General features: G+C 62.8%; 323 protein-coding genes, 9 tRNA genes, 3 other RNA genes, 10 pseudogenes and 1 riboswitch. Of the genes and pseudogenes, 146 read left to right on the top strand and 199 right to left on the bottom strand.

Annotated features, from left to right (window positions below; translation table 11 throughout):
* From dxs to B0O95_RS01740, 3 genes are all read right to left on the bottom strand, one after another.
* On the bottom strand, positions 1 to 1044 hold a 1044-nt coding region (gene dxs, locus B0O95_RS01750; protein WP_104076303.1), incomplete at its 3' end, for a 1-deoxy-D-xylulose-5-phosphate synthase.
* A gap of 137 nt (positions 1045 to 1181) precedes the next feature.
* Positions 1182 to 2072, bottom strand: coding sequence for a polyprenyl synthetase family protein (locus B0O95_RS01745; protein WP_104076302.1), 891 nt, complete (start codon positions 2070 to 2072; stop codon positions 1182 to 1184).
* The gene (locus B0O95_RS01740) at positions 2069 to 2341 is read right to left on the bottom strand and encodes an exodeoxyribonuclease VII small subunit (protein ID WP_370641739.1); all 273 of its coding nucleotides are present in this window, start codon (positions 2339 to 2341) and stop codon (positions 2069 to 2071) included. Before B0O95_RS01740 ends, B0O95_RS01745 begins: the two co-directional genes overlap by 4 nt.
* A gap of 261 nt (positions 2342 to 2602) precedes the next feature.
* Between B0O95_RS01740 and B0O95_RS01735 the strand changes: the two genes are divergently transcribed.
* Positions 2603 to 3709 (top strand): aromatic ring-hydroxylating oxygenase subunit alpha, encoded by a 1107-nt coding sequence (locus tag B0O95_RS01735; RefSeq protein ID WP_104076300.1) that lies wholly within the window; start codon positions 2603 to 2605, stop codon positions 3707 to 3709.
* 107 nt (positions 3710 to 3816) lie between these two features.
* On the top strand, positions 3817 to 4686 hold the full coding sequence (locus B0O95_RS01730) for a sulfurtransferase (RefSeq protein ID WP_104076299.1): 870 nt from the start codon (positions 3817 to 3819) through the stop codon (positions 4684 to 4686).
* Between the two features lie 12 nt (positions 4687 to 4698).
* Here B0O95_RS01730 and B0O95_RS17110 read toward each other — a convergent pair.
* The 3 genes and pseudogenes from B0O95_RS17110 to polA all read right to left on the bottom strand — a co-directional run.
* Positions 4699 to 5526: pseudogene (locus B0O95_RS17110) on the bottom strand (NAD(P)/FAD-dependent oxidoreductase); the annotation flags it as partial.
* A gap of 153 nt (positions 5527 to 5679) precedes the next feature.
* Positions 5680 to 6162: pseudogene (locus B0O95_RS17105) on the bottom strand (NAD(P)/FAD-dependent oxidoreductase); the annotation flags it as partial.
* Positions 6163 to 6222: 60 nt separating this feature from the next.
* Positions 6223 to 8997: a DNA polymerase I gene (polA, locus tag B0O95_RS01720; RefSeq protein ID WP_104076298.1), complete on the bottom strand. Its 2775-nt coding sequence runs from the start codon at positions 8995 to 8997 to the stop codon at positions 6223 to 6225.
* 1 nt (position 8998) lies between these two features.
* Here polA and B0O95_RS01715 point away from each other — a divergent pair, with 1 nt between their 5' ends.
* Entirely contained in the window at positions 8999 to 9748 is a 750-nt protein-coding gene (locus tag B0O95_RS01715) for an LOG family protein (RefSeq protein ID WP_104076297.1), read from the top strand.
* Positions 9749 to 9888: 140 nt separating this feature from the next.
* On the opposite strand, the gene B0O95_RS01710 is transcribed toward B0O95_RS01715, so the two are convergent.
* The gene (locus B0O95_RS01710) at positions 9889 to 10155 is read right to left on the bottom strand and encodes a glycoside hydrolase family protein (protein ID WP_233203010.1); all 267 of its coding nucleotides are present in this window, start codon (positions 10153 to 10155) and stop codon (positions 9889 to 9891) included.
* A 150-nt stretch (positions 10156 to 10305) separates the two neighbouring features.
* On the opposite strand from B0O95_RS01710, the gene B0O95_RS01705 reads away from it, so the two are divergent.
* Both B0O95_RS01705 and B0O95_RS17100 read left to right on the top strand, forming a co-directional pair.
* Positions 10306 to 11337 carry an acyltransferase family protein gene (locus tag B0O95_RS01705; RefSeq protein ID WP_104076296.1) on the top strand — a complete coding sequence of 344 codons (1032 nt, stop codon included), beginning with the start codon at positions 10306 to 10308 and terminating at the stop codon, positions 11335 to 11337.
* An 84-nt stretch (positions 11338 to 11421) separates the two neighbouring features.
* On the top strand, positions 11422 to 11778 hold the full coding sequence (locus tag B0O95_RS17100) for a site-specific integrase (protein ID WP_146063955.1): 357 nt from the start codon (positions 11422 to 11424) through the stop codon (positions 11776 to 11778).
* A 69-nt stretch (positions 11779 to 11847) separates the two neighbouring features.
* Here B0O95_RS17100 and B0O95_RS01695 read toward each other — a convergent pair whose 3' ends face one another.
* Positions 11848 to 13353: an AMP nucleosidase gene (locus tag B0O95_RS01695; RefSeq protein WP_104076294.1), complete on the bottom strand. Its 1506-nt coding sequence runs from the start codon at positions 13351 to 13353 to the stop codon at positions 11848 to 11850.
* Between the two features lie 254 nt (positions 13354 to 13607).
* Here B0O95_RS01695 and B0O95_RS01690 point away from each other — a divergent pair, with 254 nt between their 5' ends.
* The 3 genes from B0O95_RS01690 to B0O95_RS01680 all read left to right on the top strand — a co-directional run bounded on the left by B0O95_RS01690 (position 13608) and on the right by B0O95_RS01680 (position 15867).
* The gene (locus tag B0O95_RS01690; RefSeq protein ID WP_104076361.1) at positions 13608 to 14000 is read left to right on the top strand and encodes a hypothetical protein; all 393 of its coding nucleotides are present in this window, start codon (positions 13608 to 13610) and stop codon (positions 13998 to 14000) included.
* Positions 14001 to 14093: 93 nt separating this feature from the next.
* Positions 14094 to 15062, top strand: a complete 969-nt coding sequence (locus B0O95_RS01685; protein WP_104076293.1) for a homoserine kinase — start codon at positions 14094 to 14096, stop codon at positions 15060 to 15062.
* Between the two features lie 10 nt (positions 15063 to 15072).
* On the top strand, positions 15073 to 15867 hold the full coding sequence (locus B0O95_RS01680; RefSeq protein WP_104076292.1) for a BPSS1780 family membrane protein: 795 nt from the start codon (positions 15073 to 15075) through the stop codon (positions 15865 to 15867).
* A 131-nt stretch (positions 15868 to 15998) separates the two neighbouring features.
* Here B0O95_RS01680 and B0O95_RS01675 read toward each other — a convergent pair whose 3' ends face one another.
* Entirely contained in the window at positions 15999 to 18374 is a 2376-nt protein-coding gene (locus tag B0O95_RS01675; protein WP_104076291.1) for a UvrD-helicase domain-containing protein, read from the bottom strand.
* Between the two features lie 206 nt (positions 18375 to 18580).
* On the opposite strand from B0O95_RS01675, the gene B0O95_RS01670 reads away from it, so the two are divergent.
* Positions 18581 to 21442, top strand: a complete 2862-nt coding sequence (locus B0O95_RS01670) for a valine--tRNA ligase (protein WP_104076290.1) — start codon at positions 18581 to 18583, stop codon at positions 21440 to 21442.
* 106 nt (positions 21443 to 21548) lie between these two features.
* Entirely contained in the window at positions 21549 to 22430 is an 882-nt protein-coding gene (gene galU / locus B0O95_RS01665) for a UTP--glucose-1-phosphate uridylyltransferase GalU (protein WP_104076289.1), read from the top strand.
* Positions 22431 to 22467: 37 nt separating this feature from the next.
* Here galU and B0O95_RS01660 read toward each other — a convergent pair whose 3' ends face one another.
* From B0O95_RS01660 to alaS, 6 genes are all read right to left on the bottom strand, one after another.
* Positions 22468 to 22698, bottom strand: a complete 231-nt coding sequence (locus tag B0O95_RS01660) for a sulfurtransferase TusA family protein (protein ID WP_076785167.1) — start codon at positions 22696 to 22698, stop codon at positions 22468 to 22470.
* 146 nt (positions 22699 to 22844) lie between these two features.
* On the bottom strand, positions 22845 to 23555 hold the full coding sequence (locus B0O95_RS01655) for an ABC transporter ATP-binding protein (protein WP_104076288.1): 711 nt from the start codon (positions 23553 to 23555) through the stop codon (positions 22845 to 22847).
* The gene (locus tag B0O95_RS01650) at positions 23552 to 25819 is read right to left on the bottom strand and encodes a branched-chain amino acid ABC transporter ATP-binding protein/permease (protein ID WP_104076287.1); all 2268 of its coding nucleotides are present in this window, start codon (positions 25817 to 25819) and stop codon (positions 23552 to 23554) included. Before B0O95_RS01650 ends, B0O95_RS01655 begins: the two co-directional genes overlap by 4 nt.
* Complete coding sequence (locus tag B0O95_RS01645) at positions 25816 to 26763, bottom strand: branched-chain amino acid ABC transporter permease (RefSeq protein ID WP_104076286.1); 948 nt, start codon at positions 26761 to 26763, stop codon at positions 25816 to 25818. Before B0O95_RS01645 ends, B0O95_RS01650 begins: the two co-directional genes overlap by 4 nt.
* 327 nt (positions 26764 to 27090) lie before the next feature.
* Complete coding sequence (locus B0O95_RS01640) at positions 27091 to 28368, bottom strand: YbfB/YjiJ family MFS transporter (RefSeq protein ID WP_104076285.1); 1278 nt, start codon at positions 28366 to 28368, stop codon at positions 27091 to 27093.
* 272 nt (positions 28369 to 28640) lie between these two features.
* Positions 28641 to 31265 carry an alanine--tRNA ligase gene (gene alaS / locus B0O95_RS01635; protein ID WP_104076284.1) on the bottom strand — a complete coding sequence of 875 codons (2625 nt, stop codon included), beginning with the start codon at positions 31263 to 31265 and terminating at the stop codon, positions 28641 to 28643.
* Between the two features lie 159 nt (positions 31266 to 31424).
* Between alaS and B0O95_RS01630 the strand changes: the two genes are divergently transcribed.
* Together B0O95_RS01630 and B0O95_RS01625 are read left to right on the top strand one after the other, a co-directional pair.
* Entirely contained in the window at positions 31425 to 31748 is a 324-nt protein-coding gene (locus tag B0O95_RS01630; RefSeq protein ID WP_233203009.1) for a CoA transferase, read from the top strand.
* Between the two features lies 1 nt (position 31749).
* Positions 31750 to 32244, top strand: coding sequence for a hypothetical protein (locus tag B0O95_RS01625; RefSeq protein ID WP_104076282.1), 495 nt, complete (start codon positions 31750 to 31752; stop codon positions 32242 to 32244).
* A 114-nt stretch (positions 32245 to 32358) separates the two neighbouring features.
* Here B0O95_RS01625 and B0O95_RS01620 read toward each other — a convergent pair whose 3' ends face one another.
* Positions 32359 to 32568 (bottom strand): ornithine carbamoyltransferase, encoded by a 210-nt coding sequence (locus B0O95_RS01620; RefSeq protein ID WP_104076281.1) that lies wholly within the window; start codon positions 32566 to 32568, stop codon positions 32359 to 32361.
* Positions 32569 to 32793: 225 nt separating this feature from the next.
* On the opposite strand from B0O95_RS01620, the gene B0O95_RS01615 reads away from it, so the two are divergent.
* Positions 32794 to 34599 carry a glutamine--tRNA ligase/YqeY domain fusion protein gene (locus B0O95_RS01615; RefSeq protein WP_233203008.1) on the top strand — a complete coding sequence of 602 codons (1806 nt, stop codon included), beginning with the start codon at positions 32794 to 32796 and terminating at the stop codon, positions 34597 to 34599.
* A gap of 61 nt (positions 34600 to 34660) precedes the next feature.
* Here the strand turns inward: B0O95_RS01615 and B0O95_RS01610 are convergent, their stop codons facing one another.
* Both B0O95_RS01610 and B0O95_RS01605 read right to left on the bottom strand, forming a co-directional pair.
* Positions 34661 to 35548 (bottom strand): EamA family transporter, encoded by an 888-nt coding sequence (locus B0O95_RS01610; RefSeq protein WP_104076279.1) that lies wholly within the window; start codon positions 35546 to 35548, stop codon positions 34661 to 34663.
* A 248-nt stretch (positions 35549 to 35796) separates the two neighbouring features.
* Positions 35797 to 36042, bottom strand: coding sequence for a hypothetical protein (locus B0O95_RS01605; RefSeq protein WP_104076278.1), 246 nt, complete (start codon positions 36040 to 36042; stop codon positions 35797 to 35799).
* A gap of 297 nt (positions 36043 to 36339) precedes the next feature.
* Between B0O95_RS01605 and trxA the strand changes: the two genes are divergently transcribed.
* Positions 36340 to 37188 (top strand): thioredoxin, encoded by an 849-nt coding sequence (gene trxA, locus B0O95_RS01600; RefSeq protein WP_104076359.1) that lies wholly within the window; start codon positions 36340 to 36342, stop codon positions 37186 to 37188.
* On the opposite strand, the gene tcdA is transcribed toward trxA, so the two are convergent.
* On the bottom strand, positions 37180 to 38103 hold the full coding sequence (gene tcdA, locus B0O95_RS01595) for a tRNA cyclic N6-threonylcarbamoyladenosine(37) synthase TcdA (protein WP_199180400.1): 924 nt from the start codon (positions 38101 to 38103) through the stop codon (positions 37180 to 37182). The two genes, trxA and tcdA, sit on opposite strands and share 9 nt — an antisense overlap.
* A gap of 166 nt (positions 38104 to 38269) precedes the next feature.
* Between tcdA and pdxH the strand changes: the two genes are divergently transcribed.
* From pdxH to B0O95_RS01580, 3 genes are all read left to right on the top strand, one after another.
* The gene (gene pdxH / locus B0O95_RS01590) at positions 38270 to 38908 is read left to right on the top strand and encodes a pyridoxamine 5'-phosphate oxidase (RefSeq protein ID WP_104076277.1); all 639 of its coding nucleotides are present in this window, start codon (positions 38270 to 38272) and stop codon (positions 38906 to 38908) included.
* Between the two features lie 128 nt (positions 38909 to 39036).
* Complete coding sequence (locus tag B0O95_RS01585; RefSeq protein ID WP_104076276.1) at positions 39037 to 40251, top strand: SAM-dependent methyltransferase; 1215 nt, start codon at positions 39037 to 39039, stop codon at positions 40249 to 40251.
* Positions 40179 to 41330, top strand: a complete 1152-nt coding sequence (locus B0O95_RS01580) for a DUF72 domain-containing protein (RefSeq protein WP_370641738.1) — start codon at positions 40179 to 40181, stop codon at positions 41328 to 41330. The genes B0O95_RS01585 and B0O95_RS01580 overlap by 73 nt, the downstream gene beginning before the upstream one ends.
* Before the next feature lie 84 nt (positions 41331 to 41414).
* On the opposite strand, the gene msrA is transcribed toward B0O95_RS01580, so the two are convergent.
* The gene (msrA, locus tag B0O95_RS01575) at positions 41415 to 41960 is read right to left on the bottom strand and encodes a peptide-methionine (S)-S-oxide reductase MsrA (RefSeq protein WP_104076358.1); all 546 of its coding nucleotides are present in this window, start codon (positions 41958 to 41960) and stop codon (positions 41415 to 41417) included.
* A gap of 234 nt (positions 41961 to 42194) precedes the next feature.
* Here msrA and B0O95_RS01570 point away from each other — a divergent pair, with 234 nt between their 5' ends.
* The gene (locus tag B0O95_RS01570; protein WP_104076274.1) at positions 42195 to 42701 is read left to right on the top strand and encodes a flavin reductase family protein; all 507 of its coding nucleotides are present in this window, start codon (positions 42195 to 42197) and stop codon (positions 42699 to 42701) included.
* 63 nt (positions 42702 to 42764) lie between these two features.
* Here B0O95_RS01570 and B0O95_RS01565 read toward each other — a convergent pair whose 3' ends face one another.
* The 13 genes from B0O95_RS01565 to B0O95_RS01500 form a co-directional block, all read right to left on the bottom strand.
* Positions 42765 to 43253, bottom strand: a complete 489-nt coding sequence (locus tag B0O95_RS01565) for an Lrp/AsnC family transcriptional regulator (RefSeq protein WP_104076273.1) — start codon at positions 43251 to 43253, stop codon at positions 42765 to 42767.
* Between the two features lie 189 nt (positions 43254 to 43442).
* Positions 43443 to 44951 (bottom strand): exopolyphosphatase, encoded by a 1509-nt coding sequence (gene ppx, locus B0O95_RS01560; RefSeq protein WP_104076272.1) that lies wholly within the window; start codon positions 44949 to 44951, stop codon positions 43443 to 43445.
* A gap of 293 nt (positions 44952 to 45244) precedes the next feature.
* A complete protein-coding gene (gene phoR / locus B0O95_RS01555) occupies positions 45245 to 46558 on the bottom strand; it encodes a phosphate regulon sensor histidine kinase PhoR (RefSeq protein ID WP_104076271.1) in 1314 nt (437 codons plus the stop codon).
* A 60-nt stretch (positions 46559 to 46618) separates the two neighbouring features.
* Positions 46619 to 47320 carry a phosphate regulon transcriptional regulator PhoB gene (phoB, locus tag B0O95_RS01550; protein ID WP_104076270.1) on the bottom strand — a complete coding sequence of 234 codons (702 nt, stop codon included), beginning with the start codon at positions 47318 to 47320 and terminating at the stop codon, positions 46619 to 46621.
* Between the two features lie 53 nt (positions 47321 to 47373).
* The gene (phoU, locus tag B0O95_RS01545; RefSeq protein ID WP_104076269.1) at positions 47374 to 48078 is read right to left on the bottom strand and encodes a phosphate signaling complex protein PhoU; all 705 of its coding nucleotides are present in this window, start codon (positions 48076 to 48078) and stop codon (positions 47374 to 47376) included.
* A 30-nt stretch (positions 48079 to 48108) separates the two neighbouring features.
* On the bottom strand, positions 48109 to 48951 hold the full coding sequence (gene pstB / locus B0O95_RS01540) for a phosphate ABC transporter ATP-binding protein PstB (protein WP_199180405.1): 843 nt from the start codon (positions 48949 to 48951) through the stop codon (positions 48109 to 48111).
* Between the two features lie 23 nt (positions 48952 to 48974).
* Entirely contained in the window at positions 48975 to 49880 is a 906-nt protein-coding gene (gene pstA, locus B0O95_RS01535) for a phosphate ABC transporter permease PstA (RefSeq protein ID WP_199180399.1), read from the bottom strand.
* A complete protein-coding gene (gene pstC, locus B0O95_RS01530; protein WP_104076266.1) occupies positions 49877 to 50860 on the bottom strand; it encodes a phosphate ABC transporter permease PstC in 984 nt (327 codons plus the stop codon). The genes pstA and pstC overlap by 4 nt, the downstream gene beginning before the upstream one ends.
* Before the next feature lie 119 nt (positions 50861 to 50979).
* A complete protein-coding gene (gene pstS, locus B0O95_RS01525; RefSeq protein WP_104076265.1) occupies positions 50980 to 52011 on the bottom strand; it encodes a phosphate ABC transporter substrate-binding protein PstS in 1032 nt (343 codons plus the stop codon).
* Positions 52012 to 52220: 209 nt separating this feature from the next.
* Positions 52221 to 53576: a phosphoglucosamine mutase gene (gene glmM / locus B0O95_RS01515; protein ID WP_104076264.1), complete on the bottom strand. Its 1356-nt coding sequence runs from the start codon at positions 53574 to 53576 to the stop codon at positions 52221 to 52223.
* Between the two features lie 92 nt (positions 53577 to 53668).
* Positions 53669 to 54565: a dihydropteroate synthase gene (folP, locus tag B0O95_RS01510; protein ID WP_104076263.1), complete on the bottom strand. Its 897-nt coding sequence runs from the start codon at positions 54563 to 54565 to the stop codon at positions 53669 to 53671.
* Between the two features lie 82 nt (positions 54566 to 54647).
* On the bottom strand, positions 54648 to 56540 hold the full coding sequence (ftsH, locus tag B0O95_RS01505; RefSeq protein WP_104076262.1) for an ATP-dependent zinc metalloprotease FtsH: 1893 nt from the start codon (positions 56538 to 56540) through the stop codon (positions 54648 to 54650).
* A gap of 197 nt (positions 56541 to 56737) precedes the next feature.
* Positions 56738 to 57394, bottom strand: coding sequence for an RlmE family RNA methyltransferase (locus B0O95_RS01500; RefSeq protein ID WP_104076261.1), 657 nt, complete (start codon positions 57392 to 57394; stop codon positions 56738 to 56740).
* A gap of 107 nt (positions 57395 to 57501) precedes the next feature.
* Here B0O95_RS01500 and B0O95_RS01495 point away from each other — a divergent pair, with 107 nt between their 5' ends.
* A complete protein-coding gene (locus B0O95_RS01495) occupies positions 57502 to 58095 on the top strand; it encodes a YhbY family RNA-binding protein (RefSeq protein WP_104076260.1) in 594 nt (197 codons plus the stop codon).
* Between the two features lie 110 nt (positions 58096 to 58205).
* On the opposite strand, the gene B0O95_RS01490 is transcribed toward B0O95_RS01495, so the two are convergent.
* The 6 genes from B0O95_RS01490 to gloB all read right to left on the bottom strand — a co-directional run bounded on the left by B0O95_RS01490 (position 58206) and on the right by gloB (position 67171).
* Positions 58206 to 58676: a DUF4149 domain-containing protein gene (locus tag B0O95_RS01490; RefSeq protein WP_104076259.1), complete on the bottom strand. Its 471-nt coding sequence runs from the start codon at positions 58674 to 58676 to the stop codon at positions 58206 to 58208.
* A 35-nt stretch (positions 58677 to 58711) separates the two neighbouring features.
* Positions 58712 to 59188: a transcription elongation factor GreA gene (gene greA, locus B0O95_RS01485; RefSeq protein WP_104076258.1), complete on the bottom strand. Its 477-nt coding sequence runs from the start codon at positions 59186 to 59188 to the stop codon at positions 58712 to 58714.
* 150 nt (positions 59189 to 59338) lie between these two features.
* Positions 59339 to 62593 carry a carbamoyl-phosphate synthase large subunit gene (gene carB / locus B0O95_RS01480; protein ID WP_104076257.1) on the bottom strand — a complete coding sequence of 1085 codons (3255 nt, stop codon included), beginning with the start codon at positions 62591 to 62593 and terminating at the stop codon, positions 59339 to 59341.
* A gap of 132 nt (positions 62594 to 62725) precedes the next feature.
* The gene (gene carA, locus B0O95_RS01475) at positions 62726 to 63886 is read right to left on the bottom strand and encodes a glutamine-hydrolyzing carbamoyl-phosphate synthase small subunit (protein ID WP_104076256.1); all 1161 of its coding nucleotides are present in this window, start codon (positions 63884 to 63886) and stop codon (positions 62726 to 62728) included.
* 497 nt (positions 63887 to 64383) lie between these two features.
* Positions 64384 to 66108 carry a transglycosylase SLT domain-containing protein gene (locus B0O95_RS01470; protein ID WP_104076255.1) on the bottom strand — a complete coding sequence of 575 codons (1725 nt, stop codon included), beginning with the start codon at positions 66106 to 66108 and terminating at the stop codon, positions 64384 to 64386.
* 220 nt (positions 66109 to 66328) lie between these two features.
* Complete coding sequence (gene gloB, locus B0O95_RS01465) at positions 66329 to 67171, bottom strand: hydroxyacylglutathione hydrolase (RefSeq protein ID WP_104076254.1); 843 nt, start codon at positions 67169 to 67171, stop codon at positions 66329 to 66331.
* Positions 67172 to 67192: 21 nt separating this feature from the next.
* On the opposite strand from gloB, the gene B0O95_RS01460 reads away from it, so the two are divergent.
* The 5 genes from B0O95_RS01460 to B0O95_RS01435 all read left to right on the top strand — a co-directional run bounded on the left by B0O95_RS01460 (position 67193) and on the right by B0O95_RS01435 (position 70420).
* Positions 67193 to 68005: a class I SAM-dependent methyltransferase gene (locus B0O95_RS01460; protein WP_104076253.1), complete on the top strand. Its 813-nt coding sequence runs from the start codon at positions 67193 to 67195 to the stop codon at positions 68003 to 68005.
* Positions 68006 to 68052: 47 nt separating this feature from the next.
* Positions 68053 to 68502, top strand: coding sequence for a ribonuclease HI (gene rnhA, locus B0O95_RS01455; protein ID WP_104076252.1), 450 nt, complete (start codon positions 68053 to 68055; stop codon positions 68500 to 68502).
* A 52-nt stretch (positions 68503 to 68554) separates the two neighbouring features.
* Positions 68555 to 69298 carry a DNA polymerase III subunit epsilon gene (gene dnaQ / locus B0O95_RS01450; RefSeq protein WP_104076251.1) on the top strand — a complete coding sequence of 248 codons (744 nt, stop codon included), beginning with the start codon at positions 68555 to 68557 and terminating at the stop codon, positions 69296 to 69298.
* A 176-nt stretch (positions 69299 to 69474) separates the two neighbouring features.
* Positions 69475 to 69549 (top strand) — tRNA-Val (locus B0O95_RS01445).
* A 424-nt stretch (positions 69550 to 69973) separates the two neighbouring features.
* A complete protein-coding gene (locus B0O95_RS01435) occupies positions 69974 to 70420 on the top strand; it encodes a DUF29 domain-containing protein (protein ID WP_104076357.1) in 447 nt (148 codons plus the stop codon).
* 356 nt (positions 70421 to 70776) lie between these two features.
* Here the strand turns inward: B0O95_RS01435 and B0O95_RS01430 are convergent, their stop codons facing one another.
* From B0O95_RS01430 to B0O95_RS01420, 3 genes and pseudogenes are all read right to left on the bottom strand, one after another.
* On the bottom strand, positions 70777 to 71058 hold the full coding sequence (locus B0O95_RS01430; RefSeq protein WP_146063953.1) for a hypothetical protein: 282 nt from the start codon (positions 71056 to 71058) through the stop codon (positions 70777 to 70779).
* A gap of 1151 nt (positions 71059 to 72209) precedes the next feature.
* Positions 72210 to 72590, bottom strand: a pseudogene (locus B0O95_RS01425) (transposase); the annotation flags it as partial.
* Between the two features lie 168 nt (positions 72591 to 72758).
* Positions 72759 to 72950, bottom strand: coding sequence for a hypothetical protein (locus B0O95_RS01420; protein WP_146063952.1), 192 nt, complete (start codon positions 72948 to 72950; stop codon positions 72759 to 72761).
* Between the two features lie 37 nt (positions 72951 to 72987).
* Here B0O95_RS01420 and B0O95_RS01415 point away from each other — a divergent pair, with 37 nt between their 5' ends.
* Together B0O95_RS01415 and B0O95_RS01410 are read left to right on the top strand one after the other, a co-directional pair.
* Positions 72988 to 74097, top strand: coding sequence for a polysialyltransferase family glycosyltransferase (locus B0O95_RS01415; RefSeq protein WP_104076248.1), 1110 nt, complete (start codon positions 72988 to 72990; stop codon positions 74095 to 74097).
* 29 nt (positions 74098 to 74126) lie between these two features.
* Entirely contained in the window at positions 74127 to 74333 is a 207-nt protein-coding gene (locus B0O95_RS01410; protein WP_104076247.1) for a glycosyltransferase family protein, read from the top strand.
* 165 nt (positions 74334 to 74498) lie between these two features.
* Here B0O95_RS01410 and B0O95_RS01405 read toward each other — a convergent pair whose 3' ends face one another.
* The 6 genes and pseudogenes from B0O95_RS01405 to B0O95_RS15745 all read right to left on the bottom strand — a co-directional run.
* On the bottom strand, positions 74499 to 75356 hold the full coding sequence (locus B0O95_RS01405; RefSeq protein ID WP_104076246.1) for a glycosyltransferase: 858 nt from the start codon (positions 75354 to 75356) through the stop codon (positions 74499 to 74501).
* Positions 75353 to 76504 carry a UDP-galactopyranose mutase gene (glf, locus tag B0O95_RS01400; RefSeq protein ID WP_104076356.1) on the bottom strand — a complete coding sequence of 384 codons (1152 nt, stop codon included), beginning with the start codon at positions 76502 to 76504 and terminating at the stop codon, positions 75353 to 75355. The genes B0O95_RS01405 and glf overlap by 4 nt, the downstream gene beginning before the upstream one ends.
* A gap of 165 nt (positions 76505 to 76669) precedes the next feature.
* Positions 76670 to 78526, bottom strand: a complete 1857-nt coding sequence (locus B0O95_RS01395) for a DUF4422 domain-containing protein (protein ID WP_104076245.1) — start codon at positions 78524 to 78526, stop codon at positions 76670 to 76672.
* 67 nt (positions 78527 to 78593) lie between these two features.
* Positions 78594 to 79322, bottom strand: a complete 729-nt coding sequence (locus B0O95_RS01390; RefSeq protein WP_104076244.1) for an ABC transporter ATP-binding protein — start codon at positions 79320 to 79322, stop codon at positions 78594 to 78596.
* 12 nt (positions 79323 to 79334) lie between these two features.
* Positions 79335 to 80294, bottom strand: a complete 960-nt coding sequence (locus B0O95_RS01385) for an ABC transporter permease (protein WP_233203005.1) — start codon at positions 80292 to 80294, stop codon at positions 79335 to 79337.
* 838 nt (positions 80295 to 81132) lie between these two features.
* Positions 81133 to 81222, bottom strand: a pseudogene (locus B0O95_RS15745) (DUF1153 domain-containing protein); the annotation flags it as partial.
* A 31-nt stretch (positions 81223 to 81253) separates the two neighbouring features.
* Here B0O95_RS15745 and B0O95_RS15265 point away from each other — a divergent pair.
* The gene (locus tag B0O95_RS15265; protein WP_146063951.1) at positions 81254 to 81499 is read left to right on the top strand and encodes a hypothetical protein; all 246 of its coding nucleotides are present in this window, start codon (positions 81254 to 81256) and stop codon (positions 81497 to 81499) included.
* 448 nt (positions 81500 to 81947) lie between these two features.
* Here B0O95_RS15265 and B0O95_RS01380 read toward each other — a convergent pair whose 3' ends face one another.
* Both B0O95_RS01380 and B0O95_RS01375 read right to left on the bottom strand, forming a co-directional pair.
* Positions 81948 to 82712: a hypothetical protein gene (locus B0O95_RS01380; RefSeq protein ID WP_104076355.1), complete on the bottom strand. Its 765-nt coding sequence runs from the start codon at positions 82710 to 82712 to the stop codon at positions 81948 to 81950.
* A 195-nt stretch (positions 82713 to 82907) separates the two neighbouring features.
* A complete protein-coding gene (locus B0O95_RS01375; protein WP_104076242.1) occupies positions 82908 to 83972 on the bottom strand; it encodes a glycosyltransferase family 4 protein in 1065 nt (354 codons plus the stop codon).
* Positions 83973 to 84652: 680 nt separating this feature from the next.
* Between B0O95_RS01375 and B0O95_RS01370 the strand changes: the two genes are divergently transcribed.
* Positions 84653 to 86515 carry an ABC transporter ATP-binding protein gene (locus tag B0O95_RS01370; RefSeq protein ID WP_199180398.1) on the top strand — a complete coding sequence of 621 codons (1863 nt, stop codon included), beginning with the start codon at positions 84653 to 84655 and terminating at the stop codon, positions 86513 to 86515.
* A gap of 133 nt (positions 86516 to 86648) precedes the next feature.
* Here B0O95_RS01370 and otsA read toward each other — a convergent pair whose 3' ends face one another.
* Positions 86649 to 88049, bottom strand: a complete 1401-nt coding sequence (otsA, locus tag B0O95_RS01365; protein ID WP_104076241.1) for an alpha,alpha-trehalose-phosphate synthase (UDP-forming) — start codon at positions 88047 to 88049, stop codon at positions 86649 to 86651.
* Between the two features lie 37 nt (positions 88050 to 88086).
* On the bottom strand, positions 88087 to 88866 hold the full coding sequence (gene otsB, locus B0O95_RS01360) for a trehalose-phosphatase (protein WP_104076240.1): 780 nt from the start codon (positions 88864 to 88866) through the stop codon (positions 88087 to 88089).
* Positions 88867 to 89134: 268 nt separating this feature from the next.
* Here otsB and B0O95_RS01355 point away from each other — a divergent pair, with 268 nt between their 5' ends.
* Positions 89135 to 89764, top strand: coding sequence for an SCO family protein (locus B0O95_RS01355; protein ID WP_199180397.1), 630 nt, complete (start codon positions 89135 to 89137; stop codon positions 89762 to 89764).
* A 352-nt stretch (positions 89765 to 90116) separates the two neighbouring features.
* Here the strand turns inward: B0O95_RS01355 and B0O95_RS01345 are convergent.
* From B0O95_RS01345 to uvrC, 5 genes are all read right to left on the bottom strand, one after another.
* A tRNA-Cys gene (locus B0O95_RS01345) sits at positions 90117 to 90190 on the bottom strand.
* An 8-nt stretch (positions 90191 to 90198) separates the two neighbouring features.
* Positions 90199 to 90274, bottom strand: a tRNA-Gly gene (locus B0O95_RS01340).
* A gap of 22 nt (positions 90275 to 90296) precedes the next feature.
* Positions 90297 to 90372: transfer RNA gene (locus tag B0O95_RS01335), tRNA-Gly, on the bottom strand.
* A 135-nt stretch (positions 90373 to 90507) separates the two neighbouring features.
* Entirely contained in the window at positions 90508 to 91095 is a 588-nt protein-coding gene (pgsA, locus tag B0O95_RS01330) for a CDP-diacylglycerol--glycerol-3-phosphate 3-phosphatidyltransferase (RefSeq protein ID WP_104076239.1), read from the bottom strand.
* Positions 91096 to 91191: 96 nt separating this feature from the next.
* Positions 91192 to 93294, bottom strand: coding sequence for an excinuclease ABC subunit UvrC (gene uvrC / locus B0O95_RS01325; RefSeq protein WP_104076238.1), 2103 nt, complete (start codon positions 93292 to 93294; stop codon positions 91192 to 91194).
* A gap of 103 nt (positions 93295 to 93397) precedes the next feature.
* Between uvrC and earP the strand changes: the two genes are divergently transcribed.
* The 3 genes from earP (at position 93398) to B0O95_RS01310 (ending at position 96896) form a co-directional block, all read left to right on the top strand.
* Positions 93398 to 94609, top strand: coding sequence for an elongation factor P maturation arginine rhamnosyltransferase EarP (gene earP, locus B0O95_RS01320; protein ID WP_104076237.1), 1212 nt, complete (start codon positions 93398 to 93400; stop codon positions 94607 to 94609).
* 97 nt (positions 94610 to 94706) lie between these two features.
* A complete protein-coding gene (efp, locus tag B0O95_RS01315) occupies positions 94707 to 95264 on the top strand; it encodes an elongation factor P (protein ID WP_076785219.1) in 558 nt (185 codons plus the stop codon).
* A gap of 273 nt (positions 95265 to 95537) precedes the next feature.
* Positions 95538 to 96896 carry a sigma-54-dependent transcriptional regulator gene (locus B0O95_RS01310; RefSeq protein WP_104076236.1) on the top strand — a complete coding sequence of 453 codons (1359 nt, stop codon included), beginning with the start codon at positions 95538 to 95540 and terminating at the stop codon, positions 96894 to 96896.
* Between the two features lie 48 nt (positions 96897 to 96944).
* Here the strand turns inward: B0O95_RS01310 and B0O95_RS01305 are convergent.
* The 21 genes and pseudogenes from B0O95_RS01305 to B0O95_RS01200 form a co-directional block, all read right to left on the bottom strand.
* A pseudogene (locus B0O95_RS01305) lies at positions 96945 to 97049 on the bottom strand (beta-N-acetylhexosaminidase); the annotation flags it as partial.
* Between the two features lie 29 nt (positions 97050 to 97078).
* The gene (gene acpS / locus B0O95_RS01300; protein ID WP_233203004.1) at positions 97079 to 97570 is read right to left on the bottom strand and encodes a holo-ACP synthase; all 492 of its coding nucleotides are present in this window, start codon (positions 97568 to 97570) and stop codon (positions 97079 to 97081) included.
* Entirely contained in the window at positions 97567 to 98331 is a 765-nt protein-coding gene (pdxJ, locus tag B0O95_RS01295; protein WP_104076235.1) for a pyridoxine 5'-phosphate synthase, read from the bottom strand. The genes acpS and pdxJ overlap by 4 nt, the downstream gene beginning before the upstream one ends.
* Positions 98328 to 99227 (bottom strand): DNA repair protein RecO, encoded by a 900-nt coding sequence (gene recO / locus B0O95_RS01290; protein WP_104076234.1) that lies wholly within the window; start codon positions 99225 to 99227, stop codon positions 98328 to 98330. Before recO ends, pdxJ begins: the two co-directional genes overlap by 4 nt.
* Complete coding sequence (era, locus tag B0O95_RS01285; protein WP_104076233.1) at positions 99214 to 100077, bottom strand: GTPase Era; 864 nt, start codon at positions 100075 to 100077, stop codon at positions 99214 to 99216. Before era ends, recO begins: the two co-directional genes overlap by 14 nt.
* Positions 100078 to 100238: 161 nt before the next feature.
* Positions 100239 to 101405, bottom strand: coding sequence for a ribonuclease III (gene rnc, locus B0O95_RS01280; RefSeq protein ID WP_233203003.1), 1167 nt, complete (start codon positions 101403 to 101405; stop codon positions 100239 to 100241).
* A gap of 50 nt (positions 101406 to 101455) precedes the next feature.
* Positions 101456 to 102367, bottom strand: a complete 912-nt coding sequence (gene lepB / locus B0O95_RS01275; protein WP_104076231.1) for a signal peptidase I — start codon at positions 102365 to 102367, stop codon at positions 101456 to 101458.
* Positions 102368 to 102385: 18 nt separating this feature from the next.
* The gene (gene lepA, locus B0O95_RS01270; RefSeq protein WP_104076230.1) at positions 102386 to 104179 is read right to left on the bottom strand and encodes a translation elongation factor 4; all 1794 of its coding nucleotides are present in this window, start codon (positions 104177 to 104179) and stop codon (positions 102386 to 102388) included.
* A 238-nt stretch (positions 104180 to 104417) separates the two neighbouring features.
* Positions 104418 to 105914 carry a DegQ family serine endoprotease gene (locus tag B0O95_RS01260; RefSeq protein ID WP_104076229.1) on the bottom strand — a complete coding sequence of 499 codons (1497 nt, stop codon included), beginning with the start codon at positions 105912 to 105914 and terminating at the stop codon, positions 104418 to 104420.
* 31 nt (positions 105915 to 105945) lie between these two features.
* Positions 105946 to 106992 carry a MucB/RseB C-terminal domain-containing protein gene (locus tag B0O95_RS01255; protein WP_233203002.1) on the bottom strand — a complete coding sequence of 349 codons (1047 nt, stop codon included), beginning with the start codon at positions 106990 to 106992 and terminating at the stop codon, positions 105946 to 105948.
* A gap of 4 nt (positions 106993 to 106996) precedes the next feature.
* The gene (locus B0O95_RS01250) at positions 106997 to 107662 is read right to left on the bottom strand and encodes a sigma-E factor negative regulatory protein (protein WP_233203001.1); all 666 of its coding nucleotides are present in this window, start codon (positions 107660 to 107662) and stop codon (positions 106997 to 106999) included.
* A 54-nt stretch (positions 107663 to 107716) separates the two neighbouring features.
* Positions 107717 to 108316, bottom strand: a complete 600-nt coding sequence (gene rpoE / locus B0O95_RS01245; RefSeq protein WP_041753171.1) for an RNA polymerase sigma factor RpoE — start codon at positions 108314 to 108316, stop codon at positions 107717 to 107719.
* A 122-nt stretch (positions 108317 to 108438) separates the two neighbouring features.
* Complete coding sequence (locus B0O95_RS01240) at positions 108439 to 108873, bottom strand: protein YgfX (protein WP_146063950.1); 435 nt, start codon at positions 108871 to 108873, stop codon at positions 108439 to 108441.
* Between the two features lie 83 nt (positions 108874 to 108956).
* On the bottom strand, positions 108957 to 110195 hold the full coding sequence (fabF, locus tag B0O95_RS01235; protein WP_104076351.1) for a beta-ketoacyl-ACP synthase II: 1239 nt from the start codon (positions 110193 to 110195) through the stop codon (positions 108957 to 108959).
* A gap of 102 nt (positions 110196 to 110297) precedes the next feature.
* The gene (gene acpP, locus B0O95_RS01230; protein WP_004197638.1) at positions 110298 to 110537 is read right to left on the bottom strand and encodes an acyl carrier protein; all 240 of its coding nucleotides are present in this window, start codon (positions 110535 to 110537) and stop codon (positions 110298 to 110300) included.
* 132 nt (positions 110538 to 110669) lie between these two features.
* Complete coding sequence (gene fabG / locus B0O95_RS01225; protein WP_104076225.1) at positions 110670 to 111419, bottom strand: 3-oxoacyl-ACP reductase FabG; 750 nt, start codon at positions 111417 to 111419, stop codon at positions 110670 to 110672.
* 49 nt (positions 111420 to 111468) lie between these two features.
* Complete coding sequence (fabD, locus tag B0O95_RS01220) at positions 111469 to 112401, bottom strand: ACP S-malonyltransferase (RefSeq protein WP_104076224.1); 933 nt, start codon at positions 112399 to 112401, stop codon at positions 111469 to 111471.
* Between the two features lie 80 nt (positions 112402 to 112481).
* Positions 112482 to 113471, bottom strand: coding sequence for a beta-ketoacyl-ACP synthase III (locus B0O95_RS01215; protein ID WP_104076223.1), 990 nt, complete (start codon positions 113469 to 113471; stop codon positions 112482 to 112484).
* Entirely contained in the window at positions 113471 to 114613 is a 1143-nt protein-coding gene (gene plsX, locus B0O95_RS01210; RefSeq protein WP_104076222.1) for a phosphate acyltransferase PlsX, read from the bottom strand. Before plsX ends, B0O95_RS01215 begins: the two co-directional genes overlap by 1 nt.
* 117 nt (positions 114614 to 114730) lie before the next feature.
* Complete coding sequence (gene rpmF, locus B0O95_RS01205; RefSeq protein WP_076785234.1) at positions 114731 to 114910, bottom strand: 50S ribosomal protein L32; 180 nt, start codon at positions 114908 to 114910, stop codon at positions 114731 to 114733.
* Between the two features lie 121 nt (positions 114911 to 115031).
* The gene (locus tag B0O95_RS01200) at positions 115032 to 115727 is read right to left on the bottom strand and encodes a YceD family protein (protein ID WP_233203000.1); all 696 of its coding nucleotides are present in this window, start codon (positions 115725 to 115727) and stop codon (positions 115032 to 115034) included.
* A 197-nt stretch (positions 115728 to 115924) separates the two neighbouring features.
* Here B0O95_RS01200 and B0O95_RS01195 point away from each other — a divergent pair, with 197 nt between their 5' ends.
* Positions 115925 to 116572: a Maf family nucleotide pyrophosphatase gene (locus B0O95_RS01195; protein WP_104076220.1), complete on the top strand. Its 648-nt coding sequence runs from the start codon at positions 115925 to 115927 to the stop codon at positions 116570 to 116572.
* Entirely contained in the window at positions 116569 to 117279 is a 711-nt protein-coding gene (locus B0O95_RS01190) for an SAM-dependent methyltransferase (RefSeq protein WP_104076219.1), read from the top strand. The genes B0O95_RS01195 and B0O95_RS01190 overlap by 4 nt, the downstream gene beginning before the upstream one ends.
* Positions 117280 to 117387: 108 nt before the next feature.
* Here the strand turns inward: B0O95_RS01190 and B0O95_RS01185 are convergent, their stop codons facing one another.
* The 3 genes from B0O95_RS01185 to B0O95_RS01175 form a co-directional block, all read right to left on the bottom strand.
* Positions 117388 to 118404, bottom strand: coding sequence for a S49 family peptidase (locus tag B0O95_RS01185; RefSeq protein WP_104076218.1), 1017 nt, complete (start codon positions 118402 to 118404; stop codon positions 117388 to 117390).
* A gap of 84 nt (positions 118405 to 118488) precedes the next feature.
* Positions 118489 to 119148, bottom strand: a complete 660-nt coding sequence (locus B0O95_RS01180; protein ID WP_104076217.1) for an HAD-IA family hydrolase — start codon at positions 119146 to 119148, stop codon at positions 118489 to 118491.
* Complete coding sequence (locus tag B0O95_RS01175) at positions 119129 to 120139, bottom strand: RluA family pseudouridine synthase (protein WP_104076216.1); 1011 nt, start codon at positions 120137 to 120139, stop codon at positions 119129 to 119131. The genes B0O95_RS01180 and B0O95_RS01175 overlap by 20 nt, the downstream gene beginning before the upstream one ends.
* Positions 120140 to 120853: 714 nt before the next feature.
* Here B0O95_RS01175 and B0O95_RS01165 point away from each other — a divergent pair.
* The 6 genes and pseudogenes from B0O95_RS01165 to B0O95_RS01140 form a co-directional block, all read left to right on the top strand.
* Positions 120854 to 124192, top strand: coding sequence for an Rne/Rng family ribonuclease (locus tag B0O95_RS01165; RefSeq protein WP_104076214.1), 3339 nt, complete (start codon positions 120854 to 120856; stop codon positions 124190 to 124192).
* Between the two features lie 223 nt (positions 124193 to 124415).
* Entirely contained in the window at positions 124416 to 125507 is a 1092-nt protein-coding gene (gene moaA, locus B0O95_RS01160) for a GTP 3',8-cyclase MoaA (RefSeq protein WP_104076213.1), read from the top strand.
* Positions 125508 to 125531: 24 nt separating this feature from the next.
* A complete protein-coding gene (mobA, locus tag B0O95_RS01155) occupies positions 125532 to 126212 on the top strand; it encodes a molybdenum cofactor guanylyltransferase MobA (protein WP_104076212.1) in 681 nt (226 codons plus the stop codon).
* Between the two features lie 57 nt (positions 126213 to 126269).
* Positions 126270 to 127565, top strand: coding sequence for a molybdopterin molybdotransferase MoeA (gene moeA, locus B0O95_RS01150; protein ID WP_104076211.1), 1296 nt, complete (start codon positions 126270 to 126272; stop codon positions 127563 to 127565).
* Between the two features lie 141 nt (positions 127566 to 127706).
* Positions 127707 to 127982, top strand: coding sequence for a hypothetical protein (locus tag B0O95_RS01145; RefSeq protein WP_104076350.1), 276 nt, complete (start codon positions 127707 to 127709; stop codon positions 127980 to 127982).
* 53 nt (positions 127983 to 128035) lie between these two features.
* Positions 128036 to 128318 (top strand): annotated as a pseudogene (locus tag B0O95_RS01140) (GNAT family N-acetyltransferase); the annotation flags it as partial.
* A gap of 30 nt (positions 128319 to 128348) precedes the next feature.
* On the opposite strand, the gene B0O95_RS01135 reads toward B0O95_RS01140, so the two are convergent.
* The 4 genes from B0O95_RS01135 to pncB all read right to left on the bottom strand — a co-directional run bounded on the left by B0O95_RS01135 (position 128349) and on the right by pncB (position 133046).
* The gene (locus B0O95_RS01135) at positions 128349 to 129845 is read right to left on the bottom strand and encodes a DNA recombination protein RmuC (RefSeq protein WP_199180395.1); all 1497 of its coding nucleotides are present in this window, start codon (positions 129843 to 129845) and stop codon (positions 128349 to 128351) included.
* A 31-nt stretch (positions 129846 to 129876) separates the two neighbouring features.
* Entirely contained in the window at positions 129877 to 131298 is a 1422-nt protein-coding gene (locus B0O95_RS01130; protein WP_104076348.1) for a sodium:proton antiporter, read from the bottom strand.
* 22 nt (positions 131299 to 131320) lie between these two features.
* On the bottom strand, positions 131321 to 131656 hold the full coding sequence (locus B0O95_RS01125) for an LUD domain-containing protein (RefSeq protein ID WP_104076347.1): 336 nt from the start codon (positions 131654 to 131656) through the stop codon (positions 131321 to 131323).
* Positions 131657 to 131852: 196 nt separating this feature from the next.
* Positions 131853 to 133046 (bottom strand): nicotinate phosphoribosyltransferase, encoded by a 1194-nt coding sequence (gene pncB, locus B0O95_RS01120; protein ID WP_104076346.1) that lies wholly within the window; start codon positions 133044 to 133046, stop codon positions 131853 to 131855.
* A gap of 200 nt (positions 133047 to 133246) precedes the next feature.
* Here pncB and fdxA point away from each other — a divergent pair, with 200 nt between their 5' ends.
* Positions 133247 to 133570 carry a ferredoxin FdxA gene (gene fdxA / locus B0O95_RS01115; protein WP_076785251.1) on the top strand — a complete coding sequence of 108 codons (324 nt, stop codon included), beginning with the start codon at positions 133247 to 133249 and terminating at the stop codon, positions 133568 to 133570.
* A 106-nt stretch (positions 133571 to 133676) separates the two neighbouring features.
* Positions 133677 to 133752, top strand: a tRNA-Asn gene (locus B0O95_RS01110).
* A 93-nt stretch (positions 133753 to 133845) separates the two neighbouring features.
* On the opposite strand, the gene B0O95_RS01105 is transcribed toward B0O95_RS01110, so the two are convergent.
* The 4 genes from B0O95_RS01105 to B0O95_RS15740 all read right to left on the bottom strand — a co-directional run bounded on the left by B0O95_RS01105 (position 133846) and on the right by B0O95_RS15740 (position 136809).
* Complete coding sequence (locus B0O95_RS01105) at positions 133846 to 134283, bottom strand: DUF29 domain-containing protein (protein ID WP_104076210.1); 438 nt, start codon at positions 134281 to 134283, stop codon at positions 133846 to 133848.
* Positions 134284 to 134583: 300 nt separating this feature from the next.
* The gene (locus tag B0O95_RS01100) at positions 134584 to 135600 is read right to left on the bottom strand and encodes an IS110 family RNA-guided transposase (RefSeq protein WP_104076209.1); all 1017 of its coding nucleotides are present in this window, start codon (positions 135598 to 135600) and stop codon (positions 134584 to 134586) included.
* A gap of 427 nt (positions 135601 to 136027) precedes the next feature.
* Positions 136028 to 136393 carry a hypothetical protein gene (locus B0O95_RS01090; protein WP_370641735.1) on the bottom strand — a complete coding sequence of 122 codons (366 nt, stop codon included), beginning with the start codon at positions 136391 to 136393 and terminating at the stop codon, positions 136028 to 136030.
* A gap of 257 nt (positions 136394 to 136650) precedes the next feature.
* Positions 136651 to 136809, bottom strand: a complete 159-nt coding sequence (locus B0O95_RS15740; RefSeq protein WP_158249433.1) for a hypothetical protein — start codon at positions 136807 to 136809, stop codon at positions 136651 to 136653.
* 19 nt (positions 136810 to 136828) lie between these two features.
* On the opposite strand from B0O95_RS15740, the gene B0O95_RS01085 reads away from it, so the two are divergent.
* Positions 136829 to 137305, top strand: a complete 477-nt coding sequence (locus tag B0O95_RS01085; RefSeq protein ID WP_370641737.1) for a CreA family protein — start codon at positions 136829 to 136831, stop codon at positions 137303 to 137305.
* A 521-nt stretch (positions 137306 to 137826) separates the two neighbouring features.
* Here the strand turns inward: B0O95_RS01085 and B0O95_RS01080 are convergent.
* Complete coding sequence (locus B0O95_RS01080; protein WP_104076208.1) at positions 137827 to 138231, bottom strand: hypothetical protein; 405 nt, start codon at positions 138229 to 138231, stop codon at positions 137827 to 137829.
* A gap of 309 nt (positions 138232 to 138540) precedes the next feature.
* Here B0O95_RS01080 and B0O95_RS01075 point away from each other — a divergent pair, with 309 nt between their 5' ends.
* The 5 genes from B0O95_RS01075 to B0O95_RS01055 all read left to right on the top strand — a co-directional run bounded on the left by B0O95_RS01075 (position 138541) and on the right by B0O95_RS01055 (position 145107).
* Positions 138541 to 139947 carry an MATE family efflux transporter gene (locus B0O95_RS01075; protein WP_104076207.1) on the top strand — a complete coding sequence of 469 codons (1407 nt, stop codon included), beginning with the start codon at positions 138541 to 138543 and terminating at the stop codon, positions 139945 to 139947.
* 306 nt (positions 139948 to 140253) lie between these two features.
* Positions 140254 to 141897, top strand: a complete 1644-nt coding sequence (locus B0O95_RS01070; RefSeq protein ID WP_104076343.1) for a phospholipase D family protein — start codon at positions 140254 to 140256, stop codon at positions 141895 to 141897.
* A gap of 64 nt (positions 141898 to 141961) precedes the next feature.
* Positions 141962 to 143359, top strand: a complete 1398-nt coding sequence (gene fumC / locus B0O95_RS01065; protein ID WP_104076342.1) for a class II fumarate hydratase — start codon at positions 141962 to 141964, stop codon at positions 143357 to 143359.
* Positions 143360 to 143544: 185 nt separating this feature from the next.
* Positions 143545 to 144381 carry a thymidylate synthase gene (locus tag B0O95_RS01060; RefSeq protein WP_104076206.1) on the top strand — a complete coding sequence of 279 codons (837 nt, stop codon included), beginning with the start codon at positions 143545 to 143547 and terminating at the stop codon, positions 144379 to 144381.
* A gap of 228 nt (positions 144382 to 144609) precedes the next feature.
* Entirely contained in the window at positions 144610 to 145107 is a 498-nt protein-coding gene (locus tag B0O95_RS01055; protein WP_104076205.1) for a dihydrofolate reductase, read from the top strand.
* A gap of 13 nt (positions 145108 to 145120) precedes the next feature.
* On the opposite strand, the gene pmbA is transcribed toward B0O95_RS01055, so the two are convergent.
* Positions 145121 to 146503, bottom strand: coding sequence for a metalloprotease PmbA (pmbA, locus tag B0O95_RS01050; protein WP_370641734.1), 1383 nt, complete (start codon positions 146501 to 146503; stop codon positions 145121 to 145123).
* Positions 146504 to 146570: 67 nt separating this feature from the next.
* On the opposite strand from pmbA, the gene yjgA reads away from it, so the two are divergent.
* Both yjgA and mog read left to right on the top strand, forming a co-directional pair.
* Positions 146571 to 147200 (top strand): ribosome biogenesis factor YjgA, encoded by a 630-nt coding sequence (gene yjgA, locus B0O95_RS01045; protein WP_104076203.1) that lies wholly within the window; start codon positions 146571 to 146573, stop codon positions 147198 to 147200.
* Positions 147184 to 147813: a molybdopterin adenylyltransferase gene (gene mog / locus B0O95_RS01040; protein ID WP_104076202.1), complete on the top strand. Its 630-nt coding sequence runs from the start codon at positions 147184 to 147186 to the stop codon at positions 147811 to 147813. Before yjgA ends, mog begins: the two co-directional genes overlap by 17 nt.
* A 75-nt stretch (positions 147814 to 147888) precedes the next feature.
* Here mog and orn read toward each other — a convergent pair whose 3' ends face one another.
* Positions 147889 to 148503, bottom strand: coding sequence for an oligoribonuclease (orn, locus tag B0O95_RS01035; RefSeq protein WP_104076201.1), 615 nt, complete (start codon positions 148501 to 148503; stop codon positions 147889 to 147891).
* Positions 148504 to 148613: 110 nt separating this feature from the next.
* Here orn and B0O95_RS01030 point away from each other — a divergent pair, with 110 nt between their 5' ends.
* The 3 genes from B0O95_RS01030 (at position 148614) to B0O95_RS17335 (ending at position 151030) form a co-directional block, all read left to right on the top strand.
* A complete protein-coding gene (locus B0O95_RS01030) occupies positions 148614 to 149867 on the top strand; it encodes a M48 family metallopeptidase (RefSeq protein WP_104076200.1) in 1254 nt (417 codons plus the stop codon).
* Positions 149864 to 150841: a ribosome small subunit-dependent GTPase A gene (rsgA, locus tag B0O95_RS01025; protein WP_233202999.1), complete on the top strand. Its 978-nt coding sequence runs from the start codon at positions 149864 to 149866 to the stop codon at positions 150839 to 150841. The genes B0O95_RS01030 and rsgA overlap by 4 nt, the downstream gene beginning before the upstream one ends.
* A gap of 66 nt (positions 150842 to 150907) precedes the next feature.
* Complete coding sequence (locus tag B0O95_RS17335) at positions 150908 to 151030, top strand: DUF7577 domain-containing protein (RefSeq protein WP_422393282.1); 123 nt, start codon at positions 150908 to 150910, stop codon at positions 151028 to 151030.
* 29 nt (positions 151031 to 151059) lie between these two features.
* Here the strand turns inward: B0O95_RS17335 and B0O95_RS01020 are convergent, their stop codons facing one another.
* The 6 genes from B0O95_RS01020 to rpsP all read right to left on the bottom strand — a co-directional run bounded on the left by B0O95_RS01020 (position 151060) and on the right by rpsP (position 155219).
* Complete coding sequence (locus B0O95_RS01020) at positions 151060 to 151998, bottom strand: CobD/CbiB family protein (protein ID WP_104076340.1); 939 nt, start codon at positions 151996 to 151998, stop codon at positions 151060 to 151062.
* 180 nt (positions 151999 to 152178) lie between these two features.
* Positions 152179 to 152853, bottom strand: a complete 675-nt coding sequence (locus B0O95_RS01015; RefSeq protein ID WP_104076199.1) for a CoA pyrophosphatase — start codon at positions 152851 to 152853, stop codon at positions 152179 to 152181.
* 62 nt (positions 152854 to 152915) lie between these two features.
* Entirely contained in the window at positions 152916 to 153302 is a 387-nt protein-coding gene (gene rplS, locus B0O95_RS01010) for a 50S ribosomal protein L19 (protein WP_104076198.1), read from the bottom strand.
* Between the two features lie 124 nt (positions 153303 to 153426).
* Positions 153427 to 154200 (bottom strand): tRNA (guanosine(37)-N1)-methyltransferase TrmD, encoded by a 774-nt coding sequence (gene trmD, locus B0O95_RS01005; RefSeq protein WP_104076339.1) that lies wholly within the window; start codon positions 154198 to 154200, stop codon positions 153427 to 153429.
* A gap of 11 nt (positions 154201 to 154211) precedes the next feature.
* On the bottom strand, positions 154212 to 154868 hold the full coding sequence (rimM, locus tag B0O95_RS01000) for a ribosome maturation factor RimM (protein WP_104076197.1): 657 nt from the start codon (positions 154866 to 154868) through the stop codon (positions 154212 to 154214).
* 96 nt (positions 154869 to 154964) lie between these two features.
* Positions 154965 to 155219 carry a 30S ribosomal protein S16 gene (rpsP, locus tag B0O95_RS00995; RefSeq protein ID WP_076785264.1) on the bottom strand — a complete coding sequence of 85 codons (255 nt, stop codon included), beginning with the start codon at positions 155217 to 155219 and terminating at the stop codon, positions 154965 to 154967.
* Between rpsP and B0O95_RS15260 the strand changes: the two genes are divergently transcribed.
* Both B0O95_RS15260 and B0O95_RS00990 read left to right on the top strand, forming a co-directional pair.
* A complete protein-coding gene (locus B0O95_RS15260; RefSeq protein ID WP_146063949.1) occupies positions 155209 to 155556 on the top strand; it encodes a hypothetical protein in 348 nt (115 codons plus the stop codon). The two genes, rpsP and B0O95_RS15260, sit on opposite strands and share 11 nt — an antisense overlap.
* Positions 155557 to 155602: 46 nt before the next feature.
* Complete coding sequence (locus B0O95_RS00990) at positions 155603 to 156112, top strand: TM2 domain-containing protein (protein WP_104076338.1); 510 nt, start codon at positions 155603 to 155605, stop codon at positions 156110 to 156112.
* Between the two features lie 26 nt (positions 156113 to 156138).
* On the opposite strand, the pseudogene B0O95_RS00985 reads toward B0O95_RS00990, so the two are convergent.
* Together B0O95_RS00985 and B0O95_RS00980 are read right to left on the bottom strand one after the other, a co-directional pair.
* Positions 156139 to 156582 (bottom strand): annotated as a pseudogene (locus B0O95_RS00985) (radical SAM protein); the annotation flags it as partial.
* A 1-nt stretch (position 156583) separates the two neighbouring features.
* On the bottom strand, positions 156584 to 157072 hold the full coding sequence (locus B0O95_RS00980) for a winged helix-turn-helix transcriptional regulator (protein ID WP_104076196.1): 489 nt from the start codon (positions 157070 to 157072) through the stop codon (positions 156584 to 156586).
* Between the two features lie 128 nt (positions 157073 to 157200).
* Between B0O95_RS00980 and B0O95_RS00975 the strand changes: the two genes are divergently transcribed.
* Positions 157201 to 158493, top strand: a complete 1293-nt coding sequence (locus tag B0O95_RS00975) for a D-amino acid dehydrogenase (RefSeq protein WP_104076195.1) — start codon at positions 157201 to 157203, stop codon at positions 158491 to 158493.
* Positions 158494 to 158679: 186 nt separating this feature from the next.
* Here the strand turns inward: B0O95_RS00975 and B0O95_RS00970 are convergent, their stop codons facing one another.
* The 6 genes from B0O95_RS00970 to B0O95_RS00945 all read right to left on the bottom strand — a co-directional run bounded on the left by B0O95_RS00970 (position 158680) and on the right by B0O95_RS00945 (position 164454).
* Positions 158680 to 159612 (bottom strand): electron transfer flavoprotein subunit alpha/FixB family protein, encoded by a 933-nt coding sequence (locus B0O95_RS00970; protein WP_104076194.1) that lies wholly within the window; start codon positions 159610 to 159612, stop codon positions 158680 to 158682.
* A 24-nt stretch (positions 159613 to 159636) separates the two neighbouring features.
* Positions 159637 to 160386 (bottom strand): electron transfer flavoprotein subunit beta/FixA family protein, encoded by a 750-nt coding sequence (locus B0O95_RS00965; protein WP_104076193.1) that lies wholly within the window; start codon positions 160384 to 160386, stop codon positions 159637 to 159639.
* Between the two features lie 299 nt (positions 160387 to 160685).
* Positions 160686 to 161480, bottom strand: a complete 795-nt coding sequence (locus tag B0O95_RS00960; protein ID WP_104076192.1) for a MetQ/NlpA family ABC transporter substrate-binding protein — start codon at positions 161478 to 161480, stop codon at positions 160686 to 160688.
* An 89-nt stretch (positions 161481 to 161569) separates the two neighbouring features.
* The gene (locus B0O95_RS00955) at positions 161570 to 162223 is read right to left on the bottom strand and encodes a methionine ABC transporter permease (RefSeq protein ID WP_104076191.1); all 654 of its coding nucleotides are present in this window, start codon (positions 162221 to 162223) and stop codon (positions 161570 to 161572) included.
* Positions 162213 to 163247: a methionine ABC transporter ATP-binding protein gene (locus B0O95_RS00950; RefSeq protein WP_104076190.1), complete on the bottom strand. Its 1035-nt coding sequence runs from the start codon at positions 163245 to 163247 to the stop codon at positions 162213 to 162215. The genes B0O95_RS00955 and B0O95_RS00950 overlap by 11 nt, the downstream gene beginning before the upstream one ends.
* Before the next feature lie 283 nt (positions 163248 to 163530).
* A complete protein-coding gene (locus tag B0O95_RS00945) occupies positions 163531 to 164454 on the bottom strand; it encodes a histone deacetylase family protein (RefSeq protein WP_104076189.1) in 924 nt (307 codons plus the stop codon).
* Between the two features lie 294 nt (positions 164455 to 164748).
* On the opposite strand from B0O95_RS00945, the gene mltB reads away from it, so the two are divergent.
* The gene (gene mltB, locus B0O95_RS00940) at positions 164749 to 165942 is read left to right on the top strand and encodes a lytic murein transglycosylase B (RefSeq protein WP_199180404.1); all 1194 of its coding nucleotides are present in this window, start codon (positions 164749 to 164751) and stop codon (positions 165940 to 165942) included.
* 3 nt (positions 165943 to 165945) lie between these two features.
* Here the strand turns inward: mltB and cysM are convergent, their stop codons facing one another.
* The 16 genes from cysM to gyrA all read right to left on the bottom strand — a co-directional run bounded on the left by cysM (position 165946) and on the right by gyrA (position 183932).
* Complete coding sequence (gene cysM, locus B0O95_RS00935; protein WP_104076187.1) at positions 165946 to 166848, bottom strand: cysteine synthase CysM; 903 nt, start codon at positions 166846 to 166848, stop codon at positions 165946 to 165948.
* Between the two features lie 87 nt (positions 166849 to 166935).
* Entirely contained in the window at positions 166936 to 167265 is a 330-nt protein-coding gene (locus B0O95_RS00930; protein WP_158249431.1) for a ComEA family DNA-binding protein, read from the bottom strand.
* A gap of 80 nt (positions 167266 to 167345) precedes the next feature.
* On the bottom strand, positions 167346 to 168332 hold the full coding sequence (gene rfaD / locus B0O95_RS00925; RefSeq protein ID WP_104076185.1) for an ADP-glyceromanno-heptose 6-epimerase: 987 nt from the start codon (positions 168330 to 168332) through the stop codon (positions 167346 to 167348).
* 42 nt (positions 168333 to 168374) lie between these two features.
* Positions 168375 to 169490: a D-glycero-beta-D-manno-heptose-7-phosphate kinase gene (gene rfaE1 / locus B0O95_RS00920; RefSeq protein WP_104076337.1), complete on the bottom strand. Its 1116-nt coding sequence runs from the start codon at positions 169488 to 169490 to the stop codon at positions 168375 to 168377.
* Entirely contained in the window at positions 169399 to 170799 is a 1401-nt protein-coding gene (locus tag B0O95_RS00915) for a UDP-glucose dehydrogenase family protein (protein ID WP_104076184.1), read from the bottom strand. The genes rfaE1 and B0O95_RS00915 overlap by 92 nt, the downstream gene beginning before the upstream one ends.
* 84 nt (positions 170800 to 170883) lie before the next feature.
* Positions 170884 to 172059: a lipopolysaccharide assembly protein LapB gene (lapB, locus tag B0O95_RS00910; RefSeq protein WP_104076183.1), complete on the bottom strand. Its 1176-nt coding sequence runs from the start codon at positions 172057 to 172059 to the stop codon at positions 170884 to 170886.
* A gap of 36 nt (positions 172060 to 172095) precedes the next feature.
* Positions 172096 to 172389: a LapA family protein gene (locus B0O95_RS00905; protein WP_104076182.1), complete on the bottom strand. Its 294-nt coding sequence runs from the start codon at positions 172387 to 172389 to the stop codon at positions 172096 to 172098.
* 301 nt (positions 172390 to 172690) lie between these two features.
* Complete coding sequence (locus B0O95_RS00900) at positions 172691 to 173020, bottom strand: integration host factor subunit beta (protein ID WP_104076181.1); 330 nt, start codon at positions 173018 to 173020, stop codon at positions 172691 to 172693.
* Positions 173021 to 173026: 6 nt separating this feature from the next.
* Positions 173027 to 174760 (bottom strand): 30S ribosomal protein S1, encoded by a 1734-nt coding sequence (gene rpsA, locus B0O95_RS00895; RefSeq protein WP_323071844.1) that lies wholly within the window; start codon positions 174758 to 174760, stop codon positions 173027 to 173029.
* Positions 174761 to 174920: 160 nt separating this feature from the next.
* Positions 174921 to 175652 carry a (d)CMP kinase gene (gene cmk, locus B0O95_RS00890; RefSeq protein WP_104076180.1) on the bottom strand — a complete coding sequence of 244 codons (732 nt, stop codon included), beginning with the start codon at positions 175650 to 175652 and terminating at the stop codon, positions 174921 to 174923.
* A gap of 68 nt (positions 175653 to 175720) precedes the next feature.
* Positions 175721 to 177037: a 3-phosphoshikimate 1-carboxyvinyltransferase gene (aroA, locus tag B0O95_RS00885; RefSeq protein WP_104076179.1), complete on the bottom strand. Its 1317-nt coding sequence runs from the start codon at positions 177035 to 177037 to the stop codon at positions 175721 to 175723.
* Positions 177038 to 177051: 14 nt separating this feature from the next.
* Positions 177052 to 177972, bottom strand: coding sequence for a prephenate dehydrogenase (locus B0O95_RS00880; protein ID WP_104076178.1), 921 nt, complete (start codon positions 177970 to 177972; stop codon positions 177052 to 177054).
* Positions 177973 to 178247: 275 nt separating this feature from the next.
* The gene (gene pheA / locus B0O95_RS00875) at positions 178248 to 179330 is read right to left on the bottom strand and encodes a prephenate dehydratase (protein WP_104076177.1); all 1083 of its coding nucleotides are present in this window, start codon (positions 179328 to 179330) and stop codon (positions 178248 to 178250) included.
* A 47-nt stretch (positions 179331 to 179377) separates the two neighbouring features.
* Positions 179378 to 180460 carry a 3-phosphoserine/phosphohydroxythreonine transaminase gene (gene serC / locus B0O95_RS00870; protein ID WP_104076335.1) on the bottom strand — a complete coding sequence of 361 codons (1083 nt, stop codon included), beginning with the start codon at positions 180458 to 180460 and terminating at the stop codon, positions 179378 to 179380.
* A gap of 186 nt (positions 180461 to 180646) precedes the next feature.
* The gene (locus B0O95_RS00865; protein ID WP_104076334.1) at positions 180647 to 181246 is read right to left on the bottom strand and encodes a DUF2059 domain-containing protein; all 600 of its coding nucleotides are present in this window, start codon (positions 181244 to 181246) and stop codon (positions 180647 to 180649) included.
* Between the two features lie 82 nt (positions 181247 to 181328).
* Positions 181329 to 183932, bottom strand: a complete 2604-nt coding sequence (gyrA, locus tag B0O95_RS00860; protein WP_104076176.1) for a DNA gyrase subunit A — start codon at positions 183930 to 183932, stop codon at positions 181329 to 181331.
* Between the two features lie 571 nt (positions 183933 to 184503).
* Between gyrA and ompA the strand changes: the two genes are divergently transcribed.
* From ompA to ssrA (B0O95_RS00840), 4 genes are all read left to right on the top strand, one after another.
* On the top strand, positions 184504 to 185250 hold the full coding sequence (gene ompA / locus B0O95_RS00855) for an outer membrane protein OmpA (protein ID WP_104076175.1): 747 nt from the start codon (positions 184504 to 184506) through the stop codon (positions 185248 to 185250).
* Between the two features lie 234 nt (positions 185251 to 185484).
* Positions 185485 to 186189 carry a bifunctional 2-polyprenyl-6-hydroxyphenol methylase/3-demethylubiquinol 3-O-methyltransferase UbiG gene (gene ubiG / locus B0O95_RS00850; protein ID WP_104076174.1) on the top strand — a complete coding sequence of 235 codons (705 nt, stop codon included), beginning with the start codon at positions 185485 to 185487 and terminating at the stop codon, positions 186187 to 186189.
* Between the two features lie 11 nt (positions 186190 to 186200).
* The gene (locus B0O95_RS00845; protein WP_104076333.1) at positions 186201 to 186914 is read left to right on the top strand and encodes an HAD family hydrolase; all 714 of its coding nucleotides are present in this window, start codon (positions 186201 to 186203) and stop codon (positions 186912 to 186914) included.
* Positions 186915 to 187005: 91 nt separating this feature from the next.
* Positions 187006 to 187364: a transfer-messenger RNA gene (ssrA, locus tag B0O95_RS00840) on the top strand.
* A 66-nt stretch (positions 187365 to 187430) separates the two neighbouring features.
* Here the strand turns inward: ssrA (B0O95_RS00840) and B0O95_RS15735 are convergent.
* On the bottom strand, positions 187431 to 188144 hold the full coding sequence (locus B0O95_RS15735) for a hypothetical protein (RefSeq protein ID WP_158249430.1): 714 nt from the start codon (positions 188142 to 188144) through the stop codon (positions 187431 to 187433).
* 844 nt (positions 188145 to 188988) lie between these two features.
* Here B0O95_RS15735 and B0O95_RS00825 point away from each other — a divergent pair.
* From B0O95_RS00825 to B0O95_RS00810, 4 genes and pseudogenes are all read left to right on the top strand, one after another.
* Positions 188989 to 189213 (top strand): annotated as a pseudogene (locus tag B0O95_RS00825) (HAD hydrolase-like protein); the annotation flags it as partial.
* 92 nt (positions 189214 to 189305) lie between these two features.
* Positions 189306 to 189664: a transfer-messenger RNA gene (gene ssrA, locus B0O95_RS00820) on the top strand.
* A 127-nt stretch (positions 189665 to 189791) separates the two neighbouring features.
* On the top strand, positions 189792 to 190115 hold the full coding sequence (locus tag B0O95_RS00815) for a type II toxin-antitoxin system PrlF family antitoxin (RefSeq protein ID WP_104076170.1): 324 nt from the start codon (positions 189792 to 189794) through the stop codon (positions 190113 to 190115).
* A pseudogene (locus B0O95_RS00810) lies at positions 190115 to 190567 on the top strand (type II toxin-antitoxin system YhaV family toxin). Before B0O95_RS00815 ends, B0O95_RS00810 begins: the two are co-directional and overlap by 1 nt.
* 107 nt (positions 190568 to 190674) lie before the next feature.
* On the opposite strand, the gene B0O95_RS00805 reads toward B0O95_RS00810, so the two are convergent.
* Positions 190675 to 191622 carry a hypothetical protein gene (locus tag B0O95_RS00805; protein ID WP_146063946.1) on the bottom strand — a complete coding sequence of 316 codons (948 nt, stop codon included), beginning with the start codon at positions 191620 to 191622 and terminating at the stop codon, positions 190675 to 190677.
* A 126-nt stretch (positions 191623 to 191748) separates the two neighbouring features.
* The gene (locus B0O95_RS00800; RefSeq protein ID WP_104076332.1) at positions 191749 to 192846 is read right to left on the bottom strand and encodes a substrate-binding domain-containing protein; all 1098 of its coding nucleotides are present in this window, start codon (positions 192844 to 192846) and stop codon (positions 191749 to 191751) included.
* A gap of 125 nt (positions 192847 to 192971) precedes the next feature.
* Here B0O95_RS00800 and B0O95_RS00795 point away from each other — a divergent pair, with 125 nt between their 5' ends.
* The 5 genes from B0O95_RS00795 (at position 192972) to crcB (ending at position 198889) form a co-directional block, all read left to right on the top strand.
* On the top strand, positions 192972 to 193565 hold the full coding sequence (locus B0O95_RS00795; protein ID WP_370641732.1) for an NAD(P)H-dependent oxidoreductase subunit E: 594 nt from the start codon (positions 192972 to 192974) through the stop codon (positions 193563 to 193565).
* Entirely contained in the window at positions 193565 to 195184 is a 1620-nt protein-coding gene (locus B0O95_RS00790) for an NADH-ubiquinone oxidoreductase-F iron-sulfur binding region domain-containing protein (RefSeq protein WP_104076167.1), read from the top strand. Before B0O95_RS00795 ends, B0O95_RS00790 begins: the two co-directional genes overlap by 1 nt.
* A 42-nt stretch (positions 195185 to 195226) precedes the next feature.
* Positions 195227 to 198166: a formate dehydrogenase subunit alpha gene (gene fdhF / locus B0O95_RS00785; protein WP_104076166.1), complete on the top strand. Its 2940-nt coding sequence runs from the start codon at positions 195227 to 195229 to the stop codon at positions 198164 to 198166.
* Positions 198167 to 198187: 21 nt separating this feature from the next.
* On the top strand, positions 198188 to 198439 hold the full coding sequence (locus B0O95_RS00780; RefSeq protein ID WP_104076331.1) for a formate dehydrogenase subunit delta: 252 nt from the start codon (positions 198188 to 198190) through the stop codon (positions 198437 to 198439).
* 69 nt (positions 198440 to 198508) lie between these two features.
* Complete coding sequence (gene crcB, locus B0O95_RS00775) at positions 198509 to 198889, top strand: fluoride efflux transporter CrcB (RefSeq protein WP_104076330.1); 381 nt, start codon at positions 198509 to 198511, stop codon at positions 198887 to 198889.
* A 3-nt stretch (positions 198890 to 198892) separates the two neighbouring features.
* On the opposite strand, the gene B0O95_RS00770 is transcribed toward crcB, so the two are convergent.
* The 3 genes and pseudogenes from B0O95_RS00770 to B0O95_RS00760 form a co-directional block, all read right to left on the bottom strand.
* Positions 198893 to 200725, bottom strand: coding sequence for an FAD-dependent monooxygenase (locus B0O95_RS00770; RefSeq protein ID WP_104076165.1), 1833 nt, complete (start codon positions 200723 to 200725; stop codon positions 198893 to 198895).
* A gap of 84 nt (positions 200726 to 200809) precedes the next feature.
* Positions 200810 to 202096 (bottom strand): MFS transporter, encoded by a 1287-nt coding sequence (gene tcuC, locus B0O95_RS00765; protein WP_104076164.1) that lies wholly within the window; start codon positions 202094 to 202096, stop codon positions 200810 to 200812.
* A gap of 28 nt (positions 202097 to 202124) precedes the next feature.
* A pseudogene (locus B0O95_RS00760) lies at positions 202125 to 203072 on the bottom strand (gamma-glutamyl-gamma-aminobutyrate hydrolase family protein); the annotation flags it as partial.
* 344 nt (positions 203073 to 203416) lie between these two features.
* Here B0O95_RS00760 and B0O95_RS00755 point away from each other — a divergent pair.
* The 5 genes from B0O95_RS00755 to B0O95_RS00735 all read left to right on the top strand — a co-directional run bounded on the left by B0O95_RS00755 (position 203417) and on the right by B0O95_RS00735 (position 208821).
* A complete protein-coding gene (locus tag B0O95_RS00755; protein ID WP_104076162.1) occupies positions 203417 to 204808 on the top strand; it encodes an amidase in 1392 nt (463 codons plus the stop codon).
* A gap of 54 nt (positions 204809 to 204862) precedes the next feature.
* Positions 204863 to 205381, top strand: coding sequence for a disulfide bond formation protein B (locus B0O95_RS00750; RefSeq protein ID WP_104076161.1), 519 nt, complete (start codon positions 204863 to 204865; stop codon positions 205379 to 205381).
* 185 nt (positions 205382 to 205566) lie between these two features.
* Entirely contained in the window at positions 205567 to 206604 is a 1038-nt protein-coding gene (locus B0O95_RS00745) for an adenosine deaminase (protein ID WP_104076160.1), read from the top strand.
* Between the two features lie 31 nt (positions 206605 to 206635).
* Entirely contained in the window at positions 206636 to 208006 is a 1371-nt protein-coding gene (locus B0O95_RS00740; protein WP_104076159.1) for an NCS2 family permease, read from the top strand.
* 233 nt (positions 208007 to 208239) lie between these two features.
* Entirely contained in the window at positions 208240 to 208821 is a 582-nt protein-coding gene (locus B0O95_RS00735) for a TMEM165/GDT1 family protein (protein ID WP_199180394.1), read from the top strand.
* A 41-nt stretch (positions 208822 to 208862) separates the two neighbouring features.
* Here the strand turns inward: B0O95_RS00735 and B0O95_RS00730 are convergent, their stop codons facing one another.
* Positions 208863 to 209627: a DUF4136 domain-containing protein gene (locus B0O95_RS00730; RefSeq protein WP_199180393.1), complete on the bottom strand. Its 765-nt coding sequence runs from the start codon at positions 209625 to 209627 to the stop codon at positions 208863 to 208865.
* Between the two features lie 231 nt (positions 209628 to 209858).
* Between B0O95_RS00730 and pepN the strand changes: the two genes are divergently transcribed.
* The gene (gene pepN / locus B0O95_RS00725) at positions 209859 to 212567 is read left to right on the top strand and encodes an aminopeptidase N (RefSeq protein ID WP_104076158.1); all 2709 of its coding nucleotides are present in this window, start codon (positions 209859 to 209861) and stop codon (positions 212565 to 212567) included.
* A gap of 39 nt (positions 212568 to 212606) precedes the next feature.
* Here pepN and metE read toward each other — a convergent pair whose 3' ends face one another.
* Positions 212607 to 214937 carry a 5-methyltetrahydropteroyltriglutamate--homocysteine S-methyltransferase gene (gene metE / locus B0O95_RS00720; RefSeq protein ID WP_104076157.1) on the bottom strand — a complete coding sequence of 777 codons (2331 nt, stop codon included), beginning with the start codon at positions 214935 to 214937 and terminating at the stop codon, positions 212607 to 212609.
* A 97-nt stretch (positions 214938 to 215034) separates the two neighbouring features.
* Between metE and B0O95_RS00715 the strand changes: the two genes are divergently transcribed.
* The 5 genes from B0O95_RS00715 (at position 215035) to B0O95_RS16250 (ending at position 218462) form a co-directional block, all read left to right on the top strand.
* Positions 215035 to 215976, top strand: a complete 942-nt coding sequence (locus B0O95_RS00715) for a LysR family transcriptional regulator (RefSeq protein WP_104076156.1) — start codon at positions 215035 to 215037, stop codon at positions 215974 to 215976.
* Between the two features lie 134 nt (positions 215977 to 216110).
* Complete coding sequence (locus B0O95_RS00710; RefSeq protein ID WP_104076327.1) at positions 216111 to 217133, top strand: class 1 fructose-bisphosphatase; 1023 nt, start codon at positions 216111 to 216113, stop codon at positions 217131 to 217133.
* Positions 217134 to 217303: 170 nt separating this feature from the next.
* A tRNA-Thr gene (locus tag B0O95_RS00705) sits at positions 217304 to 217379 on the top strand.
* Between the two features lie 476 nt (positions 217380 to 217855).
* The gene (locus B0O95_RS15980; RefSeq protein ID WP_199180392.1) at positions 217856 to 218002 is read left to right on the top strand and encodes a hypothetical protein; all 147 of its coding nucleotides are present in this window, start codon (positions 217856 to 217858) and stop codon (positions 218000 to 218002) included.
* 322 nt (positions 218003 to 218324) lie between these two features.
* Positions 218325 to 218462: a hypothetical protein gene (locus B0O95_RS16250; RefSeq protein ID WP_233202997.1), complete on the top strand. Its 138-nt coding sequence runs from the start codon at positions 218325 to 218327 to the stop codon at positions 218460 to 218462.
* Positions 218463 to 218631: 169 nt separating this feature from the next.
* Here the strand turns inward: B0O95_RS16250 and B0O95_RS00695 are convergent, their stop codons facing one another.
* On the bottom strand, positions 218632 to 219966 hold the full coding sequence (locus tag B0O95_RS00695) for an exonuclease domain-containing protein (RefSeq protein WP_104076155.1): 1335 nt from the start codon (positions 219964 to 219966) through the stop codon (positions 218632 to 218634).
* 174 nt (positions 219967 to 220140) lie between these two features.
* Positions 220141 to 220344, bottom strand: coding sequence for a cold-shock protein (locus B0O95_RS00690; RefSeq protein ID WP_076785302.1), 204 nt, complete (start codon positions 220342 to 220344; stop codon positions 220141 to 220143).
* Positions 220345 to 221659: 1315 nt separating this feature from the next.
* Between B0O95_RS00690 and B0O95_RS00680 the strand changes: the two genes are divergently transcribed.
* A complete protein-coding gene (locus tag B0O95_RS00680; protein ID WP_104076326.1) occupies positions 221660 to 222808 on the top strand; it encodes a porin in 1149 nt (382 codons plus the stop codon).
* Between the two features lie 158 nt (positions 222809 to 222966).
* Here the strand turns inward: B0O95_RS00680 and greB are convergent, their stop codons facing one another.
* Positions 222967 to 223527: a transcription elongation factor GreB gene (gene greB, locus B0O95_RS00675; protein ID WP_104076153.1), complete on the bottom strand. Its 561-nt coding sequence runs from the start codon at positions 223525 to 223527 to the stop codon at positions 222967 to 222969.
* Positions 223528 to 223688: 161 nt separating this feature from the next.
* On the opposite strand from greB, the gene B0O95_RS00670 reads away from it, so the two are divergent.
* A tRNA-Arg gene (locus B0O95_RS00670) sits at positions 223689 to 223765 on the top strand.
* Positions 223766 to 223923: 158 nt separating this feature from the next.
* On the opposite strand, the gene B0O95_RS00665 is transcribed toward B0O95_RS00670, so the two are convergent.
* The 4 genes from B0O95_RS00665 to B0O95_RS00650 are packed head-to-tail and all read right to left on the bottom strand — an operon-like array spanning position 223924 to position 228306.
* Positions 223924 to 226392: a RelA/SpoT family protein gene (locus B0O95_RS00665; RefSeq protein WP_104076152.1), complete on the bottom strand. Its 2469-nt coding sequence runs from the start codon at positions 226390 to 226392 to the stop codon at positions 223924 to 223926.
* Between the two features lie 50 nt (positions 226393 to 226442).
* Positions 226443 to 226646, bottom strand: coding sequence for a DNA-directed RNA polymerase subunit omega (gene rpoZ / locus B0O95_RS00660; protein WP_104076151.1), 204 nt, complete (start codon positions 226644 to 226646; stop codon positions 226443 to 226445).
* Positions 226647 to 226692: 46 nt separating this feature from the next.
* Positions 226693 to 227355 (bottom strand): guanylate kinase, encoded by a 663-nt coding sequence (gene gmk / locus B0O95_RS00655; protein ID WP_104076150.1) that lies wholly within the window; start codon positions 227353 to 227355, stop codon positions 226693 to 226695.
* A 9-nt stretch (positions 227356 to 227364) separates the two neighbouring features.
* A complete protein-coding gene (locus B0O95_RS00650) occupies positions 227365 to 228306 on the bottom strand; it encodes a YicC/YloC family endoribonuclease (RefSeq protein WP_104076149.1) in 942 nt (313 codons plus the stop codon).
* Between the two features lie 190 nt (positions 228307 to 228496).
* On the opposite strand from B0O95_RS00650, the gene rph reads away from it, so the two are divergent.
* The 4 genes from rph to B0O95_RS00630 all read left to right on the top strand — a co-directional run bounded on the left by rph (position 228497) and on the right by B0O95_RS00630 (position 231344).
* A complete protein-coding gene (rph, locus tag B0O95_RS00645; protein ID WP_104076148.1) occupies positions 228497 to 229228 on the top strand; it encodes a ribonuclease PH in 732 nt (243 codons plus the stop codon).
* Positions 229225 to 229842 carry an RdgB/HAM1 family non-canonical purine NTP pyrophosphatase gene (rdgB, locus tag B0O95_RS00640; protein ID WP_104076147.1) on the top strand — a complete coding sequence of 206 codons (618 nt, stop codon included), beginning with the start codon at positions 229225 to 229227 and terminating at the stop codon, positions 229840 to 229842. Before rph ends, rdgB begins: the two co-directional genes overlap by 4 nt.
* Positions 229839 to 231119, top strand: coding sequence for a radical SAM family heme chaperone HemW (gene hemW, locus B0O95_RS00635; protein WP_370641729.1), 1281 nt, complete (start codon positions 229839 to 229841; stop codon positions 231117 to 231119). The genes rdgB and hemW overlap by 4 nt, the downstream gene beginning before the upstream one ends.
* Before the next feature lie 137 nt (positions 231120 to 231256).
* Positions 231257 to 231344: transfer RNA gene (locus tag B0O95_RS00630), tRNA-Ser, on the top strand.
* A 1089-nt stretch (positions 231345 to 232433) separates the two neighbouring features.
* Here B0O95_RS00630 and B0O95_RS15975 read toward each other — a convergent pair.
* Complete coding sequence (locus tag B0O95_RS15975; protein ID WP_199180406.1) at positions 232434 to 232589, bottom strand: hypothetical protein; 156 nt, start codon at positions 232587 to 232589, stop codon at positions 232434 to 232436.
* 303 nt (positions 232590 to 232892) lie between these two features.
* Positions 232893 to 234110, bottom strand: coding sequence for an OpgC domain-containing protein (locus tag B0O95_RS00620; RefSeq protein WP_104076146.1), 1218 nt, complete (start codon positions 234108 to 234110; stop codon positions 232893 to 232895).
* A gap of 524 nt (positions 234111 to 234634) precedes the next feature.
* On the opposite strand from B0O95_RS00620, the gene B0O95_RS00610 reads away from it, so the two are divergent.
* Positions 234635 to 235882, top strand: a complete 1248-nt coding sequence (locus B0O95_RS00610; protein ID WP_146063945.1) for a hypothetical protein — start codon at positions 234635 to 234637, stop codon at positions 235880 to 235882.
* Positions 235883 to 235992: 110 nt separating this feature from the next.
* Here B0O95_RS00610 and minE read toward each other — a convergent pair whose 3' ends face one another.
* The 3 genes from minE to minC all read right to left on the bottom strand — a co-directional run bounded on the left by minE (position 235993) and on the right by minC (position 237938).
* Complete coding sequence (minE, locus tag B0O95_RS00605; RefSeq protein WP_104076143.1) at positions 235993 to 236247, bottom strand: cell division topological specificity factor MinE; 255 nt, start codon at positions 236245 to 236247, stop codon at positions 235993 to 235995.
* A gap of 9 nt (positions 236248 to 236256) precedes the next feature.
* Positions 236257 to 237072, bottom strand: coding sequence for a septum site-determining protein MinD (minD, locus tag B0O95_RS00600; protein ID WP_104076142.1), 816 nt, complete (start codon positions 237070 to 237072; stop codon positions 236257 to 236259).
* A gap of 77 nt (positions 237073 to 237149) precedes the next feature.
* Positions 237150 to 237938 (bottom strand): septum site-determining protein MinC, encoded by a 789-nt coding sequence (minC, locus tag B0O95_RS00595; protein ID WP_104076141.1) that lies wholly within the window; start codon positions 237936 to 237938, stop codon positions 237150 to 237152.
* Positions 237939 to 238104: 166 nt separating this feature from the next.
* On the opposite strand from minC, the gene B0O95_RS00590 reads away from it, so the two are divergent.
* Both B0O95_RS00590 and B0O95_RS00585 read left to right on the top strand, forming a co-directional pair.
* Positions 238105 to 238740: a DUF3005 domain-containing protein gene (locus B0O95_RS00590; protein WP_104076140.1), complete on the top strand. Its 636-nt coding sequence runs from the start codon at positions 238105 to 238107 to the stop codon at positions 238738 to 238740.
* An 89-nt stretch (positions 238741 to 238829) separates the two neighbouring features.
* Complete coding sequence (locus B0O95_RS00585) at positions 238830 to 239006, top strand: CsbD family protein (RefSeq protein ID WP_104076139.1); 177 nt, start codon at positions 238830 to 238832, stop codon at positions 239004 to 239006.
* A gap of 159 nt (positions 239007 to 239165) precedes the next feature.
* Here the strand turns inward: B0O95_RS00585 and B0O95_RS00580 are convergent.
* The 5 genes from B0O95_RS00580 to B0O95_RS00560 form a co-directional block, all read right to left on the bottom strand.
* Positions 239166 to 239256, bottom strand: a tRNA-Ser gene (locus B0O95_RS00580).
* Between the two features lie 114 nt (positions 239257 to 239370).
* The gene (gene serS / locus B0O95_RS00575; protein WP_104076138.1) at positions 239371 to 240663 is read right to left on the bottom strand and encodes a serine--tRNA ligase; all 1293 of its coding nucleotides are present in this window, start codon (positions 240661 to 240663) and stop codon (positions 239371 to 239373) included.
* Positions 240664 to 240831: 168 nt separating this feature from the next.
* Positions 240832 to 242148 carry a replication-associated recombination protein A gene (locus B0O95_RS00570; RefSeq protein WP_104076137.1) on the bottom strand — a complete coding sequence of 439 codons (1317 nt, stop codon included), beginning with the start codon at positions 242146 to 242148 and terminating at the stop codon, positions 240832 to 240834.
* Between the two features lie 202 nt (positions 242149 to 242350).
* Entirely contained in the window at positions 242351 to 243025 is a 675-nt protein-coding gene (gene lolA, locus B0O95_RS00565; protein WP_104076136.1) for an outer membrane lipoprotein chaperone LolA, read from the bottom strand.
* Between the two features lie 107 nt (positions 243026 to 243132).
* Positions 243133 to 245448 (bottom strand): DNA translocase FtsK, encoded by a 2316-nt coding sequence (locus tag B0O95_RS00560; RefSeq protein WP_104076135.1) that lies wholly within the window; start codon positions 245446 to 245448, stop codon positions 243133 to 243135.
* Between the two features lie 357 nt (positions 245449 to 245805).
* Here B0O95_RS00560 and trxB point away from each other — a divergent pair, with 357 nt between their 5' ends.
* Together trxB and B0O95_RS00550 are read left to right on the top strand one after the other, a co-directional pair.
* Positions 245806 to 246801 (top strand): thioredoxin-disulfide reductase, encoded by a 996-nt coding sequence (trxB, locus tag B0O95_RS00555; RefSeq protein ID WP_104076324.1) that lies wholly within the window; start codon positions 245806 to 245808, stop codon positions 246799 to 246801.
* Positions 246802 to 246848: 47 nt separating this feature from the next.
* Positions 246849 to 247625: a Smr/MutS family protein gene (locus tag B0O95_RS00550; protein ID WP_199180391.1), complete on the top strand. Its 777-nt coding sequence runs from the start codon at positions 246849 to 246851 to the stop codon at positions 247623 to 247625.
* 24 nt (positions 247626 to 247649) lie between these two features.
* Here the strand turns inward: B0O95_RS00550 and B0O95_RS00545 are convergent, their stop codons facing one another.
* Both B0O95_RS00545 and B0O95_RS00540 read right to left on the bottom strand, forming a co-directional pair.
* Positions 247650 to 247988: a P-II family nitrogen regulator gene (locus B0O95_RS00545; RefSeq protein WP_104076134.1), complete on the bottom strand. Its 339-nt coding sequence runs from the start codon at positions 247986 to 247988 to the stop codon at positions 247650 to 247652.
* 140 nt (positions 247989 to 248128) lie between these two features.
* Positions 248129 to 249808, bottom strand: a complete 1680-nt coding sequence (locus B0O95_RS00540) for an NAD+ synthase (protein WP_104076133.1) — start codon at positions 249806 to 249808, stop codon at positions 248129 to 248131.
* A gap of 9 nt (positions 249809 to 249817) precedes the next feature.
* Here B0O95_RS00540 and B0O95_RS00535 point away from each other — a divergent pair, with 9 nt between their 5' ends.
* Positions 249818 to 251053, top strand: coding sequence for a GNAT family N-acetyltransferase (locus B0O95_RS00535; RefSeq protein WP_370641728.1), 1236 nt, complete (start codon positions 249818 to 249820; stop codon positions 251051 to 251053).
* A 1-nt stretch (position 251054) separates the two neighbouring features.
* Positions 251055 to 251354: a GIY-YIG nuclease family protein gene (locus tag B0O95_RS00530; RefSeq protein WP_104076132.1), complete on the top strand. Its 300-nt coding sequence runs from the start codon at positions 251055 to 251057 to the stop codon at positions 251352 to 251354.
* Positions 251355 to 251581: 227 nt separating this feature from the next.
* Here the strand turns inward: B0O95_RS00530 and B0O95_RS16240 are convergent, their stop codons facing one another.
* Positions 251582 to 251782 (bottom strand): hypothetical protein, encoded by a 201-nt coding sequence (locus B0O95_RS16240; RefSeq protein ID WP_233202995.1) that lies wholly within the window; start codon positions 251780 to 251782, stop codon positions 251582 to 251584.
* A gap of 539 nt (positions 251783 to 252321) precedes the next feature.
* Between B0O95_RS16240 and B0O95_RS00525 the strand changes: the two genes are divergently transcribed.
* On the top strand, positions 252322 to 252627 hold the full coding sequence (locus B0O95_RS00525) for a DUF3331 domain-containing protein (protein ID WP_233202993.1): 306 nt from the start codon (positions 252322 to 252324) through the stop codon (positions 252625 to 252627).
* Between the two features lie 148 nt (positions 252628 to 252775).
* Here B0O95_RS00525 and ppa read toward each other — a convergent pair whose 3' ends face one another.
* The 4 genes from ppa to hemC form a co-directional block, all read right to left on the bottom strand.
* Positions 252776 to 253306 carry an inorganic diphosphatase gene (gene ppa, locus B0O95_RS00520; RefSeq protein ID WP_104076130.1) on the bottom strand — a complete coding sequence of 177 codons (531 nt, stop codon included), beginning with the start codon at positions 253304 to 253306 and terminating at the stop codon, positions 252776 to 252778.
* Between the two features lie 276 nt (positions 253307 to 253582).
* On the bottom strand, positions 253583 to 254776 hold the full coding sequence (locus tag B0O95_RS00515) for a heme biosynthesis protein HemY (protein ID WP_104076129.1): 1194 nt from the start codon (positions 254774 to 254776) through the stop codon (positions 253583 to 253585).
* Between the two features lie 3 nt (positions 254777 to 254779).
* Positions 254780 to 257122, bottom strand: coding sequence for a fused uroporphyrinogen-III synthase HemD/membrane protein HemX (gene hemDX, locus B0O95_RS00510; RefSeq protein WP_104076321.1), 2343 nt, complete (start codon positions 257120 to 257122; stop codon positions 254780 to 254782).
* Positions 257123 to 257138: 16 nt separating this feature from the next.
* The gene (hemC, locus tag B0O95_RS00505) at positions 257139 to 258107 is read right to left on the bottom strand and encodes a hydroxymethylbilane synthase (RefSeq protein ID WP_104076320.1); all 969 of its coding nucleotides are present in this window, start codon (positions 258105 to 258107) and stop codon (positions 257139 to 257141) included.
* Positions 258108 to 258238: 131 nt separating this feature from the next.
* Here hemC and ppc point away from each other — a divergent pair, with 131 nt between their 5' ends.
* From ppc to argH, 3 genes are all read left to right on the top strand, one after another.
* Positions 258239 to 261226, top strand: a complete 2988-nt coding sequence (ppc, locus tag B0O95_RS00500; protein WP_104076319.1) for a phosphoenolpyruvate carboxylase — start codon at positions 258239 to 258241, stop codon at positions 261224 to 261226.
* An 86-nt stretch (positions 261227 to 261312) separates the two neighbouring features.
* Complete coding sequence (locus tag B0O95_RS00495) at positions 261313 to 262302, top strand: helix-turn-helix transcriptional regulator (protein WP_233202991.1); 990 nt, start codon at positions 261313 to 261315, stop codon at positions 262300 to 262302.
* 64 nt (positions 262303 to 262366) lie between these two features.
* On the top strand, positions 262367 to 263776 hold the full coding sequence (gene argH, locus B0O95_RS00490; protein WP_104076127.1) for an argininosuccinate lyase: 1410 nt from the start codon (positions 262367 to 262369) through the stop codon (positions 263774 to 263776).
* Between the two features lie 118 nt (positions 263777 to 263894).
* Here the strand turns inward: argH and B0O95_RS00485 are convergent, their stop codons facing one another.
* The 4 genes from B0O95_RS00485 to apbC all read right to left on the bottom strand — a co-directional run bounded on the left by B0O95_RS00485 (position 263895) and on the right by apbC (position 268663).
* A complete protein-coding gene (locus B0O95_RS00485) occupies positions 263895 to 266180 on the bottom strand; it encodes an arginine/lysine/ornithine decarboxylase (protein WP_104076126.1) in 2286 nt (761 codons plus the stop codon).
* Positions 266181 to 266285: 105 nt separating this feature from the next.
* On the bottom strand, positions 266286 to 266855 hold the full coding sequence (dcd, locus tag B0O95_RS00480; RefSeq protein ID WP_104076125.1) for a dCTP deaminase: 570 nt from the start codon (positions 266853 to 266855) through the stop codon (positions 266286 to 266288).
* A gap of 102 nt (positions 266856 to 266957) precedes the next feature.
* On the bottom strand, positions 266958 to 267485 hold the full coding sequence (locus B0O95_RS00475; RefSeq protein ID WP_104076124.1) for a superoxide dismutase family protein: 528 nt from the start codon (positions 267483 to 267485) through the stop codon (positions 266958 to 266960).
* A gap of 89 nt (positions 267486 to 267574) precedes the next feature.
* Positions 267575 to 268663 (bottom strand): iron-sulfur cluster carrier protein ApbC, encoded by a 1089-nt coding sequence (gene apbC / locus B0O95_RS00470; RefSeq protein WP_104076123.1) that lies wholly within the window; start codon positions 268661 to 268663, stop codon positions 267575 to 267577.
* A 307-nt stretch (positions 268664 to 268970) separates the two neighbouring features.
* On the opposite strand from apbC, the gene B0O95_RS00465 reads away from it, so the two are divergent.
* Complete coding sequence (locus B0O95_RS00465; protein ID WP_104076122.1) at positions 268971 to 269633, top strand: YiaD family glycine zipper/OmpA-like lipoprotein; 663 nt, start codon at positions 268971 to 268973, stop codon at positions 269631 to 269633.
* 353 nt (positions 269634 to 269986) lie between these two features.
* The gene (metG, locus tag B0O95_RS00460) at positions 269987 to 272095 is read left to right on the top strand and encodes a methionine--tRNA ligase (protein WP_104076318.1); all 2109 of its coding nucleotides are present in this window, start codon (positions 269987 to 269989) and stop codon (positions 272093 to 272095) included.
* A 24-nt stretch (positions 272096 to 272119) separates the two neighbouring features.
* Here the strand turns inward: metG and B0O95_RS00455 are convergent, their stop codons facing one another.
* Positions 272120 to 276271, bottom strand: coding sequence for a translocation/assembly module TamB domain-containing protein (locus tag B0O95_RS00455; RefSeq protein WP_233202990.1), 4152 nt, complete (start codon positions 276269 to 276271; stop codon positions 272120 to 272122).
* Between the two features lie 32 nt (positions 276272 to 276303).
* Positions 276304 to 278112, bottom strand: a complete 1809-nt coding sequence (locus B0O95_RS00450; RefSeq protein WP_104076121.1) for an autotransporter assembly complex protein TamA — start codon at positions 278110 to 278112, stop codon at positions 276304 to 276306.
* Between the two features lie 227 nt (positions 278113 to 278339).
* Here B0O95_RS00450 and B0O95_RS00445 point away from each other — a divergent pair, with 227 nt between their 5' ends.
* The 4 genes from B0O95_RS00445 (at position 278340) to panD (ending at position 280750) form a co-directional block, all read left to right on the top strand.
* Positions 278340 to 278525, top strand: coding sequence for a DUF3460 family protein (locus B0O95_RS00445; RefSeq protein WP_104076120.1), 186 nt, complete (start codon positions 278340 to 278342; stop codon positions 278523 to 278525).
* A 1-nt stretch (position 278526) separates the two neighbouring features.
* Positions 278527 to 279402, top strand: coding sequence for a segregation and condensation protein A (locus tag B0O95_RS00440; RefSeq protein WP_104076119.1), 876 nt, complete (start codon positions 278527 to 278529; stop codon positions 279400 to 279402).
* Between the two features lie 29 nt (positions 279403 to 279431).
* Entirely contained in the window at positions 279432 to 280265 is an 834-nt protein-coding gene (gene panC / locus B0O95_RS00435; protein WP_104076118.1) for a pantoate--beta-alanine ligase, read from the top strand.
* A 92-nt stretch (positions 280266 to 280357) separates the two neighbouring features.
* A complete protein-coding gene (panD, locus tag B0O95_RS00430) occupies positions 280358 to 280750 on the top strand; it encodes an aspartate 1-decarboxylase (RefSeq protein WP_104076316.1) in 393 nt (130 codons plus the stop codon).
* A 36-nt stretch (positions 280751 to 280786) separates the two neighbouring features.
* On the opposite strand, the gene B0O95_RS00425 is transcribed toward panD, so the two are convergent.
* On the bottom strand, positions 280787 to 281410 hold the full coding sequence (locus B0O95_RS00425; protein WP_104076117.1) for a ParA family protein: 624 nt from the start codon (positions 281408 to 281410) through the stop codon (positions 280787 to 280789).
* A gap of 55 nt (positions 281411 to 281465) precedes the next feature.
* Between B0O95_RS00425 and B0O95_RS00420 the strand changes: the two genes are divergently transcribed.
* Positions 281466 to 282602, top strand: a complete 1137-nt coding sequence (locus B0O95_RS00420; RefSeq protein ID WP_233202988.1) for a cobalamin-binding protein — start codon at positions 281466 to 281468, stop codon at positions 282600 to 282602.
* Between the two features lie 96 nt (positions 282603 to 282698).
* Here the strand turns inward: B0O95_RS00420 and B0O95_RS00415 are convergent, their stop codons facing one another.
* The 3 genes from B0O95_RS00415 to B0O95_RS00405 are packed head-to-tail and all read right to left on the bottom strand — an operon-like array spanning position 282699 to position 286652.
* Entirely contained in the window at positions 282699 to 283553 is an 855-nt protein-coding gene (locus B0O95_RS00415) for an ABC transporter ATP-binding protein (RefSeq protein WP_104076115.1), read from the bottom strand.
* Complete coding sequence (locus B0O95_RS00410) at positions 283550 to 284572, bottom strand: FecCD family ABC transporter permease (RefSeq protein ID WP_332908399.1); 1023 nt, start codon at positions 284570 to 284572, stop codon at positions 283550 to 283552. Before B0O95_RS00410 ends, B0O95_RS00415 begins: the two co-directional genes overlap by 4 nt.
* 16 nt (positions 284573 to 284588) lie before the next feature.
* Positions 284589 to 286652, bottom strand: coding sequence for a TonB-dependent receptor plug domain-containing protein (locus tag B0O95_RS00405; RefSeq protein WP_104076315.1), 2064 nt, complete (start codon positions 286650 to 286652; stop codon positions 284589 to 284591).
* A gap of 91 nt (positions 286653 to 286743) precedes the next feature.
* A riboswitch (cobalamin riboswitch) is annotated at positions 286744 to 286999 on the bottom strand.
* Positions 287000 to 287118: 119 nt separating this feature from the next.
* Here B0O95_RS00405 and B0O95_RS00400 point away from each other — a divergent pair.
* The 5 genes from B0O95_RS00400 to B0O95_RS00380 all read left to right on the top strand — a co-directional run bounded on the left by B0O95_RS00400 (position 287119) and on the right by B0O95_RS00380 (position 289510).
* Positions 287119 to 287469: an ATPase gene (locus tag B0O95_RS00400; protein ID WP_104076113.1), complete on the top strand. Its 351-nt coding sequence runs from the start codon at positions 287119 to 287121 to the stop codon at positions 287467 to 287469.
* Entirely contained in the window at positions 287466 to 287786 is a 321-nt protein-coding gene (locus B0O95_RS00395) for a cell division protein ZapA (RefSeq protein ID WP_104076112.1), read from the top strand. The genes B0O95_RS00400 and B0O95_RS00395 overlap by 4 nt, the downstream gene beginning before the upstream one ends.
* Positions 287787 to 287855: 69 nt before the next feature.
* Positions 287856 to 288037: non-coding RNA, 6S RNA (gene ssrS, locus B0O95_RS00390), on the top strand.
* Between the two features lie 58 nt (positions 288038 to 288095).
* Positions 288096 to 288563, top strand: coding sequence for an EVE domain-containing protein (locus B0O95_RS00385; protein WP_104076314.1), 468 nt, complete (start codon positions 288096 to 288098; stop codon positions 288561 to 288563).
* A gap of 185 nt (positions 288564 to 288748) precedes the next feature.
* On the top strand, positions 288749 to 289510 hold the full coding sequence (locus B0O95_RS00380; RefSeq protein ID WP_370641726.1) for an SIMPL domain-containing protein: 762 nt from the start codon (positions 288749 to 288751) through the stop codon (positions 289508 to 289510).
* A gap of 110 nt (positions 289511 to 289620) precedes the next feature.
* On the opposite strand, the gene lgt is transcribed toward B0O95_RS00380, so the two are convergent.
* Positions 289621 to 290532: a prolipoprotein diacylglyceryl transferase gene (gene lgt, locus B0O95_RS00375; protein WP_104076110.1), complete on the bottom strand. Its 912-nt coding sequence runs from the start codon at positions 290530 to 290532 to the stop codon at positions 289621 to 289623.
* 25 nt (positions 290533 to 290557) lie between these two features.
* Positions 290558 to 291478 carry a LysR family transcriptional regulator gene (locus B0O95_RS00370; protein WP_104076109.1) on the bottom strand — a complete coding sequence of 307 codons (921 nt, stop codon included), beginning with the start codon at positions 291476 to 291478 and terminating at the stop codon, positions 290558 to 290560.
* 119 nt (positions 291479 to 291597) lie between these two features.
* Between B0O95_RS00370 and ilvD the strand changes: the two genes are divergently transcribed.
* Positions 291598 to 293271: a dihydroxy-acid dehydratase gene (gene ilvD / locus B0O95_RS00365; protein WP_104076108.1), complete on the top strand. Its 1674-nt coding sequence runs from the start codon at positions 291598 to 291600 to the stop codon at positions 293269 to 293271.
* An 80-nt stretch (positions 293272 to 293351) separates the two neighbouring features.
* Positions 293352 to 293717 carry a c-type cytochrome gene (locus B0O95_RS00360; protein WP_104076107.1) on the top strand — a complete coding sequence of 122 codons (366 nt, stop codon included), beginning with the start codon at positions 293352 to 293354 and terminating at the stop codon, positions 293715 to 293717.
* A 14-nt stretch (positions 293718 to 293731) separates the two neighbouring features.
* On the opposite strand, the gene B0O95_RS17095 is transcribed toward B0O95_RS00360, so the two are convergent.
* Genes B0O95_RS17095 through B0O95_RS00345 form a run of 3 tightly spaced genes read right to left on the bottom strand, consistent with a single transcriptional unit; the run spans position 293732 to position 296185 of the window.
* The gene (locus B0O95_RS17095; RefSeq protein ID WP_104076106.1) at positions 293732 to 294148 is read right to left on the bottom strand and encodes a DUF2486 family protein; all 417 of its coding nucleotides are present in this window, start codon (positions 294146 to 294148) and stop codon (positions 293732 to 293734) included.
* A gap of 47 nt (positions 294149 to 294195) precedes the next feature.
* Complete coding sequence (locus B0O95_RS00350; protein ID WP_104076105.1) at positions 294196 to 294612, bottom strand: DNA polymerase III subunit chi; 417 nt, start codon at positions 294610 to 294612, stop codon at positions 294196 to 294198.
* Between the two features lie 55 nt (positions 294613 to 294667).
* Positions 294668 to 296185, bottom strand: a complete 1518-nt coding sequence (locus B0O95_RS00345; RefSeq protein ID WP_104076104.1) for a leucyl aminopeptidase — start codon at positions 296183 to 296185, stop codon at positions 294668 to 294670.
* 220 nt (positions 296186 to 296405) lie between these two features.
* Between B0O95_RS00345 and lptF the strand changes: the two genes are divergently transcribed.
* The 3 genes from lptF to B0O95_RS00330 all read left to right on the top strand — a co-directional run bounded on the left by lptF (position 296406) and on the right by B0O95_RS00330 (position 299130).
* Positions 296406 to 297503, top strand: a complete 1098-nt coding sequence (lptF, locus tag B0O95_RS00340) for an LPS export ABC transporter permease LptF (protein WP_104076103.1) — start codon at positions 296406 to 296408, stop codon at positions 297501 to 297503.
* A gap of 3 nt (positions 297504 to 297506) precedes the next feature.
* Entirely contained in the window at positions 297507 to 298655 is a 1149-nt protein-coding gene (gene lptG, locus B0O95_RS00335; protein WP_104076102.1) for an LPS export ABC transporter permease LptG, read from the top strand.
* A gap of 70 nt (positions 298656 to 298725) precedes the next feature.
* Complete coding sequence (locus tag B0O95_RS00330; protein ID WP_104076101.1) at positions 298726 to 299130, top strand: sirohydrochlorin chelatase; 405 nt, start codon at positions 298726 to 298728, stop codon at positions 299128 to 299130.
* A gap of 99 nt (positions 299131 to 299229) precedes the next feature.
* On the opposite strand, the gene B0O95_RS00320 is transcribed toward B0O95_RS00330, so the two are convergent.
* On the bottom strand, positions 299230 to 300912 hold the full coding sequence (locus tag B0O95_RS00320; RefSeq protein ID WP_104076100.1) for a nitrite/sulfite reductase: 1683 nt from the start codon (positions 300910 to 300912) through the stop codon (positions 299230 to 299232).
* A gap of 218 nt (positions 300913 to 301130) precedes the next feature.
* Here B0O95_RS00320 and B0O95_RS00315 point away from each other — a divergent pair, with 218 nt between their 5' ends.
* A complete protein-coding gene (locus tag B0O95_RS00315; RefSeq protein WP_104076099.1) occupies positions 301131 to 302075 on the top strand; it encodes a CysB family HTH-type transcriptional regulator in 945 nt (314 codons plus the stop codon).
* A 656-nt stretch (positions 302076 to 302731) separates the two neighbouring features.
* Here the strand turns inward: B0O95_RS00315 and B0O95_RS00310 are convergent.
* Positions 302732 to 304042 carry a hemolysin family protein gene (locus B0O95_RS00310; protein ID WP_104076098.1) on the bottom strand — a complete coding sequence of 437 codons (1311 nt, stop codon included), beginning with the start codon at positions 304040 to 304042 and terminating at the stop codon, positions 302732 to 302734.
* A gap of 218 nt (positions 304043 to 304260) precedes the next feature.
* Between B0O95_RS00310 and B0O95_RS00305 the strand changes: the two genes are divergently transcribed.
* Positions 304261 to 304962, top strand: a complete 702-nt coding sequence (locus tag B0O95_RS00305) for a 16S rRNA pseudouridine(516) synthase (RefSeq protein ID WP_104076097.1) — start codon at positions 304261 to 304263, stop codon at positions 304960 to 304962.
* 162 nt (positions 304963 to 305124) lie between these two features.
* A complete protein-coding gene (locus tag B0O95_RS00300) occupies positions 305125 to 305316 on the top strand; it encodes a hypothetical protein (RefSeq protein ID WP_076787369.1) in 192 nt (63 codons plus the stop codon).
* Between the two features lie 6 nt (positions 305317 to 305322).
* On the opposite strand, the gene B0O95_RS00295 is transcribed toward B0O95_RS00300, so the two are convergent.
* Positions 305323 to 306420 (bottom strand): Rossmann-fold NAD(P)-binding domain-containing protein, encoded by a 1098-nt coding sequence (locus B0O95_RS00295; protein WP_104076313.1) that lies wholly within the window; start codon positions 306418 to 306420, stop codon positions 305323 to 305325.
* A gap of 162 nt (positions 306421 to 306582) precedes the next feature.
* Between B0O95_RS00295 and B0O95_RS00290 the strand changes: the two genes are divergently transcribed.
* Positions 306583 to 307614 (top strand): CDP-6-deoxy-delta-3,4-glucoseen reductase, encoded by a 1032-nt coding sequence (locus tag B0O95_RS00290; RefSeq protein WP_104076096.1) that lies wholly within the window; start codon positions 306583 to 306585, stop codon positions 307612 to 307614.
* A gap of 302 nt (positions 307615 to 307916) precedes the next feature.
* Positions 307917 to 309104, top strand: a complete 1188-nt coding sequence (locus tag B0O95_RS00285; RefSeq protein WP_104076095.1) for an acetylornithine transaminase — start codon at positions 307917 to 307919, stop codon at positions 309102 to 309104.
* A 43-nt stretch (positions 309105 to 309147) separates the two neighbouring features.
* Here the strand turns inward: B0O95_RS00285 and B0O95_RS00280 are convergent, their stop codons facing one another.
* The 6 genes from B0O95_RS00280 to B0O95_RS00245 all read right to left on the bottom strand — a co-directional run bounded on the left by B0O95_RS00280 (position 309148) and on the right by B0O95_RS00245 (position 315330).
* Positions 309148 to 309864 (bottom strand): ABC transporter ATP-binding protein, encoded by a 717-nt coding sequence (locus tag B0O95_RS00280; RefSeq protein WP_104076312.1) that lies wholly within the window; start codon positions 309862 to 309864, stop codon positions 309148 to 309150.
* Between the two features lie 25 nt (positions 309865 to 309889).
* The gene (locus tag B0O95_RS00275; protein WP_104076094.1) at positions 309890 to 310666 is read right to left on the bottom strand and encodes an ABC transporter ATP-binding protein; all 777 of its coding nucleotides are present in this window, start codon (positions 310664 to 310666) and stop codon (positions 309890 to 309892) included.
* 28 nt (positions 310667 to 310694) lie between these two features.
* Positions 310695 to 311864 (bottom strand): ABC transporter permease subunit, encoded by a 1170-nt coding sequence (locus B0O95_RS00270; RefSeq protein WP_104076093.1) that lies wholly within the window; start codon positions 311862 to 311864, stop codon positions 310695 to 310697.
* A 22-nt stretch (positions 311865 to 311886) separates the two neighbouring features.
* Positions 311887 to 312837 carry a branched-chain amino acid ABC transporter permease gene (locus B0O95_RS00265; RefSeq protein WP_104076092.1) on the bottom strand — a complete coding sequence of 317 codons (951 nt, stop codon included), beginning with the start codon at positions 312835 to 312837 and terminating at the stop codon, positions 311887 to 311889.
* Positions 312838 to 313912: 1075 nt separating this feature from the next.
* Positions 313913 to 314866, bottom strand: coding sequence for a 4-hydroxy-3-methylbut-2-enyl diphosphate reductase (ispH, locus tag B0O95_RS00250; protein ID WP_104076090.1), 954 nt, complete (start codon positions 314864 to 314866; stop codon positions 313913 to 313915).
* Positions 314867 to 314874: 8 nt separating this feature from the next.
* Entirely contained in the window at positions 314875 to 315330 is a 456-nt protein-coding gene (locus B0O95_RS00245; RefSeq protein WP_104076089.1) for an FKBP-type peptidyl-prolyl cis-trans isomerase, read from the bottom strand.
* 91 nt (positions 315331 to 315421) lie between these two features.
* On the opposite strand from B0O95_RS00245, the gene radC reads away from it, so the two are divergent.
* The 4 genes from radC to nadB all read left to right on the top strand — a co-directional run bounded on the left by radC (position 315422) and on the right by nadB (position 318481).
* Positions 315422 to 316141, top strand: coding sequence for a RadC family protein (gene radC / locus B0O95_RS00240; protein WP_104076088.1), 720 nt, complete (start codon positions 315422 to 315424; stop codon positions 316139 to 316141).
* 132 nt (positions 316142 to 316273) lie between these two features.
* Complete coding sequence (gene rpmB, locus B0O95_RS00235; protein ID WP_104076087.1) at positions 316274 to 316507, top strand: 50S ribosomal protein L28; 234 nt, start codon at positions 316274 to 316276, stop codon at positions 316505 to 316507.
* 11 nt (positions 316508 to 316518) lie between these two features.
* Positions 316519 to 316686 (top strand): 50S ribosomal protein L33, encoded by a 168-nt coding sequence (gene rpmG / locus B0O95_RS00230; protein WP_013434320.1) that lies wholly within the window; start codon positions 316519 to 316521, stop codon positions 316684 to 316686.
* A gap of 196 nt (positions 316687 to 316882) precedes the next feature.
* Positions 316883 to 318481, top strand: coding sequence for an L-aspartate oxidase (gene nadB / locus B0O95_RS00225; protein ID WP_104076086.1), 1599 nt, complete (start codon positions 316883 to 316885; stop codon positions 318479 to 318481).
* Between the two features lie 39 nt (positions 318482 to 318520).
* Here nadB and nadC read toward each other — a convergent pair whose 3' ends face one another.
* The 6 genes from nadC to purN all read right to left on the bottom strand — a co-directional run bounded on the left by nadC (position 318521) and on the right by purN (position 325442).
* Positions 318521 to 319429, bottom strand: coding sequence for a carboxylating nicotinate-nucleotide diphosphorylase (gene nadC, locus B0O95_RS00220; RefSeq protein WP_104076311.1), 909 nt, complete (start codon positions 319427 to 319429; stop codon positions 318521 to 318523).
* Between the two features lie 14 nt (positions 319430 to 319443).
* The gene (gene nadA / locus B0O95_RS00215) at positions 319444 to 320583 is read right to left on the bottom strand and encodes a quinolinate synthase NadA (protein ID WP_104076310.1); all 1140 of its coding nucleotides are present in this window, start codon (positions 320581 to 320583) and stop codon (positions 319444 to 319446) included.
* Positions 320584 to 320749: 166 nt separating this feature from the next.
* Positions 320750 to 321946: a DesA family fatty acid desaturase gene (locus B0O95_RS00210; RefSeq protein WP_104076085.1), complete on the bottom strand. Its 1197-nt coding sequence runs from the start codon at positions 321944 to 321946 to the stop codon at positions 320750 to 320752.
* A gap of 211 nt (positions 321947 to 322157) precedes the next feature.
* Positions 322158 to 323516 (bottom strand): mechanosensitive ion channel family protein, encoded by a 1359-nt coding sequence (locus B0O95_RS00205; protein WP_104076084.1) that lies wholly within the window; start codon positions 323514 to 323516, stop codon positions 322158 to 322160.
* Between the two features lies 1 nt (position 323517).
* Entirely contained in the window at positions 323518 to 324804 is a 1287-nt protein-coding gene (locus B0O95_RS00200) for an RsmB/NOP family class I SAM-dependent RNA methyltransferase (protein ID WP_104076083.1), read from the bottom strand.
* A complete protein-coding gene (gene purN, locus B0O95_RS00195) occupies positions 324801 to 325442 on the bottom strand; it encodes a phosphoribosylglycinamide formyltransferase (RefSeq protein ID WP_104076082.1) in 642 nt (213 codons plus the stop codon). The genes B0O95_RS00200 and purN overlap by 4 nt, the downstream gene beginning before the upstream one ends.
* Positions 325443 to 325552: 110 nt before the next feature.
* Here purN and B0O95_RS00190 point away from each other — a divergent pair, with 110 nt between their 5' ends.
* The 6 genes from B0O95_RS00190 (at position 325553) to dut (ending at position 333061) form a co-directional block, all read left to right on the top strand.
* Positions 325553 to 326659 carry a bifunctional riboflavin kinase/FAD synthetase gene (locus tag B0O95_RS00190; RefSeq protein WP_104076309.1) on the top strand — a complete coding sequence of 369 codons (1107 nt, stop codon included), beginning with the start codon at positions 325553 to 325555 and terminating at the stop codon, positions 326657 to 326659.
* Between the two features lie 147 nt (positions 326660 to 326806).
* Positions 326807 to 329644, top strand: a complete 2838-nt coding sequence (gene ileS, locus B0O95_RS00185; RefSeq protein ID WP_104076308.1) for an isoleucine--tRNA ligase — start codon at positions 326807 to 326809, stop codon at positions 329642 to 329644.
* The gene (gene lspA, locus B0O95_RS00180; RefSeq protein ID WP_104076081.1) at positions 329645 to 330151 is read left to right on the top strand and encodes a signal peptidase II; all 507 of its coding nucleotides are present in this window, start codon (positions 329645 to 329647) and stop codon (positions 330149 to 330151) included. It abuts the gene before it with no gap.
* A gap of 58 nt (positions 330152 to 330209) precedes the next feature.
* Entirely contained in the window at positions 330210 to 331412 is a 1203-nt protein-coding gene (gene coaBC / locus B0O95_RS00175) for a bifunctional phosphopantothenoylcysteine decarboxylase/phosphopantothenate--cysteine ligase CoaBC (protein ID WP_104076080.1), read from the top strand.
* Positions 331413 to 331476: 64 nt separating this feature from the next.
* Entirely contained in the window at positions 331477 to 332496 is a 1020-nt protein-coding gene (locus B0O95_RS00170; protein WP_104076079.1) for an LLM class flavin-dependent oxidoreductase, read from the top strand.
* Between the two features lie 118 nt (positions 332497 to 332614).
* Positions 332615 to 333061, top strand: a complete 447-nt coding sequence (gene dut, locus B0O95_RS00165; protein ID WP_104076078.1) for a dUTP diphosphatase — start codon at positions 332615 to 332617, stop codon at positions 333059 to 333061.
* 56 nt (positions 333062 to 333117) lie between these two features.
* Here the strand turns inward: dut and clpA are convergent, their stop codons facing one another.
* Positions 333118 to 335418, bottom strand: coding sequence for an ATP-dependent Clp protease ATP-binding subunit ClpA (gene clpA, locus B0O95_RS00160; RefSeq protein WP_104076077.1), 2301 nt, complete (start codon positions 335416 to 335418; stop codon positions 333118 to 333120).
* The gene (gene clpS, locus B0O95_RS00155; protein ID WP_104076076.1) at positions 335415 to 335729 is read right to left on the bottom strand and encodes an ATP-dependent Clp protease adapter ClpS; all 315 of its coding nucleotides are present in this window, start codon (positions 335727 to 335729) and stop codon (positions 335415 to 335417) included. Before clpS ends, clpA begins: the two co-directional genes overlap by 4 nt.
* A 508-nt stretch (positions 335730 to 336237) precedes the next feature.
* Between clpS and B0O95_RS00150 the strand changes: the two genes are divergently transcribed.
* Complete coding sequence (locus B0O95_RS00150; RefSeq protein ID WP_104076075.1) at positions 336238 to 336444, top strand: cold-shock protein; 207 nt, start codon at positions 336238 to 336240, stop codon at positions 336442 to 336444.
* 70 nt (positions 336445 to 336514) lie between these two features.
* On the opposite strand, the gene B0O95_RS00145 is transcribed toward B0O95_RS00150, so the two are convergent.
* The 3 genes from B0O95_RS00145 to icd all read right to left on the bottom strand — a co-directional run bounded on the left by B0O95_RS00145 (position 336515) and on the right by icd (position 340688).
* Positions 336515 to 338662, bottom strand: coding sequence for a TonB-dependent copper receptor (locus B0O95_RS00145; RefSeq protein WP_104076074.1), 2148 nt, complete (start codon positions 338660 to 338662; stop codon positions 336515 to 336517).
* An 87-nt stretch (positions 338663 to 338749) separates the two neighbouring features.
* Entirely contained in the window at positions 338750 to 339094 is a 345-nt protein-coding gene (locus tag B0O95_RS00140; protein WP_158249429.1) for a DUF2946 domain-containing protein, read from the bottom strand.
* Positions 339095 to 339434: 340 nt separating this feature from the next.
* Entirely contained in the window at positions 339435 to 340688 is a 1254-nt protein-coding gene (gene icd, locus B0O95_RS00135) for an NADP-dependent isocitrate dehydrogenase (protein ID WP_104076307.1), read from the bottom strand.
* Positions 340689 to 340977: 289 nt separating this feature from the next.
* Between icd and B0O95_RS00130 the strand changes: the two genes are divergently transcribed.
* From B0O95_RS00130 to mdtD, 6 genes are all read left to right on the top strand, one after another.
* On the top strand, positions 340978 to 341547 hold the full coding sequence (locus tag B0O95_RS00130) for a pseudouridine synthase (RefSeq protein ID WP_104076072.1): 570 nt from the start codon (positions 340978 to 340980) through the stop codon (positions 341545 to 341547).
* A gap of 325 nt (positions 341548 to 341872) precedes the next feature.
* Complete coding sequence (locus tag B0O95_RS00125; protein ID WP_104076071.1) at positions 341873 to 342058, top strand: hypothetical protein; 186 nt, start codon at positions 341873 to 341875, stop codon at positions 342056 to 342058.
* Positions 342059 to 342302: 244 nt separating this feature from the next.
* Positions 342303 to 342797, top strand: coding sequence for a DUF192 domain-containing protein (locus B0O95_RS00120; RefSeq protein WP_104076306.1), 495 nt, complete (start codon positions 342303 to 342305; stop codon positions 342795 to 342797).
* Positions 342798 to 343024: 227 nt separating this feature from the next.
* Positions 343025 to 345136, top strand: coding sequence for an elongation factor G (gene fusA / locus B0O95_RS00115; RefSeq protein ID WP_104076305.1), 2112 nt, complete (start codon positions 343025 to 343027; stop codon positions 345134 to 345136).
* 12 nt (positions 345137 to 345148) lie between these two features.
* The gene (locus B0O95_RS00110) at positions 345149 to 345376 is read left to right on the top strand and encodes a hypothetical protein (RefSeq protein WP_104076070.1); all 228 of its coding nucleotides are present in this window, start codon (positions 345149 to 345151) and stop codon (positions 345374 to 345376) included.
* A gap of 71 nt (positions 345377 to 345447) precedes the next feature.
* Positions 345448 to 346896, top strand: a complete 1449-nt coding sequence (mdtD, locus tag B0O95_RS00105; protein WP_104076069.1) for a multidrug transporter subunit MdtD — start codon at positions 345448 to 345450, stop codon at positions 346894 to 346896.
* A 319-nt stretch (positions 346897 to 347215) separates the two neighbouring features.
* Here mdtD and sodB read toward each other — a convergent pair whose 3' ends face one another.
* Both sodB and xseA read right to left on the bottom strand, forming a co-directional pair.
* On the bottom strand, positions 347216 to 347800 hold the full coding sequence (gene sodB, locus B0O95_RS00100) for a superoxide dismutase [Fe] (RefSeq protein WP_104076068.1): 585 nt from the start codon (positions 347798 to 347800) through the stop codon (positions 347216 to 347218).
* A gap of 202 nt (positions 347801 to 348002) precedes the next feature.
* A complete protein-coding gene (gene xseA, locus B0O95_RS00095) occupies positions 348003 to 349379 on the bottom strand; it encodes an exodeoxyribonuclease VII large subunit (RefSeq protein ID WP_104076067.1) in 1377 nt (458 codons plus the stop codon).
* 418 nt (positions 349380 to 349797) lie between these two features.
* Here xseA and lpxK point away from each other — a divergent pair, with 418 nt between their 5' ends.
* The 5 genes from lpxK to B0O95_RS00070 all read left to right on the top strand — a co-directional run bounded on the left by lpxK (position 349798) and on the right by B0O95_RS00070 (position 353582).
* The gene (gene lpxK, locus B0O95_RS00090) at positions 349798 to 350823 is read left to right on the top strand and encodes a tetraacyldisaccharide 4'-kinase (RefSeq protein WP_104076304.1); all 1026 of its coding nucleotides are present in this window, start codon (positions 349798 to 349800) and stop codon (positions 350821 to 350823) included.
* Positions 350804 to 350998, top strand: a complete 195-nt coding sequence (locus tag B0O95_RS00085) for a Trm112 family protein (protein ID WP_104076066.1) — start codon at positions 350804 to 350806, stop codon at positions 350996 to 350998. Before lpxK ends, B0O95_RS00085 begins: the two co-directional genes overlap by 20 nt.
* Before the next feature lie 4 nt (positions 350999 to 351002).
* Complete coding sequence (gene kdsB, locus B0O95_RS00080) at positions 351003 to 351818, top strand: 3-deoxy-manno-octulosonate cytidylyltransferase (RefSeq protein WP_104076065.1); 816 nt, start codon at positions 351003 to 351005, stop codon at positions 351816 to 351818.
* 195 nt (positions 351819 to 352013) lie between these two features.
* The gene (adk, locus tag B0O95_RS00075; protein WP_104076064.1) at positions 352014 to 352676 is read left to right on the top strand and encodes an adenylate kinase; all 663 of its coding nucleotides are present in this window, start codon (positions 352014 to 352016) and stop codon (positions 352674 to 352676) included.
* A 147-nt stretch (positions 352677 to 352823) separates the two neighbouring features.
* On the top strand, positions 352824 to 353582 hold the full coding sequence (locus B0O95_RS00070; protein ID WP_104076063.1) for a 3-hydroxyacyl-CoA dehydrogenase: 759 nt from the start codon (positions 352824 to 352826) through the stop codon (positions 353580 to 353582).
* A 124-nt stretch (positions 353583 to 353706) separates the two neighbouring features.
* On the opposite strand, the gene B0O95_RS00065 is transcribed toward B0O95_RS00070, so the two are convergent.
* Both B0O95_RS00065 and murJ read right to left on the bottom strand, forming a co-directional pair.
* Entirely contained in the window at positions 353707 to 354549 is an 843-nt protein-coding gene (locus B0O95_RS00065; protein WP_104076062.1) for a SirB1 family protein, read from the bottom strand.
* A 7-nt stretch (positions 354550 to 354556) separates the two neighbouring features.
* A complete protein-coding gene (gene murJ / locus B0O95_RS00060; RefSeq protein WP_104076061.1) occupies positions 354557 to 356107 on the bottom strand; it encodes a murein biosynthesis integral membrane protein MurJ in 1551 nt (516 codons plus the stop codon).
* A 386-nt stretch (positions 356108 to 356493) separates the two neighbouring features.
* Here murJ and rpsT point away from each other — a divergent pair, with 386 nt between their 5' ends.
* Positions 356494 to 356769, top strand: a complete 276-nt coding sequence (rpsT, locus tag B0O95_RS00055; protein WP_013434237.1) for a 30S ribosomal protein S20 — start codon at positions 356494 to 356496, stop codon at positions 356767 to 356769.
* A gap of 260 nt (positions 356770 to 357029) precedes the next feature.
* Here rpsT and B0O95_RS00050 read toward each other — a convergent pair whose 3' ends face one another.
* Positions 357030 to 357377: a DUF3579 domain-containing protein gene (locus B0O95_RS00050; protein ID WP_076785401.1), complete on the bottom strand. Its 348-nt coding sequence runs from the start codon at positions 357375 to 357377 to the stop codon at positions 357030 to 357032.
* A 541-nt stretch (positions 357378 to 357918) separates the two neighbouring features.
* Between B0O95_RS00050 and argF the strand changes: the two genes are divergently transcribed.
* A complete protein-coding gene (gene argF / locus B0O95_RS00045) occupies positions 357919 to 358851 on the top strand; it encodes an ornithine carbamoyltransferase (protein ID WP_104076060.1) in 933 nt (310 codons plus the stop codon).
* 232 nt (positions 358852 to 359083) lie between these two features.
* On the opposite strand, the gene murB is transcribed toward argF, so the two are convergent.
* Positions 359084 to 360133 (bottom strand): UDP-N-acetylmuramate dehydrogenase, encoded by a 1050-nt coding sequence (gene murB / locus B0O95_RS00040; protein ID WP_199180389.1) that lies wholly within the window; start codon positions 360131 to 360133, stop codon positions 359084 to 359086.
* 202 nt (positions 360134 to 360335) lie between these two features.
* On the opposite strand from murB, the gene B0O95_RS00035 reads away from it, so the two are divergent.
* Positions 360336 to 360821 (top strand): YajQ family cyclic di-GMP-binding protein, encoded by a 486-nt coding sequence (locus tag B0O95_RS00035; protein WP_076796982.1) that lies wholly within the window; start codon positions 360336 to 360338, stop codon positions 360819 to 360821.
* Between the two features lie 28 nt (positions 360822 to 360849).
* On the opposite strand, the gene plsY is transcribed toward B0O95_RS00035, so the two are convergent.
* The 4 genes from plsY to B0O95_RS00005 form a co-directional block, all read right to left on the bottom strand.
* A complete protein-coding gene (plsY, locus tag B0O95_RS00030; protein WP_104076058.1) occupies positions 360850 to 361473 on the bottom strand; it encodes a glycerol-3-phosphate 1-O-acyltransferase PlsY in 624 nt (207 codons plus the stop codon).
* Between the two features lie 200 nt (positions 361474 to 361673).
* Entirely contained in the window at positions 361674 to 362165 is a 492-nt protein-coding gene (locus B0O95_RS00025; RefSeq protein ID WP_104076057.1) for an aminoacyl-tRNA deacylase, read from the bottom strand.
* 509 nt (positions 362166 to 362674) lie between these two features.
* Positions 362675 to 363592 carry a hypothetical protein gene (locus tag B0O95_RS00015; RefSeq protein WP_233202984.1) on the bottom strand — a complete coding sequence of 306 codons (918 nt, stop codon included), beginning with the start codon at positions 363590 to 363592 and terminating at the stop codon, positions 362675 to 362677.
* A gap of 453 nt (positions 363593 to 364045) precedes the next feature.
* Positions 364046 to 365218: a hemolysin gene (locus B0O95_RS00005; RefSeq protein ID WP_146063944.1), complete on the bottom strand. Its 1173-nt coding sequence runs from the start codon at positions 365216 to 365218 to the stop codon at positions 364046 to 364048.
* Between the two features lie 60 nt (positions 365219 to 365278).
* Between B0O95_RS00005 and B0O95_RS16220 the strand changes: the two genes are divergently transcribed.
* Positions 365279 to 365461, top strand: a 183-nt coding sequence (locus B0O95_RS16220) for a hypothetical protein (RefSeq protein ID WP_233202982.1), incomplete at its 3' end; no start/stop codon positions are given.

Below are 365461 nucleotides of genomic sequence, written 5' to 3'. Positions count from 1 at the left end.
CTCCACCAGCCCCGAGCCCTCGCGCATCGCCGGCGTGATGCCCACTACCCGCGGGTCCAGTTCCGCCGCATCGCACAGCCATTCGCCGAAGACCTGTGTATACGTCTTCTTCGACGACGCAACCGGCTTGATGCCTTCGACCGGATTGAACTTGCCCGGACCGTGGTACAGCACCGGATCGGCCTCGGCCAGCTTGTAGCCCTGGCCCTTTTTTGTCACCACGTGCAGAAACTGCGGACCACGCAAGCCACGGATATTCTGTAGCGTTGGAATCAGCGAATCGAGGTCGTGCCCATCGATCGGACCAATGTAATTAAAGCCAAATTCCTCGAACAGCGTCGCGGGCACCACCATGCCCTTTGCATGCTCCTCAAGCTTGCGCGCAAGCTCCAGCATCGGTGGCGCGTGGCGCAGCACCCGCTCGACGCCTTTCTTCGCGGTCGCATAGAACTTGCCCGACATCAGCCGCGCGAGGTACCGGTTCAGTGCACCGACCGGCGGCGAAATCGACATGTCGTTGTCGTTCAGGATCACTAACAACGGGATGTCCTCACACACGCCGGCGTTGTTCAGTGCCTCGAATGCCTCGCCGGCGGTCATCGCACCGTCGCCAATCACCGCGATCGCATACCGGTCTTCGCCCTTGAGTTGGCTGGCAACGGCCATGCCCAGCGCCGCCGAGATCGACGTGCTCGAATGCGCGGTGCCGAAGGTGTCGTACTCCGATTCGCAACGGCGCGGGAAACCCGAGATGCCGCCAAGTTGGCGCAGCGTGCTCATCTGGTCCCGCCGCCCGGTCAAAATCTTGTGCGGATAGGTCTGGTGGCCAACGTCCCAAACGATCCGGTCCGCTGGCGTGTCGAATACATAGTGCAGTGCAATTGTCAGTTCGACCGTGCCGAGATTCGATGACAGGTGGCCGCCCGTCTGCGATACGCTGTCGAGCACGAAGGCACGCAGTTCATCGGCCAATGGCTGCAACTGCCGGCGTTCTAGGCGCCGCAGAGCGGCGGGGTCATCGATGGTTTTCAGCAAGTCGTACATCGTCGTTCCGTTCCAGACAATCCTGCGGCGCATACGCCGACGCTCCTGGCCAATGTGTCCTCGCGCTGCACGTCGCCGGCCGCCAGGCGAGCCGCCGCTGCGATCGCGGGCGCCACGCCCGCCGCCGGCGCGTCAGCTCAATTCACGCGCTCCACCACCAGGTCAGCGATTTGCGCAAGCCGCAGCCCACGCTCGCCCAGCGGCGCGAGCGCCGCACGCGCGTCGCGGCGCAGCTGCGCCGCGAGTTCCCGCGACGCCTGCAGCCCGAGAATCGACACGTAGGTCGGTTTATCGTTGGCCGCATCCTTACCGGCTGTCTTGCCAAGCGTGACCGAGTCGGCCGTCACATCCAGGATGTCGTCGACCACCTGGAACGCCAGACCCACCGCCTTCGCATACGCATCGAGCCCGGCCTCGATGTCGGCCGACAGCCCGTCACCGCACAGCGCTCCCATCTTGACCGCCGCGCGCAGCAGCGCGCCGGTCTTCATCCGATGCATCGTCTCCAACTGCGTCCGCGACAACCGCATGCCCACGCTCGCCAGGTCGATTGCCTGCCCGCCCGCCATGCCGAGCGAGCCGCTCGCGCAAGCGAGTTCGCGCATCAACGCGGCCTGCCGGTGCGCGTCGAGCGCGTCCGAGGCGAGCGCGATAAACGCTTGCGATTGCAGCGCGTCGCCGACGAGCAACCCTGTTGCCTCGTCGTACTGCACGTGCACCGTCGGCTTGCCGCGACGCATATCATCGTCGTCCATCGACGGCAAATCGTCGTGAACCAGCGAGTACACGTGGATCAACTCGAGCGCGCAGGCCGCCGCATCAAGCCGCTGAGCAGGCGCGCCCAGCGCCTGGCCCGCTGCGTGGCACAACATCGGGCGTACACGCTTGCCGCCGTCCAGCACCGCATAGCGCATCGCCTGATGCAGCCGCATCGGCTCGACGTCCGCCGGCGGCAGCACCGCCGAGAGCGCCGCTTCGGTTCGTGCTAGAACGTTGCGTACCCATTCGTCAAATGCCGTGGCGCTCATGCACACTCTCCGTCGCCAATCGCTGGATCGAGGGGCTTGAGCGTCTCACCATCAAGTACGCGAACCTGTTGCTCGACTTTCTCGAGCTGCTGTTGGCAATACGCAACAAGGGCTGCGCCGCGACGATATGCCGCAAGCGACGCCTCGAGGCTCAACGCGCCCCCTTCCATTCGCTCGACCAGGGACTCGAGTTCGCCGAGCGCTGTTTCGTAATTGTCCGGCAATGGGACATCTGCCCCGTCAGGGGCTTGGGAAGCGGTGTTGGGCATCATGCACATGTGTTCTGGCAAGTCACCTATTTTAAGGCAAACGCCGGCCGACCGGCAGCGAATGCGACCTCAACGTGCTGCGCGCCGAATACGCCGGGCCGGCAAATATACTCCGATGACCGGATTCGCGTCATAAATGCGATCCGGATCAAAGATTTAGATACCCCCGTTTGCCTGGAGTGGGTATAATCTTGGGTTTCCCTAAATCGATTTTTCGATGGTTGGGTTGTTCACTGCTTTCACGTCTGCACGGGAGTGGGAATGTCCAATCTGAGCAATGCTCTGCAGCTCAAGTCTATTCACGGCCAGCTGCCTGTTTCAGCCTATTTCGACGAGGCGCTCCTCGCACGCGAGCTCGACGTCCTGTTCAAACGCGGTCCACGCTACATCGGCCATGAACTGATGGTGCCGGAAGCGGGGGACTATTTTGCGCTGCCCGCAGAGAATGAGGGCCGTATACTGGTGCGCAATCCGCACGGTCGTATCGAACTGCTGTCAAACGTATGCCGGCACCGGCAGGCCATCATGCTCAATGGTCGTGGCCATGTTGAGAACATCATCTGCCCGCTGCACCGCTGGACATACGACCTGGGCGGCGAGCTGCTCGGCGCGCCGCACTTTTCGGACAATCCGTGCCTGAACCTGGGCGCCACGCCACTGCAGTCCTGGCACGGAATGCTGTTCGAACGCAACGGCCGGGACGTCGCACGCGATCTTGCGCGCCTGGGCCCGGCGAGCCACTTCGACTTTTCCGGGTACCTGTACGATCACACCGAAGTTCACGAGTGCAACTACAACTGGAAGACGTTCATCGAGGTCTATCTCGAAGACTATCACGTCGTCCCGTTCCATCCTGGACTCGGTAATTTCGTCTCGTGCGATGATCTGCGATGGGAATTCAGCGACTGGTACAGCGTGCAGACAGTCGGTGTACACAGCGCCCTCGCGAATCCGGGCTCGCCGACATACCGCAAGTGGCACGACCAGTTGCTAAAGTTCCGCAACGGCGCGCCACCGGATTTCGGTGCGATCTGGATGGTGTACTACCCGAACGTGATGATCGAATGGTACCCGCACGTACTCATCGTGTCGTATCTGATCCCGCGCGGCGTGCAGCGCACGACGAACATCGTCGAGTTCTACTATCCGGAGGAAGTGGCGCTGTTCGAGCGCGAGATGGTTGAAGCCGAGCGCGCGGCCTATCTAGAGACCGCCGTCGAGGACGACGAGATCGCCGAACGAATGGATGCTGGACGTCGCGCGCTGCTTGCACGCGGCGAATCCCAAGTGGGCCCGTACCAAAGCCCGATGGAAGACGGCATGCAGCATTTCCACGAGTTCCTGCGCCGCGAGCTCGGCACGATTTAACACGCGCTTGCGACTAGTCGAGCCGGACTAAGGTCCGGCTTTTTTGTTTAGACTAGGGTTAGTTCGCCCCAGGTCGATGTCATGACCGCCTCGCCAGGAGATTCGTCATGCCGCAGCATCGCTACACCACGCTGATTTCCACCGAGAATTTGGCCACCCGGCTCGCCACACCCGGCGTAACCACGCTCATCTTCGACTGCCGCTTCGATCTGGCCGACACGTCGGCCGGCGCGGCCGCGTATGACGCTGCGCACATCCCGGGGGCACAGTACCTGGATATCGACCGCGACCTATCCGGACCGAAGACTGGCACCAACGGGCGCCATCCGCTGCCTGAACGCGACACGCTCGCACGCCGGCTCGCGCAGCGGGGCTTGAGCCGCGGCGTACAGGTGGTCGCTTACGACGCGCAAGGCGGCATGTTCGCCGCACGGCTGTGGTGGCTGCTGCGCTGGCTGGGCCACGAGGAGGTGGCGTTGCTCGATGGCGGGCTGCAGGCATGGCAAGCCGCCGGGCAGCCGTTGGACAACGCGATACCGGCCATCACCCCCGGCACGTTTACACCATCGCAGCCGCTGTCGATCAGTATCGACGTCTATGGCGTGCAGCAACAGATGAACGCGACCGCGTGCCGGATGCTCGACGCCCGGGCACCAGACCGCTATCGCGGCGAGAACGAGACGATCGACCCGGTCGCCGGCCACATCCCAGGTGCTCGCCATCGCTTCTTCAAAGATAACCTCGCCACCGACGGCCGCTTCAAGCCCGCCCACACGTTGCGCGACGAATTGTGCGCGGTGCTCGGCGATACTGCACCGGAGCGCACGATTCTGTACTGCGGCTCCGGCGTCACCGCGTGCCACAATGCGCTTGCGATGGAAATCGCCGGATTGCATGGCGCGGTACTGTACGCCGGGTCCTGGAGCGAATGGGTCGCGGACCCGGCCAGGCCTGTTGCCACCGGCGCACAGCCCTGACTGGCCACGGGCTCAGTGCAGCTTGACCCGCGGCCGTGTGGTGCGCCGCAGTCCGTGCGCGAGCATGTCGAGTAGCATCCGACCATAGCCATGCAATGCGGCGATATGCATCCGGTACAGCGATTGATACATGAATCGCGCAAAGAGCCCCTCGACGAATAGGCTCTTGCCGATCAGGCCACCCATCAGATTACCGATTGCGTTGTGGCCCAGCGAGACGAGAGAGCCGAAGTCGCGATACGTATAGGTGGGCAAAGCGCGCCCGTCCAGACGCGCGCGCAGCGCTTCGAGCAGGAAACTCGCTTGCTGGTGCGCCGCCTGGGCACGGGGCGGCACCGTCCGCTTGGCCTCGGGCCACGGACATGCCGCGCAATCGCCAAGCGCAAAAATGTCGTCGTCGCTCTCGGTTTGCAACGTCGAACGCACGACCAGCTGGCCGAGTTTGTTGACGGCCAGCCCATCAAGCAGCGCGAGCACCGGCGGCGCCTTGATGCCAGCCGCCCACACGGTCAAGTCGGCGCGCAACACCTTTCCGCTGCCCGTGACGACCTCGCCGACGCGCACTTCCGATACCGCTTCACCGGTCATCACCGAGACGTTGAGCCGGCGCAACAGCGCCGCCGTTGCGGCTGAAACGCGTTCCGGCAACGCCGGCAGGATCCGCGAACCGGCCTCGATCAACACGATGCCGATGTCGGTGACGGGATCGAGTTTGTGCAAGCCATACGCGGCCAGTACATGCGCCGTGTTGCGCAGTTCGGCCGACAGCTCGACGCCGGTGGCACCCCCGCCGACGATCGCGATCTGGATCCGCGGGCTGGCCGCCCCACCCTGCGCAACGCTGACCGCCCCGCCGTGTGCAGCGCTGGCCGGCCCGCCGTGCGCCGGGCTGGCAGCGCCGCCGGGCAGCGGCCCGTGCCCCACCGCTTGCGGGTGCGGCACGGCGGCCGCGGGTGTACCGTCGGCCGCCACGTCGGCGCTGGACAGCGGCCGCTGCGCGCGCATGCACGCGGCGATCAGGCGGCGTCGGAAGCGTTCTGCCTGCGCGACCGTATCGAGTGCGATCGCGTGCTGCGCGGCGCCGGTTACGCCAAAGAAATGCGTGGTACTGCCAATTGCGATCACCAGCGTGTCGTAGGCGAGCGTGCGCTCAGGCAGCAGCTCGATGTCATCCTCGTCGCGCACCGCGCTCACGCAGATCGTCTTTGCGGTGCGATTCAACCCAAGCAACTCGCCCTGCTGGAATTCGAAACCGTGCCAGCGCGCCTGCGCCGCATACTCAATCTGGTGCGTAAACGGATCCATGCTGCCGGCCGCCACCTCGTGCAACAGCGGCTTCCAGATGTGGGTCGGATAGCGGTCCACGAGTACCACGCTGACGCGCTGCGACGTGCGCCGCGCCCCGAACCGGTTGCCGAGCCGCGTGACCAGTTCCAATCCGCCGGCGCCGCCGCCGACCACAATGATCCGATGCATGCCGATACCTCCGTCGTTAACCATCATTCGCATGGCGCCGACAACGCCGGACACCCGGCGTCAATGCGCTTCCTCCCAGTTGGCGCCCGCGCCCAACTCGGCGACCAGCGGCACGTTAAGCTTGGCGATCGAACACATCAGCTCGGGCACCTTGGCGCGGATGACTTCCAATTCATCGTCAGGCACCTCCAGCACCAGTTCGTCATGGACCTGCATGATTAACCGTGACTTGACGCGCGCGCGCTCGAGCCAATTCTGCACGGCGATCATCGACAGCTTGATCAGGTCGGCCGCGGTACCTTGCATCGGCGCGTTAATCGCGGCGCGCTCGGCGGCCTGACGGCGCGGGCCATTGCCACCGTTGATCTCCGGCAGCCACAGCCGGCGACCAAACACGGTCTGGACGAAACCGCGCGATTTCGCCTCCATCCGCGTCTCGTCCATATACCGGGCGACTCCCGGGTAGCGGGCAAAATAGCGGTCGATATAGAGCTTGGCCGCGTCGCGCGCGATGCCCAGATTCGATGCGAGGCCAAACGCGCTCATGCCATAGATCAAGCCGAAATTGATGACTTTCGCGATGCGCCGTTGCTCGCTCGTGACCTCCTGCCGCGTCACGCCGAAGATTTCCGACGCGGTCGCGCGGTGCACGTCCTCGCCGTGCTCGAAGGCCGCCATCAGCGACGCGTCGCCCGAGATGTGCGCCATGATGCGCAACTCGATCTGCGAGTAATCAGCCGAGACGATGCTACTGCCCGGCGGCGCGATGAACGCTTCGCGGATGCGCCGCCCTTCCGGCGTGCGAACCGGGATGTTCTGCAGATTCGGATCATTGGACGCAAGCCGCCCGGTCACGGCTACCGCCTGTGCATAGTTGGTATGCACGCGGCCGGTGTCCGAGTTGATCATCTTCGGCAGCTTGTCCGTATAGGTCGACTTGAGTTTGGTCAACGCACGGTAGTCGAGCAACACCTTCGGCAGCGGATAGTCCTCGGCGAGCTTCTGCAATACGTCCTCGTCGGTGGACGGCGCGCCTGACGGGGTCTTCTTGATCACCGGCAGCTGCAACCGCTGGAAGAAGATCTCGCCGATCTGCTTCGGCGAATTCAAATTAAACTCGCCGCCAGCTAATGCGTACGCCTCGGCCTGCAACTCCAGCATCCGGATGCCAAGCTCGTTGCTCTGCGCAACGAGCCGGTCCTTGTCGATCAGCACGCCGTTGCGCTCGATGATCTGCAGCACGCGCGCCGTCGGCAGCTCGATCGATCGGTAAACGTAGTCCAGCCCTTTCTCGACCTGGATCTGCGGATACAGCACCTGGTGCAACCGCAACGTGATGTCGGCATCCTCGGCGGAATATTCGGTGGCCACGTCCACCGAGACCTCGTCGAAGCCGATTTGCGCCGCGCCCTTTCCGGCGACGTCTTCGTACTTGATCGTTTTCACGCCGAGGTGCCGCGTCGCGAGATTGTCCATGTCGTGCGGACGGTGCGATTCGAGCACATACGATTCGAGCAGCGTATCGTGCTCGATGCCGGCCAGCGTGATGCCATGGTTGGCCAAGACCTGTGCGTCATACTTCAGATGCTGGCCAACCTTCTTGTGCGCAGGGCTCTCCAGCCACGGCTTGAGCCGCGCGAGCACCTCATCGCGCGGCAGTTGCACCGGGTGATCCGGCCCGCGGTGCGCGAGCGGAATATATGCGGCGCGCCCGGGCGCGGTCGCAAACGATACGCCGACGATACGTGCGCGCATCGGGTCCAGCGACGTGGTCTCGGTGTCAAACGACGTAAGGGGTGCCGCCTCGATCACCGCCAGCCACCGCTCGAACTGTTCCCATGCGTTGACCGTTTCGTACTGCCGCTCGATGTCGGTCGCCGGCGCCGGCTCGACCGCGCCCGGACCGAGCGCGACCCCGCCGTCGGCCGTGGCCGCGAACGTGTCGGGTCCGGCCTCGCTGTCGAGCTCGCGCAACCACGTCTTGAAGCCGTGCCGCAAATAGATGTCGCGCAATTCGTCCTTGGCTTCTGCCCGCGCCTGCAGCGACGCGGCAATGGACTGCACGTGCGGGGACAGGTCGCATTCCGTATGCACGGTGACGAGCCGGCGCGCGGTGGGCAGGAACGGGAGCGCACGACGCAGGTTGTCGCCGACCGCACCCTTGATATCGTTCGCGTGCTCGATGATGCCGTCTAGCGTCTGATACTGCGCGAGCCATTTGAGCGCGGTCTTCGGGCCGCACTTGTCCACGCCCGGCACGTTGTCGACGGTATCGCCAATCAACGTCAGATAGTCAACGATACGCTCGGGGGGTACGCCGAACTTCGCGATCACACCGTCGCGATCGAGCCGCTCGTTGGTCATCGTATTGATCAACGTGACACGCTCGTTCACTAGTTGCGCGAGGTCCTTGTCGCCCGTGGACACCACCACGTTCATGCCGGCCTGCGCGGCGCGCACCGCCAGCGTGCCGATCACGTCGTCGGCCTCCACGCGCTCGATCATCAGCAGCGGCCAACCGAGCGCACGCACCGCGACGTGGATTGGCTCGATCTGCTGGGACAAATCCTCGGGCATCGGCGGACGGTGCGCCTTGTAGTCCGGATACCAGTCGTCGCGAAACGTCTTGCCCTTCGCATCGAACACGCACGCGCTATACTCTGCGGGAATGTCGCGACGCAATCGCCTCATCATGTTGATGAGACCGTACAGCGCACCCGTCGGACCACCGTCCGGCCCGCGCAAGTCCGGCATCGCATGGTAGGCCCGGTATAGATAGCTCGAACCATCGACCAATAGCAGGGTCTTGCCTTCGAGGTTCCGATTTTCAAGCATTATGACCAAGAGAAAAGTGATTCCGAGTCTGCGTTCACTCGCAGATCAAGAGCGCGCGACAGCCAAGAAGGCCCGCGCATCGTGGCAGATGTTCACGATTATGGCAGAGTTTATCGAGGCGACCGAGTACCTGTCGGAAATCCGCCCGGCCGTCAGCATCTACGGTTCTGCCCGGCTCAAGCCAAACTCGCCGCACTACAAGCTCGCCACGCAGATTGCTCGCAAGTTGTCCGATGCGGGCTTTGCGGTGATCTCCGGCGGCGGCCCCGGCATCATGGAAGCCGCCAACAAAGGCGCGCACGCGGGCAAGGCACCTTCGGTCGGCCTGAATATCGAGTTGCCGCATGAGCAAAGCGGCAACCAGTACCAGGACATCTCACTGCGCTTCAGGCATTTCTTCACCCGCAAGGTCACGTTCGTGAAAAACTCCGACGCCGTGATCGTAATGCCCGGCGGGTTCGGCACGCTCGACGAGCTCGCGGAAGTGCTGACGCTAATCCAGACGAAGAAATCGCGCCATGTGCCGATCATCCTGGTCGGCTCCACGTTCTGGAAGGGTCTGCTGGACTGGTTCCGCGACTCGCTCGAGCCGATGGGACTGATCGGCCCGCACGACATCGAATTGATGCAGGTGATCGATGAGCCGGACAAGGTGCTCGAGGCCGTGCTGGCATTCTACGAGGAGCGGGCGCCGGCCGAGGGCGCACAGCCTCCGGCCAAGAGCGACGAGGACCGGATGTTCTACCTGTAGCCGGTACTGGAACGCGACTTCGGCAAAGCTGCGCAGCTTGAAGTTGCACTTCTGTTTTAATCATTCATTTACAGGAATTCCTCTAATTTTCTGCTCCTTTTTTAAGCTCCCCTGACGCGGGTCTGAAAGGCGTTTTTTAATCAAGTTAGATACGGGGATGGGCCAATCCAGTGATCCGCATCGAGACTTCGCCACCAAGGCAGGTGATGGTCGAGCCACGTCACCAAGTGCATCACATCGTTTTCCAGCAGTAAGTCGCACTCGTCCTCAATGATTCTGACATCCGTTAAATTTCGTCCGACACCAATGGTAGTCTTGCCGACCGTATCCAGGTAGGGTTTCAAACGCCGCCCTTCGTCTCGACTTAATTCCGACAGAAGCGTTGGCATATCGAACGTTCCAGTCATGGGCGTTCGATACTAAACGAAAGAACCTGGCGCGGACCGGGTTCGAGAGGGCTCCTTTTCAGGTGACGAGGCCATTTCTCGTCCGATGACTGCTGCGCCTTCAGGCATAATCTCATTTGGCCTAGCTGACATATTGAGTAGAATTCGCGTATGCAAAAAATCGTTAGTTTGAACAACTTCGACTTTCTTCGTCTTGTCACAGCCTATCTGGTTTTGTTTAGTCATCAGTTCGCGCTGTCTGGGCAACCCTCACTTAATCTTGGCGACCAAAGTTTGGACAAGGTTAGAGTCCTGATATTTTTCTCGATTAGCGGCTATTTAATTTCTCAGAGTTGGGATAGAGATCCGTCCGTTTGGCGATTTTTGGCCAAGCGCATCTTGCGCATTTGGCCAGGGTTGATCGTCGTTACCATGGTGACGGCACTGTTGCTTGGGCCAATAATCTCCACAATCCCGGCTGATCAGTATTTCTTGAATTCCAAAACGTGGGAATTTTTCCACATTTTGAAGTTAAATATACGCTATGAATTGCCTGGTGTATTTGCTGCGAATCCATTTCCTAATGCGGTGAATGGCTCACTTTGGACGTTACCAATAGAATTTCGTTGGTACATAATACTCCTGGCGCTAAACGTAGTTGGCTTGGTTCGCTGTCGGCTTCTACTTTTGATTGGCGCGATTGCATTAGCGATTTTCGTTTTCGCAATTCACGACCCGCAGCATACCGCCCATCGAAAATACAGTCTTGAATTCGGCGCATTCTTCTGTTATGGGGTGTGTCTGTATTATTTCCGAGACTTCTGGACAACGCGCAAGGAATTGGTACTACTCGTGCTTGGTGTGTCGGGATTCACCCTTTTTTCCGTTGGCCAAAAATATGCGGCCCTGTTTGTTGTCCTACCAACGTTAGTCATTTTCTTCGGCACAGCATCGACGCCATTCATTCGGCGTGCCGGACGCTTTGGGGACTTCTCATATGGCATTTACATTTACGCATTTCCGGTACAGCAAACAGTAATTTGGTTCACCGATAATCGTCTTTCGATATGGTCCGGGCTTGCCGTTTCAACTGCAATAACAATAGCTCTTGCAATTCTGTCATGGCATTGGGTCGAACGCCCCGCATTGCGATTGAAAAGACATTTTATAAGATTAAAAAAAGCAACTGATACTTCAGTGTGAAGCAATCAGCTTGATACAGTTGTTTCCAAAGACGCTTTGGTCTGGTCAGCAGCCAATACGATGCCTGCTCTAATTGGCGATTGGGTGCAAAAGAAGCTTCCTGGCTATGCCGCAAAAACACGCTCGAATTATGCCAAGATGCTCAGTTTGATTCGCCAGGAATTTGGCCCGCAATGGTTAATTGAGGACGTGCGCCCCGCGGATGTCGCGCGCTCCCTCGACAAACACTTTCACGACAAGGCAAACAGCAGCAACAAGCATAAAGCGCTGTGGTCGTTGATCTTCATGCGGGCCAAGGCATTAACCGACCTGAAACGCCTGGAAGGTGCCGCAACAGCCCAGGCGTTGGCCGGCCACACGACCGAAGGCATGACCGTGCATTACACGAAGGCTCGGGAGGTCGAACGTGTTTCGCCCGTGCCGATCAAGCGTGCAAGTTAGACAACCCGAGTTAAGTTAGACAAAGCAAAAGCTGACGGGGCCGCCAATTCCCCGCCTCATCAAGCTTTGCTACTGAAACGCCACCTCAGCAAAGCTGCGCAGCTTGCGGCTGTGCAGCCGGTCCAGTCCGTTGGTACGCAGCAGCTCCATCGTCTTCACACCAATCTGCAGGTGCTGGTCCACCTGCGCACGGTAGAACCGGTCCGCCATGCCCGGCAACTTCAGTTCACCGTGTAGCGGCTTATCGGATACACACAGCAACGTGCCGTACGGCACACGGAAGCGAAAACCGTTCGCCGCGATCGTCGCGCTCTCCATGTCGAGTGCGATCGCCCGGCTCTGCGACAGCCGCAGCACCGGTTCGCGATGATCGCGCAGTTCCCAGTTGCGATTGTCGGTGGTGGCGACCGTGCCGGTGCGCATCACGCGCTTAAGCTCGGCACCATCGAGCCGTGTGACCTGCGCGACGGCCCGCTCCAGCGCCACCTGCACCTCGGCCAACGCGGGCACCGGCACCCACAGCGGCAAGTCGTCGTCGAGCACGTGGTCCTCGCGCACATAGCCGTGCGCGAGCACGTAGTCCCCCAGCCGCTGCGTATTGCGCAAACCGGCGCAGTGCCCGAGCATGATCCACGCGTGCGGGCGCAGCACCGCAACGTGATCGGTGATCGTCTTCGCATTGGACGGCCCCACGCCGATATTAATCATCGTGATGCCGCTGCCGTCGGCACGCTTCAAGTGGTACGCGGGCATCTGCGGCATGCGCGCCACCGGTAGCCCCTGTTCCGGCTGCTCGCCCAGGTTCGCGTTGTATGTGATCACGTCGCCGGGCTCAACGAACGCGACGTATTCGCTGCGATACGCGCGCTCGAGCGCATCGTCGGCGCGCGCCATCAACGAACGGCCAAGCTTGACGAACTGGTCGATGTAGAACTGGTAGTTCGTGTATAGCACGTAGTTCTGGAAGTGCGTCGGCGACGTCGCCGTATAGTGCCGCAGCCGGTGCAGCGAGAAGTCCACTCGCGCCGCGGTGAACAGGGCCAGCGGATGCGGCTCGCCAGGCGGCGTCTCGTACGTGCCGTTGACAATGCGGTCGTCCAGCAGCGACAAATCCGGCGTGTCAAAGACGTCGCGCATCTGCCGCAAGCGGTCCACGTCCAGCTCGCCTTCCAAGTGGATGCCTTCCGCAAACGCAAAGTGGATCGGAATGGGCTGCCGCGACACCCCGATCTCGATCGACGCCTTATGGTTCTTCACGAGCAGTCCCAGTTGTTCGCGATAGTAGTCGGCGAACAAGTCCGGCCGGGTCACCGTGGTTTCATAGATGCCGGGGCCCGCGACGAAGCCATACGAGTGACGCGAATCGATATGCGTATTGACGTCCATGCGAATCCGCACGAACGGATAACAGGCGCGTATACGCGCCTCGATGCGCTCACCGCGCCGATACCGTTCGAATGCATCGCGCAGCGATGCACTGCTGGCATCATAAATGGCGGACAGCCGCTCGACGGCCGCGGCGGGATCGTCGAAGGCTTCGGTGCAAAACGTGGCGGACGCGTTAATCACATTCATTATTCGATTTCCTCGGAGCAAGCGCGACGGCCTGGGTGCGGGAGCGCACAGGGCCGTGCCGATCGGTGCAATCCACATTATCACGGAACATGGCTGCGCTGCGGGGCGCGAAAAAAACACGGCAACGGCGTCACGCTGGCGCCTATGGCGCACGCTGGTTTGATAAAATCGCTTTACCGTCTCGGAGAACTGTCATGAAGCCGTTCCACACTGCGCTTGGCGCAACCCCTCGCGGCGCGACCCGGTTCGCGACCATGCTGGTGGCGGCCACCCTGGCGCTGGCCGCCACGATGGTCACTGCGGCGAGCGCGCCACAACCGGACGCCGCGGCAACGCCGGCCACCGCCGCGTCGCAGGATGTGAACGAGGCCGTCGGCTTGCCGAATCTGAAGGCAATCAACCGGCCGGCCGGCGTCGCGCATTCGACAGTAGAATTCAACGCGCCCCGCATACCGAGCTTCTACGAAAAGAGTCCGAACGGCACATCGATCACCGAATATCGCGATCGTAGCAAACCGGTCGAAATCCAGGTCCATTCGAACTTCGGCACGCGCTACCAGATGAGCGCCTCGCCGGATGTCTCGCCGCAAGTGCACGAGAGCGGCAAGCCGTCTACGCGGCTGCCGTCCTTGCAACTCAAGTACTGACCGCCTCGGTGGCCGGCATGCTATGCTGGCCGCACGCGGACCCCTGCCGCGCCCCGCTGGCGGCAGCCTTCGAACCTGTCCAACGACGTCTGCATGGCCGTTTTCACCGCCGTTCCCGAAGCCCGGCTCGCCGCCTGGGTTCAGCACTACGCGATAGGCGAGATCATCGATTTCCGCGGCATTGCGTCCGGAATCGAAAACAGCAATTTTTTCTTGACGACAACCACTGGCGAGTACGTGCTGACGATCTTCGAGAAGCTTGCCGCACACGAGTTGCCGTTCTACCTAGAATTGATGCGGCATCTAGCGGCGCATCACGTGCCGGTGCCCGACCCGATGCGCCGCGACGACGGCGCGTTGTTCGGCATGCTGATGGACAAGCCCGCCGCGATCGTGACGCGGCTGGACGGCTCGCCGCGGCTGGCGCCACAGGTTATGCATTGCACCGAAGTCGGACACATGCTGGCGCGGATGCACGTTGCTGGACGAGATTTCTCGATGCACCAGCCAAATTTGCGCGGCCTGTCCTGGTGGCAAGATAATGTTCCAGCGGTGTTGCCCTACGTGAACGATGCGCAGCACCAGCTGCTGGTCAGCGAATTAGCGTATCAGCAGGCGTTCTTCGCGTCGCTTGACTATGCAGCGCTGCCCGGCGGGCCATGCCACTGCGACCTATTCCGCGACAACGTACTGTTCGCGTTGCGCGACGGGCGTGATACGCTCGGCGGCTTCTTCGACTTCTATTTCGCCGGCTGCGACAAGTGGCTGTTCGATGTCGCCGTGACCGTCAACGACTGGTGTGTCGACCTGGACACCGGTCGCCTGGATCAGGCTCGAACCCAGGCGTTGCTGCGCGCGTACCACACCGTGCGACCGTTCACCCCTGCCGAGACGCAACATTGGCGCGACATGCTGCGAGCCGGTGCGTTGCGCTTCTGGTTGTCCCGGCTCTATGACTTTTACTTGCCACGCGACGCTCACCTGCTCAAGCCGCACGCCCCCGCTCATTTCGAGCGTGTGTTGCGCGAGCGCATCGGCGCCGACGCGTTGCCGTGGCTTTGACCCCTCTGCTATGCGACTGATCGAGGCACCCACGAAATCCGGTTATGTCTGGTTCCGCCAAGGTATCTGGCTATTCCGCAAGAACCCGCTGAGCTTCCTGGCGATTTTCTTTACCTATTTGTTCTCGATGATGCTTGTCGCGCATGTGCCGGTGGTCGGCTCCGCGCTGTGGCTGATGCTCGTACCGGGTTTGTCCGTCGGGTTCATGAGCGCATGCCGCGACGTGATCGCCGGCAAGCACGTGTTGCCGCTCACGCTGTTTACCGGCTTCCGCGCACATGGCGGCGGCGTCGCGCGGCAGCTGTTGCAACTCGGGCTGATTTACCTCGTGCTAGTCACCGCGGGCCTGTTCTTGACGTCGCTGATCGACGGCGGCTCGCTGCTGAAAACCGTCGTCAGCGAGGCGAAGCCGGATGACGACGTCGCCTCCAGTGGCCTGTTCCTTTCCAGTATCGCGCTCGGCTTCGTCATCTACGTGCCGACGATGATGCTGTTTTGGTTCGCGCCACTGCTGACCGCCTGGCATCGCGTGCCGCCGGTCAAGGCGATGTTCTTCAGCTTCGTGGCCTGCTGGCGCAACCGCGGCGCGTTCCTCGTCTACCTAGCCACGTGGTTCGCGGTCGTGATGGGCGTGTCGCTGGTGCTCGGTTTCGTGCTGAGCGTATTCGGCCTGACGAGCGGCGCATTGACCGCGCTGTTGCCAGTCAGCGTGATCCTGTGGACGATGATCTACTGCTCGTTCTACGCGACCTATCGCGGCTGCTTCAGCGTCGAGCAGCACGCCGGCCCGCCGCCTACCGCATAAGCCGTCGCGACATTCGCAGCAGCGCCCATCGCAGCGCTGTCGCGCGACCGTGCAACGGCGCCGTTCGACCGCCGCTGGCGATTCATGATACCCACCGCTGGCGATCCGTCGTACCCACCGCTGCCGGTTCGTCACACCGACTGCAGTTTCGCGACCGCGAGTGCAAGCCATTTGGTACCGTGCCGCTTAAATGCGACCTGCGCCTTCGCGTCCGTGCCGCCCCCCTCCAGCGCGGTAATCGTGCCCTCGCCGAATTTCGCGTGGAAGACGGATTGGCCGATCCGGAAGCCGCTTTGCGCGGCGCGCTGTTGGTCCGCGAACGCCGGCGCCGGCGCCCCGTCGTCAAAGCGCGCATTGCCATACGGCGCGTCGTCGCGCCGGCCGCTGCGGCCGAACCAATCGCGGCCCCATCCAGCGTTGTCGCCGAAACCGGCACGCTGGCCCCAGCGTGAGCCGGGCTCCAGCTTGGGCGTGAGCCACTTCAACACCTCGGCCGGCAATTCGTCAAAGAAACGCGAGCGCACGTTGTAGCGCGTCTGGCCGTGCAGCATCCGGCTTTGAGCGAACGACAGATAGAGCCGCTCCTTGGCACGCGTGATTGCAACGTACATCAGGCGCCGCTCTTCCTCGAGCCCATCCTGTTCCGTCACGCTGTTCTCATGCGGGAACAGGCCTTCCTCGAGTCCGGTAATGAACACGGCGGCAAATTCGAGCCCCTTGGCGGCATGCACCGTCATCAATTGCACCGCGTGCTCGCCGGCCTGCGCCTGATTGTCGCCCGCCTCAAGCGACGCATGCGACAGGAAGCCGGCAAGCGGCGTCATCTGCTCGGGATTCTGCGCCGGCGCGTCGATGCGCGGCGCCTCCAGCACGGCCTGCTCGCCATCATCGTCCGGCCCACGCAGCGCGGCAGCGCGGCCCGCGCCCGGCGTGAGCGGGATCGAGCGCGCCGGCGTATCGAGGCCATAGCCCTCCTCGGACACGAACGCGCTGGCCGCGTTGACCAGTTCCTGCAAGTTCTCGATGCGCTCCTGACCTTCACGCTCATTGGCATAGAATTGCTCCAGCCCGCTGAGCCGAATCACCGCCTCGACCGTCTCCGGCAAGCTCATCGCACGGGTCTCGCCACGCATCCGCTCAATCAACGCGAGAAACCCGCCAAGCGCCTGGCCGGCCTTGCCGGTCACGTAGGGAATCGCCTGTGCCATCGAGCAGTTGTACAGCCGCGCGGCATCGGCCAGTTGCTCGAGTGAACGTGCGCCAATGCCACGGGTCGGAAAATTGACCACCCGCGCAAACGCGGTGTCATCGCTCGGATTGTCGATCAGCCGCAGGTACGCGAGCGCATGTTTGACTTCTTGGCGCTCGAAAAAGCGCAGCCCACCGTAGACCCGGTACGCGATCCCGGCATTGACCAGCGTGTGCTCAACCACGCGCGACTGCGCGTTGCTGCGATACAGCACCGCGATCTCGTCGCGCGACAGGCCCGTGTCAATCAGGGCGCGGATTTCCTCGACGATCCAGCCGGCCTCCTGCGAATCGGTCGTCGCCTCATAGACCCGCACCGGCTCACCGTGGCCGGCATCGGTACGCAGGTTCTTGCCGAGCCGTTTCGAATTGTGCGCGATCAGCGCATTAGCGGCATCGAGAATATTGCCGTGTGAACGATAGTTCTGCTCGAGCTTGATCAGGTGCCGGACGTTGAACTCGCGCTCGAAATCGAGCATATTGCCCACATTGGCGCCGCGGAACGCGTAAATCGACTGGTCGTCGTCGCCGACCGCGAATATCGCATTGTGCCCGCCGGCCAGCAGCTTCAGCCACGCATACTGCAGCTTGTTGGTGTCCTGAAACTCGTCGACCAGGATATGCCGGAAACGGGCCTGGTAGTGTGCCCGTAGCGGCGGGTTGCGTTGCAGCAGCTCATGGCAGCGCAGCAACAATTCCGCAAAATCGACGACCCCCTCGCGTTGGCATTGTTGCTCGTAGGCGGCATACAGCTCGACGCATTTGCGATTGAAATTGTCGCTTGCATCGACCTGCTCAGGCCTCAAACCTTGCTCCTTCGCGTTGTTGATGAAGTACTGCAGACTCTTTGCCGGATATTTCTCGTCGTCGACGTTCAGGCCCTTCATCAGCCGCTTGATCGCTGACAACTGGTCTGCCGTGTCCAAGATCTGGAAGGCCTGCGGCAACCCGGCATCGCGGTAATGAGCGCGCAGCATCCGGTTGCACAATCCGTGGAACGTGCCGATCCACATGCCGCGCGTATTGATCGGCAGCATCGCGTCCAGGCGGGTCAGCATCTCGCGCGCTGCTTTGTTCGTGAAGGTGACGGCCAGGATGCCGGCGGAGCTCGCCTCGCCGCGCGAGATCAACCATGCAATGCGAGTAATGAGCACGCGCGTCTTGCCGCTACCCGCGCCGGCAAGAATCAGGGCCGGTTCGTTCGGCAGCGTCACCGCTGCATATTGTTCGGGATTCAGTTTGGCAAGCAAATCAGACATGAGCGGCCTTGGTCACAACAAGCTTGCCATTATACGGCCGCAGTCGGCCCGGCACGCGGGGAACGCGCACGGCATGCAGCCCCACAGCAGCAGGTGCCGCGGCGTGCGACGGCGCAACCGGCGCTGGCGCATCACCGGCTCCCTTATAATTGACTATGACGATTTATTCCACCGCATTTTCACCGTCTTTCCGGCAGATTTCGACAATGAGCGACAGCGATACCACGCTTGCAAAAAGTTTTGAGCCTTCGACGATCGAGGCGTATTGGGGCCCAGAATGGGAAAAGCGTGGCTACGCGAAGGCAATCTTAGACCCACAGCGGCCCGACTTCGCGATTCAGCTGCCACCGCCGAACGTGACCGGCACGCTGCACATGGGCCACGCGTTCAACCAGACCATCATGGATGGATTGGCGCGCTACCACCGGATGCGCGGCGAGAACACGTTGTGGGTGCCCGGCACGGACCATGCGGGCATCGCCACGCAAATCGTCGTGGAGCGTCAACTCGACGCGCAAAAGCAATCACGGCACGAACTGGGGCGGGAGCGCTTCGTCGAGCGCGTCTGGCAATGGAAACAGGAATCGGGCTCCACGATCACGCGGCAAATCCGGCGGCTCGGCGCGTCCACCGACTGGTCGCGCGAGTATTTCACGATGGATGAGCGCATGTCCCGCGTCGTCACCGACGTGTTCGTGCGCCTCTACCAGCAAGGGCTGATCTACCGCGGCAAACGGCTTGTGAACTGGGATCCGAAGCTGAGGACCGCGGTATCGGACCTGGAGGTAGTCAGCGAGGAGGAGGACGGCAAGCTGTGGCACATCCGCTATCCGCTCACTGACGGCTCAGGCCACTTGACCGTGGCGACCACACGGCCCGAGACGATGCTCGGCGACGTCGCGGTCATGGTCCATCCGCAGGACGAGCGTTACGCGGCGCTGATCGGCAAGACCGTCACACTACCGCTGGTCGGACGCGAGATCCCGGTGATCGCGGACGACTATGTGGAACGCGAGTTCGGCACCGGCGTGGTCAAGGTTACACCAGCTCACGATTTCAACGACTACCAGGTCGGGCAACGCCACGGATTGCCACAGATCGTTGTGCTCACGCTCGATGCGAAGATTAACGACAACGCACCGGCCGCCTACCGCGGGCTGGACCGTTTCGACGCGCGCGAGCGCATCGTCTCGGACCTGGACGCGCTCGGCTTGCTCGAGTCGGTCAAACCGCACCGGTTGGTCGTGCCGCGTGGTGATCGCACGCAATCAATCATCGAGCCAATGCTCACCGATCAGTGGTTTGTCGCGATGAGCCGGCCGGCGCCCGAAGGCACGTTGCATCCGGGCAAATCGATCGCGCAAACGTCGCTGGACGTGGTGCGCCACGGCCAGATCAAGTTCGTGCCGGAGAACTGGACCACCACGTACTACCAGTGGCTGGAGAATATCCAGGACTGGTGCATCTCGCGCCAACTCTGGTGGGGCCACCAGATTCCCGCCTGGTATACGGACGATAGCCGGGTGTTCGTCGCGCATAGCGAGGCCGACGCCCTAGCACAGGCCCGCGCGCAGGGCTATAACGGCGCGCTCAAGCGCGACGAGGACGTGCTCGACACGTGGTTCTCGTCCGCGCTCGTGCCATTCTCGTCGCTTGGATGGCCGCAATCGACGCTGGAACTCGAGCACTTCCTGCCATCATCGGTGCTGGTGACGGGCTTCGACATCATCTTCTTTTGGGTCGCCCGAATGGTGATGATGACCACCCATTTCACCGGCAAGGTACCGTTCCACACTGTGTATGTGCACGGCCTGGTGCGCGATGCCGAAGGCCAGAAGATGTCCAAGAGCCGCGGCAACACGCTCGATCCGATCGACATCGTCGACGGCATCGACCTGGAGACACTCGTCGCTAAGCGCGTGACCGGATTGATGAACCCGAAGCAGGCGGCATCGATCGAGCAAAAGACGCGCAAGGCGTTCCCGAACGGGATTCCCGCCTACGGCACCGACGCGCTGCGCTTCACGATGGCGTCGATGGCCACGCTCGGGCGCAACGTAAACTTTGATCTGGCGCGCTGCGAGGGCTATCGCAACTTCTGCAACAAATTGTGGAACGCCACGCGCTTCGTGCTGATGAATTGCGAAGGGCATGATTGCGGTATCGTGCCGTGCCAAGGCGATTGCGGGCCGCACGGCACGCTCGACTTCTCGCCCGCCGACCGGTGGCTCGTGTCGCTGTTGCAACGAGTCGAGGCCGACGTCGAGAAGGGCTTTGCCGACTACCGCTTCGACAACATTGCAAGCGCGATCTACAAGTTCGTCTGGGATGAGTATTGCGACTGGTACGTCGAATTGGCCAAGGTTCAGTTGCAGACCGGCACGCCAGCGCAGCAGCGCAGCACGCGGCGTACGCTGCTCAGGGTGCTCGAGACAATCCTGCGGCTCGCGCACCCGCTGATGCCGTTCATTACTGAAGCGTTGTGGCAGAAAGTCGCGCCGCTGGCGGGTCGGTATCCGGCCGGAACCGCAGCCGGCGACGCCTCCGTGATGATGCAGCCCTATCCGCGCAGCACGCCGTCGAAGATCGACGAGCAGGCAGAACAGTGGGTTGCCGAACTGAAGGCAGTAGTCGATGCATGTCGTAATTTGCGCGGCGAGATGAACCTGTCGCCCGCCACCCGCGTGCCGCTGGTGGCGGCCGGCGATGCCACACGCCTGCGCGAATTCGCACCCTACGCCCAAGCGCTTGCGCGGTTGTCGGAAGTCCAGGTGCTCGCAGACGAAGCCGCGCTCGACCAACAGGCGCATGGCGCGCCTGTTGCCCTTGTCGGCTCGAACAAGCTGGTACTGAAGGTCGAGATTGACGTTGCTGCCGAACGTGAGCGGCTGACCCGCGAAATCAGCCGCATCGGCGGTGAACTGGCCAAATGCAATGCGAAGCTGCAAAACGAGCGTTTTGTGGCCCGCGCGCCGGCCGCCGTCGTCGACCAGGAGCGCAAAAGATTGGCAGATTTTGAGTCGATGTTGGCAAAGTTGACCACCCAACTCGGGCGGCTTCCGGCATAAAGTGCAGGGTTATCGGCTATAGCGGGGCAATAATTTTTGTCGCGCTATCCATTTTCCCCATATCGGGCTAACGTAGTACAACCGGAAACGAACAGGGTAATCGAAGATGCTCAAAGTTACTAAGGCAGTGTTTCCCGTGGCAGGTCTTGGCACACGGTTCCTCCCGGCCACCAAGGCGAGCCCGAAAGAAATGCTTCCAGTGGTCGACAAGCCGCTGATTCAGTATGCGGTTGAGGAGGCGATTGCCGCGGGGATCACCGAAATGATTTTCGTGACGGGCCGCAGCAAGCGCGCGATCGAGGATCACTTTGACAAGTCGTATGAGATCGAATCAGAACTCGAGGCTCGCGGCAAGGACAAGTTGCTCGAGTTGGTGCGCGGGATCAAGCCCAGCCACGTTGACTGCTTCTACGTTCGCCAGCCCGAGGCGCTCGGACTCGGGCATGCGGTGCTGTGCGCGGAAAAGCTCGTCGGCGACAACCCGTTCGCGGTCATCCTCGCCGACGATCTGCTGTACGGTCGCCCGCCCGTGATGCAGCAGATGATCGAAGTGTTCGATCACTACCACAGCTCGGTGATCGGCATCGAGGAAGTGCCGCACGAAGAAACGAAGTCGTACGGCATCGTCGACGGCAAGGAATGGGAAGACAACATCGTCAAGATGTCGGGCATCGTCGAGAAACCGGCCCCGGAGGTCGCGCCATCCAATTTTGGCGTGGTCGGCCGCTATGTGCTCAAGCCGCGCATCTTCAGTCACTTGCGTGCACTGAAGCCAGGCGCGGGCGGTGAATTGCAATTGACCGATGCGATCCAGTCACTGCTCGGCGACGAGCAGGTGCTCGCGTACAAGTACCACGGCACGCGCTTTGACTGCGGCAGCAAGCTCGGCTACCTGAAGGCAACCGTCGAGTTCGCGCTGCAGCACCCGGAGGTTCGCGACGAGTTCGCCGAATACCTGCGCACCCGTTCGCCGGTACTCGAAGGCTAACGCCGCGACACGGCGCCGCAGCTTGCAGCGCGTTTGCTCAACGCCGACGCATCAGGAATACGAATGTCTTGTCGGCGCCGGTGCTGGTTTCGACCAGTTCGTTGCCGGTCTGCTTCGCAAACGCGGCGAAATCCCGCTGCGAGCCGGGATCCGTCGCCAGCACTTTCAGGATCTGGCCGCTCTGCATGTCGGCCAATGCTTTCTTCGCGCGCAAGATCGGCAATGGGCAATTCAGCCCCCGCGCGTCGACTTCCTTGTGGACTTCCATCGAATCCCTACCGTTGACTCAAACGCGATGCGGGTCCGCACCGCCTACGAATTGTAGCGGGAAACCGCGCTGGCAGCCTACATCGCCGACATGCTGACCAGGCTACAGCTCTATCATGCCATGCCGCCGTTGCGACTCGCGCGGCGCTACACCGACAGCCATTGCCGAGCAATCGCCGGCGTCGTCTCGAACTCGCTGCGCTCACCGGCGAAGACGATTTCGCCAAAGCCCGACGGGCCGCGTCCCATCACGTAGACGCGTCGCGCCAGCTCTAACGCCATCGCGGCACGCTGCTCGATCAGCACAATCGCAGTGCCGCGCGCAGCCAGCGTCGCCAGTGCAACGCCAAGCTCATCGACAACACGCGGCGCGAGGCCCTCGGTCGGCTCGTCGATGATCAACACACGGGGCTGCGCAGCCCATGCACGGGCAATGGCCAACATCTGCTGCTCCCCACCGGAGAGCACGCCCGCCTTCACGTCGGCACGGACACGCAAGCGAGGAAACAACTCGTACAGCGGCTCGAACACCGCCGGACCCCGTGCGCGTCGCGGCAGGCCGAGCAGCAAATTCTGCGCGACGCTCAACGTCGGGAACACATCGCGGGTCTCGGCAACATAGCCGACGCCGGCGCGGGCGATGTCCACGGTGCGCAGCGTGCCGATCTGCATGCCATCGAGTTCGACCGAACCGCGCCGCTCAACCAGGCCGACGATGGCCTTGGCCAGCGTCGAACGGCCCACGCCATTGCGGCCGAACAGGGCGACGATCTCTCCGCCATCCACGTGCATTGATACGTGCTGGATGACCCGCACGCCCTGGTATCCGGCCTCCAGGTGGCGCACGTCAAGCCTCATAGCGCACGCGCGGGGCCTAGGTAGGCCTCGCGCACGCCCGGATTGGCGCGGATCTGCGCCGGCGTACCGGTGGCAATGACTACGCCATCGACCAGCACCGAAATCCGATCGGCAAGATCGAACACTATGTCCATGTCGTGCTCAATCAGCAGGACCGTGCGTCCGGCCGCCATCCGGCGGATCAAGGCGAGCGCCTCGATGGCCTCTGCCCGGCTCATGCCGGCAGTCGGCTCGTCCAGCAACAGCAGTCGCGCACCACTGGCCGTGGCCATGGCCAACTCAAGCGCGCGTTGTCGGGCATAGCTCAGTTGCGCGGCACGGGCGCTAGCCTCATCGCCCATGCCCACCACCTGTAGCCAGTCGAGGGCGCGCTTACGCAGACCGCGCCATGCAGCAGGCTGCAGCCAGCGATAAAGCGGCGCACCACGCGGGCAAAGCATCGCACAGCACACATTATCCAGTACCGACAATTGCGCGAACAAGCTGGGGGTCTGCAAGCCCCGCGCGACGCCGAGGCGGGCGATCCGATGCGCCGCCAACCGCCGGATCGCCCTATCTTCGAGGAGCACGGTGCCCCGATCGACCTGCGTGACGCCGCTGAGCACGTTGAATACCGTTGACTTGCCTGCGCCATTCGGGCCGATCAACGCATGGATCTCGCCGGCCCGCACATGCAGCCGCACGCCGCGCAGCACGGGTGTCGCGCGATAGCTGACATGGACGTCGTCCAGCGTCACATCGAGCGCCGGGCTGCTCGGCACGTGTCCCGGCCGTATCGCCGGCACGGGATAGACTGGTTTCGCTTGTTTCGCCGTACCGGCTGCTTGCCCCTGCGCACTGACGGCAGCGCCTGCGACGATGACTGGCGCGGTGACTTCGGATACGGCTGGCCCCGTGGCTGCCGCAGAAGCATGGGTTGAAGCCATAGGTGCCAAAGAAGCATGAGCCGAAGCCATGGCTGCCGCAGAAGCAGAGGTCGAACGCAAGCCCGCCGCAACCCGGCGCGACGAACGCGGCACCGTGGCACGCAGCGCGAACGACGACACCGCCATCAATACCACACCGGCCACCGCTATGCCCCACCCATTGACCGCATGCCAGCGCGGACTGATGATATCCGCGCCGGTATCGTCGAATCGCCATGCATAAACAGACTGAATCACAGCGATACTGCCGGCCAGCATACCGAGCACGGCCAGCGCGTATCCGATGCGTCGCCCGCTGAACCACGGTAGCGCGCATCGCGCACGCCGGCTGTCTGCCAGCGATGGCGACATCCGGCGATGCAACCATGCACCGACCAGCCCGCCGGGCGCGAGCACCACGACGAACAGAAAAAAGAGGCCAACGTACATCGGCCACGCGCGGGTGATCGACGCCAAGCCGTTCGCGATCGACACATAAACCACGGCACCCAGTACAGGACCAGCAAACGTGCCGGTGCCGCCGATCACCACGGCGATCAACGCAGTCGCGCATGTTGCAACGCTCGCATTGTCCGCGGTAGCGATCTCAAAGGTCACCACCGACAGCGCGCCGGCGACGCCGGCAAAAAACGCGGCGATGACGGTCATCGCCCACCTCACGCGCGATGGATCTACGCCGACGAATGCCGCCCGTCGCGGATTGTCGCGCACCGCATTGGCCACCCGCACGAGCGGCGTGCGCAATAACCAGGCGATCAGCATGCACGAGGCCAGGGCGACCGCGACTACCAAGCCGTAGGCCGTGCGCGTCGAACCGAAATCAATATCGAGCCAGCCCGGGACGGCTCCGCGGTCGATCATCACGCCACCCACGCCGCCAAACCATTCCGGCACGGTGCTCGCGGCAGTCGCGACCAGTTCGCCGAGCCCCAGCGTCACCATCGCGAAGGTCACGCCGCCCCGGCGCACACTGAGCCACCCGGCCGGGACTGCAACAAGCGCCGCACCTGCGCCGCCGACAACTGGCAGCCACGGCGCGGACAAGGCCCACGCGTTGGCCGCACGCGCCGCCGCTAACGCGCCGATGCCGTAATACATCGCGTGGCCAAACGACAGCAGGCCGGTTTGACCGAGCAACAAATCGTACGACAGCGCGAATACGATCAGCACGGCCGCCTGAGACGCGAGCGCCAGCGCCGCGCCGCTCGGTTCGCCGTGCGCCAGTGGCAGCAGCGGCAGCGCGGTGAGCACGGTCGCCAATATCAGCCCACCCCACGGCGGCCGCCGCACATTGCGGTCGGTCCACACGCCACGCGGGGTCTCGCGATGCACCATCATGTGTCCAGCTCCGCATGACCACGCACCAGCCCGCCCGGACGCAACGCCAACACGATGATCAGCAACACAAAGGGCGTCACTGGCGCGAGCTGTGCTAACGTGATACGGTTCCATGCGCCGGTATCGTCCACCATCGGCAACACCCAATGGAGCAGTGCGCCGAGCCGTATGTCGAGTCCGACAAGCAGCGTCTGCACGATGCCGAACAATAATGACGCGGCGAATGCGCCAGCCAACGAGCCCATTCCACCGGCCACGACGATCACAAACACGATCGAACCCAGCGTTTCGGCCATCGACGTATCCGTGACGAATGCCACGCCGCCGAGCACGCCGGCCACCGCGGCAAGCGCCGCGCCGCACGCGAACACCTGAGTCTGCACACGAGCGACGTCATGGCCCAGCGTCTGCACGGCATGCGGATGCGTGCGCGCGGCCGCGATCACCAGGCCGAGGCGAGAATACCGCAGCAGCAGCGCACAGAGGCCGAGCACGCCAGCGGAAATCGCCATCATGAACGCGCGAAGACGAGAGAATGCCACCGCATGCCAATTCACCAGTGCGCCATCGAGCCACTGCGGCACAACGGCAGGCAACGGCGAGCGGCCCCATCCCAATTGCACAAACTCGGCAATCAGATAAGCCAGGCCGAAGGTCGCCAACAACTGGGCAAGTGGCCCGTGACGGTACACGCGGCGCAGCACGCCAAGCTCGAAAGCGGCAGCCAGGCCGGCCACCGCGGCCGGCGCGAGGATCAACGCGGCGGCAAAGCCACCGTAGTACGCGACCGTGTAGCCAATGTAGGCACCGAGCATGTAGAAACTCGCATGCGCAAAGTTCATCACGCCCATCAAGCTAAACACAAGTGTCAGCCCGGCACACAACAGGAACAACAGCAACCCATAGCTCAGGCCATTGAGCAATACGACAACGAACGATTGCATCGTTAAATCCGCGGGCATTCGACGTATCGCGTCCGCCGCCCCGCTATCGAACCAGCGGTTCGAGCACCGCGCGCAACGGGTCGGTCAATCAGTTCGGCGCGACAGCGCGGACAATACCGACAGCGCAGACAATACCGGTAGTCGCTGCCCAGCTCACCTACGGGTGTCGATCCCATCATTGTTTGAAATGCGCGAAAGAGCCGCCTATTGTATCGGCTTTGAGGCGCCGCCTGGCCACGCCGTGCATCGTCTGCCGCACGCCGACGATGCAACAGGCCAACGACGCAACGGGCCAACGGTGCGACGGGCCGGTGGGCGCGTGGCCGGTTAGCGCTCGCGCGCCCCTGCCGCGCGGGCCACCGCCACCAACAGGGCCGCGCCGAGCAACAGCGCCGCTAGCGCGAGCCCGAGTGCGGGCGAGAACGATCCTGTGCGCGCAGCGATCGGCGCGGCCACCAGCGGCCCAGCGATCTGCCCGAGGCCATAGGCGGCGGTCGCATAGCCCATCAGTCCAGCGGCCCTTTCGCCGTGCAGGCGGCGCGCCTCGCGCATCGCAAACAGCGTGATCGCCGTGAACGGCAGCCCGACCAGCAGACTACCGAGTGCGAAACCCGCGAGCGTCGGTAATGCGATGCCAAGCCCGATGCCCACGGCCTGCATCACGTAGCAGATCGCCAGCGACAGCCGGTTGTCCCAGTGTGCCGGCAGCCGTGCGCCCAGCAGCGCGCCCGGAATGATCGCCGCCCCGAACACCGGCCAGAACAGATCGGGCCATGGCGAGCCGGCGGGCAGCGCCTGCCGCGCGATGACCGGCAGGAACGTCGCGGTCATGATGTAGCCGAATCCGGCCAAGCTATAGAGCCCGCACAACCAATACGCGTCGGCACGCGCGATGCGCATGGACGGTGACGGTGGCACGAGTTGGGACGCCGCGGATCCATGGGACGCGGCCCCCTTCCGGCCGTCGCCCGTTGGGCGCTCGGCCGTGAATCGCCGCCATACGAGCGCGGACAGCGCCGCCGACAGCAAGGCAAAGCTCAGCCAGCCGGTCGCCGCGCCGTCGTGCGTCACGACAGGGGTTGCCAGCCCGGTGATCAGGATCCCGACACCCGGCCCGGTATAGATCACCCCGCTCCAGCACGCGGCACCGGTACGGGCCAGCTGCCGCAAGCCCCATTGCGATGCGAACACGACCGTCCATGCGCTGATCACGCCCGCCATCGCGCGCAGCGCCGCCCACGCCCAGAACGCATCGGTCAGGCCCATCGCTGCGGTCAGCACGACCGTAGCGACGAGCCCGCCGCGTATCATCCGCGCGGGGTCCGCGCGCAGCGCCGCACACGTCACCGCGCCCACGAAATAGCCAGCGTAGTTGAACGACGCGAGCCAGCCGCCGCCGGCGATGTCGATCAGCCCGTCATGCAGCATCACCGGCAGCAGCGGCGTGAACGCGAACCGTCCGACGCCGAGCGCCACCGCGAGGGCCATCGCGCAGGCCAATGCCGTCCATGCCGGCGCGGTGTCCGCTGGGGCCTGCGCCAACGGCCGCACCCGGTGCCCGCCCACGCGCGAGTCCGGCTCTCGGGACGGCGGCGGGCCCGGCATGGCTGCCCCGGCGCACGGAGCGTGCGTGGATTCGACAGCCGATGAAGCGGGCGTGGATTCGGCAGACGGTGAAGTCTGGTCGGGATGGGACAAGGACACGGCAACACTCCCCGTAAGAAAACCAATGAGACGATCCGAGCGTAGCAGTATCGCACTACCTCAAAAATGAACTATCCAGATATTTCACATCTTCACAAAAGAACAATGGATCTTGCTGCGTTGTCGATCTTTCGCACCGCCGCCGCGACACGGTGGTTATTTCCGCGGCGTGCTTACAATTTCGCCTGGACCCATTCCTTGACGCCGGAGAGCGCCGCCGGCAGCTTCGATGGCTCGGTGCCGCCCGCCTGCGCCATGTCCGCACGACCGCCGCCCTTGCCGCCGACCTGCTGCGCAACGAAGTTGACCAACTCGCCGGCCTTGATTTTTTGGCTCGCGTCGGTCGTCACGCCAGCGATCAGGCTGATCTTGCCGCCGTCAACGCTCGCCAGCACGATCGCGGCATGCTTGAGCTTGTCCTTCAGCTTGTCAACCGTTTCACGCAGCGTCTTCACATCGGCGCCTTCGAGTTGGGCCGCCAGCACGCGCACGCCCGCCACGTCGACCGCCTGGCTCACCAGTTCGTCGCCTTGGCTCGACGCGACCTTCGATTTAAGTTGCGCGAGCTCCTTTTCCAGCGCCTTAAGCTGGTCCTGCACCTGCGCGATGCGCGGCGCCAGTTCCGCCGGCTGGACTTTCAATGCCGCGGCAGCGCCGGCCAGCGTCGCCTCCAGGTCCTGCACATAGCGCAGCGCATTGTCACCGGTGATCGCCTCGACACGACGGATGCCGGCCGCCACCCCTGCTTCGAACACGATCTTGAACAAACCGATGTCGCCAGTGCGCTGCACATGCGTGCCGCCGCACAACTCTCGCGAGAAACCCAGGTCGAGCACGCGAACCTCGTCGCCATACTTTTCGCCGAACAGCGCCATCGCGCCCGACTTGACCGCATCGTCGAACGGCATCACCCGCGCGATGCCCGGCGTATTGGCCAACACCTCGGCGTTGACTAACGCCTCGATGCGACGAATCTCGTCGTCGCTGAGCGGCGCATTGTGCGAGAAATCGAAACGGGTCTTATCTGGATCGACAAGCGAGCCCTTTTGCTGCACATGCGGACCCAGCACCTCGCGCAGTGCCTTGTGCATCAGGTGCGTCGCCGAGTGATTGCGCGCGGTGCGGGCGCGCCGCTCGGCATCGATGCGGGCGCTGACGACATCGCCGACCTTCAGCTCGCCCTGCTCGAGGGTACCGTGGTGGCCGACCACGTTGGCCTGGACCTTCAACGTGTCGGACACCGCAAAGCGCACCGTCGCATTGCCGATCGCCCCCTGGTCGCCGACCTGGCCGCCCGACTCCGCATAGAAAGGCGTCTGGTCAAGCACGACCACGCCCTGCTGGCCCGCCCGCAGCGACGGCACCGCCGTGCCGTCGGCATACACCGCGACGACCTTGGCATCGTCGAACACGTGCTTGTCGTAGCCGTGGAATGTCGTCTTGCCGCCCGTGTAGTCGAGCGCCTGGGCCATCCGGAACTTGCCCGCCGCACGCGCCTGCTCGCGCTGGCGCGCCATCGCTTCGTCGAACGCCACCTCATCGACGCCGATGCCCCGCTCACGGCACACGTCCGCTGTCAGGTCCAGCGGGAAGCCATACGTATCGTGCAGCTTGAATGCAAGTTCACCGTCGAGCACTTTCGCACCGCGCGCCGCAAGCTCGGACAACGCGGCGTCCAGGATCGACATCCCGTGCTCGATCGTCTCAAAGAAACGTTCCTCTTCCTGGCGCAGTACGTCGGTCACGCGCTGCTGCGCCGCTTTCAGTTCCGGATACGCGGCCCCCATCTCGCCGACCAGATCCTCGACTAGCCGATGAAAGAACGGGCGCTTGCGGCCAAGCTTGTAGCCGTGGCGGATCGCGCGGCGCACGATGCGGCGCAGCACGTAGCCGCGCCCCTCATTGCCCGGGATCACACCGTCAACGATCATGAAGCCGCACGCGCGGATATGGTCGGCGATCACCTTCAGCGAGTTGTGCGCGAGATCCGACACGCCGGTTTCGCGAGCCGCCGCGGCAATCAGCCGTTGGAACAGATCGATCTCGTAGTTGCTGTGCACGTGCTGCAATACCGCGGCGAGCCGCTCCAGGCCCATGCCGGTATCGACACACTGCTTGGGCAACGGCGTCAGGTTGCCTTGCGCATCGCGGTTGAATTGCATGAACACGAGGTTCCAGATCTCGATGAAGCGGTCGCCATCCTCGTCGGCCGATCCGGGCGGCCCGCCCCACACCTGCGGGCCGTGATCATAGAAGATCTCCGAGCACGGGCCACAGGGACCGGTATCGGCCATTTGCCAAAAATTGTCCGAGGCATAGCGCGCACCCTTGTTGTCACCGATGCGGATGATTCGCTCGAGCGGCACGCCGATTTCGTTGGCCCAGATGTCGTACGCCTCGTCGTCCTCGTGGTAGACGGTCACGGTCAGTTTCTCTGGCGGCAACTGGTAAACGCGCGTGAGCAGCTCCCACGCATAGTGAATCGCGTCACGCTTGAAGTAGTCGCCGAACGAGAAGTTGCCCAGCATCTCGAAGAACGTATGGTGCCGGGCGGTATAGCCGACGTTCTCCAGGTCATTGTGCTTGCCGCCGGCCCGCACGCTGCGCTGTGCGGTCGTGGCCCGCGAGTACGGCCGCGTCTCGGTGCCCAAAAACACGTCTTTAAACTGCACCATGCCGGAGTTGGTGAACAGCAGCGTCGGATCGTTGGCGGGCACCAGGCTCGACGAGCGAACGATCGTATGGCCCTTCGATTCGAAGAACTTTAGGAACTTCTCGCGGATTTCAGCGGCTTTCATAGCGTGCTTCGAGTAGTCTGTCGCTGGCGCGCCAGCGCATCGGGTGAATCCGGACACGGACGCGTCCGTTTAAACGATTGATTATACGGGATGGGCGTACCAGCCCGCCCCCGTATAATCGCTGCAACCGTTGCACTTGCAAGGAGACATGTTCGGTTTATGGGCGCCCTGACTCACCTGCGCGTGTTGGACCTGACGCGCGTTGCGCTGGAGAGTGCCGGCGTGCCATGCGGGCCGATCAACGACCTTCAACAAGTATTCGACGATCCGCCAGGCATCGCACAAGGATTACGCGTCGGCTTGCCGCACCCGAGCGACGGTACCGCGATGCTGGTGGCCAACCCGGTAAAGATGCGCGCGACACCGCCGCAAGCCCGCCTCGCGCCGCCGACCCTCGGCCAGCATACCGATGAAGTGTTGGCCGAATGGCTCGGCTACAACGCGGCCACACTCGCCGCATTACGCGAGCAACGGGTCATCTGACATGAAGTGCGCACCTAACACATGGTTCAAGCTGTGGACCGGCCTGCGGCACGACCTGCCGCTGTTCGGCGCGCTGGGCCTGGCCGCCGTGCTCACGCTGCAGTGGTGCGGGCGCCCGTACACAATCGATAAGCTTGCATTGCCGGTATCGTTCCTCTACCTTGCCTTTGCCGCGATGGCGCTTGCCTGCACGCTCCAGTGTTGCGGCGCGCTCGTGCTCGCGTTCATGCCGCACGGCGCCGCGCGGCGGCTCGACGCCGCGCTGCACCACCTGGAGCGCCGCATGTCGGCATTCTCGTCGAGTGCCGGCTCGCTGTTGTTCGGCTTCGCGCTTGGGCTGGCACTGTTGCACGATACCCTTGGCGCGCTGCAGTCGTCGAGTTGCGCCGTGCTCGCGATCGCGCTCGCCGAAATAGGCGCGAACGCCACGCGCTGCCGTCGCGAGGGCTTTGCCAGGCTCTATCCGCTGACGTTGCTGATCGTGCTCAAGCTGTAGTTCGTTCTTGATTTATTTAATATAGAAATTAATTTTGCACTGCCGACCGGCGCGGCGCAATACGTGAAAAAGCACGCCAGTGAGGACTACGTTTTTATCACCCAGGATCACGCCTCAATGGCCCGCGCCGACCAGGCCGCCGGCGGCCGCGCCCACCACCGTGCCCAGCGGCCCACCGGTTAGCACATAACCAAGCGCGCCCCCGGCCGCCGCACCAATCGCCGCGTGTTTTTCCGAACGCGACAACGACCCGCACGCGGACAATGCCGGAACGAGCGATACCAGGACCACCACCTTTGCGAGCGTCGACGCCTTCACGTTCATTTCTTCTCCTTATGACCGGATCCGCGCGCATGCGCGAGCGCAGGGATCCTAAGAGACCGAGGCGCAGGGTGGCAATCGGTTTTACGCGCTGTTACAGGTGTTGCGGTCGCGGCAGCCCCCAGCGTGATCGCGCTGCACGGCCCGCGCCGCGCCGTCACGTCGGGTAAAATGCAATGTCATGAACATCGTCCGGCCCGAGCACGGGCCGGCCCACCCTGCCCGCTCATGAATATCAAACGCAACGACGCAAGATCGGGCGCCCAGCCCGGCCAACACCCTGCCGCCCCTGCTGGCGCGCCGCCGGGCGGCGGTCCGGGCGCGCCAACGAACGCATCGGCCGAATCGGCCGTCGCGTCGAACTTCATTCGCAACATCATCGACGACGACAACCGGTCCGGGAAGTGGGGCCAACGGGTCGAGACACGCTTCCCGCCGGAGCCGAACGGCTACCTGCACATCGGTCACGCCAAGAGCATCTGCGTGAATTTCGGCATCGCGCGCGACTACGGCGGCGTTTGCCACCTGCGCTTTGACGATACGAACCCGGAAAAGGAAGATGTCGAGTATGTGAACTCGATCATCGACGCGGTCCGGTGGCTCGGCTTCGATTGGCAGAAGGACGGTCGCGAGCACCTGTACTTCGCCAGCGACTACTATGACAAGCTGTACGCGTTCGCCGAGCTGCTGATCCAGCGCGGTAAGGCCTACGTGGACAGCCAGAGCGCAGAGCAGATGCGCGCCACGCGCGGCACACTGATCGAGCCGGGCACGCCGTCGCCGTATCGCGACCGCACGCCGGAGGAAAACCTGGCGCTGTTTCGCCGGATGAAGGCGGGCGAATTCGCCGAAGGCGCGCATGTGTTGCGCGCCAAGATCGACATGGCGTCGCCGAACATCAACATGCGCGACCCGGTCATCTACCGAATCCGCTTCGCCCATCACTATCGCACCGGCGACGCATGGTGCGTGTATCCGATGTACGATTACACGCACTGCATCTGCGATGCGCTGGAGAACATCACGCATTCGCTGTGCACGCTCGAGTTCGAGGATCACCGGCCGCTGTACGATTGGTTTCTCGCGGAGCTGGCCGATGCCGGCGTCTTCACGCGTCCGCTACCGCAGCAAATCGAGTTTTCGCGGCTCAACCTAACGTACGTGATCACGAGCAAACGCAAGCTGCTGCAACTGGTCGAGGGCAAGCACGTGGACGGCTGGGACGATCCGCGCATGCCGACAATCGTCGGGTTGCGCCGTCGAGGCTTCACACCGGAGAGTATCCGGCTGATGTGCGAGCGCACTGGGCTAACCAAGGTTAACTCGTGGATCGATTTCGGACTGCTCGAGGCGGCGCTGCGCGAGGATCTGGACGAGAGGGCACCTCGCGCGATCGCCGTACTCGATCCGCTCAAGCTTATCGTGGACAACTATCCGCAGGATAGCGAAGAAATATGCAGCGCACCGGTGCATCCACATCACCCGGAGCGCGGCACGCGGACCTTTCCGTTCTCGCGGGAGCTGTGGATCGAGCGCGAGGACTTCAACGAAAACCCACCAAAGGGCTATTTCCGGCTGTTCCCGGGCAATCGCGTGCGGCTGCGCTACGGTTTCGTCGTCGAATGCACGGGCGTGGACAAGGATGATCACGGCAACATCGTTGCGGTGCATTGCCACTATTTCACGGACAGCAAGTCAGGGACCGAGGGTTCGAACCATTATAAGGTCAAGGGCAACATCCACTGGGTCAGCGCCGCGCATGCGTACCGCGCCGAGGTGCGCCTGTACGACCGGCTGTTCAAGGAGCCGCAGCCGGATGCCGGCGGTCGCGACTTCCTCGAGGCGCTGAACCCGGATGCCAAGCGCGTGGTAACCGCCTACCTGGAGCCGGGCGCACAACAGTTCCTGCCCGAGGACCGGGCTCAGTTCGAGCGGCACGGCTATTTCGTCGCGGACCGGGTCGATTCGGTGCCCGGCCAGCCGGTGTTCAACCGGATCGTTAGCCTGCGCGACAGTTGGGGCAAATCCGCGTAACGGGTTGCATGCGGTGGGCGCGCGTCGTTGCACAAGCCGCGCCGGGTTGGCGCCGCCATGCTCAAGCTCGGCGTACGCGCGCCAGCCGATCGCTCAGCCAACGGCCGAACACGTTCACCAGCAAGCCGCCCATCACCAGCACCGCACCGAGCCATTGCGGCAGGGTGAGCGCCTCGCCGAGCCACAGCGCCGCGGTGCTCAGCCCGACGATCGGCACCAACAGCGAAAACGGCGCGACCTGCGCGGCCGGATAGCGCGTCAACAAGCAACCCCACAAGCTGTAGCCGAGCAACGTGGCGACGAATGCCAGGTAGGCTACCGCGAACACCGACGCAGCCGAGATCTGGCCAACCGACGCCCAGATCTGCGCCGGCCCCTCGAACCAAAAGGACAGTGCGAGGAAGGGCAATGGCGGGATCAGGCTGGACCAGACTACCAGTCCCAACAAGTCGACCTTGCCGATTCTGCGCATCACGACATTGCCCAGCGCCCACATCGATGCCGCGAGCAGCGTAAGTACAAAGCCGGCAACCGTCATGGCATGACCACCCTGTATGCCAATGATTGCCAACCCAATCGCCGCAATCGCCAGCGCGAGCAGGTTGTGCGCTCGCCAATGCTCACCGAGCAGCAGCGCAGCGAACACCAGTGTGAAGAACGCCTGCGATTGCAGCACCAGCGACGCTAGTCCGGCAGGCATCCCGACGTACATGGCCATGAACAGCAACGCTAACTGGCCAAATGCGATGGTCGCGCCATAAGCCAGAAAAAGCGGCCACGGCACGGTTGGCCGCCTGACGAAGAACACGGCGGGAAAAGCCGCCAGCAGGAAACGCAGCGCACCGAGCAGCATCGGCGGCACGCCCTGCAGCCCGACCTTGATGACGACAAAATTGACGCCCCATACCGCGATCACGACGAACGCGAGCAGCAGGTCCTTTGGCGACATCGGGCACTCCTTGGCGGATTATTGTGGTGTGTGTGCCGCGCGGCGGCCTTGCCTGAGCCACGCGAATAGCCATCAGGATAACCCGCCTATCGAGCTTATGGAGCAGGCGACAGGATCGGCAACACGCCGCGCCGATCAAAAAAGCCTCGCCCGCCGATACGGGAGAGGCTGTGCGAAACACCATGATGCCGCGCTCGCGGCGCGCGACGTATCGAAAGCGACCGCCCCCGCGGTCGCGCCCGGACCGGTTACTTCGAACCGGTACCGCTACTGTCGGCGTTGCGCACCGCCTTTTGTTGCTCAGCGCTCTTCGCCTTTGCACCGCGATAGTGGCGTGCATGGTGCTTTTTGGCCTTTACGCCGCTGGCGGCCGCCGGCGCGGACACTGTCGCGGCAGGCGCGGACGCCGCCGCGGGCGTCGATGCCGCGCCTTGCGCGAATGCCGCGGAAGCGGCAAATAGACCGGCGGTCAATGCGATCAGCAGCTTGCTCATGTCAGACTCCTTTTCCGAACACGCGAAACAGTCGCGCTTGGCTACAAAAACGCGATGGCCAACGACACCGTTGACGGCGAAAAGTAAGCAGTTGTAACGCCCTGTGCGGCGCCGCGCACACGGCGACGTTACAATCGGTGTCCGTTTATCCGAAAGCGCGCGGCAGGCGTGGCGGCAGCAGACGATGGGCAAGGTGTCCAGCAAGATCGAATGGGTTCCGCTGCCGGACCGTTGAATTACGTGGGCTAGACCTCATCTGTCAGTCGGACAGCCCATTTCTTTTTTGCGAGGAACATGATGGACACGACGCTTGAGACTTTCGAGCAGGACGTGATCGCCGCATCGAGAAACGTGCCGGTACTGGTTGACTTCTGGGCACCCTGGTGCGGCCCGTGCAAGGTCCTCGGCCCGCTGTTGGAGAAAATCGAGCGCGAGTATGGTGGACGCTTCAAGCTCGCGAAAGTCAACTCGGACGAAAATCCGCAGCTGTCACAGCATTTTGGCATTCGCAGCATTCCGCACGTCATCGCGTTCGTCGACGGCCGGCCAGTGGACCAGTTCGTCGGCGTGCTGCCGGAAGGACAATTGCGCCGCTTCATCGACCAGTTGGTGCCCGACGCCGCTGAAACCGAGCGCCGCGCCGCGCACGCACTGCATGCCCAGGGCCGCACCGACGAAGCGCTGGGCCGGTTGCGCACGGCGCTGGCACTCGATCCGGGATTTGACGAGGCGCGCCTGGACCTGATCGAGTGGCTGCTCGACGACGATCGCTTCGATGACGCGCGGGCCGAGGCCGAATTTCTGTCGCCGCGGACCACGCAGGGCATCGACGCGCGCTACAACGCGCTGAAGACCCGGCTGGACGCAGCCGCGGTGGCCACCGAGTTGCCCGATACGAGCGCACTGGAAGCGCGCATCGCGAACGATCCGGGGGATCTGGAAGCACGCTTTGATCTTGCCAGCCAATGGATTGCCGCACGTCACTATGCCGGCGCGCTCGAGCAGTTGCTGGAGATCGTCAAGCGCGACCGTTCGTTCCGTGACGACATCGGCCGCAAGACGATGCTGTCGGTATTCGATCTCGCGTCAGGGCAGCCGCACCTGGTCTCGGAGTGGCGCCGCAAGTTGAGCAGCGCGCTATTCTGAGCAGCCGCGCGCCGCATCCGGCTGGCGCGAGGCCAGCGCGCGCAGCACGTAAGCTGCCGCGGCAAAGCCGAAGCCGCCAGTCACGCACACGCTCGAGCCGAAGCCCGCGCAGTTGAGCCCGATCGGCGCCGCGCCGGTGTCCGGCGTGGTAGCGTGCGCTGCCTTCTCGCCGTCCAGGTCGCAAGCAGCCGCCTGCGGATAGATCAACGGCTCATCGGAGTAGACTGCCGGAACGTTGAACTTGGCCTTCGGCGCGCGCGGAAATCCGTGGTGTTTGCGCAACTGTGCCCGCACCTTGGATAACAGCGGATCCTGAATGGTGCGGGCCAAATCGTCGATGCGAATACGCGTCGGATCGAGTTGCCCACCCGCGCCGCCCACCGTCACCAGCGGCACCCGGTGCCGGACGCACCATGCGATCAGCGCCGTCTTGGTGCGTACGCTATCGATGGCATCGACGATGAAGTCGTACCCGACGCCCAGCCGCGCGTCCAGGTTGTCGGCTTCGACAAAATCCTCGACCTGCGTGACTACGCATTGCGGATGGATTGCCGCGATCCGCTCAGCCATTGCGCCGACCTTCGGCTTGCCATAGTTGCCGTTCAACGCATGGATCTGGCGATTCGTGTTGCTTTCCGCGACGTGGTCCAGGTCGATCAGCGTCAAGCGCCCGATTGCACTGCGCGCTAGCGCTTCGGCCACCCACGAGCCGACCCCGCCGATGCCCACGACTGCGACATGACAGCGCTCGAATGCCTGCAGCGCGGCTGCGCCGTACAATCGTGCTACGCCGCCGAAACGGCGCGGATGGTCAGCTGTCTCGAATTCCCCGGTTTCCGGAGTCGAATTGGCTGGCGCCGCGCGCGCGGCGCACGACTCGGATGACGCGTTGTGAATAGCATGCGGAACGAACATGGTCTGACGCTGAGCTGGAGAGGCAAAAGAAGCCCCGCCGCGCGTAATGCGCGATGCGGTGGCCAAACCGCTATTGTGCCTTGCCTACGGCTGCCGCGTCGCCCCGTCGAGCGGCTATCGTCGTCTTCCGATATACTCAACCCATAGTAAGCGATCGCATAAAAAGATGAGCTCCCTCGCTGATCTACGCAAGCACTACGCGCTTGGCACGTTATCGGAGGCCGATGTCGACGCCGATCCGATCAAGCAGTTCGAACGCTGGTTCGAACAGGCGCTCGACGCACAGCTTCCCGAACCGAATACGATGACACTGGCCACCGTCGACGAGCGTGGCCGACCGGACGCCCGCATCGTGCTGATCAAGAGGGTCGATGCGCAAGGTTTCACCTTCTTTACCAACTACCAGAGCCGCAAGGGTCGCGAACTGGCGCACAACCCGTACGCCACGCTGCTCTTCTATTGGATTGAGCTAGAGCGCCAGATCCGCATCGAAGGCAAGGTGAGCAAGACCACCGACGCCGAAAGCGACGCCTATTTCGCGTCCCGTCCGGTCGGCTCACGCATCGGTGCATGGGCGTCGGAGCAAAGCGCGGTGCTGCACGGTCGCGCGGAACTGGAAGCGCGTGAAGCACACTTCGCGGCACAATTCGGCGACAACCCGCCGCGGCCGCCGCACTGGGGCGGCTACCGGCTGGTGCCAGACGCGATCGAGTTCTGGCAGGGACGGCCATCGCGGCTGCACGATCGAATCCAGTACTTGCGCAATCCGGACAACACGTGGAGGATCGTGCGCCTGTCGCCGTGACCCTGTCCGCCAATGCCGGCGCCTTGTGAGGCCAGGCTTCACGCGGGGCCGCGTCGCGGGCCGGGAGGTTTGCATCACAGACGAACAACAGTTGCTTTGCTTGCGTTTCAACGAACAGGAGAATTCTTATGTTCTGGGAAAAAAAGCTTGCGCAATGGGTTTCGCAGGTGCGCGAAAAGACCAATCTGCCTGCACGTTTGGTCCTATGGGACGGACAGCAACATGATTTCGGCACGTTTGCGGCGCCGCAGGTCACGCTGAAGGTCAACACGGCGGCGGCGCTGCCGCTGCTGCTGGACCCGAGCCTGGACCACCTCGGCGAAGCGTATATCAAGGGCAAGATCGACATCGAGGGTAAGCTATCCGATGTGATCCGCGTCGGCTACTCGCTGGCCCGCAGCACGGTCACCCATGCCAGCAAGCTGGCGCGCGTGCGGCGCTATTTCACGCACACGAAAACCTCGGACAAGAAGGCGATCCAGTACCACTACGATGTGTCCAACGAGTTCTATAAGCTGTGGCTGGACAAAAACATGGTTTATTCGTGCGCCTATTTCGAAAATGGCGACGAGGACCTGGACACCGCGCAACTGAAGAAAATCGACCACATCCTGACTAAGATCCAGCTGCAACCTGGGCAGCGGTTGCTCGATATCGGCTGCGGCTGGGGCGCGCTCGTGCTACGCGCGGCGCAAAAGTTCGGCGCACAGTGCGTTGGCGTCACGCTGTCCAAAAATCAATTCGCGCTGGCCACGCAACGCGTCAAGGACGCGGGACTGCAGGACAGGATTGAGATTCGGCTGCAGGACTACCGCGATGTGTCGGGACAATTCGACCGCGTCACCAGCGTTGGCATGTTCGAACACGTCGGTCGCAAGAACCTGCCGCTGTACTTCAGCAAGATCCGCGAGTTGCTCACGAACGACGGCATCGCAATGAACCATGGCATCACGTCGAGCGACTTCGCCAGCGGCGAAACCGCGCTGGGCGGCGGCGAGTTTATCGATAAGTATGTTTTCCCCGACGGCGAGCTGCCCCATATCAGCCTGGCGCTGGAAGCGATGCAGCGCGGCGGGCTGGAGGCCGTCGACGTCGAGAGCTTGCGTCGGCACTACGCGCGCACGCTCGAGGTGTGGACTGAGAATTTCGAGAAGTGCGCGGCCGAAGCCAGGACGCTTGTCGACGACGAAAAATTTCGCATCTGGCGTGTGTACTTGGCCGGATGCGCGTACGCGTTCGACAACGATGACGTGTCGATCTATCAAGTGGTCTGCCGCAAGGCCGGACGACCCGCGGGCACGCTGCCCTGGTCGCGCCGCTACATGTACGCCAACCCGCTGTGACCGAGCAAGCGCCACCGGAAGACGGTCAATTTCACCTGTTCGGCACACCCCCGCCGGCGGCAGTGCCGGCCGATGCCGGCCAACCGGCGAGCGCCACGCCCACACGCCACCGCTCGCGCAGTGAAATCTTGCCGGCGCACATCGATGAACATTGTCAACGACTGGGCGCCGCGTTGCCGCCCAACGTGCGCCTCGGCACATCGTCGTGGTCGTACCCGGGATGGAACGGCATCGTCTATGGCGACGAATATAGCGACAGCCGTCTGTCGCGCCATGGGTTAGCCGCCTACAGTACGCATCCGCTGCTGCGCAGCGTCAGCATCGACCGGACCTTCTACGCGCCATTGAACATCGGCGACTACGCACGTTACGCGTCGCAGGTGCCCGACGCATTCCGGTTCACCGTCAAGGCGACGTCGAGCATCACCGATGCGACGGTGCGCGGCGAGCGCGGCATGCCGGGCGAAGCCAATCCATGCTTTCTCGATGCCGAGCTGGCGCAGCGCGAGTTCATCGAGCCGTGCCTGCAAGGGCTCGGCCACAAGGCGGGCGCACTGGTGTTCCAGTTCCCGCCGCTGCCTGATAAATGGATCGCCGATCCAGCCGCGTTCGTCCAGCGCTTGCAGCCGTTTCTGGATGCGCTGCCGGCGCTGCCCGACGGAGTCGTGTACGCGGTGGAGATCCGCGACGCGATCCTGCTGACGCCCCGGCTGATGAAGGCCCTGCGGGCCGCGGGCGTACGCTACTGCGTCGGCATCCACGCCCGGATGCCGTCCGTGCAGCGCCAGGCTGCCGCGCTGGCGCTGCTCGACGGCGACACGCCTGGCCCGTTGGTCGTGCGCTGGAATCTTCACGCGGGGTTGAAGCACCAGCAGGCAGAAGCGCGGTACGCCCCCTTCGACACGATGCTCGATGAGGACTACGACACGCGCGAGGCGCTCTCCGCGCTGGCGGCGCGCCACGCACGCGCAGGTCAGTCCGTGCTGATCACGGTCAGCAACAACGCCGAGGGATGTGCCCCGCTCTCATGCATCGCGCTGGCCGACGCAATCGTTGCCCATCTGGCTCCACCTGCATAGTCTCGCCGCTGTGCACGGTGTCGCGCAGCGGGCTTGGCCAGGGGCCCTGTCCCGGCGTACCGGCGCGAGCACGGGCTTGCATCGCTATGCGCGGCGCGACTTGAGCCGGTGCGCAAAACGCTGCCGGAACTTGGCCACCTTCGGCGCGATCACGAACGAGCAATAGCCCTGTGCCGGGTGGTTCGCGAAGTAGTTCTGGTGATAGGGTTCGGCCGGCCAATAGTTCCCCGCCAGCGGCTCGATCCGCGTAACGATGGGCGCGTCATAGAGCCGGCGCTCCGCCAGCTCGTCGCGCATCGTCATCGCAATGCGTGCCTGTTCATCCGAATGCGTGAAGATCACCGACCGGTACTGGGTGCCAACGTCGTTACCTTGCCGATTCAGTTGCGTCGGATCGTGCGTAGCAAAGAAAATTTCTAGGATTTCGCGATAACCGATCACCGCCGAATCGAACGTCAGATTGATAACCTCCGCATGCCCCGTATCGCCACTGCACACCGCTTCGTACGATGGAGCGGCGACATGGCCGCCCGCATAACCTGACTCCACGGCCGTGACGCCTTCGACATCCAGGAACACCGCTTCGAGGCACCAAAAACATCCTCCACCCAGCGTCGCCACTTCACTCATCATTGCCCCCTATCAATCCGTCAGGAATCCCCCATCGAGCCAGGCATCCCGTCATCGTGCGACATGCCCGTCGAGCCTTGCCGACCGCCCGCCCCGTCGTCGCACGGTACCGCCCCGCAGATGCCCCCCGGCTGCGCGATCAGCCGGCTCGCGCCCGATCCGCTACAATCGCAGCTTCGCCTCATTTAACGTTTCAGTGTATGTGCGCCCCCGGCGCGCCGCCCGCACTCAACCATGAAGTCCGCCGCCCCTCCCAACTTCGATACTGCCGCGTTCCGGCTCGCACTGGGCGAATTCGCCACCGGCGTGACTATCATCACGACGCGCGCCGAATCGGGACAATTGATCGGCATCACCGCCAGTTCATTCAATTCCGTTTCGCTGGCGCCGCCGCTCGTGCTGTGGAGCCTGGCGAAACGGGCAAGCTCGATGACCGTGTTCGAAGCCAATACACATTATGTCGTCAATGTGCTTGCCGCGTCGCAGCTCGCGCTGTGCCGCCGCTTCGCGACGCTGAAAGGCGATCGATTTGCCGGCGTGGCGCATGCGGCCGGCGACACTGGCATGCCAATCCTGGATGGCGCCCTCGCGTGGTTCGAGTGCCACAATCGCAGCCGCTACGACGAGGGGGATCACGTGATCTTCGTCGGCGAGGTCGAGCGCTGCGGCGTCACTGGTGATGCGCGCGAACCGCTGGTATTCCATCGCGGCGGCTTTCATACCGTCGATCCGCTCGGCTGAGCCCAGCCCAGTTCGGTTAAACCCGGCGCAACCGAATCCGCTCGGCCGAATTCCGCGCAGGCTTCAATGCGCGCGAGGCAGCAGTTCGACCGGGACGCCCGCGCCGTCCTTCAACGTCTGCAGCACGATGTTCGAACGAACATCCATGACGCCCGGCGCCTTGTACAACCGACTGAGGATAAAATCCGAAAAGTGCTTCAGGTTATGTGACAGCACACGCAGCATGTAGTGGCTTTCCCCGGTCACGACGAATGCGCCGACCACTTCAGGCCAATCGCGCAATGCGGCGGCGAACTTCTCGTGCCAATTCGGCTGGTCATTGCGCATTGATACCTGGACGAAGGCCTCCAGCTCGAAGCCCAGCTTCTCGCGGGACAACGACGCACGATAACACTCGATCACGCCCTGCTCCTCGAGCAACCGCATCCGCCTGAGACAAGCAGACGGCGACAGCGCGATCCGCTCCGCCAGCTCAAGGTTGCTGATGCGGCCCTCCTCCTGCAGCAGTGTCAGGATCCGGCAATCAGTCGCATCGAGTGAAATCGCCTGCATAAAATTCTCCCCGCCTCCTTCATCAAAGAATTTTATGCGATTTCGGTTCGGCACCGCACGCCAAATCGCAAGCACTTTCGATACCCGCCCGTTTATCCTTTCGAGCATATAACGGGCCCGCCCCCGCTTTGTCGATGTATGGGATGCCGTGCCCAAGCGCGTGGCGAGCGCGCGTCAAGATAGCGCGCGTCAAGCCAGATAGACGACCCGGTAGTGCCGGCCGATTTTTTTCCACTCAGCCGCCTCCTGGACCAGGCTGTACTCGGTCAGCGGGTTGTCGTCAACCCAGCTGCGCGGCAAATGCACCTCGAAGCCTCCATCATGCTCGCGTACAGCCAACGTCGGGATCGCCACGTCGCCCCGGCGACGGCATAGCAGCACGGCCAGCCGTAGGCAGAACAGCAGGCACCAGTCCAGATCCCGCGCCTGCGCGAGCTTGCCCAGCTTGCCGGCGTGGCCGAGCACGAGCACCGCCAGCCGCGCCTGGTCAGTGCGTGAGAATCCGGGCATGTCGGCATGGCTCGCGATGTACGCCGAATGCTTATGGTAGGCACTGTGCGAGATCGACAGGCCGATTTCATGCAGCATCGCGGCCCAACCAAGCAGCAGCGCTCCCTCCGTGCGCCGCTGCGGATCGGTTTCATTCAGTTGGCCGTAAAAGCCGCTTGCCAGCGCGGCGATGCGCTCGGCTTGCGCGCGATCGACGCCATAACGCCGCGAAAAGCCTTCCACCGTCACCGCACGCATGTCCTGGTGCTGTGAGCGGCCCAGCAAGTCGTACAGCACACCAAGCCGCAACGCACCATCGGTCGTGTCCACGTAGTCGATGCCCAGTTCCTCGAACACCGCCAGCATGATCGACAGACCCCCGGCCAGCACCGGCACACGGTCCGCCTTGAGGGCGGCCAGTTTGAGCCGGTTCACGTTTTCCGCCTTGATCAGCGCGCGCTTCAGGCGCTCCAGTCCACCACGCGTAATGCCGTGTGTCACGCCGGCGTCGTTGAATTGATTGGCCTCGAGCAGTTCCGCGATCGCCCGCGCGGTGCCGGACGAGCCGACCGCCTGATCCCAGCCCGCCCGCTTGTACAGGCTGGAGATGATTTGGATCTCGCGCTGGGCGGCCAGTTCCGCCTGGCGCATCGCGTAGTCGTCGACGTTGCCGCTCGGGAAGAACTGCCGGCTGTGTGTCACGCAACCGATGTACAGGCTCTCCATCATCAGCGGTTCGTATTCCTCGCCGATGATGAACTCGGTCGAACCTCCACCGATATCGAACACCAGCCGCTTGCCGTTGCTCGCCGGCATCGAATGCGCGGCGCCCGCATAAATCAAGCGAGCCTCCTCGCGCCCGGCGATGACCTCGATCGGAAAGCCCAGTGCGCGTTCGGCCTCGCCAAGAAACTCGCCGGCGTTCTTCGCGACCCGCAGCGTGTTGGTGGCCACCGCCCGCACGTGGTCCGGATGAAAATCGCGCAGCCGCTCGCCGAAGCGCTTGAGCGCGTCCCAGCCACGTAACTGCGATGGCCGGTCGAGGAACTTGTCACGCGTGAGGCCGGCAGCGAGCCGCACGGGCTCGCGCAACGCGTCCACTGGGTAAATCTGCGTGCCGGCGGAAGTTTCCTCCACGCGTGCGACGATGAGCCGAAAGCTATTGGATCCTAGGTCGGCGGCAGCGAGCAGGTGCGGGGTCTTGTGCATGAGTCAATGGCGGGCCGGATTGCCGACCGTACCAAAATAACGGATAGAATGGGTGACAGTGCCGTTCTGGTTGCAGCGCGTCATAACCTTATCATCATACTGTGATAGCTTCCGCAAGTGCCTGAGCCCCCGGTGCCGATGCTTGAACGCGGCTGGTGAAGCCCTGTTGGTGCCGGCGCTTGAACGCGGCTGGTGAAGCGCCGTTGGCGCCAGCACTCGAACGCGGCTGGTGAAGCCCTGTTGGTGCCAGCACTCGAACGCGGCTGGCGAAGCGCCGTTGGCGCCAGCATACGTCAGGCCGCCCCACTGCGCCCGTGTGTCACCCGCGACGGCGGGAAACTGACTGAGAACGTGCTGCCCTTGCCCTCCTCGCTGGCAATATGCAAGTAGGCATCGTGGCGTTGCAGCACGTGCTTGACGATCGCCAGCCCGAGCCCGGTGCCGCCGGTGTCGCGCGAGCGGCTGCGATCTACGCGATAGAAGCGCTCGGTCAGCCGCGGGATATGCTCGGCCGGAATGCCCAGCCCGGTGTCGGCGACACTAAACACGGCGCCGTCACGCTCGGCGCGCCACGTCACCTGGATTGACCCACCGTCCGGGGTATAGCGGATCGCATTGCTAACCAGGTTGCCGAGCGCACTGAGGATTTCGTTTTCCGTTCCCACCACGTTAAGTTCGTCGTCGGTTTCGAATCTGAAGTGGTGCCGCCCGCCCGACAATCCCGACGCTTCGTTACGCAGATGCTGCAGCATCGCGCGCATGTCGATTGGCTGCTCGGCCGACGGCTTGGCGTCGCCCTCCAGATTGGCGAGCACCAACAGGTCGTTGACGATCGTCTGCATCCTTGCCGCCTGCTGCGCCATGATATCCAGGTATCGGCCGCGATCCAATTCCGAAATCGGCAACTCGCGCATCGTCTCGAGAAATCCGGACAGCACGGTCAACGGCGTTTTCAGCTCATGTGACACATTGGCGACGAAGTCACGCCGCATCGCATCGGTGCGCTCCAACTCGGTAATATCCTGGGTAAGGACCAGCTTGCGGTTATCACCATACGGGAAAACCTGCACCGACAGGATATGTTGCCGGCTCGTGCCCATGCCCCGCATCGTCAACGCCTTGTCGTACTGATGGCTGTTTAGGTAGCGCACAAAATCGGGCTGGCGCACCAGGTGGGTAACGTGCTGGCGCAAATCGCGTTTCACGTCGAGCCCGAAGTGCTGTTCACCGATCGCATTGCACCATTCAATCTGGTTGCGGTCGTCGAGCATCATCACGCCGTTGGGTGAGGCCTGGATGCCCTGGATGAACCGCGTATGCTGCTGCTCCACCTGCCGCACCTGTGCGTGCCACCGCTTGGCAAGCCGATGCAAGCGGTAGTAAATCTCGCCCCACAACCCCGGCGCACTCGGCACTTCCCCATAGACCGGCGCATCGAGCAGCCGCCACAGGCGGTGCGTATGGTAGGTGTTGAAAAGCGACTGCGCGAGCAGCGCGAGCAACGCGAACGACAGCGCCGCGTCCACATTGACCGCAAAGGCGATTGCCGTGGCGACACAGCCCAGCAAGACCAGCGACACGAGCGAGCGCGCCCAAATAATATTCATGTCGGAGCGAAGAGTGCCGCGGGACAAGCGACGAAGGTGCGTGTGCCGACGACGCCAGCGTCAGACTGTCTTGGCCAGCCGGTAGCCGCTGCCGCGTACTGTCTCAATCATAGCATCGCAGCCGGCCGGCTTGAGCGCGGCACGCAACCGCTTGATGTGCACGTCCACCGTGCGCTCTTCGACAAACACGTGGTCGCCCCATACCTGGTCGAGCAGTTGCGTGCGGCTGTGCACGCGTTCCGGATGCGTCATGAAGAAATGCAGCAGGCGGAACTCGGTCGGTCCAAGGTCGAGCTGGGTTTGCTCGCCGTTGCTGTTCGCCGCGACGCGATGCGTCGCCGGGTCCAGTCGCAGGCCGTTAATCGACACGATATCCTCGGTGAGCTGCGGCGCGCGGCGTCGCAGCACCGCCTTGATACGTGCCATCAACTCCTTGGGAGAAAACGGCTTGGTCACGTAGTCATCGGCGCCGATCTCCAACCCGAGCACCTTGTCATGCTCCTCGCCCCGTGCGGTCAGCATGATGATCGGGATGTGCTTGGTGCGCTCGTTGTTACGCAACTCGCGTGCGAATGCGACACCCGACTTGCCAGGCAGCATCCAATCGAGCAACACCAGGTCCGGCAGGACATCACTGATCAGATTCTGCGCCTGCTCGGCGTTGTACGCGCGAATCGGACAGTGTCCCGCGTGCTGCAGGTTCACCGAAATCAACTCGACAATCGCGGGCTCGTCCTCGATCACGAGAATGCTGCTGGGCATCGGCACCTCTTTCGCCTTTCTAGGATCGTACAATTAAACGAAGCAGCGCAGTCCTACGACAGCGCCTCACGCTCGAGCTGATCGCGCGGCACGTGCCGCACGTCCGTGCCCTTGACGATGTAGATGATGAACTCAGCGATGTTCTTCGCGTGGTCACCGATGCGCTCGACCGCCTTGGCGACGAACAGCAGATCCAGCCCAACCGAAATCGTGCGTGCATCTTCCATCATGTATGTCACGAGCTTGCGCACGAACGCCCGGAATTCCTCGTCGATCGCCTTGTCGTCGCGCACGATCTGCGCGGCAGCGACCGTGTCCAGCCGGGCAAACGCGTCCAGCGCGCGACGCAGGATCGACGTCGCCATGTCGCCGGCCAGACGGATTTCCGCGATGTTCACTGTGCGCGCGTTGCCATCCTCTATGATTCGCTTCACGCGCTTGGCGATCTTCTCGGCTTCGTCGCCGGCGCGTTCCAGGTTCGTGATCGTCTTCGAGATGGCCATCAGCAGCCGCAAGTCGCGCGCCGCGGGCTGGCGCCGCGCGATGATATGACTGCACGCCTCATCGATCTCGACTTCCATCGAGTTGAGCCGCGCCTCGTCGGCGATCACTTGGTCGGCCACCTCGGCGTCAAAATGGTTCAACGCCTGCATCGCCTTGATGATCTGCGACTCCACCAGCCCCCCCATCTCGAGGACCCTGGACGAAACCTGGTTCAGGTCCGCCTCGAACTGACTGGACAAATGCTTGTCGGACATGATGCTCTCCCGTCTTGGCAATCGGCTCGATTAACCGAAGCGACCTGTAATGTAGTCTTCTGTTTCCTTGCGCACCGGCTTGATAAAAATTTTCTCAGTGTCCCCAAACTCGATCAGCTCGCCCAGGTACATATAGGCAGTGTAGTCCGAACAGCGCGCCGCCTGCTGCATGTTGTGCGTGACGATGACCACCGTATAGTCGCCCTTCAGTTCAGCGATCAACTCCTCGATGCGGCCGGTCGAGATCGGATCGAGCGCCGAGCATGGCTCGTCCAGCAGCAGCACTTCGGGACGGATTGCAATGCCACGCGCGATGCACAGCCGCTGTTGCTGGCCGCCGGACAACCCATAGCCGCTTTGCTTCAGCTTGTCCTTCACTTCGGTCCACAGCGCGGCCTTGGTCAGGGCCCATTCGACGCGGTCATCCATTGCCGAGCGCGACAAGGTCTCGAACATCCGCACGCCAAACGCGATGTTGTCGTAGATCGACATCGGAAACGGCGTCGGTTTCTGAAACACCATGCCGACCCGCGCGCGCAGCAACGAGATGTCGCGGGTGGTCGCGAGCAGGTTCTCGCCGTCCATCAGGATCTCGCCCTCGGCGCGTTGCTCCGGATACAGCGCGAACATCTTGTTGAACGTGCGTAGCAGCGTGGATTTGCCGCAACCGGACGGGCCGATGAATGCGGTGACCTGCTTCTCGGGAATGCTCAAATTGATGTTCTTCAACGCATGGTACTTACCATAGAAGAAGTTCAGGTTCTTCACCTCGATCTTCGGCTGTGCCAGCACGCGGGCGCCGCTTTTGGCCGGATCGAGCAGAATCGGCGTGTTGGCGCCGGTACGAGAAGGGTCGAGGTGGCACTCAGCCATGTTCATGGATATTCTTCCGTCGCTTACTTCGAAAACAACGCGCGGGCCAAAATGTTCAGGCCCAGCACGCCCAGCGTAATCAGGAACACGCCTGCCCACGCGAGCGATTGCCACTGCGGGAACGGACTCATCGCGAACTTGAAGATCGTATAGGGCAGGTTTGCGATCGGCTGATTCAGGTTCAGGCTGAAGAACTGATTCGATAGCGCGGTGAACAGCAGGGGGGCGGTTTCGCCGGCGATACGCGCGAGCGCCAGCAGCACGCCCGTCGTGATGCCCGCTACCGACGCCTTCAACGTGATCGATATCACCATTTTCCACTTCGGCGTGCCGAGTGCGAATGCCGCCTCGCGCAGTGCATTGGGCACCAGCTTCAGCATATTCTCCGTGGTGCGGATCACGATCGGGATCTGCAACAGCGCAAGCGCCACCACACCGGCCCAGCCACTGAAGTGCCCCATGCGAGCGACCACCAGCGCGTAGACGAACAGGCCAACGACAATGGACGGCGCGGACAACAGGATGTCGTTGATAAAACGCGTCATGCCGGCTAGCAGGTTGGATTGACCGTACTCGGCCAGATAGACGCCGGCCAGAATACCGATCGGCGTGCCAAACAGCGTGGCCAACGCCACCAGCGCAAGGCTGCCGACGATCGCGTTGGCCAGCCCGCCGCCGTCCGTGTTCGGTGGCGGCGTCGATTCGGTGAACAGCGTCAGCGACAGTCCATCGACGCCCAGGCGCAGCGTCGTGAACAAGATCCATACTAACCACACCAGGCCAAAGGCCATGGCCAGCAACGACAGGGTCAACGCGATTGCGTTGGTACGACGGCGACGCGCCTGCAACCGGATACGCGTCGCATCACGGGCGTTCGTGCTACCCGACGACACGAGATCTGACGCACGAGAATGTACGGGGCGGCTCATCGTGCGACCTCCCCTTTTTCCAGACGCAACAGCATCAACTTGGACAAAGCGAGCACGATGAAGGTAATCAAGAACAGGATCAGGCTCAGCTCCATCAATGCTGCCGTATGCAGCCCGGGCTGGGCCTCGGCGAATTCATTGGCCAACGCCGACGTGATGCTGTTGCCCGGAGCGAACAACGAAGCACCGGACAGCAGATTAGTGTTGCCGATCACGAACGTGACCGCCATGGTCTCGCCGAGCGCACGACCCAAGCCGAGCATGATGCCGCCGATCACACCAGTCTTCGTGAACGGCAGCACGATTTTCCACATGACTTCCCAGGTCGTACAGCCAATGCCGTACGCGGACTCCTTGAGCAGGACCGGGGTCACTTCGAACACGTCGCGCATGACCGCGGAGATATACGGGATGGTCATGATCGCGAGGATGACGCCGGCGGCCAGGATGCCGATGCCCACCGGCGGGCCGGCCACCAGCGCACCGACCAGCGGCATCGAACCGAGCACGGTTTGCAGCGGCTTCTGGAACCCGCTCGCAAAGATCGGTGCAAACACCAACAGACCCCACATGCCGTAGACGATGGACGGAATCGCGGCCAGCAGCTCGATCGCGATGCCCAACGGGCGCCGCAGCCAGGCAGGTGAGAGTTCGGTCAGGAACAGCGCAATGCCAAAGCTGACTGGTACCGCGATGATCAGGGCGATCAGCGATGTGGCGATCGTGCCGTAGATCGGCACCAGCGCGCCAAATTGATCGGAGGGTGGATCCCAATCAGCGCGCCACAGGAACGAAAAGCCGAACTTTTGGAGGGTCGGCAGGGACGAGATGATTAGCGAAACGATGATCCCGCCAAGCATTAGCAAGGTCACGATCGCGGCAAGCCGCGCCAGCCCACCGAAGACGATGTCACCTGTGCGGCCCGGCACTTTCATTGCACTGTTGCCGCCCGAGCCGGATGCATTCTGAACGTCGGCCATGATGCCTCTTCACAGGCCACGCGGCGCAACGCTCGCGCGCGTAGCCGGTTGTCGTCAACGCACCACGCGCCGGCGCGGCGCGAAGCGGTTGCGCCCGCCGCGCCGACACGGGATGCCGGTTACTCGGCGAGCGCCTTGCCCGCGCCGTCCTTCACCTTCGACTTCCACTGCGTGCGAATTTCACTGACAACCGATTCCGGCAGCGAGATGTAGTCCAGTTCGTTCGCGGCCTGCGTGCCGTTCTTGAATACCCAGTCGAAGAACCTGAGCGTCTCCTTGCCTTGCTCAGGCTTGTCCTGCGCGGCGTGCAGCAGCACGAACGTCGCGCCGACCACCGGCCAGGCTTGCTTGCCCGGCTGGTTCGTCAGGATCTGGTAGAAGGACTTCTTCCAGTTGGCGCCGGCGGCCGCGGCTTTGAACGTTTCGGTCTTCGGCTCGACGACCGTGCCAGCCTGGTTCTTCAGCGCAGTGTAGGTCATATGGTTTTGCTTCGCATAGGCCCATTCGACGTAGCCGATCGAGCCAGGCAGGCGCTGCACGAACGCAGCCACACCGTCATTGCCTTTGCCGCCGGTGCCCACCGGCCAATTCACCGTCGTGCCTTCGCCGACCTTCGACTTCCACCCGGCGCTCACCTTCGACAGGTAGTTCGTCCAGATGAAGCTTGTACCTGACCCGTCGGCGCGACGCACCACAACGACATCGGTATCCGGCAGGTTCACCTTCGGATTGAGCGCGGCGATCGCCGGGTCATTCCACTTCTTGATCTTGCCCAGGTAGAGATCGCCCAGCACTTCGCCGGACAGCACCAGTTCGCCGGCCCTGATACCCGGCACGTTGATCACCGGCACCACGCCGCCGACCACGGTCGGGAATTGGAACAGGCCATCCTTGGCGAGCGCATCGTCCTTCAGCGGTGCGTCCGAGCCGGCGAAGTCGACCGTCTTCGCGATGATCTGCTTGATGCCGCCGGACGATCCGATACCCTGGTAGTTGACCTTGCCGCCGCCCGACTTTTGATAGGCATCGGCCCACTTCGTATAAATCGGCGCCGCGAACGTGCTGCCCGCGCCGGTGATATCGGCAGCCTGCACGGACCAGGCAAACAGGGCGCCGACAACGCCGGCGATCGCGGTGTGCATCGATTTCATGAGACCTCCAAGGGTGAGCGCACTTGAGACATCGCGAAGCTTAGGCGGCGTATGTGACAGTGATGTGACATTCGGTGAATCAATTTTGACCGTCACATTACCGACCAACGTGCTCGTGCCAACCAATCCGCTCCAGCTTGCAGGTTTGCGCTCTAACTTGTAGGCTTACAGTTCAGCCTGCGGGCTTTTTTACCGCGCCGGTGCCCAGGTCACCCCGCGGTCGCCGCGCGCGCGACTTCGGCAATGGCTTGCGCGTGGCCGCTTGCCTCGTCAGCCCGCTGCGCCTCGACCATCACGCGCAGCACCGGTTCAGTGCCGGACGCGCGGATCAGCACTCGGCCGCACTGGCCCAATTCGCGCTCGGCCTGCGCGACAGCTTCGCGAATCTCGATACTGCCTTTCCAATCGGCACCCGGCGTCATCCGCACGTTGACCAGCGTCTGTGGAAACAATGTCAGCCCGCCGAGCAGTTGAGCCAGCGTCTGACCGCTACGTTTGATCGCGGCGAGCACGAGCAGCGCCGATACGATGCCGTCGCCGGTCGTATGGCGGTCCAGCGACAGGATGTGGCCGGAGCCTTCGGCGCCGAGTTGCCAACCCCGTTCGCGCAGTTGCTCCAAGATATAGCGATCACCTACCGCGGCACGCACGAATTCGACGCCGAGCTGCTGCAGCGCGACCTCCACCGCTAGGTTCGTCATTAGCGTGCCGACCGCGCCCGGCACCGATCCGTGTGTGACGATGCGGTCCTTCACGAGCACGTACAGTAGCTCATCGCCGTTATACAGGCGGCCGGACGCGTCGACGACCTGCAACCGGTCCGCGTCGCCGTCCAGCGCGATGCCCAGATCGGCATGATTGGCGCGCACGGCCGCCACCAGCGCGTCAGGTGCGGTCGCACCCACCCCGTCATTGATATTGAAGCCGTTCGGGGCAACACCGATCGATACGACCTCGGCTCCCAGCTCGTGGAACACGTGCGGCGCGACCTGATATGCCGCGCCGTTCGCACAATCGACGACGAGCTTCAGTCCACGCAGGTCGAATGCGGCCGGAAACGTGCCCTTGCAGAACTCGATATACCGTCCTGCCGCGTCATCCAGACGCCGCGCCTTACCGAGCCGCTCGGACGGCGCACACGTCATCGGTTGCTCGAGCTGGTCCTCGATCGCATGCTCGACCTCGTCGGGCAGCTTGTTGCCGTGGCCCGAAAAGAACTTGATACCGTTGTCGTAATACGGGTTGTGCGACGCGCTGATCACGACGCCGGCGGCCAGGCGCAGCGCGCGCGTCAGATACGCGATGCCTGGCGTGGGCATCGGGCCCGCCAGCATCACGTCGATGCCGGCCGCCGAGAATCCCGCTTCCAACGCCGCCTCGAGCATATAGCCCGAAACCCGCGTGTCCTTGCCGATTAATACGGTCGGCCGCCCGCTGCCCGGGGTGTCCGCGCCGGCCAGAACCTTGCCCGCTGCATAGCCGAGCCGCAGCACGAAATCCGGGGTGATCGGCGGCTCGCCCACCTTGCCGCGGATACCGTCCGTGCCGAAATAACGACGACTCATGTTGAACTCCTTTTTTTCGTACTGTGCGACGCGTCCACCGGTGTGCGCCGCGCACGCCGCAACGTGCGTCGCCTCGGTTGCTGTTTATCGTTCTAGCCGTGCACAGACTGGGCGTCGTACCACGGTCGTGCCCGCATCGCCTGCCAAACCTTCAATGCATCGACCGTCGGCGCGACATCGTGCACGCGCACAATCGCCGCGCCTCGATCGACCGCCGCCAGCATGCCGGCAAGGCTACCGGCCATCCGCTGCTGCGGCATGCTGCGACCCGTGGCCACGCCGATCATCGACTTACGCGACAGCCCCACAAGACTTGGCACGCCGGCGGGCACGGCGTGCGGCAACTCACGCAGCAGCGTGAAATTGTGCTCGGCCGTCTTGCCAAAACCAAAGCCCGGATCGACACAGAGCCGGTCCGCGGCGATCCCGGCGCGCCCCAGTGACCGGATCCGCTCGTCGAGAAAGTCGCGAACCTCCGCGACGACATCGCGGTACTGCGGCTCGCGTTGCATCGTACCGGGCTCGCCTTGCATATGCATCACACACAGCCCGCAACGCGTGTCGCGTACCGCATCGAGCGCGCCGGGCTGACGCAGGCCCCAGATATCGTTGATCAAGTCCGCGCCGGCGTCGAGCGCGGCACGCATCACCTCGGGCTTGTACGTATCGATCGAGATCGGCACGCCCGTATCACGCAACACGTCGATCAAAGGCAGCACCCGCGTCAGTTCCTCGTCCAGCGAGACCGGCGGTGCGCCGGGCCGCGTCGATTCGCCACCGATGTCGATCAGGTCCGCCCCCTCGTCGATCATCTGTTGGGCGCGCGCACGCGCGGCATCATAGCCAACGAAACGTCCGCCATCGGAGAACGAATCTGGCGTCACGTTCAAAATGCCCATCACTAGGGGCCGCGCCAGCGTAAGCCTGAAGCGGCCACATTGCAACGTCGCGCCGGCGGCCGGGCCGGTTGTGCTAGAAGTACTCGACATCGAATAGGCGTACCCGGGAGAAAATAAATGACAAAGGGCTGGTGCACCAGCACCAGCCCTTGGCGGGGAAACGGTTGTGGTTTTACGCGGGGGCGGTCGCGCCCGGCGCGGGCTTCACCTCGGCGCCGCCACCCGTGCCGCCGCTCGGCGCGTCGCCGGACGACGGGGGCAGGTTCTTTGGCGGACGCGGATCATTGCCAGACATGATGTCGTTGATCTGGTCGGCGTCGATCGTCTCCCATTCGAGCAGCGCCTTGACCATCGCCTCGACCTTTTCGCGGTTATCCTCCAGCAGCGTGCGCGCCAGCGCATATTGCTCGTCGAGGATGCGGCGAATCTCCGCGTCGACCTTCTGTTGGGTCGCCTCGGACACCGAGCGCGACGACATCCGGCCGAACATGCCGTCCTGCTCAGTATCGATATAGACCATCGTCCCAAGCACGTCGGACATGCCGTAGCGCGTCACCATATCGCGGGCCATCTTGGTCGCCCGCTCGAAGTCATTGGACGCGCCGGTCGACATCGAATTCAAGAAGACTTCCTCGGCAGCCCGGCCGCCAAACAGGATCGCGATCTCCTCGAGCATCTTGTCGCGGTACAGGTTGACGCGATCATGCTCGGGCAACTGCCACGTGACGCCCAGCGCCCAGCCGCGCGGCATAATCGTCACCTTGTGAACTGGATCGGCGTGCGGCAGCAGCTTCGCGACGACCGCATGGCCCGACTCGTGATACGCGGTATTGCGACGCTCCTCTTCGCGCATCACGGCTGACTTGCGCTCCGGGCCCATGAAGATCTTGTCCTTGGCATCCTCGAAATCCTGCATCTCGACAATGCGCTTGCCGCGACGCGCGGCGAACAGCGCCGCCTCGTTCACCAGGTTCGCGAGGTCCGCGCCGGAAAAGCCTGGCGTGCCGCGCGCCACCACTGACGCATCGACATCGTTTGAAATCGGCACTTTGCGCAGATGGACCTTCAGGATCTGCTCGCGTCCCCGGATGTCCGGCAAGCCGACGTAGACCTGACGGTCGAAACGTCCGGGACGCAGCAGTGCTTTGTCGAGCACGTCGGAGCGATTGGTCGCGGCAATGACGATCACGCCTGAATTGGCCTCGAAACCGTCCATTTCGACCAACATTTGATTCAGCGTCTGTTCGCGCTCGTCGTTGCCGCCGCCCATGCCGGCGCCGCGATGGCGGCCGACCGCGTCGATTTCGTCAATGAAAACGATACAGGGCGCGTGCTTCTTCGCCTGTTCGAACATATCGCGCACGCGTGCTGCGCCCACGCCGACGAACATTTCAACGAAGTCCGAACCCGAAATACTGAAGAACGGCACCTTCGCTTCACCGGCGATCGCACGCGCAAGCAACGTCTTGCCGGTCCCCGGCGGTCCGACGAGCAGCACACCGCGCGGAATACGGCCGCCGAGCTTCTGAAACTTCTGCGGATCGCGCAGGAAATCGACTAGCTCGGTCACTTCCTCCTTCGCCTCATCGCAGCCCGCGACGTCGGTAAAATTCACCGCATTGTTGTTTTCATCGATCAGCCGTGCGCGCGACTTGCCGAACGAAAACGCCCCGCCTTTGCCGCCGCCTTGCATCTGTCGCATCATGTAAAACCAGAACCCGATGATCAGGATCGTCGGTCCGAGGTAGTACAGCGCGGACACCAGCGCGTTCGGTTCATCATCGGCCTTGCCGCTGACCTGCACGCCATACTTCATCAGGTCGCCGACCATCCAGATGTCGCCGGGCGACACAATCTGATATTTCTGGCCGTCCGCAGGAGTGACGGTGAGGTTGCGGCCCTGGACGATGACGTTCTTGATCTTGCCATTCTTCGCGTCGTCCATGAACTGCGAATACGTGACGCCTTCCTGGACGCGGGGCTTGTCGAACTGCTTGAACACCGTAAACAGCACCAGTGCGATGACAAGCCACACTGCCGCCTTGGAAAACATGTTGTTGTTCAACGCACCACTCCTTCACTCATATAGGGCGGCATCCGACTTCCAGCCAGAAAGCCAACCACCTTTGGGCATTCTAATCCAGTCCGCCTCCCCCTGCCATAGCGATTGATTCTCGGGCGGATAGCGAAAAACTTGAAAAAACCCACGCGTTTCGGCGCGCAATACCGAAACAGTACGCTACCGAACCAATATTCCTGCATTCACGCCCGCGGATGCTTCAGCACCCGACCGAGAATAAACGTTTCCGACGATTTGTCGCGCGAGGCCTTCGGCTTGCGCGCCGCCACGGTCTTGAACTGCTGCTTGAACCGCTCGACGATCTGACTGTAGCCGCTGCCATGAAAACACTTAACCAACAGAGCTCCCTGTGGTGTCAAGTGATCCTGCGCGAATTCGAGTGCCAAATCGCACACGTGCTCGATCCGCGCCGCATCCGCCACCGCGACACCCGACAGGTTGGGAGCCATGTCGGAAATTACAAGGTCTACCGCGCGGCCATCAACGGCCGCCTCCAGCTGCGCCAGTATCACATCGTCGCGGAAATCGCCCTGGATGAACGTCACGTCGGCGATCGGCTCCATCGGCAGCATATCCAGCGCAATGATCGTGCCGTCAATGCCGCCGCCGGCACGGTGAGGACTGGCTGCCAGCTTGTTGCGCGCGTATTGGCTCCAGCTTCCCGGTGCGGCGCCCAGGTCGACGATCACCTGTCCGGGCCGGATTAGTTTGTCCTGTTCGTCGATTTCCTTGAGCTTGTACGCCGCGCGTGCCCGATATCCGTCGCGCTGCGCGAGCTTGACGTACGGATCATTGATGTGGTCATGTAACCACGATTGATTGAAACGGTTTTTTGCCATAAAAGAGTTTAAATGTGGCCCGAGCGACACGGTGACGGCTCTTTTGGCGGATAATAAGCGTCTTTTGCGGCCGCGTTGGCCGCGGCCCTGCTTGCCGGATTACCCACATGCCTGCCCTTACCCTTTCCTCCGCCGAGCGCAGCGCGCTGCGCTCGCAAGCCCATCCGCTGAAGCCAGTCGTCCTGATCGGCGCAGATGGATTGACCGACGCGGTGCTCAACGAGATCGACGTGCACCTGAACGCGCATGAGTTGATTAAGATCCGCGTGTTCGGCGACGAGCGCGACGAGCGTGCGGCGCTTTACGACACGATCTGTGACCGTCTGTCGGCGGCGCCCATTCAGCATATCGGCAAGCTGCTGGTGATCTGGAGGCCGCGACGCGACGACACCGCTGCCAGCGCCCCGCGCGGCACGGCCTCGCGCGCGCCCCGCACGGCCCAGGCCCGCCGCGCCGCGCCACAGCGCAACGCCGACGTGCCGAGCGCTGGCACCGCCCGCTGCGCCGCGCGCCGCGACACGTCGACGGCCGGTGCCGCGCCACGTGTCGTCAAGGTTGTGAAACCGTCCAACACGATACGGCGCCCAAAGCCGCAATTGGTCAAGGTGCTCGGCAATGAACGCGTCACCTCTGGTGGCAATGTCAAAAAGGCGAAAAAGCGACAGACAAGTCCGAAGCGCCAGCACCAGTCTAACAAATAGGCGCCACCGACCTGCTACCGGATCCCGCGCGTCCACGCGCGACGCTTGACGGCATGCGATTGCGCCCAGCCTGCACGGCGAGCGCACCGTGATGGCGGCGGGGCGATCGCTCAGAACATCGACCGCGTGGCGACCGGCAAGCGCCACACCAGCACGAGGCCGAGCAGGCTTTGCACCAGATAGATGGCGCTGGATGCGAAGTGCAAAGCACCAAAGCGCGCCGCATAGGCGGAATCTCCGACATCCGTCCCGGCTTGCTGCGCCGCGACGCGCAATTCGTTCATGAACGGCTGCAGCGCGAAGTAACCGACCAGCACGCATACCAGCATCGCGATGATCACCCAACGCGCGGCCCGGTACGCCCGGTCGCCGCGCTTAACAAACGCGTGCGCGAACCCGAGCAGCACGATACCGGCCACCACGCCGATCACCGCCTGCGTGTGGAACAGCGAGGCGGCGACCGTGCCCGCACTCACGCGATCGAGCGACGCGAACAGGGTCGGCGCAGCCAGGTAGCCGGTGCTGACGAGACTGCCGACCCACAGCATCGCGAGCAGGCGGAACAGGCGCTGTGCAATCATCGTTCGAATGGCGCAATCAACAGGAGCATGACATTTTACTCGTAACGTACCGTGATGATCTCGTACTCGCGCACGCCGCTGGGCGCTTGCACCGCCGCCACATCGCCCTCGAACTTGCCAATCAACGCGCGAGCAATTGGCGAACTGACCGAGATCAGCCCATGTTCGAGATCCGCCTCGTCGTCTCCAACGATTTGGTAGGTGACCTTGTCACCCGAATCGAGATCCTCGAGATCGACGGTGGCGCCGAATACGATGCGCCCGTCCGCATCGACCGCCTTCGGATCGATGATCTGCGCGGCCGACAATTTCGATTCGAGTTCAGCGATGCGGCCCTCGATAAACGCCTGCTTCTCCTTCGCGGCATCGTACTCGGCGTTTTCCGATAAATCACCTTGTGCACGCGCCTCGGCGATCGCGTGGATCACCAACGGACGCTCGACCAACTTCAGTCGTTGCAATTCGTCACGCAGTTGGTCAGCACCGCGCTTCGTCAGTGGAATAGTGCTCATAAAAGGCTCAGGATTAAAAAAATTACCGCGGTTGATCGCATCCCATTTCGGGATACCGCTCAACCGCGGCTCATAGGGCTACTTCGGGTACCACCGACGGGTACAAACGCATCTTACCTCATCTGCGCAAGCACGCCGCCGGATCGACAATCAGTTTAGGCGAGCATGAAGCCCTTGTAAATCATAGACCTCAAGGTTTTTCAAATAGCGCAGGCCTTCGACTGCAGCGCGCGCACCGGACATCGTCGTGTAGTACGTCACCTTGTTCGCCTGCGCGCTCATGCGAATCGAGCGCGAATCGGCGATCGCGGTCCGGGTTTCATCGACAGTCGTGAACACGAGCGCGATTTCGCCGTTCTTGATCATGTCGACGATATGCGGCCGACCGTCCTTGACCTTGTTGACGACTTTGACCGGCACGCCTGCAGCCGCAATCGCCGCGGCCGTTCCCTTCGTCGCGACCAACGGATAGCCTAGCTCGTGCAGCATGCGCGCTACCTCGACGGCCTTGGGCTTATCCGCGTCCATCACGGTCAGCAGCACGGTGCCCGAGGCGGGCAGCCGCGAGCCAGCAGCTAGTTGCGACTTGAACAGCGCCTCGCCGAACGTGCGTCCAACGCCCATCACTTCACCGGTCGAACGCATCTCCGGTCCCAGCACCGGATCGACAGCCGGGAACTTGATGAACGGGAACACCGCCTCCTTCACGCTAAAGTAAGGCGGCTCAACCTCCCGTGTCACCCGCTGCGCGGCCAGCGTCTGTCCGACCATCGCGCGCGCGGCGATCTTGGCCAGTTGCAGCCCGGTCGCCTTCGATACGTACGGCACCGTGCGTGACGCGCGCGGATTGACTTCCAGCACGTAGATCACATCGCCGAGCGTGCCGTCGGCCTGCGGCACCTGCTGGATGGCGAACTGCACGTTCATCAGCCCGATCACGTTCAGCGCCCGCGCCATCGCCGCGGTCTGCCGCTTGAGTTCGGTCACGGTCGCAGCCGACAGCGAGTAGGGTGGCAGCGAGCAGGCAGAATCGCCAGAGTGCACGCCCGCCTGCTCAATATGCTCCATGACACCGCCGATGAAGACCGCACTGCCGTCACAAATGCAATCAACATCACATTCGATCGCATCATTCAGGAATCGATCCAGCAACACCGGCGAATCGTTCGATACCTTGACCGCTTCGCGCATGTAGCGTTCCAGGTCGCGCGGCTCATGCACGATCTCCATCGCGCGGCCGCCCAGCACGTAGGAGGGACGCACGACAAGCGGATAGCCGATCTCGCCGGCCAGCTGCAGCGCTTCGTCCTCGGTGCGAGCGGTCCGATTCGGCGGCTGACGCAGGTCGAGCGATTGCAACAGCTTCTGGAAGCGCTCGCGGTCCTCGGCCGCATCGATCATGTCCGGCGATGTACCCACGATCGGCACACCATTGGCCTCCAGATCCAGCGCAAGCTTCAACGGCGTCTGGCCGCCATATTGCACGATCACGCCGAGCGGCTTTTCCTTGTCGACGATCTCGAGCACGTCCTCCAGCGTCAGCGGCTCGAAATAGAGCCGATCCGACGTGTCATAGTCGGTCGATACCGTTTCCGGATTGCAGTTGACCATGATCGTCTCGTAGCCGTCCTCGCGCATCGCCAGCGCGGCATGCACGCAGCAATAGTCGAATTCGATGCCCTGGCCAATCCGGTTCGGGCCGCCGCCCAGCACCATAATCTTTTTGTTCGTCGTCGGCTGCGCCTCGCACTCCTGCTCGTACGTCGAGTACATGTAGGCGGTTTTCGTCGCAAACTCCGCCGCGCAGGTGTCCACGCGTTTGTATACCGGCCGCACATTCAACTCGATGCGACGCGCGCGTACCTCCGCCGGGCTTGCGCCCGTAAGCTTGGCCAGGCGCCGGTCCGAGAAGCCGCTCTGCTTCAGGTACAACAGCTCGTCGCGCGACAGGCTGGCCAGCGAGCGTGCGGCGAGCGCTTTTTCCTTCAGCACGATCTGCTCGATCTGGGCGAGGAACCACGGATCAATCCCGGTTTCGTCGAAGATCTCGTCGCGCGACAGTCCCGCGCGGAATGCATCGCCGACATACCAGATCCGGTCCGGACCCGGCGTGCCGATCTGCTCGACAATCTCGTCACGGTCCGTGGACTTTTCGTCCAGTCCGTCCACGCCGACCTCCAACCCCCGCAGCGCCTTCTGAAACGATTCCTGGAACGTGCGTCCGATCGCCATCACCTCGCCGACGGACTTCATCTGGGTGGTCAAGTGCGGATCGGCCTCGCGAAATTTCTCGAACGCAAAGCGCGGCACCTTCGTGACCACGTAGTCAATCGTCGGCTCGAACGAGGCCGGCGTCTGGCCACCGGTGATCTCGTTCTTCAATTCATCCAGCGTATAGCCGACCGCGAGCTTGGCTGCAACCTTCGCGATCGGGAATCCCGTTGCTTTCGATGCGAGCGCGGATGAGCGCGACACGCGCGGATTCATCTCGATCACGATCATGCGACCATCGCGCGGATTGATCGCAAATTGCACGTTCGAGCCACCGGTATCGACGCCGATCTCGCGCAGCACCGCGAGCGACGCGTCGCGCATCAACTGGTATTCCTTGTCGGTCAGCGTCTGTGCAGGCGCGACGGTGATCGAGTCGCCGGTATGGATACCCATCGGATCGAGATTCTCGATCGAGCAGACAATGATGCAGTTGTCGTGCCGGTCACGCACGACCTCCATCTCGAATTCCTTCCAGCCCAGCAGCGATTCCTCGATCAGCAACTCGCGCGTGGGCGACAGATCTAGGCCGCGCTTGCAGATCTCCTCGAACTCGACACGGTTGTATGCAATACCGCCCCCCGAGCCGCCGAGCGTGAACGATGGCCGGATCACCACTGGATAGCCCGCGCCGCCAGTCGCCTGCGCAATCTCGGCCTGAACCTTCAGCGCCTCTTCCCACGAGTGCGCAATCCCCGACTTGGCCGAGCCCAGCCCGATCCGGTCCATCGCCTCCTTGAATTTCTGCCGATCCTCGGCCTTGTCGATCGCCGCGGGCGACGCGCCGATCAACTCGACGCCGTATTTGTCCAGCACACCGTGCCGATGCAGGTCCAGCGCACAGTTCAGCGCGGTCTGGCCTCCCATCGTCGGCAGGATCGCGTCGGGACGCTCCTTCGCGATGATCGTCTCGACGACTTCCCAGGTGATCGGTTCGATGTACGTAACGTCGGCCGTGTCCGGGTCGGTCATGATCGTCGCTGGATTGCTGTTGACCAGGATCACCTTATAGCCTTCCTCGCGCAGCGCCTTGCACGCCTGCGCGCCGGAATAGTCAAACTCGCACGCCTGGCCGATGATGATCGGCCCCGCGCCGATGATAAGAATACTGTTGATGTCTGTCCGCTTGGGCATAACGCTACTCGCTGGTGTGCGCGTGTATCGCGCTGATATTCGTGTCTTCGGTATTGCGGTGCGGCGCATGTTGCACACGCACCTGCACGCCGCCTGGCGCACCGCGGGCAATGAGCCGCCCGCCGCGCGGCGCTACGCGGCGCTCGTGGCGCAGCTGCGGCCGGTCTTGCTCGCCTCGATCAGGTCAACGAACCGGTCGAACAGGTAGCCAATGTCGTGCGGCCCTGGCGATGCTTCCGGATGCCCCTGAAAGCAGAACGCGGGCTTATCTTGCAGCGCGAACCCCTGCAGCGTGCCATCGAACAGCGAGACGTGCGTGACCTTCGCGTTGGCCGGCAGCGTCGACGCGTCTACCGCGAAGCCGTGGTTCTGCGAGGTGATCACGACCTTGCCGTTGTCCAGATCCTTGACCGGGTGATTGGCGCCATGGTGGCCGGTCTTCATCTTCAACGTCTTCGCGCCGACAGCCAGCGCCATGATCTGGTGGCCCAGGCAAATGCCAAACGTCGGCACGCCGCGCTCGATCAATTCGCGCGTCGCGGCGATCGCGTAATCGCACGCTTGCGGATCACCGGGCCCGTTGGACAGGAACACGCCATCTGGATCGAACGCGAGCGCGTCGGCGACGCTCGATTGCGCGGGCAGCACGGTCACATGGCACCCTCGCTCAGCAAGCATGCGCAGAATATTGCGCTTGATGCCGTAGTCGAACGCGACCACCCGGTACTGCGGTGTTGGTTGTGCCCGGTAGCCTGCACCCAGACGCCATTCGGCCTCGGTCCACTCGTAGCGCGCGTGCGTCGACACGACTTTTGCCAAATCCATGCCGGCCAGGCCCGGGAACGAGCGCGCCAGCTCGACCGCCTGCTGTTCGTCGGTCCCGACGAGGATGCAGCCGTTCTGCGCGCCCCGCTCGCGCAGGATGCGGGTCAACCGGCGCGTGTCCAGACCGGCAATCGCGACCACGCCCTCGCCGGCCAAATAGTCAGACAACGTGCGTTGAGAGCGGAAATTCGACGCCAGCACCGGCAAGTCGCGAATCACCAGACCGGCTGCATGGACGCGACCCGACTCGACGTCCTCGTCGTTCACGCCGACATTGCCGATGTGCGGATACGTCAGCGTGACGATCTGGCGCGCGTAGCTGGGGTCGGTGAGAATTTCCTGATAACCGGTGATCGCAGTATTGAACACCACTTCACCAATCGTGTGGCCGGTGGCGCCGATCGAGTAGCCGCGCAAAACGGTGCCATCGGCAAGCGCGAGCAGAGCGGGAGAAAAAGACGGCAACACGGGAGGCTCCTTCCGGGGACACCCTGCTGCCGACCAGTCGTCCTTGTCCGGGGGGCGCATTGCCCGCCTCCGGGCCAGTTCGACTCACGGACGACGTGCACAAGCGGTCCCGCTGCGGGCGACAGCTCCGATAAAATCGGGCGCGCGGCGGACGAGCGGTTTGGGGACGGTAGGCGCTAGGGTGCGGGTTGATTAACTTAAACTTTCAAATTATAACTTGAAACCGATCCTGCCTCAAAATCCATCGGTTCAACGGCCCAGTGTCGGCCACGCTTCAGTTTTAGCCCATTTTCAACCGGATCGGCGCGGCGCGTCCTCGGCAGTCCCGGTCGCCTCTTGTCGCAGCCCACTTCCCGCCCGCGCGTCGCAGGCCTCCCGCCCGATAAATCGAGCGCGGAAACGAAATCGCCACAGTCTGCACTGCGGCGATGAAAAGCGTGAGCGATCGGAGCGTCATATACGTGCGCCCCACAACCCACCCCCGATGCACGGGTCGCCTATTTTGCCTTGCGTCTGCGCGCGTCGCCCGTGGTCTTCGCGCGGCTCGCGACTGCGGCCTTGGTCTGACCGGCGGACGCCGGCGCCGCCTTGCCGGCCCCGGTGGACGCAGCAGCGCCCGCCGACTTCGCCGCACCCTTGCCCGCCTTCGCCTTGCCTACCTTGCTGCGAACCGGCTCGGCAACGCGCACGATGCTCGCACGGCCCCTGCGCGCATCGTAGCGCGAAACGACTCGCCTGTTCTGCGCACGCGCCGAAATCTTCTCCACGCGGCCCGCGCGCGGCGCCAACACCTCCTTAGCGATCGCCCGCCGGACCGGTACGTGCAATATCAGCCGCTGCCCCGCCATCACCGTGTTGCGCCGCGTATGGTTCCATGCCTTGATCTGCGCGACCGTCACGCCATAGCGCCGGGCCACCGCCGCGATCGACTGCCCGCGCCGCACGCGAATCAACATCTTGCGCGTATCGGGCACGTCCGGCTCCATCGCAAGTACCGCGTTTTCCGCGACGTCGGCGCTGATATCCTCATCGTCGCCATCGTCCTTGGGCACCAGCAGCGTCGAGCCAGGCTTGAGCCGCATGCCGGCTGGAATCTTGTTGACCGTCATCAGCATGCCCGAGTCGACGCCGATTTTCTTGGCCAGCACCGCCGGGGTCGCGCGCTCGGTCACCTTGTACGTCTTCCACGTCGACAGGCTGCCGTCGTAGGCTTTCAAGTTGCGCTCAAACACATTCGCGTTCTCAAACGGCAGCAGAATCTGCGGTTGCGATGCGCCGAGAATCACCGGTTGCTTGAAGCCGGGGTTCAGCGAGCGAAACTCGTCCAGCGAAAGGCCTGCGAGCTTGGACGCCACCTTGACGTCGATGTCGCGCGCGGTCGTCACCGTGACGAAGTACGGGTGATTCGGGATATCTGGCAACCTCAGCCCATATTGCCGCGGGTTCATCACGATGTTTTTCACCGCCTGCAGCTTGGGCACATAGTTGCGCGTCTCGGACGGCATCGGCAGGCTTTGATAATCGGTCGGCAGCCCGCGCGCCAGGTTGCGCGCAATCGCGCGTTTCACGCTGCCCTCGCCCCAGTTGTACGCAGCCAGCGCCAGATACCAGTCGCCGAACATGCCGTGCAGCTTCGTCAGATAATCGAGCGCCGCACTGGTCGAGGCGACGACGTCGCGCCGTTCGTCCTGAAACATGTTCTGTTTCAGTTTGAAGGTGCGGCCCGTGCCGGGCACGAACTGCCACATGCCGGCGGCCTTCGCGACCGATAGCGCATGCGGGTTGAACGCCGACTCGACGAACGGCAACAGCGCCAACTCCGTTGGCATATGCCGCTGCTCAAGCTCTTCGACGATGTGATACAGGTACTTCTTCGAGCGTTCAGTCATACGCTCGACGTAGTCGGGGCGCTGCGCGTACCAATTCGTCTGCATGTCGACCAGATTGCTTTGCAGGTCCGGGATCTGGACGCCGGCGCGAATCCGGCTCCACAAGTCATCGGAGCCTTGCAATTCTTGCACGCTGCCATGATCAACGTCGATGGTGTGCTTGGACGAGGACAGCGCGGCATGCTTCTGGATGGGATTGCCTTCGACGAGCTGCAGGTTCTGCGAGGTGGAAAGCGTGGAGGAAGCCGGTTGAGAGGGTTGCGCCGTATTCTTGCCACTGCTCGCGCAGGCGGCGAGCAACAGTGTCAACAGCGCGCTGAGTATCAATCGCATCGAACGTCTCGGATTCCAAAGGGGCGCCGGAAAATTGGGTCCGATAGTACGCAGAACGCGTGCGACGCGTCAACCTAAAAACTGTAAAAAAGCCTGCAAAATCCGGGCGTTGACGCCTGTTCTTCAGGTTTCGTGCGAAATCCGCCATCGATGTGAGGGTCTCGACATGCGGCGTCGTTGAGATAAGTGATGACGTCCGGATCCACCGACGCGGTTGACGTCAGCAAAAGACGTTCTTCCATTCACGCAACGCAGTAAAAGTGTCGAGCCGCCCGCTCGTGTGCACATGCCGCTTGTCGGCTAGTTGCTGTCGGATCGATGGCAGATGGGCGCGCAGGAACGGATTGACACGCTTCTCATGGCCCATCGTAGTCGGCAAAGTCGCCACCCCATCGGCGCGTAACCCCTGAGCCCGGTCCCGCCAGGCGAGCAAGTCGGCGTTGTCCGGCTCCACCGCAAGCGCGAATGCGATATTGGACAGCGTGTATTCGTGCGCGCAATGCACTTCGGTGGCATCGGGCAGAGCCGCCAGCGCGTCCAGCGACGCCAGCATCTGCTGTGGGGTGCCCTCGAACAGACGTCCGCAGCCACTGGCAAATAGCGTGTCACCGCACAGCAGGTGCGGCACCGGATCCGAGCCGGCCGCCACGAAATAAGCGATATGCCCGCGCGTATGGCCGGGCGCGTCGATCACGGACAATACCAATCCGAGCGGCTCGATCCGGACTTCATCCCCGCCCGCAAGCGGGTTCGTGACTGCCTGGATGGCCTCGCTGCGCGGACCGTACACCGGGACCGGGCCGTGTGCGTCACACGTCTGGATTAACGTGGCCACTCCGCCGACATGGTCGGCATGGTGGTGGGTGAGTAAAATAGCGGTCAGCCGCAAGCCTTGTCGCTGCAGGAAGTCGGCGACCGGCGCGGCATCGCCGGGATCGACCACTGCGGCGTCACATCCGTTCGAGATGACCCAAATATAGTTGTCCTTGAACGCCGGAACCGGGATGTATTGCAACCCACCACCAGCGTCACGGACTAATCTGGCTTCCAACGGTACGTTCATCGCGCAGGACCTATAGAAACAATGTCGAACCAACCGATTATAGACTGGCCAACCTGGACCGAATCACCACCGGGGCGATACGTGCTCGCGTGGGAGCAAAGCCAACTCGATCGCCTGGTGTCCGACATGTTCGGCTATTACGCGCTGCAGTTGGGCTTGCCGCAGCTCGACGCGTTGCGCGAGAACCGCATGCCATGCCGCGGCCTGGTGCTGGACGCGGCCAGCGGCGCGAGCGCGCCATATCGATTGCCGGGCCAGGACAGCCATGGCGCCGCCGATACCGGCCGGCGCCACGCGCCGCCGCAACGCGAAACGCTTTGGTGCGATTTCCTGGACCTGCCGGTCGAATCGCAAAGCGTGGACCTGCTGATCCTGCCGCACACGCTCGAGTTCACGCACGATCCGCATCGGCTGCTGCGCGAAGCCGAACGCGTCCTCGTGCCGGAGGGACGGCTCGTGATCGTCGGCTTCAACTCGCTGAGCCTGTGGGGCATGCGACAGTCGATCAGCCGCCGCGGCGGCCATGCGTTCGTGCCGGCAGCACACGACCTGATCGCCTTTACGAGAATGAAGGACTGGATCAAGTTGCTCGGCTTCGAACTGGACCGTGGCCGCTTCGGCTGCTACCGTCCGCCGGTGAACAGTGAGACATGGCTCGCGCGGTATGCGTTCATGGAAGCGGCCGGCGATCGCTGGTGGCCGATTTTCGGCGCGACATACATGATCACCGCGATCAAGCGGGTGCATGGCATGCGGCTGATCGGTCCGGCCAAAGTCAAAAAACAGGCGCTCGCGCCGGCGCTGAACCCGGTTGCGGCGCCGAACGCTCCCTGACGACGCCAGCGTACGCTGGCGTTGCGTGTCACCCTATCGACGAACTCATGGAATTTAACACCCTCATTGAGATTTACACGGACGGCGCATGCAAAGGCAACCCAGGTCCAGGCGGCTGGGGCGCGCTGCTGCGCTTCGGCGCGCAGGAAAAAGAGCTGTTTGGCGGCGAACGCTCGACGACCAACAACCGAATGGAGCTAATGGCCGTGATCGCCGCGCTCGAGGCGCTGAAGCGGCCATGCAAGGCGGTTGTCCATACCGACTCGCAGTACGTGCAAAAAGGCATCAGCGAATGGATTCACGGCTGGAAGAAGAAGAACTGGATGACCGCCGCGAAAACGCCGGTCAAGAATGCCGATCTATGGCAACGTCTCGATGCGTTGAGCGTGCTGCATGAGATCGAATGGCGCTGGGTCCGCGGCCACGCCGGTCATCCGGAAAACGAACGGGCCGACGCGCTAGCCAACCGGGGCGTGGCATCGCTCGAGCAAGCGTGAGCCGTGTGCGCACGCGCCGCATGCTGAACTTTTCTGAACAGGCAATCCCACTATGCGTCTTCTTGTTCTCGACACCGAAACCACTGGCCTGAACGCCAAAGGCGGAGACCGGATCATTGAAATCGGCTGCGTCGAAATCGTCAACCGGCAACTGACCGGCAACAACCTACACTTTTACGTCAATCCGGAGCGCGACAGCGACCCCGGCGCATTGGCCGTGCATGGATTGACTACCGAGTTTCTGCGCGACAAGCCGAAGTTCGCGGAAATTGCCGATGCGCTGCGCGATTTCGTCAAGGATGCCGGCCTCATTATTCATAACGCACCGTTCGACATCGGCTTTCTCGACGCGGAATTTGCGATGCTGGGGCTGCCGCCGTTTCGCGATCATTGCGGCGAAGTGATCGACACGCTGGTGCAGGCCAAGGCGATGTTCCCCGGCAAGCGCAACTCACTGGACGCGCTGTGCGAGCGCTTCGGCATTAGCAATGCGCACCGCACGCTGCATGGCGCGCTGCTCGACGCGGAATTGCTGGCCGACGTCTACCTGGCGATGACGCGCGGCCAGGAAAGCCTGGTCATCGACATGCTGGCCGACACGCCGGGCCCAGGGTCGGTAGCCACGGAGCGCGTGTCGCTCGCCCAGTTTGAGTTGCCCGTTATCGGTGCTAGCGATGACGAACTTGCCGCCCACGCGAGTGTGCTCGACGAACTCGATAAAGCACGCAAAGGGCCGTGCGTGTGGCGGGAGCCGCCGCAGCTGGTGAACGAAGCCGCCCCCGCGGCTGCCGCGTGATACGGCGGCGTGCCCCGCACGTCGGTACGGTGTCCACAGATGCGCACGAGATCAACGCGCGAGCAGGTCGGCGCCACTGCGAGCCCAGTCGAGCGCCGGATAACGATAACGCAGCCCGGGCCTGTGAAAAGCACTTTACGGATCTCGCAAGTCCTGTCATAATCGCTGACTCATTTGGGTGGTTAGCTCAGCGGTAGAGCACTGCCTTCACACGGCAGGGGTCACTGGTTCGATCCCAGTACTACCCACCAATGAATTCAAGCGTTTTCGCATGCTAAGCGCTTTCTAGTTTGACCTTGGGGACACTCCGGGGCACATTAGGAGGTGTTTTGCAGGGCGACTATCACCCGTCGTGACGATCGCTCAGCTCAGTACCGCTGCCAAGCCAAGATCCGTCGAAAGGGATTCCCTTCTCAATCCAAGTCATTCCCGACCAAAGCTGAGGCTGAAGATTGGGCGCGTTGTGTGATTCAGACGGTTGCTGTAGGGGCTGTCAACAGCTCCACGCGGTGTGCACGTATGACAAACGGACGCTCGATTTGAGCGCTCCCGGGCATAGCAGTCTCATCACTGTCCACTATTTAGCCAATGGCGCCAGATGACGGCTATTGATGGCCCTATAATAAATAATTGGTAAGTCTGATAGAAGCAACCTCTAACCGAGGGGGATGAATGATGGGAACGAGCTACGATGAAGATGTGATAGCGTGGGCCAACGAGCAAGCTGCACTGCTGCGTGCGGGCAAGCTGTCCTCCATCGATATAGAACACATCGCGGAGGAAATTGAAGACGTGGGCAAGAGCGAACAACGCGAACTGGCGAACCGCATGGCCGTACTGCTCTCACACTTGCTGAAATGGGAGTTCCAATCCGAGCGTCGCGGCGCAAGTTGGGAAGCGACGATTCACACTCAACGCAACAGCATTGAACGACGTATCCGTAAAACACCTAGCCTTAAAGCGTCGCTTAATGATCCGGACTGGTGTGCCGACGCTTGGGATGACGCCGTCGAGGCAGCGTCCAAAGAAACGGGGCTGTCATACACGACTTTCCCCGAGACCTGCCCGTGGTCGATGGAACAAGTGCTTGACCCGACGTTTTTTCCTGATCGACCGCAATAGTCAACACACTGCTGACAAAACGAGGGCGTGGTACGGGCGGCAGGTGTAGCTAATCTTTTCCTTCTTTTTCGAAACCTTCGAACACAGCACGCCCCTTACTGGTGAATCGCCGCAATGCCCCTCTCGAAGCATTCCGTATTCGCGTGCGATTCCGGTAGAACGGGGTGCATAACCATACTAATAACCTCGACACAGCCGTGTATAAGGCGAACGCCATAATCCACTCGCCCGGAGCAACATAACGCCTTGGTGTTCCCACTATAACGCAAGTTGTCAGCATAAGGAGCAAACCCAAAATCATGCTGATTTTTGTCTGTCGGCTCATACTCGTTCACTCCGATCTCTCGCCCATTGAATCAGACCAGTGAGCGAATTGACAAAAGAGGCGTTCCGTTGGCATCTTTTGCGATACGATCATTCTCAGTACAAGCAGTATCTTCTGCCACAATATCTGTGATTTGAATTCCCTGAACTCGCATTGCCCCATCCTGTAGAGCGGGCGTAGCCGTAGTGTATTGTCCACCGACTGACCAAGCAGGTACTGATACAAGCGAGAACCAAAGCATCAAAATAACTGCAATTATCCTGCTCATTGCCGCCTCATCAGGTTGAATTAATTCATTATTCGTAGTTGGCAAGCGTATTAGCTTGCTGGACCCAGCATATTTCCCTGTCGACCGGGTGACAAGGACCGCTGGCAAATTAGCTATGGCAAATGGCAGCTTAGTCTCTCTTGTGTTTCAGAGCGGCTTTACACTGAATAGAATCCGACACGCAATCGCAGAAGTACAAAGCTTACAAGTCAGGGCACTGTCATTGTAGAGAGCCCACTATCACCCTTATATTGTAGGAGCACTCCGCTCCTTCAGTCCCTAGGGTACGCTATTGTCACTGGTACTCGTCGCTTTGCTTCGCTCGCTCCAGGAATGCGGCACAGATACGCGACTTGCGACAATGTCAGCAAGCCTCCCGGCAGCAAGCGAAGAATGGTGTGTTGTGTCGATAAGGTGACTGAAATTAACCGGCAGCTCGCAACGCGTTACAAACGGGCGGACAGCAAGCAAACCACAGCAAACGGCAAACAGATAGCCCACGCGTGCATGCGCATTCGTGGCACGTTGCCAGAAACTAGATGCGCTAGAAGCAGCAATGACGACTCATAGCCTTACGGTTTGCATCGAGCCCCGCTGACGGCTTGCAATACCATCGTTTGCCTTTATGCCTTGCCCGCCAGCCCGTCCTAGGGCCTGTCATGCGGCCGCAGCGTCCCCAGAGTGTCCCCACAAGGCGACCACATTCAATATCTAAACCGTAACTTACTGATATAAATACTAATTTTGCCTTGCGCCCCCTGCCTATTCTAGGCATGCGTAGACACCTATCTCGGTGTCTAGCCCCGGCTCGTTTACTGTTTTGTTTGAGGGCGCTTCCAGACGGGCGTACGGGGAAATTCGGGTGCGCTCGTGCGGGGGCACGGCTTACGGGTTAGTAGGACAAATTTCGGTCCAGACGGCTATACTCGCACATGGCGATGTGCCATAACCATCCCGCGACCCTGGGGACACTCTGGGGATACTCCGAGGCAAATTTTAAGCGCTTTAGCTCAGCGGTAAAGCACTGGAAGGCCCGTGTAGCAAGGCGAAGCGGGCTGCCAAACCCCTTCACACGGCAGGGGTTACTGGTTCGATCCCAGTACTACTCATCAACTATTCTGAAAGAGAAGCCGGTTCGATGAACTGGCCAGACTGCTGACGAACCCCATGTTTTTCGGAACATGGGGTTTGTTTTTTTATGCGGCTGCGCTGTTGGCGCGGTATAACGCGATCTGGTGAAGCAAGTCCGCGAGATCGGCAACGAGCCGCTGCAACGGTGCGAGTGAGCGCCAGAAGGCGCGTAAAAGCGCCCGCAGACGCGCCAGCAGCAGCGCAATCTGCTTGATGTTCTGCGCCGCGGCCGCCAGCAAGCACTGTTCGGCCACGTTGCGCAGCCCGCGCATTTGGCGTAGTGATGCCCGTGCAATTGTTTAGCGTCAGCGAAGCTGCGCTCCACCGTTTCCTCGTGCCAGGCATAAATACGTTTGCCCCATTCGGTCAGCCGCCTGGCGTCCACGCGCTCTTTGGCGCGCTCCCCAGACGTGGCGCACCACCATCTTGATCGCGTTGGCGCTGCTCAAACGCATTTTGATGCTTGGGAACCTGCGAGCCGAGACGCTTTTTCAAGCAAATCCAGATCAGCACGCACTTCTGGGTACACGGACTGCTGGAAGACTCTCTCAAGGAAAATACGAGCAGAGCGCCGCGGCGGACATCTTTTCCACGCTTCAGCTTCTGAAGCATAATCACGTGCTAACATCCGCCGCGCCTCTCTCCCACGAAAGAAGCCTTCGTGCGAAAGCTCGCCAGGCATGCACATAAGTGAACCTGGCGAACATCGTCAATATGGCCATCGCCGCAGCGCCCACCTTGTGCAGCGGGCGCTGCCACACGAGCACCAAGCCCGCCAGGAAACCTTGAATAATGAAAATCGCCATTGATGCGCTTGTAACACGCCTGCTTCCATGGAGGAGCATGGAACGCGACTTGCAGCGCCTCGAAGACCGTATCCTGAGGCGCTTTGAGCAGTCGGTCGCCAGCGAACTCGAACAAAAAATCGCGAACACGCTGACTGTCCTGCGGCCAAAGCGGCTCTTCATCTCGACCGGCTTTTTCGCCACGGCGATGGCTGCGACCATCGCATGTCAACAAGGCCGCAAGTTCGACGATTATCTGTTAGTCACGATCGACCGGCAGCCCACGGCGGGCAATCGCCAATGGGCTCATCAGCTCGGCAACGAGTGGATCGACGTGCAGACCGTCGATCACGAGCAGTACTACGATGGCATCGAGGCGTCGCTCGTGCTTCCGTTCGCCGGCATGCAATTCGATGAGGTCTATTCACCTTTCATTGAAATGGCGGAATTCGTGGAGCAGACCTTCTCCGCACGCCGTTACCATTTCTACGAGGAAGGGCTAACCAGTTATCTCCAGGCTCTGCGTTTTGCGCCACCGCGTGAGGATTCGCGCTTCTTTGCCTTGGCACCAACCGCAATGCGGCGCGCAAGCGTCAGCACGTCTCCCATCGACAGCACGGTGTTCCTGCAAGTGATGCAACGCGCTACGCAGTGCTACCGGATTCCTCGCTTCACGGGACGGCGCAACGTCATCGTCGTGACGAGCGGCACACCGCCCACCGAATGCCCGAATCCGCTCGCGATGCTCGACCCGTATAATGAGCTGGCTGCATCGCTGCTCGCCAAGGGCTACACTGTGTGGGTGAAGAGCCATCCGCGCGTGCCGCTGAAAGAAGCGTTCCCGCAATCAAAGCTGGCGAAAATGGGCGCCCGTTTGCTCGAAACGGACGCCCCACTACTCGAAACGGTGATCGCGTGCAATCGGCAGTCGATCGCGGCAATTCTCTCGGTCTACTCGAGTGTTCTCGTGCACGCGTTTGCGCTGTTCGGCATTCCCGCGTTCTCGTTGCACGCTGAGCAGGTGAGCGTCGATCAAGCCTGGTGGAAGGGCGTGCAGGACGCCATCGTCCCTGACGCCGCCGAATTGTCGAGCGCGGCTCCGGACGATGTTGAGCCCGTGGCACGCGATTTTCACAATCGCAATCTTGGCTGGGAGCCACCCGTGTAACCCACACCCGCGCAGAAGTAACACTCCAGGTGTATGCGCTCGGCGATTTCGTCGCCGTTCTCGATTCGCTCGTCGACCATGTCGATTTTCTCGCCCGCATGCTGAGCGTTGCTATGGGCGGCACGGATGTGGTATTTGCGCACAACGAGCAGTCGCTGCCGCAAAGTTTGATGTATCGACTCTGCTATCAGCGTTTCTATGCACTGTACAAGTGGTTCACAACGACATCCGTCTGACGCGCAAGGCATCGCACTATCGCCTGATAAGCAAGCGCGTCATCAGCTTCATCTTGCATCACGTGCAACCGACGCTCGACTACCGGCACCAGCCTACAACAGCCGGCTTTTCGCGCGCAAGCCTATCGTAAGCGCGACCCGCTCGGGTGAGCGGCCGCGGCGCGTTCAGAGGCGCACGCTGCGGCTGTCGCGCAGCGCTTTGAGCCAGGTGCATAACGAGCTAAGGCGCAAATCCTTGGCTGCGACAAAGCCGTGAAGTATGATCGGTAGCCACAGGCGCCAGCCGGGCGCCGTGCCGTAATGGCGAAAAACGGCAAGCTGATTGCGCAGATTGTAATAGTGCTTGGTTGCGTAGGGGCCATTGCGCAGGCGTCCCTTCGGACTGCGCAGATGATCGACAACCGCCGAAGGCACGAGCCAGATGGACCAGCCTGCACGACCCAGGCGCAGCGAATATTCGGTGTCGTCGTAGGCGAGAAAGAACGATGCATTGGGCAGGCCAACCTCGCGAGCCGCCCGCGCGCTCAGCAAGAATCCCACGAAGGAAGCCGTATCCACCTGCACTCGGGCTTTGCAATAGCATTCGCGCGGGATGACAGGCTCCCGTAGCGTCTTAGGATCGAACATGCGTCGATGCATCAGCGCGACACGGCCAAACTCGACGACGCTTGAACACAGTGCCCCGACACGCTGCTCCGCGGCGCCGGGCAAGGCGTCCACGAGGCGCTCCACGAGATCGGGTTTCGCGATGGCGTCGTCGTCGAGCAGAAGCATCCAATCAGCGCCATGCATCATGGCCCGCTCGACACCGGCCGCGAAACCGCCCGCACCACCAACGTTTTCTTCGAGCCGCAGGACGTCGACGTTTTCAAAGCCCTGCAGTACCTGCGCGGTTTCCGGCGAGCTTGCGTTATCAACTACGACGATGAACTGCAGAGCGCAGGTCTGGGCAAACAACGCCCGCAGTGCGTCCTCGAGCAGTTGAGCCCGGTTGTGCGTGACAACGACCGCCGCGATATTCACTGCAGAGGATCCACGAAGAAAGCCGGAACATCATGCCCCTGCGCCTCGGCCGCGAGGAACACATTTGCTGCGTCGAGTGCTTCGCGGATGGTCACGTGCATGTCCAGATAGCGATAGGTACCCAAGCGGCCAACGAAGCTTACCTTACGCTCTTGCTTCGCCAGATCGACGTAATGCTTCAGCAGTGTCTTTTCCTTCGCGAGGCGGATCGGATAGTACGGAACGTCTTTTTCGCCACAGAACCGGCTGTGCTCCTTAAAGATGAGCGTGCGCTCGTGCGATTCCCACGGCGCGAAATGCTTGTGTTCCGAGATACGCGTCCAGGGCACTGCGACGTCACAGTAGTTGATCACCGCATTACCCTGGTAGTCGCCGTCATGGCGCGACGCCTCGAAGTCTAGCGTGCGGTAGCCGAGACGGCCGTCCTTGTAGCCGAACCACCCGTCGATGGGACCACTATAGAACACGTGCGCATAGTCGCCCGCCTGCTTGCGCTCGAAGCGTTCGTTCAGATGTACCTTGATCGAAGGATGATCGAACAGCTTTTCCACGATATAGGTGTAGCCGTTCCTGGGCATGCCTTGATAAAGGCTGTTGTAGTAGTTGTCGTCGTAGTTGAAACGCACCGGCAAACGCTTTAGTATGCTTGCCTGAAGCTCCGTCGGGTGCATGCCCCACTGCTTAGTCGTATAGCCGAGAAAAAATGCTTCATAGAGCTCACGGCCGACGAACTTGAGTGCCTGCTCTTCGAAATTCTGCGGCATGTCGATGGACTTGTCACCAATCGATTCGAGAAAGGCCTTCGCTTCCAATGGCGAAAGTGACTTACCAAAAAACTGATTGATTGTGAGCAGATTGATCGGGAGGGTGTAGACGCGGCCCTTGACGATTGCCTTGACCCGGTTGACGAACGGCATGAACTCGTCGAACTGGTTCACAAACTTCCAGACGTGCTCGTCATTGGTATGAAAGATGTGCGGGCCGTAGACATGAACCATCACGCCCGTTTCGCTATCGCGTTCTGAGTGGCAATTGCCGGCGACGTGCGGCCGGGTATCGAACACGTCGACGCTGTAGCCTTCGCGCGCGAGCCTGTATGCGAGGACTGCCCCGGTAAAGCCTGCTCCTACAATTCCGATTTTCTTCACTTTCCAGCCCTTCCAACGATTCAAAACAAACCACGCCGCAATGCCGCCCGCCGCGCGATCCCGTACGCCAAATCGGCGGTCGGCTGTGTCTTTGCGGTATATTGGACGCGCTTGCGTGCCCTTGACGATCGCCGAGCACGCTACGACTACACCGCTCTCGCCCGCTCACATCATCTGGTCCCGCACCCAGAACAGGCGCCGCTGCAGCGCATTCGGCATGCGCCGCCAGATCTTGCGCGCGAACCGGTAGAAGCGGCTCCGATTCATGCCGGCGTCCAGCGTAGGCGCGGCGATCGGGCGGCGCTCGACCACAGCTTCGTACCAGAATGTGCGGCGCAAATAGTACCAGTAGAAATGCGCGAGCGGCGCGGCTGGGTTGTTCCAGGGCTTCGCTTCGAAGCCGGCGTAGTGAACCATCTGAGGCGCTGCAAATGCCTCACGCACTTTTTCCGCCAGATTCGCACCCAATCCGGATATCACGTCCATCGACGCGTTGACGACGTTCCAGCTCAGGTCCAAAAACTTGACGCGGCCGAGTAGATGCTTGTTGAGCACGTCTTGATCGAGAAACCAATAGCGTTTGCTCGTGAGGTCGCTGTAGGCATGTTCACGCAGGTTTATCGCGCGCAGCGCCTCGAGGTCCATGACAATGAGACCGGCTTGGAAATATTCGTCGCCGCGATTGCCCATGCCGAGCCAGTCTCGCAGATAGTCGCCCGCGCGTGCCCCGCCCGCCTCCTTGAGCGCCGGCACGCCCGTCGCCGCAAAGCTGCGCATGATGACGTCGGGCACAGCCCCGACGGCGTGTCTGTCAAGGTCGAGGTCGTAGATCGCGGAAAGATCGCCGAGCACGACCGTATCCGCGTCGACATAAACGACGCGGTCATGATTCGCAAGCAGTTCGCCGAGACTCAGGCGATAGAACGTCGCGGCAGAAAAATGCGCATGCAGCGGAATGTCGGCAAACATGTCCGAGCACGACAAGAACGTGAGACGCCCGCGACCGTTCAGCCGGAATTGCCGCTCGAGTAGCGCCCGCTGATATTCGGGAATGCCGCCGTCGAGCACGATCAGATCCAGCTCCCGCTGCGGATCGAGGTTAGCCTGTACCGACGTCATGAAAGTCGCCAGGTGTGGCACAAAGTTGCCATCCGATGCCGTCACCACGCTCACCGCATTGTCGGCCGGCCGTGCGGGCGCGCGATATTCGACGCGCTGATCCCGCACAAACACGCGCTCGAGTTCGACGTAGGTTGCCGGATCGGCGAGGCGCTTGCGCGCGAAGACATTGAAGAGACGCTCGGACATGTAGCCAAAAACGCGTTGCGCGGCCACCGAATAGTTCGTCAGATCAAGACGGCGCTCGACCTCGAACAGAACCGAAAATACCCATTGGCAGTATTCGTCGAACAGATCGCGACGCAGAACGAAAATGTTCGTGAAGTAGCCCTCGTGCGCGTCCATGACCGCATCAAAATGCTCTACGTCAGTCGGATACAAATCGCCGATGACGGCGCGCAACACATCGAGATCCGCCTCATAATGGTGCATGGCCTTCACGTAGTGTGCACGCAATGTGCGGTTCCCCGCGTTGCGCACGGACCATTTCTGCGGCAGCACGGCAAGCAATCCGGGCTTCGACACGAGCAGCGCTTCAACGCGCGACGCCGTGAGGCCGAGGGTTTCTATTGTCTCTTCATCGAGACGGTCATAGTTCACACACCCGTGCACGTCGATTTCATGCGTTGCGCCGCTAAAATCCAAGAAACGCCGATAGTGCATCAGGCCGATCCACTGTGCGTCGCGATCGTTCTTCCAGGCCCAGTACAACGCCGTCAATTCGCAGAACGTGCCATTCTTGTGTGAGATATTGTCGCCAGCGTCATCGCGCCTAAGCCCTAGGTCGACGGACGAGCGGCTCGCGCCCACCTGAATCGGCAGAAAGCACCGATCCGACACCGTTGCCGGTCCGGGTTTATGATGGCAGACGTAGATATGCACTGGGCTGTTCGTCGTAGACATGACGGAAAGATCCGTTGAGCAATACTGAGAAGATTAGGAATGGCGTGCCGAGAAAGCGCGAGGTGCGCTAAACGGATTGATCGACTGGCACTTCGGTCAGCATGCCTTTTTCGAGCACGATCTTGCGATTGCAAACCTTTTGCACGAGTTGAGGCGAATGCGAGGCCATCACGAGAATGGACGACTGCTCAACGAGCGAATTCAGGCGGTCGGACGCCTTCTTGTTGAACGATTCATCGCCTACGGACAGCCATTCGTCCATGAGCAGAATGTCGGGGTGCACCGCGGTCGAAACCGCGAAGGCCAGACGCAAAGCCATCCCGCTCGAATATGTCCGCGTGGGCATGTCGAGATAGTCTCCCAGCTCGCTGAACGCCGCGATCTCATCGATTTTCTCTTCGATCTCGCTTGGGCGCAGCCCCATCACAATGCCGCGTAGGAAAATGTTTTCGTAGCCTGTCGCTTCTGGATCCATGCCAAGCGACATGTCGAGCAGCGAGCCGATCCTGCCCTTGACGTCGAGCGTGCCAGACACCGGCGCATAGACACCCGATAAAACCCGCAACAACGTGGTCTTACCCGCGCCGTTGTGGCCTACCAGCGCGACCCGGTCACCGGCCTTGAATTCGAAGCTCGCGTCGCTCACGGCGCGCACGACCACGTGCTTGCCAGCATCGCGCGCGACGCGGCCGCCGGTGGTCGCACGCAGCACAGCCTTCTTCAGAGAGCGGTGCGATGCATTGAAAATGGGAAATTCAACCGTGATGTGCTCGGCGCGAATATGTACGGAATTCATTCAACGATCCTGTCAAAGCCAGTACGCGATGCGATGCCGGTAGCGCGACAGCAACAACGAAGCCATTACAGCGAAAAAAACGATCGTCCCCAGCACCCAGGCCCAGGACTGAAGAGTCGGCAGCGTGCCGAGCAGAGGGTCACGCACCACGCTGATAAGGTGCGTCGCCGGGTTCAGGTTCACGAGCCACAAGAAGCGGTCGCCGAGCGTCTTCGGCTGCCACAAGATGGGCGTGACGTAAAAGCCGATCATCATGAGATTTTGGACGACCGGCTGCAGATCACGAAAACGCGTGCACGGAATGGCAACACACAGCGAGGCGAAATAAATCGCCGTGGTGGTGAGCAGCAAGCCCGGAATTGCCACCAGCGCCGTCCACGACCAGCCCGGCCCGACGAACGAGATCACGACCACGACCACAAGGAAGTTGTGCGCGAGGATGATCAGATTGCGCATAACGAGCCGCAAAATGTACGACGGCACCGGCAAGCGCGTCTGCTTCATTACCCCTTCGAACTGTGTGAAGCCCACGCACGATTCGTTGATCTGCGTCGAGTAGAACGACCAGATCACCTGCCCCACCGCGTAGAAAGGCAAGTATTCGTGAATCTTCATGTTGAAGATCAGCGACCAGACGGCGCCGAGCGTGGCGATCAAAATACCGGTGCTGAGCGTCATCCACAACGGTCCGAGCACCGAGCGGCGGTAGCGCTGCTTGATGTCGTACCACGCGAGCAAGCCCCACAGATGGGGTGCCTTCGCCGTATCCCAGAGCTCGTTCCTGCGAAAATCTATTTGTCTCATAAATTGAGAGGTGGTTAGTCCTGTTGTTTTCGCCCGACGATAGTGAGCAAAATCACCGAAGGCGGCCGGCATCGTCGCTGCACGATCAGGTGCGTCCGCGAAGACAAACGTCCTTCCTATATCCCCCAACAACCGGTTGAGTAAGCGTACTGCCGAGGCGGCAAACATCCTGATGGACTTGCTTCCTGTGCATACCGCGCCTCAGCCGAGGTGAACGATGCGCGCGGCGGGACAATCCACGAGACGCCCAACCTTCGCTGCGCGCAGGCGTGAGTCGTATCCTCAAAGTAGCGGAATCGAGATTCAGCACCCGATGGAATTCGCCGTCGATCGCCACGATTGCAAAGTTGTGGCCTCGACCATAACTCACCCCACACGTTCGCAACAGGCAATCAGCCGAACGCTTGTCCGCCAATTCAACCAGCGCGTCGACGAAAGTCTCCTCGCTCAGCCAAATATCCGGGTGATAGGTAACGATGGAAGCAAAAACCCAGCATTTTTGGCGGGCGAGTCGATTCATTGAGCCAAAACCGGGGACAGACAGCGCAACATTCTGTGGCGGAAAACGTTAGCCAAAACTTACGGAAACCTCTCGAAAGCAGACCGCGGCCCGTTTTTGTGGACCCGTCCGAAGCGACAACGGCTCTTCCATCTCAACAGGCCCAGAGCTTCCACACACCACGTGCGCACATGAGCGCATGAAGCCCGCCTGCGAGAAATAGACTCCGGATTATAGCGGGAACCGCCGCCCTGCAACAGGGTATACAAACATCAAGTGATGTTGAAGGGCTGCCTATACTTAGAGTCCGTTATGCAATGGAACGCGTCCTGTAATGACCCAGCACGACATGCACACATCAGGCTGCTAAATTGAACGCCTGTACGGGCATTCGCATGCCCAGCGCCTAATGCGGGTGCCGGTGGTTGTAGAACTGTATCTAGTCGCCTATGAACCTGCTCGCGTACTGCAAGGTCTCGAAGGGCTTGGCGCTTTTTTCCGCGCACGTCACTCCAGCATTGCCTTTGCATAGGCTTCCTGCAGATCCTTGAGTTGGCGGTCGTACTGCTCCTTCACGTCAAGCAGGTTGGCCCGCAGCGGTTCTGGGCCATCCGGAGTACCCCGCACAATGGGTTCGCCGTCCGCTGTGGCGCCGCTGCGCACTCACCCAAGCCATCCCTTTGGGCTTGATGACTTAAGTCTACTTGACGCGGACCACGTTGACGCAAACCGGCGGCTATCGGCCGCACAGTTGACTAACACGTACCTGCTAGCGCTAGCTCGTACGCACAAGGGAAAACTGGCAAGCTTCGATCGAGGGCACGTCGTCTACACGGGGCCACACGGTGCGCAGCACCTTGAGCTGATCGGTTAATGCGTGCTCTTGGGGACGAAGCCAACTGACATGTGCATCACTGCAGCGCTCTTAGTATGTCTTCGAACTCGCGAACGCAAATGGCACCCTACTGCGTTCGAACAATTCGGCGAGCGGTCAGCGAAGGAGATGTGTTGTATTTGTCATGATCTAAGTTCCTCGGACAAGTCAATAGGATAACAATATTTTCGGATAACAAAAATTAGTACGCCAATACCGAATATCAAGCGTTGCTTGCGCGTCATCGCATCGTCTGCAGCATGAGTCGCAAAGCAACTATTCGTCACACCGATGTTGGTTTGCCGCGACGAAACGATCCAATAAGGCGTTACACGTGGCAAAGGGAAATTAAAACCGATCGATGGCTTGCGAGCTTGCTACCTTATCAAACGAAAGGCGCACTGACGGTACAATTAGCAGTTCAACCCAATTCATTGACAGACAGGGATCACACAGCATTGAGCGACGCAAGCGCCTTCTCCAAAGCCCTACTAGCGGTACGATCCGCGTCGTTTTTGAGCACTGCGTGCATCACCAGTTGCCGGTTGTGGCCGGCCGCGGCGGGCGAGTTCCACAGCAAATCGGCACGAGGCTGTGCCGCGCGAACCCATCGCCGCCATGCGCGGATCGGCACATGCTCGTGGACGATGCGCACCGACAATTCGCGACCGTCGTACTGGCCAACCTTCCGGCTTTCGACCCAAACGACGACGGTACGCGTGGCGACGTCGAGCGACACTGCATAGCGGCCGATCGCAAAGCGCCGCGCAGCAAAATTAGACCGCCACAGTGGCCGAGGCCGGCAAATCCACGCCACCACGATATATAGCCCCGGCGATACGGCGATCCATCCGTTACTGTCGGCCATCGCGCGCAGCGCCGCCTTTGCCCCCGCAGCGCAGATAAACAGTCCGATCGACCATGCGGCAAATAAAAAGCAAATGAGCGAGAAGCAGCGCAATGCCTGCCGCAGCCATTGTGGCAACGGATGGAATGGCCGCTCAGCCCGCGCCTGCGCGCCGGGCAGCGTGATCAGCAGGAACAGCAGGATGACGTTCAGGCATGCCCACGGTGACGACGCAATGTCGGTCAACACGGGCACGAAGCCCATTTGCGACATCGAGTGCAACCAGCGTGCAAGCAACGCGAGTCCGATCGCGCGCAGCGCGAAGATCGTCGCGGCGCCCGGCACAGTATGGCGGCTCGGCTGCATCACCTTCGGCAAGTTATTCTCCTGTTTGTCGCACAGCCGCCCTGCAGGCCGCCGCAATTGCATCAGCGGCACATTATAAGGACTCTTACGGTGCAATGCGGCAATCGCCGCGCAAACAAAAACGCCCACGGCATCGACAGCCGTAGGCATTGGAGGGAGGCAGCGGGCTCGCCTAACCGGCCCGATGTGGCTTGCTTAGCCGGCGGCGACTTCGCGCAGCACCGTGCGACGGCTGCGGCGCAGCAGTGCCTCGTACGCATCGACATAGCGTTGCGCCATCACCTTCGATGTAAAACGGGCCTCGAATGCCGCCCGCACGCCGGCGCGCGACAATGTGTGCAGCCGGTTCACCGCGGCAACTGCGCTCAACTCGTCTTCGACGACAAAGCCCGACACGCCATTCTCGATCACTTCCGGCACCGACCCGCGCTTGAATGCGATCACGGGCGTGCCGCAAGCCATTGCCTCGATCATCACCAGGCCGAACGGCTCCGGCCAGTCGATCGGAAACAGCAACGCATGCGCGCCCGACAGGAACTGCGCCTTCTCGGCTTCCGAGATCTCGCCGATGTACTCGACGTGCGGCAGCGACATCAGCGGCTTGATCTGTTCGTCGTAATATGCGCGATCGGCCTTATCGAGCTTCGCGGCGATCTTGATCTTCATGCCGCACTGCTGTGCGATACGAATCGCGGTATCCACGCGCTTTTCCGGCGAAATACGACCCAGGAAAGCCAGATAGCTCGGCTCGATGTTGGTGCGCGGCGTCAGCAGATCGATGGGCAAACCATGATGCACGGTCGAGAGCCAATTGGCTTGCGGTAACGGGTTGCGCTGGTTGTCAGAGATCGACACGACCGGCACGTCATCGAATACGTTGAAGATCGGCTGCAGCTCGGGCAAGTCGAGCCGGCCGTGCAATGTCGTCAAATGCGGCACCGGCTGGCGCGAAAACAGCGGAAACGGGTAGTAGTCGATATGGAAATGCAGTACATCGAACTCTTCCGAGCGTCGGCGCACCTGCTCGAGCAGCAACATGTGTGGCGCCATCGTGTCGCGGATCGACGGATCCAGTCGCAACGCCTGCGGCCATACCGCATCGAGCTTGGCCGACGTCTGCGAATCTCCACTGGCAAACAGCGTCACATCATGTCCGAGTTCGACCAGCGCTTCGGTGAGATAGGACACGACGCGCTCGGTCCCACCGTACAGCTTTGGGGGAACGGCCTCGTGCAGCGGCGCGATTTGAGCGATTCGCATGTCGGTAAACTCCTAAAAAAGTCAGGCGAAGTGACTGCTTCGGTTTAATACGGCTCAGGAATCCCCAGTTTGCCGCCCGGGCCGCCCCGCCTGCGCCATCGGCGCAAGCGCGTGCCGGTCTTGCTGCAACGGTGCGGTACGGTTGTGCAGTCTCTCGGTTTGATCCGTCTGCCGCGCTCAATGCCATCGCCTTCCGACGGTGTGCAAGCCATAAACGCTCAAAACGTCAAGCTGTTGACTGTTCGGCAAAACTGCCTAGGGGCTGAACCGGACTCGATTATCGATGCCGCATAGCACAAATCCAGGCCTGCCTTTCAAAGTCTTTACCTTGTTACAGTATTGATACACTTTGCTAAGCCTTGTTCTAAAAGGCTGTTCTAGATTATGTGCAGGGCTGGCAACGCGGGCCGGAGGTCGGGCTGCGCGACTTAACGCAACGCAACGCGCTGTCACTTATCGCAGGCTGACGTGTCATTGTATCTTAAAATACAGTCGCCTACGGACATAGAATGTCGCTTGCTCGCCACGCCCGATCGGCTGCCGTCGAGGCCCATAGCCATACGTGCCTTGGCCTGCCGATTCGCACATCGCCCGCCTGAACCGTTCCCGGCGCGTTTACAATCCCGTCTTTGGCAGTCCGTCTGCCAGGGTCACCACTGTTCGAGGCCACCGCACTCGCCATGGCAAACACCGATTCGACGCTTTACCCCGACCAGATCGAGCGCCTAACCACGGCCGAACGCAATGCGCGCAATACGCGGCTGGCGAGCTACGCCCATCGTCCACTGGCGTTCCTGTTTCGCTACATCCGGCATCATCCAGTCGCACATGCCACCGTACTGGCAAGCGTATTCGCGGCAGTCGGCTGCGCGCTGGCGTCGCAGTATGCGATCAAGCATTTGATCGATGTGCTCAGCCACGGCCGCAATCACCCGCTCGAGCTATGGGGCGCGTTCGGGCTGCTGGTCGGCTTGATTGCCGCCGACAACCTACTATGGCGGGTCGGCGGCTGGATCGCCGCGCATACGTTCGTAGTCGTCACAGGCGACTTGCGCAAGGACCTGTTCCGCTATCTGAGCGGCCATTCGCCGACCTATTTCGCCGAGAAACAGCCGGGGATGCTAGCCAGCCGCATCACTGCCACGTCTAATGCCGTCTATACGGCCGAGAACATGATGGCGTGGAATGTGCTGCCGCCTTGCATCGCCGTATGCGGCGCGATCGTGATGATCTTCGCGGTCAACCCTCTGATGGCCAGCACACTGCTGGTAGCCTCCGCCATTCTGGCGATCGTACTGTTCAAACTGGCTCAACGCGGCAGCGCGCGTCACCAGGCCTTCGCGACGCGCGCTGCGTCAGTGGACGGCGAACTGGTCGACGTGATTGGCAATATGGCGCTGGTGCGCGCCTTCGGCATGACGCTGCGCGAGCAGCGGCGCTTCGGCATGACCGTGCGCGCCGAGATGACCGCACGCCAGCAAAGCCTGCTGTACCTGGAGAAGCTACGGCTGTTGCACGCGGTAATCACGGCACTGCTCTCGGCCGGGCTGCTCGGTTGGACACTGTGGCTATGGACGCGCGGGCAGGCAACCCCCGGCGACATCGTGCTGGTAAGTTCGCTGGGCTTCACGATCCTGCATGGCACGCGGGACCTCGCAGTCGCGCTGGTGGATGTCACGCAGCACGTGGCGAGGCTATCCGAAGCCGTGCAGACGCTGCTCGAGCCGCATGACATGCCCGACCGCAACGACGCCACCGAGCTGAACACGAATGGGGGGCGCGTCGATTTCGAGCTGGTCACGTTCGCGTATCCGCGACGCCGCCCGATTCTCGATCATTTCGAATTGCATATCGAACCGGGCCAGCGAGTTGGGCTGGTGGGCAAATCCGGCGCCGGCAAGTCCACCGTACTGGCACTACTGCAGCGCTTCTACGAGCCGCAGGTCGGCGTGATCCGGATCGACGGGCAGGACATCTCACGCATCACGCAGGACAGCTTGCGCAGTGCCATTGCTCTGGTGCCACAGGATATTTCGCTGTTCCATCGAACCGTGTATGAGAATATCGCCTATGGCCGGCCCGATGCGTCTCGCGAAGAAGTGTTCGCCGCAGCGCGCGAAGCCCGCTGCACGGACTTCATCGAGGCGATGCCGGAGGGGTTCGAGACAATCGTCGGCGACCGTGGCGTCAAGCTCTCCGGTGGACAGCGTCAACGCATCGCGATCGCGCGCGCCATCCTGAAGGACGCCCCGATTCTGCTGTTGGACGAAGCGACGTCCGCACTGGACAGCGCCTCTGAGGAAGCGATCCAGCAGGCGCTGGACCGGCTGATGCAGGGCCGCACCGTGGTGGCGATCGCGCACCGGCTCTCGACACTGCAGAACTTTGACCGCATCATCGTGATGAGCGCGGGCAAGGTCATCGACGATGGCACGCCAGACGAGCTAAAGAACCGGCCCGGCCCGTATCGAGACCTGTTGACAAAGCAATCGGGACGCGCAGTGGCCCATGACCACGAACTGCGGCTCGTCGAGCACGCTTAACGAGGCTGGCACGTCCTTGGCAACGAGGCTGGCGCATCTCTGACGGGGCCCGGCCCGCGCAGTCATCCCACCGCTGCGTGTGGGCGTCGCCGCGTGTGCGTCGCTGCCACCCTCTTTGACGGCGCGCTCGCTGTCAGCCTCCGCCCGGCGCCGGCAAGCGCAGGTCGCCGAGGAAGTGATCACGCCACACAGACACGTTGTTCTCACGCAACTGCGTCATCATATCCGCGTGACGCTGCCGCCGTTCAACCAGCGGCATGCTCAGCGCGCGATCCAATGCCTCAGCCATACCCACAAGGTCGGCGGGATTGACGATCAACGCGCCGTGCAGTTCCTGCGCAGCGCCGGCGAAGCGTGACAACACCAAAACGCCCGGATCGTCGGGATCTTGCGCGGACACATACTCCTTGGCCACCAGATTCATGCCGTCGCGCAGCGGCGTCACGTAGCCGACATCGGATATCCGGAACAACGCGGCCAGCACCTGTCGCTCGTACTGCCGATGAATGTAGCGGATCGGCGCCCAATCCAATTCGGCGAAACGTCCGTTGATCCGGCCCGCCTCCGCCTCGAGCTGCAGCCGGATGTCCTGGTACGCGTTCATGTCAGCGCGGGTCGGTGGCGCAATCTGCACGAATGACACCTGGTTGCGGTGCGCAGGCGTCGTCTCGAGCAGCTTCTCGAACGCACGGAACCGCTCCACCAACCCTTTCGAATAGTCCAGCCGGTCCACGGCCATGATCAGTTGCCGCTCGTGTAGCGTTGCCTTCAGATTGCGCACGTAGCTAGCGCTCTCGCCGGCCGCGGCCAATTGCGCGATCTCGTCCGGGTAAACACCGATCGGATAGGCGCCGGCGCGCAGCGTGCGATCATACGCCCGCACGCTGCATACCCTGGCGTCGATGCGGCGTTCGACCTGCCCATGTGCCTCATGCTCGATGTAGTCGACGAATGCGCGCAGATCCCCTTCAGTCTGAAAACCAATCAGATCGAAGCAACACAGCGCCCGCATCAGTCCCTCATGCGGCGGGACGGTCAATAGCAACTGCGCGGGCGGAAACGGAATATGAAGGAAGAAGCCGATACGGTTCGCCACGTGCCGCGCACGCAGTGCCTCGGCAAACGGAATCAGATGATAGTCGTGGACCCAAATCACATCATCGGGCCGGATCAGCGGTACCAACTGATCCGCCAGCCATCGGTTGACCCGACAGTAGCCGTCAAACTCCTGCCGCTCAAAATGGGCAAGGTCGCAGCGATAGTGGAACGTCGGCCACAGCATCGCGTTCGAAAAGCCGCGGTAGTATTGCTCGTAGTCGCGCCGGGACAACGCGATCGTCGCAAAGGTCACCGGGCCACGCTCGTCGAGCTTGATCGGCCCGATCGGGCCGGACTGCGTGTCGCCGCTCCAGCCGAACCACATGCCGCCGGTCTCTTTTAACGCGTCATAGACGCCGATCGCCAATCCGCCGGCGGCGGGTCCCCCCTCGGAAATCGGCGCAACCCGGTTCGAAACGATGATCAACCGACTCATGCGGCACCGTACAGGTCGTCGCCGTGCATCCAGCAGTTCATGCGTGTGGCGGCCGCGCGCCAATCAGCGTCGCGAGCCAATCGCGGAACGCGGCGACAGAAGGGAGTCTGGTGCCAGCCCGCGTGTCGCCGTCACCAATCTTGATCGACACGCCGCCGCGCGCATTGACCACGTCGAAGCCCTTTTCATCCGTCAGGTCATCACCTGCAAAAACCGGCACGCGACCCACGAACGGCGGCTCGTCGAGGAATGCCGCGATCGCCCGCCCCTTGTCGACATGCTTCGGCTTGATTTCGTACACCATCTTGCCGGGCTGCAGCACATACGCGTCGCTGTATTCAACGCACAACCGTTCGGTCTCGCGTCTTGCCACCGGCTCTCGATCCGGCGCATTCCGATAGTGCAGCGCCAGTGCCGCGCCCTTGACCTCGAGCAGCATGCCAGGATTGTCACCGACTACGCGCTCAAGCTCCCGTTCGATGCGCACGAGTCGTGGATCGTTGAACCCCACGCGCAGCACGTCGCCATTCGCATCGCGCCGCTCCGCACCATGCAACCCCGCGATGGGCAGGCTTGCCAGTGCGTCCGACGCGAGCAGCGTGTCAATGCTGTCGATGCCGCGCCCGGACACCACCGCGAGCGCGCCGTGCGATGCTTGCCGCAGCCCGTCCAGCAACTGGATGAGCACCGGCTCGACGACCACACGATCCGGCGCCCCCGCCAGTTCCACCAGCGTGCCGTCGAAATCGAAGAAAAATGCTGCATCGAGCGGGTTGATGCGAGACAGTGCAACAAATGAATCGGATAAGCGTTGCATCGAACGGATAGTCTGGATTAAAGAGACAGCGGCACAAGACGATGAACCGTCGACGCACATCATGCACGTTGCCGCATCGTCCGGCCTATTGTCGTGGCATCTTACCGCAACGGCAACGCGCGGCATATTGCCCCACCGCTGTGCATGGGTCGCCGTGCGCAACGAAATGCGCTACAGTATCTCATTCGGTGGATGCGTCGATACGCTCCGCACCAAGCCCCTACCCCTGTTCCGTTTTCCGATGTCCATCCCGTTGCCTCGATCGCGTATGCGAATTCCGCGCGCGCCCCGCCGTCAATCGGTGCTGCGCCACGCCGTGCTCGCCGCGTGCGTCGGCTTATCGGTTGCATTGTCAGCGTGCACGCGGGATGACGGCCAGTGGAAACTGACCAACGTCTCTGGCCACCTGCCGGATCTCGGCTTTTCGCTGCAGGCGGACAATGGGCAGACCGTGTCCGGCGCGTCGTTCGCCGGCAAGACCACGCTAGTCTTCTTCGGCTACACGCATTGTCCGGATGTATGCCCAGAGACCATGGCTCGGCTAATGCAGGTTCTCGAGCAACTGGGCAACGACGCCCGCGACGTGCGCATTCTGTTCATTTCGGTCGATCCCCACCGGGACACGCCGCAGACATTGCATACCTATGTGCAGGCGTTCGATCCGCAGCACGTGGTCGGACTGAGCGGCTCCGAAAAACAGATTGCTAATCTAGCGCGACGCTATCGCGTCGCGTATCAGACCGAGAAACCCGACGGCAACGGAAATTACGAGGTCACGCACAGCTCGGCGATCTATGTGTTCGATCGTACCGGCCGCGCGCGTCTGCTCGCTACCACATCCGACTCCGCAGACATGATCACCGACGACCTGAAGCTTCTGATCGAGCAAACGTCCTGACGCAGCCCCATCGTCGCGCTGTGTTCGCGCGACGCAAGATGCGACGTCAGCACGCGGCCGATGACACGATCGGCGCAATCATCGTGCTGCGCGGCGGACAGCACCCGGAGGTAACCCGCGAGTGGATGGCCCGGCAAGCGTGTATCGCGCGCAAACAGGTGCCATGCATGCCGATCCATCTGATCATTTCATCCGTCCGTCCCAGCGTGCATGGGTCGTACATGCTCCAAAACGATCTCAATGGAGGACTATATGCGAACGCACTTGTTGACGAACTCGAGGGCGGCAACCCTGAACGAGCTCGCGTGGCTGTGGCACAAACAAAAAACCCCCTTGAAAACTAGGGGGTTTCTGGAGGCGCGAGCCGGAGTCGAACCGGCCTAAACGGCTTTGCAGGCCGCTGCATAACCGCTTTGCTATCGCGCCGTGGCACCTGGAGCGGGAGACGAGTCTCGAACTCGCGACCTCAACCTTGGCAAGGTTGCGCTCTACCAACTGAGCTACTCCCGCAAGCATCAACTACTGTGCGTCGTGGAGCGGGAGACGAGTCTCGAACTCGCGACCTCAACCTTGGCAAGGTTGCGCTCTACCAACTGAGCTACTCCCGCACGATGCTGCTGCTGTTCACGCGTTGGCGTGTTCAGCAGAGTTCGAGATTATGCTGAAAGTGGCGCGCAGTGTCAAGGACAGAGGCCGATAAAATATCGTGCAATCAGCAGGGATGCCCGCTCCACTCCAATCTATCATGTGGCCCGATCGCGGATCTGCGGCCAGGCCAGTTTCATGTAATAGAGCATCGACCAGATCGTCAGCACGGCCGCCAAGTAGATCAGCCACTCGCCCACAACGTGCGTATTGATCGCGAACTGCCCCGGCACGCCAATCGGCGCGTAATACAGCAGCATCGGAATCGCGATCATCTGGCACGCGGTCTTGAACTTGCCCAGCGAGTTGACGGCGACGCTTTTGGATGCGCCGATCTGCGCCATCCATTCACGCAGCGCGGAAATCGTGATCTCACGGCCCACGATCACCAGCGCAATGGCCGAATCGAGCCGCATCAAGTGCACTAGCATCAGCAATGCGGCGGTCACCATCAGCTTGTCCGCGACCGGGTCGAGAAAGGCGCCAAATGCCGAGGTCTGGTTTAGCTTGCGCGCAAGGAATCCGTCGAACCAGTCGGTCAACGCCGCCAGGATGAAGATGGCCGCAGCCGCTTCGTTCTTGTCCTGCGCGACCAACATCGTGTCCGGCAGATAGTACACGCCAACGATCAACGGAATCAGCACGATCCGTAGCCACGTCAGAAAAATAGGTAAATTGAAAGGCATCGAAGCGAACTGGCGATGAAAGGTTGCGCAGAATTGCCATTGTGCCGCGTGATCCGGCACGTCACAAGCAAGCAGCGCGCGCGCCGGCCGCCATGCTCAGTGCAATTGACGGTAGATCTGCTCGGCCAGCGTGCGCGACACGCCTTCGACGCTGGCCAATTCATCGACGCTGGCGGACATCACGCCACGCAGCCCGCCAAAGCGCGCGAGCAATCGCTGCCGTCGCTTCGCCCCCACCCCCTCGAGTTCCTCCAGACGCGAGCTGTGACGCGCCTTGGCGCGCTTGGCCCGCATCCCGGTGATGGCAAAGCGGTGCGCCTCGTCGCGGATCTGCGCGACCAGCATCAGCGCGGCGCTCTCCTTGCCCAACTCGAGCGGTGCCCGCCCGTCCGCGAAGACCAGGGTCTCAAGACCGACCTTGCGACCCTCACCTTTCGCGACCCCGACCAGCATGCCGGCGTCCAGTCCCAATTCCGTGAAAACCTGACGGGCGATCTCAACCTGTCCCTTGCCGCCGTCGATCAGCACGATATGCGGCAGCACGCCAGCACCCGCGACTGCCTGCGCCGTGGGCTGCGTGTTGCAGCCGGGTGCGGCGCCGCCAGCCGTTTGCACGTCGGCCGGCGAAGCCGATGATGCGCCGGCCAACTGCGATACGATTTTCTCATAGCGCCGCGTGAGCACCTGTCGCATGGCAGCGTAGTCATCGCCCGGCGTGATCCCCGTGATGTTGTAGCGCCGGTACTCGGCGGACTGCATCTTATGATGGTGATAGACGACACATGAGGCCTGGGTGGCCTCGCCCATCGTGTGCGAGATGTCGAAACACTCGATGCGCAACGGTGACAAGTCCTCCAGGTCAATCGATAGCACCTGAGCAAGCGCGTGCGTGCGGGCTTGTTGGGAACCCTGCTCGGACAGCAGCCGGGCGAGCGCAAGTCGTGCATTCTGCTCGGCCATCGATAACCATGCCCGCTTCTGGCCTTGCGGCTGGCGGATCAGCGTGACCTTGTGCCCGCACTGCTGCGCCAGCACGTCGACCAACTCACGCGTGGCCGGCGCATGGCTGACGATGATCACTGGCGGCACCGGGTGGCCGATATAGTGCTGTGCGATGAACGCGTCCAGCACCGCTGCCTCGATGCCGTCCCGCGCCGCCTTCCGGGTGTCACGGTCCGCCGCCAGGACATCAGCGGCTACCAGCGCCTGACCCACCGGCAGCCTATCGGCGACACACGCGGTGCTTATGGCCTCCTGCACGCTGAGTTCGTCCGGCGTGGCCAACGCAGTCTCGACGTGGGACGGGAAATAAGCCTTGTCGCCGAGATGGCGGCCGCCACGCACCATGGCCAGATTCACGCATACGCGCCCTCCTTGTGCGACCACCGCCAGGATGTCGGCATCGCCGCTGCCACGCTCGGTGCCAACCTCGATCGCCTGCTGTTGCAGCACCTTGGACAGCGAACTCATCTGGTTGCGTACCGCGGCCGCCTGTTCGAATTTCAACTCGGCCGCGTAACCATGCATCTTGTCCTCCAGTTCCTTCATTACCTCGCGCTGACGCCCCTGCAGAAAGCGCGCCGCGTTGGTCACATCACGCGCATAATCTTCGTCACTAATTGCGCCAACGCAAGGCGCGGTGCACCGGCCGATCTGATGCAACAGGCAGGGACGGGTACGGTTGTTAAAGACTGAGTCCTCGCAGGTTCGCAATTGGAATACGCGCTGCAGGATCTGGATGCTTTCGCGCACCGCCCAGCCACTTGGGAACGGGCCAAAATACTGGTTATGCTTGTCGACGGCGCCGCGATAGGACGTGATGCGCGGGAAGCGATGCCCAGTGAGCTTCAGGTACGGATACGACTTATCATCGCGAAACAGGATGTTGTAGCGTGGCGTCAACGCCTTGATCAGGTTATTCTCCAGCAGCAATGCCTCTGTTTCGGAGCGCGTCACCGTGGTTTCGATGCGCGCGATGCGCTGGACCATTAACGCAATGCGCGGCGAGACTAGCGTCTTCGTGAAATAGCTCGATACACGCTTTTTCAAGTCGCGCGCCTTGCCCACGTACAGTACGGCGCCTTGTACATCGTAGTAGCGATACACGCCGGGCAGGTGCGGCAGCTGCGCAATGACACGCTTAGGGTCGAAATCCGCGTCGGACTCGGCAACGGTCGGAGGAACAGACGGTTCAGTCATGTAGCCAATACCGGATCAGTCCCGTGCGGCGCACGGGATCTGTGCTTTAAAATAAGCAGTTTAGATCATTCGTCAAGCGGCCTGCGCGTCGCGCGCGCGTCCCATGTCCTCCTGCCCCGCCCTGCTCGCCGGCGCGCGTGCGCCGCTCACATGCGACATTTTCTGCACGGTAATCGACAATTTCGGCGACGCCGGCGTCTGCTGGCGGCTGGCCCGGCAGTTGGCGAATGAATACGGCTGGCAGGTGCGTCTGTTCATCGATGAGTTGACCACGCTCGCGCGCCTGGCGCCTGGGTTAGATGTCAAGCGCGAGCGGCAAGTGCTGGCCGGTGTCGCCATCGAGCATTGGCATGAGTCCCAGTTCGCTGGGCTTGGCGCGGCGACACTGAACATCGCCGATGTCGTCATCGAGGCATTTGCCTGCGATCTGCCGGCGTCATACCTTGCTGCGATGGCGCAACGCTCGTCGCGGGTGGCCTGGATTAACCTTGAATACCTATCGTCGGAAGATTGGGTGGCGGACTTTCACTTGCGCGCGTCGCCCCATCCCCGCCATGCACTGACCAAGACGTTCTTCTTCCCCGGCCTCGACGCCCACACTGGTGGAGTGCTTCGCGAGCAAGACCTGGACTCGCAGCGCCGCGCGTTCGTCGAATCGGCGGCCGAACGGGCAGGCTGGTGGGCGGCGCTCGGGCTGCCGCAGCCCGAGCCGGCCGCCACGGTCGTATCGCTTTTCTCCTACGAGAATCCCGCCCTCGACGCGCTGCTCGAACAATGGCGCGATGCGACGGATCCGTTGGTGCTACTGGTTCCACAGGGGCGGATCTCCGGCTCCGTGGCACGGTTCTTCGGTCATCCCGCAGGGCCCCGCGCATTCGCGGCGGGCACAAGCGCGAGCGCAGGCGCGCTGAGCGCGCATGCGTTGCCGTTTACCGACCAGCGCGGCTACGACAGACTGTTATGGAGCGCCGATATCAACTTCGTGCGTGGCGAGGATTCGTTCGTGCGCGCGCAGTGGGCACGCAAGCCGTTCGTCTGGCACATCTATCCGCAGGCGGATGATGCGCATCTGCCGAAGCTGGACGCGGCCCTCGCGCATATCGGCTCGGCGCTGGAACCGCGCGCGTGCGACGCATTGACACGCTTTTGGCACGCATGGAACGGCAATCCAATGCATGGCCTGCCCGATTGGCAAGATTTCATCCAGCATCGGGAGGCGTTCGAGGCACGCGCGCACGTATGGGCGGATGAGTTGGCTGCCATCGGCGACCTAGCCGGACATCTGGCCGCATTCGTCCAAAATACGCTAAAATAATGGGTTTTCAAGAGCTTAGGATCGCTTGCCGGACTGCCCAATGCGGGGGCGTGCCGTCAGCCATTCGCCATACCCATTTATCGGACAGGACAGTGTTATGAAGACCGCTCAAGAACTGCGTACGGGCAACGTCATAATGATCGGCAACGATCCCATGGTCGTGCAAAAGACCGAGTACAACAAGTCGGGCCGCAACGCCGCGGTCGTCAAGCTGAAGTTGAAGAACCTGCTGACCGGCGCGGGCAACGAGTCGGTGTATAAGGCCGATGACAAGTTCGACGTGGTCGTGCTCGACCGCAAGGAAGTCACCTATTCGTACTTCGCTGATCCGATGTATGTCTTCATGGATGCAGACTACAATCAGTACGAAGTTGAAAGCGAAATGATGGGCGATGCGTTGCACTACCTCGAGGACGGCATGGCGTGCGAAGTGGTGTTCTACAACGACAAGGCGATCTCAGTCGAGTTGCCGACCACGCTAGTGCGCGAAATCGTCTATACGGAACCGGCGGTCAAGGGCGATACGTCGTCTGGTAAGGTACTCAAGAATGCCAAGCTGGCTACCGGCTTTGAATTGCAGGTGCCGCTATTTTGTAACATCGGCGACAAGATCGAGATCGACACGCGTACGCACGAGTACCGCAGCCGCGCGTAACAGCGCCTCGAACGTTCTCAATGCCACAACGCAAGCGCTCCGACTGGAGCGCTTTTTGTTTACGGGGGCCAACGCGACGCGACACCGCTGCACGGCGGTGGAAGAATTTACGCGCCAAACGGGAAAAATTTGCCGCATCGGGACCGTGCGCGCGTCACCCTGTTACGGCAACGCGTTGATTGGTAAAGTACGACGAATTGGCACGAAGCATGCTCTCCCCGAACCGCCACCGCAGCGCTCCAAAATTCGCCGCAGATAATACCTCGTCGCGCTATGCCACACGCCTTGATCGTTGAAGACGACCCTAACAGCCTGTCGGGACTGTCGGCCATCCTGAGTACCGATGGTTTTTCCGTCGACACTGCAGCCACGCTCGTAGAAGCGCGCGCCGCGTTGCAGCGGTTCATTCCCGATGTGGTGTTGGTCGACTTGAACCTGCCCGACGGCAGCGGGCTGGACGTGCTGCATTCTCTGCCGTCACAGCCGGACGGCGCGACGCCGGTCATCGTGATGACCGGTAATGCGACGGTGGAAAGCGCGATCGAAGGGCTGCGCCACGGCATTTGGGACTACCTACTCAAGCCGGTCAATATCCCGCGATTGCGCAGCCTGCTGGCGCGCATTCCGCGCCCATACGAGCTTACCGAGGAAGTCCAGAACCTGCGTGCGGCATTGCGGCGCGTCGGCCGCTTCGGCTCAATGATCGGTCGCGGTGCGGCGATGCAACAGGTCTATGACACGATTGAGCGTATCGCGCCGACGGAGGCAGCGGTGCTGATTGTTGGCGAGCCGGGAACCGGCAAGGAGATCGCTGCGCGAACGCTGCACGAGATGAGCCGCCGCAAGAAAGGCCCGCTGGTGAAGCTGGACGGCGCGGCGGCCAGTCACGCAGGCGCTGAGCCGTGGGAAAGCATGCTATTCGGTCACCAGCGCGGCGCATTCGATGGGGCGGAAACGAGCGGAGCCGGCGTACTGGAGCGGGCAGCCGGCGGCACGCTGTTCATCGACCGTGTCGATCTGCTGCCGGCCGCGCAGCAAGAGGCACTCGCACGAGCGCTGGGGGCACGCACGTTTCGCCGGATGGGCGGTACCACCGATCTAAGCGCCGACTTCCGGGTGGTTGCGGCCACCGTCGAATCGCCGCAGCAGGCGCTGGCCCGCGGCACGCTGCGCACTGACCTGCTGCAACGGCTAAACGTGGCACCGCTGACATTGCCGCCGCTGCGCGAGCGCGGCGAGGACATCGAACTGTTGGCCACTTATTTCGTCGACGTGCTGAACCAACGCCACGATTCGGTCAAGCGGCTCAGCCCGCTCTGCGTGCGCGAGCTGATCGAATACGAGTGGCCAGGCAACGTGCGCGAATTGCGCGACGTGATCGAGCGCTCGCATCAGGCATCCGAGGACATGATCGAAAGCTTGTCGCCGGACGACGAAGGCGGCCGCACTGGCCGTTCACGGTCAAACAACCAGGTGCAGATCGCGGTCGGCACGCCGCTTGCCGATGTCGAGGAGATGCTGATCCGTGCCACGCTCGATGCGGTGGGTGGCACCCGGCATCGTGCAGCGACACTGCTTGGCATCAGCCCCAAGACGCTGTACAACAAGCTTCAGCGAATGAAGGTGACCTAAAACCAGTCCGCCCCGTTCACCGTAGGCTGTCGATCAGCTGGCGCGCTTGCGGCTCGCATAATTGCGGGCGAACAAAATCACGCTGCCGGTCAGCGGATCGGCGATCTGGCGGGCATCGTCACGACTCAACGAAGTGCCGGCGACGTCGAGCATCGCCGGACCATATTTGCGCTTGCGGTTGTTCAACTAGGGTTTCTGAGGTCAGTCGCGTGCCGGTCCATCGACCCGGCACCGGGGCCATCCATTGACGCATCGACTTCGGCGATGACGAACGACACCGCATAATCGCGTTCGTCGCTGACGGATACGCGTGCGCTGAGTCCGCGCTCGGCCATCCACTGGGCCAGCTCACCGGTCGCGACGATCACCGGCTTGCCGCTTTTCTCGTTGAGCGTCTGCACCGCGCGCCACGTCATCGGCCAATGCATGCCGAGCCCGATCGCTTTAGAGAACGCCTCCTTCGCGCTAAAGCGCGTGGCCAAAAACGCCACGCCGCGCACTTCCGAGCGTGCCGCGCGCGCGCGATAGACCGCGAGTTCCTGCGGACCGAGGATTTTCTCGGCAAAGCGGCCGCCGGTACGCTCCATCACGGCGGCGATGCGGGTGACCTGCACGATGTCCGTGCCGATCCCATAGACAGCGCGGTGCACCATCGGTGCGGCTCCGGTGCTCATGCACGCGCGCCGACGCGCGCTGCGACGATGATCGCCTTCATTTCCCGCACGGCATTGTCCCATCCCGCAAAAATGGCATGCGCGACGATGGCATGGCCAATGTTCAGCTCGGCAATGCCATCGAGCGCGGCAATGCGCTGTACGTTGGTATAGTGCAGGCCGTGACCGGCATTGACTTTCAGGCCCAGCGACCGCCCCAGGTCGACACCCGCGGCAATCCGCTCGAATTCCTGTGACTGCCGAGCGTCGTCATCCGCGTCGGCGTAGCGTCCGGTATGCAACTCGATCACCGGCGCACCGCTTTCGTGGGCCGCCCGAATCTGTTCCGGCTCGGCGTCGATGAACAGCGATACGCGCGTGCCCGCATCGGCCAGTTGCCGGCTCGCCGCCTTGACCGCGTCGAAGTGCGTGACCACGTCCAATCCGCCTTCGGTGGTCAACTCGGCGCGCTTTTCCGGTACCAGGCAAACGTCATGTGGACGCACGTCACAGGCGATGTCGAGCATTTCCTGCGTCAATGCGCACTCCAGGTTCATTCGGGTCTTGAGCAACGGCCGCAACGCGCGCACATCGGCATCGACGATATGGCGGCGGTCCTCACGCAGATGCAGCGTGATCGCGTCGGCGCCGGCAGCCTCAGCTTGCAGCGCCGCGCGCAGCGGGTCAGGATACGCAGTGCCGCGCACGTTGCGTAACGTGGCGACATGGTCGATGTTGACACCCAACTCGATAACAGGTGTCGGCGACGAGAAAACGTTCATAGGTTTTGCAGGTCGATCAGGATTTGGCGCGTCGCAAGCGGCGTGCCGCCAAGATAAGTATTCAACAAAAAACGCATCAGGGTCTTGCTTTGCGCGACGGTCTGCGCACGCGAATAATCATCGCGCTCCATGTCGAGCAGCGTTTGTCCGGCGATGACCGGCCCGCGCAACGCGTCCGCCTGAGGCTCTAGCATCTCGACGTCGCATACGCCTCGCTCGGGATCGAACACGTATGAGCGCCCGGCCACGACATTCTGCCTCGTCACGGTCCGATCGAGCGACATAGCATAGCCGGTCTCACGCAGTAAGACACGTTCGAACGAACGCAATACCTGCACCGCCGGTTCGTCATGCGCGAGCCGCGTCAACGTCAACAAGTAATGGTCGAACAACGCGGTATGCGGATCCTCCCGCGCACAGAACCTGACGAGCAACTCATTGACGTAAAAGCCACACAGCAGTGCATCGCCAGCGAGCGGACGCATTCCGCCGACCCATTCAGCCTTAGTCAGCGTCCGCATTTCGGACTTGCCGGCCCATGACAGTGCGAGCGGCTGGAACGTCTGCAGCACGCCGCGCAGCGCCGAATGCGGCCGCTTCGCCCCCTTCGCGACGAGCGCGAGACGGCCGTGCGCGCGCGTGAACACGTCGATGATCAGGCTCGTCTCGCGATACGGGTAGGCGTGCAACACGAAGCCCGGCTGCTCGGCGATACGGTAGTCCGAGCGCAGCGCAGCGGCGCGGCGACGGGTCGGCGCGGCGTAACCTGGCGCGGACTGCGCAACATCGCCCGACGCGCCCGGCGGCACGCCGTCGGGCGCCAGTCCGGGTGCTACGCCGACGTCGAGTTGCCTGGTCTCATCTGGATGACCCAGCCAGACGTCATTCGTACCCATAGGCGCGCAATCCCGCCTCGTTGTCCGCCCAGCCGCTCTTGATTTTCACGAACGTCTCCAGATAAACCGGACCATCGAAGAGCTTAGCCATGTCGATGCGCGCCTCGGTGCTGATCTGCTTCAGCTTCGCGCCCTTTTGCCCGATGATCATCGCCTTGTGGCTGTCACGATCAACAAGAATCGTTGCGAAAACCCGCCGCAGGCGGCCTTCCTGCTCGAACTTGTCGATCAGTACCGTACTCGTGTATGGCAACTCGTCTCCAGTCCAGCGGAATACTTTCTCCCGCAGGATCTCGGCCGCCAAGAATCGCTCGCTGCGGTCGGTCAGCTCGTCCTCACCATAGATTGGCTCACCGAGCGGCAACGACGGCCGCAAGATCTTCAATAGCCGCGTGATATCGTCCGGCTGCTTCGCGCTCATCGGTACGACGTCACGGAACGCGCGCAGCGCCGCTGTGCTTTTCAAGAATGGCAGCAGTGCGCTCTTGTCCGAAAGCTTGTCGACCTTATTCGCGATCAGCACCGTCGGCACCGACGGCGGAATCAACTCCAGCACCCGTTGATCGTCCGGCCCGTAACGGCCTGCCTCGACCACGAACAGCACGACGTCCACCGAGGTCAGCGTTGAGGTGACCGCACGGTTCAGCGAGCGGTTCAGCGCCGAGCCGTGCCGGGTCTGGAAGCCGGGCGTGTCGACAAAGATGAATTGTGCATCGTCCAGCGTCCGGATACCGGTGATTCGGTGCCGCGTGGTTTGCGCCTTGCGTGACGTGATGCTGACCTTTTGCCCAACGAGGGCGTTCATCAGCGTCGACTTGCCGACATTGGGGCGCCCGACGATCGCGATCATGCCGCAACGAAAACCGGTTTGTTCAAGAGTCGAATTCATGGCAAGCGGACCTGCAGGAAATACCGCTGACGTGGGCGCGGAGCGCCCGACCTCGGCTGTCGGGTTCAAAGAGTAAAGCGCGGCAAGTCATGCTGCGACACGCCGCATTGGCGCGGTCGCGGTCACGCGCCGGCATCGGCCTTGCGCGGCGTCGGATGAAGCGCCGTATCGCGGGGCTCATCGAGCGCCTGTCCGGGCCCAGCCGGCACATCGACAACCACGGTGGTGGCGGCAATCGCTGCCGCCGCCTTGGCCAATGGCGCATCGGACGCTGTGGCCGCGGCGGCCCCCTTGTCGGCCTGGCGTGGCGCCCGCTCGACCGAATGATCGGCATGCGCGGCACGCATCATCGCGACGGCGCTCGGCACGCCATGCGACGACGGCGCGCTGCTCACGCGTTCATGGTCATTGCCCCCCCGCTCCATTGTCTGCATCGCTCGCTCGGCGGGATGGGCGACGCGCTCGGCACGGCCCAGCCGCTCGGCCTTACGATCCAACGTGGGGCGTAAATCCAGTGCACCCTGCACCCCGGTGCCATGCGACGGTACGTCCTCAAATTCGCGCTTGGCAGCGCGTGCCGCACTCCTCGATCGCTTCGGCTTGCCGAGCAGCTGCGGCGCCACCGCCATCACTTCTTCGAGCGCCTTTTTTGCGGCAGCCTGCTCGGCCGCGCGCCGACTGGCACCCGTGCCGAACACCTTGATCTCGAGCTTCGGCACCGTGCACTCGACCTCGAACTGCTGATTGTGGGCTGCGCCCGTGGTCGCGATCACCGCGTAGCTCGGCAATGCGATCTTGTGGCCCTGCAAATACTCCTGCAACAGCGTCTTGGCATCCTTGCCCAGCGTGCGCGGATCGATATGATCCAAAATGGGGACATAGAGTCGCTTGATCACCGTTTGCGCCGCGTCAAATCCCCCATCCAGGAAGATCGCACCGAGCACTGCCTCAAACGTGTCAGCCAGGATCGACGGCCGTCGGAAGCCGCCGCTGCGCAATTCCCCCTCGCCGAGCCGCAACGCCTCTGCGATATTCAGCGCCTGGGCAATTTCATATAGCGACTGTTGCTTGACCAGGTTTGCCCGCACGCGGGATAGGTCGCCTTCATCGAGTTTGCCAAAACGTTGAAACAAAAGGGCCGCCACCACGCAATTGAGGACCGAATCGCCAAGGAATTCGAGCCGCTCGTTATGCGTGGCACTGTGGCTGCGGTGGGTCATCGCCTGCCGCAACAATTCCGCATTGCGAAATTCGTAGTGCAGCCGGCTTTCCAGCGGTGACAAAGGCATGGATAGAAGTATAACGCGTGCTGCAGCCTGAGCCGAGCAACGCTCGCGCGTCATTCGAACGAGCCGATTCGCTTCAGGTTAGAGAAATTCAGCCAGATGAAGAACGCACGGCCGACCAGATTGCGGTCAGGCACGAAGCCCCAGTAACGACTGTCGGCACTATTGTCCCGGTTGTCGCCCATCACGAAATAGTGGCCCGGCGGTACTTTGCAAATCACGCCGCGGTCGTTGTAGTGGCAGTTGTCGCGATAGGGATAATCGTCTGCGCCAATCACGAACGGCGGCACGGCCGGATCGTTGAGCAACGCATGGCGCTTGCCCCCGAGCGTCTCGCTGTACTGCTTGACGTATTTGGCCGGCTGCCCCATCGACAGCCGGTCCTCATCCAGATAATCCGACAGCGGCGTTTCGAGCACCACCTCGCCATTGATCGTCAGGCGCTTGTCCTGATACGCGACCACGTCGCCCGGCACGCCGACAACGCGCTTGATGTAATCGACCGACTCGTCCTTCGGATAGCGGAATACAACGACGTCGCCGCGCTGTGGGTCTCGGTTCGGGATGATCTTCTTATCGATGATCGGCAAGCGGACCCCGTAATCGTACTTGTTGACTAGAATGAAGTCGCCGACAAGTAGCGTGGGCACCATCGAGCCGGACGGAATCTTGAACGGCTCGACGATGAATGAACGCAGCACGAAGACTAGCAGGATCACCGGAAAGAAGCTCGCCGAATACTCGAGCCACCACGGCTGGCGCAGCCGTTCTTCGCGCAGCCTTGCCCGTGTGCGGGCGGCATCTTCGTCGCGAAAGCGCTCATCCATGCGCTGTTGCTGCTGATCGAACTCGTGCGCGGCGGCATCCGCGGCCCGCCGGCGCTGAGGGAGAAAAACCAGCTTGTCCGCTACCCATGCAATGCCGGTCAACACGACCAGGATAAAGAGGATCAGCGCAAAATTCATGGAGATTCCGTTTTTCGGTTATTTGTCTTCGACTTTGAGAATAGCGAGAAATGCCTCTTGAGGAATCTCGACGCTGCCGACCTGCTTCATCCGCTTCTTGCCTTCTTTTTGCTTTTCGAGCAGTTTCTTCTTGCGCGAGATGTCGCCACCGTAGCATTTGGCCAGCACGTTCTTGCGCAGCGCCTTAATGTTCTCGCGCGCAATGATGTGCGCGCCGACGGCCGCCTGGATCGCAACGTCGTACATCTGCCGGGGGATGATTTCGCGCATCTTCGCGGCTACCTCGCGACCGCGATACTGCGACTGCGATCGATGCACAATCACCGACAGCGCATCGACTTTGTCGCCGTTGATCAGCATATCGACCTTGACCACGTCTGATGCCCGGTATTCCTTGAACTCATAATCCATTGACGCGTAGCCGCGCGATACGGACTTGAGCCGATCGAAGAAGTCCAGCACGATCTCGGCCATCGGTATCTCATAGGTGAGTTGCACCTGGCGACCGTGGTAGGTCATGTTGACTTGATTGCCGCGCTTGCTCGTGCATAGCGTGATCACCGCGCCGACATAATCCTGCGGCATATACAGGTTCACCGTCACGATCGGCTCACGGATCTCGGCGATCCTGGATGGCTCAGGCATCTTCGCCGGGTTCTCGACCATCACCATCGAGCCGTCCTGCATCAGCACCTGGTACACGACGGTCGGCGCCGTCGTGATCAAGTCCATGTTGAATTCGCGCTCGAGCCGCTCCTGCACGATTTCCATGTGCAACAAGCCTAGGAAGCCACAGCGAAAGCCGAAGCCCAGCGCCTGCGAGACCTCGGGTTCGTATTGCAGCGACGCATCGTTGAGCTTGAGTTTCTCGAGCGACTCGCGCAACGCATCGTACTGGTTGGCCTCGACCGGATACAGCCCAGCGAACACCTGCGGCTTGACTTCCTTGAAGCCCGGCAACGGTTCAGCCGCCGGCTTCGCCGAATGGGTGATCGTGTCGCCGACCTTCGCGGCCGTCAACTCCTTGATACCAGCGATCACGAACCCGACCTCGCCCGCGCACAAGACGTCACGGTTTTGCGACTTCGGTGTGAACACGCCCACGTGCTCGACCGGATACTGCGCGCCGGTCGCCATCATCCTGATCTTGTCCTTCGGGCGCAACGCGCCATTGATGATGCGCACCAGCATCACGACGCCGACGTAATTGTCGAACCACGAGTCGATGACCAGCGCCTGCAGCGGCGCCTGCGCGTCGCCGCGGGGCGGCGGCACCTTGGCGATCAGCGCCTCGAGTACGTCCTGCACACCCAGGCCGGTCTTCGCGCTGCACTGGACTGCGTCCGTGGCGTCGATGCCGATCACATCTTCGATTTCGGCCATCGCGTTGTCCGGGTTCGCCGCAGGCAGATCGATCTTGTTGAGCACCGGCACGACCTCGACACCCAACTCGATCGCGGTATAGCAGTTTGCGACGGTCTGCGCCTCGACCCCCTGGCTCGCATCGACGACTAGCAGTGCACCCTCGCAGGCGGATAACGAACGGCTCACTTCATAGGAAAAATCGACGTGGCCCGGCGTGTCGATCAGATTCAGGTTATAGACACGACCGTCCCGCGCCCGGTACGTCAACGCGGCGGTCTGCGCCTTGATCGTGATGCCGCGTTCGCGCTCCAGGTCCATCGAGTCGAGCACCTGCGCTTCCATTTCGCGGTCCGACAGGCCGCCGCACAGCTGGATGATGCGGTCGGCCAGCGTCGATTTACCGTGATCGATGTGCGCGATGATCGAAAAATTACGAATATGATCCATTCAATGCCGATCAAGCGAAAAAGGCGCGCTCGGACAAAAGCGGAGCACGCCTTGCGATAAAATCAAGAATCCGCGCATTTTAGCGGAAAACGCATCCGATCAGGCTGGACCCGCAGGCCATTGCCCCGCATCGAGCTGCGCCCGCATGTCGTCGCACAGATGGCACCACGCGCGGCCGTACAACGTCAGACGGGGCAGGCGGCGCGCACCGTGCGCCATCATCGAGCATCAGCCCGCACTACTTCTGCACCGGCGCAGCCCGTGGCCTGACCGGGACAAACTGCGTATTGTCGCCGCGGCGCACCAGCAACGCTGCGCTCTTTTGCGGATCGAGTTGCTGCACGAGCGCCTCAAATTGTTTCGTATTCAAGACGTCAGTATCGCCGATTCGCAAGATGATGTCGCCCCGCTGCAACCCTGCGCGGGCCGCTGGACCGTGCACGCCATCGACCTGCACGCCGCCTTTCAGATTCATTGATTTAAGCTGCTCCGGCGACAGGTCGCTAACCGCCAGCCCAAGCTGGTTCGATGCACGCTCGCGCGGCGGCGCGCGGCGGCTAGTTTGCGCCTTCGCCGTCTTGTCCGGCTGCATCTCGGCCACGACGACCGACAAATCCTTCGTTTGGCCCTTGCGCCAGATCGTCAGCGTCGCCTGGGTACCGGGCTTGGTTTCGCCCACCATCCGCGGCAGGTCCGTCGCCGTATCCACATTGCGCCCATTGAACTTCAGGATGATGTCCCCCGGCTGCACGCCGGCCTTGTCGGCCGGGCCGTCCGCCTCGACGCTGGACACCAGCGCGCCTTGTGCCTTAGGCAGACCCAGCGAGTCCGACACGTCCTTGGTCACTTCGCCGATCGCCACCGCGATCCGACCCCGCACAACCCGCCCGTTGACCTTGAGCTGGTCTGCGACGCGCATTGCCTCGTCGATCGGGATGGCAAACGAGATCCCCATGAAACCGCCGGTACGGCTGTAGATTTGCGAGTTGATGCCAATGACCTCGCCCTGCATGTTGATTAACGGCCCGCCCGAATTGCCGGGATTGACTGCGACGTCGGTTTGGATGAACGGCAAATAGTCGCCGGTATCACGCCCCTTCGCGCTGACGATGCCGGCCGTGACCGTGTTGTCCAGCCCGAAGGGGGAGCCGATCGCCACAACCCATTCCCCGACCCGGACCTTGTTCGAATCGCCGATCGTCACCGTCGGCAGGCTCGCCGCATTGATCTTCACGAGCGCCACGTCGGTGCGCTCGTCCACGCCGATCAACTTTGCCTTGAATTCGCGTTTGTCGGTCAGCGTCACATAGATCGTGTCCGCGTCATCAACCACATGCGCATTGGTCATCACATAGCCGTCGGCCGACAGGATAAAGCCGGAACCCACGCCGCTGCTCTGCTCCGAGTCCGACGGATCTGAATCGCCGCCTCCGCCCCCTCCGCGCGGCGGGTTCGGCTTGCCTGGCTGCTGTGGCAACGGAATACCGAAGAAGCGCCGGAAGAACTCGGACATGTCGCCGTCATCCAACCCAGGGGGCAAGCCCGTCGGGCCCTGTTGCTGCGCATGCGTCGCAGTGCGGATATTGACGACCGCCGGGCCGACCTTGTCGACCAGGTCCGTGAAATCGGGCAGGTTGGCGGCGGCTGGCGCCGCGGCTGCGCACGGGGACACCAACGGGATACAGATGGCCATGGCGGCCGCGAGCAGAAATCTGCGCACCGGATGGATACTCATATTGTCGACAAAAAGAAAGAGACCGCGCAAACTATCGAGGAGCCTTATATTCTATGGCAGAAGTGAACTGTTGCAGCGTCGTCATCGGTACTTCGCCCAACGCGGTGACCCAATAATCACCATGACGCTTGACCAGGATGTGCGTGGCTCCGCTCGCACCCGAGCCTTCCTTGCGGGAATTGCGCTCAAATGGCTCGACGAAGATCGAGATCGCACAAAGCCCATCAGAAAACACCGCCTGATCCACGGCAATGGGCGACGACGACGGATCGCGCGCAGCCATCGGCCGGCGCAGTTCCCGCACCTTGCGGAACCCGGGAATCTGATTCGGCAGTTGCCAGCCCGCTGCTTCCATATTGACCGGCTCCACCGGGGGGCGTACGCAACCGGATGCGTTGCGCACGGCCTGGGCAATCGCGTTGCGGTCCGCCGTCACGCCGAGCCGGACCTGTGAAAAGGCAACCTGCTCGAGCACCTGCCCGTCGCTGTCCAGCGTCTGCTCGCGCAACAGCAGGCCGCTCTTCTGGTCGGCCCATAACTTGTACGTGTAGCGCAGCGCATCCTTCGGACGCAATTCGATCACGGTCGCGTTAAGTCCGGCGACACGGTCGGCCCCCAGCAGCTGCGGATCGTAGACACTCAATACGCGATCGCTGCTCGCGGACAATAGCGCGGGGAACGAATCCTTGCTCTGCCGATGCTCGAACACGCACAGCTTGCGCTCGGGCACAAACGTGTAGACCTCGTCATTGTGCCGCAGCATCCGGCGCGGTTTGCCGTCCAGGCTTTCAAGCCTTTCATATTCGCCATCACCATGATCCGCGAAATGCACGATGCTCGATGACTGCACCGCCGAACCGCGCTGGTAGACGAAAATCCCTTCGTAGCTCTGCTGCTGCGCTGCCTGGTGGATCCGGTTCAGCCAATTGGCCGCCTCGCGCCGCGCGACGAGCGAGTCGTCGGTGCGCGACTGAGCGTGGACGGCCGCGCAGACCAGCGAAATGAATACGGCTGCGACGAACCTCGTTCCCCGCAGCCGCCCCCGTGCGTCGATTGTTTTTGACCGCTGAAGCTGCATCAGTTTATTTGCCCCCGGAAGCCGCGGCGGCACGGATCAAAGGTGTGGCGGATTGGACCATCGGCTGCTGCGCGAACTGCTGGTGCGCGGCCAGATATTGATCTAGATCCGCATCGCGAACAATGCTCGCATCCTGGATGCCCTGCTGCACGCTGCCATCCACCGGCGTGGACGCCAATGCGACGCGCTGCATTGCATCCGCACCCGGGTCGCTGACCAAAGCGACTTGTGCCGGCGTGCCTGCACTGCCAAGGCCCTGCAGTTGCGGCACGACCATCCAACTCAGCGTCGCGGCGGCAGCGGCCACCGCGAACACTGGTAACATGCGGCGCCGTAACGCCAGCGTGCGCCGCATGTTGGTCCGCAACGCCGACGGCGCCAACACGTGCGGCTCATTGGCCAGGCGCGCGGAAAACCGGGCAACGAACGCCGCGCTCTTCGCGGCATCCTTGGCCAACTCATCGGAGCGCAGCGCATCACCAATCAGATGATAGTCGATCCACAGGGCCCGCCCGTCGGCATCCAGCGTCGACAGGAACTCGGCCAGCCTATGCGACACGCGCGCGCGCCCGCCGCTTTCCAGCGATTCACCATCCAGCGCGGCGGAAATATGCTCGGCAACCGGAATGTGACTCGCCGACTCGTTCATTTGCAATGGAACGGACCCCATGATGCTCCCCATCTGACTGACAACCCCGTAGACTCCCCCGCTCGACCCTTACCGCTACCACCGCTTTCCTTCGGGGGTATCCAGCAACGGACGCAACCTTGTCGCAATGGCTTCGCGAGCCCGAAAAATCCGCGACCGAACGGTGCCGATTGGGCAACCCATCATCTCGGCGATTTCCTCGTAGCTCAGTCCTTCGATCTCGCGCAGCGTGATCGCCGTGCGCAACTCCTCGGGCAACAGCGCCATCGCGGCGTTGACTGTCTGTGCGATCTGCTTGCTCATCAACACTGATTCAGGCGTGTTGATATCTCTTAGTTGGTCGGCATCGGAGAAAGTTTCAGCCTCCTCCGCGTCCGCTTCCGTGGACGTCGGCGCACGCCGACCCTGCGTCGCAAGGTAATTCTTTGCGGTGTTGACGGCGATCCGGTACAACCACGTATAAAACGCGGACTCGCCGCGAAATTGCGGCAGCGCGCGATATGCCTTAATGAATGCGTCCTGCGCGACGTCCTCAACTTCCGCGGGATCGCGCACGAGGCGCGAAATCAGCCTGATGATCTTGCGGTGGTATTTGGCGACCAGGAGTTCGAACGCGGCTTTGTCGCCTTTCTGGACGCGCTCGACCAGCGCCTGGTCGATTTCTTTTTCGCTCACCTGAAAAATCCGTTGTCTGTATAGATTGCGACGCGAAAGGACGCCTATTGTAGCGCCCCCGTGGGCAGGCAAGCGTTACAACGGTTACAAGGGGCCGCGCGGGCGCACTGCGGGGCAGCGGTTCATCCCGGCCGCCGGCGCTGACGTGCCAGCGCGATCGCCAACTCGCGGAAATGGGACGGCTCGATTGCGTCCGCCGCGATCAGCACCGAACCCGGCCCTGCACTGTGCCGCGTCGCCCGCTCGTCGTCAGGCGCCAGGCGCAGCACCAGCAGGCCGGTAGCAGGGCGCGCATGCCCAAGGATCCGGTGATATCGCACCGGCGCGCCCTGGCGGTGCCACGTGACCGCACCGTCCGGCCCGACTTTGATCGCAACAGGCCTCATGCGTTCCTGCCACTGTGAAAAAACAGCCAATACGAGCGCCACCGCGAGCGCTGCCGCTGCGGCGGCGATGAGACCGATGCGCGGCGCCAGCACCAGCATCACCGCCAGCGCGCACGCGCACGCGACGGCCACGCCCAGCGCCGCGAGCATCCGCGAGTGCCGCAAAACCATTGCGTCGTCGCGCGCCGTCGATGCGATACCGGAGTGTAGCGACGGTGCGGACCGGGACCCCGCGAAGACGGCGCGATCCGTCATCAAACGCGCTTGAACACCAGCGTACCGTTCGTGCCGCCGAAGCCGAACGAGTTCTTCAACGCGACGTCGATCTTCATTTCCCGCGCGGTATTCGCGCAGTAATCCAGGTCGCACTCCGGATCCTGATTGAAAATGTTGATCGTCGGCGGCGATACTTGGTGATGGAGCGCCAACACGGTGAACACCGACTCCAGGCCGCCCGCGCCGCCAAGCAGGTGGCCAGTCATCGACTTGGTCGAGTTCACGACCATGTGCTTCACGTGGTCGCCGAACATGCGCTTGATGCCGATGGTCTCCGCCAGGTCGCCCAACGGCGTCGATGTGCCGTGTGCATTCAGGTAGTGGACTTCATCCAAGTTCACGCGAGCGTTCTTCAACGCCGCCAGCATGCAACGGCGCGCGCCGTCGCCGTCCTCGAGCGGCGCCGTAATGTGGTACGCATCAGCGCTCATGCCATAGCCAGCGACTTCGGCATAGATCTTCGCGCCGCGCGCCTTCGCGCGCTCGTATTCCTCGAGCACCATGACGCCGGCGCCCTCGCCCAGCACGAAACCGTCACGGTCCTTGTCCCACGGACGACTGGCAGTGGTCGGATCATCGTTACGCTGCGACAGCGCGCGCGCGGCGGCAAAGCCGCCGATGCCCAGCGGCGACACGGTCGCTTCTGCGCCGCCGGCCAGCATCACGTCGGCGTCCCCATATTCGATCAACCGCGCCGCCTCGCCAATGCAGTGCAGGCCGGTCGTGCATGCGGTCACGATCGCCAGGTTCGGCCCCTTGAGGCCGTAGCGCATCGACAGGTGACCGGAGATCATGTTAATGATCGAGGCTGGAACGAAGAAAGGAGAAATCCGCCGTGGCCCGCGGTTGAGCATCTCGGTTTGCGTGACTTCGATCATCGGCAAGCCGCCAATGCCCGAGCCAACGACCACACCGATACGCTCCAGATCCTCGCTTGCCGTGTCGATGCCCGCGTCCGTCATGGCCTGCACGCCGGCAGCAAAACCGTAGTGGATGAACGTATCCATGTGGCGGGCCTCTTTGGCCGCCATGTAGTCCTCGACATTGAAGCCCTTAACTTCACCGGCGAAACGCGTCGAAAAATTCGATGCGTCAAACTTCGTGATGTTCGCGATCCCCGATTTGCCAGCAACCAGGTTCGCCCAACCGTCGGCAACGTTATTGCCAACGGGCGAAATCAGCCCAAGGCCGGTAACTACCACACGACGACGGCTCACGATATTCCCTTTTTCATACATAATAGAAAATCAAAAGCCACAGCGGCCGCACGGAAACCCGTGAGCCCTGTGGCCGCGACCTGCGACAGAAAACCCAGACGCTTAGGCCTTGACGTTAGCCCGGGCGTAGTCGATTGCCTGCTGGACCGTCGTAATTTTCTCGGCTTCCTCATCCGGAATCTCCATGCCGAACTCGTCTTCCAGCGCCATCACGAGTTCGACAGTGTCCAGCGAATCAGCACCCAAATCGTTGACGAACGAAGCCTCGTTCTTGATTTCCGCTTCAGCCACGCCGAGCTGTTCTGCGACGATCTTCTTGACGCGCTGTTCGATGTTGTCCATGCATCCCTCCAGGGAAAATGAGTTCAAAAATGCAAGTGCGCGCATTTTATCAGGTTTGTCCCGCAAAAAATGACGCGCGACCAGTTTCGCCGCAACCCTTGCGAGCACCGCGGCAAGCGCAGCCGGCACCCGTCAGGACATGTACATGCCGCCATTGACGTGCAACGTCGTGCCCGTAATGTATCCCGCCTGCGCCGAAGCGAGGAATGCAACCGCGTGGGCAACGTCTTCCGGCGCGCCCAGCCGGCCTAATGGAATCTGCGCGTCGAGCGCTGCGCGCTGCGCCTCGGGCAACACGCGGGTCATATCCGTGTCAATGAAACCCGGCGCCACGCAGTTGACGGTAATGTTGCGGCTGCCAATCTCGCACGCCAGCGCCCGCGTCATGCCGGCCACCCCCGCCTTGGCCGCTGCGTAATTGACCTGCCCCGGATTACCGGTCGAGCCGACGACGGACGTGATGCTGATGATACGCCCGCCGCGCGCCTTCATCATCGGCCGCAGCACGGCGCGCGACAGGCGGAACACGGCCTTTAGGTTGGTGTCAATCACCGCGTCCCACTCGTCGTCCTTCATCCGCATCGCAAGCTGGTCCTGCGTGATGCCGGCGTTGTTCACTAGGATGTTCAATGCCCCGAACTCCTTGACCACCGAATCAACCAGCGCATCGGCCGCGAGGCCGTCGTTGACGTCCAGTACCGCGCCGCGACCGACAATGCCCTCGGCGCGCAACGCGTCACTGATCGCCGCCGCTCCATTGTCGGACGTGGCGGTGCCAATTACCGTCGCACCGGCCCGCCCGAGCACGAGCGCAATCGCACGGCCGATGCCGCGCGATGCGCCGGTGACCAACGCAATCTGTTTGTCGAGCGATTTTTCCATCCCGTCTTGGCTCCGAATCGAATGATAAATCCCGGTGACAGCCCGGCATTCAACCTTGCAACAGTTTCAGTGTATCGTCGAGCGACGCCGGATCAACGATCGCGCCGCCCACCAGGTTGGCATCAATGCGCCGCGTCAACCCGGCCAACACCTTGCCAGGGCCGCACTCGATCACATGCGTGATCTGCTGCGCGGCGATCGCGCGCACGCATTCAACCCAGCGTACCGGCCCGGCGGCCTGGCGCACTAGCGCATCCTTGATGCCGGCCGGCTCCGACACCATCGCCACGTCGATATTGTTGACCACCGGGATCTGCGGCGCGCGCACGTCCACATCGGCCAGATACTCGCGCAGGCACTCAGACGCCGGTTTGAGTAGCGAGGAATGAAACGGCGCTGACACTGGCAACAACACCGCGCGCTTTGCGCCCTTGGCCTTGGCGATCTCGCATGCCTTGTCCACGGCAGCCTTGTGGCCAGCGATCACGACCTGCGCCGGCGCATTGAAGTTGACCGCCTCGACGATGCCGGCCGACCCCGCTTCCGAGCATGCGGCGCGCACCGCGTCATCATCCAGCCCCAGGACTGCCGCCATCCCCCCGGCCCCGACCGGCACCGCCTGTTGCATCGCCTGCGCGCGAAAGCGCACCAGCGGCAACGCGTCACGAAATGTGATCGCGCCCGCGGCGACCAGTGCCGTGTATTCGCCGAGGCTGTGGCCGGCAACGACCGCCGGTGCCACGCCGCCGGCTTGCTGCCACACGCGGTAAATCGCGTATGCGGCGGTGAGCATCACGGGTTGCGTATGGGTGGTTAGGTTCAGTTCATCGACCGGCCCCTGTGCGATCAGGCGGCCGATATCCTGGCTCAGCGCATCGGACGCTTCCTCGAGCGTCGCCTTTACAACAGGATGATCGCCGAATGCATTGAGCATGCCGATCGATTGCGAGCCTTGCCCGGGGAAAACGAACGCGAACTTCATATCGTCCTCGAATAGAAAAAGCAGCGAAACGGCATGCGGGCGGACGGCGCCACAAGCGCCTGCGCATGCTGTACACGCGTCTACATACGGATGACTGCCGCACCCCAGGTAAATCCACCGCCAACGCCTTCGATTAGTACCCGGTCGCCGGGCTTGATGCGTCCGTCCCGCACCGCCACGTCCAGCGCGAGCGGAATCGATGCGGCCGACGTGTTGCCATGCTCGCCGACCGTCACGATCATGCGCTCCGATGGCAATCCGAGCTTGCGACACGTGCCTTGCATGATCCGGATATTGGCCTGATGTGGAATCAACCAATCGATCTGGTCCGCCGACATGCCGGCCTTAGCCAGCGCTTCGAGCGCCACCTTCTCGAGCACGTTTACCGCGAGTTTGAATACCGCGGGCCCGTCCATGTGCAGAAACGCACTACCTTGAATAACACCGCCGTTGATGTTGCCTGGCGTGCATAAGATGTGCGCGTGGCTGCCGTCCGCGTGCAGTGCGCTCGCCAGCAGCCCTGGCTGGTCCGAGGCGCCGAGCACGACGGCACCAGCGCCGTCGCCGAACAGCACGCAGGTGGTTCGGTCCTTGAAATCGAGCAGCCGTGAAAACGTTTCGGCGCCGATCACCAGCGCGTTGCGATGCGCGCCGCTGCGGATCAACCCGTCGGCCACCGCCAGCGCATAAGCGAACCCGGAGCACACTGCTTGCACGTCGAATGCCGCGCCGCCGTTGCGGATGCCGAGCTTGTCCTGCAGCAGGCAGGCCGTACTCGGGAACACGAAGTCCGGTGTGGACGTGGCGACAATGATCAGCTCGATCGCCTGCAAATCGATGCCAGCCGCTGCGATCGCGCGCTGTGCGGCCACCAATGCAAGGTCGCTGGTGGCTTGCTCGGGCGACGCGAAATAACGGGCACGGATGCCCGTGCGCGCCACGATCCACTCATCGCTCGTCTCGACCCCCTGCTGCGCGAGCCGCTCGGCCAGCGCCTGGTTGGTGACGCGCGTCGGTGGTAAGTAACTGCCGGTACCGAGCACGCGCGAGTAAATAGTGGGATGAACCATCATGCCTTCGGGGATAGCGCAGCCAACGGCTCAGGCGCGGATGATCCCGCGGGGCCGCCGGTGGTCGTATTGGAAAGTGCTTGTGCGCCAGACACGTCAGGTTCGCCAGAACCGGCGCCGGCCGCGCGAGCGAGCGGGTCGGCATTTTCCTCCAGCGCCCGCGTCAGACGCTCGAGAACACCATTCTTGACGGCATCATACCCGCGTTTGATAGCCCACTCAAACGCGTACGCATCTGCCGAACCGTGACTCTTGATCACCAGATTGCGCAGGCCGAGCAGCGCGGCGCCGTTGTATTGACGCGAATCGACCCGCTTTTTGAAACGCGACAGTACCGGGAGCGCGAGCAGCGCCATCAGCTTCGTGGCCCACGAGCGACTAAACTCTTCACGAATCATGTCGGCAAGCATCCGCGCGAGTCCTTCGGACGTCTTCAACGCGACGTTGCCGACAAAGCCATCGCAAACGATCACGTCGACCGTGCCCTTGTAAATGTCGTTGCCCTCGACATTGCCGCGGAAATTGAGCGTGCTCGCGCGCAGCAGTTCGCCGGCGCGCTTGATAATATCGTTGCCCTTGATTACCTCTTCACCGATGTTCAGCAACCCGATCGACGGACGGTCCTTGCCCTCGATCGCGGACACCAGCGCGTGCCCCATCTCGGCGAATTGCAGCAAGTGCTGCGGCTCGCAGTCGACATTCGCGCCCAGGTCGAGCATTGTCGTGTAGCCACGCTGATTCGGCAGGGCGAACGCGATCGCCGGCCGCTCGATGCCGGCCAGCGTCTTGAGCACGTAGCGCGACACCGCCATCAACGCGCCGGTGTTGCCGGCCGAGATGCAGGCTTGCGCATGACCCTCTTTTACCAGGTTCAACGCGACGCGCATCGACGAGCCCCTCTTCTTGCGCAACGCGACCTCGACGGAATCGTCCATCGCGACGACCTCGCTCGCATCGACGATCGACAGCGTCGGCATGTCGAGCGCCTTGCATCGCTTGAGCTGCGCGCGGATCGCGTCGTTCAAGCCCACCAGCACAAGTTGCGCATCTGGATGCGCACGCGCGAAACTGACCGCGGCGGGAACCGTCACGGTTGGACCGTGGTCGCCTCCCATGCAGTCGATTGTGATCTTTATAGTCATGGGATGCGGCGAATTTCAGGCACAAAAAAGCGGCAGGTCAATGCCGCTTTCTTGACGAACCGATGGCAATTCAATCGCGAACGAAAGGTGAGGCAGGCGACCATTGCCGCCAGGCACTTAGTCGTTTTTGGTCTTGACGACCTTCTTGCCGCGGTAGTAGCCGTTCGGGCTGATATGGTGACGCAAATGGACTTCGCCGGTGCTCGGCTCGACGGCCAGCGGTGCGGCGCCCAGGAAATCGTGCGAGCGGTGCATGCCGCGCTTCGACGGCGACTTCTTGTTTTGCTGAACTGCCATGGTAACTCCAGAAAAATTTCGTCAATTTTAACACAGGTCCCCACCCCGCCTGCCACCCGCCAAACAGCTGATGACAGGCCGGCGCGACCGGCCGCCTGGCCTCTGGACCGCGTCCACGCACTCAATGCGTCGGTCCGGACTTCGGCCCGCCACCCTTGAGCACCTCGAGCGCGGCGAACGGATGCTCGCGTTGCACTTCGTCACCGGCCAGCGATTCGCCGGCCTCAGCATCGGGATCGCGCGCATGCTCGCCCGCCGCGCCGGTCACCAGGCTCTCGTGTATCTGGGTGCAGACCTCATGCTTCGGCACCAGCGGCAACGACAACAACAATTCTTCCTCGATCAACTCGACGAAATCGAACTGACGCGAACCTACGATCACATCAAATGACGTGTCGTCGAGCGCGCGCTCATCCGCCTCGTCGTCGCTCTCGACGATCCGGTATTCGGCATCGATGCCCAGTGGCACGCGAAACGGTTCCATGCAACGTTGGCACTGCAGCCAGATCGCGCCATGCACGACCACCCGCAGGCACGGCTCGTCGAGCACGGTGCCATCGGGCTGCAGTTCGCGCACCGATCCACCCTGCGCGTGCCAGCGCAACGCCGGATCATAATCGCCGAGCGTCACCGCGTCGGCGGGCACTTCGGCTGCCAGCCGGGCCAACTCGCCAACGTCGAACTGTCCCATCGTTTGCCGACCCGTTCGCGCAAACTCGAACAGGTCCAGCGCATGCAGGTTGAGCGCCGCCTCACGGCCGGTCGACGCGCTTCGCTTGTCCGTTGACTCCGCCACCTGGACCTCCTCCCGCGTCATCCCGCCAACAGGCGCAGCCGGTATCGCCGGCCGCCGCGCCGCGACGTTTATGGACCGCACCGATGAAAAGCCCGGTATCATATCGCTTTTGTCTTTACGCGTCAATCACTTAAGCCAGCACCGCGCGAGCTCGTGCAACGCGCCGCGCGCCAGGTGCCGGCCGTGGTCAAATCGCGCATTCCGGACCGCTTCCGCCCATGCAGCCCATATCCGCTCCAATCGCCGCGCGCCGGCTGATTCTCGCTTCCAGCTCCCCGTACCGGCGCGCACTGCTCCAGCGGTTGCGCGTGACTTTCGACGTTGACGTGCCAGCCATCGATGAAACGCCATTGCCGCATGAAGCGCCGGCCGGCACCGCCCTGCGACTGGCCGAGGCCAAGGCCCGCGCCGTGGCCGCGCGCAGCGGCGATGCGCTGGTGATCGGCTCGGATCAGGTCGCCACGCTCGCCGGCCGGCAGATCGGCAAGCCTGGGGACCACGCGCGCGCACTCGAGCAGCTACGCACGATGCGCGGGCGCGACGTCGAGTTTCACACCGCGCTGTGCCTCTATGACCCGCGCAACGACACCGCACGCTGCACCGACGTCGTCACACGGGTACGCTTTCGCAACTTGCCCGATACGGAACTAAACGCTTACTTGCAGATGGAACGGCCCTACGACGTCGCCGGCAGCGCCAAGTCGGAAGGGCTGGGGATCGCCTTGCTGGAGGCAATCGACAGCGACGACCCCACGGCCTTGATCGGCCTGCCGCTGATCGCGCTGACCGACATGCTGCGCCAGGCCGGCGTGACGCTGCTGGGCACCGCCGACGCCGCCTCCGAAGCACCGGAGCAGGCGCGATGACCGGCGTGCTGTATCTGGTGCCCAATGCGTTGGGCGACGCCGCTGCGCTAGCGGGCGTGCTGCCCGAACCCGTGCGCGCGCTCGCGGCGCGGCTGACCTATTATGTCGGCGAAAACGCGAAAAGCACGCGGGCGTTCCTGAAAAAAACGGGTGGCACTGTTCCGATCCAGGACATCGAGATTCGCGAATTGAACGTCAATACGCCGGCGAGCGCAATCGATGCGCTGCTCGCACCGATCATCGCAGGCTGCGACGGCGGGCTGCTGTCCGAAGCCGGGTGTCCGGCTGTAGCCGATCCAGGTGCGCTGCTGGTGCGCCGGGCGCACGAGCGCGGCATCCGGGTCGTGCCACTGGTCGGACCCAGTTCGATCCTGCTGGCGCTGATGGGCTCCGGCTTGAACGGCCAGAGCTTTGCCTTTCACGGCTACCTGCCGGTGGATGCCGCACAACGCACGAAGAAGCTGCGCGAGCTAGAGCAGCAGTCGCGCCGGGCCCGGCAGACACAGATTTTTATCGAAACCCCTTATCGCAACCGTGCGATGCTCGATGTGCTGGCAAGCGCGTGTGCGCCGGACACACTCGTGTGCGTGGCCGTCGATCTAACGCTACCGGATGAGCAAATCGTCACCCGGCCGGTGTCAGTGTGGCGTAAAGAGCCGATTGAACTGCATAAACGACCGGCCATTTTTCTGATGTTGGCGAACTGACAGTGACCCGGCACGCGGGGCCGACCGGGCCCCGCATGCCCATCCCAAGTCAACGCGTGGCAAGACTGTGCCCGGTCCACGGCCCAACGCCTAAGTTGACGGCCAGACTCAGCGTAGGCTTGGCGCGGCACCGAGCGCCAGCACACGAAGTGCCGCGCCGCCGACCGCCGCGCCGAACTTGCGAGCGACGCGATCGGTGATGCTCTCCTTGACCGTATAGTCGACGATACCCGGTGCCTTGATGACCTCGCGTGCGACATAGTCGGTACTGCCGAATCCATCGGCCAGCCCGAGTTCGACGCTCTTGTCGCCGGTCCAGAATAGCCCGGAAAACACGTCCGGCGTTTCCTTCAGCCGCTTACCCCGACCTTGCCGCACCGCAGTAATGAACTGCGCATGGATATCATCGAGCATGCGCTGCGCATGCTGCTTCATTTTGTCGCTCTCGGGCGAGAACGGATCGTAGAACCCCTTATTTTCACCGGACGTGTGCATCCGGCGCTCGATACCGAGCTTGTCCATCAGTCCGGTGACGCCGAACCCGTCCATCCGCACGCCGATCGAGCCGACGATACTGGCCTTGTCGACGTAAATCTTGTCGGCGGCCGCCGCCACGTAGTAGCCACCCGATGCGCAAATGTCCTCGACCACCACATACAGCGGCTTGGACGGATACTTGTTGCGCAAACGGCGGATCTCGGCGTTGATGATGCCAGCCTGCACCGGGCTGCCGCCCGGGCTGTTGATCCGCAGAATCACCCCGGCGGTATGCGAGTCATCAAAGGCATTCTGCAACGCGGTATCGATGTTCTCCGCGCTCGCATTCGAGTTCGCCGCGATCTCACCGTCCAGTGAAACCAGCGCCGTATGACGTGCGGCCGAAACCGAACGTTCACCCGACAGGTTGAACACGCTCCAAGTGAGCGCGATCAACACGGCGAGGAACGCGCCGCGAAAAAAAATCCGCCAGCGGCGCGCCGCCCGCTGCTCGCGGATGGCCGCCAGCGCGACGCGCTCGAGCGCATCGCGCTGCCAATCGTCGGGCGTGCGGCCGGTGGCGTCGGCCCGTCCCCGCTGGGCGGGCGTGGAGGTTCGCGGGTTGTCGTCAGTCGAATAGTCGGTCATGCGCAATCAAGTCCTGCTTCAAGGGAAAGAGGTCGGATTTCGCGGCGCATCGGATGCCGCGGCCGCGTTCGGCGAGTTCGTGGGTCATCCGTGCTCGCGCAGCCAATCGGCCAGCGACGTGACGTCGGCGGCGCAAAAGCGCGGCTCCAGCTTAACCAGTTGCTCGGCTGGATGGGCACCATAGGACACCGCCACGGCGGCGGCCCCGGCGTTAGCCGCCATCTGCAGGTCGTGCGTCGTATCGCCAATCATCAAGGTACGCGTAGCACCTTGCCCCAATTCCCGTGTCAATTCATGCAGCATTGCCGGGTGGGGCTTTGAAAACGTCTCGTCCGCGCAGCGGGTCGCATCGAACATCGTCATCAACCGGACCGAGTCCAGCGCGCGGTTCAGCCCGACCCGTGATTTGCCGGTCGCCACCGCGAGCAGATAGCCCGCACCGCGTAATTCGTCCAACATCTCGCGCACGCCGGCGAACAACTCGATATGCGGATCACCGCTCAGGTAATGGAACCGGTAGCGCTGTGCAAGGCGCGGATAGTCGATCGGATCGAGCGTGGGCGCGGCGATCTGCAGCGCGTCGCGCAACCCCAGCCCGATAACATAGCTCGCCGACAACGCGTCGGGCACTGGCAAGCCGAGGTCGCGACACGCCCGCTGGATGCTACGCGTGATGTGCGCGGTCGAGTCCATCAGCGTGCCGTCCCAGTCGAACACGATCAAGTCAAACTGTTTGCGTGTCATCCGCGCTCAACGTATCCGTCAATTGTTGCAAAAAATTACCGCATTCGGCTGGCAGCGGCGCCTCGAACGCTAGCGGCGTGCCGCTGGTCGGGTGCTTAATGCTCAGCCGCCACGCATGCAGGAACATCCGGCGCAATCCCGGCCGGGCGCCGGGACGAGCAAGATCCTTGTTCAGCGAGAAATCCCCATACTTGTCGTCACCGACGATCGGCAAACCCAGATGCGCGAGGTGGACCCGAATCTGATGGGTCCGGCCGGTCTTCAGTTCCGCCTCCAACAATAAATAGTCGCCCAGTCGCCGGCGCAGGTTAAAGACCGTATGCGAGGCCATTCCGTCGGGCTGCACGCGAACCCGCCGCTCGCCGTCGGCAGTCAAGTACTTGTGCAGCGGCGCCTTCACCGCGCGGCGCACGCCCCAGTCCGCGGGCCACGCGCCCCGCGCGCACGCCAGGTAGCGCTTATCCAGCCGGCCCTCGCGGATCTGCTCGTGCAGACCGACGAGCGTAGCGCGCTTCTTGGCCAGCAACAGCACGCCGGACGTTTCCCGGTCGAGCCGGTGGACCAATTCCAGCATGCGGGCAGCAGGACGCGCGGCACGCATTTGCTCGATCACGCCAAAACTCACCCCGCTGCCGCCGTGCACCGCGATGCCGGCCGGCTTGTCCAGCGCAATCAGGCAGTCGTCCTCATATAACACCGGGAACGTCGCAGCCGGCGCGCTCACCGGGGAGCCAGCCGGCTGTGCCACCCGTATCGGCGGCACGCGCACGGTATCGCCATGCTCGAGCCGGTACGAGGCGTCAACCCGGCCTTTGTTGACCCGCACTTCGCCGCTTCGCAAAATCCGATAAATATGGCTTTTTGGCACCCCTTTGCATACGCGCAGAAGGAAATTGTCGATGCGCTGGCCGGCCGACGCGTCGTCTACGTTCAGCCACGAAACACGGTCGGCAGCTGCACCATTTTGCGATATTTTGCCTAACTCATTCATTCTGCATATAATTTGTCAGACAGCCCGTGCGCCGGTGGCGACCCGCCCGGCAAGCGACGGGCTGTTTCGGTGCAAGCGCCCTGTGCGTTATTCTACCTTGCACCCCAGGTCGGCTGCTCGCCTGGAAGGCGAGAGCAGCAAGTTGCACGCATGTCGTTGCACGGCGCAGGGATATCGCCCACAGGCGGATTCGGCATCGTCGACGGCAAGCCGGTAACGGAAATTTTGGTCATAAAGAATTTTTTGCGCCCAGCTCACGGCACTTCCACGTCGGCCGACGTGGCACGCACGAGCTGGACGGATTGCGAATAACACGCGCGCAGCAGTCGGATCGAGACAGCGCGCGCGAACGAGCGAGACACCCGGGCCACGGTGCCAATGGTCCGCGCACCCGCGCAGGATCCGGTTCGCGCGCGTATTGTGTGACGGCGGCCCGCCGGCAGCAGTGCATCGTACGGTTTGACGCCGCGCGTCACGCGCTTGATGGCGCAATGCGCGGCTGCACCGCCGTGTTTTGCCGTGGTTTTGACCTATTCGCAGGTGCCCGCGGCACGCCGCGCCTTGGTTGGCGCGCGTTCCGGTCAAGGCAATTCTCCCCAGCCAGAGTTTCCCGCTCCAGCGTGCTTTTTTTGACAAAAAGAGGCGGCGCGCCGCTGCCCGTTCCGGTTCCACTCTGGACCGTGGCGGGACGCGCAGCCGCACTGGAGCCGTTCAATGAAACGCATGTTGTTCAACGCGACGCAACAGGAAGAGTTGCGCGTGGCGATCGTCGATGGGCAGAAGCTGATCGACATCGATATCGAAACCGCCGGACGCGAACAGCGTAAAGGCAATATCTACAAAGGAGTCGTCACGCGGATCGAGCCTTCGCTCGAGGCGTGCTTCGTCAACTACGGCGAGGATCGCCATGGTTTTCTGCCATTCAAGGAGGTCGCCCGACAGTATTTCAAGGATGGCGTCGAAATGCGCTCCGCGCGCATCCAGGACGCGCTGCACGAAGGTCAGGAACTGATCGTCCAGGTCGAAAAGGAGGAGCGCGGCAACAAGGGTGCTGCACTAACCACGTTCATCTCGTTGGCCGGCCGCTACCTGGTGCTGATGCCTAACAATCCGCGCGGCGGCGGCGTGTCGCGACGCATAGAGGGCGACGACCGGCAAGAATTGCGCGAAACGATGGCGCAGCTCGAATTGCCGGACGGCATGAGCATGATCGCGCGCACCGCGGGCATCGGTCGCTCCGCCGAAGAGCTGCAGTGGGACTTGAACTACCTGTTGCAATTGTGGCGTGCGATCGAGGCAGCGGCGAACGGCACGCGCGGGCCACTGCTGATCTATCTTGAATCGAGTTTAGTGATCCGCGCGATCCGGGATTACTTCCAGCCCGACATCGGCGAGATCCTGATCGATACACCGGATATCCACGATCAGGCTCGCGCGTTCATGGAAGTGGTGATGCCGGACAATCTCGGCAAGGTCAAGCGCTACCATGATGACGTGCCGTTGTTTTCCCGGTTCCAGATCGAGCACCAAATCGAGACCGCCTATTCCCGCACCGTGCCGCTGCCCTCCGGCGGGGCCGTCGTGATCGACCACACGGAAGCGTTGGTGGCCATCGACGTGAACTCGGCTCGGGCGACTAAGGGCGCCGACATCGAGGAAACAGCGCTGCGCACAAACCTGGAGGCGGCCGATGAAGTGGCGCGCCAGTTGCGGCTGCGCGACTTGGGCGGGCTGATCGTGATCGACTTCATCGACATGGAGTCGGCCAAGAGCCAGCGTGAAGTCGAGCAACGGCTCAAGGACGCGCTCAAGCACGACCGCGCCCGGGTCCAGATGGGCAAGATCTCCCGCTTCGGCCTGATGGAGCTGTCGCGTCAGCGGCTGCGTCCGGCGCTGTCCGAGGGCAGCCATGTGACCTGTCCGCGCTGCAATGGCACCGGCCACATCCGCGACACCGAATCGTCCGCGCTGCAAGTGCTGCGAATCATTCAAGAAGAAGCGATGAAGGAGAACACCGCGGCAATCCATTGCCAGGTGCCGGTCGAGGTGACCGCCTTCCTGTTAAACGAAAAACGCCAAGAAATCAATAAGATAGAATCGCGTTTCAAGGTCAACGTGGTGCTGATTCCCAATAAGCACCTCGAAACGCCGCACTACAAGCTCGAGCGACTGCGTCATGACGACGTGCGACTCGACGAGCCGCGCGCGTCGTGGCGCATGGCCGAAGAAGCGGCGCGCGAACTGGAATCGGAAACCGGCTACAGCAAGCGCGACGGCGACGCAAAGCCGAAGCAGGAAGCCGCCGTCAAGGGCATTACGCCGGAAATGCCGGCGCCCAGCGCCGCGCCACGCCCGGTGTCACCAGCCCAGCCGCGCACACCGGCCGCACCGGCGGCCGTGGCAAGTGGCGGATTCATCGGATGGCTCAAGCGCATCTTCAGTGGCGAGCCTTCCGCCCCCCCGGCCCAGGCCACTGGCAAAGCCACGCCGGCACGGCCGACCGGGGAACGTGCCAGCGGCGAGGCTCGTCAAGGCCCAGAGCGCAACCGGTCCCATCGGCGCGGCCAGCAATCCGGTAGCCGTGACGCGGCACCACGCGACGTCACTGCTCAATCGGGTCGTGGGCCGCGTCGCGATGAACGCGATACGCGGGACGAACGCGCTGCGCGCGACGAGCGGAGCGTACGCGATACGCGAGTCCCCCGCCAGGAACGGCAAGCCGATGCCCGCGTGGAGGCAGAACAACCAGCGCGCACCGAACGGCCGCCACGTTTCGAGCGTACCGAGCGCGGCGAGCGCCGTGACCGCAACGAGGCGGCACGCGGCGAACGCGCCGAACGAAGCGAACGGGCGGATCGGGGTGAGCGTGGCAGTGAACGGGCGGATCGGGGCGAACGCGGTGAACGCCACGAGCGCGCCGAGCGGCCTGACCGAGCCGACCGTGGCGAACGCAAGCAGCTCGAGCAGCCGCCGTTCGAGTCACTACGCGACGAGCAGGAGGTCGAACAGGGCCGGGAGGCGGCGCCGAGTGCCGGCGCGGCACCGGAAACCGATCTCGGGCGTGATGGCGAGGAGCGGCGCCGCCGCCGGCGCGGACGCCGCGGCGGTCGCCGCGAACGCGACGAGGACGGCATCAACCTGACTCATGCCGCAGACGTGGCCGAAGGAGAAGGCGAAACGGGTGCCACTGCACCGAACACCGCGGCTGGCGCCCCCACCGCGATGACAGATGACGCAGTGTCGGCTCGCGAGCACGTGCCAGTGCCAAGATCAGAAGCGGCGGTCGAACACGCCGCGGACCGATCCCCCGCGTCGCGGGAAGCCAACGAAGCTGGCGGACACCGGGCAACGGTGCAGGTGCCCCTAGCCACGCCTATGCAACCGGCTGCGGTCGCGGCGCAGCCGCAGCCGCGGGTTGTCGAGCCGGCGCATGATTCAGGTGCAAGCCCCAGCATCAGCGGCGAGGTTACCCGGCAGCAAGCGCCCCTTCCTCAGCCGTCGGTGACGTCAACGGTGGTGACCGCCGCCGCGACAGCGGATCCGCTCGAATCAGCGCCGGCACGACGCGACGAGCCGGTGCCAGTACGAGGTGATGAGCCGACACCGGTAAGCCCGCTGAGGGCAGACGAGCCGACATCGGCGATACCGGCGCACGCCCACACGCCGGCTGCGTCGGCTCAGGTCCCGGCTGCGCAATCGGACGACACGGTAACCGGCCGCGCCGAAGCGGGCCATAGGCAAGCCGTCGTCGGCAACACACCGGCGGGCGCGCACGAAGCGCCGTCCCAACCGAGCAACGCCGACGAACCAGCCCCGGTCGCCACCCTCGCCCCAATGGCTCCGTCGGCAGGCGCGTTATCAATCGACACGCTAGCGCCGATCTTAGAGTCCGCTGGACTGGTGTGGGTCAACACCGATGCCGACAAGCTGCGCGCGGCGCAGCAAGCCGCGCAAGCTGCCCAGGAACCGTTGCGCATCGGCCGTGAACGCAAGCCGTTGCCGCCGCCGTCCACGGAACCGATGCAGCAAGTCGAGACCCGACACGAGGTGTAACCGGACGGGCACGTCGCACCCGTCGTGCGCCGCTTTGCGGCTCATAATCGATGGCCCTCGCCTCGGCGAGGGCTTTTTATTGGCCCTCCCCGGTTATCCGGCGGGCTCGCTGCTCGCCCTGCCGCCGATCATCGCAACCGCGATATAGGACATTGCACCGCAGCAACGCCGTACTCGGCGCATTCGGATAAAATCTTTAGCTGAACTGGCCTGTGTGGCAACCATGAATCGACGTGTCATCCCGCTGAACGAACTGAGCGCGGTCCCGGCGTTCTCGAGCGCCCCTGGAGCGCCGCGCGGGTATGTCGTTGACCGGCTCGCCCGCCCGCTGCGCGACCTGCGTATCTCGGTCACCGACCGCTGCAATTTTCGCTGCATGTACTGCATGCCGCGAACCGTTTTTGGCCGCGACTACCCCTTTCTGCCACACAACGCGCTGCTGACCTTTGAGGAAATTGAGCGCGTAGCGCGGCTGTTTGTCGCGCAGGGGGTCGAGAAGATCCGCCTAACCGGCGGCGAACCGTTGTTGCGCAAGCACCTCGAACGCCTGGTCGAACGCCTTGCTGCGTTGCGCACGTCCGATGCACGAGCACTCGATCTGACGCTGACGACGAACGGCGCACTGCTCGCCCGCAAGGCGCGTGCGCTGAAAGACGCTGGACTCACGCGCGTGACAGTCAGCCTCGACGCACTGGACGATACCTTGTTTAAACGCATGAACGATGCCGATTTCCCGATCTCGAGCGTGCTGGACGGGATCGAGGCCGCGCACGCGGCAGGCCTTGGCCCACTAAAGATCAACATGGTCGTCAAGCGCGGCACCAACGACAGCGAAATCGTGCCAATGGCCCGACATTTTCGCGGATCCGGCGCCGTATTGCGCTTCATTGAATACATGGACGTAGGCTGCACCAATGGATGGAACATGGCCGAAGTACTGCCGTCCGCCGACGTCATCGACCGAATCAACACGCATTGGCCGCTTGTGCCCCTAGACGCGCATTATCCGGGCGAGACCGCGCAGCGCTGGCGATACGTGGACGGCGCTGGGGAGATCGGCGTGATCTCCAGCGTCACGCGTGCATTCTGCTCCAGTTGCACGCGCATACGGCTGTCCACTGAAGGCAAGGCGTATTTATGCCTGTTCGCCAACACGGGCCACGATCTGCGCGCGCTGTTGCGCGACGGCGTCACCGATGAGCAGATCTCCGATGCGATCGCGCGACTGTGGCGAGCTCGCGAGGACCGCTATTCGCAGTTGCGAGGGCAAGCCGCTGGCGGCCCGCGCGTCGAAATGTCGTACATCGGCGGCTAGGCCGATGCACACCGTGATCCGCACATGATTTCGCGCGCCAGCACCATCGGGCTGATTCTCGCTGGCGGCCGCGGCACGCGGATGGGTGGACGGGACAAGGGGCTGCAACTGCTGCATGGGCGCCCGCTCATCGAGCATGTCGCACAGCGCTTGCGGCCACAGGTGTCGCGCCTGCTGATCAGCGCCAATCGCCATGTTGATCAGTATGCCCGGTTTGCCGATCAGGTGCTAACGGACGCCACGTCCGATTTCCCCGGCCCGCTGGCCGGCATTCTCGAAGGGCTATATGCGCTCGACAGCCAAGCGCTGATGCACGGCGCGCTACTGGTCGCGCCATGCGATTCTCCATTCGTGCCGTTGAACCTGGCTCAGCGCCTCGCCCAGGCGCTAGAAGTCACGCACGCACCGATTGCTTATGCATGCACCGCATCGCCCGATGCCACTGCGCCGGGCGCGCCCGCCACGCCTCTATCGTCGTCGGCCGACACGCCGGCAGCCGGGCGTGCTCATTTCGTATTCGCGCTGCTGCGCACCGGGCTGGCAGGCGATCTGGCGACGCAGTTGGCTCAAGGCGAGCGCCGGGTGCGCACGTGGTACGCACGCCACATGGCGGTACAAGTGCCATTCGCCGACAAGCGCGCGTTTTACAATGTCAACTCGCTGCAAGAATTATACAAACTCGAGCGGCCGGACATCGGGCAATGAGCGTGCCTGGCGTCCTTTGCCCGGTTGCATCCGCCCCGTTTCCGCCGTCCCCGTGCCATGACCTCGCTGCAAACCATCGCAAGCTGTATCGCCGACTATGATCCGAACGCACTGCCGGTGAATGCCGCCCGGGCCATTGTGAGCCAGTGGGCAACGCCGGTGGCCACCATTGAGCGACTCGCGCTGCGTGACGCACTGGACCGCGTGCTGGCTGACGACGTGGTATCGCCGCTGGACGTACCAGCACACGACAACTCCGCCATGGACGGCTATGCGTTCGACGGCGCCACCCTCGAGCGCGGCGGCACGATCCGGTTGCGCGTAGCGGGCACGGCGCTAGCCGGACGCGCATACGATGCGCGGGTACGCAGTGGCGATTGCATTCGCGTGATGACCGGCGCGATATTGCCGGCCGACTGCGATACCGTGATCCCGCAGGAGCAGGTTGCAATCAACGGCGACGGCTCGATCCAATTCTTGGCCGCCGCGCTGGCCCGCGGCGCCAACCGCCGACGCGCCGGCGAAGACCTGCGCAGCGGACATGCGGCCCTATTGGCCGGACGTGTGTTGCGCGCGTCCGATCTGGGCCTGCTCGCCTCCCTCGGGCTCGGCGAAGTACCGGTCCGACGCCGCCTGCGTGCCGCCTTCTTTTCGACCGGCGACGAATTGCGTTCGCTGGGACAACCGCTTGCGCCCGGATGCGTATACGACAGCAATCGCTATACGCTGTACGGGATGCTGCGCCGCCTGAACGTGGAGGTGATCGATCTCGGCGTGGTGCCCGATGACCGGCACGCGCTGGAAGCAGCGCTGCGCAACGCGGCGGCGTCAGCGGACGTCGTACTCAGTTCCGGCGGCGTATCGGTCGGCGACGCGGACTACACGCGTGAACTGATGGGTCGGCTGGGCGACGTCGCATTTTGGAGTATCGCGATGCGGCCGGGACGCCCGTTCGCGTTTGGCCGCATCTGGTCGGGCAAGCGCGTGGGCGAAGGCCACGATGCGCTCTACTTCGGCTTGCCGGGCAACCCGGTTGCCACGATGGTCGCCTTCTATCAGATCGTGCGCGACGCACTGATTTCGATGACCGGTGCACTGCCCCGGCCCGTGCCGCTGATCGCCGCGAGCGCGCTGGACCCAATCAGCAAACGCCCCGGACGGACCGAATATCAGCGAGGCATTGCGCGCCGGCGCGACGACGGGCGCTGGGAAGTCGCGCTGACCGGCGCACAGGGCTCCGGTATCCTACGCTCGATGAGCGATGCCAATTGTTTCGTTATTTTGGATCATCAACGAGGGCCGGTGGCCGTGGGCGACACGGTCGACATCATGCCTTTTGACGGATTGATCTAAGCCTTTAACGGACTGATCTGGTCTTTTGGCGGGCTGCTTTAACCTTTTGATGGATTGAACTCACGCATACTCGCCGTTTTCATACAACTTCAGCGCGCGCCCCGCGCGACCCTTTTCGCGAATGACCGCCGACGCTTCGATATGAAAAAACAAATCTCGTACATTGCCCCGGGGCAAACTGCCAAGGCGCTGATCTTCGTGTACCTGACCTTCAGCGTGCCGATCGTCCTGCTCGGTATGCTAGTAGCATTCTTGCGCTACGGCGCTGTTGAGCTATCAACGTTGTTCAGCGCGTTGATACTCAACGCCGTGCTTGGCTTCGTCCTGCTATGGATCGCATGTCACGCATACAACTGGGTGGCATCGCGCTTCGGCGGCATCGAGATCATGCTCTCCGATGCACCGGAGGAGGCATGACTTCGCCATTGGCTATGCTGCCGGACGGCACGACGATCCGCCCATGCGACCCCGGCCGACGCGGCCTGTATCTAGAGTATCTATACATGCAACCGGCGCAGCGAGGCACGCACGGGACTGGGCACTGAAATGCTGCGCGTGCTGGCCACGCTCGCTATCGAGCGGCAATGCACCCGTTTCGGGTGGACCGTATTGAATTGGAATACGCCAGCGGTAGACTTCTACGCGAAACTGGGCGCAACCGTGTTACCGCAGTGGCGCGTCGTGCGCGTGACCGGAGAGGCCCGGCACCGTCTCACGGGTCTGCAAGCGCTGCCTGACGATTCGTCGATCTGACGGATCCGCTTCCACCACGGCCGCACCGGCTTATTCGCTGCTGTCGTCTAACGTCGCTTGCGCTTGCCCTTCATCGCCCAGCAGCTCGGCAGCCTGCTCGCCAGGTAGCGCCTCGACGTCGCGCAACTTCCTGTGCATCTGTCGTGTCCGGGTCTCAGCCAGTTCGATAGACCGGGCAACGGTCGCAAGCTGGTTCTTCGTTTTCGCCAGAACATCGCCGAACTTGCCGAACTCCGTTTTCACCGCGCCGAGTACCTGCCAGACTTCGCTCGAGCGCTTTTCGATCGCCAGCGTACGAAAACCCATCTGCAAGCTGTTCAGCAACGCGGTCAGCGTAGTGGGTCCGGCAATCGTGACCCGGTAGTCGCGCTGCAATGCGTCGGTCAGCCCAGGCCGGCGCAGGATTTCCGCATAAAGCCCCTCGGTCGGCAGGAACAGAAGGGCAAAGTCCGTCGTATGCGGCGGCGACACATACTTGTCTGCAATTGCCTTGGCCTCCAGCCTGACGCGCGTTTCCAGCGCGCGGGCCGCCTCCTCGACGCCAACGGGGTCAGCCCGATCCTGTGCGTCAATCAACCGCTCGTAGTCCTCACGAGGGAATTTCGCATCGATCGGCAGCCATACCGGCTGCGCATTGCGTTGGTCGCTTTCGCCCCGGCCCGGTAGCCGGATCGCGAATTCGACGCGCTCGCTGCTGCGCGGCACCGTTGCCACGTTCTTCGCATACTGATCGGGCGTGAGCATCTGCTCGAGCAGCGCCTGGAGCTGAACCTCGCCCCAGGTCCCGCGCGTCTTGACATTGGTCAACACCTTCTTCAGATCACCGACGCCTGCAGCGAGCGTCTGCATCTCGCCCAAACCGCGATGGACCTGCTCGAGCCGGTCCGACACCAGCTTGAACGACTCGCCCAGGCGCTGCTCCAGCGTGGCATGAAGCTTTTCATCGACAATGCGTCGCATCTCATCGAGCTTGGCCGCATTGTTCGCCTCGATATCCTTAAGCTTTTGCTCGAGCGTCGCCCGCACTTCGGCAAGACGCCGCTCGTTGCTCTCCGAGAGCACGGCCAATTGCTGGTTCAGCGTATCGCCGAATCGCTTCAATGCGGCGGCCTGCTCCTCGCGCGCATGTTGCGCCTGCTGTTGGCCGGACAAACGAAACGCATCGAGCTGCTGCGCATTGCTCTGCGTAAGTTTGGCCAGTTGCTGCGCGAAGCCGTCAATCTGGTTGTTCTGCACTGTAGCGATACTCGCGAGTTGCGCCGCAAGCGCCTGTTGTAGTTGCGTGACGCCAGCGCCGGCATCGGCGCGCGACACACGGGCGCTTTCGATCAGCTCCGCGCGCAACTCGCGCTCCAGCCTTTCCTGGGAGCGCGCGTGCGTGTCGCCCAGTTCGCGCATCCGCTCCGCGAGCGCTTGCAGCGATGCCTCAGTCGCGTTGCCGGCATCGCGTTGCCGCATCGCGGCCGCGACAATGAGTAGCGCGGCGGCCAATACGGCCACTGCGACTGCCAGGATGATTGTCAGCATGTGCGCTCCAGTCTAAGTTTGTGCCCAGCGCTCAATGCCGAAAAAAGAGCCATGTCGTCATCGCAAATACCGGCAGCAGTACACAGGCTGACCATCCAATGAAGCCGAAAAAGCTCGGCATGCGCACGCCGCGCGACTCGGCAATGGCCTTGACCATGAAGTTCGGCGCGTTGCCAATGTACGTATTCGCTCCCATAAATACCGCGCCGGCGGAAATCGCCGCGAGTATCGACGCACCGGACGTCATCAACGTCTGTGCGTCACCGCCCGCGATGTTGAAGAACACCAGATAGGTCGGCGCATTGTCCAGGAACGATGACAACACCCCCGTCGCCCAGAAGTACAAGGGTACGGCGGCTTGGCCGTCTTGCAGCGTCCACTGCACCGCGTCGGCGAACGCGCCCCGTTGTCCGGCGTGCAGCATCGCGATCACCGGTGCAATTGTCACGAAAATGCCGGCGAAGAGCTTGGCGACCTCATCGATCGGCGCCCAGCTAAAGCCATTGCCATCACGCGCAGAGGGTGGCGTCACGCGCAGCGACACGAACAGCACGACCAGCAGTCCGGCGTCACGGAGCATGTTCTGCAACTGGACTGGCACACCGAAAACGTCAAATTGCACGTGAGGCTTCCAGACGCCGCTCATCAGCACCAGGACGATGATGCACGCCAGCAGTGCGAAGTTCACTTTGCCGTCGATTGCAACACCGCGCGAGTCAGATGTCAGATCGACCCGCGCCGGCCCGGCGTTGCCGTCACGCCTGAAATAATAGCTATCCAGCATGTAGAATATCGACAGCACCGCGGCAGTAACGAACAGGGCCGGCAACGCCAAATGCACGGTCGTCCAGAAAAAATCGACGCCATTCAGGAAGCCGAGAAACAATGGCGGATCGCCGAGCGGCGACAACGCGCCGCCCACATTCGCAACCAGAAAAATAAAGAACACCACCACATGCGCAACATGCCGGCGATTGTCATTGGCCCGCAGCAACGGCCGGATCAGCAGCATCGCCGCGCCCGTCGTTCCCATGATGCTCGCGAGCAGCGTGCCAAGCGCGATCAGGCCTGTATTGAGCGCAGGCGATCCGTGTAGATTGCCGCGCACGCAGATACCGCCGGCCACCGTATACAGCGCAGCCAGCAACACGATGAACGGCACATATTCGGCAATCACGGCATGAGCGAGCGATGCGAGTGCTGCGCCGGCGCCGAACGACGCGGCAAACGGCACCAGGAATGCCAGTGCCCAAGCCGCCGCGATTTTGCCGAAGTGTCGGTGCCAGAACGTGGGAGCCAGCAGCGGCAGCAGCGCGATGGATAGCAGCATGCCCGCAAACGGCAGTGCCCAGTGCAAGCCCAGTTGCGCGCCATCGACGTCGGCCGCGTACGCGGCAAGCGGGGTACAGGCGAGTACTACACCCGCCGGCAGGACAGCAAAAAACCTCGTCATGTGTTGTATCGGAAAATAGCAATCACGCGTCACGAACAACGACTGCATGAACGCGATAAGGACCATGCGCACCCAGCACAATGGTTTGTTCGATGTCGCCGGTACGCGACGGACCTGAAATGAAGTTGACCGAGCTCGGCAATTCGCCGCGCTCGGCACGCATCAATGCAAACGCGTCCTCAAGGCCGCCGACGAACAGCTCAACGAGATCGCCCCGCAGATCGGAACGCTGGCCGGCCGGGTGCCGCACCAGATAGTCGGTGAGCGCCTCGTGCTCCACCGCCCCAGGCTGCGCCGGCCGGCACTGCGCCGCGCGGATGCGAGCGATGATATTGCGGCGAGCCGCCGAAGTGTTCATGTAGCGATCCTCTGTTAGTGCGTCGGCAACGCCTTCGCGCAGATTATACCGGCGGGCGCGGCGCGGCCATTGGCCGGACGGCCATCGGGGATCCGATGGCCATGATGGCATCCAGCCTGCAGCGGGACACTGCCCGCGCGACGCAGTACGATGCGAGAGGGGGGCACCGCGTGCCGCGCGTGCCGGCCTCACCGGTTCAGTGGCCCGCCTCCAACGGCGTGTCGATCTCGAACACCTGCCGCAAGTACGCGATGTACGCGGGATCGTCGCACATGTTTTTGCCCGGCGAGTCGGACAATTTCGCAACGGGCTGGCCATTGCAGCGGACCATTTTCATCACGATCTGCAGCGGCGCATAGCCCAGGTCGTTAGTCAGATTGGTGCCCACGCCAAATGCCAGTTTGCAGCGGCCGCGAAAACGCTCGTACAACTGCAGCACCTTCGGGATATCAAGTGCATCGGAAAAGACCAGGATCTTAGTGCGAGGATCGCAGCGATTCAACTCGTAGTGTTTCAATAGCTGCTCGCCCCATTCAAACGGGTCCCCCGAATCGTGCCGCGCACCGTCGAACAGCTTGCAGAAGTACATGTCGAAGTCACGCAGGAACGCCTTCATGCCGTAGACATCGGACAACGCAATGCCGAGATCGCCGCGGTATTCCTTGGCCCACATCTCAAAACCGAAGATCTGCGAATCGCGCAGCCTCGGCCCCAGTGCCTGACACGCCTGCAGGTACTCGTGCGCCATCGTGCCAAGCGGCGTCAACCCGTGCTTCATCGCATAGTAGACATTGCTGGTACCGGCAAACTGCTCACCGAGCCCCGCCATCAGCGTCAGGATGACCTCCTCGTGCCACTGCTTCGAAAAGCGTCGCCGCGTACCGTAGTCGGCAATCTTGCAATCGGCGTAGTCAGGCCTCGCGCCGAGCATCGCCATCTTGCCAGTCAGCCGCTCGCGTCCCTCGTGGTACGCCGGCGAGCGCTGCGTATTACGGAAATAGACCTCGTTGACGATCGCCAGCACCGGGATCTCGAACAGAATCGTATGCAGCCAAGGTCCGCGCACGACGATCTCGATCTCACCGTTGGCCTTCGGCGACGGCCAGACGCAAATGTACTTCTCATTGAGCTGGAACAGCGCGAGGAAATCGACGAAGTCGCTCTTGATAAAACGCAACTGGCGCAAGTAGTCTAGCTCGTCGTCGGTAAAGCGCAACTGGCACAGGCGGCTGATCTGCTCCCGGATCTCGTCCACGTATGGCACCAGGTCGATGCCGTGCGTGCGACAACGGAACCGGTACTCGACGCTGGCGGCAGGAAAATGATGCAGCACGACCTGCATCATCGTGAATTTGTAGAGATCGGTATCGAGTAACGAAGTGATGATCATGGTCGCACAGCCAGACACAGGCCGGAAGCTCGGACGCGCCGCATCGCCGCATATAAAGACATCACCAAAGTGTATAACAGCATCGGGCGGGAAACAGCGACGTGGCAATGCGGTGCGCTACAATAATTATTTTGTACAATGGTGGTGTCTGTGGCTTCATTGCGCGCCCACATCGCTATACACAGAGTGCAGGAGCTTCAATGACTCACGTTGTGACCGAAAGCTGCATCAAGTGCCGCTATACCGACTGCGTCGACGTATGCCCAGTGGACTGCTTTCGCGAAGGTCCGAACTTCCTCGCAATCGACCCGGATGAGTGCATCGATTGCGCGGTTTGCGTGGCGGAATGCCCGGTCAATGCGATCTATGCGGAAGAAGACGTCCCCGGCGACCAGCAACAATTCATCCAATTGAACGCGGAACTGGCGAAGGACTGGCCCAGCATCACGAGGACCAAGCCTGCGCTGCCGGACGCGGAGGAATGGAAAGACGTGAAAGACAAGCTGAAGCTGCTCGAGCGATGAGCGCGACGCACGCGCGCCGGGTGCGTCGATGATCGATGACATCACGCTTGGACGCACCCTGTTGACAAGACGATAAGACGCCGATAGAATTTCATTTCTCTGCTGTTCCCCGATAGCTCAGTCGGTAGAGCGCCGGACTGTTAATCCGTAGGTCCCTGGTTCGAGCCCAGGTCGGGGAGCCAAAAAAATCAAGGGGTTGCGTGAAAACGCAACCCCTTTTGCTTTCAGTTACTTTTCTATATTAGACAGTGTCTAATATTCCTCGTTGTTGGTCGTTATTCGGGATGAAATTCTTGCGCAAGCACGTCATCGACGGACCACGGCAATGCTTCGGGGAACACATCAAGGTCAAGCCCCGTTTCGTTGCTCGCGAGGCTACGCGCCTTTGACCACACTATATCGAGCCACGCCGCATCGCTGAACTTGCCGCGCAGGCTCGGCGCTTCATTGAGCACGTAGGCCACTTCCTTGCGTTGCGTGCGGATCGTGAACTGCCAGCTCTTGCTGCGACGTGACGGCTGAAACTGCCACTTCAGCAGATGCGCAAGGAGAACCGACATGTGGCTCGCCAGTTCACGTTGCTCGCTCTTGCCCACGTCCTCGATCTCCTCGGCGATATGCTCAACGTCGATGGCTGACAACTTGCCAGCACGCAGCAGCGCAGCTTGCTCGCCTGCCCACGCCACCACGTCCTGTTCATATCTCGTTCCCATGAACGCACTCCACTGAAAACGTAGGACCATACTATACCCCGATGGGGGTATATCAACCCTTTTTCGTCGTCTAATTTCTGTCAATAAGATCCCTCTCTGTTGCAATGCTTCATAGAGGCCGTCTCGTTGTCGTCTACGTGGTCGCAGTGCGCCACAACGTGCCGTTTGAAAGTCGCTACAGCGTTCCGATGTGATTGCCGCGGTTGGGACCGCAAAGAGGGTGAAGGAATCGCTGCGGCGACGTAATCAGCCTAAATGAAGCGTTCGGCTCTGGCAGTGCAAATAGTTAAATCGAATCCACTATCTGATCGCCTTGAAGTCTGTTTGTCCCTTCCACATAGAGAGCAGTACGGTCGCTAATTTGCGCGCGGTGGCGACTATCGCCTTGCGAGCGCCAATGCGAGCAATAAGCGTTAGTGCCCATCGTCTCAAATCGCAGTCCTGCCGGTATCGGCAGATCAGAGAGGACGCTGCTTCGAACAGTAGATGGCGCGTAAGCCGGCATCCTGCCTTCGAAATGCCTGCGTTGCGATCGACATTGCCGGATTGATATTTTGTCGGAGTCAGCCCAAGGTAGGGTCCAATGTCACGCACACTCCGGAAGCGCTCAGCATTGTCAACAGCCGATGCAAACGCCACTGCAGTCAGTGAGCCCACGCCGGGAACGGTCATCAAGCGCCGACAGACCGAACTTGCTTGAGCAACGCGACGGATGGCCTGATCGAGTGCATGAATTTGAGTTCCAATATGGCGCAAGCTGTCTATTAGGATATCAAGTACGCCTTGTACGAGCGATGAGGGCGGCATGTTTTGCTCGACAAGCCGTTCGAATGGCACACCTTTACCTGCCGGCAGGATGACACCAAACGTCTTAAGTACGCCCCGAATCTGGTTATATAAACCGGTTCGCATGCTCACAAGTTTTCCGCGCGCGGCCAGCAGAAGTCGCACTTCGTGGCTAGCCATGCTCTTGACCTCGACACCCCGGTACCATCCGCTGCGCGTGAGCTGAGCGATGCCACGTGCGTCGTTGGTATCCGTCTTGTTCAGTTGGGTCGCCAGAGCCGCGTGGACGTGGCGAGCGTGAATGCAATCGAGCGGGATACCCTTGGCTCGCAATCGATGATATAGCCATACGGCGAGTGGACCCGTTTCCATTCCGACCCGCACCGCCTCCGGTGCATGCAGACGAATAGCTCGGGCGATCTCTTCAGGATTCGAGCTTACATTTCCATGCCATACGGTCTTCCCATCGCGATCAACAACGCAAATCGCCGTAATCTTTTGGGACACATCGAGACCCACATACGTTTCCATGTTCGCCTCCAAAGTAAGTCGCAGAGACAATTACAGCATGTGGTTCATCGAGGATTTCGCGGACATATGCCCAAACGACGCCCGGCATGCTTCGATAGTCGCCGGTATCGAAGAGAGCCAGCCATTTATTTAACGTCTTTTCGGGCACGCTGATTCGTGCGGCAAAAGCAGATCGCGTAAGCTCGAGTGACCGCATCGCCTCTCGCAAAAATTCCCGTTGCGTTTACACCTTGGTTTTACCTCCTGCCATCAAATCACTCCACGAACAATCGAGGCAAAGGTTTGCTGGGTCACTGCCACGCCGCTGCCCGGATTGCCCACGCGATATCCAGCGGTTTTCCCCGGGGTTATGCACCGCGGACAGGCCAGTTATCCCCAGCTTGTCCACAGCGCGCCAGCTTACCGGTGATGCGGCGCGCCGATCAGCTCACTTGCCGCATTTCAGATTGCATGCATCGCCGGACGGATCGCCTCGATCGGCCCGCCGCCGCCGCTCGTCCGGCGGACCATGTTGGAACTTCGAGTCGGGCGCAGAAGCGGCAAAATGCATCTGCGGGTGCTCGTTGAAGCGGAACTGGTCGCTCAGAATACCGTCCGGCACGCCAGGCTTGTTTTGTGCCCACGCTTCGGCCGGCAGGCTCAACACGAGGGTCACGACGCCCGCGCAAGCGAGCAGGGCGGCACTCGAGTGCGCGCGGTGCGGCGCGCCACCGCAAGAGGGCTGACGTGGCGCACGCCGATACAGGGGCGGGGCGTTGACGGAACAAAGCGACAATCGTTTGAACACACGCATGGTGGCAAGCAAGAAAAATGGCGATTTCAATCAGCGCCGCCCGCATGGCATAACGCCGCATACTTGTTGTGGCCCGCATGCGCAGCGAACTGAGACCATAGCGTAACGGAAGAACGGCGTCGCTGCTCCGTTGGCCAAAAACGCCGGGTTCGATTTCACGTTACGCAGGGTTACCCGCGTCATCGGCGCCGATCGTTGCGACATTGGTGGTAGATTGAACCGTGTACCCTTGCGCCGCCCGGGGCCGCCGACTTATTTCAAGTGACCATGATGCCATCCTGCCTTTCGATGCCGTGCCTTGCATTCTCCTTTGCCCGACCGCCTAACGCCGTATGGGCGATGCGCGCGGCGCCCGATCCAGCCACCACCGTCGCCGCGGCACGGGTCCGCGCGCCGACCGCCGTGCGGTCAGACATTGAGATGGCTTCGTCAAGCATCAAGCGAACGGCGACGGGTGTCGCGCTGGCCATCGCCGCGCTGCTGTGCTGGTGCGCGACGGCCCGTGCAGAAGAGATCGGAAGCGTCAATACGAATTTTCGAATTACCGGGTCGGACCGGGTCGTGGTCGAGGCCTATGACGATCCGGCTGTCAACGGTGTCACCTGTTACGTGTCGCGCGCGCGTATTGGCGGGGTCAAGGGCGCGCTGGGCGTTGCCGAGGATCCGACCGAAGCGTCGATCGCCTGCCGGCAGGTTGCCGCCCTGCAATTCAAGGCGCCGCTGCCGCTGCAAACCGACGTCTTCTCGAAACGGATATCGCCAATCTTCAAGACATTGCATGTCGTGCGCATGGTTGACCGCAAGCGCAATGCGCTGGTCTATCTGACCTACAGTGATCGTGTCGTGTCGGGCAGTGCGAAGAACAGCGTGACGGCTGTACCGGTGCAGGACCAGTCCATCCCGCTCAGGTAACCCGTGCCCGGCGCCGATCCTCCTGCGACCGAGACCACGCGCTATTGGCACAGGGGCGCGAACCTGTTGTGCGAATCGCAGCAGTACAACCGCTGGGCCGAGATAAAGCACATGCATAATACGTACATGCGCCGATTTCCGGGCATCTGTTGAGAAGTCAAAAGTGCTACGGCACGCCGACCTCCTCGCGCGTCGCATCGGGCAGATCAGGCGTCAGTTCGGCCAGGAGCCACTCCTTCCAAAAATAACTGGCGGCGCATTGCATCGAGCACGCCGGGCCGGCCGTCGTGCCGCGCGCGCAAGCCGGCGATCAGCGCGGCAAACGCCGGCCACGCGCGGGCAAAATGCATTCGGCCAATGCGAGCGACGGATCAAACGCCACCGCCAGCTCATCGCGGACTCATGCGGACATCGCCGGGACGATGCCAGGCAACTCCAGGCCGGAACCACTCCAGGTAGATTAGAGCAGCAGGCGACGGGTCGGCGCGCGCCGGCGACGGCGGCGCCACCCGCATCACCGATCAGTTCTGCGCGCCCTTGTCGGCCGCCGCCGCGCCGCCCGTTTGCTCATTGAGCGTCTGGGCCGCGTCCCGCTTGGCTGCCTTACGCTGTTGCTTGGCCGCCTTCAACTGGCTGTGGTACTCCTGCTTGAGCGCCTTTTTGTTGGCGCTGTACTCCGCGTTGGCCGCCGCGTCCGCATCGCGCTTCTGCACGAGCGGATCGACTGGAGCCGGTGCGACGATACGCTGACCGGTGCCCGTGCCACTGCTGCCCGCCGTGGAATCCGCGCCGCTGTACGCGCCCACGCCAACGGCTGCGCTAGCGGTCTCGCCGCCTTGAACCAGCGTTTGCGCAAAGGCGGCAACAGTGGCGGCCGTCAACGCGGCGCCCAGCGCGATACAACGGATTTGACAAATTGCAGTCATTAGATGCCTCCCTATGAAGTCGATCAATGAAACGGCACAAGGCCGCATGGTCAAACGCTCCCACGCGCCTGCCGGCCTGCCCGTGCGTGACAGCCTAGCATAGCGTGCACGCATCGGTCCTTTAAACTAACTCGTGCTGGCGCGGGAGGTTCGCCGCGGTTTCGATTATTACCTGTCGTTTCGTTCACCAGCGTTTGCTTACAACCGGTGATCGACCCCGGCATTTCGTATGCGGACACACCAAACCGGAGCTTTTTCCTTAGTAGACTGCGCTGTTAAGATCAGCAATTACCTTCCGGTTCGCTTTTAATGACAAATCTTGGTACTGCCCAGGGCACACTGGCACACCATCACGGCAAGCCTACGCTCGCTCATCATGCAACCGCGACGGCGCGCCTAGCAGCGCCGCTCGCCATCGCACAACTGGCGCAAATGGCGATGGGCGTCACCGACACAATCCTGCTCGGCTCACTGGGTCCCGACGCGCTGGCGGCCGGCGGACTTGGCGCCAATCTATTTTTCACCACCATGACCCTGCTGCAAGGCGTGCTCCAGTCGGTCAGCGTGACGGTCGCACAAGCGCGCGGCGCCCAGGCAGAGCATCGCGTGCCGTCGATCTACTGGACGGGCCTTGCGCTATCGCTGGCGCTGGCGGTGCCGGCGTTCGTGCTGCTGAGCTTCGCGGCACCGCTGCTGGTGAAAGCAGGCCAGCCGTCGGCGTTGGCCGAACATGTCGGCCAATACACGGGCGTGTTGCGCTGGGCGGCACTGGGCAGCCTGATCGGCATCGGCATGATGCGCGCGTTCCTACCGGCGATCGGCGCCGCGCGACGGCTGTTGTGGGTATCGGTGGGTGGCCTCGTGCTGAACGGCGTGCTGAACTATGGGTTGATCCATGGCGCATGGGGCTTGCCGCGCATGGGGTTTCTCGGCTCCGCGGCGGCCACGACAATCACGATCTGGCTGACCGCGCTCGTGCTACTCGCGCTGTTGCACCTGCCCGAACGATTCCGGCACTTCGTCGCTGGCTCGCGCCGCCCGCGCTGGTCCGTGATGTCCGAGCTGCTCGCGCTCGGCTGGCCGATCGCCGTGACGTACGGTGTCGAGACGATGCTATTCCTCGCGACGAGCCTGGCGGTGGGCACACTCGGCGCAGCCGCCCTCGCGGCGCACCAGATTGCGCTGAACGTCGCATCGACCACTTTCATGGTGCCGCTGGCCATTGCGCAGGCCGCCAATGTCCGGGTCGGGTACTGGGCGGGCGCACGTCATCCCGTCGAGGCACGCCGCGCCGGGTTCGTCGCGCTGGTGTTGGGAGGTGGCTTCATGGCGGCGTCCGGCGCCGTGATGACGTGGGCGCCACACGGCATCATCGTGCTTTATCTGAACCCGCATGAGCCATCCAATGCAGCGACGATCTCGCTGGCCGCATCGCTGCTGACAGTGGCGGCTGTATTCCAAATCGTGGACGGACTGCAAACCGTCGGAGCCGGCTGCCTGCGTGGGCTGCGCGACACGCGCGTACCGATGCTGCTGGCCGCCACCGGCTATTGGGGCATCGGCTATCCGACCGGCTATTGGCTCGCTTTCCATGCCGGCCTGGGCGCGAAGGGATTATGGTGGGGTCTGGCCGCGGGGCTGGCCACGGTCGCGTGCCTGATGGTCGCCCGGTTTTACTGGAAAAGCCGGGCGCTCGGACGTGGCTCCGCGGCATAACGGCGTGGCAGATCGCAACGGCGGCGCCCGCGCGAGCGCGCACACCGGCCAGCAGGCCATACCGGCAACGGGCCGGATTCAAATAAAATGAATATTCGCGCAGAATCACCGCGCGCAGCGCCACGCAGCGGCGAAGCGGCGCGGCAACCACGACAGCACCGCTCGGGTACCGGCGGGCTGCCACTCAATACGCCGGCGCGCACCGGCCAGATCGGAGCAAACGTGAGCGCAAGCGGGTGCCGAACCACGGGCCTTCCGGCTCGCACCTGGATCCCCCGGAGGCGCCAAGCGGCCGCGGCGACACGCATGGCCGTGGCCGGCGCGGCGGCACGGTGGCGGGCGATGCTGCCGGCCATGCTGTTGCTCGCGATATCATCGATGCTGTGTGCCGGCTGCACGATGCCTCTGCCGCAGGCTGGCGCGCGTGCGGCGCCGGTGACCCGTGCGCTGTCCGGCGACACCGTCACGCCACTGTCGCGCGCCGTGCAGGCGGCCTCGTTGGCCCATGGCGGCCTGGACGGATTCCGCTTGCTCGCCGACGGCACCGACGCGCTGCAGATGCGCGTCGCGCTCGCGCACGCGGCCACGCGCACATTGGATCTGCAGTACTACATTGCTGAAGAAGACAACACCGGTAAGCTGCTGCTGGCCGCGGCGCTCTACGCGGCCGATCATGGCGTGCGCGTACGCATGCTGGTCGATGACTTGAATTTCAAGGACATCGATAAGACGATGGCCGCGCTGAACCTGCATCCGAGCATCGAGATCCGTGTGTTCAATCCGTTCTCGTGCGCCGAGGTCGGCTTGCTAGGCAAAATCACGAACCTGCTGACGAACCTGGACAAGCTGACGCACCGGATGCATAACAAGGCGATGATCGCCGACAACCAGATCGCGATCATCGGCGGACGCAACCTTGGCGATGCATACTTCAACGCCAGTACAGACCTGGACTTCCGGGACTTGGACGTGTTCGCCGCCGGCCCGATCGTGGCCGGCATCTCGGCAAGCTTCGACGCGTACTGGAACAGCGACCTGGCCTATCCACTCAAAGCGCTGAACCGACAGCGTTTCGATCCGGACGATATCGATAAGGTGCGCGTAGCGCTGCGTCGGCACTGGCGGCAGACGGCCGATGCGCTCGGCGCGAGGCCGTTGAACGCGACGCCGCTCGCGCAGCAGATCCGTCTCGGCCAGTTGGGCTTGACGTGGGCCCCTGCACAGCTCGCTGTTGATTCCCCGCGCAAGGCGAAGCTGCCAGTCGGGCACTATGAAAGTCCGCCGATCAAGCGCCTGATGGAACGGGTTCTTGCCGCGCGCAGCGAAGTGCTGGCGATTTCACCCTACTTCGTGCCACGCGATAGCGTCATCGCATTGACGCGTCAATTGGTTGGCCGTGGCGTGCGGGTGGCGGTACTGACCAATTCGCTGGCGGCAACCGACGCCCCCGCCGTGCAGGCGGGCTATGCACCGTATCGCGAACCGCTGTTGCGTGCCGGCGCACAGCTCTACGAATTCAAGTCGATCGCGCGCAACGGCAACGGCCGCACAACGCCCGGCATCAGCGGCTCCCGCTCCCGTTCGAGCCTGCACACAAAAGCCTATGTGATCGACCGCGAGACGCTGGTCATCGGCTCGATGAACCTCGACCCCCGCTCAGTCCATTTGAATACGGAGTTGGCGTTGTTCATCCATAGCAAGGCGCTCGCCGAGCAGCAGGCGCGGCTGTTCGAACGCGCGATCGCTCCAGAATTCAGCTACCAACTACGCCTGGCCACGCCCGAGGAACGGGCACAGTTGCGCGCAGTCGGCGCGCCGGCTTCACCGCTCGTCTGGACCGACGTCGAGGATGGGCATGTCGTCATGTATAACTTCGACCCGGACGCCGGCCTCGCACGCAATGTGCTCACCGGCTTGCTTTTCTTCCTGCCGCTGCGTGATCAACTGTGAACGGCCGCCGCGGCAGCCCTGTCCGATCACTATGGACCTCGTGTCCGCACTTCTGGAGCATAAAATGACAGAAAATGTCAGGATGGAACGTGACACGTTTGGCGCCATCGCCGTGCCTGCGGACCGGCTGTGGGGAGCGCAAACCCAACGATCGCTGCAATATTTCAAGATCTCCACAGAGAAGCAGCCATCGGAGTTGATTCACGCGCTGGCGATCGTCAAGCGCGCCGCAGCGCAAGTCAACCAAGCGCTTGGCGTGCTGCCCGCCGATAAGGCACGCGCAATCATTGCCGCGGCAGACGAGATCCTCGCCGGCGAGCACGCGGCGCAATTCCCACTGGCGGTCTGGCAAACGGGCTCGGGTACGCAAACCAACATGAACCTGAACGAGGTAATCGCCAACCGCGCGAGCGAGTATCTGGGCGGTGAACGCGGCGAGGCGCGCCTGGTGCATCCGAACGACGACGTGAATCGCGGCCAGTCGTCCAACGACGCGTTCCCGACTGCGATGCATATCGCCGCCGCACAAGGCATCGCAACGCGGCTCAAACCAGCGCTGATCAAGCTGCGCGACACGCTCGCGCACAAGTGCGCCGCTTTTGCCGACATCGTGAAGATTGGCCGCACGCACCTGCAGGATGCCACGCCACTGACGCTGGGCCAGGAATTTTCAGGCTACGTCGCCCAGCTCGACCAGGGGATGCGCCATCTGGACGCGACGCTGCCCCATCTGTACGAACTCGCGCTTGGCGGCACCGCAGTCGGCACCGGATTGAACGCCCATCCGCAATTCGCGCAAAAGGTCGCCGCGGCAATCGGCCGGCTCACCGGACTGCCGTTCACCACCGCGCCGAACAAGTTCGAGGTGATGGCTGCCGCCGACGCACTGGTGGCCGCGCACGGCGCGCTGAAAACGATCGCCGCAAGTCTGATGAAGATCGCCAACGACATCCGCTGGCTCGCGTCGGGACCCCGCTGTGGGTTGGGTGAGCTCACGATCCCCGAAAACGAGCCGGGCAGCTCGATCATGCCCGGTAAGGTCAATCCGACCCAGGCGGAGGCGCTGACGATGCTATGCTGCCAGGTCTTCGGCAACGACGTCGCCGTAAATTTCGGCGGCGCGAGCGGCAATTTCGAACTCAACGTTTTCCGGCCGATGATCGCGCACAATGTGCTGCAATCAATCCGGCTGCTGACGGACGGCGTGCTGAGCTTCAACGATCACTGCGCGATCGGCATCGAGCCAAACCGGGCACGGATCGACGCGCTGCTCAACGAGTCGCTGATGCTGGTCACCGCGCTGAACCCCCACATCGGCTATGACAAGGCAGCACAAATTGCCAAGAAGGCACACCACGAAGGCACCACGCTGAAGGCCGCCGCGCTGGCGCTCGGCTATCTGACCGCTGAGCAGTTCGATGAGTGGGTTCGACCGCGGGACATGATCGGCACACGTGGCTAGCCGGCCGCACCGCCGGTGCCCGCACGGCAGTCCTAAGCTTTCGTGCCGCCGTCGGTCAACTCCTCGGGCTTAAGCTCGACAATCGCATCGAGCGCCTGCCTGACGTCCATGGCGGTCACGTAGAATAGTGCATTCGCCGTTTCCAGCCACTTTCCCCGACCGGGTCCGCAACCCGGTTCCAGACCATGGATGCACCGTATCTGTCTATTCTCAAGGATTTGCTCGAACGCGGCACGCTCAAGAGCGACCGCACCGGTACGGGCACGCGCTCACTGTTCGGCGTGTCGTACCGGCATGACTTGTCCACTGGCTTCCCGCTGCTGACCACCAAGAAACTGCACGTGCGCTCGATCCTGCACGAGTTGCTGTGGTTCCTGCGCGGGGACACGAACATCCGCTACCTGCATCAAAACGGCGTGACGATCTGGGACGAATGGGCGACGCCCGACGGCGAACTCGGCCCCGTGTACGGCGCGCAGTGGCGGTCTTGGCCCAATCCCGATGGCACCCGGACCGACCAGGTGCAGGCGCTGCTCGACTCGCTGCGCACGAAGCCGGACAGCCGCCGGCACATCCTCAACGCATGGAATGTATCGTTCCTACCCGACGAGTCGAAGTCCCCGGTGCAGAACGCGCTCGAGGGCCGCATGGCGCTGCCGCCGTGCCACATCCTGTACCAGTTCTACATTGCCGACGGCAAGCTGAGCTGCATGCTGACCCAGCGCTCCGGCGACTGGTTTCTCGGCATTCCATACAATTGCGCATCGGTGGCGTTTCTGACCCATATGATCGCGCAGCAACTCGGCTTGCAACCCGGCGAAATCGTCCACTCGATCGGCGACGCCCACTTGTACCTGAATCACGTCGAACAGGCCCGGCTGCAGCTCACCCGCACGCCGCGGCCGCTGCCCCGGTTGATCATCAAGCGACAGCCGGACACCCTATTCGCCTACCGCTTCGAAGACTTCGAGATCGCCGGCTACGATCCGCATCCCCATATTGCTGCCCCGATCGCTGTGTAGACGGACAGCGCCGGGATCTGAGCGGCCCCGGCCCGGGCCGGCCGGCGGCGTCAACCGCGATTGCCGTGCTCATGCCCGCCGCCGCTCGCCGAATGCGGATTCGCGTGGCGTGGTGGCACGGGCTGCGGCCGCTTGAGTCGAAGAATCAACTGAACCGAGCAGTCGGCTACAATCGGGCATGCGCGGCCCGCCCTCGCGCACCCTGCTTGTTTAACTGACGGTGGATCAATGACGACGCTTTGCCTGATCGTCGCGCGCGCACGCAACGGCGTGATCGGACGCGACAACGCGCTGCCCTGGCGGCTACCCGAGGATCTTGCGCACTTCAAGCGCACCACAATGGGTGCACCGCTGATCATGGGACGCAAGACCCACGAGTCGATTGGACGCGCGCTGCCGGGCCGCCGGAACATCGTCGTGACGCGCGATGCGGCGCGACGCTTCGATGGCTGCGACACCGTCACGAGCCTGGACGCGGCGCTCGCGCTGTGCGAAACGCTGCATGCGCCACTTGCATACCTGATCGGCGGCGCCCAGTTGTATCGCGAAGGGATCGGGCGCGCCGAGCGACTGATCGTCACCGAGATCGATCACACGTTCGAAGGCGACGCAACGTTTGCCGCGCCGTCACCGCAGCACTGGCGGGAGGTGTCGCGCGAAACCCATCGCGCGGGCCCACCGGACGACTTCGACTACGCGTTCGTCGAATACGAAAGAATCCGCTGACCCGCCGCGCGACTCACTGGCCGGCAATCGTCATCTGCTCGATCAGCACCGAGCCGGTTTCCTTCGTGCCGCGCACGATCTTATCGGCGCCGATCGCGACGATTTGCGCAAACATCTGTTGCAGCGTGCTGGCGACCGTGATCTCTTCGACCGGATACTGAATCTCGCCATTCTCGACCCAGAATCCGGACGCGCCACGCGAGTAGTCGCCCGTGACATAGTTCACTCCCTGCCCCATCAACTCGGTCAACAGCAGACCGGTGCCGAGCTTGCGCAACATCGCGCGGAAATCATCGTCGTCGCGCGTGAGCGTGCTGGTCAATGACAGATTGTGCGAACCGCCGGCATTACCGGTGGTCTGCATGCCCAGCTTGCGCGCCGAATACGTCGACAGGAAGTACCCCTGTACGACGCCGTCGCGCACGACGTCGCGCCGCGTGGTGCGCACACCCTCCTCGTCAAACGGTGCACTGCCCAGCGCGCGGGGCACATGCGGATCCTCACGCACCTGCACGTGCGGCGCGAATACGGGCTTGCCGAGCGAATCGGTCAGGAAGCTCGTCTTGCGATACAACGCCCCGCCGCTGGTCGCCTGCACGAACGCACCGAGCAGACCAACGGCGAGCGGCGCTTCGAACAATACTGGGCATTTGCGGGTATCGAGCCGGCGTGCGCCGATACGCGCCAGCGCACGCTCGGCAGCATAGCGGCCCACGGCCTCGGGCGTGGCCATTTCGGCTGCGCAGCGGCGCGTCGTGTACCAGTCGTCACGCTGCATCTGCTGGCCACTGCCGGCAATCGGCGCGCAGGCGATATAGTGCCGGGAGTACGGATAGCCGCCGACAAAGCCGCGCGAGGTGGCCAGCACGAACTGCGAATGCTGCGCGGACACGCTCGCGCCTTCACTGTTGCGGATCCGCGGGTCGGTGTCGAAGGCCGCCTGTTCGGCGCGGCGCGCGATCTCGACCGCGTCGTCGGCATGCAGCTCCCACGGGTGGAACAAATCCAAATCCAGCGGATGCCTCTCGAGTAGCTCCGCTTCGGCGAGCCCGGCGCAGTTGTCCTCCGCGGTGAACCGCGCGATGCTGTACGCGGCCGATACCGTATCGCGCAGCGCCGCCGGCGAAAAATCGGACGTGCTCGCATTGCCGCGCTTGTTGCCGATGAATACGGTCACCCCCATCGTCTTGTCGCGGTTGTGCTCGATTGTCTCGACCTCGCCTCGCCGTACCGACACCGATAAGCCGTCGCCCTCCGAGATCTCAGTCGCGGCATCGGTTGCGCCAAGCGCCTTTGCGTGTCGCAGGATGTCCGCCGCGATGTCCTTCAGTTGCGCCTGGGTGTGCGGAAACACGCGCTGGTGTGCTGCCATGTCAGTTCGATCCTCGGTTTTCATGATGCGATCATAACAAGCCGTTTGCCCAACCGCGAGGACGGCACGCGACACGCGCTAAAATACGCGCATGACGCGCAAGACACGAACCACGGCGGCGACGCAGCCGCAACCGCTCGCCGACCACCAGGGCGGCCGCGATGACACACGGCCGAGCAAATCGCAACTCAAACGGGAAATGACGGCGCTGCAGGCGCTGGGCGCCGAGATTGTTGAGCTGCCCAAGGATGCGTTCAAGCACATGCCGTTACCCGAGGACCTAGCTGACGCGGTACGCGAAGCGCGCCGCATCACGGACCATGAGGGCAAGCGACGGCAATTGCAATATGTGGGGCGGCTGATGCGCGGGCTGCCGGACACCGACGTGGCAGCACTGCGCACCGCGCTGGACACCTACAACGGCACGAACAAAGCCGAGACGGCGCGATTGCACTGGGTCGAGCGCACCCGCGCGCAGTTGCTCGCGAGCGACGAGGCGCTCACCGAGTTTCTGCGCGCCCATCCGGGCGCCGACGTCCAGCAAGGCCGCACGCTGATCCGCAATGCGCGGCGCGAGGCGGTCCAAAGCAAGCCGCCGCGCTATTTCAGAGAACTGTTCCAGTGGATCAAAGAGGTAGCCGGTGATCCGGACCCACGCGCAGAACACGCCGGGGTCCCCGCTTCTTCCGACGACGAGCAAGACGATGACAACACCGCATGACCGTGCCGACAAACTGGTCGTCGGCCTGGTTTCGATCAGCGACCGCGCCAGTGCCGGGGTCTACGAGGACCAGGGCATCCCCGCGCTACAGGCATGGCTGAGCGACACGCTCACGAGTCCGTGGCAGGCGCACGCGCGGCTGATCGCCGACGATGCAACCACCATCTCACGCACGCTGATCGAACTCGTGGACGAGGCTCACTGCAACCTCGTGCTTACCACCGGCGGCACCGGCCCCGCCCGGCGCGACGTCACGCCGGAGGCGACGCTGGCGGTGAGCACTCGGACGATGCCCGGTTTTGGCGAGCAAATGCGCCAGATCAGCCTGCATTTCGTGCCAACGGCGATTCTGTCGCGCCAAGTGGCGGTCATTCGCGAAACGGCCGATCACGCGGCGCTGATCGTGAACCTGCCCGGCCAGCCAAAGTCGATCCGTGAAACGCTCGAGGGCGTGCGTGACGCGCGGGGAAACGTGATCGTCAATGGCATCTTCGCCGCCGTGCCGTACTGCATCGACTTGATCGGCGGCCCGTATATCGAAACTGACCCGGCGCATGTGGCCACATTCCGGCCCAAGAGCGCGATCCGGCCAAAGCCGCCGGCCGCAACCTGAGCGCGGACCGCGCGGTACCGGCCGGCTCGGCCCGCGCAGCCGACTCAGCCAGCACAGCCGACTTCAGCCGGCGCGTCAGCCCACCTGCGGCATCGCGGCGGCGTCGGACGCTCGCAGGAAATGCTCACGGTAGTACTTCAACTCGTCGATCGACTCATGAATGTCGGCCAGCGCGGTATGCAATGCGCGCTTCTGGAATCCCTTGTAGACCGCTGGCTGCCAGCGGCGGCACAACTCCTTCAGCGTGCTCACGTCGAGATTACGATAGTGAAAGAATGCCTCCAGTTCTGGCATCCAGCGCGCCATGAAACGACGGTCCTGGCAAATCGAGTTGCCACACATCGGCGACTTGCCAGCCGGCACGTATTGCGACAGGAACGCGAGCAATTGCGCGGCCGCGTCAGCTTCGGTGACCGACGATGCACGAACCCGTTCGATCAGGCCCGAGCGGCCATGCGTGCTCTTGTTCCATTGATCCATCGCATCCAGCGTCGAATCCGACTGATGGATCGCCAGTACCGGACCTTCGACGACCACCGCCAAGTTCGAATCGGTGACCACCACCGCGACCTCGAGGATCCGGTCGGTGTTCGGCAGCAAGCCGGTCATCTCCATATCCAGCCAGATCAGGTTGAATTCGCTTTTGGCCAACATGGGCTGGCCGCCGGGTTGCTGCAGGTCAGGACTCATTCAAACGCCTTAAAATGGATTCCTCGCTATTTTGCCCGAAGCGACGCAGCGGCGACACCCGCAGCGAACGTGCGAGAATAGGCGCATTACAGCGTTCCCATGGATAACGGATGTTTACGATCCTCTTTGTCGTCGCGCTCGTCGCGATGATTGCCACCCGGCTGTGGCTCGCGAGCCGACAGATCCGGCACGTCGCCAGCCATCGTAATGCGGTCCCCGACGGGTTCCGCGACACGATCTCGCTGCAGGCCCACCAGCGCGCAGCCGACTACACGGTGTCGCTGACGCGGCTCGCCATGCTGGAACTCGGCGTGGGTGGCGCATTGCTGGTCGCGTTGACGTTGTTGGGCGGCCTGCAATGGTTGGATACCTTGCTTAGTGGATGGCTGGGTCGCGGATATGCGGGTCAGATTGCGCTGGTGGCCGCGGTCGCCGCCATCATGGGACTGGTCGATTTGCCGTTCGATTATGCGCGGCACTTTGTCATCGAAGCACGGTTCGGCTTCAACAGGATGTCGCGCAAGCTTTTTTTTGCCGACCTGGTGAAGGGAACGTTACTCGGCGCGCTGTTTGGCCTGCCGCTGTTGTTCGTCGTGCTGTGGCTGATGCAGCAGGCCGGCGCGATGTGGTGGATTTGGGCGTGGCTCGTCTGGGTCGCGTTCAGCGTCGGCGTGCTGATCCTGTATCCGAGCGTAATCGCACCACTGTTCAACAAGTTCGAGCCGCTGACCGACGTATCGCTGCGTGAGCGCATCGAATCGTTGATGCACCGTTGCGGCTTCGCCGCCAAAGGGCTGTTCGTGATGGACGGCAGCCGGCGCTCCGCGCATGGCAATGCCTACTTTACCGGCTTTGGCGCAGCCAAGCGGATTGTGTTCTTCGACACGCTGCTCAGCCGGCTCGATGGCAGCGAGATCGAGGCGGTGCTAGCGCACGAACTCGGTCATTTCAAGCACCGGCACGTGCTTAAGCGCATGATCATCACGTTTGCCTTGTCATTCGCGCTGCTCGCGTTGCTCGGCTGGCTCGCCCAACGTCCGTGGTTCTACACGGGCCTGGGCGTTACGCCGTCGATGACCGGCTCGAACAACGCGCTTGCATTGATCCTGTTCTTTCTCGTGATGCCGGTCTTCCTGTTTTTTGTGACGCCGCTCACCAGCCTATCGTCGCGCAAGCATGAGTTCGAGGCCGACGCCTTCGCTGCGACGCAGGCACGCGCACAGGATTTGATCAGCGCGCTGGTCAAGCTCTATCAGGACAATGCATCGACGCTGACGCCCGACCCGGTCTACTGCGCGTTCTATTATTCCCACCCGCCCGCGGCGCAGCGCATTGAGCGGCTGCTGGCACGCGCACGCGCATGAGCAGCCGCGCAGTGCGCGGCGCACCGCGTCGCACGGGCCCGGCAGCAACACAACGCGGCGGCGATCACGACCGAATAGAGGACCCCGGCAAGGGCCGGGTCATCGCCGCACATGGCCGGCATTATGTGGTTCAGCCCGACAGGGGTGGTTCGCTACTGCAGTGCTTTCCACGCGGCAAAAAGAGCGAAGTCGCCGTTGGCGACCGCGTCAGCTTCGAGGCGACATCCGCGGACCAGGGGGTCATCGTCGCGACCGATGCGCGACGCAATCTGCTGTTTCGCTCAGACCAGTTCAAATCAAAGCGCTTTGCGGCCAACCTCGATCAGTTACTGATCGTACTGGCCACCGAACCGCATTTCAGCGAGGATTTGCTCGGCCGCGCACTGGTGGCCGCCGAAGCCCATCAGCTCGAACCAGTGGTGCTGCTGAACAAAGCCGACTTGCTCGACGCACTGCCGCTTGCCCGCAAACGCGTCGCATTCTACGCGGCACTCGGCTACCGGGTCGTCGAGGTGTCCGCGACCGGTGCCGCCGATGCCACGCACGCCACACTCACACCGCTACTCGCGCATCGCGCTACCCTGCTGCTCGGCCAGTCCGGTATGGGCAAGTCAACACTGGTGAATCTGCTGGTGCCGCACGCAAACGCCGCGACGCGCGACATTTCATCGGCGCTGAACAGCGGCCGCCATACCACCACGTTCACTCGCTGGTATGCGTTACCGAACGGCGGGGCGTTGATTGACTCGCCAGGTTTCCAGGAGTTCGGACTGTATCATTTGACCGAGGGCCAACTCGAACGCGCCTTTCCCGAATTCCGCCCGCTGCTCGGCGGTTGTCGTTTCTACAATTGCCATCATTTGCACGAGCCGGGCTGTGCGATACTGGACGCTGTGGCGCAAGGCCACATCGCGCCGGCGCGCCATGCGTTGTATGCGCAGCTGCTGCACGAAGCAAGCCAGGTGGTCCGATAGCGCGCCGGAACTATGGCTCGTCGATGAGCGCGATGCGCCTCTTGCGCGACAAATGCTGCTCGCGGGGTGACGAGCGATGCCGGCGTCCGGCGGCCGGGATGGCACTGCCCACGCTGTGGCGAGAGGCTTGAAGCACAATTCACGCTGTGCTGGCAGTGCGACACCCCTCGCGATCCACGCGACGGTTGATGCAGCGGATGCGTCACGATGCCGCTCGCCTAGCCGACCCACACCGCCACAGTCAGCATCAGCAATAACAACATCCACAGGATGACGGCGCGCCAGACGAGGCCCACCGCCGATTGCAATGTCCGCGGCGTGCAATCCTCGCCCACCGGTACCGGGCCGACATCGGTGGAGAACAGCGCGTCGACGCTGGACGGCTCGGCCAGCGGGCCCGCCAGGCGTGCCCCCAGTGCGCCGCCGCCGGCGGACAGCAACACATCCTCGTTCGGATCCGGCCACTGCTGCGTGGTATTGCGCCAAGCGTAAATCGCGTCCTCGAAGTTGCCGACGATCGCGAAACCCATGGCGGTCAGCCGAGCCGGTAGCCAGTCGATGACAAAAAACGCCTGCCGCGCAAAGGCGGCAAAGGCTGGCGTGCGGTCCGATACCGTATCGTTCCAGGTCCGCGCCAAATGCTCAGCCACTCGATAGAGGACGGCGCCGGCAGGTCCGATCGGCACGACGAACCAAAAGAACACGCCAAAAACATGCCGGTGCGACGCGATCACCGCGCGAATCAGCGTATGGCGCACGATCTCGCTGACCGGCATGTCGACCGTGTCCAGGCCGGTCCACTGCGCGAGGATTTCACGCGCGCGCGGCACGTCATCGTTGTTCAGTGCGAGATGGATGTCGGTGAAATAATGGCTGAACTGCCGGAAGCCAAGCGTCAAATAGACGATCACCACATTCCAGAGGAACGCCAGTACGAAACTGATCCGATACAACAGGTAGTAGATCAGCGCGACCGCTAGCGTCCATGGAACAGCGACGGAAAGCCATGCAAGCAATCCATGCTTGCGCTTGCCGGCATCGAACGCTTGCGCCGCACTGGTCGCGTGATAGTGAAGCAGCATCGACACGGGATTGTGCGGCGACAGCGCCCGCAACTGTTCAATAATCAGAGCCAGCAATACGGAAAAAAAGGTCATGCGCAGCGCCGTAATACGGTTTGGTACAAGAGTACCGATGAAGATGGCGTAAAGATAGCACAGTGCCTCGGCTCGACGGTCATTGATCTGGAACTTGTTACGCAGACGCGATAGACAGCAGTTGGACAACGCTGGTCACGGCACGACACAACCGTGCGGCACACGGCGGGACGCCGGCTGCTATGCGGTCAGAAACCGATACAGGTTGCGCAGCATGCCTGCAGTGGCACCCCAGATGAAATAGTCGCCGCGGCCGTCCAGTCGTGGATACGGCATCGCAAAAAAACGGCGCTCCGCATTTTCCGAACGAAAAACGCGTATTTGATGATGGGACGGATCCATCAGGAAGGCGAGCGGCACCTCGAAAATCTCTGCCACTTCATAGCCGTCGGCCACCGTCGAAAAGGGCGGATGAACCAAGCCGACGACCGGTGTGACGCGAAATCCCGTGCCGGTCAGGTACTCGGGCAACGTCCCCAGCACCTCGACGCGATCCCCCGGCAGGCCGACTTCTTCCCGTGCCTCACGCAAGGCCGTCGCGGTCGCGTCTGCGTCATCCGGCTCGCGTCGCCCGCCCGGAAAACTGACTTGCCCGGCATGGTCGGTCAGCATGTCTCCGCGCTGCGTCAACAATACCGTGACAGCGTCGCGAATCACCAACGGCACCAGCACCGCGGCCTGCCGCGGGTCGCCGCGCGTCCATCGCACCTCATGCGGCTCCGCAGTCCAGCGCAGTTCCTGCTGGAACCGCTCGCGCAAGCCGCGCGGCGTCAACCGGCCCGGGGCAACCAGCGCCAAGGGCGTATCGCTCAACTCAACGGGCAGCAGCTCAGGATTGAAGATCGGCCGGCTCATGGTGCAATAGGATCACCAACGAAAAAAGCACCCCGGCGGGGGTGCTTTTTCCAGTGCTGTGCTTAATCGTGGGACGCTGGGCGTTCCTTATACGACAGCTTTTCCTTGATCCGAGCGGACTTGCCCGAACGCTCGCGCAGGTAGTACAGCTTCGCACGGCGTACGTCGCCACGGCGCTTCACGACAATGCCGGCGATCAGTGGCGAGTACGTTTGAAACGTCCGCTCGACGCCTTCGCCCGACGAAATCTTGCGGACGATGAACGACGAGTTCAGGCCACGATTGCGCTTCGCGATCACCACGCCTTCATACGCTTGTACACGCTTGCGAGTGCCTTCGACCACGTTCACGTTGACTACGACCGTGTCACCCGGCGCAAAGGCCGGGATGGTCTTGCCCGCGAGCACGCGCTCGATTTCTTCCTGCTCGAGTTTTGCAATCAGATTCATGACTGACTCCTGTAACCATCTTGCCGGCGTTTTCTTACCCCGATCACGATCAAGGTCCCGGTAGAGGATGGGTTGACTTCCGGCAGCCGACTTCGGCCACCGCCTTGCCCTCGCACACCGGCCATCAATGTTCCGATGCCACGAGAGTTGCGAGCCATGCCTCATCGGCACGGCTCAACATCTTGTTACGCCGGGCACGCTCGATCAGGTCGGGGCGCTTGACCAGCGTATTGCGCAGCGCCTCGCGACGCCGCCACTGCTCAATCTGCGCATGATGCCCGCCGAGCAGCACGTCCGGCACCCGCACGCCCTCATATTCCTCCGGGCGCGTGTAATGCGGACAGTCGAGCAGCCCATCGACGAAGCTGTCCTGCACAGCCGACTGCGCATCGTTCAATACGCCAGGCAACTGCCGAATCACCGCGTCCATCAGGGCCATCGCAGGCAACTCACCGCCCGACAGCACGAAATCGCCGAGGCTCACTTCGTCGTCTACCTCGCGATCGATCAGCCGCTGGTCGATCGCCTCGTATCGGCCGCACAACACGATCAACCCGGGCAGCGCCGCATACTCGATCACCTTGGCGTGGTCTAGCGGCCGGCCTTGCGGCGACATCAGCACGACGCGCGCGCGATGCGGCGGTGACCCAGCCCCACCCGCGCATTGTGCCCCCCGGGCAGCAGCGATCGCATCGGCGAGCGGCCGGGCCAGCATCACCATGCCTGGACCACCGCCGTACGGACGATCATCGATCGTCCGGTAGTTGTCCGTCGTGAAGTCGCGGGGATTCCATGTGCGCAACGTATAACGCTGTTGCTTAGCGGCCCGGCTGGTAATCCCCCAGTCGGTCAGAGCGCGAAACATGTCCGGGAACAGCGTGACGACATCAAATTGCATCGCGCGCTCCATCAATAATCGACTCCCCAGTCGACCACGATGCGGCGGTCCGACGGATCGACCGTTTTCACGTAAGCGTCGACAAACGGAATCAGCCGCTCCGCCTTCGTGGCGCGCCCGTCCTGCCCGACCTCGTCGTACTCCACGCGCAGGATGGAGTGCGCGCCGTTATCCATCAGGTCCACGACCTGACCCAGCGCGTCACCGGACTCGTTGACGACCGCCAAGCCGATCAAATCAACCCAGTAGTACTCGTCACGCCCGAGCGCCGGAAAATCCGTGCGGCGCACGTGCACCTTGGCACCGCGCAGCGCGAGGGCCTGATCGCGATCCGCGCACCCGGCAAGTTGCACGACCACATTAGCGCTATGCGCCTTGCTCGACACAACCTGTGCCGCACGACACACGCCACCCTTGACGAGCCACCACGATCTTGCACGCAGCAGCGCACCGCCACTCGAACCGACGCCGGCATGCGGCGTGATCTTCAACCAACCCTTGACACCGTAGGCATCGACAACCGCACCGACTTCGATTGCGTCGTCCGGCAACGACGCCACGCTCTCGACGCCGGACTCGGACGAACCCGCACGGCCACCACCCTTCACCGGACGGCGCACAAAATGGCCAAACGACACAGGCCGGGTCAACGACACACGGGTTGACATCTGCTCACATCCCAGCGTTTGACCGTTCGCGCACCGCACTCCGACAGATGCCGCGATACCGCACTCGACAAATGCCGACGGCCTACATTAAGCGGGTTACGCGGACGGTTGCGCAGCTTGCGCCTGCTTGACCAGGCGGGCCACGGTCGGCGACAGCTGCGCGCCGACGCCTCGCCAGTACGTCAGGCGGTCTTGCGCGATGCGCAGCGATTCGCCCTTTGTCGCGACCGGATTGTAGAAACCGACGCGCTCAATGAAACGGCCATCGCGGCGATTGCGCGAATCGGTTGCAACGATATTGTAGAACGGGCGCTTCTTCGAGCCGCCACGAGCCAAGCGGATGATGACCATGCTGTGTCCTTACCTAAATAGCCTGGGTATTGACCAGCAACACCCGGGTTTTCGATCTGCCGAAACGCGCGATTATAACCTGAAAATAGCGCTCCAACAAATACTTACCGTGTCGGTGACAGTGCTGGTGGCCAGCGTGCTTGCGTGCCACCTCGCCGCGGCGCTGCCTGTGGACGCGATCCGGGTGCCGCTCGGCGTTGCCTGGCACGATGGTGCGCGGTATCTCGGCGGTGTCGCGGATCGAGCCCCTGGACAGCACCAAGGTCGGCTACTGCGGCGCGCGGGTAACCTCGACGATGCCAGCGCCATCTATCGCGTCACCTACGCGAGGCGCTAACGGCACGACGTACAATATCGACCCTGTCATCGTATTCCTGTCCGCCATGTCCATCTCTTCCCGCATGCGGTCCGACGGCCGCGTGCCGCCGGCCCCGCCACCCCGGTTCAAGTCCAAGAACCGCGCCGCCCTTGCCGCGTTCCTGCTCGGTTCGCTTGGCGCACACCGGTTCTACCTGTATGGTCCGCGCGACGCGCTGGCGTACTTGCATATTGCCGCGACGGCGCTCGGCGTCGTCGGCGTGCAATGGCTCGTCGCGACGCAGCGAACATCGGTCGCCGGGTGGGGACTATCGGTGCCCGGTGCCGTCTCACTCCTGACTGCGTTCCTCGCCGCGATCGTCTATGGCCTGCGGCCGGACGATAAGTGGGACGCCCGCTTCAACCCGCACGGCGACCGCCGGAACCGTTCCGGCTGGGGTGTCGTGTTCATTGTGATCCTGTCGCTGTTCATCGGCGCGATGTTGCTGATGGGCGCGCTGGCGTTGGCGTTCCAGACCTACTTCGAGGCCACGGTCCAGCCGCTGAGCAGTGTCGGCCTCGGCGCGTTAACGTGATTGCTTGATCGCGGCGCGACTTCCTAAGGCAGCCTCAATACGATATAGGACGCGCTGCTCGCGCCCGCCTGCGCGCAAGCGTCGAGCACCCGCTCCAGATCCAGCTCGGTGATGAACGGAATAACCGGCGCAATGCTGACCCCTACCGGAATACCCGCATCGGCCAGCGTCCGGATCGTGCGCAGCCGGCGCGACGGCGTCGCGGCCCGCGGCTCGAGGGTGCGCGCGACGTCGGCATCCAACGTGGTGACCGTTATCGCGACCAACGCCTGCCCACGGTGCGCCATCGGCGCGAGCAGATCGATGTCCCGTTCGATCAGCAATGACTTCGTGATCGCTGCCACCGCATGCCGATGCCTGTTCAAGACATCGAGCACGCGTCGGGTAATCCGCAGATCCCGTTCGACCGGCTGATAGGCGTCGGTGTTGACGCCCAGCGCGATCGGCTCGGGCACATAGGACGGCTTGGTATCACTCACCCGCCGCAACCGTCAACGTTTCCTTGATTTCCTCCATCACGACATAGCTCTTGGACTGCACCGCCCCGGGCAATTGGAGCAGAATGTCACCCAGTAACTTCCGATAGTCGGACATCTCGCCGATGCGCGCCTTGATCAAATAGTCGAACTCACCGGAGACCAGGTGGCACTCCAATACCTGTGCAATACGCTCGATTTCGCGCCGGAACTGGCCGAACATGTTGCCGCTTTTGTGATCCAGCGTGATCTCGACGAAGACGAGCAGACCGGCGCCAAGCTTGGCCGGATCCACCCGGGCATAGTAGCCGGTGATCACACCGTCGCGCTCCATGCGCCTGACGCGCTCGATGCACGGCGTAATCGACAATCCGACACGCTCAGCAAGATCCTTCATTGCCGTGCGCCCGTCGGCCTGCAACAGATTCAGTATCTTGTGGTCGAGCTTGTCGAGCGCCCGCACGGGCTGCCTTTGGGTTCTCATGATTAGTTACTAAAAATCATAAAAATACAATAACAATACCTGGATGACTCGCAATAGGATAGGTCGATTTACTACCAATCCGCCGACTTGCAGTACTGAGTCGAGATTCAAGCGAATCGGAGCATCGCATGCGTGTCATCGTCCTAGGCAGTGGCGTGGTCGGCGTGGCAAGCGCCTATTACCTGGCGCGGGAAGGCCATGAAGTCACCGTGGTCGACCGCGAGTCGGGCCCCGCGCTGGAGACCAGCTTCGCCAACGCCGGCCAGATCTCGCCGGGCTATGCCGCGCCGTGGGCAGCGCCGGGCGTACCGCTAAAGGCGCTCAAATGGATACTCCAGCAGCACGCGCCGCTGGCCATTCGACTCGATGGCAGTGCATTCCAGCTCAAATGGATGTGGCACATGCTGCAGAACTGTACCGCCAGCCGGTACGCAATCAACAAGAGCCGGATGGTGCGGCTAGCCGAGTACAGCCGCGACTGCCTACAAACGCTGCGCGCGCAGACCGGCATCGCGTATGAGGGACGCCAAGGCGGCACGCTGCAGGTGTTCCGCACGCAGGCGCAGTTGGACGATGCCGCGAAGGACATCGCGGTACTCGAGGATGCAGGCGTTCCGTATGAACTGTTGTCGAGCGCCGAGTTGGGCAAGGCCGAACCGGCGCTGCAGCGCGTCGCTCACAAGTTGACCGGCGGATTGCGGCTGCCCAACGACGAAACCGGCGATTGTCAGCTTTTCACGATGCGACTAGCGCAATTGGCCATTTCGCTGGGCGTGCAATTCCGGTTCAACACGCCAATTGACTCGCTCGCAATCGCCGGCGGCCGGATCACCGGCGTGCAATGCGGCTCCGAGTTGCTGCGCGCCGACGCCTACGTGGTCGCGCTGGGCGCATATTCGACCCGCCTGCTGGCCGGTATCGTCAAGGCCCCGGTTTATCCGCTCAAAGGCTATTCGATCACTGCACCGATCGTCGACGCTGCCCGTGCGCCGGTATCGACCGTGCTGGACGAGACGTACAAGATTGCCATCACCCGGTTCGACGACCGGATCCGCGTCGGCGGCATGGCCGAAATCGTCGGCTTCGATACGTCGCTGCGCGATGCGCGCCGCCGCACGCTCGAAATGTGCGTCAACGACCTGTTCCCGGGCAGCGGCGACACGGTGCAGGCAAGCTTTTGGACCGGCTTGCGGCCGATGACCCCCGACGGCACACCGATCGTCGGCCGCACGCCGATGCCCAATTTGTTCCTCAATACCGGTCACGGCACGCTCGGCTGGACCATGTCGTGCGGATCGGGGCAACTGCTCGCCGATCTGATGTCCGGTAGGCGACCCGCGATCCAGGCCGACGACCTATCCGTGCATCGCTATCTCGCCGACGGGGCCGGCTCGCGCCGCCCCGCTTACGTCGGCGCGTGAGCGTGCAGGTCCGCAGCCGCCGATCGATCACGAGCACCCTGCCATTGACGGGCGGAACATAACGCATCGCTGCCCGCCCGGTTAAAGTGTAATGTCGTCATATGGCGACGCAGAAACGACAAAGGGCGCACGATGCGCCCTTCTGCCAAGCTCTATCGCGCGTGCATCACGCGACGTGCCAGCCGCTCATAGCACGTTAACCAGTTCTGGCACCAGCGTGAACAGATCGCCTACCAGGCCATAGTCGGCAACGCTGAAAATCGGCGCCTCCGGATCTTTGTTGATCGCCACGATGACCTTGCTGTCCTTCATGCCGGCCAAGTGCTGGATCGCACCGGAAATCCCTACCGCGATGTACAGCTGCGGCGCAACGATCTTGCCGGTCTGCCCCACCTGGTAGTCGTTCGGTACGTACCCCGCGTCGACTGCCGCGCGCGAAGCGCCCAGCGCGGCGCCGAGCTTGTCGGCCAGCGGCTCGAGCACCTGCGTATAGTGTTCGCCGCTGCCCAGCCCCCGTCCGCCTGACACGATGATCTGCGCGCTGGTCAGTTCCGGGCGCTCCAGCTTGGTCAACTCGCGGCTCACGAAGCTCACGCCGGGCGCTGCCGGCGCCGCGTCGATCGCCTGCACCGACGCGCTGCCGCCGTCGGCGGCGACCGGATCGAACGCCGTGCCTCGTACCGTGATGACCTTGATCGGATCCGCCGATTGCACCGTTGCGATGGCGTTGCCAGCATAGATCGGTCGCTCGAAGGTGTCCGCGCTCACCACGGCCGTGATGTCGCTCAGTTGCGCAACGTCCAACTTAGCGGCAAGACGAGGCGCCACGTTCTTGCCGTATGCGGTCGCCGGCAGCACGATGTGTGTGTATTCGCGCGCGATCGGCAGCACCGTCGCCTCGACGTTCTCCGCCAATCCTTCGCTGAGCTGCGGCGCATCGGCCAATAGCACCTTCGCGACCCCGGCCACGTTGGCCGCCGCGTCGGCCGCGCCGCGCGCGTTGTGCCCCGCCACTAGCACGTGGATTTCGCCGCCCAGTTTCTGCGCGGCCGCTACTGTGTTCAGCGTCGCTGCCTTGAGCGCCGCGTTGTCGTGTTCTGCAATGACCAGTATCGTCATGTCTGCCTCTTTGCGCGTTGTGCGTTACAGTACTTTTGCTTCGCTCTTGAGCTTGTCGACCAGCGTGGCGACATCCGGCACCTTCACGCCCGCGCTGCGCTTGGGCGGCTCGGCCACCTTCAGCGTTTTGAGCCGCGGCGCCACGTTCACGCCCAAGGTCTGCGGCGTGACGGTCTCCAGCGGCTTTTTCTTCGCCTTCATGATATTGGGCAACGTCACATAACGCGGCTCGTTCAGCCGCAGGTCAGTGGTCACCACCGCCGGCAGCGTCAATGACAGCGTCTCGGCGCCGCCGTCCACTTCACGCGCCACCGTGGCGCGGCCACCTTCGACCGTCACCTTTGAGGCAAACGTGGCCTGCGGCCAGCCGGCCAGCGCGGCCAGCATTTGCCCGGTCTGATTCGAGTCGTCGTCGATCGCCTGCTTACCGAGGATCACGAGTTGCGGCTGCTCCCGCGCGACCAGCGCGTTGAGCAACTTGGCGACTGCCAGCGGCTGCAACTCCTCTTGGGCTTCGATCAGGATCGCTCGGTCCGCGCCGATCGCCAGCGCGGTGCGCAGCGTCTCTTGGCACGCCGGCACCCCTGCCGATACGGCAATCACTTCCGTGGCCACGCCCGCTTCCTTTAACCGCACCGCCTCTTCCACCGCGATCTCATCGAACGGGTTCATCGACATCTTCACATTCGCCACGTCCACGCCCGTGCCGTCCGATTTCACGCGGACCTTCACGTTGTAGTCGACCACTCTCTTGACCGGCACAAGAACTTTCATTCCACGCTCCAAAGTTACGAATACGGCAACTCATCAACGGCCATTATAACGACGAACGGTCGTTCTATTTTAATGACAAAAAAGACCGGCGAGAAGCCGTCAACCTGACTCAAACCTCTAGTCCAGACGCCCGATCATGTAAGCTACGACAGGCCTAATGCGGATTCATCGTAGCACCGGCGGCAACCGCAGCCCCGACCCAACCATAGCCCCGGCAGCCACAGCGACAGCCCCGACCCAGCCACAGCCGTAGTCGCCGTTGCCATATGCGTGGGCCGACGACGGGCGTTCCCCCATGGTCACCACCCGGCCGCTACGGCACCGCCGTATCGGCTATCAATGTACTGCTTGACTTCCGGCGAATGGTACGCAGCGACCAGCTTCGCGACCCAGGGCTTGTCGCGATCAGCCTGGCGCACCGCAAGGATATTTACGTACGGACCATTCGCGTCTTCGATCGCGATCGCATCCCGCCTGGGCTGCAGGCCTGCCTCCATCGCGAAATTCATATTGACCGCGCCTGCATCGACATCAGCCAGCGAACGCGGGATTTGCGCCGCGTCCAATTCGACGAGCTTGATCTTTTTCGGGTTCTCGACGATGTCCAGCGGCGTGGCTTTCAGCCCCGCGTCCGCGCGCAGCTTCAACATGCCGAGCTTTTGCAACAATAGCAGCGCGCGCCCGCCATTGGTCGGGTCATTCGGCACCGTGATCCTCGCGCCACTGGGCAGGTCCTTTAGCGACTTGACCTTTTTCGAGTAGATGCCCATCGGGAACATCACGGTATCGGCGACCTTGACGATCTTGTAGCGGCGATCCTTGACCTGCGCGTCGAGATAGGGCTGATGCTGGTAGCTGTTCGCGTCGAGGTCACCGGCAGCGAGTGCGGCATTCGGCTGCACGTAGTCGGAAAATTCAACGATCTGAAGGTTCAGCCCGTTCCTGGCTGCGACCTTCTTCACAACCTCGAGGATCTGCGCGTGCGGGCCGCCGGTCACGCCCACCTTGATCCGGTCTTGCGCACGCGCGGCGCCCATGAAGAACGCTGCGGTCCCCAGTGCCGCAACCAGCTTGATCATGAAACGGCGTTGCATCGATTTTCCCTTTTCTCTGAGTCAGTATGGGACTTCTCACCCGGCGGCAGCGCGTGCCGGCCAAGCCGCGGCGCATCTGCGCCGTGCCGCTATTTGTGGCTGAGCCGGCGCACCAGGTAATCGCCGAAGGACTGCACCAACTGCACGAAGACGATCAGCACGAACACCACGGCGAGCATGACTTCGGGCAGGAAGCGCTGATAGCCATAGCGAATGCCCAGGTCACCCAAGCCTCCGCCGCCGATTGCCCCCGCCATCGCCGAGTAGCCAACCAGCGATACGAACGTCAACGTCAAGCCCGCAACGATACCGGGCCAGGCCTCAGGCAACAAGACCTTGAACACGACCTGCGACGTAGTCGCCCCCATCGCCTGCGCGGCTTCTATCAGGCCACGATCTACCTCGCGCAGCGCGGTCTCGACCAGACGCGCAACAAACGGCGCGGCGGCGATCGTCAGCGGCACAACGGCGGCGGCGGTGCCGATCGACGAGCCAACCACCAAGCGGGTGAACGGAATAACCGCCACCAGCAGGATAATGAAGGGCGTGGAGCGCACCGCGTTGATCACCATGCCGAGCACACGATTAAGGATCACGTTCTGCAGCACGCCGCCACGCTCGCTCAAGTGCAGCAGCACGCCGAGCGGCAGGCCGATCGCGCCGCCGATCGCCCCGGAAATGCCGACCATGATCAGCGTCTCCCAGAACGACTGCACGAACATGTCGAACATTTCACTCCACATAGTTCAACTCCTCCACAATGACACCTTGCTCGCGCAGAAAAGCCATCGCCTTTCCGACATTGCCGGGCTCACCGCTGGCAAGCACGGCAAGCGAGCCGAACGCCTGACCTTGGATCTCATCGATCTGGCCATGCAGAATGCTGAAGTCGAGCGCATATCGCCGGATCGTCTCAGACAGCACCGGCTGCTCAACGCCGCGACCTGAGAACGCGAGTCGGAACAAATGGTCGCGCCCCGCCTCTAGCCGCTGCTGGACCCTGTCCTTGAGCGCAGGCGGCAATTCCTGCGCGATCACGTCGCCGATCAGCGCGCGCGTGACCTCGTGGTGCGGTTTCAGAAAGACGTCGATCACGTTGCCCTGCTCGACCAAGCGCCCCGCGTCGAGTACCGCGACGCGATCGGCCACTTGCTTGACCACATCCATCTGGTGAGTGATCAACACGACCGTTAACCCCAATTCCCGATTGATCTGGCGCAGCAGTTCCAGTATCGAGCGCGTGGTTTCCGGGTCCAGCGCCGACGTCGCCTCGTCCGACAGCAATACCTTTGGCCGGCTCGCCAACGCCCGCGCAATACCGACACGTTGCTTCTGCCCACCGCTGATCTGCGCTGGATACCGGTCCCGCTGCGCGGACAATCCGACCAGCTCTAGCAACGGCAACACGACCTTGTCGATCTCCATGCGCCGCTTCCCCGCCAACTCCAGCGGCAACGCGACGTTGTCGTAGACCGTACGCGAAGACAGCAGGTTGAAATGCTGGAAGATCATGCCGATTTCGCGCCGCGCCGCGCGCAGTCCATCGGCAGACAACGCGGTCAAGTCGCGACCGTCGACAATCACGCGGCCCTCGCTGGGTCGCGTCAGCAGATTGATGGTGCGCACCAGCGTACTCTTGCCCGCGCCGCTGCGTCCGATGATGCCGAACACTTGGCGCGGCGGCACCGTGAGCGTAACGTTGTGCAGCGCTTCCACCCACCCGCGGGGTCCGGGGAAACGCTGCGAGATGTTGTGCAGTTCGATCATGGAAGATGAAAAAACGGCGGACGACCGTCTCGTTGCCACAGTCCGCCGCCGCAGTGATCCGTTTTTTCGACCGGCCATTTTATCAAACTGCCACATAGCTGGAAATAATTGTTTCTAGCCAATTTATAACTTACAGAAATTAGACGCGCGTACCGATAACCGTCCCGCTACGACCGGGAGTGCGAGTGCGCAAATTCTTTGCCGCGATGGATTGCATCGCGGCCAAGCGCGCGACATTGGCGATCCATGGCCCTGCATGCCGCCGACCCACAAATGACAGGCGCTACAAATTGGCCAGCGCTTTCAGGTGCGCGACGACACTGCGACCGAGCGCCGATAGGCTGTAGCCGCCCTCCAGGCAACTGACGATGCGCCCGTTCGCGTAACGCACGGCGACATCACGCACTTGCCGCGTGATCCATGCGTAGTCATCCTCGACCAACCCCATGTTGCCGAGTTCGTCCTCGCGGTGCGCGTCGAAGCCGGCCGATACGAATATCATCTGCGGTCGGAACGCACCAAGTCGTGGCAGCCAGATCAAGTCGATTGCCTCGCGTACCTCCATGCCCCGGGTGCGGGCCGGCATGGGCAGGTTCACCATGTTCGGTGCCTGATTGTCAAAGCCACTGAACGGGTAGAAAGGATGTTGGAAGAAGCTGCACATCAACACCCGCTCGTCGCCAGCGAATGCGGCTTCGGTTCCGTTGCCGTGATGGACGTCAAAGTCGATGATCGCCACGCGCGCCAGCCCGTGCACGTCCAACGCATGACGCGCCGCGATCGCGACATTGTTGAAGAAGCAAAAACCCATTGCCCGCGCCGGTTCGGCATGATGGCCGGGCGGGCGCACGCTGCAAAAAGCATTGTCGTAGCGGCCCGCAATGACCGCGTCTGTGGCCGCCACTGACGCGCCGGCGGCGCGCAGCGCCGCCCGCCAGCTATGAGGATTCATCTGCGTATCGGCATCGATTTCCGCGTAGCCCTGCTCAGGTGCGGTGTCGCGCACGAAATCGATGTACGCGCGCGTATGGACCCGCGCAAGCGACGCTTCTTCCGCCAAAGGGGCCCACTCGTGATGGATCAGCGGATCGATGCCGTTGGCGATCAGCTGATCCTCGATCGCGGACAAGCGCGCCGAGCATTCCGGATGCCACTGCCCCATTTCGTGCAGCCGACACTCCGGGTGGGTGAAGAAACCTGTTGCCATCGCAATACGGTCGGTTGGGTAACGAACGCGCCCGTGACGCGCCGCCTCTTTATTGGTCCCGGCCACCGCATGCGGCGACCCTTCGATTAAATTACCACACCACCCTCGGTTATACTGCGTTGACCCTGCCCACCCGGCGTGCCGCCCTTTGCGCATCGGCGCATTGTCTGGGCAACACCAACGCACTGCCGTATTCGTTCGCCGCTTTACTTGTCACGCCTTGCCATGACCTTCTTGTTCGACCTACTGTCGCGCCACCGTTGTCCCCGTTCTCAATCGAGACCTAACCGCGTGATGACCCGCGGGACGCAGGCGTTGCTGTTCATGCTCGCCACCGCGCATGGCGCGGCGCTCGCCGCGCCGAGCAGCACGGCGCCGAGCGGCTCCCACCCGATGATCGTCGCCCAGGCGCAACCGGAGACGCCGGTTTCGCCAGGCCAGACGTTCGAGGAGGAAATCGTGCCACAGCGCTATGCGGCCAATCCGAATGTCGATGCGTTCATCAACGACATGGTCGCCCGGTACGATTTCGATTCGAAGGCGCTGCACGCGCTGTTCAACCAAGCCGTGTATTCGAAAACCGCGGTCAAGCTGGTACTTCCCGCTCCAACGCCAGCACTCAAGGATTGGCAGGCATACCAGGCACGCTTCATTGAACCGGTGCGCATCGACGCGGGGGTGAAGTTCTGGCAACAGAATGAGGCGGTGCTGCAACAGGCTAGCGAACAATTCGGCGTGCCGCCGGAAGTGATCGTCGGCATCATCGGCGTCGAAACATTGTATGGCCGGTACATGGGCAACTTCCGCGTGCTCGACGCGCTGACCACCCTCGCGTTCGATTATCCGGACACGTCCAATCGCACGCAACGCATGGCGCTGTTCCGCAAGAACCTAGAGGACTTCCTGGTCTGGACCCGCAGCGCCGGCATCGAGCCGACCACGGTGCTGGGCTCCTACACGGGCGCAATCGGCATCCCGCAGTTCCTGCCGAGCAGCATCATCGAATACGCGCTCGATTACGAGGGCAATCACCGTATCGACTTACGCAACAGCCCGGCCGATGCAATCGGCAGCGTCGCCAACTATCTGAAGCAGCACGGCTGGGAAAGCGGCCGGCCGGTCGTATGGCACATTCGCACGGATGCCGGCAGCATTGGCATTGCGCAGGCCGCCGCGCACGGGCAGGCCGAACCTCGCTGGGCGCTGCAACAACTGTTGCGCGCCGGCATGCTGCTCGATGAACGCGGCGTCGATACGGCAAGCGAAGCCGGAACACCCGTGACCGTGGTGGAACTGCCCACCCCCGGACAACCCACGCAGTACATGCTCGGGTTAAGAAATTTCTACGTGTTGACCCGCTACAACCGCAGCTTCTTTTATGCACTGGCGGTGTATCAACTGGGCGAACGGGTCAAGGCGCAGATGCAAGCCCTTTCCGCGACACCGCCTCGGCCGGCAATATCCGCCGCGCCGTCCGCGCTGCAGTAGCAGTTACGCGCAGAACACGCCTGTCGACAGGTACCGGTCGCCACGGTCGCAAACGATGAACACGATAGTCGCGTTCTGCGTTTGCCGCGCGATGCGCAGCGCAACCTCGCAGGCCCCACCAGACGAAATGCCGCAGAAAATGCCTTCGACGGCGGCCATCCGGCGCGCCATCGCCTCCGATGCCGACTGGCTCACATTCTCGATGCGGTCCACGCGCGCGCGGTCGAAGATCTTCGGTAGATAGGCGTGCGGCCACTTGCGAATGCCCGGAATACGGGAATCCTCGTCCGGTTGCACGCCGACGATTTCGATGCGCGCGTTCTGCTCCTTCAGATATTGCGACACACCCATGATCGTGCCGGTGGTGCCCATGGCCGAGACGAAATGTGTGACGCGCCCCTCGGTATCACGCCAGATCTCCGACCCAGTGCCCTCGTAGTGTGCAACCGGGTTATCTGGGTTGGCAAATTGGTCGAGTATCACGCCCTTGCCGTCGCGCTGCATTTGCTCGGCCAGGTCGCGCGCATACTCCATGCCGCCTTTGACCGGCGTCAGCACGATCTGCGCGCCATACGCGGCCATGCTCCGCTGTCGCTCGACCGACAGATCCTCCGGCATCAACAGCACCATCTTGTAGCCCCGGATCGCTGCCGCCATCGCCAGCGCGATGCCCGTATTACCGCTGGTCGCCTCGATCAGCGTATCCCCGGGTTTGATGCGACCGCGTTGTTCAGCCTTGCTGATCATTGACAGCGCGGGGCGGTCCTTCACTGATCCGGCCGGATTGTTTCCCTCGAGCTTAGCCAGAATCACATTGCCCCGGCTGCGGATGTCATCTTCAGGCAGCCTGACCAGTTGAACTAGCGGCGTGTTGCCGATTGTGTCTTGAATTGTTTTATAAGCCATGGCTGCACTTGCCCGGGAAAGGTCGCAATTTTTTATTGTAAAGCGGAACCGCGCACGCGCGCTCGCGCACCGTTGCCGCAATGCGGGTTACCGCACGCTCGCGGCTGCGGGCGCGCAGTACTGTTCCGGCGACGCGGCATCGAAAACCAGGCCCTGTGCCTGCCACTTCGCCACCGACTTCGCACCCACGCGCTTGACGCGCCGCACGAGGTCGTGCGCACTACTGAACGGGCCCTGCGCGTCCCGAGCTTCGATGATTGCCTGCGCAGTGGACGGACCGATCCCGCGGATCGTCTGCAGCATCGCGTCATCCGCAGCGTTGATCTGCACGCGTGGCGCCGCCGCGGCCAGGCCCGCGGTCAGCCACAGCACCACCGCCATGCGCGGCGCGTTCAGCGTATTGAGAAGCGTACCCATCGAATCCCCCAACGAACTCGCACCGGCGGCCATCGCCGGCACAGGATGCCAGTCTACGAAGGACGAGGGTGCCGCCGCAGTCAGCCGTTCAGCCAACGCACGTAGCGCGCCACGCCTTCCTGCACGGTCAGGAACGGAGCCTCATAGCCGGCGGCGCGCAGCTTGGTGAGATCGGCCTGTGTGAAGCACTGGTACTTGCCGCGCAGCGCGTCCGGAAATGCGATGTACTCGATCGTGCCGTCCTGGACCAGTTCGGGAAGCAGCAACGCCGGCTTGCCATCAAGTTCGCGCAACGTGTTCACGACAGTCATCGCGATATCGTTGAACGGTTGCGCACGGCCCGTACCAAGATTGAAAATGCCCGACTTGTCCGGATGATCGAAGAAAAAAAGGTTCACCTTGACCACATCTTCGACGGACACGAAATCCCGCGTCTGCTCGCCGGCCGCATAGCCGTTGTATTCGCCGAATAGCTTGACGTGGCGTTGCACACGAAACTCGTTGAAGTTGTGGAATGCCACCGACGCCATACGCCCCTTGTGCGTCTCGCGAGGACCATAGACGTTGAAATAGCGGAAGCCCACGATCTGGCTTGCTGCGTCGGGCAGCATGCGCCGCACAACCTGGTCGAACAGAAACTTCGAGTAGCCGTAGACGTTCAACGGACTTTCCGAACTCCGCTCCTCGACAAACGTCGTCGAGCCGCCGTAGATCGCCGCGGACGACGCGTACAGGAACTGTGCACGCTGCGCGACGCAGGCTTCCAGCACCGCGCGGCTGTACGTGAAATTGTTGTCCATCATGTAGCGCCCGTCCGTTTCCATCGTGTCGGAGCAGGCACCTTCGTGGAATACTGCACGCACCTTGCCGAAGTCATGACGGCGCAAGCGCTCGACAAACTCGCGCTTGTCGATGTAGTCGTCGATCTCACAATCGACGAGGTTGCGGAACTTGTCCGCGCGTGTCAGGTTGTCGACGGCGATGATCCGGCGTTCGCCGCGCTCGTTCAATCCCTTGACGATGTTACTGCCAATGAAGCCGGCCGCGCCGGTAACGATGATGGTCATGAATTGCGCATCCGTGGAATGAGTTCAGGCACGTGCCGCACGTCAGGCCGATGCCGGCGGGTCAGGGAATAGTTCGTCGTAGCTCACGGTCGCGGTACCAAGCTTGCCGACCACGACGCCGGCGGCGCGATTCGCATGACGAACCGCCTCGGCAAGCGGCACGCCGGCGCCGAGCATGGTCGCCAGCGTCGCGATGACCGTATCGCCCGCGCCCGACACATCATACACTTCGCGTGCAAGCGCCGACTCGTGCAACACGCCGGCATCGGTGAACAGCGTCATGCCTTCCTCCGAACGGGTCAGCAGCAATGCGCAGAACTGCAGCGAGGCGCGCAATGCGTCCACGCGCGCATGCAGTTCCGCCTCGGACTTCCAGCGGCCGACGACCTCAATCAACTCCGCCCGGTTCGGCGTAATCAGCGTCGCACCGCGGTAGCGCTCCCAGTCATCCCCCTTCGGGTCGACCAGCACGGGCTTGCCGGCCGCCTGCGCGGCCTCGATCATCCGCCTCACGTGCGTCAGGCCACCTTTCGCGTAGTCGGACAACAACACAACATCATGGCCGGGCAGCAGCGTCTCGAACTTCGCCAGCCCGGCCAGCAATACCTCGTGCGCCGGCGTCTTTTCGAAATCGATCCGCAGCAATTGTTGCTGGCGCGACAAGATGCGCAGCTTGATCGTCGTCGGCAATGCAGGATCGCGCTCCAGGTGCGCGTTCACGCTGCTCTCGCTGAGCAGCTCGACGATACGCTCGCCCGGCTCATCATGTCCCACCACGCACAGCAGTCCCGCCTGAGCACCAAGCGCCGATACGTTGCGCGCGACGTTGGCAGCACCGCCCAGACGATCCTCGGTGCGCTGCACATGGACAACAGGCACCGGCGCTTCCGGCGAAATCCGCGTGACATCGCCGAACCAATAGCGATCCAGCATCACGTCGCCGACGACCAGCACGCGCGAAGCGGCAAGCTGTGGCCGCCGCACAGTCGGCACCTGTTGCGACGCGCTCGCCGCGCCGGCGATGGCCGCTTCCGCGGCATGCAGCGCCAAGCGCGAAATCGGCTTGTCAGACACGCTGCACCTCACTGAGCGTCGCATTGGCCGGCACCGCACCGCGGCCAATCGCGTAGTATTCGATGCCAAACTCGGCCATCGCATTGGGCTCGTACAGGTTGCGTCCGTCGAACACCAGCGGCGCCTTCAGCGCACGCTTGAGCGCGTTGAAGTCCGGACTCTTGAACGCCTTCCACTCAGTCATGATTGCCAGTGCGTCCGCGCCGTGCACCGCCTCGGCCTGCGTGGGAACGAACGACAGCCGCGCCTGCGCTTGCGGCTCATCACGCAGATCCAACGCCAACACCCGCCGCGCCTCCTGCATCGCCACCGGGTCGTACGCGCGCACCGTCGCCCCGCGCCTGAGCAGTGCCATGATCAACGTGCGGCTCGGCGCCTCGCGCATGTCATCCGTATTCGGCTTGAACGCCAGACCCCACACCGCCACCGTGCGCCCGCTCAAGTCCTGTCCCAGCCGCGCCGTGATCTTATCCACCAGCACGCTCTTTTGCGCGTCGTTCGCTGCCTCCACCGCCTCCAGGATCCGCAGCGTACGCCCATACTCGTGCGCCGTACGCATCAGCGCCTGCACGTCCTTCGGAAAGCACGAGCCACCGTAGCCCGCCCCCGCGTACAGAAAGCTGTAGCCGATGCGCGGGTCTGAGCCGATTCCCCGGCGCACCGCCTCGATGTCCACTCCCACCCGGTCCGCCAAGTTTGCCAACTCGTTCATGAACGAGATCCGTGTGGCCAGCATCGCGTTGGCCGCATACTTGGTGAACTCCGCTGAGCGAACGTCCATGTACATCGTGCGCTCGTGGTTCCGGTTGAACGGCTTGTACAGCCGCTTCATCTGCTCGCGCGCGTACTCGCCGGCCTCGTCGTCGTCGCTGCCGATCACGATCCGGTCAGGACGCATGAAATCGTCCACCGCCGCGCCCTCCTTCAGAAACTCCGGATTCGACACCACCGAGAAACCGTGCCCCACCCCGCGCCGCGCCAACTCCTCGGCCACGGCCGCGCCCACCCGCTCGGCCGTGCCCACTGGCACCGTCGACTTGTCCACGATCACCTTGAAGCCCTGCATGTGCCGGCCAATATTGCGTGCCGCCGCCAGCACGTACTGTAGGTCCGCCGAGCCATCCTCGTCCGGCGGCGTGCCCACCGCGATGAACTGCACATCCCCGTGCGCCACGCTCGCTTCCACCTGCGTGGAGAACTGCAACCGCCCCGCCGCGCGGTTACGATCGATCAGCTCCTTGAGCCCCGGCTCGTGGATCGGCACGCCCCCGCCATTCAAAGTCTCAATCTTGCGCGGATCCACGTCCAGGCAGAACACGTCGTTACCCAACTCCGCCAGGCACGCGCCAGTGACCAGGCCAACATAGCCTGTGCCGATAATGGTGATTTTCATGCTTATTTAAATCCGATGAGGTTCACGGTCCTTTTGCCAGGGCCGCGCGCAGCACGCCGATCACAATCGGCGTGTCGTGCACCGTCAGTTCGCCGCCGCGATCGGCTCGACCCGCCGCGGCGCGTAGGTTTCCCAGCCGCTGCAGCCGGGGCACTGCCAGTAGAATAACCGCGCCCGGAAACCGCAATTCTGGCACGTATATCGCGGCAGGTTCTTCGTGCGCTGCCGGATCAACGTGCGCATCAGTTCCAGTTCGCCCTTGCGAGGCTCTTCGGCCACTGCAATCTGCGCTTCGAGCAGCCGCGTCATGTCCGCCAGGTTGGGCGACTTCTGCATCTGCGTACGCGCCAGCGCATGCGCGGCATCCGCGCCGCGCAACTCGGCGATGTGCTTGTAGGCGGCGTCAAGCAGATCGTTCGACGGATACGCCTCGACATAGTGCGTCAACAGCGCGGCGCCCTGCGCCGACCAGCCGGTCGCCGCATACGCTTGCATCAGCTTGTTGGCAACCAGCGGCAAGTAGGCAGGATTCTGCTGCTCGACCTGTCGCCAATACTCGAGCGCCCGCGTCGGCTCGTTACACGCCATCTCAACATCGCCGCTCAGGATCGTCGCGCGCACATTCTGCGGGTTGCACCGCAGCGCCTGTTGTAATGCGTTGCGTGCATCGTCTATCCGCTTATGCTGCAACGCTTCCTGCGCAAGCTCGCAGTGGAATTGCGAAATCTCCTTGCCCAGCGGCGGCGCGCCCATCGCCTCGATCCGTTGCGCCGCCTCGATCGCCTTGTGCCAGTCCTTCTCGATTTCGAAGATGGTCAACAGCGCCCGCAACGCACCGAGTGCGTAGCCGCCACTGTGCAACCGCTGGAAGGTCTCTTCCGCCCGATCGAGCAGCCCAGCTTTTAAAAAATCCTGGCCAAGCTCGTACAACGCATGGTCGCGCTCGTTGGCCGGCAAGTCCTCACGCGACAGCAGGTTCTGATGAACCCGGATCGCGCGCTCCGTCTCGCCGCGCCGACGAAACAAATTGCCCAAGGCAAAGTGAAGCTCGGTTGTCTCCGGATCTAGCTTCACCACTTCGATGAACGCGTCGATTGCTTGATCCGGTTGCTCATTGAGCAGGAAATTCAAGCCCCGGAAGTAAGAGCGCGGCAAGTTCGCGCTCTCGGACAACAGGTGTTTCAGGTCATAGCGGGCCGCGACCCAGCCCAACCCGAAGGCCACCGGGATGATGAGTAACCACCAGAAATCAAGATCCATGAATGTGATTCGTTGAGCATACGCGTGCCGGACGCGTCAGATGATCGGCGGCATCGGCGGTTCGTCCGCCGTCACCGGCGTCTGCCGGGCCGTCTTCAGCTCGCGCTTGAGCCGGCCGTTTTCGAACCGCAGCCGGAAGACCGCCGGCAGCGCCGACACCAGCCCGGCAAGCAGACCGACCACGAAAAATGCGAGCCCGATCACGATCAATGGCGCATTCCACGTATAGCCGGCTAGGAAGTTCAGTGTCACGCCTTGCGTGTTGGCAAGCGCCAGCACCAGCAGCAACACGAATACGATGACACGGATCAGCCAGACAATGAGCTTCATGGGCAATCTCGATGACGGCGACCGGACAGCGGATCGCCAGCGAATTGGACAAACGACCCGCACCCGCGCATCGGGTGGCCAGGCCGTGGCAGGGAACCGAACCGTGGCCGGGGCCGGAGAAAGTGCCCGTATTGTAATGGAAGCGCTCGCACTCACCTACTGGCGCGCCCAACGGCGTGCGTGTTTGGCCACACCCGGCCGCCAGAGCCGCCGGCACCATGCGATGCCAGTAAAAGAAAAAGCGCCAAATGGCGCTTTTTCCATGGTTGCCGAAACAGCAGGCCTTATCCCGATATTGCCGTCATGCGTCGTCCGACGCATCGACGCTGTCGGCCTTCATCGGTTGGCCGGCCTTGCCGTCAACCCGCTCGCGCAACTCCTTGCCCGGCTTGAAGTGCGGCACCCATTTCTCCGGGACCTGGACTCGCTCGCCAGACTTGGGGTTGCGTCCGACCCGGGCCGGACGACGATTCAGTGCAAAGCTGCCAAAGCCGCGTATCTCGATGCGATGACCATTGGCAAGCGCGTCGGACATCGCATCGAGCATCGCCTTGACTGCAAAATCCGCATCCTTTAGGACAAGTTGCGGAAATCGCAGCGCCAGTTGAGCGACCAACTCGGATTTGGTCATGCTGCCTTACTGGTTCTGTTGACCGTCCAGCTTTGCCTTGAGCAACGCACCGAGGTTGGTCGTGCCGCTGGCGGCAGCGCTGCTGTCGGCTTGCAGGCCGCGCATCGCTTGCTGCTGCTCCGCGGAATCCTTCGCCTTGATCGACAGCTGGATGCCGCGTGATTTGCGGTCAATGTTGATGACCATCACGTTGACCTTGTCACCTTCCTTCAGCACGTTGCGCGCGTCCTCGACACGGTCCTGCGCGATTTCCGACGCCCGCAGATAGCCTTCGACCTCGGCGCTCAACTGGATCACGGCCCCCTTCGGATCGACAGCCTTGACCGTGCCATCGACGGTTGAGCCCTTGTCGTTCATCGCCACGAAGTTGTTGAACGGGTCGCCTTCCAACTGCTTGATACCCAGTGAGATGCGCTCCTTCTCGACATCGATGCCAAGCACCATGGCCTCAACCTCGTCGCCCTTCTTGTACTTGCGAACCGCTTCTTCACCGGATTCGCTCCACGACAGGTCCGACAAGTGCACCAGGCCATCAATCCCGCCCGGCAGGCCGATGAACACGCCGAAATCGGTAATCGACTTGATTGCGCCGGTGATTTTGTCGCCCTTCTTGAAGTTGCGGCTGAAGTCATCCCACGGGTTCGGCTTGCATTGCTTCATGCCGAGGCTGATACGGCGGCGGTCCTCGTCGATCTCGAGCACCATGACTTCCACTTCGTCACCGAGCTGCACCACCTTGCTCGGCGCGACGTTCTTGTTGGTCCAGTCCATCTCGGACACGTGCACAAGGCCTTCGATGCCCGACTCGACCTCGACGAACGCACCGTAGTCGGTGATGTTCGTGACCTTGCCGAACAGCCGCGTGCCCGATGGGTAGCGACGCGAAATGCCTTCCCACGGATCGTCGCCGAGCTGCTTGATGCCAAGCGACACACGGTTCTTCTCCTGATCGAACTTCAGGATCTTCGCGGTCACTTCCTGGCCCACAGACAGCACTTCGCTCGGGTGACGCACGCGACGCCACGCGATGTCGGTGATGTGCAGCAAGCCGTCGATGCCGCCGAGGTCAACGAACGCACCATAGTCGGTGATGTTCTTCACGACGCCATTGACGATCGCGCCTTCCTTCAGCGTCTCGAGCAGCTTCGCGCGCTCTTCGCCTTGCGTGGCTTCGATCACCGCGCGGCGCGACAGCACGACGTTGTTGCGCTTGCGATCCAGCTTGATCACGCGGAACTCGAGCGTCTTGCCCTCGTACGGCGTCGTGTCCTTGACCGGACGGGTGTCAACCAGCGAGCCGGGCAGGAACGCACGGATGCCGTTGACCATCACGGTCATGCCGCCCTTGACCTTGCCGGTGATCGTGCCGGTCACAAGCTCGTTGTTGTCCAGCGCCTTTTCAAGCGCAAGCCACGAAGCAAGACGCTTGGCCTTGTCGCGTGACAGAATCGTATCGCCATAGCCGTTCTCGAGGGCGTCGATCGCGACTGATACGAAATCGCCCGCCTGCACCTCAACCTCGCCCTGATCATTCAGGAACTCTTCGATCGGAATGTAGGCTTCAGACTTTAGACCCGCGTTGACGACCACGAAATTGTGGTCAACGCGCACGACCTCGGCGGAGATCACTTCGCCTGCACGCATGTCCTGGCGGGTCAGCGACTCTTCGAACAGAGCCGCAAAAGATTCGGTATTCGGGTTAGAGGTTTGCAGGTCGGACATAAAAATGAAATGGTGCATGACGGGACTCGGCTTCGTGATCGCCGACGACCGCATGCGGGGTTAAGGGTTGAAAACACATCCCACGTCACCGTGGAATACTTACGGTACTGCTACTCACTACAACTGCATCGGGCGCTGCGAAGCCCCCGCCGCATCACTGCCCGGTGAGCCGCAACGCTCATACCTGCGGGCCTTGCCGGCCATGGCCCGCCTTCGTGGCACCGGTGGCCGGCTCGATTTGCTGGTACCAGGCTACGACCCGGTCGACCGCTTCGCCGATCGACAACGTCGACGTGTCGAGCAGGCGCGCGTCCCCCGCCGGTTTCAGCGGCGCGCTTGCGCGATTCGCGTCGCGCGCGTCACGCTCGCGCAGATCCCGCAGAAGGTCATCGATATTAGCAGGAAACCCTTTTTGTATCAATTGCTTATAACGTCTCTGCGCGCGGGCCTCCGCGCTTGCCGTCAAAAACACCTTCAATACCGCGTCGGTAAAAATCACCGTACCCATGTCGCGGCCGTCTGCGACCAGGCCGGGCGGCTTGCGGAACGCGCGCTGTCGGGCCACCAACGCGCCGCGCACCGGCGCATGAACTGCGATCGCCGAGGCCAGCTTGCCGACGGCCTCATGCCGAATTTCGGTCGAAACGTCCACGCCATCCAATTGCGCGCAGCCTTCGCGAAAGGTGATATGGAGGTCATCGATCAGCGCCACCAGCGCGGCGACGTCGTCCTTGTCCACTCCATAGCGTTGCGCCGCCAGCGCCGCCAGCCGGTACAGCGCGCCGCTGTCCAGCAAATGAAAGCCCAGGTGCGCCGCCACCAGTTGCGCGACCGTGCCCTTGCCGGATGCTGTCGGCCCGTCGATCGCGATGACTGGCACGGGTTCATGAAATGGACGATTGGACTTCATTACTCTATTTGGAGACTAAAATACTTCAAACGGCCGATCGCACGCACGCGGACCGGCCCGGCGCCGCATCAAGGACGCGCAATCGCGGCAAATCTATCGAAATAATCGGGAAACGTCTTGCCGACGCAACCGGGATCGTGAATCCTTACCGGGACATTGCCCAGGCTGACCAGTGAGAAACACATTGCCATCCGATGGTCATCATACGTGTTGATCACGGCATTGGGCGTCAGCGCGGCGGGCGGCGCCACACGCAGGTAGTGCGCGCCTTCCTCGACGTGCGCTCCCAATTTGCGCAGTTCGGTGGCCATGGCGGCGATCCGGTCCGTTTCCTTGACCCGCCAGCTGCCGATGTTGCGCAGCGTCGTCATGCCGCTGGCGAACAACGCGGCGACTGCGATCGTCATCGCGGCATCCGGAATCAGATTAAAATCCATGTCCAGCGGCTGCAACTTGCCATCATCCGATTCGACCCCGCGCACCTCGATCCAATCGTCGCCGATCATCACGTTGGCCCCCATGCGGGCCAACGCATCGGCGAACCGCACGTCGCCCTGGATGCTGGCCCGTCCAACCCCTTCGACACGCACCGGCCCGTGGGCGAGCGCGCCGGCCGCGAGAAAATAGGACGCCGACGACGCGTCGCCTTCGACGACGATGCGGCCCGGCGAGCGGTAACGCGCGCGGCCGGCGGCCGGCACGATGAAGCGCCGCCAGCCGTCGCGCTGCACGTGCACGCCGAAGCGCTCCATCAAGCGGATCGTGATCTCGATATACGGTTTGGAGATGAGCTCGCCCTCCACTTCGACCACCGCCTCGCCGCCGGCCGTCTCCACCAGCGGCAGCGTGATCAGCAGTGCAGTCAGGAACTGGCTCGATACATCGCCTCGCACGCGAATCGGCGCGTTCGCACGAATCGACGCCGGATGCACGAGCAACGGCGGAAAGCCCGGATTGGCTTCATAGTCGATTCGTGCTCCGAGCTGCCGCAGGCCATCGACCAGGTCACCGATCGGGCGCTCGTGCATTCTCGGTACGCCATGCAGTCGGTACTCGCCGCCCATGACTGCCAACGCCGCGGTCAACGGCCGCACGGCGGTTCCCGCGTTGCCGAGAAACAGCTCCGCCCGCTTGACCGGAAACACGCTCCCGACGCCTGTCACGGTGCAACGCAACTGCGCGGCGTCATGCCGCAGCGCGACGCCCAGCTGTTCGAGTGCAGCCAGCATGACGCGGGTATCGTCCGAATCGAGCAGGTTGTCGATCGTCGTAACGCCCTCAGCCAATGCCGCCAGCAGCAGCACGCGGTTCGAGATACTCTTAGAGCCTGGCAGGCGCACCGTGCCGGTCGCGCGCGTGTAGGGTCCGAGGTCGAGGTATTCCATGATAGAAGGTCCTTTCAGCACCGCTTAAACTCGGAAGCCCCGTCACGCTCGCGGCCCCATTGCGCCCGCGCGCTGCGCGAGCGCGCGAACAGCGCTTCGAGCGTCGCACCATCGCCCGCAGCGATCGCTGCGCGCACTGTCGCGAGCACGGCCGAGTAAGCATCGATCCCATCGAGCAGCGCATCACGGTTGGCCACGCAGATGTCGCGCCACATTTCCGGACTCGACGCCGCGATCCGCGTGAAGTCGCGAAAGCCCCCGCCAGCGAACGACAGCTTCAACGCCGCATCCGGTGCACGTAGGATCGTCTCGACGAGCGCGAACGACAGCACATGCGGCAAGTGGCTGACGGCGGCAAAAACCGCATCGTGCTGCTGCGCCGTCATCTCATGCAACGAGGCTCCGCTCGCCTCCCACATGGCGGCCACCCGGTCCACCACGGCGCGCGGGTTCTCCGCAAGCGGACACAACACCACCTTGCGTCCCACATACAGGTCGGCGAGCGCCGCCTCGACCCCACTGGATTCGCGCCCGGCAATCGGATGCCCGGGCACGAACTGCGCAAGCCGCGCGCCTAGCGCGGCGCGGGCGGCGGCAATGACGTCGTGCTTCGTGCTGCCCGCGTCGGTAACGATCGTGGATCGCTCCAAGTGCGGCGCGATGGCATCGAGCAGCGCACGGGTCTGCGCGACGGGCGCCGCCAGCACGACCAGATCCGCGCCGCGCAACGCGCCGGCCAGCGCGGCGTCATCGTCGACCACAACCGCCTCATCGATGACGCGCCGCTCGAGCGCCGTGCGCAGCGAGCTGGCGCCGCGGCCAACACCGACGATCGTGCCGGTGCCGCCGTGGCGCTCGCGCAGCGCCAACGCCAATGAGCCACCGATCAGCCCGACGCCGACGACGACAAGTTTATTAAAAGAGAACGCGGCCACGATACGATAGCGTAATGAGGTGCACGGTATGCGCCTGCTGAACCAGGATGAGGGCGTCACGACGATCGACATCCTGCTCGGTGCCAGCGCCTTGTGCAGCGCGGCGAGGAACACTTCGTTTTGGGGCAAACGCACGCACGTGGGACGGACCGTATTGCATGGCTGACATGATGTTTAGGCTCCAGACAAATGACGACGACGAGGTTGGCCAACGGCCGTGGCAGGCGATGGCGATCACACGCCGGCCGCCACCGGAGGGTCCGCCGGCGCGGATCCTACCGGGTCCGCGGATAGGAACCGAGTATCTTCACATAGGCCGCGGCACGCTCCAGCTCTACGAGCGCGGCCGCGACCGCCGCGTCGTGCCGATGGCCTTCGAGATCGATATAGAAAAAATACTCCCACGCACTGCTGCGCGCCGGGCGCGACTCGAAACGGCTCATCGACACACTATGTCGTGCCAGCGGCTCGAGCATCTGGAACACTGCACCCGGCTCGTTCTTCACCGAGAAGATCACCGACGTCTTGTCGCAGCCCGTCGCACCAGGCGGATCGCCGCCGATGACTAGGAAACGCGTGCGATTGTGCGGATCGTCTTGGATCGACGCGAACGCGGTCTGCAAACCGTACTGCGTCCCGGCGCGTTCGCTGGCGATCGCCGCCACGGTGGGCTCCGCCGCTGCCACCCGGGCAGCCTCAGCATTGCTTGACACCGCCTGGCGCTCGAGCAGCGGCGCGTTGGCAAAGAGCCAGTTCTGGCACTGTGCGAGTGCCTGCCCGTGCGCACACACCCGCGTGACCCCTTGCAACGTGCCACTTTGCGTGAGCAGATGATGCTGGATCGGCAGCGATAGTTCACCGCTGATCTGCAGCGACGTCTCGAGCAATAGGTCCAGCGTGCGCGACACTGCGCCTTCGGTCGAATTCTCGACGGGCACGACGCCAAAATCGGCTGCGCCCGCCTCGACCGAGCGGAACACCTCGTCGATCGACACGCACGGCAGGCCGGTCATTGACTGGCCGAAATAGCCGAGCATCGCCTGCTCGCTATAGGTACCCTCCGGGCCCAGGTACGCAGCCCGCTGCGCTTTCTCGAGTTGGCGGCTCGCCGCCATAATCTCGCGCCAGATCAACGCGATATGCTCGCTGCCCAACGGCCCGGCGGATAACGCCTGCAGACGCGAGATCACCTGCTGCTCGCGCTCCGGCCAGAACACTGGCGCGTGATACGCCTTCTTGACCTCACCGACCCCGAGGACAACCTGCGCGCGCTGGTTCAGCAGCGCGATCAATTGCCGGTCGATCTCGTCGATGCGCTCGCGCAATGGCTTGAGTTTCAGATTCAGTTCTTCGTCCATCGCAACATCGGCCCGTGGAAAAAAACCGGCCCTGGGTCCACGCGACCTCAGGCGCGGCGTTGCTCGAATTCCTTCATGTATTCGACGAGCGCCTTTACGCCGTCCAACGGCACCGCGTTGTAAATCGATGCCCTCATGCCGCCAACGGACCTGTGGCCCTTCAGCTGCAATAGCCCCCGCGCATTCGCGCCGGCCAGAAAATCGTCGTTGCGCGATTCGTCAGCAAGAAAGAACGGCACGTTCATCCTCGAGCGCGACCCGCGTTCGACCTTGCTCGAGTAAAAATCGCTGCCGTCGATGAAGTCATACAGCAGCGTGGCCTTCTCGATATTGCGCGCTTCGATCGCGGTAAGACCGCCCTGGCGCTTCAGCCATTGGAACACCAGCCCGGCGACATAGATCGCATACGTAGGAGGCGTGTTGTACATCGAGTTGTTCGCGGCAATCGTCTTCCATTCGAACGCTGACGGGCAAATCGCGAGCGAGCGATCCAGCAGATCCTCGCGCACGATCACGATCGTCAAACCGGCAATGCCGATGTTCTTCTGCGCGCCGGCAAACAACGCGCCGCACTTGGCCACGTCCATCGGACGCGACAGAATGTGCGACGACGCATCGACCACCAGCGGCACATTGCCCAGGTCGGGAAACTCGAACATTTCGACGCCGTCAATCGTTTCGTTCGAGCACACGTGCACGTACGCAGGATCATCGCAGAGCTGCCATTCCGACACTGCCGGCATCCGCGTGAAGCCTGCATTGGTCTTGCCCGATGCGGCAATATGCGCGCTGCAATACTTCTTTGCCTCGTGATAGGACTTCTGCGTCCAGGCGCCGGTCAACACGAAATCCGCGCTCGAGCGCGAGCCGAGCAGGTTCATCGGCACAATCGCGTTCGCGCCAAGCCCGCCACCTTGCAGAAACAGGATCTGGTGGCTGGCCGGCACCGCCAGCAGTTCCCGCAGGTCGAGCAATGCCCGCTCGTGGATCGACGAGAACTCACGGCCGCGATGACTCATTTCCATCACGCCCATGCCACAGCCGTGCCAATCGAGCATCTCGTCGGCAGCCTGTTGCAATACCTCTTCAGGCAGCGCCGCGGGGCCTGCCGAAAAATTGAACGCTCGCATCTGGGACTCTGGCTGAAACGGACGCAAACAACGCGTCTGCGTCGAAAAAAGCAATGGCCGCTTGCAGCATTGCAAACGGCCATTATGACATCGCCATCGCGGCACCGCCAAACGACTGACGGCGCCCGGCCCGCCGCTCACGCGCCGCCGCATCATCCGCGTGGCGGCGCGCATCCGCGGCCGACGTTACTTCGCCTTGACCGCAGCCACTTCCTTGTCGGCCTGGTCGCGCGTCGCCTTGATCGATGCCGGCATGTACTTCTGCATCAGACCGCTAACCACGTCGCGGCCCACCTGATCCTGCACCTCGATGAATTTGCGACCGGTTGGGCTCTTATAGAACGTCGTCAAATCCTTGATTTCCGAAGCCGAATAGTACTTCGCATACGCCTCATACTGCGCCTGCATCGCATCCTGGCGGAATGGCTCGCTGTTGAATACCGTGCCGGCGGATTCCACGAGCTTGGGTACGGCATTCTTTTGCAGCGCCGGCACGGCGGCCTGCTTCTGCTTGTCGTTGAGCGCCTTGTTCTCGGTCAGCGCGTCGGACAGGATCGCCGGCACCAGTTGTTTGGCTTGCATTTGGGCGCTGTTGGCAATGGCGCCGACCAGCTTCGGCGCGTCGATCGCCTCGAGCAGGTCCTTGATGGCGGCCTGCTTGGCCGGATCGATCGGCGCTGCACTGGAGGTCGAAGCCGCGCCGCCCTGGGCAGGCAGCGCCTGTGCCATCGCCAATGTCGGCACGAAAAGGGCCAGCAACATCCACTGCTTGAATTGTTTTTGCATCACGACTCCCATGAAAAAGTTGTTCTGTCGCCCCGGCGGCCGCTCAGCAGCCGCACCCGGCTGACATGCCTCCAGCCAGCCGTCATTCGTCGGCGCCATCAGTATTAGCGTCGGACTCGGCGTCGGCTTCCGCGTCGGTCTCAGCGATCTGCTGCAAGCCCGACAGCTTGGTGCCCTCGTCAAGGCTAATTAGTGTAACACCTTGCGTTGCACGGCCCATCTCGCGGATTTCGGAAACGCGGGTACGGATCAGCACACCGGCGGTCGTAATCAGCATGATCTCGCTGTCCGGCTCGACCAGCGTCGCGGCGACCACCCGGCCATTGCGCTCCGAGGTCTGGATCGCGATCATGCCTTTCGTGCCACGCCCATGCCGCGTGTATTCGGCAATCGGCGTGCGTTTGCCGTAGCCGTTCTCGGTCGCGGTCAGCACCGATTGCGACTCGCCGCCGGCCACCAACAACGCGATCACCTGCTGGCCGTCCTCGAGCTGCATGCCGCGCACGCCGCGTGCTTCCCGCCCCATCGGCCGCACGTCGTTCTCGTCGAACCGCACCGCCTTGCCGGCGTCGGAGAACAGCATTACGTCATGCTGCCCGTCGGTGATCTGCGCGCCGATCAGGAAATCGCCATCATCGAGCCCCACTGCGATGATGCCCTTCCTGAGCGGCCGCGAGAACGCCTCCAGCGGCGTCTTCTTCACGGTGCCAAGCGACGTGGCGAGGAACACGAACTTGTCGGCCGAAAATTCCTTGACCGGCAGCACCACGTTGATTTTCTCGCCTTCCTGCAGCGGGAACATGTTCACGATCGGCCGGCCGCGCGAATTGCGTGAGCCCTGCGGCACCTCATAGACCTTGAGCCAGTACACGCGCCCGCGGTTTGAGAAGCACAGGATGTGATCATGCGTGTTCGCGATGAACAACGTCTCGATCCAGTCGTCGTCCTTCATCACGATCGCCTGCTTGCCGCGGCCACCGCGCTTTTGCGCACGATACTCAGACAGCGGCTGCGACTTGATGTAGCCGGCGTGCGACATCGTGACGACCATGTCCTGCGGCGTGATCAGGTCCTCGGTGCCGAGTTCGGTGGCGTTCAATTCGATCTGCGAGCGCCTCGGGTCACCGAATTCCGCCTTGATCGCGACCAGCTCGTCGGCAATGATCGTGCGGATCCGCTCCGGCTTGGCCAGGATATCCAGCAGATCAGCGATCTGCGCCATCACCTCGCGATACTCGGCGGTGATCTTGTCTTGCTCCAGGCCGGTCAAGCGTTGCAAGCGCATCTGCAGGATTTCCTGCGCCTGCGTGTCCGACAGCTTATACAGCCCATCGGATTGCATGCCGAAGATTGGCGCCAGCCCATCGGGGCGGAACGCATCGCGCCCGCCCGGGGTTTCGCCTTGCGCGCGCGATAGCATGTCGCGCACTAGCGCCGAGTCCCACGCGCGCGTCATCAACTCCTGCTTTGCGATCGGCGGCGTCGGCGCCGCCTTGATGATCGCAATGAACTCGTCGATGTTCGCCAGCGCCACCGCCAGGCCTTCCAGCACGTGGCCGCGCTCGCGCGCGCGGCGTAACTCATAGAGGGTGCGGCGCGTGACGACTTCGCGCCGATGCGACAGGAAGCACTCCAGCAACTCGCGCAGGTTCAGCAGCTTCGGCTGGCCGTCGATCAGCGCGACCATGTTCATGCCAAACGTATCCTGCAGCTGCGTATTCTTGTACAGATTGTTGAGCACGACCTCCGGCACTTCGCCGCGCTTAAGCTCGATCACCACGCGCATGCCGCTCTTGTCGGACTCGTCACGGATATCGGAGATGCCCTCGATCTTCTTCTCGTTGACCAACTCGGCGATGCGCTCGAGCAGCGAGCGCTTGTTCACCTGGTACGGCAACTCGTCGACGATGATCGCCATGCGCTGGCCGCGGTCGATCTCCTCGAAATGGGTCTTGGCGCGCATCACAACGCGGCCGCGGCCGGTACGATAGCCGTCACGCACGCCTTGCACGCCGTAGATGATCCCCGCCGTCGGGAAATCGGGCGCCGGGACAAGCTCGATCAGCTCGTCGATCGACGCTTGTGGATGGTTTAGCAGATGCTGGCACGCATCGACGACTTCGTTCAAGTTATGCGGCGGGATGTTCGTCGCCATGCCAACTGCGATACCGGACGAGCCGTTGATCAACAGGTTCGGGATCCGCGCCGGAAGCACCTGCGGCTGGGTCTCGCTGCCGTCGTAGTTCGGCTCAAAGTCCACCGTCTCCTTGTCGATATCGGCCAGCAGCTCATGGCCAATCTTCGCGAGCCGGATCTCGGTGTAGCGCATCGCCGCGGCGTTGTCGCCGTCGACCGAGCCGAAGTTGCCCTGCCCGTCCACCAGCATGTAGCGCAGCGAGAAATCCTGCGCCATGCGCACGATCGTCTCGTAGACCGCGCTGTCGCCGTGCGGGTGGTATTTACCGATTACGTCCCCGACGATACGCGCGGACTTCTTGTACGCGCGATTCCAGTCGTTGTTCAGCTCATGCATCGCATAGAGCACGCGCCGATGCACCGGCTTAAGTCCATCGCGCGCATCGGGCAGCGCGCGGCCCACGATCACGCTCATCGCGTAGTCGAGGTAGGAGCGGCGCATTTCCTCTTCGAGAGAAATGGGCAGGGTCTCTTTGGCGAATTGATCCATTTATTGGTGTCTTTGACGAACTCTGGCGGTGCCGGGCCGCGGGCGTGGCGTGGGCGCATGTGCCGGCGTGGCGGTGGCGGTGGCGGACAACGCGTATCACGCGATTCTAGCATGCGAGCCCCGGCGGCCTCGGCGCGCAATGCCGCGCGCGAGCGGGCACACAGCCTCACCGGCGCGCTAATCCCGAACCTGAAGCGCCGTGCCGCGCCAGAGGGCACATCGGACGCGACGACTCGCGCGTGAATGTCGCGGGTCGCCGCCCGATTCATCCCCCTTTCTCGACGGCGTCACGAACTCCTGTCTACAATGCCGCACAGCCAGGCCTGACAGTGTTCTTCGGCGACTGTTGCGAGCAAACCACAATTGCCGGATCAAGGCCTAGCGAGGAGGATAAATTTATCGTTGGATAGGACCGGTATGGCAAAATGTGGCGCAGAAGCCAGTCACTGTTCGAAGTGTATACATCGGTTTTTCGCACTGCCATAATGTTATACTTCGCGCAATGTCTGACTTGTCTTCGTCAACAGGCTCGCAGTAAAGCTGCGGTAATCTCAATTTCGAGAGGAGAAATATGAATAAACTTTCAAAGCTCGCGTTCATTGCAGCTACCGCGGTCATGGCTGCATCCGCATCGGCACAGTCGGTGCCAGCTTCGCGACAAGCTGCCAACGACAACTGGGCAAACGGCACCGGCGAATACGTGTGGATGAACGGCACGAGCGAGCTTTGCTGGCGCGATGCGTTCTGGACCCCGGCCACCGCGAACGCGAAGTGCGACGGTGCGCTGGTGGTTCAGGCTCCGACGCCGCCGGCTCCCCCGCCGGTCGTACCGGCTCCGGTCATCACGAGCCAGAAGGTCACCTATCAGGCGGACACGCTGTTCGACTTCGACAAGGCGGTGCTGAAGTCTGCCGGCAAGGAAAAGCTCGATGATCTGGCATCGAAGATCCAGGGCTTGAACCTCGAAGTGGTCGTCGCCACGGGCTACACCGACAAGATCGGCTCGGACAAGTACAACGACCGTCTGTCGCTGCGCCGTGCGCAAGCGGTGAAGGCGTATTTGGTCAGCAAGGGCATCCCGGACAACCGTATCTATACGGAAGGCAAGGGCAAGCGTAATCCGGTCGTGACGGACTGCAACCAGAAGAACCGCAAGGCGTTGATCGCGTGCCTGGCACCGAACCGCCGTGTGGAAGTGGAAGTCGTCGGTACGACGAGCCAGCCCGTCGATACGTCGAGCCAACCCGCCGGTACGACGAGCCAACCCGTTGATACGTTGAGCCAACCCGTCGGTACATCGAGCCAGCCGCAGCAATAAGTCAGCTCGCTCGCAACCGAGATAACTAGCCCTGCATCGGCAGGGCTTTTTTTCGCCCTCATCCGAGCGTCACCCACGGCGCCGCACTTTCCGCTCAACGCCAGTCGCGACATAATCGCGCGGGCACCGCTTTGCCGGCGCGCCAACGGCCCGATATACTGGTAATTATTAGCCGCGCGAGCAGTTTGCGGCGGCGCGCCGCGCCGCCTTGCTGCCGCCCCTGCCTTGCCCGTCATGACCAACGCCGATCCACACGAACTGCAGAAATTCAGCGATCTCGCTCATCGGTGGTGGGATCCCAAAGCCGAATTCAAGCCGCTTCACGACATGAACCCGCTGCGACTGTCGTGGATCGACTCGCACGCCCATTTGCTCGACAAACGGGTGCTCGACGTCGGCTGCGGTGGCGGCATCCTGTCGGAGTCGATCGCGCAACTGGGCGCCGCGTCGGTCAAGGGAATCGATTTGTCCGAGAACGCACTGGGTGTCGCCGACCTGCACAGCCTGGAGAGCGGCGTGACAAACGTCGAGTATGAAGAAATCTCCGCGGAGGCACTCGCCGATCGCGAGCCGGCGACCTATGACGTGGTCACTTGCATGGAGATGCTGGAGCACGTCCCGCAGCCGGCGAGCATCGTACGCGCCTGCGCGCAGTTGGTGAAGCCAGGCGGCTGGGTGTTCTTCTCGACGCTGAACCGAAACCTGAAGGCCTATTTATTCGCGGTGATTGGCGCCGAATACGTGATGCAAATGCTGCCGCGGGGCACGCACGACTACACGCGCTTCATCAAGCCATCGGAGCTCGCAAAGTTCGTTCGTGACGCCGGATTGCTCGCGCATGAGTTCAAGGGGGTAGCCTATCATCCGATCGGCCAGCGCTTTGAGCTAACCGAAGATACCCGCATCAATTACATGCTCGCGTGCCGACGCACCGCGTGAACCGCGATGACATGACAGACACTCTCTCGTCGTCCCCCTCGTTGCCCGCCGCCGCGCTCGCGACGTGCCGCGCGGTCTTGTTCGACTTGGACGGCACGATCGCCGATACCGCGCCGGATCTGGCGGCGGCGGTCAACAAGATGCGCCGCGTGCGCGGCTTGCCGGAGGTGCCGCTGCAGAGGCTGCGTCCGCTGGCCTCGGCCGGTGCACGCGGGCTGCTCGGCGGCGCATTCGGCATCGGGCCACACGACCCCGATTTCAGCGCGATGCGAGAAGAGTTTCTCGCCAACTACGAAGCCGATCTTTGCATTGACACGACGCTATTCGACGGCATTCGTCCATTGCTTGACGGACTGTCCGCGCGCGGCATTCAGTGGGGCATTGTCACAAACAAGATCGAACGGCTGGCATTGCCGCTGGTCGCCCGGCTGGGCCTGGGCGCCGCCGCCGGATGCGTCATCGGCGGCGATACCACACCTTACCCGAAACCCCACCCTGCGCCGCTGTTGCTGGCCGCACAGCGGCTCGGCATCGCACCGACCAGCGCGGTCTACGTCGGCGATGACCTGCGCGATATCGAAGCCGGCACAGCGGTCGGCATGATGACCGTCGCAGCGGCTTATGGTTATTGCGGCAACGAGGGCACTCCGTTCGATTGGGCGGCCGATCACGTAGTTGAAACGACAACGGAACTGCAGCGCCTGTTCGGAGTCGTGGCGGAGTAATACGGACCCGGTATGCGGGGCGTGTTCGTCACTTGAAAGCCGACCCATCGACCGCATCTGACATTCTGTGAGACAATAGGCGTCTACTTTCGGGGCCGACCTGGTTTCGACGTGGGTAGCGAAGCAATTCAGGGCATACCGAGGACCCGTCACCTCGTAAATCAATGGGACTTAAGTAACTGCGAACGACGAAACGTACGCACTGGCCGCTTAACACCGGCCTGCCTCGCACTAGCTCGCTGACGGGCTAGGGTCGCAAGACCGCGCGAGGTCATTCACGTCAGCTAATCCCTGGTGAAGTCACGGCGCCGGGGCCGAAAATTCAGTGACTCGCCGTAGCGAAGCGTGTTCGTCCGCGTCGGTGCGGTTAAAGCAAAAGACTGGACTAAGTATGTAGAACTGGTTGTAGAGTGCTTACGGACGCGGGTTCGATTCCCGCCGGCTCCACCAATACACGCTCTAGCAGTGCCTGTTGGAGTAGAACATCTGCGGCGGAATCACCGCGCAAACGATATTTCACGACGCCGACACGTTGTTACGCCGTCGATGACGCTTGCTTAGCGAGACGCTGGAGAACCATCGCTTCAGCAAAGACGGACGCTGGCGTTCGGGCAACGGCGGCATCGGGGTTGCTTCAGGCAAAACAGGGGTGCGTTCCGAGACCTTTGACATCGATTGACTGCGCTCGATGGTGCGATGACGCATGACCGGTGTTGCATTGCCGCTCACCGGTACGTCCTGCTGCGAGCTTTTCATGGGTTCTGGCGTCTGATCGTTGCGGCTGGGGTACGTGGCACTGAAAAAATCACGCACGTCCTCCCATCTAACATTAAGCATCGGTTCGACTTGATGGAAGTACCGATCTGCTGCCTCTTCTGCAGACTGCGGCTCTTTTGCAAGATTTGCGTTCGCATACTGTGTATTCCATTGGGAGTACGTATTCCTAATGTACCTAATTACATTAGAAGTACGGACGTTTCCATGGGCGAATTGCTCCTCTATAAATTGCGCCGGCGACTGCCTAGGTTTAACGGTACGCTGATCCTCCCTGAGTTGCGCGAGTAATCCTGTCCCGTGCCGTGCGCTGGGGGCGGTAAGCCGGTGGCGATACAGGTTTGCTAACGGCACAGCATCGTCTGTTTCCAATGTCGACGAGTCACTGACACTGCTTGATTGTTGGTTGTACTTTAGCACTCCGGTGGGACTCGGTGAATTCTGCTGAATCGTCATATTATGTGTAAACAACTCTATTTCGTGGCAAAAACTCACACTACACCAGGACACCGGCAATCGAGGCGCATACGCGATCACACATCAGCATCGACGAAACAAACGAACATCCTGCATTTCTTTCATGACCTGCAACGTCCCTAATTCAATCTCGAATTCCCAACGCTTGATAAACCACCACGCAACTGCCGCAGCGGCGGACATCCTATCCTTCCAGTCAGGCAAGCATGTCTCGAAAGGCATCACTGCGTAACTGGACGGCGGTCATCGACAAGGGTGACGTATGAACTGCATCCCCATAGCAATCAAAATAGGAGTCTTTATTAACTATTAGTATGAACTCCGCGCCCAATTAGACAGCCGCCGGCTGCACGCCGAATCCGACATCGACCTTGCCACTTGCAACGCATACCGCAATCGCCGAGTAAGTGAGCCTAGTGGACGAGTGCCGTTGATGCACGTTGGATCGATACCGAGGTCGCGCAGCATCAGGCCAAGTCGATCAAAATCCCCCTACCGGCAAATGGAAACCGGCCAGGCACACTCGCGGCGCGACAACGACGCGATCGCATCCACGCTGTCTCGATATTCGAACATTTATCGGCATCTGTACATCGGCCAGCATTTGCGTCAATGCCGCGACCGAATGCCCTTGTGATGCATGAATCCGCACATCGCGTCGAGCCGGCATAACGAGCCGCCCCATCTCGTCCGACACTTCGGCACTTAGCGACTGCAGATCAAGCCGCTCCACACGCATGCACTCGGCCCAAAGCAACTTTTCGTTCATTGGCGGCAGCATCGGGTCTTGACCATGGACATTGACCAGCAACAGGCCGCCGAGCCGCTGCTACTGGCCGCACAGCGGCTCGGCATCGCACCGACCAGCGCGGTCTACGTCGGCGATGACCTGCGCGATATCGAAGCCGGCACAGCGGTCGGCATGATGACCGTCGCAGCGGCTTATGGTTATTGCGGCAACGAGGGCACTCCGTTCGATTGGGCGGCCGATCACGTAGTTGAAACGACAACGGAACTGCAGCGCCTGTTCGGAGTCGTGGCGGAGTAATACGGACCCGGTATGCGGGGCGTGTTCGTCACTTGAAAGCCGACCCATCGACCGCATCTGACGTTCTGTGAGACAATAGTCGTCTACTTTTCGGGGCCGACCTGGTTTCGACGTGGGTAGCGAAGCAATTCAGGGCATACCGAGGACCCGTCACCTCGTAAATCAATGGGACTTAAGTAACTGCGAACGACGAAACGTACGCACTGGCCGCTTAACACCGGCCTGCCTCGCACTAGCTCGCTGACGGGCTAGGGTCGCAAGACCGCGCGAGGTCATTCACGTCAGCTAATCCCTGGTGAAGTCACGGCGCCGGGGCCGAAAATTCAGTGACTCGCCGTAGCGAAGCGTGTTCGTCCGCGTCGGTGCGGTTAAAGCAAAAGACTGGACTAAGTATGTAGAACTGGTTGTAGAGTGCTTGCGGACGCGGGTTCGATTCCCGCCGGCTCCACCAATATTCAAAACCCCAACCACGCTCGGTTGGGTTTTTCTTATGTGCTTCCGCCACGCCTCTCTCCTTCCTCTACGCCCCAAAAACTGCCAGAGCCCGCAGGCAACACGTCTCACGCTCATTTAAATCAATGGGTTGGGTGTTGTTCAACCAAGCGGTTGTTTTCTGGCAAGGCCAGATCACGCTACCCAAGCCAATCCGCCAAGCGCTCGGTGTGGACTACGGCGGCAAGGTGGCGTTCGACCTGCACGGCTCGCAGGTCATCGTGACCCGGGCCGAGGATTCTGCCCATGAAGATCCGGCCATCGGGAGCTTTTTGGCATTGCTGGAAACAGACATTCGAAACGGGCGACACCTGACCGCCTTGCCCAACGATCTCGTGCAAGCCATGCTGGCGACACTGCCCCAGTTTGTCGACCTGGCCGCAGACATTGAAGGCGATGTGGCGCTGTGATCCAGCGTCACGGGTGGAATGTGCTCTTTCACGAATGTTTAATTGAGCAGCTAGTAAAACTGCATGCTGCGACTCAGCGTGCGCAACAGCAAGATCCGCAGGGTTTCGAGTCCAACGCCAACGTCCGGCTGCTGTTCGATGCACTGTCGAAGTTGATATTCGAGGCCGTGCCGAGTGATCCGAACCGCGAGGAATACCGCCAAGGCAATACCATAGGCGCTGAGTTTCGGCACTGGCGGTGCGCAAAAATCGGTCGACGATTCCGGTTGTTTTTTCGGTTCGACTCGAAAACCCGGATCATCATTTTCGCGTGGGTGAATGATGAAAACACCTTGCGCTCTTCCGGCAGCAAAAGTGATCCGTATGCCGTCTTCTAACGGATGCTGGAGCGCGGGCGCCCACCAGACGATTGGGCTGCGCTGGTGTCGGCGAGCCAGTCCGATTGGAAGTAGGCCGGGCGGCGGCGCCGAGGGTAAGCCAGCCGTCGCGGCGACGTATTGCCGCACGGCCGAGCCCTCGGGCGTGTGGCCGTTTTAAGCCGGGTTAGGTAACCGCTGAATCAGCGCTTAGGCTTGCGTGCCTTGACGTGGTCCGGCAGCGTGGGGATCGGCGGGACAGACGACTCATCGGCGGGGCGCGAGGTGACGACGGTATCCGACATCGACTTACGGCGCTTCACACTAAGTTTTCTCGTCAATGTCGAAAAACCGTTGCGAAAATTGTCTACCGACGCGCTGCGCGTACGAAGCTTGGACTGCTGCTTCGCTGACGAAGCGGGCGTTGTATTCACCGCCGCGGCAGCAACACCTGGCACGGTTTGGTTGTTTAGCTCCATCGATTGGGTCGAGCTAGAGCGTCGTCGCCCTATGCTTTGGAGCGAGCTGGCCAAGCTGCTGAAGGTTCCTCGACGGCGTTTACCCGACTGCTTAGGCGCCTCGGGTTGGACGTCATGCTTCGCATACTTATCCCAGCCGCTAATGGCCTCATCGACAAGTTTGATCATCAAATCGGCTTGCGCATCGATTCCCTTGGCAAGATGATCAATGAATCGTTTGACATCCGTCTTTAGCTTCGCGTCCTCTCCTGCGAGATGATCGGCAAACCGCGCCGTAGCCGTCTTTGACTTTGCCTCCCCAACGCCCAGATGATTAACAAACGGCTCCACAGCCGTTTTTTGCTTCAAGTTCTCAGCTTTTTGAGACCAAGTCTTTTCCTCTTTGGTAGATAGTAGCTCAACGAACCGGCTCCTCAGCTTCGGTGAACTCGTACTTTCGAAGGATTGCCTGCTCGATTCAGCAGGCGAACGCGTCACCTCGCTCGACTCTTCGTTTCCGCGATGCCGGGAACGCAGGCCTGCCAGCTCACCCGGCCGCCCAGTACTTGGCGCCCTGCTCCGACTCTTCGGTGATAGCGAATCCGTATCTTTAATGTTTAACAAACGATCCAAGCCGATGTCCATCGGCAAGTCTGTCACGGAAATCTGCTGCGGTGAGTACACTTTCGTCATAGCGCTTGACATCCTTCTATCGTGCTGAATCCGCACACTACATCAATGCACGACTCGGGCTATTCAGGTACACGATCACATATTGCCGTGCGCGAAGGCCCCGCTCACCGCCGTCCTGACGCTCTGTCAATAATCAGAAAACCGAATAGAATGCCGCGGCCCCACCCCTTCCTGAATCGGGACGCAGTCGCCGCAACGCGCGGCATCGTATCCGTGCAGCCGCGCCACCGCGCCCTTGAACGCGTCGTCGCGCAGCACGTCGACAATCGCCAATAACGGTGCCATATCAAGCGAGGCTTGCTCGCACGCGAAGTAGTAATCCTCATCGACGATCGGAACGAAGTCCAGCCCGAAATACGCAGCCGCCGGCTGGACGCCGAACCCGACATCGGCCTTGCCGCTCGCCACGAACGCCGCGATCGCCGAATGCGTCAGTTCGGTTGACGCGTAACCGTTGATGCGCGTCGGATCGACACCGATATCGCGCAACATCAGCTCGAGCAGCATTCGCGTGCCGGAACCCGGCTGGCGATTGACAAAGCGCAAGCCTTCGCGGGACAGGTCGACGAGGCCGCCGATGTGTTCTGGATTGCCCTTCGGCACGAACAACCCCTGCTTGCGGCGAGCCAGGTGAATCAGCACGTGACGCCTGTCGTCCAGCCATGGTCGGTAGACAGCCGCGCATACTGCGCGGAACGGCCCAATCGGCAAGTGGAACCCGGCCAGGTCGCATTCGCCGCGCGACAACGACGCGACGGCATCCGCACTGTCCCGATACCGAATCTCCACCGGGGTGCCGCCTTCGGCGAGCGCTTGTACGAGGGCCGCGACGGCATACCCGTGTGATGCGTGAATCCGCACATCGCGCCGCGCTGGGGCCAACAGTCGCCGGATTTCATCGGTGACTTCGACGCCGAGCGACTGCGCGAGCGGCCCCAGCCGTTCGATACGCACGCGTTCGGCCCACAGTAGTTTTTCGCCGAGCGGCGACAGCAGCGAACCCTGGCCCCGAACCTTGACGAGCAATGGACCGCCCAGGCGCTGTTCGGCCGCGCGCAGCACGCCCCATGCGTGCCGGTACGAGAGACCGAGCGCCTGCGCCGCGCTCGCAATACTGCCTAGCTCGACCAGTTGCGTCAGCAGCAGAATCACGTCCGACAAGCGCACGCCCGGCTGATCGGTACCTGTAATCCGCCATTCGGACACTGCTTCGATCCTGGGCATGCTCATATGCAATTTACTTTCCTATTGAAATCGACAGCAGCAACGTCTAACGTTCGGAAACAACGTTAATCCAACGAACGGTATATGAAGCTATAAATCATATACTACCCCCGATCGGAGGCCCCTTGGCAGAACCCGCTACCGGCCACACAACGGGCGCCACATTGGCGCCGGACGCGGCAGCCCGGCTTGTCGCGCACCACACTGGTGCGGCAGCGCGCGCCGTACCGGGACATTCACTATTAAGCGTCTTGCACGCGATCCAGGACGACGTCGGTTACATCCCCGACGGTGTCATCGCCCCGCTTGCCCACGCAATGAACTTATCGCGCGCCGAAGTCCACGGCGTGATCACGTACTACCATCACTTCCGCACGTCGCCGCCGGCCCCCGTGACCGTCCACCTATGCCGCGCCGAATCCTGTCGCGCGATGGGCAGCGAATCGCTGGCGCGGCATGCCGAGACCCACACGGGTCGCCGCTTCGATGCGTGTCACCACGGCGACGACCATCGCGTTGCGCCGCCGGCATCGGCCAGCGCCACGCCGCGGGCCGATAACCACCCAGCGGTCGAGCTACAATCCGTGTACTGCCTGGGCTTGTGCAGCACGTCGCCGGCGATGATGGTCAATGGCAAGCCCTATGCCCACGTCACGCCGGCGAAGTTCGATACAGCGCTCGCCGCGGCGATCGGCGACGCGCGATCGGGAGCACGCTGATGGCGATTCGCATCCACGTGCCGTCCGATACGACCGCGATCGCGCTCGGAGCAGACGAACTCGCGCAGGCCATCGCCGAACGAGCCGCGCGGCGCGCACTCGACATTGAATTGGTACGCAACGGCTCGCGGGGACTGTCCTGGTTGGAGCCACTCGTGGAGGTCGGCACGGCCGCCGGCCGCATCGGTTATGCCAACGTTGCGCTGGAAGACATCGACGCGTTGTTCGACTCGGGTTGGCACGCCGATAACGAGGCGGCGCAGGCGCGGGCAGCGGCTCATCCGAAATGCGTCGGCCTCGTCGAGGCCATCCCGTACCTGAACAAGCAGCAGCGATTAACCTTTTCCCGGATCGGCATCGTCGATCCGCTGTCGATCGACGACTATGTGGCGCACGGTGGCCTGCAAGGCCTGCGCCGCGCATTGCAGATGGCGCCGGCCGCCGCCTGCCAGTTACTGATTGACGCCGGACTGCGCGGACGCGGCGGCGCCGCGTTTCCGGCAGGCATCAAATGGCGCACGGTACTGCAAGCCCAGGCAGACCAAAAATACGTGGTCTGCAACGCGGACGAAGGTGACAGCGGCACATTCTCGGACCGCCTGTCGATGGAATGCGATCCATTCGGCTTGATCGAAGGCATGATTATCGCCGGCGTGTCGACCGGCGCGACGCAAGGCCACCTCTACGTGCGCAGCGAATACCCGTTGGCGATCGCGCGATTGAACGCGGCGATCGCCCGTGCGCGCGCCGCCGGCTGGCTCGGCCCAGACGTGCTGGGCTCCGGTCGGGCCTTCGATCTATTCGTCGCGAAGGGCGCCGGCGCGTACGTCTGCGGCGAGGAGACGGCGCTGCTCGAATCGCTCGAAGGCCGGCGCGGCATCGTGCGCGCCAAGCCACCGCTGCCCGCGTTGGCCGGCTACCGGGGTAAGCCGACGGTGATCAACAACGTGATCACCCTGGCGTCCGTGCCGATCATTTTCGCGCGCGGCGATGCGTTCTACCGGGACTTCGGCATGGGGCGCTCGCGCGGCACGCTGCCGTTCCAGCTCGCCGGCAATGTACAGCGCGGCGGGCTGGTCGAACTCGCGTTCGGCGTCACGCTGCGCGAACTGGTGTTCGAATTCGGAGGCGGCACGGCAAGCGGACGCCCTGCGCGCGCGATCCAGGTCGGCGGTCCACTCGGCACCTATCTGCCGCCGAGCCAGTGGGACGTGCCGCTGGACTACGAAGCCTATGCGGCGATCGGCGCCGTTGTGGGCCACGGCGGTATTGTGGTCCACGACGACACCGCCAACCTGGCCGAGCTGGCGCGTTACGCGATGCACTTCTGCGCGCTCGAATCGTGCGGCAAGTGCACGCCGTGCCGGATCGGCTCCACGCGCGGCGCGGAGGTCATCGACAGGCTCCGGGCACCGGAGCAGGACGCGCACGCGCGCACGCGCCACGTGACGTTGCTGCGCGAGTTGTGCGACACGATGCTGCACGGCTCGCTGTGCGCGATGGGCGGGATGACCCCCTACCCGGTGCTGTCCGCGCTGGACCATTTTCCCGAAGACTTCGGCCTCGTGGCCGCCGGCGGCGACGCGCCATACGAGCCTGAGCGCAGCGCCGCGGCATGATGACACACGCGCGCCGCTTCGCACGACGCGCAGGAGCAGACAATGAATGACATGAGCCAGGATGGCCTTCATGGTGGGTGCGGATCCGGATCGTGCGCCTGCCGCGCGAACAACGTGCCGCTGGACGACGTCGATTTCGGTACGCCGGCACGCCACGGCCCAAGCGTGTCGCTGCAGATCGACGGCGTGCAGGTGGACGTGCCGGCAGGCACCTCTGTCATGCGCGCGGCGATTCACGCCGGCATTCGCGTGCCGAAACTGTGCGCGACCGATTCTCTGGAGGCGTTCGGCTCGTGCCGGCTGTGCCTGGTCGAGATCGAAGGCCGCCGGGGTTATCCGGCCTCTTGCACGACGCCGGTCGAGCCGGGCATGAAGGTACGCACGCAGAGCGACAAGCTGCAGGCGCTGCGCCGCAACGTGATGGAGCTGTATATTTCCGATCACCCGTTGGACTGCCTGACGTGCCCGTCCAACGGGCGGTGCGAGTTGCAGGACATGGCGGGCGTCGTAGGGCTGCGCGAGGTTCGCTACGGCTACGATGGCGCCAATCACCTGCGCGACGCGAAGGACGAATCGAACCCGTACTTCACTTATGACGCCAGCAAGTGCATCGTATGCAACCGATGCGTGCGCGCGTGCGAGCAAACGCAAGGCACCTTTGCGCTGACTATCGCCGGACGCGGCTTTGAGTCGCGCGTCGCAGCAAGCGAAGGCGTCTCGTTCATGGCCTCGGAGTGTGTCTCGTGTGGGGCGTGCGTGGCCGCCTGCCCGACCGCGACGTTGCACGAGAAGTCGATTGCTGAGCTGGGCCAACCGGAGCATGCCGTCGTCACAACCTGTGCCTATTGTGGTGTCGGCTGTTCGCTAAAGGCCGAGATGAAGGGCAATCAGGTGGTGCGAATGGTGCCACACAAGGACGGCCGCGCCAACGAAGGCCATGCTTGCGTGAAGGGGCGCTTTGCATGGGGCTATGCGACACACCGCGACCGCATCACGCGCCCAATGATCCGCGCGTCGATCGACGCGCCGTGGCGCGAAGTCAGCTGGGACGAGGCGCTGGACTACGCGGCCAGTGCGTTCCGGCGCATCCAAGATAAGTACGGACGCAACTCGATCGGCGGCATCACATCGTCACGATGCACGAACGAAGAGACGTACCTAGTGCAAAAACTCGTGCGGGCGGCATTTGGCAACAACAACGTCGACACCTGCGCCCGCGTGTGTCACTCGCCGACCGGCTACGGTCTGAAGACCACGCTTGGCGAATCGGCCGGCACGCAGACCTTCGCATCGGTCGCGCATAGCGACGTGATCATGGTGATCGGCGCCAACCCGACCGATGGCCATCCGGTATTCGGCTCACGGCTCAAGCGGCGCCTGCGCGAAGGCGCGAAGCTGATCGTCATCGACCCGCGCCGCATCGATCTGGTCCACGGGCCGCACGTCAACGCGCAGTATCATCTGCCAGTGCGCCCCGGCACGAACGTCGCGATCATCAATGCGTTCGCGCATGTGATCGTCACCGAAGGCCTGCTCGACACGGCCTTCATCGCCCAGCGGTGCGAGCCGCTCGCATTCGAGCAATGGCGGGATTTCGCGGCCCAGCCGCAGAACGCGCCGGAAGCCACCGAGTCGATCACCGGTGTGCCGGCAGCGCAGGTGCGCGAAGCCGCTCGGCTGTATGCCACCGGCGGCAATGCGGCGATTTATTACGGGTTGGGCGTCACCGAGCATTCGCAGGGCTCCACGATGGTGATGGGCATCGCAAACCTGGCGATGGCCACCGGCAACCTCGGCCGCGAAGGCGTTGGTGTCAACCCGCTGCGCGGGCAGAATAACGTGCAGGGCTCCTGCGACATGGGCTCGTTCCCGCATGAGTTGCCGGGCTACCGACATATCGGTGACGCCGCCACGCGCAGCCTGTTCGAGGCCGCTTGGAACGTCACGCTGCAGCCCGAGCCGGGTCTGCGCATTCCGAACATGTTCGACGCCGCGCTGAGCGGCACGTTCAAGGGCCTGTATTGCCAGGGCGAGGACATCGTGCAGTCGGACCCGAACACGCAGCATGTCGCCGCGGCGCTGTCGTCGATGGAGTGCATCGTCGTGCAGGATATTTTCCTGAACGAAACGGCCAAGTACGCGCACGTTTTCCTGCCGGGCACATCGTTCCTGGAAAAGGACGGCACGTTCACGAATGCGGAGCGCCGGATTTCCCGCGTGCGGCAGGTGATGCCCCCGCTGCCCGGCATGGCCGACTGGCAGGTGACGATCAAACTGGCCGGCAAGCTCGGCTACGCGATGGATTATTCCCATCCGAGCCAGATCATGGACGAAATCGCGCGGCTCACGCCCACCTTCCACGGCGTATCGTACGCGCGGTTGGACGAACTGGGCAGCATCCAGTGGCCATGCAATGAAGCGGCGCCGGACGGCACCCCGACCATGCACGTGGGCACCTTTGTGCGCGGCAAGGGACGCTTCGTGATCACGCAGTTCATCCCGACGCGCGAAAAGGTCACCCGCCGGTTCCCGCTGTTGCTGACCACGGGCCGGATCCTGTCACAGTACAACGTCGGCGCGCAGACCCGTCGCACGGACAATTCGCGCTGGCATGAAGAGGATCGGTTGGAGATCCACCCGGTAGACGCAGAGGACCGGGGAATCAAGAGCGGCGACTGGGTCGGCATCGCGTCGCGCGCGGGACACACGGTACTGCGCGCGCAGGTGACCACGCGGATGCAGCCTGGTGTCGTCTATACGACGTTCCACTTTCCGGAATCCGGCGCTAACGTGGTGACCACCGACTCGTCCGACTGGGCGACCAATTGCCCGGAGTACAAGGTGACCGCGGTGCAGGTCACGCCGGTGGTCGGGCAGTTGTCGGATTGGCAGCAGCGCTATGCCAGCTTCAGCGACCGGCAACTGGCGCTGCTTAACGAACGTACCCTGCTGGACGCATCGAGCGTCGCGACGGCCAAGTAGGAAGAGGAATCGACGATGGCAATGCCGCTGCACAATCTGGTCGACATGGTCAACCGCATTGGAGAGTTCTTCGAGTCGATGCCCGATCGGCACGCCGCGCTCGAAGGTATCGCCGATCACCTGACGCGCTTTTGGGAGCCGCGCATGCGGCGCACGCTGCTCGACGCGTTCGATCGCGGCGTGGATCCGGCATTGGACGCGTTGATGCCGGTCGCGCGCGAGGCCCTTGTGCGCTATCGCGACAGGTTAATGCCGGCCACCGCGCCGGCATGACGCGCGCCCATCGCAGTTCGCTAAAATCCGGGATTTAGTCTACCGGGCAGCGCCCGAATGGAACCCGCAATGCTTTCATCAATGGCCGCAGTCGCGCTAGGCGGCGCGCTCGGCTCCCTGCTGCGCTGGGCGCTCAGCACTCGCTACAACAACCTGCTTCCCGCGTTGCCGCTCGGCACGCTCGCCTCGAATCTGATCGCCGGCTATGTGATAGGCGTGTCCATTGCGTACTTCGGCAAACATGCGGATCTCGCGCCACAGTGGCGGCTGTTCGTCATCACCGGATTGATGGGCGGCTTGTCGACATTTTCGACCTTCTCCGCCGAAATCACCGCGCATCTGCAGGCCGGACGCATCGGCTGGGCCGTCGGCGAGGCCGCGATCCATCTCGCTGGCTCGGTACTGATGACGCTGGCCGGGCTGGCCAGCGTCGCATGGCTTCGCCGCTAGCCGCTAACGGGTCGATGCCACCGTCGTTTCACGCGCACGCTGCGTTTGCGGCAGCGCGCCAAACCAATCCTCGCAATAGCGCAGCAGCGCGGGAGCGTCGCTCAGCAGCCGTCCGCGGGCCGCAACGTAGCCGTCCGGGCGAACTAGGTAGAAGCACGGGCGCGTGCGTCCGTAGCTAAAGGCCAACGACGAGGCGGTCTCGTCCGATGCATCGCACGGCTGTTGCGTATCGCTCACCCGCCATGTACGTACGCGTGCACGAAGCAATGCCTCGATCTTGGCGGCAAAGCTGCCCAGGGCGCCGGCCTCCTCGCCTGCACTCGGCTCGTCATCGTCGGCCGACGCAATCACCAGCAAAGTAAAGTTCGCCGGATCGTACAAGTCGAACAGTCGGGCCACATACGGCGCCTGACCGAGCGGGCCATCCATCACGTGCACCAATGCGTCCGGCGCCCGCTCGCCAGCGCGCACGCCTCCGTCGAGCGGGCGCTCCAACGTCAGCGGACTGCGCCGGTACTGAACCGCAAGCTCGCTCACGGCGCGCCGCGCCGCATCACGAACCGGTCCGAGCGACGCGATTAGCGGCATCAGCTGGTCACGCACGAGCCGCAGCACGCCGTGATCGGCCTCGACCAGGTGCGTAGCGAAGCGGGTCTGCCGCAACACGCCGCGCTCAATCGGATTGCGTTCGAGATAGTACGTATCGAGCAAGTGATCCGGAGCGCCACCGTTGAGTACCTGCGCCAGTTTCCAACCTAAGTTCAGCGCCTCATGGATCCCGGTGTTCATCCCCTGCGCACCTGCCGGGCTATGCACGTGCGCGGCGTCTCCGGCCAGGAATACGTTGCCGGTGCGCAGCCGCTCCACCATCCGGCTGTGAATATGGTAATACGAAGACCACGCCAGTTGCGACAGCCGCACCGGCACATGGATGCGGCGCTCGACCCACTGCTGGCATTCATCGAGCGAGGGGCCGGCGTTGTTGTCGTCCGTGTCGCGCCCCCAATCTTCGACGTCACCGACCTGTGCCAGGCGGTCCCCAGCGGGACGGCCTTCGGGCTGTGCGCCCGCTCCGACAGCCGGCGACGATGCAGGATGGAGCAACCCGATGCGCACCGCGGCCTGATGCGCCGCGCCGACCGGCGGCCGGTCCGCGATCAGCCGGTAGCGATCACCGCCCAGCGGAAAGATCCCTGCCAATCCTTCGGCGCTAGCAAATAATTGGAATTCGTCGACCGGCAATGCCCAATCCACACGCAGATCCGCCAGCAGGAAGGACTGCGCCAGCGTTTCGCCAGCGAACGCGCCGCCCAGTAAGTGGCGCACCGTGCTGTGCGCACCGTCGGCGCCGACCAGATACCGTACCCGCTGCGTTTGCACGCGCCCATCGGGCAGCCGTAGTGTCGCGTCAACTCCCGCTGCGTCCTGTTGCAGCCCGATCAGCTCGACGCCGCGCTCGATGTCTACGCCGAATGTGTGCAGATGTTCAGCAAGAATGCACTCCGTCTGCGACTGGTCGACGAACAGTAGGTAAGGATAGCGGGTCTGCAGCGGGTCGAAATCGAGCCGCAGCAGCGTTTGCCCGTTCGAGTACAGATGGGCGGCGCGACCCCGATGCCCGATCTCGATGAACGGCTCCACCACGCGATGCAATTCGAACAATTCAAGCGTACGCGCCTGGATCCCGATCGCGCGGGACGTGGTTGCAGGACACGGCGCGCGGTCGATGACGCGTAGCGCAATACCCGCGCGTGCCAGGCTCATCGCGGCAGCCAGTCCCGTCGGGCCGGCGCCCACGATCAGCACCTGCGGTGGCTGTAGCGAAGAATGGGCCATGCTGCGCTCCGTCACTGTTGTTCGGTTCAGTTTAGGCTATTCGGCGGCGCTTCCCATGCCGCAACGCAGCAGCAAGAAACGCACCTACGCCAGCTTGTACCGGTTGCGCGCCGCCTCGCTGCGGTACAGGACCAGCGTCGCGATCAGGCCGCACAGTGCAGCGGCCGTCATCCACAGACCCGGCGCCGCCTTGTTGCCGGTCTCATGGATCAGGTAAGTCGAGATCGCCGGCGTGAAGCCGCCGATGGTCGTGGCCAGGCTGTACGCGAGCGAAAACCCGGCGGTACGGACGTCAGCGGGCATCACCTCGGTCAAGCCGGCCACCATTGCGCCGTTATAGCATGCGTAGATGAACGAGAGCCACAGCTGCACCGCCAGCAGCCGCTCGAACGATGGATGCGCGACCAGCCATTGCATCGCCGGATATGCGCTCACCAGTGCGATCAGCGTGAACGCGACCAATACCGCGCGGCGCCCGATCCGGTCCGACAGCGCGCCACTGACCGGCAGCCAGAACAAGTTCGACAGGCCGATGCAAATCGTCACCACGAGCGTATCTACAGCGGACAGCTTGAGCACCTCCTTGCCGAAGGTGGGTGTGTACGCGGTGATCAGATAAAAAGACACCGTGGTCATGATGACCAGGCCCATGCCGGCGATCACCGTGCGCCAGTTCGCGACCATCGATGCGAAGATCTCGCCCATCGTCGGGCGATGCTTGCGCGCTAGAAACTCGTCCGTCTCCGTCAGCGATCGCCGGATCAGGAACAGAAACGGAACGATCAGGCAACCCACCAGGAAGGGTACCCGCCAGCCCCACTCCCCCATTTGGTCGGCCGGCAATACGCGGTTCAGGACCACGCCGAGCAACGCGGCGAAGACCACCGCCACCTGCTGGCTGCCCGACTGCCACGCGCAGTAGAAGCCCTTGCGCCCCTTGGTCGCAATCTCCGCCAGATAGACCGATACGCCACCGAGCTCGACCCCGGCGGAGAAGCCTTGCAGCAGCCTGCCGGCCAGCACCAGCGCCGGTGCTGCAAGCCCGATCGTCGCGTAGCCGGGCACGAGCGCCACTGCCGCGGTCCCGACCGCCATCAGCGACAAAGTCAAGAAGAGGCCCTTGCGGCGCCCATGATGGTCGATGTACGCCCCTAACACGATCGCCCCGAGCGGGCGCATTAGGAAGCCGGCGCCGAACACCGACAACGACAGCATCAGCGACGCGAACGCACTGCCAGCCGGGAAGTACGTCTTCGCGATCGCCGACGCATAGTAGCCGTAGACCATGAAGTCGTACATCTCCAGGAAATTGCCGCTGGTCACGCGGAATACGGCACGCGCTTTCGATTCTGACACGGTTGTCGCAGTCATCTGGCCTCCTGAGGGAAAACATCGACAGTTAGAAGCGGGTCTCGCGCGCCGCGCGCAGGAACGTATCGAGCAGCGGCGTGCAGTCGAGTAGCTCGGCGCCGCCCGCCCGGTGGAATTCGGGATGCCACTGGACGCCGACGACGAACGGCGAGCGGCGATAGCGCACGGCCTCCACCAGGCCATCGTCGGCCGAGATCGCCTCGACGTTCAGGTCACGCCCGACGGTCCTCACCGCCTGGTGGTGAATCGAGTTGACCAGCGCGTCGCGCTTGCCAGGGAACATGCTGGCCAGCGTCGAACCTTCCGGGAATAGGATGGCATGACGATGCCGGTCGTATTCCTCGTTCACATGGGGCACGGCGTCGGGCAGGTCGGTGGCAATATCCTGGTACAGCGTGCCGCCGAACGCGACGTTGATCAATTGACAACCCCGGCAAATGCCCAGCACCGGCTTGCCCGACTCGATGAATTCGTGCAGCAGCTCCAGCTCGTACATGTCCCGCACGCAGTCGCCCGGCCACTCGGGCCGCGCGTCACTACTGTCTGCATAGGTTTGCGGCGACACGTCGGCGCCGCCTTGCAGCACCAGGCCATCCAAGTGACGAGCATAATCGCGCAGCCTGATGTTGCTAGGATGCAGCCTGCCGGCATGTCCGACCGTGGGGATCATCATCACGAGCACGTCGCGCGACATCACCCAATGTGCGACGGACTCTTCCAGGTATTGCAGCGTCTTGCCGCGCAAACCCTTGCCGCCCGGCTCGGGATGGAAGATGCGCGCCGACACCCCGATGCGCAGCGTGCGCTGTGTAATGCGCTGGCCTGCACGGTCGAATAGTTGCCGCGCACGCGCGGCGATGATGCGCCCGAACACGCTCCACGCCGAATCGGACTGTTTCAGGTAATTGGGCCGCGACGCCGGCTCGCGCGCATACGCCTGCGGCGGCGGATAAGAGGACGCGCCGAAGTCGGGCACCGTTTGATAGGGATCCTTGGGCGGCACGCCCAACGGCACACCGCCCGCCGTTTCGGCCTCGGGCCGCGGCTTGCCGGATGAGGCGTCGGCGGCCGGCGGCGCAGGCGCCGCGCCTTGCGCCACAGGGGCGGCAGCCGCGAATTCGACGCGAGGAGTCGAGTGTTCGCTCATGGTGAATCGTCAGACGTGCAGATCCGCACATCTTCAGCCAGGGTTCGCGCATTATCCGCGGTTCACCGCACACGGGCAAACGAGGGCCATCATTCGCATACAATGCGTGCGCAGCGCGGCGTTTTCCACGACGCCGCCACGACCTCGCATTGCTTGCCGGATGGGCTTCGATCATGACTGTTTCCCGCACCGCTGATTTCACGCCTCTGCCGACGTTGTCGGCACTTGCCGCCGCGCTGCAAGCCGGCACGAGTACCAGCCGCGAGTTGGTCGAGACCGCACTCGAGCGGATCGCCGCGCCGCAGGGCCAAGGCCGCTCGGTGTTCATCGAGGTGCACGCGCAGGCGGCTCGCCAACGCGCGGATGCGCTGGACAAGCTGCGCGCCGCCGGCACGGTACTATCGCCGCTGATGGGCGTGCCGGTCTCGATTAAGGACCTGTTCGACGTCGCCGGCCAGGTCACTCGCGCGGGCTCGGTCGTGTTGTCCGACGCGCCGCCCGCCCGCACCGATGCGAGCACGGTCGCACGGCTGCAGCAAGCCGGCGCGGTCATCATCGGACGCACTAACATGACCGAGTTCGCCTTTTCCGGCCTGGGACTGAACCCCCACTACGGCACGCCGGCCTCGCCATGGCAGCGCACCGCCGGCGACGCCGAACGCCGCATTGCCGGCGGCTCTTCGTCGGGGGCGGCCGCCTGCGTTGCCGACGGGATGGCCGCGGTTGCGCTCGGCACGGACACCGGCGGCTCGGTCCGCATCCCAGCCGCGTTGTGCGGATTGACCGGTTTCAAGCCAACCGCGCGGCGCATTCCGACTGATGGCGTGCTGCCCCTGTCTTCGTCGCTCGACTCGGTCGGTCCCATCGGCTCGTCGGTCGCCTGCTGCGCCGTCACCGACCGGATCCTGGCCGGCCTGCCGCCTGTCGTGCCGCCGTCGCGGCCAATCGAAGGCGTGCGGCTCGGCGCGCTGACCCACCTAATGCTCGACGACATGGACCTGAACGTGGCGCGCGCCTATGACGACGCCCTCCAGCACCTATCGGCGGCCGGCGCGCGGGTCAGCGAGCTGCGTTTCGCGCCGCTCGAGCGTCTCGCGCACGTCAACCGGCTGAGCCTGCCGTCAATCGAGTCGTTCGCATGGCACCGCAAGCTGATCGAAAACCGTGCCAGCGACTACGACCCGCGCGTGCTGGCACGCATCCGCAAGGGCGAGCGCGCTAGCGCGGCCGACTATATCGAGTTGCTGCGCGAGCGAGCCGACATCATCGCGCAGGCCGAGCCGCTATGGCACAGCTTTGATGCCATTGTCTGTCCGACCGTGCCCATCGTGCCGCCGCGCATCGCGGAACTGCAAGCGGATGACGCTGTCTATGCGCGCGTCAATGCAACGATACTGCGCAACCCGAGCATGATCAATTACCTCGACGGCTGCGCGCTGTCGTTGCCGTGCTCGCGTCACGGCGAAGCGCCGGTCGGCCTGATGCTGGCCTCAGGCACCGGCCGCGACGCTGCGCTGCTCATGCTGGGCCGCGCGGTCGAAGCCGTGCTCGCACCGCTGCGATGACCGCATGCTAGCTTGTCCGACGCGTCCCGACGCGTCTTCACTGAGTAAAACACTATGAATGATTCGTTGAGAATGCGCCGTGAGCGACGCCTGCTGGTCTTGCTGGGACTGGCTTGCATCGCCCTGATCGGCGGCGCGTTGTATCTACAGTATTTCAAGCATGAAGCGCCATGCCCATTGTGCATCATCCAGCGTTACTTCTTCTTGCTGATCGCTGTATTCGCGTTCATCGGCGCGACGCTGCGGGGATGGCGCGGCATCGCAGTATTGGAGACACTGATCGTCGTTGCGGCGGCCGGCGGGATGGCTGCCGCGATCCAGCATATCGAGGTCCAGGCCAATCCGTCGTTCAGTTGCGGCTCCGACACACTCGAGCCGATCGTCGATGCGCTGCCGCTCGCCAAGCTGTGGCCCGGCGCGTTCAAGGTCGCGGGACTGTGCGAGATACCGTACCCGCCGATCCTCGGACTGAGCCTGCCGCAATGGGGACTTGTCGCGTTCGGCCTCACGTTCGTGCTCGTCTCGCGCAGTCTGTGGCGCACACGCAAGCTGCGCGCATTGCGCCAAGCGTGACGCGTAAGGCGTGACGCGTCACGCTGCGCATTCAGTATCGACCCTACCCCATTGGCTTGGATGATGTACCCAATCGGCATCGAGGGCCTTGCAAGCCAGGCACCCGCATCAATTGCAATCGCCGTAGCGGCACAACTGTTGCGTGTGGTAGAACAACGCCATCCCCACACGATGTCACCGTCGCCATGAACCCGATCCTCGCTGACAAGATCGCGCACGCGCCGAAAGCGGAGCTGCATATCCATATCGAGGGCTCGCTGGAGCCAGAATTGATTTTCGAACTGGCCCGCCGCAACGGCGTTGCGCTGCCGTACCCGACAGTCCAGGCGCTGCGCGACGCGTACGCGTTCACCGACCTGCAGTCGTTTCTGGATATTTACTACGCCGGCGCAAGCGTACTGCTGCACGAACAAGACTTCTACGACATGACCGCGGCGTACGTCGAACGCGCAATGGCCGATCACGTCGTCCATGCGGAAATCTTCTTCGACCCACAAACCCATATCGAACGTGGCGTGTCGATCGAGACCATGGTGGCCGGCATGGAGCGGGCGCTAGCGGAGGCCGAGGCGCGGGGGTTTTCCAGCAAGCTGATCCCGTGCTTTCTGCGCCATCTGCCGGAAGAACATGCGTTGCAAACGTTCGATGCCGCGCTGCCGATGTTCGAGCGGTATGGGCACAGGCTGATCGGCGTCGGCCTGGATTCGTCCGAGTACGGTCATCCTCCATCCAAGTTCGCGCGCGTGTTCGCCCTCGCGAAGGAGCGAGGCCTAAAGCTGGTCGCCCACGCGGGTGAAGAGGGGCCGCCGGCATACGTCGTCGAGGCGCTCGACGTACTGGACGTGCATCGCGTCGACCACGGCGTGCGCAGCATCGAGGACGCGGCATTGGTCGCGCGGCTGGCGGACGCGCGCGTTGCGCTGACCGTGTGCCCACTGTCGAACCTGAAGCTGTGCGTCGTCAACGACATGACCGAGCATACGCTGAAGCGGCTGCTCGATGCCGACGTGATGGTGACGATCAATTCTGACGATCCGGCTTATTTCGGCGGCTACATCAACCAGAATTACCTGGCGATCGCCGATGCGCTGAAGCTGACCGACGACGAGTTGTACAAGATCATCCGCAATGGATTCGAGGCATCGTTCGTCACCGATGCGCAACGCGCAGCCTACCTGTCATTACTGGACGCGTACTGGCATGCGCCGCAAGCCATGCCATAACGCACTGAAGCGAACTTAGGAGAAACAAGCCATGGAAAATCAACGCGGCGCGGCAGCCAACGCTTCGCTGCCGGAGCGGTTCTTCAGCGTGCGCGAGAGCGGTTCGAGCGTGCGCACCGAGATACTGGCCGGTATCACAACGTTTCTAACGTCGATGTACATCATCGTGGTCAATCCCGCCATCCTGTCACAGGCGGGCATCCCGTTTCCGGCAGCGCTCAGCGCCACCGTGCTGGTCAGCTTCGCCGGCAGTTGCGCGATGGGCTTGTACGCGCGCAACCCGGTGCTGGTCGCGCCCGGCATGGGAATGAATGCGCTGTTTGCGTTCGTCATGGTGCACGCAGGCAACATGCCGTGGCAAACGGCGCTGGGCTGCGTGTTCTGGTCGGGCGTGATCTTCGCCGTGCTAGCCGCCTTCAACGTGCGTCGGCTAGTGGTCGACGCAATCCCGGCCAATCTGCGGCACGCGCTGTCGTGCGGCATCGGTCTGTTCATCTCGCTGATCGGGCTGGTCAATGCGAAATTCGTGGTCTCCGATCCGGTGACCATCGTGCGTGCCGCGTCGCTGAACCCGGTCATCGTCACGTTCCTCGCCGGCCTGGCGGTCACCACGGTGCTGGTGGCACGTCGCATCACCGGTGCGCTGATGATCGGCATTGTCGTCACGACGATCCTGGCGATCCCGATCGGACGCCTGTGGGGCGACGGCAGCGTGTACTGGCCGGTGACGATGGCCACGCCCACGCTGGTGAACTGGAACGGCCTGGTCGCGGCGCCGGACTTCTCCGCGCTGTTTCAACTTGACCTGGTCGGGGCGCTGAAGGTCGCATACTGGCCGTTTATCTTCGTGATGCTGTTCACTTCGTTTTTCGATGCGTTGTCCACCTTCATGGCCGTGTCCAACGCCGGCAACCTGCTAGATGCCGATGGCAACCCGCGCAACATCCGACAATCGATGATCGTCGACGCGTTCTCGGCATTGGTGTCCGCGCCGCTGGGCACGTCGCCGGCCAACGCCTACATCGAATCGGCTGCGGGCATTTCCGCGGGCGGGCGCACCGGGCTGGTCGCGGTGGTCGCTGCGGTGTGCTTCCTGCCGTTTCTGTTCCTCTCTCCGCTGCTGTCGCTGGTGCCGGCGATTGCCACCGCCCCGGCGCTCGTGCTGGTCGGCGTATTCATGATGGAGCCGATTACGCGGATCGAATGGCACCGCTTCGATGAGGCGATACCCGCGTTCATCGCGATGATCCTGATCCCGCTCACGTACTCAATTACCGCTGGCATCGCGTATGGTTTTCTGGCTTTTGTCGTGCTGAAGCTGTTCGTCGGCCGGGCCCGCGAGGTCAAGCCAGCCATGTGGGCGGCCGCGGCGCTGTCGGGGCTGCTGCTGGCCCAACTCTGAGCGCGGCCCGAACCCGCGATCCGGTTGCTATAATCGCGTCCCATTGCGGAGTAGCCGCCCTGCACGCGATGCGCAGCGGCATTCGTCAACATACTTGGCCCGCGCGACGTGTGCGGCCATGGCAGGTGCAGCCTCGGGGTCTGGCGAGACCGGTGATCCACGAACTGCCGGAACAGGCCGAGCAGCGCGTGAATCGTCGTTCGCGCATCCACGGCCTGCGAATAACCTCATTGATGACCGAAGCTTTCCTCGTTTCTGCCGGCGGCGTCGCACTCGCCGAGATCGGCGACAAGACACAACTGCTGTCCCTCGTGCTCGCCGCCCGCTATCGCAAGCCCTGGCCGATCGTGTTCGGCGTGCTGGCCGCCACGCTGGCGAACCATGCCGGCGCCGGCGCGCTCGGCCAATGGCTGTCGTCGCTGCTCACTCCCAGCGCGATGCGCTGGGCGCTCGCGCTGTCGTTCATCGCAATGGGCGCGTGGGTGCTGGCGCCAGATAGATTGCGCACCGAAGACGCGCGGCCCGCGCGGACCCGGCTGGGCATCTTCGGCACGACGGTGCTGACGTTCTTTATCGCGGAAATGGGCGACAAGACGCAGATTGCGACGATCGCACTGGCCGCGCGATTCCACGATCTGCCCAGCGTGGTCATCGGCACCACGCTGGGCATGATGCTTGCCAACGTGCCAGCGATTTTTCTGGGCGAGCGCTTTGCCCACCGGTTACCCACCACCGCGGTGCATGCGGTGGCCGCGGTCATGTTCATCGTGCTCGGCGTGCTGGCCCTGTGCGACGTCGGCCTCGGCAGTCAATGACCCCGTTGAGCCGCACGCGCTCAACGCCCCACGCTTGGTGCTCAGCGCCCCGCGCTCGGTGACGCATCCGGGGCTGGCTGCTCGTCGCGCATCGGCGAGGCCGCCGGAACATCGTCGCGCATCGGCGACGCGGCCGGAGCAGCCTTCTTGTTGGACGACGGCGGCGCGCCGCCCGCCACCTGTCCGCGCAACTCGGCGGGCAGGCGCACCTGCCGAGTCGTGCCGTTCTGCAATGGGAAGTCGGCCAACGCGCTGCGTATCAGGTATGGCATGGCGAGCGGCAACGACTGGCGCGCGGTCGGCGTCGTCGCAGTGACCTTGTATCTCTCCTTGCCGTTCGCGCGCTCCGTCATGCGGATCGTCAGACTCTGCACGAACACGGGTAATACCGTATCGACGTAGGTCGGCATCATGCCGAACGGCCACCAAGGGCCGGGGCGTCCCCATCCCGGCCACCATGGATCGGTATAGACCGGTTGCTGCACGACAATGCTGCCGGCGTGCGTGCCATAGGCCAGTTCGACGTCATAGTGGGCACTGGTCGGCGCCACCTGTCGGAAATTGTAGCGCGACAACTCGTCAGCGAGCTGCGCCTCATAGGTGCGCTGCTCGATGCTGTTCTGCTGCTGCGCATCGCGCTTGAATGCAAAAGTGCGGTCGCGGTCCGAGGCGCTGGTGCTCCACGCATTGAACGCGACCACGTCCGAAGTCACATAGCTGGCGCACCCCGACAGCACCAGCATCGCAAGCGAGCCGGCCACCCATTGGCGCCCACGTGTCATGCGCTGCAAAAATCGTCTGAACATCATGGTTTTCCTTAGATTTGGCCTTCGTGCCGGCCGCCCGGCGAAACGCCCGCGACGCAAGACCATTATCTATTTTGTACAATCGTCGGATCAACATGTCCACGGCCTTGCCGCGGTCACTCGAAACGTTAGACACCGGATCACGCCATTCTTTCCCGACGCGGCTCGTAACGCCGTGCGACGGCGCGGCCCGGGTCCATTGCCATTGAACCGCCTTTCGACGGATACGCCATGTCCAAGCCTGCTGAAGCCACTGTCATCCGCCGTGCGGATTACACACCGCCCGCGTTTCTGATCGACACCGTGGAACTCGAATTCGATCTCGTGCCGGAACGCACGCTGGTGCGTAGCACACTACGCGTGCGGCGCAATCCGCAGGCCGGCGACGCTGCCGCCGACCTCGAATTGGCCGGAGAAGCATTGGAGCTGTTGTCATTGACCGTCGATGGCCGCACGCACGATGCGGTCACAGTGCACGATGGCGGCCTCGTCGTGTCGAACGTGCCGGAGGCGTTCGAACTGGTGATCGAGAACGCGTGCCGCCCCGCCGACAACACGACGTTGTCGGGCCTTTATGTCTCCAACGGCAATTTTTTCACCCAATGCGAAGCCGAGGGCTTTCGTCGCATCACGTACTTCCTGGACCGGCCCGACGTGATGGCGACCTACCGCGTCACACTACGTGCTGACCAAGCCGCTTATCCGGTACTGTTGTCCAACGGCAATCTGGTGAACAGCGGCACGCTGCCGCACGGCCGGCATTATGCGAAGTGGGAGGATCCGTTCCGCAAGCCGAGTTACTTGTTCGCGCTGGTCGCCGGCAAGCTCGTTGCCCGCGAACAAACGATGACGACGCGCTCGGGCAAGGAAAAGCTGCTGCAAGTATGGGTCGAGCCACATGACCTGGACAAGACCGGTCACGCGCTCGATTCGCTGGTGCGTGCGATTCGCTGGGACGAGCAGCGCTTCGGGCTCGAACTGGACCTGGACCGCTTCATGATTGTCGCCGTCGGCGATTTCAACATGGGCGCAATGGAGAACAAGGGACTCAACATCTTCAATACGAAGTACGTGCTTGCGAACGCGCAAACCGCGACCGACATCGACTTCGCGAGCATCGAATCGGTTGTCGGGCATGAGTACTTCCATAACTGGACCGGCAATCGCGTGACCTGCCGTGATTGGTTCCAGCTCAGCCTCAAGGAAGGGCTCACGGTGTTCCGCGACCAGGAGTTCTCCGCCGACATGGCGGGCGGCGCCACCGATCCGGCCGCCGCCGCAGTCAAGCGCATTGATGACGTACGTGTGCTGCGGCAGATGCAGTTTGCCGAGGATGCCGGCCCGATGGCGCATCCAGTGCGACCAGAAAGCTATGTTGAGATCAATAACTTCTACACGGTCACCGTCTACGAGAAAGGAGCGGAAGTCGTGCGGATGTACCAAACGCTGTTCGGGCGCGACGGCTTGCGCCGAGGCATGGACCTGTATTTCGAACGGCATGATGGCCAGGCGGTGACCTGTGATGATTTTCGCGCTGCGATGGCTGACGCGAACCACCGGGATCTGGCCCAGTTCGAGCGCTGGTACAGCCAGGCCGGCACGCCCCGTGTGGCGGTGCGCACCGCGTATGATCCAGTGGCCCGCACCTTTACCTTGACGCTGACGCAGCACTATGGGGAATCGTCGCCGCATGTGGCGCAAACGCAAAAGGGACCGCTGTTGATCCCGTTCGCGCTCGGCCTGGTCGACACGCAAGGGCGCGACATGCCGCTACGCCTGCAAGGTGAACCGGCCGAGGCCGGTGCGGCGACCACGCGTGTGCTCGAGCTCACCGGCACACAGCAATCCTTCACGTTTGTTGACGTCGCCGAGAAGCCACTGCCGTCGCTGTTGCGCAATTTCTCCGCGCCGGTGATCGTCGAATACGACTATACCTGCGACGAACTCGCATTCCTGCTCGCGCATGACAGCGATCCGTTCAACCGCTGGGAGGCTGGGCAGCGCCTGGCCACGCGCGCCTTGCTGTCGCTGGCCACACAGGTGCAGCAGCACGCGCCGCTCGAGCTACCGGCGGCGTTCATTGCCGCCTTTGGTGCCGTGCTGTGCGACGCATCGTTGTCGCCGGCATTCCGCGAACAAGCGCTGACCCTGCCGTCCGAGACCTATTTGGCCGAGCAAATGGACGAAGCCGATCCGGCCGCCGTCCACCAGGCACGGCAATTCGTGCGCCGCAGGCTGGCAGCTGCGCTACGCGAGGATTGGCTCGCTGTGTACGACGCATACCGCACACCGGGCGAGTACGACCCGAACCCGGCCGATGCCGGCAAGCGTGCGCTGAAGAACCTGGCGCTACACTACCTTGCGGAACTGGACGATCCGACGGACGCGTTGCGGCTCGCCCGCGCGCAGTTCGACGAGGCCAACAACATGACCGACCGCGCTGCCGCGCTCGCTACGCTGATCACGTTGCGCGCGAACGCGCCCGCTCAAGCGCAAGCTGCAGCGCAGGCCGCGCTCGACGCGTTCTACCGCCGCCACGAGGGCGACGCGCTGGTGATCGACAAGTGGTTCGCGCTGCAGGCTCAGCAACGCGGCGGCGCAGGCCGGCGCACGCTCGACACGGTGCGTGAGCTGATGCGGCACCCGGCCTTCAACCTGAAGAATCCGAACCGGGCCCGCGCGCTGATCTTCAACTTCTGCGCGGCCAACCCGGATCAATTCCATCTGCCGGACGGCTCCGGCTACGCGTTCTGGGCCGAGCAGGTCATCGCGCTCGACGCCATCAATCCGCAGGTTGCCGCCCGCTTGACCCGCTCATTGGAGCGCTGGCGTAAGTTCGTGCCGGCGCTGCGCGAGCCGATGCGCGCGGCGCTGGAAAAGGTCGCCACCAATGCAAGTTCGAAAGACGTGCGCGAGATCGTCGACAAGGCGTTGGCGTAGCCGTTGCTTAGCGCGTCGGCGGCGCAGTGTCGCCAACGCTCACGCCGATGTGGTGCAGTGATGGTCAGCGCGGCGGACGGGCGGGCTGTCGCGCAACGCCGCCCGCGCCGTGCGAGCCGCCGCGACGAGGTTGGACAACACCGTCTGCACGCAGTGCCAATCGGCCGCTGTCGACCCGCAATCCGCGCTCACCCACAAGCGCGGCGCCGGGATACGCGTGAGCACGGCGTCGATCGACGCGAGCATCTGCGTGTTGTCCGGCGCGCACGCCACATGAACGCCATCGATGCCGGTTCCGATTGCGCTCGGAGACGGCAACGCCGCCAATGCGTCGAGCCGGGTCCTCGCGAAACGCCCGGTGCCGAACAGGATCACATCGGCATCCAGCGCGGCGATCGCCGGCAGCATGTCATCGGCGGCATCGCCCAGATGGACGTGAATCTGCGTGTCGTTCGCCGCGTCGCCGGTGGCCACCTGGAACGCGCGCACCACCCAGTCCAGATAGGCGTCGCGCTCGGGCTGCCGGAGCGGCAAGCCCTCGCCCAGCGCCGGCTCGTCGATCTGGATGATGCCGATTCCCGCGGCCTGGAGCGCGGCGACCTCGGCCCGCAGCACGAGGGCGACCTGCAGCGCGGTCATGGCGCGCGGCTGGTCGTCACGCACGAACGCGCGTTGCAGCATCGTCGCCGGGCCGGTCAGCATACCCTTGACGGGCTTGTCGGTCAGCGACTGAGCATACGCCACCCACCCCACGGTCACCGGCTCGGGCGCATAGACGTCGCCGTAGATCAATGCAGGCTTGACGCAACGGCAACCGTCCACTTGCACCCAGCCGCTGTCGGTGACGGCCATGCCCCACAGCTGTTCGGCGAAATACTCGACTGGCTCATCGCGCTCGGCTTCGCCGTGTACGAGCACGTCCAGACCCAGTGCGTGTTGGCGCTCAACCGCATGACGGATTTCGGCGCGCATCGCTTCCAGATAATCGAAATGGGGCAACTCGCGTTGTCGATAGGCAGCATGCGCGGTGCGGATCGCGTCGGTCCGCGGCAATGGGCCAAGCGCCGTGGTCGGCAAAACGGGAAGATTGAATCGCGCGCGCTGGGCGGATTCCCGCACTGCATAAGGGGCAGCGCGCCGCGTGTGTGCGGTATCCAGCCGCGCGACGTCGCGCTGCACCAGCGCATGATGAACCCGTGCCGACGTGCGGCGCGTGTTCAGCGCCGCCGTACAAGCATCGAGCGCGTGCGCGACGTGCGGCGCGGTGCGCCCGGCCGTGACCGCATCCCGCAACAGCGCGATCTCGGTTGTCTTTTGCACCGCGAACGCCATCCAGCTGCGCAACGCATCGTCCAAGCGGGTCTGCTGCGCAAGATCCAACGGCACGTGCAGCAACGAGCAGCTGGACGCGACCCAGACGTTGTCGCCCAGCCGCGCATGCACCTGCTCGAGTAGGTGCAGTGATGCGGCCAGGTCGTTGCGCCACACGTTGTCCCCGTCCACGATGCCGCACGACAGTATCTTGTCGCGCGGCCATTGCTCGGTGAAGGCGGACAACTGCTGCGGCGCGCGTACCAAATCCAGATGCACGCCATCCACCGCCGACGCCTTCAGCCACGATGCATGGCCACTGACATCGCCGAAGTACGTCGCGAGCAGGATGCGCGGCGCGCCGCCGCTAAGCTGCCGATAGGTGTGTTGCGCGGCATCGCACCACGGTTGCGGCAAGTCCAACGTCAAAACAGGCTCGTCGAGCTGGACCCATTCCACGCCGGCCACCTGTAGCGCGGCAAGCAACTTCTGGTAGGCCGGCAACAGCCGGGGCAGCAAGTCGAGCCGATCCAGTTCCGCGCCGTGCACGTTGGCCAGCCATAGCAGCGTCAATGGGCCGACCAGCACAACCTTGGCGCGATGGCCCCTGTGCTGTGCGTCGCGCAGTTCGTCCAGCAACCAGTCCACACCGCCGTCAAAGCGCGTGGCTGCGTCGAACTCGGGCACCAGGTAGTGATAGCGCGTATCGAACCATTGGCGCGCTTTTAGCGGCGGCTGTTGCCCATGACCGCGTGCCAGCGCCAAGTACTGGGCCAGTGTCAGGTTGCGCGCCTCGAAGCCGAATCGGGCGGGCAGCCCGCCCAGATGCACCAGCGTCGTCAGCACATGGTCGTACCAAGCAAAATCGCCGACTGTCACAAAATCCAGCCCCGCGTCTCGCTGGATGCGCCAATGTTCACGTCGCAGCGCCCGTCCCGTCTCGAGCAGCGCCGCCTGCGCGTGTTCGCCCGCTCCAGCCTGCCAGTACCGCTGCAGCGCGACCTGTAGTTCGCGCTGCGCGCCGATGCGGGGAAAACCCAGTACATGTGCGGCAATCATCGCGGCCTCCGATTCCAGTGTTGCGCAGTATCCATTGCACTGATATATGATTCAAACGAAATATTTTTTCGATTATCTTTAATTCTTTTCAAGTACGATGATCCGTTCGCCGCTGGAGTTGCGCCACTTGCAAACCCTGATCGCGCTGCGCGAAGCCGGCAACCTATCGCGCGCCGCGCAGTGGCTGTGCCTGACGCAATCCGCGCTGTCGCATCAATTGCGGGCGATCGAGGACCATTTCGGCCTGGCGCTATTCGTGCGCAAGTCCTCGCCGCTGGTCTTCACGCCGGCCGGCAAACGGCTGCTGGCGTTGGCCGACCACGTCGTGCCCGCGATCGAGGAAGCTGAGCGCGACGTCGCGCGCCTCGCGCAGGGCAGCGGCGGCACGCTACGCATTGCAGTGGAATGCCACACCTGTTTCGATTGGCTGATGCCCGCCATGGACGCCTTCCGGCAGCGCTGGCCCGACGTGGAGTTGGATATCGTGTCCGGCTTCCACGCCGACCCGATTGGACTGCTGCATTCGGACCGGGCGGACCTGGCGATCGTCGCCGAGGCCGATCCTGACGAGAACGTCGAGCATCGGGCGCTGTTTCGCTTCCAGATTGTCGCGTTGCTCGCGCACGACCACCCGCTCGCCGGCCGTGACGCATTGACGGCCGACGACTTTCGCCACGAGACGCTGATCACCTATCCGGTACCCGACGACATGCTCGACATCGTGCGCCAAGTGCTCCGGCCCGCTGGCATCGAGCCCAAGCGCCGCACGTCGGAATTGACCGTGGCGATTTTGCAGCTGGTCGCCAGCCGCCGCGGGATTGCCACGTTGCCGCTATGGGCTGTCGCGACCTATCTCGAAAAGCGCTACGTCGCGGCGCGCACTGTGCTGTGCGGGCCGCCGCGAAAGAGCGCGCCACTGTCCGGCGAGCTTTACGCGGCGATGCTGCCCGCGTTCGCCCGGCGGCCGTACGCCGCCGACTTCGTGTCGACGATGCGTGAGACCAGTTTGCTGAATCTGTCTCAAATCGAATTGTTATAGCGCAGGCTCGCCAACGCACCGACGCGCTACACCGCCCATGTAGAATGGCGGCCATGCAAATCGCGGCGCGGTGCTGGCGACAGTGCCCGAAGACAGCGATCGCGCCTCTCGAACAGCGTTTTTCGGAGCTCATCATGGAAGCGACTCGGCCCCCCTCACGCCGCACGACTCTCACCCAGTACCTGATCGAACAACAGCGCGAACACAACAACATCCCGGCCGATCTGCGGCTGCTGATCGAGGTCGTGTCGCGCGCCTGCAAGCTCATCAGCTATCACGTTAGCAAGGGTGCGCTGGGTGAGGCACTGGGCAGCGCCGGCAGCGAGAACGTCCAGGGCGAGGTACAGAAAAAGCTCGACATCCTGTCCAATGAAATCCTGCTCGAGGCCAACGAGTGGGGCGGCAACCTCGCCGCGATGGCATCGGAGGAAATGGAGAGCATTCATCCGATCCCCACGTTCTTCCCCAAAGGCGAGTACCTGCTGCTATTCGATCCGCTCGATGGCTCGTCCAATATCGACGTGAACGTGTCGATCGGCACGATCTTCTCGGTTCTGCGCTGCCCAGATGGCGCCCATCCGACCGAGCAATCATTCCTGCAAAAGGGCTCTCATCAGGTGGCAGCCGGCTTTGCGGTGTACGGCCCGCAAACGGTGCTCGTGCTGACCACGGGCCACGGCGTCAACTGCTTCACGCTCGATCGCGAACTCGGCTCATGGGTACTCACGCATCGCGACCTGCGCATCCCGGTCGACACGCGCGAATATGCGATCAATGCGTCGAACCAGCGCCATTGGTACGCACCGGTGCAGCGTTATGTCAGCGAGCTGATGCAGGGCGTAGACGGCCCCCGCAAGACGGACTTCAATATGCGCTGGATCGCCTCGATGGTGGCGGACGTGAACCGCATCCTGCATCGCGGCGGCATCTTCATGTATCCGGCCGACAAGCGCACGCCGAACAAACCCGGCAAGCTGCGTCTCATGTATGAAGCGAATCCGATGGCGTTCATCGTCGAGCAGGCGGGCGGCGCCGCGACCAACGGCGAAAAGCGAATCCTGGACATTCAACCCCAAAGCCTGCACGAGCGTGTCGCCGTGTTCCTCGGCTCCAAGAATGAAGTTGACCGCGTAACGCGGTACCACCTCGAGGGCTGAGTACGCTATTTGGATGCGAGTGCCCTGACACCGGGTGGTGCTCAGGGCGCTGACGCCGAGGTGGCGACACAGGCAGCGTTAACGTTGCGCTGACACATGCTGACCCAGGGATGTCGCGGACACAGGGGTTGCCAACCCGCGTCATCCACTCTTATAATCTCGCTTCTGTTGCCGGTGTAGCTCAGTTGGTAGAGCAGCGCATTCGTAATGCGAAGGTCGGAAGTTCGAGTCTTCTCTCCGGCACCATGGATTCAGCCCGCAAAACCTACGTTTTGCGGGCTTTTTGTTGTGCCCTTCGCGTGGCGCGTCGCCGCCTGCTCATCCTAACGCCGTGCGCATGCGACACCTCGTCTGCATGCCACACACCGCCAGCATGGCCGTCCGTTGTCGGCTGCCGTTGCGATGCGCTCACTCGTCTCGCGGCACCAACGGCGTCAATGTCTGGCGCCGATGTTCGGCCGAAGGCCTCGGTACGGTAGCGTCCAGTCAACCGCCCGCAAATAGCCCACAATGGGTCATTCGCTGGACGAAACACGGCGCGTTGTCACAATGTTTCCTTGTTTGATGCAATGCACGCGGATATTTTCCCACCGCATTGTTTTCTATTGGACTACTGTGCTGTTATAGCAACAGAGGGGAGAGAAAAACGCGTCGTGGCCACGTGGCACTAGCACACGATCGGACCCGAGGCGGATAATCGATTCGCAACAAGGAGAGTCACCATGGAAACCAAACCCACCAAGATTCCGTCGCCAGACAAGGTCGCTAGCCCAGACCCGGAACCGGTGGGCGTCGAGTTTCTCGCAGACCTGCCCGAGCACGTCCGCGCATTCTTTGACGAACAACGCAAGTCCGGCACCCCGCAGTGAGGGCGCGATACTCGCGTCGGTTCTTATCGTGTCGGTGCGACTCAGCTGACCGCGCGTGAGCATTACCTGTGTCCAACGGGGTTAATCGGCGACGGCCGTTTGCCATGCATTCGCATGCCGCGCCGGGGCCATTGTCGTATCTGCTGTCTTCTCGGACACCCTGGCTTCGCCGCCGCCGTTGCACCCTGGTGCTGTGCTGCCCCTCCCGGATTCACTCTAACCGTGACCCGACCCATGCGCTCTAATCGTCCAGCATGAAGATGCTGCGTCCCTTGCCGCATCCCGCCCCAGTCCCCTCACGCACCCTGCCTGCCGCGGCACATTGGCCACGATCGTCGGCAGCTTGTTTGCGCTGATGCCCGTTGCGTCGAACGCCGACACCGATGCTGACCCGGCGCTGCCCCATGGGGTTGCGCTGGCCGGGCGACGCCTGGCTCTGGCAGAACCCGTCGCGAAATGAAAGTGGGCTCATTGCCAGCCCCGACCTCGCCACGGTGATCCGACCCCAGCTCAATGCGCTCGACGCTACCTTGCTGCCGGCGCTGGCGCGCATGCAGGCACGACGCAGCACGCCAGATTGCCCCGGTCTGCGTGGCCAGGACACTGACCGACTGGAAAATGATGACGGTCTATGGCGCATCGCGCTTTGCAGCGCTGCGCACCGCGGTGTCCCATCTATGCGCTAATGACGGCGTCGGCGCGGTAGGGTGGGCAGCGTCTGGTGGCGCCAGCTGGCCGTGGTGGCTGGCGGCCGGCGCCACGTCCGCGAGCCGCTCCACGACCAGCCCGCCCCGCGCCAGCCGCTGCGCAAGGATCCGGGCAATCGCTGCATTGAAGGCCGGTTCCACAACGCCCAGTAGGCCAGGCTGAGCCGTCACGGCCTGCGCGGGCTGGACAACATCGCGCGCGTCGCTGCACGCCGCGCGGAACTGCCGATGTGCATGGAGCAACGCGCGCGCCCGATCCAAGTCGGCGGCGGACCCGAGATATTGCCACGCGTCCAGCAGATGTACTCCCTGCGCACCACGATCGGGGCCTGACCGCTCGATCAGTGCGACAGGTCCGCCGTAGGGCCACGGCATGGCGCCGCGCGGTGGCTGCACCGTTGCCGCCACACGACGACCGAGCCGAGGGCGCAGCACAGCACTCCAATGCGCATCCGCCAGCAACAGCCCGACCTCACCCACCACCGGATAGACGCGCACCTCATGCACACGCGCGGCCAGTTGCGCGTCGCGGCTCGAGCGGCGCTCGCCAAACAACTGCGTGCGCACGCGTTGCCGCAGCTTGGCGCTCTTGCCTACATACAACGGCACGCCATCGCTGTCGAACAACGCATAGACGCTCGAACCGGCCGGCAACACATCGGTCATCGCGTCGGCCCCGCCCCCGCGAATCAAGCGACTCAACGCTGCGTCGATGGCGGAGCGTGGATGCAGAGCATGGACGCGCTGCCAAAACTGCCACACCAGATCGGCATCGGCCAACGCCCGATGCCGACCACACACAGTCAAGTCCAGCCGCTGCGCGAGTGCATCGAGCCCGTGCCGGCTTTCGCGCGGAAACAGTGCGCGGGATAGCCGCACCGTGCACAGTACGTCGGGATCGAAGCGGATGCCGATCCGATCGAACGCATTCTTCAGGAAACCGTGATCGAAGCGCGCGTTGTGCGCGATAAACAACTTGCCATCGAGTCGGCGCGCGAGTTCAGCGGCAAGCGCATCAAATGTCGGTGCGCCGCGGACCATCGCGTCTGTGATACCAGTCAACTGCTGCACAAATAGCGGGATTGGCTGCAGCGGATCGACCAGCGTGCTCCAGTGGCGAACGCCATCACGATCAACTTCGATCACGCCCACCTCTGTGATGCGGTCGACTCCAGGGCGCCCGCCCGTCGTCTCCAGATCCACAAACGCGAGTGGTCGTGCATCGGCATCGTGGATCAGGCTGGCGAGGTCGGTCATGGCAACGCAACAATGGCATAAGGAGTGCGAACGCGCACATTGTCGCCCAAAATGACCGGCGCCGCGCGCGTCGTTGCGCGGCGCACGGCGGGGAAAAGGAAAAGCCCCGACGCGCGGGGCTTTGGGCTGCCGCCGACATTGGTCAGGGCATCGGATCCCGGATCGGGCACCGCGTCACAACGGCCGTATATTCGCCGCTTGCTTGCCCTTCGGACCAGTCTTCACTTCGAACGATACGCGCTGGCTTTCCTTCAGCGATTTAAACCCATCCGAGCGGATTTCGGAGAAGTGTGCGAACAGGTCCTCGCCACCCGAATCCGCAGTGATAAAGCCGTAGCCCTTAGCATCGTTAAACCATTTGACGATACCAGTTTCCATAAATCGTGCTTCCCCTCAAGTGTTGACGTAACAAACTTCAGTTCATCTGCAGAAAATCATGAAACAAGGGTTCCCGCGTTATGCGGCAACCTCGCATCCTGAAAATCCAGCGGTATTGTTATAAATAGAAACGGGACTGTACGTCAAGCAGAAAATATGTTGCCTAGCGATTGTCAAGGTTTTATCAATCCCCCGGGAAGGCCCACCCAGTGGGCCGCAGCAGCCGATCAGCGAAGCGTGCAGCCATGTCATTCAGCTTCCCTTATCTGAATTGCACGAGTCGTTTTTACTTGAACCGTGATATTAAATTATGAAGTGACAGAAATTTTTACCGATTATCTGCAACAAATTGTAAGTGTTTATGCTGATTCTATTCCGAAGCGGTTCGTGCAATTATTTACGGGAACGATTCGATGTAGCAGGAGGCAATACGATGCTGACGCCACTTAAGCCCCTTTTCGGCTGGCTACGGCATGATTCCCGCCATGCTGCAGATCAGCCCAGCCCTGTGCCGATCACCGCGCCCGACCCTGCGGGCTTGACCCGCTTCGATATGGTTTGGCACGGCGATCACAGGCAAAACCTTTTGTCGGCACCGCTAATGGATGCACGTCATTACGTGATTGAGGATTGGATAGCCAGCGACTGGACGTTGCACCGCTCGGCGGGTGCCTAGCGCCGTCTCGCCTCATCGGAATGAGTCGATGGCATCGATGCCGACTCCGGCATCAATGTCGGCTCGATGGTTTGCACGCCATCCGCGGCGTCCCAGCCACCAGTGCAATGGTGCGATGGACGACGGCGCAAAAAAAACGCGATCAAGACGACCGCGCTGATAAGGTTTGGAGATCTTTTCCCGAAGAAAAAGCTGCTAGGGGAAAGCAGTGATTGCAGTATAGCCAAATCGGCGCATCCCATTGTTAATCAATTCGACAATCCTTTATTGTGGCCGCTGAAACAATGGACGCGACACATTGATTGTCCATTGGTTCCCTTCATTTAGCTGTCGTACAAACACAACGGCGAGCGCTCGTCCACCATTGTCGAAATCGAGTTGAATCGCCGCTCAGCCTTACTACACAAGGCTCTGCGGGGTGCCAACCATAATTGCGCAATAATCAATATATTGTTGCGAAATTCGGAATGTTCGCATCGCGACCTCATCTTTACACTTTGCCTTTCCAGGAAGCAGGTGCGTCATCTGGCTAATCGTTTCAATGCCGCACCACTTGAAATACATGCTGCCAACTCACTGGCGGCCTCGTTTCCTCAAAGCTTGGGTAAGGTTTCCCATACGTATTTGGAGTTCACAAAGATGAAAAAGACGCTCATGGTTGCAGCCCTGTCGGGCATGTTCACGACGGCTGCCCACGCGCAGAGCAGCGTGACGCTGTATGGCTTGATCGACGCCGGCATCACGTACACGAACAGCCAAGACGGTCGCTCGAACTGGCAGGAAACCAGCGGCTCGGTAAACGGCAGCCGTTGGGGCCTGCGTGGCGCTGAAGACCTCGGTGGTGGCTTGAAGGCGATCTTCACGCTGGAAAATGGTTTCAACATTGGCAATGGCGGGGCAAGCCAAGGAGGCCGCCTGTTCGGCCGCCAAGCCTTTGTCGGTCTCGCGTCGGACCAGTACGGCGCCGTCACGCTCGGCCGTCAATATGATTCCGTCGTTGACTACCTCGGCCCGCTGGCACTGACTGGCACGCAATACGGCGGCACGCAGTTCGCGCACCCGTTCGACAACGACAACCTGGACAACTCGTTCCGCGTCAACAATTCGGTGAAATATCAAAGCCCGAACTTCGACGGCTTCAAGTTTGGCGCGTTGTACGGCTTCTCGAACCAGGCGGGCAACTTTGCGAACAACCGCGCATACAGCGTCGGCGCATCGTATAACTACGGTCCGTTGAACGTGGCTGCCGCGTACCTACAGCTGAACAACAGCACACCGAACGCTGGTGATCTGTCGTTGGCGTCTTTCAACAAGGCGGGCGCAGTATCGGATGGCATCACAGGTCTTGTCGGTCGCCAACGCACATGGGGCGCAGGCTTGAACTACGCGTTCGGCCCGGCAACGGCAGGCTTTGTGTTCACGCAAACGAAGTTGAACAACCTATTCGGTGTTGCAAACTCGTCGGACTCATTTGAAGGGGTTGCCAGCAGCGACGTGCGCTTCAACAACTATGAAGTCAACGGCCGCTACAACCTGACGCCGGCATTGAGCGTCGCGGGTGCGTACACGTACACCGACGGCAAGCTCAACGGCGAATCGCCGAAGTGGCATCAATTTAGCCTGCAAACCGCGTATGCGCTGTCCAAGCGTACCGACGTGTACCTGCAGGGTGAGTACCAAAAGGTTGTCGAAAGCAAGACCGGCTTCACCGCGAACATCAACGGCCTGGCTCCGTCGTCGTTCGACAAGCAAGTCGCTGTGACCGCTGGCCTGCGTCACCGCTTCTAAGCTTAAAAGCAGACAGGACGCCAGTCGTCCTGTGCACCAGCCCAAAAGGCGCCTTCGGGCGCCTTTTTTACTATCTATCACTCTGCCGCAAGCGCTGTCATGACAGCAGCCCGTGAGCGCTCGTGACAGCAGCCCACGTGCAGCACACCCACACGCACTCAGTGCGAGGCGGCTGGATATTGCACGTCGAGGACATCAATTTGCTCAATCCCGCCTGGCGTGTGTAGGGACACGGTGTCCCCGATCCGCGCTTTCAACAACGCCCGCGCAATCGGCGAGATCCAGCTGACTCGCCCCCGGTCCAGGTCCACCTCGTCGACGCCCACAATGGTGATCTGGTTCTCGGCGCCGTCGGATGTTGCATAGTGGACTGTTGCGCCAAAGAACACCTGGTCAGTGTTTTCCTGCCGACTGCTGTCGACGACCTCGGCTAAGTCGAGCCGCTTGGTCAGGAAACGGATGCGCCGGTCGATCTCGCGCAAACGCCGCTTGCCATAAATATAGTCGCCGTTTTCGGACCGGTCGCCGTTCGACGCGGCCCACGATACCGTGCGCACGACCTCGGGCCGCTCGACGTCGATCAATTGCAGCAACTCGTCCTTCAGGCGGCGGTAACCCTCTGGCGTCATATAGTTTTTTGCGCCAGTCGGCATTTCCGGTTGCGGCAGGTCGTCGTCTTGCGCCGAATCATCGCTTTCCTTCACAAATGCCTTGTTCATTGTGCGAATCGACTGAAACTATGGAATGTCCTTTTGACTATTATACGAACGGGCAAACGCTTGATGGCCGGCATCCGGCGTCTGCTCATCACCGGCATGCAAAAAAATCGCGCCAGGGGCTTCACATCTTCAAAGAAGTTGCTATAATTTCACTTCTTCGCGCGGCTGTAGCTCAGTTGGATAGAGTACTTGGCTACGAACCAAGGGGTCGTGGGTTCGAATCCTGCCAGCCGCGCCACTTCTTTAAAAAAGGCCTTCCAACCGGAAGGCCTTTTTGCTTTGTGTAACACGGACGGATATCGCACCGCACGAGAAGCCGTCCAGCGGTCCAGCGGCAACCCGTAGCACTGGCAGTATGCCGCGAACAGCCGGGGCCGTACGAACTCCCGTTACGCGTCAATAGTCACCGCGGTCACGCTCGATGCGCATTCCACCGTCGTGCCGATGGTGGCCGTCATCGGACGCCCGCTCACGGCCAATCCGGATCACATCAGGATTGGTCCGGGTACGCCGGATCACATTCGCCAAATGGACCCGGTCACTGACCTGGATTAGAAAGCGCAGCGCCATCGATTCTTGGGCCAGATCCTCATCCATCGCCACGTGCACGATATTCGCATCAGCGGCCGTGATATCGGCGGCCACGCGTGCAAAAACGCCGCGCGTGTTCTTAACTAGCACCTTGACCGCTACATCGAACAAACGTCCCGGCTGCGGCGCCCACGCGACATCGATCCAGCGACCGGGATCGCGCCGATGGATACGCTGTGCGACACGGCAATCGGTCGTATGGATCGACATGCCGAGGCCCATTCCAATGTAGCCCATGATGTCATCGCCGGGAATCGGCCGACAGCAGGGCGACAGTTGCACCGCCATCCCCTCCGTCCCGGTAATCAATACCGGCGGTCCACCGCTGGCATGAGCCGGCGCATCGGGGCGCGGGTGCTCGTCGGAGTCCCCGTCACGGCCGCTAAGCAACAATTCGATCCGCTTGGCGAGCACCGCTGCAATGCGACGTCCCAACCCGATATCGGCGAATACTTCTTGCTGCGACTTATTGCCGGTCGAGTGCGCGATCTTGTCCCAGATCTCCGGCGTAACTTCGGCAAGTGACAACCCGTACGCCTTGAGCACCTGTTCCACGAGCCGCTCACCGAGTTGCACCGACTCGTTCAAGCGCATCGTCTTCAGGTAATGGCGAATCGCCGAACGCGCCTTGCCGGTCCGGACAAACCCCAGCCAAGCAGGGTTCGGCTTCGAGTACGGCGCCGTGATGACCTCGACGATATCGCCACTCTTAAGCTCGGTGCGCAACGGCAACAACTCGTTGTTGATCTTGACGGCAACGCACTGGTTACCTAGATCGCTATGCACTGAATACGCGAAGTCCAGCGCAGTCGCGCCACGCGGCAGCGCCATGATCTTCGATTTGGGCGTGAACACGTAGACCGCGTCTGGAAACAGGTCGATCTTCACGTGCTCAAGGAACTCGCTGGAGTCGCCTGCCTCGCTCTGAATGTCGAGCAACGACTTGAGCCACTGGTGCGCCCGCTTTTGCACGTCGTTCAGATCCGCGCTGCCGTTCTTGTACATCCAATGTGCCGCAACGCCCGCCTCGGCGATCTCATGCATCTTCAGCGTGCGGATTTGGAACTCGATGGGCGTGCCGAATGGGCCGACCAGCGTGGTATGCAGTGACTGGTATCCGTTGACCTTTGGAATCGCAATGTAGTCCTTGAACTTGCCCGGCACCGGCTTGTACAACGAATGCAATACGCCGACCGTCATATAGCATTCCATCGGCGTGTCAACGACCACGCGAAAACCGTACACGTCGAGCACCTGCGAAAACGACAACTGCTTGTCGCGCATCTTTCGATAGATGCTGTAAATCGTTTTTTCACGCCCGGTCACGTCAGCATCGATCTTCGCGTCGGCCAGCGAACGCTGCACCGCCTCGAGGATCTTGCCAACCACTTCTCGCCGGTTGCCGCGCGCCGCCTTGACGGCCTTCTCAAGGGTTGCATACCGGCGCGGATTGAAATTCGCGAAACTCAGCTCCTGTAGCTCACGATACGTGTTGTTGAGGCCAAGCCGATGCGCAATCGGTGCATAAATATCGATCGTCTCGCGCGCCACCCGCCGACGTTTTTCAGGCGGCACCGCACCGAGTGTGCGCATATTGTGCCGCCGGTCGGCAAGCTTGATCAGGATGACGCGCACGTCCCGCGCCATCGCAAGCAACATCTTACGGAAATTTTCCGCCTGCGCCTCCTCGCGGTTGCGGAATTCCATCTTGTCCAACTTGGACAGCCCGTCGACCAGCTCAGCCACCTTCGGACCGAAACGCTCAGCCAGTTCCGTCTTCGTGACGCCCTGGTCTTCCATCACGTCGTGCAGCAGCGCGGCCATGATCGACTGCGAGTCCAGCTTCCAGCCGGCGCAGATCTCGGCCACCGCCACCGGGTGCGTGATGTACGGCTCGCCGCTTTGCCGATATTGGCCCAGGTGGGCCTCGTCGCTGAAGTGAAACGCGGCCTTGATCTCCTTGATCTCGGCTGGTGTCATGTACGAGCCCAACTCTTCGGTCAGCTTCGCGATCGATACGACTTCGTGCTTGCGTGGCTGCTCGGGCGTGGCGGTCGGACCAAACAAGTGCCGAAACGATTGTTCGAGCACTGCATCGATGTACGCGCGTGCAGGCGACGTTCTGGTCGCCTTGCCAGCGCCGTCCGACGCATGCGCGCCGGCCGGTGACGTGGACGGGTGTTTCGCCCCGGCCTGCGGGCGATGCGACGCGGCCTCGTCAGTAGCGCGCGCTGCGGACGACAACGTGGAGGCGTGCGATGGATTGGAACTCATTTGCGCCTCCAGATCTGTTGCGCAGTGTCGTCACATGGCGGGTGTGCCGGTCAGACCGGCACTTTCTTCAACATCTCGATGCCAACCTTTCCTTCGGCAATCTCGCGCAGCGCGAGTACCGTCGGCTTATCCTTGCTTTCGATCTTTGGTGTGTGGCCCTGCGCGAGTTGGCGCGCACGATACGTCGCCGCAAGCGCAAGCTCGAAGCGGTTCGTGATATGTTCCAGGCAGTCTTCGACGGTAATGCGAGCCATATTGGAATTCCTTGTTGCTATAAATCTATTTTAACTCACCGCGCGATCAATCCGCCTGCGATGAGTGAATGCCCAACTCGACGAACAGCTTCTCGTGGCGTGCACGCTGCGATGCGAAACGCAGCCGTGTCGCGGCGACCACGGTCTGCATTTCGGTCAACGCACGATCGAAATTCTCATTGATCAACACGTATTCGAATTCGGGCGCATGCGAGATCTCGCTGCCGGCGGCCAGCAGCCGGCGCACAATCACGTTCGGCTCGTCCTGCCCACGCTTGCGCAGACGCTCCTCGAGCGCATCGAGCGACGGCGGCAGAATAAAGATGCCGACCGCGTTTCGGAACTGCTTGCGCACCTGCTGCGCGCCCTGCCAATCGATTTCGAGCAGCACATCTACGCCACGCTTCATCTGCTCTTCGATCCACACGCGCGACGTGCCATAGTAGTTGCCATGGACTTCGGCACTCTCGAGGAATTCACCCTGGGCATGGCGCTCGAGGAAGTCGGACGCCGGGATGAAATGATACTGAACACCGTTTGTCTCGTTCGGCCGCGGCGGCCGGGTAGTGTACGACACCGACAGCCGGATCGACGGGTCGCACGCCAATAGCGCGTTGACCAGCGTCGACTTACCCGCACCGGATGGTGCGACCACCATGAACAGGTTACCGGGATATTCTCCGGCGTAGGGATTGCGATTGTTCGTCATCGTGTCAGACTATTCCAAATTCTGAACCTGCTCGCGCATCTGCTCGATTAGCAGCTTCAGCGTCATCGACGCGTCGGCCAGTTCTTTCGCCGCGGCCTTGGACCCCAGCGTGTTCGCTTCCCGGTTCAGTTCCTGCATCATGAAATCGAGCCGCTTGCCAACCCGGCCGCCCTTTTCAATCACATGGCGAGTCTCGGCCAAATGCGCACTCAGCCGCGACAGCTCCTCGGCAATGTCAATACGGATGCCGTACATCGTCACCTCTTGGCGGATCCGTTCAGCGATTTCCTCATGCGAGACGAGTTGTGGTGAGCCATCCAACACCGCCACACCGAGTGCTACTTGCAACCGCTCGACAATCTTTTGCTGATGACGCGCGACCAGCTCGGGCACCAATGGCGTAATACGGGTGACAATCGCCTCCATCTCGGCCACGTTGGCCAGCAGCATCGTGGCCAGTTGCGCCCCCTCGCGGCCACGCACGTTGACCAGCTCGTCCACAGCCTGCTTACCGCATGCCAGCACCGCGTCGCGCAGCAACGCGGCCGACAGGCCGCTATCGGCGATCACGCCGGGCCAACGCAGGATTTCACTGGTGCGCAGGCCACCCGCGCCGGGAAACACATCCAGCACGGAGCGCTCCAGCGCCGCCAGTTGCAGCAACGCGTCGCGATTGAGCAAGCCGGCCAGCGCCGCCTGCTCGCTGCGTTGCACGTTGATACGGATGTCGACCTTGCCTCGCGAAAGGCGGTTCATCAGCATTTCGCGCAACGTCGGCTCGCACGTGCGCACCTCTTCAGGCATGCGAAAATTGATGTCGAGAAACCGCGAATTCACGGTGCGCAACTCGACCGATACGCTGGCAGTATGGGTAGTGCCGCCGACCTCGGAGGCGCCGTCGACGACCAGTTCCCGCGTCACGCTCGCATAGCCCGTCATGCTGTAGATCATTGTGCGCCTCGCGAAAAGTTCTGGTAAAAAGACAATTATCGCACTGAACGCCTACCTGCCCCCGGCAACGGCGGCCAGCATCGATGGAACGCATCGGGCCACCGAGGGCAATCCGCGTTTAGCGCTAAGATGCGGGTTTCGGGTCGGCGCAGCTGACCTCCAACCGCATCCACTTTCCGACCGTTCCAATATGAAAGTCCCGACTCCGCGGCCCAGCGGCCGCGCCGCCGACGCACTGCGAGACGTGTGCATCACGCGCCACTATACGAAGCATGCCGAAGGTTCCGTGTTGATCGAATGCGGCGACACAAAAGTGATCTGCACCGCCAGCGTGCTGGAGAAAGTGCCCGAATTCCTGCGCGATCGTGGGCGCGGCTGGCTCACCGCCGAGTACGGCATGCTGCCGCGCGCGACGCACACGCGCAGCGATCGCGAGGCGGCGCGTGGCAAGCAGACCGGCCGCACGCAGGAAATCCAGCGGCTCATCGGTCGTGCGCTGCGCGCGGTGTTTGACTTGGAGAAATTGGGCCCGCGCACGCTGCATATCGACTGTGACGTGATTCAGGCCGACGGCGGCACACGTTGTGCGAGCATCACTGGCGCATTCATCGCCGCACACGATGCGGTGAGTACGCTGCTGGCGCACGGCAAGCTCACCGCGACGCCGATCCTCGACCACGTCGCGGCGGTATCGGTCGGCATCCACGGCGCGACGCCGGTGCTCGATCTGGACTACGCAGAAGACTCACGTTGCGACACCGACATGAATGTGGTGATGACCGGGGCCGGCCGCTTCGTCGAGGTGCAGGGCACGGCCGAAGGCGAACCGTTCAGCCGCGACGAGATGAACGCACTGCTCGATCTCGCCGAGTCCGGCATCATGCGACTAATCGAGCTGCAAAAAAAGGCGCTGCAGTCATGAACGGCCATCTCGGATCTGCGCAGTCGCGCATCGTGCTGGCGTCGAACAACCCTGGCAAGCTGCGCGAATTTTCTGCGCTGAACGCGCTTGGCATCGATCTCGTGCCGCAGCACGCATTGTGCGTGGGCGAAGCGCCCGAGCCCCATCCGACGTTCATCGAGAACGCACTGGAAAAAGCGCGCCACGCGGCACGCGTCACCGGCTTGCCCGCGCTCGCCGATGATTCGGGGTTATGCGTGCATGCGCTAGGCGGCGCCCCAGGCGTCTATTCAGCCCGCTATGCGCAATTAGCCGGTGGCGAGAAATCCGATGCGGCCAACAACACGCGCCTGCTCGACATGTTGCGCGCGCACGCCGACCGGCGCGCCTACTATTATTGCGTGCTAGTGCTGGTGCGCCATGTCGACGATCCCGAGCCGTTGATCGCCGACGGTCGCTGGCACGGCGAAATCCTCACCGAGGCCCGTGGCGGGCACGGTTTCGGCTACGACCCGCTGTTCTATGTCCCTGCGCTGCAGGCAAGCGCCGCCCAGTTGCAGCCGGAAGTGAAGAACGCCCATAGTCATCGCGCGCTGGCGTTGGCAGAGTTGATCCGTCGATTGAAGAACGCATGATGAATCATCCCATCGCGGGACACGCACCCGCACGTCCCTCACCGCTCGCGCACACCGACGCGCCGGGATCGGGCGGCGCGGTGTCCGCGTTCATTGCACCGGGACGCATCCGGCTCACCGCACTGCCGCCGCTGTCCCTGTATGTGCATTTTCCATGGTGCGTGCGCAAGTGCCCGTATTGCGACTTCAATTCGCACGCGTTCACACGCGATCCAAACGACGCGCAGTTTCCTGAAACCGAGTATCTGGACGCGCTACGCGCCGACCTAGAAGCGGCGTTGCCGTTGATCTGGGGACGGCCGGTCCATACCGTGTTCATCGGCGGCGGGACACCGAGCCTGCTGTCGGCACAGGCGATTGACCGGCTGTTGTCAGACCTACGCGCGTTGCTGCCACTGGACGCAGATGCGGAAATCACGCTCGAGGCAAATCCCGGCACGTTCGAAGCCGCCAAGTTCGCGAGCTTTCGCAGCAGCGGCGTCAACCGGCTCTCGATCGGCATCCAGAGCTTCAACGACGCTCACCTGCAAGCACTGGGCCGCATTCACGACGCAGCGCAGGCCCGCCGCGCGGTAGAGATCGCGCGCTCGAGTTTCGACAACTTCAATCTGGACTTGATGTTTGCGCTGCCGGGCCAGACACTGGCGCAATGTCAGGCGGACGTGGAGACTGCGCTGTCATTCGCACCGCCCCATTTGTCGCTGTACCACCTCACGCTGGAGCCGAACACCTATTTCCACAAGTATCCCCCTGCGCTGCCCGACGATGACACATCGGCCGACATGCAGGAGTGGATCCATGCGCGCACGCGTGAAGCCGGCTACCACCGCTACGAAGTGTCAGCGTACGCTAAAGCGCACCGGCAAAGCCGGCACAACCTGAACTACTGGCAATTCGGCGACTATCTGGGCATCGGCGCAGGCGCACATTCGAAACTGTCTTTTCCGGAACGGATCGTGCGACAGATGCGCTACAAACACCCCGCCACCTATCTGGCGCAGACTGCCGCGGGCGTACCGATCCAGGAACAGCACGAAGTCAGTGCGCGTGACCTACCGTTCGAATTCATGCTCAATGCGCTGCGGCTCACCGAAGGCTTCCCGGTGCATCGGTTCATCGAGCGGACCGGGATGACGATGACATCGGTCGAGCCCGCTCTTGCGCAAGCCGAACGCCGTGGCTTGATCCGCCGTGATCATGCGGGTATCGCGCCGACGTCGCTCGGCCAGCGTTTCCTGAACGACCTGCAGGCATTGTTCCTGAAGGATGACGCGTGAACCGGCGCGCATGCTCGTCTTGGTTGCATGAAACGGCATGCGCACGATCTCGTAGCAGCCAGTCGGGGTGGGCGCGCGCAGTCTCCTGCCGGCCCATTTTCAGCACGCGCGCAAATCGGCTACAATATTGCGTTCTGGGAAGCGTGGCCGAGTGGTTTAAGGCACTGGTCTTGAAAACCAGCGACGGGCAACCGTCCGTGAGTTCGAATCTCACCGCTTCCGCCAACATCACTGTCAAATCCTTGATTTAAAAGGGTTTCAAAGAAAGTTGAATGCTTGTAACTCGACTTGTGCAAGCAAACCGGCCCCTCCAACCCCCATCAGCCTAGCGACTTTCGACCACATGATTTGGCCATGCGATAGGCAAAAACTGTCCTTGCGAGCCGGTTAGAAGCGGTCGGACCGTCGATCAACATCGCGAATGATTGTCATTGACGTCATGATGCGGCGGTGATTCGATGCTTAGGGCGATGCGATGAACTTCCGGGAATGCTGTTACGTCTGGCGAGTGCCAATCATGTTCGGCGTATTGGCATTCTTTGTTGTGGTTGCGATGCTGCTCCGCAACTCGGTTGGCTCATAGTGCTGTATGTCGTCTTTGCGACCGTTTATTACTCGCCTTTAGCATCGGTTACGACAAGATCCACATAGCAGTGGTAACAGTACGACATTCGACTGTAAACAGTCGGATAATGCGTTGTCGCAGCTGTACTGCAATCGTTCTTGATTGTTAGATATACAACATGAAACTGACTACTGGGATCTCATTCGTGACACGCTGAACGCGCAATCGACAGTTGCGAAGCATTGGAGTGAGCAGGTTACGATGAAAAACACCATGCATTGACCGTCGAGGTTGGCGGCAAGCCGATCACCGTGCAAGAGTTCCTAATTAGCGCGTGGACGATGCCTGGACTAGTCCGATACCATATCATCAGGGTACAGCACGACAGCGGAATTGACCTTCCATACGTGCCTGAAACGACACGAGTTCTGAATGAGGTTGCGGCTGCTTGCGCGGAACTTGTCGGCGCTGGCGACAATCCGACCGCCAAAGCGGCAATGCAAGGTATGAGCCATTGCTATCGGAACCATTTCGATGCTTATGTTCCGAACGCGATCATGCCGGGAAAGGATTCTACCGGGTAAAAAGACCGGCACGCTTCCGGTAGTGCGCCACTATTCTTCAGCCTCCGCTACAAGTTCTGATCAACACCGCGACCGTGCCGCGTGCGATAGGCTGCACAAGACCGACTTGCATCGCACCTCCGGCGCGATGCAAGTCGCCTGCTGCAAGGCCACCGGTGCCGATCGTCAGCCGACCGGCACTTCCCCTTCGCCCGGTGCCTTGCCGGGGTGATCATGCGGCGCCTGCTTACGGTCGCTGTCATGACGCTCTGGCATCCTGCTCTTTTCGTTATCGCTATGACGCGCGGGCGTGGGATGTTTCGTCGGCGCATCGTTTTCCATCATGGCTTCTCCTGATTCCGGAACGGCGCACACCGTCCACCACGTAGCTATCCGTCAGCAAGCGCCGCTCCCGCCGACAGGAATGCGCGCCACTGCGCGCGCGTGCATTCCCGCGCACAGATGACAGGGACGCGGACCGCAACGCCCAAGGAGCCTCCAGTCCCAGGTGCCCTCACGCTCACATCGCGCCATACGGTCTCGGCCGTTCCTTCTTCTTCCCGACCCACCCTCAACGGTGTCGGCATACAAGTTGAAAGACGCCCGACAAGGCGGCCCTTGAAGCAGACGCTGTCATGCGCCGGTTCAGCGCGATGCGTCCGGCTGCCGGCGCGGCCATAACCCACCCGCGCCGACGTCGGTCCCCTGAAGGGCTTGTGTAGGCCGTATACCGGCCGGCATCGTCGACGTCTGTCCGGACCGCGACACGGCGGGCCCGCCACGCGTGGCCCCCGCGCGCCGCTTCAGCGTCCGGGTCAGCCGCGCCGTGGCGATCACCGTGCCGATCGCCAACGCGTCGCCGCACAGTCCCGCAACGAACGGCATCCGGTGCGGACCACTGGCCCGCAGCGCCGTATCGATGACGATCGATATGAACGCGCCGGCCACGAAGCACGGCATCCCTTGCTGTCCCACGTTGACGACGTCCCGCATCCGGCTGGCCAGTGCACGGAGCCAGCCGCGCTGGATCGCGACGGCCACGGGCCACGCCAACGCGGCAAAGCTGACGATTCGCAGCGGCGCAAGGTTCTGTTTCATGATGCCCGGCATCGGCTGGGTTTGCAGCACCACCTTAGAGAACGCAAAGCCGAGCGCGGTGCCAATGGCGATCCGCATCAATCCGCGAGCCGTGTGCGACGCATAGAACGCTGGAGGCACGGGATGCAACCGTACCAGCATCCCGCATACAAACATGAATTGCCACGCGAACGGATTGAATCCCCAGCCGCCCGCTCTGGCGCTGGGCAGCAGCGGCCCCAGCACTGGCGCTAACAACCATACGATGAGGCTACCGAATAACGTGACGACGGGTGCACGGCGTGCGTAGGGCACCGCAACGCCGGCGCCGAGTGCAAAGAACGCGTACATGGGCAGCACGGCGGCCAAGTATGGCTGGTGCCGAAACAACGCGATGTCACGGATCATCGACCCTGGCTGCGCCGCGAACAACGGCCATTCACTCTCGGCCAACATCGGCGTGCGCAAGCGCAGCGCGGCGATCATCGCTCCCGAGGCAAGCATCAACGCCGCGGTCAGCCAATAGGCGCGATAGATTTGCACGCTGCGCGACAGAAAGCGCAGGGTTGCGGCCCGCCCGCCGCGGTTCGCTTCGATCGCCGCATAGGCAGCCGCTGACGCATAGCCGCCCAGGAACACGAACACTTCCGCGGCATCACAAAACGCGTAGTTATGCAGCATGAACTTGGCAAGCGAGCTGCCGCAGATGTGATCCAGCGCGATCATAATCAGTACCGCGCCCCGAAGGAAATCGACCTCGATTGAGCGTCGTATAGGCGTCGTCATTCACCGCTCCCGCATTGCCGTCACCAACCGCTGTACTCCATTGCCCAGTTACGTCGTGGAGTCGGCTCGGCTGGAAAAGATTCCGGGAAAGTTTCAGTTCGCGCAGGAACGCTGCGTTTAATGAGGCAATCGTGCGGATTGACCACCGACACGGCAAAGTTCTTCGCCGGTTCCGGCAGGATCGAACGAAAGGCAAAAGCCGATCGCTGGCTTCATCCGCGTATTCCAACCCCGGCCGAAGTGATCACCAAGCCGCGTGGCGATACTGCTGCGCTGGGAGCGCTTCTATCCATCGTTAGGCTGCGGGTCGGCGAGATGCTAGCGTCGTTCGTTGCGACTTCTATCCGGAGTGCGTGCAACGGTTAGGCCCAAAGACACTACACAAAAATGCAAGCGCCCGTGCATACCAGGCGGCATAGTACTCGGCAGGATTTCGTCAGCGCACGGTTTAATTCGCGTCTATCGTGAGCGCGACGATTCCCACAACTAGCATGACAGCATCTAACCTTTCGATAGGGATATGTATGCTGAACTTCCAAATCGGACAGCAGCCAGTTTTAACGCATGAAAATAACGATACATTGGAGCAAGCGTCCGAGCCAAATAAAGAGTCTGCGCCTAGGAGAATCGTCGCATCAGCGATTCATGCAGGCGAATTAGATAAACTAAGGACGTCCCGAGTCACTCAGTCATCCAATCTTGTTGCCAAGAAGCCAACCGCCACGCACCGACCAATGCGGATATCACCGGGCGCACTGGGCCACATAATTCAATTGGACCAAGCGTGCTACGGTTCACGAGCATGGCGCAAATATGTCCAAAGCACGGATATTAGCGTTCTTTTGACTGAGACATTCATTGCGGCCAGACCGCATCAACCCATGACAGCGTGCATCGATCTCTGCAATCCCCAAAATATTTCAGAATTTAATGTCGAATACCAATTTCCCCGACGGGACAAAAAAATTTTTAGAAATATGGCTGTTGCTTGCGATCACTACAATATTCCATTGCACGATCCCAACGCACTTCAGGCACGCCTAGAAAATATTCTATTTCCGGAAAAATGGCATGTGGGTACGAACGAAAATCCATCAACCTCGGAGGAGTACGAAGACCGATTCTCCGAAGCGGTAGACCACCTTGAACAAGATGCCGAAGCACTGAAGGCCCTTGAACACTGGACTGCAGGGGACAATGACTATACCGAGGAATTGAACAGTGCACTGACCCACTATGCGCAAACCGGTCAAAGAATTTCAATAAAAGACCCCACCAACCATGAAGCCGGATTGGACATGTATGAAGAAGAGAAAAAACTAAGGGCTGCTCTTGATCAACTTCCCACTTGCAAAACGCGTACCTTACGCTTTTCACTGCTGGATGACGCGAAGGGAATATCCGAGCATTTATCAAAATATACGCCTGGCACAACCGCAACAAGCTATCCGCGGTTCATGTCAACGACCTCTGAACTGCATCCCGAGCTTGGCGCCGCCGATACACTACAAATGGAAGACAGTACAGTCCATATCTGTGAATTCAACGGTATATCCGGAAAACCGTTATTATTTTTAAACCCACACGATGAGCGCGAGCGGGAAGTACTGTATCACAACCACTCGGTGTTTTTGTTGGTTGCGACAGCGCATGCGACTCCTTCCGAGTCAGTCGCCGCAAATCGCATTGCGTCTATCTATGCAGAAGTAAAGGGCAACCCGATGGACGCTAATAATATCCATACGGGCGAACAAGCTCTTTACATGCTATAGCAGCCTTTAGGCTTTCCGAGCATAGGTGCTATGCGCCGCTGACTGAAGCGGCGTCACGGAACACAACATGAGCCGCTGGTCACGCGCCGCGCACACGGCCGGGGCGGCGATCACGCCTGCGGAATCTCGATCTTGACTTCAAGCACCTCGAGATCGTCCTGCCGCTCGAGATGGACCTTAATGTCGTCGTTCGAGATTGTTACGTACTTCGAGATCACCGCGACAAGCTCGCGCTGCAGCGCCGGTAAATAGTCGGCCGGCGCCCGTCCGGCCGCACGCTCATGCGCGATGATCAATTGCAAGCGCTCCTTCGCAACCGACGCGGACTTGCGTTTCTCACCGAGCAGAAAAGAAAGAATTGACATTTCCCCCCCTTACTTGCTGCCGAACAGCCGTTGCAACAAACCCGGCTTGTGATAATCAATGTACCGCAGCGGCTTTTGCTCCCCAAGGAAACGCGCGATCACGTCCTTGTACGACTCGGCCACGTCGGTCCCGTCCAAATGCACCGCCGGCACACCCTGGTTCGACGCGTGCAGCACCGACTCAGATTCCGGGATCACGCCGATCAACGGGATCCGCAGAATCTCCTGGATGTCGTCCAGCGACAGCATCTCGCCTTCGCTGACACGCTTTGGGTTATAGCGCGTGATCAACAGGTGCTCCTTGACCGGCTCCTTACCCTCGATCGCGCGGCGTGTCTTGGATGCCAGGATGCCGAGGATGCGGTCCGAATCCCGAACCGACGATACCTCGGGGTTCGTGACGATCAACGCTTCATCCGCGAAGTGCATCGCCATCAACGCACCAGACTCGATCCCGGCCGGCGAGTCGCAGACGATGTACTCGAAGCCTATTTCGATCAAGTCGTTGATGACCTTCTCGACGCCCTCCAGCGTCAACGCGTCCTTGTCGCGCGTCTGCGATGCGGGCAGGATGTACAACTGCTCGCACTTCTTATCTTTGATTAGCGCCTGGTGCAGGTTCGCTTCACCCTGGATCACGTTGATCAGGTCGTACACAACACGACGTTCACAGCCCATGATGAGATCGAGATTACGCAGGCCGACATCGAAATCGATGACGACCGTCTTATGCCCGCGCAGCGCGAGTCCAGACGCAAAGCTTGCGCTCGTCGTCGTCTTGCCGACCCCGCCCTTGCCCGAAGTCACCACAATGATTTTTGCCATACCGTTACCTTGTATTCGTCAATGTGCTCCGCCACTGTCGAGGCGGATGTCTTCCTGCCTTCTAATACGGATTGCCGCTACGTCAACCGCAGAGGCTCGATGATCAACTTCTCGTCCACCAACCGGATCTGTACCGACTTGCCAAGCACATCGGGCCCGAGTGGCGTCTCGGTGGTCCGGTAGATACCGGCAATCGAGATCAGTTCCGGCTCCAAGCACGTGCAAAAGATCCGTGCGCCGTGGTTGCCATGCACGCCCGCCAGTGCGCGTCCGCGCAGCGGCGCATAGATGTGGATGTTGCCCTCAGCAATGACTTCCGCCCCGTAGCTGACCAGTCCCAACACCACGAGGTCGCCCTTTGCGTAGACCTGCTGCCCCGAACGCAGCGGCTTGTCGATCACCAGTGTCGCGCTGCTGCCGCCCCGCTCGATGTCGGCTGCAGCGTCGCCCTGTGGCTTGGCCATCATGTCGCACGGCGTGGCCTGCGACACGGTCGACGCAGCCTGTGACAACGCCCCAGCCGCGGGCTCGTCGCTGCGTGCCGCACGCCGCTCACGTGACTCGACGAACGGCAGTGCATCAAGTTGTGCCCACGACCGTTGTGCGTCGTTCGCGACGATGCCGGCCGGATGCATCCGGAATGCCTTCAGCATCTCGGCCACTTCTGCGACCAGCACGCGTTGGTCCGACGGCAGGCGCCGCACGTCGATCGCGACCACGTCGTTGGCGAAAAACTCCGGTGTCGCGTCGAAGCGGCGACTCAGTTCAGCGCGCATCTCGGCCAGATCGGTCGTCTTCACGACGAACAAAAGCGTGTCCAGCGTACCGCTGCGCAGTTCGAAAAAGGGCGATTTCTTGGCCGACATAGAAAATTGCAAAAAATTTGCCGTATTTTACAGGCCTGCGGGGTGACACTGCGAAAGATTGGCCGTATTTGCCCTAAATGATGGCGTGACGGCTCATAGCTTCGCTTGCCGTCATGGAATGAAGCTTGCTATATGAGGATGGTGATTATTTAATCGAAGCGATCCAATGGACTCGACAGACAAAAACCCGCCCCAGCCCGAGCAACGACGCCAGGCAGCAGAAAGCCCGTTGAAAAAGCCAGAAACTGAAACGGCGCGCGCACAAGTGAACGACATCGAGCGAGCGTCGAGCGGAAAAGAAGCCGGGTTGGGCAATATGCAATCTACGTCGTCACCCGGTGCAACGTCATGCGAGCCCCGCGCAGGCATCGACGACCCCGCGGACCCCGTGCAGGCGGCTCATCCACGCGGCACTGACCTGCTCAACAACGATGCTACCGATAACACGGTGGACACCGACGGCAAGAACGCGGAAGCGAAGAAGACCGGCCGAAACATCCAGGCCATTGTGTCGCAGGCCACGCTGGACAACGCTGTCTCCACGCCGGCCCGTGGACTTGGCGGCTTCGACAGTCGCGTCGGTGGCGAATTGCCGCTCATTGCGCTGCGTGATAGCTACGAGCTTATAGACCATGGCGTTGTAACACCCGTCGAATCGCCACACCCGGCGTTCGAGTCAACAATGACCGACCGGGAGTCGCTTGCCACCGCGGCCGCAGCGCGCGGCGAATCGTACGCCGCTCATCGGCTTCGGCCCGAGCGCATGATTGAAATACGCCTGCGCAGCGGCGCAAAGCACTGACGGCAGTTCAAGCCGAGCAGGAACGATGCTTGCGACACCATACACATACCGGCCTGCGATTAGGCCGGGCAATCAAACAGGAGAAATCTATGAACAAGGACCAAATCAAAGGCGTAACCCAACAGGTCAAGGGGAAAGCCAACGAGGTCGCCGGGAAGGTGACCGGAAACAAGGCTCATGAACTGAAAGGCGATGCTCAGCAGGCCGTCGGCAAGACCCAGCAGACGTGGGGTGATGCGAAGGAACAGGTAAAGAAAGGTTCGTAAGTTGCACATGCCCAGCCGCGCTGGTGAGCATGGGCCGCCCCTTACTAAGCGGCGCGTGTTCCGAGCGCGGCGTGTTCGGGCATCGTGATGCGCACTCGACTCAACAACGCAAAAAAGCCGCCTGCGGGGGCGGCTCTATTCGGCTGAAAGCCTTGTCTGTGGCGGAAAGGGAGGGATTCGAACCCTCGATACGGGAGAACCGTATACCGGATTTCGAGTCCGGCGCATTCGACCACTCTGCCACCTTTCCTGGGATTTTGATCTTCGCTGATCGGGTCGCGGCTCAGCGAAGTCAAGCATTATAGACAATCCGCTGAGCAATTCCAAGCGGATTTTTACGCGCCAGGCTTTTACACCTATCTGCTCACGCACCGGGCTCCAGCCGCGCAACACCGCCCATGTATGGGCGCAACGCCGCCGGAATTGTGACCGATCCGTCGGCATTCTGGCCGTTCTCTAGAATCGCCACCAGCGTGCGACCGACCGCCAGCCCGGAACCGTTCAACGTATGGACCAATTCGGGCTTGCCTTGTGCGTTGCGAAACCGCGCCTGCATGCGGCGCGCCTGGAACGCCTCGGTGTTTGAGCACGACGAAATCTCGCGATAGGCGTGCTGCGCCGGCAGCCACACCTCGAGATCGTACGTCTTTGCCGCCGAGAACCCCATGTCGCCGGTACACAGCGTGATCACGCGGTACGGCAACTCCAGCCGCTGCAGGATCGTTTCGGCATGCCCCACCATTTCCTCCAGCGCCTGGTATGAACTGTCCGGCAACGTGATCTGCACCATCTCGACTTTGTCGAACTGATGCTGCCGGATCATGCCGCGCGCATCGCGCCCGTACGCGCCGGCCTCGGACCGAAAGCACGGCGAATGCGCGGTCAGCCGGATCGGCAATCGATCCGCGTCGACGATGCTGTCGCGCACCGTGTTGGTCAGCGAGATCTCCGACGTCGAGATCAAGTATTGCGTGACCTTGCTGTCGCCGCCCCCCTTCTCGACGCGGAACATGTCGTCGGCGAACTTGGGCAACTGGCCGGTGCCGTACAAGATCTCTGGGTTCACAATGTAGGGGGTATAGCACTCGGTATAGCCGTGCGTCTGCGTGTGCGTATCGAGCATGAACTGCGCGAGCGCACGATGCAGGCGCGCCGCCTGGCCGCGCAGCAACGTGAAACGCGCGCCAGCCAACTTTGCGCCTGCCTCGAAATCGACCCCCAGCGGCACACCGAGGTCCACGTGATCCTTTACCGTAAAATCAAACGTGCGCGGCGTGCCCCAGCGCCGCACCTCGACGTTGCCTGCCTCGTCCGCGCCGACCGGCACGGACTCGTGCGGCAGATTCGGGATGCCAAGCACCAGCTCGGATAATTTCGCCTGGACCTCATCCAGCTGTAGCGCCGACGCCTTCATCTCGTCGCCGATGCCCGCGACTTGCGCCATCACCGCGGAGGTATCCTCGCCGCGCCCCTTCATCGCGCCGATCTGCTTGGACAGGCTGTTGCGGCGCGACTGCAGTTCCTCGGTGTGCGTTTGGAGCCGACGGCGTTCGGATTCGAGCGCCTGGAACGCAGCGACGTCCAGTGTGTAGCCGCGATCGGCTAACCGTTGGGCAACCGCGTCGATGTCCTTGCGGAGCAGCGTGATGTCGAGCATGGGGAGCTTTGCAATACGTTGGATGAACTGCAGATTTTACCTTACCGACAGCACGGATCGCCGCCGCCCAAAGGCCGGGTGGCAGTGCACCTCGTGCCCCCGCGTCGTCGTGCCGTCGTGCTGCGCTGCCGTCATGCCGCAGCGTGCAGCCTGCGGCCGGGCACATGTTCAACCTTCCCCGTGCTTATGCTCGCGACGCCACGCCTGGTCCAGCCCGCGCAGGCGCTCTAGCTTTTCGCCGATCTTCTGCTCCAGTCCGCGCGGCACAGGTGCATACCAGCCGGGCTCGCGCATGCCGTCCGGCAAGTATGTTTCACCCGCCGCATAAGCGTCGGGCTCGTCATGCGCGTAGCGGTATGCATGGCCATAGCCGAGCTCCTTCATCAGCTTGGTCGGCGCATTGCGCAGATGCACCGGCACCGCCCGCGACCTGTCCTGCGAGATGAACCGCCGCGCCGCGTTGTATGCGTTATAGCCGGCATTCGACTTCGGCGCGACGGCCAAATACAGCACCGCCTGCGCGAGGGCAAGCTCCCCTTCGGGGGTGCCCAGCCGCTCGTACGTTTCCGACGCATCCAGCGCAATGCGCGCGGCGCGGGGATCGGCCAGCCCGATGTCCTCCCAAGCCATGCGCACGATGCGGCGCGCGAGGTAACGCGGATCGGCGCCTGCGTCGAGCATCCGGCACAGCCAATACAATGCACCGTCGGGGTGGCTGCCCCGCACCGATTTGTGCAATGCGCTGATTTGGTCGTAGAACGCATCGCCGCCCTTGTCAAAGCGGCGCAGATTGTCGGCCAACGCCGAGCCAAGCAGTGTATCGTCGATTGACGTGGTCTTCGCACGGTGCGCGACGCGTGCGACGATTTCGACGTTGTTGAGCAACTTGCGTCCGTCACCATCGGCAGAGCCAATCAGCGCGTCGCGCGCGCTGTCCGTGATGGTCAACCCGCCGCCCAATTCGGCGAACGCGCGCTCGAGCAATGCGCGCTGCTCATCATCGTCCAAGCTCTTGAGGACATAGACCGCCGCGCGGGACAACAAGGCGCTGTTGACCTCGAACGATGGATTCTCGGTCGTGGCGCCGACGAACACGAACAAGCCGGACTCCACGTGCGGCAGGAAGGCATCCTGCTGGCTCTTGTTGAAGCGGTGGACTTCGTCGACAAACACCAATGTCTGCCGCCCGCGCGCGCGATGGGCCTGCGCCAGATCGACCGCCTCGCGGATATCCTTGACGCCGGAGAGCACGGCGGACAGCGCAATGAATTCGGCGCGGAATGCGGCAGCCATCAAGCGCGCCAACGTCGTCTTGCCCACGCCAGGCGGCCCCCACAGAATCATCGAATGCGGCTCGCCAGACTCAAACGCCACTCGCAACGGCTTGTTTTCGCCAAGCAGGTGGCGCTGGCCGATAACCTCGTCGATCGTCTTCGGGCGCAGCCGTTCCGCCAGCGGGATGGCAGTGCGGGTATCTTCGAACATGGGCTTAGCGGATCACTTCACAACGTCGTGCATGCATTATGACAGCCGCCGATGCGCCCGTGCGGGCACGCCCGCCGCAAGCCGCCTCATGGCGGACGCAGCAATCGCCACGCTCATGCGCGTCGGCACACAACATTCGACCCGTTGATCGCTGACACGACGTCAGCGTGTCGCGCGCCACCGCGGATCTGCCAGGCACCGGTCAGCCATTAATCACGTCGGCACCCTTCGGCGCCGCAAACTTGAATGTATCGGCGGGCAGCGCCGGATTCTTGTGGATGCTCGAGAACGTGAGCAGCGTCACATTGCCGAATACGTCATGCAGTTCCATCGCCTCGAGGTTGCCGTCGCGAAAACCGATGCCGATACGCTCGAACTGCGTATCCTTCGATTTCGGTATCAACTCGAGCCAGTCGATGCCTTGTTTGACGCCCGCATCGCGCAGCGTGAAGTTCTTTTCCAGGTCGTTGCTGCCAAACAGGATGGCGGCCGGGCTAGCGCCCAGCACGCCACTGAGCGCCCGCACGGTCACCTGATTCAAATCCTTGTCCCAGACGTACAGCTTGTCGCCGTCAGACTGCAGCAGCTGTTCATACGGTTTCTGGTACGCCCACACGAACCTGCCCGGCCGCGCAAACCGGAATGTGCCGCTCGACGTGGCCATCGACGTGCGCGCCGCCTGGACCTGTGCCTGCGACGCACTGCCGCCGGCCGCCTTGACCTGGTGCTGGACGAACTCGCCATCGGCAGAACGCACCTGTGCCACGAACGCCTTCAATTGCGCCGTGCCGCTAGCATGCGCGGACGGTACGGCAGACAAAGCAATCAATGCGCCTGTCGCCACGACCAGCGTAGCGCGAAAAAGCGATCCCATCATCAAAGCGTTTCCTGTGTTGATTTCATGCACGTGGCGCCCCCGACACTGTCTGCGGCCCCACCCGACGGCGAGCATGGCGGCCGTTGCCCTCGCACCGCCCGAGGCGCTCAGTCATCGCCGCCGCGCGCCGGCACCCGTATTTCGCGATTGCCGTTGGATGCCATCGCCGAGACCAGCCCCGACTGCTCCATCTGTTCGAGCAGCCGCGCAGCGCGGTTGTAACCGATACGCAAGTGACGCTGCACCAGCGAGATCGACGCGCGGCGCTGCTTAAGCACGACTTCGACAGCCTGGTCGTACAACGGATCGGACTCGCCATCCGCGTTGCCGGTTCCCGCGCCGCCTGCTTCGTCGCCTTCGCCAGCCAGGCCCCCTTCCAGAATGCCGTCGATGTAGTTCGGCTCACCTTGCTCCTTGAGCTTCTCGACGACACGGTGAACCTCGTCGTCGGACACGAACGCGCCATGGACGCGGACCGGCAGGCCGGTGCCCGGCGGTAGGTACAACATGTCGCCTTGGCCGAGCAGCGACTCGGCGCCCATCTGGTCGAGGATCGTGCGGGAATCGATCTTGGACGATACCTGAAACGCAATGCGCGTGGGCACGTTCGCCTTGATCAACCCAGTGATCACATCGACCGATGGCCGCTGCGTCGCGAGCACGAGATGGATACCGGCCGCCCGCGCCTTCTGTGCGATACGCGCGATCAGCTCCTCCACCTTCTTGCCGACGACCATCATCAAGTCAGCCAACTCGTCGATGATCACCACGATGAACGGCAGCTTCTCGAGCGGCTCCGGTGCATCGGGCGTCAGGCTGAACGGATTCGGAATCTTCTCGTCGCGCTTGGCTGCGTCGTCGATCTTGCTGTTGTAGCCGGCCAGATTGCGCACACCAAGCTTGCTCATCAACTTGTAGCGCCGTTCCATCTCGCCGACTGCCCAGTTCAGCGCGTGACCGGCCTGCCGCATGTCGGTGACGACCGGACACAGCAGGTGCGGGATACCCTCATAGACCGACAACTCAAGCATCTTCGGGTCGATCATGATGAGGCGGACCTGCTCCGCGCTGGCTTTGTACAGTAGCGACAGGATCATCGCGTTGATGCCAACCGATTTGCCCGAGCCAGTCGTGCCGGCCACCAGCAGGTGTGGCATCTTAGCCAGGTCCGCACATATCGGATTGCCACCGATGTCCTTGCCCAGTCCCATCGTCAGCAGTGACGGTGCATTCGCATAGACCTCGGAGCCCAGAATTTCCGTCAGCCGCACGGTCTGGCGACGCTGATTCGGTAACTCCAGGCCCATGTAGTTCTTGCCGGGAATTGTCTCGACCACGCGGATCGACACGAGCGACAGCGAGCGCGCGAGGTCCTTCGCGAGGTTGACAACCTGGCTGCCTTTAACCCCGGTCGCCGGCTCGATTTCGTAGCGGGTGACCACCGGGCCGGGATAGGCGGCCACCACGCTGACCTCGACGCCGAAGTCCTTCAGCTTCTTTTCGATCAGTCGTGACGTAAACTCAAGCGTGTCGGCCGATACGGTTTCCCGCGTGGCCGGCGGCGCGTCGAGCAGTGTAAGCGGCGGCAACGTGCTGTCACCCGGCAGGTCCTGGAACAGGGACACCTGCTTTTCCTTTGCGATGCGTTCGGACTTGGTCGGCGTCACCACAGCCGGCACGATCGTCACCGGCTCGTGCTCCTCGAGCCGCACCCGACTGCGCTCGACCTTGCCCTCGCGCTTAACCGCCGCTTGCTGGCCAGCTTTGCGGTCGCGCTTCTCGTCGCGCCGCAACTGCGCGATCATCACCGCGTTGATGATCGCATCGCCGACGCGCTCGGCCACCGACAGCCACGAAAAGCGGAAAAACAACGACAGGCCGATCGCCAACGCGAGCAGCAACGCCAGCGTGCCGCCGGTGAATCCGAGCGCGTGCTGCACGCCGTGGGCCACCGCATCGCCGACGATGCCGCCGGGCGCCCGGGGCAACTGAGCCTTAAGCGACCACATCCGCAATGCCTCCAGCCCGTCGCTGGCCACGAGCACGAGCGCGAACGATAGCATCTCGGCCAACCAGCCGCCTTCGCGCGGCGCAGTCGGCTCGTCCAGCGCGTCGTGACGCGTGATGCGCCGGTAATTGTCGGCGATGCGCCGCCCCAGCAGCACAATCCACCAATAGGCGGACAAACCGAACAGTAGCAACAGGATGTCGGATGTCCACGCACCGACACGGCCGCCCCAGTTCGCGATCTGGTCGACCTGCACAGCGTGCGTCCAGCTCGGGTCGCGCCGGCTGTAGCTGACCAGCGCCATCAGCAGGAACAGTCCGAGCGCGACTTGCAGCAGCCAGCGGATCTCGCTTAGCAAACGCGACAGACGATGCGGTAAAGCTTGTGCCCCGGGAGAATACGTGGATTTCGCCATTGAATCGACAAGAGAGCGGCATGCGGCCGCCGGAGTTCGAGCGCCTTCATTGTAAACGGTCGGACCGGCGCGCCACGCAACAAGTTGTAAGACCGGTGTTGCAAGCGCGCACCAGCGTGCCGAGTGAGGCGCCCAAACGCCGCCGAACGTCGGGGCATCGCGCCGATGATCGGCGGCAGGGTATCACGCCGTTGGGTGGCGGGGCATCACGCCGATGGGCGTCGGCCTATCACACCGATGCAAAAGAGCAATCAGGCCAATGCCGGCCAGCCCCTTTATAATGGTGAGCCTGACATCACCTACGCATTGCCGCGCGGTGCGGCTGTGCGCACCGCCGTCCTACAAGGATCGACCGCCATGTCCGAACGCAAGCACGCGAAAGTCCTGATTCTCGGCTCCGGCCCGGCCGGCTACAGCGCCGCCGTCTACGCGGCGCGGGCCAATTTGTCGCCGATGCTGATCACCGGCCTCGCACAAGGCGGGCAGCTGATGACGACCACCGACGTCGAGAACTGGCCCGGCGACCCGAACGGCGTACAGGGTCCAGAACTGATGCAGCGGCTGCTCGACCACGCGCAGCGCTTCAACACCGAAATCGTGTTTGATCATATCCATACCGCGAAGCTCAACGAGCGGCCGCTGCGGCTGATCGGCGACTCCGGCGAGTACACGTGCGATGCGCTGATCATCGCAACCGGCGCGTCGGCCCAATATCTGGGCCTGCCGTCGGAGCAACAGTTCATGGGCAAGGGCGTGTCCGCATGCGCGACCTGCGATGGTTTCTTCTACCGGAATCAGGACGTCGCGGTGGTCGGCGGCGGCAACACCGCCGTCGAGGAAGCGCTGTACCTGTCGGGCATCGCGAAGAAGGTCACGGTCATCCACCGTCGCGACAAGTTCCGCGCCGAGCCGATCCTAATCGACCGACTGCTCGCGAAGGAGCAGGAAGGCATTGTCCAGATCAAGTGGAACCACGTGCTCGATGAAGTCCTCGGCGACGATTCGGGCGTGACCGGCCTGCGCATCAAGCATACGAAGACTGGCGAGACCACCGACTTGTCGGTGCACGGCCTGTTCGTGGCAATCGGCCACAAGCCGAATACCGACATCTTTGAGGGCCAATTGGAGATGCGCAACGGCTACATCGTCACGAACGCCGGCCTGAACGGCAATGCGACCGCCACGTCGATCGCCGGCGTGTTCGCCGCGGGCGACGTGCAGGACCACATCTATCGGCAGGCGATCACCAGCGCGGGCACCGGATGCATGGCCGCGCTGGACGCACAGCGTTATCTGGAAAGCATCCATGAGACGGCCGCGCCACACGTGATGAGCCACGAAGCGGACCGCTGAGCGTCGCGCGATACTATCGCAGCGACAGCATCGAGTCGAGGGCGACCATGCCGAAGGACAAAGCCCATCCGAATGACCGCGTGCGGGCGCGGCCAACACCCGCTGCCCCGTCCACCATCGCGGGAGCCGCGCTTGGCGCGGTGATACCCGCGCCGATCCCTGCCGGCCCTGCCGCCAGCAGGCGCCTGTCCAGCCTGGCGTCGCTCGGTACGCTGCGCGACATGCTCAAAAGCGACGCCACGGCCCGCGAGCAGGCGCGTCACCACGCCGAGCGCGAGCAGCGCGCCGCGCAAGAGGCCGCCACCGAATTCCGCCGCGAGATTGGCGACATCACGCCGCTCAAGCCCTCCGGCCGCGCGCCGCTGCCCCGCGTGCAGCCGCCCCCCGTGCCGCTGCAAACGCAGCGCGACGAGCAGGCCGTGCTCGATGAGGCACTGTCCGACGAATTCGATCCGGAAACGCTGCTCGACGTCGATGAATCACTGTCTTATTGCCGGCCGGGCGTGGCAGCCGACGTCGTGCGCAAGCTGCGCAGCGGCACGTGGGTTGTGCAGGCGCAGATCGACCTGCACGGACTGCGCCGCGATGAGGCACGCGAAGCCCTAGCGGATTTCCTACGTGCGTCGCTCAAGCGGGGGCTGCGCTGCGTGCGCGTGATCCACGGCAAGGGCTTGGGCTCGATCGGCAAGGAACCGGTGCTCAAGGGCAAAGTACGCAGTTGGCTGGCACAAAAGGCCGAGGTGATTGCCTTCTGCCAGGCCCGGGCGCACGACGGCGGAGCCGGTGCCGTACTCGTGCTGCTGCAGCCAGAGCCGCGTGACTGAGGCACGCAGCGCGAGCGATGTGAATCAGACCGCCGCCTCGTTCTCTTCGCCGGTGCGTATCCGAATCACCCGTTCGATGTCAGCGACGAAGATTTTTCCGTCGCCGATCTTGCCGGTACGCGCGGCGCCGATGATCGCATCGAGCGTCTGGTCGACCTGGTCATTCGCGACCACGACCTCGATCTTTATCTTCGGCAGGAAGTCGACCACGTACTCCGCACCGCGATAGAGTTCGGTATGCCCCTTTTGCCGGCCAAAGCCTTTGACCTCGGTCACGGTCAGTCCGGTCAGGCCCACCTCCGCGAGCGCTTCGCGCACCTCGTCGAGCTTGAAGGGCTTGATGATTGCAGTGATACGCTTCATGGTGTGCCTCGCCTGTCCGATTGAAATGGAATGAAGCTATTCTAACCAGCGCGCGGGGCGCGCGAGCGCGTGCGCGACCCCACCGGCCGCGGCACCGCGCCACACACACCGTTGCGGTGCAGCGCCGTTGCCGCGCATGCTCAGGATGCCTCGCTGAAATGTGATGTGATCGGATAGCGCCAATCCCGGCCGAATGCGCGGTGCGTAACGCGGATCCCGATCGGCGCCTGGCGCCGCTTGTATTCGTTAATCTTAATCAGCCGCGCAACCCGCTGAACATCGTCGCGAGCATAGCCGGCCGCGACGATCTCAGCCAGCGACCGGTCCTCCTCCATGTACATCCGCATGATCGCATCCAGCACTTCGTACGGCGGCAGGCTGTCCTGGTCAGTCTGGTTCTCGCGCAGCTCAGCCGACGGCGCCCGAGTCAGGATCCGCTCCGGGATGATGTCGCGCGTGGCAAACGTGGGCGCCGCGTTCCGATAGCGGCATAGCCGATACACCAATGTCTTCGCGATATCCTTGATGACCGCAAAGCCCCCCGCCATGTCTCCGTACAACGTGCAATAGCCCACGGCCATCTCACTCTTGTTGCCGGTGGTCAAGACGATCGAGCCGAATTTGTTCGATAGCGCCATGAGCAGCGTACCGCGAATGCGGGCCTGAATGTTTTCTTCGGTGGCATCTTCGGACAAGCCGGCAAATTCCGCGGCCAGCGATGCGCGAAACGCGTCGAACATCGGACCGATCGCAATTTCGTCGTAGCGCACACCGACACGCCGCGCCATCTCCGCTGCATCGGACGTGGACATCTGCGCGGTATAGCGGGACGGCATCATGACCGCACGCACGCGCTCGGCACCCAATGCGTCGCACGCAACAGCCAGTACCAGCGCTGAATCCACGCCGCCGGACAACCCAATGATCGCGCCCGGAAATCCGTTCTTGTTCACGTAATCGCGCACGCCGAGCACCAGCGCGGCATAGACCTGCGCCTCGACGCATTCGCGCGGCGCGATCTCGCCACGCTGCGCCTGTGCGCCGTCGAATTCGACAATCGCCGTCTGCTCGACAAATTGCGGCAGGCGTGCCACTAGCTCGCCCTGCGCATCGAGCACGACCGAGCCCCCGTCGAACACAAGCTCGTCCTGTGCACCGACCAGATTCAAGTAGATGGCCGACATGCCGGTCTCGCGAATGCGCTCGCGCAGGATATCGACGCGCACATTCTCCTTGTTCATGTGGTACGGCGAGCCATTCGATACGAGCAGCACCTGGGCGCCCGCCGCCTTCGCCAGCAACGCGGCCGATGGATGCCACGCGTCCTCGCAGATGACGACGCCGAATTTCACACCCTCCAGCTCGAACACGAACGGTTGCGGATTCGACGCGAAATACCGCTTTTCGTCGAACACCTCAGTATTGGGCAGTTCTTGCTTTAGGTATGTCCCCGCAATCTGGCCATCGACCAATAGCGACGCCGCGTTGAACGTGTCCACCGGCAATACGCCGCGCTCGACCGGCCTGTTTGGATTAACATCGCCTGTCGGCGCGCTGCGAAACGGATGGCCGACTAACACGCGCAGTCCGGCAAAGCGCGCGAGCTGAATGGCCAACTCGCTGAGCGCCGCATGGCTTGCCGTGTAAAACGCCGGACGCAGCAGCAGGTCTTCGGGCGGATAGCCGGACAGCGCCAGTTCCGGTGCGATCATCAGCGACGCGCCGGCATCGTGGGCGGTTTGCGCGGCAGCGACGATTTTCGCAATATTGCCGGCAAAGTCGCCGACGGTCACGTTGATCTGGGCAAGAGCGATTTTCATGGACGAACGATGAACGAGTTGGCTTCACAGCGCATGAATGATTATCGCACGCGGATTTTGAGCTCACTGGCCGAGGTCGACGCGTCGCAATGGAACGCGCTACTCGCGCAGCAAGCGCAACCCACGCCGTTCCTGCGGCACGAATTCCTCAACGCGTTGCAAGCAACGCGTTGCGCGACTGTGGAAACCGGCTGGTCCGCGCAGTTCATCACACTGTGGCGGGATGCCCACGACGCAAACGGACGCGCGCGCGAAGTGCTCGCGGCGGCGACACCGCTCTATGTGAAGCAACACAGCTACGGCGAGTACGTGTTCGACTGGGCGTGGGCCGATGCGTACCAGCGTCATGGGTTACGCTACTACCCGAAGCTGCTATGCGCAGTACCCTTTACGCCGGTGCAGGGCACGAGGCTGATGGCGGATTGTGACGAATCACGCCGCCGCTTGGCTGCCACGCTTGTCTCGGTGGCTAGACACGCCAACGTGTCATCGTTGCACGTACTTTATCCGGAGCCAGGAGACGCCGAACTGCTCGTAGAGGCGGGGATGCTGCTGCGCGAAGGCATGCAGTTCCATTGGCTGAACCGCGGGTATCACCATTTCAACGACTTTTTGTCCACGCTCGAACACAAGAAACGCAAGAACATCCGCGCCGAACGACGCAAGGTGCGTAACGCCGGTGTCACGCTACGCCGCGTGCCAGGCGAAGCCATCACCGCAAAGGAATGGGCGTTTTTCTCGCGCTGCTATCGTCAGACCTATCGCGAGCATCATTCGAGCCCCTACCTGAACCTGGACTTTTTTCGAACGATCGGCGCAACCATGCCGGAAAACCTGTTGCTCGTGATCGCCGAGCGCGCCGGTGCGCCGATTGCCAGTTCACTGCTCGTCTACGAACGCACCGTATCACCATCGCGGGGACAGGGCAAAGGTGTGTTGTATGGACGTTACTGGGGAGCGCTTGAACATGTCCCGTGTCTGCACTTCGAGACCGCGTACTATCAACCGCTAGAGTTTTGCATCGAGGCAGGCGTCGCCGCCTTCGAGGGCGGCGCGCAAGGGGAGCACAAAATGGCCCGCGGCTTCCTACCCGCCCTGACCTACTCGACGCATTGGCTCGCCCACCCGGCGTTCGCAGATGCGGTCGCACGCTTTCTCGACAGCGAGGCCGGCGGCATCCACCGTTATATGGATGAGTTGCGCGAACACGATCCTTTTCGGTGCGGTGCGCAAGCGGCATGCTGACATGGCCTGGCACCTATACTTGATTGAATGCGCGAACGGCAGCATTTACACCGGCATTGCCGTTGACGTACAGGCCCGCTACGCCAAGCATGTCGATGGCACTGGCGCGCGTTACACGCGTGCGCACAAACCAGTGCGACTACTGGCCACGTTCACAATGGCCGACCGTTCGACGGCGTGTCGGACCGAATATCGGGTGAAGCGATTACCTGCGCACGAGAAACGCGCGCTTGCGCAAGGGCTGCGTGCGCTGCCCGACACGTCACCTGACTCATGCGCCTGCCCTAAAGCGGCGACGTGACGGCTCAACGGCAGGTGCCCAAAACCGGCCCACCGGCACCGGCATTTCGCGCTTCCAGACCTCACTTCTGGCTGCCCAGCATCGCGCACGGCCCGGCCGGCCACTATTGTGATCCGAGCCATTACTTCAACCAACAGCTGCGTGCTCGCTCGCGTCCATGCGGACACGATTTCATAGACCATCATGGCAGAGAAAGTGGGGCCCAGCGGTTCGACAGCAAACGTTATTCACGTCGACACACCGGCGGAAACCCTGAGATAAACGGCATCTTCGAACCAAACAGCATCTCCGAATGCTCGTGCGGACGGCAACGCACCCAGGCTGAACGATTTGCGCTTGATGCAACGGTCATCTAAACCGGGGAACGCTAAACTCAGGTTTAAACCAGCGAAGTTTCGTTGCATCGCTTTAGCGGCTGGCAATGCCATGCGCCGGTCAACGAAAAGGTCGTCTCTAGGAGACGAAAGGCCGACGCAGCTTTCACTATTGCGGTGAGCACCGCACAGACAACGGTACCGTTGCTAGTCGAAGGCGCTATGCGCGCGCTTACCCGAAATGTGGGACCGTTTAAGCCCCGGACGCCAAGCACCGCCATGCCCGGGACCTGCTTAGAGCAACTTTCTAAAAAGCGCCGCGCTGCACGTCCCCAAGCATCCGGCACCGAGCAAAACCATGCCGGCTCTTGGTCAAAACCAAGATCCAACGACGATTGTTTGCGCAAATAAGACAGTGAATTCACAATATTGATCTTTATCCGCATCTGTCTGTGGCGTAACGTCTGTGTTGGAGAATGCACGGAACAATTGCCATGACTGCCATTGCAAAACGCGCGGATCCTTGGCGGCAGACCGTCCGCTGTCTCGGCACACGTGTGCGCAAAACTGCCGCAGATCGCCATGTTGCCGCCCCTTTCCCGTCAAAGACTGCTCGCCGTGCTCGTTCGGCTCAGCGCAGCAAAGAGACCACTGTGCTATCACTAGACCGACAACATGCCAACATGGCCGCGGGCAAACCGACCATTCGCATTCTTGATCGGCCTAGCAGCGTGACCGCAATTGTGTACTGGTCCGATGCGGCAACCTGTCATTATGGTTATCAGGGTTGGCGGCTGGCGGGAGCGGAAAAGGACGGCCAATGCGCGCTGAGCGGCCAGCCGGTGCGGCGCGGTGATCTCGTGTACCGACCGGCGCAACGCGAGCCGAGCCCCCGCAACGTCGACGCAATGATCCTGGCTAGCGCGATGCCGGAAACGGTCGAGGCCGAGGCTGCCTAGGCAGATCAGGCCGGTCCCGCCGGACGGCGCGGTCGCAGCAGCCCTAGCGAACGCGCTGCGCCCGCAAAAAACCCGCCGAGTCGGTCCAACCTCGGCGGGTTTTCATCAATGGGCGAGCCGGCCAGCGCACGCCGGTACGGCGCGTCGTTTATGGCTTATTGAAGTTCGCGACGCCGTCGGTAATCTCCTTGTGCGCGGCCTCGATACCTTCCCAGCCTTCGACCTTGACCCACTTGCCCTTCTCGAGCGCTTTATACTGCTCGAAGAAATGCTTGATCTGGTCTTTCAGATAGGCCGGCACGTCATCGGCCGACTTCAGATGCGCGGTCATCGGGCAGATCTTGTCGGCCGGCACCGCGATCAGCTTCGCATCCTGGCCGGATTCGTCCGTCATGTTCAGCATGCCCAACGCGCGGCAGCGCACGACTGAGCCCGCCAGCAGCGGAAATGGCGTGATCACCAACACATCGACCGGATCGCCATCGCCGGCGAGCGTTTGCGGGATGAACCCGTAGTTGGCCGGATAGCGCATGCCCGTGCCGATGAAGCGGTCCACGACGAGCAGGCCCAACTCCTTGTCCGCCTCGTACTTGACCGGGTCGCTTTGCGCCGGAATTTCAATGATGACGTTGAAATCGTGCGGCAGATCCTTGCCTGACGGGACGTGATCGAAGCTCATGTCGAATTTCCTGGTAACGATAGAACGAACGGTGGAGGCGAAAGCCCGATTATATTAACCGACCTGCTGCGATCGCGTAAGGAGATCACGCTAGCGGGCCCGGCGGCACAGGACAGCCGTCGCCGGCGCCGTGCATACTGCCATCGCCAACGAGTCAGCATGGCGGGTGTGCCAGCAACTGAATGCGGCCGCCGTCAACAGGCGAATACGGACGTCACTGGCAACCCGTGCATACGATCCGCCAACGGCCGAATACGGCCGTCGTTGCGGCGCCAGCTAGACGACATTCATCGCCGTGGCGCTGGCGCGGTAGTGCTCGGCGGCCTGCTGCGCGTTGCCCAACTGCTCATGCAGGCGTGCAAGCGTCCGGTGCGCTCGGATCTTCAGCGGTTCGTTGTCCGCGGCGAGCTTGAGCGCCTGCTCGAGGAATGCTTGTGCCTTGCCCCACAGCTTTTGCTGCAGGCACAAGCGTCCCAGCGTAAAGGACAGGTCGGGATCCTCCTGGCGCTCCTTCTGCCAGGCTTCCGCACGCTGGATCAACGGCAACGGATCGTCGCCCGCGCAGTCGGCGTAGCGGCGCAGCAGTCTAGGATCCCAGTGATGCGCGAGCGCCTCCTCGACGATCCTGCGCGCATCGGCCGGGCGGTTCAGCACGATCAGCAATTCCGCGGCCAAATCCGCGATGCGGGGCGACTGGCGCTCGGCGGCACTCAGCGATTGCCATAGTTGCAGCAGCGCATCGGGGTTGTGACGCCGATCGCGCAGCAGATGCTCAGCGGCGAGTTGCTTCAGGTGCACCGACACCGCCGGGTGGATTGCCTCGCGCTTTTCCAGGGTTTTCACCAGTTTGAGCACTTCCGCCCAGTTCTTCAGCTGCTGCTGCGCACGCAACGCGATTTGCAACGCATGGATGCGCCGTCCACCCTGTGCACGCATCTCGGTCAATGCCGCCAACGCCCCGTCGGCATCACGCGCATCCGCGCGCAATTCGGCGCTGGCCATCAACCTCGCCTCTTGCCAATCGTTGCCGGTCACCTGCGCCAGCCATTCATCGCGACGTGCAAATTCGCGCATGCGATGTGCGGCGGCTGCACCGATCAGGCCGGCCGGCGCCTTATTTGCGTCAAATGCACTGGCCTCGCGCGCGGCTTTCTCCGCGCGAGAAAAACGACCCGCGTACAAGTTGCCGATCGCCTCACGCAGCGCCTGGTGCGCATTGGCAAGCCGCACGCGCGCCCGGTACGCCGCGACCCGTTCGGGCATTCTCAGCACCGCGCGGATCGAGCGCACGACGATATAGAACACGACGAACGACACGACCAGCGCCGCCACGAACAGGTTCAGTGAGATATCGATCCGATAGGGCGCCCAGACGATCAGCACCTGCCCCGCGCCGTGCGTGCCGACGATCGCCAGCAGCACGGCGGTCGCGAACAGCACCATCAGCCACAAGATTGCTCGAATTGCCATCGTTCAGCCTCGGCTCTTGTTCTGATGGATTGCATTCAGGCTCGCATCCAGGTTCGGCAGCTCGATGTGCGCCGCACCTTTTCGTACCTGATCGAGCAGCTCACGCGCGTTGTGCGTGGCCTGGGCCGACGGATCAAAGTACCGCGCGAGCGCCTGGTGCGCGGCCTGCAAGTCCGCATTCGTCAGCTTCTCGTCGCGCCAGAGCAGCGCGATGCGCGCGGACAGCAGCCGCAGCTTCACATTCTCACGCAACAGATAGCCCTGGTCTGGCGCGACCAGCATCGCGTCCGCGTTGTCGATGCGGCGCACCTGCACGAGACCGGTCAGTTGTGCCATCACCCCGGCCGAGAATGTATGCCACCATGCCTTCCAGCGCGGCTCGCCCTTGGCGGCGGCCCCCTTCGCCACGTCCGCCGGCATGCCAGCACGCGGCTTGAGCGGCGCAGCCGGCGTCTCGCCGGCCAACGGCAGGGTGTCCACCTGCGCGATCACGTCGTCAAGCTTGATGGCGAGTCCCGCCAGATCGACACTTGGCGCAGCCTTCAGCTTATCGATGTCCTGCGCGAGCGCCTTGCGCACCGCGATGACCTGCGCGCCTGTCAATGCCGCGAGCCGCGTGTCCGCGCTTTGCAACGCGAACAACGCCAGGCCGACATTGCCAGTTAATTGCAGTTGCTGGCTGGCAGACGAGATTGTCTGCTCGACTTCGGCCAGGGTCCAATCGTCGCGGTCCTTTGCCAAATCCTGCAACGACGCCTGCAGGGCCTGATGCTGCGTCTGCACGTCACCGACCCGGCCGGCGAGTTGGGCCAGCTGCAAATCGAGTTGGCGTACCGCGTTCGCGGCCTCGTCGGCCTTGAGCCGGGTGTCGCGGCTTTGCATGTCGCTCGCCTGCTGGCGCACGGCAAGTTGCTGCTGCAGCCGCTCGATCTTGCGTTCGAGCACGTAGCCGCCCGCACCCGCGCCCGCCAGCGCCACCACCGCGACGATCCAGGCGAGCGCCGTGCTGGCTGAGCGGCGGCGACGCTTCGATTCGTACGGGGGGGAAGATGCAGCCGGTGGGACGTTGGCCGCGGCAGGGCGCGCCGGTTGCGCCGCGTGTGGGGCCACGCCCGGCGCTGGCTGGGAATCTTTAGAATCTGTCATGCGTGATTGAGCCGATTGCGATTGAGTCTTCGAGAAGGACGCTACTTGAGTGATCGGTGAAAACACCGCTCGCAGTGCGCCGACGATCGCCTGATCGCCCGCGCCGGACACTGTAATCGTATCAAAACCCGCTTTGCGCGCCGTTTCGCCGATGCGCGGATGCGGTGTGACAATCGGTGCGCGCTTGAGCGCGACAATCTCGTCGCGATTCAGATGCTCGCGCGCCAACTCTTCCAGGTTGCGCACGCCTTCCGAGCTAGTCAATACCCAGGCGTGCGGCTGGCCAGCGAGCAGCGCGTGCACGCGCTGCCACGCGTCAAAGCTCGGCTCGGGCAGCCGTCGCTGGTACGCACCGAGTGTCTGGACGATCGCGCCATGCGCACGCAGCGTATCAGCGAGCAACTCGCGGCCGCCGTCGCCGCGCACCAGCAACACATGCCGTCCTTGCAGCGCGGTGAGCCCGTGCGGCGCAAAGGCAGTAGCGAGCGCGCCGATCAACGCTTCGGAATCGTAGCGCGGCACATCCCCGCTCGCATACGAGTCGGACGAGACCTGCACCGCAGGGGTATCGTCGAGCCGCGGCGGCTCGCCAGCATGGGAAGCGCCCGCGCCGCCGTCCTTGCCGCCGTCGTGCACCGGCGCCTGCAGCGCGACGCGCACCGCATCGCCGGGCGCGATGATCCGATGCGTATGCGGCTGCACGCCGTGGCGCACTAACGCCCGCACCGTGCCTGGGCCCACGCCAGCGACCGGTACCGTGGTCGGCCACGAGAAAGCGGGCGGTGGCACGGCGGCGGCCGACGGATGCGCCGACGACGTATCTGTTGTCGACGTATCAGCCGACAATGCATCCGCGGGCGGTACGTCCACCGGAGATGCGCTTTCTGGCGAAGCCTTCGGCCGAGCCGCAGCGAACGCCGTAAATGCGCGATCCACCGCATTCGGCGACACGAATACCGCCAGCGCATAACGCTCGAGGTCGAGCAACCCATCGACCAGCGGCGCATTGTCCGTCGCGTCGGCAATATCGATCAGCGGAAACTCGAAGCCATCGAATCCAGCCGCGGCAAGCGCGGTCAGCAACTCGGCGTTCTGTCCCGCTGGGCGCGTGATCACCACGGTCGGACGTGCCGCGACAGGAGCGCCGGCCTCGCCCGTGGCTGCCGACCGCGACGTGGAAGGAAGCGGCGCCTGCGTCACGATTGGCCGCCCCCCATCACGCGGCTCCGCCGCGCGACGCGTCAAGCAGTTGCTGCACGATCTGCATCGCACCCTGCGCCTGCAACTGCTGTACCACGCGCAGGCCGAGCGCCAGCGCACCGGCCGTGTCCGTCAGCGCCGCGCTGCCATGCGCGGTCAGCACGCGGCTGCCGTCGGGCGTGGCGACCGACGCCCGCAGTTGCAACACGTCGCCCTGCCACTGCGCATACGCGGCGAGCGGCACCTCGCAGCTGCCGCCGAGCGCGCGCGACACAGCCCGCTCGGCCTCTACGGCCAGCGCCGTGCGCATGTCGAGCAACGGCGCGAGCCACTGGTGCAGATCGGCGCGTGAGGCACGGATCTCGATGCCGAGCGCCCCCTGCCCGGGCGCCGGCAGGCTATCGGCGGGGTCCAGCAGCGTGCAGATCCGCGCTGCAAGGCCAAGCCGCTTGAGCCCGGCGGCCGCGAGAATGATCGCCGCGTAGTCGCCGCGGTCGAGCTTCGCCAATCGGGTGTCTAGATTGCCGCGCAGCGGCTTGATCACCAGATGCGGATAGCGGCTGCGCAACATCGCCACCCGGCGCAGGCTCGATGTACCCACCACGGCGCCCGCCGGCAATTGCGCCAACGAGGTAAATTGCGACGACACAAATGCATCGCGTGGGTCTTCCCGCGTGAGGACAACCGGCAACGCGAAGCCATCGGGCAGTGTCATCGGTACGTCCTTGAGCGAGTGAACCGCCAGGTCCGCGCGGCCATCCGTCAGCGCATTCTCCAATTCCTTGACGAACAACCCCTTGCCGCCCACCTTAGACAGCGCGCGATCCAGAATCTGATCGCCGCGTGTGGTCATACCGAGGATCTTCACGTCGCAAGACGGATATAATTTGTGCAGCGCACGGCCCACATGCTCAGCTTGCCACAGCGCAAGCCGGCTCTCACGCGAGGCGATCACCAGCGTTGCGGGCGGTATCGCGCATTGCATCTCGAGACTCAAGTCGACCTCGTACCCAATCGGGATGTGATAACAGATCAAATGGTAGCACGCACCCTTCGGCGTCCCGATGCTACGCGCGGATGCCGAAACCCTTCAATCGCCAGTTTGAGGAATTGCTTGTGACTGCTTCCGGATCGGCCGCTGCCGCGCGCCCCAACGCCAAGACCGCCTCTACCGCTTCTGCCGCCGCCTCTGCCGCCGCGCCCGCACGGCCGGCCCCGACCGCGGTGACGCCGCCGGCACACGCCGCGGCCTCGCCCGCGCGCAGCCGCAACCGCGAGGACAAGGACGGGCCGCTGTTCGAGGACATCCGCTTCCTCGGTCGGCTGCTTGGCGACGTGGTCCGCGAGCAGGAGGGAGACGCCGTATTCGACGTGGTCGAGACAATCCGCCAGTCGGCGGTGAAATTCCGCCGCGAGGACGACATCGACGCGGCCAAGAAGCTGGACAAGATGCTCAAGGGCCTCACACCGGAGCAAACGGTCAGCGTGGTGCGTGCATTCAGCTACTTCTCACATCTAGCGAACATCGCCGAAGATCGCCACCATAATCGCCGCCGGCGCATCCATGCGCTGGCCGGCTCCGCGCCGCAGGCAGGCACCGTCGCATACGCACTTGCGCGGCTGGCCAAAAGCGGTGGCGAATCGCTGGCCGCGCTGAAGACATTCTTCGATACCGGACTGATCGTGCCGGTGCTCACCGCGCACCCCACCGAGGTGCAGCGCAAGAGCATCCTGGACGCGCAGCACGACATCGCACGCTTGCTGGCCGAGCGTGACCAACCGCTTACCGCGCGCGAGCGCGCAGCCAACGAAGCGCTGCTGCGCGCCCGCGTCACGTCGCTGTGGCAGACCCGCATGCTGCGTGACTCGCGGCTCACGGTCGCCGACGAGATCGAAAACGCGCTGTCGTACTATCGCGCGACCTTCCTGGACGAGATCCCCGCGTTATACGCGGACATCGAACAGGCACTGGCCGAGCACGGCCTGCCCGCCCGGCTGCCCCCGTTCTTGCAGATGGGCAGTTGGATCGGCGGTGACCGCGACGGCAATCCGAACGTGACGGCGGCCACGCTCGAGCGGGCGATTACGTGCCAGGCGGCGGTGATCTTCCAACACTATTTGGAGCAGGTGCACCGGCTCGGCGCGGAGCTGTCCGTCTCCGAGCTGCTGGCAGGCTCCAGCGACGCGCTGAAGCAACTGGCGGATACCTCACCCGATACTTCACCGCACCGCGTGGACGAGCCGTATCGGCGCGCGCTGATCGGTGTCTATGCGCGACTGGCCGCGACCGCACGCGCACTGCTCGGCGACGTAGCCGTCTCGATTCGCGGCGAACACCGCGACGCGGTGCCCTACGCGTCGCCCGACGCATTGCGCGACGACCTGCAGGTTTTGATCGACTCACTGCAGGCACGCCATGGCGCGTCGCTCACCGCCCCCCGGCTGTCACCGCTCGCGCGCGCGGTCGAAGTATTCGGCTTTCATCTTGCGAGCATCGACCTGCGGCAAAGTTCGGATGTCCACGAAGCCGTGCTAACCGAGCTGTTTGCCCGTGCCGGCGTGGTCGACGACTATGCCGCGCTGTCCGAGGACAACAAGCTGACGCTGCTGCTGGCTGAACTGGCGCAACCGCGTCCTTTGCGCCTGCCGTACGCAGAGTACTCGCCGCTGGTGCACAGCGAGCTTGCCGTGCTGGAAGCCACGCGTGTGATACGGCAGCGCTTTGGCGAGCGGGCCGTACGCAACTACATCATCTCCCATACCGAGACCGTATCGGACCTGGTCGAAGTGATGCTGCTGCAAAAGGAAACCGGCCTGATGCACGGCAGCATGGCCGCCACGGCCCCACAGGCGGGCAACGGCCGGCACGCGACACATGCCGGGCAGGGGGCGCCACGCGTCAGTTTGATGGTGATTCCCTTGTTCGAGACGATCGCCGACCTGCGTAACGCGTCGCGCATCATGGAAGCGCTGCTGGCGCTGCCGGGCATGGACTCGATCGTGCGCCACCAGGGTGGCGAACAGGAAGTGATGCTCGGCTACTCGGACAGCAACAAGGACGGCGGCTTCCTCACGTCGAACTGGGAGCTGTATCGGGCCGAACTGGCACTGGTCGCGCTGTTCCGCGAGCACGGCGTGAGGCTGCGACTGTTTCACGGCCGAGGCGGCACAGTCGGGCGCGGCGGCGGCCCAACCTATCAGGCGATCCTGTCGCAGCCACCGGGCACAGTGGATGGGCAGATCCGGTTGACCGAGCAGGGCGAGGTGATCGCCAGCAAGTTCGGCAATCCGGAAATTGGCCGCCGCAATCTCGAAACCGTGATTGCCGCGACGCTGGAGGCGACGTTGCAGCCGCATGCTCAGTCGCCCCGTGCGCTGCCGCAATTTGAGGCGCTGATGCAGACGCTATCGGACGCGGCGATGTCGGCATACCGCGCGCTCGTGTACGAGACCCCGGGCTTCACCGACTATTTCTTCGAGTCCACGCCGATTGCCGAGATCGCGGAACTCAATATTGGCAGCCGCCCCGCGTCGCGCAAGCTGCAGGATCCCAAGCATCGCCGCATCGAGGACTTGCGCGCGATTCCATGGGGCTTCTCGTGGGGTCAATGCCGTCTGCTGCTCACCGGCTGGTACGGCTTTGGCAGCGCAATCAGCACGTACCTGGATGCCGCGCCGGATGCAGTGGACCGGGAAAAGCGCGTGGCGCTGCTGCACAAAATGGTCAAGACGTGGCCGTTCTTCTCAAACCTGCTATCCAACATGGACATGGTGCTCGCCAAGTCGGATCTGGCGGTCGCGTCGCGCTACGCACAACTGGTGTCGGACAAGAAGCTTCGCAAACAGGTATTCGGTCGGATCGTCGCCGAATGGCATCGCACCACGGACGCGCTCGCACAGATCACCGGCCATTCATCGCGGCTGGCGGACAACCCGCTGCTCGCCCGCTCGATCAAGAACCGCTTCCCGTACCTCGATCCGCTGAACCACTTGCAGGTCGAACTACTGCGCCGGCACCGCGCGGGCACCACGAACGCCCGGTTGCGCCGCGGCATTCACTTGACGATCAACGGGATCGCCGCAGGGTTGCGCAACACGGGCTGACGCCGGCATGCCGGCGCTACGGCGTGAGTCTGTACAATACGCATCTGCGTTATACCAGTACAAGATCGCCCGCTATCCTGGTACCGATGACCTCCCGGATCATGACGACCGCTTTGCCTACTGCATTAGGTGCCGCGCGTCGCGGCGCCCGCGAGCACGGCGCCCGCGAATCCGCTTCGCGCGCCGACGCGTCAGCCGCGCGCGCGCTCGGCGATTTCATCCGCTCGCATCGTGAACGGCTCACGCCGGCCGACGTCGGCCTGCCGCGCGGGACGCGGCGCCGCACGCCAGGCTTGCGACGCGAGGAAGTGGCGCAGTTGTGCGACGTCAGCGCCACCTGGTACACGTGGATCGAGCAGGGCCGTCCCGTGTCGGCGTCCGCCGACGCGCTGGCGCGGATTGCCATCGCGTTGCGACTGTCGCGCGCGGAACGGGCTTATCTGTTCGAGCTTGCCGCGCAGCGCGATCCCGCCGAGCCGGACGCGAGCGCGGCCGACGTGCCCGCGGCGCTGCTGGACAGCGTCGGGCTGATCGCCGCCCCCGCCTACGTGCTGGATCCGCAGTGGAACGCGCTCGCCTGGAACGCGGCAGCGGCGGAATTGTTCATCGGCTGGCTCGACGCGGCCAAGCCGGCCGCGACCGCCGGCGTGCTGGTTCCCCGGGACGCGCAAGGCAACGGCACCAACCTGCTGCGTTATACCTTCACATCGCCGGCCGCGCGCACGCTGATCGTCGACTGGGAGAGGCGCGCACGCCGGCTCGTCGCCGAATTCCGCGCCGACTCGATCCGACACTTGAACGACGCCCCCACACGCGCGCTACTCGACGCGCTGATTGCGCAATGCGACCCGTTCGCGCGCTTCTGGGCATCGCAGGACGTGTTTGAGCGCGAGGGCGGCCGGCGCGAGTTCGATCATCCGGCGCGCGGGCGCATCGCCTACGATCAGATCAACTTCGTGCCGGCCCAGCGCGACGACATGAAACTCGTGGTACTAATCGCGCAACACAAACCGCGCTGCGAAGCCACCGCCGCGGCCGCCGCACACGACGCCGGCGCCACGCTGCCGCGATGCTAGAATGCTTGTCTTTGCCGCACGGCGGTGCGGCAAGCGGCACCCTCCACTATTGCGGCACCCTGTCATGACTTCCCAATTGCACAAAAAGGGCGAAGCCTGGTCGGCGCGTTTTTCCGAGCCGATGTCCGAGCTTGTCAAGCGCTATACGTCGTCCGTGTTCTTCGATAAGCGGCTCGCGCTCGTCGACATCGAGGGCTCGCTCGCGCACGCGGCAATGCTTGGCGCGCAACGGATTATTAGCAACGACGACGTCGCGGCGATCCGCAAAGGCATGGAGCAAATCCGCGGCGAGATCGAGCGCGGCGAATTCGAATGGCAGCTGGACCTCGAAGACGTCCACCTGAATATCGAGGCCCGGCTGACCGCGCTGATCGGCGACGCGGGCAAGCGGCTGCACACCGGGCGCTCGCGCAACGACCAGGTCGCCACCGACATCCGGCTCTGGCTGCGCGGCGAAATCGACCGGATCAGCGCGCTGCTTAAGGGTTTGCGAGGCGCGCTGCTCGACCTCGCGGAACGGTATGCCGACACGATCCTGCCGGGCTTCACGCACCTGCAAGTCGCGCAACCGGTGACCTTCGGCCACCATCTGCTCGCGTACGTGGAGATGTTTACGCGCGACACCGAGCGGATGCTCGACTGCCGCAAGCGGGTCAACCGGCTGCCATTGGGCGCTGCGGCGCTCGCGGGTACCAGCTATCCGATTGACCGCGAGCAAGTCGCCAGGACGCTCGGTTTCGACGGCGTCTGCGCGAATTCACTCGATGCGGTGTCGGACCGAGACTTCGCGATCGAATTCACGGCGGCCGCGGCGCTGGTCATGACGCACGTATCGCGGCTGTCCGAGGAGCTGGTGCTGTGGATGAGCCCGCGGGTCGGCTTCATCGACCTAGCCGACCGTTTTTGCACTGGCTCGTCGATCATGCCGCAGAAGAAAAACCCCGACGTGCCTGAACTTGCGCGCGGCAAGACCGGCCGCGTGAACGGGCACCTGATCGCGCTGCTCACGCTAATGAAGGGCCAGCCGCTCGCGTACAACAAGGACAATCAGGAAGACAAGGAGCCGCTGTTCGATACCGTTGACACGGTGGCCGACACGTTGCGCATCTTCACCGAAATGGTCGCCGGCATCACAGTCAAGCCAGATACGATGCGGGCCGCAGCACTGCAGGGCTTTTCGACTGCGACCGACCTGGCCGATTACCTCGTCAAGCGTGGCTTGCCGTTTCGCGACGCGCACGAGGCGGTGGCGCATGCGGTACGAGTCTGCGTGGACAGGGGCTGTGACCTGGCAGATCTGACGCTCGACCAGCTGCGCGCCGAATTACCGAAAGTTGCGTCGCTGCTGGGTGACGACGTGTTCGACTACCTGACACTGGAAGGCTCGGTCGCCAGCCGCAATCACGTGGGCGGCACGGCGCCGCAGCAGGTGCACGCCGCCATCGCGGCCGCACGCGCCGCGCTGTCCCAGTAGCGGCGGCGCGCGACTATTGGCCGACTATCTCACCATTGAACACCTGCCCGCCTATCGACCCGGCGGGCACCTGTCGCGCCATTGGCACCGCCCCGCTGACCCATGGCCGGCGCGCCGCTCAGGGCCGCACGCAATCCACGAAGTACTCGACGTTGCCGCCCACCACTTCGGTGACCAACCCGTGGATATCGGTATGAAAGCCGGGGAACCGCGCATTGAAGTCGCGCGCGAACCTCAGATAGCGCACGATAGTCTTGTTGAACCGCTCGCCCGGGATCAGCAGCGGAATGCCCGGGGGATACGGCGTGAGCAGAATGCTGGTGACGCGGCCCTCGAGGTCGTCGATCGGCACGCGGTCGATCTCGCGGTGCGCAATCTTCGAGAACGCGTCGGTCGGGCGCATTGCCGGTTCCATGTTGGACAGGTACATCTCGGTCGTCAGCCGCGCGATGTCATTGTCACGGTACACGCTGTGAATCTGCTCGCACAGGTCGCGCAGCCCGACGCGCTCGTACATGGGATACTGCGCGACGAATTCCGGCAGCACGCGCCATAGCGGCTGGTTTCGATCGTAGTCGTCCTTGAACTGCTGCAACTCGGTGACCATCGAGTTCCAGCGGCCCTTGGTGATGCCGATCGTGAACATGATGAAGAACGAGTACAGTCCAGTCTTCTCGACGATGATGCCATGCTCAGCCAGATAGCGGGTGACGATCGCCGCCGGAATGCCCGCTTCGCCGAACTCGCCGTCCACGTCCAACCCGGGCGTGATGATCGTCGCCTTGATCGGGTCCAGCATGTTGAAGCCTTCGGCCAGGTTGCCGAAACCATGCCAGCGGTCGTTCGGCCGCAACATCCAGTCCTCGCGCGAACCAATGCCCTCGGTGACGAGCTGGTCTGGCCCCCACACCTTGAAGAACCAATCGTCGCCATATTCGGCATCGACCTTGCGCATCGCGCGACGGAAATCAAGCGCCTCAGCAATCGACTCCTCGACGAGCGCGGTGCCGCCGGGCGGCTCCATCATCGCCGCAGCTACATCGCACGACGCAATGATCGCGTATTGTGGGCTGGTCGACGTGTGCATCAGGTACGCCTCGTTGAAGCGATGCCGGTCAAAGCGCGGTAGCTGCGAATCCTGTACCAGGATCTGCGATGCCTGCGAGATGCCGGCCAGCAGCTTGTGCGTCGAATGGGTCGCGAACACTAGCGCGTCGGTCCGGCAGGCGTTCTGCCCGATCGCATGCATGTCCTGGTAGAACGGGTGGAACTCGGCGTGCGGCAGCCAAGCCTCGTCAAAATGCAACGTGTCGATCGTGTCGCCAAGCAGGTCCTTGATCATCTCGACGTTGTAGACGACACCATCGTAGGTACTTTGCGTGATCGTCAGAATCCGCGGCTTGAGCTTCGGGTTTTTCGCGAGCGCCTCGCGCGCGAACGGATTCGCGTCGATCTTGCGGCGAATGTTCTCCGGTTGAAACTCATCGCGCGGGATCGGCCCAATGATGCCGAAATGGTTGCGGGTGGGCGTCAGGAAAACCGGGATTGCGCCGGTCATCGTGATCGCGTGCAGGATCGACTTGTGGCAGTTGCGGTCCACCACGACGATGTCGCCCGGCGCGACGGTGGCGTGCCAGACGATCTTGTTCGACGTGGACGTGCCGTTAGTCACGAAAAACAAGTGATCGGCGCTGAAGATGCGCGCCGCATTGCGCTCGGACGCGGCCACCGGTCCGGTATGGTCCAGCAGTTGCCCAAGTTCGTCCACGGCGTTGCACACGTCCGCGCGCAGCATGTTCTCGCCGAAGAACTGGTGAAACATCTGGCCGAGCGGACTCTTTAGAAACGCGACACCTCCGGAGTGGCCCGGGCAATGCCATGAATACGAGCCTTCGTCCGCGTATTTGACCAGTTCCTTGAAGAACGGGGGCGCCAACGAATCCAGGTACACCTTCGCCTCGCGGATGATATGCCGCGCAACGAACTCGGGCGTATCCTCGAACATATGAATGAAACCGTGCAATTCGCGCAGGATATCGTTCGGAATGTGACGCGACGTGCGCGTCTCGCCGTACAGGAAGATCGGGATGTCGGCATTGCGACGCCGCACCTCGGCGACGAACGAGCGCAGCGCCAGGATCGCGTTGGCGAGATCGGGCACCTGGTCGTGCGTCGCGGCGACCTCATCGACCAGCGCGATCTCATCGTCGTCGATCGACAGGATGAAGCAAGACGCGCGGCTGGACTGCTGCGCGAACGAGGTCAGATCACCGTAGCTCGTCAGGCCGAGCACCTCGACCCCCTCGCGCTCGATCGCCTCGGCAAGCGCGCGGATACCCGAGCCGGAGATGTTCTCCGAGCGAAAATCCTCGTCGATGATGACGACAGGGTAGCGAAACTTCATCGGTGATTCTCCAAAAACAAACCGCTGCACTCTACCGTTCGGGTATGCAGCGGCCGTGATATGCCGGATTGAGCCGCGCTGCGTGGCGCGGCAGCGCGCGAAAACTCAGGTCTTGGGCAGCGTGACGCCATGCTGGCCCTGGTACTTGCCACCACGGTCCGCATAGGATGTCTCGCAGACTTCGTCGCTCTCGAAGAACAGTACCTGCGCCACGCCCTCGTTCGCGTAGATCTTCGCCGGCAGTGGCGTCGTGTTCGAGAACTCCAGCGTCACGTGCCCTTCCCATTCGGGCTCGAACGGCGTGACGTTGACGATGATCCCGCAGCGCGCATACGTGGACTTGCCCAGGCACACGGTCAGCACGTTGCGCGGAATGCGGAAGTACTCGACGGTGCGTGCCAGCGCGAACGAGTTCGGCGGGATGATGCACACGTCGCCCTTGAAGTCGACAAAGGACTTCTCGTCGAAGTTCTTCGGATCGACGATCGTCGAGTTGATGTTAGTGAAGATCTTGAATTCGTCCGCACAGCGGATGTCGTAGCCGTAGCTCGACGTGCCGTAGCTGACGATCTTATGGCCATCCGGCGCGACGCGCACCTGATCCGGCGCGAATGGCTCGATCATGCTGTACTGCTCGGCCATGCGCCGGATCCATTTATCGGATTTGATCGTCATACGTGCAATCGAAAGGCGGCAGGGCCGCGGGTTGAAAACGAGCGAACGGGGCTTGGCGCCGCCGCCTCATCGCAGCGGGGCCATTTCATCGCAGCGGGGCCATTATTTGCGAATGATGCCGCAGCCCAGCGCGGGACCCGCGTCGCGGAGCGGAAACACATAATAGTCCTGCGCGTCGCGGTGCACGATCAGCGCGCGGCCGACCACCGAGCGCACGCCGTCCAGCGACACGTCCGGCGACACAATGAACCCGGCCGCCACGCCGTTCGCGTCCGCGTGCAGGTTCACCAGGTCGCCTTCGAGCCGAATCCCCTGCTTCAGGCGCTCGGCCCCGGGGCTGAACACCCCGCCTGCGGCGCCCGGCGAATGGCAGTCGCCGCGCTCATGGATCTGCAGCGCATGATCGCTGTCCGGCGGCAGCCCACTCAGGTTGTAGGTCACCTGCACGCCGTCAGCATGCTCGATCAACGTGACCGTGCCGCGTGCGGTATGGCCAGCAGCCGGCACGATCTGGACGTCGGCACGCTTTTCGTGACTGCCGAAGATCGACGCACAACCGGCCAGCATCGCGCTGGTCGCGAGCAGCGTAATCATCGTGCCGGCAAAACGCCATCCCAATCGCGGTTCCATTAAGCCTCAGGGTACTGAATAAGCCGCAATGATACCGCGTCTGGCACATCTGGCGAGGCTGCCGCAATAGAGGATGTCACAGAGCCGTGTCAGGTGTTCTGCACGACGATGGTCGGGAACTTCGAACTCATGTCGCGTGACAGCTTCGCAATCCGGATCGCGACCTGGTGGGCAATGTCGCGATACAGGCCAGCGATGCGTCCGTGTGGGTCGGCGACCACCGTCGGACGTCCCGCATCGGCCTGCTCGCGGATGCCAATATCCAGCGGCAAGCTGCCCAGGAACGGCACGCCATACTGTGCGCACAGGCGCTCGCCGCCGCCGGCGCCGAAGATCGGCTCGGCGTGGCCGCAGTGAGAGCAGATATGGATGCTCATGTTCTCGACGACGCCTAGGATCGGCACGCCAACCTTCTCGAACATTTTCAGGCCTTTTCGCGCGTCCAGCAGCGCAATGTCCTGCGGCGTTGTGACGATCACCGCACCGGTCACTGGCACCCGCTGCGCGAGCGTGAGTTGGATATCGCCAGTGCCGGGCGGCATGTCAACGATCAAATAGTCCAAGTCGCGCCAATTCGTCTGCCGCAGCAACTGCTCGAGCGCGGACGTGACCATCGGCCCGCGCCACACCATCGGGTTGTCTTGCTCGACCAGGAAGCCGATCGAGTTAGCCTGTACGCCATGGCCTTCGAGCGGAATCATCGTCTTGCCGTCCTCGGACGCCGGACGACCGTCGATGCCGAGCATCGTCGGCTGCGACGGGCCGTAGATGTCCGCGTCTAGCACGCCGACCGACGCGCCTTCGGCGGCCAGCGCAAGCGCGAGGTTCGCGGCCGTGGTGCTCTTGCCGACCCCGCCCTTGCCGGAGGCGACCGTGACAATATTGCGCACGTTCGGCAGCAACTGCACGCCGCGTTGCACCGCGTGCGCCACGATCTGATGGGATACCGCCACGTGCAGATGCGCCACGCCCTGCACGGCGCGCAGCGCCTGTTCGACACGCGCTTGGATCAGCGCATACTGACTCTTGGCCGGATAGCCCAGCACGACCTCGAGCGATACCGTGTCGCCGTCAATCGTGACGTTGCGCACCCCTTTGCCCGCTGTTACCGGCTCTGCTGTGTTCGGGTCGATCACGCCGTGCAGTGCGGCGTCGATCTGGGCCCTGTCGATTGTCATCGTTGCTCCGTTACTTGAAGTGTTTCATCCGATCGCCGAACGCCGGCCGCGTGCATCGAACCTTGCGCGCAGGGTCACGTCCAACCTCACGTCGGACATTGCAAAAAATAGTTGCGTGGCGTTGCCCACCGGCGCTTCACGCGGCACGCTCTGCGACCAGCGGCTGTTCTGACATTGTAGTGGCATGAAGCCTGCAATGCTTCAGATGCGCACGTCAGGAAATCGCGCTTTGATGCCACCTGCAAGCGTCGCCCCCGGCGGTGTGCCATGCACATCGGTTCAATCAATCCAACCCATGAGGTGTCGTATGAACGCGAAACTTACCCTCCGCCTTCCGCTGCAATTGTCGGTCCTCGCACTGGCGGGCGCGCTGCTGGCCGGCTGCCAGACGCCGCAAGGCGACAACGCGGCGGTCGGCACCGGCGTCGGCGCGACCACCGGCGCCGGACTCGGTGCAATCTTCGGCGGCGGCAAGGGGGCAGCGATCGGCGCGGCGGCCGGCGCCGCGGTCGGAGGCATTACCGGGTACAACTGGCAGGCGATCAAGAACAAGCTCTCGGGCACCACCGCGGGCACCGGCACCCAGGTGTCTGAGCAACCGGACGGCTCGCTGAAGGTCAATATCCCAAGCTCGATCTCGTTCGACACGAACAGCTACGCGATCAAACCTTCGTTCGCACCGGTGCTCGACCAGGTGGCGCAGACCCTGACCCAGCATCCCGAGTTGGTGGCACACGTGGTCGGACACACCGACAACACCGGCCAGCCGCAGTACAATCAGATGCTGTCGCAGGAACGTGCGCAAAGCGTCGCGCAATACCTGGCGCAGCACGGCGTCGCCGCGCAACGGCTGGCCGCCGAAGGCCGCGGACAGTCGCAGCCGATCGCGGAGAACAGCACGCAGGTCGGCCGCGCGCTGAACCGACGCGTGGAGATCTACCTGCGGGCCACGTCGCAACCGCGCGGATGATATAACCCCAATTTAATGCCACCGCGATGACTGCCGCCACGACACGCGGCGACAGACCGGCCGTTGTTAATTTGAAATTTTTTCGAACTCCGCAGCCGATTTGATGTCTGTTCATATGGTACGTGGCGGCGATACCGTTGCGTCACCATTCTCCTCTTGTCGTTGTTGCTCCGGGGCTCGAAGCCCCGGTTTTTTTTTTAGCGTTGCACGATGACCGCCTGCGCCCGTCGGTCTACGGCGAAGCGCGGACGATGTGGGCCCGCGCGTGCGCTGTCGCGACCGTGTCATCGCAGTCGCGCCTGCTAAAATCAGCGCTCCATCCCGTTTTCGTCGAATCAAACGCTCTATCCGCCATGTCAGCTCCCGTCTCCGCCGGCGCGCCGCGCCGCATGCTCGTCACCTCCGCGCTGCCATACGCAAACGGCCCGATCCACATTGGCCATCTCGTTGAATATATCCAGACCGACATCTGGGTGCGCGCGATGCGAATGCACGGTCACGAGGTGTACTACGTCGGCGCGGACGATACCCATGGCACGCCGATCATGCTGCGCGCGCAGTCCGAGGGCATCACGCCGCGGCAGTTGATCGAGCGCGTCTGGCAGGAGCATAAGCGCGATTTCGACCATTTCGGCATCTCGTTCGACAATTACTACTCGACGGACTCGGACGAGAACCGGGCGTTGTCCGAGCGCATTTTCACCGCACTCCACGATGCCGGATTGATCGCGGAGCGCGATATCGAACAAGCGTATGACCCGGTCAAGGAGATGTTCCTGCCAGACCGCTTCATCAAGGGCGAATGCCCGAAATGCGGCGCGAAGGATCAGTATGGCGACAGTTGCGAGGTGTGTGGGTCGACGTACCAGCCGACCGAACTGGTCAAACCGTATTCAGTGTTGTCCGGCGCGACGCCGGTGAAAAAAACATCGACGCACTATTTTTTCAAGCTGTCCGATCCGCGCTGCGAGACCTTCCTGCGCGACTGGGTCAGCCAGCTCGCACAGCAGGAAGCCACCAACAAGATGCGCGAGTGGCTCGGCGAGGACGGCGACGCGAAGCTCGCCGACTGGGACATCTCGCGCGATGCGCCGTACTTCGGCTTCGAAATCCCGGGCGCGCCCGGCAAATACTTCTACGTGTGGCTCGATGCACCGGTCGGCTACTATGCAAGCTTCAAGAACCTGTGCGAGCGGCGCGGCTTGGATTTTGACGAATGGGTCCGTCCGGGTTCGACCACCGAGCAATACCACTTCATTGGCAAGGACATCCTGTATTTCCACACGCTGTTCTGGCCTGCCATGCTGCAATTTTCCGGCCACCGCACGCCGACTAACGTGTTCGCGCATGGCTTCCTGACCGTGGACGGCACGAAAATGTCTAAGTCGCGCGGCACCTTCATCAACGCGAACAGCTACATCACGACCGGTTTGGATCCGCAATGGCTGCGGTACTACCTCGCCGCGAAGCTCAACAGCACGATGGAGGACATCGACCTGAACCTCGATGACTTCCAGGCGCGCGTCAACAGCGACCTGATTGGCAAATACGTGAACATCGCGAGCCGCGCCGCCGGTTTCCTGGTCAAGCGGTTCGATGCACGCGTGCAGGACAGCGCGATGAACCATCCGCTGCTGGTCCGGCTGCGCGACGCGATCCCAACGATCGCAGCGCACTACGAAAGCCGCGAATACAGCCGCGCACTGCGCCAGACCATGGAGTTGGCGGACGCCGTCAACGCGTACGTGGATGCCGCCAAGCCTTGGGAACAGGCCAAGGATCCCGCCAATGCGGTGGCGTTACACGAGACGTGCAGCGTCAGCCTTGAGGCGTTCCGATTGCTCACGCTGGCGCTCAAGCCCGTATTGCCAAAGCTCGCCGAATCGGTCGAAACATTCCTGTCGATCGAGCCGCTCACATGGGCCGACGTCACGGTGCCGCTGTCGTCAGCGCGGCCGATCCGGCCGTACCAGCACCTCATGCGGCGCGTGGACCCAAAGCAGATCGACGCGCTGCTTGCCGCCAACCGCCAGTCATTGCAACCGAACGCGACCACGGCCGCCACCGCGGCGGACACGGCCAAGTCGTTCGGCGCCAACAACACGTCGGCAAACGGCGAGAGCTTCATCACGATTGACGATTTTGCCAAGATCGACCTGCGCATTGCACGCATCGTCGACTGCAAGGCGGTGGAAGGATCCGACAAACTGCTGCAGCTGACCCTGGACGTGGGCGAAGCGAGCACGCGCAATGTGTTCTCCGGAATCAAGGCAGCCTACCGCCCCGAGGAACTGATCGGCAAGCTGACCGTGATGGTCGCGAACCTCGCGCCACGCAAGATGAAGTTCGGCGTGTCCGAAGGCATGGTATTGGCCGCGTCGGCGGCAGATGAGAAAAAGGAACCCGGCATCTACGTGCTCGAGCCGCACAGCGGTGCAACGCCCGGCATGCGAGTCAAATAGCACACTGGCGCGCGCTGCGCGCCGCTACTTTTTCCAAAAGCCGTCGAAGCGGCGGGTGAACTGCAGGTCCACGCCATTATAGGTGCCGGCGTAGGACATGATGGCCCAGAACCGGGACAGGTTCACCGTCACCTTGAACGCGTTGTTCGTCGTCTCAATACCTTGCTCATAGCCGAGCACGAGCCGCTCGGTGATGGCCTTCGAGAGCGTCACCACTTGCGGGTCCGTCAGGCCGACCTCGCTTTGGCCGACCGAGACTTCGTCCAGCCCGAAGGTCTGCGCGATCCGCTTGCCGGTCGCGCTGCCCAGCAGCGCGATCGCTGCATTCATCGTGCTCTGCTGCCCAAGGTTCGCGCCGGTATCGGTGCCATGCCCGAGCAGCAGCCATGACAGCTTCTCGTTGTCGTTCACGTTGGGCTCCGACACCAGCTTGACCTTAGACGACTGCACGGTGCCGGTCACCTGTACACCGGCTTCCACCTCCTGGTTGCGCCGCATCGCGAGGATATTGATGCCCGGGTTGTTGACCGGCCCATTGAACGTGAAATAGCCGTTCTCGATACCCAGCTTGCGACCAAATGCGGTATAGGTGGACCCTTCCATGACCCGCACGTTGCCCACAGCGCACAACGGTTGGTTGGGCACGCTGACGACGTTGATCACGCCACGCAGCCCCAAATCGGCGCCCGCGCCGCGAAAACGAAAGTCCTGACCCAGGTCGACGTCGATGTTGGCGCGCGGCGCGAACGGGCCCGCCGGCTTGCCGGCGGCGGCGGGCGACGCGGCGTGTTCGCCCTCGAGCGTGCCGTCCGATCGCACGATCACGACGTCGTCGGACAAGCTTGGCGCCGATTGCTCCGGCAAATCGAACAGTGCCTTATTGACGAAAAACCGGCCATTGATCGCCATCCCGCCCTGCGCGCCGGCATTGGCCACCGTCGCGTCACCGGACAACGACAGCTGGCGATACGGCGACGCGAACAACTCGAGCTTGTCGGCCACGATATGCGCGCTCAAATCAGGGTTCTGTTGATCGAGCATCACGTTGCCGGTGGCGCGCAGCGTGCCTTGAGCGCCATGAAACTGAACCTGTTGGAATTCGACCTGGTTCTCGGTCAGCACCACGCGCACGATACCGTCCTTGAGCGTGATGCCTTGGTCGACGACGGTCGCCGACAAGCCGTCGCCGGTCAGCATGCCGGAGACCTTCGGGTGCGATACCTGGCCCGCGATCGCCAGCTTCAGTAACATCTGCCCATCGAGCCGGTAGCTTGGTCCGAGCAGCCCGCCGGTGGTACGCAGCGACGGCAGGTCGAACACAATCGTGCCGTCCAACGGTGCGTCGCCGGCCACCACCGGCACGCCGTCCTGCACGGCAACCGGCATGCGCAGCGTCGCGTCCAGCGTGCCAAGGCGCTCGGCCACCGCATGGACCGTCGCATGCAGGCGGCGGCCCGCGGCGAAGTCGATGCGCGCCATTGCGTCGCTAATGCCCAGCGCCGCAATGCCGCGTCCCGCATCGATCGTGATGTCCCCCGAGCGCCGCTTGATCTGCGCATAGCCCGCGGCACGCTGCCCGAACGACACGTCCCACTGCGCATCGAACACCAGATCGGTCCTAAACGACGCCTGCTGGTGCGTGAGTTGCTCGTGAAGCTGCAACAGTCGCGCCACGTCCACATGCGCCAGCGAACCGCTCGACTGCAAGCGCCCGCCCGCATACCGGAACGACTTCAAATCCAGCAGCGCGCGCTCCACGCTCAAGCGCGTGGCGCCGACCACCCAATGCCCGGCGCTGACACTCACAGTCGCCGGCGCAGCCAGCTTGATCTCGGGCAGGCCGCGGTTTTCCAATTGGCTGATCGTGCCATCCCAGCCGATGCCGCCCCGCGCGTCGGTCAGCTTACCGCTCGCCGCCACGTTGAAATCGACCGGCTGTCCACTGACGCTGCCGTGACCACTGGCAACCAGCGTGTGGTGCGCACGCATCCCATCCAGCCGTAGCGACAGCGCATTGAACCGCACCTGCGGCGTGGTGACCTCACGCGCGTCGAGGGTGGCGATCATCGCGCCCTGCGCCCCGTCGCGCAACTCGACACGGCCCGCGGCATGGCCGATCCGGTTGCCGCCCATGACCACGCCGTCTGCCTGATAGCTGGCGACCACATTAGGATGCGCGAGAGAGCCGGTTACGTCGCCATCGGCGCGCGCTGCGCCCGCCATGCCAAAGCCGAGCCGTTCCAGCGCGGGCGCATCGACATGGAACAGCAACCGGTCGCCGGCCGTGCCGAAGCTGCCGCGTAATTGGACGTCGTTGCCGGCCACGCTCACACGCACATCACTGGGCATGATCCGCGTGCCGGCCAACGCTAGCGTACCGCCGCCGCTCAGCGGCAAGCCATTGTAGACGCTGTCGCGCAACGCAAAGTCGGCCCGCACGGTCAACGCGGGCGTCAATGCGCCCTTTGCGTTGAGCGTGCTGCTCACGCGCGTATCGAACCGCTGGGCGGCGCCCCTGCCAGCGCCCTTGCCAGCACCCTTATCAGCGCCTTTGCCGACGACCTGGTCCGGCCGCCTGCCGGCAGTGTTAGGCGCCGTGCCGCTGCCGCTAGGCTGGACCGGCCGAGCCGTGCGGCCTGCGTACAGGCTGTCACGCGCCAGCAGCGCGAACGGATCGAGCGCCGCCAGCGTGGCCTTCAATTCGTAGCTGGAGTTTCCATCGCGACGCAACACACCGGCAAGCTCCGCGTGCCCGTCGCCCGCCGTCAGCCTCACGCGCTCGAGCGCGACCTGCCTAGAATCGATCACGACGGCCCCCTGCACACGCAGCTTGGCGTCGGCGTCCGCCAGATCAACCTGCACCTGTTGACGACCGGCATCGAGCTCGACGCCGATGGGTCCGGCGAACCGGGTCGCGCGCAATGTGGCGCTCAACATGCTCAGGTCCAGGCCGGACGTGTGCAGCTCAATACGACCGCGGCCATGCTCCAGCGCGCCCGTTCCGTTCACCGTCGCACCGCCGAGCAGACGGACCTTCAGTGCGCAGAGGGCTTGCCGGCTCGCATCCAGACGCACGTTGGCACGCGCGTCGATCAGCGGCAGGCGTTGCTGTGCGGGCAATCCGGGCACCGCATTGACGACAGAAACTTCACCGGCAACAACCAGCGGCATGCCGGACGCAGCGGCGCCGCGCGCCTGCGCGGTCGGCGTCGGCGCGGGCTCGACCGGCTGCAAGCGGGCGCGTACCGATAGGTCCACATGCGGCGCGCTCGAATTGAATGCCCGTGGATCGAGATGGTCGGCATCGAGCGTGACGACCTTCAGCGGCATGTCTGCAAATGGGGTAACCTCCACGTGCGCGACCCCGTTCAATTGCATGCCGCTCGCCTGCACGTCGGCGACGAGCGCCTGCAGTGAACCGGACACCTGCACGCCAAGCTGCATCTCATGCCCGCCGAACTGGCTTGCCAGCCCTGCATCGCCACGCACGGCGAACGGCCGTACGCCGTCCAGCGCCACGTCCGCATGGAGCAAGCCATACGGTGTCTGCAACCTATCGAGCACAAGATGATGACGCCGCCCGTCGCTATCGCCGTGCGCGTGCAACGCCGATAGCTCGATCGTCGATCCCGGCTCGTGGATGCGCATCGCGGCCACGTCCAGCGAATGGATCTGCAGCCGCAGCGGCACGGTCAACCGCTGCGGCAGCGTCGCACGCGTAGCGGGTTTGCCGGCCGGTGCGAGCCGAGCATCGACCGTGCCGATCCGTAGCGATTGCACGGAAAATCGCCACGGTGAGTGCGTCACCCTCCACTGTCCGTCGATACGATCGAGCCGGACATCCGTGCCCGCGCGCTGCCACCTGACATCGCGCGCCCGCAGCCCGTGCGCAAGCGTGCCCCCGTCGAGTGTCCCGGAGAACGCACCCGCCGTGACCCGACTCGCGATCTGCCACAGCGCGCGCGTGCCCGGTTCGGTATGCATAGCCACCAGCAGCGCGACCACTGCCAGCACGAGACCGAGCCCCAGGCCGCTGGCCCAGCGCAGCGCGCGCCGGCCGTGGCCACGCCGCCCTGGTGCGCGATCACCGTGCTGCCCGGCAGCGCCACTCGCGCGCGGCTCGCCGCCGGGGCGGGAGGGTTCACGGTCGGCAGACTTGTGATCGTCGTCGCTCATGCGTCAAAAATCGGGTAGTGCCGCAAGGTGAATCAGAACGCGATGCCCAGCGTCAAATAGGGGCGCCAGCTATGGTTACGCAGGCCATATGCGAGGTCAACATTGATTGGCCCGACGGGGCTGCGCCAGCGTGCGCCGACGCCCACACCTTGGTAAAAAAACTTTTCGGTCCAGTTGTCGGTCGCCGTGCCGATATCCCAGAAGGCCGCCGCGCCCCAGTCGTGGTTGAACCAGTGCTGGTATTCGGTGCCGCCGCTGAGCAAATATTTGGTCGGCAGCACCGAGCCGCCCACATTGTTGCCAATGCTGTCGTAGCCATAGCCGCGTATCGTCTCCACGCCGCCGGCGCGAAACAGCAGCGATGCCGGCACGCCGCGCGAGCCGCCAGCCGTGAATACACCGCCGGCTTGCAGCCGCAGCAGCACGATGTCGCGCCGACCAATCGGCACGTACTGCCGTGCGTTCGCGTAGGCCCGCCCAAACGTCTGATCCGTCATCACGCCCTTGATCGCCAAACCAGCCTCCAGGCGCAGCAGGTTGCCCGCTCGCGGGAACACCGGATCGTCGACGTTGCGCCGGGTCCACAACCACGCCGGCACGAGCGCGCGGCTCACGGTGGGCCCGGCGCTGTTCTGGTCCAGACGATCCAGGTAGAACAGCACCTGATAGTTGTAGTCGATATTTTGCGACGTGCGCGTACGCTGCGCGCCGACCCGCGCGCTATGGATATCGGTGCCTGACACGTCGGTGCGCGTGTACGAGCCGAGCAGCGTGTTGGTCCACGCGCGCGGTCCCGGCGGCATCGACAGCTGCACCTGCCCGTACTGCTGCGTCTGGTCCAACCGGCCCGAGAAGCTGAAGGGCCAGGCAGCGCCGAACATGTCCAGGTACGAGTATGCCCCCTGGATGTGTCCGCCGGTATCGGACGAATAGCCGATGCCGGTACGCACCGCGTTGTACTGATATTCACTGACCTTGACGTGCACAGGCGTGTTCTGCGGTTTGCTGACGTCGTCATCGACTGAGATGCCGACGCTGGCATAGTACGGCGTGTTCTGCACCTGCCGCTGCAGTTCGGCGATGCGCTCGGCGGCGTAGATCTCGCCGGGACCCAGCGGGTTGACGTTCGTGATAATCGATTGCGGATAGCGCCGCGTGCCGGACACATCAAGCGGCCCGATGGTGAACGTCGGCCCGCTCTCATACGTGATGCTCAATCGTGCCTCGTGGGTACGAGGATCGATCCGCGCTTGCGAATGTGCGATCGTCGCGCCCAGGTAGCGGTACGACTGCAGCGTCTTGAGTGAGGCCTTTTTGGCCTCGTCCCACGCCGTCTGCGTGAACGGCTCGCCGCTCGTCAGCCCAAATGCGCTCCGTACCGCCTTTTCCTGTTCGGGTGCCTCGGTCAGCATCGGCCCCGTGAACGACAACTCGACCGCCGACACGTGCGTGCGCGGGCCCGGCTCCACATGCACGGTCACCGCGCGACGCTTGCCGGCGCGCACGTCGGTGCGCACCACCGACTCGAAATACCCTTCAGTGGACAGTAGGTCGCGCACTTGCTGCGGGACTGCCGTGACGAGAAACTCGAATTGCTCGTTCGAGATGTCATTTCGCTTGGCGAAACGCGACACATCCAGGTGGGCGCCCAGCAGCTTGCGCAGCGAATAGGACGGCGCGTCGATATCCACGTTGTACTTAGCCAGGGCGGCGCCAGACGCCATCAGTGGCACGACCATTACGGCGCATTGCAGCCCCCGGCGCGCCGCGTGCGCGCGCGTGCGTATTGCTCGCGCGCGCCGCGCGACGCCGCAAGGCAGCCCAGGAGAACTACGTGGCAAATCGAACTCCGTCGTTAAACATGGAGGTCAGCATGGCAGCGGCGGTGACACGAATTGGGAAACTCATATTGGAACATATCACACGTGCCAGGAACTCAGGCATGAACGACACAATGTGCTGGCGCGGGCCGGGTTGCGCCGTTGGAACGGCGGGCCCCCTTTGTTCCGGGTACGGCAGCTTGCGGTAAAATCCGGGATCGGATTTTTTTGGTTCGCGGAGTATTGTCATGTATCAGTCGGACATCACCCAATTCCTGATCCAGCTCAAGCAGCAACATCCGGAACTCGAGGAACAGCAACGCAACGGCCGCGCACTGCTGTGGGACAAGGCACCGATCGATCTGGATGAGCGCACGCGCCAGCAACAAGCACGCGTGCCGCAGACGCCCTACGTGTACTACCAGAATTTCTGACGTGAGCGCCGTTCCGGCACCGGACGACCGGGGCCAGCAGTCATCCGAGGTCGCGCTATGCGCGCCGGCCACCGACTCGACGCCGGGCACGGTCGACGGCGTCGCGTTCGCTCGCCTATACGGCGAGCCGCTGTTCAAGGTGCCGCAGGACCTATACATTCCGCCGGACGCGCTCGAAATTTTTCTGGAAGCATTCGAGGGTCCGCTTGATCTGCTGCTCTACTTGATCCGCAAGCAGAATTTCAATGTGCTCGACATCCCGATGGCGGACGTTACCGCACAGTACTTAGGCTACGTCGACCAGATCCGCGCGACGAACCTGGAGCTGGCGGCCGAATACTTGCTGATGGCGGCCATGCTGATCGAGATCAAGTCACGGATGTTGTTGCCGGTGAAACAGGTCGACACCGGCGAAGATGCTGAGGACCCGCGCGCCGAATTGGTACGCCGACTGCTCGAGTACGAGCAAATGAAGCTTGCCGCGCAGCAGTTGGACCGCCTGCCGCAGCACGGGCGTGACTTCCTGCGCGCGCAGGTGTACATCGAGCAAAACCTGGCGCCACGCTGGCCGGACGTCAACGCGGATGACCTGCGCGGCGCGTGGGCCGACGTGCTCAAGCGCGCCAAACTCGTGCAGCATCACAAGATCACCCGCGAGGAACTGTCGGTACGCGAGCACATGAGCCAGATCCTGCGCAAGCTGCAGCACGTGCGTTTCATGGAATTCACCGAACTGTTCGATGTCTCGCGTGGCGTGCCCGTGGTGGTCGTCAATTTCATTGCGATGCTCGAGCTCTCCCGCGAATCGTTGCTCGAGATCACGCAGGCTGAGCCCTTCGCACCGATCTACGTCCGGCTGGCGTACTCACCGACCTAAGGATCCGCTTACCGGTCCTTTCCCGCTACATGAAAGTCATCAGCTCGATCAACGAATTGCGCGACCAGTTGCGCGGGCAGAACCGCGTCGCATTCGTGCCCACGATGGGCAACTTGCACGAAGGACACCTGTCGCTGATGCGCCTGGCGCGCCAGCACGGCGACCCAGTGGTCGCCAGCATCTTCGTGAACCGGCTGCAATTCGGGCCGAGCGAGGATTTCGACAAGTATCCGCGCACGCTCGATACCGACATCGACAAGCTGCAGCGGGAAAACGTCTACGTGCTGTTCGCGCCGACCGAGCAGGACATGTACCCGCGTGCGCAGGAATATCGCGTGCACCCGCCGCACGATCTGGGCGACATCCTCGAGGGCGAATTCCGGCCGGGGTTCTTTCACGGCGTCTGCACGGTCGTGATGAAACTGATGTCGTGCGTGCAGCCGCGTGTCGCGGTGTTTGGCAAGAAGGACTACCAGCAGTTGATGATCGTGCGGCAGATGTGTGAGCAATTCGCGCTGCCCGTTGAAGTGGTCGCCGCCGAGACGGTGCGCGACACGGACGGACTCGCGCTGTCGTCACGCAATGTGTATCTGACGCCATCGGAGCGTGCCGAGGCATCAACCTTGTATCGCACACTGCAGCACGTGCGCGATAACGTGCTCGCGGGTCACCGCGATTTCGCCAAGATCGAGCTGGCGGCGTTCGAGACCTTGATTGAGCGCGGCTGGAAGCCCGACTACATTGCGATTCGCAAGCGCGCCAATCTGCGCTCGCCGCAACCACACGAAGGGCATGAACCGCTGGTCGTGCTCGCCGCCGCGCGGCTTGGCGCGACCCGGCTCATCGACAACCTGGAGATTTGATCGCCCGCGCCGATTCGTTGGCCCCTTTGCTCGCGCGCCTTGCCCTGTGCGCGACGCACGGCGCGGTGCGCACCGCAGTACCGGAGACCCCCATGCAACGTACGATGCTTAAATCGAAGATTCACCGCGCCACCGTCACGCACTGTGAATTGCACTATGAAGGTTCCTGCGCAATCGACGAAAATCTGCTCGAGGCCGCCAACATTGCGGAAAACGAGCAGATCGACATCTGGAACATCAATAACGGCGAGCGCTTGACCACCTACGCGATCCGCGGCGAACGGGGCAGCGGCATTATCTCGCTGAACGGGTCTGCCGCGCGCCGCGCGCAGGTGGGCGACCTGATCATCATCGCCGCGTTCGCGCTGGTCGAGGACGCCGACGTGCGTCATGGCTTCAAGCCGAACCTGGTGTTCTGCGACGAACGCAATACGATTAAGGGCACCCGGGACCACGTGCCGACGCAGAGCTGGGACGCGCGCTGAGCGATGCGACCGGGCGCTCCGCGCCGTCCCCGCGGCTCATTGCTCAGCCCACGCGACGACCGACTGCCACTGCTCCAGGTCCTTGTCGACCCGGCTCGACGCCACATCCCATAACGTCAGGCCATGCGCGGCCAGTTGCACATAGTTTTGCGTATCGCGCAGGTAGCCAAGCACCGGCAGGCCGAGTCCGTCGACGAATCGATGCAACTGCTCCGCCGAACGGGTGCGGGCATCCACGCGCATGCCGACCACGCCGATCTGGAGGCCGCCTTTGCGCCCGCCCTTCTCATGCGCCAGCCGCTGCAGGAAGTGCTGCGTGGCGAGAATGTCGAACATCGACGGTTGCAGTGGCACCAGCACCTTGTCGGCGACGGACAGCGCCAGGTTCAGGCGTGTGCCGTGCAAGCCGGCTGGCGTATCGACGATCGCATGCTCGAATCCCTTTGGCGGCCGGGCACTGCGCTCCCCGCTCATGTCCCACGGCTCGATCCTGGGCAGCGTGTCGGGCCGCAGGTCCAGCCATGATTGCGACGATTGCTGCTTGTCCAGGTCGGCGAGCGCCACCCACTCGCCGCGCCACGCGAAATAGCCTGCCAGATTCGTCGACAGCGTGCTCTTACCCACACCGCCTTTGGGATTAGCGACAACGATGACCGTCATGAATTCCCCCAGGATCAATGGCTTGACATAGCCGTTAGCCTATCCAATTACTCAGTTGAATCCAGCTATTATCAAAGAACTTGACCCATTCGGCACTTCTTTCAACATCTTCGATGAACTCATGGCGCTCGGACGTTTCTATCGAATCGCTGGCGGCGCGCCAGCAAGGCCGGCTCCCCGAGCTGCTCGGCGGGCGCGGGCGCGAGTTGCAGCAGGGCGGCGCACGGCGCAAAGCGGCGTGCTGGCGGGCCTGCTGCTCGCGCTGGCGGGCGGCGGCGCACCCGCGGCTTGCGCGGCCGCACCGGTGCAAGTGCTGGACGACAGCGGTGCGCGCGTGACATTGAATGCGCCGGCACGGCGCGTCGTGAGCCTGGCGCCCAGCGTCACGGAGTTGATCTACGCAGCCGGGGGCGGCAACCGGCTAGTCGGCACGGTCAGCTTCAGCGATTACCCGAGCGCCGCGCGCGACGTGCCGGTCATCGGCAGCTACACGACGCTGGACCTCGAACGGATTGCGGCGACGCACCCTGATTTGATCGTCGTCTGGTGGCACGGCAATCCACAGCGCCAGGTCGAACGGTTGAAGTCGCTCCACGTGCCGCTGTTCTACAGTGAACCACACCGGCTGGCCGACATCGGCTCGACGTTGATCCGCCTGGGCACGCTGCTTGGTACCGAGCCACAGGCGCGCGAGGCGGCCCGGGCATTCGACACGCGTATCGCCGCGCTGCGACAGCGCTACGCGAGCCGGCCTCCCGTATCGGTTTTTTTTCAGCTATGGGACGACCCGCTGATGACGCTGAACGGCACGCATATCATCAGCGACGTGATCTCCGTCTGCGGCGGGCGTAATCTGTTCGGCTCACTGGGCGAACTGGTGCCGACGGTGTCGACCGAAGCGGTGATCGCCGCCGATCCTGACGCGATCGTTGCCGCACGGCCGGAACCTGCCCGGGCGCACCGGGCCGCGCAGTCCACGGATCCCAGCGGCGGCGACCCGGCGCTGCGCGGATGGCGGCGCTGGCCGGGCATGCGCGCGGTCGCACGCGACAACCTGTTCACCGTCGACGCGGACCTAATTAGCCGTCCCGGCCCGCGGTTGGCCGACGCCACAGCGTTACTGTGCCAGGAGTTAGAACAGGTCCGCCAGCGCGCCCCGTCGCGACGCCCCACCGGCTCGCTCCATCCCTAGCGGTTCGAGCAGCCCAACTCCAACGCGTTCGAGTGCTGCAGCGACGTATGCAGCGCGGCGCCACCTGGCTCGAGCGGCCCGATCACCGCGGGCACATCACCAGGGATCCTCGTCATCTCGCCCATTCAAAACAACCGGCTCATCGCCCCGCGCCGGCGCCAGCGCGGGTATCAGCGCCTCGTGCGCGCCGTCGCGCAACAGCACCAGCGGATAGCCGAACGCGTGACTGGCAAGGGTCGGTGTCAGCACTTCACGCACCGGCCCGGCCCACGCGCGCCCCCGCCCGTCGATCAACAACGCGTGAGTCGCGAACCGCCGTGCCAACGTGAGATCGTGGCACGAGAACACCACAGTGCGGGGCGCCGCACCGACCCATTCCGCCAGCAATGTCACCGCATCGATCTGGTGGTGCAAATCCAGATGCGCTAACGGCTCGTCCAACAGCAGCAGCGGCACGTCCTGGCAGAAGGCGGCGGCAAGAGCCACACGTTGCCGCTCGCCGCCGGACAGCGACAGCACGTCGCGCGCAGCAAACCCGGCCAGGCCGACCGCCGCCAGCGCATCGTATGCCGCGGCGCGATCCACGTCGCGCTCCCAACCCCAGCCCGACAGGTGCGGGTAACGTGCCAGCAGTACCGTATCGAGGGCCGTTGCGCTGAACGTATCGTGAAGCTGCTGGGTCATCCACGCACGATGCCGCGCGAGCCGATGGACCGGCCACTGGGTGAGCGGCACGCCATCGAATGCGACGCTGCCGCGCGTGGGCACACGCAATCCGGCGAGGGTCATCAACAAGGTCGATTTGCCGGCGCCGTTCGGTCCGGCAACGCACCACAACTCGCCGGGCTCGAAGCGCTGCGACAGCGCGTCGAGCAGCGTGCGGCCGCCCACCTGCAGCGTCAGTGCCTGTACGCTCAACGGCGCCGGCCCCGGCCCGCCCGCCCGATTCATCGCTTGCGCCCCAACAGCATCCAGAGGAACAGTGGCACGCCGACCAATGCGGTCACCACGCCCACCGGCAATTGCGTCGGCGCGAACGCACAGCGCGCGACAAGGTCCGCGCCCATCACGGCAGCGCCGCCGCCGAGCATCGACGCGGGCACCAGCATACGTTGGTCATTGCCCCACGCCAGCCGCACCAAGTGCGGCGCCACCAGACCGACAAAACCGAGCGTGCCGGCCGTGGTGACGGCCGCCGCCGCAGCCAGCGACGCCATCACATAGACGCGCGCGCGCAACGCGACAACCGGCACGCCCAGCGCCTGCGCAAACTGGTCGCCGCGGGCCAGCGCATTGAGTTGGCGCGTGACCGGCGCGCATAGCGCGACCAGCATCGCCAGCACGGCCAGCGCAAACCACGGCATGCCGGCGCCGTTCAAGTCACCCTGCAGCCAGAACACGATGCCGCGCAATGCGCGGTCGGGACTGAGTGTCATCATTAACGCGGTGGCCGCACTGAAGCCCGCGGCCACGACAACGCCGGTCAGCAGCAGCCGCGGCGATGCGTCGCGCGGCTCACCCAGCCACAACGCGCGGCGCACAAGGCCGAACACGATGCCCATCGCCGCCAGCGAGCCGGCGAACGCGGCCACCTGCGTGCCCCACCACGGCACGCCCAGCAACATCGCGGCCACCGCGAATGCCGCCGCGCCGCCCGATACGCCGAGCACGTACGGATCGGCGAGCGGATTGCGCAACAACACCTGCAACAATGCGCCGGCCAGCGACAGCAGCGCGCCGCAGGCAAAGCCCGCAAGCGCGCGAGGCAGCCGCAGCGCTCGCACGATATCCGCGTCAAAACCGGGGCTGCCGGCCAACGCGGCGAGCACGCGCGCTGGCGCGATCCGCACGCTGCCCGTGGCCAGCGAGATCACCAGCAGCAAGCCGACGGCGGCGGCCAGCGCGAGCCAGATCACCGCCGCGCGGCGCGGCGACATCCTGCGGGCGCTGCTGCTAGACCCCGCGCCCATGGTTCGCGCGCCCGCACTAGTGCTGTTGCCAACCCAGCGTGAGATACGCGCCACGCTTTGGCGTGTTGTATGTATAGAGCGTCTCATAGTCCTTATCGAACAGGTTCTCGACGCGCGCCGCGACATACCATGATTGGGTGATATTGTATCGGGCACTCAGATTGACCACGCCATATCCACCCAGCGGCTGGCCGTTGTCGTGGCGCGCGCCGGTCAACAGCCATTGCCCGCCGATCCGCCAACCGTCGACGCTGTGGTTCGCCGACACGGTAGCAAAGCGACGTGGCCGCCGCGTCAAATCCCAGACCGACACCTCATCGACGGGATTCTGGAACGTGAAGCTGGCGCGCACGTCGGTACGGCCCACATGGCCCGACCATGAGGCCTCGATACCCTGGACTTTTGCCCGGCCCACGTTCTGCGCAACATACCGCCCATGGTCCGCCAGCGCATACTGGATCAGATTCCGGTAGCGGGTCTGAAACGCGGTAACGCGCGCCACGCCAAGCGCCGGCGACGCGTATTGCAACGCCGCTTCGAGCGAATGCGCCTGCTCCGGTTTCAAGTTCGGATCGCCAAAAAAGGGAAAGTACAGGTCGTTGAAGGTCGGTGCGCGAAATGCATCGGAATAGTTGACGGCGGCCTTCCAGTGATCGGTGAATCGGTAGCCATAGCCGACGAAGTAGCTGTTGGCACCGCCGAAATCCGAATACTGATCGCGCCGCAGGTTCAGTTGCACCTCATTGCGGCCCAGCTCGCCGTTATAGCCGATGTAGCCGGAATTCACACGCCGCACGGGCGTGGTGAAGTCCGACGCGTCCAGATCCTGATTGACGTGCTGATAGCCGAACACCAGCTTGTGGCCAGCGGCGATCGCATAGTCGTTCTGCCAATCCAGTTGATAGTTCGTCGTATCGTAGCGGCTAGTTTGCCGCCCGTTCGCGAGAATCTGCGAGCGGTCGGCGCCCTGCGCGACGTTCAGATGCATGTTCCAACGCTCGGTCAGGCTGCCGTTGGCGAATACCGATACTTGACCGACGCGATCTCGTTCATCGTTCAAGTCGGTTGGCATGCCAAACGGATTGTCGAAGTTGGTCTTCGAGAATGATTGAAAGTAGCGGATACCCGCGTCCCAGCCCGAAGTGAAGCGGTGCTTCAGCGACGCGCTCACGCTCTCGTTGAACGTGCCGTTCGCATTCGGATTCACCGGGACCCGGTTCGGATCGATCGAAGAGAAACCCTCGGTCTTCATGCGCGACGCATCGACGCTGAACGTTGTGGCGCCGGCCGCGTCGAGCGCCCCGTTCACGCCCGCATGCTGGCGCTGCGTGTGATAACTGCCATACTCGCCATCCAGCGTGAAGCGCGGCGGATGATTGCCGCCGTCACGCGTGAATACCTGCACGACGCCGCCAATCGCACTCGATCCGTACAGCGCCGACACGTTGCCGTTGACGACCTCAACGCGCTCGACCTGATCCAGTGGAATCTGAGCGATTTGCGTCGCGCCCAGCGACGCAGAGTCCACGCGCACGCCGTCGATCATCACCAAGGTCTGCGCGATCGCCGCGCCGCGCATGAATAGCCCCGCCGTCTGGCCCGCGCCGCCGTTGCGGGTGATCTGCACACCCGGCGCGAGTTGCAACAGCCCGGCCAGATCCGTCGCGCTGCTGTCCTCGATGGCGCGCCGATCAAACAGCGTCGTTTGCGGCAGCGCGTCCGGCAACGCCTGCGCGTTGCGCGCGGCGCTCACCACGATCGGCAACAGCGTGCCGCGCCGCACCGCGTCATCGCCGGCGCAAGGCCGGGCTTCGGTTGCCGGGGCACCGGTGCTCACAGCAGTGCCGGCGTTCACCGCAGTATCGGTGTAGGCCGCAGTATCGGTGTGCGCCGTAGTGCCGGCATTCTCCACTGGATCGACGTTGGCCGCCATGCCGGAGCGCGTGGCACGGCCGAGTTCGCTGTCGGCGCGTGAACCTGTTCGGCGGTCCTCTTCGATGGTCTGGGCAAGCTGCGCCGTGGCTACGTGCGGCCAGCTGGCGAACGCGAGCAGCGCTGCCGCTGCAATAGGCGTACGCATGGTGTTTTCCTTGTTGTGCGACTGCGCGGCGCCCGTCCCCCGCGGGCCACGCGCTACCATGAAGTGCGACGCGGCAATCCACAGCCACGCTATGCGCTTCGCGCTCTCGGCCGGTATCCGGGCTGGCGACGCATCGGCCCGGCCTTCCCACGCCCCAGGCGCAGTGGCACGCACCGCCGCACGCTGGCGCATGCGGCGGTGGGCAGTTCGATGTGCAAAAAAAGCAGGTCGCTTACCGTTGCGGGGACAGCACAGGTTGGCCGGTTCGTGGCGAACTTCGCTCCCTGTTTCCCGTTTAACCCCGCGCGTGAACCGTGCGCGTGGGCACCGAAAGAGCCGCAAGTGTAGGTAGCGCCATGCGGGGCGTCAATGACCGGAACACGCCACTGTTACGTCTGGATACGAGCTTAGGCATCGAATGCCGCCAGAACCGCGCTAAAATGCCGTTTCTGCAGAGGACGCAACGATGCTTACCGAACTTGAAAATTTGTCCCAGAACATCGGTCGACTGGTCGAGATCAGCGACCGGAACCGTCAAGCGCGGCTAGCCGTCGAACAGCAACTCGAGGCCGCACGTGCGCAACGCGACGCGCTGCGGGCACAACTCGAACAAGCGCAGCGCGAGCGCGACGCACTGCGCATTGAACGCGACACGTTGTCCGCGAAAATCGACGATGCCCAGGTCCGCTTGAACGCGATCCTGGAAAAACTGCCGCACACGCGATTGCCGGATCCCCCGCTCGACGTGCAGCCATCACAAGCCAGTGACGTACCGTCGCCCGCGTCCGGGGACGAGCGCCAAGGAGAAACCGCATGACGACGAAACAGATCGATGTGTCGATCCTCGGCCAATCGTATCGGCTCGCCACCTCGCCCGAAAACGAGCCCGCGCTGCACGAAGCGGCCGAGCGCGTGGACCGAGAAATGAACAAGGTCCGCGCCGCGAGCAGCGTGCGCGGCCATGACCGGATCGCGGTGATGGCCGCCCTGTCGATCGCCTCCGAACTGCTGCAATTGCAAAAGAGCGTGCGACACGGTGAGGCATTCCCCGCGGAGGAAATCCAGCGTACAATGCGTCAAATGAATGATCAGCTCGCGGCAGTTATCCGCCAGCATGATCTGACGCAAGCATAGGTTGCGCCACGTTGCGTTACTTGTGCAGCCTGCGGTTCACGAGCAATACGGCTTATACGTTTTTTTTTGGCTTCCCTGCCTGGTTCGCCAAGGTCATAGATTCCTTGAACCAATGCCATGTGCACGGTTGCGGAAATTTGTAGCATGGGCGTGCGCGTCACTCTGTCTGACGTACCCGAAGTGCTGCTAACTGCGACCAATTCTGAACCTCAGGTTCAGGATGCCGGCCTAGCGGCCAAGGCGGGGACTTTATTCGGCGGCATCGAACCTCGGTTCGATGCCGTTTTTTTATTCGAGCGTCCCACGGCGATGCGCTATTGGCTGATGAAGTCCGAACCTGACGAAGCGAGCATCGACGATCTGGCCGCGTCCCCTACCCGCACGTTGCCGTGGACCGGCGTGCGCAATTACCAGGCGCGTAATTTCATGCGCGACAGCATGCAGCGCGGCGACGGTGTGCTGTTCTATCACAGCAGTTGTGCCGAACCCGGCATCGCGGGCCTGGCCGAAGTCGCCTCCGGCCCGTATGCGGACCCGACACAATTCGATGCCGCTAGTCCTTACTATGATCCCAAGTCGCGTCGCGACGCACCACGTTGGCTCCTGGTCGACGTGCGCTTTGTCAAGAAGCTACGACTGATTCCGTTGGGCGAGCTGCGTGCGCACGCCGCACTGGCGGACATGCGGGTGCTGGCGCGCGGCAACCGTCTGTCGATCACGCCGGTTACGCCCGATCAATGGTGCTATATCACCGACACGCTGGCTGAGCCCGAATAGCGAGATCGCGAGGCGCCACACCCGCTCAAAACCGGCGCGGTGCGACCCCGCCTTCGTTTCGCGGAACTTCGCATCGCGCACGCTCAACTAATAGGGCACTGTCCCCCGCACGTGTTGCCTAATAAAGCACAGTCCGCCGCGCGTGCTGCGATGGAGCCGACAACCTCGTTGGGAGTCCAAGAATGATGAATCGGTCCCTACCCTCGCGGCGCGTCGCGCGTCGGATGCGCGGCATCGCGGCCGCATGCGCGCTTGCGAGTGTTCCGCTGACGCTGGGCCTGGCGCCCGGCGCCGCGCTTGCGCAGGCCGCGCCAGTGGCACCGCCGTCCGGCGTGCTATCGCTGAGCGCCGAGCGAAGCATCGACGTGCAAGAGGACGTCGTGCGCATCACGCTGTTCTCTGAGCAGGAGAGCCAGGATGCCGCCACCCTGACCCGGGCGCTGAACAAACGCGCCGACGAGGCGCTGCGGCAGGCGCGGAGCGACGACAAAGTGACCGTGCAAACCGGCGCCTTTACGATCTATCCATCGACTAACCGCGACGGCAAGATCGCCGCCTGGCGCGGTCGAACCGAGATCGTGCTCGAGTCGCGCGACTTCGGTGCCGCGTCGCGGCTCGCGGGCCAGTTGAGCAACACGATGCAAGTGGACAATGTGGTGTTCTCGTTATCACCGCAGGCGCGCCGCGACGCGGAAACCAAGCTGACCTCGAGTGCCATTACGGCGTTTCGCGACCAGGCGCAAGCCGCCGCGCAGGCGTTCGGCTATGGCGGCTATACGATTCGGGAAGTGCGCATTAACCAGGGAGCCGGCGGTAGCCCGCGGCCGTTCATGATGATGGCCACGCCCGCGAGGGCCGATGCGAAGGCCGCAGCACCGCTGCCGATCGAGGCGGGCAAAAGCACGGTGACGGTCGACGTATCCGGTTCGATCCAGATGACGCGCTGATGCTGACGTAGCATCGCCGGCCGGCCGCTGCCCGCCCCCGCCGTGCACGCGTGTCGCGGGCGCCGGCACATGAGCGTATGCTGTGCGGGCCCATGAGCGTGTGCTGTGCGTCAGCCGGCCGAGTCCACCGAGCGGGCACCGGGCAGATGCGTATTGCGCCTGTAGGACCAGACGAGCACCAGTGCGCCGACCACGATCATCGGCAGGGAAAGCCACTGCCCCATCGACAGATTGAACGCGAGCAATCCGAGAAAGTCGTCCGGCTCGCGCGCAAACTCGACCGTGAAGCGCGCCATGCCATAGCCGAGCAGGAAGACCGCCGAGGCGGTGCCGACCGGACGCGGCTTGCGTGCGAAGCACCAGAGCACGACGAACAGCACACCGCCCTCCAGCGCGATCTCATAAAGCTGTGACGGGTGACGCGGCAGCATATGGTAGCGCTGGAACACTTCCAGCAAGTGCCATTGCGCGGCTTGCAGCGGATGGGATGCGAGCCACCCCAGATCTTCATTGACTGCGCCGGGGAATCCCATGGCCCACGGGGCATCTGGTGCCGTGACGCGTCCCCACAGCTCGCCGTTGATGAAATTGCCGAACCGGCCGGCTGCCAACCCCGCCGGCACCATCGGCGCGACGAAATCGGTGACCTGCAGCCACGTGCGATTGCGTTGGTACGCGAACACGAGCATCGCGAGCGTCACGCCGAGGAAGCCACCGTGGAACGACATCCCGCCTTCCCAGACCTTGAAGATGTCAACCGGATGGGCCAGGTAGAAGTCGGCCTTGTAAAACAGCACGTAGCCGAGACGGCCGCCGAGGATCATGCCTAGCACACCATAGAACAGCATGTCGTCGATGTCGCGCAATGTCCAGCCTTGCGCCGCGACATGCGGCAAGCGCAGCCGTAACCGGCCGACAACGATCGCCGCGATGAACGCGACCAAGTACATCAACCCGTACCAGCGCACCGCGAGCGGACCGAGATGGATCGCGACGGGGTCGAAATTCGGATGAATCAGCACGATAGGAATCCGAGATCAGTGGATGTCAGGGGATCGATAGCGCATGCGCGCGCACGACGTCGATGAAGCTCGCCAGCACCGGGCTGACGTCGCCCGTGCGCCATACCAGTCCCGTTTCGATGACCGGCAGCGCACCGCGCAGCGCCCGGTAGACGACGCCCGTGCGCTGCAAGTTGTGAAGCGATTGCGGCACCAGCGCGACGCCCATGCCGGCCGACACGAGGCTGACGATCGTCTGCATCTGGATCGCTTCCTGGCCGATCCGCGGCACGACGCCCGCAGCCTTGTAGCAGACCATTATGATGTCATAAAACGCGGGCGCCAAACGCCGCGGGAAGATCACCAGCGGCACGTCGGCGAACTGCGCCAACTCGATTTCCGCCTGGTCGTACGCCGTGTCCAGCGCCTGGGCCAGTTCGCAAGACATGGCGACGATCAATGGCTCACGCGCAATCGGCAGATATGACAGCGCGGCCGCATGACGGGGCGGAATCGGCGGAATCACGATGCCCGCGTCGATGCGTCCGGCCACCAGTTCGTCAATCTGCACGTCACTGGTCGCCTCAAGCAACTGGAGCCTGACGCGCGGAAAACGTTCGACGAATTGCCGCAACAGACCGGGCAGCAACCCATAGTCGGCGCTCGACACGAACGCCAGCGCGAGCACCCCGGTCTCGCCCTGCGCCAGACTGCGCGCGAGCGGCGCCAATGCATCCGCGGCGGCCAGCACCCGCCGCACTTCGGGCAGCAGCGCGGCGCCCACCGGTGTCAGCTCGACCGAGCGTTTGGTGCGCTCGAACAAACGCACGCCGAGCGCGTCCTCCAGCAAGCGAATCGCCTGTGACAGCGGCGGCTGCGTCATCGCGAGCCGGGCCGCCGCCCGGCTGAAGTGCTGTTCCTCGGCCAGCGTGACAAAGTAGCGCAATTGGCGCAAATCGAAGGACATACGCGAATGCAGAGTGGAAACTGATACATTTTACGACTTTATTAGCTTCAAATAATATATTGGACATTTGATTCGCGCCACTGCATGCTGTCATGCAAAGCCATAGGAGGTTCCCCACCATGCCATACAACCGTCGTTCAAAGAACATCACTCAAGGCGTCGCCCGTGCGCCGAACCGCTCGATGTATTACGCGCTCGGCTATAAGAAGGAAGATTTTGACAAGCCGATGATCGGCATCGCCAACGGTCACTCAACGATCACGCCGTGCAATGCGGGGTTGCAACGGCTCGCCGACGCGGCAGTCGGCGCGATCAAGGACGCCGGCGCCAATGCGCAGACATTCGGCACGCCGACCATCTCGGACGGCATGTCGATGGGCACGGAAGGCATGAAGTACTCGCTGGTGTCGCGCGAAGTGATCTCCGATTGCATCGAGACCTGCGTGCAGGGACAGTGGATGGATGGCGTGGTGGTCATCGGCGGCTGCGACAAGAACATGCCGGGTGGCATGATGGCATTGGCCCGGATGAACGTGCCAGGCATCTACGTCTACGGCGGCACGATCCGTCCGGGTCACTGGAAGGGCAAGGATTTGACGATCGTGTCGTCGTTCGAAGCGGTCGGCGAGTTCACCGCGGGACGCATGACGCAGGAGGACTTTGACGGGGTCGAGCGCAACGCGTGTCCGAGCACCGGTTCGTGCGGCGGCATGTACACCGCGAACACGATGAGCTCGTCGTTCGAGGCGCTGGGCATGTCGCTGCTGTACTCGTCGACGATGGCCAATCCGGAAGACGAGAAGGTCGCATCCGCCGCCGAATCGGCGCGCGTGCTCGTCGAAGCGGTGAAAAAAGACTTGAAGCCGCGCGACATCATCACGCGCCAATCGATCGAGAATGCCGTATCGCTGATCATGGCAACCGGTGGCTCGACGAACGCGGTGCTGCACTATCTGGCCATCGCGCATGCCGCCGAGGTCGAGTGGACGATCGATGACTTCGAGCGCATCCGCAAGCGCGTGCCGGTGATCTGCAATCTGAAGCCGTCCGGCCAATACGTGGCCACCGACCTGCATCGCGCCGGCGGCGTTCCGCAAGTGCTGAAGATCCTGCTGGACGCCGGCCTGCTACACGGGAACTGCATGACGATCACCGGCCAAACGATCGCCGAGGAGCTGAAAGACGTGCCGAGCCAGCCCCGCGCGGACCAGCAGGTGATCTTCCCGATCGACAAGGCGCTGTACAGTGAGGGGCACCTGGCGATCTTGAAAGGTAATTTGGCCGAGTCTGGCGCGGTCGCGAAGATCACCGGCCTGAAAAACCCCGTCATCACGGGGCCGGCCCGTGTGTTCGATGACGAGCAGAGTGCGCTCGAGGCGATTCTGGCGGACCGGATCAAGGCCGGTGACGTGATGGTGTTGCGCTATCTCGGTCCCAAGGGTGGGCCCGGCATGCCGGAAATGCTCGCGCCGACCTCCGCCATCATCGGCAAGGGGCTGGGCGAATCAGTCGGGCTGATCACCGACGGACGCTTCTCCGGCGGCACCTGGGGCATGGTGGTCGGCCACGTAGCGCCGGAAGCCTTCGCGGGCGGCACGATTGCGCTGGTGCAGGAAGGCGACTCGATTACGATCGACGCGCACAAGCTGCTGCTGCAATTAAACGTTAACGAGGCCGAACTGGCGCGCCGCCGCGCCGCATGGACCCAGCCCAAGCCGCGCTATACCCGCGGCGTGCTGGCCAAGTATGCCGAGCTTGCGCGTCCGGCCGACCAAGGCGCCGTCACCGGCTGAACCGCGAAGCGCAGGTTCCGGCGGCCCCGCGCCGGGACCCGTATAATCGCGTCACACCACCGACCACGATAAAACGGGGAATGGTGAAAGTGCTGCTCGGCATCCCGCGCATCGGACCGCCTCCAGCGTTGCTGCGCGTTGCATTGGCCGTGTCATGCATCGCGCGGGCGCATGCGGCAGACAATGTCCCCTCGGATGCTACCCGGGCGCTAGCCGAACAGCACAACTGCATGGCATGCCATTGCGTCACGCATCGGATGCTGGCGCCGTCATTTCGACAGATCGCTGCACACTATGCCCACCAGCCGGACGCCTCGGTACGGCTGCAGCGCAAGATCATCGATGGCGGCGCAGGCACGTGGGGCAATGCGCCGATGCCGGCCAATACACAAATCACCGATGCGCAGGCGGCCGCACTCGCCGCGTGGATCCTCCAGCTGCGGTAGTCCGCGGCATCGGCTCAGTGCTGGTCGGCGCGCTGCTCGATCTCGGCATCCAGCGCATCGTGCACCCACTGCTCCAATTCTGTTTCGAGCGTCAGCACGACTTCGCGCGTGACCTGGCTCACAAGCCAACCCGCATGCTCGGCGAACGCCTCGCGGCAGCGCGCCTCGATCGCATCGCGTCCCTCGCCGGTCAAGTACACGCCCAGACGAGCACGCAGCCGTTCGACGATACGATCCACGTCAGGCGCAGCCCATCCGCCGTCCGGCGGCACCGGCACGAAATCGGCATCGATACGGGACGCATGGGTGCACGCCGGTTCCGTCGTGCACCGCTCGACGAGCCATTGAGCGCGGCTGCGGGCCATCTCGGGCGCGCCACTGACCAGCACGTCGGTCAGCACCGGGATGGATTCGTCGATCGGGTCAGCCATGGTTCACTCCGTGGTCGATACGGATTGCGGCGCCGAACCGGCGTCCGTCACCCGCCTTGCTTATACATGTTCAACGTGTAGCCGCGGTCCCGATAGAAGCGATACCGCTCGCGCCCGGCCGCGAGCCCGTGCTCGTCATTGCCGATAACCTCGAGCAACCGCTCGAAACGCGCGAATTGCGGCGGCACCGCGCTGCCCAGGTTGAGCAGGATCGCGTAGTGCGGCGCCTGATCCAGGTCGGTGGTCAGCACCACCGGCGTCTCGTCAGCCAGCGCCGAGCCGGCCATACAATGCGGGATGAAGTCCAGCGGCGAAAACGTCCACAGCCGCTCGTCGAAGGCGCGCAGCACGGCGGGCTCGCCCAGCACGACGAGCGGCTGTGCGGCCTGGTAGGCCTTGCGCGCCAGCCGGCACGCATAGCCCAGTGGATCCGCGACGTGGGTGTGAAAGTCCACACGGGTCATCGGCAGCCCGAGCCTCGCTGGTTCATTGATGTGGCGCGGTGCGCTCCGGCGGGCATCACTTCGCGCGATCGATCAAAAATTGCGTGAGCAGCGGCACGGGGCGTCCAGTTGCGCCCTTTGCGCTGCCGCTCTTCCACGCGGTGCCGGCGATGTCCAGGTGCGCCCACGGGTAGGCCTGCGCAAAACGCGCGAGAAAGCACGCGGCCGTCACGCTGCCGGCGGGCCGCCCACCAATGTTGGCCATGTCCGCGAAATTCGACTTCAACTGCTCCTGGTATTCGTCGTCCAGCGGCAACCGCCACGCGGGATCCGACGCGTGGCGGCCGGCCGCGAGCAACGCGTCGGCCAACGCATCGTCCTTCGAGAACAAGCCGCTATTGTGGTGTCCCAACGCGATCACGCAGGCGCCGGTCAGCGTCGCGATGTCGATCACGGCGGCCGGCTTAAAGCGCTCCGCGTACGTGAGCGCATCGCACAGGACCAGCCGCCCCTCGGCGTCGGTGTTCAGGATTTCGATCGTCTGGCCGGACAGGCTGGTCACGATGTCGCCCGGCTTGTTCGCATTGCCGCTCGGCATGTTCTCGCAAGTCGGGATCAGGCCAACGACGTTCAGCTTCAAGCCCATCTCGGCAATCGCGCGGAATGTACCGAGCACCGAGCCGGCACCGCACATGTCATACTTCATCTCGTCCATGCCTTCACCCGGCTTGATCGAGATGCCCCCCGAGTCGAATGTGATGCCTTTGCCGACCAGCACCACCGGCGCCTGCTTCGCCCCAGCGCCCTGGTACTGCAGCACGATGAATTGCGGCGGCTGCGCCGAGCCCTTGGCGACCGACAGAAACGAGCCCATCTTCAACGCCTCGATCCGCTTCTGGCCCAGCACCTCGACCTTCAGCTTCCAGTCCTTCGCCAGTTGTTTCGCAACACCGGCCAGGTACGTCGGCGTGCAGATATTGCCCGGCAGGTTGCCCAGCTCGCGGGTCAGGTCCATGCCATTGGCGATCGCCACGCCCTCCTTTAACGCGACGCGCACCGCCTTCTCGTGTGCGGGGTCCACGACCACGATCACCTTCTTCACTGCGCCGCCATTGGCCGCGTCGGCCGCCGGCTTGGATTTGGTCTGCGTATATTGGTAGGTCAGCTCGCGCAGCGTCAACGCGCTCATGCGCGCGCTCCAGCTGGCATCGCGGTCGTTGACCGCCACCTGCGCGAGCGCCCATGTCACGTTGGCTGCGCGCGTGGCCAATACCGCGCGCCACGCTGCGCGCGCCGCATCGGTGAACGTCTTCGAGCCCAGCGCGTCCTGCTTGCCCAGGCCCACCAGCAACACGCGCGACGCGCCAATACCAGCCACTTCGCGTAGCATTAGCGTCGAGCCGGCCTTGCCGCCTAAGTCGCCGCTCTTGACCAGGCGGCTGACCAGCCCCTTGGTCGCGGCATCAAGCTTTTGTGCGGCACCGGACAGCGTCTGCGCATCGAATACGCCGACCACGATGCAATCCGACTTTGCGTTGAGCAAGGCGCTGTCCGCGGCTTTGTTCCAATCACAGGCTTTTGTGCTAAAGTCCATCGCGCTCGTCCTTGGCTAGAATCCTGGGCTGTTAGTCAAACCAAGCCGCAATTATCCGCTATTTTTTCTACCGCGGCGTTGCTGGCGCTGGATGTCCCCCTTCGACGGACCGGTCCACGTGCGTCACGCGCATGGAAACGCCCATCGTGGACGGGCTGTGAATCCCGGCTCGCCACCGTGGTCCAAGCCGGCAGCCGGGACACGAACATGATGTGACCAGATGATCCTTGAACGCTCCTTGCAGCGCGAACTCGCCTATACGGCCGGCGCGGTTTTCCTCGTGCTGCTCACCCTCGTGCTAACGACGATGATGATCCGCATCGTTGGCTTTGCCGCCTCGGGCGAGATCGATCCTCGCGACGTCGTCGTGCTGATCGGCTTGACGATGATCAGCTATGTGGCGGTGATGCTGATTGCAACGCTGTTCGTGTCGATCCTGTTCGTGCTCACGCGCTGGTACCGTGACTCCGAGATGGTGGTCTGGCTTTCGTCCGGCGTGAGCCTGACCCGGCTGATCAAACCGATCGCGACGTTTGCCGCGCCGATCGTCGTGCTGATCGCCTTTTTTGCATTCGTCGGCTGGCCGTGGGCGAACGAGCAAAGCAAGCTGATTCGTGAGCGCTTCCAACAGCGCGACGAGGTGTCGCTGCTCGCGCCCGGCCAGTTTCGCGAGTCCGCCTCGAACCATCGGGTGTTCTTCATCGAGAAGATGAGCCCCGATCAGAAACGCGTCGAAAACGTATTCGTGACGAGCACGGAAAACGGCAAGGTCAACGTCGTCGTATCCAAGACCGGCCATACGGAGATCCACCCGAATGGCGATCGCTTCGTCGTATTGGAGAACGGACGCCGCTACGATGGCGAACCGGGCAAACCCGATTTCCGCATCATGGAATTCGCGCGCTACGGGGTCAAGGTCCAGAGCCAACAACTGGTGAACCGGCCGACGACCACCAGCCTGCCGACGGCCACGCTGCTGCGCGAGCCGAACAATACCAATCTGGCCGAGTTCGCGTGGCGGGCCGGCCTGCCGTTGACTGCGCTCAACCTGATGCTGCTGGCGATTCCGCTCGCGTACCAGAACCCACGGCGCGGCCGCACGATCAATCTGGTGCTCGCGGTGCTCATCTACCTGACGTATTCAAACTTGATGAACCTGGTTCAAGCCTGGGTCGAGCAAGGCAAAATCGCGTTCGTGCCCGGGCTGCTGGGACTGCACGTGATCGTCTCAGCGATCGTCGCCTTCGTGTTCTGGTTGCGCGTGCGCAACCGTCCGCTGCTGCGGCGCCCGACGCTGCACGCGGCGTCCGGAGGCTGACCGATGCGCCTCTACGAAAGGTACTTCGCCAAGCAGGTCTACCTGACCTTTGCGTTCATCCTGTTCGCGTTCTCAGGGTTGTTTTTCTTTTTCGACCTGATCAGCGAACTGAACTCCGTCGGGCACGGCAACTATAAGTTCAGCTATGCGGTGCTGCGCGTGATGCTGCAGACGCCGTCGCGGTTCTACGAGATCATCCCGGTCGCCGCGCTGATCAGCGCGATCTATGTGTTCGCGCAGATGGCGGCCAGTTCCGAGTTCACGATTTTTCGCGTCTCGGGGCTGTCCACGCATCGCGCGCTCGGCTCGCTGCTGAAAATCGGCGTGCCGATCGTCGTGCTGACCTTCGTGATCGGCGAAGTCGTCGGCCCCTACACCGACCAGTTGTCCGAGCGCGTGCGCTTGGAGGCGCTCGGCTCCTCGGTATCGAGCAATTTCCAATCGGGCGTGTGGGTCAAGGATACGGTGCCGGGCAGTGGCACCACCGCGCAGCTCACGCGCTTTGTGAACGTAGGAGAGCTAAAGCCGGACGCGACCATTTCGAACGTGCGGATCTACGAATTCGATTCACAGTTCCGTCTTGCGGACGTGCGCACGGCCGACAGCGGCCGTTACGTACGGCCGGGCCAGTGGCTGCTCAAGGGCGTGACGGAAACGCAGCTGCACGATGTGGCGCCGGCCGCCGCAACAGCCAAGGACGTGCTCAATCCCGTGTACAAGTCCGCGCAAGTTTCAATGCCGGAGTACCAGATGCGCTCCGAGCTAACACCGCAGATCCTGTCGGTGTTGCTGGTTGCGCCGGACCGGATGTCGATGACGAACCTGTTTTCGTACGTGCAGCATTTGCGCGAGAATCACCAGGATGCACAACGCTATATGATTGCGCTGTGGCGCAAGCTGCTCTATCCGTTCGCAGTCTTAGTGATGTTGGTGCTGTCGCTGCCGTTTGCCTACCTGCATACGCGCGCGGGCGTCGTCGGCGTCAAGGTGTTCGGCGGCATCATGCTCGGCATGAGCTTCCAACTGTTCAACACGCTGTTCTCGCACATCGGCACGCTCAACACCTGGCCCGCGCCGTTGACAGCTGCGACACCCGGCCTGATCTATCTTGCGTTGGGATTGCTCGCGCTGCGCTGGGTCGACCGCCACTAACGCCCACGCCGGTGTCATCTCGATAGCCCCATCGTGCCAGCGCGGTGCGTGATCGACCAGGAGTATCGCCATGTCAGCATCAAGCAGCGGATTGATTCTGTTAGGCCACGGCGCGCGCGATTCGCGCTGGGCCGAGCCGTTCGAGCGGGTCGCGTCGCTCGTGCGGGCGCGCCGCCGTGCGCAGCAGGACGAGGGCCCAGTGTCGCTCGCGTTCCTGGAATGGATGCCACCGCCGCTGCAAGCCGCGATTGCAGCGCAGGTCGCCGACGGATGCAACCGGATCGTCGTCGTGCCGGTGTTTATGGGCCAGGGCGGCCACGTGCAGCGCGACTTGCCGGCGTTGCTCAGTCAAGCTCGCGCCGCCCATCCGCACGTGCACATCGATTGCGCGTCATCCGTCGGCGAGGACGAAGCGGTGTTGCACGCGCTCGCGGAATGCTGCGAGCGCGCAATGGGTGAAGCGCACAACGGGTGAAGCGTCACCGCGCCGGCGCGGCACGCACGACGCTCCAGTCGTCGTCCACGACCTGGCGTTGTCGGATGATTTTTTCAATGGCTTGAGTCATCTTCCACCTCACGCGTGCGCCGATTGACGTGCCGCGTACACCCGCTCCTTGAACGGCGCAATGCCGATCCGCTTATACGTATCGATGAAACGTTTGTCATCGACGCGATGCTCGACGAACGTATCGATCACCTTGGTGATAACCTCCGGCACCTCATCGGCCGCGAACGACGGCCCGATCACCCGGCCCAGTGCCGACGCGTTGCCTTGCTCGCCGCCAAGCGAGACCTGGTACCACTCGGCGCCATCCTTGTCCACGCCCAGAATGCCGATATTGCCGACGTGGTGGTGGCCGCACGAGTTCATGCAGCCGGAGATGTTCAACGACAGCTCGCCCAGGTCGTACACGTAATCCAGGTCGTCGAAGCGCTGCTGGATTGCCTGTGCGATCGGGATCGACTTCGCGTTGGCCAACGAGCAAAAATCGCCGCCCGGGCAGGCGATGATGTCGGTGAGTAACCCGATGTTCGGCGCGCCGCAGCCGATCTCGCGGGCCTTTTCCCACAGCGTATACAAATCGCGCTTCTTCACGTTCGCCAGGATCAGGTTCTGCTCATGCGACACGCGAAGCTGACCGAAACTGTACGCATCGGCCCAATCGGCGAGCGCTTCCATTTGCGTATCGGTCACGTCGCCCGGCGGCTGATATTTCCACATGGCGCCGGGTTTCAATGACAACGTCACCGCGGCATAGCCCGGCACGCGATGAGGGTGCACATTGCGCTCGACCCAGCGCGCGAATGCTCGGTTCTCCAGCAAGTGCTTTTCGAACGACGCGTCGGTATCGGACAGCTTTTCATACGGGGGCGGCGCGAAATGCTGCGCGACGCGCTGCACCTCGTCGCGGGTCAGTGTCGAGGGGCCGTCCTTCAAGTGTTGCCACTCCTGTTCCACCTGCTGCGAGAACTTGTCCTTGCCAAGCGCCTTGACCAGGATCTTGATCCGCGCCTTGAACAAATTGTCGCGACGGCCGAACCGGTTATACACCCGCAGCACGGCCTCGCAGTACGTCAGCAGGTGCTGCCACGGCAGATCCTCCTTGATGATCGTGCCCAGAATGGGCGTGCGGCCCATGCCGCCACCCGCCAGCACGCTGCACACCACCTCGCCATCGGCGTCGCGCTTCAGATAAATGCCCAGGTCGTGTAATTGCACAGCGGCACGATCCTGTGTCGCGCCGGCAACGGCGATCTTGAACTTGCGCGGCAGCCACGCAAATTCGGGATGGAATGTGGACCATTGGCGCAGCAACTCAGCCCATGGACGCGGATCGACGATCTCGTCCGGCGCGACGCCGGCGAACTGGTCAGCGGTAATGTTACGGATGCAGTTGCCCGAGGTCTGGATCGCGTGCATCTGCACCGACGCGAGCTTGCGCAGGATCTCTGGCGTTTCTTCCAGTTTAATCCAGTTGAACTGCATGTTCGAGCGCGTCGAGAAATGGCCGTAGCCGCGATCGTGCTCGCGTGCAATGCGCGCCAGCATCCGCAACTGGTCGCTACGCAGGTTGCCGTACGGAACCGCAATACGATGCATATAGGCGTGCCGCTGCATATACAACCCGTTTTGCAGTCGCAGCGGGCGGAATTCTTCCTCGGTCAGTTCTCCGGACAAACGCCGGCAGACCTGATCGGCATATTGCCGGACGCGCTCGTTGACGATCGTCTGGTCGTACGGGTCGTATTGATACATGTAGGGCCCCAGTCTTTCGTGTGCGTTGCACGCCGACGGTGCACTGCACCGGCCCACTCTTCCCGGGTAATATGCGCGCCGCCGTCCCGTTCAAATAATCCGCCATTTGCAAAGCACAAAAACAGATATCGATATTGGAAAATCTGGGGAAATCGTAATAGACTCGCCTTATACGTCAAACGACTAAAAAATTCTGTCTATATGCGGAGGGGTTATATATGAACCTGCATCAGTTCCGGTTCGTGCGCGAGGTCGTCCGTCAGAATTTCAATCTAACCGAGGCGGCCAAAGCCCTGTACACCTCGCAACCTGGCGTATCGAAGGCGATCATCGAGTTGGAGGACGAACTTGGCGTCGAAATCTTCACCCGGCACGGCAAGCGCGTGCGCTCGTTGACCGAACCTGGCAGGATCATCCTGTCCTCGGTGGAAAAAATCCTGCAAGAGGTCGAAAGCCTAAAAAGAGTCGGGAAAGATTACGCAGCGCAGGACCAAGGCAATCTGGTGATCGCCGCTACTCACACGCAAGCGCGGTATTCATTGCCACAGGCGGTGGCCGAGTTCAAAAAACGGTTTCCGAAGGTGCACCTGTCAATTCTGCAAGGCAACCCGACCCAGGTCGCCGATATGGTCCTGCGCGACCAGGCCGACCTGGCCATCGCGACCGAGGCCATCTCGACGTATAAGGACCTAGTCTCGCTGCCGGCATTCCAGTGGCATCACTTGGCGGTCACGCCGCCCGAGCATGCGTTGCTTGACAGAAAGCAACAGATCACGCTGGACGATCTCGCGCAATTTCCGTTGATCACCTATGACAACGCGTTCGCGGGGCGCTCGAAGATCAACCAGGCGTTCGCTTTGCACGGACTCACACCAGACATCATCCTCGAGGCGATCGACGCGGATGTCATTAAGACCTATGTCGAACTGGGCCTGGGCGTGGGGATCATGGCCGACGTCGCATTCAACGCGGAGCGCGACCGGCAGCTACGCGCGATTCCCGTTGGCCGCCTATTCGGTACCAACACTACACGGGTTGCATTGAAACAAGGCACCTACCTGCGCGGCTACGTCTATACATTTATCGAATTGCTCTCGCCGACGCTGAACCGCAAGTTGGTCGAACAGGCGATGCGGGGCAACGCCAATTCGTATGAATTGTGAAGTGAGTGGACATCTGCGTTGACATGCTTGCCGAGCGTGTCGAATTGCGACATAATCACGGTCTGCGCCGCGCGGTGACCTCGGTCCTACGCGGATTAGCATCACTCATAGATAGTGAGTGTGAGGTAGTGTTGCAAACTGCTTCACCGTTTTGCCCGGGTGGTGAAATTGGTAGACGCAGGGGACTCAAACCAAATTTGAGCCCTTCAGGGGAAACCCCGGAGGTGAAGCCCGTCAAACTCGGTGAAGGCCCTGGACGCAAGTCCGAGCTAATGCCGAGCCAAGCCTTGGCGCCGTGAGGCGCCTTGGAAGGTGTAGAGAGCAGACGGCGGGCACCTAAGGCCAACAGGCTAAGGTGAAGGCGTGCTCCAGACCACGAACGTCCTCTCTCCGAGAGGGCGGCGGCGAAAGCCGAAGTGGGAAGAAAATCCCCCGCCGCAAGGCGTGCCGGTTCGATTCCGGCCCCGGGCACCAACAGATATTTCGGCGTAGGCCGCAGTATTCGGACAAACCCCGTGAGATCAAGGTCTCACGGGGTTTTTCTTTTATTTGCTGCACCGCGCCTGGTTCGGGGACCGCCTGATGCCGCTGCGTCGGTTTTGCCGCGGCGGTGTGAAACACCAAGCAGGCTGACGCGGACAATGGAATCGGCGCGGCTACGCTGGCGCACCCTGCGGCGTTTTCGGCCAAACCTTGACCGTCACGATTCGCGGACCGACCCGTTCGTTGACGGTGATCAGGCATGAGCCGAAGTCCACGCTCTGCCCCTGCTGCGGTAATTCGCCCAGTTTGTCCAGGATCATGCCGCCGACCGACTCGGCCGACTGCTCACCAAAATCCACGCCCAGCAGGTGCTCGAGCGAAACGATCGACAGGCTGCCACGACCGATCACGCTGCCATCCGGCTGCCGTTGCCATTCAACATCAGTTGCGCGCGTATCGTCCCGGATCTGGCCCACCAGCGCCGCAAGCAGGTCCGGCAACGTGACGAAGCCGACCGGCTTCAGCCCGGGACGCCCGATCACCGCAAAGTGAGGCGCACCCGAGCGAAAGCGCCGCAGCAGTTCGAGCGCGGGCATCTCCGGCAACACCTCGAGCACGGGGCGCGCGAGTTCGCGCAGGTCGCGCGATGTATGCCCTTCGAGACGACGAAACAGCAAATCTTTCACATCAACCATGCCAAGCACCTTGTCGCCGCTTTCGTCGAAGAGCGGATACCGGCTGTAGCGGCTCTTTGCCGCCAACGCCAGATTCGCGTCGAATGACAGACTCACGTTGAAGCTCACCGCGTCGCGCAGCGGACGCATCAGGTCCGATGCAGTCAGTTCGCCGAACTCCAGCGAGTGCGACAACGTACTAAGCTCGTCGCTCGAGAACTGCCGATGGGAGCGGCTCGCACGCACGATCAGCTTCAGCTCGTCACGACCATACGGGGCTTCAGCCTGCCCGGCGTCCGACAGGCCAAACCACGCGAGCATCCGGTTCGAGCTAACATTGAGCAGTGCAATGGCCGGATACATGATCCAGTAGAACAGGTATAGCGGCACGGCGGTCAACAGGCCGGCGCGCTCCGGCATCCGGATGGCGAGCGATTTCGGCGCAAGCTCACCCGCCACGATATGCAGGAACGAAATGATCAGGAACGCCAGCGCCAGCGCGATTGCGTCGGCAAGCGGCGGCACGATTTGCAGCATGCCGAACAGCGGGGCTAGCAAATGGGCAAACGCCGGCTCTCCCAACCAGCCCAAGCCGAGCGATGCAAGCGTGATGCCGAGTTGGCAGGCTGACAGGTAAGCGTCCAGGTGGGCATGCACGCGCGACAATACGCGGCCCCGCCAGCCGTATTGCCGGGAAATGGCCGCAACCCGCGTGCCGCGCAGCTTGACCAGCGAGAATTCCGCGGCAACGAAGAAACCATTGAGAAAGACCAGCAGCAGGGCAGCAACAAACGCGAAAAATGTCTGCATCAGAAAAATCGAACCGGCTCACCGACGTGCGGGAACAAAGGGCCATTGTATGTCAGCAAGATGACGATGTCGGATTGGCCTAACGCACAAGTGTTGCACAGTCGCTCACACGGGGCCCGCACCTCGGCAAGCCGCGACGCGCCGGTGCGCGGGCACGCGATAACGGGCGCAGCCTACACCGACCGCGGCGGACGATGGCATTGTTAGAATCCCGACACATGAACCTCGAAAGCATTCTTTTTTCCCAAGGCTTCGGATCGCGGCGCGAGTGCAGAGCGCTCGTCATCCGAGGCGCAATCACGATTGGCGAGCAGCGCTGCGATGATCCGAATGCCGTCTTCGAGACAGCGGGGCTGGTGTTCCACGTGGACAGCGTACGCTGGGAGTATCGGCACAAGGCCTATCTGGTCTTGCACAAACCACCCGGGTATGAGTGCTCGCACGCGCCGCAGCACTATCCGAGCGTCTATAGCCTGCTTCCCCCCGCGCTGATCACACGCGGCGTGCAATGCGTGGGCCGCCTCGATGCGGATACGACGGGCCTGTTGTTACTCTCCGACGATGGGGCCTTCATCCATCGGCTGGGCTCGCCCAAGCACAAGATACCGAAGACGTACGTCGCCACCACGCGCCATCCAGTGCAGGACGCTCAGCTCAATGCGCTGCGTCAAGGAGTGCAGCTGCACGGCGAGCCGGCGGTGAGCACGGCGCGCTCGGCACGGCGGCGCGATGAACGCACGATCGAATTGGTGCTCACCGAGGGAAAATACCACCAGGTCAAGCGGATGATCGCCGCCGCGGGCAACCGTGTCGAGCAACTCCATCGCGAGGCCATCGGGGCGTTCGTACTGCCCGCGTCGCTCGCGCAGGGGCAGTGGCAGTGGCTCGAAACCGAGGAACTCGGCATGTTGACGGGATAAAGCGAACGGCATAACCGATCTTCGGCACACTGGCAAGCTGCGGACCCCCTGTACGCGTCAGCTCGGGCGTGCCACTGCTGCACCGCAACATGCTTTCCGCAGTCATGTGTCTATACTGACAAATAAGGACGCCATCGGGCGTATGCTGTGGAGGACGGCACCATGATCACCGGCGACACCTTCGAGATCACCTATATGATGATTGCGTTCGCGCTGCTCGGCGCAATACTGATCGGGGCATTGCTGACCGCGCTTCATCTCAAGCGCAAATACCATCCCAACCTGATCGGCGCGATCCTTGGCGCATTGCTGTGTTTCGCGATTATCGAGGCCATGCCAATGCTCGCGTTGTGAACAGCGTCAACGATGCGCGTTCGACAATTGGCGCGCGTGCTCGCGCAAAAAGTCCTCGACACTCGGGTAGCGCAACTTGACCGCGAGTTCAACGCGCAAACGTCGGTTGACCAGGCGTCGGGATTCGCGCATAAACGATAACAATGCCGCGTCGAGCGTGGCTTCAGCCTGTTGCCGGGTGATGCGCGGCACCGGGCGCAAGCCGCATGCGTGGGCGATACGGTCGAAATACTCGCCCATCTTCCAATGCGTAGCGTCGACCGCATGAACGACGCGCTGCGGGCGGCCGCGGAACAACGCCCGGACCGCGATAGCGGCGAGGTCCTCCGCATGGACATGACCGGTATAGACGTCGTCCACATCGCACAAAGCCGGCGTACCGCGTCGCAGCCGCTCCACGGGCAACCGCTCGATGGCATAGATCCCGGGCACCCTGAGAATCGACACCCTGGCAGATCCTCGTGAGCCGGCGCGACGCAATTGGCGCTCGGCCGATACACGGCGCACCGCACGCGCGTTGACCGGCCGCACGGGCCGCGTCTCATCGATGAGCGCACCATCGCAATCGCCATAGACCCCTGTGGTGCTCAGATAGACAATGCGTACCGGCGGCGGCTGGCGCAGCGGGCCCGGCGGCCACCGTCGGTGCCGCACGGCGCGCGGTGGCCGCTCGGGTACAATGGCGCTCTCGGTCATGACGCGCTCGACAATCGCGTGTGTGCTGCCAGCGACGCGACGCGTGACGATGCTCTGCGCACCCATGGCGACGCGCGGTGCGCGGGCGGCGCGCCGCAGACCCCGTCGCGCGCCCAACGCAGCCAATAGCGCAGCAGTGCGGCGATCTGTCACACCCTGGGCTTGCGGCGGCGCCAAATGGAGCATTTCCCGCGCCACGCGTGCGGCGCGCGCCAGCGAGCGCCGGTCGTCGAGATCGCCGAGCAGCGGCACGAGCCCGGCCGAGCGCAGCGATGCGAAACGTGCCGGCTGAGTCGTCAGGGCGAACACGCGAAAGCGTTCGCGCAGCCATGCCGCGCAGCGCAATCCGACATCGCCGCAGCCGACCACCAGGATGCGGGGGCGGCCCAAAGCACGGCGGCGCGGCACAGGCACACCACCGCCGCTGCGCACAGGCGACGCGGCGGTGGAAACAGCGGCCACTGCATGCGGCGGCGTGGCGCACCATTGGAAAGATCGGCTGAAAAGGGTCATCGGATACATTGTAGCGGGCCGGCCGATCAAACGTTTTTGTTATTACTCGATTGAACTATGGCATTCAACGTAACGATCCGACAGAGCGGCAAGCAATTCCAAGTCGAAGCCGACGAACCGGTTCTGACCGCGGCGCTGCGTCAGGGCATCGGCTTGCCGTACGGCTGCAAGAACGGCGCATGCGGCTCATGCAAGGGCCAGCTCGTGAGCGGCAGTATCGAGCAGCGTTCGCATTCGTCATCGGCGCTGTCGAACGACGAAAAAACCCGCGGCATGGCGCTATTTTGCTGCGCCACCGCACAATCTGACCTGGAAATCGATATCCGTGAGATCGCCGGCGTGGGCGACATGCAAGTGAAGAAGCTGCCGTGCCGCGTCAATGCACTGGAGCGCGTGGCGCACGACGTGATCGTGCTCAAGCTGCAACTGCCGGCCAATGAGCGGCTGCAATATCTGGCGGGCCAGTACATCGAGTTCATCCTGAAGGACGGCACGCGCCGCAGCTATTCAATGGCGAGCGCGCCACACCATGAAGGCCCGCTCGAACTGCATATCAGGCACATGCCGGGCGGCGTTTTCACCGACCACGTGTTCGGTGCAATGAAGGAACGCGACATCCTTCGCTTCGAGGGCCCGCTCGGCACGTTCTTCTTGCGCGAGGACTCCAACAAGCCGATCGTGCTGCTCGCATCGGGAACAGGCTTTGCGCCTATCAAGGCGATCATCGAGCATGCACGCTTCAAGGGCATCACACGCCCCATGACGCTGTATTGGGGCGGCCGCCGGCGCGGTGATCTGTATCTGGCAAGCCTGGCCGAGCAATGGGCGCGCGAAGTGCCCGGCTTCAAGTTCGTGCCGGTGCTCTCCGAACCCGATCCGGCCGACAGCTGGCAGGGTCGCACGGGTTTCGTTCATCGTGCCGTCATCGAGGATCTGCCAGACTTGTCCGGGTATCAGGTGTATGCTTGCGGTGCCCCGGTGATGGTCGAGGCCGCGCAGCGCGATTTCACTGCGCATCACGGCTTGCCGGCCGACGAATTCTACGCAGACTCGTTCACCAGCGCAGCGGATTTGGCGAACGCGGTTTGACCAGATCCCATGGCGGCGTGCCCGCATCGAGCCGCGTGTTGAACCAGCGCGACGCAATTTCCGGTTTACAACCAACGCTTGCGTCGCGTATTCTTCGCGGATGATTCGCGCTCAAGCCCATCTCCGACGTCGCCGTTCGCTGCTTCCATAGGGAAGCCGCTGGCTCGTTACGGACTGTCGCGCTGAATGGCCGCGCACCGGATTACCAAGCCACGGACTTCCGTGGCTTTTGTTTTTTCCGAATCCTTTGTCCCGTTGATCGTTGCGTGCGATCGCATTCCCGTTGAGCGAAGAGACTTGCCATGAATTTTCAGGATTACCCAGTTCAGTCGCTGATGTACATCACCGATCGTCCCGACATCGTTTTCACGCACGGCAAGGGATCGTGGCTACACGACAACAACGGCAAGCGCTATCTGGACTTCATCCAGGGCTGGGCGGTCAATGCGCTCGGGCACTGCAACGACGCAATGATCGACGCGCTGAACCGGCAGGCGCAACGGTTGATCAACCCGAGTCCGGCGTTCTATAACGAGCCAATGGCACGGCTGGCGAAGCTGCTGACCGACAACAGTTGCTTCGATAAAGTATTTTTTGCCAACAGCGGCGCCGAAGCCAATGAGGGCGCGATTAAGCTCGCGCGCAAGTGGGGCCGCAAGTTCAAGGGCGGCGCATACGAGATCATCACGTTCAACCACGGCTTCCACGGCCGCACGCTGGCGACGATGTCGGCAAGCGGCAAGCCCGGTTGGGACGCGCTATACGCGCCGCAGGTACCCGGCTTTCCGAAGGCCGAGTTCAACGATATCGGCTCTGTCGAGAAGCTGATCACCGACAAGACTGTTGCGGTGATGCTCGAGCCGATACAGGGCGAAGCCGGCGTGGTTCCCGCGTCGGGTGAGTTCATGCAGCAATTGCGGGCCCTCACCCGCGAACGCGGCGTGCTGCTGATCGTCGACGAGGTGCAAAGTGGCTGCGGCCGCGCTGGCACGCTGTTCGCCTATCAGCTCAGCGGCATTGAGCCGGACATCATGACGCTGGGTAAGGGTATCGGCGGCGGCGTGCCGCTGGCCGCGTTGCTCGCCCGCGACGAGATCGCATGCTTCGAGGCCGGCGACCAGGGCGGCACGTATAACGGCAACCCGTTGATGTCCGCGGTCGGCGAGGCAGTGATATCGCAGCTGGTCGCGCCGGGCTTTCTCGAACGCGTGCGCGAGAACGCCCGCTACCTGAGCGATCGGTTGCTTGCGCTGTCCGACGCGCGTGGACTGGCCGGCGAGCGCGGCGAAGGCATGCTGCGCGCGTTGCTGCTCGGCCGAGACGTCGGGCCACAAATCGTCCAGAAAGCACGCGAACTGGCGCCGGAAGGCCTGCTGCTCAATGCCGCTCGCCCTAACCTGCTGCGCTTCATGCCGGCATTGAACGTGACGCGCGCCGAGATCGACCAAATGTTCACGATGCTCGACAACGTGCTGGACCAGGTGCTTTGAGTCCGGGGGGCGACGCCGGCATGCGGGCCGACGCGCGGCTGGCTCACTCGCCGAGGTAGGCGGCGCGCACCTTCGGATCGTCCAGCATCTGTTTGGCATCGCCCGACATCGTGATCGCGCCGGAGTCCATCACGTAGCCGCGGTTGGCTGCTTGCAGCGCAAGGCGGGCGTTCTGCTCGACCAGTAACACCGTCATGCCTTCCGAGGAAATCGCCCGCACCACCTCGAAGATCTTCTCCACCATGATCGGCGACAGGCCCATCGACGGCTCGTCGAGCAACAGCAGCTTGGGCCGCGACAACAGCGCACGCGCCATCGCCAGCATCTGCTGCTCGCCCCCCGAAAGCGTGCCCGCCCACTGCGTGGCGCGCTCCTTCAGGCGCGGGAAGAAACCGAACATGCGCTCCACATCGGCTTTGATGCCGTCCGAGTCGGTACGCAGATACGCGCCCATCTGCATGTTTTCCAGAATCGACATGCGCGCGAAGATGCCCCGGCCCTCCGGCACCATCGCCAAGCCCCGCTTGAGCAATTCATGCGTGGGCACGCCCTTGATCGACTGCCCCAGGTAGAGGATATCGCCGCCGGCCCATTCCTTGATCCCGGTGATCGCCTTCATCGTCGTGGTCTTGCCCGCGCCATTGGCACCGATCAGCGTGACCAGCTCACCCTGCCCGACCTTCAGGTCCACTCCCTTGACTGCCTGGATGCCCCCGTAGGCCACCTGCAGTCCCTTGATCTCCAGCATTGCCCCGTTCATTCCGTTCACGTCGCTCGTCGCCATCTCAATGCACCCCTGCGCCCAGATAGGCTTCGATCACCTTCGAATCCTTGCGCACGTCCTGCGGCAGGCCATGCGCGATGACCTTGCCGTAATCCAGCACTGTCATGCGGTTGCACAAGTGCATCACCAGCTTCACGTCGTGCTCGATCAACAGGATGGTCTTGCCATCGTCGCGAATCTTCTCCAGCAGTCGCGTGAGTTCGACTTTCTCGGTCGCGTTCATCCCCGCGGCCGGCTCGTCCAGGGCGAGCAGCTTCGGGTCGGTCGCCAGCGCCCGCGCGATCTCCAGCCGCCGCTGGTGACCGTATGACAAATTGCGGGCCGTGTAGTCGGCGTACTGCAGCACGCCCACATAGTCCAACAATTCCAGCGCGCGCTCCTTGATCTCGCGCTCTTCCCGCCGCTCGGCCGGCGTTTGCAATATCGCGCCGATCAACCCGTGACGCGTACGCACGTAACGCCCGACCATCACGTTCTCCAGCGCCGTCATCCCGCCGAATAGCCGGATGTTCTGGAAAGTGCGTGCGATGCCGGCCTTGGCCACCTGGTAGGCTGCGGTTGGCGTGTACGGACTGCCGTCCAGCACGAACTCGCCCGAATCCGGCGTGTACAACCCGGTAATCACGTTGAAAAACGTGGTCTTGCCCGCTCCGTTCGGGCCGATCAGCCCATAGATCTCGCCCGAGCGGATCTCCAACCCGACATCGGAAAGTGCCTGTAGGCCGCCGAAGCGCTTGTTGACGCCCTTCACGGAGAGTCGAAGCGTTTGTTCACTCATTGCTGTTTACTCCGTGTCTGCAGGCGCGTCACACACGCAAGGCCTTTTTGCCGTTGCGCCGCGCGATCTTGACGAGCTTGTCCTCATGCCTGGCCGCCGGCCACAACCCTGCCGGTCGATACAGCATGACCACCACCATCGCCAGACCGTACAGCAACTGCCGGATCACTTCCGTGTCAAGGATCTGATGACCAAAGATCGCGTTCTGCAACGGTCCCATCGTCGAGCGCAGGAATTCCGGGAATACCGCGAGTAGCACCGCCCCGAGGATCACGCCGGGAATATGCCCCATGCCGCCGAGCACCACGCACGCGAGCACCACCACCGATTCCCAGAAGGTGAACGACTCCGGCGACACGAATCCCTGGAATGCACCGAACATCGCGCCGGACAGCCCACCGAATGAGGCGCCCATGGCGAACGCCAGCAACTTCACGTTGCGTATGTTAATGCCCATCGCCTTCGCGGCGATCTCGTCTTCCCGGATCGCAGCCCAGGCGCGGCCGATACGCGAGTGCTGCAGTCGCGTGCAGACAAAGATCACAAACAGCGAACAAAGCACGAACAAGTAGTAATACAGGTAGACCGTCGGGAATTTGACGCCGAGCAGTTCGTGGGTCTGCGCGAGATTGAAGCCGCCGATCTGCACCGGATCGATCCCCGTGATGCCCTTCGGACCGTTAGTCAAGTTCACCGGGCGATCCATGTTGTTCATGAAGATCCGCACGATTTCACCAAAGCCCAGCGTGACGATCGCCAAGTAGTCGCCCCGCAGACGCAACGTCGGTGCGCCGAGCAACACGCCACACACGGCGGCCAAGGCCATCGCCACCGGCACGATCAGCAGAATCGATACGTGCAGCCCGCCGGGTGCCAGATACGCGATCCACTCGAATTGGGTGGTGAGATGTGGTGAGGACAGCAGTGCGGCCGTATAGGCACCCACGGCATAGAATGCGATGTAGCCTAAGTCCAGCAGTCCGCAGAATCCCACCACCACGTTCAGTCCCAACGCCAGCATCACGTACAGCATCGCGAAGTCCAGCACACGCACCCAATAAGGCCCGCCCGCGGCGCCAATGAGCAGTGGCGCACAGACAACCAGCGCTGTCACCAGCAGCATGACCCCATGGTTTTTGGCCGTCTTCTTGACCAGAATCCTTGTCGTGGACGGCTCGATGGGTTGAATGGAAGTCATATTGAGTGCTCCTCAAGACGCGTCAGGCACGATCGGCAACGCGCTCGCCCAACAAGCCGGACGGACGCAAGACCAGCACAATGATCAGTACCACGAACGCAAACACGTCTTGGTAGTTACTGCCGATCACTCCGCCGGTGAGATCGCCGATGTAGCCAGCGCCCAGTTGCTCAATCAGCCCCAGCAGCACGCCCCCCACCATGGCGCCGCCCAGATTACCAATGCCCCCCAGCACCGCTGCCGTGAATGCCTTTAGGCCCGGGATGAAGCCCATGTAGAAGTGCACATTGCCGTACTCGGAGGCGATCATCACGCCAGCCAGGGCAGCCAGCGCCGAGCCAATCATGAACGTCGCCGAGATCACGAAGTTCGGGTTCACACCCATCAGGCTGGCCACATTCGGGTTCTCCGAGATCGCGCGCATTGCCCGTCCGAGCTTGGTCTTGTGCACCAGCAGCAGCAGAGCGACCATCACGACAAACGCCGTGACGATGATCACCACTTCTGTGGGCGAGATCACGGCGCCGGGCGACGTATCGGTGGCCTTGATGACATTGATCGGAGCGGTGGAAATCAACTGCGGAAACGACAGCGGATTGCGTCCCCAAATGACCATCGCTAACGTCTGCAACAGAATGGAAGCGCCGATGGCGGTGATTAGCGGAGCCAGGCGCGGCGCACGACGCAGCGGCCGGTACGCCATCTTCTCGATCGTGAAACCGAGGCACGCACAGACGGCTGCGGCGATCACCAGTGCAAGGACCAGCATGAGCACGTCGCCCAGCCCGGGGAAGTGCGCTTGCAGCACGCTGACCGCCGAAAGCGCGACCATCGCGCCCACCATCAGTACGTCGCCATGCGCGAAGTTGATGATGCCCAGAATCCCGTACACCATCGTATAGCCCAGCGCGATCATCGCGTAGACGCTGCCCAGCACCAGACCATTCAAGATCTGTTGGATGAAAATATCCATCGAATGCTCCTTGGACCGTACGCCACGGACCGCAACCTGGCCGCGGTGATGCGGCGTGACGATGCGAAGCGCGCGGTGCTCCTGGTACCCAAATAAACCGGTAAAGGTCTGCCGCCGACGACATTGGCGTATTCGTCATGGAAATACGTCAATTGGCGTGGCGGATACGAAAACGGCACCGAGGGTAAGCCCGGTGCCGCAGCGTTATACGCCGTTGTCAACAATTTCGATGTGGCGCATTACCTCGCTGTAGTCAGTGAGCCGCACACGATCTGGCGCCGCGATCTGCATGTAGGCAACGGCCCCAAAACCGTTGCGCACGCATGACCCGCGACGGGCGGGCTCGATGCCGATTGCTCGATGAGCCACTTGGATAGCATTGAAGTGACAGACCATTTTCGTCAATGGACAACTCATTTTCTGCCCCGTGCGAATCGCGGCCCCACTTTCCGAATATGACGATGCGGCCAAATCCGCCAGTCTTCGTTTCATCCTGCTGCGTGCAATCGGTGTACGCCGCAAGCGCGTCCCGGATACAGTGCCAACAAATCGGTTCCGCATGAAGAGGTCTTCCGCGCCTTACAGCAAGACGACTTTCGTCCCTGAACAGGTCACGAAACGCGCGCATTGTAACTCCGTTTTTGCAGTGGACAATATTCAAAACCAGCCTACGCCATATCCCTGCGCTGACGGCACATGAGGATATGGTAGTGTCGGGCACGGCGCTCGGCTTAGACGATCCGCCAGAACAGTCCGCAAAACCACGCCTGATTTGGCGAAGCGCATGCGCCGGCCGCGTCGGCGAAATACGAAGGCTGCCATTGATACTGACATCGCATATACCTAGCCAGTATCAATTCATGGACTGAGGTAACCCGTGTCAAAAACCCCTGTTTTCACGATGAAACTGGAACCCGAGCTGCGCGACGCTTTCATGGCCGAAGCCAAAGCAGCGCACCGCCCGGCTTCTTAAGTGGTGCGCGATCTAATGCGCGATTTCGTCCAGCGCTAACGCGAAGCGCGGGAATACGATAAATTCGACGCCGCCTCAGGCGCAAGGCGGCGCCGCGGTGGCTCAGATTTGCAGCGCCAGCCCTTTGGGCAACGGGAAGGAAACATTTTCCTGGACGCCATCCAGCGTCCGGACTTGGCAAGCGCCCAATTGACGCAACCGCTCGACGACTGCCTGCGCCAGCGCCTCGGGTGCCGAGGCGCCCGCCGTCACGCCGACGCGTTGTTTGCCGTCCAGCCAGGCAGGATCGATCTGCTCCGGCGCATCGACCATGTAGGCCGGCACGCCACGCTTTTCCGCCACTTCGCGCAGGCGGTTCGAGTTGGAGCTGTTCGGGCTGCCGACGACGATCACGACATCGCACTGCGGCGCCATGAATTTCACCGCATCCTGCCGGTTCTGCGTCGCGTAGCAGATGTCTTGCTTCTTCGGCTCGCGAATGGCGGGAAAGCGCGTCTTCAGCGCGCCGATCACGTCCATTGCATCGTCAATCGACAGCGTGGTCTGCGTCACGTATGCAAGCCGGTCGGGATCGGCGACCTCTAGCGCAGCGACGTCCGCCGCGGTCTCGACTAAGTGCATGCCCGCACTGGCCTGCCCCATCGTACCTTCAACCTCCGGGTGGCCGCGATGGCCGACCATCACGATCTCGCAACCTTCAGCACGCAGCTTGGCCACCTCCATGTGCACCTTGGTGACCAGCGGACAGGTGGCGTCAAAGACCCGCAATCCTCGGTCAAGCGCGCGGGCCCGCACTGCCTTTGGCACCCCGTGCGCGCTGAATATCAGCGTCGCACCGTCCGGGACGTCGTCGAGCGATTCAACGAATACCGCGCCCTTGCGACGCAGGTCGTCCACGACATAGGCGTTATGCACGATCTCGTGACGCACATAGATCGGTGAACCAAACAGCGTCAACGCACGCTCGACGATCTCGATCGCCCGGTCGACTCCCGCGCAGAATCCACGCGGCTGTGCCAGCAATATTTCGCTCGGGTATTCGGTTGTTGCGGTCATGGCGCTTCCTACAGGATGCCGATGATCTGGACCTCAAAGGTCAGATGCTGGCCGGCCAGCGGGTGGTTGAAGTCGAACAGCGCGTACGTCTCGCCGACCTCCTTGAGCACGCCGGCATAGCGCGCTCCGCTGGGCGCGTTAAATTCGACCAAATCGCCCGGGGAGAAATTCTCGTCGATCATCGAATTTTCACGCAGCGTGGCCAGCGAGACCTTCTGCACCAGTTCCGGATTACGCAAGCCAAATGCCTGCTCCGGTGTCAGCCGAATGGTCGAGTGGTGCCCGACCTTCATGCCGAGCAGAATGTCCTCCAGAGGTCCCGCGAGCTGTCCCGCGCCGAGCAACAGCGTCGCAGGCTTGTCGTCGAACGTGTTGACGATGTCCGCGCCCCCCTCCAGCGAAAGCCGGTAGTGCAGCGTGACATGGGAACCGGGCTTCACCTCGGAAATATCAATGATGCTCATGCGCAAGTTTTGAATACCGCGCGTCGCGGGCTGCGACCACGCAAGCTGTCATTGTAAGCCACCGCAGCGACACCAACATGGAGGTTAATCAATGCAATCCGGAACCGACGACTCGACGACGCGCCGACATGTGCCGATCCCGATCCGCCAATGGCCGGAACACGAACGGCCGCGGGAACGATTGTTCGTTGCCGGTGCAAGCGCCCTGACCGACGCGGAGCTGATCGCACTGTACCTGGGCAGCGGTAGTCGCGGGCGCGATGCGGTCGGACTGGGTCAGCAATTGCTGGCGCGCTTCGGCTCACTGCGCGGGTTGTTCAGCGCGTCCCATGACGAGCTGATTCAGGTCACCGGCATCGGACCGGCAAAGATTGCACGATTACAGGCGGCCACGGAGATCGCGCGCCGCGCGCTGGGCGAACAATCGCGCGAGCAGGCAACACTGGATCGCCCCGAAATCGTCGAGGACTATCTGCGCCTGATGATTGGCACCCGGCCCTATGAAGTATTCGTTTGCTTGTTCCTCGACACCCGGCTGCGCATGATCCATGCCGAAGAGTTGTCCCGCGGCTCGTTGTCACATGCCGCGGTCTATCCGCGCGAAGTCGTCAGGCGCGCGCTGCAGACCAACGCCGCCGCGCTGATCATCGCGCATAATCACCCATCCGGCGCGGCGCAACCCAGTGCGGCGGACCTGTCGATGACACGCACGCTCAAGAATACGTTGTGCTTGATGGACATCAAGCTGCTCGATCATTTCATCGTGACATCGGACACCATTTTGTCGCTCGCGCGCCACGGACTGCTATAGCCAGGCGACGCGACGGCCAGTGCGGATGACGCAAAGCAGGTTGATTTTTCTTGTCTTTTTCTGCTAGACTTGCGGTTTGCCCGTACCACCCCTTTCGTATCACCCGAATTTAAGCGTATTAGGAGTGCTCTGATGGCACGCAAATGTCAAGTTACTGGGAAAGCGCCGATGGTCGGCAATAACGTTTCCCACGCGAACAACAAGACCAAGCGTCGCTTCCTCCCGAACTTGCAAAGCCGCCGGTTCTGGGTGGAAAGCGAAAATCGCTGGGTGCGGCTGCGCGTTTCGAACGCGGGCCTGCGCCTGATCGACAAGAATGGCATCGACACCGTGCTCGCAGACCTGCGCGCGCGCGGTGAAGCTTAAGGAGCTGCGACATGGCCAAAGGCGCTCGCGACAAGATCAAGCTGGAATCGACGGCCGGAACCGGTCACTTCTACACCACGACGAAGAACAAGCGCACGATGCCCGAAAAGATGGCGATCATGAAGTTCGACCCGGTCGCGCGCAAGCACGTGGAATACAAGGAAACGAAGATCAAATAATGGATCTATGGGGCTTCCGATTGGCCCGCCGATCGGAAGTTCAACGTCTCTCGAGACTGTAGAGCCTGACGAAGAGCAAAAGACCCCGAACTCCGGGGTCTTTTGCTTTTTGCACGTCGTGTCGCATCGGGGTATGCTCCTTCGTTTCGGCGTACGGGTCCGGACCCGTCACGTAGGGTTTGAGGAGACCATCCCAATGAATTTCGACGTCGTCATCGTCGGTAGTGGACTGGCCGGGTTAAGTGTGGCGCTGAACCTGGCGCCCACTTGTCGGGTCGCCGTCATCGCGAAGCGGGCCCTGTCCGACGGTGCTAGCGACTGGGCGCAAGGTGGCATCGCAGCCGTGCTGGACTCGGCAGACAGCATCGACAGCCATGTCCGCGATACGCTGGTCGCCGGCGCAGGCCTATGCGACGAACCCGCGACGCGCTTCATCGTCGAGAACGCACGCGCGGCGATCGAATGGTTGATCGGCGAAGGCGTGCCGTTCACCAAGGACGATAACGCCGAATTGGGGTTTCACCTGACGCGCGAAGGCGGACACAGCCATCGGCGCATCATTCACGCGGCCGATGCCACCGGCCATGCGGTGCTGTCGACGCTCATCGAGCAAGCCCGTCAACGCCCGAACATCACGCTGCTCGAGCATCACTGCGCAATCGACCTGGTCACGTCCGACCGGCTCGGGTTGCCGGGCCGGCATTGCTTCGGGCTGTACGTGCTCGACATTGACAGCGGCAAGACACTGACGATCGAGACACCGCACACCGTGCTAGCCACCGGCGGCGCCGGCAAAGTGTACTTATATACGACGAACCCGGATACCGCGACCGGCGACGGCATTGCGATGGCCTGGCGGGCCGGTGCACGGGTGGCGAACATGGAGTTCATTCAATTCCATCCGACCTGCCTGTACCATCCGTATGCCGGCTCGTTCCTCATTTCCGAGGCGGTGCGCGGCGAAGGCGGATTGCTGAAGCTGCCGGACGGCACCCGCTTCATGCCGCAGCATGACGAGCGCGCGGAATTGGCACCACGCGACATCGTCGCCCGTGCAATTGACTTCGAAATCAAGAAGCGCGGTATCGATTGCGTCTATCTCGATATCAGTCACCAACCGGCTGCATTCCTGCACAAGCACTTCCCGACAATCCTCGCCCGATGCCAGCAGTTCGGCATCGATATCACGCGCGCCCCAATCCCCGTCGTGCCGGCCGCCCATTACACGTGTGGCGGCATCGTGACCGACCTGGCCGGCCGAACCGATCTCACCGGACTCTATGCGGTCGGCGAAACCTCCTATACGGGCTTGCATGGCGCCAACCGGCTTGCAAGCAATTCGCTGCTGGAGTGCCTGGTAATCGGCAGAGCCACGGCGCGAGCCATCGAAGACGCGGGGTTTCATACCGCGCACAATCTCAAATTGCCGCAGTGGGATGAGAGCCGCGTGTCCGATGCCGACGAAGAGGTCGTCGTGGCTCACAACTGGGATGAGGTGCGGCGGCTGATGTGGAACTATGTCGGCATCGTGCGAACCGACAAGCGGCTGGCACGGGCGAAGCACCGACTGGCGCTGCTGCGCGACGAGATCCACGAGTACTATGCGAATTTTCGTATCAGCCGTGACCTGCTCGAGTTGCGCAACCTGGTCGATGTTGCGTTGCTGATCGTCGACAGCGCCCGCTCCCGGCTCGAAAGCCGCGGCTTGCATTTCAGCCGCGACTGGGAGCAGGCGTTACCTAAAGCGATGCCAACGGTGCTGAGCCCGAAGCGATTGCGCAACCGCTCAATCTGATCGCCCGTGGCTGCACCCGCGGCAGTTCGGCACCGAGGGCTACGCGCGATCGAGGATTCGCATCGAATAGTCGGTCGCGCGCACGTCCTTGGTCAGTGCGCCAATCGATATTCGATCCACGCCGGTCGCCGCGATATCGCGCACCGTGTCCAAGCCAACGCCCCCGGAGACCTCAAGCAACGCCCGATGATCGTTCAGCGCAACCGCATCACGCATCATGTCCAGCGTGAAGTTGTCCAGCAACACCGATTGAGCACGATGCGCCAGTGCCACTCGCAGCTGTTCGAGCGTCTCGACCTCGACCTGCACCGGCACGCCCGCCTGCAATGCATACGCGGCCTGCAGCGCAGCGGCGACACCGCCCGCGGCCGCAATATGATTTTCCTTAATTAGGATGCCGTCATACAGTGCCAGCCGCTGGTTGTCACCGCCGCCGACCCGAACGGCATACTTTTGCGCCAGCCGCAGGCCAGGCAGCGTCTTGCGCGTATCGAGAATCCGCGCCCGGGTGCCGGCAATCGCCTCGACGTATCGGCGCGTGGCCGTCGCGACGCCGGACAACAATTGCAGGAAGTTCAAGCCATTGCGCTCAGCCGTCAACAGTGCGCGCGCAGGGCCCCGCAACGAGCACACCGGCGTATCGGCGCGCATCCATTCGCCTTCGCGATAATGCCATGACAGTTCGATGCGGGCATCGACGCTGCGCATCACTTCGGCGAACCAGAGTACGCCGCACAGCACCGCGGGCTCACGCACGATGATCCGGGCATCGAACACGTCGTCTGCAGGCACGAGCAAGCCCGTCCAGTCACATGCGCCAACATCCTCCGCCAGCGCGTCCTGCACGTTCTGACGCAGCGCGGTCATCAACGCATCACCGTAGTCGTGACGGATTTGCTCATAGCCATCCCATTGTGGCGCCGCCACCGTGCGGATCTCGCTGCCCATCCCGGTCACGCCCATCATGCGGCCCCCATATGTCGAAATAACGCATCATCGCGCGCCAGGTCGCCGCTGGCCCGCACATTGCGCTTCTTCTGTGCAGCGAAGTCCAGCATGCGGTCGATCGGCATCCGCGCACGCTCGGCGATGGCCGGATCGACGAATATCTCGTTCGCACCGGACTGCAGCACGGCGGCAAGATTAGCGAGGCCGTTCATCGCCATCCATGGGCAATGCGCACAGCTTTTGCACGTCGCGCTGTTGCCCGCGGTCGGCGCGGCGATGAACGTCTTGCCCGGCGCCGCCGCCTGCATCTTGTATAGGATGCCCAGGTCGGTAGCCACGATGAAGCGGGTCGCGTCAAGCGCCTTCGCCGCGTCGATCAGTTGCGTGGTCGAGCCGACTACGTCAGCCTGCGCAACGACCGATTCCGGCGACTCAGGATGCACAAGTACCTTGGCGTCCGGATGCTCGGCGCGCAACAGGTCAAGCTCAACCCCCTTGAACTCGTCGTGCACGAGACACGAGCCCTGCCACATCAGCATATCGGCGCCGGTCTTGCGCTGAATGTAGCCGCCCAGATGGCGGTCCGGCGCCCACAAGATCTTCTCGCCGCGCGCATGCAGCGCAGCGACGATATCCAGCCCGATTGACGAAGTCACCATCCAGTGCGCACGGGCCTTAACCGCCGCGCTCGTGTTCGCGTACACGACGACGGTCCGGTCGGGATGGGCGTCGCAGAACGCGGCAAACTGGTCGGCAGGACAACCTAGATCGAGCGAGCACGTCGCATCCAGGTCCGGCATCAACACGCGTTTTTCGGGGCTCAGGATCTTCGCGGTCTCGCCCATGAAACGCACGCCGGCCACGACCAGGGTACGGGCGTCGTGATCACGGCCGAACCGGGCCATTTCCAGCGAATCGGCGACGCACCCTCCGGTTTCCTCCGCTAGCGACTGCAGCTCCGGGTCGACGTAATAATGGGCGACCAGCACGGCCTGCTGCCGAATCAACCACTCGCGGATGCACGCGCGCAGCTCGGCGCGCTCGGCCGTCGACGGGCTCTGCGGCACGCGCGCCCATGCCTGCCCGACGCTGCAAGCCCCGCCGGGCATCACCGGTTTGTCGAACTCGACCGTCTTGATCGAACGCTGGTCCATCGTCATCCTCTCGCTGCTCAATATCATCGCCCGCGCCACCGCCCGCGTTATCCCGGTGATGCACGCGGGTTGCCTCATCGTGCGCCGAAACAAAAAAACCCCGCCTGTGCGGGGTTTTTGTGGCAGGACGGACTCCAAGTGTAACGGAATTTACCGACGCCTGCCTTTACGCATAGCGGCGCAAGCGCAGTGCGAATTCCTGCAATGCCTGGATGCCGCTTTGCTCCGCGCGATGGCACCAGTCCTGCAAGTGCGCCAGCAACTGCTCGCGTGACGCGTTCGAGCGATCCCATATCTGCGCGAGTTCCGTGCGCAATTGGTAGTATGTGCGCAGGCGCTGGCTGCTGGCGAAAATCTGCACCAACTGCCGTTTCTGCGGCTCGTCCAGACCGGCCTCGTCCTTGTGGATCCACTTGCGCGCGCCCTTGATCAGCGCATACTTCTCGCGCGCGCCCAATTCTTTTAACTGCGCCAACTCCTGCCGGTACACCCGCTTGACCGTTTTCGCGTAGCGCGCCATCACCTCGTAGCGGTTGGCCAGCACCGCGTGCAATGTGTCCAGGTCTGGCGCCGCCTTGCGCGCCGCCAGCCTCGGCGTCGGCGCGATTTTCTTCACCTTCGCGAGCCGGCATGCAGACATGATCCGGATGTACACCCAGCCGATGTCGAACTCGTACCACTTGTTAGACAGCTTGGCCGACGTCGCGTAGGTATGGTGATTGTTGTGCAATTCCTCGCCACCGATCAGGATGCCCCACGGAAACAGGTTCGTGCTCGCATCCGCACAGTTGAAATTGCGGTAGCCCCAGAAATGGCCGAGGCCGTTGACCACGCCGGCGGCCCAGAACGGAATCCACACCATCTGGATGGCCCACACCGAAATGCCGACGATGCCGAACAGCGCTAGGTCGATCAACGCCATAATCGTCACGCCGAGCACTGCATGCTTCGCATAGACATGCCGCTCGAGCCAATCGTCCGGCGTACCGTGCCCGTACTTCTTCAGCGTTTGCTCGTTCTTCGCCTCGGCGCGGTACAGTTCGGCGCCTTCGAGCAGCACTTTCCATATCCCGCGCGTCTGCGGACTGTGCGGATCCTCGTCGGTCTCGCATTTCGCATGATGCTTGCGATGGATCGCCGCCCACTGACCGGTGACCATGCCCGTGGTCAGCCATAGCCAGAAGCGGAAGAAGTGGCTGGCGATCGGATGCATGTCCAACGCGCGGTGCGCCTGGTGCCGATGCAGGTAGACGGTAACACCGATGATCGTGATGTGCGTCATCACGAGCGTATAGAGCACGATTTGCCACCAAGACCAGTTCAGCAGGCCATGGGCAACGAAATCAAGCACGGAATTCAGCAAAGTTATACCCAGAAAATAATACCCAAAAAATCGGAAAAACCGCCCGATTGAAGCATCGGACGTGACCTGCCACGGCGGTCAGCGAAAGGGCTAGTTCAGGATTCTACCTGATCAGGCGCAAGCGCCTGTCACAAAATGATTTGCTGTTGCGCGGCACACAGTCGCAGCTCCTGGTACGCGACATACCCTAATGCGTGACATAGAAAAGGAATCAAGCTGGTTTTCCTGCTTCGACCGTGGCGACCGGCATCGGTTCAATGGCGGCGGGCGCCGATTTGACGGCGGCGGCATTCAGGATCCGCACCTCGTGCTGCGCGGACGGAACACGGATACCGTGCGCGTTGAAACCCGCCCAGATATTGTAGTTGACGGCCGAACGCACCGACGTGGTGCCGAGTGCCGCTTCGGCGATCCAGAATCCCAGCTCCAGGTTGATCCCGTCGGCACCGAATCCGGCAAGATAGGGGCAAGGCGCCGGATCCTGCAACACGCGCTCCACACCCTGCGTGGCTTGGACGAGCACGCGCATCGCGAGGTCCACGTCCGTACCATACGCTACTTGGACCGACACCTTGGTCCAGCCGCGCGTGAGGAACGACGACTGGTTCTGCACGATGTCGGTGATCAGCTTCTCGTTCGGCACCAGCGTCTCGACGCCATCCAGCCCACGCACCACTGTGTAGCGGGTGCGAATCTGCGTGACCCGGCCTTGCAGACCGCCCACGCAAATCGTATCACCGAGCCGCAGCGAGCGGTCCAGCAGGATGATGAACCCCGACACGTAGTTGCTGGCAATCTTCTGCAATCCAAAGCCCAGCCCGACGCCGAGTGCACCGCCGAATACGCCAAGTACAGTGATATCGATGCCAACGATCGACAGGCTCACGAGCACCGCGGCCAGGATCAACGACGCACGACCGATGCGCGACAGCACGACCTGCAGGTTCGCATCAAGTGAGTTGGCCCGCAGCAGCCGCTCGTCCAGCGCGCGGCCCGCCCACAGCGCGCCGATCAATGCGATCATGACCCACAGCAGGCCGTTGCACAGCGACAACAGGCTCACGTGCGCGGTGGCCACGCGAAATTGCACGCTGGCCATCCAGTGCAGCACTTCGTCCTGAATGCCCATCACGGTCAGCGCCATGCCGGCCCATACCAGCACGGTGACGATTTTCTCGACCAGGTACGCGAGCCCGTGCAAGTGCCCGTCCCGGGAAAACACCCGGCGCATCAGGTACAACGCCACATAGATCAGCGCAATACCGAACAGCGGTACCCGCGCGAGTTCCAGTAGCGGCGTTTTCATCGCCTGACCTAACACAAGCCCCGTGCCGCCCACAATCAACCAGCCGAGGAACGGAAATAACGCCTTGTTCAGCCCATCCGCGCCGAAACGCACCGCCGCGTTGCGGGCGCGTCGATACGCATCCAGCCGCTTGCGGACATAACCGGCAAGCCCCCATGCCAGCGCTAGCGCGCCGATCAGCGCAACGACTTGCCAGAGCATCGCCGGCTGGCCGAGGTCGCGGATCAAGTCGCCGAACAGGTGGGTCAGTATCCGATCCTGCATGTCACGCCACCCGTTGCATCACTGCCGCAAAGAAGCCGTCGGTGCTGTGCCGGTGCGGCCACAGCGTCAGGTCATCGCCGGTATCGAGCGCGATCTTTTGATCGGCCAGCACCCGGCTCGCCGGCACGCGTTCGAACATCGGGTGAGCCGCGATGAATGACTCGACGATGCCCTCGTTCTCGTCACCAAGCAAACTGCACGTCGCGTAGACAAGCCGTCCGCCCGGCTTGAGCAGTCGCGCGGCGGCGGCGAGGATCGATGCCTGTTTCACCGTCAACTCAGCGACCGATTGCGGCGTTTGACGCCACTTGAGATCCGGATTGCGGCGCAGCGTACCCAGGCCACTACATGGCGCATCGACCAGCACGCGATCGATCTTGCCGGCCAACCGCTTGATCTTCACATCATGCTCGCTATCGATAACGACCGGGTGCACGTTCGACAAGCCGCTACGCGCGAGCCTGGGCTTGAGCTTGCCTAACCGTTTGTCGGACACATCGAACGCGTACAGCCGCCCGGACGAGCGCATCATTGCACCCAACGCGAGCGTCTTGCCGCCCGCTCCGGCGCAAAAATCGACAACCATCTCGCCGCGGCGCGGCGCGACTAGCTGGCACAACAGCTGGCTGCCCTCGTCCTGTACCTCGAACCATCCTTGCTGGAAAGCGGCCAACGTATGGATCGCAGGCTTGCCGGCCACCCGGATACCCAGCGGCGCATACGGCGTCGGCTCCGCTTGCACGCCAGCCTCCGCCAGCGCGGCGAGCACCGCATCGCGATTGGCGCGGATCGGGTTGGCGCGCAGGTCCAGCGGCGCCGGATAGTTCAGCGCCGCGGCGAGCCGCGCCAGCTCCTGCGCCACCGCATCCGGCCCGGCATCGGTGGTTGCCAGACGGACGCCCAGCGCAGCCTCGATCCATGGCGGCAGGTTCGTGCGCACGCGCGCCGGCAGGCTCGCCGGATCGATCTTCGACACATGGTCGAGCCACGCGAATTCCTGTTGCGACACATGCGGGCGCAACGCGTTCAGGCCAGCGGTCTGCATCAAGCCAAGCAGCGCCAGCCGACGTGCCGGCGTGCCGCTGCCGCTCTCGGCCAAATGCCCATATTCCATCTTGCGGCGCAGCACCGCAAATACCGCCTCGGCAATCACCCCACGCTCGGCGTGGCCAAGCTTCGGATGCGCGCGAAAGAATCGGCTCGTGGCCGCGTCGGCCGGACCGGCAAACTTCAGTACGTCGGCGAGCAACGCCTCGGTCTGGCCGATCAAAAATCCATGTAGCTTCATACCGTGTTCCCGCCAAACAGCAGCCGTGGCTCGGCAGCCGCCAACTCCACCCGGCCGTCACGCACGCGCAGCCGATCCTCGACAAACCAGCGCACCGCGCGCGGATAGAGCTCGTGCTCCAAGCGCAGCACCCGTGCAGCAAGCGCAGCGGCATCGTCGCCGGCGAGCACCGGCACCACGCCCTGCGCAATGATCGGGCCATGGTCCAGTGCGGCGGTCACGAAATGGACCGTGGCGCCGTGCACCGCGACGCCCGCGTCCAATGCGCGCTGATGCGTATGCAGACCCGTGAAGCTCGGTAGCAACGATGGATGCACGTTCATCATGCGGGCCGCATAGCGCTCGACGAACGCCGGCGTTAGCACGCGCATGAAGCCGGCCAGCACGACGAGGTCCGGCTCATGCGCGTCCAGCACCTGCGCCAGCGCCGCATCGAATGCATCGCGCCCGTCGAACTGCGTGTGGTCGACGACTGCCGTGGCGATGCCGTGTGCAGCAGCGAACGCCAAGCCTGCGGCGTCGGGGCGGTTGGACACGACCGCGGCAACGCGCGCCGGCCAGCGTTGCACGGCGCACGCGCGTACGATCGCCTCCATGTTGGAGCCGCGTCCGGAAATCAGGATGACGAGTTTTTTCATCCATGGATTTTATCATCGGCGCCCCTGCTGCCTGCGCCGATCCGCCGGTTCCCGCCGAAATCGGGTGCGAGCGTTTATAATCGTGGGCTTTGCGGCAACGCGCCGGCGCGATGCGTCGGCGCGGCGATCGAACGCCGCAGCCCGACCGGCCAATCATCGTGAGAGTCTTCAGGGGTCTTCCAAATGCCGAGAGCCGCGCGCCCTGCGCGTTGACGATCGGCAACTTCGACGGCGTGCATCGCGGCCACCAGGCGTTGCTGGCGCGGGTTCGCGCCGCCGCCAACGCGCGCGCGCTGCCGGTCTGCGTGATGACGTTCGAACCGCACCCCCGCGAGTTCTTCGACCCGGCCGGCGCACCGCCGCGCATCGCGATGCTGCGCGATAAGCTCGAGGCATTGCGGCGCAACGGCGTGGACCGGGTCGTCGTCGAGCATTTCAATCATACGTTCGCCAGCCAGTCGCCGGCCGCGTTCGTCGAGCACATCATCGTCAACGGATTACACGCGCGCTGGGTGATGATCGGCGACGACTTCCGATACGGGGCAAAGCGCGCCGGTGACTTCCTGTCGCTGAAGGCGGCCGGCGCGCAGTATGGCTTCGAGGTCGAGCAGATGCCCACCGTGGCGGACCCATCCGGCGCGCGCATCTCCAGCTCGGCCGTGCGCGCCTCGCTCGTTGCGGGCGACCTCGCGGCGGCTCGCACCGCGCTCGGCCGGGCGATTGTAATCAGCGGCCACGTCGTGCATGGCATGAAACTGGGACGTGACCTGGGCTTTCCGACGCTGAATCTGCCGATCTCGCACAAGCGCCCCGCGCTGGCCGGCATCTTTATTGTGCAGGTGCACGGCATTGAGGCGGGCCCGTTGCCTGGCGTAGCCAGCCTGGGCTGGCGCCCGACCGTGGACGATTCCGGCCGCGTCCTATTGGAAGTGCATCTGCTGGACTGGCATGGCGACGCGTACGGCAAGCTGGTGCGGGTCGAATTCCTTGAGAAATTGCGCGACGAACAGAAGTTTGTGGACCTGGAGGCGCTCGGCCGGGCGATCGCGTGCGATGTTGCCGCCGCCCGTGAATACTTCGCCACGCAAGGCGACCGGGCGCCGGCCGACCCCGACTGGGCGGCGGTGCCAACCCATCCCGCCAAGCAGCCCGAGCAACGTGGCGGCCCCGGCCCGGGCGGCGATTTCGCGACGTCCGCCACCGACCGAATTAGATAGCGCTGGGTCGCTGTGTACCGGCAAGGTGCGCGGCGACGCGTGTTGGGGCCGACGACATGTGCCCCGCGCCCGCGCGACATGCCGTGCTTCGCCGATGCGACCGGCATGCGCAGTCAGCGGCCGCCGAACTTCTCCACCATCCCAATCATGAGTGACAAAAAAGCCGATTCCAAGCAGCCTTCCAAGTACCCTGTCAACCTGCTTGACACACCGTTTCCGATGCGCGGCGACCTGCCCAAACGCGAACCGCAATGGGTCCAGCAATGGCAACAGAACAAGGTGTACGAAGCGATTCGACAGGCCAGCCGGGGGCGACCGAAGTTCGTGCTGCACGACGGCCCGCCCTATGCGAACGGGGATATCCATATCGGACACGCAGTCAACAAGATCCTGAAAGACATGATCGTCAAAGCACGCAATATGGCCGGCTTTGACGCGGATTATGTACCCGGATGGGATTGTCACGGCATGCCGATCGAAATCCAGATCGAGAAGCGCTTCGGCAAGTCGCTGCCGGTCGAGCAGGTGCAACGTAACGCACGCGAGTATGCCGCCGAGCAGATTGAGCGCCAGAAGGCCGATTTCCGCCGGCTTGGGTTGATCGGCAATTGGGACAACCCGTATCGCACGATGAACTTCGCGAACGAGGCGAACGAAATCCGTGCACTCGCGCGCATTCTCGAGAAGGGCTATGTGTTCCGCGGCCTGAAGCCGGTGAACTGGTGCTTTGACTGCGGTTCGGCACTTGCCGAGGCGGAAGTCGAATATAAGGACCGTGTCGATCCCGCCGTGGACGTCGCGTTTCCCTTTGCCGAGCCCGACCGGATCGCCGAGGCGTTCGGGATGCCGTCGTTGCCCGGTGCCGACGGCGCAATCGTGATCTGGACCACCACGCCGTGGACCATTCCCGCGAACCAGGCGTTGAACGTCAATCCAGAGCTGTCGTACAGCCTCGTGGATACGCCGCGCGGATTGCTGATCCTGGCTTCCGAGCGCGTCGAGCCGTGCCTAGCCACATACGGTCTAGACGGCACGGTGATCGCGTCGGCGCCGGGTGCCGCGCTGGGCGGGATCCGTTTCCACCATCCGCTCGCCAACCTGCACCCGGGCTACAAGCGTACTGCGCCGGTCTATTTTGGCGACTACGTGACCCTCGACTCCGGCACCGGCGTCGTACATTCGTCGCCGGCCTACGGCATTGAGGACTTCCAGTCGTGCAAGGCGCATGGCATCGACGATGACGACATCCTGAGCCCGGTCATGGGCGACGGCCGCTATATCGAATCGTTGCCGCTGTTCGGCGGCCTGTCGATCTGGGATGCGAACCCGAAGATCGTCGACGCGTTGCGCGATGCCGGCTCGTTGCTGCACACGAACCATTACGCGCACAGCTATATGCATTGCTGGCGGCACAAAACGCCAATCATCTACCGCGCGACGTCGCAATGGTTTGCCGGCATGGACCTGACACCCGTCGGTGGCGGCAAGACGCTGCGCGAAACCGCGCTCGACGGCATCGAGGCCACTGCGTTCTATCCAGCGTGGGGCAAGCAGCGACTGCACAACATGATCGCGCATCGACCCGACTGGACATTGTCGCGCCAGCGCCAGTGGGGCGTGCCGATGGCATTCTTCGTGCACAAGGAGACGGGCCAGTTGCACCCTCGCACGCTGGAGTTGCTCGAACAGGTTGCGCAACGCGTCGAACAACATGGCATCGAGGCATGGCAATCGCTCGATGCGCGCGAGTTGCTCGGCGACGACGCCGACCTGTATGAAAAGAACCGCGACACGCTGGACGTCTGGTTTGACTCCGGCACAACGCACTGGCATGTGCTGCGCGGCTCGCACGCCCAACAGCTGCAGTGGCCCGCCGACCTGTACCTTGAAGGCTCGGATCAGCACCGCGGATGGTTCCATTCGTCGCTGCTCACCGGCTCGATGCTCGATGGCCGACCACCCTACAAGGCGCTGTTGACGCACGGCTTTACGGTCGACGGACAAGGCCGGAAGATGTCGAAATCGGTCGGCAACGTGATCGCGCCGCAGGAAGTCTCGAACAAGCTCGGCGCCGAGATTATTCGCCTGTGGGTGGCCTCGACCGACTACTCTGGCGAACTGTCGATCTCCGATGAGATCCTGAAGCGCGTGGTCGAAAGCTACCGCCGGATCCGTAACACGCTGCGCTTTCTGCTAGCGAATCTGTCGGATTTCGACCCGAGCCGAAACATGGTGCTGCCCGAACAGTGGCTCGAGATCGACCGCTACGCACTCGCACGCGCCGCAGCGCTGCAAAAGGAGGCGCTCGACCACTATGACGCGTACGAATTCCATCCTGTCGTGGCCAAGCTGCAGACCTTCTGCTCAGAAGACCTCGGCGGCTTCTATCTTGATGTACTCAAGGACCGGTTGTACACGTCGGCAGTCGACTCGCACGCGCGGCGCAGCGCACAGTCAGCGCTGTACCACATCACGCATGGGTTGCTGCGGCTGATCGCGCCCTTCCTGTCGTTTACCGCGGAGGAAGCGTGGAAGATCTTCCAGCCGGGGCGCACGACGATCTTCACTGAAACGTACTACGTCTATCCGCTGCTGCCCGACGGCGCGGCGTTGTTGGATAAATGGGCGCTCGTGCGCCAATTGCGCGGCGATGTCACCAAGGCGCTCGAAGCGGCGCGCGAAGCCGGTCGGATCGGCTCGTCGCTGCAGGCCGAAGTCGAGATCCGCGCACATGGCGCACGCTACGATACCCTCGCGAGCCTCGGTGACGACTTGAAATTCGTGCTGATCACCTCTGCGGCGCGGCTGATCAAGGTTGACAACGAGGCCGACGAGGCAATCGACGTGATCGCGTCCCGGTACCCGAAGTGCGAGCGCTGCTGGCATTACCGCGAGGAAGTGGGCACGAACACCGAGCATCCGACGCTGTGCGGGCGCTGCACGGCGAACCTATTCGGGGACGGCGAACACCGGAGCATGGCATAAATGGCGAAGACCTCATCTAGCAACGCCGCCCGTTCGGCAACGCTCATGCCATGGCTGGGCATGTCGTTGATCGTGATCTTGCTTGACCAATTGTCCAAAATCGCGGTGTTGCGTCTGTTCGTGTACGGCGACCCGCATCCGGTTGCGTCATTCTTCAATTTGCTGCTGATCTACAACCGTGGTGCCGCGTTCAGTTTTCTGGCGACTGCCGGTGGCTGGCAGCGCTGGGCATTCACCGCATTGGGCATCGTCGCCGCGCTGGTGATCACCTGGTTGCTCAAGCGCCACAGCGGGCAGAAACTATTTTGCACCGCTCTGGCATTGATTCTCGGCGGCGCGCTAGGCAACGTCATTGACCGGCTGGTGCACGGCCATGTGATCGACTTCCTTGATTTTCACGTCGGCGGCTGGCATTGGCCGGCGTTCAACATTGCCGACAGCGGCATCACGATTGGTGCGATGCTGCTAGTGCTCGACGAGCTTAGGCGCGTGCGCGCGGTGCGCTGAAAACCTAGATCGGGAGACAATCCCGGCACTGGACACACGCAATAGCGGAAGGAACGATATGGATCTTGCGGGCAAACATCTGGTGCTTGGACTGACAGGCGGCATCGCCTGCTACAAGTCGGCCGAGCTTACGCGCATGCTGACCCAAGCCGGCGCCACCGTCCAAGTGGCGATGACGGAAGCGGCCACGCAATTCATCACGCCGGTCACGATGCAGGCACTGTCCGGCCATCCGGTCTACACCAGCCAGTGGGATGCACGGATCGATAACAACATGCCACACATCGACCTGTCGCGCCGCGCGGACGCGATCGTGATCGCTCCCGCATCGACTGACTTCATCGCCAAGCTAGCCAATGGGCTGTGCGACGATCTCTTGTCCACGCTGGTCGTGGCGCGTGACTGCCCGTTGCTGGTCGTGCCGGCGATGAACCGCCAGATGTGGCAAAACCCCGCGACGCAACGCAACGTCGCCCAGTTGCGCGCGGATGGCATCACAGTGCTCGGCCCGGATGCCGGCCCACAGGCTTGCGGCGAGATCGGCGACGGCCGCATGCTCGAACCCGCAGCGGTGTACGAGGCCATCGTCGCATTCTTTCAGCCGAAGAAGCTGGCGGGACAGCGCGTACTGATCACGGCGGGTCCCACTTTTGAGCCGATCGATCCGGTCCGCGGCATCACCAATCGTTCGAGCGGCAAGATGGGATTCGCGCTCGCGCGCGCCGCGGCGCAGGCCGGTGCGCGCGTGCACCTGATCGCCGGCCCGGTCTCGCTCGCCACGCCGTGGGGCGTGAGCCGGGAGGACGTACAGACCGCGCAGCAAATGTACGATGCGGTCATGGCGACCATCGCCGACACCGACATTTTCATCGCCGTTGCCGCGGTCGCCGACTGGCGTGCCACTCAGGTGTCCGATCACAAGCTGAAGAAGGCCGCCGGTCAGCCGGCGCCACCGCTGGACTTCGTCGAGAACCCGGATATCCTCGCCAGTGTCGCCGCGTTGCCCTCGCCGCCTTACTGCGTCGGTTTCGCGGCGGAAAGCGGCGAGCTTGGCGTGAACGGTGAAGCGAAGCGGCGGCGCAAGAACGTCCCGCTGCTGATTGGCAACCTGGGGCCGAAGACATTCGGCAAGGATGACAACGAAGTCGTACTATTCGACACAATTGGCTCGACACCGTTGCCGCGCGCGGACAAACAATCACTCGCGCGCACGTTGGTCGACGAGATTGCGCAGCGCGTGCCGGGCAGTCTTTTCGCGTAAATCACGCCCGCGCGCACGTCGCCCCTCGGCTCGCCACACGTACGGCACGCTCTCCGGTCCTCATATGACTCGACTGTCAGTACTCGATCAAACGCCGGTGATCGACGGCCATTCGGTCGCCGATGCCATTGCCGCCACCGTCGAACTCGTGCAGCTTGCCGACCAACTGGGCTATACCCGCTTCTGGTGCGCGGAGCATCACGGCTTGCGCTCGGTGGCGAATCCCGCACCGGAAGTGATGCTCGCACGCCTGGGCAGCGTTACGCAACGCATCCGAATCGGCTCGGGCGGCATCATGCTGCCCTACTATAGTGCGTTCAAGGTCGCTGAGCAGTTCATGATGCTCGAGGCGTTGTTCCCCGGGCGGGTCGATCTGGCTGTAGGCCGCGCGCCCGGCGGCGATATGCGCACCGCGCAGGCCGTCGCGTCCGGTTCGTATAATCGTGGCGAGTTTTTCCCGCAGCAAGTGACCGAACTGTCCGGGCTGTTTCGCGGGCAACTCGCCGAGGACTCGCTCGCACAAGACGTGCTGCTGCAACCCCATGTCGCAACGCGGCCGCAGTTGTGGGTACTCGGATCGAGCGACTTCGGCGGTGCGCTGGCCGCGCAACTCGGCATCCGGTTTGCGTTCGCGCACTTCATCAACGCGTTCTTCGGCCACACGGTTGCGCAAGCGTACCGGACGCAATTCAAACCCGGGTTTGAAACTCACCCCTATTTGGCCGCCGCGGTTTTTGTGATTTGCGCGGATACCGAGCAACAGGCCGGCGCGCTGGAAAAGGCCGTCGATCTGCGCCGCGTGCAAATGGCGTATGGTTTGAACGAACCGATCCCGACCGTTGAGCAAGCACTCGAGCAGACATATGGCGAACGCGAACGGCTCATCATCGAGCGTGAACGACCGCGCAGCATCATCGGCACACCAGAGTCGGTGGTACCGCGTATGCTGGAGATTCAGCAGCAGTTCAACGCCGACGAGTTGATTGTGCTAACCGTCGCAGCCAGCTACAAGGCGCGCCTGCGTTCGTATGAATTGCTTGCGCAGGCATTCGATCTGGCCGCGCAAACGCCCAAGACGGCATAATCGAGTCTTTTGCGTGCTTGTCGTACCATCGCGTCGTACCGCACCGGCACCGCGGCGGCATGTCATAGGGCATGTCACGATGCCAGCACGCCCCGCTACTCCCACTACCGACTGATTGATGAACATCGACCTAAAGATTCTCGACCCGCGCATGCAGGACGCCCTGCCGGCCTATGCCACTGCCGGCAGCGCCGGTCTGGACCTGCGCGCCTGCCTCGACGAACCGCTGGTTCTGCAACCGGGCGCCACCGCGCTGGTGCCGACCGGCCTGGCCATTCATATCGGTACGCCAGGTTATGCGGCATTGATCTTGCCGCGCTCCGGATTGGGCCACAAGCACGGCATCGTGCTCGGCAACCTGGTAGGATTGATCGATTCCGATTACCAGGGCCAGTTGATGATCTCCACGTGGAACCGCGGCGGGACCGCGTTCACGCTGAACCCGATGGAGCGGCTCGCGCAACTCGTGGTCGTACCGGTGGCGCAGGTGCAATTCAACGTGGTCAACGATTTCTCGCACAGCGAACGCGGTGCCGGCGGCTTCGGCAGCACCGGCCGGCACTGAGCGACAAAAAAAGCGCGGGACGTGGCCCGCGCCATGTTATTACGCGATCGCCGCGGTCACTCGACTTCGGCCGTTTCCGGGTTTGTCGGATTGCGCGGCGCCGCGTTCTCGTCGAACGTGAGCTGCACCTTGTCGTTGTCATCGACGTCGACCATCACGCGCCCACCATTCATCAACTTGCCGAACAGCAGTTCGTCCGCCAACGCGCGGCGGATTGTATCTTGGATCAGCCGCTGCATCGGCCGCGCACCCATTAACGGGTCGAAACCGTGCTTGGCCAAGTGCTTGCGCAACGCGTCGGTGAATAGCGCATCGACCTTCTTCTCGTGCAACTGATCCTCCAGCTGCATCAGGAACTTATCGACCACACGCATGATGATTTCCTCATCGAGCGAGCGGAAGCTGATGATCGCGTCGAGCCGGTTGCGGAACTCCGGCGTGAACATCCGCTTGATGTCCGCCATCTCGTCGCCGGTCTCGTGACGCGTCGTAAATCCGATCGTCGCCTTGTTCATCGCCTCGGCGCCCGCGTTCGTCGTCATGATGATGATGACGTTGCGGAAATCCGACTTACGGCCATTGTTGTCCGTCAACGTGCCATGGTCCATCACTTGCAGCAGCACGTTAAAAATATCCGGATGCGCCTTTTCGATCTCGTCGAGCAGCAGCACGCAATGCGGCTTCTTCGTGACCGCCTCCGTCAGCAGCCCGCCCTGATCGAACCCGACGTATCCGGGTGGCGCGCCGATCAGCCGGCTCACCGCGTGGCGCTCCATATATTCGGACATATCAAAGCGCAGTAACTCGATGCCCAGCGTAAAGGCCAGTTGACGCGCCACCTCTGTCTTGCCGACGCCGGTCGGCCCGGAGAACAGGAACGCACCGATCGGCTTGTCCGTCTTGCCGAGCCCGGCCCGCGCCATCTTGATGGCCGCGGCCAATGCGTCGATTGCCGGATCCTGGCCAAACACCACGCTCTTCAGGTCACGGTCCAGCGTCTGCAGCTTGCTGCGGTCGTCCTGCGACACACTTTGCGGCGGCACCCGCGCGATCTTGGAAATAATGTCCTCGATCTCCGTCTTGCCGATCGTCTTCTTTTGCTTGGACCTGGGCAGGATCCGCTGCGCCGCCCCCGCCTCGTCGATCACGTCGATCGCCTTGTCCGGCAAATGTCGGTCGGTGATGAACCGTGCGGACAACTCGGCCGCCGCCGACAGCGCGCCGGATGAGTACTTGACGCCGTGGTGCTCCTCGAAGCGGGACTTCAGGCCCCGCAGGATCGCCACCGTCTGCTCGACCGTCGGCTCGGTCACGTCGATTTTCTGGAAGCGCCGCGACAACGCCGCATCCTTTTCGAAGATGCCCCGGAATTCGGTGAAGGTCGTTGCCCCGATGCACTTGAGTTGGCCAGAGGACAGCGCCGGCTTGAGCAGGTTCGACGCATCGAGCGTGCCGCCCGAGGCGGCGCCCGCGCCAATCAGCGTATGGATCTCATCGATGAACAGGATCGCGTGCGGACGGTCCTTCAACTCCTTGAGCACCGTCTTGAGTCGCTGCTCAAAGTCGCCCCGGTACTTCGTGCCCGCCAGCAGCGCCCCCATGTCGAGGGAATACACTTGCGCATCCGCCAAGATATCGGGCACCTCGCCGCGCACGATCCGCCATGCCAGCCCTTCGACGATGGCCGTCTTGCCCACGCCGGCCTCGCCCACCATCAAAGGATTGTTCTTACGGCGCCGGCACAGCACCTGCACCATCCGTTCGACCTCGGGTTCCCGCCCGATCAATGGGTCAATCTTGCCGTCGCGTGCCTGCTGATTCAGGTTTTGCGTGAATTGCGCCAGCGGCGTTTCCCGCTGCGCGCTGGCATCGTCACTATCGACCGGCGACTCACCAGCCTTCGCCACATCCGGCCCCGCGGTCTTCGCGATGCCGTGCGAAATGAAGTTGACCACGTCCAACCGGGTCACGCCCTGCTGCTGCAGGTAGTACACCGCGTGCGAGTCCTTCTCGCCGAAGATCGCAACCAACACGTTCGCGCCGGTCACCTCCTTCTTGCCGCTGGAGGTCGACTGCACATGCATGATCGCGCGCTGGATCACGCGTTGGAAGCCCAACGTTGGCTGCGTGTCGACGTCGTCGGTCCCCGGCACGATCGGCGTGTTATCGTGGATGAAGTTGCGCAGGTTCTGGCGCAGATCCTCGATATTCGCGGCGCACGCGCGAAGCACCTCCGCCGCCGTTGGGTTGTCCAACAGCGCGAGCAACAGGTGTTCGACGGTGATGAACTCATGCCTCGCCTGGCGCGCTTCCATGAACGCCATATGAAGGCTGACTTCCAGTTCCTGGGCAATCATGCTTCCTCCATCACACACTGCAGCGGGTGTCCCGCTTGCCGCGCGTGCGTTACAACCAGCTCAACCTTGGTCGACGCGATGTCCCGCGTATAGACCCCGCAAACTGCGCGCCCCTCGAGATGCACTTTCAACATAATCTGCGTCGCGGTATCGCGATCCTTGTTGAAGTATTGCTGTATTACCATCACGACAAATTCCATTGGCGTGAAATCGTCGTTCAGCAAAACCACGCGATACATCGACGGCGGCTTGGCCTTTTGCTCCTGCCGCTCCAGTACTGTACCGTCCTGCTTGTCCGGGATAATGGCCATACACCCATTCTAAACAACTCGGCCACGCAAGCAATCCCGCCAAAAACCTCAACGGGCACCCGATACGGCGCGGCACACATCCTTTCGTCACCAGAGCGCGACAGCCTCTCCGGCACCCTGCCAACGGTGATCGCCCGCCCTGCGGCGACGCGCACAGCGTTGCGCTGGTCTTGCCTGCGCAAACATCGTTCCGTGGTTATCTCGGTGCATTATGCGACTTTTCAAGCCCCCGTGCTGCATGGGCATCGGACAGAGCATGTTGATATGACGTCAAGATGACTATCGCGCGTTGTGCAGCCCTGCATTGGGGGCCCATACAACGGGTTTTCGAGCGTTTCAAAATTTTCTTGACACTGATTTTTAGACCACCAACAATCAAGCTGGCACTTTTTTCGGTCGTGCACGAAGGAAAAATGCCGGGTGAGCTTGTTAGAGGGATCCGGCCGCATGGCATGGAGCTTTTTGAACGGGCTCGTGTAGCAAGGGCAAGAGTGACAGGGGAAGTAGGATGGCGACTGGTACGGTCAAATGGTTCAATGACACCAAAGGTTACGGATTCATCACGCCGGACGAAGGCGGTGAGGATCTGTTCGCGCATTTTTCGGCTATCCAGGTGAACGGCTTCAAGACCCTCAAAGAAGGTCAGAAAGTGAGCTTCGAAGTCGTGCAGGGACCGAAAGGCAAACAAGCTTCGAATATTCAGGCGGCAGCCTGATCGTTCGAATCGCTTGCTCGTGCAGCAGAAAAAACCCGGTTGCGAGCCGGGTTTTTCTTTTTCTGCGCCGCTACAGTTTGACGCCGAGGCGCAACCATACCGTGCGGCCGGACTCCATTACCGGTGAATTGGCCGGGTAGCCAAAGCCCGCGTTGCCCGCCAGGTTCAGATGCTCGGTGTACGCGTTGTCGAGCAGGTTGTCCACGCCCAGCGTCAGCGTGGCCGCCTTGCCGAACGCGTACTGCGCATTCAGTGACACGACGCCGAAGCCGGCGCTCGGCCCGAAATCCTTGCCGACCACGTTTCCTTCATTAGGCACGTACCGGCGCTGCGCCGCCACCATGCGCCACAGCGCCCCGACCGACCACGTCCCGTGCTGGTAGTGCGCGCCAACGCGCGCCTCCAGCGGTGGAATCTGCGGCAACGGCCCGCCCGTGTCATTGTTGCGCCCCCACGCGTACGCGAGCGCGGTCTCGAACCGCCACGCCGGCGTGGCGCGCCATGTGGCCCCCAATTCTCCGCCGACGGTCCGGGCCCCCACCTGCGTCGCGCGACTGACCGGCCCCATCGGCCCGGACACGTAGTCGAATAGGATGAAATCCCGCACGCTGCCAGCATACGCCGAAACCCAGGCGTCAAGGCGCTCGTCGCTGTACTGCGCGCCGATATCCAGTTGTGTGGTCTTTTCGGGACGCAACGACGAAAACGCGTTAACCGAACCATCCGGACCCAGTTTCGGCGAGAACAGCTCCCAATAATCCGGGAAACGCTCGGCATGCCCGATCCCAACGTACCACATCGCGGGCAACGTCGCGAGATCGTGCTCGTAACGCACGAAGCCGCCAGGCAAAGTGCGCTCGCGTTGTACGTTGGCCGTCGGATTCGGCGCTTGCATCGCGCCGGAGCCAACGTTGACGCGCCGGTCGCGTGCCGCAGCGCGGTCCACACGCAGCCCCGTCACCATCCGCTCAGACTGCGTCGCGTACCAGGTCAGTTCGCCAAATCCGCCAATGCTCCACAAGGTTGCCGACGGCTTCCATGAACCGTTGCCGTTGGCGGCGGCCCGCTGCAGCGACCGGTTGCCGAGCGCATGATGCTGCCCATCCACCCCGGCCACCAACTTGAACTGGTCCGTGAACCGCAGCGTCGCGGCGCTGCGAGCGCCGAACGTGCGCCGCCGCACCTCAGATGCCATCGGCATGGACCTGCCGCCGCCTGCCGGCGAGCGCAGCGTGAAGTTATCCATTACATGGTCGAAATCGTTGTAGTAGACCTGCGCCTCGACGCGGTCCAGAACCTCGCCCAGGTGCGAGCGCTCGGCACGCAAACCATAGCTTTCGCGACGAAACCGTGCACCGTCCATGCCGCGGCCGGCGTAGCGTGCATAGCCGTCGCCGGTACCGGCGCTCGCTTCAATGCGGGTATGCTCGTTCGGCGTCCAGCCCAGTGACGTGTCGACGTTCCATTTGTCCCACTGCGATGGCACCGTCTTGCCGTTGCCGTCGCGATAGTCTTGTTGATGCGCGTGATTAGCCATCACGCGCGCATAGCCTTCGCGCACGCCCGCGCTTAAGTCGACATTCTGGTCGTTGCGGCCGAATGAACCGCCAACCAGGCTCCCATCGAAGCGCATGCCCGGCGCGTCGAAGCGGCGGGTCGTGCGCTCGAACAGCACCGTACCAGCCGATGCGCCCGGCCCGTAGAGTACCGATTGCGGCCCCTTGACGACGGTCACCTTATCGTAGCTCTCCGGCGCGATATACGAGGTTGGAGCGTCCATGCGGCCCGGACAGGCACCCACCATCGGCGCGCCATTGCTCAACAGGCTCAGCCGCGATCCGGACATGCCGCGAAACACCGCGTCTGCATTGGTGCCGCCGCTGCGGATCGCCGAAAAGCCCGGCACCGTCTTCAGATAGTCGGCGCCGTCGCTCGCGGGCAGCGGCTGGCGCGGCTGCTTCGGATCGGTCACCACGACCAGCGGATTCTTCGGCGCATTGGCGATGACCTCGATCGGCACGAGCACCGACGCGGCGCCCGCCGAGGGCGCGTCAGGCGGCGACGCATCAGCTTGCGCGTAAGCGCTCGCTGTTCCCAACAGGCCCGCCACTGCGGCAAACACCGAAGGCGCCCAACGCCGACAGCGGTTGCTTTCCAATACAAGATGCGCGTTGAACAGGCGACGCGACGCCGCCTGATCCAGGAAGGTGAATTTCATGCATACAACCCATGGCATGCCGTCCAGGTCGGCAGTGGATGGCCGGCCCGGCAGGCGTCGGTTACGGAATGAGCAAATGAATAGCCGTCAAACCGCGCCCGGGGGCGCCCGAGGATAGGAAACAAGATGCCGTGACGCGGGCCGGGGTGCGCCATCGATCACCGGCAGCCCGGCCGCACGCTGGCACTGCAGCATGAGCGTCGCGACCTGTGGTGCGCCGATTGCCGGACTGTGGGCGAGCAGACTGCAATAGCCGCATGCGTCCAGGTGCCCGCCCACGTACGCCGGTCCGTGGGCCGGGGCCCGTTCGCCCGTCGTGGCCGCACTGCATAGTACCGTGTCGACGCCGCCCCTAGCGTGGCTGAGCCACTGCGAGGCGAGCGGCATCGCGACGATCAGCCAGATCGCCGTCAGGCCGAGCCAGGCGGTCAATTTTCGGGTGCGACGATCGGACATCGGACAACAGCGACACAAGCGTCTCAGACGCGACGGTGAAGAACGGACCGGTCGGCATTATCCGTCGCCCACGCCATTCTTTCAATTAAGTTTCAGCCACCGCCACGGATCAGTGGCGAATTACCACAGCCCGCCATGCCTTCGGCACCACGCCGTGAAAGGCTGATGAATGACCGGCGCTACACCGTGAAAAGGCCGACGAATGGCCGGCGCAGCGCGCGCCGCGCCGACGTAAAAAACCCCTGTGGCACATCGTCTGCGCCACAGGGGTTCTATGTTCCGGCACGATACGCCGGCCCGCCCGTGCGGGGTGCCGTTACATATTTTCGATCAATACCTGACCGAAGCCGGAGCACGATACCTGCGTCGCCCCCTCCATCAGGCGCGCGAAGTCATACGTAACGCGTTTTTGCAAGATCGACTTCTCCATTGCGGAAATAATCACGTCAGCCGCGTCGGTCCAGCCTAGGTGGCGCAGCATCATCTCGGCCGACAGGATTTCCGAACCCGGGTTCACGTAGTCCTTGCCAGCGTATTTCGGCGCGGTCCCATGGGTCGCCTCGAACATCGCAACCGAATCCGACAGGTTGGCGCCCGGCGCGATGCCAATGCCGCCGACCTGCGCCGCTAACGCGTCCGAAATGTAGTCGCCGTTCAAATTCAACGTCGCGATCACGTCGTACTCGGCCGGACGCAGCAGGATTTGCTGCAGAAACGCGTCGGCGATCACATCCTTGATCACGATCTCGGCACCGCTCTTCGGATGCTTGATCTTCATCCACGGGCCACCGTCGATCAGCTCCGCACCAAACTCCTTCTGGGCAAGTGCATAGCCGAAGTCGCGGAACGCGCCTTCTGTGAACTTCATGATGTTGCCCTTGTGCACTAGCGTGACCGACTTGCGGTTATTGTCGAGCGCATACTGGATGGCCTTGCGCACCAGCCGCTCCGTGCCCTCGCGCGACACCGGCTTGATGCCGAGCCCTGATGTTTCCGGGAAACGGATCTTCTTGACACCCATTTCCTCACGCAGGAACTGGATCACCTTCTTGGCCTGCTCGGACTGAGCGGCCCATTCAATGCCCGCATAGATATCTTCCGAATTCTCGCGGAAGATCACCATGTTGGTCTTCTCGGGCTCGCGCACCGGCGAAGGTACACCCTTGAAGTACTGCACCGGACGCAGACAAACGTACAGGTCCAACTCCTGGCGCAGCGCCACGTTCAGCGAGCGGATGCCGCCGCCAACCGGCGTGGTCAGCGGCCCCTTGATCGAGACGACGTACTCCTTCAAAACCTGCAGCGTTTCTTCCGGAAGCCACACATCTGGCCCGTAGACCTTGGTCGCCTTCTCGCCGGCGAAGATCTCCATCCATGCGATCTTCTTCTTGCCGCCATAAGCCTTCTCGACCGCCGCGTCGACCACCTTGATCATCACCGGCGTAATGTCGAAGCCGATGCCATCGCCTTCGATGTACGGAATGATCGGCTGATCCGGGACGTTGAGCGAAAAGTCCGGGTTGACGGTGATCTTCTCACCGGCCGGAACCTTGATGTGCTGATACGGCATGTTCGACTCCAATGGTATGGACAGGCTGAAAGTATGCTGCGCGGCGACGCGCCAACATGCGCTATTCCTGCGTCGACTGCTAAGGCAGCTCGCGGCGGCCTCACCCGAGACTCGAGTCTCAAGTTTCGCGGGTCGCTCGTAGCGAAGCGCTATTCTAGCGCGCCGGCAAGACACCACGGCGCCGCGGATGGCCTTAGTCTTATATAAGACACAAGACTAGTGTTGCCTATTATGCGCTAATATTCGGCCATTTGCCATAGGGACGGGTCCTGGCGCCCGCGCATCGCCCATGCGACTGATTGCATTGAACAAACCATATGGCACGATTTGCCAGTTCTCCGCCCACGAGACGCGTGCATCGCTGGCCACATGGATCGACGTGCCCGATGTCTACCCAGCAGGCCGGCTCGATGCGGACAGCGAGGGCCTGCTGTTGCTCACTGACGACGGCGCGCTGCAGGCGCGCATCGCCGAGCCGCGCCACAAGCTGATCAAGCGCTACTGGGCACAACTGGACGGCGCTGCACCCGCTTCGGCACTGGCCGCCCTGGAGCGCGGCGTGGACCTTGGGGACTACGTGAGCCGACCCTGTCGCGCCCGTTTCATCGAGCCGCCCGCCGGCCTGTGGCAGCGGGATCCACCGGTACGCTATCGCGCCGCGATTCCGACCACGTGGATCGAGTTGGCCCTTGGTGAGGGCCGTAATCGCCAAGTGCGACGAATGACCGCAGCGGTAGGCTTTCCGACGCTGCGTCTGATCCGCGTCGGTATCGGCGCGCTGGATGTGTTCGCGCTCGGCCTGGCGCCCGGCCAATGGCGCGCGCTGCCGCCGTCGGCGCCGTGGCACGGCACGCGCTGACGCGCACATCAGGCCACCTGTCCCTGCCGCTGCCCTAGCGCCGGTCCCTGCCCCCGTGCCGCTTGCCGGCATAGGGTTTTCGCCCATTCGCCGAAGCGCGCGTCAACCAGATCGACGGGCACCGCATTATTGACCAGGATGCCGCCACAGCGTGCTCTGGCATCGGCCGACGTCGCCACCCCACCGCACCCAGGATGGCACGAAAGCAACGGGCCCGCGCGAATTGTCGAACGAGCCTGTCAACCGAAAGCTGGATCCCGCGTTTATTGACATGACTCATAAAGCGGGTCATTTGGTTAATTCACTAAGTTTGAGGAAAAACAACATGAACAAACTGATCGCTGCCCTCATCGCTGGCCTGTTCGCCACCGCTGCTTTCGCGCAATCGTCGGCCCCGGAAGCCTCGGCCCCGGCGGCTGCTTTGAAGACCGAAGCGCACAAGAGGGCTCACACGTCGCACAAGAAGGTGGCGAAGAAGGCTCCCGCTGCTTCGGAAGCGGCTTCGAGCTAAGTTTTTCGTCTCCCCAAGCCACAAGAACGACGCTGCACTGCCGTTGCGACGGCATTCAAAGGCAGGTTGCCGCAAGGCGATCTGCCTTTTTGTTGGTCTGTACTGCCCAGCGATTCGCGTAACATGCGCGTATTCACATTACGAGGAGTCTGCCGTGGTTGTTCCGGTGCGATCCGCGCTGCCTGTGTCCCGCCTGTTCCGCGTGCCCGCCCGGCGAGCGCGCCGCGCCTCACCGCAGGCTTGCATCGGTACCTCAAGGCCAGCACCGCTGGCCCGTGTCGTCGCCGCCCTGGTGGCCAGTGTCACGCTCGCGCTGGCTGCGTGCGGCGCGCTGGCGCGACCGCTGCCGGCCGCACTGAAGCGCCCCGAGCAATTTCCGCGTGCCTCGTTGACGATCGGCATGTACGTGGTTGACGCGGCCATTGCCGCGAACCCGGCCGATCGCGAGCAAGGACTGATGTTCCGCCAGTCGCTGGCACCGAACGAAGGCATGTTGTTCGTCTTCGACGAGAACGCAGTCCATTGTTTCTGGATGAAAAATACGCCTTTGCCGCTGTCGATCGCCTTCATCCGCGCCGATGGCACGATCACGGATCTGGACGAGATGCAGGCGGAAACCCAAGACAACCACTGTCCGACCCACAATGGTGTCTACGCGCTCGAGATGAGCAAGGGATGGTTCGCCTCAAAGGGCATCAAGCCGGGCATGCGCGTGCTCGGCTTGCCGCCCGCGCCCTGATCGCGTTCCACCACCGCGGCGCCCGACCCGCTGCCCGCCCGACCCGCTCATCGGGCAACGCGTTTGCTCATCGGGATCAAGCAAAACGGCCCGCGCAGCGCTATCCTATGTTTCTTAGCGTGCGCGCTATTGAGCGCCCGCTCAGGCCGTTTTTCCCGGTTTGTCGGGCGGACGCGGTATCCGATGCCTGCCGGACCGGCCATCCCATCGCGAAGAAGGAGATTCAAGTGGCCCGCAAAACTCCCATCGAGCGCTACCGGAACATAGGCATCAGCGCTCATATTGACGCCGGCAAGACGACGACCACCGAGCGCATCCTCTTCTACACCGGCGTGAGCCACAAGATGGGTGAAGTGCACGAGGGCGCCGCGACGATGGACTGGATGGAGCAAGAACAGGAACGCGGCATCACCATCACGTCAGCAGCGACCACGGCGTTCTGGAAAGGCATGGCGGGCAACTATCCGGAACACCGGATCAATATTATCGACACCCCCGGGCACGTGGACTTCACGATCGAGGTCGAGCGCTCGATGCGCGTGCTCGATGGCGCATGCATGGTGTACGACTCGGTCGGCGGTGTGCAGCCGCAATCGGAAACGGTGTGGCGCCAGGCCAATAAGTACAAAGTACCGCGCATCGCGTTCGTCAATAAGATGGACCGTGTCGGCGCAGACTTTTTCCGCGTGCAGCGGCAGATCAGCGAACGGCTGCGCGGCGTCGCGGTGCCGATCCAGATTCCGATCGGCGCGGAAGACCATTTCCAGGGCGTCATCGATCTGGTCAAAATGAAGGCGATTATTTGGGACGAGGACAGTCTTGGCGTGAAATTCGAGTACCGGGACATCCCGGCCGATCTGGCCAAGCTCGCGCAAGAATGGCACGACAAGATGGTCGAGGCGGCAGCGGAAGCCAGCGAGGCGCTGCTTGAAAAATACCTCGACGATCATCATTCGCTGACCGAACAAGAGATTAAGGATGCACTGCGCAAGCGCACGATCGCCAATGAGATCGTGCCGATGCTATGCGGCAGTGCGTTTAAGAATAAAGGCGTGCAGGCAATGCTCGACGCGGTCATCGATTACCTGCCGTCACCGGTCGACGTGCCGGCGATCCTCGGCCACACGCCGGACGACGAACAGGCCGAGCGGCATCCGGCCGACGACGAGCCGTTCTCCGCGCTGGCGTTCAAGATTATGACGGACCCGTTCGTCGGCCAGCTGATCTTCTTCCGCGTGTACTCAGGGGTCGTCAACTCGGGCGACACCGTGCTCAATTCGACCAAAAGCAAGCGAGAGCGGATCGGCCGTATCCTACAAATGCACGCGAACGAGCGAACCGAGATCAAGGAGGTGCGCGCCGGCGACATCGCCGCCGCGGTCGGCCTGAAAGAGGCGACCACCGGCGATACGCTGTGCAACCCGAACAACGTGATTATCCTGGAGCGGATGATCTTCCCGGAGCCGGTGATCTCGCAGGCCGTCGAGCCGAAGACAAAGGCTGACCAGGAAAAGATGGGTGTCGCATTGAACCGCCTCGCGCAAGAGGATCCGTCGTTCCGTGTCAAGACCGACGAGGAGTCAGGCCAGACGATCATCTCTGGCATGGGCGAGTTGCACCTGGAAATCCTGGTCGATCGGATGAGGCGCGAATTCAACGTCGAGGCGACGGTTGGCAAGCCCCAGGTGGCCTATCGCGAGACGGTACGCAACGCGGTGCAGGACGTCGAGGGTAAGTTCGTCAAGCAGTCCGGCGGCCGCGGCCAATACGGGCACGCGGTGCTCACCCTGGAGCCGCAGCCGCACGGCAAGGGCTATGAATTCGTCGATGCGATCAAGGGCGGCGTGATTCCGCGCGAGTTCATCCCGGCGGTGGACCGGGGCATCCGTGAAGCCATGCAGGCCGGCGTGCTGGCAGGCTATCCGGTCGTGGACATCAAAGTGACGCTGACGTTCGGCTCATACCACGACGTGGACTCGAACGAAAACGCGTTCCGGATGGCCGGCTCGATCGCGTTCAAGGAAGGCATGCGGCGCGCGCGGCCCGTGCTGCTCGAGCCGATGGTGGCGGTCGAGGTCGAAACGCCAGAGGATTTCATGGGCAACGTAATGGGCGATCTGTCCAGCCGCCGCGGTATCGTCCAGGGCATGGAGGACATCGCAGGGGGAGGCGGCAAGATGGTGCGCGCCGAAGTGCCGCTGGCCGAAATGTTCGGCTATTCGACCACGTTGCGCTCGCTAACACAGGGACGCGCGACCTATACAATGGAGTTCAAGCACTACGCGGAAAGTCCGCAGAATGTCGCCGACGCTGTCATCAACGCGAAGTCGGCACGCTGAGCCCCGCCCCCCATGACGCATGCCCCTGTCCGCGCCGCGGCGCTGTCGGGCATGCTGCGCGCCGCGGCGTGCGACCCGCTGCGGCACCATGCGATCGACGAATGGCAGTGTAGGACGTTCAGGCTGCGAGAGAACGTGCGTTTTCACGACGGCGTACTGCTGCTGATCACGCAGGTCGGCCACACCGCCGATCAGCGATCAATCGAGCTGCCGACGATGCGCGAGTGCTGCGCGTATTGAGTAGGCGGCGCGAGCGACGGGCCAAAGCCGTCTAGAATAGCGGCTTGTGTTGCGAAACCGTCCGATTGCCCATGTCCGGATCCTCGTCTCGACCCATTCGCCACACCGTTACACCGGAGCGCAAGCTAACCATCATGCTGTGGCTGGTCGCGACGGGATTCTTCATGCAGGCGCTGGACACGACGATCGTCAATACCGCGCTGCCAGCCATGGCGCGCAGCCTCGGCGAATCGGCATTGCGGATGCAGTCCGTGGTGATTGCGTACTCGCTGACGATGGCGTTGATGATTCCGATTTCTGGCTTCTTGGCCGACCGGTTCGGCACGCGACGCGTGTTCTTCAGCGCCATCCTCGTTTTTACCCTCGGCTCACTAATGTGCGCGAACGCGTCGGCCCTCTGGCAACTCATCGCCTCGCGTGTGGTGCAGGGGGTGGGCGGTGCAATGCTGCTGCCCGTCGGACGGCTTGCCGTGCTGCGCAGCTTTCCACGCGAGCGCTACCTGCCGGCACTGAGCTTTGTGGCGATTCCCGGACTGGTCGGGCCATTGATCGGGCCAACGCTGGGCGGCTGGCTGACCGACGTCGCGTCATGGCATTGGATATTCTTAATCAACGTGCCGGTCGGCCTGGCGGGCTGCATCGCGACAGCACTGTTCATGCTCGGTGAACCGCTGGACAAAGTCGGGCGCTTCGACGTGAAGGGCTACTTGTTGCTTGCCGTGGCCATGCTGGCATTGACGCTGGCATTAGACGGGCTGGCCGAGTTGCGGCTGGCGCACGCGTTCGTACTGGTATTGCTGGTGCTGGCCTTCGCGTGCCTGACGGCGTACGGACTGCACGCGACGCGCAGCCCGCACCCGCTGTTCTCGCTCGAGTTGTTCCGTATTCACACGTTCAGCGTCGGCCTGCTGGGTAATCTATTTGCGCGCATCGGCAGCGGCGCGATGCCCTATCTGTTGCCGCTGCTGCTGCAGGTGAGCCTCGGCTACACGCCGTTTCATGCGGGTCTAATGATGCTGCCGGTGGCCGCGGCCGGCATGGCGTCCAAGCACATTGTCACGGCGTTGATCATGCGCCACAGCTACCGCCGCGTGCTACTGGCCAACACCGTCCTGGTCGGGGCGACCATGGCCAGCTTTGCACTGATGTCGCCGGATCAGCCGCTGTGGGTCCGGCTCGTACAACTGGCGATCTTCGGCGGCGTGAATTCGATGCAATTTACCGCGATGAATACGTTGACGCTGAAAGACCTTGGACGTGAAGGGGCAAGCAGCGGCAACAGCCTGTTTTCCCTTGTGCAAATGCTGTCGATGAGCCTGGGGGTCACCATCGCCGGCGCGCTGCTCGCCACATTCACGGCGCTGTTCGGACACATCGCGCCATCGCAGACGCTGCCGTCATTTCACGCGACATTCGTCTGCATCGGCGTGATCACCGCATTATCCGCGTGGATCTTCGGGCAGCTGGCGCCAGACGTGCGCAGCACGGGAAGGCACGATGGCGGTGCCGGGACCCTCTGAGCAGCGCACGGGCTGCGTGCACGCCGCGCACCGCGCAACGCCCTCCCCCACGTGTACGCATCGCAACGGTGCGCCGCCCGACGCCGGCACCGCGTGCTGCCTACGCCGCGCCGGCGTATTGCTTCGCACGGAACTTGCTGACAGTCTACATGCCGCTATGCTGCGATTGTGAGCAGGACGCGAACCTGCGGTATTGAGCTTACGACACCTTCTAAAGCATCCCATCGACCTTCCGGCCGGCTCGCCCAGCCCCTGATGACGAAGGCGCGCGATCGGGTACCACGCGTCACTACGCGCGCGGCGATGCCGCGCGCGAGCCTCACACGCTGAAGTTCTTGGCGGCGAAATCCCAGTTCACAACGTTCCAGAACGCCTCGACAAACTTCGGACGTGCGTTGCGATAGTCGATGTAGTACGCGTGCTCCCAGACGTCCAACGTCAGTAACGGCGTGGCGTCGGTCGTCAGCGGCGTAGCGGCGTTGCTGGTCGAAACGATGTCCAGTGAGCCATCGGCCTTCTTCACGAGCCAGGCCCAGCCCGAGCCGAACGTGCCGACCGCCACCTTTGTGAAAGCTTCCTTAAATGCGTCGTACGAGCCCCACTTCGCGTTGATCGCGTCACCGAGCTTGCCGGTCGGCGCGCCGCCGCCCTGCGGCGACAGACTGTTCCAGAAAAAAGTGTGGTTCCACACTTGTGCTGCGTTGTTGAAGATGCCGCCTGACGATTTCTTGACGATCTCCTCCAGCGACAGGTTCTCGAACTCCGTACCCGGGATCAGGTTGTTCAGGTTCGTCACATAGGCCTGGTGGTGTTTGCCGTAGTGGAATTCCAGCGTCTCTTCCGAGATGTGCGGAGCCAGCGCATTCTTCGCGAACGGCAGGGGGGGGAGCGTATGTTGTGCCATGGTGCAAACTTCCTTTATAACGGATTGGGGACCAGGGAGAGTCATGCTGCCGAGCACTCGATTCTAGGTGAGTTGGAATAACCTCGCAAATCGTCGGCCCTTTATGCGCAGCATTACTTTGCTTGTTCCTGTAAATGAGTCAGAACTGCTCGGCAATGCGCGATCCTGCGCAACAGTCAGCGCCGATAGCGCCGACGCCGCCCTAGAATTCCTCATCCAGGCGAGGCTGCACGTGCGCAATGCCAAGATCCGCGCTGCCGTGCGCGAGGTGCACCGTTACGCGGCTACCCGGGTTGAGCGCGTCCGGCGCGCGCACCGCCGCGCCGCTGTGCGGGTCGATCAGCGCCGCATAGCCGCGCTCCAGCGTGCGCCGCGGACTGAGCAACTCGGTGCGAGCAGCCAGCTCGGATACCTGCGCGCGTCGACGCTCGTGCTGCCTGCGCAGTGCATCGCGCAGGCGCTGCCCGAGCCGCTGCACACGTTCGGACGCCCGCTCCATGTCGGGCCGGCTGCGCTGCCAGCGCAACTGGACCATTGTCAGCTGCGCGCGCGCATCCCGCACCGGACGCGCGCCGGCCGAGCACAACCGCAGCGACAGTTGCCGCAGGTGCTGGCGCTGCCTGGCGATCCGCTCGGCCGGGCTCACGAGCCGGCGCGCAAGCCAGTCCAACTGCTGCGCGCGCCGCTCCATCATCCGGCCGAAGCCACGCGCCAGCGCCGCGTGGCGATGGTCCAACTCGCGCAATAGCACGGTGCGCTGCGCACTGACCAGTTCCGCTGCCGCCGTCGGCGTCGGCGCGCGGACATCAGCGGCGAAGTCGGCAATCGTGAAATCGGTTTCGTGCCCGACGCCGGACACGATCGGCAACACACTAGAGGCGATTGCCCGCGCGAGCGATTCGTCGTTGAACGCCCACAAGTCCTCGATCGAACCACCGCCGCGGCACACGATCAGCACATCGACTTCGGCACGGCGGTTGGCCGTGCCGATCATCGCCGCGACGCGCGCGGCCGCATCAGCGCCCTGCACCGGCGCCGGGTAGACGATGACCGGCACATGCGGGGCACGCCGTGCAAGCGTGGTCAACACGTCGCGCAGCGCCGCAGCTTGCAGCGACGTGACGATACCGATGGTCCGCGGGTGCGACGGCAACGCGCGCTTGCGCTCAGCGGCGAACAGGCCCTCGGCCTCAAGCTGTGCTTTCAGCTTCAGAAACGCTTCGTACAGCCGGCCCTGCCCGGTGCGTCGGACCGCCTCCACGTTCAGTTGCAACTCGCCGCGCGGCTCGTACATCGTCACCGTGGCGCGAACCTCGATCCGGTCGCCCTCGCGCGGCGTGAACTGTGCATATTGGGCACGGCCACGGAACATCACGCAACGAATCTGCGCACAATCGTCCTTGATCGAGAAATACCAATGGCCACTGGCTGCCCGCGTAAAATTCGAGACTTCGCCGGCGATCCAGGCGAGCGCAAACGCACGCTCGAGCAGGGTGCCGATCGCGCGATTCAAGGCGGACACGGGAATCACCGCGTCGCCGCCGACAAAGGGGGTCGAGGGGGAAAATTCTGCTGTCATCGGGCGGTATTGGGGGACGGGAGGATCCGCTACGACCCGGCGGGGCCGCAGCTGTCCACACAGTCGATTCTACCGGTCTTTGTGCCGCACCGGCCGGCCGTCCCCGCACGGGAGCGTCAAACCTTTGCCACGCAAGACTTTGTACACTGCCCCAGTTGGCAGCAAGTCACTGAAAAACTTTCCGCCCCATGGGCTTACCGGCGATAACCCCGAGATTCCCACAAAGTTATCCACAATAATTGGGGATAGTATGCCGGCATCTAACCCATTATGGACAAGTGATCAGCGTCCCCGTGCGAGCATCGGCCCGGTCCGGCCTTTCAGCCGGCTTGCCGCGCACGCCTGTGCCACGTTAGAGTTGTGGCCTGCCGTGCCGTTGTCCGACGCCCTACTCCATCTGCGTACCACCGCCATGCCTATGCCACTGCCCCGTGCCATCATCGCCCGTCTCGAGCATATGTTCTCGCGTGAATGGCAGCGCCGTGGCATGCTCGCGTACACGCTATGGCCCTTGTCCCAGTTGTTTGCCGCCGTCTGCGCGCTGCGCCGGCTCGCGTATGCGCGCGGCTGGTGCAAGACGTGGTACATCAACGTACCGGTCGTGGTGGTGGGCAACGTGACGGTCGGCGGCACCGGCAAGACGCCAACCGTCATCGCGCTGATCGAGGCGTTGCGCGATGCAGGCTTCACGCCTGGCGTAGTGTCGCGCGGCTATGGCGCGCGCATCGTGCGGCCCACCGCGGTCAGCTCCGCGTCGTCGCCTGCGCTGGCGGGCGATGAGCCGCTACTGATCGCTCGCCGCACCGGGGTGCCCGTGTGGGTCTGTCCGGACCGAGTCGCGGCCGCCAGCGCGCTGGTGCAAGCTCATTGGGAAGTGGATGTCATCGTCAGCGACGACGGCCTGCAGCACTATCGGCTCGCGCGCGACATCGAGCTGGTGGTTTTCGACCACCGACTAGGGGGCAACGGGTTCCTGCTGCCCGCCGGGCCGCTGCGCGAACCGCTGAGTCGCGTCCGCGACGCAACGTTGATCAACAACCCTGACGGGCGCAGCCTGCCGCCGTGGCCGTCGACTTTCGCGCTGACGCTGCAGCCCGCCGACGCATGGCACCTGGATAATCCACACCTGCGCCGGCCGCTAGCGCAGTTCGCCGGCGAGCGCGTGCTGGCCGCTGCCGGCATCGGCGCGCCGGAGCGTTTCTTCGCGACACTGCGTGCGAGCGGCCTCGCGCCCGCGACACGCGCGCTGCCCGACCACTATCCTTTCGATGAGAACCCGTTCATGACCGATACAGCCGATGCGATCCTGATCACCGAAAAGGATGCGGTAAAATGCACGGCTTGGCGTGATTCACGTCTATGGGCGGTGCCCGTCGACGCCACGCTCGACCCTCGCCTGATTGCGCTCGTTGTGGAGAAACTTCGTGGACGCTCGCCTGCTTGAAATCCTCGTCTGCCCGTTGTGCAAGGGGCCTCTGCACCATGATCGCAACGCACAGGAACTGATTTGCCATGCCGATAAGCTCGCGTATCCGATCCGCGACGGCATTCCAGTGATGCTGGTCGATGAGGCGCGCCAGACGGTCGAAGGCACGCCGGTCGAGCCGGCCGGCAACTGATCCGATGCACGCCGCAGTTCCATTCATCGTCGTCGTTCCGGCCCGCCTCGCGTCCACCCGTCTGCCGGGCAAGCCGCTCGCCGACCTAGCCGGCAAGCCCATGGTGATACACGTGGCCGAGCAGGCCCGCGCGTCAGGCGCGAGCCGCGTGTTGATCGCCACCGACGCCGAAGTCGTGCTCAATGCGTGCCGAGCGCATGGCATCGAGGCGCTGCTGACCCGCACCGACCATCCGACCGGCACCGACCGGCTGGCCGAAGTGGTCCACACCTGCCGTCTGCCCGACGACGCACTGGTGGTCAATGTGCAAGGCGATGAACCGCTGATCGAGCCGCGGCTGGTCGCCGGCGTCGCCGCGCACCTGGCCGCCAATCCTGATTGTGCGATTGCCACCGCCGCCCATCCGATCGCCGATCCGGCAGAGGTCTTTAATCCGAACATCGTGAAGGTGGTCCTCGATGCCCGCGGTATCGCACTGTATTTTTCTCGCGCGCCGATCCCGTGGTCACGCGATGCGTACCAGCCGCAATGGAGCCCGAAGGATGGCGCGGCGCCCGTGGTCGACATCGCGCGGCTGCCGGCGCCGAGTACTGCGGTACATCGTCACATCGGCCTGTACGCATACCGGGCTGGCTTCCTGCGCCGCTACCCCGAGCTTTCGCAGGCGCCGGTCGAAATCGCCGAGGCACTCGAGCAACTGCGGGCGATATGGCATGGGGAACGGATCGCGGTGTTGCTTACGCCACACGCGCCGCCGCCTGGTGTCGACACGCCGGCGGACCTGGAGCGAGTTCGCGCGATTCTCGCTCGACGAGGCTGAGGATCGCGCGCCGCGTGGCATAATCGGGCGCTTATGCCACGCGCCCGGTAGCGACAGGCGGCATATACGGCGCCCATTGGCGACGAGTTGTCTGCCGCGCATACGCACCGTGCGTCAGGCTGCAGTCAGATTCGCGTGCGACGCTGATGGTCTGCCCGCTCACAGAATTCACAAGCAATCTCGGAGATAATCATCATGCGTTTGATCCTGTTAGGCGCCCCTGGCGCGGGCAAGGGCACCCAGGCAAACTTCATCAAGGACAAGTTTGCAATCCCGCAAATCTCGACCGGTGACATGCTGCGCGCGGCCGTGAAGGCCGGCACGCCGCTCGGCGTGGAGGCCAAGCGCTACATGGACGCGGGCGAGCTCGTTCCGGATACGCTGATCATCGGACTCGTCAAGGAACGGCTTCAGCAGGCCGATTGCAAGAACGGCTACCTGTTCGACGGCTTTCCGCGTACGATCCCGCAGGCCGACGCGATGAAGCAGGCTGGCGTGGCGATCGACTACGTGCTGGAGATTGACGTACCGTTCGACGAGATCATCGAGCGCATGAGCGGGCGCCGCACGCACCCGACATCGGGACGCACATATCACATCAAGTTCAATCCGCCGAAGGTCGACATGGTCGACGACGTGACCGGCGAACCCCTGGTTCAGCGCGACGACGACAAGGAAGAAACGGTCCGCAAGCGCCTGGACGTCTACGTCGCGCAAACGTGCCCGTTGATCGACTACTACATGCAATGGGCGCAGCGCGGTGACGAGAATGGGCTGAAAGCTCCCCGGTACCGGAAAATCTCCGGGCTCGGCACCGTCGACGAGATCCGCCAACGCGTGTTCGACGCGCTGCAGTAACCGGCACAGAACAGCGCGATCCAAGATACAACGGTCCAAAACACAACGATCCAGGACATAACGATCTACGATCGCCACGACCGTGGCGCCGCACATGCGGCGCGGCTCACGAGGCTGCACGCGTATCGACAGCAGGAGACCCTCGACATGCAGATCCGCGACAACGTTTTTGTCATCACGGGTGGCGCCTCGGGCTTGGGCGCGGGCACAGCCCGGATGCTGGCCGAGCACGGCGGCAAGCCGGTCATCGCCGACCTGAACAAGGCGGCGGGCCAGGCGCTCGCCGACCAACTCGATGGCCGCTTCGTCAAGTGCGACGTGTCGCGCGAGGACGACGCACGCGCCGTGATCGAGACCGCCATACGGCTTGGAACGTTGCGCGGCCTGGTCAATTGCGCGGGCATCGCGCCGGCGGCCAAGACCGTTGGCAAGGACGGCCCGCATCCGCTCGATCTGTTCGCCAAGACGATTGGCGTGAACCTGATCGGCACGTTTAACATGATCCGGCTTGCGGCCGCCGCGATGTCGACCAACCCGCCCAATGAGCATGGCGAGCGCGGGGTCATCGTGAACACCGCATCGGTCGCCGCTTTCGATGGCCAGATCGGCCAGGCCGCCTATGCGGCATCCAAGGGCGGCGTCGTCGGGATGACGCTGCCGGTTGCTCGCGACCTATCGCGCAGCGCAATCCGTGTCATGACGATCGCCCCCGGCATCTTCGAGACGCCGATGTTACTAGGCATGCCCAAAGAACTCCAGCATGCGCTCGGCGCGATGGCGCCATTCCCGCCCCGGCTCGGTAAGCCGTCCGAATATGCGATGCTAGTCAAGCAGATTCTGGACAATCCCATGCTCAACGGTGAAGTGATCCGGCTTGACGGCGCGATCCGGATGCAGCCGAAATAACCGGTGCAGCTGAAGTAACCCGTGCAATCGAAGTAACCGGTGCAGCCGAAATAACTCATTGCAACCGCAGTCACCTGCGCGCGCCCGCGACCGAGGCCGGACCGGTTGCTGCCGCGTCGGAACGTCAATCGCCGCGCCGCGTCCGCTGGCGCAACTCTTGCAATTGCGACTCGATGACAGTCGCATCGGCCGCGTCGGGCTCCTGCTCCAGATAGCGCTCCAAATCCTCCAGGGCAGGTCGCAGATAGTCCAGCCGCGCATACGCGAAGCCGCGATCGCGGACTTCCTCGATGCTCTCCGGCAGCAGGATGACGAGTCGTTGTTGGACGGCCAGCAGCCGTTGCCAGCGTTCGGTCTGCAGGTAGATCGTTTTCAGGTTACGCAACATCCGCGCGACGATCTCCCGCTCGGTGGCCGGTTGCAGCAGCGCGTGCAGCGTGCCGGCGATCGATTGCCCGCCTTTGTCCAAATACGGCTCGAGCATCTCGACCATGCGCGACTCGGTCAACGACTCACCGGTCGTCGGATCCAGCATCACTTCGCCTGCCGCAATAGTCGCCCGCAACAGGAAGTGACCCGGAAACGACACGCCCTTGACGGGTAATCCGAGCTGCCCGGCCATCTCCAAGTAGATCACGGCGAGCGAAATCGGAATGCCACGTCGCTTCTTGAGCACCATGTTCAGATGGCTATTGTCCGGATCATAGTAGTCGTTTAAGTTCGCGCAAAACCCCAACTCCCGGAAGAAGAAGCGGTTCAGCCCCGACAACTTCTGCGTCACGTCGGCGCCCTGCGGCAAGCGTCGACGCAGCCGCACCACCAACGCGTCGATGTCCGCGAGGGTGCCCTGCACGTCCAGGTCCGGATAGGCATCCTGCGCTAACGACAAGGCGGCTTCGGTCAGCGGCAGGCTCTCGTCCTGCGCGACCAATGCGGTGAAAAAATCGAGTATTCGGGAAGTTGTCATTAGCTCGTTATTTCACGCGGCGGCGGAAGTATGCATATTTGAAGCCCATCAGAAACAACATGGCAAAATATAGCGCAGCAAGGATGACCAGCGTCGCACCCAATGCTGCAATGCGCATACCCGGGTGGTGCCCCAGTGCCACCCAATCGAACGACTGGTTGAACCAGCGCATCACGCCGGCAAGCACAAGGCACGCGCCGACCAACTGCACGAAAAACAGCCCCCATCCGGCCGATGGCACGTAGATCGAGCGCCGACGCAAGCCGGCGAACAGCAGCAGCGCATTCACGCATGCACCAACGCCGATGCTTAGCGACAAGCCCGCATGTGCAAGATGGGGCACGAACACGACATTGCACAATTGCGTGACGACTAGTACCGCCAACGCGATCTTCACCGGTGTCTTGATGTCCTGTTTAGCATAAAAACCGGGCGCAAGGATCTTGATCAAGATCAGCCCGAGCAACCCCACCCCATAGGCAGCCAGGGCACGCGACACCATCACGACGTCGTGGCCCGAGAACCGTCCATAATTGAACAACGTGGCTGTTAAGGGTTCAGCGTAGACGAACAGCGCGACAGCACTGGGGGCGGCCAGCAGGAAAGTGAGCCGCAAGCCCCAGTCGAGCAGCGCCGAGTATTCCGCCGCATCGGCATCCGCGTGCGCCTTAGATAAACTGGGCAACAGAATCGTGCCGAGCGCGACACCCAGCAACGCGGTCGGGAACTCCATTAGCCGATCCGCGTACGATAACCACGATACGCTGCCGGGCGCCAGGTGCGAAGCGATATTGGTATTGACGATCAATGATAGCTGGGCGACCGATACCGCGAAGCTGGCAGGCATCATTTTCCACAGGACCCGCTTGACCCCGGGGTGGGCCAGCGCGCGGGCCGGATTGAGCCCGATCCGGGGCATCATCTGGACGCGTTTCAGCCCCGGCAGTTGCACGAACAGCTGCAGCACGCCGCCGGCCAACACCGCGAAAGCGAGCGCGTAGATCGGGGTATCCAAGCGCGGCGCAACGACCAACGCCGCGACGATGAAGCTAACATTGAGCAGGACAGGCGCAAATGCCGGCAGCGAAAAATTCCGATAAGTATTCAAGACGCCGGAGGCCAGCGAAGTCAGCGAGATCAGCGCGATGTACGGAAACATGATCCGCGTCATCGTCACCGCAGGTCCGAACGCTTGAGCGTCGTGACGCAACCCCGATGCGACCACCCACACGACGAACCCGGAGCCGGCGATGCCCAGCACCGACAAGCCGACCAGCACCCAGGCCAGCACGGTGGCGGTCGCGTCGACCAGCGTACGCGTCGCCTCGTGCCCCTTCTGGCTCTTGAACTCGGCCAGGATCGGCACGAACGCCTGCGAAAACGCGCCCTCAGCAGACAGTCGCCGCAGCAGATTCGGGATACGGAACGCGACATTGAACGCGTCGGTGTACGAGCTGGCGCCAAAAGCGCGGGCAATCAGCGTTTCACGCGCCAATCCGGTGATCCGGGAAAGCAAGGTGAAGCCACTGACGGTGACGAGGGCGCGGAGTAGATTCATGCGGCGGCATTATACGGACCCTATACGACGGACACGACCACGGCACGCTGCGGTAGCTGCGCTTACCGAGGGCAGCGCGGTGTGGCTGCTCGTCCCCGGGACTCGTGACAGTGATCCGTGGCGGCGGTCTATGGCGGCGGTCCCGTGGCAACGGTCCGAGGCGACAGGTTCATGGCGGCAGGCCCCGGGGCGATGGTAAATGGGCCGTCCGCGCCCGTTGCCATTGCAGCTAACCGGACGCTTCTACCTAGGTCGATCCGGGAGGGGGGCGCCGATTGCGCATCCCGTTGTTTTATTGTTATAATCCGCCGTTTCGATAGTCCGCCGGGCAACCGTTCCCCGCGGCTCATACTCCAATACCGCTGGAAACAGGATAAGGAACCGTCATGGCTAACTCCGCACAAGCTCGCAAGCGTGCCCGTCAGGCCGCGAAAGCCAATTCACACAATTCTGCGCTGCGCTCCAAAATGCGTACCGCGATCAAGGCCGTGCGCAAGGCGATCGAATCCGGCGACAAGGCAAAGGCTGCCGAGGTGCTGAAGCAATCGTCGAAGACGCTGGACATCATCGCCGACAAGAAGATCATCCATAAGAACAAGGCCGCTCGCCACAAGAGCCGCCTGGCCGCTGCCATCAAGGGTCTGGCGCAGGCTGCAGCGTAAAGCCCCACGCGCCGGTTGGGTTGATCGCCCGCGGCGCGGCCCGCCAAGCGGGCGCGTCGTGTGAAGACCCGGGTTCGTCAAAACGCACCGAGTCGGCCCGGCGCAACACCGGTGGCGCAGCGATGGAGTGGAGTAGTCGAAGCAAAAGCCCGCAATCGCGGGCTTTTTGCGCTGAGATGGCAACCCAAATTGCAGGGCGCTACGCGGCCACGCAAATCCGGCGGCAGGCGCCGCCCACAACCGTCGCTCGCCGTCGCCGCTTAGCCGACCTCGCGTTTGGGCGCGGCGCGTTGCACTGGATGTTCGATCGGCAGCTCGCAGGCTTCGGTCACCACCAGATCGTTGTCCCGGGCAAAATTCATCACGAAATCGAAAGCCATCGGCTCAATGTCGCGCAGCCGCGAATCGACGATCACCGTCTTGATGTCACCGAGCATCACAGGCCGCACGTATAGCGAATACTTCAGCTTCGCGTTCGGCCCCGTCGCCCCTGGACCAAACGATGACATCACACCGCACAGCCGCTCCGACCAGTCACTCGGCCGAAACTTCTTTCCGTTCTTGGTAATGCCTTGAATGAAGTATTCGGTTGAGGATGAGTCGCCCATGTGGAACACCTGAAAGACAGCCCCGCCAGCACCGACTCGACGGCACCCGCGAATAGGGCAAATGAGGCTCCGCGACGCACGGACGTGTTTTCCCACGCCGTACTGCCGCGCGACACCACGACGGCAGGCTCGCCGCGAAAGTCGTTTATTATAGCGCACGCGGTCCCTTGCCGCAGCGCACCACCCTGCCCGGGATACCGGGTCCGCGCTTTCCCGTCGTTCTCGCTACCGTCGCGCTGAACCTGCCTGCGCGCTGAATAGTCGTCGAGCCGAACCAGGGAGCGCGCAACGCGCAAGCTGGTGCGCGCAACGCGCAAGCTGGCGCGCGCCGCCTTTGTTATCCGTCGGTGAACCGGCCGTTCGCCCGCAAATGAGAACCGTCCGGCGCAGTGTAAAGTAGAGCCATGCCCGGTCCGGCGCGGCAGCGGGCGTAGGCCGGCTCGTCAAAGACACCGAAATCCTTTATGCTGGATAGAGTGATCCACATGGCAAGCGGCGGCGCCCGGCGTACTGACCGGCTCAGTCCGCCATATTTGTTTTTATGACCTCCACCAAAACGATTCGCCACTACCTGCAGTTCCGGGATTTTTCTGCCGACGATTACGATTACGTGCTGGAGCGCGCCCGGATTCTGAAACAGAAGTTCAAGAATTACGAAACCTATCACCCGTTGCACGATCGCACGCTGGCCATGATCTTCGAGAAAAACTCGACGCGCACGCGGCTCTCGTTCGAAGCCGGGATCTTCCAACTGGGCGGCCACGCGGTCTTCATGAGCACACGCGACACACAACTGGGTCGCGGCGAACCGATCGAGGATGCGGCGCAGGTCATATCGCGAATGGTCGACATCATTATGATTCGTACGTTCGGTCAGGACATCCTGCGGCGCTTTGCACAGAATTCGCGCGTTCCGGTCATCAATGGGCTGACCAACGAGTATCACCCGTGCCAGGTGCTGGCAGACGTCTTCACGTTCCACGAGCACCGGGGACCGATCCGCGGCAAAACCGTCGCGTGGGTAGGCGACGCGAATAACATGGCTTATACATGGATCGAGGCCGCGCACATCCTCGGTTTTAAGCTTCGCGTGTCGACGCCGCCGGAATACAGGCTCAATCATGCCTCGATTGACCCGGCACACCTGGCATCGTTTGAGGAAACCGACGATCCGCGCGCCGCCTGCGAAGGCGCCCACCTGGTCACGACCGATGTGTGGACCAGCATGGGCTTCGAACAAGAAAACGACGCACGCAAGGCCGCGTTCGCGGATTGGTGCGTCGATGCGGAACTGATGGCGCTCGCGCAGCCTGACGCGCTGTTCATGCATTGCCTGCCCGCACATCGCGGCGAGGAAGTGAGTGCCGACGTCATCGACGGTCGGCAAAGCGTCGTGTGGGACGAGGCCGAGAACCGGCTACACGTGCAAAAGGCGCTGATGGAGTTCTTGATGCTCGGCCGCCTGAATCATTAAGTCCTATCGTCGGCCGTGCGCCGCGACGGCGGAACGAACCGTCGAGCCGGCCGTTGCAGGACGCCGCGCAGATCCATTACAACACGCCGCTCGCACATATCGCGGCGCACGGCTGATGCGAGTCGGGATCCGCGCGACACGCCGTGCCCAGCACCCGATGCGCAACAGCCGCCCCGCAGTTCCGGCGGACAGCCGCAGGTTCGCCAGTACCAGCACTGGGGGAGGCGCGGATTCAGACGACGAGCGGCTCCATGTCGAGTTCCACGCCGAAGCGCTGGCTGACATCGGCGCGGATCGCCTGCGCCAGCGCCAAGACCTGTTCGCCGGTCGCGCCACCGCGATTGACCAGCACCAGGGCCTGGCGCTCGTGCACGGCGGCCGCGCCGATCGAGCGCCCTTTCCACCCGCAGCGATCGATCATCCAACCGGCGGCCAGCTTGACGCGGCCATCACGCTGCGTGTAGCACACGATATCCGGCTCCTTCGCGCGCAGCGCCGCAAACTGCTCGGCATCGACAATCGGATTCTTGAAAAAACTGCCTGCGTTGCCCAGGACTGCCGGGTCAGGCAGCTTTTCACGCCGGATCGCGGTAACCGCGTCGAAGATCTGTCGCGCCGTCGGCTCGCCAATCCCGCTCGCGGCGAGCCAGCTTGCAACGTCCGCATACGAAGCGCGGGCGCGCCATCGCTTCGGCAAGCGAAACGCAACAGACAGGATGATCAGCCGGTCACGCGCAGCATGCTTGAATACGCTGTCGCGATAGCCGAACGCGCAGGCTTGTGCATCGAGGTCCACGATACGCCCGTCGACCATGTCGAGCGCGCGCAACCGTTCAAAGCGCTCGGCAAGCTCGAGGCCATATGCACCGATATTCTGCACCGGCGCGGCGCCGACCGTACCGGGGATCAACGCAAGATTCTCCAATCCGGCCATGCCTTGTTGCAGCGTCCAGTCAACGAAGTCGTGCCAGCGCTCGCCGGCAGCGGCCTCGACGATGTAGGCATCGTCAGTCTGCGCGACGACGCGCCTGCCGCGCAAGTCGATCACGAGCGCCAAACCATCGAAGTCGCGCGTGAGCACGACGTTGCTGCCCGCGCCCAACACCAGGCGCGGCATGCCAGCGATCCGCTGATCGGCACGCAGCGCAGCGAGGGCGGCTTCCGAGCGGATCGCACCGCCCAGTCGCGCGCGCGCGTCGAAGCCAAACGTATTGTGATCTCGCAGTGAATAGTCCGCCTGCAGCGCATTGGGCGCCAGGTCAGCGTCAGTCAATCGGGACATCGCAAAGGCCATCATGGGTCAACGCCGCCGACGCGCACACGGTCCGCTTTGGCGCGGCAGGCGTGGCGCGCGATTTGGCAAAACGCAGGCCATCGGTAAAATGACAAAATGTGTCGCATTATAGCGGCTCGTCACGATTGTCCCGGCATCGCGCACCGGGCGTCGCGCAGCCGTGCTGGCAATTCTTTCGGGAGAAAATGCAATGCCGTCGTTCGATGTAGTCGTGGAAGCCAACATGGTTGAGGTCAAGAACGCGGTCGAGCAGTCGAACAAGGAAATCTCGACGCGCTTCGACTTCAAGGGATCGGATGCGCGCGTCGAGCAAAAGGAACGTGAACTGACACTGTTCGCCGACGATGATTTCAAGCTCGGCCAGGTCAAGGACGTGTTGCTGCAGAAAATGGCCAAGCGCCAGGTCGACGTGCGCTTTCTCGACTACGGCAAGATCGAGAAAATCGGCGGCGACAAGGTCAAGCAACTCGTCACCGTTAAAAAAGGCGTGGCGGGCGATCTCGCAAAAAAGATCGTCAAGCTAGTCAAAGACAGCAAGATCAAAGTGCAAGCCAGCATACAGGGTGACGCGGTGCGCGTGAGCGGCGCCAAGCGCGACGATCTGCAATCCGTCATTGCGATGCTGCGCAAAGAAGTGAGCGACGCCCCGCTCGACTTCAATAATTTTCGCGACTGAGCGGCGCGTTGCCTAGCGGCCCCGGCCGTCACCGCCGCGCACCGGATGCGCCTTTTTTGTCGCCAATCCGGCTCTCCTGTCCGGCTAGTAGCTTGCTGATATTCGCGCGGTGCCGCCACACCAGCAACACGCTCATGGCAATGATGGCCACGGCGATCGGGTTGCCACCGAACATGAACAGGTCGAACAACGGTGCGAACAGCGCCGCAATGAGTGCAGCCAACGACGAGTAGCGGAAAAAGAAAGCAATGATTAGCCACGTGGCGGCGGTTGCGATGCCGAGTACCGGGTCGATCGCAAGCAGCACGCCGGCCGCGGTGGCCACGCCCTTACCGCCCTTGAAGCGGAAGAACACTGGATACAGGTGGCCGACGAATACGGCGATCGATGCCAACGCCACCGAGAGTGCGTCGAGCCCGTATGCGGCGCCGACATGCTTGACGAGCCACACGGCAAGCCATCCCTTGAAAGCGTCGCCAAGCAACGTCAGAACCGCCGCCGCCTTGTTGCCACTGCGCAGCACATTGGTCGCACCGGGGTTTCTCGAGCCATAGGTGCGCGGGTCGGATAGTCCCATTGCGGCGCTGACGATCACCGCGAACGATATCGAGCCGATTAGGTACGCCGCGACGGCGACAAGCAGGTTAGCCATGGAAGAGGACGTGCAACTCGTTCAAAGCGCGTCATTCTACCTAACCCCGGACGTGCCCAGGCGCGCGCGAAAACTTGCTGCGCCGATGCATAACGCATAACGCATAACGCATAGCGCATGGCGCATGGCGCATGGCGCACGAAGCACGAAGCATGGCACATGACGCAAGACAGCGCGCTGCATGCCGCAATCCCACGCGTTCAGTCAGGGCTCGCGCAGTCTACTGGCGTGGCGGCCAGCAGTGTCGTGAGTACCGCCGGGGCAAGGCTCACAAGGTAACCGCGACGCCCGCCGTTCAGGTAAATCCGTTCGAGCAACAGGATCGTGCGCTCCACATACACTGGCAGCGGCTTGCGCGTGCCGAATGGTGACGTGCCGCCGACCAAGTAGCCCGAATGCCGGTTCGCGACGTCGGGCCTGCACGGCTCGATACGCTTGGCGCCGATTTGACGCGCCAGGTTCTTGGTCGACACCGTGCGATCGCCGTGCATCAGCACGATCAGCGGTTTCGCATGCTCATCCTCCATCACCAGCGTCTTGATCACACAATGCTCGGGTACACCGAGCTGCCGCGCGGATTCGGCGGTGCCGCCGTGCTCCACGTAGTCGTAGAGATGCTCGCCGAACTCGACATGGTGATGTCGCAGTAGTTGGGTGGCCGGCGTTTGTGAAACGTGCTTGTTCTTTGCCATGGAGATCCGTCTTGACATCCTCCCCCGCTTAAATTCCGGGGATTCCTACGGCGCTCGCCTCGACGTCTCGAGCCGCAGTGAGCCGCTTCGGTGGGTTCCTACTGCTAGTGGCATGACTGCAACGCTCACTTCACAGGCAAGGCGGGCATGTCCCGCCCTTAAAATGTTAATCGCGCCAGCCATTTTCGGCCACGAGTGCGAGGCTGATGAACTTGGGCCGTGATTGACCGAGGCCAGTATATTCCGCGTCGAGAACCAGCAACATGGTTAGCGAAAAGCGAAAGGTGCCGGCGTGATTGAGATTGTGCGCATCATCGACGCACGGCAGGACTACCCAAAGGGGAAGCGAAAATGAGGACGCTGTGCGCGCTCGTCCTCGTTGCCGCGCGCTTGGGTGTAGTGCGCTTCCCAGGCGTCAGAGACGGCCAGGCGCTCAGCCCGGAACTGGCTAGCAGAGGTAGCAGCGTCTTCGGCAAGTTCGGCTGCGGTCCATCGAGTTGGTGCGCTCGTCATGTGAGGAGTGTTTCCAGACTTGGGATGCGCAGGCGCTCGATCTCCTTGGGCTCGAACTTGGTCAAACCGCCGGCATACGTTCTGCCGCTCCCCGTGTTGATGTTCTTGTTGAGCCACGTCACCAGCCGGGCCATCACGCCATCGGCCAGCGGCTCGCGCGGGTAGAGGCCGTGCGCGACGTTGATGTGCCGCGCGTCGCATGCGTTGAGCGTGAATTGCGGCGGCCGACGAGCCATATAGGTGCAAAGGATCGGGGCCGGAGCCTTGAGCCCCACCGACCACCAGGCTTTGCGGTGTTGCGCGATGTAGCTCTGATCGGCACCGTTCAGCTTCGCCCACGAAAGAAAGGCGTTGATGCGGCAACACTCTTCCTTGGTGAAATCATCCAACTCGGCAGGAAGATCAATCACACGCCGTAGGGCTTCTGCCGACTGCAGCTGAGCACCAGCTAGGATCAAATCCTTGGCCTTAGTGACTGTCGGCAGCTTGACGCGCTCAGGCAGATCCTTTGCGTGCTCGCCTGCAATCCAGATATCGTTTGCGCCTGTGACCTGACCTCGGTGCACGCGGAACAGCTCGCCAAGCTCGATGTCGCCGGCCATAGCAGGCTCAGACGGTCGAACAATGATCGACCAGCGCGGAGCGGCTTGTAGCCGCTCGCGCGGAATCTCGGCTCCCTTGGTCAGGCCGTTAAGTTGTTCCAGCTCGCCGACGTCGCGAACGCGCACCGGCTCATCCATCTCCCCGACGCGAAAGCATGTGATCGCAGCAGTCGTCGCCGTACCAGGAAAGGCTTCGACGGTTGGCTCAAGCACGTGCAGGGCAATGCCGCCCAGTTCCTCAAGTAGCAGCCGGCGCAGTGCTGAACCGTAGTTCACGTCCATCCACTCAGCCGAGGTAATGAACGCGCCCATGTCGCCCGGCTTCGCGAGTAGCCTAGTTTGCAGGAAAAAGTGTAAGTGCAGACCAGCAAGAGCGCTGGCCTTGATGCCGAATTCGGCGAAGTTCGAGGCGTACCAAGCTTTCCAGTTTCAGCGATGTCGTGATGTCGCACCTAAGATGTGTACGAGGTAAGCTTAGTTAAACCTCGTATCTATTTTGTCCTGTCCTTCTCAGTACCCCCCCCCTTTTCCTTATAGCTCTCCCGAGCTTTATGATAAGAGCTGTCGAGCGGCTTAATCTTGAGCATGGCCGCTCGACTAGAATACCCTGCTATCGCGGCAAGAAACAGACCTAATGTAAAAAGTAGTGCTGAGTGCCAATACTCCAGACTTATGTATCCAAGCCCTACACCGATTACGTAAAATCCAATGCGGACGCTCCTAGTTAGGTTGCCGTTGTCAATAATCTTAAATCTTTTCATTTTTTCAGAATTTCTGATTTTTTTGCTTGATTACCCAGTCCGATCCTTTTATGTAATTTCCTAGCTCGTTGATCACTGGCCCCCAAAGCGGATACTTCTCTGTTGCAGTGAAAGTTCCAAGATCGATAAAACTATCAACCCCAAACGCAACCGGATTCGGCCTGAACACTTGCTCCACAGCACTAGCTCCCAAACCAACCATTGCCGCACTGAGTGTAAGTGTCGTAGCAGCAGGAGCATACGGCGAAGGTATGGCCGCAATCGCACCCGTTGTCGCACCAAACCGGCCAGCTGCTGTCGATAAAGCAGCAGCAGTATCCGCAATCTGCTCCTTCGGCAAATCCGGCGGATAATAAAGCATTCCCGCTGGCGTTAGTCCCGCTGCACACTCTGCCGTCGCACAGGGCTTCGGGGGCTTGAGCGCATACCTTCGCGGTCCTAGCTCTGGTTGCATGGGCGCCGCGGTGTAGCTGATCGTGCTTGGCACATCGCTGCTGCTCATCGCATCCACGATATACCGCTGCAGCTCAGCATTATTCGTTACCGTCGCCTGAGTTAGGATTGGCTTACCGTCCGCAGTCTCACCTGCATATACCCACTTGGCCTCTGCATCCGTCGGACGCTGTTCACCGATCAAGGTGTCGGGACTTCCGGCATAAGTTTGGCCACCTTCTGTCATCGACATCTGCCGCATCTGGTCTTCGATCTGCTGCTGGCTGTATTTGTCACCACTCTTTTCTGCAAGCTGTTGGGCCAACGCTTTTTCCTGCGGATGCAACTGCCTGTTAAACCGATCGACGTTATACGCCGCCTGCGCACCCTGCGTTCCCCCAACCACGCCCCCCGCCACGCTCGACATCACATTCGCCACAATGTTGCCCAGCGTCTTGTCCAAGTCCGCATTGCCGGTCGGCTTCTGATCCGCAATCTGCCGGCTCACCGCATCAAGCTTATTCGCCAGCAACGCCGATACCAACGACCCCGCGCCACTTTGCGCCGCCCCCAACAGCCCCCCGCCAATGCCTCCCACCAGCGAGCCGCCCGCGCTCTGCAGGCCAACGCGGTAGCGCCCGCTCTCATCCCATTGGGCCGCTTCGGCCAAATACTGCTGCTTCAGTTGCGGATCGTCGCTCTCGCTAGCCGCCTGGAGCAAGGCGTCGCGCTTGGCATCGGCCACGTCCCCGATCCGCCGCGCAACCGCCTCGCCGGCGTCACGCATCGCGCTCATCAGCTCGCCTTGACTCTGCAAGCTCTGCTGGATGTCTGGCGTCTGATCCACCCGACCGTTCAGATTCGTCGCATCGCGGTTCAGCCCCGCGATAGCCTGCTTCTGCTGATCAGGGTTCGTAATCTCGATCTCGGCATCACTGATCGCGCTCTGCGTGCGGGCACGACTGCTGCCACTCTCGCTCAGATACAG

The sequence above is a fragment of the Mycetohabitans endofungorum genome (assembly GCF_002927045.1).
GTDB classification, from domain to species: Bacteria; Pseudomonadota; Gammaproteobacteria; order Burkholderiales; family Burkholderiaceae; genus Mycetohabitans; species Mycetohabitans endofungorum.
This window is presented reverse-complemented; position numbering and strand designations above follow the sequence as displayed.

What these genes read in the sequence shown, in the direction of transcription:
- pmbA (WP_370641734.1), bottom strand. Translation starts at nt 146,503, where the DNA reads ATGAAAACCGAGGATCGAACTGACATGGCAGCACACCAGCGCGTGTTT.
- B0O95_RS01640 (WP_104076285.1), bottom strand. Translation starts at nt 28,368, where the DNA reads ATGCCGGGCCCGCCGCCGTCCCGAGAGCCGGACTCGCGCGTGGGCGGG.
- B0O95_RS00695 (WP_104076155.1), bottom strand. Translation starts at nt 219,966, where the DNA reads ATGACCGACCTCGCCAGCCTGATCCACGATGCCGATGCACGACCACTC.
- pgsA (WP_104076239.1), bottom strand. Translation starts at nt 91,095, where the DNA reads ATGCCTTTCAATTTACCTATTTTTCTGACGTGGCTACGGATCGTGCTG.
- clpA (WP_104076077.1), bottom strand. Translation starts at nt 335,418, where the DNA reads ATGATTGCCCAGGAACTGGAAGTCAGCCTTCATATGGCGTTCATGGAA.
- B0O95_RS01125 (WP_104076347.1), bottom strand. Translation starts at nt 131,656, where the DNA reads ATGAACACTTCGGCGGCTCGCCGCAATATCATCGCTCGCATCCGCGCG.
- lspA (WP_104076081.1), top strand. Translation starts at nt 329,645, where the DNA reads ATGGCGAAGACCTCATCTAGCAACGCCGCCCGTTCGGCAACGCTCATG.
- B0O95_RS00755 (WP_104076162.1), top strand. Translation starts at nt 203,417, where the DNA reads ATGACTGTTTCCCGCACCGCTGATTTCACGCCTCTGCCGACGTTGTCG.
- rfaD (WP_104076185.1), bottom strand. Translation starts at nt 168,332, where the DNA reads ATGACCATCATCGTTACCGGCGCGGCCGGCTTCATTGGCAGTAACATC.
- B0O95_RS01740 (WP_370641739.1), bottom strand. Translation starts at nt 2,341, where the DNA reads ATGCCCAACACCGCTTCCCAAGCCCCTGACGGGGCAGATGTCCCATTG.
- orn (WP_104076201.1), bottom strand. Translation starts at nt 148,503, where the DNA reads ATGAGTCCTGACCTGCAGCAACCCGGCGGCCAGCCCATGTTGGCCAAA.
- B0O95_RS01385 (WP_233203005.1), bottom strand. Translation starts at nt 80,294, where the DNA reads ATGTTTGCCGCCTCGGCAGTACGCTTACTCAACCGGTTGTTGGGGGAT.
- B0O95_RS00530 (WP_104076132.1), top strand. Translation starts at nt 251,055, where the DNA reads ATGGCCTGGCACCTATACTTGATTGAATGCGCGAACGGCAGCATTTAC.
- fabG (WP_104076225.1), bottom strand. Translation starts at nt 111,419, where the DNA reads ATGGAAAAATCGCTCGACAAACAGATTGCGTTGGTCACCGGCGCATCG.
- B0O95_RS01650 (WP_104076287.1), bottom strand. Translation starts at nt 25,819, where the DNA reads ATGATGGTGCATCGCGAGACCCCGCGTGGCGTGTGGACCGACCGCAAT.
- B0O95_RS01030 (WP_104076200.1), top strand. Translation starts at nt 148,614, where the DNA reads ATGTTTACGATCCTCTTTGTCGTCGCGCTCGTCGCGATGATTGCCACC.
- B0O95_RS01710 (WP_233203010.1), bottom strand. Translation starts at nt 10,155, where the DNA reads ATGACTGGAACGTTCGATATGCCAACGCTTCTGTCGGAATTAAGTCGA.
- rdgB (WP_104076147.1), top strand. Translation starts at nt 229,225, where the DNA reads ATGAACGGCCATCTCGGATCTGCGCAGTCGCGCATCGTGCTGGCGTCG.
- B0O95_RS00320 (WP_104076100.1), bottom strand. Translation starts at nt 300,912, where the DNA reads ATGTATCAATACGACCCGTACGACCAGACGATCGTCAACGAGCGCGTC.
- B0O95_RS01260 (WP_104076229.1), bottom strand. Translation starts at nt 105,914, where the DNA reads ATGAGTATCCATCCGGTGCGCAGATTTCTGCTCGCGGCCGCCATGGCC.
- B0O95_RS01615 (WP_233203008.1), top strand. Translation starts at nt 32,794, where the DNA reads ATGAATATCAAACGCAACGACGCAAGATCGGGCGCCCAGCCCGGCCAA.
- B0O95_RS00805 (WP_146063946.1), bottom strand. Translation starts at nt 191,622, where the DNA reads ATGACGAAAGTGTACTCACCGCAGCAGATTTCCGTGACAGACTTGCCG.
- galU (WP_104076289.1), top strand. Translation starts at nt 21,549, where the DNA reads ATGCTCAAAGTTACTAAGGCAGTGTTTCCCGTGGCAGGTCTTGGCACA.
- B0O95_RS00845 (WP_104076333.1), top strand. Translation starts at nt 186,201, where the DNA reads ATGACAGACACTCTCTCGTCGTCCCCCTCGTTGCCCGCCGCCGCGCTC.
- B0O95_RS00125 (WP_104076071.1), top strand. Translation starts at nt 341,873, where the DNA reads ATGAACAAACTGATCGCTGCCCTCATCGCTGGCCTGTTCGCCACCGCT.
- B0O95_RS00930 (WP_158249431.1), bottom strand. Translation starts at nt 167,265, where the DNA reads ATGGGTACGCTTCTCAATACGCTGAACGCGCCGCGCATGGCGGTGGTG.
- B0O95_RS00065 (WP_104076062.1), bottom strand. Translation starts at nt 354,549, where the DNA reads ATGACAACTTCCCGAATACTCGATTTTTTCACCGCATTGGTCGCGCAG.
- B0O95_RS01685 (WP_104076293.1), top strand. Translation starts at nt 14,094, where the DNA reads ATGGCCGTTTTCACCGCCGTTCCCGAAGCCCGGCTCGCCGCCTGGGTT.
- B0O95_RS01645 (WP_104076286.1), bottom strand. Translation starts at nt 26,763, where the DNA reads ATGCAATCGTTCGTTGTCGTATTGCTCAATGGCCTGAGCTATGGGTTG.
- B0O95_RS01070 (WP_104076343.1), top strand. Translation starts at nt 140,254, where the DNA reads ATGGCCGTGGCCGGCGCGGCGGCACGGTGGCGGGCGATGCTGCCGGCC.
- polA (WP_104076298.1), bottom strand. Translation starts at nt 8,997, where the DNA reads ATGCTTGAAAATCGGAACCTCGAAGGCAAGACCCTGCTATTGGTCGAT.
- B0O95_RS01195 (WP_104076220.1), top strand. Translation starts at nt 115,925, where the DNA reads ATGCAGCCCATATCCGCTCCAATCGCCGCGCGCCGGCTGATTCTCGCT.
- B0O95_RS01695 (WP_104076294.1), bottom strand. Translation starts at nt 13,353, where the DNA reads ATGAATGTGATTAACGCGTCCGCCACGTTTTGCACCGAAGCCTTCGAC.
- moeA (WP_104076211.1), top strand. Translation starts at nt 126,270, where the DNA reads ATGACCTCGCTGCAAACCATCGCAAGCTGTATCGCCGACTATGATCCG.
- B0O95_RS00405 (WP_104076315.1), bottom strand. Translation starts at nt 286,652, where the DNA reads ATGCGTACGCCTATTGCAGCGGCAGCGCTGCTCGCGTTCGCCAGCTGG.
- B0O95_RS00130 (WP_104076072.1), top strand. Translation starts at nt 340,978, where the DNA reads ATGCGACTGATTGCATTGAACAAACCATATGGCACGATTTGCCAGTTC.
- fabD (WP_104076224.1), bottom strand. Translation starts at nt 112,401, where the DNA reads ATGAAGTTCGCGTTCGTTTTCCCCGGGCAAGGCTCGCAATCGATCGGC.
- B0O95_RS00915 (WP_104076184.1), bottom strand. Translation starts at nt 170,799, where the DNA reads ATGAAAATCACCATTATCGGCACAGGCTATGTTGGCCTGGTCACTGGC.
- kdsB (WP_104076065.1), top strand. Translation starts at nt 351,003, where the DNA reads ATGCACGCCGCAGTTCCATTCATCGTCGTCGTTCCGGCCCGCCTCGCG.
- B0O95_RS00025 (WP_104076057.1), bottom strand. Translation starts at nt 362,165, where the DNA reads ATGGCAAAGAACAAGCACGTTTCACAAACGCCGGCCACCCAACTACTG.
- metG (WP_104076318.1), top strand. Translation starts at nt 269,987, where the DNA reads ATGTCAGCTCCCGTCTCCGCCGGCGCGCCGCGCCGCATGCTCGTCACC.
- B0O95_RS00960 (WP_104076192.1), bottom strand. Translation starts at nt 161,480, where the DNA reads ATGCAACGCCGTTTCATGATCAAGCTGGTTGCGGCACTGGGGACCGCA.
- tcdA (WP_199180400.1), bottom strand. Translation starts at nt 38,103, where the DNA reads ATGTTCGTTCCGCATGCTATTCACAACGCGTCATCCGAGTCGTGCGCC.
- xseA (WP_104076067.1), bottom strand. Translation starts at nt 349,379, where the DNA reads ATGACAGCAGAATTTTCCCCCTCGACCCCCTTTGTCGGCGGCGACGCG.
- rsgA (WP_233202999.1), top strand. Translation starts at nt 149,864, where the DNA reads ATGAGCAGCCGCGCAGTGCGCGGCGCACCGCGTCGCACGGGCCCGGCA.
- B0O95_RS00715 (WP_104076156.1), top strand. Translation starts at nt 215,035, where the DNA reads ATGATCCGTTCGCCGCTGGAGTTGCGCCACTTGCAAACCCTGATCGCG.
- carB (WP_104076257.1), bottom strand. Translation starts at nt 62,593, where the DNA reads ATGCCCAAGCGGACAGACATCAACAGTATTCTTATCATCGGCGCGGGG.
- hemC (WP_104076320.1), bottom strand. Translation starts at nt 258,107, where the DNA reads ATGCAATGCGCGATACCGCCCGCAACGCTGGTGATCGCCTCGCGTGAG.
- msrA (WP_104076358.1), bottom strand. Translation starts at nt 41,960, where the DNA reads ATGAGTGAAGTGGCGACGCTGGGTGGAGGATGTTTTTGGTGCCTCGAA.
- B0O95_RS01675 (WP_104076291.1), bottom strand. Translation starts at nt 18,374, where the DNA reads ATGTCTGATTTGCTTGCCAAACTGAATCCCGAACAATATGCAGCGGTG.
- B0O95_RS01190 (WP_104076219.1), top strand. Translation starts at nt 116,569, where the DNA reads ATGACCGGCGTGCTGTATCTGGTGCCCAATGCGTTGGGCGACGCCGCT.
- B0O95_RS01215 (WP_104076223.1), bottom strand. Translation starts at nt 113,471, where the DNA reads ATGGTTCATCCCACTATTTACTCGCGCGTGCTCGGTACCGGCAGTTAC.
- B0O95_RS00540 (WP_104076133.1), bottom strand. Translation starts at nt 249,808, where the DNA reads ATGAAAATCGCTCTTGCCCAGATCAACGTGACCGTCGGCGACTTTGCC.
- trmD (WP_104076339.1), bottom strand. Translation starts at nt 154,200, where the DNA reads ATGCAATTTGATGTCGTCACGCTGTTCCCGGACATGTTTCGCGCTCTG.
- argH (WP_104076127.1), top strand. Translation starts at nt 262,367, where the DNA reads ATGACTTCCCAATTGCACAAAAAGGGCGAAGCCTGGTCGGCGCGTTTT.
- uvrC (WP_104076238.1), bottom strand. Translation starts at nt 93,294, where the DNA reads ATGACTGAACCGTCTGTTCCTCCGACCGTTGCCGAGTCCGACGCGGAT.
- phoR (WP_104076271.1), bottom strand. Translation starts at nt 46,558, where the DNA reads ATGAATATTATTTGGGCGCGCTCGCTCGTGTCGCTGGTCTTGCTGGGC.
- B0O95_RS00050 (WP_076785401.1), bottom strand. Translation starts at nt 357,377, where the DNA reads ATGGGCGACTCATCCTCAACCGAATACTTCATTCAAGGCATTACCAAG.
- B0O95_RS01100 (WP_104076209.1), bottom strand. Translation starts at nt 135,600, where the DNA reads ATGGAAACGTATGTGGGTCTCGATGTGTCCCAAAAGATTACGGCGATT.
- B0O95_RS00145 (WP_104076074.1), bottom strand. Translation starts at nt 338,662, where the DNA reads ATGAAATTCACCTTCCTGGATCAGGCGGCGTCGCGTCGCCTGTTCAAC.
- murJ (WP_104076061.1), bottom strand. Translation starts at nt 356,107, where the DNA reads ATGAATCTACTCCGCGCCCTCGTCACCGTCAGTGGCTTCACCTTGCTT.
- B0O95_RS00425 (WP_104076117.1), bottom strand. Translation starts at nt 281,410, where the DNA reads ATGACGGTCATCGTTGTCGCTAATCCCAAAGGCGGTGTGGGTAAGAGC.
- B0O95_RS00970 (WP_104076194.1), bottom strand. Translation starts at nt 159,612, where the DNA reads ATGACGATACTGGTCATTGCAGAACACGACAACGCGGCGCTCAAGGCA.
- icd (WP_104076307.1), bottom strand. Translation starts at nt 340,688, where the DNA reads ATGCCGTATCAGCACATCAAGGTTCCGGCCGGTGAGAAGATCACCGTC.
- B0O95_RS00015 (WP_233202984.1), bottom strand. Translation starts at nt 363,592, where the DNA reads ATGGGCGCGTTCATTACCTCGGCTGAGTGGATGGACGTGAACTACGGT.
- rpmG (WP_013434320.1), top strand. Translation starts at nt 316,519, where the DNA reads ATGGCCAAAGGCGCTCGCGACAAGATCAAGCTGGAATCGACGGCCGGA.
- coaBC (WP_104076080.1), top strand. Translation starts at nt 330,210, where the DNA reads ATGGATCTTGCGGGCAAACATCTGGTGCTTGGACTGACAGGCGGCATC.
- B0O95_RS00455 (WP_233202990.1), bottom strand. Translation starts at nt 276,271, where the DNA reads ATGAGCGACGACGATCACAAGTCTGCCGACCGTGAACCCTCCCGCCCC.
- dcd (WP_104076125.1), bottom strand. Translation starts at nt 266,855, where the DNA reads ATGACGATCAAATCCGATAAATGGATCCGGCGCATGGCCGAGCAGTAC.
- pstS (WP_104076265.1), bottom strand. Translation starts at nt 52,011, where the DNA reads ATGAAATCGATGCACACCGCGATCGCCGGCGTTGTCGGCGCCCTGTTT.
- gyrA (WP_104076176.1), bottom strand. Translation starts at nt 183,932, where the DNA reads ATGGATCAATTCGCCAAAGAGACCCTGCCCATTTCTCTCGAAGAGGAA.
- B0O95_RS00265 (WP_104076092.1), bottom strand. Translation starts at nt 312,837, where the DNA reads ATGGATATTTTCATCCAACAGATCTTGAATGGTCTGGTGCTGGGCAGC.
- B0O95_RS00315 (WP_104076099.1), top strand. Translation starts at nt 301,131, where the DNA reads ATGAACCTGCATCAGTTCCGGTTCGTGCGCGAGGTCGTCCGTCAGAAT.
- B0O95_RS00680 (WP_104076326.1), top strand. Translation starts at nt 221,660, where the DNA reads ATGAAAAAGACGCTCATGGTTGCAGCCCTGTCGGGCATGTTCACGACG.
- minD (WP_104076142.1), bottom strand. Translation starts at nt 237,072, where the DNA reads ATGGCAAAAATCATTGTGGTGACTTCGGGCAAGGGCGGGGTCGGCAAG.
- greB (WP_104076153.1), bottom strand. Translation starts at nt 223,527, where the DNA reads ATGAACAAGGCATTTGTGAAGGAAAGCGATGATTCGGCGCAAGACGAC.
- trxA (WP_104076359.1), top strand. Translation starts at nt 36,340, where the DNA reads ATGGACACGACGCTTGAGACTTTCGAGCAGGACGTGATCGCCGCATCG.
- B0O95_RS00865 (WP_104076334.1), bottom strand. Translation starts at nt 181,246, where the DNA reads ATGCAAAAACAATTCAAGCAGTGGATGTTGCTGGCCCTTTTCGTGCCG.
- B0O95_RS00690 (WP_076785302.1), bottom strand. Translation starts at nt 220,344, where the DNA reads ATGGAAACTGGTATCGTCAAATGGTTTAACGATGCTAAGGGCTACGGC.
- B0O95_RS00790 (WP_104076167.1), top strand. Translation starts at nt 193,565, where the DNA reads ATGGCGATTCGCATCCACGTGCCGTCCGATACGACCGCGATCGCGCTC.
- gmk (WP_104076150.1), bottom strand. Translation starts at nt 227,355, where the DNA reads ATGACGAACAATCGCAATCCCTACGCCGGAGAATATCCCGGTAACCTG.
- aroA (WP_104076179.1), bottom strand. Translation starts at nt 177,037, where the DNA reads ATGGAATACCTCGACCTCGGACCCTACACGCGCGCGACCGGCACGGTG.
- pdxH (WP_104076277.1), top strand. Translation starts at nt 38,270, where the DNA reads ATGAGCTCCCTCGCTGATCTACGCAAGCACTACGCGCTTGGCACGTTA.
- ompA (WP_104076175.1), top strand. Translation starts at nt 184,504, where the DNA reads ATGAATAAACTTTCAAAGCTCGCGTTCATTGCAGCTACCGCGGTCATG.
- B0O95_RS01185 (WP_104076218.1), bottom strand. Translation starts at nt 118,404, where the DNA reads ATGACCGACTATTCGACTGACGACAACCCGCGAACCTCCACGCCCGCC.
- pstC (WP_104076266.1), bottom strand. Translation starts at nt 50,860, where the DNA reads ATGGCCGACGTTCAGAATGCATCCGGCTCGGGCGGCAACAGTGCAATG.
- B0O95_RS01355 (WP_199180397.1), top strand. Translation starts at nt 89,135, where the DNA reads ATGCGAATTCCGCGCGCGCCCCGCCGTCAATCGGTGCTGCGCCACGCC.
- fumC (WP_104076342.1), top strand. Translation starts at nt 141,962, where the DNA reads ATGACAGAAAATGTCAGGATGGAACGTGACACGTTTGGCGCCATCGCC.
- B0O95_RS15735 (WP_158249430.1), bottom strand. Translation starts at nt 188,144, where the DNA reads ATGACGATTCAGCAGAATTCACCGAGTCCCACCGGAGTGCTAAAGTAC.
- B0O95_RS00770 (WP_104076165.1), bottom strand. Translation starts at nt 200,725, where the DNA reads ATGGCCCATTCTTCGCTACAGCCACCGCAGGTGCTGATCGTGGGCGCC.
- rpsP (WP_076785264.1), bottom strand. Translation starts at nt 155,219, where the DNA reads ATGGTCATCATCCGCTTGGCTCGTGGCGGCTCGAAGAAGCGCCCGTTC.
- B0O95_RS00665 (WP_104076152.1), bottom strand. Translation starts at nt 226,392, where the DNA reads ATGAGTTCCAATCCATCGCACGCCTCCACGTTGTCGTCCGCAGCGCGC.
- B0O95_RS00170 (WP_104076079.1), top strand. Translation starts at nt 331,477, where the DNA reads ATGACTCGACTGTCAGTACTCGATCAAACGCCGGTGATCGACGGCCAT.
- B0O95_RS15265 (WP_146063951.1), top strand. Translation starts at nt 81,254, where the DNA reads ATGGGTTCGCCGTCCGCTGTGGCGCCGCTGCGCACTCACCCAAGCCAT.
- nadC (WP_104076311.1), bottom strand. Translation starts at nt 319,429, where the DNA reads ATGGGCAGCGAGATCCGCACGGTGGCGGCGCCACAATGGGATGGCTAT.
- pncB (WP_104076346.1), bottom strand. Translation starts at nt 133,046, where the DNA reads ATGATCATCACTTCGTTACTCGATACCGATCTCTACAAATTCACGATG.
- B0O95_RS00380 (WP_370641726.1), top strand. Translation starts at nt 288,749, where the DNA reads ATGAATCGGTCCCTACCCTCGCGGCGCGTCGCGCGTCGGATGCGCGGC.
- B0O95_RS01145 (WP_104076350.1), top strand. Translation starts at nt 127,707, where the DNA reads ATGAAAAAACAAATCTCGTACATTGCCCCGGGGCAAACTGCCAAGGCG.
- B0O95_RS00570 (WP_104076137.1), bottom strand. Translation starts at nt 242,148, where the DNA reads ATGTTCGAAGATACCCGCACTGCCATCCCGCTGGCGGAACGGCTGCGC.
- B0O95_RS01435 (WP_104076357.1), top strand. Translation starts at nt 69,974, where the DNA reads ATGGGAACGAGCTACGATGAAGATGTGATAGCGTGGGCCAACGAGCAA.
- B0O95_RS01670 (WP_104076290.1), top strand. Translation starts at nt 18,581, where the DNA reads ATGAGCGACAGCGATACCACGCTTGCAAAAAGTTTTGAGCCTTCGACG.
- B0O95_RS00400 (WP_104076113.1), top strand. Translation starts at nt 287,119, where the DNA reads ATGCTTACCGAACTTGAAAATTTGTCCCAGAACATCGGTCGACTGGTC.
- B0O95_RS01135 (WP_199180395.1), bottom strand. Translation starts at nt 129,845, where the DNA reads ATGCTGACAATCATCCTGGCAGTCGCAGTGGCCGTATTGGCCGCCGCG.
- B0O95_RS00370 (WP_104076109.1), bottom strand. Translation starts at nt 291,478, where the DNA reads ATGTCCTTCGATTTGCGCCAATTGCGCTACTTTGTCACGCTGGCCGAG.
- panC (WP_104076118.1), top strand. Translation starts at nt 279,432, where the DNA reads ATGAAAGTCATCAGCTCGATCAACGAATTGCGCGACCAGTTGCGCGGG.
- B0O95_RS01240 (WP_146063950.1), bottom strand. Translation starts at nt 108,873, where the DNA reads ATGGTTTTGCGGCACTCGCGGATGCTCGCGGCGCTGGGCGTGGCCGTC.
- plsY (WP_104076058.1), bottom strand. Translation starts at nt 361,473, where the DNA reads ATGGCTAACCTGCTTGTCGCCGTCGCGGCGTACCTAATCGGCTCGATA.
- B0O95_RS00730 (WP_199180393.1), bottom strand. Translation starts at nt 209,627, where the DNA reads ATGTTCAGACGATTTTTGCAGCGCATGACACGTGGGCGCCAATGGGTG.
- lptG (WP_104076102.1), top strand. Translation starts at nt 297,507, where the DNA reads ATGCGCCTCTACGAAAGGTACTTCGCCAAGCAGGTCTACCTGACCTTT.
- gloB (WP_104076254.1), bottom strand. Translation starts at nt 67,171, where the DNA reads ATGAACGTACCGTTGGAAGCCAGATTAGTCCGTGACGCTGGTGGTGGG.
- rfaE1 (WP_104076337.1), bottom strand. Translation starts at nt 169,490, where the DNA reads ATGCGATGGCCGAGTTTGGCATCGAATACTACGCGATTGGCCGCGGTG.
- clpS (WP_104076076.1), bottom strand. Translation starts at nt 335,729, where the DNA reads ATGGCCATTATCCCGGACAAGCAGGACGGTACAGTACTGGAGCGGCAG.
- rplS (WP_104076198.1), bottom strand. Translation starts at nt 153,302, where the DNA reads ATGAATCTGATTGCAAAACTCGAGCAGGAAGAAATCGAGCGCGTGCTC.
- lapB (WP_104076183.1), bottom strand. Translation starts at nt 172,059, where the DNA reads ATGGATCTTGATTTCTGGTGGTTACTCATCATCCCGGTGGCCTTCGGG.
- B0O95_RS01015 (WP_104076199.1), bottom strand. Translation starts at nt 152,853, where the DNA reads ATGAGCCGGCCGATCTTCAATCCTGAGCTGCTGCCCGTTGAGTTGAGC.
- apbC (WP_104076123.1), bottom strand. Translation starts at nt 268,663, where the DNA reads ATGACAATCGACAGGGCCCAGATCGACGCCGCACTGCACGGCGTGATC.
- phoB (WP_104076270.1), bottom strand. Translation starts at nt 47,320, where the DNA reads ATGCCCAGCAGCATTCTCGTGATCGAGGACGAGCCCGCGATTGTCGAG.
- nadA (WP_104076310.1), bottom strand. Translation starts at nt 320,583, where the DNA reads ATGGACCAGCGTTCGATCAAGACGGTCGAGTTCGACAAACCGGTGATG.
- B0O95_RS00815 (WP_104076170.1), top strand. Translation starts at nt 189,792, where the DNA reads ATGGGTTGGGTGTTGTTCAACCAAGCGGTTGTTTTCTGGCAAGGCCAG.
- B0O95_RS00900 (WP_104076181.1), bottom strand. Translation starts at nt 173,020, where the DNA reads ATGACCAAATCCGAGTTGGTCGCTCAACTGGCGCTGCGATTTCCGCAA.
- B0O95_RS00150 (WP_104076075.1), top strand. Translation starts at nt 336,238, where the DNA reads ATGGCGACTGGTACGGTCAAATGGTTCAATGACACCAAAGGTTACGGA.
- folP (WP_104076263.1), bottom strand. Translation starts at nt 54,565, where the DNA reads ATGTCGAGTACTTCTAGCACAACCGGCCCGGCCGCCGGCGCGACGTTG.
- serS (WP_104076138.1), bottom strand. Translation starts at nt 240,663, where the DNA reads ATGCTCGACATCACGCTGCTCCGCAAGGACATCGACGCGGTTGCCCAA.
- B0O95_RS01730 (WP_104076299.1), top strand. Translation starts at nt 3,817, where the DNA reads ATGCCGCAGCATCGCTACACCACGCTGATTTCCACCGAGAATTTGGCC.
- B0O95_RS01660 (WP_076785167.1), bottom strand. Translation starts at nt 22,698, where the DNA reads ATGGAAGTCCACAAGGAAGTCGACGCGCGGGGGCTGAATTGCCCATTG.
- B0O95_RS01370 (WP_199180398.1), top strand. Translation starts at nt 84,653, where the DNA reads ATGGCAAACACCGATTCGACGCTTTACCCCGACCAGATCGAGCGCCTA.
- B0O95_RS00275 (WP_104076094.1), bottom strand. Translation starts at nt 310,666, where the DNA reads ATGAGTGAACAAACGCTTCGACTCTCCGTGAAGGGCGTCAACAAGCGC.
- adk (WP_104076064.1), top strand. Translation starts at nt 352,014, where the DNA reads ATGCGTTTGATCCTGTTAGGCGCCCCTGGCGCGGGCAAGGGCACCCAG.
- B0O95_RS00285 (WP_104076095.1), top strand. Translation starts at nt 307,917, where the DNA reads ATGAATTTTCAGGATTACCCAGTTCAGTCGCTGATGTACATCACCGAT.
- B0O95_RS15260 (WP_146063949.1), top strand. Translation starts at nt 155,209, where the DNA reads ATGATGACCATGCTGTGTCCTTACCTAAATAGCCTGGGTATTGACCAG.
- acpS (WP_233203004.1), bottom strand. Translation starts at nt 97,570, where the DNA reads ATGAGCACCGGAGCCGCACCGATGGTGCACCGCGCTGTCTATGGGATC.
- B0O95_RS01610 (WP_104076279.1), bottom strand. Translation starts at nt 35,548, where the DNA reads ATGTCGCCAAAGGACCTGCTGCTCGCGTTCGTCGTGATCGCGGTATGG.
- B0O95_RS00975 (WP_104076195.1), top strand. Translation starts at nt 157,201, where the DNA reads ATGCGTGTCATCGTCCTAGGCAGTGGCGTGGTCGGCGTGGCAAGCGCC.
- B0O95_RS00245 (WP_104076089.1), bottom strand. Translation starts at nt 315,330, where the DNA reads ATGAGCATCATTGATATTTCCGAGGTGAAGCCCGGTTCCCATGTCACG.
- ppx (WP_104076272.1), bottom strand. Translation starts at nt 44,951, where the DNA reads ATGCACAAGACCCCGCACCTGCTCGCTGCCGCCGACCTAGGATCCAAT.
- pheA (WP_104076177.1), bottom strand. Translation starts at nt 179,330, where the DNA reads ATGGACGAAGAACTGAATCTGAAACTCAAGCCATTGCGCGAGCGCATC.
- B0O95_RS01690 (WP_104076361.1), top strand. Translation starts at nt 13,608, where the DNA reads ATGCTGGTGGCGGCCACCCTGGCGCTGGCCGCCACGATGGTCACTGCG.
- B0O95_RS01020 (WP_104076340.1), bottom strand. Translation starts at nt 151,998, where the DNA reads ATGACCTTTTTTTCCGTATTGCTGGCTCTGATTATTGAACAGTTGCGG.
- B0O95_RS01310 (WP_104076236.1), top strand. Translation starts at nt 95,538, where the DNA reads ATGCCACACGCCTTGATCGTTGAAGACGACCCTAACAGCCTGTCGGGA.
- B0O95_RS00205 (WP_104076084.1), bottom strand. Translation starts at nt 323,516, where the DNA reads ATGCAGGATCGGATACTGACCCACCTGTTCGGCGACTTGATCCGCGAC.
- B0O95_RS00495 (WP_233202991.1), top strand. Translation starts at nt 261,313, where the DNA reads ATGACCTCCCGGATCATGACGACCGCTTTGCCTACTGCATTAGGTGCC.
- B0O95_RS00750 (WP_104076161.1), top strand. Translation starts at nt 204,863, where the DNA reads ATGAATGATTCGTTGAGAATGCGCCGTGAGCGACGCCTGCTGGTCTTG.
- B0O95_RS01165 (WP_104076214.1), top strand. Translation starts at nt 120,854, where the DNA reads ATGAAACGCATGTTGTTCAACGCGACGCAACAGGAAGAGTTGCGCGTG.
- B0O95_RS00650 (WP_104076149.1), bottom strand. Translation starts at nt 228,306, where the DNA reads ATGATCTACAGCATGACGGGCTATGCGAGCGTGACGCGGGAACTGGTC.
- B0O95_RS00905 (WP_104076182.1), bottom strand. Translation starts at nt 172,389, where the DNA reads ATGAAGCTCATTGTCTGGCTGATCCGTGTCATCGTATTCGTGTTGCTG.
- B0O95_RS00515 (WP_104076129.1), bottom strand. Translation starts at nt 254,776, where the DNA reads ATGGCAATTCGAGCAATCTTGTGGCTGATGGTGCTGTTCGCGACCGCC.
- B0O95_RS00385 (WP_104076314.1), top strand. Translation starts at nt 288,096, where the DNA reads ATGCGCTATTGGCTGATGAAGTCCGAACCTGACGAAGCGAGCATCGAC.
- B0O95_RS00330 (WP_104076101.1), top strand. Translation starts at nt 298,726, where the DNA reads ATGTCAGCATCAAGCAGCGGATTGATTCTGTTAGGCCACGGCGCGCGC.
- recO (WP_104076234.1), bottom strand. Translation starts at nt 99,227, where the DNA reads ATGGGTACGAATGACGTCTGGCTGGGTCATCCAGATGAGACCAGGCAA.
- B0O95_RS00740 (WP_104076159.1), top strand. Translation starts at nt 206,636, where the DNA reads ATGGAAAATCAACGCGGCGCGGCAGCCAACGCTTCGCTGCCGGAGCGG.
- acpP (WP_004197638.1), bottom strand. Translation starts at nt 110,537, where the DNA reads ATGGACAACATCGAACAGCGCGTCAAGAAGATCGTCGCAGAACAGCTC.
- rpmB (WP_104076087.1), top strand. Translation starts at nt 316,274, where the DNA reads ATGGCACGCAAATGTCAAGTTACTGGGAAAGCGCCGATGGTCGGCAAT.
- B0O95_RS01380 (WP_104076355.1), bottom strand. Translation starts at nt 82,712, where the DNA reads ATGCAGCCGAGCCGCCATACTGTGCCGGGCGCCGCGACGATCTTCGCG.
- mog (WP_104076202.1), top strand. Translation starts at nt 147,184, where the DNA reads ATGACAACACCGCATGACCGTGCCGACAAACTGGTCGTCGGCCTGGTT.
- B0O95_RS01585 (WP_104076276.1), top strand. Translation starts at nt 39,037, where the DNA reads ATGTTCTGGGAAAAAAAGCTTGCGCAATGGGTTTCGCAGGTGCGCGAA.
- B0O95_RS00485 (WP_104076126.1), bottom strand. Translation starts at nt 266,180, where the DNA reads ATGAAGTTTCGCTACCCTGTCGTCATCATCGACGAGGATTTTCGCTCG.
- B0O95_RS00945 (WP_104076189.1), bottom strand. Translation starts at nt 164,454, where the DNA reads ATGGCAACAGGTTTCTTCACCCACCCGGAGTGTCGGCTGCACGAAATG.
- B0O95_RS01655 (WP_104076288.1), bottom strand. Translation starts at nt 23,555, where the DNA reads ATGAGGCTTGACGTGCGCCACCTGGAGGCCGGATACCAGGGCGTGCGG.
- B0O95_RS00070 (WP_104076063.1), top strand. Translation starts at nt 352,824, where the DNA reads ATGCAGATCCGCGACAACGTTTTTGTCATCACGGGTGGCGCCTCGGGC.
- hemW (WP_370641729.1), top strand. Translation starts at nt 229,839, where the DNA reads ATGATGAATCATCCCATCGCGGGACACGCACCCGCACGTCCCTCACCG.
- B0O95_RS00585 (WP_104076139.1), top strand. Translation starts at nt 238,830, where the DNA reads ATGAACAAGGACCAAATCAAAGGCGTAACCCAACAGGTCAAGGGGAAA.
- dut (WP_104076078.1), top strand. Translation starts at nt 332,615, where the DNA reads ATGAACATCGACCTAAAGATTCTCGACCCGCGCATGCAGGACGCCCTG.
- rph (WP_104076148.1), top strand. Translation starts at nt 228,497, where the DNA reads ATGAAAGTCCCGACTCCGCGGCCCAGCGGCCGCGCCGCCGACGCACTG.
- B0O95_RS01395 (WP_104076245.1), bottom strand. Translation starts at nt 78,526, where the DNA reads ATGTCTACGACGAACAGCCCAGTGCATATCTACGTCTGCCATCATAAA.
- greA (WP_104076258.1), bottom strand. Translation starts at nt 59,188, where the DNA reads ATGAGCACTATTCCACTGACGAAGCGCGGTGCTGACCAACTGCGTGAC.
- B0O95_RS00190 (WP_104076309.1), top strand. Translation starts at nt 325,553, where the DNA reads ATGCGTCGGCGCGGCGATCGAACGCCGCAGCCCGACCGGCCAATCATC.
- B0O95_RS01180 (WP_104076217.1), bottom strand. Translation starts at nt 119,148, where the DNA reads ATGACACGCAAACAGTTTGACTTGATCGTGTTCGACTGGGACGGCACG.
- B0O95_RS00475 (WP_104076124.1), bottom strand. Translation starts at nt 267,485, where the DNA reads ATGGAACCGCGATTGGGATGGCGTTTTGCCGGCACGATGATTACGCTG.
- rnc (WP_233203003.1), bottom strand. Translation starts at nt 101,405, where the DNA reads ATGCCTTTGTCACCGCTGGAAAGCCGGCTGCACTACGAATTTCGCAAT.
- phoU (WP_104076269.1), bottom strand. Translation starts at nt 48,078, where the DNA reads ATGTCCGACAAGCATTTGTCCAGTCAGTTCGAGGCGGACCTGAACCAG.
- earP (WP_104076237.1), top strand. Translation starts at nt 93,398, where the DNA reads ATGTCCTCCTGCCCCGCCCTGCTCGCCGGCGCGCGTGCGCCGCTCACA.
- B0O95_RS01565 (WP_104076273.1), bottom strand. Translation starts at nt 43,253, where the DNA reads ATGCAGGCGATTTCACTCGATGCGACTGATTGCCGGATCCTGACACTG.
- plsX (WP_104076222.1), bottom strand. Translation starts at nt 114,613, where the DNA reads ATGACTATAAAGATCACAATCGACTGCATGGGAGGCGACCACGGTCCA.
- B0O95_RS00310 (WP_104076098.1), bottom strand. Translation starts at nt 304,042, where the DNA reads ATGCAGACATTTTTCGCGTTTGTTGCTGCCCTGCTGCTGGTCTTTCTC.
- ispH (WP_104076090.1), bottom strand. Translation starts at nt 314,866, where the DNA reads ATGACCGCAACAACCGAATACCCGAGCGAAATATTGCTGGCACAGCCG.
- B0O95_RS00305 (WP_104076097.1), top strand. Translation starts at nt 304,261, where the DNA reads ATGAACCTCGAAAGCATTCTTTTTTCCCAAGGCTTCGGATCGCGGCGC.
- B0O95_RS01705 (WP_104076296.1), top strand. Translation starts at nt 10,306, where the DNA reads ATGCAAAAAATCGTTAGTTTGAACAACTTCGACTTTCTTCGTCTTGTC.
- B0O95_RS01250 (WP_233203001.1), bottom strand. Translation starts at nt 107,662, where the DNA reads ATGGGGTCCGTTCCATTGCAAATGAACGAGTCGGCGAGTCACATTCCG.
- rnhA (WP_104076252.1), top strand. Translation starts at nt 68,053, where the DNA reads ATGGAATTTAACACCCTCATTGAGATTTACACGGACGGCGCATGCAAA.
- B0O95_RS01570 (WP_104076274.1), top strand. Translation starts at nt 42,195, where the DNA reads ATGAAGTCCGCCGCCCCTCCCAACTTCGATACTGCCGCGTTCCGGCTC.
- B0O95_RS00280 (WP_104076312.1), bottom strand. Translation starts at nt 309,864, where the DNA reads ATGAACGGGGCAATGCTGGAGATCAAGGGACTGCAGGTGGCCTACGGG.
- lepA (WP_104076230.1), bottom strand. Translation starts at nt 104,179, where the DNA reads ATGGATCATATTCGTAATTTTTCGATCATCGCGCACATCGATCACGGT.
- sodB (WP_104076068.1), bottom strand. Translation starts at nt 347,800, where the DNA reads ATGGCACAACATACGCTCCCCCCCCTGCCGTTCGCGAAGAATGCGCTG.
- B0O95_RS01075 (WP_104076207.1), top strand. Translation starts at nt 138,541, where the DNA reads ATGACAAATCTTGGTACTGCCCAGGGCACACTGGCACACCATCACGGC.
- lpxK (WP_104076304.1), top strand. Translation starts at nt 349,798, where the DNA reads ATGCCACTGCCCCGTGCCATCATCGCCCGTCTCGAGCATATGTTCTCG.
- lptF (WP_104076103.1), top strand. Translation starts at nt 296,406, where the DNA reads ATGATCCTTGAACGCTCCTTGCAGCGCGAACTCGCCTATACGGCCGGC.
- B0O95_RS00590 (WP_104076140.1), top strand. Translation starts at nt 238,105, where the DNA reads ATGGACTCGACAGACAAAAACCCGCCCCAGCCCGAGCAACGACGCCAG.
- minC (WP_104076141.1), bottom strand. Translation starts at nt 237,938, where the DNA reads ATGTCGGCCAAGAAATCGCCCTTTTTCGAACTGCGCAGCGGTACGCTG.
- yjgA (WP_104076203.1), top strand. Translation starts at nt 146,571, where the DNA reads ATGACGCGCAAGACACGAACCACGGCGGCGACGCAGCCGCAACCGCTC.
- B0O95_RS00965 (WP_104076193.1), bottom strand. Translation starts at nt 160,386, where the DNA reads ATGAAAGTTCTTGTGCCGGTCAAGAGAGTGGTCGACTACAACGTGAAG.
- B0O95_RS00780 (WP_104076331.1), top strand. Translation starts at nt 198,188, where the DNA reads ATGCCGCTGCACAATCTGGTCGACATGGTCAACCGCATTGGAGAGTTC.
- B0O95_RS00800 (WP_104076332.1), bottom strand. Translation starts at nt 192,846, where the DNA reads ATGCCCAGGATCGAAGCAGTGTCCGAATGGCGGATTACAGGTACCGAT.
- B0O95_RS00610 (WP_146063945.1), top strand. Translation starts at nt 234,635, where the DNA reads ATGCTGAACTTCCAAATCGGACAGCAGCCAGTTTTAACGCATGAAAAT.
- B0O95_RS16240 (WP_233202995.1), bottom strand. Translation starts at nt 251,782, where the DNA reads ATGGCATTGCCAGCCGCTAAAGCGATGCAACGAAACTTCGCTGGTTTA.
- B0O95_RS00955 (WP_104076191.1), bottom strand. Translation starts at nt 162,223, where the DNA reads ATGTGGAGTGAAATGTTCGACATGTTCGTGCAGTCGTTCTGGGAGACG.
- B0O95_RS00710 (WP_104076327.1), top strand. Translation starts at nt 216,111, where the DNA reads ATGGAAGCGACTCGGCCCCCCTCACGCCGCACGACTCTCACCCAGTAC.
- B0O95_RS00415 (WP_104076115.1), bottom strand. Translation starts at nt 283,553, where the DNA reads ATGAATCGGGCGGGCGGGCCGGGGCCGGCGCCGTTGAGCGTACAGGCA.
- panD (WP_104076316.1), top strand. Translation starts at nt 280,358, where the DNA reads ATGCAACGTACGATGCTTAAATCGAAGATTCACCGCGCCACCGTCACG.
- B0O95_RS01470 (WP_104076255.1), bottom strand. Translation starts at nt 66,108, where the DNA reads ATGCGATTGATACTCAGCGCGCTGTTGACACTGTTGCTCGCCGCCTGC.
- pstA (WP_199180399.1), bottom strand. Translation starts at nt 49,880, where the DNA reads ATGAGCCGCCCCGTACATTCTCGTGCGTCAGATCTCGTGTCGTCGGGT.
- pepN (WP_104076158.1), top strand. Translation starts at nt 209,859, where the DNA reads ATGTCCAAGCCTGCTGAAGCCACTGTCATCCGCCGTGCGGATTACACA.
- argF (WP_104076060.1), top strand. Translation starts at nt 357,919, where the DNA reads ATGACCTCCACCAAAACGATTCGCCACTACCTGCAGTTCCGGGATTTT.
- B0O95_RS00345 (WP_104076104.1), bottom strand. Translation starts at nt 296,185, where the DNA reads ATGGACTTTAGCACAAAAGCCTGTGATTGGAACAAAGCCGCGGACAGC.
- pstB (WP_199180405.1), bottom strand. Translation starts at nt 48,951, where the DNA reads ATGGCTGAGTGCCACCTCGACCCTTCTCGTACCGGCGCCAACACGCCG.
- B0O95_RS00200 (WP_104076083.1), bottom strand. Translation starts at nt 324,804, where the DNA reads ATGAAGCTACATGGATTTTTGATCGGCCAGACCGAGGCGTTGCTCGCC.
- B0O95_RS01105 (WP_104076210.1), bottom strand. Translation starts at nt 134,283, where the DNA reads ATGGGAACGAGATATGAACAGGACGTGGTGGCGTGGGCAGGCGAGCAA.
- era (WP_104076233.1), bottom strand. Translation starts at nt 100,077, where the DNA reads ATGATCGCGATCGTCGGGCGCCCCAATGTCGGCAAGTCGACGCTGATG.
- B0O95_RS00990 (WP_104076338.1), top strand. Translation starts at nt 155,603, where the DNA reads ATGTCCATCTCTTCCCGCATGCGGTCCGACGGCCGCGTGCCGCCGGCC.
- B0O95_RS01415 (WP_104076248.1), top strand. Translation starts at nt 72,988, where the DNA reads ATGGAACGCGACTTGCAGCGCCTCGAAGACCGTATCCTGAGGCGCTTT.
- fdxA (WP_076785251.1), top strand. Translation starts at nt 133,247, where the DNA reads ATGACTCACGTTGTGACCGAAAGCTGCATCAAGTGCCGCTATACCGAC.
- B0O95_RS01390 (WP_104076244.1), bottom strand. Translation starts at nt 79,322, where the DNA reads ATGAATTCCGTACATATTCGCGCCGAGCACATCACGGTTGAATTTCCC.
- rpsA (WP_323071844.1), bottom strand. Translation starts at nt 174,760, where the DNA reads ATGCACCATTTCATTTTTATGTCCGACCTGCAAACCTCTAACCCGAAT.
- B0O95_RS00445 (WP_104076120.1), top strand. Translation starts at nt 278,340, where the DNA reads ATGTATCAGTCGGACATCACCCAATTCCTGATCCAGCTCAAGCAGCAA.
- mdtD (WP_104076069.1), top strand. Translation starts at nt 345,448, where the DNA reads ATGTCCGGATCCTCGTCTCGACCCATTCGCCACACCGTTACACCGGAG.
- B0O95_RS00465 (WP_104076122.1), top strand. Translation starts at nt 268,971, where the DNA reads ATGAACGCGAAACTTACCCTCCGCCTTCCGCTGCAATTGTCGGTCCTC.
- B0O95_RS00290 (WP_104076096.1), top strand. Translation starts at nt 306,583, where the DNA reads ATGGCATTCAACGTAACGATCCGACAGAGCGGCAAGCAATTCCAAGTC.
- B0O95_RS00535 (WP_370641728.1), top strand. Translation starts at nt 249,818, where the DNA reads ATGAACGAGTTGGCTTCACAGCGCATGAATGATTATCGCACGCGGATT.
- B0O95_RS00395 (WP_104076112.1), top strand. Translation starts at nt 287,466, where the DNA reads ATGACGACGAAACAGATCGATGTGTCGATCCTCGGCCAATCGTATCGG.
- B0O95_RS00300 (WP_076787369.1), top strand. Translation starts at nt 305,125, where the DNA reads ATGATCACCGGCGACACCTTCGAGATCACCTATATGATGATTGCGTTC.
- mltB (WP_199180404.1), top strand. Translation starts at nt 164,749, where the DNA reads ATGACCCGCGGGACGCAGGCGTTGCTGTTCATGCTCGCCACCGCGCAT.
- cmk (WP_104076180.1), bottom strand. Translation starts at nt 175,652, where the DNA reads ATGAAGTCCAATCGTCCATTTCATGAACCCGTGCCAGTCATCGCGATC.
- B0O95_RS00745 (WP_104076160.1), top strand. Translation starts at nt 205,567, where the DNA reads ATGAACCCGATCCTCGCTGACAAGATCGCGCACGCGCCGAAAGCGGAG.
- B0O95_RS01680 (WP_104076292.1), top strand. Translation starts at nt 15,073, where the DNA reads ATGCGACTGATCGAGGCACCCACGAAATCCGGTTATGTCTGGTTCCGC.
- B0O95_RS00270 (WP_104076093.1), bottom strand. Translation starts at nt 311,864, where the DNA reads ATGACTTCCATTCAACCCATCGAGCCGTCCACGACAAGGATTCTGGTC.
- B0O95_RS00980 (WP_104076196.1), bottom strand. Translation starts at nt 157,072, where the DNA reads ATGAGAACCCAAAGGCAGCCCGTGCGGGCGCTCGACAAGCTCGACCAC.
- B0O95_RS01130 (WP_104076348.1), bottom strand. Translation starts at nt 131,298, where the DNA reads ATGACGAGGTTTTTTGCTGTCCTGCCGGCGGGTGTAGTACTCGCCTGT.
- B0O95_RS01605 (WP_104076278.1), bottom strand. Translation starts at nt 36,042, where the DNA reads ATGAGCAAGCTGCTGATCGCATTGACCGCCGGTCTATTTGCCGCTTCC.
- otsA (WP_104076241.1), bottom strand. Translation starts at nt 88,049, where the DNA reads ATGAGTCGGTTGATCATCGTTTCGAACCGGGTTGCGCCGATTTCCGAG.
- B0O95_RS01630 (WP_233203009.1), top strand. Translation starts at nt 31,425, where the DNA reads ATGGGCGCCCTGACTCACCTGCGCGTGTTGGACCTGACGCGCGTTGCG.
- rpsT (WP_013434237.1), top strand. Translation starts at nt 356,494, where the DNA reads ATGGCTAACTCCGCACAAGCTCGCAAGCGTGCCCGTCAGGCCGCGAAA.
- B0O95_RS01745 (WP_104076302.1), bottom strand. Translation starts at nt 2,072, where the DNA reads ATGAGCGCCACGGCATTTGACGAATGGGTACGCAACGTTCTAGCACGA.
- B0O95_RS00620 (WP_104076146.1), bottom strand. Translation starts at nt 234,110, where the DNA reads ATGACGACGCCTATACGACGCTCAATCGAGGTCGATTTCCTTCGGGGC.
- B0O95_RS00035 (WP_076796982.1), top strand. Translation starts at nt 360,336, where the DNA reads ATGCCGTCGTTCGATGTAGTCGTGGAAGCCAACATGGTTGAGGTCAAG.
- mobA (WP_104076212.1), top strand. Translation starts at nt 125,532, where the DNA reads ATGATTTCGCGCGCCAGCACCATCGGGCTGATTCTCGCTGGCGGCCGC.
- B0O95_RS00560 (WP_104076135.1), bottom strand. Translation starts at nt 245,448, where the DNA reads ATGGCGAAATCCACGTATTCTCCCGGGGCACAAGCTTTACCGCATCGT.
- moaA (WP_104076213.1), top strand. Translation starts at nt 124,416, where the DNA reads ATGAATCGACGTGTCATCCCGCTGAACGAACTGAGCGCGGTCCCGGCG.
- B0O95_RS01060 (WP_104076206.1), top strand. Translation starts at nt 143,545, where the DNA reads ATGGATGCACCGTATCTGTCTATTCTCAAGGATTTGCTCGAACGCGGC.
- B0O95_RS01625 (WP_104076282.1), top strand. Translation starts at nt 31,750, where the DNA reads ATGAAGTGCGCACCTAACACATGGTTCAAGCTGTGGACCGGCCTGCGG.
- serC (WP_104076335.1), bottom strand. Translation starts at nt 180,460, where the DNA reads ATGCGAGCGTTCAATTTTTCGGCAGGCCCCGCGGCGCTGCCTGAAGAG.
- lepB (WP_104076231.1), bottom strand. Translation starts at nt 102,367, where the DNA reads ATGAATTTTGCGCTGATCCTCTTTATCCTGGTCGTGTTGACCGGCATT.
- B0O95_RS17095 (WP_104076106.1), bottom strand. Translation starts at nt 294,148, where the DNA reads ATGGCTGACCCGATCGACGAATCCATCCCGGTGCTGACCGACGTGCTG.
- B0O95_RS01620 (WP_104076281.1), bottom strand. Translation starts at nt 32,568, where the DNA reads ATGAACGTGAAGGCGTCGACGCTCGCAAAGGTGGTGGTCCTGGTATCG.
- B0O95_RS00950 (WP_104076190.1), bottom strand. Translation starts at nt 163,247, where the DNA reads ATGATCGAACTGCACAACATCTCGCAGCGTTTCCCCGGACCCCGCGGG.
- B0O95_RS01460 (WP_104076253.1), top strand. Translation starts at nt 67,193, where the DNA reads ATGTCGAACCAACCGATTATAGACTGGCCAACCTGGACCGAATCACCA.
- B0O95_RS00110 (WP_104076070.1), top strand. Translation starts at nt 345,149, where the DNA reads ATGACGCATGCCCCTGTCCGCGCCGCGGCGCTGTCGGGCATGCTGCGC.
- B0O95_RS01735 (WP_104076300.1), top strand. Translation starts at nt 2,603, where the DNA reads ATGTCCAATCTGAGCAATGCTCTGCAGCTCAAGTCTATTCACGGCCAG.
- lolA (WP_104076136.1), bottom strand. Translation starts at nt 243,025, where the DNA reads ATGATGGGATCGCTTTTTCGCGCTACGCTGGTCGTGGCGACAGGCGCA.
- otsB (WP_104076240.1), bottom strand. Translation starts at nt 88,866, where the DNA reads ATGCAACGCTTATCCGATTCATTTGTTGCACTGTCTCGCATCAACCCG.
- B0O95_RS01090 (WP_370641735.1), bottom strand. Translation starts at nt 136,393, where the DNA reads ATGCGTGTGTTCAAACGATTGTCGCTTTGTTCCGTCAACGCCCCGCCC.
- B0O95_RS01055 (WP_104076205.1), top strand. Translation starts at nt 144,610, where the DNA reads ATGACGACGCTTTGCCTGATCGTCGCGCGCGCACGCAACGGCGTGATC.
- alaS (WP_104076284.1), bottom strand. Translation starts at nt 31,265, where the DNA reads ATGAAAGCCGCTGAAATCCGCGAGAAGTTCCTAAAGTTCTTCGAATCG.
- metE (WP_104076157.1), bottom strand. Translation starts at nt 214,937, where the DNA reads ATGATTGCCGCACATGTACTGGGTTTTCCCCGCATCGGCGCGCAGCGC.
- B0O95_RS01375 (WP_104076242.1), bottom strand. Translation starts at nt 83,972, where the DNA reads ATGCGAATCGCTCAAATCGCGCCGCTGCACGAGGCCGTTCCCCCAAAG.
- tcuC (WP_104076164.1), bottom strand. Translation starts at nt 202,096, where the DNA reads ATGACTGCGACAACCGTGTCAGAATCGAAAGCGCGTGCCGTATTCCGC.
- B0O95_RS01080 (WP_104076208.1), bottom strand. Translation starts at nt 138,231, where the DNA reads ATGACTGCAATTTGTCAAATCCGTTGTATCGCGCTGGGCGCCGCGTTG.
- B0O95_RS01175 (WP_104076216.1), bottom strand. Translation starts at nt 120,139, where the DNA reads ATGAATGAGTTAGGCAAAATATCGCAAAATGGTGCAGCTGCCGACCGT.
- rimM (WP_104076197.1), bottom strand. Translation starts at nt 154,868, where the DNA reads ATGTCAACCCGTGTGTCGTTGACCCGGCCTGTGTCGTTTGGCCATTTT.
- ubiG (WP_104076174.1), top strand. Translation starts at nt 185,485, where the DNA reads ATGACCAACGCCGATCCACACGAACTGCAGAAATTCAGCGATCTCGCT.
- B0O95_RS00545 (WP_104076134.1), bottom strand. Translation starts at nt 247,988, where the DNA reads ATGAAGCGTATCACTGCAATCATCAAGCCCTTCAAGCTCGACGAGGTG.
- B0O95_RS01420 (WP_146063952.1), bottom strand. Translation starts at nt 72,950, where the DNA reads ATGGCGATTTTCATTATTCAAGGTTTCCTGGCGGGCTTGGTGCTCGTG.
- dnaQ (WP_104076251.1), top strand. Translation starts at nt 68,555, where the DNA reads ATGCGTCTTCTTGTTCTCGACACCGAAACCACTGGCCTGAACGCCAAA.
- glmM (WP_104076264.1), bottom strand. Translation starts at nt 53,576, where the DNA reads ATGAGTCGTCGTTATTTCGGCACGGACGGTATCCGCGGCAAGGTGGGC.
- purN (WP_104076082.1), bottom strand. Translation starts at nt 325,442, where the DNA reads ATGAAAAAACTCGTCATCCTGATTTCCGGACGCGGCTCCAACATGGAG.
- minE (WP_104076143.1), bottom strand. Translation starts at nt 236,247, where the DNA reads ATGTCAATTCTTTCTTTTCTGCTCGGTGAGAAACGCAAGTCCGCGTCG.
- B0O95_RS01200 (WP_233203000.1), bottom strand. Translation starts at nt 115,727, where the DNA reads ATGACGCGGGAGGAGGTCCAGGTGGCGGAGTCAACGGACAAGCGAAGC.
- ilvD (WP_104076108.1), top strand. Translation starts at nt 291,598, where the DNA reads ATGCCATACAACCGTCGTTCAAAGAACATCACTCAAGGCGTCGCCCGT.
- rpoZ (WP_104076151.1), bottom strand. Translation starts at nt 226,646, where the DNA reads ATGGCTCGCATTACCGTCGAAGACTGCCTGGAACATATCACGAACCGC.
- radC (WP_104076088.1), top strand. Translation starts at nt 315,422, where the DNA reads ATGCAATCCGGAACCGACGACTCGACGACGCGCCGACATGTGCCGATC.
- efp (WP_076785219.1), top strand. Translation starts at nt 94,707, where the DNA reads ATGAAGACCGCTCAAGAACTGCGTACGGGCAACGTCATAATGATCGGC.
- fdhF (WP_104076166.1), top strand. Translation starts at nt 195,227, where the DNA reads ATGAATGACATGAGCCAGGATGGCCTTCATGGTGGGTGCGGATCCGGA.
- B0O95_RS00550 (WP_199180391.1), top strand. Translation starts at nt 246,849, where the DNA reads ATGCCGAAGGACAAAGCCCATCCGAATGACCGCGTGCGGGCGCGGCCA.
- nadB (WP_104076086.1), top strand. Translation starts at nt 316,883, where the DNA reads ATGAATTTCGACGTCGTCATCGTCGGTAGTGGACTGGCCGGGTTAAGT.
- B0O95_RS15975 (WP_199180406.1), bottom strand. Translation starts at nt 232,589, where the DNA reads ATGGAAAACGATGCGCCGACGAAACATCCCACGCCCGCGCGTCATAGC.
- B0O95_RS00410 (WP_332908399.1), bottom strand. Translation starts at nt 284,572, where the DNA reads ATGGGCGCGGGGTCTAGCAGCAGCGCCCGCAGGATGTCGCCGCGCCGC.
- B0O95_RS01490 (WP_104076259.1), bottom strand. Translation starts at nt 58,676, where the DNA reads ATGATTGCACAGCGCCTGTTCCGCCTGCTCGCGATGCTGTGGGTCGGC.
- B0O95_RS01495 (WP_104076260.1), top strand. Translation starts at nt 57,502, where the DNA reads ATGCCTGCCCTTACCCTTTCCTCCGCCGAGCGCAGCGCGCTGCGCTCG.
- B0O95_RS15980 (WP_199180392.1), top strand. Translation starts at nt 217,856, where the DNA reads ATGGAAACCAAACCCACCAAGATTCCGTCGCCAGACAAGGTCGCTAGC.
- pdxJ (WP_104076235.1), bottom strand. Translation starts at nt 98,331, where the DNA reads ATGAACGTTTTCTCGTCGCCGACACCTGTTATCGAGTTGGGTGTCAAC.
- crcB (WP_104076330.1), top strand. Translation starts at nt 198,509, where the DNA reads ATGCTTTCATCAATGGCCGCAGTCGCGCTAGGCGGCGCGCTCGGCTCC.
- trxB (WP_104076324.1), top strand. Translation starts at nt 245,806, where the DNA reads ATGTCCGAACGCAAGCACGCGAAAGTCCTGATTCTCGGCTCCGGCCCG.
- murB (WP_199180389.1), bottom strand. Translation starts at nt 360,133, where the DNA reads ATGTCCCGATTGACTGACGCTGACCTGGCGCCCAATGCGCTGCAGGCG.
- B0O95_RS00360 (WP_104076107.1), top strand. Translation starts at nt 293,352, where the DNA reads ATGGTGAAAGTGCTGCTCGGCATCCCGCGCATCGGACCGCCTCCAGCG.
- B0O95_RS01715 (WP_104076297.1), top strand. Translation starts at nt 8,999, where the DNA reads ATGACCAAGAGAAAAGTGATTCCGAGTCTGCGTTCACTCGCAGATCAA.
- B0O95_RS01255 (WP_233203002.1), bottom strand. Translation starts at nt 106,992, where the DNA reads ATGCAGCTTCAGCGGTCAAAAACAATCGACGCACGGGGGCGGCTGCGG.
- rpmF (WP_076785234.1), bottom strand. Translation starts at nt 114,910, where the DNA reads ATGGCAGTTCAGCAAAACAAGAAGTCGCCGTCGAAGCGCGGCATGCAC.
- cysM (WP_104076187.1), bottom strand. Translation starts at nt 166,848, where the DNA reads ATGGCTTATAAAACAATTCAAGACACAATCGGCAACACGCCGCTAGTT.
- B0O95_RS15740 (WP_158249433.1), bottom strand. Translation starts at nt 136,809, where the DNA reads ATGTCTGACCGCACGGCGGTCGGCGCGCGGACCCGTGCCGCGGCGACG.
- B0O95_RS01500 (WP_104076261.1), bottom strand. Translation starts at nt 57,394, where the DNA reads ATGGCAAAAAACCGTTTCAATCAATCGTGGTTACATGACCACATCAAT.
- B0O95_RS00350 (WP_104076105.1), bottom strand. Translation starts at nt 294,612, where the DNA reads ATGACCCGTGTGGACTTTCACACCCACGTCGCGGATCCACTGGGCTAT.
- ileS (WP_104076308.1), top strand. Translation starts at nt 326,807, where the DNA reads ATGAGTGACAAAAAAGCCGATTCCAAGCAGCCTTCCAAGTACCCTGTC.
- ppa (WP_104076130.1), bottom strand. Translation starts at nt 253,306, where the DNA reads ATGAGCTTCGATCACGTCCCGTCAGGCAAGGATCTGCCGCACGATTTC.
- B0O95_RS00735 (WP_199180394.1), top strand. Translation starts at nt 208,240, where the DNA reads ATGACCGAAGCTTTCCTCGTTTCTGCCGGCGGCGTCGCACTCGCCGAG.